Genomic DNA, 449,516 nt, shown 5'->3' with positions numbered 1-449,516 from the left:
GCGTGGCGGGCGGGCGCCCGCTGATGGGCGCCCCATCGGGATCGAGCGAAGGCCCTTGCGGCACGCTGCGCACCAGTGGAACGACCGGCGTCGCCTCGCCGCTGCCAACCGAGGCGGGCGGCGTGACGATCGGCACCGCGCCGTCGGCCGCCAGAGCGCCGCCCAGCTTGTCTGCCAGGCGGGCGATCTGCTGCCCCAGCATGCGATCGACCGCCGGGGCGATCTGGTCGGGGCGATAGCGCATGTAGCCACCCACGACATATTCGAAGAGAATGCGGGTCCCGCGCTCATTGCTCTTGAGCGTGATGGTCAGCGCGCCAAGCAGCGCTTCGCTCTGCAACGGACCCAGCGCGCCCGACAGCCGCAAGGCCCGGCCCGGCTCGGCATAGATCACGCGCATGTGCTGGACGCTGCCAGCCAAGGCCCCTGCCCCGCCCTGCTTGGAAGGCGGCAGCTTCTCGCAGAAGCAGCCACCGGCCACCGGATCGAGCGTGAGATTGGCCGCTTCACCCGAAAAGGTGTGCTCGCTCGACCACCATGTGGCCGGCTTGACCAGCGCGCGCCAGGCTTCCGGCGCGGATACGCCGACATCGGCAGTCTGGCGCACCACGAAGCCGCGTTCATCGCTCGCCAGGATTTCGGCATGCGCGGGCGTAGCGAGCGCCGCGGCGCCCGCAAAAGTGGGGAAAAGGAGCGCTGCGACCCTGCCTGCAAGCCGTGATCGCACCATTGCACTCCTTTTCCGCCGCCAAAATCCGTCTTCCTGCCGAAAATAGCAGAAAGCAGCGGCGAATTAAGCCAGAATCGCCTCGATCGATGCGGTTACCGCATCCATGTCCGCCATCCCGTCCACGCGCGAAACGATGCCGCGCGCTTCGTAGATCGGCAGGATCGGCGCGGTCTTGGCACGATATTCGGCCATGCGCGTGCGCACGGTTTCCTCGTTGTCGTCGGGCCGGCGCTTGAATTCGTGGCCACCGCACTTGTCGCAGGTGCCCTCGACCTTGGGCTTCTCGAACGTGTCGTGATAGCCCTTGCCGCACGTGGCGCAGGTGTAGCGACCGGTGATGCGGGCAACGAGCGCGTCCTCGTTCACCTCAAGCTCGATCACATGGTCGAGCTGGCGGCCGCGACTGGCCAGGATCGCATCGAGCGATTCGGCCTGCGCCGCGGTGCGCGGATACCCGTCGAAGATCGCCCCGGTGCCGGCGCCCATCGCGTCGAGTTCGTCACCGATCAGAGCCGAGACGATCTCGTCCGAGACCAGCTGGCCCGCTTCCATCACGGCCTTGGCCTGGAGGCCGACCGGGGTGCCGGCCTTGACGGCGGCGCGCAGCATGTCGCCGGTGGACAACTGCTTGAGGCCGTGGCGCTCGACCAGGCGCTGGGCCTGGGTGCCTTTGCCGGCGCCCGGCGGGCCGAGAAGAATGATATTCACTGTGGCAGTCCCCCTCTTTGTCACCTGCGCCTTCAGCGCAGTCGGCCTTTCAGCTTGGCCTTCTTGATCAGGTCGCCGTACTGGTGCGCCAGCAGGTGCGACTGGATCTGGGTGATCGTATCGACCGTCACGTTGACCACAATCAGCAGGCTGGTGCCGCCGAAGAACAACGAGCCCATGCCTGTCTCGGCCATGATCCATTCCGGCACGACGCAAACGAACGTGATGTAGGCCGCGCCCAGGACGGTGATGCGGGTCAGCACATAATCGAGATATTTCTCGGTGTTCTTGCCCGGGCGAATGCCGGGGATGAAGCCGCCGTTGCGCTTGAGGTTCTCGGCCGTTTCTTCCGGATTGAACACCACTGCGGTGTAGAAGAAGCTGAAGAACACGATGCCCAGGGCATAGAGGATCATGTAGAGCGGCTTGCCATGGCCCAGGTACTGGTTGAGCCCGATGATGATCTGGCCCCAGGTGGTATCGGGCGAGATCGACTTGCCGGCGAACTGGGTGATGGTGAGCGGCAGCAGCAGCAGCGAGCTGGCGAAGATCGGCGGGATCACGCCCGCGGTGTTGAGCTTGAGCGGCAGGTGGCTGCGATCGGCGGCCATCATCCCGCGCTGTGTCGCGCGCTTGGGATACTGGATCAGCAGGCGCCGCGTGGCGCGCTCGAAGAAGCAGATCAGGATGATGACACCGACCAGGAGCGCCATGACCCCGGCGATGACGAAGCCGTTGAGCTGGCCCGAACGGCCCTGCTCGAACAGGTTGCCCACGAACTTGGGCATCTGCGCCACGATGCCGGCCATGATGATCAGCGACGTGCCGTTGCCGATGCCGCGCGCGGTGATCTGTTCGCCCAGCCACAGCAGGAACATGGTGCCGCCGATCAGGCTGATCACGGCGGTGATGCGGAACAGCACGCCCGGCAGCACGACCGCCTGGATACCGCTCGATGCGCCATAGGCTTCAAGGCCGGTGGCAATCGCATAGCCCTGCACGGCGGTGAGGAACACCGCGCCATAGCGGGTGTACTGGTTGAGCTTCTTGCGCCCGCTTTCGCCTTCCTTCTTGAGGGCGGCGAGCGCGGGGTGGAGCGAAGCGGCCAGCTGCACCACGATCGAGGCGGTGATGTAGGGCATCACGCCGAGCGCGATCAGGCTCATGCGCTGGAGCGAACCGCCCGAAAAGGCGTTGAAGATGTCGAGGATCCCGCCGCGCGTCTGGTTATACAGCGTTTCCAGGATCAGCGGGTTCACGCCGGGCAGCGGCACGAAGCTCAAGAAGCGGAACACGATCAGCGCACCGATGGTGAACCAGATGCGGTTCTTGAGTTCGGTCGCCTTCGAGAAGTTCGACAGGTTGAGATTGCTGGCGATGTTGTCGGCGCGGGATGCCATGGTCGGGTATCAAGCCTTGCTGTGGCCCGGTCCGGCCGACGCCCGCTTCCAAAGCATCCGCTTCGGATGGTGTCAGGCCCCGCCCGGCGGGCTGCGCGTCAATATGGTGCGTTCAATACTGTACGGGCCATATAGGACGGGCGCAGGGATGCAATAACCCCCGCGCCCGTTTTACGCGATAATTAAAAGGTCTCAGGCTTCGGCAGCAGCCTTGGCGACGGTCACTTCGACCGCACCGCCCAGCTTTTCCACCGCAGCCACGGCACCCTTGGAGGCACCGGCCACCTTGAAGCTGACCTTGGTGGTCAGTTCACCCTTGGCCAGCAGGCGCACGCCATTCTTGCCGCCACGGGCCAGGCCGGCGGCCTTGAGCGCCGCGTGATCGACCACGCCCGACACGTCGAGCTTGCCGGCGTCGATGAACTTCTGGATCAGGCCCAGGTTCACTTCGGCATAGTCCTTGGCGAAGATGTTGTTAAAGCCGCGCTTCGGGATCCGCATGTGCAGCGGCATCTGACCGCCTTCGAACCCGTTGACGGACACGCCCGAACGCGCCTTGGCACCCTTCTGGCCGCGGCCAGCGGTCTTGCCCTTGCCCGAGCCGATGCCACGGCCCACACGCATCCGGCCCTTGCGCGAGCCGTCGTTGTCGGAAATCTGGTTGAGCTTCATGATGTGCACTCGCTTTCGCTTTGAGTCGCGCTGATAGGAAGTTGCGGCCCTTAGTGACTTGCGGCGGGCTTGTCACCCCCTGAGGGTGATTCGCGGGCCGACATCCCGGAATCCGTTGGATGGAACAGCCAGGCCAAGCGCCATACCCACGCCCTTCGACAAGCTCAGGGCGAACGGACGCTCGGTTATCAAGTCCGTCCGGGCTGAACCATAGCAATCCGGTGAACGCCGCTGTCAGGTCGCGTCGTTCCGACGTTTTACACGCTGCTCGATCCACCAATCATTTTGGCATTCTTCGTAGCCACCTGAGTGCGCTCTCAAGAGCGTTCGCTCAGGAGCAGCCAAAGGCGGGGAACGCCGGGTGGATACGCCGAGCCTGTCGGAGCCGACATATCTGAGAGCGCAACGCAGCCGCAAACGAAAAGCCCCGCGCATCAAACGATGCGCGGGGCTTTTCAAAAGGCTCTGCCCTGGAGGCTATGGTCAGTCGACCACGGCCACCATGTGCGGCAGCTTGGCGATGGCGCCACGGGTTTCGGCGGTGTCTTCCACCTCGACCACGCGGTGCATCTTGCCCAGGCCCAGACCGATCAGAATCTTCTTCTGATGTTCCGGGCGACGGATCGGCGAACCGATCTGCTTGATCTTGATCTTCGCCATGACCGATTACTCCGCGATGGCTTCGGCGGCGGCTTCGGCTTCGACTTGCGAAGCGCCACCACGACCGAGCAGATCAGCGACCTTCTTGCCGCGACGCTGGGCGACAGACTTCGGCGAAGTCTGGTCCTGCAGCGCGTCGAAGGTGGCGCGGATCATGTTGTAGGGGTTCGAGGTGCCGACCGACTTGGTCACCACGTCGTGCACGCCCAGGCTTTCGAAGACGGCGCGCATCGGGCCGCCCGCGATGATGCCCGTACCGGCCGGGGCCGAGCGGACATTGACCTTGCCCGCACCGAAACGGCCCTTGCCGTCGTGGTGAAGGGTGCGGCCTTCCTTGAGCGGAACGCGAACCATCTTCTTCTTGGCCGAGGCAGTGGCCTTGGTGATGGCTTCAGGCACTTCGCGGGCCTTGCCGTGGCCGAAGCCCACGCGACCCTTGCCATCGCCGACCACGACCAGCGCCGCGAAGCCGAAGCGCTTACCGCCCTTGACCGTCTTCGAGACGCGGTTGATGTGAACGAGCTTTTCGATCAGCTCTTCACCCTGGTCCTCGTCGTTGTTGTTGTTGCGGCCACGACGGTCGTCGCGACGGCCACGGCCGCCACGTTCACCGCGTTCGCCACGCTCGCCGCCACGGCCACGACCGCGACCGCGACCTTCGCGCTGCTCGCCACCGGTCTGTTCGACGGGGGCAGCGGCATCGCCCTGCAGGTTGGTTTCGTCAGCCATGATCAGAACTCCAGGCCGCCTTCGCGGGCAGCATCAGCCAGCGCCTTGACGCGGCCATGGAACAGGTAACCGCCACGGTCGAAGACGACGGTGGTGACACCGACTTCCTTGGCCCGTTCGGCGATCTGCTTGCCCACCAGGGCAGCGGCGTCGATGTTGGCGCCGATCGACTTCTCGCCCTTCACCAGCGACGAAGCGGCGGCCAGGGTACGGCCGGCAGCATCGTCGATGATCTGCGCGTAGATGTGACGGCCCGTGCGGTGCACGGAAAGACGCGGGCGACCGCCCGAGCGCGCCTTGAGCGCGGTACGGACGCGGCGGCGGCGGCGATCGAAGAGAGACAGCTTGGCCATTACTTCTTCTTCCCTTCCTTGCGGAAGATGAACTCGCCACGGTACTTGATACCCTTGCCCTTGTAGGGTTCGGGCTTGCGCCAGCGGCGAATTTCGGCCGCAACCTGGCCGACCTTCTGCTTGTCGATACCCGAGATTTCGACCGTGGTGTTATCCGGGGTCTTGATCTCGATGCCTTCCGGCACAGCGAAATCGACGTCGTGGCTGTAGCCGAGCTGCAGCTTCAGGTTCTTGCCCTGAGCGTTGGCGCGATAGCCGACGCCGGTGATGTCCAGGATCTTGGTATAGCCCTGGGTCACGCCGGTGACGAGGTTGGAGACGAGGGTGCGCTGCATGCCCCAGAACGCGCGAGCGCGCTTGGTGTCATTGGCAGGCTTCACCGAGATCGTACCGTCTTCGACGGCATAGGCGATGTCGTCGACGAGCGAGAGCGTGAGGGTGCCCTTGGGGCCCTTCACGGTCAGCACGCCGTTCGCGATGTCAGCGGTGACGCCACTCGGGATCGCCACCGGCTTCTTGCCGATGCGGCTCATCAGAACACCTCCGCCAGCACTTCGCCACCGACGTTGGCAGCGCGTGCTTCGGCATCCGAAAGCACGCCCTTGGGCGTCGAGACGATGGTGATGCCAAGGCCGTTGCGCACAACCGGGAGTTCCTTGGAACCCGAGTAGACGCGGCGACCAGGCTTGGAGACGCGGGCCACATGCTTGATCGCGGGCTGGCCTTCGAAGTACTTCAGCTCGATGCGCAGCTGCGGGTGGGCGCCGGTGGCGTCCTCGCTGAAGCCACGGATATAGCCTTCGCGCTGGAGAACTTCGAGAACGTGCGCACGCAGCTTGGAAGCGGGCGAGAGGACGGAGTCCTTCTTCGCCTGCTGGCCGTTGCGGATACGGGTGAGCATATCACCCAGGGGGTCGGTCAATGCCATCGTAGAGGCTCCTTACCAGCTCGACTTCGTCACGCCGGGGATGAGCCCCTTGTTGGCGAGATCGCGCAGTTCGATGCGGCAGAGACCGAACTTGCGGTAGTAGCCACGCGGGCGGCCGGTGGTGTTGCAACGGTTGCGGACACGCGTGGGATTCGCGTTACGCGGCAGCTCGGCCATCTTCAGACGGGCAATGAGGCGCTCGGTTTCGTCGAGCGATTCATCGTCGGCCTGGGCCTTGAGCGCGGCGTACTTGGCCGCAAACTTTTCAACGAGCTTCTTGCGACGCTCGTTCTTGTTGATCGAACTCAGTTTCGCCATGGACTTAAGCTCTTTCCTATGACTGGCTTCAGGCGGCCTGCGCCTGTTCGGCGGCTTCCTGCGGGAACGGGAAACCGAACAGGCGAAGCAGTTCACGTGCCTCGTCGTCGGTCTTGGCGGTGGTGGTCACGATGATGTCGAGCCCGCGCACCTTGTCGATCTGGTCGTAGCTGATCTCAGGGAAAATGATCTGTTCCTTGAGACCCATCGCATAGTTGCCGCGGCCGTCGAACGACTTGGGGTTGAGACCCCGGAAGTCGCGAATGCGGGGCATTGCGATGGTGATCAGGCGGTCCAGGAATTCGTACATGCGTTCACGGCGCAGGGTGACCTTGCAACCGATCGGCATGCCTTCACGCAGCTTGAACTGCGCGATCGACTTCTTGGCCTTGGTGATCACGGGCTTCTGGCCGGCGATCAGCTCCATTTCGGCAGCGGCGGTCTGGACCTTCTTCTTGTCCTGGCTCGCTTCGCCAACGCCCATGTTCAGCGTGATCTTGTCGATCCGCGGAATTTCCAGGTCGTTCTTGTAGCCGAACTTCGCCTTCATCGCGGCAGCGATTTCAGCGTCGTACTTGCCCTTGAGGCGCGGAGTGTACTTGTCAGCCATCGATGGCCTCCCCGGACTTGACGGCCACGCGAACCTTCTTGCCATCGCGGGTTTCGAAGCGGACGCGGGTGGGCTTGCCATCCTTGTCCGCCACGGCAACCTTCGAGATGTGCAGCGGCGCTTCGAAGCGATCGATGCCACCTTGCGGGTTCTGCTGGCTGGGCTTGCGGTGACGGGCAGCGACGTTCACGCCGGCCACGACGACCTTGTCTTCCTTGGGAAGAACCTGGAGGACGGTGCCGGTACGGCCCTTGTCCTTGCCCGAACGAACGACGACGTTATCGCCCTTCTTGATCTTGGCGGCAGCCATTACAGCACCTCCGGGGCAAGCGAGATGATCTTCATGAAGCCCTTGCCGCGCAGTTCGCGCACCACGGGGCCGAAGATACGGGTGCCGATGGGCTCTTCGTTCTTGCCGACGAGCACGGCAGCGTTGCCGTCGAAGCGGATCACGCTACCATCGGGACGACGAACGTCCTTCTTGGTGCGCACGATAACCGCGCGATGGACGTCGCCCTTCTTGACACGGGCGCGGGGCTGCGCCTCCTTCACCGACACCACGATGATGTCGCCGACGCTTGCGGTACGACGCTTCGACCCGCCCAGCACCTTGATGCACTGGACGCGCTTGGCGCCGCTGTTGTCCGCGACGTCGAGATTGGATTGCATCTGGATCATTGATCCGGTTCCTTCTCACTGGCTTGCCGGAACCAGTCCGGCAGTTCCAAAAACGTGACGCTCCCTAAGACCGAGAACGGACGTTTTGTCAAACGTCCGCTTCGATCGCGGCGGTCTTCCCAGCCAGAACCCGGTCGATAACCTTCCAGGTCTTGAGCTTGGAGTAAGGTGCGGTCTCTTCGATCCGCACCGTTTCGCCGGTCTTGAAGGCATTCGCCTCGTCGTGGGCGTGATACTTCTTCGAGCGGCGGATGATCTTCCCGTAGAGCGGGTGCTTCACCTTGCGCTCGACCTTCACGACCACGGTCTTGTCGGTCTTGTCGGAAACCACGGTCCCGATAAGGATACGCTTGGGCATCGTGTGTCTCCTTAAGCCTTTGCAGTGCGAGCGCGCTCGCCCTGCAGAGTCTTGATCCGCGCGATGTCGCGGCGCACTTCCTTGATGCGCGCCGGACGCTCCAGCTGGCTCGTCGCCGCCTGGAAGCGCAGGTTGAACTGTTCGCGCTTCAGCTCGGCGAGGTCAGCAGTCAGCTGGTCGTCGCTCTTGACGCGGAGGTCTTCGAACTTAGCCATCATTCCCACTCCTTACTCGCCACCAAGGTGCGAGGTGTCGCCGAGGCGAGCCACAACCTTGGTCTTGATCGGCAGCTTCATCGCTGCACGGCTGAAAGCTTCGGCGGCCAGGGGGCCGGCGACGCCGTCAAGCTCGAACAGGATCTTGCCGGGCTTCACGCGAGCGGCCCAGTATTCCACCGAACCCTTGCCCTTGCCCTGGCGGACTTCGGCCGGCTTCTTGGTCACCGGAAGGTCGGGGAAGATGCGGATCCAGAGACGGCCCTGGCGCTTGATGTGGCGGGTGATCGCGCGGCGAGCCGCTTCGATCTGGCGAGCGGTGACCCGCTCCGGTTCCAGGGCCTTGAGGCCGTAGGAGCCGAAGTTGAGGTCGGTACCGCCCTTGGCGTTGCCGTGGAGACGGCCCTTGAACGCCTTGCGGAACTTGGTCTTCTTGGGTTGCAGCATGGTGCTAGCCTATCCTCAAGCCTCAGCGCGCCGGACGGACACCGGAGGTCTGTGCCTCCAGCATCAGGCGGTCCTGCGCCAGCGGGTCATGACCCAGGATCTCGCCCTTGAAGATCCAGGTCTTGATGCCGATCACGCCGTAGGCGGTGTGGGCTTCGGCTTCGGCGTAGTCGATGTTCGCGCGCAGGGTGTGCAGCGGAACGCGACCTTCACGGTACCATTCGACACGGGCGATTTCCGCCCCGCCGAGACGGCCGCCGCAGGTGATCTTGATGCCTTCGGCACCAAGACGCAGGGCCGACTGCACGGCACGCTTCATCGCACGGCGGAAAGCCACGCGGCGCACGAGCTGGTCGGCAATGCCCTGGGCAACGAGCTTGGCATCGATTTCCGGCTTGCGGATTTCAACGATGTTCAGCTTCACGTCGCTGTTGGTGAGCTTGGCAAGCTTGGCGCGGAGCTTTTCGATGTCCGCACCCTTCTTGCCGATGATCACACCGGGACGGGCCGCGTAGATCGAGATGCGGCACAGCTTGGCCGGACGCTCGATCACCACCTTCGAGATGGCTGCCTGGGGCAGGCTCTCGACGATGAACTTGCGGATCTGAAGGTCTTCCTTCAGCAGCTGCTGATAGTTGCGCCCTTCGGCGTACCAGCGGCTATCCCAGGTGCGGTTGATCTGCAGGCGCAGACCGACGGGGTTCGACTTGTGACCCATGGATCAGGCCTCCTCGACTTCACGGACGACGATCCGAAGCCGAGAGATCGGCTTCAGGATGCGGGTCGACTTGCCACGACCACGGGTGTGGAAGCGCTTCATCGTGATGGACTTGCCAACCGAGGCTTCCGCCACGACCAGCGAGTCGACGTCCAGGTTGTGGTTGTTTTCCGCGTTGGCGATCGCCGAGGCGAGCACCTTGCGGGCATCAACCGCCATGGCCTTCTTCGAGAAGGTCAGGACATTGAGGGCGTCTTCGGCCTTCATGCCACGGATCAGGGCGGCGACAAGGTTGAGCTTCTGGGCCGAACCACGGATCGTGGTGTTGACCGCAAGAGCTTCCTTTTCACCGACGCGGCGGGGAGCAGCAGACTTGCTCATCAGCGCTTGCCCTTCTTGTCAGCGGCGTGGCCGGGGAAGTTGCGCGTGGGCGCAAATTCACCAAGCTTGTGGCCGACCATCTCTTCGCTCACGGAGACGGGGATGAACTTCTGCCCGTTGTAGACGTTGAACGTCAGACCAACGAACTGCGGAATGATGGTCGAACGACGCGACCAGGTCTTGATCGGGCCAGCGCGGCTGCCAGCATCCTGGGCCACTTCGGCCTTCTTCAGGAGGTGCAGGTCGACGAAGGGGCCCTTCCAGACGGAACGTGCCATGGGGTCTTACCTCTTCTTCTTCGCGTGGCGCGAACGAATGATGAACTTGTCCGTCTTCTTGTTGTGACGGGTGCGGGCGCCCTTGGTCGGCTTGCCCCACGGAGTAACCGGATGACGGCCACCCGAGGTGCGGCCTTCACCACCACCGTGCGGGTGGTCGACCGGGTTCTTTGCCACACCGCGCGTCAACGGACGACGGCCAAGCCAGCGGTTGCGACCGGCCTTGGCAAGGTTCTGGTTGGAGTTGTCGGGGTTCGACACGGCGCCAACGGTGCCCATGCAGTCGCCACGCAGGTAGCGCTGTTCGCCCGAGTTCAGGCGAACGATCACCATCCCGCGGTCACGACCGACGAGCTGGACGTAGGTACCGGCCGAACGGGCGATCTGACCGCCCTTGCCCGGCTTCATTTCCACGTTGTGGATGATGGTACCCACCGGCATCTGCGACAGGAGCATCGCATTGCCCGGCTTCACGTCGGTCTTTTCACCGGCAACCACCACGTCGCCCACGGCCAGGCGCTGCGGCGCCAGGATGTAGGCCTGCTCACCGTCTTCGTACTTGACGAGGGCGATGAACGCGGTGCGGTTGGGATCGTATTCCAGACGTTCCACAGTGGCCGGCACGTCCCACTTCCGACGCTTGAAGTCGATGAAGCGGTACTTCTGCTTGTGACCGCCCGCGATACCGCGGCTGGTCACGTGGCCCTTGTTGTTACGGCCGCCGGTCTTGCTCTTACCTTCGGTCAAAGCCTTGACAGGCTTGCCCTTCCAGAGCGCCGACTTGTCGACGAGGACCAGGCCGCGACGGGCGGGGCTGGTCGGGTTATAGCTCTTGAGTGCCATGGTCTATGCCTTCGCCTCAGATACCGCTGGTGACGTCGATCGACTGGCCGGCGGCCAGAGTCACGACGGCCTTCTTGACGTCGGTGCGCTTGTAGGGCTTGCCCTTCCAGCGCTTGGTCTTCCCCTTCTGGGTCAGCGTGTTCACCTTGGTGACCGTGACATTGAAGAGGGCTTCCACCGCCGCCTTGATCTCCGGCTTGGTTGCCTTTTCGGCAACCTTGAAGACCACGGCATTGTTTTCGCTCAGCAGCGTCGCCTTTTCGGTGATGTGGGGAGCCACGATCACGTCATAGTGACGCGTGTCGATTGCGTCCTTAGCCATTGAAACGCGCCTCCAGCTTCTCGACCGCGGCGCGCGTCAGCACCAGCGTATCATGCTTCAGGATGTCGTAGACGTTGGCGCCGATCGCGGGGAGGACGTTGACGCCGACGATGTTGCGGGCCGCGCGGGCGAAGCCCTCGTTGACCTGCTCACCATCCACGACGAGCACCTTCTTGCCGAAGCCCGCCTTGGCGAGCGTGCCGGCCAGGGCCTTGGTCTTGGCTTCATTCAGCTCCAGGGTGTCGATCACGACCAGGCCGCTCTTGGCCTTTGACGAGAGCGCCATCTTGAGACCGAGCGCGCGCACCTTCTTGTTCAGCGAAACGCTGAAATCACGAACGCGCGGACCATGGGCCTTGCCACCGCCGATGAAGATCGGGGCCTTGCGGTCGCCGTGACGAGCGGTACCACCACCCTTTTGACGGCCGAACTTCTTGCCGGTGCGGGCAACGTCCGAACGCTCGCGAGCGCCGCGGGCCGTGCCACGACGGTTTTCGAGCTGCCAGGTCACAACGCGGTGCAGGATGTCGGCGCGCGGTTCGAGACCGAACACGTCATCTGCAAGTTCCACGTCGCCGGCGGCCGAACCGTCCAGATTGAGGACTTGAACCTTCACGACTTAGCCCTCCTGGCCATCGGCGGCTTCGGGAGCGGCCTGTTCGTTGGTGTTGGCGGCCTTGAGGCCGGCGGGATAGGGTGCTTCCGCATGGCGAGCGACCTTGACCGCGTCACGAACGAGCAACCAGCCATTCTTCGCGCCAGGGACCGAGCCCTTGACGAAGATCAGGCCGCGCGCATCGTCGGTGCGAACGATTTCAAGGTTCTGCTGGGTGCGCTGACGGTCGCCCATGTGGCCGGCCATCTTCTTGTTCTTGAAGACGCGGCCCGGATCCTGGCGGTTACCCGTCGAACCGTGGGCACGGTGCGAGATCGACACGCCGTGCGTGGCGCGCATACCGCCGAAGCCCCAACGCTTCATGGCGCCGGCAAAGCCCTTGCCCTGGGTGTGGCCAGTGATGTCCACGTACTGCCCTGCAACGAAGTGCGAAGCGGCGATGCTGGCACCGACATCGAGCAGCGCGTCATCGGCGACGCGGAACTCGGCGACCTGCATCTTCAACGGAACTTCGGCCTTGGCGAAGTGTTCGCGCTGCGGCTTGGCAACGTTCTTCTGCTTGGCTTCGCCAGCACCCAGCTGAAGCGCGACGTAACCGTCGCGTTCGGCAGTGCGGACCGAAACCACCTGGCAATCTTCGAGCGAAAGGACGGTGACCGGCACGTGCCGACCATCTTCCTGGAACAGGCGGGTCATACCCACCTTCTTCGCGATCACGCCGGTGCGCATGATCTCATACTCCTCACAGAGGCCTTCGAGGGCCCATCCCCCAAAGGCGTGTTCAGCCCGTATAAGAAGCATGCCCCGTCCGGGCTGAGTGCCCCTGCCTGAACAGGAGCGAACGGGGGACGCTTTCCCGACCCTTTGCGCAGCACCCTGGAGAGGGCAGCGGCACGAGCGGGCCGGAGGTATCCCTTTTGTCGCGGCAGAACGGATTTTCCGCCAAACCAGCCTCAGGGCCGGAAGAGATGGTGGATCACAAGTGATCCGAAACTGGAAACCGATGAGGCTCGGTCAAGCCGCCCTGCCCGCCACACATGTGGGGGCGGGGCCAGGGCGCTGGCATCAGGCCAGCTTGATCTCGACGTTCACGCCGGCAGCGAGGTCCAGCTTCATCAGCGCGTCGACGGTGGCAGCGTTGGGCTGCACGATGTCAAGCAGGCGCTTGTAGGTGCGGACTTCAAACTGTTCGCGCGACTTCTTGTCGATGTGCGGACCGCGGTTGACGCAGAACTTCTCGATGCGGGTCGGCAGCGGAATGGGACCACGAATCAGGGCGCCGGTGCGGCGGGCGGTGTCCGCGATTTCACCAGTGGCCTGGTCCAGCACGCGATGATCGAAGGCCTTGAGGCGAATGCGGATGTTCTGGGCTTCCATGTCCGTTTACCGATGCGAAAGAGCGAATAACAAAAACCAGCCGCCCTGCCCTTACAATCCCCTCCCGATGGATGGGGAGAAAGCGGGACGACTGATCGAAAAAGACCGTCCGGCGGGAGAGCGAATCTCCCGCCGGTCCGGCGCCTATATTACTTCGTGATCTTGCTGACAACCCCCGAACCGACGGTACGGCCGCCTTCGCGAATTGCGAAGCGGAGACCTTCGTCCATGGCGATCGGCGCGATCAGCTTGACCGACAGGGTGAGGTTGTCGCCCGGCATCACCATTTCGGTGCCTTCGGGGAGAACCACTTCACCGGTCACGTCGGTGGTGCGGAAGTAGAACTGCGGGCGGTAGTTGGCGAAGAACGGCGTGTGACGGCCACCTTCGTCCTTCGACAGCACGTAGACTTCGGCCGAGAATTCGGTGTGCGGCGTCACCGAACCGGGCTTGGCAAGAACCTGGCCACGCTCGACTTCTTCACGCTTGATGCCACGGATCAGGGCGCCGATGTTGTCGCCAGCTTCGCCCTGGTCGAGCAGCTTGCGGAACATTTCCACGCCGGTGACGGTGGTCTTCTGGGTGTCCTTGAGGCCGATGATTTCGACTTCTTCACCCACCTTGACGATGCCGGTTTCGACGCGGCCGGTCACAACCGTACCACGGCCCGAGATCGAGAACACGTCTTCGACGGGCATCAGGAAGGGCTTGTCGGTCGGGCGCGGCGGCTGGGGGATGTAGCTGTCGACAGCTTCCATCAGCGCGTTGATCGAGTTCTTGCCGATGGCGTCGTCGCGGCCTTCGAGAGCGGCCAAAGCCGAACCCTTGACGATCGGAATATCGTCGCCCGGGAAGTCGTACGACGAAAGCAGTTCGCGCACTTCCAGCTCGACGAGCTCGAGGATTTCCTCGTCGTCAACCTGGTCGACCTTGTTCATGTACACGACCAGAGCCGGCACGCCGACCTGGCGGGCGAGCAGGATGTGTTCGCGGGTCTGCGGCATCGGGCCGTCAGCAGCGTTCACCACCAGGATCGCGCCGTCCATCTGGGCAGCACCGGTGATCATGTTCTTCACGTAGTCGGCGTGACCCGGGCAGTCGACGTGCGCGTAGTGACGGTTGGCGGTTTCATACTCGACGTGGGCGGTCGAGATGGTGATGCCGCGTTCGCGCTCTTCGGGAGCCTTGTCGATGTTGGCATAATCGGTGAACTGGGCGCCGCCGGTTTCCGACAGGACCTTGGTGATCGCTGCGGTCAGCGTGGTCTTGCCATGGTCAACGTGACCGATGGTGCCGATGTTGCAGTGCGGCTTGTTCCGCTCAAACTTAGCCTTGGCCATTGTTCAAACCTTCTATTCGCTTGTCTGTGAATTCTGCGGGGTACGGCACCCGACGGAATCAGGCGCCGCCCCTAGCCTGATCAGAGTGATCAGGCAAGCTTCTCCTTGACCTCAGCCGCGACATTCGCCGGGACTTCGTCATAATGGGAGAATTGCATGGTGTACTGCGCGCGCCCCTGCGTGAAAGAACGCAGCTGGTTCACGTAGCCGAACATGTTCGCGAGCGGCACCATGGCCTCGACGACCTGGGCATTGCCCCGGCTGTCGGTGCCCTGGATCTGCCCACGACGCGAGTTCAAGTCGCCGATGACGTCACCCATGAATTCCTCAGGGGTCACCACTTCGACGCTCATGATCGGCTCGAGCAGCTTGATGCCGGCCTTCTGGGCGGCTTCACGCATGGCACCACGACCGGCGATTTCGAAGGCCAGAGCCGACGAGTCGACGTCGTGGTACGCACCGTCGTAGAGCAGGATTTCAAAGTCGATGATCGGAAACCCGACGAGCGAGCCGGTAGCGGCCGTTTCGCGCATGCCCTTTTCAATCGCGGGAATATATTCCTTGGGAATATTACCGCCCTTGATTTCGTCCTTGAAGATGATGCCCGAACCACGTTCGCCCGGCGTGACCTTGACCTTCACGCGGCCGAACTGGCCGGTACCACCCGACTGCTTTTTGTGGGTGTAGTCGAGGTCGACCGGCTTGCCCAGGTATTCGCGGTAGGCCACCTGCGGTGCGCCCACGTTCGCTTCAACCTTGAACTCGCGACGCATGCGATCGACGATGATGTCGAGGTGCAGTTCGCCCATGCCCTTGATGATCGTCTGGCCCGATTCGTGATCGGTCGAGACGCGGAACGAGGGATCTTCGGCGGACAGGCGATTGAGCGCGATGCCCATCTTTTCCTGGTCGGCCTTGGTCTTGGGCTCCACCGACAGCTCGATAACCGGCTCGGGGAATTCCATGCGTTCGAGCACGATCGGCGCGCGTTCGGCGCAGAGCGTGTCGCCCGTGGTGGTTTCCTTCATGCCGGCCAGCGCGATGATGTCGCCAGCGAACGCTTCGTCCACGTCCTTGCGGTCGTTGGCATGCATTTCGAGCATGCGGCCGACCTTTTCCTTCTTCTGCTTCACCGAATTCAGGTACGTGCCCTTGGTCAGCGTGCCCGAATAGATGCGGATGAAGGTGAGCGAGCCGACGAACGGATCGTTCATGACCTTGAACGCCAGAGCCGAGAACGGCGCGTCGTCCTGGGGCGGACGGCTGTCCTTCTCGTCGCTGTCGACCTTGACGCCCTGGACGTCTTCGATGTCGAGCGGCGAAGGCAGGTAGTCGACCACGGCGTCGAGCAGGGGCTGCACGCCCTTGTTCTTGAACGCCGAGCCGCAGCACACCGGCACGAACGAGTGGTTCAGCGTGCCCTTGCGGATCAGCTTCTTGAGCGTTTCGGCGTCGGGTTCGTTGCCTTCGAGATAGGCTTCCATCGCCTCGTCGTCCTGCTCGACGGCGAGTTCGATCAGTTCCGAACGATAGATCGCGGCTTCGTCAGCCAGGTCGGCCGGGATTTCTTCATAGAAGAATTCGGCGCCGAGCGATTCGTCCTTCCAGATGATCGCGCGGTTGTTGACCAGGTCGACCAGGCCCTTCAGGTCGGCTTCGAGACCGATCGGAATGTAGAGCACGGCAGGCTTGGCACCGAGGCGGTCGATGATCGACTGCACGCAGTACTTGAAGTTCGCACCGGTGCGGTCGAGCTTGTTGATGAAGCACATGCGCGGCACGCCGTACTTGTCGGCCTGGCGCCACACGGTTTCCGACTGCGGCTCAACGCCGGCAACGCCGTCGAAGCAGGCAACCGCACCGTCGAGCACGCGCAGCGAACGTTCGACTTCGATGGTGAAGTCCACGTGGCCGGGGGTGTCGATGATGTTGATGCGGTGGTCGTTCCAGAAGCAGGTCGTCGCGGCCGACGTGATCGTGATGCCGCGTTCCTGTTCCTGTTCCATCCAGTCCATGGTCGCGGCGCCGTCGTGCACTTCGCCGATCTTGTAGGACTTGCCGGTGTAGTAAAGGATGCGCTCGGTCGTCGTCGTCTTGCCGGCGTCGATGTGCGCCATGATACCGATGTTGCGGTAACGCTCGAGCGGATGGCTGCGGGCCATGGTGGTGTTCCTTGGGTTCGGGAAGGGCCGGATTGCTCCGGCCCACCCCATATGGTTACTGCTGTGACCGTTTGAAGACGGCCACGTGACCAGTTTTTCGGAAGCTTACCAGCGGTAGTGGCTGAACGCGCGGTTGGCGTCGGCCATGCGGTGGGTGTCTTCGCGCTTCTTGACGGCGTTGCCGCGGTTGTTGGCAGCGTCCAGCAGTTCGGCCGACAGGCGGGCCGACATGGTGGTTTCCGAACGGTTGCGCGCAGCCGTGATCAGCCAGCGAATGGCCAGGGCCTGGGCGCGCTCGGGGCGCACTTCCACGGGAACCTGGTAGGTCGCACCACCGACGCGGCGCGAACGCACTTCGATGTGCGGCTTCACATTGTTGAGCGCATCGTGGAACAGCTGCACCGGATCCGCCTTGGCGCGGGTCTGCATGGTGTCGAGAGCGCCATAGACGATGCTTTCGGCAACCGACTTCTTACCGTCGAGCATGAGGTTGTTCATGAACTTCGACAGAACCTGATCACCGAACTTCGGATCGGGCAGGATGACCCGCTTTTCCGGACGACGACGACGTGACATATTGAATTCCTTCTGACCGGGCCAGCATCAAAGCCAGCCGCTCATTTCCGGCATGGTGGCCTGGCGGGGCACCGCGTGCCCCCACCCGCCAGGCTTGCGGCCACGATTACTTGGGACGCTTGGCGCCGTACTTCGAACGGCTCTGCTTGCGGTCCTTCACGCCCTGCGTGTCGAGCACGCCGCGCAGCACGTGGTAGCGCACGCCGGGAAGGTCGCGCACACGGCCGCCGCGGATCAGCACCACGGAGTGTTCCTGAAGGTTGTGGCCTTCGCCGGGAATGTACGAAATGACTTCGCGGCTGTTGGTCAGACGGATCTTCGCGACCTTGCGGAGAGCCGAGTTCGGCTTCTTCGGGGTGGTCGTGTAGACGCGGGTGCAAACGCCGCGCTTCTGCGGGTTCTGCTCCATCGCAGGGACCTTGCTCTTGGCCTTCTGCGGGACGCGACCCTTGCGGATCAGCTGGTTGATCGTAGGCATGAAGTACTCTTCACCTTGGTTGTGGCAACGCCGGAACAGGTGAAGGAAGACGCATCTCATGCAATGCACCAAGGCAGCGGCGCAAAAGGCCACGGCGTGGGACGCATCGTATGAGCCGAAAACACTCCACCCAGGCCAACGGCACCGGGTTACTTTGACGGCTGGCATCCCGGTGGACCGGCCGGGCGATTCGGCATGATCCGAATCAGCAAGGCCAAGCCCAATGGGAAAAGGGCCACCATGGCGGATTACTCGCCACTTGCAGCCCCATGCGCACCGGCAATGTTCAGCTCTTTGACTGGCCGGCGGCATGAAATGCCCCCGGAACGAAAGCGCCCCTACGCCAAGGCACCGCCAAGGTCAAGCCGGACGCCCGCGATCCTGGCCAGCCACAAATTCTACCGTTGCGGTTGAGAATCCGCTTGGGGCGGGAACGCGATGTGATACCATCACCGATGCAACCGCCGCCGCGATCCGCCCGGGTTCGCTGCGGCCGTTGCCCGGGACGCGGCCTTGCCTGTCGTCAAAAGGCCGGACCGGAACATGGCTGAGAGGAGAAACGCATGGCTTATGTCGATCAGACTGCCCGTCGTCCTTCGCTGCGCATCGGCCTTGCCGTCGGCCTGCTCCATGTGGGCGTCGGCGCCGCGCTGCTCACCACTTTTGCCGGCGGGGCCATCCGTGCGGTAATCCACGATACCTTGCAGGCCAACGACTGGACGTATGTCCCGCCCCCGCCACCCAAGACCCCGGATCGCAAACCGCCGCCACCCAAGACCGGCCAAGTGACCCCTGCACAAACGCCGGCGGACCCGCGCACGCCAGCCAATCCGCTCCCCCAGACCGGGCCGCTCATCTTGCCCCAGGGCGATACCGGCCCGATCGGCGTGCCCACGCCGGGACCGATTGCCATGCCTTCGCCAGAGCCGCTGCCCACGCCAACCGTCACGCCGCAGCGCGCGGTGCCGCGCGGCGATCCGGGCGGGTGGGTCACGCGCGATGATTATCCGACACAGGCGGTGCGTGAGAACTGGACCGGGGTCACTCGCTTTCGCCTGACGATCGGCCGCGATGGCCGCGTGCTGGACTGCGCCATCACCGGCAGCAGCGGACACGACCTGCTTGATGCCACCGCCTGCAACCGCATCACCAGCCGTGCGCGGTTCCGCGTGGCAACCGACGAAACCGGCGCTGCGACGACAGGTATCTATCTCGGCTCGATCCGCTGGGAATTGAGCGAGTAAGGACACCTTACGCCTTCACCCTGCCTGCCGGCCGCGCGGCGCGAGGAATCTATCCCCGCATCCCCGTGCGGCCGGGCTTTTCACCCCAGGGTGCGATGCCCGACCGGCCAGAACCTGGTGTCAGTCGGCCGCCAGGTCCTGAAAATCCAGCATGGCCAGCGCGGACGCTTCGGCGCTGCGGCCAGTCTGCACCGCCGAACCCATGCCCGTCTGCCAGTTGAGCATCAGATCGGTCATGGCGGCCATGCCACGCGCGGTAAGGCACACGAACGTGCGCCGCCCATCGCGGCCATCGTCCTCGCGTTCGACCAGCGCGCGCGCTTCCAGAATGCGCAGCCAGCGCAGCGCCGTGGTCGGCGGCACATTGGCGCCGATGCACGCGCTGGTGGTGGGCACGCGCCGCCCTTCGCCGGCCGCGATATAGAGATCAAGCAGGATGTCCCAGGTCGGCTCGCCGAACAGGTCGGCCGCCAGGAAGCGCTCGCGCCGGCGGCGGCCGGCATAGATTTCGCGCGCCATCGCCAGCGCCGCTGTCGGCAGCACAGGGCGCTGCGGCGCCACCACTGCCGATACGGCGATCGGTTCTGCCGGAAATGCCATTGCCCTGGCGCCATCGCCGCGACGGGCAGCAGCCCGCATCGAACGCACGGTCATGCCACGGCCCTCCCCTTGCCCGGAAGCACAGCGATCAGGTCAGCCGCCAGCCGTGATAGTCGCCCAGCCGCCGCGTGCGCATCACGTGCGCCGCGGTGCCAAAGATCAGCAACAGCAGTTGCAGCGTGAACGGCACCTGGGTCATGACCCAGTACGCCTTGCGCACCATGGCCAGTTCCCACAGCTTGGCCGCGTGGCCCAGCAGCACCACCGCCTGGGCCGCACTGACCGCCAGGGGCCATGCCCGGTTGGCCCGCAAGGCCACCCACAGCAAGACGATAAACGCCCATATATCGATTACCAGGTGTCCAGGGTTCACCGCGAACCATGCGGGATCTCCGAAAATAGCGTGGTTGGCGACGTCAAGCGCGAACGTTGCGAGCAGGATCGCCGCCACCGATTGTTCCGGTTCGCCGCCCCTGCGGGCGGCGAACAGCACGGCAAACGCCAGAAGAATGCGGGGTAGCCAGAGCGAAAGCATCGGGCGTCACATCCTCCTTGCGCGTGCGGACGGCCGGTCAGGCCGCGCGTGGAAGGGCTGCGGCAGCCGCATCGCCGGCGTCGGCCGGATCGGCCAGGGTGGCCGTCTTGGGGCACTGGTCGTTCCCGCCCATGGTTTCGGCGGCAATCGCGCTCAGGCGCCCATGAACCCGCGCCAGTTCGCCCCCGGCATCGACCATCGCCTGCTGGCTCTTGAGCAGGCGCATCAGCGCATCCTGCCCCTGGAACGGCGGCAGGCCGGCCTCGCGGCGCGCCGTCACCATCGACGAAAGCAGGTTGGCCTGGCGGATCAGCGCTTCATCGAGCGCTGCTTCGGCTTCGTGCAGATCGCGGGTGACGCGCATCTGGGCGACAGCCGGGGTCATCGCGGCAGAGCCGCGAACAGAAAGGGTCTGATTGTGCTTGTTGCTGGTCATCGTCATGTGCCTCCACTCGGCGCCAAGGGCGCCGTCCCCGTTTTGACGCGGAGGATGATCGACGGTTCAGCGATCCACGATCCGTGACAGTTGCGAAAACATCGTCAACCCGCCCAGCACCGTGAGGATCAGGACCATCGCGATCAGGGCCGTGGCCCCCAGTCGCATCAGTGTCCCATATGGTCCGTCAAACATCTCCGGAAGGACGCGATGATATCCCTCATCCCGTTGGTTGACCGGTGCGCCGTCAGCGTGATCCCCATCAACGCTGCCGTACCCGGTCGGGGCTTGGGCCCCATCGCTGCCTTCCTCATGCTTGTGCGTCGGATTATTGCGCATGGCGACGTCCGGCGAACCATATACGGGTTTTCCGGATAGGCCTTCGGCGGCCGTCCGCTCCAGCAAAAGTCTATATGCCTGCGCCACTTCGCTGCGCGACGTGACCTGCAGCTTGCCCCGCGCCAAAAGGATACGCTGATCAACCGTATAGGGAGAGATCCCCAGAATCCGCGAGATCTCCTTTGAGGTCTTGTGCTGGATCAACAGGTCCAGAACCTCCCGCTGCTTGGCGGTGAGTGCATCGAGTGGAGATTCGGATAGTGGCGAGATGGTCATGGTTTCCAACCGATCCTATCGGCAGTGCCGGCCATGTGCCACCCTGCAAGGGAGAGCATGCGAATCAAAAGTCGATAAAGAAAGGGCATCAGCAATATGTTCATGAACCGGCAAGCGTGATCGGTGGCATGGTACTCTCTGTAACAATGGTTAACGCAAAAGCACACCCATGGGCAGCGCATTGCATATCCCGCGCGGGTGCCACATATCTTTTCATATAGGGGAGGCCGCAGGCTTGGAGGTCCGTCACATGTTCTCGCGGCGCAGCGGCAAGGTTCTCGCCTTGTGCCGGATGACGATGGCGCTCCTGTTCATGGCCGGCATCGTGTTTGCCGCCGACGTATCCTTGCGCAATCCCGATCTCACCACGCTCCTGGCGGGCGGCTACGTGCTGTGGGCCATCGTGCTGGCGGGCGTTGCCTGGCAAGACTGGTGGTTCGATTGCCGCCTGGCCCCGGTTGCGCAGATCATCGATTTCATCGCCTTTGCCTCTGCCATCTATTTTACCGAGCAACCCCATGGCGTGTTGACCGGCCCGTTCCTGGTGTTCGGCACGTTCCTGCTGCTGGTGGCGCTGGTTCGCTGGGGCACGATCGGCGTGGCCGCCACTGGCATGGGGCTCATACTCTCGGCAATCGTCCCTGCAGCGGCGCTGGCCATGGAAAGCGCCGGCCCCGATCCGCTGCGCTTCGTGCGCGGGCTGATCTGCATGGTGGTGGTATCCATGCTGATGCTGTGGCTGGCCAGCCGCCAGCGCGGCTTGCGCGTGGTCACGCTGCCAGACCCGATCGGCGCGCCCGGTGCCCGGCGCAACCGCGTGTTGACCGGCGCACTGGGGCAGGCCTGCGCCACCATGGGCGCACGCGGCGCGGCACTGGCCGTCGCCTGGGGTGACGAACCGTGGATCGACCTGCTGGTCGAGCGTGACGGCGTCGTCACCACCGAACGCCAGGGTCCGGGGCTGCTGTCGGAAACACTGGGTGCGCCAGGGTACCCCACCTTGTTCGATTTGCGCCGCCGCCGCCGCATCGGCCTGGCCGCCGAACACCAGTTGGTGATCGAGCACGAAGCCTTCACTGCGCCGCTGGCCGTCCGCTGCGAGGTGAACGAAGGCATCATTGCCACGTTCAATTCGGTTTCGAGCCAGGGGCAACTGCTGGTCTGGGGCATTCCCGCCATGGCCGTGGACGATCTGCCCTGGATGGCAGCACTCGTGCGCGAAATCGGCCTGGCACTCGATCGCGAGGAAATGGCAACCCTGGCAAAGAGTTCGGCCGTGGCCGAAGTGCGCAATGCCCTGGCGCGCGACCTGCACGACAGCGTGGTGCAGTTCCTGGCGGGCACGATGTTTCGCCTCGAGGCGCTGCGCCGGCGGCTGCGCGATGGCAAGGACCCCGAAGGCGAAATCGTGGCCATGAAGGACGCGCTGCGCCGCGAACAGGCCCAGTTGCGCGTGATGATCGACCGCTTGCGCCGGGGTGAGGACGGAGACCGCGCCACCGACCTGACCGAGGAATTGCGCAGCCTGGTCGAAGAGATGTCCGCCCACTGGCGCATCCGCGTGACCTTTGCCGCCCATATCGGCCCGCTGTCGGTTCCGATCCACTTATCCTATGAATTGCGACAAATGGTGCGCGAGGCTGTTGCCAACGCAGCGCGACATGGCCAGTGCAGCGAAGTGTCCATCTCGCTCGATCACGACGGCTCGCTGCTGACCGTCACCATCGCAGACAACGGCATCGGCTTTCCCCGTGCCGGGCAATTGCGCCAGCCCCGCTCCATTACCGAGCGCGTAGCCGCGCTGGGCGGGCGGATGCATATTGCCGAACATTCCACCAACCACCTGCGTCCGGGCGCCCGTCTCGATATCGAAGTGCCCATCCGCCTCTATGCATGACAGGCCTCCAGGCATGACCAGCGTTCTTGTCGCAGACGATCACGGCTTCATCCGCGCTGGCGTGGCCGCCGTGCTGCGTGACAGCCAGTTCCATTTGGTGGCGGCCACGGCCAGCGGCGAAGAAACGCTGGCGGCGATCACCACCCACGATCCCGATATCGTACTGCTCGATATCAACATGCCCGGCATGAATGGCGTGCAGGTGCTCGAAACCCTGCGCGCGCGCGGCGACAAGCGCCGCATCGTCCTGCTGACCGCAGAGCTGACCGACCGCAATCTGCTGGCCGTGATGCGTGCCGGGGTGGAAGGTATCGTGTCCAAGGACGGCGCGGGAGACGAACTGATCGAAGTGCTCGACAAGGTCCAGGACGGCGAGCGTGCGATCTCCGCCGATCTGCTGCAACGCGCGCTCGATCTTTCGCTTCATCCCGAAGGCGCGGGCCCGCTCGACCGGCTCAACCCGCGCGAGCGGCGCATTGCCCGGCTGGTGGCACGTGGCATGCGCAATCGCGACATCGGCGCCGAACTCAATATCGGCGAAGGCACCGTGAAGGTCTATCTCCACGCGATGTACCAGAAGCTGGGCATCGAGAACCGCACCGAACTGGCGCTCATGGCGGTGAACGACCTGGCAGAGTGAACCGGCGCGCCCTCCCCCCCAGGAAGACGCGCCGGCCAATCGATCCACGCCTGCGGCACGTGGACCGAACGGCAAACGCTCACGCCGGCGTCAGCACCAGCGTCGCCGCGGCGGTATTGCTGATCGGGATATGATAGTTGCGCGTCACTTCGGCCTGGGCGCCATCGCCCAATGCCCCGCGCGCGGCGATCCAGTTGACGATCTCCACCCCCTGCGTCCCGGCGATGGCCGCCACTTCCTCGGTGGAATGGCGCAGCAGGGCCTGCGGATCGTTGGCCAGGTGATCCAGGCAGAACCGGTCGTAATCGGCATTGATGAAGCCAGCCCGCGCCCCGTCGAGCTGGTGCGACAACCCGCCCGAGCCGATGACCACCACGCGCGTATCGTCCTGCCAGGATTGCAGCGCCCGGTTTACCGCGCGGCCCAGGTCATAGCAGCGCTGGGGTGAGGGCAGCGGATATTGCACCGTGTTGATCGCGATCGGCACGATCTTGACCGGCCAGGCATCGGCATCGGGATAGGCCAGTTCGAAGGGGATCGACAGCGCATGGTCCACTTTCATCTTTTGGCACATGGTGATGTCGAACCCGCTGCCCACCAGTTCCTCGATGATGTGCCAGGAAAGCCCGGGATCGCCTTGAAACGTCTTGTAGACCGGCAGGCCCCAGCCCTCGTCCTCGTTGGGATAGGATGCTGCCGCGCCCACGGCAAAGGTCGGCATCGCGTCGAGGAAGAAGTTGAGCCCGTGATCGTTGTAGAACACGATGGCGACATCGGGCCTGGTCTGGGAAAGCCACGCGCGCACCGGGGGATAGCCATCGAAAAACGGCTTCCAATAGGGCTTGTCCTGGTCACCCCGAGCGATTGCCCCGCCGATGCCGGGCACGTGGCTGCTGAAATAGCCGCCGATGATCTGCGCGCTCATGCCGCCAATCCTTCATCCTGCCGCGCCGCGACGCAGCCTGCCGCCGTTCCCTGGTCGATCAGGTACTGCTTGAATTCGGGCACGCTCATGCCCGTTTGCAGCGCGCCCAGATCCTGCACGTTAAGACCGAATATCCCGGCCAGCTTGGCCAGGTAATAGACATTGCCGCCGGCCTCGATCATGCCCAGCACATCGCGCCGGGCCACGGCATCGCGCTGTTCGGGCGTGAGGCGATACCGCGCGCAATAGCCTTCTTCGTCAGCGAGGAACGCGGCGCGATTGGCGCTGTCGTTGAACGAAAAGCACATCGCGTTGAGTTCGAAACCCCGGCTGGCCAGTTCGCCGTCGAACAACAGCGTGCCGGCGATCCCTCGCCGCAACGCCATACTTTCAGGATTGGTCATCGCTGCATCCTCCTTGCCCATCCGCCCGATCGCCGTTGCGGATCAAGCCACCATGCTACGATAGCAAGGCTGCGCCCGCCCTCCTTGACGCATGTCAAATGGGCCAGCGCATGTGGGTCAACGGGCATAGGGATGGTTACGCAAGGGCGTGACCGGGCTTTCCAAGCGCAAGAAATCCCCGTCTAGGCATGCCATGGCCCTGACCAATGCCGAAAGGCAACGCCGCTATCGCCAAAAGCTAAAGGCCCGCGCATCGGGAGAAGCGGCGGGAGACCTGGTGCGCGCCATGGTCGAGCGCGCCATCGGCGTGCTGTGGCGTATCCAGGCGGCGGCATCGCCCGAAGATGCCTTGATCGTCACCGGCCAGTCCGACGCCAATGCGCACGTGCACTCGCTGGCCGAGTTCCGGGCCAACCTGGCGCGCCATCCGGCCAGCCTGCTTGCGCTGTGCCGCGCCACCCTTAACCATGGCGTTGCCCTTCTCCCCGAAGAACGGGCGCTCCTGGCCAGCCTGCTGGAAATAGAAGCCGCCTTGCGCCTTGCCCCGCCCCGCCCGCGTTGACGGATTTAACCCCTTTCGCTTGACCCAGGATAAAAAAGCGCTGCGGTTTGCAGGCTATGCCGTTAACACTGTTTTGCAAACGGTCTGACACTGCGGATTCGCGATCCTGCAAGGGCTTAAGGGGCGTAAATGAAAGTCTTGACCGGGGTTTCCGGTGTGATGCAGGCCGCGCTGATCAAGCAGCGCAGCCTGGCCGAGCAGGCCTTGCTGTCTGCCGGCCTGGCCATCGTGCCTGCGCTCCTGCGCCTGGTGATAGATCCCGATCCTGGCACGATGCCGTTCCTGGTGTTCTGGCCCACCGTGCTGCTGTCCGCGCTGCTGCTCGAACCATGGTTCGCCGCGCTGGCCGTGATCGGCTCGTTCGCCTTGGCCCTGATGCTGTTTGTCCGCCCGCTCGCGCAGATGGCGTGGACGGGGCAGTTGCTGGTATCGCTGGTTCTGGCCCTGTGCTGCGTCGTGCTGGCAATGACCATGGCGATCGTGGCGCGGACCACCGTGCGCGAGTTGCACTCGGTGACGCGCCAGCAGGACTCGTTCAACCGCGAATTGCGCCACCGCACGCGCAACCTGCTGGCCATCATCCAGGCGCTGTCCGCGCGCGGCCCGCGTGCCGAAAACCCGCTGGATTTCTTCCGCGAGTTTTCCGATCGGCTCGAAAGCCTGGCCAAGGCCAGCGACCTCTTGCGCATCGGCACAGAGGCGGAAGGCCACCTGCCCGAACTGATCGAGCGCACCATCGCGCCGTTCAGCCTGGGATCCCGCATCCGCCTGAGCGGCACCGCCTGCGTGGTGCCCGATCAAAGCTGCATTCCGCTGATCATGGCCGTGCACGAGTTGTGCACCAACGCCATCAAGCATGGCGCCCTGTCCGGCCCGGCCGGCTGGGTCGACTTGCGCTGGTTCCTGGCGCCAGACGGCAACCGGCTTTACCTGCTGTGGAAGGAAACCGGCGGCCCGCTGGTGGCGCCCCCCGCGCACGAAGGGACGGGCTCGCACCTGCTGCGCGCGCAGCCCGGCCTCGAAGCAGTCGACCTGATGTTCGATCCCAAGGGCGTATGGTGCGAGATGCTGATCGTGGGCGCGCGCGCCACCGCCGAACACGAAATGGCCTGAACCCACCCCCCGGCCGGCCTTTCCACACACCGCCGCGCACAGCGGTTCCAAACGCTATTGTTCCGCGGCGGAAGTATTTGGCAACGTGGTCTTGGCGCATGCTGCTATAGCAGTGGCGATTGAGTGCCTTGTTGGGGGTGTTTGAACGTGGATCGGCAAATGCTGCGCCTTTTCCTGCGCAGGTATCGCGGAAATCTCGCGCTGGTGGCGGTGGCCAGCCTGCTGCTCAATGTCCTGGTCTTTGCCGGATCGGGCTACATGATGCTGGTCTACGACTCGGTTTTGCCCAGCCGCAGCATCCCCACCCTGGTGGGGCTCTTCGTGATGCTCGTGCTGATCTACGTATTTCAAGCGGTTTTCGAGGCAATCCGGGCAGAGGCGCTGCTGGGCGTTGCCAATGGCGTGCACGATGACCTGTTTGGCGCGGTGCACTATGCCACCGTTTCGCGCCCGCTGCGCGCCGGGGCCGAAAAGGGCGATGGCCTCCAGTTCGCGCGCGATCTCGATTCGGTCCACACTTTCCTGGCCGGGGCCGGACCGGTCGCGCTGATCGACCTGCCCTGGGTGATCATGTTCCTGATCGTGCTGGCCGCGCTGCACTGGTGGCTGGGCCTTACCGCATTGGCCGGCGTGCTGGTCATGGCGGTGCTGGCCCTCATGTCCAACCGCCGCACCCAAACCGCCTCGCGCGAATTGGCGATGATCACCGGGCAACGCAGCGCAGCCACCCTCTCGGAAATCCGCTTTGCCGAATCCGCCTTTGCCATGGGCATGCAGGACCGCTTGGTGGCCCGCACCTCGGGCTGGGAAAGCCAGTTCATCGCGGCACAATCGGCCCTGGCGCGCACCGTCTCGCGCCTGGGCGGCGCCAGCCGCACGTTCCGCATGTTGCTGCAATCGATCATCCTCACGGTGGGCGCGCTGCTCGTCATCGATGACAAGGCCAGTGGCGGCGTGATCCTGGCGTCCTCGGTGCTGTCGGGCCGCGCCCTGGCGCCGGTCGATTCGGCCATCGCTAACTGGAAAGGCCTGGTTGCCGCGCGCAGCGGCTGGACCCGTATCGTCCAGGCCATCACCACGTTCCGCCGCCCGCCCGAACGGCAGGTGACGCTCGATCGCCCCCGCGGCGAACTGGCGTTGCGCGATCTGTGGGTGGCGCCGCCAGGAACCCAGCGGTTTACCGTGCAGGGCGTGTCGCTGTCGGTGCAACCCGGTCAGGCGCTTGCCGTGATCGGCCCCAGCGCGGCGGGCAAGACTTCCCTGGTGCGTGGCATCCTCGGGATATGGAAGCCCAACCGCGGGGAGGTTCGCCTGGACGGCGCCACGCTGGATCAGTGGGATGCCGAAGCGCTGGGCAGCGCCTTTGGCTATGTCCCGCAAACGGTGGACCTGATCGAAGGCACGGTGGGCCAGAACATCGCGCGGTTCGATCCGGCCGCCACGTCCGATGCGGTGATGGCCGCCGCCCGCGCGGCCAGCCTGCACGAGGCGATCCTGGCCCTGCCCGATGGCTATGACACACAGGTCTCGGCCGGCGCGAGCGAGCTTTCGGCCGGACAGCGCCAGCGCGTGGGCCTGGCCCGCGCGCTTTATGGCAATCCCCATCTGCTGATCCTGGACGAGGCCAATTCCAACCTCGATGCCACCGGCGACGCCGCGCTCAACCGCGCGGTGCTGGAAATGCGCCAGCGCGGCGGCATCGTGATCATGATCACCCATCGCCCCGCCACGCTCGGCCCGATCACCCATGTCGCCGTGATGCAAAACGGCCGCCTGGTCGATTTTGGAGAGCGCGACACGGTGATGCAGCGCACGCTCCAGGCAAACGATGGCGCCACCGCGCCCGGCGCACCCGCACCCGGCCGCCTGGCCCAGGAGGCCGCACGATGAACGCGCCCCTTTCTCCCGATGCCGTGCGGCAGCTTCTTCCCGCGCTGTGGGTTGACGAGCCTGGCGAGCCCAAGCCCCATGCCCCGCGTCTTTTGGTGCGGCTGGTCGTCGCACTGGCCGGCCTGATGGTCCTGCTGTTCGGCCTCGCCGCCATCGTGCCGATCGGTGGCGCGGTGATCGGCGGAGGCCAGGTGGGCGTGGAAAGCCGGGTCAAGCGCATAGCCCATCCCACCGGCGGCGTGATCACGGCAATTGCCGTGATCAACGGCCAGCATGTGCGCCAGGGCGAACTGCTGATGCGGCTGGATGACCGCGTGACCGGCGCCGATGCCACCTATTCCAACCTCACCGTGGAACAGTTGCTGGCGCAGAAGGCGCGGCTTGAGGCCGAACGGCTCGGCCTGGGCCAGGTGGTGTTCCCGCCCCAGCTGACCGGCTCTGCCAATCCCAGCGCGCGCAAGGCCATGGCCGATGAACAGCATCTGTTCGCCATGCGCCAGACCGAAGAGGGCCAGTTGCGCGCCCAGCTTGCGGCACGCGTCGTGCAATACAACCAGCAGATCACCGGCCTTCAGGCGCAGATCGATGCCTTGCGCCAACAGCGCCACTTGATCGAACCCGAACGCCAGGGCGTGCGCGACCTGTGGGACAAGCAGCTTGTCACGATCAATCGGCTCAACCAACTGGAACGCACCGCCGTGGATATCGATGGCCAGGTGGCGCAGTTGCAATCGCAGATCGCCCAGACCCGTGCCCGCATTACCGAAGCGCAGGAGCAATCGATCCAGACCGTGCAGACCCGCCGCGTGCAGGCCGGCACCGATCTTGCGCAAGTGAACACTTCCCTCAACCAGCAGCAGTTGCGCAACGTCAGCGCATCGGACCAGAAGGACCGCAGCGAAATCCGCGCGCCCTATTCCGGGACGATCGAAAAGATCGCCTTTGCCGCGATCGGCGATGTGGTGCGCCCGGCCGAACCGATCATGGAAATCGTGCCCGATCACGATGTGATGGTGGTCGAAGCCTCGATCAGCCCCACCGATGTCGATCAGGTGCGCGTGGGCCAGGCCGCGCGGGTACGCTTCTCGGCCTTCAACCGTGCCGCCACGCCGGAAATTCCCGGCCGCGTGGTCTATGTCGCCACCGACCGGACGGATAACCAGGAAACCCGCCAGGCCTATTACACCGTGCGGATCGAAGTGGACCAGGGCGCGATCCAGCGCGAGGGGCTGGCACTGCGCAGCGGCATGCCGGCCGAAACCTATATCGAAACCGGCAACCGCTCGCTGCTGTCCTACGTCACCAAGCCGCTGCGTGACCAGTTCATGCGCGCCTTCCGCGACAATTGAGGGGGAATTTCGCCATGCGCCGCAACGCCTTGCGCCACCTGCGCCTTCATTGCCGGCGCGCCCTGCCCAGATCGTCGGCATCAGCCGCGGTGATTCTTGCCTTGCTTGCCACGCCGGCCGCGCACGCGCAGGATGCCACGCAGGACGAAGATGCCGCACCCGCCTATGCACCTGAATTGCCGGCCGACACGCCGGCCGACATCGTGGAGGGCGCCGCGGCGGGACGGCCCGTCACCACGCTCGCCGATGCCTTGCGCTATGCCTATTGGACATCGCCCACGCTGCTCGCCCAGCGCAGCAGCGCGCAAAGCAGCGATTGGGGCGTGGCCCAGGCGCGCGCCGCCTATGGTCCCAAGCTCGATTACGCGCTGACGTATGGCTGGACCAAGGATCGCTTCGAAATCGCCAAGGGGGTTTACCTCGGGCGCCGCGGCTGGACCTCCACCGCCACGGCCGTGCTGACCCAACCCCTGTTCAGTTTCGGCCGCTCCTTTGCCAACGAGCGCGGCGCGCGGGCGCAGGCGTCTTACCAGCGCGCGGTGCTGCACTCGGCCGAGCAGCAGGCCTTGCTCGACGCGGTGGACGCATTTGTCGGCCTGCGCCGCACCCGCGCGGCCGTGGCCATCGCGGCCGACAACCTGTCCGCTCTCACCCGTGAATTGACCGACAACCAGGCCCGGCTCAAGGCGCATGAAGTGACAGCCACCGATATCCAGCAGGTGGAAACGCGGGTGGAACTGGGCCGCGTGCAACTGCTGGCCGCGCAGCGTGACGCCGGCAGTGCGGAGGCTGCTTTCATCCGCATGATCGGCACCCGCCCTGGCGATCTCGCCGCGCCACCCGCGCTGCAACTGCCCGTTTCCGGGCTGGAAGAAGCCTATGCCTATGCCGAGGCACACAATCCGTTGATCCTGGCGGCGCAGGAACGCGAGCGTGCCTCGCGCGCCAGCGTGGAAGGCGCCAAGGCCGACCAGCGCCCGCGCGTGGATTTCCAGGGCACTGCCGCCCTGCTGCCCTATTCCAGCGGCTTTTCCAATTATTCCGACAGCTTGCGCCAGACCGAGATCAAGGGCGTGGTCACCCTTTCGGGCCCCTTGTTCGACAGCGGAGAGCGCGCCGCGCGCATCCACGCGGCCGAAGCGGCCAACGATGCCGATTGGCGCCTGATGGACGCCACCTTGCGTGAAAACCGCGCGGCCCTCGCCAGCGCCTGGAACGACTGGCAAGCCCAGACCAGCGCGATCGACAACCTCGCCAAAGCGGTCGAATCTGCGCAAAAGGCCTATGACGGCGCCGTGCTGCAAGAACGCGCGGGCATGTTCACCACGCTCGACGTGCTGCAACTGGCGCGCGAACTGCTTCAGGCGCGCAGTTCCTATAACGAAGGCATTGCCGGCGCCTATATCGCCAAGGCGCAAGTGCTGGCCGCGCTTGGCGCGCTCGATGCCACTTGGCTGCTGCCCGATGCCCCGCGCCACGATGCGGAAAAAGACGCCTGGCGCGTGGCCGGCAAGGCCGACGTCCCCCTGATCACCGCAACGGTGCGCGCGCTGGACGGGCTGGTCGAAGGCCCCGCCCGCCCCCGCCCCACGCGCGACCCTGCTGCTGGCACTCATGCTCCGGCGGCCACGATCGGCGTTCCCGAAACCCCGGCAATGCCCTGATCGGGTTTGGGCCCCAGGTCGTGAACTCATAAATGGCGCCCCCGAGGTTTGAGGCCAAAGGCCCCGTCGCGAGGAGAAAGCGCGCAGGAATATCTTACATATTTCAAGTGCTTTCGACGCTGCGAAGGGGCCTTTGGGTCAAATCCCGAAGGGACGCCAAAATGGCTTCCATCTCAGCCCAAAGTGCCCTTGCAAAGGCTGCCAGCCTTCGCGGCGGTCACTTTGGCCCGATGTGTTCGCCATTTTGGCGCCTCGGGGGCGCCATTTATGAGTTCACGACCTAAAAGGAAGCGGTCAGGTTGAGCGCGCCATAGGCCGTGGTGCCATGGGCCGGTGCATTGGGCGCGTCTTCCAGAAACCGCCCCTTCATCAGCAACACCCCGTCCATTTCGAACCGCAACTTGGCCGGGCGCACCCACCAGCGGAAACGCCCGTCCAACTGGTGGCCGGCAAACCCGCCCGATCTGCCCGAAGCATCGCGCACGCCCGTTGTCGAGAAACTGTCGGTCCGCGATGCCAGCCACAAGGCTTCATACGTGGCAAAGGCATCCCACCGGGGCGACGGGGCGACCTCTACCCTGATGCCGGGCGTCGAGACATTGGCCCGACCGACGGCGTTATAAAGCCCGGCGGGCGCCAGGTCTGCCCGGCGCATGCCATAGAGCGTGTCGAAGTGGCGATAGGTCCCGGGCGCGCCATCGCCGCTGGCGCGATCGTACTGCACCGAAACGCGCGTTTTCCAAGCGTCATGTAGGCTGTAGCCCATCGCTGCGTGGATGAACCAGGCCGCAACCGGCAATGTCGCCGCACCCGGCGCGACCGAAGCGCTGACCCGGCCCGATTGCGCAAAGGCCTCCACCTCTCCATCGAGTTTTCCCGCCGCCGGCTCGCGCAGCAGGCGGCCGCCATACGTGTCGATCGCGCGATCGCGCGTGGGATGGCCCGGCGTGTCGCGCTCACCCAGGTGAAAATAGCTGGCTTCGGCCGTGAGCGGCCCGATCGCCTTCGCCTTGGCGAGCACACCGCCCCACAGCACCAGATCGAATCCTTCGCGATCGACGGCAAAGGCGTTGCGCCGTAGCGATGCCGGATCGTCGGGCCGGCGCTGCTGCGGCAGGACGTAGATCGCTGTTGCCGTAATCCCGTTGCGGGTGGCCAGATCGGCGCGCAAGCCGGTGTAGCCGTTGGTCGTGTTGCGATATTCGTCAGCGGCCACCAAGCGGCGCGACCCGATGTTGAGCAGGAACCGCCCCGCCTGGACGGAAACCTTGGCGTGCCCTACCACGCTCTTCACCGCCACGAAGGCCTGCACCAGTTCCAGCGTATTGACTTCGCCCGTGGTGATCGGCGTGCCCTTGTCACCGCCATAGACGCGGCTGTCCCACAGTTCCCCGCCGATGGTGAATGGACCGGACTGGTATTTGGCCATGAGCGTGGTGCGCAGATTGACCAGATCATCGTTCTGGTTGAACCCGGTGCGCGGTTGATTGGCAATCGCCTCGTACCGCAAGCGCGCGGTGCCGGATAGCACGAAGCCCCCGCCGTCATCGGCCCATGCAGGCGCGGCGAAAGCGATCAATCCGATGCAACACATTGCCCTGACCATCAGCATCCCCCCGGCGCCGCTGTTTGTCTAGCGGCGCCATAGGGATTTGCCGGCGCTGGGTCGCAGAAGTTTATCTTCCAAACGAGACACGACGCCTAGGCAGGCAGGGATGCGACGGATCGAGGCCGCTTAGAACTCCGACCAATCGTCTTCCGACAATGCGGTATTGCCGGCGCTGCGCGGGGCGGGCGCCGGGCGTGGACGCGGTGGCGCAGCGGGCGGCGCAACCGGCGCGGCGGCCGCCGGCGGCGGGGCCGACGGCACGGGGGTTGGCAACGGCGGCGGGGCTGCCGCCCTGACAGGCACCGCAACCGGCGCTGCCACGGGGGTCGGCGCGGGCACTGGGTCAGGCGTGGGCGCGCGGGGTGCCGTGGTGGGGGCGGGGGCCGCCTGCCCGGCGGCAAAGCGGAACTTGCCCAACTCGCGCGCCATCACGCCGGCCTGATCGGCCAGGTTGCGCGCCGTGGCGGTGGCTTCCTCGGCCATGGCAGCGTTCTGCTGGGTGATCGAATCCACATCGCGCACGGTAGCGTTGATCTGGCCCAGCGTTTCGGCCTGCTGGGTGGAGGTGCCGCTGATCCGGCGCATGACATCGTTGATTTCGCTGACGCTGGCGGCGATGCGCTCCAGCGCGTCGCCGGTGGCGGTGACCAGGCCCACCCCGCTGGAAACCTGTTCGGTGGAACTGCCGATGCGGGCGCGGATGTCGCGCGCGGCGTCGCCAGCGCGCTGCGCCAAGGCCCGCACTTCGCTCGCAACCACGGCAAAGCCCTTGCCGGCGTCCCCGGCGCGGGCCGCTTCCACCCCGGCGTTGAGCGCAAGCAGATTGGTCTGGAACGCGATGGCGTCGATCACGCCAACGATTTCGGCGATTTCCTGCGAGGATTTCTCGATCGCGGCCATGGCGTCGATGGCGCGTCCCACCACTTCGCCCGATTGTCGTGCCTCGTCCAGCGTGGTCTGCACCATCGCGCTGGCGTGGCCGGCTTCCTGCACCGACTTCTGCACGCTTTCGTTGATCTGGCGCAGCGCGGCAGCGGCTTCCTCAACGGCTGCGGCCTGCTGTTCGGTGCGGGTGGAAAGGTCTTCCGATCCGGCCAGGATCTCGGCCGATCCGTTGGACACCTGCTCGGCAATGCCGCCCACCGATCGCATCGCGCCGGCCATCGCATCGACGGCGGAATTGAACGCCGTGCGCAGGCATTCGTAGTCCTGGCGGAAGGCGCGCGTCAGGCGGCAATCGAGGTCGCCGCCGGCAAGCCGCTCCAGCCCGTCGCGCAGGGCATCGACCACCGCAGAGGTTTCCGCCTGGCTCTGCACCTGGATCATCAGCGCATCACTGCCATCCATCTCCACCGGGGTAAGCGTCACCAGCATGCGCAGCGGCTGGCCCTGGCGATCGAGATTGAGCCATTCGAATCGCGAGAAGCCCTGGCGCTGGGCTTCGGCCAGCCGCTCGGCCACATGGACATCCGAGGGGCGGCCATCGGCCTGGCGCGGCGCCGCCAGCGAGCCCGGCGTGGCCCCGATGATTTCCTGGCGGGTGCGCTGATAGACGCGTTCGGCCGCCGCGTTGCACAACGTGAAGTAACCGTTCTGCATCAAGAGGAAGCCGTCGGGCGACCGCTCGAGCACGGCCTGCGCAAATCGGGTCTCGAGCGGAACGACAACGCGCCTTTTGAACATGCAACCTTTCCCCGGTTCCGGTGGACTGAACAGACGGGTCCGGCGCTATCATCGCGACGCTCAAACGCAGCTTAAACGATGGCCACGTAAACATCCGGGTGGGGCGCTGTGGCTTGGGCGAAGCCCGGCGTCATCCTCGCGCAAGATCAAGACGATAGCCGATGCCTGGCTCGTTGCGCAGGGCGGATTGGCCGGGTGGCCGGTCGCTTTCCAGCTTGCGCCGGATGCCACGCGCGGCAACGCGCAGGTATTCCACGTCGGTTTCATGGCCCGGCCCCCAGATCGTGCGCAAGAGCTGCGCATGGGTCACCACGCGCCCGGCATGGCCGGCCAGTTCGGCCAGGAACGCATATTCCTTGGGCGCGAGGTGTACTTCCACGCCCGCTTTGCGCACCTGCCGCGCGGCAAGGTCGATCTCCACATCGGCAAAGCGCAGCAACGCGCCGCCTGCTGCCCCGGCGCCGCCGGCCAATCGCGCGCGGTGGCGCAGGGCGGTGCGCACGCGGGCCAGGATTTCGTCGGGATCGAACGGCTTGGTGACATAGTCGCTGGCGCCAAGATCGAGCGCGGCAACCTTTTCCGCCGTGGCATCGCGTGCCGAAAGCACCACCACGGCAAGGCCCGCGGCCACCAGTTGCGGCAGGATTTCCAGGCCGTCGCGATCGGGCAGGCCCAGATCGAGCAGCGCCAGATCGGGCGCCTGGGCGGCCCGCTGGTCCAGTGCCTGGGCGGCGCTGGCGGCCTCGCTCACCACATAGCCGGCCTGGCCCAGGGTGTGGTGCAACAAGGCGCGGATGGCAGGATCATCATCCACCACGAGCACCCGCGCGTTCTTCGCCTCGACCACGCCGCTCATGCCTTACGCCTCCACCGCGCGAACCAGCGCGGACGGCACATGCAGGGCAAAGCGGGCGCCGCCGTCTGGGCGATTGGCCGCCGTCACCGCCAGCCCCATGGCTTCGGCAAAGCCCTTAACGATCGCGAGGCCCAGGCCAGTGCCGCCCTGCCGATCAGACCCTTCCAGCCTGGTGAACATGCCGAAAATTCGCTCCTCCTCGCCAGGCGTAACGCCGGGCCCATTGTCACACACGGCCAGTTCCACCCCGCCCTGCCCGTCGGCCAAGGCCTCTACGCGGATCGCGCCGCCGCCGCCATGGCGGGCAGCGTTGTCGATCAGGTTGATCAGGCAATGGTGCAACAGGCGCGGATCGGCCAGCACCAGCGGCAAGTCCTCAGGCACGGCCAGGTCCACCTGGCGCGCCAAACCGGCCGGGGCCAGGTGATCGAGCGCAGCATCGCAGGCTTCGGCCAGGTCCACCGGCTCGGGCTCGCGGCGCAAGGCACCGGTTTCCATCCGCACCATCTCGATCAGGTTGGCAACAAACCGGTCGAGCCGCTCTGCCTCGCTCCGCGCGCTGGCCAGGGCCACGGCCTGTTCGTGATCCAGAGGGCGCAGCGCGCGCAGGGTGCCGAGCACGGTGGTCAGCGGCGTGCGCAGATCATGCCCGATCGAGGACAGCAAGGCACTGCGCAGGCGTTCGCGTTCTTGCACGCGGCCCAGCGCCAGCTTTTCCTCTTCCAGGCCGATCCGCGCCAGGGCCAGCCCGGTCTGCGCCAACAGGCTTTCCAGCAAGGGCGCCTGCGCGCCTTGCAAGGGCAGATCGGCATCAGGATCGCCCACGCCCACCACTGCCAAGGGGCCATGGCTGCCCGGCACGGGCAGGAACAGCCATTCCGATGCAGTGGGCACCAACCCGCCCGGCCCGGCGGAGCGCCCACTGTCCAGGCACCACTGCGCCGCCGCCGCTTCGAGAAGATCGAGCCGGTCATGCGCAGGGCGTGCCGCCACCAGTTCCACGATGCCCTGCGCATCGGGCGCTGCCACCAGCACGCGCAGGCCGAACAGATGCGCCACTTCGCTGGCCAGCAAGGTCCACAGCGCGTCGCGCCGGGTCACGCCCATCAATCGCCCGGCAAAGCCGGCCAGCAAGGCGTCGCGCCCGGCCTGCGCCTGGGCCAGCATTGCCTGCTGGCGCAGGCGCGCGGCCATGTGGCTGCCCACCAGCGCCACGCCCAGCAGGATGACCAGCGTGATCAGGTGCGATGGATCGGCCACCGCCATGGTGAAGCGGGGCGGAATAAAGAAGTAGTTGTAGCACAAGGACGACAGCACGCCCGCCGCCAGCCCGGGCCGCAATCCCAGGCGAATGGCGGCAAACATCACCGGCACCAGATAGAGCAGCCCGATATCGGCAATGTCGCCCCGCGCCAGCAGCGTCAGCCCCATCAACGTGGCAAGGCCGATCAGCGCGGCCGTGGCCAGGAGGCCGGCAAGCAGCCCATCGCCCTCGGCAGTGCCGGTCGGAGGCGCAATGCGGTGGGCGTGAGCAAGGGTCATGGCCATGGGATGCCGCACCAGTGCCCCTGCTGTCGAGAGGCCAGGCTGTCGCACCCGGTCGCGGCCTCACGACAAAGAAGGCGTGAAGCGGCGTAAAGAATGCATAAATTTCGTCGCGCCCGGTCACGCCGGGGCGTAGCGGCGCCGCCATGACTGCCATACCCCTTTCGGCGGCGCCCGATTCCGCGGCCGCCAGTGCGTCCGCTGCCACCGATCATGCGCCTGCCAGCGCTTCGCCCGGAACACATGATGGCCACCCGCCACAGGGCCTCGTGCCCCTGGCCGTGGGCGCCATCGGCGTGGTGTTCGGCGATATCGGCACCTCGCCGCTCTATTCGCTGAAGGAAAGCTTCATCGGGCACCATCGCCTGGCGGTGGATGCCGATCATATCTTCGGCGTACTCTCCCTGATGTTCTGGACCATGACGCTGATCGTCACGGTCAAGTATGTCTTCGTGATCCTGCGCGCCGACAACAAGGGCGAAGGGGGCAGCCTGGCGCTGCTCGCGCTGATCGGCCGGCAACTCAAGCCGGGCCGGTGGACGGCGTTCACCGCGATCCTGGGCATCGTCGCCACGGCCCTGTTCTATGGCGACGCCATCATCACACCGGCGGTTTCGGTGCTTTCGGCGGTGGAAGGGCTCACCGTGGTGCACCCCGCCTTTGCCGACGTGGTCCTGCCGATTTCGATCGCCATTCTCATCGGCCTGTTCGCCATCCAGTCGCGCGGCACGGCGGCGGTGGGCAAGTTGTTTGGCCCGGTCATGCTGGTCTATTTCCTGGTGATCGCGCTGCTTGGCCTCAACGGCATTGCCCGTGCGCCGGAAATCCTGCTGGCGGTGAACCCCTGGTATGCGGTGAAATTCTTCACGCTCGATCCCCTGCTGGCGTTCCTGGCGCTGGGTTCCGTCGTGCTGGCGGTGACCGGGGCCGAAGCGCTCTATGCCGACATGGGCCACTTCGGCCGTCGCGCGATCATGGTGGCGTGGCTGTGGGTGGCGTTTCCCTGCCTGCTGATCAACTATGCCGGCCAATCGGCCCTGCTGCTGCGCAACCCGGCCATGGTGGAAAATCCGTTCTTCCTGATGGCCCCGGATTGGGCGCGCCTGCCGCTGGTGATCCTGGCCACCCTGGCCACGGTCATCGCCAGCCAGGCGGTGATCTCGGGCGCGTTCTCGGTTTCGCAGCAGGCGGTGCAACTCGGCTTCCTGCCACGCATCCGCATCCTGCACACCAGTGCCAGCGCGGCCGGACAGGTCTATGTTCCGCTGGTGAACTGGGTCTTGCTGGCAATGGTCATCCTGCTGGTGCTGGCGTTTCGCACGTCGAGCAACCTGGCCTCAGCCTATGGCATTGCCGTGACCGGTACGATGTTCATCACCGCCTGCATGCTCGGCGTGCTGACCTTTGCCGTGTGGAAGTGGCACCCGCTGGTGGCGGGCCTGGTCACCGGCACGTTCCTGGTGATCGACGGCGCCTATTTCGCCTCGAACGCCACCAAGATTCCCGATGGAGGCTGGTTCCCGCTGCTGGTGGCGGCGATCACGTTCACCGCGCTCACCACCTGGGCCACCGGGCGGCGCATCCTGCGCGAGCGCCTGGCCGAAGACGCCATGCCGTTCGACCTGTTCCTGGGTTCGGTGTGCGAGCGCGTGCGCCGCGTCAAAGGCACGGCGGTGTTCATGGCGTCGACCGTTGAAGGCATCCCGCCCGCGCTGCTGCACAACTTGAAGCACAACCACATCCTGCACGAACGCGTGGTGATCCTGACGGTGATGACCGCCGGCGTGCCCCACGTGCCCGATCACAAGCGGCGCGACGTGGAAGACATGGGCCACGGCTTCTATCGCATGATCATCAACAGCGGCTTTATGGACGAGGCGGACATTCCCGCCGAACTGGCCGCGGAAACCCGCGCAGGCGGACCGTTCAAGCCGATGGAAACCAGCTATTTCCTGGCGCGGCAAACCCTGATCGCGTCAAAGCGGCCGGGCATGGCGATCTGGCGGGAAAAGCTGTTTGCCTGGATGGTGCGCAATTCGGAAAGCCCGATGCAGTTCTTCCGCCTGCCCACCAACCGCGTGATCGAACTGGGCAGCCAGTTGGAAATCTAGGAGTGGTCGCGCGAGGGCTTCGACAGGCTCAGCCCAACCGATAGCCGTTCCAACCCCCTCCTCTTCAGAGGAGGGGGTTGGGGGGTGGTGGAACCCTTGCGCGAGGCTTCGCACCACCCCCGGCCCCTCCTCTGAAGAGGAGGGCAGAATCGGCCTGCATCTCAACTCGTTCGCCAGGATTCAGGCCCGCTAAATTTCCACCACCGCATCAGCCAGCCGCGCCACATCCTGCTGCTGGTGCGATACCAGCAGGACCGGCAGGGCAAAGGCATCGCGGATGCGCGCGATCAGGGCAATCACCCCTTCGCGCCGCGCCGGATCGAGCGCGGTCAGCGGTTCGTCCATCAACAGGAAACGCGGGGCCGAAAGCAGCGCCCGGCCGATCGCCACGCGCTGCGCTTCCCCGCCCGACAACGTGTGCGGACGCCGGCCGAGCAAAGGCGTGATGTCGAGGAATCCGGTCACTTCCTCCAGCGTCAGGGTGCGGCGTTCGGCTGGGGCGTGGCGCCAGCCGAACAGCAGGTTGTCCCGCACGGACAGGTGCGGGAACAGGCGCAAGTCCTGAAAGACATAGCCAGCGGCGCGGACCTGGGGGGGCAGGTCGATCCCGCCGGCGGCATCGAACAGGACGGCGCCATCCACGGCGATGCGGCCCGAACGCGGGCGCAACAGGCCGGCGACGGCATCGAGCGTGCTGGTCTTGCCCTGCCCTGACGGGCCAACCAGCGCGGTAATGCCGGGCCCGCCGGCCACGCGCACGGCAAATTCGCGGCCACCGCGCGCCAGCACGATGTCGATATCAAAGGACATGCGCGCCCCCGCCCCCTTGCAAGCCAACGCCCCCCTGGCGCCGCGCCAGCCATTCCGAGCCGACCAGCGCCAGCAGCGACAGCACCACCGCCACCACGGCCAGGCGCCAGACCGTGGCTTCGCCGCCGGGCACCTGCAACGCAGCATAGATCGCCAGCGGCAGCGTCTGGGTTTCCCCCGGAATGTTGGACACGAACGTGATCGTGGCGCCGAATTCGCCCAGCGAGCGCGCAAAGCCCAGCACCGCACCGGCGAGCATGCCCGGCGCGCAGAGCGGCAAGGTCACCTGACGGAATGTGGCCCATGGCCCGGCGCCCAGGGTGCGCGCGGCCTGCTCCAGCCGGGGATCGACCGCTTCAAGCGACAGGCGGATGGCCCGCACCATCAACGGCAGGGCCATGATCGCGGCAGCCAGTGCCGCGCCGGTCCAGCGGAACAGCAGCGTCACGCCTAACGTGCGCCACAGCCAGCCACCCACCGGGCCGGCCGGCGCGAATGCCACCAGCAGCATCCAGCCGATCACCACCGGCGGCAAGACCAGCGGCAGGTGCACCACCGCATCGAGCACCAGGCGCCCGCGAAACCGCCCGCGCGCCAGCGCCCAGGCCAGGGCAAAGGCGATGGGCAGAACGCCCAGGATGGCAACGCCGCTGACTTTGGCCGACAGCGCCACCACGCCCCATTCCTGTGCCGAAAGCAGCATGCCCGTCAGTGCGCCACAAAGCCGAAGCGACGGAAAATCGCCTTGCCCTGCCCAGACAGCAGGAAGCGACGAAAACCTTCGGCATCGGGATGGGTGGAACTGGCCAGCCGGGCCAGCGGATAGGTGATCGGCGCATGGCTGCCGGCGGGAAACACCCCCACCACGCGCACGCCCGGTTCGGCCCGCGCATCGGTGGCATAGACGATGCCCAGCGGCGCGGCGCCATGGGCGACCAGGGCCAGCGCGGCACGCACGTTTTCGGCCCGCGCCACTTGTCCCTGAACCTGGCTCCACACCGCTAGCCGTTCCAGCGCCGCCTTGCCATAGCGGCCGGCCGGCACGGCGTCGGGATCGCCCATCGCCAGCTTGCCCCCGCCCAGCGCGCGCGCCAGCGGGAAACCAGGCGCGGGATAGAGCCGCAAGGCGCTGCCCGCCGGAGCCACGATCACCAGCGCGTTGGTCACCAGCCGCGCACGCGTGCGTGGTGCCAGTAGGCCGGCATGCGCAACATCGTCCATCCAGTCTTCATCGGCCGACACGAACAGGTCAGCCGGAGCGTGGGCCTCGATCTGTCGCGCCAGCGCCGAAGAGGCCGCGAACGATACCACCGGCCGTGCATGGCCCAACGCCGACCAGCGATCGGCCGCGGCGTTCATCGCTTCCTGCAGGCTGGCTGCGGCCAGCACCAGTGGCCCCTTGCCCAGGCCCTGTGCGGCGGCGGGCGCGGCGCTCGTGGCCAGAGCGGCGATCACGGCAAGAAAACGCAGAACAAGGCGGCCCATGGCAACTCCACAACGGATGCGCTGTATTTGGCGGGATATATTCAGCTGCCCTACAGCCAGCCAGGGCGAAATGCAAAAAGCACGGGCGCGGCAAAGCGGGCTTGCCGCCTGCCCCGGATTGGGCAAGAGCACGCACACGCAAGCGTAAGGACAAGGAACAGCAATGCGCGCATGGTTCCGGGCTATGGCCCTGGCGGCAACGATCACGGTCTCTGCGATGGGCCCTATGGCCGCCCAGGCACTGGCCGCGCCGGCCCAATTGCCCGATATCCCGGCCCCTTGGCGCACCGTTCCCGATGTGGGTGCGCTGCTGGCGCAAGATCGCGTCTCGGGCCCGGTCCAGGCGCCCGTGAGCGTGGTGGTCTGGTCCGATCCCGAATGCCCCTATTGCAAGCAGTTTTCCGGCGTGCCCGACGCGGCCATTTCGCGGGCCAAGGGCCAGGCCAACCTGGCCATTCGCATGCTGCCCCTGCCGTTCCACGGTGCGGCCGCCGTGCTGGGCGGCATGGCGGCGCTGTGCGTGGCCGATCAGGGCGGGTCGGCGGCCTATTACCGTTTCCTGGGCGATTACTTTGCCCGCACCGGCGGCAATGGCCGCGGCCTGCCTGGCAATGGCACCGATCGCGGCCGCGGCGCGGTGGTCGCGCTCGCCCGGCAGGATGGCGCCGCCGACGCGGCCAAGCTCGACGCCTGCCTGCGCAGCGACGATACCCTGGGGCGCCTGGCGGCCGAGGGCGACGCCGCCGAACGCGCCACGGTACAGGGCACGCCGGCCGTTGCCGTGCGCAACAACACCACGGGCGAAACCATCCTCGTCGATGGGGCGATCGATGGCGAAACCCTGGACGCGGCGATCGCCCTGATGGCCGCGCGCAGCACCCGCCACGGCCCGCCGCCGGCGGATTATTCGCGTTGATCCAGATCGAGCCCCAAATTGAGCCAAAGTTTCCCGCGAATCAGGCTTCAAACGCCAAGTTTTCGCGCTAAACGGCAGGGATGGACCGCATAGATCGCAAGTTGCTGGCTGCACTGCAGGCAGATTCGCAAAGTTCGCTGGCACAACTGGCCGATCGGGTGGGGCTTTCCAGCTCTGCCTGCCACCGGCGGATGCGCGCGCTGGAAGAAAACGGCACGATCACGGGCTATGGCGCACGGGTTGACGCGGGCAAGATCGGGCTCAACCTGCATGCCCTGATCGACATCACCCTGGAAAGCCAGAGCCGCGAAGCGATGGAACGGTTCGAACGCGCCGCGCTGGATTCGACTGAAATCCTTGAATGTTATCTCATCTCGGGCACGGGTGATTATCGCCTGCGCATCGGCGCGCGCGACATGGCCGATTACGACCGGCTGCACCGCGATTGCCTGGCCCGCCTGCCCGGGGTCAGCGCGATGCACACCAGCTTCGTGATCCGCCCGATCAAGGCATGGAACGGCTATGCCCTTGGATAGGGCATGATCATGGCACGGCGCGGCATGCTCGGCCTGTTGGCTGGATTGCCGTGGGCGGGCCTGGCGCGCGCGGCGTCGCTGTCCTTTCCGCGCGACACGGCGGCCGCTGCCCGGCTGCGCCGCCGCCTGGGGGTTCCCGCGCTGTCTGCCGGTTGGCGCGCAGGCGCCACGGCGGGTGAAACCTGCGCCGGCCTGCGCATGACCGGCGCTACCGCGCCTGTCGCACAAGGCGATGCCTGGCACTGGGGCTCCGTCACCAAGCCGGTCACTGCCACGCTGATTGCCCTGGCGGTGGAAGCGGGTGAGCTTGCCTGGGACGAGCCGCTGCTGGCACGCCTGGCCTGGCACGATGCACCGGCCTGGCAGGGCGTTACGCTCTTGCACCTGCTGTCCCATACCAGCGGCTTTCCCCGCTTGGACAGCGATGGCGAAATGGATGCCTTTCCGGCAGAGGAAGCCGATCCGCGCGCCAGCCGCCTGGCCCTGACCCGCATGACTCTCGCCCGCGCGCCCGAGGCCGCGCCGGGCACACGCTTCATCTATTCCAACCGCAACTACGTGGCTGCGGCCGCAATGCTTGAGGCGGCCTGCGGCCAGCCCTGGGAAACGCTGGTGGCCCAGCGCCTGTTCGCGCCGCTTGGCATGGCCGGGGCGGGCTTTGGCGCACCGGGCACGCCGGGCATGCTGGACCAGCCGGTGGGCCATGCCTGGTGGCCCGGTGAAGCCGGCGTGCCCCACCCGCCGGGCGTACCACCGACCGACAATCCCGCCGTTGCGGGGCCCGCCGCAAGGCTGCACGCGCCCATCGCCGCGATGATCGCGTTCCTTGAGGCCCACCGCACCCGCGCGCCACTGTTGCGGCCGCAAACCTGGCAGCGGCTGCACACCCCGCCGTTCGGCGGCAGCTATGCGCTGGGTTGGGTCGTGCGCCCCGATGGCACCTTGTGGCACGATGGCAGCAACAACCTGTGGACCGCGCAAGTGCTGGTGAGACCCGATGCCGCGCGCGCGATCGCCACCAACTGGGGCGATCACCAGCGGCTGGCAACGCCGCTGGAGGCGGCGCTGCGCAGTTGATCAATCGGTCTCTTCCACCCGCGCCATGGCCACCACCGCGCCAGCCATGACAAGCGCCGCCACCAGCATCGTCCACTTCGGCTCGTCAGGAAAAAAGCTGCGCATCACCCCGCCCATGGCCGTCGCCACGATGAGTTGCGGGATCACGATGAACAAGTTGAACAACCCGATATAGATGCCGAACTTGCGCGGGGGCAGCACCCGGGTGAGGATCACATAGGGCATGCCCAGGATGGAAGCCCAGGCCACGCCCACCAGGGCCATCGGCACCAGCAGCAGCGTGGCATCGCGGATGACCAGCAGCAGCACGAAGGCCAGCGCCCCGGCGCCCAGCCCCACCATATGCGTGCGCACATTGCCAATCCGCCGCGCCAGCACCGGCAGGGCAAACGCCGCCAGTGCCGCAACGCCATTGTAAAAGGCGAACATCACGCCCACCCAGTCGGCCCCGGCGTTATAGGCTGCGCCGCTGGTGTCGGTGGCATGGAACACTTCGCGCGTGACCACCGGCGTGGTGTAGATCCACAGGATGAACAGCGCGACCCAGGTGAAGAACTGCGCCAGGGCCAATTGCCGCATCGCGCGCGGCATCTGCGCCAGGTCGCTTACCACATGGGCCAGCGCGCCGGTGCTGCCCAATGCCCGCACCACCACTTGCAACAGGCCGAACGCCACCAGCCCGCCGCCCAGCACCAGCAACTGCTTGTCGAGGCCCAGCGCCAAGACCAGGCCGAGCAGCACCGCCCCGCCAATGATCCACAGCGGCCCACGCGCGGGATTGACCAGCGGCCCATGGCTGGCCTCGGTTTCCGGCTCTTCGGCAAAGGCGGCCATCTGCGCCGGGCTGTATTCGCGCACGCGCAGCGCGGTCCACGCCACTGCCGCCACCATGGCAAAGGCGCCGAGGTAGAAACTATAGCGCACCGAGGGTGGGATCACCCCTTCAGGTGCGGTATTGGCAATGCCCATCGCCTTGAACGCAGCCGGCGCCAGGCTGCCCAGCACCGCGCCCGCACCGATGAACCATGTTTGCAGGGCAAAGCCCTGGGCGCGCTGGTGCGGCGGCGTCATGTCGCCCACAAAGGCGCGGAACGGTTCCATCGCCACGTTGAGCGAAGCGTCGAGCAACCAGAGGAACAGCGCGGCCAGGATCAGCAGCGGCGTGTTGGGCAGGCCCAGCAGCGCCAGCGCCGCCAGAACCGCGCCGGCCACGAAATAGGGCCGCCGCCGGCCGAACTTGCCCCAGGTGCGATCCGACCAGTGCCCGATCAGCGGCTGCACCACCAGGCCGGTGACCGGCCCCGCGATCCACAGGAATGCCAGATCGTCCACCTTGCTGCCCAGCGCCTGGAAAATGCGGCTGACGTTGGCGTTCTGCAGCGCGAAGGCCAACTGGATGCCGAAAAAGCCGAAGCTGGTGTTCCACAGCCCCCAGAATGTCTGTGGGGGTTTTTGTGCCCCAAACGCAGCGGTGCTCATGGCGTCCTCTCTTCATTTCCCGCCTGCCGCGATGCGCCAGAGCGACCGCAGGAGCGAGATGCATACGAATGCTATGCGTTGGCCAGGTGGTGGAACCCTCGCGCTGGCAGCAATGCTACCCTCCGCTGCTCGCCCGCACCACCAGCCGGGTGGGCAGCACGGCGGGCGGCGGAATGCGCTCCTCGATTTGCGCAAGTACCGATTCCACCAAGGCTTCCCCTGCCAGGCGGATGTCCTGCACCACGGTGGTGAGCGGGGGATTGGCAAAGCCCGCGGCGGGAATATCGTCGAACCCCACGATCGCCACGTCGCCGGGCACGGCCAGCCCGGCATCGGCCAGCACGCGCTGCGCGCCGATGGCGATCAGGTCGCTGGCGGCAAAGATGGCATCGAACGCCACCCCGCGCGAGAGCAGCGTGCGCGCCGCGCCATGGCCGGATTCTTCCGAACTGATCGCATCGACCACCAGCGCCGGGTCTTGCGACAAGCCCGCTGCCGCCAGCGCACGCAGCAGGCCTGCATGGCGTTGTTCGAATTCGGGATAATGGCTGTCGGCTTGGCCGAGGAATGCGATGCGCCGGCGGCCCCGCGCGATCAGGTGCTCGCCCGCCAGCCGCCCGGCACCGAAATTGTCCGATCCCACGGTGGCGCCGATCGTGCCCTGGTCAACCGAACCCCAGCGCACGAAATGGGTGCCGGCCTTCACCAGTTGGCGCAGGCGGCTTTCATAGAGGGTATAGTCGCCATAACCCAGCAGGATCAGCCCGTCGGCGCGGTGGCTTTCCTGATAGCGGCGGTGCCAGTCGTCCTCCAGTTTCTGGAACGAGACCAGCAGGTCCAGCCCCTTGGCCGCGCAATGCCGGGTGATCGAGCCCAGCATCGAAAGGAAGAACGGGTTGATGTTGGATTCATCGGGCGTGGGATCTTCGAAAAACAGCAACGCCAGGGTGTTGGAGCGCTGCGTGCGCAACGAAGAGGCGTTCTTGTCCACCGTGTAGTTGAGCTGGCGGGCGATCGCCTCGATCTTTTCGCGCGTCGCCTTGCTCACCGATTTGCTGCCGCGCAGCGCCCGGCTGACGGTGGGCTGCGAAACCCCGGCCAGGTAGGCGATTTCGAAACTGGTCGGCTTGTTCGAAGGTTTGCGCCCCATGGCGTGCTCTCCCACCCGGATTGTTACCGCGCACACTATGCATAATTTTTAATTTATGCAACAAAGCGTGGGCATATGCCCTGCCAATGGCATGATCTTCAAATCTATACATATGGAAAAAAAGACATTTTTTCGCATAAGCGAAATATGCCGGAATGCATGGTATACGTATGCCTTATTCGCTCCGGCCTTGCTTGGGCGTAGTTTGTAAACAAGCGAGATCCGGTGGAACCAGGTGTCACACATGCCGCCCAGCGGGATGGATGAACCTGGCGGGTATCGCGCATATGCCGATCGCCCAAATGGCGATGGGCCCGCCAACAAGGTTCGTGGCCGGTAAGAGTGCCGGCTGGGGGAGTGGAAGGTATCATGGCACATCACGCAGTTTCTGCGGGCGGCTTGCGCTGCTCGCTGGTCGCGCTGGCGACCGTTCTGGCCGGCAGCAGCCCGGCTCTCGCTCAGGAAGCGGCACCCGCGACGGCGCCGCAGGCAACCGCAGATGCCACTCCCGAACAGGGCGCCATCGTGGTTTCGGGTATCCGCGCCTCGCTCAATGCCTCGGCCTCGATCAAGCGCAATTCGATCGCCATCGTCGAAGCGGTTTCGGCCGAAGACATCGGCAAGTTGCCCGACGTCTCGATTGCGGACTCGCTCGCCCGCCTGCCCGGCGTGACCGCGCAGCGCCTGGAAGGGCGCGACCAGCGCCTGTCGATCCGTGGCCTTGGTCCGGATTTTTCCACCACGCTGCTCAACGGCCGCGAACAGGTGACCGTAGGCGATAACCGCGGCGTCGAATACGATCAGTACCCGTCGGAATTCTTCAAGAACGTGGTCGTCCACAAGGCCGCCGATCCTTCGCTGATCGCGGCGGGCATTTCCGGCACGGTCGATCTGCGCATGCTGCGTCCGCTCGCCCAGGCCGGCCGCGTCATCGCCGTGCAGCTGCGCGGCCAGATGAACGGCATGAAGAAGCTCAATCCCGATGGCCAGCGCTATGGCTATCGCGCTTCGGCCACGTATGTGGACAAGTTCGCCGACGACACCTTCGGCATCGCCATCGGCGTTTCGGCCACCTCGGCCCCGTCGCAGGACGAACGCTACAACGCCTGGGGCTTCCCCACGCTGTCCGATGGCAAGACCCTGATGCTGGGCGGCGCCAAGCCCTATGTGCAGTCCAACCTGCTCAACCGCTATGGCGCGGTCGCCACGCTGGAATACCAGCCCAACGACAACTGGCACTCCACGCTCGACGTGCTCTATTCGCACTTCAAGGAAACGCAGCACCTGCGCGGGATCGAATTCCCGATCTTCCCCGATTGGTCGGGCCTGGGCGGCGGTGACACCACCACGATCCAGCCGGGCTACACGGTGAAGAACGGCTTCGTCACCGATGCCACGATCACCAACGTCAAGGCGGTGATGCGCAACGACTATAACCAGCGCAAGGCCGACAACCTGTCGATCGGCTGGAACAACGTGTTCGGCCTGTCCGACACGATGCACCTGACGGTCGATGCCAGCTACAGCCACGCCAAGCGCACCGACTTCCTGCTCGAAAACTATTCGGGCACCGGCTATATCACCGGTGGCGCGCGCGACACGCTGCACATCACCCAGAACAGCAACGGCACGTTCGATATCGTGCCCACGCTCGACTATGGCAACGCGGCGAATTTCGGCATCACCGATCCGCGCGGCTGGGGCTACAACGGCACCACCGCCGTGGTCCAGGCCGGCTTCCTCAACAAGCCCAGCTTCAAGGACGATCTGGCCTCGCTGCGCGCCAGCCTGGATGGCGAATTCGCCTCGGGCGGGTTGCTCAAGGGCTGGGAAGTGGGCGCCAACTACAGCTATCGCAAGAAGACCTCGGCGTTCACCTCGTACTTCCTGTGCCCCAAGGGCGGCGGCACCGGTTGCACGCCGGGCAGCGGCACCACCACGTTCGCGCCCATCCCGCAGGCCGCCGTCATCGGCACGGTTCCGCTCGCCTACCTCGGCGTGCCGCGCATGCTCGCGCTCGATCCGATGTACCTCTACAACAACGCGTACAACTCGGTGTACGACAACCGCCCGGTCTCGCTGGTGCGCGACAACTCGGTGACGGAAAAGGTCTGGACCGGCTATGCCATGATCAAGCTGGATGGCGACGTGGGCGGCAAGCGCCTGTCGGGCACCATCGGCGTTCAGGGCATCTACACCGACCAGAGCAGCAAGGGGTCGCTCTCGAACTTCGACAGCACCACCGGCGCGGTGATCGTGACGCCCGCCACCGGCGGCGCCAAGTACTGGAACGTGCTGCCCAGCGCCAACTTCGCGCTGGAACTGGCCCCGGCCACCTACCTCAAGCTCGCCGGCTCGCTCACCATGGTGCGCCCGCGGCTTGACCAGGAACGCGTGAACCAGGAATTCTCGATCAACCCGACCAACATCGGCTCCACCGATCCGACGCGTCCGTTCTTCAGCTCGAACGGCGGCAACGCGGCGCTGCGTCCCTACAAGTCGGCCAATCTCGACCTGTCGGCCGAGCACTACTTCGCCAAGGGCGGCTATGTGTCGGCAGCGCTCTATTACAAGCGCCTGACCGACTTCGTCGATCCCAACAACTCCTACGCCTATGATTTCAAGTCGGTCGTCGCCAGCCTGCCGGCCGCGATCCGCGACCAGATCGCCACCACGATCGGGCCGGTGACGGCGCCGGGCAACACCGGCAAGGGCACGGTCAAGGGCGCCGAAGCGACGGCTTCGCTGCCGTTCGGCATGTTCACCCCGGTGCTCGATGGCTTCGGCGTGTTCGGCTCGGTCAGCTATACCGACAGCCGCATCGTCTTTGCCAAGAACCCGGACGATCCGATCACGCTGCCGGGCCTCTCCAAGTGGGTGGCCAATGCCTCGGTCTATTATGAAAAGGCCGGGTTCCAGGCGCGGGCGAACTATCGCTTCCGCTCCAGCTTCCTGGCGGAAGTGGCGGGTCTTTCGGCCAATCCCACCTATCGCACGGCCAAGTCGGAAGGCATTCTCGATGCACAGATCGGGTATGAATTCCAGCCCGGTTCGTCGCTGGCAGGTCTGGCTGTCATGTTCCAGGCCAAGAACCTCACCGATCGTCCGTTCATCACCTACCAGAACAACGATCCGCGCCAGGTGATCGATTACCAGCGCTATGGCCGCGATTTCTATCTGACCGTAAGCTACAAGCTGTAAGTTCCCTCCGAAAGCGGGTGGCTCTGCCGGGCCACCCGCTTTCAACCCCCAGGGTGCGAAACGTCGTCACGCTCTAACCGGAAGGCGCCCGGCCATGGACAGCCAAGCAGCACGTTCGATCACCATCGTGGGCGGTGGCACCGCCGGCTGGATGTGCGCGGCGGCCCTGGCCCATTTCGTGGGCGAAAATACCCGCATCACCCTGGTCGAAAGCGATGCCATCGGCACCATCGGCGTGGGCGAGGCCACCATTCCCCAGATCCGCATGTTCAACCAGACGCTGGGGATCGACGAGACCGATTTCATCCGCGCGACGGGCGCCACGTTCAAGCTGGGCATCGAATTCGCCGGCTGGCTCCGCCCCGGCCACAGCTATCTCCACGCCTTTGGCGACGTGGGCCGCGACATTGGCCTGGGCGGCTTCCGCCATTTCTGGTCGCGCGCGCATCGCCTGGGCCTGGCCCGCCCGCTGGGCGATTACAGCGTGAATGACCTGGCCGCCCGCGCAGGCAAGATGCACGACGGCGCGCCGCTGACCAACCGCAACGTGCCCGCCGTTCCCCACGCCTTCCATTTCGATGCCGGGCTCTATGCCGCCTACCTGCGTCGCTACGCGCAAAAGCATGGCGTGGTCCGCCAGGAAGGCACGATCGTGTCCGTCGCACGCGATGGGCAGAACGGCGATGTCACCACCCTCACCCTGGCCGATGGCCGCGTGGTGGCCGGTGACCTGTTCATCGATTGCTCCGGCCTGCGCGCGCTGCTGATCCAGGACACACTGGGCGTCGGGTTCGACGATTGGTCGCACCTGCTGCCCGCCAACAGCGCCGTGGCCGTGCCCAGCGAACGGACCGCACCGCTCACGCCCTATACGCGCGCCACCGCCCACGCCGTCGGCTGGCAATGGCGCATCCCGCTGCAACATCGCACCGGCAATGGCCGCGTCTATTGCAGCGCCTTCCTGAGCGATGACGAAGCCGCGGCCGGCCTGCTCGCCAATCTCGACGGCGCCCCGCTCGCCGATCCGCGCGTGATCCGCTTTGCCACGGGTCGCACGCGCCAGGCCTGGTCGCACAACGTGATCGCCATGGGCCTGGCCAGTGGGTTCCTCGAACCATTGGAATCCACCTCGATCCACCTGATCCAGTCGATGATCGCGCGGATCATGGCGTTTGGCCCCACCTGCCGCCCGGCGCCTGCCGTGCGCGCGACGTTCAACCGCCAGTTTGCCGACGAGATGGAACGCATCCGCGACTTCATCGTGCTGCATTACTGGGCGAACGAACGCGAAGAACCGTTCTGGCAGGCCTGCCGCAGCATGGCCCTGCCCGACAGCCTGGCCGAAAAGATCGAACTTTTCCGCAGCGCCGGACACCTGTTCCGTGATCAGTCCGATCTGTTCAGCGAAGTCGGCTGGCTGCAAGTGCTGGTCGGCCAGGGCATCGTGCCCGCCACCAGCCACGCCCTGGCCGAAGCGGTCTCGGAAAGCGACCTGGCCGCCTGGCTCGATACCCTGCACACGCTCTATGCCCGTGAAGTGGCCGCCTGGCCCACCCACGCCGATTACATCGCGCGCCATTGCGCCGCGCCTTCCCCACAAGGACTTGTTGCATGATCCTGCGCCGCCGCGCTGCCGCCCTGGCGGCCGCTCTTGCTGCTTCCGCCTTGGCGCCGGCCCATGCCGCGCCCGCTCCCTCTGCCGTGGCCGCGCGCCCGGCGGCGGGCGAGTCGATCTATTTCGTTTTGCCCGATCGCTTTGCCAATGGTGACAGCGCCAACGACACCGGCGGCTTGAAGGGCGGGCGCCTGCAAACCGGCTTCGATCCGGCCGACAAGGGCTTTTACCATGGCGGCGACATAAAGGGCCTGATCGCGAGGCTGGATTACATCAAGGGCATGGGCTTCACCGCCGTCTGGGTCGGCCCAGTGTTCAAGAACAAGGCCGTGCAGGGCGCGCCGGGGCAGGAAAGCGCCGGCTACCACGGCTACTGGATCACCGATTTCACCCAGGTCGATCCGCATTTTGGCACCAATGCCGAATTTGCCGCACTGGTCACCGCAGCCCATGCGCGCGGCTTGAAAGTCTACATGGATATCGTGGTCAACCACACGGCCGACGTGATCCAGTATCGCGAAGCGCCGGCTGGCACCGCCGCCCCCTATCGCGACAAGGCCAGCTATCCCTATAGCCGCAAGGGCGGCCTGTCCGGCCCGGCGATCAACCAGGGCTTTGCCGGGGACGAAGATTCGAGCGAGGCCAATTTCGCCCGCCTCACCGATCCCGGCTATGCCTACACGCCCTTCATTCCCAAGGGCGAAGAGCACGCCAAAGTGCCCGATTGGCTGAACGACGTGCGCTATTACCACAACCGGGGCGACAGCACATTCAGCGGCGAAAACAGCCGCTTCGGCGATTTCGTCGGGCTGGACGACGTGTTCACCGAACACCCGCGCGTGCGTGCCGGGATGATCGCGATCTATGCCGACTGGATTCGCAAGTTCCACGTCGACGGGTTCCGCATCGACACCGCGCGCCATGTCGATCCCGGTTTCTGGCAGGCCTTCATCCCCGCGATGCAGCAAGTGGCCAAGGCGCAGGGCATTCCCCATTTCGCCATCTTCGGCGAAGTGGCGCGCGAGAACCCGGACAACGGCTATATTGCCCGCTTCACACGGCGCGACGGCTATCCCAATGTGCTCGACTTTGCCTTCCACGCCGCCGTGCGCGCCGTGCTGGCGCAGGGCAAGGGCACCGATGTGCTGGCCGACTTGTTCGATGGGGATGTGCTCTACCAGGGCGGAGACGCGGCCGCGCTGGCCCAGCCGACGTTCATCGACAACCACGACGTGGGCCGCTTTGCCTGGCTGGTGGAGCACGACATGCCCGGCATCGGCCAGGACGAACTGCTCGCCCGCACGGCGCTCGCCCATACCATGCTGCTCACCCTGCGCGGCAGCCCGGTGGTCTATTACGGCGACGAACAGGGCATGGTCGGCCACGGCAACGACCAGGCCGCCCGGCAGGACATGTTCGCCAGCAAAGTGGCGAGCTACAACGACCAGCCGCTGCTGGGCACCACCCGCACCACGACGCAGGACAATTTCAACCCCGATCACCCGCTCTACCAGCTGATCGCCCGGCTCAACGGCTTGCGCGCCGCGCATCCCGCCCTGGCGCGCGGGCGGCAGGTTACCCGCAGCTATGGCGAAAAGCCTGGCTTGTTCAGCGTTTCGCGGTTCGATCCTGTCACGGGCGCGGAATATCTGATTGCCTTCAACACCTCAGGCCAGCCCATCAAGGTGGCCAGCACGATCGGCACGAGCGCGAAAGACTTGCAAAGCCTGTTGGGCCAGTGCCCCGCCCATGTGGCTGCGCCTGGCTCGGTTGTGCTTGACTTGCCCGCTTACGGCAGCGCTGTCTGCCGCGTCCTTCCCACTTCCTCTCCTAAGCAAGGCCAATGACCCAGCAAACGCCCCCGTCTTCCGCCCAAGACCTGCCCTGGTGGCACGGCGCGGCGATCTACCAGATCTATCCGCGCAGCTTTGCCGATTCCAATGGCGACGGCGTGGGCGATCTGGCCGGCATCACCGCCCGGCTCGATCACGTGGCGCGGCTGGGCGCCGATGCCATCTGGATTTCCCCATTCTTCACCTCGCCGATGCGCGATTTCGGCTATGACGTTTCGGATTACTGCAATGTCGATCCGGTGTTCGGCACGCTCGAGGATTTCGATGCCCTGGTGGCGCGCGCGCACGAACTGGGCCTGAAAGTCACCATCGACCAGGTCTATGCCCACACGTCGGACCTGCACCCGTGGTTCGTGGAAAGCCGGCAGAGCCGCGACAATGCTTATGCCGACTGGTACGTCTGGGCCGATCCCAAGCCCGATGGCTCCCCCCCGTCGAACTGGCAATCGGTGTTCGGCGGCCCGGCCTGGCGCTGGGACGCGCGGCGCTGCCAGTATTACCTGCACAATTTCCTGGCCGAGCAGCCGCAAGTGAACGCCCACAACCCCGCCGTGCAGGAAGCGCTGCTGGGGGTGATGAAGTTCTGGCTGGATCGCGGCGTCGATGGCTTCCGCATCGATGCGCTCAATTTCCTGATGCACGATCCCACCCTGCGCGACAATCCGCCCGCGCCCGAGGATGGCCGCCGCCGCACGCGCCCGTTCGATTACCAGCTCAAGATCTACAACCAGTCGCACCCCGGCATCGTCACCTTCATCGAACGCCTGCGCGCGCTGTGCGACAGCTATGGCGCGGTGTTCACCGTGGCCGAAGTGGGCGGTGACTTGGCCGAAACCGAAATGAAGGAATACACCGCCGGCCCGGCGCGCCTCAACAGCGCCTATGGCTTCGATTTCCTCTATGCCCCGCAGATCACGCCGGTGATGGTGCGCGATGTCCTGGCCAAGTGGCCCGATGAACCCGGCATGGGCTGGCCGAGCTGGGCGTTCGAAAACCACGATGCGCCCCGCGCCCTCTCGCGCTGGGCCACGCCCGAGGCGCGCGATGCCTATGCCCGGATGAAAGCCGTGCTGTTTGCCGCCCTGCGCGGCAACATCATCGTCTACCAGGGCGAGGAACTGGGCCTCACCCAGGTGGATATCCCATTCGAGCAGTTGCAGGACCCCGAGGCGATTGCCAACTGGCCGCTGACGCTCTCGCGCGATGGCGCCCGCACCCCGCTGCCGTGGCAGGCGCAAAGCGCGATGGGGGGCTTCACCGCCGGCCCGGCCCCTTGGCTGCCGCTCGGCGAGGAAAACCTGGCGCGCGCGGTGGACCGCCAGGAAGCCGATCCCGCCTCGCTGCTCTCGCTCACCACGCGGCTGCTACACTTGCGCCGGGAAAGCCCGGCGCTGCGCCACGGCAGCTTCGATGTGCTGCAGGCCGATGCCAGCCTGCTGGTGGCGCGCCGCCGGTTCGGCGGCCAATCGCTGCTGGTGCTGATCAACATGGCAAACCAGCCGGTCGCCTGGCCGCAGGACGTGGCCGCAGAAGGCACCGTGCTGGTGGCCGAAAACGATGCCAGCCTGGGTTACCTGCCTGGCTTTGCCGCCCTCATCGTCGAAGAGAGGATCTAACCCCCCATGTCCGTTCTGACCCGTCTTGCAGCGCCGCTGGCGCTGACGCTGGCTTGCGCCCCGCTTCCGGCGCTGGCCCAGGCCGCTGCCCCGGCCGATGCGCCGGTCACTGCCGCCTCCCCCGATGGCAGCCTGGTGTTGACCGTGGCGATCGATGGCGATGGCCGCCCCACCTACAGCCTGTCGCGCAAGGGCAAGCTGCTGATCGGCGCCTCCTCGCTCGGCTTCATCCTCACCGATGGCCCCACCATGGTGCGCGGCAACCACATCGTGGGCAGCGAAAGCGCCAAGCCTGCCGCCACCACCTGGGAGCAACCCTGGGGCGAGCGCCGCTTCGTCACCGACAACCACACCGAATTGCTGGTCAAGTTCAAGCAGGTTCCCGAATGGGGCGGGCGCGAAATGAACGTGCGCTTCCGCCTGTTCAACGATGGTTTCGGGCTGCGCTATGAACTGCCCACGCAAGCCGCGATGACGACGATGAAGATCGCCGACGAACTCACCGAGTTCAACCTGGCGCAGAACGGCACGGCCTGGTGGATTCCCGGCGGCGAATGGAACCGCTACGAGCAGGTCTATCAAAAGACCCCGATCGACGGCGTTTCCACCGCGCACACGCCGATCACCATGAAGCTGGCCGATGGCACGCACCTCGCGTTCCACGAAGCCGCGCTGGTCGATTATTCGGCCATGTGGTTCAAGCGGATCGACGGCACGAGCTTCCGCTCCACCCTCTCGCCCAATCCGGGCGGGCCGAAAGTCACGCGCGATCTGCCGTTCAACACCCCCTGGCGCACGATCCGCATTGCCGACAACGCCGCCGGCCTGGTCGAAAACGACCTGGAGCTGAACCTCAACGAGCCCAACAAGCTGGGCGATGTCAGCTGGGTCAAGCCGATGAAATACATCGGCATCTGGTGGGGCATGATCCGGGGCGACTGGACCTGGGCCGAAGGCCCGAACCACGGCGCCACCACCGCCCGCACCAAGCAATACATCGACTTTGCCGCCAAGAACGGCTTCGGCGGCGTGCTGGTGGAAGGCTGGGACAAGGGCTGGAACGGCAACTGGTTCGGCAACGGCAAGGATTTCAGCTATACCCAGGCCACGCCCGATTTCGACATCAAGGCCGTCACCGACTATGCCCGCAAGAAGGGCGTGGAACTGATCGGCCACCACGAAACCGGCGGCAATATCGCCAATTACGAAGCCCAGCTCGATGACGCGATGAAGCTCTATGCCGCGCTCGGCGTCCATTCGGTCAAGACCGGCTATGTCGCGGACGCCGGTGGCATCCTCGCCCCCGGTGCCACGCCGGGCACTTATGCCATGGCCTATCATGATGGCCAGCGGCAGGTGGAACACCATCTGAAAGTGGTGGAAACGGCGGCCAAGTATCACATCGCCATCGACGCCCACGAACCGGTCAAGGACACCGGCCTGCGCCGCACCTATCCCAACTGGATCGACCGCGAAGGCGCGCGCGGCATGGAATACAACGCCTGGGGGCAGTTCGCCAACGGGCCGAGCCATGAACCCACGCTGGTCTATACCCGCATGCTTTCCGGCCCGATGGACTTCACGCCGGGCGTGCTCAGCCTCGAAGGCGCCAAGCACGCCCCGCTCGCCTCCACGCTGGCCAAGCAGCTGGGCCTTTACCTCGCGATCTATTCGCCGATCCAGATGGCCGCCGATTTCATCGAAACGCTGGCCGCCCATCCCAAGGAACTGGCCTTCATCCGCCAGGTGCCGGCCGACTGGTCGGAAAGCCACCTGATCGCGGGCGAAGTGGGCGAATACGCCATCTTCGCGCGCAAGGACCGCAAGAGCGACGACTGGTACGCCGGCGGCGTCAACGATGCCACCGCCCGCACCGTGACGCTCTCCTTCGACATGCTCGACCCCGGCAAGACCTACACCGCCACGATCTACAAGGACGGCGAAGGCGCGACGTACGAAACCGACGCCCGCCACAAAATCGCCTACGATACCAAAACGCTGAAAAAGGGCGACACCCTCACCCTCTGGCTGGCCCCCGGCGGCGGCACCGCCATCCGCCTCCACCCCACCAAGTAACCACCAAACAAGGCCCTCTCCCCTTCAGGGGAGAGGGTTGGGTGTGGGGGACGAGTGGCGCGAGGGGAGGACAGATTCGCGTGTTTGTGCTGGGAAACGGACGAGCTTCCAATTAGATTATCTCCATGCGCACTCACCTCGAATTCCGATCTAGGGAACTACTTGAAGAGCATGACACGCCCGATCTGCCGCAGGGCAGGAAGGTAGCAGAACTATTGCGCAACATGTTGCCGAGTGCCGGGTTCGAGATCGATGAACTCATTCCGGAGGATTGGGGATGGTGTGTCAGATTGCGCCACGATGAGTTCCCATTGTGGATAGGGTGTGGCTTTTACCCTGAATATGACGACTGCTTGCTGTGCTTTATCGAGCCATCAAAGCCATTTGTGCGGCGATGGCTCAAACGGATTCCCACCACTCAACTAGTTGATCGCCTAGCGACAGCTCTCGAAGCTATCCTGCTTGAAACCAAAGGCGTCCAAGCTTTACGCTGGTGGCCAGAATCCGAAGTAAATCGTGGATAAACATCTAAAACTAGGTAGTTATTTGCACCACCCGCAAGCTCTACAGGTCTCAGAATACCCCCTGTTAGAAATTCAACGTCCTTTCCGAAAAATTTCAAATGGGGATAAAAATTTACATAAACTCAATATTTTTCTCTCTTATGTCTACGTGTGAAGTTAACTTCACTACACCGAGTAATACGGGGCACTGTAATCCTCACTAATCGCCTCACCCTGAACTTTTTTCAGGGTCCAGGCTTCCGCCTCACACCATGATCATAAGGTATAGTTAGGATTCAAGCGGGACCCCGGATCAAGTCGAGGGTGACGACGCAGCGGTCGATCAGCGCCCCTGCGACCGCAAATAGGCAATCACATCCGCCCGGTTGAGCGGGTCGGAAATCCCCCCAAACATCATCGCCGTGCGCGGCACCACCGCCTGGGGATTTTTCAACCAGGCATCGAGCGTCGCATCGTCCCATTTGCCGCCGGCATCGCGCAGCGCGGCGGAATAGCCGAAAGCGGGGCGGTTGCGGCCCATGGGCTGGCCATAGGCGCCGTGCAGGTTCGGCCCGGCCATGTCCGGGCCGCCGGCATCGAAGGTGTGGCAGGCCTTGCACGAGGCGGCCTTGCGATCCCCGATCTGCGGATCGGCCACGCGCATCAGCGCGGCGAGCGAGGGGTTGGGACCGGCCTTGGCCAGCCGCGCATCGTGGGTCTTGTCTCCGCCGCAGGCAGACAGCGAAAGCCCGGCAAGGGCGGCGATCATCAGGCGTGAGGAGATCATGCGCCGGGCCTATGCCGCCGCATGCCCACGCGCGATATGGCATTTTGTCCCGCCGCGCCCAGTTGCACATTTTGCATTGCGCCCATCACACCGGCAAAAAAATTTGCTTCGGGCCGCGCAAATGGCGGCCGCGCCGGCGCGAATCAGTGCCGCAGCGACAGCCCCACCCGCTCCATCCGACGGTAGAACGTGGCGCGGCCGATGCCGAGCAGGCGCGCCGCGCTGCTGACGTTGCCGCCCGCGCGGGCCAGGGCCTGGCGCAGCACGGCGCGTTCGCCATCGCCGAAGCAGGCTGGCTGGCCATCGCCCAGGAACTCTCCCAAGGGGCGCGGGCTGATCGCCGTGCCCGAACCCAGGCGGAAATGCTGGCGCGCGGCGCGCGTGGCGCCGATTACCAGGTCGTCACGGTCCACCGCCAGCAGGGCATGGCCGCGCGCGGCCGGATCGGTGCCGGCCAGCACGATGCGCGCATCGGCATAGCGGCGGCAGAACAAGTCGCGCTCGATATGCCGGGCCGCGTCCTGCACCAGCGCGGCGATCAAGGCGGCCATGGCGCGATCATGGTCCCCCCGCGCGGACGAGATGTCGAGCGCGGCGACCAGGCGCCCCTCGGCGTCGAAAATCGGCGCATCCATGCAACTTACGCCCACGTTGCGGCTGGCAAAGTGCTCGTCACGGTGGATGGTCACCGCGCGTCCTTCGACCAGGCACGTGCCGATGCCATTGGTGCCTTGCGCCGCCTCTGCCCAGGACGCGCCCGGCGCCAGGCCCATATCCTCGAACGGGGCGGCATCGGCATCGCCGGCGCGCCAATCCAGCACCACGCCGCCGGTATCGGCGATCATCACGCAGGCCCCGGCCAGCCCCACGCTGCCGAACAGCCGATCGAGCACGGGCGCGGCCACGGCCAGCAATTCGCCGTTGGCGGCGCGCAAGGCGTTGAGTTCGGTCCCACTCAGCCGCTCTGCCGCAGCATCTGGCGCGGCCGGGTCCAGCCCGTGATGCAGGGCCGAGCGGCACCACGACGCCGCCACCGCCGAAACCGCCGCGCGCGAGGAATGCACCGCGCTGAGCACGCGGGCGGCATGATCGGGATCGGACACGGGATGCAAAACGGCCATCGGCACTGCCTCTCCATCGGCTGGGCTGCATGATTGCGATGCGGGCCTGCGCCGGCGCTTGTGCGGCACGGCCCCCTTTGCGGCGGGTTTATCTGGCTCCATCATTTCCATTTGCAAGGCATTTCAACCCTTGCCCATTGGCCTTTCGGCCGATGAGAAATCCTCATGTGCTTTTCCGCAATTCCCCGGCAAAGAAGGCGCGGCACCCAACGATGGAGCATTGTCTTGCAAACCCGCAAACTTGGCACGACCGGTCTTGATGTCAGCCTGATCTGCCTGGGCACGATGACCTACGGCTCGCAGAACACGGAAAGCGAAGCCCACGCCCAACTTGACTACGCCGTCGATCACGGCGTCAATTTCATCGACACCGCCGAAGCCTATCCCGTCACGCCGTTTCACAACGACACCATCGGCCGCACCGAGGAATATATCGGCACCTGGCTGGCCCAGCCGGGCAAGCGCGACAAGGTGATCCTGGCCACCAAGGTGGCCGGCCCCGCGCGCGACATGGTGCGCAAGTTCCGCGGCGGCGACAACAAGCTGGACCGGCGCAACATCCTTGCCGCGATCGACGGCAGCCTGGCCCGCCTGCGCACCGACTATGTCGACCTTTACCAGGTGCATTGGCCCGAACGCCACGTGCCGATGTTCGGCGCGCGCGGCCTTGCCCATGTGCAAGACCGCGAAGACCTGACCCCGCTTGAGGAAACGCTCGATACGCTGGGCGAACTGGTCAAGGCCGGCAAGGTGCGCCACGTGGGCGTATCCAACGAAACGCCCTGGGGCGTGGGCGAATACCTGCGCCTTTCCCGCGACAAGGGCCTGCCGCGCATCGCCTCGATCCAGAATGCCTACAACCTGGTCAATCGCCTGTTTGAAAACGGCCTGGCCGAAGTGGCCTTGCGCGAAAGCGTGCCGCTGCTGGCCTATTCGCCGCTGGGCGCCGGCAACCTGACCGGCAAGTATCTGGGTGGGGTCATCCCCAAGGGTTCGCGCCGCGACGTGGCCAACCAGTTCACCCGCTACAACACGCCCAACGCCAACGATGCGATCGCGCGCTATGTCGCTATCGCGCACGCCTTTGGCCTGGATCCGGCCACCCTGGCGCTAGCTTATGTCAACAGCCGCCCGTTCGTGGCGGCCAACATCATCGGCGCCACCACGCCGGAACAGTTATCGCTGGCCATTGCCAGCGCCGACGTGACACTGCCGCCCGAAGCGCTGGCCGCGATCGAGGCGGTCCACGCCGTGCTGCCCGATCCCTGCCCGTGATCGCTGCTGGAATTCCGGCGGAACCGGAATTCCAGGTTGGGGCACCAACCCGCACAAAAAGAAAGGGAGCCATTGCTGGCTCCCTTTCCCTCTACCGTGGATGGCCCACGCCCCGATCCGCACGGATCGTCGCAGGCCCTGGGACAGCCCAGGCCAGCGCATCGGCGCGGCCTGGGCCATCAAGCCAGGATCAGGCCTTAGAGGTGGCCGTCCTGCGCGTTGTTCATGTCGTTCGACACGAGGTTGAAGGTGCCCGAGAGCGAGTTGCCCAGCGCGCCCATGGCGGTGATGGCGGCAACGGCGATGAGAGCAGCGATCAGGCCGTATTCGATGGCGGTGGCGCCTTCGGTGTCCTTGATGAGCTTGCGGAAGAAGGTCATGTCCAAGTCTCCTGTTTGAGTAACCCCGCCGCTCTTTTGGCAAAATCCCCCTAACCAATGGTAAATGCCCTAAGGAATTTCACAGGGATGCTGCGTTGCAACACCCTATCCCCGGCGCAACTCGTGGTTAATCTTTTGCAACCAATCCGGCGGGCGCCAGCACCCAAGACAAAGGGGGCAAACTGCCCCCTTTGTCCAAATCGATACGAAATCAGGAAATTTGCTCAACCGCGGCCCCGATAGCCGGGCACGCCCTGGTCGGGCAGCCACAGGCCGGCGGGCGGCGTAGCCGATTGCCAGAACACGTCGATGGGAATGCCCCCGCGCGGATACCAATAGCCCCCGATTCGCAGCCATTGCGGCTTCATTTCATCGAACAGCCGCTGGCCAATGCCCACGGTCACGTCTTCGTGAAAGCCGTTGTGGTTGCGGAACGAGCCCAGGAACAGCTTGAGCGACTTGGATTCGACGATGGTCTCGCCCGGTGCATAGTCGATCACCAGGTGGGCAAAATCGGGCTGGCCGGTCACCGGGCACAGCGAGGTGAATTCCGGCGCGGCAAAGCGCACCAGATAGAGCGAGCCCACGCGCGGGTTGGGCACATAGTCCAGCACCGCTTCTTCGGGCGAAGCGGGCAAGGCGCTGTTCTGCCCCAGGTGCAGCGGAGCCGGGTGATGGGGGTCTGACATGACGGGGGAGTCCTTTCTCTTGGGCCGCGCCATGCACCGAAACCCGCGTGCCAGGCAAGCCGGCGGCTTGCGCCTGCCCATTCAGGCACTATTCAACGCCCTCCGGCCGTATCCGGCCAGAGAGGGCGCGGCAACGGCCCGATCATGCCATAGAGGCGACACATCTTGAGACGAGGCAGTTCAGGCCAGGCCATGCGCGGCATTTCCATCCTTCTTGCATCGACCCGCACCCTGCTGGTCACTGGTACTCTGCTGGCCATGCCGGCCATGGCATCGGCGCAGACCGCTTCGCAGGCCACCCCGCAGGCGGCACCCACGCAGCCCATCGTCTCGGCAGTGCCTACGCCGTCGCTGCCCACGCTCAATTCGCCGACGCCAGCCCCGGCGATCAAGCCGTCAGCACCTGCCGCGTCCACGCTCGTGCCGCTGCCCCAGGCGGGCACCCCGGCTGTGGTGCTGCCCCAAGGCACGCCAAACCGCACCGCGCCCACGCGCCGCCCGGCGGCGCAGCCCAAGCCGCCCGCGCCCGCGCCCGCAGCCGTGACCACACCCGCTGCATCGGCAACGCCCGCGCCGGAAACGACGCCAACGCCAAGCCTATCGCCTGTGCCCGAGCCATCACCCAGCGCCGCGCCGGAAGCGGCCACCGACACCCCGGCGCCCGAAACCAGCGCAACGCCCGCCCCGCTTGTCCCCGCCACCACCAGCGATGGCGCCACCACGGCATGGTGGCCCTGGGCCGCCGGCCTTGGCGCGCTTGCCGTGATCATCGCCGTGCTGGCGCTGCGCCGCCGCCGCGCCACCACGGTGCAAGCGCAGCCCACGCCCGCCCCGGTGCCGGCGCCCCGGCCGGCACCCAAGCCCCCCGTGCCCAAGCCCGCGCCCACCCCTTCACCGGCCCCGCAACCCCTGCCCGTATCGCCGCAGGCCGATCAGGCCGCACCAGGTCTTGAACTGGCCCTCTTGGCCGATCGGCTGAGTGCCACGCTGGTCAACGCCACGCTGTCCTGCCGGCTCGTGCTGACCAACCATGGCGCCGCGCCGCTGATCGACCTTGCGCTGTCGGGAGACATGACCTCGGCCCATGCCTCGCGCCCGATGGACGAACAGCTGGGCCTGGCCGGGCCCGAATTGCCGCCACTGCGCCTGGTGGAACAACTGGCACCGGGCGAAAGCGTTACCGTCGCTGCGGAAATGCGCCTGCCGCTGTCATCCATCCTGACGATTCGCGCTGGCGCGGCGCAATTGTTCGTGCCGATCGTGCGCGCCAGCGTTTGGGCGACCAAGGCCGACGATGGCGGCGCGCAGCACGCCCACGGTGCGTTCCTGGTGGGCCAACCCGCCGCCCCAGGCGATCAGGCGGCGCGGCTGCAACCTTTCCGCCTGGACCAGGGTCCACGCGTGTTCGACGCGCTCGACCAGCGCGCGATGCCGCTGCCGGCGTTGTAATGCCGAAACGGCACACGTCGATTGGCCATTTTTGCAATCGACGCCACCGCGCTTGGGCTTTAAGTTCGGTCACCAAAATGAACCCGCGCCAGACGGGTCGCACGCAGGCAGGAGAAATTCATGGAACCGCTGGTCTCCACCCAATGGCTCGCCAACGAGATGGGTGCGAGCGATCTGCGCATCGTTGATGCCAGTTGCTTTTTGCCCGAACACCGGCGCGATCCCGCGCTGGAATATGAAGCGTGCCATATTCCCGGCACGGTCTTCATGGATCTGGGCAACCTGGTAGACAGCGCCACCGGCCTGCCCAACACGCTGCCACCGGCGGAAAAATTCGCCAGCCGGATGCAAAGCCTGGGCCTGGGCGACGGCAGCCGGATCGTGCTTTACGATGACAGCCCGATCAAGTCGTCGACCCGCGCGTGGTTCCTGCTCACGCTGTTCGGCGCGCAGAACGTGGCCTTGCTCGATGGCGGGATCGCCAAGTGGAAAGCCGAAGGGCGGCCCTGTGCCCAAGGGCGCGAAACCCTGCGCCACCGCCATTTCACCGCCTGGAGCGACCTGCGTGCGCTGCGTTCCAAGGACCAGGTCATGGCCAACCTGGCCAGCCATGCCGAACAACTGGTCGATGCGCGCGGCGCCGGGCGCTTTACCGGCGAGGTCAAGGAAACCAACCCTGCGCTGGCCAGCGGCCACATCCCGGGCGCGCGCAACGTGCCTTATGCCAGCCTGTTTGCCCCCGATGGCACCTGGAAAAAGCCCGAAGGCCTGCGCGCCGCCTTTGCCGATGCCGGGGTTGATCTCGGCCGGCCGGTCATCGCCAGCTGCGGTTCGGGAATGACGGCCAATGTCGTGATCTTTGCCCTGCACCTGCTCGGCAAAAGCGACGTTGCACTTTACGATGGCAGCTGGAGCGAATGGGGCGCCGATCCCGCCACCCCCAAGGAAACCGGCCCGGCCACCTGCCTGGTAGATTGACGCAGCGGTATGCAGGCTTTCGGATCGAGCGCAACTGTGCTTTGCACACGGGCATGACTGCCCCTTCCGACACGCCGCCGCAAGACAGGCCGCTTCAAACCGCCACCCGAATCGTTGCCGCTGGCCGCCGTCCGGAATGGACCGGCACGGCCGGCCATCCCGGCGCCGTCGTCAACCCGCCGGTCTGGCGCGCGAGCACGCACCTTTACCCGGACATGGCCGCGCTGCGCAGCCATCCCGGCAATGCCGACGGGCATTTCTATTACGGCCGGCGCGGCGCGCCCACGCAATGGGCGCTTGCCGAAGCGCTGACCGAACTGGAACCGGGCGCGCAAGACGGCGGCACCGTGCTTTACCCCTCCGGCGTCAGCGCGATTGCCGGCGCGCTGCTCACCGTGCTGCGTCCCGGCGACACCCTGCTGCTCACCGACAATGCCTATGAACCCAGCCGCGCCATGGCGCGTGGGCTGCTGGCCGATTTCGGGGTGAAGACGATCTGGTTCGATCCGATGGACACCACAGCGTTCACCGCGCTGTGCCCCGGCGCTGCAGCCGTGCTGCTGGAAGCGCCGGGCAGCCTGACGATGGAAGTGCCCGACATGCCCGCCCTGATCGGCGCGGCCAAGGCGCAGGGCCTCACCGTCCTGGTGGACAACACCTGGGCTTCGCCTCTCGGCTTTGCCCCGCTGACCCATGGCGCCGATATCAGCATTGCATCGCTGACCAAGCACGTCAGCGGCCATTCCGACGTGGTTATGGGCAGCGCCACCGCCGCGGCCCCCTGGTATGGCAAGCTGCGGCTGCGCAGCCAGAACCTGGGCCTGGTGGTTTCGCCCGACGATGCGGCGATGATGCTGCGCGGCCTGCGCACCATGGGCCTGCGGCTGGAAGCGGCAACGGCGGGTGCGCTCAGCGTGGCGCAATGGCTGGCCACGCGGCCCGAAGTGGCGCGCGTGCTGTGCCCGATGCTGCCGGGATCGCCGGGCCATGAATATTGGCGGCGCGATTTCACCGGCGGGTGCGGCCTGTTCAGCTTCGTGCTCAAGGGCGGCACGGCCAAGGCGCGCGATGCCCTGATCGATGCGCTCACCTTGTTCGGCATCGGCTACAGCTTTGGCGGGTTCGAAAGCCTGGCCACCCCGGTCGATCCCGCGGCGATCCGCACGGCCAGCCCCTGGCCGCGTCCCGACATGGACAGCGCAGATCGCTTTGGCGTGCGCCTGGCCATCGGTCTGGAAGACGCGGGCGACCTGATCGCCGATCTGGAACAGGCCCTGGCCGCCTGGGCTGCCGCACAATGAGCTGGATGAGCCGCAAGGCGCACCACCAGGTAAACGATTTCCTCCAGTCGCTCGACGATCTGGGCTTCGATATCGGCCATTACCACATCTCGGTGTTCAACGCCGCCAAGATGGTGCTGGTGGTCGTGGCCATGTTCATGCTCGCCCGCCTGGGCAGCAAGCTGGCGCGCTATTTCTTTGCCCGCGCCACCAGTCTCGATTCCACCCAGCAGGTGCTGGGGGAAAAGATCGTCTCGCTCATGGTCTGGGCGTTGGCGTTCTTCATGGGCATCGACCTGCTCGGCATCAATTTTACAGCGCTCACGGTCTTTTCCGGCGCCTTTGGCCTCGCCATCGGCTTTGGCCTGCAAAAGACCTTCGGCAACCTGATTGCCGGGCTGATCCTGTTGATGGACCGTTCGATCAAGCCCGGTGACGTGATCGCCATCAACGATGGCAAGGGCAACACCGTGGGCCAGGTGCGCAAGATCGGCATCCGGGCGGTTTCGGTGGCCACGCGCGATCATCGTGAATACCTGATTCCCAACGAAATCCTGATGACGACCCAGGTCGAAAACTGGTCGTACTCCAACACCCAGATCGTGCTGACCATCCCGATCAGCGTGGCCTATGGCACCGATATCGACCTGGCCGAAAAACTGATGCTGGAGGCCGCCCGCGCCGCGCCGCGCGTGCTGGCCGAACCGGGGCCATCGGTCGTGGTCACGGCGCTCGGCGTCAACGGGATCGAGATGGCGATCTATGTGACGATCGAAGATCCCGAAGAAGGCACGGCCAACGTGCGCAGCCAGGTGTTGCGCGCGTTGTGGCGACTGTTCCAGCAGCACAACGTGGAAGTGCCCTTTCCGCAATCGGACGTGCGCCTGCGCGATACCGCCGCGCTGCGGGCATTGCTTGAACCGGCGCCGTCGTCACAGCCAGACGCGGCGCACGGCCCGCAGTGATGCGCCGCCGCTGCGACGTGGCCACTTGGGCCGGGCGATCCGCTGCGAAAGATAGATGCCGCCGTGGCCCGAGGCGAGATAGGCGCTGACGCAAGACACGATCAGCGCCGGCGCCGCATCGATGCCGAACAGTTCCAGCCCCATCACCGCGCAGGCGACCGGGGTATTCGCCGCCGCGCCGAACAGCGCGATCATGCCCATCGCGGCCATCAACGGCACCGGCAGCCCAACCACGGGCGCCAGGGCGGAACCAAGCCCTGCACCGATGAAGAACAGCGGCGTCACTTCGCCGCCCTTGAACCCGGCGCTCAAGGTCGCCACGGTAAAGACCAGCTTGATCAGCCAGCTCCAGCGATCGGGCGGCGCCAGGAAGAAACCCGGCAGGGTCGGTGCACCCGGATGGGCCGAGAGCACGCCAAGGCCAAGATAGTCCTGCGTGCCGAACGCAAAGGTCAGGCCAATCACCAGAGCCCCGCCGATTGCCGGGCGCCAGAGCGGATTGGCCACAAAGCGCTTGTACAGGTCAGCAAAACCATGGTTCGCCTCGGCAAACAGGCGCGCCACGGCGCCGCTGACCACGCCCACCAGTGCGGCCTTGGCCAAGAGCGTGGCAAAGCCGGCCAGATTGGCCAGCGGCTCGGTCAGCGGCAAATCGACGTGTGGATAGGGTGTGTGATGCGCGCCCCACAGGCGGCAGGCGAAATCGCCGGCCAGCGCCGCCGCCAGGCACGGCACCAGCGCGGCCAGGTCCAACCCGCCGAGCGCCAGCACCTCGATCGCGAACACCGCACCGGCCAGCGGGGTGCCGAACACCGCACCAAAGCCGGCGGCCACGCCGCCCATCAACAGCAGGCGCCGCGCCTTGCCCGTCAGCGCCAGCCGATCGACCAGCCCGTGCGCCAGGCTGCCGCCCAGTTGCACCGCCGTCCCTTCGCGCCCGGCCGATCCACCGAACAGGTGCGTCGCCACCGTGCCGATCACCACCAGTGGCGCCATGGCCAGGGGCACGCCGCCGCCCGGCTCGTGAATTTCGTCCAGGATCAGGTTATTGCCGCCTTCGGCCCGCGCCCCGAACCGGCGATAGAGCCAGGCCACGCCCACCCCGCACAGCGGCAGGCCATAGAGCAGCCAGGGCGCGGCAAAGCGTGTCCGCGTGGCCGCGTCCAGCGCCCACAAAAAACCCGCGCAGGCCGTCCCCACCGCCAGGGCCATGGCAAGCAGCGCCAGCACAAAGCGAAGGCGGGTCATCAAGACGGGAGAACGGGTGAAAAATGCGCGCACGATTCCTCCTGTTGCACGGGCCGGCATGAACCATCATGGGGCCACTGGTTTCAGGTAGGAATCATCAGCCCTGGCGCCTTGCGGCGTGGCGGGCGGTTCGGCCAAAGGCCCGGCGGAAATCCATCGCCTTGGCCGCGCTATGCCCAAGGCCCGCCGTTCGGTCAAGATGGTGCAGAATGCGAGGCTGCAAGGCGCGCTGTCAACGATCCGGCCAGGCTATGACGCAGCTAGGCCGTGACAGGGGCGGCCCCCGCCCCTGCCCGCCATGGCGATCACCGATAGCGCCAGCCGCGATGCCATTCGTGATAGCGCGGCCCATAGCCATGCCAGCCACGATAATAGCCATAGCCGTAGCCATAGACCGGCCGTTCGACCACGACCGTGCGCCCCATGGCATAGCAGCGGCCGTCCCAGGCGCGATACCAGCCCGCGCCACAACCATCGCGCGCCAGCGCCGGGGCCGTTGCCGCAAGGGAAGCGACCGCAACGGCCGCTGTCAGCAGGATCTTGTTCATATCAACCTCGTCTTGCCATTGATCCAGGCGTGTTTCCTGTGCCTGGTATGGGGTTGAACGCCGCAACGCCTGCTTTCCGTCGCTTCGTTTCGTCGCGGATGATACCGGATTGGGCGAACTCAGGGCCGTGGCAACGTGGCCAGTTGCTCGTCCCGCTGGGTGGCATGGCACACCACCTGGTCGCGCCCACGATCCTTGGCGCAATAGAGCGCTTCGTCGGCGCGCAGGACGGCGGCCGCCACGTCGCCATCGGTACAGGCGCTGATCCCGGCGGAAAAGGTGATGGCCCGGCCGCCAACCTGCCCGATCGGGGCCTGGCGCATGACCTGGGCAATGCGGCCCATGATCCGGCTGGCCTCTTCCTCCACGCAACCGGGCAGGAAGACCACGAATTCCTCGCCGCCCCAGCGCGCGACCAGGTCCACCCGGCGTGTCTGGCGCGACAGCAAGGCCGCCAGCGCGCCCAGGATGCGGTCGCCCTCGTCATGGCCCAGGGTGTCGTTGACCGATTTGAAGTAATCGACGTCGAGCAGCACCACGCAGCCGCGCACCCCGTCGTTGATCAGCGTGACGATCTCATCCAGGAAACCCCGCCGGTTGAGAATGCCGGTCAGCGCATCTTCCTGCGCCGCCACCACCAGCGCCTGGATCTGTGCCCCGGTGGACACGGCGGCGCGGTGCACGCCGGCATAGAGCGACTGGATCACATCCATTGCCGGCGGCAGCGCGGGATTCTCGGCGGTGTTGAGGCTTTGCGCCAGGGCATGGATCGGATCGAGCAGCGCACCGATCCCCAGCAAGGCCATGATCGCGCCGATCACGGTGGCCAGCGTCAACAGCACGAATTCGGCCAGTTCGATGCGCCCTGTGGCAAGGCCCCAAGCGCAATAGCTGGCCAATGGCACGTGCGTGGTGACAAAGCACACCGTGAACAGCCGCAGCCGCAAGGAGCGCGGAAATATGAAAGACGTTGCGAGGTAGAAACGCATGATTGGTCCTCGGTGATCGGCCCGCCCGAGATTTATTGAACCCTGGCGCCCATGATCGGTGTGCGTAGATCAACAAATCTTTGGGGAAATTGGTTAAGTTGCGCCGGGCCAGCGGCGCGCCCAGCACCGCTGCAACCGCGCATAGCCGCCACTGCAGCGGCGCGGCGGTGCGTTAACCCATTGCCGCGAAATTGATCCTGTTCGACAAGCCGTGCTGCGGGCGCGAGCGGCCGTGCCGGGGCCGCCCTAAAGTTCGCCTAGCCCCTGCCCAATCCATTCTCGCTGGCAGGATGGCTTGGGTGGGGCCACATGCGCCACCATGACTGATCCCACACCTTGCGGAACCGTGTTCCTGGTCGGCGCCGGCCCCGGCGATCCCGATCTGCTGACCTTGCGCGCCGCGCGCCTGCTGATGAAGGCAAGGCTGGTGGTTCATGATGGCCTGGTCGATCCGGCCATCCTGGCGATGGTGCCGCGCGGTGCCCGGTTCATCTCGGTAGCCAAGCAACGCGCCCGCCACACCATGCCGCAAGAGGCGATCAACGCGCTGCTGGTGGCAGAGGCGCAAGCCGGCCACGATGTGGTGCGCCTGAAAGGCGGCGATCCCTTTATTTTCGGGCGGGGCGGGGAAGAGGCGGAAGCCTGCCATGCCGCCGGGGTGCCCGTGCAGGTGGTGCCCGGCGTCAGCGCGGCACTGGGCGCGGCGGCATCGGCGCAGATCCCCCTCACCCACCGCGAAAATGCCTCGATCGTTTCATTCGTGGCCGGGCAATGCAAGGGGCTGTCGGATCAGAACTGGGCGGGCCTGGCAGGCGTTGGCCGCACCCTGGTGATTTACATGGGCGTGGCCACGGCCGCCGCCATTGCCGAAAAGCTGATGGCCGATGGCCTGGCGCCGACCATGCCGGTGGCCGTGATCGAAAATGCCTCGCGCCCGCAGATGCGCGTGGTAAGGGGCGCGCTGGCGGGCCTGGCCGATCTGGTGGCACGCGAACATATCAAGAGCCCGGCACTGATCGTCATTGGCGAAGTGACCGCGCGGGGAGATATCATGGAATTGCAGCAGGTGGTGGAGGCCGCGCGATGAGCGACAAGATCCCGGTGACGGACAAGATCAAAGTGATCACCGGCAGCGATCTGCGCACCGGCGACGTGATCTGGTGGACCGGTGAAGGCTGGTCGCGCCATGTCGACAACGCCGTGGCGGTAGATCACGATGCCGATGCCATCATCGCGCGCGAAAACGCCAAGCAGGTGGTGACCGACACCCATGTGATCGACGCCTTTGCCGGCCCGGACGGCACCGTGCGCCCGGCACACATCAAGGATCGCATCCGCGCCCTTGGCCCCACCGTTCGCCTCGATCTTTCGCTCAAGCCTGCCGATCCGCAGGCCGGCACCTGGGTAATCTGACGATGTATCAATACGATCAACACGACCAGGCGATGGTCGATGCCCGCGTGGCCGAATTCCGTGGCCAGGTCGCGCGCCGCCTTTCGGGCGAACTGACCGAAGACCAGTTCAAGCCGCTGCGCCTCAAGAACGGGCTCTACCTGCAGCTCCACGCCTATATGCTGCGCGTTGCGGTGCCCTATGGCACGCTCAATTCCGCGCAGATGCGCGTGCTGGGCGATATCGCCGACAAGTACGACCGCGGCTATGGCCACTTCACCACGCGCCAGAACATCCAGTACAACTGGATCAAGCTGGCCGATGCCCCCGATATCCTGGCCGACCTCGCCAAGGTCCAGCTCCACGCGATCCAGACCAGCGGCAATTGCATCCGCAACACCACGTCGGATCACTTTGCCGGCGCTGCCGCCGACGAAGTGGCCGATCCGCGCCCCTATGCCGAACTGCTGCGCCAGTGGTCCACGTTCCACCCGGAATTCGATTACCTGCCGCGCAAGTTCAAGGTGGCGATCATCGCCAGCGACACCGACCGCGCGGCCATGCGCCTGCACGACATCGGCATCCAGATCGTGAAGAACGAAGCGGGCGAAATCGGCTGCAAGTTCTTTGCCGGCGGCGGCATGGGCCGCACCCCGATGATCGCGCCGTGCATTGCCGAATTCGTGCCCGCGCTGCAGATGATCAGCTTCCTCGAAGCGGCCCTGCGCGTCTACAACCGCCACGGCCGGCGCGACAACAAGTACAAGGCGCGGATCAAGATCCTCGTCCATGAAATCGGCGTGGCCGAATACAGCCGCCAGGTGCAGGAAGAATTCGCCCACATCCTCACCCAGGGCCTCGAACCGCCGCCAGAGGAACTGGAGCGCATCAAGGCGATGTTTGCCGATCCCGGCCTGGAAAGCGGCCTGCCTGACGATCTGGACCTCAGCGATCCCGATTTCGCGCTGTGGGTGGATCAGAACGTCCACGCCCACAAGCAGCCGGGCTATGCCATCGTTACCATCAGCCTCAAGCCCACCGGTGGCATTCCCGGTGACGCCAGCGCCGACCAGATCCGCCTGATGGCCGATCTGGCGCGCGACCACAGCCTCGATGAACTGCGCGTCAGCCACGCGCAGAACATCGTGCTGCCCCACGTGAAGAAAGCCGATCTCTATCGCGTCTGGCAGGCGCTTGATGCAGCAGGCCTCGCCACGCCCAACCTCGACCTGATCACCGACATCATCGCCTGCCCGGGCCTGGATTACTGCGCGCTCGCCAATGCCCGCTCGATCCCCCTGGCGCAGAAGATCACCGATCGCTTTGCCGACGTTGGCCGCCAGCGCGAACTGGGTGAGCTGAAGCTCAAGATTTCGGGCTGCATCAACGCCTGTGGGCACCACCACGCCGGCCACATCGGCATCCTCGGCGTGGACCGCAAGGGCGTTGAAAACTACCAGCTTTTGCTCGGCGGGGCGGAAAGCGCCGATACCTCGCTCGGCACCATCACTGGGCCGGGCTTTTCCGAAGACGGCGTGGTCGATGCCATCGAAAAGGTGACCGACGTCTATCTCGCCCGCCGCGATGCCGGGGAACGCTTCCTCGATACCTATCGCCGCATCGGCATGGCCCCGTTCAAGGAGGCGATCTATGGTTGAGTCCGTCCTGCGCTATCGCGATGACGAGCCGGTGGGCGATCCGGCCGTGACCGTCGATTCCTTTGCCGCGCAAGGCAATGCCACGGCCGTGCGGATCGAACCGGGCGACGATGCCCTGGCCTTGCTGCCCTACCTCGATCGCATTGCGCTGATCGAAGTGAACTTCCCCAACTATGCCGACGGGCGTGGCTATTCGGCCGCCCGCAGCTTGCGCGAACGCGGCTATACCGGCGAATTGCGCGCCGTGGGCGATGTGCTGGTCGACCAGCTTTCGCACATGCGGCGCTGCGGCTTCGATTCCTTTGCGCCGGAAAAGCCGATCAGCGCAGAGCAGGCCGAAGCCGCCTTTGCCACCTGGAGCGAAGTCTACCAGAAGACCGTCGATGGCCGCGCGCCGATCTGGGCCGCCCGCCACGGCAAGCAGGGGGCCTGAAGCCATGGCCAGCCCCGCCCGCACGCCCGACATCCTCGACACCGCGCCGCGCTTTACCGCGGATGACGTGGCCGCGCTCAACGCGCGGTTTGCGCAGGCCAGCACGCAAGAAATGCTGGCGGCGGTGCTGGGTGAAGGGCTTGCCGGCCGGGTGGCCGTCGTCTCCAGCTTCGGCGCGGAAAGTGCGGTGCTGCTCCACCTGGTGGCCCAGGTCGATCCGGCCACGCCCGTGCTTTTCCTCGATACGCACAAGCATTTCCCCGAGACGCTGGCCTATCGCGATGCCCTGGTGGCGCAGCTTGGGCTGACCAATCTCGTCGTGCTCGAACCCGATGCCGCGGTGATCGCGAAAAAGGACGAAGCCGGCCTGCGCTGGTCTTGGGACCCGGATGGCTGCTGCGAAATCCGCAAGGTGGTGCCGCTGGCCAAGGCCCTGACCGGGCTGGATGCCACGATCACCGGGCGTAAGGGCTTCCAGTCGTCGACCCGCGCCGGCCTGCCCCGGTTCGAGCTGGACAGCAGCGATGCGGCCGGCCGCCTCAAGATCAATCCGCTCGCCAGCTGGACCAAGGACGCGCTGGAAGCCTATTTCACCGTCCATGGCCTGCCACATCACCCGCTGGTGGCCCAGGGCTATCCGTCGATCGGCTGCGCCCCCTGCACCAGCAAGGTGGCGCCGGGCGAAGACCCGCGCTCGGGCCGTTGGAAAGGCTGGGACAAGACCGAATGCGGCATCCACGTGCCCGGCGCCAAGGACGACGACGAGAGCAAAGGTGGGGGCGAACTCCCCCCCGGCTACGAACCGGTGTTTTGATCAAACCGCAATAACCGCAACGATAAATTTCATCGTTGCGCCGGGCTTGATCCCGCGCCTCGCTTTGGCCAAGGCCGGCGCAGCCCCCCGCCAGGAAAGCCCCGCCCTTGACCGAAGAGATCACCCCGCTGCGCCGCCGCCTGATCATGTGGCTGGTCACCGGCGCGCTGTTCATGGAAATTCTCGACGGCACCATCCTTACCACCGCCCTGCCGTCGATGGCACAGACCTTCCGCACCACGGCGGTGGCGCTCGATATCGGCATCTCGGCCTATCTGCTCGCGCTGGGCGTGCTGATCCCGGCGAGCAGCTGGCTGGCAGACCGTTTCGGCTCGCGCCGCGTCTTCGTCACCGCGATCGCCATCTTCACCCTGGCTTCGGCACTGTGCGGCCAGGCGCAATCGGTGCCTGAATTCGTTGCCCTGCGCGTGTTCCAGGGCGTTGGCGGCGCCATGATGACCCCGGTTGGGCGGCTGGTGGTGATGCGCCACACCCCGCGCGACCAGTTGATCGCAACGCTGTCTGCGCTCATCTGGCCCGCGCTGTTTGCCCCCGTGGTCGGCCCGCCGGTGGGCGGCTTCATCACCGAACACCTTGGCTGGCGCTGGATCTTCTATTTCAACGTGCCGCTGGGCATCGTGGCGCTGGCCGCGGCGCTGTGGCTGATCCCCGATGTGCGTGGTGAACGCCGCCGGTTCGACTGGACGGGCTTTGCCCTCACCGCCGTGGGCGTGTTTGCCCTGCAGATCGGCTTCGAACACAGCGCGCGCCGCATCGACGCGCTGGGCCTGGGCCTTGTCGCCGCCGGTCTTGCCGTGCTTGCTGTCACCATGGCCCACTTGCGGCGCTGCGCCAATCCGTTGCTCGATCTGGCCGCGCTCAGGACGCCATCGTTCCGCGCGGCCGTCAGCGGCGGCACGCTCACCCGCATGGCGATCGGCGCGGTTCCGTTCCTGCTGCCGCTGATGATGCAGGCCGGCTTCGGATTTGGCGCGGTGCACGCCGGCCTGTTCGTGGTGGCGCTGTTTGCCGGGGACATCACGATGAAAGCCATGGTGGAACGCATCCTGCGCCGCTTTGGCCACCGCCCCGTGCTGATCGTCAACGGTGTCCTGTGCGCCGCTTCGCTGGTTTCACTTGCGGCGATCGGCCCCCACTCCCCTGCGCCGCTGGTGGCCGTGCTGCTCTATGTCAACGGCCTGGGGCGCTCGCTCCAGTTCTCCACCCTCTCCACCCTCGCGTTCGCCGATGTGGATTCCGCCGCGATGGGTGACGCCAACGGCCTCTTCAACACCATCCTGCAACTGGGCGCCGCTGCTGGCGTGACTGCGGCAGCGATGAGCGTGCACGCGGGTGAAGCCCTGGCCGGCACGCTGGGCCTTGCGGGCGCCGGGGCGGATTACCGCTTCGCGTTCATCGCGATGGCGGTCCTGTCACTGGGCGGCCTGATCAGCGCGCTACGGCTGCCGCACGAGGCGGGACGGGCCCTGACCGCAGGCTAATAGCGGGCACTGCCGCGTTACCCCACAGCCGCCTGGGAACGGCCTGGGTCACGTCTCGTTTTCGATTGCATAGCAAGAGGAAACGACCATGGCCGAAACGCTCCGCAAAGGCACCAAGGTAAAATGGAACAGCAGTGGCGGCACCGCGCACGGCAAGGTCGTGAAAAAGGTCACCAGCGAGACCATGATCAAGGGCCACAAGGTTGCCGCATCGCCGGATAACCCGCAGGTAATCGTCGAAACCGACGAAGGCGCGCGCGCGGCGCACAAACCCCAGGCCTTGAGCAAGGAGTGAGGCATGGCGACCCAGAGCTTCACGCCCACGCACAAGATGGCGGCCAACGCCAAGCGCGGCCTCAGGCTGCGTGAAAAGTTCAACCGGGGCGGAACGGACGTGGGCGTCAAGCGCGCGCACCAGCTGGCCGAACGCCGGACCGTCACCGAAAAAGACGTCAAGGCGATGGCAAGCTATTTCGCGCGCCATGCCGTCGACAAGAGTGGCCAAAGCCACCAGTGGGACAGCAACGATGATCCCTCCGCCGGCTTCATCGCCTGGCTGTTGTGGGGTGGCGATGAAGGCAAGCGCTGGGCAGAGGCAAAGCGAAAATCGCTGGACGAAGCCTAAGGCCTGCGTACGGCTTGCAGGGCAACCGAAGCAGGACGTTAAACGCGCCGCCGCCCGCAAAACGCAATCGCGCGCCCGCGGGACAGCGCCAGTCCGCGATCACCCCCTGCCGCGCAGCTGCGTTGGCGCTGATTGGCGCGGCGTTCCTCCAGATCAGGATCGTTCCGGCCATGGCCTGCGCGCAGGCTCGCGCGGATGGGCCGACAATGCAAGGACGACGCAGGCGGGCGCGGCCTTGCCCCTTACAGCCACCCCTCTTCCTTGTACCACGCTGCGGTCGCGTGCAGGCCAAGCGTGGTTTCCACCTGCGGTTCCCACAGGCTGGCGGGCGGCCGCGCGCCGTCGCTCACGGTCCAATCGGGGTGGCACATATAGCCGACGCGATCGAGCGTGAGCTTGGCCTTGTCCTTGCGGGCCCAGCGATCGGCCTTGGCGGCCCATTCCAGCACGCCGCGCGGCAGGGGCAGCGGCTTGACCCGCTTGCCCACCGCCAAGCCGATGGCGCGGGCCAGGTCGGTATGGCTCCAGCCGCCGGGCACGCCATCGTCGGGCTCGAATGTCTGGCTCGTTACGTCTTCGCCACCGGGCACGAGGGCCAGCAGCAGCCGCGCCAGATCACTGACGTGAATGATCGAAGCGCGCCCTTCGGGCGGCAGGGGCACCAACCCCTTGCGCGCCAGCTTGAACAGCTCGAACATCTCGGTGTCGCGCGGGCCATAGATTGCCGGCGGGCGCACCACGGTCCAATCCAGGCTGGACGCGCGCACGATCATCTCGCCCTTGCGCTTGCTGGCACCATAGACCGAAAGCTGTGGCTCGCGCGCCGAAAGCGAGGAGACGTGGATGAACCGCTCCACCCCGCCCGCGAGCGCGGCGTTGACCACATTGAGCGTGCCCGACACGTTGCCGGCGTGAAAGCCTGCTTCGTCGGGCGCGTTCACCACCCCGGCAATATGCAGCACCACACCCGCGCCTCGCACCAGCCGCTTGAGCGCCGCGCTATCGTGCAGATCGCCCATCACCCATTCCACGCCATCACGCGCCGGCTGCGGGCGGCGGGTCAGCGCGCGCACGTCGATCCCGCAGCGCGCGGCCTGTTCCAGCACCGCCTGGCCAACAAAGCCGGTGGCCCCGGTGATCGCCAGCAATTCGCCGGGCCTTTGGCGCAGGGCCATCATGTGCGGCCCCTCACAACAGCACCATCTGGTCCCGATGGATCAGCGCCGAGCGCGGGGCATAGCCCAGGATTGCTTCATGGGCGGAAGACGGATGGCCCAGCAGCCGCGCCGCCTCGGCCGCATCGTATTCCGCCAACCCGCGCGCCAGGGTTTGCCCATCGGGGCCCAGCACGGCCACCACATCGCCACGGGCGAAATCGCCGGCAATGCCCGTGACCCCGGCAGCGAGCAGGCTCGATCCCCGCGCCAAAGCCGCCGCGGCACCCGCATCGACCGTCACCGTCCCGCGCATGCGCAGCCGCCCACCCAACCAGGCCTTGCGCGCAGTGTGGCGGCGGCGCGGCAGGAACAGCGTGCCACGCGTGGTGCCAAACGCAGCGGCAATCGGCGAAACCGGCTGCCCGTCAATGATTGCCAGCGCCATGCCAGCCATTTCGGCAATCTCGGCCGCCTGCAATTTCGACGTCATGCCGCCCGAACCCAAGCCGGACGAGGAACCGCCCGTGGCCATGGCGTGGATTTCGGGCGTCACGCCCTGCACCACGGGAATGCGCACCGCATCGGGCAGGCGCGGATCGCGATCATAGAGCCCGTCGATGTCGGACAGCAGCAGCACGCCCTGCGCGGCAGCGGCCTGGCCTACCCGCGCCGCCAGCCGATCGTTGTCGCCAAAGCGGATTTCCTGGGTCGCCACCGAATCGTTTTCGTTGATCACCGGCACTGCGCCAGCGGCCAGCAGCCGGCCCAGCGTGGCCGTGACATTGAGATAACGGCGGCGGTCTTCCAGGTCTTCCAGCGTCAGCAGGATCTGCGCGGCGGTGATGCCGTGGCCGGCCAGCAGTTCGGCCCACAGCCCCGCCAGCGCGATCTGCCCGACAGAGGCACTGGCCTGGGCATCGGCCAGGCTGCCCCGCCCGCCCTTGGACAGGCCCAGCTTGCGCGCGCCCAGCGCGATGGCGCCCGAAGATACCACGATCACCTGCTGCCCGGCGGCACGGGCGGCAGCAATCTCGGCCACCAGCGCGGTCAACCATTCGCGGCGCGGCTGCCCATCCTTGCCCACCAGCAAAGCCGAGCCGACCTTGATCACAAGGCGGGGGCAAAGGGCAGGATCGGCGAGATGGGAAAGCTGGCGAATGCGCATGATCGGCGCGGCTTAGGCCAAATGCCCCGGCAGGTGAAGGGCGCTTGAAGGAATTGTGACACGGTTGGGCGCGGGCATGTGGATCAGCTTGCGCCAGGCCCCGCACCACCCCCAACCCCGATAAAATCAGATCGGGGACCAGGGCTTGGCGTCGGCCGCGTCTTCCACTTCGCCCGAGGGGCGCTCGGTCGAGGTGGCGGCGGGCAGATGGTCGAGCACGGCGTCGAGCAGGTCGTCCATGCCCTTGCCCGTCGCGCCCGAAATTGGGAACACCCGCGTTGCGCCCGCTTCGATCAACTCGCGCGAGAACGCGCGCACCAGTTCGGCATCGACCAGGTCGATCTTGTTGAGCGCCACCAGGCGCGGCTTGTCTTCCAAGCCGGCGCCATAGGCTTCGAGTTCGTCCTCCACGATCTGCAACGCTTCGGCCGGATCGGTGCCGTGGATGTCGATCAGGTGGATCAGCACGCGGCAGCGCTCGATATGGCCCAGGAAGCGGTCCCCGATCCCTGCCCCTTCGGCCGCGCCCGCGATCAGGCCGGGAATGTCGGCCAGCACGAATTCACGCGCGCGATGACGCACCACGCCCAGTTGCGGGCGCGTGGTGGTGAACGCATAATCGCCCACCTTGGCCTTGGTGTTGGTGATCTGGTTGATGAACGTGGATTTGCCCGCGTTGGGCAGGCCAACCAGGCCGGCATCGGCCAGCAGCTTGAGCCGCAGCCACACGTACATTTCGTCGCCCGGCCAGCCCGGCCCGCACTGGCGCGGGGCGCGGTTGGTGGACGATTTGAACGAGAGATTGCCGCGCCCGCCATCGCCGCCGCGCAGCAGCACCACGCGCTGCCCCGGCTCGGTAAGATCGAGCAGCACGTTTTCGCGTTCGTCGTCCAGCACTTGCGTGCCCACCGGCACTTTGATCACCAGATCGTTGCCGCCCGCGCCGGTGCGGTTCTTGCCCGCGCCGCCATGGCCGCGCTGGGCTTTGAAATGCTGGGTATAGCGGAAGTCGATCAGGGTGTTGAGCCCGGTCACCGCCTCGAAAACGATGTCGCCACCCTTGCCGCCATCGCCACCATCAGGGCCGCCGTATTCGACGTATTTCTCGCGGCGGAAGCTGACCGCACCGGGGCCACCCTGCCCCGAGCGGATGAAGATCTTGGCCTGGTCGAGAAAATGCATGGCGTTTAAATCCGGCAGTCCTGAAATGGCGCCGCCGGCGTGCCTTTTCAGCAAACGCCGATTGCGCCAAGGCCCGCTTTGCCCACCCGGCCCGTCGGCTGATGGCGCGTCGGAATTCAGGCTGGCTGCAGGCTGGCGAGCATGGGGACCGGAAATGGAACCGATCCGTTCAATTTCATACTGGTGGAGCCGAGGGGGATCGAACCCCTGACCTCGTCATTGCGAACGACGCGCTCTCCCAGCTGAGCTACGGCCCCGTTCCAGTATCTTCCACAGCGGGGATGCCAAGGCGTCCCTCGCTTCGGGAGCGCCGCCATTAGCGCAGAGGCATGGCGGCGCCAAGAGCAAATTTCGATCTTTTTTTAGAGCGCGCCAGTGGCCGGAGCCGGGCTGGCGCCCAGATTGGTCCCCTCGCTTGCCACCACCGGAATCACCAACCGGGTGCCGGGCTCGGCATTGCCATATTGCGCCCGCCAGATCGCCAGATCGGTGCGGTACTGATCATAGCGGCGATAGAATGCGTCGAACACGATCTCGATATTGGGCAGGCTGCGCACGGCGAACGCTTCCAGTTCTGCCGGGGGCAGCGTGGCCGCGTCACGCGCCACGGCGAGCGTCGCATCGCAGAAATCGTTCATCGTGGGCGGCAGGGCGAAGTGGTTGTAGACTGCGGTCATGTACTGTTCGCGCGGGGCGATAAACTGCGCGCCGAACTTGGCCTTGAATTCCTGGTCCACCGTCTTGTTGGCCTTGTCCAGCATCTTGGCCTGGGATTTCAGGAATGTGCGATAGAGCGGCAGCAGATCGGCATGGCGCGGGCCAGCGCAATTGAGCGCGGCGACGTTATAGGCCGAACGCAGGTTCCACACCATCTGCGCCGGGGTGATGTTGCGGTTGACCGACTCGCGCAAGCCCGTGGCCGCCAGCGGCGGCACGGTAAGATTGGCGCTGGCACCGTTGGGCGGCGTTGGCCGCGCCGGCACGATCACGACCTTGGGCGGCGGGGGCGGCGGCGGAGGGGGCGGTGGCGGCGCCTTGGCAGCGCAGCCGGCCAGGGCCACGCCCAGCACGGCGGTCAGCGCGTAGGCGCAGATCCGTGTCCGGCTTTGGTGCAACATGGCCATTTCCCCCCTTTGATTTTCAACACTGTTTTTGGCGCTGGTGCGCAACATTCCCACCATGGCAGACCCCGGATCACGTGAACGGCGCTTGTGGTGAAGCGCCAAACCTTTCTGAAAGCTGACTGAATTTGGTAACCTGCTTTCCCGGAAAGGAAAATGCCCGACAACCGAAAAGGTTGCCGGGCACGTAATCTAACCTATGCCCACCGCGGCAGGCAATGGCACGATCAGCGACGATCGCCCATCAGTTGCAAAAGCGAGGTGAACATGTTGATGAAATCGAGGTACAGCGTCAGCGCGCCCATCACCACGACCTTGTCCATCATCGCCGTGCCAGCGACATAGGCATACTGTTCCTTAAGGCGCTGCGTGTCATAGGCGGTAAGACCCGCAAAGATCAGCACGCCCAGGAAGCTGATGCCCCAGGCCAGGCCAGGCGACGCCAGGAACAGGTTGATCACCGAGGCGATGATCAGGCCGAACAGGCCCATGATCAGGAACGTGCCCATGCCCGACAGGCTCTTGCGCGTGGTATAGCCAAACAGGCTAAGCCCCGCAAAGGCGCCGGCGGTGGCAAAGAACGTCGCCGCGATCGATGCGCCGGTATAGACGAAGAAGATCGACGAGAGCGACAGGCCCATCGTCACGCTGAACGCCCAGAACAGCGCCTTGAGCGTGCCGGTGGAAATGCGGTTGATGCCAAAGCTCATGACCATGACGAACGCGAGCGGCGCAAGCGCGACCACCCAGCGCAGCGGGGTGCCGAACACGGCGGCGGCCATGCCGCTGGTGGCGAACACCAGCGCGACCACGCCCGAGAGCAACACGCCCGAGGCCATGTAGTTGTAGATCGAAAGCATGTAGCGACGCAGGCCGGCGTCGAACACTTCGCCGCGGCCGAATGCACCCGATAGGCTCGGAGACGCGCCGAAGCCCGTCTGCGAGGGCTGAGGGTCGTTCCAGTTTGCCATGGCTTGCACTTTCTCCATTGCGGGCAAAATGCCCATGGCTGCAATATCGGCCTTCCCCGCGCCGCTTTCAAGCGAAACCGGTGCGGACAAAATGTGACAAAGTGTATTTACCGCGCGGGCGGAATCAGGCGGCGTCGCGCGCTTCCTGCGTCATTTCCGCGCTGCGGTCGCGCGCGGCGCGCAAGGTATCCTGCATCAGCAGCGCCAGGCGATCGTCGGCGTCGAGCACGTCGAGCCCCTTTTGCGTGGTACCGCCGGGGCTTGCGACACGGCGGGCCAGTTCCCCCGGCCCGTATTCCGAAGCGGCCGCCAGGGCGGCGGCGCCATCCACCATCGCCAGAGCCAGGCGGTCGGCCTGTTCGCGCGGCAGGCCCAGCGCCGCCGCGCCTGCAGCCAGGGCATCGATCACGCGATAGATGAATGCCGGGCCCGATCCTGCCAGCGCCGTCACCAGGTCCATCTGGTCTTCGCCCGAAAGCCATTCGGCCGTGCCGAGCGGCGCCATCAGGTGCGTGACCTCGGCATTGATCAGGTCGGTGCCATCGCCCACCAGCGCGATGGGCGACTTGCCCAGTGCCGCGGCCAGGTTGGGCATGACCCGCACGACGGCGGCAGCATGCGGGAAACGCGCACGCAGCGTGGCAAGGTCAACCCCGGCCAGGATCGAAAGCACCACGGTGTTTTCCCCCACCAGCGGCGCGATCGCCGGCGCCGCGGCAGCCAGGCCCTGCGGCTTGAACCCCAGCATCACGAACCGCGGCGGCGCTTCGCCCACCGGGGCGCTGCGCAGCAGGCGCACGCCTGCCGGTGCCTGTGGCAGATGGGGATCGACCACGGTGAACGCCGCGGGCGCAATGCCGCTGGCCAGCCAGCCAGTGAGCATGGCGCCGCCCATGTTGCCGCAACCGAACTGGAGGAAGGAATACGTCATCTGCAAAAGGCTCCGTCAGGCTTCGCCCGCAGCATCGACCAGCGCGCTGGCCAGCGCATCGGCCGGGCTCTTGTCACCCCAGAGGATGAACTGGAAAGCGGGGTAGAAGCGGTCGCACTCGTCCACCGCCGCCTCGATGGCGACTTGCGCCTGGTGCAGGCTGAGCAGGCCGTCGTCGCCCAGCATCAGCCCGTGGCGATAGAGCAGCACGCTGCCGTTGGACCAGATGTCGAAATGGCCGAGCCAGACCTGCTCGTTGATCAGCGCCATGACTTCGAACATCGCAGCCCTCTTGTCATCGGGCACGCGAATGTCAGGCAGCGAGAGGATCTGCAGCACATGATCCTCGGGCCGCCAGATGCAACGCAACTGGTACGTGGCCCAGGAGCCCTGCACTTCCCCATGGATTTCATCGTCCGACACGAATTCGCAGGGCCAGCCCCGCGCTTCGAACAGGGAAGCGAGCATGTCCACCGGCGCGGCGTCGTCGCGGTCGCTGTCGTCGTGGCCGGTTCGCATCATCACGCCCCCTCACACGGTGCCCATGCCGGCGACAATGCCGACGCCGTTGCCGGCAGCCGTGGTTTCCATTCGATCCATCGCGGAGCGAATTGCCGCCGACAATCGACCGTTAGCCCAGGCTTGGGCAAAACTCGACAAGGCTGTGCAAAACTTGTGGACAAGCAGGTCAATCGCTCCCCTTCCTCGTTAGAGGAGCGGGTCGGCGGGTGGTCGAACCCTGGCGCAAGGCGTCGCACCACCCCCAACCCCTCCTTGCGAAGAGGAGGGGCGATTTCTCAACACCGTCCTACTTTGCAGAAACACCGTCCATCGCTTGCCCCGCCGGGCTGTCGAACTGGAAGGCACCGACGCCCTTTGCCTTGAGCTTGGCCACAAATTCCTGCGCGGCGGCATCGCTGGGGAATGGCCCGGTGACCAGGCGATAGACCCGGTTCCACGATGTGACATAGGCCTTGCGGCCGTGCAGTTCGGGAGCCTTGGCCTGAAGCCCGGCCCATTCCTTGCCCATCTTGGCGCGGTTGCCACCGGTTAGCACCTGAACCCAGGTGCGCGCCGGATTGGCGGCAAGCCGCTTGGCCTCTTCCTTGGCCTTGCGCGCTTCCTCGGCCTTCTTGGCATCGGCCAGCTTCTTTTCGGCCGCAGCCTTCTTGTCGGCAGCGGCTTTCTTGGCGTCGGCCAGCTTCTTGGCTTGGGCCGCCTGGCGCGCCTCGATCGCCGCCTTTTCGGCGGCAGCACGCTCGTTGGCGGCCTGGATCGCGGCGAGATCGACGGCAACGGTCGGCCGCTGCTGCTCTTCGGCTGGGGCGGCGAAACCGGCAAAGAGCGCGGCAAAGCCATCGGGCGAAGGCGCCGGCGGCACCGCTTGCGGCGCCGGTTGAGGCGCGGCTTGCGGAGGCAGCGTGTAGGAAGGTGTGGACGACGGCGTGGGCGCCGGCACGGGCGCGGCCTGGGCCACCTGCACCGGCGTGGGATGCGGCGGCACGCCGGGCGCCGATGCGGGCACCGCTGCCGGGGCCTGCGGCACGGGCGGCAGCACGATGGCCGGCGCCGGCGTAGCAGTGGCCGGGGCGGTGGACGCGGTGGCCGGCTGGGCTGCCGGCGGCGACGCAGGACGCGGGATGACGTCCACGATCGGACCGGCATAAGCACCGGACGCGGCGGGCGGACTGGGTGGCGTGGCCTGCGCCAGTTGCGTGGGCCGCGCCACGCCCGCCGTGGCTGTGCCGGGCGTGGTGGAGGCGCTGGCCGTTGCCGTGGCGGGCGCCGGGATCACCCGCCCACGCCGATCGCGACGCACGGGCGCGGTAGCGGGCAGAGTCGCCGGCTGGGCCTGCGCCACGAGCACGGGCGCCTGGCGCGGATGGCTTTGCGCATATTGCACGATCTGCGGATCGTCGCGGCCGATATCGGCCGCGCGGGGAAAGCGGCCGAAATTGGCAGCGGCTGCCTGCTGTGCCGGGGTCAACCGGGTCAGATAGCGCAAGTATGGCGCGATGCCTGCGGCCAATTGCGGCGGCATCGAGGAATTGGCCACGGCCACGGCTTCGTCAGGCTGCCCGGCAATCGCCAGGATAAAGGTGCGCACGCGCCAGGCGGCGCGATCCGACTGCGCAATCTGCGGGGCCAGCACCTTTTCGGCACTGGCGCGATCACCCCCGATCGCCAGGCTCAGCGCCAGGCGCCGGGTGATCTCGGCATCGGGCGCACGGGCCAGGGCCTGCTGGTAATAGCGCTGCGCCATCGCGTTATCGCCCACCAAGTCGTGCGCCAGGCCTCGATCCCCGGCCATGCCGGCCAGGTCTGCCCCGCTGCGCTCCGCCTCGTCAAAGGCGCGAATGGCGGGCAAGGGTTCGTTGTGACGCAACAGGGCCTTGCCGAGCTGGGCGTTGATCCGCCCATTGCCCGGCGCCACGTCGGCGGCGCGGCGCAGGAAACCCAGTGCGGCATCCACGTCGCCGAGCGCCATGGCAGCATTGCCGGCATCGAGCAGAGCCTCGGGATTGCGCGGATCCTGGGCCAGGCGGGCCAGCGCGGCGTTGAGGCCTTGGCCATCCCCCCCCGACGGCACGGCCTGGACAACCGGGCGCGACACGGTGGGAAGCGGCTGCACCACCGGATTGGAGACCATCGGCAGCGGCGCCCCAGTGTAGGTCGGCGTGGGCGCAGGCGGCGTGGTGCTGCGGGTGACGGGCCGCGCGGTGCGGCTGCCCGGCGTATCCAGCACCGACTGCTGCGGCATCTGCGAAAGGTCTTGCGCCAGCAGCGGCAGCGGCGCCGCCATCAGCAGCACGGCCGCCAAAGCGGAAAACGGGCGAGCGGGAGAGGTTTCAAAAGTCATCTTGGCGCCGCCTTAGCGCATTGTCGCTTAAGCCAGAACAACAAGCCGCCACTCTCACGGGGGAAAGTGGCGGCATGGTGTGGCATCAAGCCAGAACGATTGCCCAGAGATTCATGAGCCGGGGATCATTGATTGTTCTGGCGGCCCAGGAAGCGCGGGATGCTGAGCGAGGACGCATCTTCGCCTTCTTCACTCTCTTCCGTGCGGGCGGCGCCGCGCGAAAGATTGGCCATCCGCTCGAACAGGGTGCTGCCCCCTGCCCCGCCACCCACGCGCGGGGTCGGGCGTTCAGCCTCACCCCCGGCACCGCCGCCAAGGCCCAGACGCGGGGTTGGCGCGGTGGGCGCGGGATCGATCGTGTAGTCCTGCGCCGGATCGGCACCCAGGTCCAACGTCAGGTCGAGCGGATCGTCCGCAGCCGGTGCCGCTTCGGGCTCGGGCGTCCAGGCCGGAGCGGCCGGCGGCGGCGTGGCGGCAACGGGGGCCGGAGCCGCAGGCTGGGCCGTGGGCGTGGCAATCGCCGGACGCGGCGGCGCGGCCGGCGTGAACGACGGACCACGCGCAGCGCCGGGCAGGTTCACCGGGCGGGCAGCCTGTTCGGCCTGTTCCACGCTCTGCTCTATGCCGGTGGCGACCACCGACACGCGGATCTTGCCGTTGAGATCGGGATTGAACGCCGAACCCCAGATGATGTTGGCGTTGGGATCGACCAGTTCGCGGATGTGGTTGGCCGCTTCATCCACTTCGAGCAGCTTCATGTCGTCGCCGCCGATGATCGAAATGATCACGCCCTTGGCGCCCTGCATCGAAACGCCATCGAGCAGCGGGTTGGCAATGGCGCGTTCGGCCGCTTCAAGCGCACGGTTGGGGCCTTCACCCTCGCCCGTGCCCATCATCGCCTTGCCCATTTCGCCCATGACCGAGCGCACGTCGGCAAAGTCGAGGTTGATCAGGCCGGGCATGATCATCAGGTCGGTGATCGAACGCACGCCCTGCTGCAACACTTCGTCGGCAAGCTGGAACGCTTCCTTGAACGTGGTTTCGGCCTTGGCCACCAGGAACAGGTTCTGGTTGGGAATGACGATCAGCGTATCGACGTGCTTTTGCAGTTCCTCGATGCCGGTTTCGGCCGAGCGCATGCGGCGCGTGCCTTCAAACAGGAACGGCTTGCTCACCACGCCCACGGTCAGCACGCCCTTGCGGCGCGCCGCCTCGGCAATCACCGGCGCAGCGCCGGTGCCGGTGCCGCCGCCCATGCCAGCCGCGATGAACACCATGTGCACACCATCGAGCACGCGTTCGAGCTCGGGCAGGGTTTCCTCTGCCGCGGCGCGGCCCACTTCGGGGCGGGCGCCGGCGCCCAGGCCCTGCGTGATCGCCGGGCCAAGCTGGATGCGGTTTTCCGCGATCGAATTGTTCAGCGCCTGCGCGTCGGTGTTGCAGACCACGAAATCGACGCCTTCGATATTGGCGCTGATCATGTTGGCAATGGCGTTGCCGCCAGCGCCACCCACCCCGATCACCGTGATACGGGGCCGAAGCTCGTCGATGGCCGGCGGTCCGATGTTGATGCTCATGTCGGTCTCCCTTTCGGGTTTGGCAGTGGGATGGGTCTGGGGCCGGAATGGCCGAAATGTGGATTTTCCAGCTTTGGCACGGAACGTTTCATCGAATCAAAGGCGATCGGCGCTTTTCCACAAGATCGATTGGCCATTTGGCCCCGAAATCGGCCAATCCGGTTGCTTCGTGCGACGAAAGCCCCGGATCGGTGGCATCAGCGTCTAAAAATACTCCTTGAGCGCGCGCACGATGCGCCGCCCCATGCCCCACAGCGTGGTGGCGCCGGCGCCCTGGCTGGCCGCGGTCAGCTTGCGAATGTCGATCGGGTCGGACGCGGCATAGAGCACCAGGCCCACCAGCGTGGACGAACTGGGCGTGGCATGGCCCTGCGGCAGGCCCAGCATGGCCGGCGGTGCGCCGATCCGCACCGGGCGCCCCAGTGCCGATTGGGCATAGTCGGCCAGGCCCGGCAGTTGCGCACCGCCACCGGTCAAGACCACTTGCTGCCCGCGCGTGCCGGTAAAGCCCATGGCCTTGAGGCAGCGGCCCAGCTCGTCGGTGAAATGGCCCAATTGCTGGGTAATGACCGAAATCAGCTCGGCGCGTGGAATGCGGTTCTTGTCGTCGGCATGACGCGCCATCGGCCCTGCCCCTTCGGGATCGCCCGGCGCGTTGACCGGGATCATCTCGCGATGGTCGGCAGGGCTGGCGATGGCCGAGCCCGACATGCACTTGAGCCGCTCGGCCTGATAGCGGCGGATGCCGAAGGCCGAGGCCACGGCGTCGGTGATGTCCCCCGATCCGAACGGCAGGACCTGCATGCCCAGCAGCATGCCCCCGGCGTGGACAGAAACCGTGGTCACTTCTGCCCCGAAATCGACCAGGGCAACGCCCAAGTCGCGCTCCTCCTGGGCCAGGCAGGCAAGGCCGGCGGCCACGGGCGCGGCCACCACGCCATCGACCTTGAGGTGGGCGTTCTCCACCGTCTCGCGAATGTTGCGGATCGGTGCGCCATCGGCGAGCATGACGTGGATATCCACCGCCAGCCGATCGGCATGCAGCCCCTTGGGATTGGGCACGCCGTGCGCGCCATCGAGCGTGTAGTGCGCCGGCTGGGCATGGAGCACGGTGCGCCCGTCGGGCTGGATCACGTCGCGCGCGGCCACCAGCAGGTGCGCGATATCGTCGTCCTCGATCCGCCGTCCGCCGATTTCCACTTCCACTTGCGCGGTGGAACTGGCCAGCCCCGCCCCGGCACAGCCGACCAGCACTTGCGTGATCGAGGTGTTCGCCATCTTCTCGGCCCGCTCGATCGCGTCGCGCACCGAATGGGTGGCGGCAAGCATATCCACCACATAGCCGCGCTTGATCCCCTGCGAGGCGCGGTGGCCCGAGCCAAGCACGACGAGTTCGCCCGCTTCGGACAGCCCGGCGATCATCGCGGAGGTACGGAACGAGCCAAGATTGACCGCGGCAAAGACCTTGGTGATGCGAGGGGCTGCCACGGGCGGCTTATTCCTTGGTCTTGGCGGCCGCAGCGGCGGCCTTGGCCTTGGCCTTGGCAGCGACCTTGTCGCGCTGTTCCTGCGCCATTTCGTCAGAGTGGCCTGGCACGAGCAGGTACGTGCGGTCCTTGGCGCGCATGTCGAAGCTGGAAACCTTGCCGCCCAGCAGGCGGTTGACCCCATCCATCCGCGCGAATTCCAGCAGCGCGGCGGCGGCTTCGTCTTCGCCTTCGGGCAGGGCTAGGACCTGGCCGGTCTTGAACGTCAGGTTCCAGCGGCGATTGCCGATCCATTCCGCTTCGGCCACCTGGGGCTTGAGCGCGGGCGCGGCATCGAGCAGGCGGTTGAGATCGGGCACGCGCGCCGCGGCACCATCGCCCGAGAGCACGAACATGCCCTTGGCGCGCGCCTGGCTCACCGGCTCCAACTCGTGCCCGGTCTCATCGATCAGCATGAGCTGGTCGCCCTTGCGCAGCACGCCGTGGGGCGTGCGCTCCACCACATCGACCACCAGCGTATCGGGCAACTGGCGCGAAACGCGCGCGTCCTTGACCCAGGGCAGCGTCAGCAGGGTTTCGCGCAAGGCGGCCACGTCCACCCGCGACATCGCCTGGTCGCGCTGGCCCAGCACCTTTTCATAGATGGTCTGCTCGCTCATCCGGCGCACGCCGCGCACTTCTACGCGCTTCACATCGAAGCCCGCGCCATGGGCCATGCGCGCCACTTGCGCTTCGGCCAGCGCCGGCACGCCGGCGATGTTGGCCACCGTCCACACCGTTACCGCGGCGGTGGCGAGAATTGCCGTCAACATGATCCGGTGCAGCGTTTCCTCGCTGAAAGGCTGCACGCGCATGACATGGCCGATGGCAGAGCCGGTCTGCTTGCGCGCCGTCTGCACTTTGGCCTTGGCCCCGCGCTGCGCGGCCACCCGCCGCACGCCCTTGCCGCCACGCCGGATCGTTTGCGCCATGGTCAGCCGGCTCCTTGCTTCGCCTTGGCGGCGGCGGCGTCTTTCAGCGCCTCGGCCACGATCGCCTCGACAAGGTCAGGATAGTCCATCCCCATGTGCCGGGCCTGTTCGGGCACCAGGCTGAGCGGCGTCATCCCCGGCTGGGTGTTCACTTCCAGCAGGAACAGCCCTTCCACCCCGCGCTCGTCGTCCCAGCGGAAGTCGGAACGGCTGGTGCCCTTGCAACCCAAGAGCTTGTGCGCGCGCAGGGCGATGTCCTTGCACGCCTGGGTGATTTCGTCAGGGATTTCCGCCGGGCAGACATGCTCGGTCAGCCCGTCGGTGTACTTGGCATCGAAATCATAAAAGCCGGTCTTGGGCTTCAATTCGGTGACCATCAGCGCATGGTCGCCCAGCACAGCCGTGGTCAGTTCCTTGCCGCGGATGAACGGTTCGGCCAGCAGTTCGGGAAATTCCTGCCACGGGCCGCGCGCCTCGGCACTGATCGGATTGCCGTAATTGCCTTCGTTGGTGACGATGGCCACGCCCACCGACGAGCCTTCGTTCACCGGCTTCAACACATAGGGGCGCGGCAGCGGATCGTGGCTGTACAGCTCTGCCGTCTTGACCACGCGCCCGCCGGGCATGGGAATGCCGTGGGGCACCAGGGCCTGCTTGGTCAATTCCTTGTCGATGGCGATGACCGAAGTGGCCAGGCCCGAATGGGTATAAGTCAGGCCCATCAGGTCCATCATGCCCTGCACCGTGCCGTCTTCGCCAGGCGTGCCGTGCAGTGCGTTGAACACCACGTCGGGCGCCGCCTCTGCCAGGCGTAGCGCCACATCGCGGCCCATGTCGATCCGCGTCACCTTGTGGCCGCGCGATTCGAGCGCGCTGGCCACGCCTTCGCCGCTGGTCAGCGAGACGGGCCGTTCGCTGGACCAGCCGCCCATCAGCACCGCCACATGAAGCCGGGGCAGATCTGTCATGCCGGATCCCCTTGCTTCAGGCGCCCTACCCGCTTGATTTCCCACTGCAACTCCACGCCTTGTGACTGTTTCACGCGGGCACGCACTTCCTCGCCCAGCGCCTCGATCTCGGTGCTGGTGGCATGCCCGGTGTTGATCAGGAAATTGGTGTGCTTCTCGCTCACTTGTGCGCCGCCAATGGTCAGGCCCCGGCAACCGGCGGCATCGACCAGCGCCCAGGCGCGGTGCCCTTCCGGGTTCTTGAACGTGGAACCGCCGGTCTTGCTGCGCAGCGGCTGGCTGGCCTCGCGCGCAGCGGAAATGCGGTCCATCTCCGCCTGGATCGCCGCCGGCTCGCCCGGTTCGCCGCGAAAGCGCGCCGAAACCACGATGGCGCCATCGGCCATGTCGGAATGGCGATAGGCATAGCCCAGCTCGGGCAAGTCCATCCGCACCCTTTCGCCCGAGCGCAGCACCACGTCGCAATCGACGAGAATGTCCTTCACCTCGCGGCCATAGGCGCCCCCGTTCATGCGCACGAAGCCCCCGACCGTGCCGGGGATCGAACGCAGGAACTCAAGCCCCGCAATCCCGGCGTCGCGCGCGGTGGAAGACACCAGAATGCCCGAGGCCCCGCCCCCGCAATCGAGCGTGACGGCATCGAGCGCGGTCACTTTGGCAAAGGGCTTGCCCAGCCGCACCACCACGCCCGGGACCCCGCCATCGCGCACGATGAGGTTGGAGCCAAGGCCCAGCGCCATGACCGGCACGTCTGGCGCGAGCGCGGCGAGGAAGCCTTGCAGGTCCGCCGCGTCCTTGGGTTCGTAGAGCCAATCGGCATTGCCGCCAGACTTGAACCAGACCAGCGGGGCGAGCGGGGCGTTCGGGGTGAGCTTGCCTTTGAGGTTGCTTGTGGTTTCCACCACCCCCCGGCCCCCTCCTCTGAAGAGGAGGGGGGGATTGGCGTTGTGCTCCCCCTCCTCTTCAGAGGAGGGGGCCGGGGGGTGGTGCTGGCCCAAGCCCGACATCAGCCCTCACCCCGCAACGCCGTGATCGCCCCGGCCAGCCCGGCGGCCCACTTGGTGATGTCCCCCGCCCCCAGGCACACGATCATGTCGCCCGCCTGCAATTGCGGCGCCAGTTCGGCGGCGAGCGCTTCGGCGCCGGCGATCAGATGCGCGCTGCGGTGGCCGCGCGCCTTGATGCCTTCGACCATCGCGGCGCTGTCCACGCCCTCGATCGGCTGCTCGCCAGCGGGATAGACCGGCGCTGCATAGACCACGTCGGCGTCGTTGAACGCGCCCTGGAAATCTTCCATGTGGTCGCGCAACCGGGTGAAGCGGTGCGGCTGGACCACGGCGATCACCCGGCCGCGCACGCCTTCGCGCGCAGCGGCCAGCACGGCGCGGATCTCTACCGGGTGATGGCCGTAATCGTCGATCACCGCCACGTCGCCGCCGTCCACGGCCACTTCGCCCACCTTGGTGAAGCGGCGCTTGACCCCGCCGAACTTGGCAAAGCCGGTGCGCACCAGATCATGCGGCACGCCCATTTCCACCGCCACGGCAATCGCGGCCAGCGCGTTCTGCACATTGTGGCGGCCGGGCATGGGCAGGTGAATATCCTCGATCCGCTGGAACGAGCCATCGCGCTGGCGCAGCACGGCGGTGAAGCGGTTGCCACCCGGCACCGGGGTCACGCCTTCGCCGCGCACGTCGGCCTGGGCGGAAAAGCCATAAGTCACCACGCGGCGATCGCGCACCTGGGGGATGATCGCCTGGACTTCGGGATGGTCGATGCACAGCATCGCCGCGCCATAGAACGGCACGTTCTCGATGAATTCCACGAAAGCGCGCTTGACCTTGTCGAACGAGCCATAGTGATCGAGATGCTCGGGATCGATATTGGTGACGACCGCGATCGTGCCGTCGAGGCGCAGGAACGAACCGTCGCTCTCGTCGGCTTCCACCACCATCCAGTCACTATCGCCCAGCCGCGCGTTGGAGCCATAGGAATTGATGATGCCGCCGTTGATCACCGTGGGATCGACCCCGCCGGCATCGAGCAGGCAGGCCACCAGCGAGGTGGTGGTCGTCTTGCCGTGCGTGCCGGCCACGGCGACAGTGTTTTTCAGCCGCATCAGTTCGGCCAGCATTTCCGCGCGGCGCACCACGGGAATGCGCGCTTCGAGTGCGGCGACCACTTCGGGATTGTCGCGCTTCACGGCGGTGGAGGTAACCACCACTTGCGCGTTCGCGACGTTTTCGGCGCGCTGCCCGATCATCACCGGAATGCCGCGCGCGCGCAGCCCTTCGACGACATAGCTTTCCGCCATGTCGGAACCCTGCACGGCATAGCCCATGTTGTGCATCACTTCGGCGATGCCCGACATGCCGATGCCGCCGATGCCGACGAAATGGATCGTGCCGATTTCAACGCCGACACCCTTCATGCTTCATTCTCCAGAGCGAGCGCACCGGCGCCGGCAGTTGCCGGGGCGGTCGAGGCCGCATCCACCCGGATCACATCCATCAGCGGGGCGCCGCCAAACCCTTCGACTAGGTCGGCCAGATCCTGCACCGCATTGGGCAGCCCGCAATTCCACGCGGCATGGGCGGCATGGCCCAGGCCTGCCGGATTCATCGCCATGGCCTGGATCTGCTTGGCCAGTTCCTTGGGGCTGAAACCCGTCTGGCGGATTGCGCGGGCGCCGCCGGCCTTGACCATTTCGCGGGTGTTGGCGGCCTGGTGATCGTCGGTCGCGATGGGCAGCGGCACCAGGATCGCCGGCCGGCCCACGGCAGTGAGTTCGGCAATGGTCGACGCCCCGGCCCGGCCGATGAACAAGTGCGCGCCGGCCAGGCGGCTGGCCATGTCTTCGAAATAAGTGCCCAGTTCCGCCGGAATTTCATGCGCAGCATAGCGCGCGCGCACCGCTTCCAGGTCTTCCGGGCGGCATTGCTGCGTCACTTGCAACCGATGGCGCAGCGCAGGCGGCAGCATGGCGAGGCCATCGGGCACCACTTGCGCCAGAACCGACGCGCCCTGGCTGCCGCCGGTGACCAGCACGCGGAAGAGGCTGTCTTCGGAAAATTCGGGGAACGGCTCCCCGCGAAGGCCCAGCACTTCGGGGCGCACCGGGTTGCCCACCAAATGCACTTTGCCCCAGAAACGCGGATCGAGCCGTTCCACTTCGGGATAAGCGGTGGCGATGGCATCGACGCTGTTGGCCAGATAGCGGTTCACCCGGCCCAGCACGGCGTTCTGTTCGTGAATCACCGTGGGAATGCCGGCAGCGCGCGCGGCGAGCAGTGCGGGCAGCGCGGGATAGCCGCCAAAGCCAATCACGCAGGCCGGCTGAAAGCTTTCGAACAGGCGCAACGCCATCGACCGGCCGCGCAGAATGGCCCGCATCCCCTTGAACAAGGCCACCGGATTCTTGCCCAGCCGCCCGGCAGGCAACACGTGCGCGGTAAGGAAATCGGGCTTGCCGGGTATCTTGGCGCCGCGCGCATCGGTGATCAGCGCCACGTGGTGGCCGCGTGCATGCAGTTCGGTGGCCAGGGCAAAGGCCGGGATCATGTGCCCGCCGGTGCCCCCGGCCGCCAGCACGAAGTGGCGCGATACGCCGGGTTGATGTTGTGCAGTCATTTGCGCGTCAGTTCGCCCAGGTGAAAGGTTTCGCGCGTCAGATAAGGGTTGCGGCGCGTGATGGCGAGCAGGAAACCCACGCCGATCAGCAAGGCAATGGTGGACGAGCCGCCATAGCTGATCAGCGGCAAGGTCATCCCCTTGGACGGGAACAGTTGCAGGTTGACGAGGATGTTGATGAAAGCCTGGCCGGCAAGCTGCGCCGTCAGGCCCGTGGCGGCCAGCACCGTGAACAGGTCTTCCTCGTCCACCAGGCGCAGCAGCACCCGCAGCACGATGGCGCAATAGAGGATCACGACGATAGCGCACGAGATCAGGCCGAATTCCTCGCCGATCACCGAGAAGATATAGTCGGTATGCGCTTCGGGCAGGGCATTCTTGCGCGCGCCCAGCCATAGCCCGGTGCCGCTCCACCCGCCGGCCACCAGCGTGCGCATGGCGAGGTCAACCTGGTCGAACTCTGCCCCGCCGGAAAGGAAATTGTCGATGCGGTGCGTGGCATTGGGATAGAGCAGATAGGCCAGCACCACAGCCGCGATCGCGCCGCCCATGGCCCAGCCCACGCGCGCCAGCGGCAGGCCCGAGAGCAGGACCAGCACGAACCACACGCCGGCGAACAGCACGGTGGAGCCGAAATCGGGCTGCGCCATCAACAGCACGGCCACCAACGCCATCGGCACCATCGACAGGCGGATCACCGGCATGTGCGGATCGCGCACTTTCCACGAGAGTATCCATGCCACGGCAATGGCAAAGCCGGGCTTGAGGAATTCCGACGGCTGGATGCCCAGCACCCAACGCTTGGCGCCTTTCACTTCGGTGCCCATGATCGGCACCAGCACCAGGGCAATGATCATCACCCCGGCCAGCATGATCGCGGCGCGGCGCGCGGCATCCTTGGGCAGCAGCGAGACGGCAAACATGCCGAGCAGGCCAAGTGCCTGCATTTCCAGCTGGCGCCAGAAGAAATAGAGATCGCCCAGCGCTTTCTGATGGGTGGAGAGGCGATGCGCGCTGGCCGGAGAGGCCGCCGCCACGGCAATCGCCCCCACGATCATCAGCACGAGGATCAGGCCCAGCAGCACGCGATCGATCTCGCGCCACCAGATCACCAGTTCGCTGCGCCGGGTGCGGCGAAAGCGCTGCATGGCGCCGGCCGAAGTGGCGGGCGCGGCGGTGGGCAAAGCAACGGCAGACGCCGGAACCGTGCCGGTCGGCGGAGGGGCAACGGGCCCGCCAGAAGGCATGCCGGTCAACTCCCCGCCGTCAGGGCTGCCACGATCTGGCGGAAGCATTCGCCACGCGCCTCGAAATCGCGGAACTGATCAAAACTGGCACAGGCCGGCGAGAGCATGATGACATCGCCCGGCACGGCCTGCTCCATCGCGGCGCGCACGGCATCGCCCAGCATCTCGGCCCGGGTCACCGGCATGACCGGCTCCAGGATTTCGGCAAAGCGAGGGCCAGCCTCGCCAATGGTATAGGCGCGCACGACGTGGCCGAAATGGGGCGCGCACTCATCAAGGTCGTCGCCCTTGGGCAGCCCGCCCACGATCCAGTGGATGCGCGGAAACGCCGCCAGCGCCGGCGCGGTAGAGGCCGGGTTGGTGGCCTTGCTGTCATTCACGAACAGCACGCCGTTCTTTTCCGCCACGCGTTCCATGCGATGCGGCAGCCCAACGAAGCTTTTGAGGCCCGCGGCAATCGTCGCCTCGTCAAGGCCGAGATAGCGCGCAGCCCCCACCGCCGCGGCAGCGTTGGCGCGGTTGTGCGGCCCTTGCAAGCTGGGCCATTGCGCCGGATCGCCGGGCAGGTCGATGCCGTTGATGAACTGGAAGTTGGTGCCTTCGGGGGCAAAGCGCAGCACATCGTCTTCAAGCTCTGCCCGCATGTCCACCAGCGCAAGGTGGCCATGCGCCTGCATGCCGAACAGCCGCGCCTTGGACGCGACATAGGCATCATAGCCATCGTAGCGATCGAGGTGATCCGGGCTGACATTGAGCAGCACGGCCACATCGGCATCGAGCCGCTGGGTCAGGTCGATCTGGTAGCTCGACAGTTCCAGGACATAGACCCCGCCGGCCGGCAAGGGCTGCTGCTCCAGGATCGGCTTGCCGATATTGCCACCCATCAGGCTGGGCACGCCGGCAGCCTGCAACAGATGATGGGTCAGCGCGGTGGTGGTGGACTTGCCATTGGTGCCGGTGATCGCCACCACGCGATGGGCGGGCAGGTCGGCGCGGGCCTGGGCGAACAGCTCGATGTCGCCGATCACCGGCACCCCGGCGCCGCGCGCATGGGCGGCAATGGGATGGCGATTGAGCGGCACGCCGGGCGACACCACGACGCCGGCAAATCCGGCGAGGTCGATCGCCAGGGGGTCGGCCAGGGTGGCACGCCCTTCCAGCGCGGCGCGCGGTTCCTCGCGCGCGTCCCACGCCGTGACGTGGGCACCGCTGGCGAGCAGGCATTCGACCGTGGCCATGCCCGAGCGCGCCAGGCCGAGCACGGCGTATTTCTTTCCGGCAAAGGCGGACGAGACGATCATCGCACCTTCAGCGTGGCAAGACCGAGCAGGGCCAGCACGATCGAGACGATCCAGAAGCGGATCACCACGGTCGATTCCTTCCAGCCGAGCTGTTCGAAATGGTGGTGGATCGGGGCCATGCGGAACACCCGCTTGCCCGTGCGCTTGTAGACGAAGACCTGCACGATCACCGAGACCGCTTCCATCACGAACAGGCCGCCCACGATGGCCAGCACGATTTCATGGTGCGCGGCCACCGCGATCACGCCCAGCGTGCCGCCCAGCGCCAGGCTGCCGGTATCGCCCATGAACACGGCGGCCGGCGGCGCGTTGAACCACAGGAAAGCAAGGCCCGCGCCCATCACCGCCGCGCAATAGATCGCTAGCTCGCCCGCGCCGGGCACATGGGGAATGCCCAGATAATGGGCATAGTCGGCGCGGCCAGCCAGATAGGCGATGATCGCAAAGGTGCCGCAGGCGATGATCACCGGCATGATCGCCAGGCCGTCGAGCCCGTCGGTCAGGTTCACGGCATTGCCCGCCCCCACGATGACGAAGGCGGCAAACACGAAGTAGAACGGCCCGAGCGGAATATAGAGATTGCTGAACACCGGCACATAGAGGTTGGTTTCGGTCACCACCAGCCAGGCAGCGATGCCGGCAATCACGAATTCGAGCAGCAGGCGCACCTTGGCCGGCACGCCCTGGTGCGCGTACTTCGTCACCTTGTCGTAATCGTCGAGAAATCCGATCAGCCCGAAACCGAGCGTGACGATCAGGCAGGCCCAGACATAGCGGCTCGACAGGTCCATCCACATGAGCAGGCCAAGGACCAGCGCGGTCACGATCATCAGCCCGCCCATGGTGGGCGTGCCGCGCTTGGCCAAGTGGGTTTGCGGCCCATCCTCGCGGATCGGCTGGCCCTTGCCCTGGCGGATGCGCAGCATGTTGATGAAACGCGGGCCGATCAGCAGCCCGATCATCAGCGCGGTCAGCAGCGAGGCCCCGGCCCGAAACGACTGGTAGCGGAAGAGATTGGTCAGGCCTTCATAATGCAGCCAGTGAGCCAGGAGATAGAGCATTCACCGTTCCTTGTCAGGCCAGCGCCTTTACCAGCGCGCCCAGACCAACCGAATTCGAACCCTTTACGAGGATGGCGTCCCCGCCCGCAATGCCGATCCGGGCCAGCACGTCTGCGGCCTCGGCACTCGTGTGCACATGATCGACTTGCAGCGACGCGGCAAGCGCGGTGCCGCTGCTTTTCCCCAATGCGGCGGCCAATGCCGCCATTTCGGGCCCAACCAGCACGGCGTGGGCAATGCCCGCCGCCAGAATTGGCCCGGCCAGGTCGGCGTGATAGCGATCCTCGTCGGCGCCCAGTTCGCGCATCGCGCCCAGCACGGCAATGCGCCGCGCTGCCGGGGTGGCGCCCAGGCCCGCCAGAGTGACGGCCATTGATGCCGGATTGGCGTTATAGCTTTCATCGATCAGCAGCGCGGTACCGCTGCCATCGCCGCCCGGGGCGGCAATGGCATGGCGCGCGCCGCGGCCGGCCAGCCCTTCCATTTCCGCCAGCGCCAGGCCGGCCGCACCCAGGTCTCCACCCGCAGCGCGCACCGCCGCCATCACGGCGAGCGAGTTGATCACCCAGTGATCGCCCGGCTGCGCCACGGTGTAGCACAGCTTGCCGCCCCCTTCACCAAAGCCGCCCAGGTCGGCGGTGACCAGCGAACCGCCGCCGGGCGCGGCCACCACGTCGAGCAGGCGCACATCGGCATGGGCGGCACGGCCAAAGGCAATGATCGTGCCGGCATGTTGCGCGGCCTTGGCGCGCAGGCGTTCGTAGTGCGGGCTGTCGGCCGGAATGATCGCCACCCCGCCCGGCTCCAGCCCTTCGAAAATCTCGCCCTTGGCGTCGGCAATCGCTTCCTCGCCACTGAAATGGCCGATGTGGGCCGGCGCGATGGTGGTGACGATGGCCACGTGCGGGCGCACCAGTCGCGTCAGCGCGGAAAGCTCACCGGCGTGGTTCATGCCCATCTCGAACACGCCGAACTGCGTGCGCGCCGGCATGCGCGAGAGGCTGAGCGGCACGCCGACGTGGTTGTTGTAGCTTTTCACCGAGCGGTGCGCGCGGCCCCGGCTGCCCCGGTCGAGCGCGGCGAACAGCGCTTCCTTCACCGAAGTCTTGCCCGCCGATCCGGTCACGCCGATCACCCGTGCCTCGGGCGCCAATCGCGCGCGGGCGGCGCGGCCCAGCGCATCGAGCGCGGCAGTGGTGTCCTCCACCAGCACATGCGGGTGCAGCACGGGATGCTCCACCAGCGCGGCGGCCGCACCCTTGCCGAACGCGCCAGTGACAAAGCGATGGCCGTCGGCGCTTTCGCCGCGCAGCGCGAGGAACAAGTCCCCTTCCATCACTTCGCGGCTGTCGAACGCCACCCCGTTCACGGCAAAGGCGGTAGAGGCCTTGCCCCCGGTTGCCGCCGCGATCTCGCTCGCGCTCCATAGCGCCAGCGGCGTATCGTCCTCGGCCTCCAATGGCCAATCGAGCAGGGCGGCGGTTGCGCTCATCCGGTTATTTCTCCCACGCATTCGCGGGCCACCTGCACGTCGTCGAACGGCAAGACCCGCATTGCTTCACCACGCCCCACGATCTGTCCCTGTTCGTGTCCCTTGCCGGCCACCAGCACGATGTCTCCCGCGCCGGCCTGGCTGACGGCCGCGGCAATCGCGGCGCGGCGGTCGGCCACTTCCACCGCCTTGCCATCGCAACCGGCCATCACGGCGGCGCGGATCACCGCAGGATCTTCGCCGCGCGGGTTGTCGTCGGTCACGATCACCACGTCCGATCCGGCGCAGGCCGCCGCGCCCATCGGCGCGCGCTTGCCGGTATCGCGATCGCCGCCCGCGCCGATCACGGTGATCAGTCGCGCGCCCACGTGCGGGCGCAGCGCGGCAATCGCGGCTTCGATGGCATCGGGGGTGTGCGCGTAATCGACATAGACCGGCGCGCCGACGCGGCTGATCGCCGCGCGTTCCAGCCGCCCGCGCACCGGTTGCAGCCGTGCCAGCGCATCGAGCGTGCGACCAGCGTCGCCGCCGCTCGCGATCACCAGGCCTGCGGCCACCAGCGCATTGGCCGCCTGGTACGCGCCGATCAGCGGCAACGTCACCTTGCGGGTGGCGCCTTGGTGCACGAGTTCAAGCACCTGGCCCAGTTGCGTGGGGGTGCGGCCGGCCAGGCGAATGGTCTCCCCCTTTTCGCCCACGGTGATCGCCTTGAGGCCGCGCGCCGCCACATGGGCCAAGGCCTTGTCGCTCCACGCGTCATCAGCCCAGACCACGGCGCTGCCGCCATCGGCCACCACTTCATCGAACAGGCGCATCTTGGCCGCGAAATAGGCGTCCATCGTCTCGTGATAATCGAGATGGTCGCGGCTGAGGTTGGTAAACCCGCCGGCCACCACGCGCAGCCCCTCGTTGCGGAACTGCGAAAGGCCGTGGCTGGAGGCTTCATAGGCCACATGGCTCACCCCTTCGCGCGCCAGGCCATGCAGGTTGGCCAGGAACGTGACGATATCGGGCGTGGTAAGGCCGGTGGAAACGCTTTCGTCGGCAGTGGTCACGCCCAAGGTGCCGATCGAGGCGGCAGCGTGCCCGGCCATGCGCCATAGCTGGCGCGTCATTTCGACGGTCGAGGTCTTGCCGTTGGTGCCGGTCACCGCCACCACGGTTTCGGGCACGGGGGCAAAGAACGGCGCGGCCAAGTGCGCAAACAGGCGGCGCGGGTTGGCATCGGCCAGGTGCACGGCCCCTTCGACGCGGGCTTCCGGCCGGGCGACCACGGCAATCGCACCGGCGGCAATCGCGGCGGGAATGAAATCCTCGCCATTGGCCTGCGCGCCGGGAAAGGCACCGAACACCGTGCCCGGCGCCACCTTGCGATTGTCGATGGCAAAGCCGGTCACATTGATCTCGGCGGCCGCCTGGGGCAGCGCAACACCGGCAGACCGTGCCAGCAAACCCAGCTTCATTCACCATCTCCACTGCCGATCAACGGCGAAAGGTCAGAAATATCCACGTCGCGGCTGGCGTCCGGCACAACGCCCAGCAGCGGCCCGATGCGCGGCACCACGCGGCCCACGATCGGCGCCGCGTTCCACGCCGCCGTGCGCTGGCCCGAGGTGGCCGCCGTGCCCTGCGGTTCATCGAGCATGGCGATGACCACATAGCGCGGCTTGTCCATCGGGAAGGCCGCCGCAAACGTCGCCACCAGCGACGTCTTGCGATAGCCGCCATTGCCCGGCTTTTCGGCCGAGCCGGTCTTGCCGCCCACGCGGAAGCCCGAGGCATCGGCCTTGCGCCCCGTGCCATCGGCCACGATCATGCGCAAGAGTTGGCGGATGCGCGCACTCGTGGACGCCTTGAACACGCGCGTGCCGGCCGGCACATGCGCCGGGTCCACCTTGTAGAGCGTAGCCGGGCGCCAGATGCCGCCATTGACCAGCGCGGCATAGGCACAGGCCAGGTGCAGCGGCGTGACGGCAATGCCGTGGCCATAGCTGACCGTCATCGTGGTGATCCGGCTCCAGTCGCCAGCCGCGTTTTCGCCGTGCGGCCACAGCGGGAAGCCGCGCGCCGGCAGTTCGATGGTGGGGCGCTGGTTCATGTGCAGCGCCATCATCGTGCGCTTGAGCAGCGGGCCGCCCAGCTTGTCGGCCACCTGTGCAGTGACGATGTTCGATGAATGGATCAGCGCCTCGGGCACGTTGAGCGAGGCGCCGAAATTGTGGCTGTCGTGGATCGTGCGCCCGGCGATATGCAGGGGGCCGGCCGGATAGCGTACCGACAGGTCGGTGACCACGCCCGCATCGATCGCAGCGGCAATGGTGATCGGCTTGAACGTGGAGCCAAGCTCGTACACCTGGTTCGACACGCGGTTGAACACGAGGTCGTTGAACGCGCGATCCGATCGGTTGGGATTGAACGAAGGCAGCGAAGCCAGCGCCACCACTTCGCCGCTGTCCACATCCAGGACGATGCCCGCCGCGCCCTTGGCGTTGCTTTCCTGCATGCCGCGCAGCAGTTCGTCTTCCAGCGCGCCCTGGGCCCGCGAATCGAGCGAAAGCGCCACCGGCGTGCCGCGCTGCGCGGGATCGAGCAGGCGCGGCTCGAGCACCTGCTCCATGCCGACGTGGCCCTGGCCTTCTTCATCGACATAGCCCAGCACGTTCGCGGCAAGCGAGCCTTGCGGGTAATAGCGCTGGTTTTCACGCGGGAATTCCAGCGCGGGTTCACCCAGGGCAAACACGCGGTTGGCTTCCTCGGGCAGGACGCGCTTGCGCAAGTAGCTGCCCCTGCCCGATTTCAGGCGCTCCACCAGGTCCTTGTAATCGGCATCGGGGAATATCTGGACCAGCGCGCGGGCCACTTCCTCGGGCGTCTTTACCAGGGGATTGCCCCCCTCGCCCAGCGCCTTGGGATTGAACCACAGCGAATAGGACGGGAACGCGCGGGCCAGCGGCACGCCGTTGCGATCGGTGATCTCGCCACGCGGCGGCAAGAGCGCCTCTGCCAGCGAGCGGCGATCGGGCGCCTGCTCGAACAGCCCCAGCTGGGTGAGCCGCACCAGCGCGGTCAGGGTGAGAAAGATGAAGCCGACAGCCACCACCAGGACGCGAACCTTGGCGGTGACCAGCGAACGCTGGCGCACGCTGGCCAGCTGGACGCGGCCCGTGGCGATGGCTGCCGAGGCGGTAAGCTGGTTCACCGGCTCGTCTTCACTCCTGTCTTGCGATCCGTATGGGCAGTCTTTTGTGCAGTCTTCACGGCCGGCTTGGCTTTCGCCTTGCCTTTGCCGTCATCCTTGTCCGCCTTGGCGGATTTGGCCACAGCCTTAGTCTGGGCGCCGGTATCGCGGGAAGCCTGGGGCTTGGCCTTCTCCACCGTTGCCACGCGCTTGGCCGGGGCCTTGTCGCGCTTTTCGCCCTTTTCGTCGCCGCCATCCCGCTTGTGCGCGGCCTTGCTCGCGCTCGGGGCGTGCAACGTGCCAAGCTTTTCGGCAAGCGTCGCGGTGGCTTCGGCATGGTCGAGCGCGCGGTTGCGCGGCTTGCCAGCGCCCCCATCGTCGCCCCCGGCGCCATCCCGCTCGGCCTCGTGCGTTTCGGCCAGCGGGCGCACGCCGGCATGCTCGCCCGACAATGCCGGGAAGGCGGCGGCGGCAATCACGCTGTCATCCACCGTCGCCACGCGGATCGGCGCGGGGGCATCGGGTTCGGCCGGCTTGCTCAGCACGGCAAGCTGGCGCTCGTTTTCCAGGTACTGCCCGGCCACGGGCGCGACATAGCCGAATTCCAGGTCGTTCCACGCCTTCAACTGCTGCTGGTTGGCGCGCGTCTCGAACTCTGTTTCGAGATACATCTTCTGCTGCTTGAGCGCGACGATCTGCCCTTCGGCGCGGTGCACCTGGCTGCGCAGCGCATTGACGCGGAAAGACAGGATCATGACCAGCGCGCCGCATACCGCAAGCAGCGCCAGCCAACCGATCGACCGCAGGCGTTGGGCAGACAGGATCATGCCGAAAGGCTCCCCGCATTTTGCGAAAACGCGCGCGCGGAGGCGGCGGTACGCACCGCCCAGCGCAAGGTGGCAGACCGGGCGCGCGGGTTGCGTGCCTCTTCCTCGGCCCCCGGACGGATCGCCGCCGAAGGCTTTTCGAACACCGCGGCAAAGGCTTGTGCCTGGGGCGGCAGATGGCGCGAGCCCGACGGCGTGGCGCCGGCCGCTTCGCGCAGGAACTGCTTGACGATGCGGTCTTCCAGGCTGTGGAAGCTGACCACGGCCAGACGCCCGCCCGGCGCGAGCAGCCGCTCTGCCGCATCGAGCGCGGCGCGCAACTCGTCCAGTTCACCGTTCACGTGGATGCGCACGGCCTGGAAGCTGCGCGTGGCCGGATCCTTGGCCGCGCCGGGACGATAGCCCAGCGCCTTGCGCACCACGGCGGCAAACTGGCCGGTGGTGGTGAGCGGCCGGGCCGCCACCACGGCACGTGCCACGCGGCGCGACTGGCGCTCTTCGCCATAGACATAGAGCACGTCGGCGATTTCGGCCTCGTCGCCTTCGTTGAGGAAGTCGGCCGCGCTCATCCCGTCTTGCGACATCCGCATGTCGAGCGGGCCGTCGCTGGAAAAGGCAAAGCCGCGCTCGCGCTGGTCGAGCTGCATCGAGCTTACGCCGATGTCGAGCACCACGCCCTGAACCTGGGCCATGCCCGCCTCCGCCATGGCCTCTGCCATTTCCGAAAAGCGGCGCGGATGCAGCACCAGCGTGGGCGCAGCGCCCTGGGTTTCGGGCCACAGGCGCCCGGCGGCAATCGCATCGGGATCGCGATCGAAGGCGTGGACCGTGGCGCCCTGCGCCAGGATCGCACGGGTATAGCCACCCGCGCCGAACGTGCCGTCGACGATCACGTCACCGGCCTGTGGGGCAAGCGCGGCGATCACTTCATCGAGCAGCACGGGAATGTGCGGGGCCTGCACGGGCACGAGCGCGGAAGGCGGCAGATCGCTCACTTGCGCTTCCCCTTCTGCGCCGCTTCGGCCAGCAGCGCACGGCACGTCGCCTTGGCGCTGTCCCAGCCGCTGTCCATTTCGAACAGCACTTCGGGCGCCCAGATGGTGAAGAATTCGCCGCCGCCGTGGAAATAGAGCGCGTCGCTCACGCGGGCCTGCTCCCCGAGGTGATCGGGCAGGATGAAACGACCGGATTCGTCAAAGCTGGCACGCAGGAAACCATAAAGCTGGGCGGCACGGGTATCGGGATCGAAATCCTCGCCCCGCTTGAAAGCCATTTCCTCTTCCCGGGCGATGCGGGCGGGAAAGGTTTCGACGCGAGACAGCCCGAAACCGGTGAGGCAGGGGAATTTGTGGTGGCGATCGAGGCAAAGCAGGCGCTGGCCCTGGGAGGCGTCCTTGACGGTGGCGCGGAAGTCTGCGGGCAGCACGAAGCGGTTCTTCTCGCCACGCGGCGAGAAGCCTTGCCCCCAGTAGTTTGACGGTGCTCCCGCCACGTCCCGTCACCACCTTGCCCGCCGGACAAAAGCTTCCCGTCGACGGCCGATGTGCGCACACCAGCCGAACCATCCCCCACGGATGCGACATGAAAGTTTGTCCCGATGGCGCCATGCTATCGCGGGAGCATCCGGGCGAAAAGGGGAAATTGCGGGAAAGAACGGTCAAAACCTGATTCAATTGAGGTTTTTTATGGTTTTTTACCTTTAACCAAAGATGTGTTCACGAAATGTTTCCTGCAAAAACCGTTGGAATCCCGTCGGTTTCCGAATCAGGGTCATTTTGGAGGTGCTTTTTCCCGTGCTTTCCCGTGGCGAACCGGGAATCGCGGACGCACTGTTCCGCATTTTCCCCGAAGCGGGAGAATCGCGCGAACGCATCACGCCTGGCCGCGCGCGGCGCAGCCAACGGGCGCGATCAGTGCTGTTGCGGGCTGGGGCTTTGCTGGGGCGGCGCGGCGCCAACCGGCAATTCCGGCGCGACGCCCATATCGACCAGGGGATCGTTGGCGGCCGTGGCGCTGGCTTCCACCGTGGGATCGAGCGCAGCGGCGCGATTGGCCAGCGTCACGCGCTCCATCACCACATTGGCAAGGCTGATCAGCAGGATGATGGCCCCCAGGCCAAACAGTCCCACTTGCAGGCGATAGACCGCCTGGGCACGCAGTTCACGTGGCGAAAGCGGCACGTGGTGGACCGGCACGATGGGCGCAGAAGGCGGCGCCCCAAACGGGGAGACCTTGCGTTCGCGTTGCAAGCCGAACAGCGCCATCGCGCAGCTATAGCTTATTGCTCAAGCCACGGGAAGATGGGCAGACCCTTGGCGCGCAGCCATTCGGGGTTGTAGAGCGAAGAGAGGTAGCGGAAGCCCGTGTCGCACAGGATCGTGGCCACCCGTGCGCCGGGGCCGATCTGCTTGGCCAGCGCCACGGCGCCGGCCACGTTGATCCCGCTCGACAGGCCCAAGCACAGCCCTTCCTCGGCCAGCAGGCGCTCGACCCAATAAAGCCCTTCCTCGTCGGAAATGCGGAACTGGGTATCGATCGGCGCGCCTTCCAGGTTGGCGGTGATGCGCCCCTGGCCGATGCCTTCGGCCACCGAAGACCCTTCGGCCTTCAACTCGCCATGGGCGTAATAGCTGTAGAGCGCGGCACCATGCGGATCGGCCAGGCCAATGGTGACTTTCTCGTCGAACGCCTTGAGGCCCATGCCCGTGCCGGCGATCGTGCCGCCGGTGCCCGCCGCACAAATGAAGCCATCGATGCGGCCATCCATCTGCGCCCAGATTTCGGGCGCGGTGCTTTCGATATGGGCGCGGCGGTTGGCGATGTTGTCGAACTGGTTGGCCCAGATCGCCCCTTCGGTTTCCTCGGCAATGCGGCGCGAGGTGTGGACGAAGTGATTGGGATTGGAAAAGGGCGCCGCCGGCACCAGCACCAGTTCGGCCCGCAGCGCGCGCAGCGTGTCCATCTTTTCGCGCGATTGCGTCTCGGGCATCACGATCACGCTTTTGTAGCCCAGCGCATTGGCCACAAGGGCCAGGCCGATGCCGGTGTTGCCGGCCGTGCCTTCGACGATGGTGCCGCCGGGCTGCAACACGCCGCGCTCTTCGGCATCGCGCACGATCCACAGCGCGGCGCGGTCCTTGACCGAGGCACCGGGATTGGCAAATTCGCACTTGCCATAGATTTCGGCGCCGGCCGCTGCGCTGGGCCCAGCCAGGCGCACGAGCGGGGTGTTGCCGATGAGGGAGAGGCTGTCGGGAACGATCGCGGGAGCAGTCATGGCAAGCGAGTTAAGGTGCCCCGACGCAATCGGCAACCCAATTGCGCTTGGGCACTCGAAAGCTATTCGCGCGCCGATCTATTCACGGCCGGCGCGGATCGCCGCGGCACCGGCAAAGGGCGCCACCGCCAGCGCCACCAGGCTGCACGCGGCCAGCAGGCCCAAGCCGCCTTCCCCACCCGGCTGCAACGAGCCGGCGCCGAAGATCAGCAAGGGCACGGTCAACGGGATGGCCAGCAACCCGCCCAGCGCCGCGCCCGCGCGCAGCCCGGCCGTCAGCGCCGCGATCGTCACGCCGATCGCGGCCAAACCCGGCGTGCCTAGCAGCAGGCCCCATTCCACCGTGGCCAGTTGCCCCGCATCGAGCGATAGCAACCCCGCCGCGATCGGCGTGGCCAGCAGCAACGGCACGCCAAAGCTGATCCAATGCGCCACGATGCGCACCAGCAGCAGCGCTTCTTCCGAAAGGCCACGCAGGGCCCATTGGTCGAACAACCCGGCTTCCACATCCGGTTCCACCAGCCGGTCGAGCGGCAGGATCGCCGCCAGCAATGCCGCCACCCAGATCACCCCGGCGCCGGTGCGGCCCAGCAGGCGGGCATCGGGCCCCACGGCAAAGGGATAGAGCATCGCCACCGCCAGGAAGAACAACAAGGGCAGCGCCGCCCCGCCCCGCCCCTGTGCACCGCGCAGGAGCAGCGCCAGGTCGCGCCGAAAGATCGGCCAGAGGCGCGCGATCATGCCCAATCCCCTTCCGCGTCATCCCCATGGGGCAGCGGCACGTGATCGGCCATGGCCAGGGTCTTCACGCCCGCAAGCGCCAGCGGCTGGTGCGAGGCAATCACCACCAGTCCGCCACCGGCGCGGTGCGCCTCGATCGCCGCCTGCGCCTGGGCAGCCCAGGCCGTGTCGAGGCCATTGAGCGGCTCGTCCAGCAGCCAGATCGGCGCCTTGGCCGCCGCCAGTCGCGCCAGCGCCGCGCGCTTCTTTTGCCCGGTAGAAAGGTAACGCACTGGCACGTCGGCAAGATCCGCCAAGCCAAACGGATCGTCCGCATCGGGTGCCGTGCCGTCGATCCTGTGCCAGAAAGCCAGCGCACGGCCCAACGGCAGATGCCCGTCGAGCGCCAGCCGCTCATCCACCAGGGCCACCGCGCCCTGGCGCTCCACGGTGCCGGCAAAGGGCCGCATCAGGCCCGCCAGGATGCGGATCAGGCTGGATTTGCCGATGCCATTGGCCCCGGCCAGATGCAGCGCGTCGCCTGGCCCCAGGGCAAAGCCCACCCCGCGAAACAGCACGCGGTCGCCGCGCCGGCAGGCAATGTCATGGGCGGCAAGATGGAGTGCGGTCATGTGATCAACCTTGGTCATCCAACTCTCAAGTTCACCACATGAATGCCGTCACCCCGGGCTTGACCCGGGGTCCCGCTTTTCTTTTCAGGGGCCGAAAGAAGCGGGACCCCGGATCAAGTCCGGGGTGACGAAGAGAAAACACATCCCCCGATCCACTAACGACCAAGCCTCATCGCTGCAACCGGCGGCGCAGCGCGCCGGGCAGCCAGCGGGCCGCAAAGGCCAGGCGCCGTGCCGTGGGGCCGACCAGCGTGTGCAGCCGTTGGCCATGTACCGCCTGCCACGCCGCCTGCGCCACGTCTTCGGCGCGGCCGATCTCCAGCCGCTGGCGCGTGACGACGTCGCGGATCGTGCCCGGCGTTGCCGCATTGGGTGCCTGCTCGATCAGCGGCGTGGCGATGAAGCCGGGCATCAGGCTGCGCACGGCAATCCCATCACGTGCCCATTCGGCATCGAGCGCTTCGGTCAAGGCCCGCACGCCCGCCTTGGTGGCCGCATAGACCGACGTGCCCGGCGTGCCATAAAGCGCCGCCGCGCTGGCCGTGTTGAGCAGGCAGGCCGGCGCCCCACCCTTCGCCGCCGCGGCCTGCAACCAGGGGTAGGCCGCGCGTGCGCCCAGGGTCGCGCCGGTCAGGTTGATGGCGATCACCTGCTCGATTTCGGCCACGCTGCACTGCGCGAGCGGCCCGCCCAGTGGCACCCCGGCATTGTTGGCGACCACGTGGATCGCGCCGCCTCCGGCCTGCGCAGCCTCGGCCAGCGCCGCGTCCCACCCGGCTGCGTCGCGCACATCGAGCCAATGGGCCGACCAGCGCCCGGCGGGAAGCAGCGCGCCGGTCTGGGCCATGCCGGCCGCGTCCACATCGGCCAGCGCCACGAACCAGCCCTCGGCAGCAAAACGTTGCGCGATGGCCCGGCCTATCCCGGAAGCGCCACCGGTGATGAAGATCGTGCCGGTCACAGCGCGGGATTGGAATAGCAGTGCCAGGTAAACAGCGCGAGCGCGCCGCGATGCGGGCGCCAGGGCTCGGCCAGGGCCCGCGTTTCCTTTTCGCTCGGCCGTTCGGGCAAGCCCAGCAGCTTGCCCAGGCCAACCTGCACGGCCAGGTCGCCGGCCGGCCAGATATCGGGCCGCCCCTCGGCAAACAGCAGATAGATTTCGGCAGACCAGCGTCCGATGCCCTTGATCCGCACCAGTTCGGCAATCGCGGCCTCATCGTCCTCCGGCAGCGCGGCCAGGTCCAGTTCGCCCGAAACCACCAGCTCGCACAGCGACCGGGCATAGCCCTGCTTCTGCCGCGACAGGCCACAGCCGCGCAGCGCGTCGAAATCCGCGGCCAGCAGATCGGCAGGCGGAATCGCTTCGCCCAGCAGCGCTTCCATCCGCGTCCAGACCGAAGCGGCGGCGGCCACGCTCACTTGCTGGCCCACGATGGTGCGCAGCAGCGTGCGGTAGCCGGTCTCGCGCAGGCGTGGCTCGGGATAGCCCACTTTGGCCAAAGCATCGGCGAAAGCCGGGTTCTGCACGGCCAGGTGATCGAGCCCGGCCCTTATCGCTTCTGCCGAAAGTCCCATCGGGCGCCTCATCCCTTCGCACTTGCCAATATATTTGGGGGGCATTAGCAGCCGGGACGAAGGGCGAACAGAGATCGATGCGAATCCCGCCCCCCATGAGGAGCTTTTGACAATGCCGAAGCTGGTTGTCGTAGATCGTGCGGGTGAGGAAAAGACCATCGAGGTCGGCACCGGCCTTACCGTGATGGAAGCCATTCGCGACAACGGCTTTGACGAGCTGCTGGCGCTGTGCGGCGGGTGCTGCTCATGCGCCACCTGCCATGTCTATGTCGACGACGGCGCTGCGGCCCTGCCGACGATGAGCGAAGACGAAAACGACCTGCTCGACAGCTCGGACCACCGCACCCCGGCTTCGCGCCTGTCGTGCCAGCTGCCGGTGGTCGATGGTCTCAAGGTCACGATCGCACCGGAAGACTGATCGCTTCCGCGCCTGTGGGCATGAAAAAACGCGCCGGGGCCTGACCCTGGCGCGTTTTTTGTTGGTCAGGTTTTTAGAGCGAAAGCCCCGCCGTTTCCGGAAGGCCAGCCATCAGGTTGAGCGTCTGCACCGCAGCGCCGCTGGCACCCTTGCCGAGATTGTCCAGCCGCGCGACGAGGCGCGCCTGGGTGCCATCCTTGCTGCCGATCACGCTCAGCGCCAGGCCATCCCAAGCCTGGGCGCTGCGACGCATCAGGAACTCGCCTTCCTCGGGCGCCCCTTGCGTGACGCTCACGATCGGGCTGCCGGCATAGAACGCAGCCAAGGCATCGAACATCGCCTGGGCCGAACCGGTGCCCGAAAATGTCCGGCGCATGGCTTCGAGTGAAAGCGGCACTTCCACCACCATGCCGCGCAGCGCCGGCACCACGGCGGGGCTGAACAGCGGCGCGACCGAAAGCCCGGCATAGGCCGTCATTTCCGGCACATGCTTGTGCCCGAAGGCCAGGCCATAGCCACGCCAGGCAATGTCGGTATCGTCCTCGAACCGGGCGATCAGCGCCTTGCCACCGCCCGAATAGCCCGAGACGGCATGCACCACATAGGGCCAGTCGGCGGGCAACAGGCCGGCGCGCACCAGCGGCGCCAGCAGCGCGATGAAACCGGTGGGATAGCAGCCCGGGTTGGCCACGCGGCGGGCGTTGGCCACCGCGTCGCGCCCCACCACTTCGGGCAGGCCATAGGTCCAGCCATCGGCCACGCGGTGTGCGGTGGAGGCATCGATCACGCGGGTGGTATCATTGCCGATCATCGCCACGGCAGCGCGCGCGGCATCGTCGGGCAGGCACAGGATCACCACGTCCGCCGCGTTGATCGCTTCGCCACGCGCCGCATCATCCTTGCGGCGCGCCTCATCCAGCGTGATCAGCGCAAATTCGGGCCGGCCGGCCAGCCGCTCGGCAATTTCCAGGCCAGTGGTGCCGGCCGCGCCATCGATGAAGACCTGCGTGGTCATGCGTCCTGCTCCCCGGTCGGCTCCAGCGCGGCCAGCGCGACATAGCCGACCCGCCCGCCTTCATCCGAAGCCTGGCCCCAGGCCCAGCCGCCGGCCATGTCGATCACGGCAAAGAATTCGCCCGCCGGCAGGTCTGCCAGCACGTCTGCATCGGCGCGGCCCGCGCTGCGCAGCGGGGCGGCCGCCTTCAGGCGATGGGGCATGGGCACCGCATAGTGCGGCACGAACACGCGCCCTGCCAGGCGAATATGCGCCAGGTCACCGCGCACGGGCAGTCGCAACGGATCGACCTTCGCCGAAGGGCCGGACAAGGCCAGTTCTCCCTCGGGCGCTACGGCCGGGGAAACGACAAGGGCAAGATCGGATTCGGCAGACAAGACGGGTTCCCGGACATTCGCAAAGGCGCGCGCTTAGCCGCCCTTGCCCCGCGATTCAAGTTTTCCCCAAATCCGCCCTTTGCAGCGCGTGGCGCGGGTCAGGCCCGATAGCGTGCCTGCAACAGCCCCCAAGCCGCGCGCAGCCCCAGCGCCTCACCACCCTTGGGCCGGCCAGGCTTGGCCACCGGGCGCCAGGCAAAAGTATCGAAATGCAGCCAGTCGATGCCCTTGCCCACAAAGCGATCGAGGAACAGCGCCGCCACGCTGGCGCCGGCAAAGCCGTTGCTGGGGGCATTCTGCAGATCGGCCACGTCGGATTTCAGCCATTCGCGATAGGCATCGTGCAGCGGCAGCGGCCAGCACGGATCGTCGCAGGCATTGCCCGCAGCCAGCACGGCACGGGCGGTTTCCTCCTGCCGCGCGAACATCGCGGGCAGATCGGGACCCAGCGCCACGCGCGCCGCGCCGGTCAGGGTGGCGAAATCGATCACCAGATCGGGCTTGGCCTCGCTCGCGCGGGTCAGCGCATCGCCCAGCACCAGGCGTCCTTCGGCATCGGTGTTGGTCACTTCCACGCTCAGCCCCAGGCGCGTGCGCAAAATGTCCCCAGGGCGGAAGGCATTGCCGGCAATGGCGTTTTCCACTGCCGGGATCAGCAGGTGCAGCCGCACGGGCAAGTTCTGGCCCATGATCAGCGCCGCCAGCGCCAGGGCGTGCGCCGCGCCGCCCATGTCCTTTTTCATCAAGGCCATGCCCGAGGCCGGCTTGATATCCAGCCCGCCGGAATCAAAGCATACGCCCTTGCCCACCACGGCCACGCGCGGGGCATGGGGATCGCCCCATTCCAGCTCGATCAGGCGCGGGGCATGGCTGCGCGCCGCCGCCCGGCCCACCGCGTGGACCATCGGATAGTCGCGTTCCAGCGCATCGCCGCTCACCACGTGGATCGTGGCATGGTGCGCCTTGGCCAGGGCGCGCGCCTCGGCCTCGATCTGCGCGGGGCCCATGTCTTCCGCCGGCGTGTTGACCAGGTCGCGCACCATGGCGACAGCGGCAGCCTCGGCCACGATCTGCGGCAGCGCGCGCACCGCGCCGGTCAGCAGCACGCGCGGGCCGGGCTCTCCCGCTTCGCTGCGATAGCGATCGAAACGGTACTGCGCCGTGATCCAGCCATGCAACGCGCGGGTGCCATCGACACCACCGGCCAGGCGATAGGTGCCTGCCGGCAGCCGCTCGGCCGCGCGGGCCAGGCACCAGGTGCCAAGGCTGGTGCGGTCGGCCACGCCGGCCACGGCCGTCCAGCCGTCGCCTGCGCCATCGGGTACCACCGCCACCTCGCCGGCGTTGCCTTCAAAGCCTTGCGCGGCCAGCAGCGCGCGCGCCTGGCCGCTGCGGGCGCGGAGCCATTCGGGCAGCGCGGCCTTGTCGACAATGTGCAGGGCAATCGCGGCTTGGTCGCGATCGGGCTGGATCAACGCGTTCTTGTCGGTCATCTTGGCGCAGACCTTGGCCCAGGTTGGCGCCAAGATCGAGAGGAATTTGCCCCGCAATGCCCGTTATGCCCCCTGCCCGCTCCCTCGCGCTGCTGGCCCTGGCCACGCTGGCCGCCTGCAACCGCCAGGCGCCGCCGCCGCCCGGCCCGACCAGCACCGCCGCCACCGCCGCTTCGGCAACCACAACGGCCACCGGCAGCCATGCCAGTACCCAAGCCACGCAATCGTCCACCACCGGGCATGGCGTGAAGGAAAGCACCGACGCTTACGAATTTTCCTATTCCTGGCCCGCTGCCGCCGATGCCCTGCCGGCGCTGCGCGCCCAACTCGCCGCAGACGAAGCCAAGACCCGCGCCACTTTGCTGCACGATGCCGCGCAGGGACAGAAGGAAGCCGCGCGCGACAAATACCCGTTCCATCCCTATGCCCACTGGCAGGAATGGCAGGTGGTGACCGACCTGCCCGGCTGGCTGAGCCTGTCGAGCCTGGTCGGCAACGACAGCGGCGGCGCCCATCCCAACTATGGCTACGCCGCGATCCTGTGGGACAAGGCCGCCGGCCAGCAGCGCCAGCCGCTCGACCTGTTCACCTCGCCCGCGGCGCTGGCCAAAGCGATCCGCGCGGATTTCTGCAAGGCGCTCGACGCGCAGCGCGCCAAGAAGCGCGGCGGCAATGCCAGCCTGGGCAGCGCCAGCGGCTTTGACGAATGCATCGATCCCCTGGCGCAAACGGTCATCCTGGGGTCGCTGCGGCACAAGGGCTTCGATCGGATCGGCTTCCTCATCGCGCCTTATGAAGCCGGGCCTTATGCCGAAGGCAGCTATGAATTGACGCTGCCGGTCACCCCGGCGGTGCTGGCGGCCGTAAAGCCCGAATGGCGCGGGGCTTTTGCGGCGCCGTAAACAGTTGCTTGCGCCAATTCGTCGCGCCTCTGCAGAGAAGGATAAAAAGAATATTCGCGCAGAGGCGCTGAGATTTCTAATATCTTTGCGCCTTCGCACCTCTGCGCCTCTGCGTGAACAAATTTTGCCGACGTTGCCGGTCTGGCATATTGCAGGCAGCATGGTTAGCATTGCCAGAAAGCGCCCACTTGCGGCCGTTCCGTCGAGAATACAAACTATCGCAAAGCGGACGTCGCGACAGCGCGTCTAGGGAGGCCCTGTGGACAATCCTTACCTGCATGTTGTGTTTGGTTCTTCTCCCGCCGGCATTCTTAGGCGAGCATTGTCCGAACTAGAAATCCAAGACAAAGTTCTCGACATAATCGACGACCTAAGCATCGGGCCAATAGACGACGATAATCCTGATGTCCGCGGAAAATGGTTGAACAATGAATTAGGGGAACATTCTTGGATAGAATTATTGCAAAATGACGCAATTCTCCCTCATAAATCGACGCAAGGCGCGCATCGTATCATCGCATGGTACGCGCCAAACCGCGCAGATAGTTATGCGGGTTTCAAATGGTGGCTGTCGAAGATCGACAGGAAACCGATTTCGGTCATGAGCGTGCCGGACCTTCACTTCCTAGGGACAGAGGCTATGGCGAACCTAGTCGGCAAGGAGGTTAAATTATCAGAAGAAGAACGGGATCATCATCAAACAGAATGGCGAAAACTCAAAGCTGAAAACGCATTACTTCGTATTGTTAAAAATGATCGCCTAACTTCTGCGTCGCTCGAATATTTTGACGAAATCATCCATAATTTGGTACCAAAAGAGTGGCAAACCGCGATGAGGGTTGTGGGCAACGCTCATTATACAATCAGCATTCAGACTGGTCACGTCATCGATGACCTCTTCATATTATCTCGTCTCCGCACTCTCTCCAGATCCGGAGTAATTGAGTGGGATGGAGACATCAAAGACAGGCGCAGAAGCAGAGTACGTCTTGTCCACGATAGCATTTCGTAGCCTGCTAACGGCAGCAACCGCCGTAAGTATGACAAGACCGAAATGCCTCGAACCCACCAACACCCGCCGCCACGCAGACTCACGCCGCCCATCGATCCAACCTCGCAATTTCGCCCCGCCCGCGCTATCTAGGCGCGATGACCGACTATGTGACCGTTGACGACACCGAAACCGTCCTGCGCGACGGAACGATCAAGCTGCATGGCCCCGCCGGGTTCGAGGGCATGCGCAAGGCCGGACGCCTCGCCGCCGAGATCCTCGACGCCCTGGCGCCGCTCGTGCAGCCAGGCGTGACGACCGCCGCGATCGACGATGTGGTTCGCCAGATGACGCTGGACGCCGGCGCCGTGCCGGCGACGCTCGGCTATCGCGGCTATGCCCATTCCTGCTGCATCTCGATCAACCATGTGGTGTGCCACGGCATTCCTTCGGACAAGACGTTCAAGGACGGCGACATCGTCAATATCGACGTGACGCCGCTGCTCGATGGCTGGCACGGCGATACCAGCCGGATGTACCTGGTGGGCGATGTGCCGCTCAAGGCGCGCCGCCTGGTCGACGTGACCTATGAATGCCTGATGATCGGCATCGAACAGGCCAAGCCCGGCGCGCGGCTGGGCGACATCGGCGCCGCGATCCAGGCCCATGCCGAAAAGCAGCGCTATGGCGTGGTGCGCGATTTCTGCGGCCATGGCCTGGGCCGTCTGTTCCACGATGCGCCCGAAGTGGTCCACGCCGCGCGCGCGGGGACCGGACCGGTGCTCAAGCCCGGCATGTTCTTCACCATCGAGCCGATGATCAACCTGGGCAAGCCGGCGGTGAAGATCCTGGATGATGGCTGGACGGCGGTGACACGCGACCGTTCGCTGTCCGCGCAGTTCGAACATTCCATCGGCATTACCGAGGACGGCTGCGAAATCTTTACCGCCAGCCCCAAGGGCCTGCACAAGCCGCCCTACGCGGGGTGAGCGTCTGTTCCAAAATTCGCCCTCGGCGAATTTTGGGTTCGGCACCGGCCCACGCCCCCACCCGACCTCCCATAGGGTACTATCGAGGTCGGGTGGGGGCGTGGGCCGGTGCCGCACAACAAGCGCGTTGCCCAAAAAATAGGCAGCGCCTGCCTTTTATTTAAGCATTTTTAAGTCGCATTTGCGCAACAACCCGCATGATTTCATGCAAGGTTGGGTTGCTTTCTTACTTTCCCTGTGCATTTCCCGCTTTCGCACAAGGCAGCAATGGCCTAGGGCAAGGTGCTTAACAGTGGCACGATTCTTGTTAGGATCGGCGCTGCGGACACAAGGAACGTGCGGCTGCCCACATACCCGTGGTGCAGCGCGGCATTCAGGTGCAGGGGTCAGGAACCGGTGAAGAAGATCGAAGCGATCATCAAACCCTTCAAGCTCGACGAAGTGAAGGAAGCGCTGCACGAAATCGGCGTTTCGGGCATCACCGTCACCGAGGCGAAGGGTTTCGGCCGACAGAAGGGCCATACCGAGCTTTATCGCGGCGCCGAATATGTTGTCGATTTCCTGCCCAAGGTGAAGCTTGAGGTGGTGGTGGGCGACGCGCTGGTGGAACGCGTGGTGGAAGCCGTAGCCGCCGCCGCGCAGACCGGCCGCATCGGCGATGGCAAGATCTTTGTGATCCCCATCGAAAGCGCGCTGCGCATCCGCACCGGCGAACGCGACAACGACGCGATCTGATTGAATTTCGCCGCGGGCTCGGCCTTTCCTTCCGTGGAAGGACGGCTGGACGTGCGGCGCGTTAGCGGGGGTGGCCTTGGGACGGGCGGCCTCCTTATCCAACCACCCCTGACGCCCGCCGCACATATCTGGCGGGCAAACAGAAGGACCAGCGATGGCAAGTGCAAAGGACATCCTCGCCCGTATCAAGGAAGAGGAAATCGAGTGGGTTGATCTCCGCTTCACCGACCCCAAGGGCAAGTGGCAGCACCTCACCATGGTGTCGTCGGTCCTGGGCGAAGACGAACTGGAAGACGGCTTGATGTTCGACGGCTCGTCGATCGAAGGCTGGAAGGCCATCAACGAGTCGGACATGATCCTCAAGCCCGACCTCGACTCGGTGTTCGTCGATCCGTTCTCGGCCACGCCGATGCTGATCATCAACTGCGACATCGTCGAACCGTCGACCGGCGAACTCTATGCCCGCGATCCGCGCTCGACCGCCAAGCGCGCCGAAGCGTTCCTCAAGTCGACCGGCATCGGCGACACCGTCTATGTCGGCCCGGAAGCCGAATTCTTCCTGTTCGACGACGTCAAGTTCTATGACGGCTACGATGGCAACGGCTTCAAGATCGACGACATCGAGCTGCCGACCAACTCGAACAAGGACTACGAAGCCGGCAACCTGGCGCACCGTCCGCGCGCCAAGGGTGGCTACTTCCCCGTCGCCCCGGTCGACAGCTGCGTCGACATCCGTGGCGAAATGGTTTCGACCATGCTCGAAATGGGCCTGCCCTGCGACAAGCACCACCACGAAGTGGCCTCGGCGCAGCACGAACTGGGCCTGACCTTCGGCACCCTGGTGCAGACCGCCGACCGCATGCAGATCTACAAGTACGTCGTGCACCAGGTCGCGCAGGCCTATGGCAAGACGGCCACGTTCATGCCCAAGCCGATCATGAAGGACAACGGCTCGGGCATGCACACCCACATCTCGATCTGGGATTCGGGCAAGCCCCTGTTCGCCGGCAACGGCTATGCCGGCCTGTCGGACATGTGCCTCTACTTCATCGGCGGCGTGATCAAGCACGCCAAGGCGCTCAACGCCTTCACCAACCCGACGACCAACAGCTACAAGCGCCTGGTGCCGGGCTATGAAGCTCCCGTGCTGCTGGCCTATTCGGCCCGCAACCGTTCGGCGTCGTGCCGCATCCCCTATGGTGCCGGCACCAAGGCCAAGCGCGTGGAATTCCGCTTCCCCGACGCGATGGCCAACCCCTACCTCGCCTATGCCGCGCTGCTGATGGCCGGTCTCGACGGGATCAAGAACAAGATCCACCCGGGCGAAGCCATGGACAAGAACCTCTACGATCTGCCGCCGGCCGAACTCGCCGCCGTGCCGACCGTCTGCGGTTCGCTGCGTGAAGCGCTGGACTCGCTGGCCGCTGACCACGAATTCCTGCTCGATGGCGGCGTGTTCACCAAGGACCAGATCGAAAGCTACATCGAACTGAAGTGGCCCGAAGTGTACCGTTGGGAAACCACGCCTTCGGCCGTCGAATTCGACATGTACTACAGCGCGTAAGTGTTTGACCCGGAACTGCGGCCTTGCCGCAGTTCCGGGTGTTCCGGCACCAGCCCGCTCCCCCACCCGGCCTCCCATAGGGTACTATCGTTGGGAGGCCGGGTGGGGGAGCGGGCCGGTGCCGGAACCCAAAATTCGCCCTTCCGCGAATTTTGAAAACAGACCTTACGCCCGGCTGCCTCGCGCAGCAGGTGCACAGAACGACGCCCGGACCCAAGCGGTCCGGGCGTTTTTCGTTGGCCGGCATGCTGCATCGCAAAAGTTGTCCACAGGCGAGATGAATGCAGGATAAACGGTTCAGCCGCAGCGGTGAACCGTGGGAACCGCGGGTTCTCGAATCCGGGCAAATCCTTAAGGTGAGCGCCATGCTTCGCACCGCACTCACCGCTCTGGCCGCTTTCGCTTCGCTTGCTGCACTGCCGAACGTGGCCCATGCCCGGCTCCAGTGCGTGACTTATGCCCGCCAGGTTTCCGAGGTGCAGCTTTCGGGCAATGCGCGCGATTGGTGGGGCAACGCCGCCGGCACTTATGCCCGTGGCCAGGCCCCCAAGGCCGGCGCGGTCCTGGCATTCCGCGCCTCGCGTTCGATGCCCTATGGCCACGTTGCGGTGGTGAGCAAGGTGGTCGACGCCCGCCACGTGATGATCAACCACGCCAACTGGTCGCGCCCCGGCATGGTCGAACGCGGCGTGATGGCGGTGGACGTTTCCGACGCCGGCGACTGGTCGGAAGTGCGCGTGTGGTATGGCCCGACCCAGTCGCTCGGCCTGCGCCCCTCGCCTGCCTTCGGCTTCATCTATCCCCACGGCGGCGTCGACACCCAGACCGCCCCAGCCACCCAGACCGCTTCGATCGACTTGACGCTGGTTAAGGCACAGGGCTGATCCCTTTCCCAACGTCGAAGCAACAAGCCGCCCGATTTCGGGCGGTTTTTTGTTGCTGCATGGTGTGCTCGATAGCCCCAGAGTCAGCGGCGCACTGCTTTGCAGGTTTCCACCACGCTGACGCGTGGCTTCATGGCAATCAGGCTTGCAAAAGGAATGGCCGAAAATCGTTGATAGATTGGCCAATCAAAAAAATAAGTTTCAAATTTCGAAGCCTTTACTTTTAACCGCGATGCGGCCGTCATCGTTAAAAGGTCTTGGGAGTTCGGCCTGAAGGTTACCGCCATTAGCGGTTCCTTATAATAGTGCCCCGTCCTGGTGACCTCTTGCAAACGAAGGCCAGGTCCGAACTTGTAATCGTCTTCAACATAGGCGTCTTCGCTTTGCGAGGTTATCACAAGTCTGGCGACGGCATTCTCACGATACTGCAACCACCCTGACTCGACCGCCCCAAAGCGTTCGCTGTTGGCAGCAGTCTCTGCGGTGCGCTTTGTCACGAACGAGCACCAACGCTCGGGCGTCCCGCCTTCATCTTCGAGGGTTTTGGTTGAGTAGAACCATGCCTGACGGGGCAACGCCGGCTCGGCATGAGACGCCCCACCAGCAAAGAGGCAAAGTGCCGCAAGACATACTTTTGGACCAGGCTGCATGGCGTCCCCGCAAATACGTCCCGCAAAATGCTAGTTCTGGTCTTTCACGAACTCAACATGCTTTTCCCGGCCATGGTCCGCGCTTCGGCCTTGTCTGCGGGTCGAGCCTGAGGCCTGGCGCCCGCCCTTGCGCCCAGCCTCAGATCACCTGCCGCATGCGATCGGCCGCATTGCGGGTCAGCAGGGCGCAGGCCTGGTCTGCAGGCAATGCCGGCCAGAACAAGTGCCCTTGGACAAGCTCGCACCCGGCCGCGTGGACCAGGCGGCGCTGGAGTTCGGTTTCCACGCCTTCGGCCACCACTTTCATGCGCAGCGTCTGCCCCAGCGCCACGATCGCGCCCAGGATCGATTGGGCGTCATGGTCCGCCTCGATGTTCTGCACGAACGAGCGGTCGATCTTGATGCGGTCGAACTGGAACGAGCGGAGGTAGCTGAGCGAGGAATAGCCGATCCCGAAATCGTCGAGCGCGATGCGGAAGCCCATGCCCTGCAGCGTGCGCAGCGATTGCGCCACGTTGTCGCTGCGATCGAGCATCACGCCTTCGGTCACTTCCAGGATGACCCGGCGCGGCGAAATGCCGGTTTCCTCCACCAGCGACTGGATCGTCTCGACAAAGCCGTGGGCCATGATCTGGATCGGCGAAAGGTTGATCGACAGGTCGCACGCCGGCCAGTTGCGGCACTGGGTGAACACGCGGCGCAACATCCATGTGCCCAGCGGCACCATCAGCCCGCATTGCTCGGCAATCGGCACGAACACGCCCGGGCCGATATCGCCACGCTGCGGGTGCGGCCAGCGCAGCAAGGCTTCGAACCCCTCGATCTGCCAGGTCGAAAGGTCCACGATCGGCTGGAAGTGGGCTTCCAGTTCGTCGGCGGCAATGGCGCGGCGCAGCTCCAGCTCCAGCTCGCGCGCCAGGCGCTCCGTCGCTTCCATGCCGTTGGTGTAGCAGCGATAGCGCGCCCGGCCGCCCTGCTTGGCGCGGTAGAGGGCAATGTCGGCGCGGCGCAGCAGTTCGTCGGCGTCTTCGGTCTGCCCCGGTCCCCAGCTGATCCCGCACGAGCACGTGACGCCCAGGCTATGGCCCGAAATGATGAACGGCTCGGCCATCAGTCCCACCACTTGCCGCCCCAGGGCGTTCGCCGCGCCCAGCCCGCCTGTGGTGCGGCGCATGACCACGAATTCGTCGCCGCCAAAGCGCGCGATCAGGTCGGTCCGCAACAACCCGTCGCGCAGGCGCTGCGCCACCTGGGTCACCAGTTCGTCCCCCACGTGGTGGCCCATCGTGTCGTTCACCGTCTTGAACGCGTCGAGATCGATATAGGCGACGAACACGTCACCCTGGCCGCCCTGCGCGCGCTGGGCGATGACGATGTCCAATTCCCCGCGCAGGCGTTCGGCAAAGTACAGGCGATTGGCCAGGCCCGACATCGGATCGTGCAGCGCGTTGTATTGCGCTTGGGCCTCGCTCGCCTGGAGATGGCGGGTGGTATCGCGCATGCGGCGCACGATCATGACGCCGCCCGCCAGCACGGCCAGGAACAGGAAGATCCAGGTGGCCAGCAAGGGCGCCGCGGCCTGCCAGATCGCCGGGCCGGGCAATTGCGCCGTCCACACGAAATAGCCCACCGGCCTGCCATCGGCGCTTTTGCGTGCCAGGATGTTGAGCGCCGGATCGCGCGGCGCGCGGCTGACGAAGCGGAAGTCGGGCAGCAGCAGATCCGCGCCCAGCGCCCGCAGCACCTGCGAATCCATCACCCGCAGCGATACCAGATAGCGCGGCTCGGCCTTGAGCAGGGCATAATCACGGTCGGGCACGATTGCCGCCACCGTCAGCAGCATGGGCCGGCCGCCCCGCCAGATCAGCGAAGACGCCCAGCGCGTGAGCGGCGCTCCGCGCCGGTCCACCGGCCACAGTGTACCGCCCCGCCGTTCGAACCGCGCCATGGTGCCCGAAATCCGGCGGTTGCTGCGCGCCAGGTCGAGCGCGGCCTCCACCTGCCAGCGCAGTGGGCCATATGGATAGGCCGGGTCATAATGGCCCTGCCGCCAGCCGCGCACCAGCGTGCCATCAGGCTCCACCAGCATGGTTTCCTGCGCGCCCTGGTTGGTCCAGGGGAACATGCCGAGTTCGCGATCCATCCAGTTGGTATCGGTCCGGGCCACCGCGTGGCGCATGGTTTCATCCCACACCAGTTGACCGGTCTGCCCGATGATCACCGTGCGCACGCGCCCTTCGAGATAGCGATCGACCATCTCGCGCTCGTCCTTGCGGGTAAAGGCATCGGCCACATGAACCGAGTGGTTGAACGCGGCCATCAGTGCGGCGGACAGCGCCAATAGTGCCGCGAAGGTGGCACCGACAATCCAGCCCGTGCGCTGTTCCTCGCTCACCCTTCGCTTCCCCCGGCCCTGGGATCGGCGCGGCGCGCGCCAAACTCTTCGAAAAATGTGGAGGAATATTCCCAATAAATGGTTAGCGGATAACCGTTAACCGCCCAAAATCTGCGGTTAAGCCGCTGGCGAGGCTTCGGGAACCATGGCCATCCTGCGCAGTTTCCATCGTCATAAGGATGCCAATCCGCGCCACTGCTCCCAAAAAAAGCGGGGCGCCCCCGTTCCAGGAGCCTGCCATGCTGTTGACCATTGCCCTTGTTCTGCTCGTGCTTTGGGCGCTGGGTGTTTTCGCCTTCAAGGTGACCGCCGGCGTCATCCACATCCTGCTGGTCCTGGCGATCATCGTGGGCCTGGTGCAGCTGTTCACCGGCCGCCGAACCGTCTGATCAAGCGCGCCGTGCACTTTCGAACCGATGGTGCACGGCGTGAAACCTTGGGCAGGTTGCATATGGCAACCGGCCTTGCCATCCGCCAAGCGCGTCCCTAAAAGTTAGCCAAACTAACTTTTGATCGGAGAAGCGCGATGCGCGAACGCCTTCAGCATTATATCGATGGCCAGTGGGTCAATAGCCAGGGCGGCCGCCGCCACGAGGTGACAAACCCCGCCACGGAAGAGCCATGCGCCGCGATCACTCTGGGCACCGCCGCAGACGTGGACGCCGCCGTGCAAGCCGCTCGCCGGGCGTTCAAGACTTTCAGCCGCACCACGCGCGACGAACGCCTCGCGCTGCTGACCCGCATCGTTGAGGAATACAAGAAGCGTATTCCCGATCTGGCCCGCGCCATGGCCGAAGAAATGGGGGCGCCCGTCAGCTTTGCCGGCACGGCCCAGGTGGGCGCCGGGATCGGCGGCTTCATGGGCACGATCGCCGCGCTCAAGAACTTCCAGTTTGTCGAAGACAATGGCGCGTTCCAGGTGGCTTATGAGCCGATTGGCGTGGTCGGGCTGATCACGCCGTGGAACTGGCCGCTCAACCAGATCGCGCTCAAGGTGGCGCCGGCGCTGGCGGCAGGCAACACCATGGTGCTCAAACCTTCGGAAGAATGCCCCACCTGTGCCGCGATCCTGGCCGAAGTGATGGACGCCGCCGGCGTTCCGGCCGGTGTGTTCAACTTGGTCCAGGGCGATGGCCCGGGCGTTGGCACGGCAATCAGCAGCCACCCCGATATCGACATGGTCAGCTTCACAGGCTCCACCCGCGCCGGCATCATGGTGGCCAAGGCCGCTGCCGACACGGTGAAGCGCGTGCACCAGGAACTGGGCGGCAAATCGCCCAACCTCGTCCTGCCCGATGCCGATTTTTCCACGCAACTGCCCGCCACGGCTTCGGGCCCGCTGGTCAATTCGGGGCAAAGCTGCATCTCTCCCACGCGCATCCTCGTGCCGCGCGAGCGCCAGGCCGAAGCCGCGGCCTTCGTCAAGGCGATGTACACCGCCGCCAAAGTGGGCAATCCGCTGGAAGAAGGCGGGCACCTGGGCCCGGTGGTCAACAAGGCGCAGCACGAGAAGATTCGCGGGTTGATCCAGTCCGCGATCGACGAAGGCGCCACGCTGGAATGCGGCGGGCCCGACCTGCCGGCCGAAGTTAACCGTGGCTATTACATTGCGCCGACGCTGTTTTCCAACGTCTCGCCCCAGATGCGCATTGCCCAGGAAGAAATCTTTGGCCCGGTGGCCACGATCATTCCCTATGACAGCCTGGATGAGGCGATCGAGATCGCCAACGACACCAGCTATGGCCTGTCCGCCTGCATCACCGGCGATCCGGCCAAGGCCGCCGAAGTGGTCCCCGCCCTGCGCGCCGGCATGGTGGCCATCAACAACTGGGGCCCCACCCCCGGCGCCCCGTTCGGCGGCTACAAGCAATCGGGCAATGGCCGCGAAGGCGGTCTCTATGGCCTGAAGGACTTCATGGAAATGAAAGCGATCAGCGGGTTGCCGGCCTGATTTGTCGCCAGCATGCGCACTGCAAGGCCGCTCTCCGCTCGAGGGCGGCCTTCGTGTTTTAAGCACAGCGGGTGGGGGCTTGGGGCAATGGCCATGGTGGATCGTGGTGGCAAACGGTCTTTCCCTAATTACCGCAGATAACGTTTGTCGGCTCCCCGAGAGCCACCACAACTTTCTTTATCTGGTCGTATTTCGCGGCAACGATCTGGTTCGAGGACGGGAGGTGTGCATCCCCCGTTACCTCAACGCCACCACAGCAAAAACAGACCGCTACCACGCCAATCTGATGGCCGTGATTGTAATATCGAAAGAAATGGTGCGGGTCAAAACAAGCCGCCACCTGATCCGGTGGATCGGTCAAATACAATGCCTTTTCGAAATCGGCGCGCTGCCTGAAGTCAAGAATTCTTCCACGCGGATTTCGAAATTTCTGAACACCATTTACGCCACTATTTTCCGCTTCCACAAATAAACGAACCTCGTTTGCATCGGGGAATATATTCGCAATCTGGTAATCAGGCTCTGGTGAATTTCGAGTGGTTTTTTCCTGCGGCGCCAGTGGCGATGCATGCTTGCTGTCGCAACTTCCCAGCACCAGCGCGAGAAAACTGGCAACGATATAAACGCCCCTCCGCATAATCGCCTTCCCCAATCTCCGAAAAACTATCGCCGCATTCACACCTTAAGATATTATGCTCCGCTGCGATAATCTCAGCAACTGGGCGCTTGCGCACAATATGCTCTGGTCACTTTGCACAATCTGGAAAGCGCAACGGAATTTTGATTCGCGCAGAGGCGCGGAGACGCAGAGATTCAGCTTTTTATCTGCACTTCCGCGCCTCTGCACCTCAGCGTGCCAACAGATTTCACACGAAGACACGAAGAAGGCGCTTCTCTTCGTGTCTTCGTGGCTTCGTGTGGGATTTTGGGAAAAGAGCGGCCCCGGCGATGAAGCGCATCAAGTTCAAACAGCGTAACGCATCACGAAGTTAGCTGAAATGTCCGAGTTTTGGTGAGAATCTGCCTTTGTCGCCTCCAACCTCGCCATTCCCGCGCAGGCGGGAATGGCGAGGGAAACGGCTGAAAGTGATGGTTGGCTGCCGGTTGATGGCCGCCTGAATTGCGTCAAGCTGGCAAGAGGCAGTAATTTCGCCAGACAAAGTGGTATTCACAATTTTCGGTTGGCCTGATGGCGCGTTGAGCTGTCCAGCCATCTTCGAAAGGCTGAACGAAGGTCATCGAACGTAGCTCTGGAAATTCACGCTTTAAAACGCGTCGAGCAATCGCTGCGGTTAGCCGCCGCCCAGTCTCAACTTCTACGAAACGGATCTCAACAAGACTCTCGACCTCGTTGCGTTTGTCAGTCACCCTAATCTTAACCGCTTGCATCTAATTTACCACCTCAGGGTAAAAGCAACGCCCGAACATAGCATCATTGCTAATTATGTCGAAAATTGGGCGCAAGCCAACATCCCCAAACCCTTCGGGCTCAGCCCCCAGTCTTCCGCAATTCCGCACCCAGGCGATCCATCGCGACCTTCATCTGCTGCAAATCGCCCATCGGCATGTCGAGCGCGGAGAGCACGTCGAGCGGTACGCATTCCACTTCCCCCACCACTTTGGCCCCGGCCGGTGCCAGGGCCACGCGCACCACGCGCTCGTCCTGGGTGTCGCGCCGGCGCACGACGAGGCCGGCGGCTTCCATCCGCTTGAGCAAGGGGGTCAGCGTGTTGGATTCGAGGAACAGGACCTCGCCCAGTTCGCCCACCGTGCGGTCTTGCGCCTGGGCCAGCGCCACCAGCACCAGGTATTGCAGATAAGTCAGCCCGTGCGGCGCCAGCAATTGCTTGTAGAGCCGGTTGAACGCCAGTTGCGCGGCATAGACCGAAAAGCACAGCATGTTGGCAAAGGGCTGGCCCGGCACGCCCGGTGCCACGGCTTGCCCGCGCGCAGCAAGCAGCGCGGCGGCTTGCGGGCCAGAGAGCGTGGGCTCGATCGGATCGGGCGTCTGGTTTTCCATGGCGCCAAGATAAATCGCACACGATCCAATCGCAAGGTCTTGACCTTTGAGGCCGACTCGCCTAATTAGATCGCACACGATCTAATCGCTTTCGACTTAAACACAGAAAAGGACATCCCTCATGTCGATCAAGCCGCTCTACACCGCCCATGCCAAGGCCACCGGTGGCCGCGATGGCCGCGCCACGATTGCCGAAGATGGCGTCAACAATGGCCTGGAAGTGACGCTGGCCACGCCCAAGGAACTGGGTGGCAACGGCGCGGGCAACAATCCCGAGCAGCTCTTTGCCGCCGGTTATGCCGCGTGCTTCATCGGCGCGATGAAGTTTGCCGCCGCACAGGACAAGGCCCTGCCCCGCGTGCCCAACGACATCGTGGTGGATTCGGCCGTGGGCATCGGCGCGCGTGCGGACGGTGGCTTTGGCCTGGCCGTGACGCTCACCGTGAACCTGCCGGGCGTGGATCGCGCCGCCGCCGAAGCGCTGGTGGCCAAGGCCGATGAAATCTGCCCCTACAGCCACGCCACGCGCGGCAACATCGACGTGACGATCAGCGTCGCGTGATGATCCCGGCAGCCGGCGGGCTTACCAGCCCGCCGGCACGCCTGGATAGCTGTCCAGCACCGGCCCCAGCGCCACGCGCAAGGGATCGAGCCAGGGCTCGAACCGCTTCCAGTGCGCGACCGCATCGGTATAGATCGGCTGGCGCACTTGCTCCGAGCTCGCCGTGCGCACCGCGCGGCGATTTTGCCAGAACGCCAGGCAGCCGTCCTCGAACGGCACGCCCACCGCCGCCAGCAAGGCACGCACCTGGCCGGGCGTATCGGCCACCATGTCTTCATAGATCACGCGGTGCACGCCTTGCGGCACCACGCGGTCGAACGCGGCCATCTGCCGCACATAGGCCGCGTAATAGCGGCCGATCTCGCTCAGGTCATAGCTGAACACCTGGCCCCGCGCGAAGTACTGCTTCCACCCCGAAAAGCAGCAGCCCAGCGGATGACGCCGCGCGTCGATCACCGTCGCATTGGGCAGGATCATGCGGATCAGGCCCACGTGCTGCCAGTTGTTGGGCATCTTGTCGACAAAGTGGGGCCGATCGGTCTTGCGATGGATGCGCGTGCGCTCCAGGTATTCCTCGCCCAGGCGGCGGCATTCGTCTGGTCCCAGGGAGGATAGCAGCGCCGCCATGTCGGCAAATTCGCCCCCGTCCTCGTCATTGGCGTCCACGCGCGATTGCAGGCGATCGGCAATCAGCATCATGTCGGGCAGTTCCATGGTGCCCTCGATCTGCGAATGGCTGGCCAGGATCTGCTCCACCAGCGTCGATCCGCTGCGCGGCAGGCCCACCACGAAGATCGGATCGGCGGCGGGACACCCCCAACCCTCGCGGCTTGCGAAAAACGCCTTGTCGAACAGCGCGATGTTCCGGTTGACCGCCGCGTCGGTGCGCGCCTGATCATAGTCGAGCACGCTGCGCCGCAGCGCGTTGCCGCGTGCATAATGGGCAAACGCGCTTTCTGCCGCCGCGGGGTCGTCGCGGCTGAGGTCTTCATAGGCCTTGCCGAGCGCAAAGTGCAGTTGCGCCACGTCTTCGGCCCGGTCGCCGCCCACGGCATCGTGCGGCAGGGCGGCGCGCATCGCCGCAATATCGGGACGCTCCAACCGCACGGTCTTGAGATTGGCCAGGCTCCACCATGCTTCCCCGGTGGAGGGATCAAGCGCGGCGGCGCGGCGATAGGCGTCGATCGCTGCCGCCTGGTTGCCGATCGTCTTTTCCACGTGACCCAGGTTGAGCCACACCCGCGGCCGGCCCGGATCGCGTGTCAGGATCGCGCGATAAAGGTCGCGCGCGCCTTCCTGATCGCCGATACGTACCAGCAGCGAGGCCTTGAGCATGGCGTGGCCGCCGTGTTCGGGATCGTCGGCCACCAGCCGCGTCGCATGGTCGAGCGCTTCGGCAACGTCGGGGCCCGTCGCCAGCAACCGCACCAGCAATTCGCGCGCAGCCACGAAAGCCGGGGCACGGGCCACCGCCGCGCGCAGCAACGGCAAGGCCGCGTCGATCTCGCCCTGGCGCCATAGCACTTCGCCCAGCAGGCGCAGCGCGGCAGGGTCGTCCGGCAAGGCGACAAGACGGGCGCGCACGTGCGTCTCGGCCTCGTCCAGCCGCCCCTCGCCCATCGCCAGCGCCGCGCGCAACAGCACGGGATCCTTGGATGCCGCCTCGATCCCAGCGATTTCGGCCTGGGCGGCGCCGGCCTCGTCGCCACTCGCGCGCAGCAGGCCGGCCAGCGCCTGCCAGGCATGGGCCAGTTCCGGCTTGAGCGCCACCGCCCGGCGCAAGTGGGCGGCGGCCTCGGCCCGCTCGTCGAGCGCAGCCAGCGTCAGGCCCAGTTCGGCCGCAGCGGCCGCCGCGCGTGGCTGGCTGGCGGCCAGGGCAGACAGCACGGCGCGCGCCTCGTCCAACCGGCCCAGCACGCGCAGGACTTGGCCTTCGATCAGCACGGCATGGGGATGGCCAGGCACCGCGCGCAGGATTTCGCGCGCCTGGGCAAGCGCCAGGGCAGGCTGGCGCGCCATCAACCGTGCCGCGTGGCCCAGCGCCGCCTCTACCGAACCCGTACCTGTGCCGGTCGTGGCCGCGTCGGCCGTCGCTGCATTGGCCGTCCCCGTCGTCGCCATGCGCTGCCCGGCCATTTCGTTTGCCATCACAGTTCCTGCCATCCGTGTTTGCCCTCAATGAAGCATGCCACGCCCGCACGATTACGCAACTGCGAAGAAAGCCGCCATGGCACACCAGCCACAGGCACCGCAATCTGCGATGCCAGATCGTGAATTTTTGTTGACAGCTTGGGATTTGGTGGCACTATCCAATTCCAGACAGTCGTACAAAATGCGCCGCAACGCGGTACTATGGGGCTAAATCAATACTTTGCATACAGTGCGCCGCAAAAGCGCACGCCTGCTGCCATTCGCGCAGCACGCGAGCCTGGGCAATGGCGCGCCCTGCAAAGATTGATCGCACGAGTGGGCAAGACGGCGCGGCGACTGCACAATAGAGCGACATAAATACAACATCGCACCACAGATCACCGTTCGCAGGAAAACGGCAAGACAAAGAACTTCAGGCCATCAGGGGGCATGAACAATGGTGTTTGAACAACCGTCGCAAATCAGGGGTCGCAAATGAGGCGTGCGCTCAGGGTTCTCGGAGCCTCGACCGTCCTTTCCAGCATGGCCGTACCGGTTGCGGTGCTGGCCCAGGCCGCCCCGGCGCCTGCCCCCGATGCCGCCGCCGAAAACGGCACCGGTGGCCTGGGTGAAATCGTGGTGACCGCCACGCGCAAGGCCGAAAGCGTGCAGAAGGTGCCGATCTCGATCCAGGCACTGGGCGCGGAAAAGCTGGAACAGCATCAGGTGGCAACTTTCGCCGATTACGCCGGCATGCTGCCCTCGGTCAGCTTCTCAGGGCTTGGGCCGGGGCAGAGCGAAGTCTATTTCCGCGGCATTGCCGTGGACGGCGGCGCGCTCTCGACCAGCGGCACCTATCTTGACGACGTGCCGATTTCGGCGCCGGCGCGCATGCCCGAAGTGCACATCTACGATATCGAGCGGGTCGAGGCGCTGTCGGGCCCGCAAGGCACGCTTTATGGCGCCGGCTCGCTGGCCGGCACGCTGCGCATCATCACCAACAAGGCCAAGATCGGCAAGTTCGAGGCCGGATACGATGTGCAGGTCGATGCCTATGGCAAGGGCAAGCCCGGCGCCATGGTCGAAGGGTTCGTCAACATCCCGGTGAACGAAAACGTCGCCGTGCGCATGATGGGCTTCTATGACCACGAAGGTGGCTACATCGACAACACCCACGGCACTTATACCTACCAGTTGGGCGACGATGATCCCAACACCACCTACACCGTGGACAACGCCACGCTGGTGCAAAAGGATTACAACCCGGTCGACAGCTATGGCGGGCGCATCAACGCCACCATCGAGGCGGGCGACTGGAAGCTCTATCCGTCGGTCACCTACCAGTATCTCGACGCCAAGGGCTATTTCAACTACGATCCCCGCGTCGGCGATCTGCAAGTCCACGACTACAGCCCCACCGAAAACATCGATCGCTGGGTTCAGGCCTCGCTGACCATCCAGGGCAAGATCGGCGATTTCGACCTGGTTTCCTCTTCAGGCTATTTCAAGCGCAAGATCGACAATACCAGCGATTACACCTATTACTCTGTGCATTACGACCAGCTTGGTCCGGGTTATGAAAACTACCTCAAGTTCCGTGACAAGAACGGCAACTTCATCAACCCCACCCAGTCCTACATCGGCCGCATCAAGCAGACCAAGGTGACGCAGGAAGTGCGGCTTTCGGTGCCCAAGACCTGGGGCTTCGACCTGACCGTGGGTGCGTTCTTCCAATACCAGAAGCAGTCGCAGGACGATGACTACCAGATCCCCGGCCTGAGCAAGATCGACCTGGCCACCTCTTGCGACGACGGCTGCGAATGGAATCCCGCCGTCAAGCGCGACGGGTTCTACAACGTCGATCTCGACCAGAAATTCCGCGACTATGCGGTGTTTGCCGAAGGCACGGTGCCGATCACCTCGCAAGTCAAGGTGACGGGCGGCATCCGCTTGTTCAAGGCCAAGAATTCGGTCTACGGCTTCAGCGGCGTGGCTTCCACCGCGCTGGCACTGGGCTGCACCGTGCCGTTCCCGGCCGACCAGCGCTTTACCTGCGTCAACAACAACAAGGCGCCCTACGAGGAAAATGGCGAGACGCACAAGGCGAGCGTGACCTGGCAGGTCACGTCCGACAAGATGGTCTACGCCACCTATTCCACCGGCTTCCGTCCCGGCGGCACCAATTCGCTGCCCGCGATGGGATCGTACAAGGCCGATCGCCTGACCAACTACGAAGTGGGCTTCAAGACCAGCTGGAACAACATGCTGCGCTGGAACCTGGCGGCCTATTACGAAAAGTGGACGGGCGTGCAGTACACCGTCATCCCGCTCGGCTTTTTCGGCAATGGTGGCACGGTCAATGCCGGCAAGGCGCGTGTGCTCGGCGTGGAAACCGATTTCGACCTCAAGCTGGGCAACATCACGCTGAGCGGTTCGGGGGCGTACAACGATGCCAAGTTGACGCAGGATTTCTGCGTGCTTGATCCCGCTACGCTCACCCCGCTCACCAATTGCTCGGGCAATCCCGATGCCATTGCCGCGGCCAAGGGCACGCGCCTGCCACGCCAGCCGCGCTTCAAGGGACAGCTTTCGGCCCGCTATGAAGGCAATTGGGGCTCGCTCGACGATTTCGCGCAGTTCACGATGCACGCGCAGACGATGTCGACGTCCAACCTCGATACCACCAAGAATGCGCTGCTCGGCAACACGCCAGGCTTCGTCAGCTTCGATTTCTCCACCGGCGTGTCCAAGGATAGCTGGACGCTCACGGCCTTCATCGAAAACATCTTCGACCGGCGCGGGCAGCTGTCCAAGAATACCTTCTGCGCCATCGAATATTGCTCCGGCTCCTCGCGCACGATGCCGATCAAGCCACAGTATTTTGGCCTGAAATACTCCGTGCGCTATTGACGCGGCGTCCTTGCGGCGCGTTTCCCCTGCCCCCGTCGTGCCCCGGCACGGCGGGGGTTGTTTCATGACGTGACGATGGCAACTGGCCGGACCGTTCGCCCCGTGATAGCGTCGTGGCGATGACCGAAGCAGCCTCTGCGTCTCTCTCTTCCCGCGCCGGCGGCTATGCCCGCGGCGCCGCCACGGCCGAAGCCATCGTCAAGGCCGCGCGCAAGGTGTTGATCGAGGATGGCGCCGCCCATTTCACCGTGCGCCGCATCGCCGCCGAATGCGGCATGAAAGTGGGCAACGTCAGCTATCACTTTCCGCGCAAGGAGATGCTGGTGCAACTCATGCTGGACGACATGCTCGACAGCTATGACAAAGTGCTTGAAAGCGAAGTGCGCCAGCCCGGCCTCAGCCCGCGCGAACGCCTGCGCCGCGTGATCGCACTGTGCCTTGAAGACATTGCGGGCAAGCGCACCACCCGGCTGTTCACCGAATTGTGGGCGATGGCCAACCAGAACGCCGTGGTGGCAGAGCGCGTCGCCCAGTTCTACGCCCGCGTCCATGGCGTGATCTGCGAATATGTCGGCGAACTCAATCCCGCGCTCTCGCCGCAGGAAGCGCAGACCGTGGCGCTCTATATCAGCGCCTCGATGGAAGGGGCGACACCGTTCCTGGGCTTTGAAAAGCCATGGGCGGCCCAGATGCCGGCATTCATCGCCATTGCCGGCAAGGCCCTGGTCGATCTGGCCTGCACCATCACCCCGCAAGACATTGCCGGCCTGCCGTGCCCACCGCCGCAAGCATGTGATGCCAGATAAGGCAAAAAGTTTTGCCGCGCCTGCGAATGTCGCTTGACTGAAATAGGACAATCGTCAAAACTTGCGATCGCAACGGCAGGTGGGGGCATGCCGGACTCGGGGAAAATCCCCATCCTGCCTCGTCCAAACCGATGCCGCGATCACCACGGGCTGTCACATTCAAACGGGGGCCGGCCACGATGACGTTTGCTGCCATCAAGGGGCGTTTCTTCGCATCTGCAACACTGACTTTGGCGCTCGGCGGCGCGATGGCGCCGGCCATGGCGGCCCCGGTCGCCTCGGTAGAGCCCGAACAGTCCGACGTGGCGCAATTGACGCCGCCCAAGGCGAGCTGGTTCTTCATCAACCGCGGCTTCACCGAGAATTCCTCGGCGATCTACGACACCACCACCGGCAAGCTGCTCGGCCATGTCGAAACGCCGCAGCTGACCGATCTGGCACTCGATCCGGCGGGCAAGTTCTACTACGTGTCGTCGACGTTGTGGACCAAGGCCTCGCGCGGGACGCGGCAGGACTATGTCTCGGTGTTCGACAGCGTCGATCTCAAGCTGCAGACCGATATTCCCATCCCCGGCCGCCTGCTCGTGGGCGGGCGCCTGAACAATTTCGTGGTCAGCCCCGACGGCAAGTTTGGCTATGTCTACAACATGAGCCCGGCATCGTCGGTCAACGTCGTCGACCTGGCGGCGCGCAAGTTCGTCAAGTCGGTAGAGCTGCCTGGCTGTGCCAGCCTGGTCTCCGTACCCGGCGTGGGGATTTCCGCCCTGTGCTCCGATGGTTCGCTCGCCACGCTCAGCCTTGCCGGGGCGAAAAGTGCGATCACCCGCAGCGAGCCGTTCTTTTCCGCGACCGACGATCCGATCTTCGACAATTTCCAGGTCGATCGCACCAAGAACCAGATCGTGATGCTCAGCTACACGGGCAAGATCTATACCGCGACGCTGGGTGCCAAGCCGGTGATTTCCGCGCCGTTCTCGCTTCAGGAAGCAGCCGGCGTGCCGGCCGGCTCCTCCGCGCCGAACCTGGTGAACTGGTATCCTGGCGGGGTGCAGCAGATGGCCCTGCATGTCCCCACGGGGCAGCTCTACGTGCTGATGCACATGGGCGAATTCTGGTCGCACAAGGCTGGCGCCAGCGAAGTGTGGCAGCTTGATCTTGCCACCCGCAAGGTGGTCAAGCGCATGGCCGTGCCGGGTGAACCGCGCATGATCGCCGTGACGCAGGAAGCCACGCCGCACTTGGTCTTCGCCGGAGAGGACGAGACCGTCTACGTCTATGACCTTGCCACCGGCAAGCAGGCGTGGAAGCTCGATCAAGCCGGCAACGGCGTGATCACGGTGGCGCAATCGCAGTGATCACGAGCGCCGCCCCCAATCTTGCGGGCGCGGTGGCCCTGGTGGGCCAGATCGCCACGGTCGGCGTGGGGCTGGTGTTCATGACGGCTGGGCTGGGCAAGCTGCGCCACAGGGCTTTGCTGCCCGGCGTATTGGCCAACTATCGCCTGCTGCCCGCGGGGCTGGTCGCACCGCTGGCCGCCGTGCTGCCGGTGGTGGAACTGGCGCTGGGCGGCCTGCTGGTGTCTGGCTTGCTGTCGGTGCCGGCCACCGCCCTGGCCATGGCGCTGCTGCTGGTCTTTGCCTGGGCCATGGCGGTGAACCTGCGGCGCGGGCGCGGGCATATCGATTGCGGCTGCGGGCATGCCGCCTTGCGCCAGCCGCTCGCCTGGCCGCTGGTGGCGCGCAACGTGGCCCTGGCTGCGCTGCTCGTGCCGGCGCTGGCGGGCCTGCCTTTGCCGGCCGGAACCTGGCCACTGGGCCTGGCCGGCGGCGTGGTGCTGTTCCTTCTGTTCCAACTGTTCAATGCGATCGTGGCGCTGGCGGGTTCGCCCCTGGCAAACGCGCGAAAGGTAAGCGTTCGATGATGACGGCTCTGATCGTTGCGCAAGGGATTTCCTGGGTAGTCATCGCCGCGTTGGTGGTGGCGCTGCTGGCGCTGGCCCGGCAGGTGGGCGTGCTGCACATGCGCGTGGCGCCGGCCGGCGCGCTGACCACGGCCGGTGGCCCGGCGGTGGGTGCGGCCAGCCAGGCGGTGGAAAGCCGCAACCTGGATGGCGCGCCGGTTCTGGTGGGCGGCGCGGCACATGGCACGCCGCTGCGCCTGCTGATGTTCGTCTCGGCTTCTTGCCCGCTGTGCAAGAACCTGATCCCCATGGCCAAGTCGTTTGCCCGTGACGAGCGCGTGGCGCTGACTTTCGTGGGCGACGACACGGTGGACGCCCAGCGCGAGATGATCGCCCGCCATGGCCTGGAAGCCTATCCCTTCGTCAACGGGCCGGAAGTGGGCCAGGCCTTTGCCGTGGGCAAGCTGCCGTTCGCCGTGTTGCTCGACGACAAGGGCGTCGTCCTGTCCAAGGGGCTGGTCAACAGCCGCGAGCATCTCGAAAGCCTGGTGATCGCCCACGAGATGGGGGTCCATTCGGTGCAGGATTATGTGGCGCGGATGCACGGCGCTGTCGCCTGAACCCTGACGCCAAGATTTTTGAGGGGCAACGATCATGATCCATTTCGATGCTGACAGCCTGGGCGAAAAGGTCCTGCGTCGCTTTGCCGGTGGCACCTCGCGCCGGGGCATCCTGGCTCGCCTGGGCACTGCGCTGGTGGCCGCGCCGCTGTTTCCCGTGCTGCCCGTCAGCCGCGCCAACGCCGCCCCGGCCAAGCCCGATCGCGGGCCCGAAGCCAAGACCGGCTTTGCCCGCGGCGCGCAGGTGACCGACAACACCAAGTGCGATTACTGGCGCTATTGCGCGATCGACGGCGCACTGTGCACCTGCTGCGGCGGCGGGGTGCACACCTGCCCGCCCGGCGCGGAACCCTCCCCGGTTTCGTGGGTGGGCACTTGCGTCAATCCCGAAGACGGCAAGTCCTACCTGATCGCCTATCGCGATTGCTGCGGCAAATCCTATTGCAACAAGTGCAATTGCGACAATGCCGACCGCGAAACGCAGATCTATGTGCCGCAGCTCAACAACGACATCATCTGGTGCTTTGGCACGCAGAGCATGGAATACCATTGCTCCACCGCCGTGCTGGTCGGCGCGGCCTGAGGCTGGCACCATGCGCTTTGCCCGGATTGCGTTGATGGCGGCGACGGCCATGTTGGGGGCGGGCCTGGTCACGCGGCTTGCCGCGGCGCACGATGCCACGCCCCCCGCGCCGCCACAGCAGGTGATGGAAGACCCCAACCAGGCGCGCGTGGACTATATCGAGAATTGCGGCGGCTGCCATGGCGTGAACGGCAGCACCGTGCCCGCGCAATTGCCCGAACTGATGGGCCGGGTCGGCTGGTTCATGTGCACGCCCGAAAGCCGCGCCTATCTGCTGCGCCTGCCCAACGTGGCGCACAGCCGCATTCACGACAATGCCGAACTGGCAGACCTGATGAACTATGTGGTCTTCGTGCTGGGCGGCAACAGCGTGCCCGCCGGCACCCGGCCGTTCACCCCCGACGAGGTGGCCCGCGAACGCCAGCATGCCCTGGCCAATGCCTCGCTCACCGCCGAGCGCCTGCGGCACGCCACCGCCGCGGTCAAGCAGTGCCACGCCCCGCAGGATATCAAACTGCTCTATCCCGGCTACAATCCCGCCACCGCGCATTGACGGGCAGGCCCACGCTTGGGCAGCGCGGCATCATGGCCGCGCTGCCCATGGGCGTTTACCCCCGGGTTCGGCTGTCATAGACCAGCTTGCCGCCCACGAACGTCATGTCCACCTTGCCTTTGAGCAGGGCTTCGGGCGCAACCGTCAGCGGATCGAACGGCAGCACGATCATGTCGGCCAGCTTGCCCGGTTCCAGCGTGCCTTTCTGGTTCTCTTCCCATGAAAGCCAGGCGCCGTTGGCGGTATACATGCGGATCGCCTCGGCCCGCGACACCGCTTCTTCCGCGCCATGCACCACGCCGCTCGGCCCCTTGCGCGTGATCGCCGCATAGAGGCCGACCAGCGGCCCCACCGGAAGGTTGTCGCTGCCAAAGGCCATGAACAGCCCGAACTTCTTCACCGGCGTGGCGATCGCATTGTTGTGGGCCAGCCGCCAATCGTCGAGCACCTGGGTATAACGGTCTTCCAGGTTGTAGAGGAAATTGGGCTGCTGCGCGATCATCACATGATCGCGCGCCATGGTCTGCATCGTCGCCACTGGCGGCAGAATCGTGAAATGGTCGGTGAACCAGCGGCGATCGGCGGGCTTGTGCGCGGGATCGGGGATCGTGCCCAGCGCCTTGTCATAGGCGGCCACGGTCTGGACGATCGCCGCATCGCCGATGCAGTGCAGCCCCAACTGCCAGCCCGCCCTTGCGGCGGTATCGACCATCGTCTGCAATTGCGCATCGGTGAACCGCCCCTTGCCGCGAAAGCCGGGCTGGCCCTTGTAATCGGCCAGGAGCCAGGCGGTCGGCCCGGTAAAGCCGCCGTCCACCGCGTTTTCACCGATCGCGCCCAGCCGCACGCGGTTGTCGCCATAGCCGGTGTGGTGCGGAAAAGCCTTGAGCCGCTCTGCCCCGGGATAGCTGATGTACATGGTCACGCGGGGCAGGCTTTCGCCCATTTCCGCATAGAGGGCGCGCGCGCGGCGAAACGTCATGCCCGCGCCCAGCAGGTCCAGCCCCTGTTCGCCCGGCTTGGGCCCGCCCGCGCCATAGGGTTCATCGTCGATCGATCCGCTGGCATCGTGGAAACTGGTGATGCCCAGCGCCAGGATCGATTTGAGCCAGGTGACCGTCGCCGGCTTCATCACGTCCCAGCCGGGCTGCGGGATCAGGCGCAACACCGCGCCATAGCTTTCGCGGATGATCCCGTTGGGTTCGCCGCCCGCATCGTGTTCGATCAGGCCGCCGGCCGGATCGGGCGTGTTGCGATCGATGCCCGCCAGTTTCAGCGCCAGCGAATTGGCCACCGCCGAATGGGACCCGGCCCGCACCAGCAGCACGGGATTGTCGGGCGCCGCGGCATCGAGATCGGCGCGGGTGATATTGCGCTTTTCCGCCAGGTTGGCTTCCTGCCAGCCATAACCGGTGATCCACTGGCCCGGTCCCAGCGCGCGCGCCTTGTCGCGCAGCATGGCCTGCACCTCGGCCATGCTGGTGGCCGACGCCACGGCAATGTCGCTCGGCTTGATCGGGGCGGGATGCAGGTGCGTGTCGATGAAACCGGGCATCAGGGTCCGCCCGCGCAGATCCACCACGTTTCGGGCACGATAGCGGGCCAACAGCCCTTCCCCGCCCACCGCGACAATGCGATCGCCTTTGACGGCCACTGCCGACGCCACGGAAAACCGCCTGTCCACCGTCAGGACATGGCCGTTGTGCAGGATCAGGTCAGCCTGCACGGCGCCGGCTTGGCCCCGGGCCAGCGCTACCGGCGCTGCCCCTGCCGCCGCCACCGTCATTGCCGCTGCGGCCACGCCGCAAAGCCACGTCCTGCCCATGATCTGCCTGCCCCCTTGATCGTTGCCAGCCACGCTAGCAAATTGTGATCGCAGTGCAACGGCCCTTGCCGCGCAGTGTCGCGCGCATAGAATAGCCGCCATGACCACGCCGTGCCTGAACCCGCTGTACGCCCAGATGCCGACCACGATTTTCGAGGCCATGTCGGGCCTGGCGCGGCAACACGGGGCGATCAACCTGGGCCAGGGCTTTCCCGATGGGCCGCCCCCGCCCGCCCTGGCGCAGGCCGCCGCGCGCGCCATGGCAGAACGATCGCAGCAATATCCGCCGATGGCCGGCGTACCCGAACTGCGCGATGGCGTGGCCGCGTTCTATGGCCGGCGCCAGGGCCTGGCCCTGTCGCGCGAGCACGTGATTGTCACCTCGGGCGCGACGGAGGCGGTGGCCGCCGCAATCCTGGCCACGGTGCAGCCCGGTGACGAGGTGCTGGTGCTGGCCCCGGCCTATGACGCCTATGCCCCGTTGGTGCGCCGCGCCGGGGGCATGCCGGTGTTCGTCGCTCTCAGCCCGCCGGCCTGGGCCATGCCGATCGACGCCTTGCACGCCGCGATCACGCCACGAACGCGCGCGCTCATTCTCAACGATCCGCTCAATCCCACCGGCACCGTGACCACCGCCGCCGAGCGTGCCGCATTGGCTGCACTGTGCGTGAAGGCCAATCTTGTCGCCATCTGCGACGAGGTGTGGGAAGTGGTGCGCTTTGATAGCCAGCCTCACGCGTCGCTGATGGCCGAGCCGGGCATGGCCACCCGCACCATCAAGATCGGTTCGGCCGGCAAGATCTTCGGCGCCACGGGCTGGAAAGTGGGTTGGCTGGTGGCCGATCCGGCGCTGGCGGCCGTGGTGGCCCGTGCGCACCAGTTCCTGACCTTCACCACGCCGCCGATGCTGCAATGGGCCGTGGCCGAGGGGCTGGCCGATGACGCGCTGATCGATAGCCAGGTGGCCGACTGGGCCGCTTCCCGCGCGGCGCTGCTGCGCGCCCTTGTGGCCCATGGCTTTGCCGTGCTGCCGGGCACGGCCACGTGGTTTTCCTGCATCGACCTGGCGCAAAGCGGCTTCACCCTGGATGACACCACCTTTGCCACCCGCGCAGTGGCCGAAGCCGGGGTTGCCACGATCCCGCTGTCGGCCCTCTGGGAAGGGCCGCCCGCGCCGCGCCACATCGTGCGGCTGTGCCACTGCAAGCCGGCCGCGATGGTGGAGGAAGCGGTGGCGCGCCTGGCAGCGTGGCGGGATGGGCTTTGATGCCTATCGCCTGCCGACGCCCATCGGCCCTTCATCGACAAGGCATTGCCCGCCGTCGCCGGCTTCCTATCTTCAACAGGCTCGCAACCGAAATCCCGGAGAATGCCGTGCTCTACCTTGTGGCGATCCTGTTTCCGCCGCTCGCGCTGTTGCTGGTGGGCAAGCCATTCCAGGCGGTGCTCAACCTGTTCCTGTGCCTTTTGTTCTGGATTCCCGGTGTGGTGCACGCGCTGTTCGTGGTGCATTCGGCCAAGGCAGACGCGCGCACGCAGCGCATCGTGACGGAACTGCGCCGGCGCTGAAGCGGGCCTAGGGCCTGTGGGGATTTAGGTCAGGGTGGAGCGAGAATGGCTGATTTTCGTGACCCGGAGCGCAGCGTACTTTCGGTACGTGAGCACCGGAAGCGCGAAAAGCGGCCGTTCGTAGCCCGCCATGGGCTAAATCCACACAGGCCCTAAGCCAATCCTGCCAGCCATTCCCCGATCATCGCCCGGCCGGCCTGAACCGCGCCACCGCCGTGGGCATCGTGCGCGTGGCGCAGCGAGGCCTCGGTGTGGCCGGCGGCCGAGACATCCTCGGGGGATTGCTCGATCCAGGCGTCAAACCGCGGATCTTCGCCCATTTCGGCGTGGAATTGCAGGGCCAGCAGGTTCTTGCCACGGCGAAACGCCTGGTGGGCATAGACATGGCTTGACGCCAGCAGTTCCGCATTGGGTGGCAGCGTGAAGGTATCACCATGCCAATGCAGCACCGGCACGCCGGCAACATGGCGCAGCGGGCTGTCGGCAACGTGCACCTGCACGGGGTGGAAACCCACTTCCTTGGCATGGCCGCGATAGACATCCGCGCCCAGCGCTGCGGCAATCATCTGCGCGCCAAAGCACACGCCCAGCGTGGGCCGGTCAGCTGCCAGGCGCAGTGCCAGGCGGCGCATCTGGCAGCGGATCCAGGGATGCTCGATCTGGTCATAGATGCCCATCGGCCCGCCCATCATGATCAGCAGGTCGGGCTCGCGCAGGTCCAGCGCCGGAAAGGCCGGATCGGACACATCGATCCGGTCAACCACATAACCGGCCTCTTCGATCGGCTGACGATAGCCGGCCACCCCTTCGTAGGGCACGTGGCGGATGATCAACGCAGACTTCATGGGCCTCTATCGTGAACAATCGGTTTCAGGCGGGCAAGCGCACCCTTGGGGTTTTCTACAGGGGTCTTGTCGTCACAGGCCCAGCCGGCGGAAAAATTCCTCCGCCGTGCTGGGCCGTTCGCCATCCGGCCGCGCGGCGCCCAGCGTGCCCCACGAAGGGTGCGGCAGGGGCGCGGCAACGCGAAGGGATGCCGGCTGCCGGGAAATTCGGCGGGCCAATTTGGGCTGGGCAAGCAAACGGGACATTCGCATTCTCCTTTTTACGGGGCCGAACACGAACCTGGCCACATGGCCTCGCTTTCGTGCGCTTTAGCTTTTGGTGACGCGGAGCAAGCTGGCAGGATCAAAAGCCGCGATCGGACATGCCGATGCATTTTCTCTACTGATTCGGTTGATAAAGGTCATTCGAGAAATGCTGAAGGCTGCCCAAGATTTCCTTGGCCTGTCGAGCACGCAAAGCCCCGGCCAAGAAGAAGGCCCGCCGCGCGCCCTTGGGCGTGCGACGGGCCAGCCTTTCCTCCCCAGGAAAAGCGAAGTCGTCCGATCCTGCGGCTTAGCGCCCGATGGCGCTGCCGAGGCGGTGATAGAGGTGCGAGAACTTCACCGATTCGGGCTTGTCCTCGATATCCTTGAGGTAGTGCAGCACGGCCTCGCGGATCAGCTTGAAGTCCTCGGTCGAGAGGACTGCACGGGCACGGGCAGGTTCAGCCATTGTCCTTCTCCTTCGTGTTGGGTTCGCTTCTCTTGATTCTTGGCCCGGCTCAGGCCGCGAACTGGTTCATCGTGTTGTGTGCGCCGCCGGCCTTGAGCGCGGCTTCGCGGGCGAAGTATTCCTTGTGATCGTCGCCGATGTCCGACCCGGCCATGGCCTGGTGCTTGACGCAGGCAATGCCCTGGCGGATTTCCTGGCGCTGCACGCCCTTGACGTAGCCCAGCATGCCGGCCTCGCCGAAGTATTCGCGGGCCAGGTTGTCGGTGCTGAGCGCGGCCGTATGATAGGTCGGCAGCGTGATCAGGTGGTGGAAGATGCCGGCTTCGCGCGCCGCATCGCGCTGGAACGTGCGGATGCGCTCGTCGGCCTCTGCCGCCAGCGGCGTTTCGTCATAGTCCACGCTCATCAGCCGCGCCCGGTCATAGCCGCTCAGGTCCTTGCCTTCCGCCGCCCAGGCATCGAAGACCTGCTGGCGGAAATTGAGCGTCCAGTTGAAGCTGGGCGAGTTGTTGTAGACCAGCTTGGCATTGGGGATAACTTCCCGGATGCGCGAAACCATCCCGCCGATCTGGCCGATGTGCGGCTTTTCGGTTTCGATCCACAGCAGGTCCGCGCCGTTCTGCAGGCTGTTGATGCAATCGAGCACGCAGCGGTCTTCCCCGGTGCCGGGGCGGAACTGATAGAGGTTCGAAGGCAGGCGCTTGGGCTTCACCAGCTGCCCGTCGCGGGTGATCAGCACGTCGCCATGGCCCAGCGTGGCGGCATCGACCGGCTCGCAATCGAGGAAACTGTTGTACTGGTCGCCGATGTCGCCGGCTTCGCGGGTGAAGGCGATCTGCTTGGTCAGGCCCGCACCCAGCGAGTCCGTCCGCGCCACGATCACGCCATCGTCCACGCCCAGTTCGAGGAACGCGTAACGGACCGCGCGGATCTTGGCGATGAAGTCCTCGTGCGGAACGGTGACCTTGCCATCCTGGTGGCCGCACTGCTTTTCATCGGAAACCTGGTTTTCGATCTGGATGCAGCAGGCGCCCGCCTCGATGAACTTCTTGGCCAAAAGATACGTCGCCTCGGCGTTGCCGAACCCGGCGTCGATATCGGCCACGATCGGCACGATGTGCGTTTCGTGGGTGTCTATATCGTGCTGGATCTTGGCCGCACGCACCTGATCACCTGCCGCGCGCGCCGCGTCCAGATCGCGGAACAGCTGGTTCAATTCACGCGCATCGGCCTGGCGCAGGAACGTGTAAAGCTCTTCGATCAACGCGGAAACGCTGGTCTTCTCGTGCATCGACTGGTCGGGCAGCGGCCCGAATTCGCTGCGCAGCGCGGCGACCATCCAGCCCGACAGGTAGAGGTAGCGCCCCTTGGTGGTGCCGAAGTGCTTCTTGATGGAAATCATCTTCTGCTGGCCGATGAAGCCGTGCCAGCAGCCCAGCGATTGGGTGTAGTTGGCCGGATCGGCATCATAGGCAGCCATGTCGCGGCGCATGATCGCGGCGGTGTAGCGCGCGATGTCCAGCCCGGTGCGAAAGCGGTTCTGCAGGCGCATGCGCGCCACGCTCTCGGCGGCGATGCCGTCCCAATGGGTATTGGGCGTGATCGTGCGATCGGCCTCGATGATCGATTGCTGGTACGTCATGGCATGTGCCCCTTCCGGTATGCGTGATCCTTCGCTGCAACCGGAATTACTGCTGCATGATGCACTGCGGAATGCGTTACGGGGTCATGTTGTCAAACTTTACAGCTTTTGCTTGTAAAGTTGTACAGGCCTGACAAGATGCCGCCATGGCCCGACCATCCGCCCCATCCCGCCCGCTCTACCTGGGCCCGCGCATCAAGCGCCTGCGCCGCGAACTCGGCCTTACGCAACAGGCCATGGCCGAGGACATGGGCGTTTCGCCCAGCTACATCGCCCTGATCGAGCGCAACCAGCGCCCGTTGACGGCCGACCTGCTGTTGCGCCTTGCCGCCACCTATCGGCTCGACATGGCCGACCTCGCCGCCCAGGACCGCGACGATCACGCCCGCCGCCTGGCCGAGGCGCTGCGCGATCCGCTCTTTGCCGAAATCGACCTGCCCGCGCTGGAAGTGGCAGACCTCGCCACCAGCTTCCCCGGCATGACCGAGGCGATGCTGCGCCTGCACGGCGCCTATGCCCGCGCGAATCAGGCCCTGGCAGAAGGGCGCGAGGCCCATGCCGCCACCCCGGCTGCGGACCCGATGGGCGAAGCGCGGCGCTTCATGGGCGCGCGGCAGCACTGGTTTGCCGCGCTCGAAACCCGCGCCGAAGCCTTGGCCACCGAAATCGACGGCGCAGGCGGTAGTGCCGAATGGCTGCGCCAGGCCGGTGTGCGCGTGCGCGCCATGCCGGCCAGCGTGATGATGGGCGCGCTGGCCCGCTATGACCGGCACAACGAACAGCTCCTGCTCGACGAGTGCCTGGGGCCCCAGCGCCGCGCCTGGCAGATCGGCCTGCACATTGCCTATACCAGCCTGCGCCCCGATATCGCCGCGATCGTGCGCGGCGAAAGCTTTGCCAGCGCCACCGCCGCGCAACTGGTGCGCCGCGCCCTGGCCGAGCTGGGCGCGGCGGCGCTGCTCATGCCCTATGACCGCATTGCCCGCGCCGCGCAGGCCCTCGGCCACGATCCGCAGGCGCTGGCAGACCTGTTCGGCCTGGAATGGCAGCACGCCGCGCTGCGCCTTGCCACGCTGAACAAGCCCGGCCACGAAGGCGTGCCGTTCTTCCTGGTGGAGCAGGACAGCGCCGGCAACGTTACGCGGCGCATGGACGGCGCCGGTTTTCCGTTTGCCGCGCCCTCGGCCGCAGGGGGCGGCGGCTGCCCGCTGTGGACCCTGCACCAGGCCTTTGCCCGGCCTGGTGAAGTGCTGACCCAATGGCTGGAAATGCCCCATGGCGAGCGCTTCTTTTCGGTCGCTCGCACCGTGGACGTGCCCACCGGTCCCGGCCTTCCCCCGGTGCGCCGGGCGATGGCATTGGTCTGCCCGGCGGCCCACGCACCCCGCGTGGCCGCCGCCCGCGGCGCGGATCCGCAAGCAACGCCGGCAACGCCGGTGGGTGTGACCTGCCGCCTGTGCCAGCGCACCGAGTGCCCGGCCCGCGCGCAGCCGCCACTGGGCCGCGAAATCCTGCCCGACGATTATCGCCGCGCCGCCGTCCCCTTCGTGTTCAGCGAGAGTTGAGCCCAGCAACGGGAAGCACCCTCGCAGTCAAGCGCCGCGCCGGCGCCCTTCGACAAGCTCAGGGCGAACGGAGGGGGGAGAGCTATTCTCTGAAATCCCGTTCGGGCTGAGCCTGTCGACGCCCCGGCCCCACCGTCGCCCGGCCCCCAATCGCTTGCACCCCCGCCCCCCGGCAGCTATCGGCCGCGCGACTTTTCGCGATTCCCGCAAAACCTAAGGCGCCCCCTTGTCCACGATCATTCCCCTGGCCGACGTCGATCCGCAACTGGTCGAAGAGCTGCTCGATGCCGCATTCGAACCGGAACGCCGCCAGCGCACGGCCTATCGCCTGCGCGAAGGGCTGGAATGGCTGCCTGGCCTGTCGTTTGCCGCGCTCGACGACGAGGACATGCTCGCCGGCACGATCCAGTGCTGGCCCGTGGCGCTCACCACGCCCGAAGGCCGCCGGGTGCCGATGATCATGGTCGGCCCGGTGGCGGTGATGCCTGGCCAGCAGAGCCGCGGCTATGGCAAGGCGCTGGTCACGGCCAGCCTGACGGCGATCGATCCGCGCGCACCGCTGCCGCAGGTGATGATCGGCGATCCGGAATACTACGAACGGTTTTTCGGGTTTAGCAATGCCCACACCGGCGGCTGGCAGCTTCCCGGGCCGTTCGAGCAGCACCGCCTGCTGTGCCGCACCGCCAATCCTGCCGTTCTCCCGGCCGAAGGCATGCTGGGGCCTTGGCGGGGCTGATCAAGTCTGGCACTTGCGAGGCGTGCCCTACGATCCTCCCCCCGAGCTGGCCGGTCTTTCGCTGAGCGAAATCGCCGCGCTGGCGCAAAGCCGCCGCCTGCCCCCGCTGGACCAGTGGAGCCCCGCCCACAGCGGGGAAAGCCACATGCGCATCCAGGCCGATGGCACCTGGCTGCACGAAGGCAGCCCGATCACCCGCCCGGCCATGGTCCGCGCCTTTGCCACGCTGCTGATGCGCGACGCGGACGCACAGCACTGGCTGGTTACCCCGCACGAGCGCCTGGCCATTGCCGTGGACGATGCCGCGCTGATCGCCATCGACATGGAAGTGCGGCACGATCCCGCCACTGGCGAAGCGGTGCTGGCCTTCCGCCTCAACACCGACGATATCGTGCTGTGCGGGCCCGAGCACCCCTTGCGCGTGGCCGGCACGCCCGATGTGCCCGCATTCTACCTGGCGGTGCGCCACGGCGTGGAAGCGCGCCTCAACCGCAGCACTTATGGCCAATTGGTGGCCCATGCCCTTGATGTGTCCCCGCCCGAAGCGCTTGGGGTTTCCAGCCGGGGGGCCCACTTTGCCCTGGTGCCGCCGGCGTGACGGCTTCGCTGTTCGACCGCCTGCGCGCCTTGCACCGCGCCGGGCATGAAGGGCCCACTCCCGATCTGATTGCCGATTGGCGCGTGCTGCCGCCGGGCGGCTTGCGCGCGGCGGCCGTGCTGATCGCCGTGACCGACCGCGCCGATCATCCCGATGGCCCCGGCGTGCTGCTGATCCACCGCCCCAGCCACATGCGTGCCCATCCCGGCCAAGCGGCGTTTCCGGGCGGCAAGATCGAACCGGGCGAAACACCGGTCGAAGCTGCGCTGCGCGAGGCGAACGAGGAACTCGGCATCGATCCGGCCGACGTGCGCGTCATCGGGCCGACCGATCGCTATCGCACCGGCACCGGGTATGACATTACGCCCGTTCTGGCCGTGGTGCCCGAAGGCCTGGCGCTCCAGCCCAATCCGGCCGAAGTGGCCGGCTGGTTCGAACCGCCACTGGCCTTGCTGATGGACCGGCGCCGCCACGGCTGGGTAGAGGCGGAATGGAACGGCCAGCGCGGCCGCACGATCGAGCTGATCTGGCAGGGCCACCGCATCTGGGGCGTGACCGCCGCAATCATCGCCAACCTCGCCAAACGCCTGGAATGGCCCGCCGCATGACCACAACCCTGCCCGCCGCCCCCTGGACCGCCCGCCAAGACCTGGCCGCGCTGGTGGCCGCGCTCGATCCCGACGGGGCAGGCACCTGCCGCTATGTCGGCGGCGCGGTGCGCGACACATTGCTGGGCATCGATGTGAAAGACATCGACATGGCCACGCCGCACCGGCCGGAAGAAACCCAGGCCCTGCTCAAGGCCGCCGGCATCCGCCAGGTGCCCACCGGCCTTGCCCATGGCACGATCACCGCCGTGCTGCCCGGCGGCCCGGTGGAAATCACCACCCTGCGGCGGGATGTGTCCACCGACGGGCGCCACGCCACCGTGGCGTTTTCGCAGGAATGGCACGAAGACGCCGCGCGGCGCGATTTCACCATCAACGCGCTCTATGCCGATCCGCGCACCCTGGAAATCAGCGACTATTTCGGCGGGGAGGCAGACCTTTCCACCCGCACCGTGCGCTTCATCGGCGATGCGCAGCAGCGCATCCGCGAGGATTACCTGCGCATCCTGCGCTATTTCCGCTTCCAGGCGCGCTTCGGCTCACTGCCCGCCGATGCTGAGGCAGAAGCTGCCTGCGCCGCGCTGGCGCCGGGGATGAAAGGCCTCTCGCGCGAGCGGATTGCCAGCGAACTGCTGGGCCTGCTCGCCCTGCCCGATCCCGCGCCCACCGTCACGCGCATGGCGCAGCTGGGCGTGCTGGGGCAAGTCTTGCCAGAGGCGAACCCGGACGCGCTGCCGGCGCTGATCGCGGCCGAAGCGCGCGAGGGGCTGGCCCCCGATGCGCTGCGTCGCATGGCCGCGCTGCTGCCGGCCGATCCGCCGCTGGCCGACCAAGTCGCCGCCCGGCTGCGCCTGTCGGCCGCCCAGCGCAAGCGCCTCGCCAGCGCCGCCGCGCGCACCATGCTCGATGGTGCGCGCCCGGCCCGCGCGCTGGCCTATGAACTGGGCATGGCAGAAGCCATCGACCGCCTCGCCCTCGCCGGCCGCGACACCGCAGACCTGGCGGACTGGACTGTCCCGCGCCTGCCGCTCAAGGGCGGGCAGATCGTGGCGCGCGGCGTTGGCGCCGGGCCAGACGTCGCCCGCACCTTGCGCGCCGTGGAAGCCCGCTGGGTCGCCGAAGGCTTCCCGGACGAAGCCCGCGTGATGCAACTGCTGGACGAAGAACTGGTAAATCGCTGACCTGAGACTCCCCCTCCTCTCAAGCGGAGGGAGCTTTAAGGGTTAGCGGCAGCCCCGCACAGACCAGCACAGCCTCGTCGCAGCAGGCCGCCATGCGCTGGTTGGCCCAGCCGGCCTCGTCGCGAAAGCGCCGCGCCAGGGCATTGTCGGGCACGATGCCCTGGCCCACTTCGTTGCTCACCAGGATCACCAGCCCCGCCGCCCCGGCCACCGCGCGCTCTAGCGCGTCGAGCGCCCCGGCCATGTCCCGCTCGGCCAGCATCAGGTTGCTGAGCCACAGCGTCAGGCAATCGACCAGCAGCACCCGGCCCGGCGCCGCTTCCCGCGCAATCGCTTCGGCCAAATCGAGCGGCGCTTCCACCGTCTGCCAGCGCCCATCCCGCTCCGCCTGGTGCTGCGTGATCCGCGCCGTCATTTCCGCGTCGAATGCCTGCGCCGTGGCGAGATAGACCGGTGCCAGCCCGCTCGCTTCGGCGCGCATCTGGGCATGGCGGCTCTTGCCCGATCGCGCCCCGCCGATCACGAACAAGCTAGGCATCGTGCGCCGCCAGGGCCAACAATCCGTCGATATCCATATGCCGCTCCAATTCCTGCGCGATCACGTCCAGCGCGGCATCCACCACGGCATCGTGATCCGCCCCGTCAGACGGCGCGCCCAGCCAGGCCAGCAGCGCGCCGCGCAGGCCCGGCCCACCCAGCGCGCCATGGACATAGCTGCCGATCACCTGCCCCGCCGCATCCATCGCCCCATCGGTGCGCATGCCGTCCAGCAGGGCAAAGGGCCGCGCGCAATCGGGGCCTTGCGTTTCGCCCATGTGCATCTCGAACCCGGTGAACGCCTGCCCCATTGCCTGCCCCTGCACCCGGCGCAGCGCCTTGTCGGGGGTCAACACCGTCGTCACATCAAGCAGGCCCAGCCCGGCCACTTCGCCCGGCGGCCCTTCAATGCCCAGCGGATCGGCAATCGTCAGGCCCAGCATCTGGTATCCGCCGCAAATGCCCAGGATGCGCCCTCCACGCCGGTGGTGGGCCAGAATATCGATATCCCAGCCTTGGGCGCGCAGGGCGGCCATGTCGGCCAGCGTGGCTTTCGATCCGGGCAGCACGATCAGCGCGCAATCGGCGGGGATCGGCCAGCCGGGCGGCACCATCACCAGCTCCACCCCGCTTTCGCCTTTCAGCGGATCGAGATCGTCGAAATTGGCAATGCGCGGCAGGATCGGGCAGGCAATGCGCAAGGCGCCGGGGCGCGGCGCGGCGTGGCGTTCCAGCACGACCGCGTCTTCGCTGGGCAGCCGCGCGCTGGCCGCCAGCCAGGGCACCACGCCAAACCCGCGCCAGCCCGAAAGCGCTTCGATCTGGCGATAGCCATCCTCGAACAGCGCCACATCGCCCCGGAACTTGTTGATGATAAAGCCCTTGATCATGGCGGCGTCTTCCGCATCGAGCACCGCGCGGGTGCCCACCAGCGCGGCGATCACCCCGCCCCGGTCGATATCGCCCACCAGGACCACCGGCACCCCGGCGGCGCGGGCAAAGCCCATGTTGGCAATGTCCCCGGCGCGCAGGTTGATTTCGGCGGGCGAACCCGCCCCCTCCACCAGCACGAGATCGGCCCGCGCGCGCAGGCGCTGCCAGCTGGCCAGAACTTCGGGCAGCAGCGCCGCCCGGCCCATGCGGAAATTGCCGCTGCCCAGCGTGCCACGCACTTTGCCGTGGACCACCAGTTGCGAGGTGTGATCGGCCTGGGGCTTGAGCAGCACGGGGTTCATGTCGGTGTGCAATTCCACGCGGCAGGCCAGCGCCTGCAACGCCTGCGCCCGGCCGATCTCGCCGCCATCGGCGGTGACGGCAGCGTTGTTGGACATGTTCTGCGGCTTGAACGGCAAGACCCGCAGGCCCCGGTTCGCCGCCGCGCGGCACAGCCCCGCCACCAGCACCGATTTGCCCACGTCAGACCCGGTGCCCTGCACCATCAACGCACCCATCATCATCCTTTCCATGCCCACAGCGCGGCCGCCCCGGCCATCAGCAACACACAGGCCCGGCGATAGAGCGTCAGCGCGCGCTGCACATCCCCCGCATCGGCCTCGGCGCCCCCCCCGCCAATCCACGCCTTGTCGTGCACCACGCCGTCATAGGCCACTGGCCCGGCCAGCCGCAGGCCCAGGGCGCCGGCCATCGCCGCCTCGGTCCATCCCGCATTGGGCGAGGCATGGCGGCCATGATCGCGCCACAGCACCGCCCAGCCACCTCCACCCGCCAGGCACAGCAGCACGGCCCCCAGCCGCGCCGGCACCAGGTTCATCCCATCGTCCAGCCGCGCCGCCGCCCAGCCAAACGGACCCCACGGCGCCTCGCGATGGCCGATCAGGCTGTCGGCAGTGTTGATCGCCTTGTACGCCCAGAGGCCCGGCAACCCACCCACGACCAGCCAGAACAGCGGCGCGGCCACGCCGTCGCAAAAGCTCTCGGCCAGGCTCTCGATCGCGGCGCGTGCCACGCCGGCGGAATCGAGCGTGGCGGTATCGCGCCCCACGATCATCCCCACCGCGCGCCGCGCGGCAGGCAGATCGCCACGCGCCAGCGCGCGCTGCACCGGGCGCAGATGATCGTGCAGGCTGCGCAAAGCCAGCCCCGGCCAGGCAAGCAAGGCCACCGCCGCCCAGGCCCATGGCCCCAACAGCCAGCCGGCCAGTGCCTGCAACAGCCAGCCGCCGCCAATCGCCAGCACAAGCAGCACCAGCACGGTGAGCGTGCCCATGGCTCGCCGCCGTGCCGCGCTCCAGTGTTGCCGGTTCCAACCCCGTGCGCACCAGCCGATCACGCGGGCAAAGCCGCCCACCGGATGGCCCAGGCGCGCATAGAGCGGCGCGGGCCAGCCGATGGCCGCGTCCACCAACAACGCCGCCAGCACCATGGGTTCAGCCATGATCGGGCTCGATACATTCGGGCAGGGCCTCCACCAGTCGCGCCACCGCCACTGCATCGCCGGGCAGGCCCAGCCGCAGCCAATCAGGTCGCGCAGCAAAGGGCCGCGTCAGGATATGTTGCCGGGCAAGGCGATCGAACAGGGCCGCCCCATCCACGCCGCGCACCAGGCGGAACAACGGGCACATGCCGCCGGGCGCATAGCCTTTGGCCGCCAGCGCCGCATCGAGCGCGGCGGCCTGCGCGGCCAAATCGACCCGCGCCTGCGCAATCCAGCCCGCGTCGCGATAGGCCGCCGTGCCGATGGCCAGCCCCGCCGCACTCACCGGCCAGGCCCCCAGCCGCGACCGCACCTGTTCGAGCAGCAGACGCGGCCCCAGCACAAAGCCCAGCCGCACGCCCGCTAGCCCAAAGAACTTGCCGAACGAGCGAAACACCACCAGCCGCCGCGTCTCGCCCACGTCACCGGCCAGGCTCTCACCAGGATGCGTGTCGGCAAAGGCCTCATCCAGCAAAAGCCAGCCCTTGCGCCCGCGCCGCTCCAGCAGATCGCGCAAGACCGCGCGGGGTAGCAAACGGCCATCCGGATTGGCGGGATTGGCCATGACCAGATGCCCGCCATCGGCTGCCGCCAGATCATCGACCGCCACGCAATCGCGCAGCATGGCGGCATGGGTGCGATAACCATGCGCGGCATGGAAGCCCGCCTCACCGATCAGATCACCCACCAGCCGCAGCCCGATCTCGGTGCCCGGCACGGCGCAGACATGATCGGCCGCGCAGCCGAAATGCCCTGCCGCCGCCCGCTCCAGCGCGTGCAGCGCCGCTTCATCGGGCAGCGCCTGCCAATCCACCGGCACTTGCGCGGCGTGGGGCCAGGGGCGCGGGTTGATCCCGGTGGAGAGGTCCAGCCAATCGCCATCGCCATAGCGCCCCCGCGCCGTGGCCAGCCCGCCGCCGTGCCAGGTGAACCGGTTCAGTTCCACAGCCGCGCCTCGACACAGAGCGCCAACAATAGAACGACTTCGTTCCATTCGATTCCGGCGCCATGGCCATCGCCCGAAATTCCGCCGATCCGCGTGGCCAGCCACCGGCCCCACAGCGCGATGGCTGGCACCGCCACCAGCAGCGCAGGGTGCCACCAGGCCGCCAGCACGAGCGCCCCGGCCCACAGCGCCAGATCGCGCCGCCGCACCGCCCCGGCAAAACGCGCGCCCAGCCCGGCGTGGAGCGGCACCAGCCAGCGCGCCCAGGCCAGCGGCCCGATGCGCGCCGCGAACGGCACCAGCACCACGGCGGCCAGCCCATGCTGCACCACCACGGCGTGCAGCAAAACCAGTTTGGCCATAAGCTGCGTGACCACCGCGACCACGCCAAAGCTGCCCACATGGGGATCGGCCAGCACGGCCATCAGCCGCGCGCGGTCCTTGTGCGCTGCGCCGCTGGCATCGGCCATGTCGGCCATACCATCGAGATGCAGCGCCCCGGTGATCCACACCCAGGCGACCACGCCGGCCAGCGCGCCGGTCCACGCATCGATCCACGCCCCCGCCCAGGCGGCGCCGGCCACAGCAGTGCCCACGATCAGGCCCACGGCGGGAAACCAGCGCATGCAGGCGGCAAAGTCCGCCTCATCCGCCATGACCGGCGGCAGCGGCAGGCGGGTGAGGAATTGCGTTGCCAGGATCAGCCGCTTCATGCCGCCAGCCCCACGATCTGCGCCACGCGCGGCTTGACGGGCCATACCTTCAGGCTGAGCAGCCCGGCATAGGGCAAGTCAAACGCCCAGGCCTGTTCCGGCGAGAAGCCGCACAACGCCGCCAGCGCCGCGCGCATCGCCCCGCCATGCGTTACCACCAGGGTATCGACCGGAGCCAGCGCGGCCAGCGCGTCGGCCACGCGCACGCGCAGGGCTGACCAAGGCTCGCCACCGGGCGGGGCGTGGGCATCGGGATCGCGGTAGAACGCCGCCAATGCCGCCGGTTCGATCTGCGCCGGGGCCATGCCGTCCCACGCGCCGAAATCCAGCTCGCGCCAGCGCGGATCGGCCTTTGCCACCAGGCCCAGCGGCGCGGCGATGGCCTGGGCCGCTGCCCGGCAGCGTTGGAGGTCTGACGTGATCACCTTTGCGACGCGCAGGCCCTGCGCACGGGAGACGCAAGCGGCCAGTCCTTCAGCCGTGGCGGCCATGTCACGATGCCCCAGCAACAGCCCCGCCTGTTCGGGCGCGCCATGGCGCAGCAGATGCAGCAGGAACGCGGTCACAGCCCGGCGGCCACCCCGGCTTCGTCGAACGTGGCCATCTGCGCATGGGCAGCCAGCGCGGCGCGGATCACGCCCACCGCCACGGCCGCGCCGCTGCCCTCGCCCAGCCGCATGTTCAGGCTGAGCAGCGGATCGAGGCCCAGCCGCGCCAGCAGACGCACATGGCCCGGTTCCGCCGAACAGTGCCCGGCCAGGCAGTGATCGACGATCCCCGGCGCCGAAACCGCCAGCGGCGCCACCGCCGCGCAAGTGATGAACCCATCGAGCACCACCGGAATGCGCAAGGCCCGCGCGCGCAGCACGGCGCCGGCCATGGCGGCAATTTCCCGCCCGCCCAGGCGGCGCAGGGTTTCAAATGCCTGGTTCGGCGCATCGGCATGCCGGGCCAGCGCGCTTTCGATCACCATGGCCTTGCGCGCCACGCCACGTGCATCCAGCCCAGTGCCCGGCCCGGCCCAATCCGCCGCACTGCCACCGAAACTGCGCGTGCAGAGCGCGGCGGCGGCGGTGGTGTTGCCAATGCCCATTTCGCCCAGCGTCAACAGATCGAGATCGGGCGTCACCACCTCCGCCCCGGCGTTGAGCGCGGCCAGGCATTCCGCTTCGCTCATCGCCGGGCCAGCCGTGAAATCGGCGGTGGGGCGATCGAGATCGAGCGCCACCACGCGCAAGTCCATCCCGGCCGCCCCGGCCAGCGCGTTGATCGCGGCGCCCCCGGCGGCAAAGTTGGCCACCATCGCGGCCGTCACGCTGACCGGAAAGGCGCTGACGCCGTGCACGGCAAAGCCGTGGTTGCCAGCAAAGATCGCGGTGCGCCCCTGGCCGATGGCGGGCCTCTCGCGCCCTTGCCACCCGGCCATGAACACGGCGATTTCTTCCAGCCGGCCCAATGATCCACGTGGCTTGGTCAAGACCGCCTGCCGCGCACGCGCAGCAGCAATGGCACCAGCATCAGGGGCCGAGAGATCGGCCAGCGCCGCAGCAAAGGCGGCGGGAGAGGCAAACACGCTCATACCGCAACAAACCCGGCGGGCGGGGTGCGGGTGATGAAATGGCCTTTCACGCCTTGCGGCCATTCCTTGAACGGCACGCGGCCATGCTCGCTTTGCGCATAGGCGGCCGCATAATCGAGAATGGCGGTGGCGGCCGCTTCATCGGGCGCGAACCGGCCCAGCACATAACCCACTTTGCCCGGCGCACGCAGGTGCACGGTGCAATGGTCCTTGCAGGCAAACAGGCAGGGCATTTCCTGCAAGGCGATGCCGGCATAGCGCGCATCGCCCTGCTGCACCGCGCGCAGCGCCTCCAGCAGGCGCGCGCCGCCGCGCTGGCCATTGTCATCTTCGCGCACGTCGGCGCTCAATCGGCAAGTGTTGCAGGCCACAATGGCCGGGCCATCGTCAACGGGTGTGAGCATGGGGGTATCCTTCAACGGGGGGATCAGAATTCGATGCCTGCTTGCGCTTTCACGCCAGAGCGGAAGGGGTGCTTCACCTGGGCCATTTCGGTGACGAGATCGGCCGCCTCCACCAGCGCATCGGGCGCGTTGCGGCCGGTGACGATCACGTGCTTCATCGCCGGGCGCGCGGCGAGCACGGCCAGCACTTCGTCGAGCGGCAGGTAATCGTAGCGCAGCACGATGTTCAGCTCGTCTGCCAGCACCATGGCATAGGCCGGATCGGCGATCATGCGCGCCACTTCCTCCCACGCGGCGCGAGCGGCCGCCACGTCGCGCGCGCGGTCTTGCGTATTCCAGGTGAAGCCTTCGCCCATGGCCTTGAAATCGACGTGATCGGGAAAGACATCGAACACGCGCCTTTCCCCGGTGGTCATCGCGCCTTTGACGAACTGCACCACGCCCACCCGCATGCCGTGGCCCACCGCGCGCAGCACCATGCCCATGGCGGCGCTGGTCTTGCCCTTGCCCTTGCCGGTGTGCACGATCAGCAGGCCCTGTTCGCGGGTCTTTGTGGCCATGATCTTGCCTTGCGCGGCCTGCTTCTTGCGCATCTTTTCGGTGTGGCGCGCCTCGTGATCAGCAGCTTGCATCGCCCTTGTCCTTTTTCAGCAGATAGATGTCCATGATCCAGCCGTGCTGCGCGCGCAGCGCGGCACGGCGGGCCAGAATGTGCGGGGCGGCCTGGGCCAGGGGGCCATGCTCCAGCGCCTGTTGCGCCATGCCCAGATAGGCGCCCCACCAGATGGCAATGCCCGCCGGATCGAGCGCCCGAAACGCGCCACCGGCATCGAGCATGACCACCACATGCAGCGCCCCCGGCGGCCAGCCATGCGCGCGCAGCAGGCGGCCGGTGGTGATGGTCACCGGCCCGGCCAGGGGGTTGAGCGGAATGGCATGGGCGGCGGTGAGCGCCTGCACGCTGGTGATGCCCGGCACCACGTGGATCGACAGCGGCAAGCCTTGGCCCGCCAAATGTGCGGCAATGCGCAAGCTGCTGTCATAAAGCGCGGGATCGCCCCAAACGAGCAAGGCCGCCCGCCCACCTTGTGGCAGGGCCTGCGCCAGGGCGGCCTGCCACACCCCGGCAATTGCGTGGTGCCAGGCGTTCACCGCGCCGGCATAATCGCCCGCGCCATCGCGCACCGGCATGGCAAATTCCACCTGTGGCACCGCGCGGGTGAGCACCGCCGCGCAGATCGTGCGCCGCACGTCGATCAACCCGGCCTTGTCCGCGCCTTTATCGGGCAGCAGGATCACATCGGCCGCATTCATCGCCTGCACGGCAGCCAGCGTCAGGTGATCGGGATTGCCCGTGCCGATGCCGATCAGATCGAGGTGGATCATGCCTGCCCCGCGATCATGTGGAAGAACGTGCCGGTCACGCGGCCCCGCCGCGATCCGCCTTCGGCCACGGCAGCGCCGGTGGCATCGGCCACATTGGCCAGCGCCTCGTCCGGCTGGGCCAGGATGCTGCAATAGTGGAATTCGTGCCCGCGCAAGGCCGTGCCCGCCGCCATCGCCCCCACCGGCGCCAGCAGCCGCGCCGCGCGATAGCCCAGGTGCAGGCGCCGCGCGGCATGGCTGGTTTCCAGGCCGAGCAACCCGGCCATGGCGTGGCGCGTGCCGGCCTTGTCCACCAGCCCCTGCCCCAGCACCATGTATCCGCCGCATTCGCCATGGACGGGCCGCGTCTGCGCATGATGGCGCAGGCCGGCTAGGAAGTTTCCTGCGGCCGCGATGCGCCCTGCGTGCAGTTCGGGGTATCCGCCCGGCAGCCACACCATGTCTGCATCGGGCGCGGGCGCTTCATCGGCCAAGGGAGAGAACGGGAGGATCTGCGCGCCCGCCGCCTGCCAGGCATGCAGCAGGTGCGGATAGAGGAACGAAAACGCGGCATCGCGCGCCACGGCCAGGCGCTGCGCCGGCGGCGGTGGCAGCTGGGCCGCCGATGGCTGGACCGCCTGCCCTGACGCCGCCGCGATCAGCGCGGCAAGGTCCACATGATCGCGCACGAACGCCGCCAGCTTGTCCAGCGCGCTGTCGAGATCGGCGTGTTCCTGCGCCTGCACCAGGCCCAGGTGCCGTTCCGGCAACGCAAGGTCTGCGCGGCGCGGCAGGGCGCCCAGCACCGGCAGGCCCACTTGCGCCATACCGGCGCGCAGCAGGCTTTCATGGCGCGGGCTGGCCACTTTGTTGAAAATCACCCCCGCCACGCGCAAGGCCGGATCGAAGCGGGCAAAGCCCAGCGCCGTCGCCGCCGCCGATTGCGCCTGGCCCGAGGCATCGAGCACCAGGATCACCGGCCAGCCCATACGCCGCGCCACATCGGCACTGGCACCGTTGCCGGTGGCGCCCGGCTGCGCAACGCCATCGAACAGGCCCATCGATGCTTCGGCCAGGGCCAAGTCTGCCCCCTGCGCCTGGCCCGCCAGCGCATCGATCAGGCCGGGCGCCATGGCCCAGCTATCGAGGTTGAACGACGCACGGCCGGCAGCGGCGCGGTGAAACGCCGGGTCGATATAGTCAGGCCCGTTCTTGAACGGCTGCACCACCAGCCCCTGCTGCACCAGCGCGCGCAGCAGGCCCAGCGTGAGCGTGGTCTTGCCCGCGCCCGAACTGGGCGCCGCGATCATCAGGCCCGGCACGCTCATGCCTCTGCCTGCTGCGGGCGGAAGCGCCGCTCGTAATCGGGGGCATAGAGGCTGCTGGGCGCAAAATCGCTGGCGTCCAGCACGCGGCCCACCAGGATCAGTGCGATGCGCTCCATGCTGCTGGCCACCGCCGCTTCCACGCTGGCCAGCGTGGCGCGCACCACGCGCTGATCGGGCCAGCTCGCGCGCCAGACCACCGCCACCGGGCAATCGGCGCCATATTCGGGCAGCAGATCGGCCACCACTTGCCCAAGATTGTGGATCGAGAGGTGAATGGCCAGCGTGGCCCCGGTCTGGGCGAAGGCCGCCAGGTTTTCACGCGGCGGCATGGCACTGGCGCGGCCGGGCGTGCGGGTAAGCACGAGCGACTGGCCCAACGCGGGCAGCGTCAGTTCCGCTTCCAGCGCGGCAGCGGCGGCGGCAAAGGCCGGCACGCCGGGGGTGATGGTGAAGGGAATGCGCAAGGCCCGCAGCGCACGCAACTGCTCCCCCATGGCCGACCACACCGAAAGATCGCCCGAATGCAGCCGCGCCACATCGTGCCCGGCGGCATGGGCGGCGGCGATTTCGGCCATGATCTGGTCAAGCGAAAGCGGCGCGGTGTTGATGATGTGCGCGCCGGGCGGGCAATGATCGAGCACGGCCGCCGGCACCAGCGAGCCGGCGTAGAGACAGACCGGGCAGGTCGCGATGCGATCCCGCCCGCGCAAGGTGAGCAGATCGGGCGCGCCGGGGCCGGCGCCGATGAAATGGACGGTCATCGTTCTGTGCTTTCGGCAAGGGCGCAAGTGGCCAGGCGATCGGGCGAAATATGGCGCGCGCTCAGCAGGCGGGCATGGGGGCCAGCACCGGCCAGCGCCGCCGCTTCGGCAAGGCTGCCGATGCCGCGCGCGTGCAGGCTGGCGGGCGATTGCGTGGGCGTGGCGCAATGGGCCAGCTCTTCGGGCGCGATCGGCAGCAGCGGCAGGCCGAGCGCCTGGGCGAGCGGGGCCAGCGCGGCGGCCTTGTCTGCCGCCGTGGCCAGATGGGTGACGGGCGGATGCCCCTGTTGCGCCAGGGCCAGGGCGGCGCGCAATGCGGCGGGCGTGGCAGCGCCGCGAAAGCCGAAGCCGGCAACAATCGCATGGCCGATCATCGCACCGCGCTCCACTGCACCAGCGGATAGCGCGCTTTCCACCCGCGCCGACTGCCCAGCGCGGTGGCATCGGCCAGTTCGATGCGCAGCAGGCTGCCACCGGCCTGCGCGTGCCACTGCGCCAGCAATGCTTCGGATTCCAGCGTGACGGCGTTGGCCACCACACGCGTGCCCTTGGGCAGGCACGCCCACAGCGCATCGAGCAGCGCCGGGTTCAGCCCGCCACCGATGAACACGGCATCGGGCGGCCGCCCATCGGGCAGGCAGGCCGGCGCGCGGCCGGTGATCACCTGCAGGCGGTCCACCCCCAGCGCCGTGGCATTGGCGCGCGCGCGGTCGGCACGCAAGGGATCGGCCTCCACCGCCACCGCCCGGTTGGCCGGGTGGGCCAGCAGCCATTCGATGCCGATGGAGCCGGAACCCGCGCCGATGTCCCACAACAGCTCCCCCGCGCGCGGGGCCAAGGCGGCCAGCGTCAATGCGCGCACCGGGGCCTTGGTGATCTGGCCATCGGCGGCAAACAGGGCATCGGGGCGGCCGGCGGTGACCGGCATGGCCAGCCCGTCTCCCGCCACGGCCAGGCCCACCGCCACGGGATGGGCCACGTCTGCCAGGGCAAAGCCATCGGCGCGCACCTGCCGCACCCGTTCGCGCGGGCCGCCCAGCGCCTCCAGCACACGAAGCTGGGTTTCGCCAAACCCGGTGGCGACGAGATAGGCAGCCAGATCGGCCACGGCGGCGCCATCGCGCAGCAGCACAAGCGCGCGGGCGCCGGGCGCCAGATACGGGCGCAGGCGCGAGAGGGGCGCGGCGTGCAGGCCCAGGCACGCGCAATCCTGCAAGGCCCAGCCCAGCCGCGCCGCCGCCAGGGCAAACGTACCGGGCGCGGGATGGGCCACCCATTCGTGGGGCAAGAGATGCGCGGCCACACTGCTGCCTGCGCCGAACCAGAACGGATCCCCTGATGCCAGCATGGCCACACGCCGCCCGCGCAAGGCCAGAAGCCGTTCGATTCCGTCGGCAAATGGCACTGGCCATTCGATGACCCGCGCCGTAAGCGGGCCAGCCAGGGCGAGATGGCGCGGCGGGCCGATCACCACGTCTGCCCCGGCCAAGGCCGCGCGGGCGGCGGCGGAAAGGCCATCGCGGCCATCCTCGCCCATGCCGATGATGCTCAACCAGGGAGCCGGTTCAGACATGCCAGAGATCCTGATTCTGGGCGGCACGACCGAGGCGAGCGCGCTGGCGCAGCTGCTGGCCGCGCGGGGTCTGGCCGCCACGCTCAGCTATGCCGGGCGCACCCAGGCCCCGCGTGCGCAGCCGGTGCCGGTGCGCATCGGCGGGTTTGGCGGGGTGGAGGGGCTGGCCACCTATCTGCGCGAACACGGCGTGACGCATCTGGTGGACGCGACCCATCCCTTTGCCGCGCAGATGAGCGCCCATGCCGTGGCGGCCGCGCAGGCCGCTGGCGTGCCGCTGATCGCCCTCACCCGCCCGGCCTGGCAGACGCAGCCGGGCGACGCCTGGACCCGCGTGGCCGATGTGGCCGGCGCGGTGGATGCCCTGGCCGGGCCGGCGCGGCGCGTGCTGCTGGCGCTGGGGCGGATGCATGTGGCAGCCTTTGCCGCGCAGGGGCAGCACCACTATGTGCTGCGCTTTGTCGACACGCCCGATGCGCCGCCGCCCCTGCCCGATCACGCGCTGGTGGTCGATCGCGGGCCCTTCACCGTGGAGGGCGATATGGCCCTGCTGCAATGCCATGCCATAGACCTGATAGTGTGCAAGAACGCGGGCGGCAGCGGCGCGCAGGCCAAGCTGATCGCCGCGCGCGCGCTGGGCCTGCCGGTGATCATGATCGACCGGCCAGACCTGCCCCCGCGCCACGAGGTGCACGATCCGCAAGCGGTGCTGGACTGGATCGCTCATGCCGCGGCCCCATCAAGGCTGCGCGGGGTGTAAAGCACCGGGCCAGTGGCGCGGGCGATCATGCGCGTCTGGCTCGATCCCACGATCACCACGGTGCGCATGTCGGCCATGTCCGGCTGCGCCTGCGCCAACGTGACGATGCGCAAGTGTTCCTCGGGCGTGGAGACGGCGCGGGCGAACAGGACCAGGCGCGCCGGGCCGCAGCATTCGCGCAGCACGGCCAGCGCGCGGGCGAACCCCTCTGGCCGCGCGCGCGAGCGGGGATTGTAGAACGCCATGGCGAAATCCGCCTCTGCCGCCAGACGCAGCCGCCGCTCGATCACCGCCCAGGGCTTGAGATTGTCGGACAGGTTGATCGCGCAGAAATCATGGCCCAGCGGCGCCCCGGCACGCGCGGCAGCGGCGAGCATGGCGGTGATGCCCGGCAGCACGCTGACCGGCACATCGGCCCAGCGCCGGGCATTTTCTTCCAGCACTTCATAGACGGCGGCGGCCATGGCGAACACGCCCGGATCGCCCGAGGAAACCACCACCACCTGCCGGCCCTGCGCCGCCAGATCGAGCGCATGGGCAGCGCGTTCGCGCTCCACCCGGTTGTCCGAAGGGTGCAGCGTGAGGCCGGGGCGCGGCGCCACGCGGGCGACATAGGGGATATAGCCGATCACGTCGGTTGCAGCATCGAGCGCGGCGCGCACTTGCGGGGTGACCATGGCCTCGTCGCCCGGACCGAGGCCGACGATGGCGAGCGTACCGGTCATGGCCGGCGCCCCTGGCCGTGGATCAGCAGAATGGAGAAATAGGGCGTGACTTCGCTCGCCTCCATCAGTGGCGTCACCCGCTGGGCGGGCATGGCGGCATATTCCACCAGCCAGGCCGCGCCCTCGCGCCCGGCAGCGGCCACGGCGCGGCGCAGCTTGGGCAGGTTGCGGCCGATCTTCATCACCACCAGCGCATCGGTATCGCGGATGCGGCGGGTGAGTTCGTCTTCGGGCAGCGTGGCCATGGCCACGGTCAACACATCGTCACCCCAGGTGATCGGCAGGCCGGTGGCGTTCCAGGCGCCGGCCATGCCGGTGATGCCGGGCACCACCTGCACCGGTACCTGGCCCATGAGGCGGCTGTGCAGGTGCATGAAAGAGCCGTAGAAAAAGGGATCGCCCTCGCAAAGCACGACCACGTCTTCCCCGGCCCGGGCCAGTGCGGCCAGGCGCGTGGTACACTGGGCATAGAAAGCGGCAAGGCAGGCGTTGTAGCGCGGATCGCTGACCGGGATTTCGGTGGTGACGGGATATTCCATCGGGATTTCCACCGCATCGGCGCGCAGCAGATCGGCGGCGATGCGCCGCGCATGCCCCGGCCGCCCGGCCTTGCGGAAATAGGCGATGTGGCGGGTGGTGCGCACCAGCCGGTCTGCCCGCACGCTGAGCAGATCGGGCGCGCCGGGGCCAAGGCCGACACCGTGGATCGTGCCGGCAATAGCGTTGGGAGCCGCGCTCATTCCGCGTCGCTCGCCAGGGCGTTGATCGCCGCCACGGTGATCGCGCTGCCACCCAAGCGCCCGTCCACCACGCAGCAGGGCACGCCCTGCCACTCCCACAACGCAGCCTTGGATTCAGCCGCGCCGACAAAGCCCACCGGGCAACCGATGATCGCCGCCGGGCCCGGGCAGGACGGATCTTCCAGCATGTTGAGCAAGTGGAACAGCGCGGTGGGCGCGTTGCCGATGGCCACCACGCTGCCCGCCAGATGCGGCCGCCACAATTCCAGCGCAGCGGCGGAGCGGGTGTTGCCCATGGCCCGCGCCAGCGCGGGCACGGCGGGATCGTGCAGCGTGCAGACCACGGCGTTGCCGGCCGGCAAGCGCGTGCGGGTGATCCCTTCGGACACCATGCGTGCATCGCACAGGATCGGCGCCCCGGCGCGCAGCGCGGCGCGCGCGGCATCGACAAAGCCAGCCGAAAAGCGGATGTGCGGGGCCAGGTCCACCATGCCGGCAGCGTGGATCATGCGCACCGCCACCGGTTCTTCGCGCGGGGCAAAGCGGGCCAGATCGGCCTCTGCCCGGATCGTGGCGAAGGACTGGCGATAGATGGCCGCGCCATCGGTTTCATAGCTGTGCGGCATCGGTCAGCCTTTCGAAATGGGCGAGCAGGTCTTGCGCGCAAAGCGGTTCGCCGGTGGCGGCACCCGCCGTGGCATCACGCGCCAGATCGAACCGGCCATCGGCGCGGCCGGTCAGGACATGGGCGGCAGGGCGGCTGGACGCGCAGCCCTTGGCGCAGCCGGAAACGTGGAGTGTGCCGCGCACCAGCGGCGCCAACGCCAGGGCAAGATCGCGCGTGGGCGCATGGGCCTGCGGGCAACTGGGCGCGCCGGGGCAGGCCTCCACCTGCAAGACCGGATCGGCAGGATCGGCGATCAGGCGGGGGACCGTCCCAGCGCCGGCACCCTCCACCACCATGACGCGCCACGGGGTCAGGCGTAGGGCCTGCGCACCGGGCACATCGAGCGCAGCGACAAGCGCGGCGGCATCCACCCGGCCGAACGGCGCGCCATGGGCCATGCCCAGCGCACCGGGACCGGGGCGCAGCGGCGCAGCGGACGCCGCCGGGGCTTCCTGCCCCGTGGCCCAGGCGGGCAGCGGCGCGATGTAACGAGCCATGCGCCCTGCCAAGCCGCTGTTTGCAAACCAGCGGGCCAGCGCGATCAGGCCCTCGGCTTCCCGGCCCGGCACCAGTGCCACGCCCGTGGCGCGACCGGCGGCGCGCAGGATCAGGCCACCGCCCGCGCCCCGCTCCACCCGGAAATCGCCCGGTTCGCCCAGCAGCATGGGCGCGGCGCCCGCGTCGATCACGAAACCCACCTTGCCCGGCAGCACTGGCAGTTCGGGCAGGCGCGCCAGCAATTCCGTCGCCACGCGCGCGGTATCGTCGCCCATGATCCAATCGGGGGCGACCAGCACGTTGGCGCGGCGCTCCGCCACCGGATCGGCGTCTACCAGTCCCAAGGCCAGCAACTCGTGCAGCGCGGCCTGCCAGCCGGCTTCGTCCAGCCCGCGCAGTTGCAGGTTGGCGCGGCGCGACAGGTCGATCAGGCCATTGCCATGGCGCGTGGCCAGCCTGGCCAGCGCCAAAGCATGTTCTCGCGAAAGCCGGGCCAGGCGCGGCTTTACGCGCAGCAACAGGCCATCGCCCGCCGCCATCGGGCGCCAGGCATCGGGACACCAGCCGGCGATGCGAAAGCCGCTCATGCCAAAAGCTCTGCCAGGATGGCGTTGCGCCGCGTGCGCCAAAGGCCCGCCGCATGGAGTGCGGCAAAGCGCTGCTGCATCGCCGCCAGCGCGCCGGGATTGTCGCGTTCCAGAAACGCGCGCACTTCGGGCGTGCCCAGCGTGGCCTGGTAATAGAGGTCGATCAGGTGCGCGGGCACACTGCCGGGCGCCAGATGGGCAAAGGCGCCCAGGTGATCGAGCGTGGCGGCCAGTTCTGCCCCGCCGCGAAAGCCGTGGCGCATCATGCCAGCAATCCACCCCGGCTGCGCCGCGCGGGCGCGCACCACGCGGGCAACCTCTTCGTTCAGGGTGCGCGCCACGGGCCGGGCGGGATCGCGATGATCGAGATGATAGAGCGCCGCCTGGCCGCCGGCCACGCCTTGCGCAGCGGCAAAGCCGGCCTCGTGCGCGGCATAGTCCATGCTCAGCAACAGGTCGGTTTCGGGCAAGTCCTGCGCATGGACAACGGCATCGGCCGCCGCCACGCGGGCGCGCAGGCCGGCGGCATCCTCTTTCGCTGCATCGAGCGCGTGGGAGGAGGCAGCCAGCCAGGCTTCGCCAGCGGCACGGCGGCTGGCCGCGTCATAGGTTTCGGCCGCTTCACCCAGCCCCAGGCCATAGCGGCCCGGCGCCGGGCCATAGACGCGCGGCGCGGGTGCCTGGCCGGCGAAAGGGTTCCACTCAGGCGGCTCATCGCGCCCGCACAGCGCCTGCACCGCCTGGCCAAACAGCACGGGCAGCATGGGAAAGGCATCGCGAAACAGGCCCGAAACCCGCAGTGTCACGTCCAGGCGCGGATGGTCGAGCGTGGCCAAGGCCAAGATTTCCACACCGGTCACCCGCTCGCTGGTGCCGTCCCAGATCGGCGCCGCGCCCAGCAGGTGCAGCGCCATGGCAAAGTCTTCGCCACCCGTGCGCATCGTGGCCGATCCCCACAGGTTCACCACCAGCGCGCGCGGATAATCGCCGTGGTCCTGCAAATGGCGGCGCACCAGTTCCTGCGCCATGGCCACCCCCTGCGCATGGGCGGCGCGGGTGGGCAGGCTGCGCGGATCGACGGCATAGAGATTGCGCCCGGTGGGCAAGACATCGGCCCGCCCGCGCCAGGGCGAACCCGCCGGCCCGGCCGCCACGCGCCGCCCGGCCAGGGTGGCCAGCAGGCCAGCGCGCTCTGCCCCGCCCTGGCTGCCGCGCCCGAAGACGTGGAGGCCGTCGCCATATTGGCTGTCTTTCACGTCGCACACGAAGCGGTCGATCCGGGCGATGGCTTCGGCCGGGCTGGCATCGGGGCCGAGGCCCAGTTCGGTTTCCAGGCCCAGGCCTTGCGCCTCTGCCCGGATCGCGCCGATCAGCCGATCCCGCCGCGAGGGATCGAGGCCCACGGCCCCGGAAAATTCATCGAGCAGCGCCTCCACCCGCGCCAGGCCCGCGCCGCTTGCCACCCGCACCGGTGGGGGCGGCATGTGGCCCAGCGTGACCGCGCCGATGCGCCGCCGCGCCTGCGCCGCTTCGCCCGGATCGTTGACGATGAACGGATAGATCACCGGCAGATCGCCGATCAGCGCCTGGGGCCAGCATTCGTCGCCCAGCGCCACCGCCTTGCCCGGCAGCCATTCCAGCGTGCCATGCGCGCCCATGTGCACCAGCGCGTCCACGCCCTGTGCACGCAACCAGAGATAGAACGCCACATAGCCATGGCGCGGGCAGCGGGTGAGATCGTGATAGCCCTCGTCTCGTCCGGCCATGTCGCCGCGTTCGGGTTGCAGCGCGATCAAGGCATGGCCGGCGCGCAAGGCGGCAAAGTGGAATGCGCCGTCGCGCACCGCTGGGTCCGCCTCTGGAGCGCCCCAGCTTTGCGCCAGGTCTTGCTGCAAGGCGGGCGCCAGCTCTGCCAGCGCGGCACGATAGGCGGCCAGCGGCCAGGCCAGGGTTTCACCCGCCAGCCGCGCCGCCAGATCGCCCACTGGCGCCATGGCATAGCCGGCACCGGCCAGATCATCGAGAACGGCGGCTGTAGAGGCCAGCGCATCGAGGCCCACCGCGTGGGCCATGGCATGGGCCTTGCCCGGATAGGTGGAGAGCACCAGGCCAACCTGGCGCTCTGCCGCCGGGCGCTGCGCCAGCGCGATCCACGCCGCCACGCGCCCGGCAATGGCGGCAATGCGCGCGGCATCGGGCACATGGACCTGGCGGGCAAAGCCCAGCGCGGCGTCCTGCGCCACGGCCTGCTTGAAACTGGCCACCCCGGCAAACACGCGCCCGTCGATTTCGGGCAAGACGACATGCATGGCCAGGTCTGCCGGCGCCAGGCCGCGCGCGGAGGCGGCCCAGCCCTCACGCGTGCCGGTGGCCAGCGCCACCTGGAACACCGGGGCGCCGGTCTGGTCGAGCGGGCTATGCCCAGCCTCGTCCCGCGCGGAAAAGGCCGTGGCGTTGACGATGGCGGCGGGCCTGAGCCGGTCCAGCGCGGCTTCGACCAAGGCGCGCGATTGCGGCTCTTTCAACGACGTGACGTAAAGCCCCAGGGCATCGATGCCCCGCGCCGCCAGGGCCGCGATCAGCGCGGCGATCGGCGCGCAATCCTGCGCCGCCAGGGTGGAGCGGTAGAACACCACCAGTGCCAGCGGCTGGGCCGGATCGGCCTGCCAGGCCAGCGGATGGCAAAGGCCGTCCTGCGGGTGCCAGCCGCCGGCCATGGGCAGCGGCGGTTCCGCGATCGCAGCAGAGGCGCCAAGGCCCAGCCCGGCTTCGCGCGCCAGCAGGGCGAGCGCGGCAGCCATGCCTTGCGCGCCGCCCGCGTCGCACTGCCGCGCCAGTTCGCGCAAAGGTGCCTCGCCCAGCGTGGACGCGGCATCGAGCTGAGCATCGGCGCGCCCGTCTGCCGGCAAGACCGCCAACGCGATGCCGCGTTCGCGCGCCAGCTGTGCCACCTGGGCCAAGCCATAGCGCCACCACGCCACCCCGCCGATCAGCCGGATGAGAATGCCGCGCGCGCCGGCCAGCGTGCGCTCCACATAAGTATCGACCGAAAGCGGATGTTCCAGCGCGGCCAGATTGGCCAGGCGCAGCGTGGGAAACGCCGGATCGCGCGCGCGCGCCAGGTGCCAGGCGGCGGCACAGGCAGCCAGGTCGCTGTCGGAGAAAGACAGCACGACCAGGTCTGCCGGGGCCTGCCCCAGGTCTTGCGGCACGGCGGTTTCTTCCAGGCCGTGGCTTTCGCGAAAGAGGACGTGCACCGCCCCTGCCCTCAGGCCAGCAGCGCCGCCCGGATCGCTTCCGGCTCCAGCCGCTCCCGCTCGGCAATCGCCACGAGTTGCCCGCTGCGCGGCTCGCCCGGGCGCCACGGCCGGTCATAGTGATGGCGCACGCGCGCGCCCACCGCCTGAACCAGCAGGCGCATTGGCTTGCCGGCCACCGCCACATGGCCTTTCACCCGCAGCACGCCATGCTCTGTCGCCAGGCGCGCGATGCGCGTGGCAAGGTCTGCCGGATCGGCGATTTCGTCCAGTCCCACCACGGTGCTGGCGAAATCGTCGTGCTCGTGATCGTCCGCGCCATCGTGGTGCGACGGGCGCGCGGCAATGTCGTCTTCGGCCGCCGCGTGCAGGCCCAAGATCACGCGCGGATCGGCGGCGCCTTCGGCCAAGTCGATCACTGGCACGGGGCGCGGCGCGGTTTGCGCGATCACCGCCCGCGCCTGCGCCAGCCCGTCCGGCCCGGCCAGATCGCCCTTGGTCAGCAGCACCATGTCGGCACAGGCAAGCTGGTCCTCGAACACTTCGGCCAGCGGGGTTTCGTGGGTCACGCCCGGATCGGCGGCGCGTTGCGCCTCAAGCGCCACCAGATCGGGGGCGAAGCGGCCGGCGGCCACGGCCTCGGCATCGGCCAAGGCCAGCACGCCATCGACGGTGATGCGGCTGCGGATCGCGGGCCAGTCGAACGCCTTGAGCAGCGGCTTGGGCAGCGCCAGGCCGGAAGTCTCGATCAGGATATGATCGGGCCGGGGATCGAGCGCGAGCAGGCGCTCTACCGTGGGAATGAAATCGTCGGCAACGGTGCAGCAGATGCAGCCATTGGCCAGTTCCACGATGTTTTCGGCTGGGCAATCGGGAATGGCGCAGGATTGGAGGATGTCTCCATCCACGCCCAGCGTACCGAATTCGTTGACCACCACCGCCAGCCGGCGCCCGCCGGCGTTGCGGATCAAGTGGCTGATCAGCGTGGTCTTTCCCGCGCCCAGAAAGCCGGTCACGATGGTGACGGGCACTTTTGCCAGATCCGGCATGCACAAAACCCTTCCGCGCGCCAGCGACGGACACGAGGCAGGGCTTCACCGGAACGATCCGGCCGGGCGCGCGGCGGCGGGCCGGCGCACGAAGGCGCCCGCCACAACGCATGCCCGTGCAGCCCCAGCCGCACAAGTCTTCGTCGCCCAGACGGAAGTGTTACCGTGCCCGGACCATCCCCTGGATCAAGGCAAGAGCGACCAGTGCGCCGGCAGGTCTCCTGGCTCGTGGGTCAGGGCTTGATGCACGCCTTCCCAGGCACTTGGTGCCCAGTGGCCGCCCCCGGCCAAAACCGGAGACAAAGTGCATCGCGCTCGCCACTTACAGTTGCAGGGACAGCTGCGGACTTGGGGCAAAGCCCCGCACCGCATTCCCGATTAAGCCCCTCTCGGGGCACCGACGCGATCTTTGCGAACGACGGGCCAGGCCCGTCCTTCGTGGCTGCATCTAGCCCAGTTCGAAAGCCAAGCCAACTGTCCTTGGCATCAGGATGGTTCTGCCACCTCGATCTCGTCCAGCCGTTGCCAGCGATAGATCGCCAGGCTGGCCAGCCAGCACAGCGCGAACAGGCCGATGATGGCAAAGCCCAGGCCGTTGAAATTGCCGGCCAGATCGGCGGCCAGGCGAAAGGGCGCACTGCCCAGCCCCAGCTTCTGCCCGATCAGCGCGGCTGCCTCGATCCCGCCGATCACGATCGCCACCAGCGCGGAAACCAGCGTGATGGTGATATTGTAATAGAGCTTGCGGATGGGTTTGACGAAGGCCCACTCATAGGCGCCCAGCATGACCACGCCATCGATGGTATCGACCAGCGCCATCCCCGCCGCAAACAGCGCGGGCAGCACCAGCACGGTGCCCAGCGCCAGCCCGCTCGCCGCCTGGCTGGCCGAAAGGCCGAGCAGCGCCACTTCGGTGGCGGTGTCGAACCCCAGGCCGAACAGGAAGCCGAGCGGCGCCATGTGCCACGAGCGCGTGACCAGGCGGAACATCGGCCGAAACAGGCGCGAAAGCAGCCCCCGGCCCGAAAGCAGCAGGTCGAGGTCTTCCTCCACATAGGTGCCCCCTGCCCGCACATGGGCAAAGGTGCGCCACACCGACCGCAGGATGACCAGGTTCATCGCCGCGATGGTGAACAGGAACAGCGCCGAAACCGTGGTGGCGATCACGCCGCCCACCTCGCGCCAGGCACCAAACCGGGCGAGCGCCGTGGCGGTGAGCGCCACCGCAACCGAAGCGAGCGCGATGATCGCGGCATGGCCCAGCGCAAACCACAGGCCCACGGCGACGGGCCGCTGCCCCTGTTGCATGAGCTTGCGCGTGACATTGTCGATCGCGGCGATGTGATCGGCATCGACCGCATGGCGCAAGCCAAGGCCCCAGGCGAGCAGCGCGGTGCCGAGCATCAGCGGTTGGGCGTGGAACAGGCCCAGCGCCCAGACCCAGGCAAGCCCATTGGCAAGGACCAGGCAGGCGATAAGCACGGTGATGCGCCGCCGCAGCGGCGACGCGGAAAAACGGGATGATGCAGGCACGAACAGACACTCCGGCCAGGGTTGCGACTGGACCGGACGCGCTTGTTGCGCGCGCACGCCACGCATGGCGCCCGCGCAGCCGCGCCCGGCCGCGATGGCGTCGCTCTGACGGAATGAACCGTGCCGCAGCCATCCCCTGGGCCAAGGCCATCCCCCGGACGGAGGAACGAGCGACCTGCGCCGGCCGGTTTCCTGGCTTGCGGGTCAGGGCTTGATGCATGCCTTCCCAGGCCTCGCCCGTCTTGGCGTCCGGCCCAGTGGCTGCTTTCCCGCCGATACCGGGAAAGCGGTATGCATCGCGCTCGCCGCTTACAGTTGCAGGGACAGCCACGGATTTGGAGCACCAGGCCCCGCACCGCGTTCCCGATTGAGCCCTCTCGGGCACCGGCGCGATCTTGCGCCCGGCGATTGCGCACCGGGCGGCAAGGGCATAGCCAGCACTCTGCCCCGGCGCAATGGCAAGCCGCCGGCCAGGTAACCGCGCCGCCTGGGCGCTGCGCTCGCTCAGTCTGACGATCCCCCGCCCGCTGCCCGCTGGCGCGCGGGCGCGAACGCCCATTGCAGCGTGCGCGCCATGGCAAAGGCGCCGCCGCGCACGATCGGCAAGGCGGGCAGCATCACGTGCCGCTGGTGCAAGGCCTTGGCCCAGGGCGGCATAAGATCGACTGCCGCCTGAAACAGCACATGCTGTGCCGGCGCGGCGGCCAGCGAGGGCGCGGGTTGCGACAACACCATGCGGGCGACCTCGCGCGTGCGTTGGTCGGCGCGCAGTTCGGGGCGGAATGTCGCCATCAGTGCCTCGGCCTCGGCGCGGGTTTCCGGGACCGGATCGGCGTCCAGCCGCCGCGCAACCAGGCCAGCCTGCCTGATATAGGTATCCTGGTCGGCGCGCGTCATGCCCGGTTCGCCATAGGCGATCCAGGCGTCGAGAAAGCATAGCGCCTCGCACACGTGAACCCAGGCCAGCAAGCGCGGATCGCTGGCGCGATAGGGCGTGCCATCGGGCAAAGTGCCTTGCACATGCGCATGGACGGCTTTCACTTTGTCGATCGCAGCATCCGCCAAGGCGCGGTCAGCATAAGTCGTCACGGCAATGAACCGCGCGGTGCGCCGCAACCGGCCGGGCATATCGTTGCGGAAAGTGCTGTGGTCCCACACCCCGGCCAGGGCGGCGGGGTGCAACATCTGCAACAGCAGCGCCGCGACGCCGCCGATCATCATCGTGGTCACATCGCCGTGCACCCGCCAGATCACCGAATCGCGCGCGAACAATGCATTGTCCGATCGCACGACCGGACTTTGCCCCCTCGCCCGATCGTGGAACACCGCCTGTACCTGCGAAACGAGCAAGCGCCGCAGCAGCGCGGTAGGGGCAAGGTCCGTCGGGCTGGTCACGCCGCAACGATTGCCCGAAAGGCGGCCGGCGCGCCAGCAGTTAGCGACAGGCCACGGCATGATGCTGCAGGCCATGAGCACCCCCGTGGTGACCATGGCCTGCAGAGAAGCAAAGAACCAACCGGCGCGGGTTCAGAAGTTGAAGCCGAGACGGGCGCCAAAAGTGCGGGGCGGACGCAGGCCAACCACCGGCAGACCGAGCACGGGATGAACGAACGACATCGACTTGATCACGCGGTCTTCGATGTTGTCGACAAAGCCCGAAACCGAGAAGCGGTCTCCCGCGGCGTGCCAGGTGAGCGTGGCGTTCGAAACGGTCGTGGCGTCCTGGTATTGCCCAGAAACATACTCCTCGCCCAGCCAGTACCCGCTTTCGATCCGCGTGCCGACCTGCGCATCGATGCGCGATCCACCCGCCAAATCAAACGTATGGCGATAGGACAAGTTCACCGTCCACGTGGGCGAAAGCGGCACGGTGCGTCCCGCGCAATTGACCTGAACCGCAGCTTGCCCGGCAATGGCCGTCGTGGGGCAGCTCGTCTGCGCCGGGCCATTGGCGGTGCTTTGGGTATAGGTGAATTCCTTGTAGCGCGAATGCAGGTACTGCACGTCTGCGCTCAACGTATCGCTCGGCGCGGGCTGCCAGGTTATTTCCACTTCCGAGCCATAGATTTCGGCCTTGCCGGCATTTTCGGTGATGAGGTCGAAGCCGGCCGGCTGGATCGGGCCAAGGTGCGTCACCTGCTTGTTGCGGTAATCCCAATAGAACAATTCGGCGTTGACCTGGAGCGTGTTGCCAAGGAAGCGGTTCTTGCTGCCGATCGTATAGGCCGTAAGCGTTTCGGGCTTGTAGGTGTTGGGCGGCTGGGACCCGAAGAACCCGCCAGCCTTGAAGCCCGTTCCGACGTTGGCATAAAGCAGCGACTGCGGGCCGGCGTCGTATTCGACACCACCTTTCCAGGTTACGCGGTTGGCAGTCAGGTCACCGCTGAGCGCGGCATAGCAGGCGCCCGTCGTGGCGTCATAGGGCGCGCAGGTGGAAGTGGATTGCCCAGCCCCCAGCGGCGAACCGTGGTTGCCCGCCTGCGTCTTGTGCTCGTGGGTGTAGCGCAGGCCACCCGTCAGGCGCAGGCCATCTGCCAGGGCAAACGTCAACTGGCCGAAGGCGGCATAGCTGCGGGTGTTGAGCAGCGGATTGGTATAGCTGAACGATACCCCCTGGTTGGCAAACAGGTTGAAATGCAGGTCTTCGTTATAGAAGAAGCCACCCAGCAGCCACTGGAGCCGCGCCGTCTTGTTGGACGAGGCCAGCCGCGCTTCGAGTGAGGTGGTCTTGGCATTTTCCGAAACCTGCAACGGAAAGCCGGGGTTGTACTGAAGATAATCGTTGCTGCTGTCCCGATAGGCCGGAATGACCGTCAGCGTGGCATTGTTGAACGCATATTCGGCCGTCGCCGAAACGCCCACGTTGTTGGCATTGACATAGCCCTTGTCGGTAAATGCCGGCAGCAGATTGGGATTTTGTCCGCCCGTGATGCCAAGCGAAACATTGCGCAGCAGTGCATTGCTGCCATCGGCCGTGGGCCCGGCATAGGCATTGGAAGACAAGAACGGCGAAAACACGGCGCCCGGCCCCTTGCCACCCTGGTGCGCATAGTCGCTGGCGATCAGGACGTGAAAGCGGTCGCTGGCGACGAGTTTCAACTGAGCGCGCACCGCTTCGCTGCGATCGTCGTTATAGCCGTCGGAGAAATAGCCATCACGGCGGGTGATCTGCCCGGCCACGCGGAACGCCGAACCGCCACCGAGCGGCGCATTGAGCGCCAGTTCGCCGCGCCACAGATTGTAGTTGCCCACTGTCACGTTGCCGCTGGCTTCATAGGCATCGTCGGGCTTATGCGCGATGATGTTGAGGGCCCCGGCGGTTGCATTGCGGCCATAGAGCGTGCCCTGCGGCCCCTTGAGCACTTCAACGCGGTCAAGGTCGTAAAACAAGCCGTCGGCGCCAGCCGAGCGAGCGATGTAGACCCCATCGAGGTTTACCGCCACGGCCGGTTCGGCATAGGCATTGCCGGCAAAGTTGCCCACGCCGCGCACCGTCACTTGCGTACCGGCCCCGCCCGACGCCGCCAGCTTGAGCGCTGGCACCAGTTTGGAAAGATCTTGCGGCTGGCTGACGCCAGCATTGACCAGCGACGCGGCATTGACTGCCGAAACCGCCACGGCCACGCGCTGCAGGTTTTCCGAGCGCCGCTGCGCCGTCACCACGATATCGCCGATCCCGGTCTGCGGTGCTTCTGGCGTGGTTGCCGCGCCGGCGTCTTGCGCCTGGGCCAGCGATGGGCTGCTTGCCAGGGCGCATGCCGCCGCCGACCACAACAGATATTTGGTCATCAAACCTCTCCCTTGAAATCCCGGCCTTTTCCGCCGGTTTTAAACTGCGCCGTTGTGGCGTCAGGCCTGTGCGAAGTTGGCGTCGTGGGTCACCGCAAACGCCAGGATTCCCACCCGGCAGCCACGCCCGAATGCAAACCCATGGCTTTCGACGAATGCGACGCCCATTGGCGTGCCCGTGGTGATCGGGCCGCCCGAATGGAGCGCTCTCATCGTTTGCTGAAACGCGCCAACTTCCTGCGCCAAGCCCTCCTCCGCGCTGGCGGCGCTAACGGCCACCTAACTGACCAGATCCCCATTAATGTACGATTTAGTCATTGTCACGCGAAATATGCGGCAAGCAGCCCTCGCCGCCCGCCGGGCACCCCGCGCCGCAGGCTGAACGCCTGCAACCGCGGTGAACCGGCGGACTTTTGCCGCAGCCACCATCAGGGAAGATTTGCAAAACGCTGCGCAGCATGGGCGCACGAGACCGCCGGGCAGGATGCAGGCGACACAGCCGCAGGGAGCGGCGCCGGCCGCCGGCTTGGTTGGCGCCGGATCAGATCCGCGCCCGCTCTGTCCTCAGCAAAAAAGCGACAAGGCGGGCGATGCCGCCAGCGCGCTGGGCCATAAACTCATAAGCCTGGACTATGGCCGGGCGCGGTGTTGGTCCCTCTTTTGCGGGATGCTCCACGGGCTGTCGAACGCCGTTCGCACGTAGACGGCAGAGACGCCCAGCATAGTCTCCCAGAGCAAAGACAATCTGGTGAAATGGTGCGATGGTTGGCGATCCATACAGGGCACAGGTGCATGGTTCATGGCTGGCTATCCTTGCGGCGGCGGTGAAAACTGCCATCCGGAATACCCAACCGACGTCCGTTCTGGCCAACCAATTGATCGACAGAGATCATTACCTGTGTTTATGATCTTGGCATGCGCAAGATTCCCCCCCTGGCGGCCGTTCGGGTGTTCGAAGCGGCGGCGCGACATGAGAACTTCACCGCCGCCGCCCACGAACTGGGGATGACCCAGGCCGCTGTCAGCCACCAGATTCGCCTGATCGAAACCCATCTGGGCCAGCAGCTGTTCCGGCGCGAGCGCCAACGCGTGGTCCTGACCGATGCAGCGCGGCGCGCGGCGGCTAACCTTGGCAAAGGCCTCGACATGATCGAGGCCGCCTTTGCCGAGATGCGCGCCGATGACGAAGGCACCCTGACGATTTCGACCACGCCCACATTTGCCAATGCCTGGCTGGCATGGCGGATCGGCCGCTTCCAGATGTGCTATCCCGATATTGCCGTGCGTCTGTTGATGCAGGAAGGGCTGGCCGACTTTGCCGGCGATGGCATCGATGTGGCGGTGCGTTCGGGATACGGACCCTGGCCCGATCTTGCGACGCATCGCTTGATGGAGCAGGATTTTACCCCGATGTGCAGCCCGGCATTCCTGGCGGCACAGGGTGGGCAGATCCTGGCCGAGGACCTGCTCCGCCTGCCCCTGATCAGCCCGCATGATCCCTCGTGGGCCTGCTGGCTGCAGCAGGCGGGGCTGACACGGGCAGACGAAGCATCCTTGCAGGGCGTGCGCATGGATTCGCAGGCAAACGAAGGCCATGCGGCAATCGCCGGCCAGGGCGTGGCGATGCTGACGCCGTTTTTCTGGCACCAGGACATGGCCGAAAAGCGTTTGGTTCAATTGTTTCCCCAGGTGTCCAGCCTGGGCATGGCCTATTGGATCGCCTATCCCGACCATCGCCGCCGGTCCCGCAAGATCCGTCGCTTTTGCGAATGGCTGCTGGCCGAAATCGGGACATTCAGGCAGCCATCCTGAAATCGCCGCCCTTCACCGGAAAGGGCAATGCAGGCGCCAATGTCCTGGCCGGGGGCCCAGGCCAAGGACATCCTCTACGACCTGGATGGGGCAGACACGCACTATGGCTGGGGCGGCAACGACGCGCTGGTGGGCGGCCTTGGGACGGTCGCAGCGACGGGCACAACGACCCATTTAACCCAAATGAAATTGGGCTTAAACGTGGTTCCAATTTTCCGGAGAAGTCATTTCTCGCTTTGAACGCAAAGGAACAAAATGACTTTGATGGTAGCGGAGGAGGGACTCGAACCCCCGACACGCGGATTATGATTCCGCTGCTCTAACCGACTGAGCTACTCCGCCCCAGGCCGCGCCGCGTCTGGCGACGCGCGGTAGGGCGGCCAACTAGGCGGCGCGGGCTGATACGTCAACCTGCTTTTTGCCGACTGGGCCGCGTTCTCCACAAGCTTGACGGCCTTGACCCCCACCCGCGCCGGGCGGCGGTGACGGGCTCACGCTGCCTTGGCCAGTGCCAGTTGCTCGGCCAAGGCATCGAGCAAGGCAAGGCGCTGCTTCTTCAAGCCCTCGAGATGCTCGTCCGAAGCGGGCGCGACATCGCTTTCGATCCGATGCACCGCGCGGTTGAGCGCGTGATATTGCTCCACCAGCTTGTGAACGTGGGCATTCCTGGCCCGCAAACTGTGCAGCAGCGCCGCATCGTCGGGAAAGGCGTCCTGAAGATCGCCGGGAACGTGTGTCATGCGCAACTCCTGCATGCCGTTTCTGTCATGAAGCGATCATGCCCGCGCTGCACCCACCGGCATTGCGCTTGGTCAATCGCCCGGAAATTCCGCGCGCGCCCGCGGCTTTCCCAAGATATCCACCAAAAACCCGCCGCCACCCCACGCAAAAACCATTGCATTCCCCTCCGCGCAAAGCTAATCGCCCGCCAGCCCACCGGGGCCAAGCCGCTTTAGCTCAGTTGGTAGAGCATCGCATTCGTAATGCGGGGGTCACAGGTTCGAGTCCTGTAAGCGGCACCAGGGGTTTCTTCCCAAAACGTCTCAACGCGTTGATTTGGCTAGATTTTCGGTCGATTTTATCTTCCGGATGTTCTAGCTTTACACCGGGATTCTCGCCACTTTTCATACCAAGTGGGGGCATTCCTGGGAGAAATGGGAGCCTAGCAAAAGGCTTTGCCCGAAATTTTCAGCTTCAAACTCCTCCCTATCGCAAGCCCGATGGGAAAGGCCTCTATCTTGAGGCCCGGCCCTCAGGCACGAAGATGTGGTACTTCAAACATCGCCTTCACGGCGTCGAGAAGCGCCTGTCGCTGGGCCAATGGCCGGACGTTGGGCTGAAAGCGGCCGCGCCCGGCCTGACAAGGCGGGCGATCTGATTCGTGATGGCAGGGATGTGGGATGCCCTCGACCATTCGAACGCCCCTCCCTTTGGAGTGCCGTTTCGCCGCCTCGCATGGCGAGTTCGGGCAAAGGCAATCTTGCCAGCCGGCAGGTCGCTACTGACCTGCCGCGTCTTGCTGCTCTGCCGGTGTCGCGGCACGGTGGCCGTAGCTGAGCACGCTGGTGATCCGCCAGGCGCCGTCCTGCTTTGCCCAGACCATCACGAACTTGGCGATACCCTCGCACCGTCCTGTCGCCAGTTCGCAGAAGCGGTGTTCGCCTTCCTCGATCGCGCCAAAGTCCTTGATCGGATAGACGCGGAACGTTGTCGGGATCAGTTCGCGCTTCACCTTCCCGCAGATGTACTTGCGGACGCCATCGACCATCGCGTCACGCTCGAACGTAGCGCCGCCGGTGTCATGATAGAAGGCTACCTTGGGATCGAAATAGCCGGAGAAGGTCGGCAGGTCGCAGCGGTTGTAAGCATCGAACACCTTGGCATCGAGCGCGCCGATCTCCGTCGTCAGCGGATCGTTCATCGGCGGGGCTGGCGTGGCGGGCAACGCGGCGGCGAGGACGATGGCGGTCATCATGCGCTTGGTCCTTTCAGTTCATCTGGCCGCGCAAGAAGGCGATCAGTTGGGGATCACTGTTGGTGCCTTCGAGGATGGGCAGGATGACCCGCCATCCGTTGTCGCTGTTGGTCAGGATGACGATCCCGTCGCCGCTGGCGCGATTGATGGCGGCGAAGGTGAAAGCCCCGGCGTCCTTGCCGGTGTGCAGCATCGTCGTCCCGCCGGGAAAGCCGAGGAGCTGCCAGCCCAGGCCAAACCCGGTCCAGGGCGGACAACTGGTCGCTTTGGCTCCGGCACATGTCCCGGGGGTCAGATCGGCCTGCGACCGGCGGCGTTCTGCGGCGACGAAGGCGGCCAACCCACGGTCGTTCCGCACTGCGATGAGGAAGCGAGCATAATCGCGCGCCGTCGCGTGCGCCAGGTCTGCGGCATTGTAGTGCGTGACCGGCCCGACGGGCAGCGGCTTGCCCGCCTCGTCATAGGGAACAGCGAGCGGCATCGTCGCGCCCTGCGCGGACACATAGCCCGAAGCCCGCATGCCGGCCGGGACAAAGAGCCAGCGTCCCGCAAGCGCCACGAACGATTTCCCGGTGCGATGCTCGGCATAACGCGCGGCGTATTGATACCCCTCGCCCGAATAGCCCGTTGTCGTGCCGGGATCATGCTCGAAGGCCAGCCCCTGCGCGTCGCGCCAGTTGGGCAATCCGGTGCGATGGCTCAACGCCATGCGAACGGTGAGCTTCAGACGCCGGGGGTCGTGCGACAGGTCCGGATCGCTCCAATAGCGATCCATCGGCGCATCGAGCGCCAGCTGGCCAGCCGATACCAGCCGCAGCACGACCTCGGCCGTCAGCGGCTTCGTCAGCGATGCGAGATTGTAAGGCGTGGACACCCTGGCCGCACGGTTGGGGCCAGCCACGCCCCAAGCGCGCGTCGAGACGATGCGGCCGCTGCGGATCAAGGCGACCGATGCGCTCTCCACGCGCTGTTCGCGCAAGACGGTGGTCATATCCGGCAGCGAGGCCTGGGTTCTGGCTTGCGCCACCGGCACCCAGCCCAGAACGGCCATCATGGCCCAAGGAACTATCTGCTTCAGCACGGCAACTGTATTACGCATGCAAAGCAGCTAGCGAGATCGACGGTCGGCAGCAACCTGGCTTGTTCCGGTCCCTCGTTTTGGCAGACGTGGCACCCAAAAGAACGCGCCATCGCCAGTTTGGCTGCGGCCAACGAGGCGGGAGGGACCATCGAAGCCAGAACAGGGACCAATTCCGATCCGGGTAAAACACCTGCAACGCAGCTGGGTGCGCTTCATGGGCCTGGTATCGCATCATGATCGAGGTGCCCGGTGGCGCGCAACAAGGCGGCTTGGGCAATGATCGTGTCGCTGCGGTTGCGCGCCAGGGCGAGCTGGGCGGAGCGCAGGCTTTCATCGGCAACGAGAATGTCGAGCGTCGAGCGCAGGTCGAAGCCATATTCGGCCCTGACGCCGCCCAGGGCAAGATTGGCTGCATCCACGCCCGCCTGGTTGGCGGTCATCTGCGCCTTGGCACCGGAAAGCGCGGCCCAGGCGGCATCGGTGGAGCGGGTCGCCTCGCGGCCGGCGGCGGCGGCATCGAACATGGTGGCGCGGTGCTGGGCCTGTGCCTGGCGCACTTGCGATGCCACCAGCCCACCGGTCAGAAGCGGTACGTGCAGGGTCAACCCCACATTCGCGGCACGCAGGAAACTGCCTGGCCCCGCCCCGCCGATGCCCACGTCATAGCCATAGCCGCCGCCGAGCGACACCGTTGGCGCGCCGCCTGCGCGCGCCTGCTGGATCCGGGCGCCGGCCGCATCGGCGGCGCGCAGGCTCTGCTGGTAGAGCGGGTTGGCGTCCAGGGCGTCCGCACGCGCCTGCTCCAGCGTGGCCGGTAGCGGGCCGAGCGCGGCTGGCGGTGCCAGCGCGCCGGGATCATGACCAACCACCGCGCGATAATCGGCCGCGGCCCCATCAAGCTTGGCCTGGGCCGCGGCAAGCGTTGCGCCGGCGCTGGCACGTTGGGCCTCCAACTGGGCGACATCGGTGCGGGTGGCCTTGCCCAGGCGATAGCGGGCCTGCGCCTCTGCCACCTGATGATCGAGCAGTGCGATATCGGCCTTGCCGATTTCGACGGCCTGCTGGTCATAAAGTAGTTCGGCATAGACGCCGACGACTTGCGTAAGCAGCCCCGCTTCGGCATCGCGCAGCCCCTCTTGGCCGGCGGCCACATCGCGATCAGCTGCGCGCACGCCCGACGCAATGCGGCCACCGGTCCAGATTGGCAGGCTGGCCGAAACGGTGCCTCCCGCGCCGCGATCATAATCGAACCGGTCATAGCCTGCCGCGCCATCGGCAGCGGCGGTGATCCGCCCGGCCGCCCGGGCCTGTTCGGGCGTTTCGGCCAGCGCATCCTGCCGCGCGCGCGCAGCGGCAAGGGTCGGATTGCCGAGATAGGCCGCCTCGACTGCATCGCGGAGCGTCTCGGCCGCAGCCGGGGGCGATGCCAGCACCGTGGCCAGCGCGGCGGCAACCAGCATCGACTTATTCATGATGCAGCGCCCAGGCCGGGGTTGCCCGCGATGCCCGCAGGGATTGGGCAAGCACCGTGACCACCGCTATGCCCAGCGCCAGCAGCGTCGCGGCCACGAAATAGAGTGGCGAGAGCGCAATGCGATCGCTGAAGCCGGCCAGCCAATGCCGCATGGCAACCCATGCCAGCGGCCAGGCAATCACATTGGCCATCAGCACGGGACGCAGGAACTGGCCCACCAGCAGCCTGACGATATCGCGGGACGAGGCGCCGAGTGCCTTGCGAATGCCGATTTCCTTCACCCGCCGCGAGGTGTTGAACGAGGCGAGCCCCCACAGCCCGACGCAGCCGATCAGGACGGCGAGGACCGATCCGATGGTGAAGAGATTGGCCGCGTGGTCATCGGCAGCAAACAGCTTGGCAAGGTCCTGATCGGCCGGTGCGGCGTCGAACGGCACTTCGGGTGCGATCTTGCGCCAGGTGGCGCGCACCGCGTCCATCGCGGCATCCATGGGGCCGGCATAGCGCACGGTGATGACCGGCGCGCCGAGGTAGCGGCTCCAATAGGTGTAATACGTGGCGTCCATCGGCACGTGCGGCGAGAAAAAGCGCATGTCGTCGACCACGCCGATGATCGTGCGCGGGCGCCCCTTGCCAACTGTCTTGCCGACCGCATCCTGTGCGGAGCGGAAGCCGAGCATGGGAACGGCGGTGCGGTTGATCACGATGGCGCGGTTTTCGGTTCCCTTGGTGCCATTGGAATCGTCGGTCCCGTGGCGATCATCAAACAGGCGGCCGGCCACCACCCGCGCGCCATATGTGGTGAAGAAGTTGCGGCCCACGACGATCTCGCGCAGCGATGGGCCTTCGCCGGGGCGGCCCGGTATCTCGATATTGTTGGCGTTGTTGTTGCCAAAGCCGCCAGCGGCGGTATCGGCCATTGCCACCGAACGGATCATGGGCAGCCCGCCAATGGCGTCGCGCATGGTGCTCTGCTGCCCCTCGCTCAGCCCGGCGCCGCTCTTGATCACGATCAGCCCGTCGCGGGCAAAGCCGAGATCGGCCTGCCGCAGATGGCGCGTCTGTGCCACCAGCACGAAGGTGCCGATGATGAATGCGGTGGCGAGGGTGAACTGGAAGACGACGAGCATTTCGCGCAGCCTGGCGCCGGTGCGGCCACCGCCGGGCGAACGCGCCGATGCCAGGACGGCTGCGGCCGGGAAACGGGAAAGCAGCACCGCCGGATAGAGGCCAGCGCCCATCCCGACGACAATCGCCAGCACCACTAGCGCGGGCACGACCAGGGCATAGGGGATAGACAGGGTGAGCCCGGCCGCGGCATTCACCAGCGGCAGGCCCAGTTCTGCCAGCGCCAGCGCCAATAACGCGGCAAGCGCGGTGGTGAGGATCGCCTCTCCGGCAAACTGGCGCACCAGCGTGCCACGGCTGGCGCCCAGCACTTTGCGCATCGCCACTTCGCGGGCGCGCAAGCCGGCGCGGGCCGTGGCCAGGTTCACGTAGTTGACGATCGCGATCAGCAGGGTGAGCACGCCGACAATGCCCAGCGTCACGATCGTCTGGCGCACGCTGGCCATTTCGCGGCCAGCCGGGGTGAGATGGTGATCGGCAAGCGGCAGCAGCGTGAGCTGCATCGTCTTGTCGGCGTTGGCGCCCAGATCGGCGGTGCCATGGCGGACGACGAACGCCGGCATCCTGGCGGCAAAGGCCTTGGCCGCAGCTGGGTCGGGAAAGCGCAGGTAGGTGTTTACGGATGTGCTGCCCCAACGATACCACCAGTCTTCATTGCCCTGCGGCGCCCCCTTGGGAATGCGGGTCAGCATCGTGAACTTGAGATCGGTATTGCGGGGCAGCGGAGCGAATACCCCCGCAACGCGATAGGGCGCGGTTCCTGCGCCGATGTTGAGCGTAAGGGTCTGCCCCACCGGATCGGTGGTGCCAAAGTATTTGTGCGCGATATTGGCATCGATCAGCACGTTGGACGGCGCGGCCAGCGCGCGTGCGCCATCGCCTTGCAGCATCGTCAGATCAAACAGGTCGAAAAACTGCGAGTCGACCCAGGCGAGATCCTCGGCCGTGCCGATGCCGCCGCGCAGCACCGTGGCCCCCACATTGTTGATGCGGGTGCCCGAAAGCCCGGGAAAATCGGCCTGCATTTCCTCCAGCAGGCCGCCCATCGTGTTGGGATAGGCGCCGTTGAACGGGCTGTCGGGCATGTTCCACACCGTCTGCACCAGATAGACCTGATTATGTCGGGGCAACCACGTCTCGTAGCTCGTCTCGAACCGCACATAGAGGCCAAGCACCAGGAACACGGCGATGCCGATGGCCAGGCCACCGATGTTGAGCGCGGCATAGAGCCGGTGGCGGGTGAGCGAGCGATAGAGGGTGAGGAAAGCAAAGCGGTTCATCGGCGTGCCTCCTCAGATCGCACGGGCCAGCGAGGCGACGATGCGCCCGTCGAGCATGTTGATCCGCCGCCGCGCGATGTCGGCATGGCTGGGCGAGTGCGTCACCATGATGATCGTTGCGCCTTCGGCATTGAGGCTGGTGAGGATGTCCATCACCTGCTGGCCGTTTTCGGTATCGAGGTTGCCGGTCGGCTCGTCGGCCAGGATCAGCTTCGGTTCGCCGACGATGGCGCGCGCGATGGCGGCGCGCTGTTGTTGCCCGCCGGAAAGCTGGTGCGGAAAGTGTCGTGCGCGGTGCGATACGCCGACGCGGTCCATCGCGGCGGCAACGCGGGCCTTGCGATCGCCGCCGCTGTCCTGGCGATAGATCAGGCCCAGTTCGACATTTTCGGCAATCGTCAACTCGTCGATCAGGTTGAAGCTCTGGAACACGAAGCCCAGCGTCATCGCGCGAAAGCGGGCAAGCTCGGCTTCATTCAGCGCCACCAGGTCGCGATCGCCAAACAGATAGCGGCCTGCCGTGGGCCGATCGACCGTGCCCAGCGTGTTGAGAAGGGTGGATTTGCCGCAACCGGAAGGCCCCATGATCGCGACGAATTCGCCCGCTGCAACCTCCAGGTTGATGTCGGCAAGCGCGGTCGTCTCCACATCGTCGGAAACGTAGCGGCGCTGGATATTCTCTAGGCGGATCATCAGGAGCCCTTCGGTCAGCGGAGGTTGAGGATATCGCCCGTGATGGACGATGTGTTGGAGGTTACGATGCGGTCTCCCGCAGCCAGGCCCGAAAGGATTTCCACCTGTTCGGGGTTGCGCCGGCCAACCTTGATTGCACGGCGCCGGGCATGGCGGCCATCGGCGTCGATCACGAAGGCAGAGGTGCCGCCGCCGCTGTCCAGCCAGCCGCCCACCGGGGCCACCAGCGCGCTGCTGGTGGCGCCCAGGGTGGCGCGAATATCCATGGTCTGCCCGCGATTGAGGCCTTGCGGCGCCTGGCCCTGAAAGCCCAGTTCGATGTGGAAGCGGCCGTTGGCCACTGCGGGCAGGACCTTGGTGATCACCAGGCCGATGCCCGCCTCGCCTTTGGCCTGCTGGCCCACCGCGACACGGCCGAGATAGTATTCGTCCACATCGGCAACGAGTTTCCACGCGCCTTCGCTATCGACCTGGGCCACGTGATCGCCAGCCTTGAGCGTCTGCCCGGGCTGGATGACCAAGTTGCCGAGACGGCCGGTGACCGGCGCGCGCACCACCAGCGCATCCAGCCCGGCGCGCACGGCAGCCAGGTTGCCGGTCAACCGCGCGCGGGTATCGGCCAGGCGCGAGGCCTGGACCCCGGCAGTGCGGTCTTCACGGTCCTGCCCGGTGCGCAGCTGGCCCAGGCGCTTGCGCTGATAATCGGCCTCTTCCTGATAGCTTTTGACGCCTTCGTCGGAAACGAAGCCCTGATCGTGCAATTGCTGGCGGATCGACAGATCGCGGCGCGCCTTGAGCAGGTCGTAGTTGGCCGATGCGGTTTGCGCCGCCCGATCCAGACGACTGCGTTCGAGGGACAATTCGTCACCGGTCAAGGTGCCGAGCTGGCTGGCGATCTCCGCCTCGCGGGTGAGAACGTCCAGCTTGAGCGTGGGATTGACCAGCGTGGCCAGCGGCTGGCCCGCATTCACCCAGGCGCCGTCCTGCACCAACAGCTTTTCCACCTGCCCGCCCGACAGGGTATCGACCAGCGTGGTGACCTTCGGAGCGACCGACGCACGGATCGGCAGATAGTCTTCGAACGGCGCCCGCGCGACAGGGCCCGTCTCGATCGTGGCTGCCGCAATGTCGGTCGATCCGGCCGCGGGCAGCAATCGCCAGGCGAGCCCTGCCGCCAGCACGATGGCCACGCCGCCGGCCACCCAGCGCCAGCGGCGGCCAAGGCGGGGCCGCGTGATGGGGCGGTCCATGCCCGCGCCATGGTTGCGCGGTGATTCGGGAGATGCTCCGTTGCTCATGCGGACAGTATCGCAAAGTCTGGAGATTTGGACTAATTCACTGCTAATAAACAATAAATCAGGTTTGTCTGGACAAGCAGGTTTGCGATATCGCACACACTGTCCGGAAATGGACACTTCCCCACGCCCGTCAACCGCTCCCCGCGTTCTGCTGATCGACGACGATCGCGATGTGCACCAGGCCGTATCCGTCCTCTTTGCCAGGGCCGGTATCGATCTGATCAGCGCCATGCAGCCGGAAGGCGCCTATTCGGCGCTGGAACTGGCGCCGGCCGATGCCATCCTGCTGGATCTCAATTTCACGCGCGGCCGCACCCATGGCGAGGAGGGCTTTGCCGCGCTGGCCCGGCTCCTGGGGGATGATCCGGATGCAGCGGTGGTGGTGATCACCGGGCACAGCGGCATTCGCATCGCCGTAGCCGCGATGCAGGCCGGGGCGATCGATTTCGTCATGAAACCCTGGCGCAACGAGGAACTGCTCGAACGCGTGCGCGCCGCGATCGCGCATCGCCATCGACGCCAGGAAATCGCGGCACTGCGGCAGCATGATGGCGCATTGGCCGATCCGCCGCGCCTGCTGGGCGCCAGCGAGGCGATGGAACTGGTGCGCGATCTGATCCGGCGTGTCGGGCCGACGACGGCCAATGTGCTGATCCTTGGCCCGGCCGGTTCGGGCCGCAGCCTGGCCAGCCGGGCGATCCATCATGCATCGGCGCGCGCGGCGGGCGAACTGGTGACTCTCGACGCGCGCGCCGCGGCCGACGTGCATGACGATGTCGCCGGCGCCGATATCGTGCGCGCGGCAGGTGGCACGCTGCTGCTGCGCCATGTCGATCGGCTGAAAGAGGTGTCGCAGGGGCGCCTGCTTGCCCGCCTGCCCGGCGATGTCCGCATCATCGCCACGGCGCAGACGGCCGAGCCGTTGTTGCCGGCGCTGCGGGCCAGGGTCGGTACGGTAGACATCGCACTGCCCCCGCTGGCGCGGCGTGGCGGCGATGCGCTGCTGCTCGCCCGCCACTTTGCCCGCGCGGCCGAACGCCGCCATGGCCGGCCGGTGCTGGGCTTTACACCCGAAGCAGAGGCGGCAATCGCCGTGGCCCACTGGAGCGATGACGTGCGCGGGCTGGCCCAGGCGGTGGAGCGCGCAGTGGTGCTGGGCGATGGCGGCCTGATCGGCGAGGCGGATCTGGGCCTTGGTCAACCCCTTGCCGAAAAGCCGGCCGGCGCGCCGGTTGCTTCCAGCCTCAGCCTGGAAGAGAGCGAGCGCACGCTGGTTGCTGCCGCGCTCAAGCGGCACGGGTTCAATGTCAGCCGTGCCGCCGATGAATTGGGCTTGAGCCGCGCCGCGCTCTATCGCCGGATGGCCAAGCATGGGCTTTAGCAGCGTCAAAACCGCGCTTCCGGCGCAAGTGCTGCTGTTCGGCTGTGGCGCTGCCACCGTGGCGGCCTGGAACGGCGGCTTTTACGCCTGCTTCGTGCTGGTGCTGCTGCTGGGCTTCTGGCTGGCAACGCTATCCCTGCTGCGGGCCATCCCGCCGCGCCCGCTGCCCGAACGGCAGGTGGCACGCGCCGATGGCGATGCAGATCGCGCAGTCTTGCGCGCGGTGCTGGACCAGGCGCCCACGCCCCTGTTGAGCGTGGAGCGCAGCGGCCGCGTCCGCGCGCTCAACCGGGCGGCGCGCACAGTGTTCGGCATCGCAGATGTGCTGGTCGATGTGCCCGATGCCTTGCGCCACAGCGCGCCGCGCCTGCGCTATGCCGGGCGGGCTTATCGCGTCGACCGGATCGAGGCGCATGACGCGGGCGCTGCGCGCACCATCCTGGCACTGATCGACATCGAAAGCGAAGAGCGCATTGCCGAGGCGCGGGCCACGCGCGAACTGCTCGAAGTGTTGAGCCACGAGGTGATGAACGCGCTGACCCCGATTGCCTCGCTCGCCGAAAGTGCGCTGGCGACATTGGATGATGCGCCGCCTCCGGTTGGGCTCCTGCGCGACATGATCGGTACCCTGTCCCGCCGTGCCGACGGGCTGCTGCATTTTACCCAGGCCTATCGCCAGTTGGCCCGGCTTCCCGAACCGTCGCTGGCGCCCACCGCGCTCGACCTGCTGTTCGACGATCTGCGCCGCATGTTTGCCGCGCGCTGGGCGGGCCGTGTCACCTTGCTGGCCGATGCCCCGCCAGACGGGATGGTGGTGATGGACCGCGACCAGATCGGCCAGGCACTGTGGGCCTTGCTCCAGAACGGCGCAGAGGCAGCGCTGGACGGGGCAAGCGCGCCGCAAGTCCACCTTTCCGCGCGGCTGGACGATCGCGTGTCGCTGCGCGTGGCAGACAATGGGGCGGGCGTGGCGGATGAGGCGCGCTCGCGGATATTCCATCCGTTTTACACGACCAAGACGGAGGGCAGCGGCGTCGGCCTCAGCCTCGCACGACAGATCGCCCGTGCCCATGGCGGCGATTTGTGCCTGATGCCCGGCAAGGGCGCGGTGTTCGAACTGTCGCTTCCCAGCCACCTCTAGCGCGCGTTCGCCAACGGCGATTGCCCAGGCCGTCAAGGGCGAGCATGGTGACTTCATCTGTCAGGCGGCAGCGGCGGTAGAACTGCGTGCAGCGCCTCCCTGCACGAAAGCGTGCTTTGCGCGACCTGCAATTGATTGTAGGATCAGCAGGCCCAGGGAGGGGACAAAGACAATGGATGATCGCAAGATCCGCAAGGTATTGATTGTCGGCGGTGGTTCTGCCGGTTGGATGACCGCCGCGATGCTTTCGCACGCGCTCACGCGCGATTGCGCGATCACGCTGGTGGAAAGCGAGGAAATCGGTACGATCGGGGTGGGCGAGGCGACCATTCCGCCGATCCGCATGTTCAACCAGACCCTGGGCATCGACGAACGCGAATTCCTGGCGCGCACCAAGGGCAGTTTCAAGCTGGGGATCGAATTCGTTGGCTGGGGCGCGGAAAACTCGCGCTATTTCCATCCTTTTGGCCCCTATGGCCGCAATTTCGATATGGTGCCGATGCACCAATACTGGCTGCGCGCGCAGGCCGAGGGCGAGACCGCGCCGCTCGACGAGCATGCCATGGCCTGGCACCTGGCGCGCGCGGGCCGCTTTGCCCACCCCTCCCCCGATCCGCGCAACGTGATGAGCACGTTCGATTATGCCTATCACTTCGACGCCGGGCTCTATGCCCGCTTCCTGCGCGAGCGGGCAGAGGCGGCCGGCGTCACGCGGGTGGAAGGCAAGATTGCCGATGTGACGCTCGATGGGCAGACCGGCTTTGTCGAGGCGGTGACGCTGGAAGACGGGCGACGGGTGGAGGCGGAACTGTTCATCGATTGCTCGGGCTTTCGCGGGCTGTTGATCGAAGGCGCGCTCAAGACCGGGTACGACGATTGGTCGCACTGGCTGCCCTGCGACCGTGCCGTGGCGATGCCCTGCGCGCATCCCGCTACAGACCCCAATCCTCCCCCCTACACGCGATCGACCGCACGCGCGGCAGGGTGGCAGTGGCGCATTCCGCTGCAACACCGCATCGGCAACGGCTATGTCTTTTGCAGCGCGTTCCTGGACGAGGACCGCGCGGCGCAGGACCTGGCGGCGAACCTGGACGGCAAAGCGCTGGGCGATCCGCGCGCGGTGCGGTTCCAGGCCGGGCGGCGCAAGCAGCACTGGAACCGCAACGTGATTGCCGTGGGGCTGTCCTCCGGCTTTCTCGAACCCTTGGAATCGACCTCGATCCACCTGATCCAGGCCAATATTTCCAAGATCCTGGCGCTGTTTCCCGACAAGGACTTCGATCCGGCCACACGCGATGAATTCAATCGCATCGCCCATGGCGAGATGGAGCGCATCCGCGATTTCATCATCCTGCATTACAAGCTGACGCAGCGGCAGGATGCGGAGCTGTGGCGCCATGTCGCGGCGATGGACATTCCCGATACCCTGGCCTTGAAAATCGAGCATTTCCGCCGCCATGGCCGGCTGATCGCGCGTGAGCTGGACCTGTTTGCCCCGCCATCGTGGCTGGCGGTGCACATCGGCCAGAACAACCTGCCCAAGGGCCACGACCCGCTGCTCGACTATCGCACGGCCGATGGCCGGGCCTGGCTCGCCAAGCTGCGCGGGGCGATGGCGAGCGAGGCGGCGCGCGTGCCGCTGCATGGCGCGGTCCTCGCGCAATTGACGCCGCAGGCAGCATGAGCGCGGGCGCGCAGGCCTGGCTAGACCGGGCCCGCGCCCTGCGCGCACGGCAGGACATGGTGGGCGCCGAAGCGGCCCTGGCCCAGGCGCACATGCTGGCGAAAGGCGACATGCAGATCGCCTTTCTGCATGCGCAGGCGCGCTACGAACTGGGGCACCGCGCCGCGCAACTCTTTGCCCACGTATGCCGGCAATGGCCCGATCATCTCGATGCGCAACGCAACCACGCCCTGGCCCTGGCGAGCGAAGGCCATGTGCCTGCCGCCCTGGCCGCGCTGGAAGCCGCGCTGGCCCGCCACCCCACCTGGGCCGAGGGGCACCGCGTGCTGGGCTCGCTGCGCTGGGTGAGCGGGGAAACCCAGGGCTTTGACGTCAGCTTTGCCCGCGCCGCCCGCGCGCATCCTGCCCATGCGCCGCTGTGGCTGGGTTGGTTTGCCGCCGTGGCCCAAGTGCGCGACTGGCCGCGCGCCACCGAGATCCTGAATGAAGCAGAGCGGCGTCTGGGCGCCCTGCCCGCCCTGGCCCAGGCGCGGGTGTTCCTGGCCGGCGAAAGCGGCGACGCGGCGCTGATGGCCCGCATTCTGGCCCAAGGCAACCTGGCGGCGAGCCCGCTGGTAACCATCGCGCGCATCCGCCAGTCCCTGCGCGAGGGCGCGCCCGATGCCGCGCTGGCGCTCGCACTCCCGCTGACGCAGCAGGCGCCCGGCTCCCCCGTTGCAGGACAAGCCTGGCCCTATGTTTCCACCTGCTGGCGCCTGCTGGGCGATCCACGCGCGGACTGGCTGGACGGCGACCCCGCGTTCGTGCACAGCGTGGACGTGGGGCTTTCCACCGTGGAGTTGGGCGAACTGGCCGATCTACTGCGCGCCTTGCACAGCATGCAATTGCCGTACCCCGAACAATCGGTGCGCGGCGGCACGCAGACCGATCGCAGCGTGCTGCTGCGCCACGAAGCCCCCCTCGCCCGCGCACGGGAAGCGCTGCTGGCGGCCACGCACGATTACCTGCGCGCCCTCCCCCCGCCCGATCCGGCTCATCCGCTGCTTTCCCGCCCGCGCGCGACCGTGCGGATCAGTGGCAGTTGGTCGGTGCGGCTGCACGGAAAGGGTTTCAACGTCACCCATGCGCATCCGCTGGGCTGGATCAGCAGCGCATTTTACTTGGCGCTGCCCGATCCTGCGGCCAACGCCGCACCCGATGCCGGCCACTTTCACTATGGCGCGCCGCCAGAAGAACTTGGGCTGGGCCTGGCGCCTTACGGCACGATTGCGCCGGCGGTGGGGCACCTCGTCCTGTTCCCCTCCACGCTGTGGCACGGCACCGTCCCGTTCGAAGCGGGCGAGCGGCTCAACATTGCCTTCGATGTGGTGCCGGGCATGTAATTGACGCGCCGCGCGGGAGCAGATTTCATCCCGGGCAGACCGCCTGGCCCTATTGCAACCACAATTGTGTTCGAGAAAATCGTTCCATGACAACCATCAGGCACGCCCAGTTCCCGGCCGACACTGCTGTGGTGCTGGATATCTGGCGAGAGTATGTCGCCAGTCCCACTGTCAGCCTCGACTATCAGGGAAACGAGGCGGAGTTTGCGAACCTGCCCGGCAAGTATGCGGCGCCGGAAGGATGTGTGCTGCTGGTGGATCGCAACGACGCGATAGACGGGTGTATCGCATATCGGGGGGTCGGTGCCGAAATTTGCGAGATGAAACGACTGTATGTCCGTCCCCGCGCACGCGGTCAGGATCTCGGCCGAAAGCTGGTGGGCCGATTGATCGACGAAGCCCGCACCGCCGGCTATCTTGAGATGAGGCTGGACGTGTTGGCGGAGTTCGCGTCCGCGCGCCAGTTATACGAAACCTTCGGCTTCGTTCCGGCGGAACCCGTATCGTACAACCCGATCCCCGGCACGGCCTTTCTTGGCCTGCGCTTATAACCTATCGATCCCAATCCCAGGCTCATCCCGTCCCGCTACCGCCCGCGAAAGGTCCATTGGGCTTGGGTTTGCCAGGTGCCGCCACCCTCGGGGAGACGTTGCAGGCTGTGCAGGTCAAGGCCGGCGAAGGCGAAGGGCTCGCCCTGGAACCGCCCCGCCAGCGCCGCCTGGAGTGCACGCACCTTACGGCGGGGGACCTTGTTCTGGATGGTCACGTGGAAACGCGGCGTGCCTTGGTCGGCCAGACCCAGCAGCCCATGCAGCGCCTGCGACAGATCGGCATGCACCGCTTCCAGCGCCGGGCTGTGGACGGCGACCGCCGTGCCGGTGCCCAGGTCTACCAGTCCGGCAAGCTGCGCCGCCGGCGGCCGTGTCATGGCGCAAAGCCGCGCGACCAGGCGGTGCACTTCCCCCAGGGACGAGGGCGGCAGGGCGTGGAACAGGGTGACATGGGCAGGCACGTGGTTGCGCTCGGGCGGGTAGTGCGCGCGGCGCAGGCCCTGCATCTGGCCAAAAAGCGCGGCGGGGAGCCGGGCGGTGAGGACCAGAGGCCCGCTCACCCGATGCACCCTGCCGCGCGGGAGAAATCGGAACAGCCGGAACGAGGCGCAAGCGCTTCACGCGGCAAATCCGTAAAACTCCCTATGGCGTGATACCGGGTTGCCGACGGCAAGACCAGCTTACAGATCGCCACGCGCGCGGCGGATGGCAAACCACTTGGCGACGTTGGCATTGTGCTGCTCCAGCGTATCGGCAAACACGTGGCCGCCGGTGCCATCGGCGACCATGAACAGCGCCTCGGTCTTGGCCGGGTGCAGCACCGCCTCGATCGAGGCGCGGCCCGGATTGGTGATCGGCCCCTTGGGCAGGCCGGTCATCGCATAGGTGTTGTAGTCGTTGACCGCCTGGATTTCCGACTGGCGGATGCGGCGGCCCAGCGGCTTGCCGCGCGTGATCGGATAGATGATCGTGGGATCGGCCTGCAGCAGCATGCCCTTGCGCAGGCGGTTGGAATAGAGGCCGGCCACCATCCGGCGCTCGGTGGGCTTGCCGGTTTCCTTTTCCACGATGGAGGCCAGGATCAGCGCCTCTTGCGGGGTCTTGGCCACGGTATCCGGGCTGCGCTGGGCCCACAATTCGGCCAGCGTCTTGGTCATCGCCGCCTGCATCCGCGCCAGTACCGCCTTGCGCGGCTCGCCCCGCCGGATTTCATAGCTGTCGGGCAGGACAGTGCCTTCCTCGGGCACGTCCACCGCACCGGTCAGCAGCGGCTGGGCCATCAGGCGTTCCTGCACCATGATCGCCGGCATGCCTTCGGGCACGGTCACCAGGCGGCGGAGCGTGCCCTGCTCGCCCTGCAGGATCTTCAGGATCGTCGATCCGCTGGCATGGGCGGGCAGGCTGAATTCGCCGGCCTTGATCGGTGCCTTGTCGCCCAGCAGGCGCGCCCTCGCGCGGAACGTGGTGGCCGAGGCCACCGCGCCTTCGGCTTCCAGCTTGTCGGCAATCGAGCCCACGCTGGCGCCATCGGGCACGACGAACGCGGCGTCCTTGGCCAGCGGGCCGGGGCCATACCAGCCCCACAGGAAATGCGTGCCCCAGGCCGCCGCCAGGAGCAGCACGCCCAGGATGACCAGCCGGACCTTACCGATACGGGCAATCATGGGCGCGCGCTTCCTTGGTTTGCGGCTTTGAGGTCTGCGACGGCGTTTGGCCTTGCGGCTCAAACTGCCTTCATGATCAGGCTGGCGTTGGTGCCGCCAAACCCGAACGAGTTGTTGAGCACGGCGCGCACGGTGCGCTTCTTGGCCACGTGCGGCACCAGGTCGACGCCGTCGGTTCCCTCGTCGGGATTGTCGAGGTTGAGCGTGGGGGGCACGATCTGGTCGCGGATGGCCAGGATGCAGAAGATCGCTTCCACCGCGCCCGCGCCGCCCAGCAGGTGGCCGATGGCCGACTTGGTGCTGCTCATCGACGCGCCCGACAGGTCATCGCCCAGCACGCGCTTGACCGCGGCGAGTTCGATCGTGTCGGCCATGGTCGACGTGCCGTGGGCGTTGACATAGTCGATGTCGCCCGCTTCCATCCCGGCCTTGCGCAGCGCCATGCGCATGGCGAGTTCGGCGCCCTTGCCTTCGGGGTGCGGGGCGGTGACGTGATAGGCGTCGCCCGACAGGCCGTAGCCGACCACTTCGGCATAGATCTTGGCGCCGCGCGCCTTGGCGTGCTCGTACTCTTCCAGCACGACAACGCCAGCGCCCTCGCCCATCACGAAGCCGTCGCGATCCTTGTCATAAGGGCGGCTGGCCTGTTCGGGGCGGTCGTTGTAGCTGCAATTGAGCGCGCGCGCCTGGGCAAAGCCGGCCACGCCCAGCGGGTTGATCGTGCTTTCCGCGCCGCCCGCCAGCATCACGTCGGCATCGCCATCCTTGATCATCCGCGCGGCATCGCCAATCGAGTGGGCGCCGGTGGAGCAGGCGGTGACGACCGCGTGGTTGGGGCCCATCAGGCCATACTTGATCGAGACCTGGCCCGAGATCAGGTTGATGAGGCGGCCATGGACGAAGTGGGGGGAAACGCGGCCCGGGCCCTTTTCGTGCAGGACGATCGATTCGCTTTCGATCCCCGGCAGCCCGCCGATGCCCGAACCGATCGAGCAGCCGGTGCGCGTCTTGAGATCGTCATCCATGTCCACCAGGCCGGCGTCTTCCAGCGCCTGGCCCGCGGCATCGATGCCATAGACGATGAACGGATCGACCTGGCGCTGAATCTTGTGGTCGACTCGCTTGCTCGCGTCGAATCCATAAGGATGGTCGGCCGGCTTCACTTCGCAGGCGATCTGGCACTTCTGGTTGCTGGCGTCGAACCGGGTAATCGGCCCGGCGCCAGACTTGCCGGCGAGCAGATTCGCCCAAACGGTTTCCACGTCCGCGCCCAGCGGGGTGACAAGGCCGAGGCCGGTTACGACGACACGACGCATTCTATTCTCCGCAAAATCACAAACGAACAGGCCCAGCCCCGCATACATGGGGGCTGAGCCTGCCGAATTCCTCCCCTTTTGCCAATACCTTGTGCCGTTTCAGGCAAAGGCGGTGGCGCTCATGGGGAAGCGGGGCGATCAGCCCTTGTTTTCGTCGATGTACTTGATCGCGTCCGAAACGGTCGAGATCTTCTCGGCCGCGTCGTCGGGGATTTCCACACCGAATTCTTCTTCAAAGGCCATGACCAGCTCGACGATGTCGAGCGAGTCAGCGCCGAGATCGTCGATGAAGCTGGCGTCTTCGGTGACCTTGTCGGCCTCGACGCCGAGGTGCTCGACAACGATCTTCTTAACGCGGTCGGCGGTATCGCTCATTATATGCCCCTTCGCAGGAAACAGGTTGGTGGTCGCGGGTCAGGCATCGCCCTAATAGGCTGTTGAACCGCTGGCAAGAGGCGCCCGCATCGTGCCCTCTCAAGCGTGGGACACGAGCGCCGGTCGGAAGGCGCTGCCGATCAGCCCTTGGGCTGTTCGACAACGCGAATATTGAGTTCCCGCAACTGCTTGGGTTCGGCCGGCGAAGGCGCACCCATCAGCAGGTCTTCGGCCCGCTGGTTCATCGGGAACAGCGTGATCTCGCGCAGGTTCTGCGCGCCGCACAGCAGCATGACGATGCGATCCACCCCGGCCGCCATCCCGCCGTGGGGTGGCGCGCCATACTGGAACGCGCGGTAAAGACCGCCAAAGCGCTCTTCCACGTCGCCCTTGGTCAGGCCGACGATCTCGAACGCCTTGACCATGGTTTCGGGCGACTGGTTGCGGATCGAACCCGAAGCGATTTCATAGCCGTTGCACACCAGGTCGTACTGGAAGGCCTTGATCGTCAACGGATCCTGGTTCGACAGCGCGTCCATCCCGCCCTGCGGCATGGAGAACGGGTTGTGGCTGAATTCCACCTTCTTGTTGTCTTCATCCCATTCATAGAACGGGAAATCGACAATCCAGCACAGCTTGTAGGTGCCTTCTTCCACCAGGCCGAGCTGGGCGGCCACGCGGTTGCGCGCCAGGCCCGCCAGCTTGGCGGCCTGGTCGGCCTTGCCCGCGGCAAAGAACAGCCCGTCGTTTTCGCCAAGGCCCAGCTCGGCATAGAGCGCGGCCATGCCTTCGGCCCCATGATTCTTGGCGATCGGCCCGCCGAACTCGCCGCCCTTGCGGGTGACATAGCCCAGGCCCGCATGGCCTTCGGCACGCGCCCAGTCGTTCATCTCGTCGAAGAACTTGCGGCTCTTGTCCGCCGTGCCCGGCGCGGGAATCGCACGGACCACGCCGCCGCCGCCCACGATCTTCTCGAACAGGCCAAAGCCCGAAGCGGTGAAGTGGTGCGAAACGTCGGTGATGATCAGCGGGTTGCGCAAGTCCGGCTTGTCCGAACCATACTTGAGGATCGCCTCATCATAAGGAATGCGCGGGAACTGGCCCACGGGCGTCACAGGCTTGCCGTCGGCAAAGGCTTCGAACACGCCGCCGATCACCGGCTCCATCGTTTCCCAGACTTCTTCCTGGGTCACGAAGCTCATTTCCAGGTCGAGCTGGTAGAATTCGCCCGGCAGGCGATCGGCGCGCGGGTCTTCATCGCGGAAGCACGGCGCGATCTGGAAATAGCGGTCGAAACCCGCCACCATCAGCAGCTGCTTGTACTGCTGCGGCGCCTGGGGCAGCGCATAGAACTTGCCGGCGTGGATGCGGCTCGGCACCAGGAAGTCGCGCGCGCCTTCCGGGCTCGACGCCGTCAGGATCGGGGTGGAATATTCGGTGAAACCGGCCCCTTCCATGCGGCGGCGCATGTCGGAAATGATCTTCGTGCGCGTGACGATGTTGGCGTGCAGCGTCTCGCGGCGCAGATCGAGGAAGCGATAGCGCAGGCGGATGTCTTCGGGATATTCCTGCTCCCCGGCCACCGGCATGGGCAGTTCTTCCGCCGCCGAAAGCACGGTGGCGGCCTTGGCAAAGACTTCGATGGCGCCGGTCGCCAGATTGGCGTTCACGGTCGCTTCGTTGCGCGCCTTCACCACGCCTTCGATGGTGACGACGCTTTCCACGCGCACGCCTTCGAGCAGCGGCAGCGCCGCGCTGTCGCTATCGGCCACGATCTGGGTGATCCCGTAGTGATCGCGCAAGTCCACGAACAGCACGCCACCATGGTCGCGCTTGCGATGCACCCAGCCCGAGAGGCGAACGTTTTCGCCGACATGCTCGCGCGAGAGGGCGCCGCAGGTGTGGGAACGGTAAGGATGCATCGAAACTCTTTCCAATCGGTCTGCAATAAGGCAGGTGAGACAGGCTTAATGTCTGGCGCGGCCAAGAGGCGATGGCCGCGCTTTTGTCAAGCCGCCGCTCCCGGACGGGGGCACCACCGGCCCCAGGCCGCCCCAAGGTGTTGCGGCACCTGAACGGCGGAATCGGGCCATACAGAAAAGAACGATGAAGATACATCCGCTGATTACCACGACCGCCGCGCTTGCCGAACTGTGCGAGCGGCTGGCCAAGTCAGACTTCGTCACGGTCGACACCGAATTCATGCGCGAGAACACCTATTGGCCGGAATTGTGCCTGGTGCAGATCGCCAACGAGGAGGAAGCGGCCGCGATCGACCCGCTGGCGCCGGGGATCGACCTTTCCCCGCTGCTCGACCTGTTGGTGGACAACGAAGACGTGCTCAAGGTCTTCCATGCCGGCGGCCAGGACGTTGAAATCATTTACAATCTTTCGGGCCGCACGCCGCACCCGATCTTCGATACGCAGATTGCGATGATGGCCCTCTCGCAAAGCGAGCAGATCGGCTACTCCAATCTCGTCGAAGCCTGGCTGGGCCTGTCGATCGACAAGGGCGCGCGCTTCACCGACTGGTCGCGCCGCCCGCTCACCGAGCGGCAGATCGAATATGCCATCGGCGACGTCACGCACCTGTCGAAAATCTTCCCCAGGATGCTCAAGCGCCTGATCAAGACCGGGCGCGGCGAGTGGCTGGACATCGAGATGGAAAAGCTGGCCGACCCCGAAAACTATCGCAACGACCCGGGCAAGGTGTGGGAAAAGATCCGTCCGCCCAGCCGCAACCCCGCCGTGCTCGGCCGCCTGCGCGCGATCGCCGCCTGGCGCGAGGCCGAGGCGATGGACAAGAACATCCCGCGCGGCCGCATCATGCGCGACGAAACCCTGGCCGACATCGCCAGCCACCCGCCGCGCGAACAGCATGACCTGGCCAAAGTGCGCGGCCTCTCCACCGGATGGAAGGATAACGACATCGGACGCCGCCTCATGCAGACCCTGGCCGATGCCAAGCCCCTGACCGAAGCGGAAATGCCGCCGCGCGCGGCGCGCGGTGCGCCGCTGGGCAAGGAAGGCGCGCTGGTGGCCGATCTGCTCAAGCTGCTGCTCAAGATCCGCAGCCGCGAGATCGACGTGGCCTCGCGCCTGCTCGCCCGCAGCGACGATCTGGAAGCGCTCGCTGCCGGGCAGCGCAAGGGCTTGGCCCTGCTGGAAAGCTGGCGCTACGAACAGTTCGGCCGCGATGCGCTGGAACTGGTCGAAGGGCGACTGGCCTTTGCCGTGGTCAACGGCAAGCTCAAGATGGCGCATATCGACCAGATCGGCAACAATGGCGGGGCCGCTCCGGCGGCGGGCACGGCACCCGAGGAGCCGACCGGGGAATGAGCACTTACCTGCCCACCCTCAAGCAATTGCAATACCTGGTGGCGCTGCACGAACACGGCCACTTCGGCAAGGCGGCCGATTCGTGCTTCGTCTCGCAGTCCACGCTCTCGGCGGGCCTGCGCGAACTCGAATCGCTCTTGGGCGTCACTCTGGTGGAGCGCACGCGCCGCGTCGTGCGCTTCACCCCGCTGGGCAACCAGGTGGTGGCCAAGGCGCATCGCCTGCTGCGCGAAGCCGAAGAACTGTCCGAACTCGTCCAGTCGCACGGCGTGCCGCTGGCCGGCGAACTGCGGATGAGCGTGATCCCCACGATCGCGCCGTTCCTGCTGCCGCGCCTGTTGCCCCGCCTGCGCCGCGATCGCCCGCAATTGAAGCTGTTCCTGCGCGAGGAGCCCAGCGCCGCCGCGATCGAATCGCTGCACCATGGCCGCGCCGATTGCGTGCTGCTGGCCCTGCCCTTTGCCACCGGCGAAGTGGACGTGGCCCCGCTGTTCAAGGACCGGCTCTATGTCGCCTTCCCGCAGGATGATCCGCGCGATCCGCCCGAATCGATTCCCCCGTCGCTGATCGACGAGAATCGCCTGCTGCTGCTGGAAGACGGGCACTGCCTGAAAGAGCATGCCCTGGCCGCGTGCAACCGGCCCGAACTGCGCGCCAGCGCCACGATGATCGGCACCAGCCTGCACACCCTGGTGCAGATGGTGGACAATGGCCTGGGCCTCACCATGCTGCCGGAAATGGCGGTGGAAGCCGGCATCCTGCACGACACCCACATCGTCGCGCGCCCGCTGCAGTCCGATCACGCCTATCGCGAGATTGCGCTGGTCTGGCGCAAGAACTCTCCCCGTGCCGAGGAATTCAAGCTCCTGGCCGAGGAACTGCGCGCGCCATGAAAGTCCAGCGCCACAACGCGCTGGAAGATCTCTACGGCGTTGCTACGGGCTGCCTGTTGCTGGCCCTGGGACTGCACCTGCTGCACCAGGCGCGGCTGATCACCGGGGGCATGGCCGGCCTGGCGCTGCTGCTGTCGTACCTCGCGCCGCTTTCGCCCGGCACGCTGTTTGCCGTGCTCAACCTGCCGATCTTCCTGCTCTTCTGGCGCAGCCAGGGCACGCCCTACACGCTGCGCAGCCTGGTCGCGACGCTGGCCATCACCGGCATGGTGACGCTGGTGGCCAAGGGCCTGGTGCTCACTTCGGCCAGCCCCGCCGCCGCCGCGGTGATCGGCGGCACGGTGATGGGCATGGGCCTCCTCGCCGTGACGCGGCACGGCACCGCCGTGGGCGGATCGAGCGTGATCGCCCGCTGGCTCAGCCGCAAGAAGGGCTGGAACTTCGGCCGCCTGCTGATGATCACAGACGCCACGATCATCGCCGCCTCGGCCCTCGTCCTCGGCCCCGAACGCGCGATCTGGTCACTGGTCAGCGCCACTTGCGCCAACCTGATGGTGATGACCTGGCACCGCCCGGACCGCTATCTGGCGGAGAGTTTGTGAGAGACCATCGGGCGCGATGAAGTAGCGGGACCCCGGATCAAGTCCGGGGTGACGGTATCATCTCTTCGTCACCCCGGACTTGATCCGGGGTCCCGCTGTTCCGCTGCGATAAACCTAACGCCGGCTGCCGAAGCCCCACTCAATCCATGTGCTTCAAACCAACCCGCAGGTAATCCCAGCCGGTGATCACGGTCAGCCCCGCTGCGCCCCACAGCGTCGCCAGGCCCACCGTGTGCGGCACGTTGATGACGATGCCCGACAGGGTCAGCGTCCACCACGGCGTGGCGCAGCCCAGGATCAGCGAGCCGAGCGAGACCATCTGGAACGTGGTCTTCCACTTGGCGAGCTTGGACACCGGCACCGAAACCTGGATGCCACCCAGGAACTCGCGCAGGCCCGATACGGCGATCTCGCGCAGCAGGATGACGAGGCCGGCGATCACGTGCATGTCGCCCACATAGGGGCCGGTCAGCACGCCCTGCGCGGTCAGCACCAGGATCACGGCGGCGACCATGATCTTGTCGGCGATGGGATCGAGAAACACGCCCAGCTTCGACACCGCCCCCTGCGCGCGGGCGAGGTAGCCGTCGAAATAGTCGGTCACGCCCATCAGGCAGTACATGGCAAAGCCCAGCGCATAGCCGGTGGGCCAGTGTGGCCACCACAGCAGGGCCACCAGCAGCGGCACGGCGACAATGCGCGAAAGCGTGAGAATGTTGGGCAACGTCAGCATGGTCGTTACGCAATACGGCGCTGGCCGCAAACATGGAAACGGTTTGTGCACCATACGGCTGGCATGGCCGATCTTGCGCTCGGCCATCTTGCCGATCGTTCGGGCGCCACCCATTTACGACAGGCTGCGGGCAAATCCCGCGTGGTGCCTCGCTTGCCCCTTGCCCCCCCCGCGTGGGGCGCTAAGGCAGGCGGAACAGAGACCAGGGATGCCCGGCAACATTTAGAATGACCACCACAACGCATCTCCTTCGCGCCCGTCGCTTCTTGCCCCTGTTCGTCACCCAGTTGCTGGGCGCGTTCAACGACAACCTGTTCAAGAACGCCATGGTGCTGTTCGTGGTGTTCAGCGTGTACAATTCGGAAAAAGCCGAAGCGCACTTTTCCGGCATGGCGACGGCGCTGTTCATCATTCCCTTCGTGGCGCTGTCCGCGCTGTCGGGCCAATTGGCCGACATGCGCGACAAGGCCCGCATCATCCGCATCGTCAAGACCTGCGAGATCGGGATCATGGGCGTGGGCGCGGCCGGCCTGCTGCTGGCATGGAAGGGTTTCCACGTCGAAGGCATCGCCATTCCGCTGATGCTGCTGGCGCTGTTTGCGATGGGCGTGCATTCCACGTTCTTTGGCCCGATCAAGTACGCCATCCTGCCCCAGCACCTGCACGCCGATGAGGTGCTGGCCGGCACCGGTCTGGTCGAAGCGGGCACCTACATGGCGATTCTGGCCGGCACCATCGTGGCTGGCTACATCTCTGCCCCGGCAGCGGCGATCACGGTGATCGTGACGGCGCTGATCGGCTTTTTCGCCGGGCGCAGCGTGCCCGATGCCCCGCCCGAAAAGCTGGACGAACCGCTGGCCCTGCCCTTGCTGCGCCCGTTCCTGGCGCGCCCGCGCAGCCTGGTGCGCGCCGTGGGCCTGGTGCCAGTGGTTGTGGCAGACCAGGTCGTCTCGCTCTATCGCCTGGTCCATTCCACCACGCGCCACCCGCGCGTGTTCCTGGCGATTGCCGCGATCAGCTTTTTCTGGGCGGTGGGCGCGATCCTGTTCGTGCAGTTCCCGCCACTGGCCAAGAACGTGCTGGGCTGCAGCAAGGAAGTGGCCAGCCTGTTCCTGGTGATCTTTTCCGTGGGCATCGCGATCGGCTCGATCTCGATCAACCGGCTGCTCAAGGGCACGGTTTCGGCGCGCTATGCCCCGGCCTGCGTGGTGGGCACCGGGCTGTTCGTGGCCGGCTTCCACTTCGTCTGCGCGGCCTGGCCGGTGCCCGAACAGCGCGGCTTGCTCAACCTGACCGGGTTCATCACCGCGCCGCTGGCCGTGCCACTGGTGGGCACGCTGCTGGGCATCGCCATCACCGGTGGCATGTTCATCGTGCCGCTCTATGCCTTCCTCACCACGGTGGTGGAAAAGTGCGAGGCAGCGCGCACCATTGCAGCGAACAACATCGTCAATTCGGCGGCCATGCTGGTGGGCTCGCTGCTGGCGATGGGGTTGACGGCCGCCGGCGTGCGCATCGTCGACCAGTTGCTGCTGACCGGGGTGCTCTGCCTTATTTCGGCCTGGCTCGGGTGGTTGCTCTATCGCGCCGAGCGCGTGCACCTGGGCGAGCGCGAGGCGCACACATTCGACGAAATGGTCGGCTAAAGCTGGTTCAGCTGATGAAGGCCATGATCGCCATGAAACAGGCGCAATAGGCCATCAGGAATTCCTTCACGTCCTGCAACGTGATGCGCTTCCAGTCCACAGGCTGGGAACGCAATGCGGCGCGCTCCATGGCTGCCAGCACTTCGGGCTCGTGCACCGGCATCGGCAAGAGCACGCGGCGCGGCAGCGTGGCACGGAACGGATGGCCCGGCGCCTTGCCAAAGACGCTGCCCGATCGGGGCGCGGGATGAGGGGCGGAATCGAACATGCCCGCCCTGTTTAGACAATATTAACCATGATGCCACTGCCCGCGCTGCCCGTGCGCTGCTGCAGGCGTATCGCCATGGGACAGGGCCCACAAACGAAACGGGCCGCCCCGGGAAAAGGGCGGCCCGCCGTGTCATGTCAGGGACTGTAGCGCAGCGATCAGATGTCGTCGCCCAGAGCGCCCTTCACTTTGCCCGCGGCCTGCTGGGTCTTGCCCTTGGCCTGCTGGGCCAGGCCTTCGGCCTGAAGCTTGGCGTTGTCTGTCGCCTTGCCGGCGGCTTCCTTGACGTTGCCAACCGCTTCGTTGGCCAGGCCCTTGGCGCGATCCTTGAGTTCACCCATGGTGCATCTCCTTGATTTTAAAGGTTCGGATGCGGCCGGGAGAGGGGGGAGCCGGCCGCATCCTTCGAAGCCAACTACGCCTCAGGCGCCCGGTTGGTTCCATGCGATGCGACAGGCCGTTGTCGTGCGCGTTAAACCGTTCCGCCGGCCATCGCCAGGATATGGGCCCATTCATCACGCCGTACTGCGCAAACCGACAGGCGCGACAGGCGCACCAGTTCCATCTCGGCCAGTTCGGGCGTGGCCTTGATCGTCTTGAGGGTGACCGGATGGGCCAGTTTGGCCACCGGCTTGACCTTGACCGCCGCCCATTTGCCGTCGGGATCGGTCGGGTCGGTCAGGCCGGGCACGCTGATGGTTGCAATGCCAACTATTTCCTTGCCGATGTTGGAATGATAGAAGAACGCCAGATCGCCCTCCTTCATCGTCCGCAGGTTCCGCGCTGCCAGATGGTTGCGCACGCCATCCCAGGTGCCCTCCTTTTCGTTGACCAGATCGTCCCAGCCGTACACGTCGGGTTCGGACTTCATCAGCCAAAGCTGGGTATCGGCACTGATCTCGATCATGGAAACCTTGCGGAAAATGGGTTGGAAGGCGCGCCCATACCGCATTTTCCCCTGGGGAGCCAAATGAACCTCGATACCCTGCCCGTCTTGTCCCTTGCGGCCGATCCGGCCACGCTTTCGCGCGATCTTGGCGCCAGTTTCCAGCAGTTCGGCTTTGCCATGGTCAAGGATCACGGGCTCGATCCTGATCTGGTGGCGCGCGCCTGGGCGCAGACGCAGGCATTCTTTGCCCTGCCCGATTCGCAAAAGCGCGAATATGCCATTCACGGCATCGGCGGCGCGCGCGGCTATACGCCGTTTCGCACCGAAATCGCCAAGGGTGCGAAAGTCAGCGATCTCAAGGAATTCTGGCATGTCGGCCGCGATCTGCCGGCCGGCCATCCGCTGGCGGCGGCCATGCCGCCCAATGTCTGGCCAAGCGAGCCCGAGGGTTTCCGCGACACCTTCACCACCCTGTTCGCCGCCTTCGACGACGTGGGCGCCCGCATCCTGGCGCGCATCGCGGTGTGGCTGGGGCTGGACGAGCATTGGTTCGATCCCGCGATTGCCGATGGCAATTCGGTGCTGCGCCTGCTGCACTATCCGCCGGTGCCCGGCGCGCCCGATGGCGCCATCCGCGCCGGCGCCCATGAAGACATCAATCTCATCACCCTGCTGCTGGGGGCCGAGGAAGCGGGGCTGGAGCTGCTCGCCCGCGATGGCCGCTGGATCGAGGTTTCGCCCCCGCCGGGCGCCCTGGTGGTCAACATCGGCGATATGCTCCAGCGCCTGACCAACCACGTGCTGCCCTCCACCACGCACCGGGTGCGCAATCCCGATGGCGCGCGGGCCGGGTTCAGCCGCTATTCGATGCCGTTCTTCCTGCACTTGCGCAGCGATTTCGCGTTCCACACCCTGCCCCAGTGCATCACCGCGGAGAACCCCGATCGCTATCCCGTGTCGATCACGGCGGACGAGTACCTGCAGCAGCGCCTGCGCGAAATCGGCCTGAGAATGTAAAGATCTGGTTCAAAATTCGCCGCAAGGCGAATTTTGGGTTCGGCACCGGCCCGCTCCCCCACCCGACCTCCCAACGATAGTACCCTATAGGAGGTCGGGTGGGGGAGCGGGCCGGTGCCGAACCATCCGAACACAGATCAACGGAACCGGCAGGCGCATGGTGCATTGCAGGCGCGGGACCTGTTGCACCGCACAAAAAAGGAGCGCCCATGCGCCTGCCCCTCATTCCCCCGGCCCAACTGACCGACGAGCAAAAGCCGCTCTACGAAGCGATGCGCCAAGGCATCGCCAGCAATTTCAACGCTTTCAAGGTGATCGATGATTCCGGCGCGCTGATGGGTCCGTGGAATCCCTGGCTGCATTCCCCGCGCATCGGCAAGGCGATCTGGGACCTGACGCTGGCCCTGACGGCAGAGGCGACCGTGCCCGATCGCGTGCGCCAAGTGGTGATCCTGGCGGTTGGCGCCCGATTCGATGCCGCCTATGAGATCTATGCCCATGTCGCCGTGGCCGAGAAGGACGGCATGAGCGCACAGCGCCTCGCCACGCTGACCGCCGATCTCAAGCCGGCGGACCTGGCACCCGATGAAAGCGTGGCGTTCGACCTGGCCTATGCCCTTGCGCGCGGCGGCGTGCTGCCCGAGCCGGTCTATGCCCTGGCGCGCGAAACCTTTGGCCAGGACGGGCTCAACGAGCTGATCTTCCTGGTCGGGCTCTATGCCATGGTCTCGGTCACGCTCAACGGCTTCAACGTGCCAGTGCCCGAGCGCGAATAAGGCCAAAACGCAAAAAGCCCCACACATGGCGGGGCTTTTTTGATCCGGAACTGGTGGAGCCGAGGGGGATCGAACCCCTGACCTCTACAATGCCATTGTAGCGCTCTCCCAGCTGAGCTACGGCCCCACGTGTTCCAGCATTGACGTCCACAAGAGACGAAGTTCCTGTTAATCCAAGAACTTTCGCAGACTGGTGGAGCCGAGGGGGATCGAACCCCTGACCTCTACAATGCCATTGTAGCGCTCTCCCAGCTGAGCTACGGCCCCAAATCGTCTGCCAGGACACCCTGGGAGGCACCCTGTCCGGCCAAGCCACCAAGTGGTGATCATCGCCGGGAGCCGCGCCTCTAAGGGAGAGGCTGACGGCTGGCAAGAGGCTTTTTTTGCCGCCTGCCGATTTTCGCGGGCCTCCCGGAAATGTCTTGTGGACATCCCCGGGCAACCCCGAAAGGCTTAGTTTTCCTCGTCCTCGCCGTCGTGCGCGCCCACGCCCAGGTCGTCGTCGCCACCCAGGTCCACGTCGTTGTCGGGCGAATCGCCATCGTCGTCGATGTCCAGATCCTCGTCGGCCAGATCGACGTCGGCATCCGCCTCGACCTTTTCCTTCTGGATCTCTTCATAGGGGATCGGCTGCTTCGACTTGAGCACCGGCTCGGGATGCCAGGAATACTTGCATTCCACACACGTCACCGGATCGGCATTGCCGAGGTCGTAAAAGCGGGTGCCGCACTTCGGACAGCTATGCTTGGCGCCCCATTCAGGCTTGACCATGGATAATCCTCGAAAAGCTCGCCCGCCGCCATTGGGGCACGGACCGAAAGCAAAAAAGCGTCTTGCCAAAGACCATCTGTATGCGCGTTGCCCGGAAATCAAGCGTGCGCATGACAGACTGCGGCGGGCGCCTTGCCATAGTGGCCGCGCGCTGTCAAAAGCCGCGCGTTTTTGCAGCCTCTTTTGCATTCCTGGCCCCTTTGGCATTCTTGGAAAGATCGATCCGTGAGCACCCATTCCGATCCCGCCCTCATGCGCCCCCGCCGCTTTGCCGCCCAGGGGCCGCTCAAGGGCCGGATTCGCGTGCCGGGTGACAAGTCGATCAGCCACCGCTCGATCATGCTGGGCGCGCTGGCCGTTGGCGAAACCCGCGTGACCGGGCTGCTGGAGGGCGAAGACGTCCTCTCCACCGCTGCCGCCATGCGCGCGATGGGCGCCACCATCGAACGCCAGGCCAATGGCGATTGGCTGGTCGCGGGCGTGGGCGTGGGCGGCCTGCTGCAACCCAACGGCGCGCTCGACATGGGCAATTCGGGCACGTCCACCCGCCTCTTGATGGGCCTGGTCGCCAGCCATCCGATCGCCGCCTGCTTCGTGGGCGATGCCAGCCTGTCCAAGCGGCCGATGGGCCGGGTGATCGATCCGCTCAGCCAAGTGGGTGCGCGCTTCACCGCCTATCCCGGTGGGCGCCTGCCGCTGATCGTGGAAGGCGCAGCCACGCCCGTGCCCCTCACCTATCGCCTGCCCGTGGCCTCGGCCCAGGTGAAAAGCGCGGTGCTGCTTGCCGGGCTCAACACGCCCGGCATCACCACCGTGATCGAACCGGTGCCCACGCGCGACCATTCCGAACGCATGCTGCGCGGCTTTGGCGCCGACCTGTCGGTCGAACTCGATAGCGACGGCGCCCGCGTGATCCGCCTGGTCGGCGAAGCTGAACTCAAACCGCAGACCATCACCGTGCCCGGCGATCCATCGTCTGCCGCATTCTTTGCCGTGGCGGCGCTGATCGTGCCGGGGTCTGACCTGGTGATCGAGAACGTCGGCCTCAATCCCACCCGCGCCGCGCTGTTCGACGTGCTGCGCCAGATGGGCGGCAGCATCGAGGAATTAAACCGCCGCGACGTGGGGGGGGAACCGGTGGCAGACTTGCGCGTGCGCGCCTCCACGCTCACGGGAATCGATGTCGATCCCGCCGTGGTGCCCAGCATGGTGGACGAATTCCCCGTGCTGTTCGTGGCCGCAGCCCATGCCCAGGGCCGCACGATCACGCGCGGGCTGGAAGAGCTGCGCGTCAAGGAATCGGATCGCATCACGGTGATGCGCGTCGCGCTGGAACAGGCCGGCGCCCGCGTGCAGGAAACCGAGGACGGCCTGATCATCGACGGCACCGGCGGCGAAGGGCTGCGCGGTGCCAACAACCATCCCGTGGCCACCCATCTCGATCACCGCATTGCCATGTCGATGGCGGTCGCTGGCCTGGCCAGCGCGGCCGGGGTGGAAGTGGACGATACGCGTCCCATCGCGACCAGCTTCCCGGTGTTCGAGCAGTTGATCGCCACGGCCACGGGGCAATGACGCTTTCGCCGGTGTTTGCCAATATCTGCGGCTTTATCGGCATGGCCTGCATCATCGTGGCCTATGCCTATACCACGCGCGAAAGCGCCAATGGCCGCCAGCCCAACCCGTTCGTGCAGCATGGCACCAACCTGGCCGGCGCCGCGTTGCTGACGGTTTCGCTGATGGTCAATCTCAACCCTGCATCGCTGGTGCTGGAGGGGTTCTGGTCGGCCATCGCGATCTGGGGCCTGGCCAAGGCCCTGCGCGAAAAAAGAATGCGTGAAGGAAGGACGAACCCGCGATGATCATTGCCATCGATGGCCCCACGGCATCGGGCAAGGGCACGATCGCCCGCGCGCTGGCCGATCATTTCGGCCTGCCCCATCTCGATACCGGCCTGCTTTATCGCGCAGTCGGCCGCCAGGTGGCGCTCAATGGCGGTAGTCCGGATGATCCGGCCGATGCGCTGGCCGCCACGGACTTTCCCGAAAGCCTGCTCGCCGATCCCGAACTGCGTTCGGAAGCAAGCGGGGGCCTGGCCAGCCGCGTCTCGATCCATCCGGACGTGCGCGCCGCGTTGCTGGCGCGCCAGCAGGCTTTTGCCAACCAGCCGGGCGGCGCCGTGCTCGACGGGCGCGACATCGCCACCGTCATCGCCCCGCATGCAGAGGCCAAGCTGTTCGTGACCGCCAGCGTCGCGGCGCGGGCACTGCGGCGCTGGGCCGAAATGCAGGCACAGGGCCGCACGGTGGCGCGCGAAGAAATCGAGGCAGACCTCGCCGCCCGCGACGCGCGCGACGCGGGCCGCGCCACCGCGCCCCTGCGCCAGGCACCCGGCGCGGCCCTGCTCGATACGTCTGCCATGGGGCGCGAGGCTGCCGTGGCGGCCGCCATTGCCCTGGTGGAAAAGCAGCTGGCGGCAATTTAAGGCGATAAGGGCGATTGCGTATTGCGCCGCGCCGCCTGAAAGCCATCGCACAACCACCGTTCTTCCGTGGCAAAAGGCATTGGCCAGCGGAGAACATCATGTTTCGCAAGCAGGAATTGGACGAATCCGGCCCGCGCGAGGGCGGCCCCGGCATGACCGCCGCCGCCACTGGCGCCGAAGCGCGCCGTTTTCCCCGCATCGGGGTGGAACTGCCGGTGCGGGTAAAGCACGGGCTGGTGCGCGCCACGGTCATGCTCAAGGATCTCACGCCCTATGGCGCGCGGATCGAAGGGCTGGAAAAGCAGCGCATCGGCGAGCCGATCATGCTCATGCTGCCCGGCCTCAAGCCCAAGCTGGCGTTCGTTGCCTGGTCCGAGCCGATGACCTCGGGCCTGGAATTCGACCACCCCTTGCACGAAACCGTGTTTGCCGCGCTGGTCAGCGATTTTGCGGTGGGGCATCACCGCCGCATGGCCATGGGCCGCCCGCGCGCTGCCGCGACGGCCACCGATACCGGCGCCGCCGAGGCGGCCTGAGCGCAGGCGGCCGGTCCACCGCGAGGCACAGGCAATTGGGCGCAGGCAAACGCTTGACCATGGACGCGCGCGGCCCATGCGGTTACGGGCGGGCCATGGCCCCTGCCCCGCTTCCCTGCCCTGCCGGTTGATCCCGCGTGATGCCGCAACGCCTCCACCATCTCGATGCCGCGCGGGCCGTGCTGCTCCTGCTGGGGATTCCGTTTCACGTCGGCACCACGGCCACGATGATCCTGTCGCCCGGCCTGCCCATGTGGATGGCCAATCCGGTGCTCGGCGTCGGGCTTTCGTTCATCCATTCGTTCCGCATGTCGGCGTTCTTCATCCTGGCCGGCTATTTTTCCGGCATGGCCAGCACCCGGCGCGGGCGCCTGTCGTGGCTGGCCGACCGGATGGTGCGCGTGGCCCTGCCGCTGGTGGCCAGCCTCGCCAGCCTGGCGGTGATCCAGTACCATCTCAAAGTCATGCTTTCACCGGCCTGGGCACCGGGTCTCTATGGCTGGCCCCTGGCGGTGGAACACTTGTGGTTCCTCGTCGTGCTGCTGGGCTTTGTCCTCACGTATGCCTTGCGCCCGGCGCGCGCATTCGTGCCCGATCGCCTGTGGCGCCCGCTGCTCGGCCTTGATCGCGGGACATGGCCGGTGCCCCTGGTGGCGCTGGCCGCCTGGGGCGCGGGGCTGGCCTGGATGGGGCAAGTGCTGGGCCTGCAGGACAACGAAGCGGTGATCGGCCAGGAACTGCTGCTGCGCTATTTCCAATACCTGCCGGCTTTCGTCATCGGCGCGCTGGGTTGGCGGCTCAAGCTGGCAGACCGCCTGTTCGCGTTCGAGGGGCGCTGGCCCTGGCTGGCCGTGCCGCCGCTGATGATCGGGCATTTCCTGCTCGATCCGCTGGTGCGCCCGCATCTGGGCTGGGAAGCCGATCCCACGCCGCTTTTGCGCGTGATCGATGGCGCGCTGGCCTGCGCGCTGACTTATGCCATGGCCTTGGTGGTGTTCCGCGTGCTGGCCCACCTGTTCGACCGGCCCAGCCGCGCGGTCTCGTTCCTGGTCGATGGCGCCATGGCGATCTACCTGTTCCACATGACCGTGACCATGCTGGTGATCCTGGCCGTTGCGCGCCTGGGCGCTGCCGACTGGCCGTTCCCGACGATGCAATGGGCCGCGCTGTCTGCCCTGGTGCTGGGCCTCTCGATCCTGGTCTTCCTGGTGGTGCGTCGCATTCCGGTGCTGGCGCTGGTGTTCGGCGGGCAGCGCGTGGCGCCGCGCCAGCGCGCCGATGCCCCGCCCTTGCGCGGCTGACAGGCTTGCATTCGCCCGCCAAACGGCTAAGGGCCACGTTCCCTTGACGCGAATCGCGCATGGGAACCCGAAGAAAGCCGGAGGGGCCCCGCAATCCCGCGGACAAGCCAGCGATCGGTTAGACTAGATAAAGGACGCGAAGCATGCCGCTTTACGAGCATGTCTTTCTGGCGCGCCAGGATCTGAGCCAGTCTCAGGTCGATGCGCTTGCTGCCACCGCCACCGAAATCGTGGAATCGAACCAGGGCAAGGTCACCAAGACCGAAACCTGGGGCCTGCGCTCGCTGGCCTACAAGATCCAGAAGAATCGCAAGGCGCACTTCGTGATGCTCAACATCGAAGCCCCCGCGGGCGTCGTGGCCGAGCTGGAACGCCAGACCGCGATCAACGAAGACGTCATCCGTTACATGACCGTGCGCGTGGACGAACACGAAGCCGGCCCGTCGGTCATGATGCGCAAGAACGACCGCGAACGCAGCCGTCGTCGCGAACGCGAAGGGGAATAAGCCATGGCTCGTCCGTTTTTCCGTCGCCGCAAGAGCTGCCCGTTCTCGGGCAAGAACGCCCCGAAGATCGACTACAAGGACGTGCGCCTGCTTCAGGGCTTCATGTCCGAACGTGGCAAGATCGTCCCGTCGCGCATCACCGCCGTTTCGGCCAAGAAGCAGCGTGAGCTGAGCCAGGCGATCAAGCGCGCCCGGCACATCGGCCTCCTGCCCTACATCGTGAAGTAAGGAGCGCCAGCCATGCAGATCATCCTGCTCGAGCGCATCGAGAAGCTCGGCTTCATCGGTGACGAAGTCTCCGTCAAGGACGGTTACGCCCGTAACTTCCTGCTGCCCAACAAGAAGGCCCTGCGCGCCAACGACGCGAACCGCAAGGTTTTCGAAGCCAACCGCGCCCGCATCGAAGCTGAAAACGCGGCCCGCCGCGAAGAAGCCAAGGGCGAAGCCGGCTCGGTGGAAGGCAAGGAAGTGGTGCTCATCCGCGCCTCGTCCAACTCCGGCCAGCTCTATGGTTCGGTTTCGGTGCGCGACATCGTCGACGCCCTGGTCACCACCGGCGCCAAGGTTTCCAAGTCGATGATCGTGCTCGAACGCCCGATCAAGACCATCGGCGTCTTCGACGTGCGCGTTTCGCTGCACCCCGAAGTGTCGGTCAACGTCAAGGTGAACGTGGCCCGTTCGACCGATGAGGCCGAACTGCAGTCGAAGGGTGTCGACGTGATCGACGCCATGTTCGAAGGCGACACCGGCGGTTTCACCGAAGACTACGATCCCAATGCCGAACCGGGCGAAATCCCGACCGACCTGCTTGAAGAAGGCGAGGCGCAAGCCTGATTTCTTCGCGGCCGATCCGGCATCGCAAAAAGGGCGTCCCTCGCGGGGCGCCCTTTTTTGTTGCCGTTCCCGTTGGAAAGCCGCTGCCCTTGCGCTGTCATCGTGCGGCGTTTTTTTGGCCGCATCGTTTTTGCGAAAAACCGGTTCCCACTTTTTCGCACGATGCTTTAAACCAAGATCATGAACGCAAGCGACACTTTCACCGCCACCTCCCCCGCTGCCATCATTGCCGAACTCGCCGCCCGCCACGACGCGGCCTGCGCGCGGCTGCGGGCCGATATTGCCCGCTACATCGCCGATGGCACGCTGCCCGATCCGGCCGCGCGCCAGGCCGGGGCCTATTGCTATCCCGAACTGCGCCTGCATTTTGCCGGGGTCAGCCACGGCACCGCCGCCGGCCGCGCGTTTGGCCGCCTGACCCGGCCGGGCAGCTATGCCACCACCATCACCCGCCCCGCGCTCTTTGCCGCCTACCTGGAAGAGCAGCTCGGCCTGTTGATGGTCGATTACGAAGTCACGCTGGAAGTGGCCGCCTCGACCCAGGAAATCCCGTTTCCCTACGTGGTCGATGGCACGCTGGGCTTTGGCACGGTTTCGCCCAACGAACTGGCCAAGCACTTCCCCACCACCGACCTGGCGCACATCGGTGACGAGATTGCCGACGCGCTCGACGCCAGCCTGGATGGCGGGGCCGGGCCCGCGCCGCTTGCGCTGTTCGACGGGCTGCGCACCGATTTCAGCCTGGCGCGCCTGGCGCATTACACCGGCACCAACCCGGCCGATTTCCAGCGCTACATCCTGTTCACCAACTACCACCGCTATGTCGACGAATTCGTTGACTGGGCGGGCCGCCAGCTGGGCCAGGACGATTTCGTGGCGCTGACCGGCGCGGGTGGCCTGGCGCTGGATGCCCACACCGCCCACGCGCGCGAGCGGCTGTCCGACACCGCCTGGCGCCGCCACCAGATGCCGGCCTATCACCTGATCCGGCCTGATCGCTCGGGCATCACGCTGGTCAACATCGGCGTCGGCCCGTCCAACGCCAAGACGATCTGCGACCACCTGGCCGTGCTGCGCCCCGAAGCGTGGCTGATGATCGGCCACTGCGGCGGCCTGCGCCCCACCCAGAAGATCGGCGACTATGTGCTGGCCCACGCCTACCTGCGCGACGATCACGTGCTGGACGATGTGCTGCCGCCCGAAATTCCCGTGCCGGCCATTGCCGAAGTGCAGGTGGCGCTGGCCCAGGCGGCCGAAGTGGTGAGCGGCAGCGGCGGGGCGGACCTCAAGACCCGCATGCGCACCGGCACGATCGTCACCACCGACGATCGCAACTGGGAACTGCGCTATGCCCATTCCGCCCGCCGCCTCAGCCTGAGCCGCGCGGTGGGGATCGACATGGAAAGCGCCACGATCGCCGCGCAAGGCTATCGCTTCCGCGTGCCCTACGGCACGCTGCTGTGCGTGTCCGACAAGCCGCTGCATGGCGAGATCAAGCTGCCCGGCCAGGCCAACCGGTTCTACGAAGAGGCGATCGCCGCCCACCTGGAAATCGGCACGACCGCCTGCGCCCTGTTGCGCGCCGAGGGCGACCGCCTGCACAGCCGCAAGCTGCGCGCCTTCAACGAGCCGCCGTTCCGGTAAGATGTCGGCGAGGGGCCCGGATGGAATTTGGGCCCCTCCAGCCTCAGCGCGCGGCGCTGGCCAGTTGCGGATGGCCGCTGGTGGGGAACACTTCGCTGCCGATCGAATCGAGCGCCATGCGATAGGATTTGACCACCATGGCAAAGACCGAGGTATCGATGCCACTGCCGGTGATCACGTCCCATGACACGGTGACCGACTTGTCTGCCGCCACCGAAACCGCGCCGAATCGGTTGGCGTTGACGAAAGCCACGGCCTTTTCCGCGTCGAACGGGCGTTCGGGATGGAAGCTGCTGGAAAATTGCAGCGACTGGCAACCGCCATGGGTCACCTCGTTGCAATCATAGAACACCACTTGCGATCGCCAGCCGCCGATATCGGCCGTGACCAGCGGATCGCCCGAGGAATCCTCGCCCAGGCTGGCCTGATAGCCTTGCGCCTTGAGCGCGGTGACGACGCTGGCCGGCGTCATCGCCGAAACCGTTTCCGCCTGGGCGCAGGGCGCCGTGGCCAGCAAGATGCCGCCAACAACAGCGCAGGCAATGGCGGGAAGTTTGAATTCCATCCCCAGCATCCTCAACAATCGTGTTCTTGTTTGTTGAAGAAAGCGTCTCACACTCGCCCCAGCCTGGCAAGCGCTGAAATTCACCCAGTGAAATCGGTAGCTTAGAGTGCGTTGCACAAGAAAAGAGGCCGGATTCCTCAAGAATCCGGCCTCGTCTCAGGCCTTGGTGGCCATGTTGCGGCGCAAGAATTACCAGCCGCAATCGGCGCCCGCGTTCTGCTTTTTCAGCCAGGCCGAAAGCGGCGCGAAATAGCGCAGCATTGCCCCGCCGCTCATCTCGCGCGTGCCGGTGAACACTTGCAGCGCATCGGGCCAGGGCTTGGACGCACCCATCTTGAGCATGGCGTCAAGCTTGGCGCCCACCTTGGGATTGCCATAGAAGCTGCAGCGGTGCAGCGGGCCTTTCCAGCCGGCTTCCTTGCAGGCCGCTTCATAGAACTGGAACTGCAGGATCCGCGCCAGGAAATAGCGGGTATAGGGCACACCCGCGGGCACATGGTACTTGGCCCCTGGGTCAAAGGCATCGGCGCCGCGCGGCCCCGGCGGCACCACACCCTGGTATTGCAGGCGCATGTCGTTCCAGGCCTTTTCGTAGTTGTCGGGCGTGATCTGGCCCGAGAACACACCCCAGCGCCAGCGGTCGATCAGCAGGCCGAACGGCAGGAACGCCACCTTGTCCATCGCCTGGCGCAGCAGGAGGCCGATGTCCTTGTCCGGCCCCGGCACCTTGGCCGGATCGAGCAGGCCAAGCTTTACCAGGTAATCGGGCGTGATCGACAGCGCCATGGTATCGCCGATCGCCTCGTGGAAGCCGTCGTTGGCGCCTTCCATGTACCAGCGCGAAGGCTGGGCATTATAGGCGCGCTGGTAGAAGTTGTGGCCCAGTTCGTGGTGGATCGTCACGAAGTCCGACGCGTCCACCTTGATGCACATCTTGATGCGCAGGTCGTCGACATTGTCGAGATCCCAGGCCGAGGCATGGCACACCACGTCGCGGTCGCGCGGCTTGGTGAATTGCGAACGCTGCCAGAACGTGGCGGGCAGCGGCTGGAAGCCCAGCGAGGTGTAGAACCCCTCCCCGGTCTTGACCATCTTGAGCGGGTCATAGCCCTTGTCCTTGAGCAGGCCGGTCAAGTCATAGCCGATGTCGCCCGCGCCCTGCGGCGCTACCACGTCATAGATGCCACCCCATTCCTGGGCCCACATATTGCCCAGCAGATCCGCACGGATCGGGCCCTTCTTCGGCTGCACGCCGTCGCCATACTTGGCGTTGAGCTTGCCACGCACATAGCAGTGCAGTTGCTGGTAAAGCGGGCGCACTTCGCCCCAGACCTTTTCGGTCAGCGCGGCAAACTGGTCCGGGCTCATGTCATAGTTCGCGCGCCACAGCGCGCCGGTGTCGGCATAGCCCAGCTCGCGCGCGCCGGCATTGGCAATGTCGACCATCTTGGCATAGTCCGCCTTCATCGGCGTGCCGACGCTGTCGTGCCAGGACAGCCACATTTCCTTCAGCTCTTCGGGATTGCGGTCGGTGGCCATCGCTTCCTCGATGTCGCTGCCGTTGATCGGCTGGCCGCGCAGCGTGCCATGACCCTTGCCATAGATGCCCTGGATGCGCGCCTGCAGCGCCGAGAACTGCTCCGCCGCGCCCGGGGTGGACGGCGCCGGGCTGGTGATCTGGGTGCGGATCATCGTCAGCTTGCGCAGCGTTTCGGGCGAAAGGCCGGGCACTTTGGCAAATTCGGCCGCCTGCTTGGCCTGGGCCACCTGCAGCTTGCTCATCGTCGCGCCGCCATCGGCGGTGATCTGGGCGGTATCGTCGGTGATATAGGTTTCATAGACCCACTCGGCGCGGCCCGAAGTGACGGTCTGATCGGCATAGGCCTTGTCCGCCTGGGCCAGCCAGGCATCGACGTCTGCGGGCGTTGCGGCTGGTGCAGCCAGGGCCGCCGGCGCGGCGAGCGCGGCCGCAACCAGCGCCACGGTGGAAACGAGGGTTTTCATGAATGGGGCACTCCCTGCAGGGGTGGGCGGGCTTGCCGCCCGGCCATGCGCCATGGGGTGCCGCCCAAATGCCCTCAGGTCAAGCCGAAGTGGTGAGGAATGAAACCAGTTCCGCGCCCAGTTCAGGCCGGGTGACGCAGCCCATGTGCGTGCCGGGGATCGTCGCGCGGCGGGCATTGGGCAGCGCCTGCGCCAGCTTGTCGGCACTGCCGTTGTCGTTGTCCTGATCGCCGCACAGCACCAGCGTGGGCATGGCGATCGCCACCAGTGCGGCCGGGTCGGTGTCTTCCATCGCGCCGATCAACTGGCGCACCGCCACGCGATCCACCCCGCTGGTTTTCAGGAACTGCTGCGACAGATATTCCGGATCGCCGTGGCGGAACGTGCCGAAGCCATCGATCACCTTGCGGAAAAAGGCCAGGCGCTGGTTCCATCCGGCCAGCCCTTCCAGCCCCATGCCCGCCAGGACAAGCTTGCGCGGGGCAAGACCGGCGATCACGCTGCGCGCCGCGGTGCGCGCGCCCAGCGAAAAGCCGACGAGATCGAAGTCTTCCAGGCCCAAGCCATCGACCAGCGCCGCCACATCGCGCGCCAGCACATCGGGCGGATAGGCTTCTGCTTCATGCGGCGCGGCACTTTGCCCATGCGCGCGCAGATCGGGCATCAGGCAGCGAAACCCCGCTGCGGCCAGTTGCGCCGCCGTGCCGAACTTGATCCAGTTGACCTGGGCCGAGGAAAACAGGCCGTGCAGCAGGATGACCGGGCGGCCTTCGCCCAGTTCGTGCAGCGCCAGGCTCGTGCCGCCAAACCCTTGGTAAAACGTCGTCTTCGTATCCATCAGCTCAGCAACTTGATTCCCGATACCAGCAGAACGGCGGCCAGCGCCGGGCGCAGGATACGATCGGGCGCGCGGGTGGACAACAGGCTGCCGATGATAACGCCGGGGATGGAACCAAGCAGCAGTGCACCCAGCAGCAGCAGGTTCACGTCACCGATGATCCAGTGGCCAAAGCCGGCCACCAGCGTCAGCGGCACGGCATGGGCAATGTCACTGCCCACGATGCGCGCGATACGCAGGCCGGGATAGAGCAGCAGCAGCGCGGTCACCCCGATCGCCCCTGCCCCTACCGAAGACAATGTGACTGCCACGCCCAGCAGCACGCCCAGCAGCACAGTGGCCCACGGCGCCCGTGCCGCGGCGGCACCTTCGCTTTCGTTGCGTTGCGCAAAGGCGGCAATCTGCTTTTGAAACAGCGTGGCGAGCGAGGTGAGGATCAGCATCACGCCCAGCACGAGGAGCATGATCTTGCTGGCCGAAGCGGGCGGCCTGCCCCAGCTGGAAATGACCAACAGCGTGACGACCGCTGCGGGCACGCTGCCCATGGCCAGGCGCCCGACGATGCGCCAGTCCACGCTGTCACGCTTGCCGTGCACGGCCGAACCGACGACTTTGGTCAGCGAGGCGAACAGCAAGTCGGTGCCCACGGCCGTACCTGGATTGATCCCGAAGATCAGCACCAGGATCGGCGTCATCAGCGATCCACCGCCAACACCTGTCAGGCCCACGAGAATGCCCACCAACAGGCCGGCAACCGCGTGCAGGGCATCGAAGTGTTCCAGCATTGTCCCTCCGACAAGGTACTAGGACCAACGTGGCCCTTGATCGGCGGCCATACTGGCGTGGGGGGCATCTCGGCAATGCCTGGCGCCCCAATCTCTACTTTGAGACTTGGCATTCTTTCTTTCGCGCGGGCGATACGCAACCCCGCCCCGCTCGCTTCGCCGCAGTCTGGGCACACCATCGCGCCAAGGTGCACGGCTTTGGCGACAAAGCGAAAGCTCTGCGGAACGCAAGCCGCGCACCTGCGGTTCCCCCGCCAACACGGCCGCATGCGGCCATCCGCTATCCACCCTCCGATTGTGGAGTTCGTTCGATGAGCAAGACCAAGATCACCCTGCCGCTGCTGGCGGCCACTGCCATGATTGCCGGCTTTTCGGCCCCCGCCCACGCCGCCGGCAAGGCCGAGCGCGCCCGCCAGGCGATCGCCGCGGCCCAGGCCAAGATCGACACGGCCGAGCAGCTCGGCACGGCCGAGTTCCGCCCGGGCGAAACCGCCCAGGCCAAGGCCGCGCTGGCCCATGCCCAGGAAAACCTTTCGGCCGGGCACAAGCCCGAAGCCATCGATGATGCGATCCACGCCTCCGCGCTCGCCGACACCGCGATCGGCATGATGCAGAAGCACAAGGCCGAAATGGCCGATCGCCAGTCGGCCGCCGCCGTCGCCGATGCCCAGGCCCAAGCCCAGGCCGCGCAGAACCAGGCCGATGCCGCCAACGCGCGCGCCGACGTTGCCACCGCTGCCGCGCAGTCTTCGGCGGCTGACGCGGCTGCCGCCCGCCAGGCCGCAGCCGTGGCGATGACCACGCCGCAGCCCGCCCCGGCCACCGTGGAAACCACCGTCACCACGCAGGGCGCTGCCCGCGCGCCGGTGAAGAAGGTCACGGTCAAGAAGGTCGCGCGGCGCACCACCCACACCCCGGTGCGCACGGCTTCGGCCGCCGGCACGGTGACCACGACCACGCGCATCACGCAATAACACGCGCGGCACGCCCACAAAAAGGCCCCGGTATTCCCGAGCGGAATACCGGGGCCTTTTTCATGCGGCCGCTATAGCCGGCTCGCTCAGCCCTTCTTCAGGTGCCGGCGGCCCAGCAGTTCGGCAATCTGCACGGCATTGAGCGCGGCGCCCTTGCGCAGGTTGTCCGACACGCACCACAGCGAGAGGCCGCTGTCCACGGTCGGATCTTCACGCACGCGCGAGACATAGGTGGCGTAGTCGCCCACGCATTCCACCGGAGTGACGTAACCGCCGTTTTCGCGCTTATCCACCAGCATCACGCCCGGCGCCTCGCGCAGGATGTCCTGGGCTTCGATGGCCGTGATTTCTTCCTCGAATTCCAGGTTGATGGCTTCGGAATGGCCAATGAATACGGGCACGCGCACGCAGGTCGCGGTCACCTTCACCTTGGGATCGAGGATCTTCTTGGTTTCGGCCACCATCTTCCACTCTTCCTTGGTCGAACCGTCGTCCAGGAAGCTGTCGATGTGCGGGATCACGTTGAACGCGATCTGCTTGGTGAACTTCTTGGGTTCCACCTGGTCACCCACGAAGATCGCGCGGCTCTGTTCGAACAGCTCGTCCATGCCTTCCTTGCCAGCGCCCGAAACGGACTGGTAGGTAGCCACGACCACGCGCTTGATCTTGGCCTTGTCGTGCAGCGGCTTGAGCGCCACGACCATCTGCGCGGTGGAGCAGTTGGGATTGGCGATGATGTTGCGCGCCTTGTAGCCGTCGATCGCATCGGGGTTCACTTCGGGCACCACCAGCGGCACGTCCGGGTCCATGCGATAGAGCGACGAGTTGTCGATCACCACGCAGCCCTGCGAAGCGGCCTTGGGCGCATAGATCTTGGTCGGCGCGGAACCGGCGGCGAACAGCGCGATGTCCCAGCCGGTGAAGTCGAAATGCTCGACGTTCTGAACCTTGAGCTTCTTGCCGGTTTCACCAAAATCAATCTCGATGCCGTGCGAGCGCGAGGAAGCCAGCGCCGCGATCTCGTCGATCGGGAATTCGCGCTCGGCCAGGATGTTGAGCATCTCGCGGCCGACATTGCCCGTCGCACCCACCACTACAACCCGATAACCCATGGTAACTTACACTCCCTTGCGGGCGCCTTGCGCGCGCCCGTTCCTTAGCGGCTGGTTCCAACCAGCCAAGCGAAAGGGGCTTGTGCCCCCCAAACGTCTTATTTGCCGGCGCCCGCCCCGTTGCGATCGAGGAAGCGGAACATCGTTTCATAGAGATGCTGGCTCACCTTGGGGCCGCTGATGCGGTGGGTGTAGCCGGGATAGAGCATCATCTCGAACGGCACCGCCTCGCCCTGCATCTTGGCGATGAGGGCAGAGCTGTTCTCGAACACGACGTTGTCGTCGGCCATCCCGTGCACCAGCAGCAGCGGATCACGGATCTGCCCGGTCCGCTCCAGCGCGCCGGCGGCCTTGTAGACCTCCGGCACCTGCTTGGGATTGCCCAGGTAGCGCTCGGTGTAGGCGGTGTCGTACAGTTCCCACTTGGTCACCGGCGCCACCGCGATGCCCGCCGCCCAGACGCCGGGATGCGCTTCGAGCATCTTGACCGTCATGTAGCCGCCATAGGACCAGCCAAACGTGCTGACCCGCTTGGGATCGACATAGGGCTGCGTTTTCAACCACTGCGCCCCGGCCAGCTGGTCTTCCACTTCCACCGTGCCCATGGCGTGCCAGATCGCGCTGGCGAAATCGACGCCGCGGTTTTCCGATCCGCGATTGTCCAGCGCGAAGTAGATATAGCCCTTGGCCACGATCGCCTGGGCCAAGGCGCCCTGCCAACCCTTGTGCACCACATTGGCCGTGGGGCCGCCATAGTGATAGGTGAACACCGGATAGCGCTTGCCCGGCACCAGCGGCGGGGTGATCATCATGTAGTGCAACGGCGTGCCATCGGCCGCGGCAATCGTGCCGAACGTGGCCGGGCGATGCGCGGCCAGATACGGCGCATAGGGGTGGCCCGCGTCCACCTTGTTTTCCTCGATCCAGGCCAGGCGCTTGCCCGTGGCATCGGCCAGATAGGATTGCGGCGGCTGCGCATCGGCGCTGCGCGTCACGATCAGGGTCTGGCCCTTGCTGTCCATGCTCGCCTTGTTGTCGAACGCCGCATCGGTCAGCCGCTCGATCTTGTCGGGCGCCTTGAGCGAGAGGGCATAGACCTGGCCGGCCAGCACATCGTCGCGGGTAGCGGCAAACACCACGCGGCCAGCCTTCTGGTCAACGCCGACCAGGTCGGTCACGGCCCAGTCGCCCTTGGTCAGTTGCTGCCACTGGGCATCGCCGCCGTTTGGCTTGAAGCGGTAGAGATGGCCAAAGCCATCGCGTTCCGACCACCAGATCAGGCTGCCGTCATCGAGGAAACGATAGTTGCTCGACAGGTTGATCCAGCTCTTCTCGCGCGCCTGCTCGGTAAAGAGAACACGCGCCTTGCCCGTCGCCGGGTCCACCGCCAGCATGTCGAGCCGGGTCTGCGCGCGGTCCAGCCGCTGGACATAGAGCGTCTTGCCATCGCGTGCCCAGTCCACCCGGCCAAGATAGATGTCCTTGTCGCTGCCCAGGTCCACAGCCACGCGGTGGTTGCCATCGGCATCCATCAGCCACAGCGAAACATCGGCATTGGCGCCGCCGGCCGCCGGATAGCGCTGGTCGAACGTGCGCGTGCCATCCGCGCCGATCGCCGCGCGCGTCACCACGCCCACCGCTGCCTCGTCGAAGCGTTCCACCGCCAGGCGCTTTTCATCGGGCGCCCACCAGAAGCCGTTCATCCGCGCCAGTTCTTCCTGGGCCACGAACTCCGCCTCGCCCCAGTGCACGGTGTCTGCCGTTTCCTCGGGGCTGATCGCGCGCGGGGCGCTCTTGCCGTCGACCGGGGCCACCCACAAGCGACGATCGCGTACGAAAGCAATGCTCTGCCCTTCAGGGCCCAGGCGAGGGTTCAATTCCCCGCCGGTCGTGCCGGCGATCTTGCGCACCGTGCCATCGAGGCCGGCCAACAGCAGATCGCCATCCAAGGGCACCAGCACGGCCTTGCTGTCGCTCGCCCAGTCATAGCTGACGATGCCCTTCAGGTCGCCGATGCGCTGGCGCTCGCGCTGCATCTTCTCCGCTTCGCTCAGCACACGGCCCGAAGACAGCTTGAGCGAATCGACCAGCATCGACCACTTGGCCGTCTTGCGATCGAACCCCCACAAGTCGAACCGCTCGCGATCGTCGGCGCGGTTCTTGAGCAGCGTGAGATAGCGCCCATCGGGCGAAAGCTGCACGCCGCGCGGGGTCGGCCCGTTGAGCGACGGGCTGGCAAAGACGCGCTCCAGCGTGAGCGGGGCGGCCTGGCGGGCCACGCTACCGGTCACGGGCGCATCCCCGGCCAGCGCGGACGGAGCGAAAGCGGGCGCGCAGGCAAGCGCGCCGGAAAGCAGCAGAAGACGAAAACGCATGGCAAGAGGCTGTTCCCGATAAGCAAAAAGGCGCCCTGGCGGGTATGCCAGGACGCCTTTCTACGGTCATTTCCGTGTCGCGGCGGTGGCTTCTCAGCCTTCCTGGCCGGCGCGCACATCGCGCCGTTCAGCAATACGGGCGCTTTTGCCGGTGCGGCCGCGAAGGTAGTACAGCTTCGCACGACGCACCACGCCCCGACGGACGACGGTAATCGAATCGATGTTGGGCGAGTAGAGCGGGAACACGCGTTCCACGCCTTCGCCGAACGAGATCTTGCGGACGGTGAAGTTCGAGCCCAGGCCACGGTTCGAACGCGCGATCACCACGCCTTCATAAGCCTGAACACGGGTGCGGTCGCCTTCGACAACGCGCACGCCCACGCGGACGGTGTCGCCGGCGCGGAATTCGGGAATGGACTTCTTCGCCTTGAATTCGGCGATGGCTTCAGCTTCAAGCTGCTGAATCAGGTTCATTTTTCAAACGTCCTGCACTTTTTTGCCGCGCGCCAGAGGCAGACTGGGCCCGAGCGTCGACATGACGCTCCCAAAGGTCCGGCCTGCGTAACCGTGTGTCATCCTCGGATTGGCGTTGCCGCCATTCCGCGATCTTAGCATGATCCCCCGATCGCAGCACTTGCGGGATCGTGCGCCCTTCCCATTCCTGGGGGCGGGTATAGTGGGGATATTCGAGCAGCCCGTTTTCGAACGACTCTTCATGCCCACTGGAAGCCGCGCCCATTACGCCGGGAAGCAGGCGAATGCAAGCATCCAGCAGCATCAGCGCCGCGCATTCGCCTCCGGACAGGATGATGTCTCCCACCGAGACTTCCTCCACCTGGCGGCCTTCGAAAATCCGCTCGTCAAACCCCTCGAACCGCCCGCACACGACAATGACGCCCGGCCCCGCCGCCAGCTCGCGCACCCGCGCCTGCGTCAACGGACGCCCACGCGGCGTCATGGCGATGACGGGGATGGCCTCCCCGGCACGGGGAGGGGGACCAGCCGCAGGCTGGTGGAGGGGGTTCGCGTCCTCAAGCGCCGCGTCAGGCGCAGAGACCCCTCCACCACCGACTTCGTCGGCGGTCCCCCTCCCCGCCTCGGGGAGGATCTTTTGCGCCATCAGCCCCCGCGCATGATCGATGGCCTTAGCCAGCACATCCACGCGCAATACCATGCCCGCCCCGCCCCCGGCCGGCGTATCGTCCACCGTGCGATGTTTGTCGGCGGCAAAATCGCGGATCTGCACGGGATCGAGCGTCCACTTGCCCTCCCCCAGCGCGCGCCCGGCCAGGCTCACCCCCAGCGGCCCGGGAAACATCTCGGGATAAAGCGTGAGAACGGCAGCGTGGAAGGTCATGCAAAAAGTCCTGCTCGATCCTCCCCGGCACGGGGAGGGGGACCAGCCGCAGGCTGGTGGAGGGGCCTTGGCGTGGCCAAGCGGCCTTGGCAACCGTGCCTTATCGCACCCAGTTCTCGACCTTTAGCCCCGGCACGTCGGCATAGTCGGCCACGTTGTCAGTGACCAGCACCAGATCGAGCGCCAGTGCATGGGCCGCAATCAGGCGATCGAAACTCCCGCGCCGGAACGGAACGCGGGTATAGGCTTCAGCAGCGGCCGCATCGAAGGCCAAGACTGGCACTTCTTCCGAGAAGATGGCCAATACCTCGCGCAACGGCGGCTTGCCCGCTTCAATGCCCAGCAGGATTTCCGCGTGGACAATGGCCGATGTGGCAAGATCGCCCTCCTCGCATTCGGCAAGGCGAGCACGCAACATCTCGCTGCGCGCCTCAAGCGCGACGATGATGGCATTGGTATCGAGCAGATACTTCATGCCTGTTCGTCGGGCATGTCATCCCACACACGCCGGCTCGGTTCGAACACCCGATCCTCCGGCTTGCGCAATTCCAGGCCCAGGCCGGCGCCAATGCCCCAGACCTTGTCGATATTGAACTTGCGCTTAGGCCGATCCTTGGCGTGAAAAACCAAGGCGTCGCCCCGCCATTCCACGGTCCAGTCGATGCCAGGATCGACGCCAAGCCCCTTGGGCAGGCGCAGCGCAACCGAATTGCCGGACATGAAGCTCTTGGCTTTGAATTGCTCGGTCACTAGCACGCTCCTGTATATACAGAGCGTATATACTATTCCGCGTAAAGCGCGTCAATCAACAGGCGCTCCTGGCTCCATTCCGGAACCGCTTCCGCCCGCATGGGCACCATGAAGCGCTTGCCATCGGGTCGCTCGATATCGAGCACGTCGCCCGCGCCGTAATTGTCCACGCCCACGCAAGTGCCGAGCACGGTGCCGTCGGTGGAATGGGCGGGCAGGCCGATCAGGTCGGCGTGGTAATACTCGCCATCGGCGAGTGGCGGCAGGGCCGAGCGCGGCACGGTCAGCGCCGTGCTGCGCAAGGCTTCCGCCGCGTTGCGCGTGGTCACTTCGGCAAAGCGGGCAATCGCCCCGCCCTTGCCGTCGTCACGCAGCTTTTCCAGGGTCAGGGTGCCGCCGTTGAACGCCTTGTAGGCCTTCAACGCCGCCACGCCTTCTCCAAACAGCTTGAGGCGCACTTCGCCGGCCACGCCATGGGCGCCGGCGATGGCCGCCAGCGTGACCGGTCGATCGTGCGTCATGCCGCTCTAATCGCCTCAGGCTTCGGCGGATTCGGCAGGCGCGTTGGCAGCAGCCGCGGCTTCAGCAGCAGCAGCGGCCTTTTCAGCCTTGTCTTCGGCGCGTTCCTTGGCCTTCTTGCCGGGTTCGCCAGCCTTGGGGTTGTTGGTGGGGGTGCGTTCCTTGATGCCGGCCTTGTCGAGCAGGCGGGCAACGCGGTCGGTCGGCTGGGCGCCAACGCCAAGCCAGTAACGCACGCGGTCTTCGACCAGGCGCACGCGATCAGCAGCGTCCTTGGCGAGCAGCGGGTTGTAGGTGCCCACCTGCTCCAGATACTTGCCATCGCGCGGGGCGCGGCTGTTCGACGCAACGATCTTGTAATAGGGGCGCTTCTTGGAACCGCCACGCGACAGACGCAGAGAAACAGACATTCGACTACCTTTCGACTAAACTGAAAATAACGGAAAAATCATTTCTTCTTGAGCAGGTCACCCAGGTTGGCGGGCAATCCGCCGCTGCCAAGGCCGGGCAGGCCACCAAGGCCGCCGCCCATGCCACCCATGCCGCCACCCAGACCGCCGATGCCGCCGCCCTGCTGGTCCAGCCCCGGCATGGCGGCGCCCAGGCCACCCTTGCCGAACAGCGCGCCCAGCCCCTTGAGGCCGCCCATCTTCTTGATCTGCTTCATGGCCTTGGCCATTTCCATGTGCATCTTCAGAAGCTTGTTGACGTCCTGCACCGTGGTGCCCGAACCCTTGGCCACGCGGATCTTGCGCTTGGCATTGAGCAATTCGGGCTTGGCGCGTTCCTTGACCGTCATCGAGCCGATGATCGCGTCCATGTGCAGCAGAACCTTGTCGTCCATGCCGGACTGGGCCATCGCCGCCTTGGCCTTCTTCATGCCCGGCATCAGCCCCGCGAGCGCACCCAGGCCGCCCATGCGCTGCATCTGCTGCAACTGGCTGCGCAGGTCGTTCATGTCGAACTGGCCCTTGGCCATGCGCGCGGCGAGCCGTTCGGCTTCGTCCTGCTTGATCGTCGCGGCCGCCTTTTCGACGATCGAGACGATATCGCCCATGCCCAGGATGCGGCCGGCCACGCGTTCGGGCTGGAACTGCTCGATCGCGTCGAGCTTTTCACCCGTCGCGGCAAACTTGATCGGCTTGCCGGTGACGGCGCGCATCGACAGCGCCGCGCCACCGCGTGCATCGCCGTCCATGCGGGTGAGCACCACGCCAGTCAGGTCCACTTCGCCGGCAAAGGCCTGGGCGACGTTGACCGCGTCCTGGCCGGTCAGCGAATCGACCACCAGCAGCGTTTCGCGCGGGGTGGAGACGGCGGCCACGGCCTTCATCTCGTCCATCAGCGCGGCATCGACGTGGAGGCGCCCGGCGGTGTCGAGCAGCAGCACGTCCACGGCCTGGAGCTTGGCCGCGTTCATCGCGCGGGTGGCGATTTCCACCGGCGACTGGCCCGGCACGATCGGCAGCGTGGCCACCCCGGCCTGCTCGCCCAACACCTTCAACTGTTCCTGCGCGGCCGGGCGATTGACGTCGAGCGACGCCATCAGCACCTTCTTGCCGCGCTTTTCCTTGATCAGCTTGCCGATCTTGGCGGTGCTGGTGGTCTTGCCCGAACCCTGCAGACCGACCATCATGATCACCACCGGCGGTGTGGCCGCCAGATCGAGATCGGCCGCCTCGCTGCCCAGCATCTCGACCAGGGCATCGTTGACGATCTTGACGACCTGCTGGCCAGGCGTGACCGACTTGAGCACCGACTGGCCCACGGCCTCTTCGGTGACGCGGTCGACGAAGCGGCGCACCACCGGCAGGGCCACGTCGGCCTCCAGCAGGGCAATGCGCACTTCGCGCATCGCGCCACGCACATCGTCTTCGGAAAGCGCGCCGCGTCCGCGCAGGCGGTCGAATACGCCGCCAAGCCGGTCGGAAAGACTGTCGAACACGCGCTGCTCCATTGCCAAGCCGCACGCCACCAGCCGATAACGCGAAAAACGCCGGTGGGCGAAACCTCGCCGACCAGCGTGCGCCATCCATCAGGGGGCGTACAAAACGAATCCGCATCAGTGCCGGCGATTCCCGGCCCTTGCAGAGCGCCGCCCTTACCCGCGCGCCCGTCCGATTGCAACCCCGGCCCGGCCCAAACGCCCGCAAATGCGCCACTGCCGAGACCTTAACCAATATTTCAACCTGCCGCACGTAGATTCCCGGGATCGGTCAATGGGGGGCTTCATCGGCAGCCCCGGGGGAATACGGCAGGTAACGGCATGGCAAGCGCGGCACTCGACAGCGGCACGACCGCAACCCCGCAGCCCGGAATTGCCCGCGCCGAGCGCGACATCGTTGCCCTGGGCATCATCACCGCCGCCATCATCCTGTTCGTCGGATCGGGTTCGGCCGTGCTGACCAGCACCGTGCGCCACGTGCTGTTCGGCGGCGCCAGTGTCGATTCGATCCTGGCCAATGCCTTGCTGCTCAACATCGCGCTGATCATCTTCGGCTGGCGCCGCTATGTCGAACTGACCGGCGAAGTGCGCGAACGCCGCCGCGCCGAAGAAACCGCCCGCACCCTGGCCTTCACCGATCCGCTCACGGGCTGCCTCAACCGCCGCAGCCTGGACAGCGCGATCGAGACCCTGGTGCACGAGGCCCGCGTCCAGGGCGATGCCGTCGCGCTGTTCATGCTCGATCTCGACAAGTTCAAGCGCGCCAACGATCTGCATGGCCACCAGACGGGCGACGCGGTGCTGGTGGCAACGGCCAGCCGGCTGCGCGCGATCCTGCCCTCGGGCGCTATCATCGCCCGTATCGGCGGCGACGAATTCACCTGCGCCATGCGATTCGATCCGGCGCGCGCAGGCGTGGTGGAGCAGATTGCCGAGCAACTCAACGCCGCCCTGGCCGAGCCGGTGGTGCTGGCCGAGTGCGAGGTGGAGATTTCCGGTTCGATCGGCCTTGCCCGCAGCGACGGGGCCACCATTCCTGCCGGCACCGACGATGCAATCGCGGCCGCGCGCCTGCAACACCACGCCGACCTGGCGATGTACCAGGCCAAAAGCAGCGGGCGGAACCGGTTCTGCTGGTTCGACCCGGCGATGGAAAAGGAACTGCGCTTTCGCGCCGAACTGGAAAGCGGCATTCGCGAGGGCATCGCGCGGGGCGAATTCGTGCCCTATTACGAAAAGCAGATCGATATCGACACCGGCCGCCTGACCGGCTTCGAAATGCTCGCCCGCTGGCAATCGCCGCGCCACGGGCTGATCGCGCCCGATGTGTTCATCCCCGTGGCCGAGGAAATCGGCGTGATTGCCGAACTGTCCGAATCGCTCATTCGCCAGGCCTTGGCCCACGCGCGCGATTGGGACGCCTCGCTCACCCTTTCGGTCAATGTCTCGCCCCTGCAACTGCGCGATCCATGGTTCGCGCAGCGCCTGCTCAAGCTGCTGGTAGAAGCGAATTTCCCGCCGCATCGGCTGGACGTGGAAATCACCGAGACCTGCCTGCACGAAAACCTGCCGCTGGTCCGCTCGCTGGTGGCCAGCCTCAAGAACCAGGGCATTCGCCTTAGCCTCGACGATTTCGGCACCGGCTACAGTTCGATCGCGCAATTGCGCTCGCTGCCGTTCGACCGCATCAAGATCGACCGCAGCTTCGTCTCCACGCTCGATCGTTGCAAGGACAGCGCAACCATCGTGGCCGCGATCACGTCGCTGGGCCAGGGGCTCGACCTTCCGCTCACGGCCGAAGGGATCGAAAGCGAAGGCGTGCTCGAAGAACTGCGCAAGCTTGGCTCGTTCAAGGGCCAGGGCTTCCTCTATGGCCAGCCGCAGGACGCGCAGACCGTGCGCACGGCCCTGGCGGCCGAGGATCTGCTGGTTACCGGCCATGATACGGCAGACATCGCCCCCGCGCAGGATCGCGCCGCCAACGGCTGAACCATTGCGCCAAGGCCCGTTGGCGCCTAGATCGCGCCCCATGCGCATTCCCTTCCTCAAGATGCACGGCCTGGGCAACGATTTCGTGGTGATCGACGCGCGCGAAACGCCTCTGCCGCTTTCGCCCGCCCGCGCGCGCGGCCTGGCCGACCGCCACACCGGCATCGGCTGCGACCAGTTGATCGTGCTGGAGCCTTCTGCCCAGGCCGACGTGAAGATGCGCATTTTCAATCCCGATGGCAGCGAAGTGGGTGCCTGCGGCAATGCCAGCCGCGCCGTGGGCCTGCTGCTGGGAGCCGAGCGCGCTGGCCGCACGCGCATCGAAACCGGCGGCGGCCTGATCGAAGCACAGGCCACCGATGCGGGCATCGCCGTGGACATGGGCGCCCCCCGCTTTGACTGGGACGCGATTCCCCTGGCCTATGCGATGGACACGCTGGCCATGCCGCTGGGTTGGGAAGCGCTCGAAAACCCGGTTGCGGTCAATGTCGGCAACCCCCATGCGGTGTTCTTCGTGCCCGATGCAAGCGCGGTGGACCTGGCGCGCCTGGGCCCGATCATCGAGCATGACCCGGTCTTTCCCGAACGCGTCAATGTCAACGTGGCGAGCCTGATCGGCCCCGATCACCTCGCGCTGCGCGTGTGGGAACGCGGCGCCGGGCTGACCCGCGCCTGCGGCACCGGCGCCTGCGCCACGGCGGTGGCCGCCATGCGGCGCAAGCTGGTGGGCCGCAGCGTGGCGGTCACGCTGCCGGGTGGCGCCTTGCGCATCGATTGGCCCGAAGGCGGCTCCATCACCATGACCGGCCCGGCCACCACCAGCTTCGAAGGCGCTTTCGACGACGCGCTCTACCCGCTCTGAGACCTGACGTGTCCGCGCCTGCCGCCCCCGAAGTCGTCACGCTCGGCTGCCGGATGAACCTTTCGGAAAGCGAGGCGATTCGCGGCCTGCTGGCCAGCGCCGCAACGCCCACCGTCGTGGTCAATTCCTGCGCCGTCACGGCCGAAGCCGTGCGCCAGTCGCGCCGCGCGGTGCGCCGCCTGCGCCGCGACCATCCCGAGGCGCGGCTGCTGGTGACAGGCTGCGCCGCGACGATCGACCCGGCCGGTTTTGCCGCGATGGACGAAGTGGACGGCGTGGTGGAAAACACTGCCAAGCTCGATCCCGCCCGCTGGCAGGTCCCTGCCCCCGCGCTGCCCGTGGCGCCATCGGAACGCCACACCCGCGCTTTCGTGGCGGTGCAGAACGGCTGCGACCATGCCTGTACGTTCTGCATCATTCCCGCCGGGCGCGGCGCCAGCCGTTCTGCGCCTGTCGCGCAAGTGCTGGAGACCGTGGCCGGGCACCTGGCCCATGGCGTGGCCGAAGTGGTGCTGACCGGCGTGGACCTGACGAGCTGGGGCGCCGACCTGCCGATCCCCGCGCGCCTGGGCGATCTGGTCGCGGCGATCCTGCGCGCCTTCCCCGCCCTGCCCCGGCTGCGCCTGTCCTCGGTCGATGGGGTGGAGATCGATCCGCTGCTGCTCGATCTGCTGTGCCATGAGCCGCGCGTGATGCCGCATGTGCACCTCTCGCTGCAATCGGGGGCAGACATGGTGCTCAAGCGGATGAAGCGCCGCCATACCCGCGCCCAGGCGCTGGACCTGGTGGAAACGCTGCGGCGCCACCGCCCGGACATGGCCATCGGCGCAGACCTGATCGCCGGCTTTCCCACCGAAGACGAAGCGATGCATGCCGACAACCTCTCCATCGTGACACAGGCGCAGATCGTTCACGGCCACGTCTTTCCCTATTCGCCCCGCCCCGGCACGCCCGCCGCGCGCATGCCCCAGGTCTCGCCACCGCTGGTGCGCGAGCGGGCCGCGCAACTGCGCGCCGCGGTCGCCCATGCGCGCCAGGCCTGGCTGCAAGGCCTGGTCGGGCGCCCCGCACAAGTGCTTGCCGAACGCGACGGCACCGGCCATGGCCCGGATTTCGCGCCCTATCGCCTGCCTGCCGGCACGCCGCCTGGCAGCCTGGTGACGCTGACACCCGAAAGAATCGAAGAAGGAATGCTGGCATGAGTAGCGACAGCTGGTCGGAACGCCTGGTAGGCGGGCTGCGCAAGACGTCGGAACGGCTGGCCGGCAACCTCGCGGGCCTGGGTGGCGCCACCCGCCTCACCGATGCGCAGCTCGACGAGATCGAGGATGCGCTGATCATGTCGGACCTGGGCCCGCGCGCGGCGGCCCGCATCCGCAAGACTCTGGCCGCCGCCCGGTTCGATGGCGGGCTGGACGATGCCGCCCTGCGCGCCGCCGTGGCCGAGGAAATCGCCGCGATCCTGCGCCCGGTGGCCAAGCCCCTCGATATCGTTGCCTTCCCCCGCCCCCAGGTAATCCTGGTGATCGGCGTCAACGGTTCGGGCAAGACCACCACGATCGCCAAGCTGGCGCACTTGTTCCAGGAACTCGACTATTCGGTGATGCTGGCGGCCGGCGACACATTCCGCGCCGCCGCCATCGGCCAGCTGAAAGTCTGGGCAGACCGGCTGGGCGTGCCGATCGTCACCGGGCCGGAAGGGGGCGATCCGGCCTCGATCGTGTTCGATGCGGTCAAGGCTGCCACCGACCGGGGCACCGACGTGCTGATCGTCGACACCGCCGGGCGCCTGCACAACAAGCGCGAACTGATGGACGAGCTGGCCAAGGTCCGCCGCGTGCTCGGCCGCCTCAACCCGGAAGCCCCGCACGACGTGGTGCTGGTGCTCGATGCCACCAACGGGCAGAACGCGCTTCAGCAGATTGAAATCTTCAAGGATGTGGCGGGCGTTTCGGGCCTGATCATGACCAAGCTCGATGGCACCGCGCGCGGCGGCGTGCTGGTGGCGGCGGCCGAACAATATGGCCTGCCGATCCATGCCATCGGCGTGGGTGAAACCATTGATGACCTTCGCCCGTTCGATCCCGATCTGGTGGCCAAGGTGATTGCGGGGGTGTTTCAATGAACGCGGGACAGCACAAGCACCAGACGGGCAAACCCAAATCATCCTGGGTGAACCTGGCGGTCGATTACGGCCCCTTGCTGGTGTTCTTCCTCGCCTATCGCCATTTCAGCCCGGACAAGAGCGCGGATTCGGGCGTGGGCGCGGTGGTGGCAATCACCAAGAGCACGGTCGTGTTCATGGCCGCCACGGTGGCCGCGCTGATCGTGTCGAAATGGCGCCTGGGCAAGGTTTCGCCCATGCTGTGGCTGTCGACCACGCTGATCCTGGGCTTTGGCACGCTTACCGTGTTCCTGGGCGATCCGTTCTGGATCCAGATCAAGCCCACGGTGATCTACCTGCTGTTTGCCGCCGGCCTGTTCATTGGCCTGGCGCGCGGCAAGGCAGTGCTGCGCCTGCTGCTGCAAAGCGCGTTCGACGGGCTGGACGAGGCCGGCTGGCGCAAGCTGTCGCGCAACTGGGCGTGGTTCTTCCTGTTCCTGGCCGCGCTCAACGAAGTGCTGCGCCACACGCTGTCGTTCGACGGCTGGCTTTCGGCCAAGCTGTGGGGCGTGAGCGCGCTGTCGTTCCTGTTCACCTTTGCCCAGATCCCGATGCTGCTGCGCCATGGCCTGGGCAGCGAGCAGGCCGTGGACGAGGCGGAAAGCACCACCCCGCACGATTGATCGCGGCGCATGATGGGGAACGCCACGGCGGGTCCCGCGTTGGCCATGGCAAAACCACCACGAACGGGAGTGACCGTCTCATGCGCCGTATTATCCTCGCCCTTCCTGCGCTGATGCTTGCCGCAGGCGGCCTTGCCGCTTGTTCGGAAAAGACCCAGGACCAGACTGCGGCTGCTGCCAATTCGGCCGCTGACGATGCGCGCGACGCCGCCAAGGACGCTGGCCGCGCTGCCGACAAGGCCGCGGACAACGTTGCTGCCGCCGCCGACAAGGCGCTCGACAACGCCAGCAAGGCTGCAGACAAGGCCGCCGACGACGCCGGGCACAAGCTCGACAAGGCGGCTGACAAGGCCGGCACTGCCGCCGACAAGTTTGGCAATCGGGTGAAGCAGGGCGCCGACGAAGCGTCTGACTCGCTCAAGCACTGATCGCTAATATGCCAGCCCCGGTTCAGCCCGCCAGCAGGCCTTCGAGGCAGGCGGTCAGGCGAGCCGGGGCATAGGGCTTGTTGAGCACCGGCACGTCGGCAAATTCGGCTTCTACCGCGCCATAGCCGGTTGAAATGGCAAAGGGGATGCCACGCGCGCGCAGGATGCGCGCGACGGGCGCGCCCGGTTCCCCGTTCAGGTTCCAATCGAGCACGGCCACGTCCAGTGCCTCGCTCGCCGCCACGGCCAAGGCGTCAACCTGCGTGCCGATCGGCCCGACGACCTCCGCGCCCTCGTCTTCCAGCATGTCGGCCAACATGGCCGCCACGATGAATTCGTCTTCGACCACCAGCACGCGGCGGCCGGCAAGAGGCTGGGCGGGCGTGGTCATGTGTCATCCTCGCGCAAGTCTGGGAAGGCTGGGTGGGCGGCGGGGGGATCGAAATGCTGGGCGGGCAGCACAAGGCGGACGACAAGCCCGGTCACTGCATGGTCAAGGTGCGCTTCGCCGCTGAGTTGGCGGGTGATGGCGTCGCGGATCAGCCGCGAGCCAAAGCCGCTGCGCGCCGGCGGCGCCACCGGCGGGCCGCCATGCTCGCGCCATTCCAGGGCAACGCTGCCATCGTCCTGCAAGTCCCAGGCGATCGCCACGGTGCCCGCCGTGTTGGACAAGGCGCCATACTTGATCGCGTTGGTCGCCAATTCGTGCAGCACCATGACCAGCGAAACCGTTGGCGCGGCATAGACTCGCAAGTCTGGCCCCGCCACGGCCAGCCGCCGCGCGCCGCCCACGCCCAGTTCGCCGCCGTTGCAGATCGTCAGCCCCTGGCGCACCACTTCGGCCAATGGCGCGCCGGCCCATTGCTCCCGGCTCAGGATCGTGTGGGCAGAGGCCAGCGCATGCAGCCGTGCGTTGAAATTCTCCACCGCATCGACCGGGGCATGCGCCCCCCGAAACGATTGCCACGCCATGGCCTGAACCACCATCAGCGTATTCTTCACGCGATGATTGAGTTCCTCCACCATCAGGCGCAGGCGATCTTCCAGGGTCTTGCGCTCGGTAATGTCGATCCCGGTGGATTGCGCCACCTGCCAGCGTCCCTGGTCATCGAATGCCAGGGCGTGGTTGCGCCACAGCGTCCAGCGCACGGTGCCATCGGCCACTTCCAGGCGATTCTCGATCGTGCGCGCCGGATTGTCCGGGGTCAGTTGCGCGAGTTCGGCACGGATCGCCGCATGCTCGCTTTCGGGTATGAAGACCCACAAGTTGCGGCCCGTCAGCCGCTCGGGCGGGCTTTGCATCATGCGCGCATACGCCGCGTTGGCGAACAGGATCGTGCCATCCGCGGTGAAACGGCAGACCATCTCCAGCTGCGCATCGAGGATATCGCGCAAGATTTCGATGTCACTCACGCGCGTACAGGCCCCGGCATGATGTGTGGAGGTTTCCACCGGTTATAGCTTTGCCAGAACCGGCGCAGACCGCAAAGCCCAGCATAGCCCGTTTTCGATCAAATACGTAGCTGGCTGCCCAGCTCGACCACGCGGTTGGTTGGCAGGCGGAAGAATTCCATCGCGCTGGCCGCATTGCGGAGCATCCAGGCAAACAGTTTTTCCCGCCACAGCGCCATGCCCGGCTTGTCCGAGGGGATCAGCGTCTGGCGCGAGAGGAAGAAGCTGGTCTTCATCATGTCGAACGGTTCACCGCAGGTGGTGATGGTCTTGAGCGCGGCCGGCACGTCGGTCTCTTCCAGGAACCCGAAGCGCAGGGTGAGGCGATAGAACCCGTTGCCGAAGTCCTTGACGTCCGATCGCTGCGCCAGATCGACATAGGGCTCGTCCTGGATCTGCACCGTCAGGATCACCACGCGGTTGTGCAGCACCTTGTTATGCTTGATGTTGTGCAACAGCGCCGAGGGCACCCCGTTGGACGCAGAGGCCATGAAGATCGCCGTGCCGGCCACCCGCGCGGCGCTGGAATGGGCAGACTTGGTGAAGACCTCCAGGGGAATCGATCCTTCGGCCATCCCTGCCCGCATCAGTGCCCGCCCGCGGGACCAGGTGGTAAGCAGCGTGAAGATGGTGATGCCCATCACCAGCGGCACCCAGCCCCCATCGGGGATCTTGGTAAGGTTCGCGCCCAGGTAGCCCAGGTCGATCGCCATGAACAAGGCCAGCAGGCCGGTGGCCAGCACCGGCCGCCAGTGCCACAGCTTGATCAGCACCACGCCCAGCAGCACGTTGTCGATCATCATCGCCCCGGTCACGGCAATGCCATAGGCGGCCGTGAGGTTGGACGAATGGCGGAACATCAGCACCAGGAGGATCACCGCCACCATCAGGGCGGAATTGATCACCGGAATGTAGATCTGCCCGGCCGACGTGCTGGTGTGGCGGATCGTCATGCGCGGGATGAAGCCCAACTGGATCGCCTGCTGCGTGACGGAAAACGCGCCCGAGATCACCGCTTGCGAGGCGATCACCGCCGCCAGGCTGGCAATGATCAGCAAGGGCCACTGGAACCAGTCGGGCGCCAGGAAATAGAACGGGCTGACCAGCGCGGCCTGGCCCTCGCGCATTAGCAGCGAGGCCTGGCCCAGGTAGTTGAGCACGAGCGCGGGCAGCACCAGCGCCAGCCACGAAACACGGATCGGGTTGCGCCCGAAGTGGCCCATGTCGGCATAGAGTGCCTCGGCCCCGGTCACCGCCAGCACGGCGGCGCCCATCGCCAGGAAGCCGCGGAACGGATCGGCGGCGAACATCGCCACGGCGTGGTGGGGCGAAAGCGCGCCGATCACTCCGGGCAACAGGGCAATGCTCACGGCCCCCAGCACCGCGATCGTGGCGAAATAGATCAGCATGATCGGGCCAAAGAACGTGGCGACACGCTCGGTGCCCCGGCTCTGGATCAGGAACAGCGCGATCAGGATCGCCACCACCATCGGCACGACCCAGCTTTGCATGCTGGGCTGGTAGACCGAGAGCCCCTCGATCGCACCCATCACCGACACCGCCGGGGTGATCATCGAATCGCCATAGAATAGCGCGGTGGCGAACACGCCCAGCAGCACGATGCCCCGGCCCCAGCGCTTGCCCGCGGTGTGCTGGTTGATCAGCGCCAGCAGCGCCAGGCTGCCGCCCTCGCCCTTGTTGTCGGCGCGCATGATCACCGAGACGTATTTCAGCGTCACGATGATCATCATCGACCAGAACATCAGGCTGACGATGCCGTAGATGTGCGTCTGGTCGAGCGGCAGGCGATGGTGACCGGCAAAAGTATCGCGCAAGGCGTAGAGCGGGCTGGTGCCGATGTCACCGAACACCACGCCCACGGCGCCCACGGCCATCTTGATCACGCTGGCCTGCCGGTGCCCGGGGCCATGGCCATGCCCCGCGTGGCCTGGCGCCGGCGGCGCGGCATTGGCGGGAACGGATCGGTCCGCAGCCCCTGATTCACCCACGGCATTGTTCATGGCAAGACTGCCCCCGGCCGCACTGGCCCCATGTCACCATCCGGCCCGCGATAGGGCCGAATCGGGCCGGCGCTTAGCACCGGCGCCCAACCTGAAGCAATGGTGACCAAAGCGCCGCAAGCGGCAAGCAGTTCCCGAGAATTCACTTCTTGCCGGACGCCGGAGCCGGCGCCGCAGGCGCGGGCGCAGGTTCTCCCGAAGCCGCCGGCGCGCCGCCGCTTGCGGCAATCATCTGGTCCAGCCGTTCCAGCCGCGCGGCCAGATCGGGGCGATAGGGCGCATCGGCGGGCGAGCGCGCCAAGAGATCGGCCCACATCGCGCGCGCATCGACCAGGCGGCCCGATTGCGCCAGCGCCAGGCCCATGAAGAACGGCGGGCCGGGGTGATTGGGATCGATCGCGGCGGCACGGCGGAACGCATATTGCGCGGCCGGGGTAATCAGCCCCTCGCTATGCCCCACCAGCGCATTGCCCAGTGCCACTTCGACATCGGCATCATCGGGGTTTTCACGCGCGGCCTTGCCCAGCACATCGGCCGCGGCGCGGTATTGGCCCTGCCGCGTGAGCCCGTCGGCCAGGATCAACCAGCTGCGTCCCTTGGCAAAGGAATTGCCCATCTGCTGCCGTTCCTTGAGCAGCGTGGCATCAGCCACCGCAGCGTTTTCCACAGCGGGTGTGGGGGCGCCAGGCAGGCCGGGATGGCCTTGCAGCGCATAACCGGCAAGGCCGAACAGCAGCGCTGCGCCCGTCACTTCCCAGCCGGTGCGCGGCAGGCGCCCGATCAGGACCATTGCGGCAAACGCCACCCCTGCCACGGCGAGAACCAGAACCCAGGTCATGGCTTGTCCTTGCGAAGATTGGCACGGCGAAAGCGCCCGCGCAGCAGCAGCGCGGCCAGCGCCAGGAACACCGCCGGCGCGGCAAACAGCGGCCAGGTCAGCGGCTTGACCTGCGGCGTATAGCTCACATAGTCGCCATAGCGGTCGATCAGCCACTGGCGGATCGCCTCGGGCTGTTCCCCGGCGGCAATGCGCGTGCGCACTTCGTTGCGCATGTCACCGGCCATCGAGGCATCGGAATCGGCGATCGACTGGCTCTGGCACTTGAGGCAGCGCAGCGTTTCCATCAAGGCTTGCGCCTTGGCCTCCTGCGCCGGATCGGGCAGCTGGCGATAGGCATAGGGCGCAGGCGGCATGCTGTCTTGCGCCACGAGCGGGGCCAGCGGCAGGACCAAGGCAGCGCCTGCAGCAAGAATGAAACGGCTTCGTTTCATTGTCCTGCCTCCTTGAGCTTGCCCAGGATCATCGGCACGTCATCGGGCATGATCGCGCCGATATGCTGGTAGCGGATCACGCCGCGCGCATCGACCACGAAGGTTTCGGGCACGCCCGAAGACCCGATGCCGATCTGCACCTTGCTGAGGTCATCCTGGCCGATGCGGGCAAAGGGGTTGCCGTTGGCTGCCAGGAACCGGGCCAGATCGTCCTTGCGGTCGCGGATGGCCACGCCATCGATCTCGGCCCCGGCTGCGGCCAGCTGGGCCAGCTGCGGCGCTTCCACCGCGCAAGGGCCGCACCACGAGGCGAAGATGTTGAGCAGGCGCGGCTTGCCACCCACGAACTGCGCCCTGGTGAGGCCCGGCCGGTCGGCACTTGCGGGCGGCAGATCGAACGCCGGGATCGGCTTGCCGATGAACGTGCTGGCCACTTCACGGTTGTCGGGCCGCAGCAGGCCCCAGACCACCAGGGCAAGGAAGGCGGCAAACAGCGCGAGCGGCAACCACAGCGCCAGGCCCGGCTTGCGTGGAGCGGAGGACGGCGGGCCGCTCATCGGCCCTGCCTTTCGCGGCGAAACGTGATCTTGTCGATAGCCACCAGCCGCTTCACGTCGCGGGCCACCCGCCCGACCAGGGCGAGCAAACCGCCCAGGCCCACGAGCAATCCGCCCAGCCAGATCAGCGGCACGAAGGGCTTCCACCAGAAGCGCATCTGCCAGCGGCCGTCGTCGCCCTCTTCACCCAGCACCACATAGAGCTGGCCGTTCCAGCGGGTTTTCAAGGCGGATTCGGTGCGTGTGCCGGGCGGATTGGCAAAGACCCGCGCCTGCGGCGTGAGCACGACCGCATCGCCGCCGGCGTAGCGGGCCGAAACCGTGGCCTGCAGCGCCGTCCAGTTCGGACCTGCCACCGGATCGATGCGATCGAGCGTCAGGGCATAAGGGCCGACCTGGCGGGTTTCACCAGGGGTGAGCGCGGCCAGCTTCTCGATCGAAAACGCGCTTTCGCTGGCCATGCCCATCGCCGCGACGGCCAGGCCCAGGTGGCTGACCACCATGCCCCAGACCGGCAGGGGGGTGCGGCGCAGGTTGCGGCCGCGCAAGGGCAGCAAGCTGGCGAGCGCCAGCCCGGCGCCCAGCCCAAGGCCCAGCGCGGGCAACGTGTTGACGCCCGACGCAAAGGCCGCGCCTGCAACCGCCACGGCGAGCAGCGCCGGAACCGCCAGCACCGGAGCCACGCGGCCGCCACGATCGTCCTTCCAGCGCAGAAGCGGCCCCACCGCCATCACCACCAGCATGGGGAAGGCAAAGATCGCCGAAACCGGGTTGAAATAGGGCGGTCCCACCGAAACCTTGACGCCGAACGCCTCGGTCAACAGCGGATAGAGCGTGCCGACCAGCACGATGCCCAGGATGCCGCAGAGCATCACGTTGTTGAACACCAGCGCCGCCTCGCGGCTGACGAAGGCAAAGCGCGCGCCTTCGGTCACCGTGCCGGCGCGCAGGGCAAAGAGCAGCAGCGCCCCGCCGATGTAGATCGCCAGCAGGGCCAGGATGAAGCTGCCCCGCGCCGGATCGACCGCAAAGGCATGGACGGAGGTGAGAATGCCCGAACGCACCAGGAACGTGCCGACCATCGACATGGAAAAGGCAATCACGCCCAGCATCACCGTCCAGGCGCGCAGCGCATTGCGGGCGGCCAGCACCGACACCGAGTGGAGCAGCGCGGTCGCCGCCAGCCAGGGCATGAGCGAAGCGTTTTCAACCGGGTCCCAGAACCACCAGCCGCCCCAACCCAGCGTGTAGTATGCCCAATAGGAACCGGCGGTGATCCCCACCGTCAGGAAGATCCACGCGCCCAGCACCCAAGGGCGCATCGCGCGGGCAAAGGCCGGCCCGACATCGCGCGTGATCAGCGCGCCCACGGCAAAGCTGAACGCGATCGAAAGCCCGACATAGCCGACGTAGAGCGTGGGCGGATGGAACGCGAGGCCGATATCCTGCAGCAACGGGTTGAGCCCGGCGCCTTCGGGCGCGGGCTGCGGCAGCCGGGCAAAGGGGTTGGACGCAAGCAGCAGGAACGCATAGAAACCCAGGCTGACGAAAGCCTGCGCTGCCAGCGTGGCGATCAGGGTCTTTTCCGGCAGGCGCCGTTCGACCAGCGCCACGAACCCGCCCGCCAGGCTCATGATCGTGACCCACAGCAGCATCGAGCCTTCGTGGTTGCCCCAGGTTCCGGCGATCTTGAAGATCAGCGGCTTGGCCGAATGGCTGTTTTCGGCCACCAGCTTGACCGAAAGATCGGTGGTCACGAACAGGGTGATCAGCGCGGCAAACGACAGAGCCACCAGCACGCCTTGCGCCACGGCCACCGGGCGCACCACGCCCACCATGCCCGCGCCCTGCGGCCGCAGCGCCAGCGCGCCGGCGACGAGTTGCAGCACTGCCAGCGCCGCTGCCATCCACAGAATGGCCAGTCCGAGTTCGGCGATCATTTCGTTTCCGCCACCACGGCCTTGGCCTGGGCCTGGGTCATGTCCTTCATTTCGCGCGGCACATATTTCTCGTCATGCTTGGCCAGGAGATTGTCAGCCACGAAAGTGGCGCCTTCCATGCGGCCTTCGGCCACCACGCCCGATCCTTCCACGAACAGGTCGGGCGTGATCCCGGCATAGCGCACGGGCACCGTGGCCTTGCCATCGCCCACCACGAACGTGATCGTCACGCCATCGGGCATGGTCTTGATCGATCCTCGCTGCACCATGCCGCCCAGGCGCACCGCCCGGCCCTGTTCGGGCGGGTGCGCCACCAGATCGCTGGGCACGTAGAAATAGCTCGCCTGCTTGGACAGCGCCCAGGCCGCCAGCAGCCCGGCGCCGATCAGCGCCGCCAGGGCAATGACCAGCAGGACCAGCCGTTGATGCTTGGCCTTGATCGCACTCATGTTTCGCTCTTTCGCCCGGTGTTCTTTCTCTCGGGACCGCCCGATCGGCCACGCACGGCATCGCGCCGCGCCTCGGCCCGGCGCATGGACCACAGGGTAAGGCCCACCAGCAGCAACGTGCCCACCACCCCGACAGTGAGGGCAGCGGCGACATAATGCCATTGATCGAGGCGTTCGTGCATGAAAATCCCTCCCGCGTGGCCGTCAGGCCATGGCCTTGCGGCGCAGGCGCGCCTCGGCCTGGATATCGGCCAGCAGCGTGCGCATGCGGGCCAGCACGACACCGCCGAAAATACAGGAAAAACCCAGCGCGCCGATGAGCAGCGGCCACAGGAACGTGCCATCGATCGACGACTTGCCCAGCGTGATCGAGGCGGGCTGGTGCAGGCTGTTCCACCAGATCACCGAACGGTTGATGATCGGGATGTTGATCGCGCCCACCATGCCGAAGATCGCGGTAACGCGGCTGGCGCCGCTGCCCGCGGCGGCATCGCGCTGCGCCGCGCCGGCCAGCGCGATATAGCCGAAATAGAGGAACAGCAGGATCAGATAGCTGGTCAGCCGCCCGTCCCACACCCACCAGGTACCCCAGGTCGGCCGCGCCCAGATCGATCCGGTGATCAGGCAAAGCGCGGTGAACACGGCCCCGGGCACCGCCGCCGCCCGCGCGGCAATGGCCGCCAGCGGATGGCGCCAGACCAGCTCGACCAGGCTGGACACCGCGATGGTGGACCAGCCGGCCATGCCCAGCCAGGCGCAAGGCACGTGGATGAACAGGATACGCACCGTCTGCCCCATCAACCGATCGGGCGGAACCACCAGCAGGCCCCAGGCCAGCGCGCCGAAAGCGAGGACCAGCCCCACCCCCAGCAAAAGCGGCATAAGCCAGCGGGCAAGCCGCAAAAAACGGGCGGGATTGGCAAAACCGTGCATATCGGCGAACTTGGGATCCTTCTCCACCAGGCCATGGCCCGGCCGCTCTGCTGTGCCATTGCGCCAGATCAAGGGCAAGCAAAACAGCGGCGGAAAGCCTTGGACCTTTGGGAGGAGAAGGCGTGGGGCGGCCACATGAGCCACCCACTGCAATGTCAGGAGAAATGGGGCGATCGAAGGGGTTCGAACCCTCGACCTCCGGTACCACAAACCGGCGCTCTAACCAACTGAGCTACGATCGCCACGGCGGCGCCCTGGGGCGTGTCCGCAAGTCCGAAAGGGGCGGCATCAAGCGTGCTCCGTTCGGGTGGCCGCCCTTGCAACAATCCCGCCGCCTTGAAAAGGGAAAACTTGCATCGGGGGATAACTTTTTCAGTGGTCGGCGGCGTCGCCCCACGTGCGTGCAGCGATTTGCGGGGTGGCCTGGCTGGCGTCCACCAGCACCTCTTCGGACCACGCCTGCGAATCGATCGTGGCGACCAGCCGTGCCCGCAGCCAGCGATCATCCAGCAGCACTTCGCCCGGCGCCAGACCCTGTGCCGGCCCAAGCGCGCTGGCAAGATCGCGATAGCCACCGGGCGGCGCCAGGGCGATCACCTGCTCGGCCCGCGCCACGGGCAACAGGTCCGGCGCGAACATGGCCAGCAGGCGTCCCTGCCCCGGCGCCAGGCTGCGCAGGGCCACGGGCGAACTGCCCGCTTCGGGCAAGGCGCAAAGCCACGGCGCAAGGCGGGCATGGCGCGCCGCCGTCATCCCCGCCACGGCGCGCAGTTCGCCAACGGCGAGCAGCGGGCGGCCAGCAGCCTCGATCCAACCCGCCATGCCCTCGGCCAGGGACCGGGCTTCATCGGGCGCGGTCCCCAGCGAGACCGCAAGCGCGCGCAGTTCGAGCACGCCCGCCGCGCGCGGACCCAGCGTGCCATCGGCCTGTGGCGTGACGAGGGCGTTGACGTTGAAGCAATTGCCACCCGGCCCCACGCGCCAGGCGATCTGTCCACGCGGGACCGGCCAGTGGCCCTGTCCCGAGCGCAGCCCGGCGCCGAGCTGCACCAGAAGCCGTGCTTCCCCCTCTGCCAGAGCGCGTTGCGCGGCCCCTTGCGCCTCTACATTGGCGGCCAGGCGGGTCGCCAGGCCGAGCCTGTCGAGCATCAGCGCGGCCAGCACGGCCATGATCGCCACCAGCACCAGCACCGCAAGCAGCGCAGCGCCCCGTTCGGGCCCCCTGCCCTCGCGCCGCCCGCTCATGGCCGACCGACCGGCACGACAAGCTGGAGCGGCCCGGCAAGCCCGGCTGGCTGCACCTGCAGTTCGGCGGCAACCGGCCAGGCATCGCCCGCCCCCTGCCCCCCGGCGGGCCAGGGCGGATCATGCCATCGGCCCGCATCGTCGCGCAGCCGCAGGCGGGGCCGCGTTGCCAGGGGCAGGATCACCACCTCCGCAGCGGGGGCCGCCCCGGCAAGCTGGGCATAGCTGCGCCGCACCAGAGCCTGCCCGGTCCACCGGTATTCCAGGCGCTCAAGCGGCGGGCGCGGCAAGTCTTCCGGATTGGCCCGCCCGCCGCGCACCAAGGCGAGCAACAGGCCGCCATCGGGAGCGCCGGCAACAAGCCCCAGGCGTGGCTCGGCCTGGACCAGGTCTGCCCGCCACAGCGCCACCATGCGACGCAGGCGGCCGGCATCGGCATCGTGCCGGCGCAGCACGAGTTCGCTTGCCACCGTGCCGCGCAGCAGGCCCAGAGCAGCGGCGGCAATCAGCGCGAAGACGGCAAGCGCCACCAGCATTTCGACCAGGGTAAAGCCCCGCTCTGCGCCACGGTGCGCAATCATCGCGCGAACTGCACCGCGCGCGCAACGCTCGCCTCGCCCGGCGCATCGAGCGCCCGGACGGTGATGTGCGCCACCAGCAGCGCGCCATCGCGCCGCACGCTGCGTTGCCAGGCAAAGCGGCGGCCTGCGTTGATCGTGATCCCGCCTACCACGCCCGCGGTCGGGACGCCGGGATCGGTACGCCATTGCGTGGCCAGATTGCCGGCGGTCACATCGCGCAGCAGGCGCCGATCGAGCGCGGCGCTGCCCGCCAGGCTGGCCGCCTCAAGCCGCAGCAGCGCCAGCGCCGCCACGGCAAACACCGCAAGCGCCACCATCACTTCAAGCAGCGAAAAACCATTGGACGTGGGCGGGCGAGCCATCATCGCGCAACCACGGTGACCGCGCCATCAGGCGCCATGGCAACGCCTGCGCGCTGCCCATCGGCCGCCAGTTCGACCGCCAGCGGCGCGCTGGGCATGCCAACCGCATCGAACAGCACCCGCCGCGTGACACCGCCAGCGCCGGGCACATCGACCGCAAGACCGGGCGGCCAGGCATGGGCGGCCAGGCGCCGATCGGCCAGCGCGGTCCAGGCATCGTCATGGCGGACGGCAAAGGCATAGCCCGTGCGATCGATCGTCAGCGCCACGGGGCGTCCACCGATGACGGCAGCATCGCGCGCCGCCGCCAGGCGAAGCGCCAGGCGCTGCGCCTCTGTTTCGGGAAGGGACGAAAAACCCGGCATGGCCAGGATCACCGCGGTGGCGGCAAGGCCGGCAATGGCTAGGGCCACGATCAGTTCGACCAGCGAAAAGCCGGCCTGCCCGCCGCGATTCTCTGGTTCGGGCGCAAAAGAGGCCGGGGAATGCGCGCTCGCCGGGTTCATCCCTGGGCGATTGCGCCCCGCCCCCGGTCAGCGCAAGCGCGGCCGGGGCCGTTTTGGAGCTAATACGAAAGGCGTGGTCAGCCTTCGGCGTCTTCACGCTGCGCGCGAATCACCGGCAGCGCGGCATGCAATGCGGCCAGGGTATCGGCGTCGAACAGATGGGAAAAACGCTGCTCGTGACGTTCGATCCGCGCCTTGGCATCGGCAACGACGGCCGCGCCCGTGTCTGTCACGCGCAAGGCATGGCTGCGGCCATCGGCGCGTTCGCGATCGATCAGGCCGCGATCCATCAGGCGCGAAACGATCGGCACCATGTTGGCGCGCTTGATGCCCAGCACCTGCCCCACTTCGGTTTGCGAACAGCCGGGGTTTTCCGCCACCACCAGCAGCGCGGTGACTTCCGCCGGGCGCAATTCGATATCGGCGAGTTCGCGGGCCAGATCGGCCATCATCACGGCCGAGGCGCGGCGCAACTGGTAACCGAGCAGGCGATCGAGCGAATTGGCCAGCAGACCGGACGGGGAAAGGGGTGGAAGCATGCCGTTACCTTATGACGAGACCGGGCCATAGCAAGCGGGTACGCCCCCGACAGCCACGCAAACCGCGCGATTTCATTTCCGCGCTGGGCGACGGATACGAAAAAGGGCGGCCAAGGCCGCCCTTCGTGCGCAAGGGGCGCGGCCCGCAAAGGCCCGCCCCCGATGCGGCCGAATCACTTCTTGAGCGTAAGGCCACCGAAGCGCTTGTTGAACTGGGCCACGCGGCCACCCTGGTCCAGCAGACGCTGGTTGCCACCGGTCCAGGCCGGGTGCGAGGTGGGATCGATGTCGAGTGCCAGCGTGTCGCCTTCCTTGCCCCAGGTGGAGCGGGTTTCGAACACGGTGCCGTCGGTCATCTGCACCTTGATGAAGTGGTAGTCGGGGTGGATGTTGGCCTTCATGGTACTGCTCCGATATGCCGCCGGTTCCGACCGGCAGCTGGGAAACGGGTAAGGGAAACTCGAAAGCGGCGCCCCTAATCCAAAGGGCGCCGCTTGTCGAGTCTCGTGCCGAAAACGGCAGGCAATCAGCTGTCGGCGATCATCGCGGTAAAGCTGCATTCCGTGGCGATCTTGTCACCCAGCATGGCCTTGCCAGCAAACTTGCACACGCGCGACCGCTTTTGCGTGAATTCCACGTGCAGGTCGAGCAGGCAACCCGGCTCCACCGGCGTGCGGAACTTGGCATCCTCGATCGCCATGAAATAGACCAGCTTGCCAGACCCGGCGAGGCCGAGCGTTTCGACCGCGAGCACGCCGGCCGCCTGGGCCAGCGCCTCGATCTGGAGGACGCCGGGCATGATCGGGCGGCCGGGGAAGTGACCCTGGAAGAACTGCTCGTTCATGGTCACTGCCTTGATCGCGTGGATGCGCTCACCCACCACGAGCGAGGCGACGCGATCGACCAGCAGCAAGGGATAGCGATGCGGCAGCGCCGCCATCACCTTGGTCACGTCGAACGACAGCGGCGCGGCCGTTGCGGCCTGGACTTCCTCGGTCATCTTCCCCTGCCTGCCTTGCCTTAGCGGCCTTCGGGCGCCTTGGCGCCGGCCTGAGCCGGTGCGGCCTGCTGCTGGGCCTGCTGCTGCGCGGCGGCTTCACGCTGCGCGCGCGGCATCCAGCCGGCGGGCGGCACGAGCTGTGCGGTGGGGATCAGGGCGTTGAGTTCGGTCAGGATATCCTGGCTGATGTTGGACGCCGGATCGCCCTTCACCACGGCCTGCACGTCGAGCACGATCGTGGCGCGGCGCTTGGCCATGGCGCGCTGGGTAGCGTCGTCCAGCTTGTCCGAAATCTGTTCGATCACATACTGTTCGGCCAGGTTCAGCGGCGCCAGGATCTGCTGGATCTCGCGCTTGCCATCTTCCTGGATCTGCTGGATCTGTTCCACTTCGGCCTGCAGCGCGTTGCGATCGGCCTTGGGGTTCTTCTGGTCGGCCTGGAACTTGTCGGCCAGCGGCTTGAGCTGGGCGTTGATCTGGTCGCTGCGCGTCTTGGCCTGGTCGATCTGCGCCTTGTAGGTGACCGGGCGCTGCTGCATCGCGGTCTGGTAGGCCGACGACGAGCCGACGATCGCCTGCGGATTTGCATAGGCGATGCCGTTGGCGACAGGAGCGGTGGACGCAGCCGGAGCGGCAGCGCGCGATTGAGCCATGGCTGCGGGGGCAGCCGAGATCATCAGGCCCGCGATCAGGGCCGAGGCAATGCGGAGTTTCATCAGAACTGGGTTCCCACGTTGAAAGTGATGGGCTGGGTGTCGTCGCCGTCGACCTTCTTCAAGACCTTGGCGAAGTCGATGCGGAACGGGCCGAATGGCGAGTTCCAGTTGACGCCGACGCCGATAGAGACGCGCGGCTGAGGTGAATTGCCGACGTAGACTTCGTCGTACTTCTGGTAAGTGCTGTTGGCCGTGCCGTCCGAAGCATTGGCCGCAGTGGTGACCTTGCCGGTCAGCGCATCGGTGTACAGCACGACGCCCGTGCTGGTGGCGGGGCGACGCACGCCCCACACCGCGCCGGCATCCATGAAGATCGACGGACGCAGGCCCATTTCGCGCGCGCCAGCGCCCAGCGGAATCTCCATTTCGGCGTGGCCGATATAATAGAAGCGGCCACCCAGTGCGTCGTCGGACCACGAGTTGCGATCGGTGGTGATCGCGCCAAACGTGCCATCGGAATTGCGCGAATAATACTTGCGCAGCACGCGCGGGCCGACGCCGCGAATATCGAAGCCGCGCATCTGGGGCTGGCCCAGGAAGAAGCGATCGGTCAGGCGCACGTCGTCCACGGTCGGGTCGCTCGAACGGCTGGCGAGCGGTGCGATCGCGCCGCCTTCGCCGCGCAGGCTGAACACAAAGCCCTTGCCCAGCGGCCAATAATGCGCGGCATTGGCGGTGATACGGGCGTATTTCACCGAACCGCCCAGGCCCGCGATATCGCCGCTGAGCAGCCACGAGGTGCCCTTGGTGGGGCGCATGCGGTTGTCCAGCGTATCATAGACCAGCGAGGTGCCGATGATCGAACTGACGCGGCTGCCGATCGCATCGCACAGATAACGGCCGGCCAGCAGCGGGCTGCACGTGCCGTCGAGGTAATAGGTCGCCTCGTCCAGCGTCACGTCGTCGAAGTTGAGCGTGTAGCGCCCGATCAGCGACATGTACTCGGTCAGCGGCACGCCGGCGCGGATCTGGAAGCCGGTGGTGGTCTGCTTGTACGTCGTGTTGCGGTTGGAATTGAGGTAGTTGAAGCTGTTGTAGTCGCGGCGATAGACGTCCACGCCCATCGAGATGTTGCGATCGAACAGGTACGGCTCGGTAAAGCTGACCTGGACGCTGCGCGAATAGTACGAATAGTCGACCGAGAGGCCGATCGTCTGGCCGCGACCGCGGAAGTTGTCCTGGCGGATCGAGGCCTGGAAGATGAAGCTTTCCAGGCTCGAGAAGCCCGCCGAAAGCTGCAGCTGGCCGGTGGGCTTTTCTTCCACGTTGGCTTCGAGCGCGATGCGATCGGGCGTGGTGCCCGGCTTCTGTTCGACTTCGAACTTTTCCTGGAAATAGCCCAGCGACTTGATGCGGTTGGACGAGCGCTTGATCTGGTAGGAATTGAACGCGTCGCCTTCGGCCAGGCGGAATTCGCGACGAATGACCTTGTCCTGCGTCAGCGTGTTGCCATTGACATCGACCCGCTCGACATAGACGCGCGGCGCTTCCGCAATGCGGAAGTTGATGCCCATGGTGAGGTCATCCTTGTTCCGCGCGAAATCGGGCTGCACGTTGGCAAAGGCATAACCCAGGCTGCCGGCCGTCTCGCTCAGGCTGTCGACCGTGTCTTCGACCAGCTTGGCGTTGTACCAATCGCCCGCCTTCATCGGCAGCTTCTTGACGAGGCTGTCGCCGTCGATCTCGCGCAGCTGGCTATCGACCTTCACGTCGCCGAACTTGTAGCGCTTCCCTTCCTCCACCACGTAAGTGATGATGAAGTCCTTCTTGTCCGGCGTCAGTTCGGCCACGGCCGAAACCACGCGGAAATCGGCATAGCCCTTGGTCAGGTAGAACTGGCGCAGCTTCTGCTGGTCGAACGCGAGGCGATCGGGATCGTAGCTGGTGCCCGAGGAGAACAGGCGGAAAGCGCGCGACTGCTTGGTCACCATCTCGGTGCGCAGCTCGGTATCCGAGAACTGCGAGTTGCCGATGATGTTGATCTGGCGAACCTTGGACTTGGGCCCTTCGCTGATCTCGAACACGATATCGACGCGGTTCTGGTCGAGCATGACCATCTTGGGCTCGACCGAGGCGGCGAATCGGCCCTGGCGCTTGTACAGCTCGATGATGCGCGACACGTCGGCGCGCACCTTGGACCGCGTGAAGATCTGGCGCGCCGAAAGCTTGATCTCGGGAAGGATCTTGTCTTCCTTGAGACGCTTGTTGCCTTCCAGGATGATGCGGTTGACGACCGGGTTTTCCTTGACCTGGATGGTCACGGCGCCGGCGTTGTTGCGCACCTGCACGTCGGCAAAGAGTTCGGTGGCGAACAGGTCCTTGAGCACCTGGTCGGCCGCGGCCTGGGTATAGCGATCGCCCTCGCGCAGGCGGATGTACGAGCGAATCGTATCAGGCTCGAGGCGCTGGGCGCCATCGATGGTGATCGAGGTGACCAGCTGCACCGGTTCGGCAGGGGCTGCCGGAACCGGGGCGGGTGCAGCGGCCGGCGCGGCAGCGGGTGCCGCGGCGGCAGCAGACTTGGCCTTGGGCGCGGACTGGGCCAGAGCCGGATTGACCAGCGTGGTCGAGGCGAGCAGCGCCACCGCGAGAGTCGAGGCCCTCGCCGAGGCTGGGTTCGGTGCCCGCGCTGCGGCGGGGGCGGTCAGGCTCGCGTACCGTTCATTCATCACCAAGCGCCATCCCGTCTGAATTCGTAATGTTCCGCCACACTGGCGGTTGCCGGATTTTCGGCACCGCAGCCCTGTGCCCCATGCCGCTTTGCCAATCAAGCAAGCATGGCGCAACGCACCGCATTCACCCCGCATATTGTGGAAAATAATGCGCCGAGGGCCCTTGCCGGGCCCCCTGCCCGGCTTGTGGCCGATCACGTGGCGCCAACGTGGCGCAGATCCAACGGATCAGCCGCCGAAAACCTTTGCTCCAAACAGGCCATGCGCACCGAACAGGTCGAGCGAGGCGACATCGTTGACCGTAACGATCAGCATCAGGGCCACCACCAGCGCCAGCCCGGTGCGAAACGCCCATTCCTGGCCGCGCGCACTGACCGGCCGGCGGCGCACCGCCTCTGCCAGGTAGAAGGCCAGATGCCCCCCGTCCAGCACCGGGATTGGCAACAGGTTGATGAATCCCAGATTAATCGAGATCAGCGCCACGAAGAACACGAAGGGCTGCCAGCCGGAAACAAGTTGCTCGCCCGAGTACTTGGCGATCTTGATCGGCCCGCCCAGTTCCTTCACTTCGCGCCGCCCGGTAACGATCTGGGCAATGCCGGTCACCATCGTATCGACAATGCCGCGCATCTGCCGCGCGCCATCGGCCACGGCCTCGAGCGGGCCCACGCGAACCACTTGCACGCTGGCCGGGCCGATCCCGATGAAGCCGATCTTCTGCACGTTGCCAAAGCGATCCGCATCGGTGCGGGTGGCAGCCACGATGGGAAGCGCCTGGCGCTTGCCGCCGCGGTCAACCACCATATCGAGCGCTTCGCCCGGGTGCTGCGCGACGGTCATCTTCACATCGACGAAGGTATCGACCGCGCCACCGCGCATCGCCACGATCCGGTCACCCACCCGAATGCCGGCCTTTTCCGCCACGGAGCCGGGCTGCACCACGCCCACCACCGGCGCGGCGACCAGCTTGCCATAGGCCATGGTAAAGCCGGAAAGGATGGCCAGCGCGACGAGCAGGTTGGTGACCGGGCCTGCCAGCACGATCAAGGCGCGCTGCCACAGCGGCTTGGCCTGGAACGTGCGGTTGCGCTCGCTGGCCGGCAGCGCCAGCCATTCGGCGGTCGGCTTGCTCGTCGGGCTCATGTCGCCGGCGAACTGGACGTAGCCACCCAGCGGCAGCAGCGAGAGCTTCCAGCGCGTGCCGCGCTTGTCGGTCCAGCCGACGAGTTCGCGACCAAAGCCGATGGAAAAGACGTCAGCCTTTACCCCGCACCAGCGCCCGACCAGATAGTGTCCCAACTCGTGCAGGAAAACGAGCGGCCCCAGCACGAGCACGAAGGCCAGGAAACTGGTCAATAGGCCGGGAGTGTGCATCAACGAACGGGCTCCATGCACTCATGTGCGCGCAAGCGGGCTTCCTGGTCAACCGCGATCACATCCGCCAACGATGCCGGTGGCGGGGGCAGTCCACGGTCCAGGACCGCTTCGACACATGCCACGATCCTGGTGAACCCGATCTTACCAGCCAGGAATGCAGCCACCGCAATTTCGTTGGCGGCATTGAGCACTGCCGGCGCGCCGCCCCCGGCGATCACCGCTTCGCGCGCCAGGCGCGTGGCGGGAAAGCGCTGCTCGTCGGGCTTGCGAAACGTCAGTTCCCCGATCTCGGCCAGATCCAGCGGCGTGCAGGGCGTATCCATGCGTTCGGGCCAAGCGAGGCACGAAGCGATCGGCACGCGCATGTCCGACGGGCCGAGTTGTGCCAGGGTGGAACCATCGCGGTATTCGACCATCGAATGAACGATCGATTGCGGATGCACCAGGATACGCAACCGCTCCACGCCCACGGGGAAGAGATGGAACGCCTCGATGAATTCGAGGCCCTTGTTCATCATCGTGGCCGAATCGACGCTGATCTTGGCGCCCATCGACCAGTTGGGATGCTTGACCGCCTGCGCGGGCGTGGCATCGACCAGGCGATCGGCCGCCCAATCGCGGAACGGGCCACCGCTGGCGGTGAGCGTGATCATCCGCACATGCTGCGCAGCATTGCCCGCCAGGCACTGGAAGATCGCGTTGTGTTCCGAATCGACCGGCAGCAGCGTGGCGCCGCTGCGCGCGACGGCGGCGGTCATCACCTCGCCTGCCGAAACCAGCGCTTCCTTGTTGGCGAGGGCCACGATCCGGCCGCATTCGATCGCAGCCATGGTGGGGGCAAGGCCGGCACAGCCCACGATCGCCGCCACGGTGATATCAGCCCCGCGCGCCGCAGCCTCTACCAGCGCGGCGGGCCCGGCGGCGGCTTCCACGCCCGAGCCGGCAAGCGCGGCGCGCAAGTCTTCGAGACAGGCGGGATCGGCCACGACCGCGAGCCTGGCCGAGAATTCACGGGCCAGGGCCGCCAGTTCGGCCACTTGGGCGTGGGCTGTCAGTGCCTCCACCCGAAAGGCCGACGGATTGCGCCGCACCAGATCGAGCGTGGAAGCGCCGATCGAACCGGTGGCCCCCAGGACGGTGATCGTGCGTTGCGCGGTCATGCCGGTGCACCCAGCGCCCAGGCCGTGCCGACGATGATCGCCACCGGCAGCAGGCCATCGACGCGATCGAAAAAGCCGCCGTGGCCCGGAATGAGGCGCGAGGAATCCTTGACCCCTGCCCGCCGCTTGAGCCACGATTCGTAGAAATCGCCCGCTTGCGCGGCCACCGCAAGCGCCGCGCCGGCAAGCGCCGCCACGCCCAGGTTGGCGATATGCAATGCTTCTGCCAGGCTTGGCCCGGTGGGACCGATGCCGCTGATCAGCCAGGCACCGCCCAGCGTGAACAGGCCGGTCCACAGCCCCGCCGCCGCCATGCCGCCAGCCAGCCCCGCCCAGGTCTTGGACGGACTGATGCGCGGGGCGATCTTGGGGCCGCCCAGCGCCCGGCCGGTGAAATAGGCGCCAGTGTCGGTGCAGATGACGAGGCCCATGACGGCGACGAGCAGCGGCGTGGGCATCACGATCAGCGCCAGCGCCCCCCACCCGACGTAGACAGCGCCGGTGATAACGGCAGCGCCCATGCGCGCGGGATCGGGCGCGATGCGCGAAACCAGACGCACGTATTCGCCAAACACGACAAGGCCGACCAGCGCGATGAACGCATCGAGCGCCACGCCCCCCCGCCACACGGCAAGCCCGGCCACTGCCAGCATGACCACCGCCGATGCCACGCGCACCGGCAGGTCCGACCGTTTGGCAGGCACGGCCGCGGCAGAGGGCGCCGCGTCGGACGCGCCGTGCGGATCAGCGCCCGCCAAAGCGCCGCTCCCGCTCGGCAAACTGGTCCAGCGCCTCGCGCAGGTGCTCAGGGGTAAAATCGGGCCACAGCACCGGGGTGAAGACCATTTCGGCATAGGCCGCCTGCCACAGCAGGAAATTCGACAGGCGCACTTCGCCCGACGTGCGGATCAGCAGATCGAGCGGCGGCAGGTCTGCCGTATCAAGCTCGGCCGCGATGGTTTCAGGCGTGATCTCGCCCTTGGCGGCGGCGCGGGCGGCAGCACGGGCGATTTCCTGCTGCGAGCCATAGTTCAGCGCGATCGCCAGCGTCAGGCGGGTGTTGCCGGCGGTGCGCGCCAGCGCCGCATCGATCAGTTCGACCAGGTCGGGCGCGAGCGCACGATAATCACCGATGATCTTGAGGCGCACGCCGTTGCGATCGATCTCGTCGATGTCGCTGCGGATGAACGTGCGCAGCAAGCCCATGAGATCCGAGATTTCCTCGGCCGGGCGCTTCCAGTTTTCCGAACTGAACGCATAGAGCGTCAACGCTTCCAGGCCCAGGTCTCCCGCCGCGCGCACGGCTGCACGCACCGCTTCCACGCCGCGCTTGTGGCCAAACACACGGGGCATGAATCGCTTCTTGGCCCAGCGCCCGTTGCCATCCATGATGATGGCAACGTGACGGGCCACGGGGGCAGCATCGCCCCCGGCGTCGCGAACCTGCGGCACGGGAACCGGCGCGGCGCTCACTTGCCCAGGATTTCCTTTTCCTTTTGCGCGGCCGCTTCGTCCAGCGCCTTGATCGTCTCGTCGGTCAGCTTCTGGACTTCGGTTTCCAGGCGCTTGCGCTCGTCTTCCGAAATTTCCTTCTTGGCTTCGTCGGCCTTCAGGGCTTCCATGCCATCGCGGCGCACGTTGCGCACGGCAATGCGCGCGCCTTCGGCATACTTGCTGGCCAGCTTGGCCAGTTCCTTGCGGCGTTCCTCGGTCAGATCGGGAATCGGCAGGCGCAGGTTGTTGCCGTCGTTGATCGGGTTGAGGCCCAGGCCCGCCGAACGGATCGCCTTTTCCACCGGGCCCACGTTGGAGCGATCCCACACCTGCACCGAAAGCAGGCGCGGTTCGGGCGCGGAAACGGTCGCCAGCTGGTTGAGCGGCATGTGGCTGCCATAGACTTCGACCGTGACGGGATCGAGCAACGCGACATTGGCACGGCCGGTGCGCAGGCCGGCCAGATCGCCCTTGAGCGCTTCGACCGCACCTTTCATGCGGCGCTCCAGATCGCCCTTGTCATACTTTGCCATGGATCAGGCTTCCTTCCGAACGGTGGTCTGCGTGCCCTCGCCAGCCAGCACGCGGGCGAGATTGCCCTGCTCGCGGATCGAGAACACGACGATGGGAATGTTGTTGTCGCGGCACAGTGCCACGGCCGAGGCGTCCATCACCTGAAGATTGTGCGCCAACACCGTGTCATAGTCGATGGTGTCAAAGCGCTTGGCCGCCGGGTCTTTCTTGGGATCGGCGTTATAGACGCCGTCCACGCTGGTGCCCTTGAACAGGGCATCGCACTGCATTTCGGCGGCGCGCAGGGCAGCGCCGGAATCGGTGGTGAAATAGGGGGCGCCCACGCCGGCGGCAAAGATCACCACGCGGCCCTTGGCCAGGTGCCGCTCGGCGCGGCGACGGATCACCGGCTCGCACACCTGGTCCATCTGCACCGCCGATTGCACGCGGGTATCAACCCCCAGCTTTTCCAGGGCAGACTGCATGGCCAGCGCGTTCATCACCGTGGCGAGCATGCCCATGTAATCGGCCTGGGCGCGGTCCATGCCCTTGGCAGCGCCGGCCATGCCGCGAAAGATATTGCCGCCGCCGATGACGAGGCAAATTTCCAGGCCGGTTTCCTTGGCAGCCTTCACTTCGGCCGCCAGCGCCGCAACGAAATCGGTGTCGATGCCGAACTGCTGGTTGCCCATCAGCACTTCGCCCGAAAGCTTGAGCAGGATGCGCTTGAACTTTGCAGGGCTGGTCATGGGGCGTTCGGGTCTCGCAACTACGGGGCAGGAATGGATGGCGGGCGTGCTGACGTGAGCCGGCGGCCCCCACCACCCTTGGTTCGCGCCCTTATACGCAGCGCATCGGCCGTGCCAAGGGCGCGGGTGCGGTTTAGCGGCTGATGAACGCAAACGTCCCCGCTGCAACAGGGGCCGGCAGCTTGTTCATGAACAAGGCCAGGCCCCGGTTGCGCGGGGACGCATGCCAAGCAATGCTTACTTGAGGCCGGCTGCGGCCGCCACTTCGGCGGCGAAGTCGGTTTCTTCCTTCTCGATGCCTTCGCCCAGCTGGAAGCGGACGTAGTCGACCAGGGCGATCTTGGCGCCGGCAGCCTTGCCAGCAGCGTCGACGACCTGCGAGATCGGGGTCTTGCCGTCCATCACGAACAGCTGCGAAAGCAGAGCGTTTTCCTTGGCATACTTGGCCACGGCGCCGTCAGCGCGCTTGGCCAGGATTTCTGCCGGGATTTCCTTGCCGCTCTTGGCAGCTTCTTCGGTCGCCTTTTCCAGGGCGATCTTGCGCTCGCGCTCAAGCACGGTCGGATCGAGGTCTTCGGCCGAAAGCGCCTGCGGGAAGGCAGCAGCGATGTGCATCGCGATCTGCTTGCCGAGCGGCTCCAGCACATCGGCGCCAGCTTCGGATTCGAGCGCGACGAGCACGCCGATCTTGCCCAGGTTGGTGGCCGCGGCGTTGTGCATGTAGGGCACGACGATGCCGTTGGTCACGGCCACGTGCTTGATGCGGCGCAGCTGCTGGTTTTCACCGATGGTGGCAACGTTGTTGGTCAGCTTGTCGGCCACGGTGCCGCCGTCGGGATAGGCAGCAGCCTTGAGCGCTTCCACGTCGGCCGCGCCGGTTTCCAGCGCCACTTCGGTCGACTTGCGGACGAAGTCCTGGAACTGGTCGTTCTTGGCGACGAAGTCGGTTTCCGAGTTGACTTCGACGGCCACGCCCTTGGTGCCCGAAACGGCCACGCCAACCAGGCCCTCGGCCGCGGTGCGGCTGGACTTCTTGGCAGCAGCAGCCAGGCCCTTGGCGCGCAGCGCGTCGACAGCGGCTTCGAAATCGCCGCCGGCTTCGTCCAGGGCCTTCTTGCAGTCCATCATGCCGGCGCCGGTGCGCTCGCGCAGGTTCTTCACGTCAGCGGCGGTGTAAGCCATCGCGTTGGTCCTTTGTCTGAAACGGTGCGGCCGCGGCTGCACGCGCCGCGGCCCTACTTCATGAAACGGGACAATTCGGTGACGGCGCCGTTTGCGGCGCCGCCGCCGTCATGCCGGATGCCGATCAGCCTTCGATGGCTTCTTCGGCAACCGGTTCGTCCAGCGCGCCCAGGTCCACGCCCGCGGCATAGGCGGCGTCACGGCCACCCTTGGTCGCTGCAGCGGCCACGGCTTCGCAGTAGAGGCGGATGGCGCGGCTGGCGTCGTCGTTGGCGGGAATCGGGAACGCGATGCCTTCGGGCGACACGTTCGAGTCGAGGATGGCAACGACCGGGATACCCAGGACGTTGGCTTCCTTGATCGCCAGTTCTTCCTTGTTGGCGTCGATCACGAACATCACGTCGGGGATGCCGCCCATGTCGCGGATGCCGCCGAGCGACAGTTCGAACTTGTCGCGTTCGCGGGTGAGCTGGAGGACTTCCTTCTTGGTGAGACCGGTGGTGTCACCCGAAAGCTGTTCTTCCAGCGCCTTGAAGCGCTTGATCGAGCCCGAGATGGTCTTCCAGTTGGTGAGCATGCCGCCCAGCCAGCGATGGTTGACATAGTGCTGGCCAGAAGCGCGCGCGGCCTGGGCGATCGGTTCCTGCGCCTGGCGCTTGGTGCCCACGAACAGCACCTTGCCGCCGGCCTGGACCGTGGCAGAGATGAATTCGAGCGCGCGCGACATCAGCGGAACGGTCTGCGACAGGTCGAGGATGTGGATGCCGTTGCGGGCGCCGAAGATGTACGGCTTCATCCGCGGGTTCCAGCGGTGGGTCTGGTGGCCGAAGTGGGCGCCAGCCTCGATCAGTTGCTGCATGGTGACGACGGGAGCCGCCATAGTCATTTCCTTCCGGTTTCACCTCTGGAGCGCTGGAACCGCGCGGAGAACCCGCAGCTGGCACCGGTATGTGCGCGCCCCATGTGGACTGGCCCGGCTGTCATGAAGGCGGCGGAATGCCGCGAATCATCGCTGGGCTGCGCGGCCCATAGCGCGCACCACCAGACTTTGCCACCGGAAATACCCTTAGCAGTGATTCGCGTGGATAACGGCCGCCCGGCGCACCGCAACCACGGCTGATCGCGGCCCGATCGACGGGAATTCACGGCGGTTCCGACGCAGATTCCTCGATTTTCGATCTAAGCACAAATACTTAGGACGCGCACAAAGGTGCTTGAAATTCCAGTTGACGCGCTGGAACAAAAGTGGAACATTCAGGACGTCAACGGGGCCAAGAGGAACCGTTCAGGAACGATCGAGTTATCCACAACACAAGCGCTTGCTGTCAAGTCTCGGTCACAGGTTGCCCGGATTGGCCGCCCGCCCTCTTGTCTTCGGAAAGGCTTTTGCCATGCTCGCCACTCTCGCTTCGCTCGTCATTGCCGGCGCCGGCGTTGCAGCCCTGGTTGCCGTTGCGGCCACCTGGCGCGGGCAGCTTGGTGCCATCCGCCAGCTTCTTGCCGATGCGCGCGCACTCGAACAGGCCGACGCGCTCGACCTCGATCGCGCCTTTCTGGCGCGCCTCGTCGAATGCCCGATGGCCGATCCGGCCGCCCTTGATCCGGCTGCGGCCGATCCGGCCCCTGCCCTGCGTCCCGTGATTCGCAATGTCCGCCGCGTGGCGCCGCGTGCGGCGCCCCAACCGGTGGTTACTGGACCGCGCCGCGCTGCCGCTTGAGGCGGGCATAGCGCACCACGCCCAAGGGGATGAGCGCCAGGTAAAGCGCGCAAATCCCCACCAGGGTCAACCAGGGTTCGGTCAACAGCGCGGCAAAAACCAGACCGGTCAGCGCGATCAATTCCAGGCGAATGGTCTTGCGCGGACGGAATGAAGACCAGCCCGGCGTTGCCATGTTGGAAATCATCATGAACGCGATCAGCGCCGCCCATGCCGCCACGAACACGGGATGGCGCAACTCGTCCCGGCCGCTGGCAATCCACAGATAGAGTGGCAGGAACGAAAGCCCCGCCCCGGCTGGTGCCGGAACGCCGGTGAGAAACCCGGCGGACTTGTGTGGCTGCTCTTCCATGTCGATGCGCGCGTTGAAGCGTGCCAGGCGCAGCGCGCAGCACACCGCGAGCGCAAGGGCCGCAAACCAGCCAAAGCGCGGCATCTGCTGCAACGACCACAGATAGAGGATGAGCGCCGGCGCGACACCGAACGAGATCGCGTCGGACAGGCTGTCCAACTCGGCGCCAAAGCGCGATTGCGCCTTCATCAGCCGCGCCACGCGGCCATCGATGCCATCGAGCATCCCGGCCAGGATCACCGCCAGGACAGCGCCGCGAAAATCGCCGCCGATCGCAAAGCGGATGCCGGTCAACCCGCAACACAGCGCGGCCGACGTAATCGCGTTGGGCACCAACCCACGCAGGGTCAGCCCGCGTGGCAGGCGATGGCGCCCGAAATCCTCACCGGAAAACGCTTCCTCATCCCCCAGGGGTGTCACTGGCTGATGCCCTCGATCAGCGGAGCATCGCCGATTTCGGCCAGGACGGTTTCACCGGCGACCACGCGCTGGCCGATCAGCACCTTGGGCTCGGTGCCGACGGGCAGATAGACATCGACACGGCTGCCAAAGCGAATCAGGCCCACGCGCTGGCCCACGGCCACGATGTCTCCGCCCTTGACGAAAGGCACGATGCGGCGCGCCACCAGGCCAGCGATCTGGGTAAAGCCGATCTTCACGCCGTCGCTGCGTTCGACCAGAAAATGCTGGCGCTCGTTCTCTTCGCTCGCCTTGTCGAGATCGGCGTTGAGGAACTTGCCGGGAATATAGACCACGCGGCGAATCGTGCCGCCGATCGGCGAACGGTTCACGTGCACGTCGAACACCGACATGAAGATCGACACGCGGGTGACCGGCGTGGGGTCCATCGCAGGCTGCCCGCTGCCATCGTCGGCGGAAAGCTCGCGCGGGGGCGCAACCTTCTGGATCAGCGTGATCAGGCCATCGGCCGGCGCCACGACAAAGCGATCGTCACGCGGCGTGACTCGCACCGGATCGCGGAAGAACGCCAGCACGCCAAGCGTGAGGAACACCAGCGGCCAGGCCACGATGCTGCCACCGAACACGGCAGCGATCAGCGCGATGGCCCCGGCAATGGCGCCAAACTTGCGCCCTTCGGGATGGATGGAGGGCCAGGACCAACCGGCATTGCCGCGTCCGCGATTGTCAAAAATGTCACCAGGCATGGCGCCGGTCTAGGCGCTGGCGCGCCGCGCGGCAAGCGTGTGGCACGCAGCCACCCACCAAGCGCGCTCACGGATCGACCGGCGCCATGGCCTTGGCTGCCGCCATCTGGTTGTAAACCATTGTTCTACAACGCCCATCCGTCGCTTAATTGCCAAAAATGGAGTGCTATGGCCGGGCCCCGTGATGGGCAAGCCCATGAACCGAAAGAGCCCACGCCATGCTGCCCTTCCCCTATCCATTCTGGCCCATCTGGCTGTTCAGCCTGGCCGCCGCCGCATCGATCGTGCTCGCCCGCCTGGCCAACCGGATTGTCCCCGGCCCGGGCCATCGCCCGATCTGGCGCCATGTCTGGCGCGAATGCCTCGCCCTGCCTGCCTTTGCCACGCTGGCTACGATCGCAGCCATGCAGCAGGGCGCCGCGCCGCTGGCCTCACCACTGATCGCCATGTTGCTGGCGCTCGCCGGATTTCGCCGGGTGGCCCGCGCTGCCGTTTGCTACATCTTGCGGAAATAAGCGACAACGCGGCCCAGCACGTGCACTTCGCCATCATAAGCAGTGATCGGCGTGATCGCAGGATTGTCTGCCATCAGTAGCCAGCCGCCGTCCTGGCTGGGCCGCAACCGCTTGACGCAGCCCAACCCACAGTAGCTCACGGCCCAAACCTGATCTGCCAGGCGGGGCGTGTTCTGGGTCGTGTCGATGAGCAGCAGATCGTTGTCCAGGATCGTGGGGATCATGCTGTCCCCCGATCCGCGCGCGATGATCAGGCTTTCGGCCGGCGCGCGCGTGTAGAGATCGAGCCATTCGCGCGGAAACATGCGCTGCACATCGGCAATCGGCTGGTCGAGATAGGCCGCGCCCAAGCCGATCGCCAGATCCACTTCCCGCACCGGCACCAGGCCCATTTCATGTGCCACCACCGCCACCGAAGGCAGGCGTGGCCCGTCGGCGGCAACCTCGTCGGTTTCACCCGTGAGATATTCCACGCTGGTTTCCAGCGCGCGGGCGATGGCGTGGAGATGGCGGGACCCCTGCGCACCTTTGCGGATCAGATGATTCACGCTGGGCTGCGAAATCCCGACACGACGCGCCAATTCTGCCTGCGACAGGCCCAGTGCGCTGATTCGCGCGGCAATGCGATCACCCAATGTCATGGCGATGGATCTATAGCTTTAACTATAAAATATCAATACGTTTGTCTATTGATCCATATATAGACGATGCTATTATAGCTTGATCGATATCAATGGAGATTCCACCATGCCCCCCACCTGCTCCAGCGAGGCCCGCACGGGACGCCTGCGCTGCCCGCATTGCCACACGCCCGGCCAACGGCGGTCCAGCCGTCCGGTCACCGACACCCATCGGGAAATCTATTACCAGTGCAGCAACGTGGCGTGTGGCCACACCTGGAAAGCCAGCGAGACATACGATTATGGCCTGGTGCCCAGCGCCACGCCCGATCCGCGCGTGACTTTGCCGCAAAGGCCGGCACGCTCAGGCGCATAAGCCACCGCCTGGCTGGCCGGCCTGCAAATTTCGAAGAACGAGCCCAAGGCCAGGATCAGCCCCTGATCGGCAGGGCTTCCACGTTGCCGGCCGGCGCCGGGATGCGGAAAGGAAAGCCAGGCTCTCGCGCGAAGGATTCCACTTCGTTTCCGGCAATGATCGCCCCGCTCTCGGTCACGACCCGGAAGATGCTCCGATCTTCCGTTTCCCAGCGCAGGAGCATCAGCATGATCTTGGCCAGAGCCTCGGGGCGGACGCTGCCGATGCGTTGGAAGCCCTTGGCACGTGGGGCAATGGCATCCTCGGGCGGTGTCCACTCGAGCCAGGCCAGTTCGGTCCAGTTTCTGTCCATCATCACCCTCAAGACTGGCGGTGAGGCCCGCCCGGCTTCGATCGGCCGGGCATCACCGGATGTTTGTCATGATTTTCCGACACTTCCTTAGGACAATTTACTAAAGTTAACAATCATCCAATTGAGGTAAAGTGCTGGCTTCATAGGCTGTGGGTGGAGCGGGCGACGAGGCGTTGGCGACGCTGGTGAAGCTTGCCATGGCATGGACGCGACACGCCAAGCCCCCGAGCGCTCGACGTGCGTCGGGGAGCCGTAAACATCGTCATGATGATCAGAGAGCACTGGTGGTGGACAGGGCTAGATTCGAACTAGCGTACGCTTGCGCGGGCAGATTTACAGTCTGCTGCCTTTAACCACTCGGCCACCTGTCCACACCAGATTTGCCGGTGCGAGGAGCGCCTTTTTCAAGGGTTTCCCGCGTTTGAATGGGCCGTTTCGCTGCAAGCGATCCGGTCCGTCCGGCCGAGTGAGAGGCCCTTTGGCGAACCATCGCTTGCCTGTCAATGGGGGGGCTGGCTAAGGGCGATGCAGTTTTCGATTTTTATGCACAGGTGTTCGCAATGCCCCGCCACGATGATGACCAAGACAACCGCCGCGATGCTGGCAAGAAAGGCCGCTCCCTGCGCGGCCGGGCCGGGCGCAACCAGGGCGGCCGGGGATCGGGCCGGGGCAGCACCGGAACGGTGCGGCTGTGGGGCCGCCATGCGGTGGAAGCGGCGCTGACCAATCCCAACCGCACCGCCAAGAAGCTGTGGGGCACGCGCGAGGCGATCCAGGAGATGCTGGACGACCATGACGCGGAACTGCCGCGCGACCTGCCGGTGGAATACGCCCAGGCCGTCGACCTGGCGCGCCTGGTGGCACGTGACGCGCCGCACCAGGGCCTGGTGCTGGAATGCCTGCCGCTGGACGACGTGGCGCTGGACGACGTGCTGGAAGAGGCCGAGGGACGCACGCTGGTGCTGCTCGACCAGGTGACCGACCCGCACAACGTCGGCGCTATCCTGCGCTCGTGCGCTGCGTTCGATGTGGCGGCGCTGATCACCCAGGATCGCCACGCTCCGCCCGAGTCGGGCACGCTGGCCAAGTCCGCATCGGGCGCGCTGGAAGTGGTGCCCTGGGTGCGGGTGGTGAACCTGGCCCGTGCGCTCGAACTGATTGCCGACGCCGGCTATTGGCGAATCGGGCTTGATGGCGAAGGCGACGCGGCGTTTCCCCATGCCCTGCCGAGCGGCCCGGTCGCCCTGGTGCTGGGCGCGGAAGGCGAAGGCATGCGCCACAATGTGATGCAGCATTGCGATGCCCTGGCCCGCCTGCCGATCAGCGGCGCGATCGAAAGCCTCAACGTGTCGAACGCGGCTGCCATCGCGCTCTATGCCGCCGCCACGCGCGAGGTGGAGGAAGACTGACCCCGCATCCAATTATATTTTCCCACAAAAAAGGGCCGCGTCGGCATGCGACGCGGCCCTTTTTTCTGCGGCATGCCGCGCGATGCGATCAGTTGACCGCGTCCTTGAGGCCCTTGCCCGCCTTGAACTTGGGCTGCGCCGACGCCTTGATCGACATCGGTTCGCCCGTGCGGGGGTTGCGGCCGGTGGACGCCTTGCGCTTGGCCACCGAGAACGTGCCAAAACCGACCAGTCGCACTTCTTCACCCTTGGACAGGGCGCCGGTGATCGATTCGAACACTGCCTCCACGGCCTTGATCGTATCGCTCTTCGACAGGCCGCTCACATCGGCGACGGCGCTGATCAGATCGTTCTTGTTCATGTGCGGAACCCCCTACCTCTTTATGGGACAGTAAGCGTTGGAAAATCGTGATTTCGGGTGCGCGGAAAAGAGCCGAGAAAAAAACCGCTGTCAAAGGCAAATACGCGGCAAACGCTAGATTTATCCCCGAAAACGGTGGACTTGGCGGGCAGACAAAAGCCACGCGCAACGATGTTGCGCGTGGCTCCCGTCAAACTACGGTAAGCAACGGCTGCGATCAGTGCGCGGTGGGCGCCGCCGGAGCGCTGCCGGGCAGTGGTGCAGCCGCTGGCTGGGTCGCCAGATCGTCGGCTTCGGTCCACTCGATCGCTTCCACCGGGCCGACAAGGGCGCGCGAGAGCACTTCATCGACATGGCTGACCGGCACGATCTCGAGGCCCTCGCGGATGTTGGCCGGGATTTCGGCCAGATCCTTGCGGTTCTCTTCGGGGATCAGCACCGTCTTGATGCCGCCACGCAGGGCCGCCAGCAGCTTTTCCTTGAGCCCGCCGATGGCCAGCACGCGGCCGCGCAGCGTCACTTCCCCGGTCATCGCCACGTCGGCCCGCACCGGGATGCCGGTGAGCGTCGAGACCATGGCCGTGACCATGCCGATGCCCGCGCTTGGCCCATCCTTGGGCACGGCACCTTCGGGCAAGTGGATGTGCAGGTCCTTGCGCTGGAAGATCGAAGGCTTGATGCCATAGGCCGGGCTGCGCGCCTTGACGAAGCTGAACGCCATCTGGACGCTTTCGCTCATCACTTCGCCCAGCTTGCCGGTCGTGCGCACCGCACCCTTGCCGGGCACCGTCACGCTTTCGATCGTCAGCAGTTCGCCACCCACTTCGGTCCAGGCGAGGCCGGTGACGGCGCCGACCTGGTTTTCCTCGTCCGAAACGCCATGGCGGAACTTGCGCACGCCGGCGAACTCGTCGAGGTTTTCGGGCGTGATGGTGACGCTCTTTTCCTGGCCTTCCAGGATCTTGCGCAGCGACTTGCGGGCCAGACGGGCAATTTCCCGTTCCAGCGTACGCACCCCGGCTTCCCGCGTGTAATAGCGGATCAGATCGCGCAGTGCGTCCTGCTCGAGCGTGAATTCCCCCTTGCGCAACCCGTGCGCTTCGACCTGCTTGTTCACCAGGTGGCGTTCGGCAATCTGGACCTTCTCATCCTCGGTATAGCCTTCGAGGCGGATGATCTCCATGCGGTCGAGCAGCGGCTGCGGCAGGTTGAGACTGTTGGCCGTGCACACGAACATCACGTCGGACAAATCGATGTCCAGTTCCAGGTAGTGGTCCTGGAACTTGGCGTTCTGTTCGGGATCGAGCACTTCGAGCAGCGCCGAGGCCGGATCGCCGCGGAAATCCTGGCCAAGCTTGTCGATTTCATCGAGCAGGAACAGCGGATTGGACGCACCAGCCTTGCGCAGGTTGGTGACGATCTTGCCCGGCAGCGAGCCGATGTAGGTGCGCCGGTGACCACGGATCTCGGCCTCGTCGCGCACGCCGCCGAGCGACTGGCGGATGAACTGGCGGCCGGTGGCCTTGGCAATCGACTTGCCCAGCGAGGTCTTGCCCACGCCCGGCGGGCCGACGAGGCACAGGATCGGCCCCTTGAGCTTGTTGGTGCGCGCCTGCACGGCCAGGTATTCGACGATGCGATCCTTGACCTTGTCGAGCGCGTAGTGATCGGCATCCAGGATCGCCTGGGCGCCCGGGATGTCCTTCTTGAGCTTGGAGCGCTTGCCCCAGGGCAGGCCCAGCAGCACGTCGAGGTAGTTGCGGATGACCGTGGCTTCCGCGCTCATCGGCTGCATGGTCTTGAGCTTCTTGAGCTCGGCATTTGCCTTGGCGCGGGCTTCCTTCGACAGCTTGAGATTGTCGATCTTGTCCTGCAGTTCCTGGACTTCGTTGGCTTCCTCGCCATCGCCGCCGCCCAGTTCGGACTGAATCGCCTTCAACTGTTCGTTGAGGTAATATTCGCGCTGGGTCTTTTCCATCTGGCGCTTCACGCGGCCACGGATCTTGCGCTCCACCTGGAGCACGCCCAGTTCGCCTTCCATGAAGGAAAGCACCATTTCCAGCCGCTTGAGCGCGTCGGTTTCCGAAAGCACGGCCTGCTTGTCGGCCACCTTGGCCGCCAGGTTGGCCGCCACGGCATCGGCGAGCTTGCCGGCATCCTCGATATCGCCCAGCTGCTGCCCGGCATCCTGCGGCAGCTTTTTGGAAAGCTTGGCATATTCGGCGAACTGATCGACGACCGAGCGCATCATGGCCGACACTTCGGTGCCGGAAACGACTTCGGGATCGATCTGCACCACCTCGGCCATCAGCATATCGCCGTGGCTGGTGCTCTGCGGGTTGAGCGATTCGAGCTGGGCACGATGGTGCCCTTCGACAAGCACGCGCACCGTGCCATCGGGCAGCTTGAGCAGCTGAAGCACGCTGGCGATCACACCGGTTTCATAGAGATCGTCGCGATCGGGATCGTCGCAGCCGGGATCGAGTTGGGCCAGCAGGAAAATGTCTTTCGAGCCCGCCATGGCGGCTTCGAGCGCGGCGACCGACTTTTCGCGGCCGACAAACAGAGGCACGACCATACCGGGAAACACCACGATGTCGCGCAACGGAAGCAGGGGATACAAAGTCATAAGTGCAAATGTCCGTCCCACCTGCCGCACAAGAACCCAAACCGGCAGGGCTTGTCACAGATATGGGGTGCAAGGCGCCGCCCCGCAATGCCCAAGCGGCAAGACGGTTGGGGATTGCCCGATTTCAGCCCTTTTGGCCGTTTTATGCGATTTGCTGCGCCGGCGCGATCACGGCGTGGCGGGCGCCGGAGTAGGTTGCGCAATGGGGGGCAGGACGACCGGTGGCAGCACCTGGCCATCAGGGGCCCGGGCCGGGCCGGGGGCAGCCGCCGGCGCCGGCGGCGTGACGACATTGGGCGCGCCGGTGCCGGGCGCGGGTACCGGCGCCTTGGGCTTGCGGCCCTTCAACTCGTCGATCTGCGCCTGGCGGGCGGCAAGATAGGCCTGCTTGGTCGCCAGATAGGGATCGCCGGCCGCACGGATCGCCTTGATGCGGCGGTCATCGTCGAGACGATCGTTGAGCGAGCGCACGACGAAGCTGCCAGTGACGTAGTAGGGGCTGCGCAGCGGCCCACCGACGATCGCCGGCAGGAACGCGCGATCGATGCCCAGCCCGATCACGTCGCGCAGAGTGGTGGGGCCAACCAGCGGCACGAACAGGAACGGCCCGGGACCGACGCCATAATAAGCCAGGGTATTGGCAAAGCCGTTGCGCCGGTAGGGCAGCTTGAACGGCTTGGCCACGGCAACATCGAGCAGCCCGGCCACGCCGACCGTGGAATTGATCGCAAAGCGGCCGAGCGTTTCGGCCGCCTTCCCCGGCTTGAGCTGCAAAAGGAAATTGAGCGCCACGACCGGCTCGGTCAGATTGGTGAAAAAGTGACGCAGGCCGGCGCGAATGGGATAGGGCACGGCCGAACCATAGGCCTTGGCCGCAGGTTCGATCAGCGCGCGGTCGACCGCCTGGGTGGCGGCAAACGTCACTTTGTTGAGCGCGATGACCGGATCGCCCGGCGGCGGACCGCGCCGCGCGTTGACGACGATCGCGCTGTCGTCAGCCGGTTGATCGTTGGCAGCCACGGGCGGCGTTGCCCCGGTCGAACCCGAAGGGGCGAGCGGGGGCAAGACGATCGGCGGCAGGATCTGCCCATCGGGGGCACGCGAAGGCACCGCCCCATCGGCTGGGGCAGCGGCGGGCGCCGCAACAACGGCCGCAGGTGCGCCGTTCGTGGCCGGCGGTGACACGGCGCCTTCATCAATCGGCGTGGTCCCGGCCAACGCAGCGGCAAGCAATACGATCATCATGTCCCCGTAGGCGATCTCGCCATGACTGGGCGCTGAACAGAAGCGTTACATACGCGGCTGTTGCTCAGCGCACCTGGTCATGACGGAACAACGGCCTTCCAAAAAGGTTGCGCGACCCGAAAGGTTGCGCGGCCGATCAGAAAGGCAGCTTGAAGCCCGGCGGAATGCCGGCAGCCATCTGCACCTTCTGCATTTCCTCGCCCGCGGCGGCGTCGGCCTTAGCCCGCGCATCATTGAACGCGGCCGCCACGAGATCTTCGAGGATGCCCTTGTCGGCCGGCACGAGCAGGCTGTCATCGATCGCGACGCCGATCACGCGGCCCTTGGCCGAAGCCTTGATTTTTACCAGGCCGCCGCCGGCGGCACCTTCCACCTCGATGCCATCGAGGCGGCCCTGGGCGTCCTCCATCTGGCGCTGGATGGTTTCGGCGGCCTTTTGCGCCGCCTGGATCATTTCTTCCATGGACTTCATGCTTGTCTGCTCCGCGCAGGCGACCACGGCCGGCGTTCGGACGTGGCAGGGTTGGATTCGTCGAGAATTTCAGCGCCGGGAAAGGCTTCGAGCGCCGCACGCACGAGGGGGTCGGCACGCATCGCGGCGTCGGCCTGTGCTTCGAGCGCAGCCTTGGCTTCCACCAGGCTGGGTTGCGCGCCTTGTGCGGCCGGACCATCGAGGCGTTCCACCAGCCAGGCCTGGCCGGTGATGTTCTGCAAGGCTTTCTTGATATCGGCCGTGGGATCGCCCGGCAGGCCAGGGGCGAGTTGATAGCGTAGCGTGCCCATGCGCAGTTCGATCAGGCGCACCGACAGGCGCATGGTTGCGCCCGTGAGCGGGGACACCTCTTCCACCTGCTCCACCAGGGCCTGCCAATCCATGCCCATATGGCCGGGGGCGCTGGCACCGGCATGGGCCGATGGCGCGCCGTCGGCCGGGGCGGCAGCGGCTGCAGCGGCAAGCGCCGGGGCTTGCGCCAGCATCTCTTCCAGCTTGCGCACCAGCCCGCCCGGATCGGGCATGTCGGACGCGTGCAAAACGCGCAGCAGCGCCATCTGCGCCGCGACCAGCGGATCGGGCGCGGTCTTGACCTCGTCATGGCCCTTGAGCAGCAACTGCCACAGGCGGTGCAGCTGCCCGGCGGAAAGATCGCCGGCCCAGCCCTGGAGCGCGGCAGCTTCCTCGGCCGAGCGGGCTTCACCTTCCGGCCCGCTGATCTGGGTGACGGTGACCTTGTGCACCAGATCGAGCTGCGCGCGCAGCATGGCCACCGGCTCGATTCCCAGGGCATACTGGTGCGCCACTTCGCCCAGCAGCGCCGCGCCGTCGCCCTTGAGCATGGCGGCAAACAGCCGCCGTTGCAGGGTCTTGTCGGCCAGGCCCAGCATGTCCTGGACTTGCGCGGCGGTCACGTGGATGGCGCCGCCCTCGCCCGTGCCGGCCAGATCGGCATGGCTGATGGCCTGGTCGAGGATCGACAGCCCGTCGCGCGCAGACCCTTCGGCAGCGGCGGCAACCATCGCCAGCGCATCGGCTTCGGCATCGACGCCTTCGGCCTTGCAGACATGGGCGAAATGATCGGCCAGCAGCGCCGTGGGAATCCGGCGCAAGTCGAACCGCTGGCAGCGCGAAAGCACCGTGACCGGCAGCTTGTCCACTTCGGTGGTCGCAAACAGGAACTTCACATGCGCCGGCGGTTCTTCCAGCGTTTTCAGCAGCGCGTTGAACGCGTTGCGCGAAAGCATGTGCACTTCGTCGATGATGTAGATCTTGTAGCGCGCGGACACAGCGGCATAGCGCACCGCCTCGATGATCTCGCGCACGTCGTCCACGCCGGTGTGGCTGGCCGCGTCCATCTCGATCACGTCGATATGGCGGCCTTCGGCAATCGCCCGGCACGGTTCGCACTGGCCGCAAGGATCGATCGTGGGGCCGCCCTGGCCATCAGCACCGATGCAGTTGAGCGCCTTGGCGATCAGGCGCGCGGTGCTGGTCTTGCCGACCCCGCGCACGCCGGTCATCAAAAAGGCATGGGCCAGCCGATCGCGGCGGATCGCGTTGGCCAGGGTCTGCACCATGGCTTCCTGGCCGATCAGCGCGGAAAAGGTCTGCGGGCGATATTTGCGCGCAAGCACGCGATAGGGCTGCGCGGGCGCAGCGGGCGCTGGCTGCGGCGCGGCCGCAGGCGCCGGCCGAGGCGCGGGATCGCCGAACATCGCACCCTGCCCGGCCGCTTCGAGTTCGGCGGCGCTGGGCGCAGCCTCTTGCGCGGGGGCTTCGGGGGTTTCGGGCTCATGCCCAAACATGTCGGTTGAATCGGCCATTGTTTCCCTAGGTAGGCGCAAAGGCTGCAAATGTCGAAGGGGGGTGCCACGGTTTCCCGCAAGGTTGCGCACGCAGCGCGGTTTGATACCCTGGGCCGCGATGACCACGATCGTGCCCGGCCGCTTTACCGCCCAGACCAGCGCCCCCCTGGTGGTGTTCCTGATCGGCATGCGCATCAACCGCTTTCGCGCAGTCAGCGCCTGGTTGCCGGTGGCCCGGGCGATGGGGCCGATGCTGGCCGAACTTTCGGCCGCGCCCGACAGTGGCTTCCTGGGTTTCGAGCCGATGCTGCGCGGCTTGCGCACGGTGATGCTGGTGCAATACTGGCGCGATTTCGACAGCCTGGAAGCCTATGCCCGCGCACCCGACAAGACGCATTGGCCCGCCTGGCGCGCGTTCAACAAGGCAGCACGCAAGCAGGGCGGCGGTGTGGGTATCTTTCACGAAACCTATGCCGTTCCGGCCGGTGGCTGCGAAAGCGTCTATGTGGATATGCCCGCGTTTGGCCTTGGCAAGGCACTTGGGGGCAAGGCGATGGGGCTGGTTCCGGCCACGGAAGGGCGCCAATCGGCGCGGGGGCGGATGAAAGCATCCGGGCAAGACGATTGAAATTCTTGCCGAAGAAGGAGCCGGGCGACCCGCCGCAATCCGTTGTGGCTGCTTCCTTCCGGACCTGACCAGGTTGGCGAACGCAAACGTCCGCCCGACTCCCGGCCAGCCCTATGGCGCCGGCGCGCGCCGATTGCAAGCGCCGGCATGATCCATCAACGGAAATTGTCGGCGTAGCTCTGCAGCTTCAGCCGGCGGGGCGGCGTGGGCGTGACATGCACGGCAATGCCATACTTGTCGGCATAAGCGCGGGCGTCGGCCTCGGTTTCGAATGTGAGAATGACTTGCTGCTTGGTGTCGCCCGAGCCGGCCCAACCCATGAGGGGATCGGGGCGCTTGGCCTCTTCGGGGGCGAATTCCAGGAGCCAGTCAGCAGTACGGGCCTTGCCGGACTGCATGGCATTTTTCGGGCGCTGATAGATGCGTGCGGGCATGGCCGGTGCTTTCGTGCGTTTCGCTGTGCAAATCAAGAGGGAATGGCCCCGGTGGCGCGGTTCAGCGCTGCATGCGAGCCACCAGGCGGCGCGCCGCCTCGCTGACGTCTTCCCATGCTTCGGCGAAATCCTGCTCGTCACCATAATAGGGATCGATCACCGCCTGCCCTTCCCGGCCGGGCACCAGGTCCATCAGCAGGCTCACGCGGGCCAGCGTGCGGCGCGGGGCCATGCGCTTCAAGTCCTGCAGGTTCTGCGAATCGAGCGCGAAAATCTGGCCGAACTTGGTGAAATCGTCTTCGGTCACCTGGCGGGCGCGATAGCGCGAAATGTCGATGCCGTGCTTGAGCGCCATGGCCTGCGCGCGCGGATCGGGCGGATTGCCGGCATGCCAGCTGCCCGTGCCGGCCGAATCGATCGTCACGGCCAGGCCCGCCTTGACCGCCTCGGCCCGGAATGCCGCCTCGGCCATGGGCGACCGGCAGATATTGCCCAGGCAAACAAACAGCACGGCTGGCTGGCTCACCGCATTCCCTTCCAAAAGATCCCTGTTCGCGCGCATCCCCACGCGCCACCGCATGGGTGGCGCGCCGCGATGCCCGTCGCACCGCAATAAAATACGCTGCAATGCAAAAAGTCCAGCGCCAAGCCGCAGGTTTCTTGCCGGCCGAGCGATCAGGTCCCATCCACGGCGCGGCGGCCGAGCGCCGGATCATCGGTGAAGAAGCCGTCGATGCCGGCGGCAAGATACTTGCGGATTTCCGCGACGCTGCCGCTTTCGCAGCGCAGCGCAGTGCCGCACTGGCGCAGATCGGTGGGAAGGAAAACCGGCTCTGGCCGGAAGGTGTAGCAACCCACCTTGAGACCGGCACGATGGGCATCGGCAATGATCGGGCCCGGCGCCTGCAACGCGCCATCGCTGCCCACGTCGATCAGCGTGCGATTCCACGGCGCGATCCAGTCTGCATAGCCCGCCACTTGCGCCAGGCCAGGCGCAGACAGGATCTCGCCATAGGTGAGAGTGCCACCGGCAGCGAGCACGTCTGCCGGGCGCTTGCCAGGCTCTTCGGTCAGCTGCATCAGCGCGATGTTGCGATGCCGCGCCAGCAGCGGACGCAAGCGCTTGAGGTTGGCCACCTCGAACGACTGCACGATGACCGGGGCGTGCTGCAGCCAGGCATGCGCACGGATCGCGGCCAGCAGCTTGGCTTCCATGTCATGGCCCAGGCTGTGGAAATACGTGGAGTGCTTGATTTCGGGAATGATCCCGAGCGGACGCGCACGGCTCTTGGCAGCCGTGGCGGCAAAGGCGACGATCTCGTCAAACGTCAGGATCTGGAACTGGCCGTCGAACGCCATGCTTTTCGGGCGCAGCTTGCCCAGGCGTTCCTTGGCGCGCAGCGTCTTGAGTTCGGCCAGGGTGAAGTCGGGGGTGAACCAGCCTTCCTGGCGCTCCCCGTCGATCACCGCCACGGTCTTGCGCGCGGCAAATTCAGGGCGGCTGGCAACGTCGGTGGTTTCGGCAATGTTGGGTTCGTGGCGCGAAACCAGCACGCCATCCTTGGTTGGCACCAGATCGGGCTCGATGAAATCGGCGCCGTCGGCCACGGCGCGCTGATAGGATGCAATGGTGTGTTCGGGCCGGTGCGCACAGGCGCCGCGATGGCCCAGCACAAGGGGATGGGCCGGCCGCCCCGCGCCCTTCCTGCCCTGGCGTGCCAGGGCAGGAAGCGCCGCCGTGCCAGCAAGGCCGGCCCCGGCGGCAAGAACAACGCGACGCGAAACCGGACCGGTCATGATCAAAGCCCCAAAGAGAGTGTGGCGAACCACTGGCGCGGCGCCAGCGGATAGATGGCATAGGTGTTGGTATTCGAGCTGACCGACACCGTCGAGGTGCCCTTTTCATCGAACAGGTTGGTGACGTTCACCGAAACCTCGGCCTTGCGCAGGCCCAGGCGTTCGGCCGGCAGCTTGTAGGCAAGGCGCAGCGCGGCGGTGAACGTGGGATCGACCCAGGCATCGTTGGTATAAGTGGCATAGCGACGGCCAACATAGTCGCCCACCAGCTGCCCTTCGAACGCGCCCAAGGTCAGCGTGGCAACGGTCTTGTCGAGCACCGAGGGGCTGCCCGGAATGCGCTTGCCGCCCGTGGGCACCACGCCATTGACCGTGGCCGTGCCGCCGATGCGGGTGCCGGTGGCGGCGCTGCCGTTGACCACGGTGAGCGTGGAATAGTCGCTATCGTAGATCGAGCGGTTGTAGCTGAAGGCGTTGTAGAGCGAGAAGACCTGGCCAAAGCGCAGCGTCAGGGCCACGTCGACGCCATCGGTCTTGACCCCGCCGACGTTGAAGATCGCCGGGGTGCCGCCCGCGATGGAGCTGCCACCCAGGCCGCCCACCGCCGGGGTGATCCCCAGCAGGCGATCGTGGAAATCGACGTGATAGACGTTGAGCTGGGCATTGATGCCGATGCCGCGGCCCAGTTCGTGATTGCTGCGCAGGCCCAGTTCATAAGTCCACGAGGTTTCCGGCTTGCCATCGCGCTTGAACGCATCGAACGCGGCCTGGCTGCCGGTGCTCCACGGCGAAACCCCGCCGCCGCCATAGGTCATGAACTGGCGCAGGTTCTTCTGCACGTTGACATAGACCTGCTCGCTGCCGGTGAAATCCCACTTGGCGCCGAAAGTGGGCAGGAACCAGCGCTTGGTGTCGATTTCCCCGCTGGGCAGCGCCGACGAGGAGCCGGGCAGCGAGCCGATGATCGGCTGCACCACCATGTCGCCGCGCGCGAACTGGAGGCTGGATTTCACCCCGGCCTGGACCAGCAGATTGGGCAGCACGTGCCAATCGTCCTGCGCGTGAAGCTGCACCACGGTGTTGCGAATCTCGCTGCCATATTGCGTGAACAGCGGGTTGCTGGGACGGATATAGGGGCTGTAGCGCTCCGGGTGGTTCACATCGAGCGCGTACCAGCGGCGATAGGCCGAGGAGCTGTTGTATTCCATCCAGCCGCCCACTTCGATGTGGTGGTTGCCGGCATCCGCCGTGACATTGCTGATCACCCCGCCGCGATCGATGCGGTATTCGGTGGTGCGGATGGCATAGCCCGAATTGCCGGTGGCGAGCTTGAGGTTTTGCCCCGGAAAATAGAGCGCGAACAGCGTGGGCAGCGACGCCACGGTGATCGGCCCGGCGACCACGCCCACGCCATCGTTGTGGTGGTAATAGACCTGGGTAGACCAGTCGATCTTGCTCGACAGGTGCGCCTGGTACTTCAGGTAGCCGAGGTAATCGGTGCGCTGCGCGTCGGAATAATAGTTGCGGTAGTTGTTGGCTTCCTTGGCCGGCACGTTGCCATTGGCATCAAGGTAGGCCACCGCCGCGGCGAAATCGGGATAGGTGAACGGGCGGGTATAGGGCTGGTAGGCCTGCGCCGGCGTGGTCGCCACCTTGTAGACGGTGGTGGCGTCCTCGTTGGGTTCGATCTTGTCGGAATAGGCGAAATAGGCGGTCAGCTTGCCCATGCTGTCATCGTGCACGAACTTGGCATTGGCCTGCCAGCCGCCCTGGCGGCCGTTGAAATCCCAGGCGCGAGCGCGCTGGCGCAGGCCCGAGACGTAGAGGCTGTTGCCATTGCCGAACGTGCCCGAATCGAGGCGCAGGAACGTACGCGAGGTGCCGTAGCTGCCGATCGTCTGGTTGAGCGTGGCGCCGCGCTGGGCGGTGGGGTCTTGCGTGAACGTCTCGATCCCGCCGCCCAGGTTGCTGGTGGAAGCCAGGCCCAGGTCGGCCGCGCCGGTGGAGACGATCGCCCGGCCAACGTTTTCCGAAATCACCGCGCGCTGGGGCGAAAGGCCGTTGTAGTTGCCATAGGACTGATCGCCCAGCGGCACGCCATCGAGCGTGTAGCCCAGCTGGTTGCCGGCAAAGCCGTGGATGAACAGCGAGGCGTTCTGCTCGTTGTTGCCCCAGGGATCGGCGGTGACATACATCACGCCGGGCAGGGTCTGGATCGCTTTCAGCGGATTGATGCCCGGCAGCAGCTTCTGCATTTCGACCGAGGTTACCGCCGTGGCCGAGCGCGTGGCCTTGACCGCCGTGACGACGATATCATCGCCGGACGGCGCCGGCTCTGCCGCGGGGGCCTGCTGCGCGGCAGCGGGCGTGGCAGCCAGGGCAAGAGCCAGGACACCGGCCGAAACGACCATGCATGCGCGATGCGAAAACGGAACTGGCACGGTATGCAACCCCCTCATTATGTGCAGCGCACAAGATACTGGGGCGGCAGTTAGAAGCGCTTGGAGACAATTGTATGACAAATAGCAGAGGTCTGCAGCGCACCGTCACAAACCTCAGTTGCTCGGCATAAAATCAACGTTTCCGTTGCGTTACACGCTTCCGCCAAGCGGCACGATCGCCACCGCGGGCAATGGCGCTGCACCGGGCTGCTCGGTCCAATGCGCCACGGTGAGGACGCCACCTTCGCAGCGCAGCGCATCCACGTGGGCGGTGTCGATCGTGGCATAGACCCATTGGCCCACGCCCTCTTCGCCCAGCGCCAGCACGCCATCGGCCGGCATGCCGCCGCCGGCGGGCGCTGCATCGGGCGGGCCATAGATGCCCGCCGCACCCCGGTTGACGTCCACGGCGGGAGACCATGCCGCGTCGCCCACGGTGGGCGATTGCACCACGAAGCATTGCCCTTCCAGCGCGCGGGCCTGGCTGCCCAGTCGTACGCGCCAATAGCCATGCAGCGTATCGGTGCAGCTGGGCACCAGCAGCACTTGCGCGCCCGCTTCCACCGCGGCGCGGGCCAGCAGCGGAAATTCGCTGTCATAGCAGATCGTGATCGCCAGCCGGCCCAGGGCGGTATCGAACACGCGCAGGGCGTCGCCACCCGTGATGAACCACTCCTCGCGCTCGAACCGGGTCATGATCAGCTTGTCTTGCGTGGCCATGGCGCCATCGGGGGCGAACAGGCGCGCGGCATTGCGTGACCGGCCATCGCCATCGCGGCGCGGTGCGCTGGCAGCCAGGATATGCACGCCATGGGCCTGCGCCAGCCGCGCGTGCAGCGCATCGACGCGGGGCAAGAGCGCCGAAACCGTGTCGATCGAACCGGCCAGGTCACCCATGGTCGCCGGATCAAGGCTGGCGAGTTCCATCGCGCCATATTCGGGAAAGACCAGCAGCGCCGCGCCGGCGGCCACGGCCTCTTCCACCCAGGCGGTCAGCTTGGCTTCATAAGCCGCCCAATCGGCCAGGCGATCGATCGGATATTGTGCGGCGGCAACGGTGAAACGCGGCATGGGGCGCCTTTTATGACAGATGCTTGAGCCAGTATTGCATGGGCTTTGGGGTTTCCTGCGCCGCGCCATGCTCTTTCCACGCCAGCTGCGTGACGAGGCCGGGGATCAGCGCATAGCCGCGACCCTGCCAGAAGGCATCGAGCGGACGATAGCCCGCCGGGCGCGCGGGATGATCGGCGCTGCGAATCACGGCGGCAAAGCAGGCCGTCTGCGCCCCGGCGGCGCGGGCAGCCTCTTCGCGGTGATCGAAAAAGGCATGGCCGATGCCGGCGCCGCGATATTCGGGCAGCAGCACGCTTTCCCCGAAATAGAACAGACTTGCCGTGTCAATGCCGCGCGCTTCGAACGGAGCGCGAAATTCCGCCTTCTGGTGCAACATCGGCGCGGCCGTTGCCGCCCCGACGATGCGAGCGCCATCGAACGCGGCCACCAGCACGGCACCGGGCGCGGCGGCATATTCGGCCAGATAGCGCGCCTCATATTCCCGATCCCCATCATAGAGATAGGGCCAGGCCGCAAAGACCGCGATGCGCAAGCGCGCCAGATCATCGAGCGCGGCCGTCACTTCCGCGCCGCTCAGCGGGCGGATGGCAACGCTCATTCGCCCACCACTTGTGCCGTCCAGTCGGCCAGGTTGTAATACATCGTCAGGCGGGTGATCTTGCCGCCGTCCACCGCCAGGAAGGCACCGGCCGGCAGGACATAGGTTTGCCCCTGGGCTTCGGGCAGGCCTTCGTCGGTGGCAAGATAGCTGCCATGGACGACGAATTCGGCCGCCGCGCGGGTGCCGTCCTCGTTGGCCATCAGCACGATGTCTTCGAGGCGCTCCTTGTAGCAGCGCTCCATGTGGCCAAGGAACGTGGCAAAGGTGTCCTTGCCCACCTGGCGGCTGCCCTGGTTGATATCGTGGGCAACATCTTCGGCCAGGCACGCCAGCATGCCGTCCCAATCCCCGGCGTTGAAAGCGGCGTAATAGGTTTCCAGCAGGGCAAGCGTGGCGGCGCGCGACATCAGGCGGGTCTCCGTAAGTCCGTGGGGCGAAGCGTTGTCGCGCCCTGCGCTAGCCGATCGGACCGGGCGCCGCCACATACCGTTTTGGCATGCTGTATTGCCCATATGCAATGAAGCGGCGCAGGACGGGCCTGCACCGCTTGCATCATTGCGCGTGCCTGTCGGTTTCAGGCGATGCGCATCAACCGAACAGCTTGTTGGCCGTGTTGGCCACCCGGCGGCCCAGATAGCGCGCGCCATCCAGTTCGATCTCGCTGGGCTGGCGGCTGCCATCGCCACCAGCAATGGTGGTGGCACCATAAGGCGCGCCACCATGCACGGCATCAAGCGTGAGCTGGCCCTGGAAGCCATAGTCGAGGCCCACGATGGTCATGCCGAAGTGCAGCAGGTTGGTCAGGATCGAGAAAAGCGTGGTTTCCTGGCCGCCATGCTGGCTGGCGGTGGAGGTGAACGCCGCGCCGACCTTGCCGTTGAGCGCGCCCCTGGCCCACAGGCCACCGGCCTGGTCGAGGAATGCCGCCATCTGCGAGCTGATCCGGCCAAAGCGCGTGCCGGTGCCCACGATGATGGCGTCGTATTCGGCCAGTTCGGCAACCGTTGCCACCGGGGCAGCCTGGTCCAGCTTGAAATGAGCAGCCTGCGCCACTTCGAGCGGGGCGGTTTCGGGAACGCGCTTCACGTCCACCGTGGCGCCGGTTTCGCGGGCGCCTTCGGCAATGGCATTGGCCATCGTTTCGATGTGGCCATAGCTGGAATAATAGAGAACCAGAACCTTGCTCATCACACGTCATCCTTGGGCAGAGAGGGATACCTTGGTGGCGAAGCCGGGGCGGCCCCGCCGTGATGCCCGCCTTGTGCAGCCAGGGCGGCTTTCAAGATAGGGCGATAAGATTGCATCAAATGTTCCAGAACGCCGAACGCTTTGCCAGCGTTTGCGTTTCCCCGCGTTTTCGCATATGGGCGGGTGGGAATGCCCCGGCCCACACGATGCAGTCGCCTCGCGACTCCCTCGTCTGCCGGGGTTTATTGTTTTTCCATGGGGGCGGGCCGATCGCCCCCGCCGTGCAGGAAGAAGCCGCATGTCGCGTCGCCGCCAGATCTACGAAGGCAAGGCCAAGATCCTTTACGAAGGCCCCGAGCCAGGCACTCTCATCCAGTACTTCAAGGATGATGCCACCGCGTTCAACGCGCAGAAGCGCGGAACGATCAACGGCAAGGGCGTGATCAACAACCGCATCAGCGAGTATGTGTTCACGCGCCTGGCGCACATCGGCATTCCCACGCACTTCATCCGCCGGCTCAACATGCGCGAGCAGCTGGTGCGCCAGGTGGAAATCGTGCCGATCGAGGTGGTGGTGCGCAACGTGGCCGCCGGTTCGATTTCCAAGCGGCTGGGCATTGCCGAGGGCGAGCCCCTGCCCCACACCCTGATCGAATACTACTACAAGGACGATGCGCTGGGCGACCCGATGGTGGCCGAAGAGCACATCGCCTGCTTCGGCTGGGCCAGCAACGAGGAAATGCAGGACATTTCCGCGATGGCGATCCGCGTGAACGATTTCCTGTGCGGGATGTTCGCCTCGATCAACATCCGCCTGGTGGACTTCAAGCTGGAATTCGGCCGCATCTGGGATGGCGACTATAGCCGCGTGATCCTGGCCGACGAAATCAGCCCCGACGGTTGCCGCCTGTGGGACATGGTCACCGGCGAAAAGCTGGACAAGGACCGTTTCCGCCGCGACCTGGGTGGCGAGGAAGAAGCCTACCAGGAAGTGGCGCGCCGCCTGGGCTTGCTCGACAACGACGGGCCGAGCGAAGTGCTGGACCTGGGCGCGCACCGCAAGCTGCGCACCAAGAAGTAAGCAGGGCGCCCGCCAGGGCCGCCAAGACGCGATGAAAAAGGTGGGGCCGGCGAAGCAATTCGCCGGCCCTTTCGCATGCCCGCGCCCCGGCGCGGGATGGCGGATTTTTCCCTAATGCCTTGTGCGTTGCACTGCGCATGATCGCCTGATCCATATCTTAGCCGTGTGCCGCGCAGATTGCCGGCCATGGTGAAACCGTGCCTTCATGCCACCACTGCCAGCCCAAGGCCGGCATCTGCCGCGCCGCGCACGGTACGGCCGGGCCACATGGCTGGCTGAGCGCCATGTTGCGCCTGCCCGGCCGAAATGACCCGCCGCGTGCGGCCGCCGTGCCCACCGGCAGCCTGCGCACCCGCATCGCGTTGACCGGGGTGCTGGTGCCGGTGGCGCTGGTGCTGGCAATGGTGGCGATCAACGGCATTTCGCTGGCCGGAATCCTGCTGATCCTGGCCGGGCTGTCGCTGGCATTGTGGCTGACGCGCGATCTGGTCGCGGCGATTGCCGGCCCGCTGCAGGCGCTTTCCGAAGCGAGCGAGCGCTATGCCAAGGGCGAGGCAGCCCGCCTTTCCGAGGAAGGCGACGCGGAACTGGCCGATATTGCCCGCCGGTTCAACGCCATGGTCGATGCCGTGGACGAGCGCGAGCGGCGCATCGTCCACACCGCGTTGCACGACGGGCTGACCGGCCTGCCCAATCGCAGCTTCTTTGCCGAAAAGCTCGATCGCGCGATTGCCCGCCAGCATGCCGAACATCGCACGCTGGTGGCGTTCATCGACCTTGATGATTTCAAGCTGATCAACGACACGCTGGGCCATCCCACCGGCGACATGCTGCTGCGCGAGGCCGGCCTGCGGCTGCAACGGCAATTCCCCGATGCAATGATCGCGCGGTTCGGTGGCGACGAGTTCGGCCTGCTGATTTCGGGCCTGCCACCCGATCAGGATTGCACCGCCATTGCCCGCATGCTGCATGCCCAGGTCAACAGCCCGATCTTGCTGGGCGAGCGACTCGTGCCGCTGAGCGCCAGTTTCGGCATGGCGATCGGGCCGGAAGACGGAGCGGATGGCAACGCGCTGCTGCGCGCCGCAGACCTGGCGCTCTATCGCGCCAAGGACGAGGGCAAGGGCACCTATCACTTCTTCGAAGCCAGCCTGGACGAGCGCGTACGCCAGCGCCGCCGGATGGAGGAAGACCTGGCCCAGGCCCTGCGCAGCGGCGAATTCACCCTGGCGTTCCAACCGACCTTCAGCCTGCAACATCGCCGGATCGTGGCATGCGAAGCGCTGCTGCGCTGGAACCATCACACGAACGGGCCGATTTCCCCCGCCCAGTTCGTGCCGCTGGCCGAGGAATGCGGGCTGATCATGCCGATCGGCGAATGGGTGATCCGCGAGGCCTGTGCCCAGGCGGCCACCTGGCCCGGCGAGATCGCCGTGTCGGTCAACCTTTCCGGGCGCCAGTTCGCCCATCCCGCGCTGCTGCCCACGCTGGTCCAGGCGCTCGCCGCTGCCAAGCTGCCGCCACACCGGCTTGAACTGGAACTGACCGAGCGCGTGCTGGCCGCCAATGCCGAGCGTAGCCAGGCGACGCTGGCCACGCTGCGCCAGTTGGGCGTGCGTATCGCGCTCGATGATTTCGGCATGGGCTATTCCTCGCTCCACCACTTGCGCAGCTTTCCGGTGGACACCTTCAAGATCGACGGCAATTTTGTGCGCAACTTGCGCGGGGATCGCGGCGCCCAGGCCATCGTGCGGTCGATCACCACGCTGGCCGGCGCGCTGGGCATCGAAACGCTGGCCGAAGGGGTGGAACTGGCCGACGACCTTGACCTGCTGGCGCAGCAAGGGTGCAACCTCGCGCAAGGCTATGCCATCAGCCCGCCCTTGCCGGCGGCAGAACTGGCCGCCCTGCTCGCCGCACAACACGCCGGAACAGAGCGCCGCGCCGCACGATAAGCGCTTGCCGCCGCACAAGGAGCGGGGCAAACGCAAGGCAATGACCCGCCATCGCCCGGCCGCGCCCCGCCTCCTGCCCCTTGTTGCCGCACTGTTGTTGAGCGCCTGCGCCGGCCTGGGCCATGGTCCGGCCGCGGCGCCGCCAACCCATGTGGCCGCAGCGCCCACTTGGGTGTTCGAGAAATCCGACCTCGCGCCTGATCCCCGCTTCCGCTTTGGCCGGCTGCCCAACGGCATGCGCACGATCATCGTGCCAAACGCCACGCCCAAGGGCACCGTGCAGGTGCGGCTGGACGTGGCCACCGGATCGCTGGACGAAACGGCGAGCGAGCGCGGGTTTGCCCATTTCGTGGAACACATGGCGTTCAACGGGAGCACCCATGTGCCCGAAGGCGAAATGGTGCGCCTGCTCGAACGCAAGGGGCTGGCCTTTGGCGCGGATACCAACGCGCAGACCAGCTTCGAGCAGACCACCTATATGCTCGACCTGCCGCGCGCCGACGACGACCTGGTCGATACCGCGCTGATGCTGATGCGCGAAACGGCCAGCGAGCTGACGTTTTCGCCCGAGGCGGTGGCGCGCGAGCGCGGGGTGGTGCTGTCGGAACTGCGCGACGGGCAAGGCTATGCGCTGGACAATTTCCAGGACCAGTTGGCGTTCTTCTATCCCAAGGCGACGTATCCCAAGCGGCTGCCGATCGGCACCGTGCAGACGATCGACGCGGCCACCGCGCAAAGCCTCAAGCAATTCTGGCAAGCCCATTATGTGCCGGAGAAGACCACGCTGGTGGTGATCGGGGACGTGGATCCCGACAAAGTGACCGCCGCGATCGCCCGGCGCTTTGGCGATTGGCAGGCGGCGCCTGCCCCGGCCCGGCCCGGCCAGGGCAAAGTCTTGCCCCATCAGCGCGGGCAGACCGAAATCTGGATCAATCCGGCGCTGGCCGAGCGGTTGACCGTGGCGCGCCATGGCCCCTGGACCGACGAGCCCGACACCATCGCCATGCGGCGCGAGAACCTGCTGCGCCAGATCGGCTATGGCATCGTCAACCGCCGCTTCCAGAGCCTGTCGCGCCGGGTCGATGCACCGTTTCGCGGCGCCGGGTTCGGCACCAGCGACGTGTTCAAGATCGGCCGCACCACCAACCTGATCGTCGATACCGTCGATGGCGGCTGGGCCCGCGGCCTGGCTGCCGCCGGCACCGTGTGGCGCGAGGCGCTGGCCAAGGGCTTTACCCAGGCCGAAGTGGACGAGCAGGTGGCAAACCTGCGCACCGGCATCGAGAATGCCGCCGCCGGCGAAGCCACGCGCAACAATGCCACGCTGGTCAGCCTGGCGCTGTCGCTGCTGCACGACGACATGGTGCCGACCACGCCGAGCAGCGGCCTGGCACGCTTCAACGCCTTTGCCCCCACGATCACGCCGGCCAGCGTGCTCGCCGCCTTGAAGCGAGAGGCGGTGCCGCTGGACCAACCGCTGATCCGGTTCCAGGGACGCAAGACCCCGGCGGGCGGCGCCAAGGCGCTGCGCCACACCTGGCAGGCCGCGATGGCAGCGCCGCTGGACGAGGGGAAAGCCGCGCCGGCCGACACCTTTGGCTATACCGATTTCGGCACGCCGGGCACCGTGGTGGCCGACAGCACCGATGCCACGCTCGGCATCCGCCGCATCCGCTTTGCCAACGGCGTGATGCTCAATATCAAGCGCACCGCGCTGGAGGCAGACCGCATCCATGTGCGCGCGGCGCTGGACGGCGGGGAGATGCTGGAAACGCGCGACAATCCCATGGCGGTAGACCTGGCCTCCAGCCTGCCCGCCGGCGGTCTTGGTCGCTATAGCCAGGACCAGTTGCAGACGATGCTGGCCGGCCATGCGGTGGGCACCAGCTTCGGCGCCAATGGCGATACCTTTGGCGCGGGCGGCACCACCACGGCGCGCGACCTGCTGCTGCAATTGCAGCTGATGGCCGCCTATCTCACCGATCCCGGCTATCGGCCCGAGGCGGAAGAACTGTTTCACCAGGGCATGGCCAATTACTTTGCGCGGCGCGATGCCACGCCGGGATCGGCGCTTTCGGCGGCGCTCGGCGGGATTCTCTCGGGCGGTGATCCGCGCTTTACCCTGCAATCGCCGCAGGCCTATCAGCAGCTTGGCTTTGCCCAGTTGAAGCCGGTGCTGAAAGAGCCGCTGGCCCGTGGCGCGCTGGAAATCGCGCTGGTGGGCGATGTGAACGAGGCCACCGCGATTGCCGACGTGGCGCGCACGTTTGGCGCCCTGCCCCCGCGCGAAGCGACGTTCCGGGCTTGGCAGGAAGCGCGCCAGCGCCGATTTGCCGCGCAGCCCGGCGTGCAGGTCGTGCGCCACAAGGGGCCGGCCAACCAGGCGATCGTGCGCATGGTATGGCCCACCACCGACGATCGCGACCCGGTGCAAACCCTCACCATGGATCTGGTGGAGCAAGTGGCCGGCATCGAAGTGATCGATACCGTGCGCGAAAAGCTGGGCAAGGCCTATTCCCCCAGCGCATCGAGCGACATGTCGCAAGTGTGGACGGGCTGGGGCACCTTCACGCTCCAGGCCTCGGTCAACGTGGCAGACATTGCCGCCACCCATGCCGCCCTGGCGCAGACCATGGCCGATCTGGCCGCCCATCCGATCGACGCCGACGTGCTGGAACGCGCGCGCGCGCCGATGCTGGAGCGGCTGGACAACGCCTTGAAAGGCAATGGCGGCTGGCTGGCCCTGGCGGCGCGCGCGCAATCGCGGCCCGATCGCATTGCCCGGTTCCAGGCCGCCCGCGCACGCCTGGCCGCCCTGACCGTGGCCGACGTGCAGGCAGCGGCCAAGGCCTGGCTCACGCCAGACAAAGCCGTGACGGTGCTGGTGTTGCCCGATGGCGTGGCCGTGCCCAAGCTCTAGGCAAGGCTTGCCCTTGGCGCCGGACGGGGGCATAGGCGGCCCCGAGTCCCAAACAGCCTATTTTGCGAAAGGCCCACCGCCGATGAAGGTCCGCGTCCATGTCAGCCTCAAGAACGGGGTGCTCGATCCGCAGGGTCGCGCCATCCACCATGCGCTGGAAGGGCTGGGCTTTGCCGGCGTGAAGGACGTGCGCGCCGGACGCCTGTTCGAACTGGACGTGGCCGATGACACCAGCGACGAAGCGCTGGACGATATGTGCCGCAAGCTGCTCGCCAACATGGTCATCGAAAACTATCGCATCGAGAAGGTTGCCGCCTGATGCCGTTCACCTCTGCCGTCATCACCTTTCCGGGCTCGAATTGCGACCGCGACATGGCCGTGGCGGTGGAAGAGGTCTGCGGCGGCACTGTCCACCGCGTGTGGCATGGCGATGCCAGCCTGCCCGAAGGCCTTGATTTCATCGCCGTGCCGGGCGGCTTTTCCTATGGCGACTATCTGCGCTCGGGCGCGATGGCCGCGCGTTCGCCGATCATGCAGGCCGTGGTCGAGGCCGCCGGGCGCGGCGTGCCGGTGCTGGGTGTGTGCAACGGCTTCCAGATCCTGACCGAAGCAGGGCTGCTGCCCGGTGCGCTGATGCGCAATGCCGGCATCCGTTTCGTCTGCCGCGAAGTGCCGCTCAAGGTGGAAAACAGCCAGTCGCTGTTCACCCAGCGCTATTTCAAGGACCAGGTGATCACCATTCCGGTGGCGCACCATGACGGCAACTATTTCGCCGATGCCGAAACGCTCGACCGCCTGGAAGGCGAAGGCCGCGTGGCGTTCCGCTATGCCGAGCCGGTCAACGGTTCGCAGCGCGACATTGCCGGCGTGCTCAACGAAGCGGGCAACGTGCTGGGCATGATGCCGCACCCCGAACGCATGATTGAAGCAGCGCAGGGCGGCAGCGATGGGCGCAAGCTGTTCGAAGGCGTGCTGGCGGGGTTGAACGTTTCGGCTTGAGCCGACATCCCCTCCCCTAACCCCTCCTGCAGGCGGGAGGGGATTTGCAGAAGGCCCCTGCTTTGCGGGGGTCTTTTTTGCTCCCCTCCCGCGTGCGGGAGGGGCTGGGGGAGGGCGTGTTAGATGATCACTCCACCGTCACGCTCTTGGCCAGGTTGCGCGGCTGGTCCACGTCCGTCCCCTTGGCCACGGCGACGTGATAGGCCAGCAATTGCACCGGCACGGCATAGACCAGCGGGGCGATCAGCGGGTGGACCTTGGGCATCTCGATCGTGGCAAGGCAGCCCTCGCCCGCTTCGGCCAGGCCTTCGGCGTCGGAGATCAGCACGATCTTGCCGCCGCGCGCGCGCACTTCCTGCATGTTGGACACGGTCTTTTCGAACAGCGGGCCGGACGGGGCGAGCACGATCACCGGCACCGCTTCGTCGATCAGCGCGATGGGGCCATGCTTCATTTCGCCCGACGCGTATCCTTCCGCGTGGATATAGCTGATTTCCTTGAGCTTGAGCGCGCCTTCCAGCGCCAGCGGATAGTCCGGCCCACGGCCCAGATAAAGCACGTCACGCGCGGGCGCGATCAGCGGCGCCATCGCGGCGATTTCCTCGTCATGCGAGAGCGCGGCATTGAGCGCGGCGGGCGTTTCGGCCAGCTGGTTGACGATCACCGCCTCTTCCTCGCGCGTGAGGCGGCCACGCTTGACCGCCAGGTGCGCGGCGAGCGCGGCGAGCACGGCCAGCTGGCAGGTGAACGCCTTGGTGGACGCCACGCCGATTTCCGGCCCGGCATGGGTGGGCAGCAGCAGGTCCGCCTCGCGCGCCATCGAACTGGTCGGCACGTTGACGACCACGGCAATGGTCTGCCCCGCCGCCTTGCAATGGCGCAGCGCCGCCAGGGTATCTGCCGTTTCGCCCGATTGCGAAATGAACAGCGCCAGGCCGCCCGGCTCCAGCACGGGGTCGCGATAGCGGAATTCGCTGGCCACATCGATGTCCACCGGCAGGCGGGCGAACTGCTCGAACCAGTATTTCGCCACCATCCCAGCGTAATAGCTGGTGCCGCAGGCCACGATGGTCACGCGGTTGATGCTGGCCAGGTCAAAATCGATCTGCGGCAGCGAGACGGTCTGTTCCACCCGGCGCAGGTAAGAGCGCAGGGTTTGTGCGACCACGATCGGCTGCTCGAAGATCTCCTTCTGCATGAAGTGGCGATAGTTGCCCTTCTCGATCGCGGCGGCCGTGGCGCCCGAGGCGACGACGGCGCGTTGCACGGGATTGTTGTCCACGTCGAACACCTCGATGCCGTCGCGGCGCACGATCACCCAGTCGCCTTCTTCCAGGTACGACACCTTCTGCGTCAACGGCGCGAGCGCCAGCGCGTCGGACCCGAGATAGGTTTCGCCCTCGCCAAAGCCGACGACCAGCGGCGAACCCAGCCGCGCGCCGATCAGCAGGTCGGGATGCTGGCGGAACGCGATGGCGAGCGCAAAGGCGCCGCGCAGTTGCGGCAGCACGGCCTTGACCGCCTCGGCCGGAGACTTGCCCGCTTCCACCTGTTCGGAAACCAGGTGGGCGACCACTTCGGTATCGGTCTCGCTTTCGAACCTGCGGCCGCGCGCGATCAGCGCCTCACGCAAGGGGCGGAAGTTCTCGATGATGCCGTTGTGCACCAGCGCCACTTCGCTTGTCGCATGGGGGTGGGCGTTGCTGGTGGTGGGCGCGCCGTGGGTGGCCCAGCGGGTGTGGGCAATGCCGATCAGGCCCGGCGCGGGGTTGCCGGCCAGTTCCTTGACCAGGTTGCCCAGCTTGCCCTCGGCCCGGCGGCGCACGAGTTGCCCGTCGAACACGGTGCAGACCCCGGCGCTGTCATAGCCGCGATATTCCATGCGGCGCAGGCCGTCGACCAGCCGGTCTGCCACTTCATCCTTGCCGACGATTCCGATAATTCCGCACATCGATCTTGGCCCAGACTTTCTTCAGGATTGGTAGGGTATCCGGATGCCCGGCATCATGGCCGGGAAATCCTTGGTATTTCGTGTCACCAGAATCGCCCCGCTGACTTGCGCCGTGGCCAGCACGGCCGCCGCCGCCAGCGAAAGGCCCATGCGCCCGATCAGATCGGCTGCTGCGGTGGCTATACGCCCATCGAGTTCAACGATTTCGAACGGGGCGATTAATTCGCGGACATGATCGCGCGTTTCCATCGGCTCTGCCGCGCAAAGCTCGATCCAGGTGAGCCGGGCGATGCGGTGGCGCGGATAGCGCAGCAGTTCGACGCGCGCCTGCGGCTTGCCCGCAAGCCAATCGGCGACAATGCCGGTGTCGAAGATGGGATCGGACATTCCGGCGGGCCCTATTCGCCACTGCCGGGCAGGTCGGCGCGGCCCTGCCAATAGCCGGCGCCACGCGCAATCCAGTCCTGGCTGGACTTGCGCAGCAGATGGGCTTTCACCGCCTCGCGAATCTCGGCCGCGCGCGAGCGGCCGGCGCGAACCGCCAGGGCATCGAGCTTGTCGATATCGTCGTCGGGAATATCAACCAGAGTACGCAAACGGCCAACCTCGCCTCGAATGATATCGCGATATCATATCGCGATATCATCGCGCAAGGATTTCAGAACGTGAAGCCGAGCGAAGTGGAAACGGTGCGCCCGGTGATCGCGCGGGCAAAGCCCAGCCCGCTGGCCGGCACGGTGCTTTGCGCCACCTCGAAGATGCCCATCGTATCGAACAGGTTGTTGACGTTGAATGAAAGCCGCACGCTCTTGGCCGGCAGCACCTGGGCAAACAGGTTGACCGTGGTAAAGCCGGGCATCTTGAGCAGATTGCTGTCCTGCGCATAGCTGGACGTGATGGTCACCAGGCTGGCCCCGGCGGCTACCTTGCCCAGATCGACTTGCGGCGTGGCGCTGAATGTCCAGGTGGGCTGGTGGCGTGGCTCCTTGCCGGTCAGCGTCGGGTCCAGCCGGTCGGTGGTGATCCGCGCCTTGGTATAGGTCGCGCCATAGGCCAGGCGGAACACCCCGCGTTCCACCCCGCCTTCCACTTCCACGCCCGAGGCATGATAGGTGCGATCGGTGCGGTTGGCCGAACCATTGAGCACGTTGTGATCGTCGGCATCGGCGGTGAACCCGGTGACGTTCAAAGTGATGCCGTGCTTGCGGAACTTGAACCCGCCTTCCAGCTGGCGCACGGCGTCATACTTGCCGCTGGCATCGGTCACCGCGCCGCTGGCGCTATCGACCAGCGGGGTGAACAGGATCTTGTCGGCATTGGCCCGCCCGCCCCGGCTATAGCGCGCAAAGACCGAGAACGGCTCTGCCACGCGATAGTTCACGCCGGCCGAATAGCTGATATAGCTGTAGTTGTAATTGACCGGCGCCGGCTGGGTGAGCGGCAGCATCGCCACGGCCGCTTCGGGCCCGGTGATCTGGCCATCGCGGTTCATGTCATAGCTGGTCACGCCCACGCGCCCGCCGCCCAGGTCTGCGCCATAGAGCGTGCCGCGCACCCGCCCGGTATCGAGCCGCACGCTGCCGCCGATGGCCAGCTTGCCGATGTGATAATTGACCGAGCCATAGGGGGCGAGCACGCCATAGGTCACATCGAAAATGCGGCGGAACTGGCCGGTGCGGCCGCGCCCGAACGCGTAATAACCATTGAGCGTCTGGGCCACGCCCGCGCTGTTGAAGATATTGACCATGGCGGTCTGCCCATGGCCCACCACGTCGATATCCATCGCGGTGTGCAGCCAGGTGGTGTCGAGCGCCTGCGAGGCGGCATAGACGCCCAGCGTGGTGGTCAGGTTGCCGTGCCCCACTTTCCACACTCGCGTGGCGCGCAAGTCGTTGGTAAAGTTGTCGAGCGAGCGGACCTGCAGGTAGGACACATAATACAGCGCGAGCAGGCCATTGCCGTTGACATCGGCGCCGATCGCCTGCCCCGCGCGCGGGCCACTGGCATAGACGGCGCTCGCGCCGGCTCCGCCCTGCCCCGCGGCAAAGGCCGAAACGGTGTTGACGCTGGAATTGAATGCGCGGTCAAAGTCGCCAGAATTGGCGGCGTAGCGCATCTTGTCGCTGACGGTCCAACCCGCGACCTGGAATTCTGCTTCCAGCCCCAGGGCCTGTGACACGGCATGCTGCCCGGTGTTGAGCGCATAAGCAGCCGGCTGGTTGGCGCTGTCGAGCGTCACGACCGGGCCAAGATACGGCGAAAGCACCGAATCGCGGCGAATGTCGAAATTCTTGAGGTTGGTGTAGACCGGATTGTCGTTAGTGCCGGTGATGCCCACGGGATAGGGCGCATACGTGGGCGAGCGATCATCGAGCAGCTTGGCGTAGAACCGGATATAGCCATTGGCAAAAGTGCGGGTGATGTTGAATTTCACCTGCCCGCCGCGCCAGCCGGTCATGCCGATACGGCGCGGCCCCTCGCCCGAGCGATAGAAGCCGCCGAGGTGAAAGCGCAGGTTTTCCGAAAGACGCGCGCCATAATCGAAATCGACGCGCTTCTCGTCATAGTTCAGCCCGCTCGATACCTGCACCGCGCCGCCGGGATTGTCCCCCGTCTTGGACATGAAGTTGATCAGGCCACCAGGCGAATCCGACGCAAAGGTAGAGGCAGAGCCACCGCGGATGACCTCGACCGCGGCAATGTTGAAATCGTTGCGCAAATAGACATCGGCCCCGGCGTTGAACAGATCGCCGAATTCCAGCAGCGGCAGGCCGTCTTCCTGGATCTGCATGTATTTCGATCCACCGGCGGCCAGCGGCAGGCCGCGCACGGTGAAGTTGTTGTTGCCCTCGCCGATGCCCGATTCCACCCGCAAGCCAGGCAAGGTGCGCAGCACGTCGCCCGGTGAGCGCGGCCCGAAGCGGATGATGTCATCGCCGCGCAAGGCGCTGGTCGAAATGGCGCTGTCCAGGCGGTCGCGCCCCTTGGCCACGCCGGTGCTGAACACTTCCACCTTGCGGGCGGGAACAGCGCCGGGCGCGGCAGGCGTGGCTGCCTCGGGTGCCGGGCCTTCGGGTGCGGCATGGGCAGGCGCGGCGTGCGTAAGCGCCAAGGCCAACGTGGCGCAACCGGCAGCAAGGTTTGAGGCTTTCACGGCCATCTCCACAAGACAGGATGTCTTGGAAGATGGCGTTACGCCCGATGAAGTGACTGTACGGGGCGGGCCTGGCTAGGTTCGATTACGGAGGCCCTACTTCTTCCCTTCGGCCTTCTTCTTTTTCATCGCGTCGTGGAAGCGGTCCGCCCAGCCGGGCTTGACCAGTTGTTCGGCGCGCACCAGGCGCAGTTCGCCATCCGAGACATCGCGCGAGACGGTGCTGCCCGCCGCGACGATGGCGTCGGCACCGATCCGCACCGGGGCGATCAGGGCAGAGTTGGAGCCGATGAAGGCGCGGTCGCCGATCACCGTGCGATACTTGAAATAGCCGTCATAGTTGCAGGTGATCGTGCCCGCGCCGATATTGGCGCCCGCCCCCACATCGGCATCGCCCAGGTAAGTGAGGTGGTTGGCCTTGGCCCCGGCGCCCAGGCGCGCATTCTTCACTTCCACGAAATTGCCCACCCGGCTGCCCTGCTCCAGCGCGGCACCGGGGCGCAGGCGGGCGAACGGCCCCACCGAAACCCCGCTGTCCACGCGGCAGCCTTCCAGGTGGCAGAAGGCATGGATCACCACGTTGTCCGCCACCGTCACGCCCGGGCCGAACACCACGTTCTGCTCCACCGTCACGTCGCGGCCCAGCACGGTATCGTGCGAAAACCATACCGTTTCGGGCGCGACCAGCGTGGCGCCATCGGCCATGGCCACCTGGCGGCGGCGATCCTGCCAGCGGCCTTCGGCCTGGGCCAGTTCGCCGCGGCTGTTGATGCCGGCCACTTCATCGGCGTCGGCGGTGATCACCACGGCGCAGGTCTTGCCAGCGGCATTGGCGACATTGACGATGTCGGTCAGGTAATATTCGCCCTGAGCATTGTCGTTGCCCACTTGCGCGAGCAGGGCAAACAGATCGGCACTGTTCACCGCCATGAGGCCGGAATTGCACAGGGTGCAGGCGCGCTCCTGCTCGCTCGCGTCCTTGTGCTCCACCATTTTCACCACGCGATCGCCATCGGCAATCACCCGGCCATATTGCAGCGCATCGGCCGGCTGGAAGCCCAGCACGACCACGGCCGGCGCATCGGGCGCATGCAGCCGATCGAGCATGGCCTGCATTGTCGCGGCCGTCACGAACGGCACGTCGCCATAGAGAATCAGCACATCGCCCACGAAACCGGCCAGCGCCTCTTGCGCTTGCTGCACGGCATGGCCGGTGCCCAGCTGCGGTTCCTGCACGGCGATGGTGGCGCTGCCGGCCAGCGCCTTTTCCAACTGGTCACGGCCGTGACCGGCCACCACCACCTGGCGCGCGGGCGCCAGGGCCGCCGCGCTGGCCATCAGGTGCAGCAGCATCGGCCGTCCGGCAATCGGGTGCAGCACCTTGTGAAGATCGCTTTTCATGCGGGTGCCCTTGCCGGCCGCGAGGATGACAAGAGCGAGGGGGGCGGTGGCCGAGGGCGACAGAGTGTGCGTGGTCATATCCGCATCCTTGCCAGCTAATGCTTGCAGTTTCCAGAACGGGTGGGCACTGGCGATGCACATGACCGATTTTCCATTTTCAGTCGTCGGGTTCGATCTCGACGGGACGCTGTGCGACACCGCCGCAGACCTGGGCAACGCGCTCAACCGCACGCTGGAACACGCCGGGCGGCCCACCTTCTCACTCGACGTGGTGCGCCGTTTCATCGGCGGTGGATCGGGGCAAATGCTGCGCGCCGCGCTGGCCGAAACCGGCGGCTATGACGAGGCGGAGTTCCCCCCGCTGCAAGACGTGCTGTTCGGCTATTACGGCGATGCGATCGCGGTGCATTCGCGCCTCTATCCCGGCGGCGAAGCCATGCTCGATGCCCTGGCCGCACGCGGGGTGACATTGGCCGTGGCCACCAACAAGCGCGAGGCATTCGCGCGCCAGTTGCTGGACGAACTGGGCCTTTCGGCGCGTTTTGCTACGATCATCGGTGGCGATACGCTGGGCCCGGGCAAGGCCAAGCCCGCACCCGACATGCTGCAGGAAATGGTGGCGCGCTGCGGCGGCGGCCGTGCCGCTTTCGTGGGTGACACCACGTTCGACGTGGGCGCCGCGCGCGCCGCCGGGTTGCCGGTGGTGGCGGTGAGCTTTGGGTTCCACGACCTGCCCCCGCCACTGTTGGGCGCCGACGCAGTGATCGATCACTTCGACGCGCTGGTGCCCACGCTGGCACGGCTGGGCTGAGCGCTTACTCGGCCAGCAGGTCCAGCAGCCCGCGCTCCTCGCGGCTGAGCCAGCGCGTGGCGCGCGGCAGGCGCAGGCCGGCGCGCCATTCGGCCTGGCCGGGCACCAGGGCCAGCACGGCGGGGTGGATATAGCTTTTGCGCGCGATCGTGGGCGTGTTGCCCAGCCGATCCGACACCAGCGCAAGCAAGGCCTTGAGCGGCACGTTTTCCTGCGCGTGGGCCAGCGCGGCGAAGGCCAGCACGCTGGCGTGCCAGGTGCGAAAATGCTTGGCGGTGATCGGTGCGCCGGTCGCCGCGCGCAGCCAGGCGTTGACATCGGCCGAACCCACCGGGCAGGCAGTACCATCCTCGTTCAGGTATTGAAACAGGTGCTGCCCTGGCAGATCCTGCATGCGCCGCACGAAGCGGGCGAGCGCGCGATCGGTCAGGCGCATGTCGCGCTCGATGCCCGATTTGGCGCGAAAGCGCAGGCGCAGGCTTTGGCCCTTGAGTTCCACATGCCGCATGCGCAACGTGGTGGCACCAAAGCTGGCATTGGCACGGGCATAGGCTTCGTTGCCGATGCGGATCGCGCCGGTATCGAGCAGGCGCACCACGCAGGCGATGCAGCGCTCCTCGCTCAACGCCCGCCCCGACAGCGCCGCTTCCACGCGCGCCCGCACTTTGGGCAGCAGGGCGCCGAATGCAGCGCACCCGTCGAACTTTTCCGCCTCGCGCGCGGCGCGGAAATCGGGGTGATAACGATATTGCTTGCGCCCGCGCGCATCCACGCCGGTGGCCAGGATGTGCCCATGGGGCAGCGGGCAGAACCAGGCATCGCGATAGGCCGGCGGCAGAGCCACGGCATTGAGCCGGTCGATCTCGTCCCGATCGATGATGCGCTGCCCGGCGTGATCGCGGTAGCACCAGCCCCGGCCGGCGCGGCGCCGGGTGATGCCGGGAATGCTTTCATCCACATAGACCAGTTGGCACTTGCCCGGTTCTGGCAAAACGGCTTTCCTCATGCGGGGCTAGGCCTCTCCATCGGGCCAACGCCACAACATGTCTTGCGGTTCCCCCCATGCCCCGCCAGAATGATAGGCAGGCTAACAATCGACCGCACATAATCAACCGTTGCAGAGGAACGACCATGTCCGAAGAATATACCCCGCCCAAGGTCTGGACCTGGGACAAGGCCAACGGCGGCGCCTTTGCCAGCGTCAACCGACCGATCGCCGGCCCCACGCACGACAAGGACCTGCCGGTGGGCGCGCATCCGTTCCAGCTCTATTCGCTCGGCACGCCCAATGGCCAGAAGGCCACGATCCTGCTGGAAGAACTGCTGGAAGCCGGCGTTGCCGAGGCGGAATACGATGCCTGGCTGATCAAGATCATGGATGGCGATCAGTTCTCGTCCGGCTTTGTCGACATCAATCCCAATTCCAAGATCCCCGCCCTGGTCGATCGCAGCGGCCCCGAACCGTTCCGCGTGTTCGAATCCGGCGCGATCCTGATGCACCTGGCTGAAAAGTTCGGGATGTTCCTGCCCACTGCCAACCCGGCGCGGGCCGAATGCCTTTCCTGGCTGTTCTGGCAGATCGGCTCGGCCCCGTTCATGGGCGGCGGGTTTGGCCATTTCTACAACTATGCACCGGTCAAGATCGCCTATGCGATCGATCGCTATGCCATGGAAACCAAGCGCCTGTTCGACGTGGCCAATCGCCGCCTGGCCGAAAGCCGTTTCCTGGGCGGAGACGAATACACCATCGCCGACATTGCCGCCTATACCTGGATGGGCAACCTCTATCGCGGCGAAGCCTATGGCGAGGCCGCCACGTTCCTGTCGATGCACGAATACGAGCATGTCGGCCGCTGGGTGGGTGAGATCGACCAGCGCCCCGGCGTGCTGCGCGGCCGCCTGGTCAACAGCGGCAAGGGCCTGGCCGAGCGCCACAGCGCGGCCGATTTCGCGACGCTGCCCCCCGAAAAGCTCAAGGGCATCGTCAAGGGATTCTGAGCAGCGCCAGCCGCCCCGCAATCCCGTTTGCGGGCATTCTCTCTTCCCATGCGGGAGGGGGAATGCCCGCGGCAAGTTATCCCCAGCTACCCTCTTTTCATTCGCGTTTCGCCCGCTATAAGCGCGCGCTCTGCTGGGGCGTCGCCAAGTGGTAAGGCACCGGTTTTTGGTACCGGCATTCGCAGGTTCGAATCCTGCCGCCCCAGCCAGATTTGCGGTCCAAGCCGCAACGCGGCGCAGGTTCGATCGCCACCGGCCGCATCCAGCCCTCCTTCTTGCATGGTGATGGCTATCCAGCCCGCCAGCCGTGGCTGTACCACGCCGGACCGATGCCGATTGGGCTTGCCACCCTCATCGTTACGTGTTGTTACTTAGGCTCTTACAAATAGTTCGGTGTTGCCCAGCCTGATCGCCCTGTGCCCGGTTTTCCGCGCGGCACCGGGGCTGTTGGGCTGTGGGCGGCCTTTCGGGCAGGAGTGCGCGATGACGGTATACGGCAAGCAGGGCACGGCATTTCTGATTCCCACCGCCACCGCCAATATCCAGAACCAACCCGCCATCGCCACGCTGGCCGATGGCCGCGTGGTCGTGGTCTGGACCGATCTGAGCAAGGGCGTGGGTGGTGCCACCGGCGATACCAGCGACAACGCGATCAAGGGCCAGATCCTGGCCGCCAACGGCAGCAAGCTGGGCAGCGAATTCCTGATTAACACCGCCACCAGCGGCGGCCAGACCCTGCCAACGATCGCTTCCCTTGCCAATGGCGGCTTTATCGTCACCTGGACCGATGCCAGCGCAGGCGTGGGCGGCGCCGGTGGCGATACCAGCGGCAAGGCGATCAAGGCGCAGATTTTCGATGCTACCGGCGCCGAAGTGGGCAGCGAAATTCGCATCAACGCCCGAACAGTCAGCGACCAGTTCCAACCGTCCGTCGCCTCGCTGGCGGGCGGTGGTTATGTCATCACCTGGACCGACACCGCCGGTGCGATTTCCGGTACCGGCGCCGATACCAGCGAGGCGGCGGTCAAAGCCCGCATCTATGACGCCAATGGTGCCAAGGTCGGCGGAGAATTCCTGGTCAATACCCAGATCATCGGTAGCCAGGCCGATGCCCATGTCACTGGGCTGGCCAATGGCACGTTCGTGATCACCTGGACGGACAGTCCGATCGAGGCAACGCTCGAAAACCCCTACCCCGACACCACGACCGCCGATGGCGATATGGCCGGCATCAAGGCCCAGCTCTATGCCGCGAATGGCACCCCGATCGGCGGCGAGATGATCGTCAACACCTCGACCTATTATTACCAGACCAAATCCACTGTCACCGCGTTGGCCAATGGCGGCTATGTCGTGGCTTGGGAAAGCTGGGACGGCTACGGTCCGGCCGACAACACCCCCCGCATCCTGGCCCAGGTGTTCGATGCTGGCGGTGCCAAGGTCGGGGCCGAACTGGCGGTGAGCACGCCCGCGGGCATCTATATGCCAGAATGGCCTACGATTGCGGCACTGGCCAACGGCGGCTTTGTCGTCGTGTATGACAAGCAGCTAAGCGGGGGCAACGCGATCACCGCCCGAGCCTTTGATGCGCTGGGTCATGCCGATGGCGCCGAAATCGCAGTGACCGGTTTGACCACCTGGCCGCTTTACGATCCCGTGGTTACCGGGCTTGCCGATGGCGGTTTCATGGTGAGTTGGACGGACTATAACCAGGGTGGGACAACCCCAGGAGACACCTCGATCGCGGTCAAGGGCCAGGTCTTCACGGTGGTGGGCCACGATCCGATGATAACCTCGAACGGCGCCGACGCTACGGCCAGCGTGGTGATTGCAGAGAACAACGCCGTGGTCACCACCGTCACCGCCACCGATGCCGATCCGGGCACCACGATCCGCTATGCCCTGGCCGGCGGCGCCGACGCCGCGCTGTTTCAGATCAACGCCACCACCGGTGTGCTTTCATTCAAGTCTTCGCCCGACTTTGAAAACCCGACCGATGCCAACCGCAACGGGGTTTACGACGTGATTGTGTCGGCGCGCGACGGCACTTACACCGACACGCAAGCCATCGCCGTGACAGTGAGCGATGTGTTTGATTCAATGGTCCACACTACGCGAACCGCGCTAGTACGGGTCAACGCCGAAACCCCGGGCGAGCAGATCGGACCCACGCTGGCCGCCACCACCGACGGCATGATTGCCGCTTGGGTGGATAGCAATACGCTGGACCTGCGCGCGCAATTCTTGGCAGCCGATGGCAGTCGGGTCGGCAGCGAAATCACGGTAGCTACATTGGGTGTAGGACCGTCAACCGACAACGGCGTGACGATGGCCCAACTGGCGGGCGGCAACATTGTTCTGGCGTGGACAGATGCCAACCGTACCATCAAGGCGCAGTTGATCACCGCAAACGGCACGCTAGTGGGCGATGCCTTTTCCCTCGCCGCAACCCCATCGCTTGCCGGATCGCCACGCAAGGCAGCGATCGCCACACTTGCCGACGGCGGCTTTGTCGCCACCTGGGAGGCCTATGCCGGCGCCGACAGCAGCGGAACCGCTGTCCGCGCCCAGTTGTTCGATGCCAGCGGCAATAAGGTGGGTGCAGAAATCGCGGTCAACACCGCCACCAACGGTAACCAAGCCGACCCGGCCATCGCGACACTGGCCAAGGGCGGCTTCGTGATCACCTGGAATGACAGCAGCGCCACCCAGGCGGACACTGACGGCACAGCCGTGAAAGCTCAGGTTTTTTCCAGCAGCGGCGTAAAGCTGGGGAATGAGTTCCAGGTCAACACCCATGCCCCGGGAAACCAGGATCACGCCGTCGTTGCCCGCCTTGCCAACGGCACGTTTGTGGTTTCCTGGCAGGACAGAACTGGCGTGGACGACTCGCTGACCGCGATCAAGGCCCAGTTGTTCAATGCGAGCGGAGCGAGGCTGGGCACAGAAATCCTGGTGAGCACCACTGATAGCGCATCCGACGCTGTGATGCCGGCCATCACTCCCATGGCGAACGGCGGATTTGCGATCGCATGGAATGACAGCGGCCCGGCATGGGTTATGGTCCAATTGTTCTATTCTACCGGGGCCAAAGCTGGCAGTGCGTTCAAGCTGAGCGCAGACGCGATCAATTCAGATCTGCCATCCGCGCTGGCTGGCCTTGCCGATGGGTCGTTGGCCTCGGTATGGCAAACCCACGCGGCTGAACTGGGCGATACCGATGGTGGCATCGCCCTGCATGTCGATACCGTGCAGACCCCAAGCGGCAGCGTCACGATCACCGGCAGCGCCGCGCCCGATGTGCTCAATGGCACGTTCTACAATGACAAGCTGCTGGGCGGCGACGGGGCGGACAAGCTCAACGGCGGATCGGGCACCGATACGCTGGTGGGTGGCGCGGGAGACGACCGCCTCTATGGCGGCGATGGCAGCGATACGGCCAGCTATGCCGGGGCCGCTGCCGGCGTTACCGTCAGCCTGGCGATCACCACCGCGCAGGATACCATCGGTGCGGGCACCGATACGCTCAATTCGATCGAGAACCTGGGCGGCTCGTCCTTTGCCGATCACCTCACCGGCGGCAGCGGCAACAATTACCTGGTCGGCGGCAACGGCAACGACGTGCTCGATGGCGGGGCGGGCAACGATCTGCTGGTGGGCAGCGCCGGGGCCGATACGATGACCGGCGGCACCGGCAACGACCGCTTCCGCTTCGACGTGATGGAAACCACCGCCCGTCGCGACACCATCACCGACTTCACCGCCGGGCAGGATTCGATCGAGATTCGCCGCAGCATATTCACCGCCTTTGCCGGGCACGCGGCCGGCGCCTTGACCGCCGGGGAACTGGCACTGGGGCCGGTTGCCACCACGCCCGACCAGCACCTGATCTATGACCAGTCCACCGGGGTGCTATCCTACGATGCCGATGGTTCGGGCGCCGGCGCGGCGATTGAACTCGCGGTGCTCACCGGCCATCCCGCCTTGGTCGCGGGCGACATCCTGCTGATCTGACCAACCCACGCAAGCGCGTGCCTATCCCGTTCTGACACCGCCATATCCGGCCTGGCTGCAAACGACGTTGTTATGACAACGCCAAAAAGCTAATGCACCGCGCCGGGGACGATTGGAGGTTGGGGTTGGTACGCGTAAATCGACGGCTTGGCCGGACCGGCGGGACAGCCGATGGCTGATCGCGCCCCGGCACGACACGCCGTGGCGTCCTGTTCCTTCGCCCCGCCTGATGCCCCCACGCCGGCTGCGCGGCCCACGGTTGCGCTGGTCTATAATCCCCATGCCGGGCATTTCTGCGCGCGCACGCTGGCGCGCTGGCAAGCCGCGCTGGAAAGTGCCGGCTATCCAACCCTGCTGGTCGATAGCCTGGACTATGCCCGCGCGCCGCAGCACCAGCCCGCCGACGTGGTGTGCATCGTGGGCGGAGACGGCACCGCCCGCATGGTGGTGGAAGCCGGGCTGGCCGGCACTGACGCCGCGCCACTGCGCCACGCGCTGCTGCCGGCCGGCACGGTCAACCTGATCGCCCGCGAAGCCGGCTGCACGGCGCAGCCCGATGCCCTCCTTGCAGCACTCGCCGCCGGTGCGCCGGGCACGCCGCATTACCTGGGCCTTCTCGATGGTGCGCCGTTCCTGTGCTGCGCTTCGGCCGGGCCGGACAGCGCAGTGGTGGCCCGCGTGACGCCAGCCGCCAAAAAGCGCTGGGGGCGCGCTGCCTATGCCCTGGCGGCGATCGCGCAAGCCTGGCGCTGGCCACGCCCGGCCCTGCGCGTGACGATCGACGGCGTCGCGCACGCGGCCGAGGCGGTGTTCGTGTTGAAAGGGCGGTTTTACGCCGGCCCCTGGACTCTCGATCCCCAGGCAGACCTGCGCCGACGCGAATTGCGCGTGGTGCTGCTGCCCCGCGCGCGCCGCCGCGACATCATTCGCCTGGCCTTGAGCGCGATGATCAGCCCACGCTTTGCCGATCCGGCCTGGCAACGCTTTGCGGCACAAGCCGTGACTATCGACGGGGCGCAGCGCGTGCCGATCCAGGCCGATGGCGATGTGGTGGGACAAACTCCGGCGCGGTTCAGCCTAGCGACAGCGCCCATCCGCTTCCTGTCTCCGGCGGCGCGACAGACCACAAGGGACCAGGCCTGATGCGCCAGCAATTCGAACGAGAGCCTTGCAATGATACTGTCCTGCCCCGGTCCCCGGCCCAGCCGCCTGCGCCCACCCCATTGCACGTGGTGCCAATCGCCCCTCTCGCCGCCGACCTGCCCCACCCGCGCCGTTCGATGATCGGGGAAACGCTGCCTGCACCGGCGCGCCGCGCGCCTGTGGCGGATCGCTGGCTGTGGGCGCTGGTCGCCGCTTCGGCCCTCGCCGTCATGGCGATGATGGTGGCCAATCGCCTGCCGGTGATGGTGGCAAGCCCGGCCTTTGCCGTGCTGGTGCTGGCCGTGGGCGCCTTGCTGGAGACCTGGCGCCGCTGTGCGCGCGCGGCAACGCCCTTGCAGGCCCGGATGCGGGACTTGTGCGAATATGGCCTGGTGCTGATTGCCATCGGCGTGCTGGGCGGTGTGGCCAGCTATCAAGTGGCGGCCCTGTCCCGCGGGTTTTGCGACGACATGCTGCAACGCTGGGACACCGCGCTGCATTTCGACTGGCTTTCGCTCTACCGCCTCGTGGTCAGCCATCCGGTGCTGCAATATACCGGATCGGCGGCCTATGATGCGGTATTCCTTTATCCCTGGGCCATCCTGATCTGGCACGCCTGGAATGGCGAGCGTGCCCAGGCGCGCGAATTCCTGCTGACCTTCTGGCTGGCCGCAGTGATCACGCTGGCGCTGTTCCCGCTGTTTCCAGCGCGCGGCGCCCTGGCCCACTTGTGGCACGGAGCAGTGCCCTATGCCCCCAGCAACGGATTGGACCAGGGCACGGTGATCGCCACGCTGCGCGCCCATGCCCTGGGCGGGATCGATCTGGGCACGGTCACCGGCGTCGTCTCCGCGCCGAGCTTCCACACCGTGTGCGGCGTGCTGTTCATCGCGTTTTCCTGGCGCATCGTGCCGCTGCGGCTGCTGATCGTGCCGCTCAATCTGATGCTGCTGGCGGCCACCCCGATCGAAGGATCGCATTACCTCATCGATATGGTGATCGGCGCCCTTGTCGCCTCGACCGCGCTCGTCTTGGTGCGCAAGCGCGCCACCTTGCTGACCCTGGCCCAGGGCCTGGCGGCAAGGCGCCTGCGCCCCGCCGCCGTTTCACGCTGATCCTTCCCGATCAATAGTCCTTGCTGGCCTTTACGCTGACCTGTTCATCGCCGATCGTGGAGATCGTGCCGAGCAGGGCCAGCCAGCGGGTGATGCGGAATTCGATCGACGTGGCGTTGTACCCGCGTCCGTCGGTCACCAGTTCCAGATAGAACCGCCGCCCCAGATACTTGCCCACGGCGATCGACGTGCCGCGCCCGGTGGTGGCATCGGCCCCCACGATACGCAGGCGATCGAGCCCGATCGCACTGCGCACCTTGTTGATCGGATCGCCCCCGCCGCCGCCACGCAGGCTGGCGAGCGCCGAGGCCAGTTGCACGGCTTCCGGCGCCGAAATCTGCGTGATCGAGGTGCCGAACAGCAGGCGGCTGAGCAGCTCTTCCTCGGGCAGGGCCGGGGTGGAACTGAACGCGATGGAGGTGTGCGCCGCCGTGCCGGAAATCGTGATCGTGGCGGTCACGCCATTGGCATCGCCGGTGGCGACGATATCGAGTTGCGGATCGATCGGAGTGGTACCAGTGAAGCGGATCTTGCCGCGCGTGAGATCGAACCGCTTGCCGGCGAATTCATAACTGCCACGGATCACTTCGGCCGTGCCGGTAATCTCGGGCGCGGCAGTGGTGCCGCGCAGGCGGATATCGGCCCCCCATTCGCTGTCCAGCCCCATGCCGCGCACCGCCACACGATTGGCGGCCACCGCATCGATCATGAACTGCCACGGCGCCGAGGGAACCTTGGCTGGCGCAGCATCGGCGGGGGCATTGATTTCGCGCGTCTTGATCGTGGGCAGGTCTGCCGCCGCGCTTGCCTTGCCCAGGGCCCAGCTGGCCTGGTCGATGCGCACGCGCCCGGCGATCGTGCCGCCGTTGCCGCTGCTGATCACGCGCAGCGGCCCGGTGACCGTGGCCGACATGTCGTCGCGCCGGATCAACTGCGCATTGCTTGCCGCCAGGCGCAGGTCGATGCCCACGCCCTTGGTGGCAATCGCCGAAAGGTCGATCGTGCCGCTGCCTTCCACTTTACCCCCATTGCTGGTGGTGCCGGTGAAATGCTGGAGCGAGAGGTGCGAGGCATCGAAGCTGCCGGTCGCCTCGACATTCTGGACGTCCGCACCGATCAGGGACGAACGCAAGCGCAGCCCCTTGCCCGCCAGCGCGCCGTTGAGGACGGGCGCATCGATCGTGCCGCTGACATTGGCCACCGCGCCCAATGGCCCGGTGAAATCGAACGCCTCCACCGCCGACAGACGCCACAGCGCTTCGGCCGGGCCGCTATAGCGCACCTGCGCGTTGAGCTTGCCGCCGCGCAGGCGTTCGGTCAGCGTGCCGCCGCGCGGCAGATCGGCAATCGCGGCCTGCAGGCGACCGCGCACCGCGCCGCCATCCTTGACCACGGCGCGCGTCTGCAACGATGCCGCATCGAGTTGGCCGATCAGGTAGAGATCGACCGGGTGCGACGTGAGCACCAGGCCAGAGCGCGAGAAGTTGCGCACCTGGATGGCCACATGGCCCTGCGGCGCGCCGGTGCCATCGTCGCTGTAATCGATCAGGCCCGAGGCGATGCCGCCCAGCCCGAGATCGGCCACCGCGATATCCAGCACCGAAAGCGGCATGCGCGCCACTTTCAGATCGATCTTGGTCGGCCCACCCAGGATATGGCCCTCGGCAATCACGATGCCGCGGCCGAATGTCACTTGCGTGGGTTGCAGCTTCCAGCCTTCGCCCTCTCGCTCCATCACCATGCGGCGCGGCATGTCAACCGTGCGGCCGGCATAATTGCCCGCCACATAGGCGACGACCTTGTCAGGCTCGAACGCAGCGGTGCCCTGCAGCGCGAACTGCGTGCCACGCCGCCCCGCGATCGACGCGGTGACGCTGCCCGAACCGTTGACCAGCGCGGCGCTGGCCGCCAGGCGCCCGATGAACACTTTGCCCGCCGAAAGCCCCTGCGCGGTAACATTGGCCGTCACGGTGCTGTTGCCTTTGGCAAACAGGCCATCCACGTCGATCTTGGCGCTGCCGATGGCCAGCGGCGTATCCCCGCCAAAGCGGGCATTGCGCGCTAGGATCAAGGCCTTGACCATCTGCCCGCCATCCTGTGGCGCCAGGTGGATCGTGCCATCAAGCCCGCCGCCTTTCAGCGCCAGATCGCCGCTCACGCCGCCATTGGCCAGCACCAGGCCACCGGTCACATCGGTCTGCCACACGCGCAGGAACTGGATCTGCAGCCGGGTGGGCCCGTCCTTGGGCGAAAACAGGCCCATCGACCCGTTGAACGGCCCCAGGCGCGATTGGCCCTGGGCGGTGATGCCCAGGCCATCGGGAATCGGGCTGATCCCCACGCGCACATCCTTGAGGCCGGCCGCCGGCAGCGGGCTGGCAAACACCAGTTCCGCGTGCGGGCCATCCTTGGCGAGGCGCGCGTTGACGGTGAACGGACCATAATCGGTGGAACGGCCCTGGCCAACGACGCTGGCGGTGCCGTCCTGGCCCACCTGGCCGTCCATGGTCAGCGTCAGCTTGGGGGCGTTGACCGACACCTTGCGCAAGGTGAGCGGAATGGCGCCACCCATCCGCGCACTGCCCGAAAAGCGCACGTCGCCACCCGCCAGATTGGCCAGCGTGGCGTTGCTCAGGCGCGACAGGCGCCCGGCGGCATTGGCCTGGATCGACCACGGCAGGCGATCGCCCACCTTGATCAGCACTTTGGCCGTGCCGTCCAGTGTGCCGACATTGGGCACGGCAAAGCCGCGGGCCACGATCGGCCCGGCCAGGGCATAGCCGCCGCGCGCCATGTCGCCGCGCAAGGTCAGCCGCGCGTCCAGGCCCTTGAGATGCAGGGCCAGCGGATCGGCCGACAGGGCATTGCCGCGCATCACCAGATCGCCTTGAAGCCGGGCCCCGCCCAGATGCTGGTCGACCATGGCCTGGCCGCTGCGCAAGACCTGCGCCGTCACGTCGAGCGGCAGGACCAGCGCCTTGCCATCCCAGTGCGCGGTGCCGGCAGTCCGCAGCCCCTGCGCGGTGATCTGGCCCGAACGCAGGCTTTTCACGGTGACGAGGTGTTCGAAGGACAGATCGTTGAACGCGCCATCCAATGTGCCCGACAGCGCCACGCCTTCCACCTGCGGATCGGGCAGCAGCTTTTCCGGGTGAAGCACCTGGGCCTTGACCTTGATCGCCTGGGCCTGGTTGTTGGCGAGATCAAGGCCGCCCTGCGCCATGGCGCGCAGAGTTGGCGTAACGGCAAAGGCGGTGCCCTGGGCACGGCTTTGCGCGAAAGTGCCCTGATAGACGAGCGAGACCTTGCCACCGGCAGCAGCCGCCGCCGTGCCCTTGACCAGATCGGCCGGGAACACCTGGCCAGCCAGGCGATAAGTGCCGCTGCGGTTGTCGAGCAGGAAGGCCGCCAGGGTCTTGCCACCCTGTTGCGCCCAGCCAAAGCCATGCCAATCGGCAAAACTGCCGCGCCCCGCCACGCGCATGTGCACATCGCGGCGCAGGCCCGAAAGCCCGGCGAGCAGGCCATCCTTGGGGGCATCATAGAGCCCGGCCAGTTCGAAGCGATCGCGATCGGGTTCGCTGTCGAGGTGCACGACCAGGCGGTCGCGGCCCCCCAGCTTGCCCGTCACGTCGACCAGGGCGCGCCCGTTGCGAATGTCGGCGCGGGCCTTCACGTCGATACGCCGCCGATCGCCGACGATGCCCTTGGCAATCGTCAGGTCTTCCAGGGCAAAACGATCGATGCGGATGTTGAAATCGGGCAGCACCGGCGCGTTGGGATCGCCCGGATTCATCTTGGGCGTGCGCCACAAGGTGCCGCGATGAAAGACGAGGGTGCGGATATCGAGGCCGCTGTGCAGCCACGAGAGCGGCCGCCAGTCCAGCTCTACCTCGGGCACGGTCATGAAGCGGCCCTTGGGATCGCTGATCACCACGTCGCGCAGGGTGGACGCGCCGAACAGCGAACCGTCGATCCGCCCGATCTTCACGCGCAGGCCCGATCCCGGCGTGACCTGGGCAATGCGATCGATCACGAAGCGATGGCCGATGGCCGAATCCAGAATGAGGAACAGCGCCCCCAGCCCGGCCGCGAGCAAGAGCAGCGCGGTGACAAGGCGACGGGCCCAGCGCGCGGTCCAATGGCCTTGCGGGGCGCTGCGGGCCGCGGCGGGCTGATCCGCCGGCGTTGGTGCCGGCGGGGTATCCTGTGGTTCCTGCACCATCAGAAGGCTTGCCCCAGCGCGATATAGACACCCAGGCGGCTATCGCCCGGACGCGGATTGATGGGCGTGCCCACGTCGATACGGATCGGGCCGAAGTTGGTCTGGTAACGCAGGCCCAGGCCCGCGCCCAGGCGCAAGCCGGACAGCGTGGGCGTGGCGGTTGGTCCCACGGTGCCGGCATCGACGAAGGGCACCAGGCCCACCGCGCCGCCAAACAGACCCGTCTTCACGCGCGCTTCCAGCGAGAATTCGCTCAACGAGCGGCCACCGGTCGGCTCCCCGGCGGAATCGAGCGGTCCCACCCGCTGATAGGCATAGCCACGCACCGATGCGCCGCCACCGGCATAGAACCGCCGCGACGGCGCGATATTGTCGAGCGTGGTGCCGGCAATCGCCCCCAGTCGCGTGCGCGCGGCCAGGACCACGCTGCTGCTGATGCGCTGATAGATGCTGGCATCCACTTGCGTCTTCACATAGCTCGACTTGGTGCCGTCGGTGGTGGACAGCTCGGGCGAGACGCGCAGCGAAAGGCGCCAACCCCGGGTGGGATCGAGCAGGCTGTCGCTGGCATCATAGGCCCCGCGCAGCGGCAGGGCGGCGATGAAATACGTGGTGCGCGGGGTGGTGCTGGTGGTTTCCTGCGTCCCGATCAACTGGATGCCGAACGAATAGGTCCACGGCTTCTGGAAGATCAGCGTGGATTGCTTTTCCAGGCTTGCCGTCGCCGAAATGGTGTTGGCGTCATAGGCGCGAACCTGGATGGTCTGGGCATAGAGATCGGCGGTAAGAACCTGGTCCCGCTCGTGGAAATTGTTGCGGCGGAAGGTGAAACCGGCCAGCTGCTCTTGCGTGCCGAGCACGCCGCGGAACTTGATCATCCCTTCGGGCGGGAAGAAGTTGCGGTGTTCCCAGCTGCCTTCCAACCGCGCGCCTTCGCCGCTGGAATACCCGATCAGGCCCGCCAGCGTGCGCTGCGGCGCCTTGGTCAGATCCACGTCCACGTCCACCACGCCGGGCTGCCCATTGGCGGGCGGCGTGACTTCGCGGGCCTTGACCGTTGCGGTGGACACCAGGCTGGTGGCCAGAATGCCCTCGCGCAGGTCGTCCATGTCGCTGCGCTGGTACATGTCGCCGGGGCGGAAGCGGGCAATCCGCTCCAGGTGGCGGGAACTCAGGTAGGCCGGCAGGTTGCTGTTGACGTGGCCGAAGCGGTACTTGCCGCCGGTGGTCACCGGCACCGTGAGGTCTCCGGTCCGCGGTTCGTGGTCGATCACCAGATCGGGTTCGCCCACGCTGGCAAAGGCATAGCCGCGCTCACCCAGTTCCTTGTTGAGGCTGTCCTTTTCGGTGAGGATCTTGTCGCTGTTGATCGGATCGCCGATGTTGAGGTGGAACGCGGCGCGCAGATTGGCGCTGTCGCTTGCGGCCATAACATCGCCCAGCGCGATATGGGCAAAGCGATATTGCGGCCCAGGCTGAATGTCGAAGCGGACCACCGACTTGGCGAGATTTGCCTGACGCCGGGCGCGGGCCTCCTCGGCGGTTTCGGCCTTGGCCGGCGCTGCTGCGCCGGTCGCGGCACTGCTGCTCGCCGTTTCCGGGGCGGTGGCCGCCGGAGTCGTGGTTCCGGGCGTAGCGGGCCGCTCGATCGTCTGCGTCACACCCGGATCGTAATAGCCATAGACGCGCAGCACCTGCTGCAGCAGTTCGGCATCGCTCTTGGCGCGACGGGTCAACTGCGCCAGGTTGTCTTCATCGTCCTTGAGCGTGGCCAGCGCCGAAAGGCCCTTGAACCGCGCGACGATGGCATCGCGATCGGGAATTTGCGTGTCGGTGGGAAACGCGAGCACGACCTGGTCTGCCACGCGCACCAGGGCGGCATTGGCAATCCGCACGCCTTGGGCCGAATCATCGGTTTCCAGCGCGGCCCCTGCGGCCTTGGCCTGCTGCTGGGCATCGGCGATATCGGGATCGGGCGTGAGCGGCTCGATTGCGGGCAGATCGGCCTGGTCAGGCCAATCGAGCGTGATGCCCGGCATGGCGGGCAGCGCCGGCAGCGGATCGGGGCTGATCAGGGTGGAAACATCGGGCACCGTCGCGCGGGCGGCATCGGTGTCGCGTGCCCAGGCCTGCGGGTTGTCGATCGCGGAATCGGGGATCAGCGCTTCAAGCGCGGGATCGGCATCGCGCGACTGGCCCAGTGCGGGCAGCGGCCCGAGAACGGCCCCCAGACCCACCCCCAGCGCGGCAAGCGCGCGCGCCAGGTTGGATGGCCCGAAGACGTCAGAGTGGAGGAAACCCTTGCGCCACGCTGGCGCTGACAGGCTGGGCAGAAAGCTCGGGCTTGGTCGGCAGGCCATCGGCACCATCGGTTTGCCCCAGGCGATCGATGGCCTGGGCTTGCGCCTCAGGCTCGAATGCACACCAGCCATCGCGGCCAAGACGCTCCATCGGGCGATAGCGGATCTTGTACTGCATCCGTGCCGATCCCTCGACCCAATAGCCGAGGTAGACATAGGGCAGGCCGATCCTCTGTGCGTGGAGGATGTGATCGAGAATGATGAAGTTTCCAAGCCCGCCGCGCGTTTCGTGATGTGGATCGTAAAAACTGTAGACCATCGAGAGCCCATCACCCTGCTGATCGGTCAGGCAGGCCCCCACCAGTTTGCCCGGGCTGCCATCGGCAGTGGGCTCCCTGTATTCGATCACATAACTTTTCACCGACGTATGTTCCACCATGTCCGCGAAATCCATCTCGTCCATGGTGGCCATGCCGCCGCCCGGATGCCGGGCAGCGAGATAACGCCGAAGCAGATCGAATTGTTCCGCAGTGGACCACGGTTTACACGCTGTCACCACAAGATCGCCATTGCGGCGCAGATCGCGCCGTTGTGTGGCCGATGGGCGAAAGGCCCCCGCCACCACCCGCACCGACACACAGGCCGTGCAATCGACGCACGATGGCCGATAGGCCACCGTCTGGCTGCGCCGGAAACCGATGCGGCTCAGCGCATCGTTCAGCTCCTCGGCGCCAGGCCCCTTCAACTCGGTGAAGACCTTGCGTTCCTGCCGGCCGGGCAGATAGGGGCACGGGGCCGGGCTGGTGACGAAGAAGCGAGGGAAGCGGACAGGCGCTGTCACGGCGAAGAGCAGTTCCTTGTCGCGAAGCCGGACCATCCGGCGCGCGTCTTGCCCATAGCCGTGCCCCGGCATGGCCCTGGGTTAAAGCGTGTTAACCACGAAAGCCGATTGACCGACAAGCCTGCGCCGTCATTTCGGTGCTGATTTTCACGGGGCCGTCCGATCCCGTGCCAAGGCAGGACAGCCTGCCCGGCACGGGTTAACGGATTCAAGCCGGCCGCGGGTGAGGCCGGCGGTGCGTTAGGCCAGTTCCACCTGGGTCACGTCATAGCCGCGGTCGCGCAGCGAACGCACCAGCAGGTCGATCTGCTCACGGTTGCGCGCCTCGCATTCGATCTCGGCCGTCAGCCCCTTGGCCGGCAGCGAGGTAAAGATGCGCTGGTGCCACACTTCCAGGATGTTGACCTGGTGGCGGTTGAACTCTTCCACCACGCTGTAGAGCGCACCAGGGCGATCCTGCAGCACGATGCGCAGCCGGCCCAGCCGGCCCGAACGGGCCAGATCGCGCAGCAGCACGTTGGCAAGCAGGCGCGTGTCGATGTTGCCGCCGGTCAGCACGATGCCCACCTTGCGCCCTTCGAACATGCGCCGGTTGGCGATCACGGCGGCAAGCCCGGCCGCGCCGGCGCCTTCGACCACGGTCTTTTCGATCTGCAGCAGCAGGGCCACCGCCGATTCGAGCGCGGCTTCATCGACCAGCACGATATCGTCGAGCAGGGTTTCGAGCACCGCCGAGGTGAACTTGCCCGGTTCCTTGACGGCGATGCCTTCGGCCAGGGTATCCCCGCCGCAGGGCAGCGTCTGGTGCTTGAGCTTGTCGTACATCGACGGGAACAGCGCCGCCTGCACGCCCACCAAGCCAATGCCCGGCTTCATCGCGCGCGCGGCCGTGCCCATGCCGGTCAACAGCCCGCCCCCGCCGATCGGCACGGCCAGCATGTCGATCTCGGGCACGTCGGTCAGCATTTCCAGCGCCACCGTGCCCTGCCCGGCCGCAACGGCGGGATCGTCGAATGGGTGCACGAAGGTCAGCCCGCGCTCCACCTCGAGCAGGCGGGCATGGGCATAGGCATCGTCGAAGGTTTCCCCTTCGAGCACGACATTGCCGCCGACGCTTTCGGTCTGCATGATCTTCACCGCCGGCGTCGTGCGGGGCATGACGATCGTGACCGGCACGCCCAGCCGCGTGCCGTGATACGACAGGCCCTGGGCATGGTTGCCGGCCGACGCCGCGATCACGCCGCGCGCGCGCTGTTCTTCGGACAGGAGGAGAAGGGCATTGAGCGCGCCGCGTTCCTTGTAGGCGGCGGTGAATTGCAGGTTTTCGAACTTGAGGTAGATCTCGGCGCCGGTGATCCGGCTGAGCGTCTGGCTATGCAGCGTGGGGGTGCGCACCACCTTGCCCATAATTCGCCCGGCCGCCGCGTGCACGTCGGCAAGGGACAGCTGGGCATGCGCCGGCTGCTGGGCGAGCTTGTGGACAAGGTTTTCCATGGATGCTGCCCCTAATACAAAGGGCTGCGCAAAGAAACCGTTTCCGCGTGCCGGGACGAGCCCCAAGGGAGGGCTGGCGCGCCTGCGCAAACCGGCTAAACACATGGGCCATGACGCAATCACTTTCCATCGCCTGCATCGGCCTTGGCACCATGGGTGGGCCGATTGCCCGGCACCTGGGCCAGGCCGGCCACCGCCTGACCGTATTCAACCGCAGCGACGCCCGGCGCGAAGCCTGGCTGGCCGCCAATCCCGGCCTGGCCGCGCGCGTGGCCAACAGCCCGGCCGAGGCCGCCGAAGGCGTGGACGCGGTGATCACCTGCGTGGGCAACGACGATGACCTGGCCGACGTGGTCCTGAGCCCGCAGGGCGCGTTCGCCACGCTCAAGCCCGGCGCCGTGCTGATCGACCACACCACGGTTTCGGCCCGCATTGCCCGGCAGATTGCCGTTGAGGGACGTGACAAGGAACTCCTGTGCGTCGACGCGCCCGTCACCGGCGGGCAATCGGGCGCGGAAAACGGCACGCTGTCGATCATGTGCGGCGGCAGCGACAAGGCGATCGCCGCGGCCCGCCCGATCCTTTCCGCCTATGCCAAGCGCGTGGTCCACGTGGGCAAATCGGGCGCGGGGCAGACCACCAAGATGGTCAACCAGATGTGCCTGGCGGCGACGATCGCCGGCCTTTCCGAAGCTATGCGCTTTGCCCAGGCCGCGCATCTCGACCTTGACAAGGTGTTCGAGGCGATTTCGGGCGGCGCGGCGCAATCCTGGCAGATGGACAACCGCTGGGACACCATGGCCGACGATTCGTTCGACTTCGGCTTTGCCGTGGACTGGATGCGCAAGGACCTGGGCCTGGCCATCGAGGAAGCGCGCGGCCTGGGCGCCAGCGTGCCTACCACGGCGTTGATCGACCAGTTCTATGCCGATGTGCAGGCCTTGGGCGGCGGGCGCCAGGATACCAGCGCACTGATCCGCCGCCTGCCGCTGCGTGGGCAGAAACCGGCATGAGCCGCGCCTCGCTGGCGGCACTCGCCGCGCTTCTGGCCAGTTGTGCCCTGCCCGGCCTGGCACAGGCTGCCCAGGCCCCATCCACGGATACGCTGGTGGACAATGTCCACGGCGAAACCATCGGCGCCGATGGCCAGGTGGAGCAGGTCATCGGCCTGCTGTTCGACCGTTCAGGCACGATCCGCCAGGTTTTCCACCCCGGTGACAAACTGCCCAAGAAGGGCTTTGGCTATCACGTCGATGGCCAGGGCCAGGTGATCCTGCCCGGCCTGATCGACGCCCACGTCCATATCATGGACATCGGGCTGGCCGCGCTCACCCTGGACCTGTCGGAGACGCATTCGCTGGCAGAGGCGCTCGACGCGATCCGGGCCTATGCCGCCGCGCACCCCGATCGCACCTGGATCACCGGCCGCGGCTGGAACCAGGAGCAATGGGGCCTCAAGGATGGCGCGGGCCAGAGCCGCTATCCCACCGCAGCTGAACTCGATTCGGTGGTGGGGGATCGGCCGGTGTGGCTCGAACGCGTGGATGGCCATGCAGGTTGGGCCAACAGCGCCGCGCTCAAGGCCGCCGGGATCACCGCCGCCAGCAAGGCGCCCGATGGCGGCGCGATCGACCGGCGCCCGGATGGCACGCCCGCCGGCGTGTTGGTCGACGCGGCCATGGGCCTGCTCACCCCGCGCCTGCCCGCTCCCCGCGCGGCCGATCGCGATGCCGCGCTGGCCAAGGCGCAATCGCTGCTGTTCCAGCGCGGCGTGACCGCGGTGGCCGACATGGGCACGAGCATCGAGGATTGGCAGGCCTTCCGCCGGGCGGGTGACAAGAACCAGCTCTATGTGCGGATCATGGCCTATGCCATGGGCACCGATCAGATGGCGCTGATCGCCGGGGGCGAACCCACGCCCTGGCTTTACGCCGATCGCTTGCGCCTGGGCGGGGTCAAGCTGTTCATGGACGGCGCGCTGGGTTCGCGCGGGGCCTGGCTCAAGGCACCTTATGCCGATGCGCCGGGCACGCGCGGCCTGCCCCGGATGAATGACACCCAGTTGGGCAACCTGATGAGCCGGGCGGCGATGGACGGGTTCCAGGTTGCGGTCCACGCCATTGGTGACGCGGCCAATGCCGCCGTGCTCGCTTCGATCGAGGACCTTTCCGCCACCTACAAGGGCGATCGGCGCTGGCGGGTGGAACATGCCCAGATCGTCGATCCGGTCGATATCGCGCGCTTTGGCCGCAACGGGGTGATCGCCTCGATGCAACCGGTGCACGAAACATCCGATCGCCTGATGGCCGAGGCGCGGCTGGGCCCGCAGCGGCTGGCCGGCGCCTATGCCTGGCAATCCATTGCCAAGGCCGGCGGCAAGCTGGCGTTCGGGTCTGACGCGCCGGTGGAGTTGCCCGATCCCTTTGCCGGCCTTGCCGCCGCGATCAGCCGCCAGGGCCCTGATGGCCAGCCAGCGGGCGGATGGCAGCCACAGGAAGTGGTCACCCCGGCCCAGGCCCTGGCGGCCTATACCACGGGCGGCGCCTATGCCGGCTTTGCCGAAGGCCGTTTCGGCCGGTTGGCCCCTGGCCTGCGCGCCGATTTCATCTTGGTCGATACCGATCCGCTGACCGCCACGCCCGATGCGATCCGCCGCACCAAAGTGCGCGAAACCTGGGTGGGCGGGGGCAAGGTCTGGCCGGCAAACTCGGAAAACGCCCCGGCCGACAAGGATGGAAACAAAAAGGGCTGAGGGTCGTTACATCGCCCGACGCGGAAGGCGCTGGGTTCCCCCCTCATCCCGGCGCTGCGTTGCCAGGCCCAGACGGTGTTGTCCCCTCGCACCGCTTTCTCATCTGGGCACGGCCATGCGGGCAGCGGAAAAAATCCCTCCGCGCATGAAACTCCCTCGAAGTGCAAGATACGGTGGGGGCCAGCAATGGCCCCCACCCCAATTGGATCAAGGCAGCAGTTGCGTGGGTTCGCCCACCGGCTGCGCGGCAGCAGCCGCAGCGGCGGCGGCTTCTTCTGCTTCGGCCCGCGCCTTTTCCTCGGCATCGGCCTTTTCGACGAAGCGCATCACGATCAGCGTGCCTTCGAACAGGATCAGCAGCGGAATCGCCAGCATCAGCTGCGACACCACGTCGGGCGGGGTAATCAGCGCGGCAAGCGCCACAATGCCCACGATCACATAGCGCCGCGCTTTGACCAGCGCATCGCGGCTGACGATCCCTGCGCGGTTGAGCAGCATGAGCAGCACCGGCAGCAGGAACGAGACGCCGAACGCCAGGATGAACTGCATCACCAGCGCCAGGTATTCCTCGATCCCCGGCAAGGCTTCCAATTGCAGGCCACCCTTGTTGCCCTGGAAACCCACGAACCATTTGAACGCGGTGGGCATCACCACGAAGTAAGCCAGGCTGGCGCCCATGCCGAACAGGATCGGCGTGGCGATCAGGAAAGGCAGGAAGGCCCGCTTTTCCCGCGCATAGAGCCCCGGCGCGACAAAGGCCCAAAGTTGGTTGGCGATCACCGGAAAGCTGAGCAGGAAGCCGGAAAACAGCGCCACTTTCAGGTTCACGAAGAACGCCGAATAGAGCTTGGTATAGATCAGCCGGCCATGCCCGGCGGGAAACGCGAGGCTGAGCGGGTGGACCAGGATCGCCAGGATCGCGTCGACGAAATAGTAGCTGATCGCCGACGTCAGCGCGAGCGCATAGACGCAGCGCAACAGGCGCGTGCGCAGTTCGATCAGGTGATCGAGCAGCGGCGCCTGGGTTTCATCGATATCGCGAATCTGAATCACTCGTGCCCCGTGTTCACTGGTCCCGTCGATGCCGGGGTTTCCGCGTCGGACTTGACGCTATCGGGCTGCGGGCCGCGCGGGCGCGCGCCGCGCTGTTCCACCGGCAGAAGCTGTTCGGGCGGCGGCGGCAAAGGCGCGGGCGCAGGTGCGATCGCCGGTTCGGTCGGCGCATGGGGCGCCAGCACCGGATCGACCGGGTGCGCGGGCTGGTCGGCCACGGCATGGGGCGCTTCGGCAGCGCTAGCGGCCGCGCTCTGCGCCATGATCTGGGCGTTCTGCTCCTGCCACTTCTTTTCCATCTCGGCCAGTTCCGCCTCGCGGATCATGGTTTCGATACCGGAACGGAAGTGGTTGGAAACGCGGCGCATCTTGCCGATCCACCGCCCGGCGGTGCGCAGCGCAAGCGGCAAATCCTTGGGCCCGATCACCACGATCGCCACGATGACGACCAGCAGCAATTCGGACGGGGCAATATCGAACATCAGCAGTGAGCCCTATCTCGTCGGCCTGTCTTGGCGGGTAGATCAGGCCTGCGGGCCTTGCTGATGATCGCCGGGCTGCTGGACGGGCGCCTGGGGCGCAACCGGGGTTACAGGCGGGGTCACCGGCGGCGGGGTCTGCTGGATCTGCGCGGGCGGCGGGGTTACCGGACGATCGGCTTCCTCGTTCATGCCCTGCTTGAAGCTTTTGATACCCTTGCCGAAATCACCCATCATTTCGGAAATGCGGCCACGGCCGAACAGAATCAGCACGACCAGCGCGAGGATGATCAGGTGCGGTAGAGAAAGGCCACCCATTTCAAATTCTCCTTTGGCCTGCCCAGATAGGGGATGTTCCGGCTCTTCGCCAGCGGGCAGTGCGATTCTTGTCGTTTAGTCGGCCCCGGCCTCGTCTTCATCGCCATCATCGGCAGCATCCTCGCCGCTGCCGGTGAGCACGGCATAGGCTTCATCGACCGGATCGAGCAAGCCAGCCGCGCGCAATTCGCCGATGCCCGGCAGGTCCCCCCGGCTCGCCAGCCCGAAATGGGTGAGGAACGCGGGAGTGGTGGCATAGATCGTGGGGCGCCCCGGCACTTCGCGCCGCCCGGCAATGCGCACCCAGCCTGCTTCCATCAGCACGTCGAGCGTGCCCTTGGCAGTCTGCACGCCACGGATCGCCTCGATTTCCGCCCGGCTGACGGGTTCGTGATAGGCGATGATCGCCAGCGCCTCGGTCGCTGCGCGCGACAGGCGGCGCACATCTTCCTTCTCGCGCCGCAACAGGTGCGCCAGGTCTGGCGCGGTCTGGAAATGCCAGCGCCCGCCCCGCTCCACCAAGTGAATGCCGCGCCCGGCGTAATGCTCAGTCAGCGCGGCCAGCGCAGGCCGCACGTCTGCCCCGCCCAGGTGCCGGGAAATCTCGTCGGCGCGCAAAGGTTCGGTGGCGGCAAACAGCGTCGCTTCCACGCCACGCAGCAGATCGTCGGGCGCCGTCATGAAAGCGGCCGGCATCGAATCGGCCGCACCAGCAGCGGGCCAAAGCATTCCTCCTGCACCAGTTCCACCCGGCCTTGCTTGGCCAGTTCGAGCGCGGCGAGGAAACTTGAAGCGAGCGCAGAGCGCGCCAGTTGCCGATCGGCATCGCTGTTGATGGCCATCGGCGGCAGGAACGCGCGCAGGTCGCGCCATTCCAGGCTGGTGCCGAGCAGGGCGGAAATGCGCGCCAGCGCGGTATCGAGCGTCATCACCGGCCGCTCGCGCACCATGTGCACCACCGGGCGGTTGCGATGCTGGACCTGGCCATAGGCCTGGATCAGGCCGAACAGATCCATCTGCCAGCGCGCGCGGCGGGCCAGCGTGATCCCTTCGGGCGCGCCGCGCGCAAAGACATCGCGCCCCAGCCGGTCCCGCGCCATCAGCCGGGCGCCGGCCTCGCGCATCGCGCCCAGGCGTTGCAGCCGCAATTGCAGGCGCAGCGCCATTTCCTCGGGGCTGGGCTGCATGTCCGGATCGCGCGGCAAGAGCAGCAGCGACTTGAGATAGGCCAGCCACGCGGCCATCACCAGGTAATCGGCGGCCAGTTCCAGCTTCAACGCCTCGGCCCGGTCGATATAGCCCAGGTACTGGTCCACCAGTTCGAGAATGGAAATGCGGCGCAAGTCCACCTTCTGCCGCCGGGCCAGATCGAGCAGCAGGTCGAGCGGCCCTTCCCAGCCATCGAGATCGAGATAGAGCGCATCGTTGGCGGCAACGGCGGTGGGAAGGCCGTCCCAGCCGCCGTCATCCTCCCCTGGCGCGCCCTCGGCCATGGCGGATCAGGCCAGCGCCAGCAGCGTGTCGCGCCGGGCCACCAGCTCTGCCTGCAAGGCCCCGTCACGCGGCACGGCGGCCGGCGCGGTCGGTGCCAAGGCGCGTTCCAGCCGCTTGGCGGTTGCGTCGCTCATCGGTGCGAGCGACGCAGCAATCCCGATCATGTCCGGCATCTTGGCCCAGCAATTGAGCGCGATATCGCACCCGGCCGCCTGTGCCCGCGCCGCGCGTTCGGGCACGGTCCCGGCCAGAGCCTCCATGTCGAGATCGTCGGTCAACAGCAGGCCGTCAAAGCCGATGCGGCGGCGGATCACTTCACCCACCACGAAGGGCGACAGCGTGGCTGGCAGTTCGGCGTCCCACGCGGTGAAGCGCACATGCGCGGTCATGCCGATGGCCGCGCTGGCCAGGGCCTGGAACGGCGCCAGATCGGCATCCAGCTCCGCCTCGCTCGCGGTGACGGTGGGCAATTCCTTGTGGCTGTCAGCCAAGGCGCGGCCATGGCCGGGCATGTGCTTGACGACGCCGGCCACCCCGGCCCGCGCCAGCCCATCGAGCACGGCGCGGCCCAGCGCCGCCACGCGCAGCGGCTCCTTGCCCAAAGCGCGATCGCCGATCACGTCATGCGCGCCCACCTGCCGCACATCGAGCAGCGGCAGGCAATCCACGCTGATCCCGGCTTCGGCCAGGTCCATGCCCAAGCCTTGCGCATTGGCGCGCGCCGCCTCGATCGCGCTGGCCGGGGCCACGTCATAGAGACGGTCGAATGCCTCACCAGGGGGATAGGCCGCCCAGACCGGCGGCTTCATCCGCGCCACCCGGCCACCTTCCTGATCAATCGAGATCAGCAGCCGCTCGCGCCCGTGCAGGTCGCGCAACGAATCGGTCAGCGCGCGCAGCTGGTCGCGGCTTTCCACGTTGCGGCCGAACAGGATGTAGCCGGCCGGGTCTGCATCCAGGAAAAAGGCGCGCTCGTCAGCGGTGAGAACAGGGCCGGAAAGCCCGAAAATGGCAGGAAGCATGCCCCTGCCATCCCGAAATTTGCGCGGCATGGCAAGCCCAAAGGCCTGCCGTCAGTCCGCTGTCAGCGCTTCACCTGGCACTTCACGCCTTCGCCCTGCAGCTTGTTGCACAGCGCGTTGGCGGCGCCCACGTCACCGGGCACGGCTTGCAGGCGATAGACGGTGCCGATGTCGGCCTTGCCGGCAATCACGCGATGGCTCACGCCCTTGAGGCTTTCGTGCGCCACGACCAGCTTGTTCCAGCCGGTTTCGGCCAGAGCCTGGCTGGAAAACGCGCCAACCTGCACGCCCACACCGCTGACCGGGGCCGCTGCCGGGGCGGCCTTTTCGGCGGGCTTGTCTGCCGGCTTGGCGGCCGGGCTGGCACTGGGCGCGGGCGCGGCGGGCGCATCCTTGGCGGCCAGGGCGGCAGTGGGGCGTTCGCCCTCGCTCACCTTGAAACTCGAATCGCCGGTGCCCTGGAAGGTCTTGCCACCCGGATCCTTGGGGGCAACCTTGTAGGGTTCCTTGCTCGCTTCGATCAGGCTGCCATCGGCCGCGGCGGGCGCGGCGTTGCGGTGGGTGGCCCAGTAAATGCCGCCCACGATCGCGGCGAGCAGGATCAGCGCCAACACGCCAAAGCCGATCAGGCGGCCGTCGTCGGGGCCTTCTTCCTCAAGGTCCACATCATCGGCGCTTTCCAGCCAGGGCAGGCGTTCTTCCGTGCCCAGGTCCAGCGCCGGGGCTTGCGTGCCCTGCCCCGCCCCATCGTGCCCCGGATTGTCGTGCTGATCGCCGTTCACCATTACCTTAAAGCTCCTGCGCGGCCTCAACCCCCAAGATGGCCAGCCCGTTCTTCACAACCTGCCCGATTTGTGCGGCCAGGAAAAGCCGGGCCTCGGTAAGGTCCTTATCCTGTGCCACAATGAACCGCTTTTCGGGCTTGTCGTTACCCACGTTCCAATAGGCATGGAACGCGGCGGCCAGGTCATAGAGGAAGAACGCGATACGGTGCGGCTCGCGCGCAACGGCCGCGCCATCGACGATGCGCGGGAACTGCGCCGCCAGCTTGACGACGGCCAGTTCTTCCTGGCCCAGCCGGTCGAGGTTGGCCGCGCTCGGCGCCCAGCCCAGGTCCGCGCCCTTGCGCAGGGTGGAACTGATCCGGGCATGGGCATATTGCACATAGAACACCGGATTGTCCTTCGAGGCTTCCACCACTTTGGCAAAGTCGAAGTCCATCTGCGCGTCGGGCTTGCGGGTCAGCATGGTGAAACGCACCACGTCCTTGCCCACTTCCTCCACCACGTCGGCCAGGGTGACGAAATTGCCCGCCCGCTTCGACATCTTGACCGGCTGCCCATCGCGCAGCAGCTGGACCATCTGTACCAGCTTGACTTCGAAGGGCTTTGGCTTGGCGCCTTCCGCCCCGGTCAGCGCGGCCACCGCGGCCTTGATCCGCTTGACCGTGCCGGCATGGTCCGCGCCCCAGATGTCCACCAACGCATCGGCGGTTTCGGCCTTCTGGAAGTGATAGGCCAGATCCGCGCCGAAATAGGTCCAGCTGCCGTCGGACTTCTTGATCGGGCGGTCCTGGTCATCGCCAAAGCGGGTGGAGCGGAACAGCGGCAGTTCCACCGGCTCCCAATCCTCGGGCGTCTTGCCCTTGGGCGCTTCCAGATGACCGTCATAGACCAGGTCGTGCGCGCGCAGCCAGGCTTCGGCCGCCTCGGGCTTGCCGGCGGCCTGAAGCTCGGCTTCCGAAGAGAACAGGTCGTGGACGATGCCCAGCTTGCCAAGGTCTTCCTTGATCATCACCAGCATGGCGGCCACGGCCTTTTGCCGGAACAGCACCAGCCATTCGCTTTCGGGGGCGCCAACAAAGCGGTCACCGAATTCGGCGGCCAGCGCCTGGCCCACCGGCACGAGATAGTCGCCCGGATAGAGCCCCTCGGGCACCGCGCCCACGTCCTCACCCAGCGCCTCGCGATAGCGCAAGTGTGCCGAACGGGCGAGCACGTCGACCTGCGCGCCCGCATCGTTGACGTAGTATTCCTTGATCACCTTGTGCCCGGCGAACTGGAGCAGCGCGGCCAGGGCATCGCCCACCACGGCGCCACGGCAATGGCCCATGTGCATCGGGCCGGTGGGATTGGCCGAGACATATTCCACGTTGACCGTGCTGCCACCACCGAGCGCAGAGCGGCCATAGTCGCCCCCCGCCGCGCCGATCAGGGCGAGTTCGTCGGTCCAAGCCGCATCGACCAGGCGCAAGTTGATGAAGCCCGGCCCGGCGATTTCGGCACTGGCCACGCGCGGATGGGCCGCCAGTTCCTCCACCAGCAACCCAGCCAGCGCGCGCGGATTGGTGCCGGCGGGCTTGGCCAGGACCATCGCGGCATTGGTCGCCAGATCGCCATGGCTCGCATCGCGCGGCGGTTCGCAGGTCACCGCCCCGCGCGCCAGCCCTGCGGGCAGCGCACCCTTGGCAACAAGCGCATCGAGCGCGGCATCGATCACGCCGGCATAAGTGGCAAACAGCGTCTGGGCGGCAACGGGGCTATCGGTGGTCATGCCGGGCCGATAGCGAATTTGTCGGGGCTTGGGAACCTTGGGGTTTTGGGCGGTGGGAGGCGGCGTTTGTGCAAGGCTTCGCACCACCCCCAACCCCCTCCTCTGAAGAGGATGGGGCTATTTGTGCGTCCTTCTCCCCCTCCTCGCCGAGGAGGGGGTCGGGGGGTGGTGGAAGCCTAAGCCAACCTCACGCAACCACAAACCCCAGCGCCCCATCGCCTTCGTCGATGGTCACGGTGCTGCCATCCGGAATCTGCCCGGCCAGCAGGCGCTCGGCCAGCGGGTCCTGCAGATGGCGCTGCACCGCGCGTTTCAGCGGCCGCGCGCCATAGACCGGATCATAGCCCACCCGGCCCAGCCAGCGCTTGGCCGCCTCGGTCAGGTTCAGGGTGATCTTGCGATCTTTCAGCAGCTTGGCCACGCGCGCCACCTGGATGTCCACGATCGGGGCCATGTGTTCCTGGCCCAGGCGGTGGAACAGGATGATCTCGTCCAGCCGGTTGAGGAATTCCGGGCGGAAGTGCGCGCGCACCACGTCCATCACCTGCGGCTCCACGCTGGCCGCGTCCTCGCCCTCGCCCAGGTTGGCCAGGTACTGGCTGCCGAGGTTGGACGTGAGGATGATCAGCGTGTTGGTGAAATCCACCACGCGGCCCTGGCCATCGGTGAGGCGCCCATCGTCGAGCACTTGCAGCAGCACGTTGAACACGTCCTGGTGCGCCTTTTCCACTTCGTCGAACAGCACGACCTGATAGGGCCGGCGCCGCACCGCCTCGGTCAAGACGCCGCCTTCGTCATAGCCGACATAGCCCGGCGGCGCGCCGATCAACCGGCTGACCGCGTGCTTTTCCATGAATTCCGACATGTCGATGCGCACCATCGCGTTGTCGTCGTCGAACAGGAAGCCGGCCAGCGCCTTGGTCAGCTCGGTCTTGCCCACGCCCGTGGGGCCCAGGAACAGGAAGCTGCCCAGCGGGCGGTTGGGGTCTTGCAGACCGGCGCGCGCGCGGCGCACGGCCTTGGACACGGCCAGCACCGCGTCCTTCTGGCCGATCACGCGCTTGCCGATGGCTTCTTCCATGTGAAGCAGCTTCTCGCGCTCGCCTTCCATCATCCGGTCGACGGGCACGCCGGTCCAGCGGCTCACCACGCCGGCAATATCCTCGGCGGTCACTTCCTCGCGCAGCAGGGCGTTTTCGCTCGCGCCCTGGGCTTCGGCCAGTTGCCGCTCCAGCTCGGGAATGCGGCCATAGGCCAGCTCCCCGGCCTTGGCCAGGTCACCCACCCGCTGCGCCTGCTCCAGTTCCACGCGCGCGGCGTCGAGCTGTTCCTTGATCTTGCCTTCGGCCTGGATCTTGTCGCGCTCGTTCTGCCAGCGGGTGGTGAGTTCGGCCGATTGCTGCTCCAGATTGGCAAGGTCCTCGCGCAGGGTTTCCAGCCGGTCGCGGCTGGCCTGGTCGCTCTCCTTGGCCAGGGCCATTTCCTCGATCTTGAGCTGGATGATGCGGCGATCGAGGTTCTCGATCTCTTCGGGCTTGCTTTCCACTTCCATGCGGATGCGGCTGGCGGCCTCGTCCATCAGGTCGATGGCCTTGTCGGGCAGGAAGCGGTCGGCGATATAGCGGTTGGACAGCGTTGCCGCCGCCACGATGGCGGCATCGGCAATGCGCACGCCATGGTGCACCTCGTACTTTTCCTTGATCCCGCGCAGGATGGAGATGGTGTCTTCCACGGTCGGCTCGCCCACGAACACGGGCTGGAACCGGCGTTGCAGGGCCGGGTCCTTTTCCACGTACTTCTGGTACTCATCCAGCGTGGTCGCGCCGATGCAGTGCAGTTCGCCACGCGCCAGCGCCGGCTTGAGCAGGTTGGACGCATCCATCGCGCCCTCGGTCTTGCCCGCGCCGATCAGCGTGTGCATCTCGTCGATGAACAGGATGATCTCGCCTTCCGCGCCTTTCACTTCGTCGAGCACGGCCTTGAGGCGTTCCTCGAACTCGCCGCGATACTTCGCGCCCGCGATCAGGCTGCCCATGTCGAGCGCCATCAGGCGGCGATGCTTCAGGCTGTCGGGCACGTCGCCATTGGCGATGCGCAGCGCCAGGCCTTCGGCAATCGCGGTCTTGCCCACGCCGGGTTCGCCGATCAGCGCCGGGTTGTTCTTGGTGCGGCGCGCCAGGATCTGCACGGTGCGGCGGATTTCCTCGTCGCGGCCGATCACGGGATCGAGCTTGCCCTCGCGCGCCGCGGCGGTCAGGTCGCGCGCATACTTCTTCATCGCGTCATAGGCATTTTCGGCGCTGGCGCTGTCGGCATTGCGGCCGCCGCGCAGGGCGGTGATCGCCGCTTCCAGCCCCTGGGGCGTCACGTTCGCGGCCTTGAGCGCCTGGCCAGCCGCCGTCGTTCCCGCCAGCGTCAGGGCCAGCAGGATGCGCTCCACGGTGACGAAGCTGTCGCCGCTCTTGGTGGCGAGCTGTTCGGCCTGGTCGAGCAGGCGCACGGTATCGTTGTCGAGCCCGGGCGAAGTCTGCGCGCCCGAACCGGAAACGGCGGGAATCTTGCCCAGCGCAGCATCGAGCGCGCCGACCGCCGCCACGGGGTTGCCCCCGGCACGCTGGATGAGCCCGCTGGCCATGCCTTCGCTGTCTTCGAGCAGCGCCTTGAGCACGTGTTCGGGGGTGATGCGCTGATGGTTCAGGCGGATCGCCAGCGTCTGCGCCGCCTGGAGGAAACCCTTGGCACGATCGGTGAATTTTTCGAGGTTCATGGGTGTCTCACTCTCCTGACCCGCCCAAGGTAGTGTTGCGTTTGAGCAACACAAGGACATGGATCAAATTTTGCCACACCGGTTGCAATCCAAACCAATCGCCGTGGACAGGCGATGGCGATGGTTCAGCTTTGACTCAGCCGCGTAGGCCCCTACACATCGGCGCAGAGACATTCTGAGACAGGACAAGCCCCCCTCCATGCAGCGCTTCCTCAACGCCTCTCTCCTGGCCCTGGCCATCGCCTCGGCCGCGCCTTCGCCCGTGCTTGCCGCAACGGCCACCGCGCCGGCCGCGCCCGCCCCTGCGCCGCTGGCCGACCTGGTCAAGGCGGTGAACATTCCCTACGAACAGTTCACCCTGCCCAACGGCTTGCGCGTGCTGGTCCACACCGATCGCAAGGCGCCGGTGGTGGCGCTTTCGGTGTGGTACGGCGTGGGTTCCAAGAACGAGCCCAAGGGCAAGACCGGCTTTGCCCACTTGTTCGAACACCTGATGTTCAACGGCAGCGAGCACAACAAGGGCGATTACTTCACCCCCCTGCAGAACGCCGGGGCGACCGATTACAACGGCACCACCTGGTTCGATCGCACCAACTATTTCGAAACCGTGCCTTCGGCCGCGCTCGATCGCTTCCTCATGCTGGAATCCGATCGCATGGGCTATCTGCTCGGCGCGGTGACGCAGGAAACGCTCGATAACCAGCGCAGCGTGGTGCAGAACGAAAAGCGCCAGGGCGACAACCAGCCCTATGGCCTGGTGGAATACGAGCAGCTCGAAAACCTCTACCCCGTCGGCCACCCCTATCACCACAGCACCATCGGCTCGATGGCCGATCTCGACGGCGCCAGCCTGGCCGACGTGAAGGCCTGGTTCACCGATCACTATGCCCCCAACAATGCCGTGCTGGTGCTGGCCGGCGATGTCGATCTCGCCACGGCCAAGGAAAAGGTGGCCAAGTGGTTCGGCGCGATTCCCGCCGGGCCAAAGGTTCAGCCGGTGGCCGCCCCGGTGCCCACGCTGCCTGCGCCCAAGGCCAAGACGATCAAGGATGAAGTGGCGACCACCCGCATCTATCGCATGTGGGCGATCCCCGGTTATGACAATCCGGATTATCTGCCGCTGCAGATCGGCGCGGTGATCCTGGGCGGTCTTGCCTCCTCGCGGCTCGACGACAACCTGGTGCGCGGGCAGCAGATCGCGGTTTCAGCCGGCGCCAATGCCGAAGTCTATGCCCAGGCCGGGCAGTTCGTGGTCCTGGCCGATGTGAAGCCGGGCCAGGATGCCGCCGCCGTGGGCGCCGCGCTCGATGCACAGATCAAGCGCCTGGTCACCGAAGGCCCCACGGCCGACGAATTGGCCCGCGCCAGCACCGTCACCGCCAGCGACCAGATCCGCAAGCTGGAATCGGTCGGTGGCTTTGGCGGCAAGGCACCGACGCTGGCCGAAGGGCTGCTCTATCACGGCGACGCGGGCTATTACCGCAAGGAACTGGCCGACATGGCCGCGCTCACCCCCGCCAAAGTGCGCGCCGCGCTGCAGAAATGGCTGACCCGCCCGGTCTTTGCCCTCACCGTCGAGCCCGGCACCCGCACCGAAGGGGGCGAGGCGCATGGCGGCTGGGCCAGCAACGACACCAATGCGGGCGGCGGCCATGGCAGCGGGGCGCACCCGGCCTATTGGCACCAGCCCGGGCAAGAGCCGGCGCCCCTGCCCGCCGCTGCTGCCGGCCCGGACCGTAGCGAACTGCCCCCGATCGGCAACCTGGCGGCGCTGCAGTTCCCGCAGATCGAGCGCGCGACCCTGTCCAACGGCATCAAGGTGGTCTTCGCCCGCCGCGCCGCCGTGCCGGTGGTTTCGGTGCAGGTGGCCTTCGACGCCGGCTTCGCCGCCGATCCGCGCGCCGCGCTGGGCACCCAGGCCATGCTGCTCAAGACCATGGACCAGGGCACGACCAGCCTCGACGCCGCCGCCTTTGCCCGCGCGCGTGAAAACCTCGGCGCCAACATCAGCAACGAGGCCCTGCCCGACAGCACGAACTTCCAGCTCGATGCCGTCGCGCCCAACCTTGCCGGTTCGCTGGCCCTGCTGGCCGACTATGTGCGCCACCCCGCGCTCAAGCCCGCCGATCTGGAGCGCGTGCGCGCGCAACAACTCGCCGCCATCGACGCCGAACTGCGCGATCCCTCGGCCATGGCCTCGCGCGTGCTCTATCCCGTGCTCTATGGCCCGGAACACCCCTATGGCACGCCGCCCACCGGCACGGGCGATCCCGCCGTGGTCAAGCGCCTGACCCCGGCCGATCTCGCCGCGTTCCACCAGGCCTGGTTGCGCCCGTCCAAGGCCACGATCTTCGTGGTCGGCGATACCACGCTGGCGGCGGTCAAGCCGCTGCTGGAGCAGAGCTTCGGCACCTGGGCCGAACCGGCTGGCCCGGCGCCGGCCAAGAATCTCTCGGCCGCGATCCCTGCCCCTTCCCCGCGCATCCTGCTGGTCGATCGCCCCGCCTCGCCCCAGTCGATGATCGTGGCCGGCGAAGTGCTGAACGCCACCGGGCGCGACGATCTGGTGCCGCTGCGCACCGCCAACGAAGTGCTGGGCGGCAGCTTCCTCTCGCGCCTCAACATGGACGTGCGCGAAAGCAAGGGCTGGAGCTATGGCGTGGGCAGCGCCGTCAGCGAGCGCCAGGGCCGGGTGATCTATCGCCTCGTCGCCCCGGTGCAGACCGACCAGACCGGCCCCGCGGTTGCTGCGATGCAGGCCGACATGGCTGCATTCCTGAAAGACAAGGGCGTGGCGCCCGATGAACTGGGCTGGGCCACGCAAGGCGCCGCGCGCGAACTGCCCGGCGCGTTCGAAACCTCGTCCTCGGTGCTCGATGGCCTGGTCAAGATCGTCCAGTTCAATCGCCCGGACGATTACTACACCCGCCTCGCCCTGCGCTATCCCACCCTCACCGCCGCCGACCTCGACAAGGCCGCCCGCGCCGCACTCGATCCCGGCAAGCTGACCTGGGTGGTGGTCGGCGACGCCGCCAAGATCAAGCCGCAGCTCGACAAGCTGGGCCTGCCCGTGGAAGTGGCGAGCGTGCCGGGGAAGTAAGGCGCCCGCCCGACACGCCTGATGGAACAGCCCCCTGCCAGCCCATGGCAGGGGGCTTTTTCGTGGCCGCTTACAGCTTGGGCTTCTGCATGCTCACCAGCTTGGGATTGGGCAGCGCCTGGCCGGTGCGCTCGTCGATCACCGTGTCACGGCGATAGGAGATCACGCCGGGAATAGGTGCCAAGCGACTGACAACCACCGCGCCGTAGTTGTTGAACTTGCCGTGGGCATGCAGTTCAGCCGCAACCACCGTCCAGTTTTTCAAGCTGTCCGGCACGACTATATCGAGATCTGGTGCTGCAAACGGATCGGCGCGGGGCGGCTTTCCGGCTTTTGCCCGTTCTTCGGCATTCTTGATGACCGCAAGTTGGGCGACGGTCATATCCAGCTTCTGTTGCGGCAACGCCCACAGCATGTTGCCCAGGTTGGTCACCACACCGGCCTTCACCTCGAACTGCACGGTGCCCATGCACATGCAAGGCGAACCGGGGACGCCCACCCAGAAATAGGTACCGGGCTTTGCCGCTATGAGGAAAGACGTTCGCGCTCCCTTTGTGTAACGGAATTGCGGGCCAAAGCTCACCATGTCTCGCGTATCGAGCGGCGCCACCTCGACGCTGTCTATCGTCGGCTCCACCGGCTTCTCGGGATAGGGACCCTTGTTGCCGGACTTTTTGAGCATGTCGACCGTGGCCTGCCAGTCGGAGACGGCACCGGGATATTTCTTGAGCGCCTTTGCCAGAGCGTCCTTGCGGTCCTGTTCCCAGGCAGCGCGCGTGGCATCGTCCGGCACGCGCATGAACGTCCCCATGGCGCCGCCAACGCCACCGACCAGGATATAACCCAAGTCAGGATCACGCGTGACTTTGCCCGAAAGCACGTCCGCCTCCCCAATCGGCTGGTTCGGGCGGAGCGGGGCGGCGGTGGCCGCTGGCGATACCAGCGCCAATACGAGCGCCATACCCAAAGGCGTTGCAAACGAACGGTTCATCACAGCCCCAACTCCTTCGTCATCGGCTTCGGCCCCGATGCCACCAGCGCCTGCAGCGCCAACGCATTGAGGCGGGTGTTTTCCTTCTTCCGGCCGAGACCTTCCTCGAAGTTGAATTCCTTCCACAAATCAGCGTTGAGCGGATAGCGGTGGTACTGCTTGAAGCCCATGCAGTTGCGCAGGCTGACCCGCCGCTGTTCGCGGCGCATCGCCGAACCGAAAATGACATCAGCCATGGCCGATCCCAATGCGCCGCCCACCCCGCCGGCCAGTGGGCCATAGGTGCTCATCGCACTGCTCATTGCTGCGGAATTGGCGCCAAGATAGATGTTGGACCCGCTGGCCAGCGCATCACATTCGCGAACGTCGTCATAGGCCTGGGCAAAGCTGGTGCCTTCGCGATGGAAGTAGAAATACTTGTCGTAGTTCTGCTCGTCCACCGGCGTGGGCGCGAAATCCAGCTTGGGCATGGTCAACTTTGCCGGATCGGGCGCTTCATAAAGCGTGGCGCCCGCATCCTGTGCAACGGCCGGTGCCGCAGCAAAAAGGGCCAGCGATGCAGCGCCAGCCCAAAACATTCGTGTCACGATGGTTCCCCCGTTTGATGACGGAGGAATAATTGCAAAACTTTGCAACAGTTCAACGGCAAACCGGCATTGGCGCCAATTTGGCGGCAATGCCGGCTGATCCGGTTTACCCCAGCTTGGCTTTCAGCACCTGGTTCACCAGTTGCGGGTTGCCCTTGCCGGCCATGGCTTTCATCGTCTGGCCCACGAAGAAGCCGAACAGGGCTTCCTTGCCGCCGCGGTACTGTTCGACCTTGTCGGCATTGGCGGCCAGCACGGCGTCAACCGCCGCTTCGATCGCGCCGGTGTCGGTCGTCTGCTTGAGGCCTTCGCGTTCCACGATGGCGGCGGCGCCGTCGCCGGTTTCCAGCATCTTTTCCAGCACCTGCTTGGCGATGGAGCCGGAAATCGTGCCGTCGCCCACAAGGGCGAGCAGCTCGGCGGCACCTTCGGGCGAGACCGGGCTGTCTTCCAGGCCCTTGCCCAGCTTGTTTAGCGCGCCGAACAGTTCGCTGGTCAGCCAGTTGGCCGCCTGCTTGGCGACGGCGGCTTCGTCCTTGCCCTGCTTGGCGGCGCTCGCCGTGATCAGGGTTTCGAACCAGGCGGCCGTGTCCACGTCCGCCGTCAGCACCGCTGCGTTGTAGGGCGAAAGGCCCAGCACATCGGTATAGCGGGCGCGCTTGGCGTCGGGCAGTTCGGGCAGGCTCGCGCGGCATTCATCGAGGAACGCCTGGTCGAGCACCAGCGGCAGCAGGTCGGGATCGGGGAAATAGCGATAGTCGTGCGCGTCTTCCTTGCTGCGCATCGACCGCGTGGTGCCCGTGCCCGGATCGAACAGGCGGGTTTCCTGCACGATCTTGCCACCGGCTTCCAGCACGTCCACCTGGCGGCTCGCCTCATGCTCGATCGCGGCCATGACGAAGCGCACCGAGTTGACGTTCTTGGTTTCGGTGCGGGTGCCCAGCGGCTCGCCGGGGCGGCGCACCGAGACGTTGACGTCTGCCCGCATCGAGCCCTGGTCCATGTTGCCATCGCACGAGCCGACATAGCGCAGGATCTGGCGCAGCTTGGTGAGATACGCGCCCGCTTCGGCCGGCGAAGTCATGTCCGGCCGGCTGACGATTTCCATCAGCGCCACGCCCGAGCGGTTGAGATCGACGTAGGACATCGTCGGGTGCTGATCGTGCATCAGCTTGCCCGCGTCCTGCTCCACGTGAATGCGCTCGATGCCGATCACTTTCGTGCCGGCTTCGGGGTTCTTGTCATCCAGCGCGATCTCGATCGAACCTTCGCCCACCAGCGGGTGGTAGAGCTGGCTGATCTGATAACCCTGCGGCAGATCGGCATAGAAGTAGTTCTTGCGATCGAACCGCGACCAGGCGTTGATCTGCGCCTCGATCGCCATGCCGGTGCGCACCGCCTGGCGGATGCACTCGCGGTTGGGCACGGGCAGCATGCCGGGCATGGCCGCGTCCACCAGGCTGACCTGGGTGTTGGGCTCGGCGCCGAATGCGGTGGCGGAGCCGGAAAAGAGCTTGGCCTGGGTGGTGATCTGGGCGTGCACTTCCAGCCCGATGACCACTTCCCACTCGCCCGTGGCGCCCTGGATACGATAGCTGCTCATCTTACCACCACTTACCCGGCTTGGCCGAAAACTGTGCGCGCTGTTCAAGCGCAAGGCTGGCGTTCAGCACGCCCTGTTCATCGAGCGGACGACCGATGACATGGAGGCCCAGCGGCAGCCCGTCGCGCGAGAGGCCGGCGGGGACCGACATGGCCGGCAGGCCCGCGAGGCTCGCCGGCACCGAGAACACGTCGTTCAGGTACATTTCCACCGGATCGGTGCTCTTCTGACCCAGCGCGAACGCGGCCGACGGCGCGGTGGGGGTGAGGATCACATCCACCGTCTCGAACGCCTTCATGAAGTCCTGCGAAATCAACGCACGGACCTTTTGCGCCTGGGTGTAGTAGGCATCATAGAAGCCGGCCGAGAGCACATATGTGCCGATCAGGATGCGGCGCTTGACCTCGTCGCCGAAACCGGCGGCGCGGGTGGCGGCATACATGTCCTGAAGGTTGGCGCCCTCGGGCAAGTCGCGCAGGCCATAGCGCACGCCATCATAGCGCGCGAGGTTCGACGAAGCCTCCGCCGGGGCGATGATGTAGTACGTCGGCAGCGCATACTTGGTATGCGGCAGCGAGATGTCGACGATCTCCGCGCCAGCATCCTTGAGCCAGGCAATGCCGTCGTCCCAGCTCTTGGCAACATCGGCATCCAGGCCATCGACGCGGTATTCGCGCGGGATGCCCACTTTCTTGCCGCGCAGATCGGCGTTCAGCCCGGCTTCCCAGGCTGGCACCGGCAGATCGAGGCTGGTCGAATCCTTGGGATCGAACCCGGCCATGGCCTCCAGCATGATCGCGCAATCGCGCACGTCGCGCGCCATCGCCCCGGCCTGGTCGAGCGAGGAGGCAAATGCCACCACGCCCCAGCGCGAGCAGCGGCCATAGGTCGGCTTGATGCCCGAAATGCCGGTGAAGGCAGCCGGCTGGCGGATCGAGCCGCCGGTGTCGGTGCCCGTGGCGGCGGGCGCAATGCGCGCGGCAACCGCGGCCGAAGACCCGCCCGAGGAGCCGCCCGGTGCCAGCGGGGTCACGTCATCCCCCTTGCGCCAGGGCGAGATCACGTTGCCGAAACCACTGGTTTCGTTGGACGAACCCATGGCGAACTGGTCGAGGTTGAGCTTGCCCAGCATGCCCGCGCCCGCGTCCCACAGCTTCTGCGAGACGGTGCTTTCATAAGGCGGAATAAAGCCTTCGAGGATCTTGCTGGCCGCGGTGGTCTGCACCCCCTTGGTGGCGAACAGGTCCTTCATGCCGATCGGCACGCCGGCCATCTTGCCCAGCGGCTGGCCGCTCGCGCGGTCCGCATCCACCTTGGCCGCAGCGGCAAGTGCGGCATCGGGCGTGGTGACGATGAAGGCATTGAGCGCGCCCTGCGCCGCTTCCACCGCAGCGTTGAAAGCGTGCGCCACTTCGGTGGCGGTAAAGGCGCCACCGGCCACCCCATCGCGGAGGGCGGCAACGCCAAGTTCGGTAAGGTCAGTCATCAGTTCGAACCGATGGTTGCGCATGGACGGTCATGTGGGTCCGTGCGTGGGAAACTGGAAGCTTGGTGCTGCGCCGGCCCTTCGACAAGCTCAGGGCGAACGGGGGATTGATCTAAAACCCACATCCGTTCGTGCTGAGCTTGTCGAAGCACGCCTGGCGCAACGCCAAGGTTACTCGATCACCTTGGGCACGCCGAAGAAGCCATGCTCGGCCACCGGTGCATTGGCCAGCACCGCGTCGCGGATATTGCCCCCGGTCAGCGGGTCGGCATTCACCACGTCGTCGCGCAGGCGCAAGGTGTTGGGGATCACGGCAGTCATCGGGGTCACCCCGGTCACGTCCACTTGGCCCAATTGCTCTACCCAGGCGAGGATACCGTTCAATTCGGGAACCATGGCCTCAAGCTGGGCCTCGCTCACCTTGATGCGCGCAAGACTGGCGATCTTCGCCACGTCGGCGGTATTCACGGACATGCCGTCCCTTTCATGCAGGGTTTGCCTAAAACAAGAACACCGCGCGCTACCATCGCGCGCGGTGTCCTTCAAGCCGTGGGACCGCCGCGCCACCAGGACATGGGCCCTGGGCGCAGCGAATCCGGATCAGTTGGCCGGTGCCACCGGGGCAGCCGCGGCGCCATCGACGGCGCCGGGCGCGCCCGCTGCACCGCCATGGGCCTGCATCTGCTGCTGCAAGGCCTGCATCGCGGCCTGCTGGCGCTGAAGCTCGGCCATGGAGCGGAATTCGAGCAGTTCCACGTCGAACACGAGGTCGCTGTTGGCGGGCACGGCAATGCTGCCATCGCGGCCGGGCATGGCCTGGCTGCCATAGGCCAGCGCAGCGGGGATCTCGAGCCGGTACTTGCCGCCCACCTTCATCTGCGCAAGGCCTTGGGCAAAGCCGGGAATCACGCCTTGCAGCGGCATCGCGGCGTTTTCGCCACGGTCGAATTCCTTGCCCGTGCTGGCAATGCGGCCGACATAATTGATCAGCGCCACGTCAGAGGTGGTGGGCGATTTGCCCGTCCCTTCCTTGAGCGCGATCACGCGCACTTCGCTGAAATGCACCGGGCGCGCTGCCCAGGCCAGGCCGATGCCCACCAGCACAGCGACGATCACGCCCAGCCAAACCTTGGCGAGCGAGCCCTTGGCGACGGGCTGCAACGGAACGCGGGTGATTTCCGACATTGGTTTCCCTCTGGGGTGTCCCTCTGGATTTTCCCTGGTCAGGCGGCCTCCAGACCATGGAGGGCCACCCGGGCGGTGCCTGCCCATCGATTCGAACCAGCATGCTCGAACCAACGAAAAGGGCGCCGTGATTCACGGCGCCCTCTTGGCCCAGCACAGGGCCTATCGCAAGTGCTCAATGCAGCGGATCGACCCGCCGCAATCGAGGCTTACTTGGCGCCGTCGCGCTCCTGGCGCTTGCGCTCCAGCTTGCGGGCGCGGCGCACGGCAGCGGCCTTTTCGCGGGCGCGCTTTTCCGACGGCTTTTCAAAGTGACGGCGCAGCTTCATTTCGCGATAGACACCTTCGCGCTGAAGCTTCTTCTTCAGGGCGCGAAGAGCTTGGTCAACATTGTTGTCGCGAACGAGAATCTGCATAAACCGACATACCTCAACAGCTTCGGGCGAGAGCCCGCGGCCGCGCGGGGGTCACCAGATACCAGGAACACAAAACGTGCCGAATCCGATCAGGACCGGCTCGAACCGGGCGCCCAATAGTGATTCTGGCGGCGAAAGGCAAGCAATGTCGTGCATTTTGCGGGCAAAGGCCCTATGGGCGCGGCCATGACCTCTTTTAAAGCCCCACATGGCAAAGGCGCCGGTAATTCAGATGCCGTGCGCCAGTTCACGATTCGGCCCGATGACAATGATGTGCGGCTCGACCGCTGGTTCAAGCGCAACCTGCCAGAGGTGAGTTTCGCCATGGTGTCGCGCTGGGCGCGCACCGGGCAGATTCGCGTCGACGGCAAGCGCGCCGATGTCGATACCCGGCTGGCCGCCGGGCAGACCCTGCGCGTGCCGCCAGCCGGGGGGCCGCTGCCCCTGGCCGGTGGCGGCAAAGGCGCGCGGGCGCGCAAGCCCTTGACCGAGGAACAGATCCGCCTGGCCGAGGAAATCGTGCTGGAACAGGATCGCGCCGCGATCGTGATCAACAAGCCGCCGGGCCTTGCCACCCAGGGCGGCAGCGGCACGTTCGAGCATGTCGATGGCCTGCTCGATGCCTATGCGGCCGACAACGCGCCGCGCCCGCGCCTTGTCCACCGGCTGGACAAGGATACCTCCGGCGTCCTGCTCGTGGCGCGCACGCCGGGCAGCGCGGCGTTCTTTTCCAAGCGCTTTTCCGGCCGCACCGCGCGCAAGATCTATTGGGCGCTGGTGATGGGCGTGCCCGACATTCATGACGGCATGATCGAACTGCCCCTTGCCAAGCAGCCCGGCACCGGCGGCGAGAAGATGATGGTCGATGAAAGCGAGCACGGCCTGCCTTCGCGCACGCGCTATCGCGTGATCGATCGCGCCGGCAACCGCGCCGCCTGGGTGGAACTGCAGCCCTTCACCGGCCGCACCCACCAGCTGCGCGTGCACATGGCCGCGATCGGCCACCCCATCGTGGGCGATGGCAAGTATGGCGGCCAGGCTGCGTTCCTTTCGGGCAGCATCAGCCGCAAGCTGCACCTCCACGCCCGCCGCCTGCGGATCGAGCATCCCGAGGGCGACTTGCTCGACGTGACCGCGCCGCTGCCGGAACACTTTGCCAAGAGCCTGGAACAACTCGGCTTTACCGAAAGCGAAGGCGACCTGCCGCTCGAAGCGCCGGTGCTGGTCGATCCCAAGACGCAGGAAAAGCGCGTGGCCAAGGCCCATGCCAAGCAATATCGCAAGGAGCGCCGCGGCGAACGCCGCAAGCGCGCCGATGGCCCTGACGCCGGCGGCGGGCGCCGTCCCACCGGCCAGCGCGCCAAGGTGCCTGGCAAGCCCGGCGCAAAGCCTGCGGGCAAGCCGGGCGCAAAGGCCGTTGCCAAGCCTGGGGCCAGGCCCGCGAGCAAGCCTGCTGGCAAGGCGCCGGCCAAGGCCCCCGCCAAGGCCCCTTCACGTCGCCCCGCCCCGAAAGGCCCCGCCGCACGATGACCCTGCGCCTGGCCATCTTCGATTGCGATGGCACCCTGGTCGATAGCCAGGCCGATATCGGCGCGGCGATGGACGGGGCCTTTCACGCCATGGGCCTGGTACCACCGCCACGCAGCGAAACCCGCCGCATCGTCGGGCTGTCGCTGGTGGAGGCCATGCGCCGCCTCCATCCCGAGGGCGAGGCGGAGACGCACGACATGCTGGCCCAGGCCTACAAGGATGCGTTCCGCGCCCGGCGCGAGGCGGGCATGGTCGGCGAGCCGCTCTACGATGGCATCGCCGCTTTGGTCGAAGACCTGGTGCATCGCGGCTGGCTTTTGGGCGTGGCCACCGGCAAGAGCGACCGGGGCCTGGCACATTGCCTGGCCACGCACGGTCTTTCCCGCCACTTCGTCACGCTGCAGACCGCCGATCGCCATCCGTCCAAGCCGCACCCCAGCATGATCGAGGCCTGCCTCGATGCCACCGGGGCCGAAACGGCGCTGACCGTGATGATCGGCGATACTGCCTTCGACATGGCCATGGCGCGCAACGCCGGGGTCCGCGCGATCGGCGTGGACTGGGGCTATCACGAACGGGCAGAGCTGTTTGCCGCCGGGGCCCATGCCGTGGCCGGCACGGTGGCCGAACTGGCCGAACTGCTACAGGCGGTGGGCTGAAACATGGCCGATCCCGCCCTCGGCCGCTTCGCCTTGCTTCAGGCCGTGCGCCTTTCGGGCACGCTGATCGTGATGATCGGCGCCATGGCCGCTTCGGGCAACGTGCCGTGGCTGGCGGCCGTGCCGCCGTGGGGCGCCATGGCTCTCGCCCTTGTTGGCCTGACCCTGTTCTTTGGCGCGCCGCGCTGGCTGGTGCGGCGCTGGAAACGGCATTCTTGAAGAGATTTCTCCGGCATGAAGCGCTTCTATAAAGACGTCACCGTCTCATCCGAAGACGGCGGCTTTCGTGTGTGCCTGGATGGGCGCGGCATCCGAACGCAAGGTGGCAATCCCCAGATCGTGCCCAGCGCCGCCCTTGCCCAGGCCATGGCTGCCGAATGGGCCGATCAGGGCGAAACGCTCGACACCGCGCGCTTCGCCTTTCGCGACATGGCGGACTATGCGATCGACGTGGTGGCCCCTGCCCCCGATACCGCCCGCGCCGATCTCATGCCTTATGCCGAGACGGACACGCTGTGCTATCGCGCCGAGCCGGACGAGCCGCTCGCCGCGCGGCAGCGCCTGCTGTGGGAACCGCTGGTGACCATGGCCGAAGCACGGCATGGCGTTTCTTTCACCCGCGTTTCGGGCGTAATGCACAAGCCCCAACCCGAAGCGACGCTCTCGGCCCTGCGCGCCGCGCTCGATCCGCTCTCGCCCTTTGTCTTGGCCGCACTGCGCAACACCACCAGCCTTGCAGCCTCGCTGATCATCGGCCTGGCTGCACTCGATCCCGAAGCCGATCTCGTCGCGCTATGGGACGCAGCCTGCGTGGAGGAAGACTGGCAGGCAGAGCTGTGGGGCAAGGACGAACAGGCCCAGGCCCACCGCACGCGACGCGGCCAAGCCTTCGCCACCGCCGCAAAATTCGCGCACCTGTTGTAAAACAAAAAGCCCCCTCTTCTTCAGAGGAGGGGGTTTGGGGGTGGTGCAAGCCAAGCACAACACTTGCGCACAACCCCGACCAAACCCATCACCCTGACCGAGGCCCGGCCTTGCGCCCAGGCGCCGCACCACCTATCCTATGTTCAAAGTTTTCTTCTAATTTCTTGAACTTCCCGATCCGCGCCTCATGGAGGATTCCGTCCCGGCCATGGAAATTTCAGTCAAACCGGATGGCCGGATCGAATGCATCGGTACCGCCGTTTCGATTGAAGTGTCGGGCATCAGAGGCGCCGTTCGCCTTACCTTTTTCGGAATTCAAGATAAGCGCCTGTTCATCTATCTTGTTCGCGAAGATGCTCGCCCCATGACGGCGTTGGAACGGGAACAACATCCAGAGATCATATGCCCACACGTCGTGATCTGGAAGTTAATCGACGGCCCGCTTGGCGGAGGGTTGCTCCCAGGCGTTGACGATACGAACCAGTTCATCGCCGACTTTCTGAAAGCCTATCAGCTCGTCAACGGATACGGATGCTGCATCAACGGGCAATGGCACCCCGCCCTGGTCGAGATCATCCCGAGGCAATCGCCCCTTGCGTGGCAATATTCGGGTTCTGGGACGATCGAAGAGCAGCGTTGAAGCAACCCGTCCGATCACCGTGATCGAATCCCTCGCCTTGCGACTCCGCGCCGCAACGCCTATCTTGCCGGCATGGCTATCCGCGAAATCCTTGAAGTTCCCGATCCGCGCCTCAAGCAGGTCTCGGCTCCGGTGGAAAAGTTCGACGACGAACTGCGCACGCTCGTGTCCGACATGTTCGACACGATGTACGATGCCCCCGGCATCGGCCTTGCCGCCATCCAGGTGGGCGTGCCCCTGCGCGTGCTGGTGATCGATCTCCAGCCCGAGGACGAAGACGCCGAGCCGGAGCATTGCCACGACCACGGCTGTGGCCATGCCCACCTGCCCGTGCGCCGCGAACCGCGGGTGTTCATCAACCCCGAAATTCTCGATCCTTCCGAAGAACATGCGATCTATCGCGAAGGCTGCCTCTCGGTGCCGGAAATCTACGCCGAGGTGGAACGGCCCGCCAGCATCCGCGCCCGCTGGCAGGATCTGGATGGCCAGACGCACGAGGAAGCAATCGACGGCCTCCTGGCCACCTGCCTCCAGCACGAGATGGACCATCTCGAAGGCATCCTGTTCATCGACCACCTCTCGCGCCTCAAGCGCCAGATGGCGCTCAAGAAGCTGGACAAGCTGCGCAAGGTGGCCTGAGCGGCCGTTGCAATTGAGGATAAAGCGGCCCGGCACATTGCGTTGCCGGGCCGCTTCGTTTACGTTCCCGCTCTGTTCTTGACTGGAGAGTGAACGTGGCGGTGGCTTTCGTGATCGTGGCGCTGGTGATCGGCCTGGCCTTGGGCTGGTTCTTCGGCTCGCGCCCCCTGGCGGAGGCACAGGGCCGCGCCGCCGCGCGCGAGGGCGAAGCGCGCGAGGCGCAGGCACAAGTCAAGGCCATGGCAGTGGATCTGGCCACGATGGCCGAGCGCGCCCGCCAAGTGGAGCAGGTTGCGGCCGAGCGCGATGCCTTGCGGGCCGAGCGCGATGGCCTCTCGTCCCGCCTGGCTGCCGCCAGCGAGCGCGCCGCCGAGGCCGATGCCCTGCGCGATGCCCTGCACGAAGCCCGCCAGGCACGCGAGGACCTGCGTGCCGAACTGGCGCGGATGAAGGCGGATGCCGCCAACTTTGCCGAGCAGAAGCGCCTGCTGATCGAAGCACAGGAAGCCTTGCGCCGCGAGTTCGAGAATGCCGGCAATAAGGTGCTGGAACGCGCGCAGGAAGCCTTCATGGTCCGCGCCCAGGAACGCTTTGCCCAGAGCGAGGAAAAGGCCGCGCAATCGCTGCGCGCGCTGCTTGCCCCGGTGGACCAGCGCCTGAAAAGCTATGAAGAACAGGTCGGCAAGCTGGAGCGCGAGCGGGTGGATGCCTTCGGCAATCTCACCGGGCTGATCCAGGCCATGCGCGAAGGGCAGGAGCAAGTTCGGGCCGAGGCCGCGCGGCTGGGCAATTCGCTGCGCAACGCGCCCAAGGCGCGCGGCCGCTGGGGCGAACAGCAATTGCGCAACGTGCTGGAACAGTGCGGCCTGGCCGAACACACCGATTTCGTGACCGAGCATTCGATCGACACCGACGAGGGCCGCCTGCGCCCAGACGCCATCGTGCGCATTCCCGGCAACAAGCTGCTGGTGATCGATGCCAAGGTCTCGCTCAACGCCTATCAGGATGCGTTCGAAGCGGCGGACGACACCGCGCGCGGCGTGGCCCTGGCCGCGCATGTGCAATCCATGCGCAACCACATCCAGACGCTGGGCGCCAAATCCTATCAAAGCCAGTTCGAGGAAGCGCCCGACTATGTGCTGATGTTCGTGCCGGGCGAACACTTCATCGCCGCCGCGCTCGAACGCGATCCGCAGCTGTGGGACTTCGCGTTCGACCGCCGCGTCCTGCTCGCCTCGCCCACCAACCTCGTCGCCATCTGCCGCACCGTGGCCCAGGTCTGGCGCCAGGATGGCCTGGCGCGCGAGGCACGCGAGATCGGGCGCATGGGCGGCGAGCTTTACGATCGCCTGGCCGTGGCCGCCGATCACTTGAAGCGCGTGGGGTCCGGCCTGGAAAGCGCCGTGGTGAACTACAACAAGTTCGTCGGCAGCTTTGAACGCAATGTCCTGTCGGCCGGACGGCGCTTGCGCGAAAAGCACATCGAGATCGGCAAGCGCGAGGTTGAGGAAGTGGCCCTGGTGGAAACCGCCCCGCGCTATGTCGCGGCAGACACGGTGGCGGAACTGGCCGCGCCTGCTGGCGTTGCGGTAGACGGGGAACCGGCTGCGGGGTAAACGTACAAGCGATGGCGAACGAGCGGAAACCATGGGCGCGCAAGGCAGGCGTGGCGCTGCTCTCTCTCGGCCTGGCGCTTGCCGCGTGTCAACGGCAGCCAACGCCGCAAGAGAGCGATAGCCCCTCTGCCACCCCGAGCGCGCAACCCACACCCGAACCGGCGCCCAGCGTGCCGGAGCCAAGCCCCAGCCCGACGCTGGCGCTCCCGGTCAAGCCTACGCCCGAAACGCCGATGACGCCGGCCGATACGGCAGCAGCCCTGCCCGCGATGGCTCTCCCCCCGCGCGACGATTGCGCCGCACTGCCCGGCTGGAGCGCCTTTGCCGCGCGGCTCGCCGCTACGGTCAAAGCCCGCGACGCCGCTGCCTTGGCCACACTGTCCTCGCCCGATGTCACACTCGATTATGGCGGCGGCCATGGCCCGGCCGAATTGCAAAAGCGCCTGTCCGCGCCCAGCGGCCAGGCCGTCTGGACCGATCTGGCGCGCATCCTGCCCTTGGGCTGCGCCGTGCAAGGCGATCTGGTGGTCCTGCCGTGGTTCTTCTGGAACGTGCCCGATGAAGTCGATCCGGGCATGACCATGCTGGTGACAGGCCAGGGCGTGCCCTTGCGCGCCAAGCCCAGCGACACGGCTCAGGAAGTGGACAAGCTGGACTGGTCGCTGGTCACCCTTGGGCCGGGCTTCAATCCGGCAGCGCACTACACCGCCGTGATCACCGGCAAGCCGCAGCGCAAGGGCTATATCGAAACCGCCCGCCTGCGCAGCCTCCTCGCCCGCCGCGTGATCGCCGAGCGCAAGGGCGAAGACTGGCACATCAGCGCCTTGGTGGCAGGGGACTGAGGCCTCGCGCCGGGGGCTTCGACAAGCTCAGCCCGAACGGGGGGTATGTCGTGTTTTGGATGGGAATCTGCCCTTTCCACCTCCAACGTCGTCATTCCCGCGCAGGCGGGAATCCAGTAGCCGCCGTGCGAGAACGACTGGGGACCGGTTTTCGACGCTACCCCAAAACTGGATTCCCGCATTCGCGGGAATGACGAGGGAATGGGTTCAAAGTGGTGGTTAACTATCGTTACTCGCTTGGCCAAACTTCTGAGCCGATTGGCACCTCAGTTTTGTCTATTCCCAGCAGAAGACAGGTCCAGCGGCGTTCCTTCGGCGGGGGGGTTTGGAACACCTCGGCCATTTTCAGCACAGCGGCAATAGTCGAGCCGTCGGGTCGACGGAGGGAAACCGGACCTTCCAGCCTCGCCATGCCGTCAGCTACCGCCGGACCTGGAACGACGATCAGACCACCCCAGCCTGGGATATCGAACACGTCTTCCACGATGATAATAGGGCGCATGCGCGCAAACTTAATCGGTCGGCGAATGTCTGCAAATAGGCGCTTGCAGACTTCTCCCCACGCGCAACCAGCGCGCCGGATGCCGACACGTCCGGCCTGACGCAGCGTTCAACGCGGCTGCATGTCTCGCGCTTCGGCGGGCACGCGCACTTCCAGGCCGTCGAGCGCGGGATCGAGCACGATCTGGCAGGCGAGGCGGCTGGTGCGGGTGACGCCGGCGGCCAGGTCGAGCATGTCTTCCTCGTCCTCCGATGCGTCGGCCAGGCGCTCGTACCAGTCGGGCGCGACGATCACGTGGCAGGTAGAGCAAGCCATCTGGCCTTCGCAGGTGCCTTCCAGCGGCATGCCGGCATTCTGGCCCAGTTCCAGCAGGCGTTGTCCTGCCTCGCCCTGGGCGACCACGGTCTGGCCATCGGCGGTGAGGAAGGTGACGCGAACCATAAGCACTAGACTCCCTGCGCATGGGCGGCCGCATTCAGTACGGCCGCCGCCTCCTCCAGTTCCTCTGCCCTTGTATAACGTCCGAAACCGATGCGGATCGCGGTTTTGGTATCCCTGTCCGAAAGTCCCAGGGCGCGCAAGACATGGCTGGGCCTGCCAGAGCCGCTGGCACAGGCCGATCCTGCAGAAAATGCCACAGTGCGGCATTCCGACAACAGCCGGCCAACGTCCAAACCGAGCCGGCGCAGGTTCAGGTTGCCGTGCCAGCGCTGCGTCGCACTGCCGTTCAACGTCCAGCCCTCGAACAGGCCAAGGGCTTGTTTCCACAGGTCGTCGACATGTTCCCCATCGCTTTTCCACAGGCTGGTGCACAGGGCAGCAGCCACGCCGAAGCCGGCACAAAGCGCCGGGCTGAGCGTGCCCGAGCGCAGGCCGCTTTCCTGCCCGCCACCATGAACCAGGGGCGCCAGATCAAGGCCATCGCGCACCCACAGCGCGCCGATGCCCTTGGGGCCATGCAGCTTGTGGGCCGAAATCGCCACCAGATCGGCGCCTTCGGGCGCCGCGAGCTTGCCCGCCCCCTGCACGGCATCGCACAGGAACAGAGCGCCCATGGCACGCGCGCGCGCCGCCAGCTGCGCCACCGGCTGCACCGTGCCGATCTCGTTGTTGACCTGCATCACCGCGACAAGGCCCGTCCCCGGCGGGATCGGCACATCGGGATCGACCAGCCCGTCTGCCCCCACAGGCAGCACGGTGAGCGCAGGATCGTGAAACCGGGCGGTATCGAGCACGGCGGCATGTTCGATCGCCGAAACCGCCAGGCGTCGTTGCCCCAGGCCGGCAACGGCCAGGTTGAGCGCCTCGGTGGCGCCAGAGGTGAAGATCACGCGCCCACCGGGCGGAAGCAGCGCGGCGACGCGGGCGCGGGCCGCTTCCACCGCCGCTGCCGCCCCACGGCCCGGACGATGCGGGCTATGCGGATTGGCATAGCCGGCGCGCGGGTCTTCCGGCCCGGCGAGCCAGGGCAGCATGGCGGCACGCGCCTCGGGCGCCAGGGGCGTGGTCGCCTGGTAATCGAGATAGATCATGCCAGCCCCGCAATCGTGCGCCAGGCGGCCACGAAGCGGTCCACCCCCTCGGCCGTGGTTTCGCGCCCGAGCGAGACGCGAATCACTTCGTTCGGCTGCGCCACGCCCATGGCATCGAGCACGTGGCTGGTGCGCAGCGAACCGGAGGAGCAGGCGCTCCCCGCCGAAACCGCCATGCCCATGCCGTCAAACCGGATCAGCTGCGCCGTCGCCGATTTGCCCGGCATGCGATAGGCCCCGATCGCAGCCAGGCGCGGTGCATCGGCAGCAATGACGTCTGCGCCGCTTGCCACCAGCGCCGCTTCCAGCCGGGCGCGCAGGGCCTGCACGCCGTCGAGCCAGGCATTGCCTGCTTCCAGGGCCGCCGCCATGGCCAGGGCGCCCGGCAGGTTTTCCGTGCCGGGGCGATAGCCGCGCTCTTGCCCGCCGGTGGGATGCAGCAAGGCCCAATCGCGCACCAGCAGGGCACCAATGCCGATCGGCCCACCGAACTTGTGCGCGGAAATGGCAATCAGGTCAGCCTCGGGCAGCGCCAGCTTGCCCGCGCCCTGCGCCGCATCGGCCAGCAGAACGCCACCCGCGCCGCGCACGGCCTCGGCTACCTCGGCCAGCGGCTGGATCACCCCGGTTTCGTTGTTCACCTGCTGCACCGCCACCAGGCCGCGCAGCGCGCAGTCTGCCGGATCGACTTGCCCCAGCCCATCTGTCGCCAGGCGGGTGGCGCTGCCGGCAAGGCGCAGCACCGCCTCGTGCTCCACGGCCGAAACCGCCAGCAACGGGGCCTTGGCCCGGCCAATCGCCAGCGCCAGCGCTTCGCTCGCCCCGCTGGTCAGCACCACTTCGCCGCTCCAGCCCAGCGCCGCCTTGATCCGGGCCCGCGCATCCTCCAGCGCAGCGCGCGCAGCACGGCCCGCCCCGTGCGGGCTGGACGGATTGGCCCAGCGCTCCAGCCCCTCCAGCAGCGCCGCGCGGGCCTGGGGCAGCAGCGGCGTGGTGGCCGCATGATCGAAATAAAGCGAGACCGACAACGAGAAATCCCGGAAAAGTTGCGTTTGTAGGGTTCGTTTCTATATAGCGACCAGTTCCATGCCCAGCCCCGACCGCGCACTGCCCTGAAAACAGGGCCTTGCACAGTGGGTCTCGGGCCAGCCAACAGGTTCATCAGGTCAACGATGCCCGCAGTCATCTTCCCCGGTCCCGAAGGCCGCCTCGAAGGCCGCTTTCAACCCGCCACGCGCAGCCGCGCGCCCGTCGCCATGATCCTGCACCCCCACCCGCAGGCGGGGGGCACGATGAACGACCGCGTCACCCAGGCGCTGTACAAGACATTCGTGGCGCGCGGCTTTGCCACGCTGCGCTTCAACTTCCGCGGCGTGGGGCGCAGCCAGGGCAGCTTCGACAACGGCGTGGGCGAACTGTCCGATGCCGCCGCCGCGCTCGATTGGGTGCAGTCGATCCATCCCGAAGCCTCGGCCACGTGGATTGCCGGCTATTCGTTCGGCGCGCTGATCGGCATGCAATTGCTGATGCGCCGGCCCGAGATCCGCGGCTTCATCTCGGTCTCGCCGCCGGCCAACATGTATGACTTCAGCTTCCTGGCGCCGTGCCCGGCCTCGGGCATCATCGTGCAGGGCTCGGCCGATACGGTGGTGACGCCCAACGCCGTGCAGAAGCTGGTCGACAAGCTGCGCACGCAAAAGCACATCACCATCCACCACGATGAAATCCCGCGCGCCAACCACTTCTATGAAAACGAGTTGGACGAGATGATGAAGTCGGTCGACAACTACCTAGACTTCCGCCTTTCGCCGGACTGTCCGATCCGCTGATCGGCACCCGTCAGGGCTGATGTGCAAGAGGCCCCGGCAGCGCGATCTGCCGGGGCCTTTTCGTTGGCCTATTGCGGGTTGTCCGCACGCGGATCGTGGATCGGTGCCGGGCCGGGGTGCAGATCGCGCCTTGCCCATATGAAAAAGGTGCGGTCGAAGGTGGGCACGCGATCCACCAAGACATAGTCGCGGGCCAGCGCGGCGCGAACCAAAGCCTGCGTTCCGGGTGCAACATGGGGAACTACAGGGCGGCTTGCCGTGACAATGGCGCCGGGCCGCGCGGCAAGGACGCGTTGCTCTTCCACCACGGGATCCACGCCCAGTGCCATCGCCTCGACGGGATTGTTGAGATGATCGGGATAGATATAGCGTGTCGGCGCCTGCGCCTTGGTCAGCAAATAGAGCACAGCCGGTCCGTCGTAGACATACAAGGGATGTCCGACAACATAAGGCTGGATCCTCGCGACCATCCGGGCTGTGGCATGCTGATAATGGCCACGCAGAAAGTAATAGGCTGGCGTTCCAAGCGCTGGCCACAACAGCAGCAGGCAAGCCGCCGCAAACCCGTGCGGTCCGCGTCGAACCGCGCCGGCCGAAGCAAGTGCCAGCGGCAAGGCAACAGTGATGAAATAGAAATCGAAGAAATCGCCGAGCAGTGCGAACCCGGCAAAGGCGCTGGCGACCCAGCCGGCCAGCAGCCAGAAATCAGAGCGCGCCGTATCGGGCAGCCGTTGCCGGCTTTGCCATAGGCCCCACAGGCCGGTGGCAATCAGGCCCCCGGCCATGGCGATGATCGTCATCGCCTGATCATGGCGAACTTGCGCCGAGAACGGCAAACGACGAAAAATCGAAACGAAGTTTGCGTAGATGTAGTCGTCGAGATGGCCGTTGGCCGCGTAGCAGCCGATCGCGAGTGCAGTAGGCGCCAAAGCGGCCAACACCATGGCCGTTGCCAGCGCGACGACCCGCGTCGGTGCTACGCCCAAGCGCCAAAAGCGCCAAAGGAACCAGCAGCCCAGGAAAATCCCTTCGATCACGGGCGTGTATTTGAACTGGATTGCGATGCCCATCGCCAGCATCGCAGCAAGGGCCTGGCGCGCCACCGCCCCCGCACGCTCCTCGTCATTCGCGTTGAATGCGCACCACACCGCAAACGCGGTGAGCGCATTATAGATCACCGCGGCTTGGCCACCGGCGCCGTGAAGCACGTTGAGCGTCAGCACATAGGCAATCGCAACGACAACAGCCGCAGTTTCCGAGGCGTGGCGCCGCGCCATGGCGCGGATCAAGCAGGCCGTGATTGCAACGCAAGCTGCGGCGACCAACTGATATTGAACAATACCATCGCCACCCAGCAGGCGGATGGCAGCATAGAATGCAAACAGGCCAAGCGGCTTGCGGTCCCACATGTCGACGTAAGGCAATTGGTCATGCCACATGCCATCGCCCACCAGCAGATAGAGTTGCTCGTCGAAATCGAGAATCGGGTTACCGATGGTCGGGAGCCGGATCAGCAGCGTGACAAAAGCGATAAGCGCATAGGGCCACCAACGCGGCAGGCGTGATGCCGCCCATCGCCAAGGCGCCCATCGCCAAGGCGCCCCCCGTTCACTGGCCACACCCGCTTCCATTGCTGCCGTTGCCACGCATTGCCCCGTACGATTGCCCGGGCAGACCATGGCGCACACTCGGTAAGAGCATGGTTAACACGCCGACAAAGAGGGGCCGTCGAAACACAAAACCCCCGGTGTGCCAGGGCACACCGGGGGCAATGCAGGCGCCACGTGGGCAGCGCGAAGGATCAGGCCGAGACGGGCGCTGCCTTGCGGACGCTTTCGTCCACGTGCTCAACGAACTGTTCGAAGTTGTCGATGAACTTCTTGACCAGTTCCTGCGCGGTCTTGTCGTATTCGCCGGCATCGGCCCAGGCGCCGCGCGGATCGAGCAGGCGCGTGTCGACGCCCGGCACTTCCACCGGCACTTCGAAGCCGAAGTTGGGATCTTCCCGGAATTCAGCGCTGTTCAGGCTGCCATCGAGCGCGGCGTTGAGCAGGGCACGGGTGGCCTTGATCGGCATGCGCTTGATGCCTTCCTGCGTGGCCTTGCCGCCCGACCAGCCGGTGTTGACCAGCCAGCACTTCACCCCGCCCTTGGCAATCCGTTCCTTGAGCAGGTTGCCGTAGACCGACGGGTGGCGCGGCATGAACGGCGCGCCAAAGCAGGTGGAGAACGTGGCTTCCGGTTCGGTCACGCCGATTTCGGTGCCTGCCACGCGCGCGGTGTAGCCCGAAAGGAAGTGGTACATCGCCTGGTCGGGCGTGAGACGCGCGATCGGGGGCAACACGCCATAGGCGTCAGCGGTCAGGAAGATGAGGTTCTGCGGCACCGGGCCGAGGTTTTCTTCCGAAGCGTTGGGAATGAAATCGATGGGATAGGAGCCACGGCTGTTTTCAGCCAGGCTGGCATCGTCGAGGTCGATCTCACGCGTGACCGGATCAATCACCACGTTTTCCAGCACCGTGCCGAAACGCTTGGTGGTGGCAAAGATTTCCGGCTCGGCTTCGGCCGAAAGGCGGATCATCTTGGCATAGCAACCGCCTTCGAAGTTGAAGACCGCCGTATCGGACCAGCCGTGTTCGTCATCCCCGATCAGGGTGCGGCTGGCATCGGCCGAAAGCGTGGTCTTGCCGGTGCCCGACAGACCGAAGAACACCGCCGTGTCGCCATTGGGGCCGATGTTGGCCGAGCAATGCATCGGCATCACGCCCTTGGCCGGCAGCAGATAGTTGAGAATGCCAAAGACCGACTTCTTCATTTCGCCGGCATAAGCGGTGCCGCCGATGAGGATCAGCTTTTCGGTGAAGTTCACCGCGATCACGGTTTCGGTGCGGCAGCCATGGCGGGCCGGATCGGCGCGGAAGCTGGGCAGATCGATGATGGTGTATTCGGGCACGAAGCCGGCGAGTTCATCGTTGGTCGGGCGCACCAGCAGCGTGCGGATGAACAGGTTGTGCCAGGCAAATTCGTTGATCACGCGCACGTTGACGCGGTTTTCCGCCTGCGAGCCACCGAACAGGTCCGCCACATAGAGCTTGTCCTTGGTGCCCAGCGCGGCAATGAAATCTTCCTTGAGCGCGGCGAAATGGGCCGGGGTCATCCCCACGTTGGTCTTGCCCCACCATACGGTGTTTTCGGTTTCGGCATCACGGACGATGAACTTGTCCTTGGCCGAGCGGCCGGTGTGCTTGCCGGTGGCGACCACGAAGGGGCCATCCTTGGCCAGGACGCCTTCGCCGTTCTTCACCGCATGTTCCACCAAGGGGGCGGTGCCGAGGTTGGCAAACAGCTCGGCAGGTTCAGGAAAACCCTGCGCGGACAAGGAAATGTTCAGGCTGTTGGCGGACATCACAAGCCTCCCATAGGTGGGCCATGCCGCGCCGTCAGGCCCCGTGGGGCGATCGGATGGCGCGCGGGCCGTTGATTGCAAAAGCGCGGTATCAAGCGTTGTCGCGCGTCCGTCTTGCGGCTTTGCATACGAATGCCGAATACGAATGCGCGACTCTATGTTCGGATAGTTGACCGCTTCCCCTACGTCAAACCGGAAGCGCCCAAGATTTTTGCGCAGCAAGTTGCACAATTTTCAACTGCGGGAGGCGGCGGGAGGGCAAGGCCCCATGCGCGGAACCGCGCTTTCTTGCCAGTTGGCGCGCCCGGGCCTAGTCTGCGCAGCCACGCCAGCAGGATCGCCGCCACGCCCATGCAAAACGCTTCTGCCCCGCATTCCGCTGCCCAGCCGGCCGGGCAGCCTGTTGCGCAGGACCAGCCGCGGCGCACGATCGCGCTGGTCGATGACGACCGCAACATCCTTACCACGGTATCGATCGCGCTGCAGACCGAAGGCTTTGCCACGCGCCTCTACACCGACGGCGACAACGCGCTCAAAGCGCTGCTCGACAATCCGCCCGACCTGGCGGTGTGCGACATCAAGATGCCGCGCATGGATGGGCTGGAATTGCTGCGCCGCCTGCGCGAACAAAGCGACCTGCCGGTGATCTTCCTCACCAGCAAGGACGACGAGGCGGACGAAGCCCTGGGCCTGGCCATGGGGGCCGACGATTACATCGCCAAGCCCTTCAGCCAGCGCCTGCTGCTGGCCCGCATCCGCGCCATCCTGCGACGCAGCGAGATCGTGCGCCGCGATATCGTGGCCGCCGATGCCGAAGCGCCCGAAGCCCTGCCCGATCCGATCCGCCGCGGGCGGCTGGTGATGGACCCTGCCCGCCATGTGGTGACCTGGAACGACAAGCTGGTCTCGCTGACCGTCACCGAATTCCTGATCCTGGAAGCGCTGGCGGTGCGCCCCGGCGTGGTGCGGACGCGCGACCAGTTGATGAACGCGGCCTATCACGATGACGTGTTCGTCGATGATCGGACCATCGACAGCCATATCAAGCGCCTGCGCCGCAAGTTCCGTACCGTCGATTCGCAGTTTTCCGCGATCGAGACGCTCTACGGCGCTGGCTACAGCTATAGCGAAGAATGATAGCTCCGCCGGGCCAGCCTGCCGATCGCCCGACGCGTGCGCTTGTGCCACGCGCGTTGCGGCCGCGCGGCGTTTCGCTCACCACGCGCATTCTCGCCGTCAACGTCATTGCCCTGGCGCTCCTTGCAGGCAGCTTCTTCTATCTCGACAGCTATCGTACGCAGTTGCTGGGGGAGCGCTTCAAGCTGGCGCGGGCCGAAGCGGAAATCGCCGCCGATGCGCTCGACGGCGGCAATGCAGCGCAGCAAAAGGCGCTGCTGGTGCGGATCGGGCGCGAACAGCGGTTGCGGCTGCGCCTGTTTGACCGGCATGGCCGCCTGGAGGCAGACAGCTTTGCCCTGGCGCCGCCCAGCTTTGCGCTCGTCGATCCAGCCGGAGAGGCATGGTACCAGCACGCCGCGCGCCTGCTCGACCGCGGCGTGGATTTCATCGTCGGCGCACCGCCGGTAGAGCGCTATGCCGAACCGGCCACGTCCGACGCGGCCAACTGGCCCGAAGTGGTGCGTGCCCAGGCGGCCGGCTCCACCCAGGTCTACTTGCGCTATGCCCCCGATCGTACCCCGGTGTTGACCGCCGCCACGCCAGTGGGGCCACCGGGCGGCCAGATGCTGCTGGCGATGCGCAACGCGGTGGATATCACCCAGGCGGTGCGCGATGCGCGCCAGACGCTGGTGATCATCATCGGCCTGGCCCTGATGCTCTCGGTTCAGCTCTCGCTGTTCCTGGCGCGCACCATCGTGCAGCCGCTGCGCGCGCTGGTGCGGGCAGCGGTGCGCGTGCGGCTGGGGCGCGATCGCGAAGTTGTGGTGCCGCGCCTGCCCGAACGCGGCGACGAGATCGGCATGCTCGCCCGCGCCTTTTCCGACATGACCATGGCGCTGCGCCATCGCATCGACGCAGTGGAAAGCTTTGCCGCCGACGTCGCCCACGAATTGAAGAACCCGCTCGCCAGCCTGGCCAGCGCCATCGAATCACTCGACCGGGTGGAGGATCCCGCCCTGCGCCGGCAGTTGACCGCCATCGCCACCCACGACGTGCAGCGCATCGACCGGCTGATTACCGAGATTGCCGATGCCAGCCGGATCGACGCGGAATTGAGCCGCGCTACGTTCGTGCGGCTCGATCTGGGCGGTCTGGCCGCGCAAGTGGTGGGCGCGCGCGGCGCGCGCGACACGCGCGGAGGCGCGGTCATCCGGCTGGACCAGCCGCTCGATTCGCCACTGGCGCCGATGGTGGTGGGCGATGCCATGCGGCTGGAACGGGTGCTGGAAAACCTACTGGACAATGCCGTGTCGTTTTCTCCGCCCGGCGGCAGAGTGGACGTGACGGTGTGGACCGAATGGGGCAGCGAGGGTGAGGATTCGCGCGTGCTGCTGAGCGTGACGGACCAAGGCCCGGGGATTCCCGCCAGCGAGCGCGACAAGGTGTTCGAGCGCTTCCATTCGGTGCGCCCGGCCGAAGAGGCTTTTGGCGCGCATAGTGGCCTGGGCCTGGCCATCGCCCGCACCATTGCCGAAGCGCACGATGGCCGCCTGACCATCATCGACCGCCCCGATGGCGCGCCCGGTGCCTGCCTGGTGCTGGCGCTTCCCCATGCCGGGCACGCCCTGGCATGAGCGGCGAAGGCATTGTTCACCAGGCCACCGCGGTGGCGATCGGCGGGCGCGCGGTGATGATCGAAGGCCCGCCGGGCAGCGGCAAATCCAGCCTGGCGCTTGCCCTGATCGACCGCGGCGCCGTGCTGGTGGGCGATGACGGACTGGTCTTGCTGCCCGGCGGGCCAGGCCAAGGGCTGATCGCGCAGCCCCATCCCAACACCGCCGGCTTGCTGGAAGTGCGCAACCTGGGCTTGCTGCCGTTTCACCACGTGAAACAGGCGCCGGTGGCGCTGGTGCTGCAGCTCGACACGCAGGCGCCGCGTTTCGTGGAGGCGGCGGAGACCGTGGTGCGCGCCGGCATTGCCCTGCCCATGCTGCGGCTTTGGCCCGAGACACCGATGATGGCACTGCGCGCCGCGCTGGCACTGGAACGCTATGGCCTGACGCCGGAAAACGGCGCCGGTGCGTCTGGTTGCTGAAACCTTTGGGCCGGACCGTCGCGTAACCGCACTTTTCTTTGCCGCCCATTGCGCGCAAAAGGTCCGCCATGGTCGCCCAGGAAATGTCTTCCCCGCCCCTTGTGGATTCGCCGCAGCACATTCCGCCCCAGCGCGTCCTGCTCGTCACCGGCCTGCTGGGCGCGGGCAAAACCACCGCGCTGCGCACGCTGGAAGACCTGGGCTGGGAAGCGATCGACAATTTTCCGATCCGCCTGCTCGATCGCCTCTTGGAAACCGAGCCGGGCCAGGCGCGCGCCGAGAGCGGCGTCGATAACGGCACGCAACTGGCGATCGGGTTCGACACGCGCACGCGCGGGTTCGATCCGCAGGCGATCATCGAACGGGTCAAGGCCTTGAGCGCACGGCCCACTCTTTCCGTGACGACGCTGTTCCTCGATTGCGGCGGGGCAGAACTGGAGCGGCGCTACAACGAAACACGCCGTCGCCACCCGATGAGCGAGGACAAGCCTGCCGCCAGCGGCATTGCGGCCGAGCGCGACCTGCTCGCCCCGCTGCGCCGCTGGGCCGACGTGGTCATATCCACCACCGATTTCACCACCAACGATCTGCAGCAGGCTATCCGCCAGCAGTTCGGTGCGATCTCACCGAGTCGCACCACGCTCACGATCAGCAGCTTCGGCTTCTCGCGCGGCACGCCCCCGCTTGCCGACCTGGTGTTCGACATGCGCTTCCTCAACAATCCGCATTGGGACGAAACACTGCGCCCGATGACCGGCAAGGATGCCCCAGTGGGCGACTACATCCGCCAGGATCCCGCCTTTGCCGAGGCTTTCGAGCGGATTCTGGGCCTCCTCCTCCTTCTCCTGCCGCGCTTTGCCGCGCAGGGAAAAGCCTATGTCAACATCGCCTTCGGTTGCACCGGCGGGCGCCACCGCTCGGTGTTCATGGCCGAAGAAATCGCACAAGGCTTGCGCAATGCGGGTTTTTCACCCACATTGTTGCACCGCAACCTTGCCGCGCGGGGGGCCAACCTGTTGGAAGGCGCACAAGCGGTGCAGGTGTGACAGTGATGCCAGTGACTAAGACACCAAAGACAACGACAATGCAGGCGAGCAACGCCCTGCGCCTGAGGGATGGGACCGGTCTGAAAGTCATGCCTAGTGAATGCCAGCATTCTGGCAGCCCGCAGGTGCTCGCCAAGGCTCTGTTAAGCCTGGCCGTGGCATCGTGTAAGGCTGCATTTCGGAGCCCGTTCCCTTCATGATCGGTCTGATTCTCGTCACCCATGGTGCCCTTGCCGACGAATTCATCCACGCGATGGAACATGTCGTGGGCCGACAACAGGACGTCATCGGCGTCTGTATCGGCCCCAACGACGACATGGAGCGACGCCGCAAGGAGATCGCCGATGCCATCCGCCGCGTCGATAGCGGCGAAGGCGTCATCATCCTGACCGACCTGTTCGGGGGCACCCCTTCGAACCTGGCCATCTCGCTGATGCAGGCGGGGCGGGTCGAAGTGATCGCGGGCATCAACCTGCCCATGCTGATCCGGCTTGCCAAGGCGCGCGGATGCATGAATGTTCGCGATGCCACCGCCGCCGCGCGCGACGCTGGCCGCAACTATATAACGATCGCGTCGGAATTCCTGGGCCAGGACGCCTGATTTTTCCAGCCGCGACACACGCCATCAGGGACGGGCAGGGAAGAGGAAACGCCGATGTCGAGCCAAAGCTACGTTGCCCGAGAGACGATCACCATCGTCAACCAGCGCGGCCTGCATGCCCGCGCGAGTGCCAAGTTCGTCAACGCCGTGGCCAAGCTGCCGTCGGGCGTGGACGTGAAGGTGTTCAAGGACGGCACCGAGGCGGCCGGTGGCTCGATCCTGGGCCTGATGATGCTCGGCGCGGCCAAGGGCGACTCGATCGACGTGGAGGTCTCCGGCCCCGAGGAAGAGGCCGAGCAGGTGCTGCTCAAGTTGGCCGGCCTGGTCAAGGATGGGTTCGGGGAAGACTGAACCCTTGCCCATCGCTGCGTGGTGACGCATGGGCAATGCCATGTCCCGCCGCGTCATCACCGGGTTTTCCAACCCCACCGTCAAGTTCGTGCGCAGCTTGCGCGACAAGAAGCACCGCAAGCGCGAGCAGCGCTTTCTGGCCGAAGGCCTGCGCCTGCTGACCGACGCCCGCGCGGGCGGGCGCCTTCCGGAAATCCTGCTGATGGCGCAAGGGCGCGAGGCGCACCCCCTGCTGGCCGATCTGGAACAGGCCGTGGCAGCAGCCGGCGGCGACGTGATCGAACTGCCGGTCGATATCCTCGCCAAGGTCACCGGCAAGGACAATCCCCAGGCCGTGGCTGGCGTCTTTGCCGAATGGAACACCGGGCTTGACCAGATCGATCGCAGCGCCGCGCCGCTGTGGCTCGTGGCACAGGCCATGCGCGATCCGGGTAACCTCGGCACCATGCTGCGCACCGCCGACGCAGTTGGCGCAGGCGGGCTGATCCTGCTCGACGATTGCGTCGATCCCTTTTCGGTCGAAGCCGTGCGCGCCAGCATGGGCGCGATTTTCACGCAATCCCTGGCCCAGGCCCGCTGGGACGAATTCCTGCCCTGGCTGCGCGCCGGGTCAGGCCAACTCGTTGCCGCCTCGTTGCGCGATGCCGTGCCCTATCGCGGGGCGCCTTATGCCGGCCCCTGCTTCATCATGGTGGGCAACGAATCGCGGGGATTGCCCGAAGACTATGAACTGGCCTGCGACTTGCGCGTGACCATGCCAATGAAAGGCCGCGCCGACAGCCTCAACGCCGCCGTGGCAGGGGCCGTGCTGGCCTATGAGGTCTTGGCCGGGCTGGAGGGATAAGTCTGGCGCAGGGGCTTCGACAAGCTCAGCCCGAACGGCATTCACGGAAATATCCCCCGCCCCCGTGCGCCCTGAGCCTGTCGAAGGGCGCTGGCGCAACGCCCTACAGCCGACCTAAACCGGCCGCCGCGCCCGCAAGGCCTGGGCCAGCGTGCCTTCGTCCATATAATCCAGTTCCCCGCCGACCGGCAGGCCATGGGCCAGCTGCGTCACCCGCACCGGCAGGTCTTCCAGTCGCTCGGCGATGTAATGGGCCGTGGTCTGCCCTTCCAGCGTGGCGTTCATGGCCAGCACCACCTCGTCGATCCCCCCGGCCTGAACGCGTTCGAGCAATCGGCCGATCGTCAGGTCTTCCGGCCGCACCCCTTCCAGCGCGGAAAGCCGCCCGCCGAGCACATGATAGCGCCCGGTGAACAGCCGCGCGCGGTCCAGCGCCCAGAGGTCTGCGACATCCTCCACCACGCAGAGCGCACGGGCATCGCGGCGCGGATCGGCGCAGATGCCGCAAGGATTGCTGGTATCGACATTGCCGCAGACACTGCATTCCACCAGCCCTGCCCGCACGTGTTCGAGCGCGACCAGCAGCTGTGGCAGCGCGCTTTCCCGCCGCTTGATCAGCCACAGCACGGCCCGCCGCGCAGAGCGGGGGCCAAGGCCGGGTAGACGGGCCAGTGCGCTCGCCAGCGCCTCGATCTCTTGCGATGCCATGGCGCGACAGATAGGGCCGCGCGCAGGATAGGAAAAGGACCCATTGCGCGATGCGTGTTGTCTTCATGGGCACACCCGAATTTGCCGTGCCCACGCTCGATGCGCTGGTGGCCGCCGGGCACCACGTCGTGGCGGTCTATAGCCAGCCGCCGCGGCCGGCCGGCCGGGGCAAGAAACTGCAGCCCAGCCCCGTTCACCTGGCCGCGGAACGGCACGGTTTGCCGGTGTTCACGCCGGTAAGCCTGAAGGGCGCGGATGAGCAGGCCGCCTTTGCCGCGCACGGGGCCGAAGTGGCGGTGGTCGCGGCCTATGGCCTGATCCTGCCCCAAGCGATCCTGGCCGCGCCGGCGCAAGGCTGCCTCAACGTCCACGGCTCGCTGCTGCCGCGCTGGCGCGGCGCCGCGCCGGTGCAGCGCGCGATCCTGGCTGGTGACGTACACACCGGCATCACGATCATGCAGATGGAGCGCGGCCTCGATACCGGGCCGATGCTGGCCACCGTGGCCACGCCTGTGGCCGGCAAGACCGCCGGAGACCTCACCGCCGAACTCGCCGCGCTGGGCGCAGACCTGATGGTGCGCGTGCTGGCAGACCTGCCCACGTTCACGCCCGAAGTGCAGCCCGAAGCCGGCGTGACTTATGCCGCCAAGATCGACAAGGCAGAAAGCCGCCTCGATTTCACCGCCCCAGCCGATCAGGTGGAACGCCAGGTGCGTGCCTTCGCCCCGGCGCCGGGTGCGTTTTTCGAACTGGAGGGCGAACGCTATCGCGTGCTGGCCGCCCAGGTAGTAGCTGGTAAAGGCACGCCCGGCACGGTGCTGGACGATGCCCTGACCATCGCCTGCGGCCAGGCCGCCCTGCGCCCGCTGACCGTGCAGCGCGCCGGCCGCCCGGCAATGGACACCGCCGCCCTGCTGCGCGGCCGTGCCATTCCCGCCGGCACGGTGCTAGCCTGATGCCGCGTTACGCTCTCACGCTGGAATTCGATGGCGGCCCGTTCATGGGGCTGCAGCGCCAATCCCACGGGCCTTCGGTGCAGCAATCGGTGGAAGAAGCGGCGGAATCGGTCGTGGGCCATCCGGTCACGCTCCACGCCGCCGGGCGCACCGACACCGGCGTCCACGCGCTCGCCATGCGCGCGCATATCGACGTGGCACGCGCGTTCGATCCGTTCCGCCTGTCCGAAGCGCTCAACGCGCGGTTGAAGCCCGATCCCATCGCGGTGCTCGATTGCGTCGTGGTGCCCGATGAATGGCACGCGCGGTTTTCGTGCCTTGGCCGCGCCTATGAATACCGGATTGCCAACCGCCGCGCGCCGTTGACGCTCGATGCCGGGCGCGCCTGGCGCATTGCCCGCCCGCTCGATGCGGCAGCCATGCACGATGCGGCGCAGGAACTGGTGGGCAACCACGATTTCACCACGTTCCGCTCTGTCCATTGCCAGGCGGCAAGTCCCGTCAAGACGCTCGACCGGCTCGATGTGCGGCGCGAGGGCGACATGGTGATCATCGAAGCGGCCGCGCGCAGCTTTCTCCATCACCAGGTGCGCTCGATGGTGGGATGCCTGGGCCTGATCGGCCAGGGCCACTGGACGCGCGCCGATCTGGTGGCAGCGCTCCACGCGCGCGACCGGCAGAAGCTGGGCCACAATGCCCCGCCAGAGGGGCTCTATTTCGTGAAGGCGGTCTATCCCGGCGAGGATTGAGCGCAGTCGAAGCGGGCTTCGACGAGCTCAGGGCGAACGGCATAGGCGGTTCCCTCCCCCTCCTCTGAAGAGGAGGGGAGAGGTGACACCTCAATGCTCAAGCCTTGTGCGCGACGCTCTCGGGCAGGTCCTTGGCGAACACGCGCTGATAGTATTCGGCCACCAGCACGCGCTCGGCCTCGTCGCACTTGTTGAGGAACGAGAGGCGGAAGGCAAAGCCCACGTCGTTGAAGATCTGGCTGTTCTGCGCCCAGCTGATCACCGTGCGCGGGCTCATCACCGTGGAAATGTCGCCGGCCATGAAGCCCTTGCGGGTGAGGTCCGCCACGCGGACCATCTGCGCGATGACCTGCGCGTCAAGGCCCGGGACCTTCTTGGTGACCACGTCGATCTCGGTCTCGGCGGGCAGGTAGTTCAGCGCCACCACCAGGTTCCAGCGGTCCATCTGGCCCTGGTTGATCGCCTGGGTGCCGTGATAGAGGCCCGAGGTATCGCCCAGGCCCACGGTGTTGGCCGTGGCAAACAGGCGGAAGAACGGATTGGGGCGAATCACCCGGTTCTGGTCGAGCAGGGTGAGCTTGCCTTCGGTTTCCAGCACGCGCTGGATCACGAACATCACGTCGGGGCGGCCGGCGTCGTATTCGTCGAACACCAGCGCCGTCGGCGTCTGCAGCGCCCAGGGCAGCAGGCCTTCGCGGAATTCGGTCACCTGCAACCCATCGCGCAGCACGATCGCGTCGCGCCCGATCAGGTCGATACGGCTGATGTGCGCGTCCAGGTTGATGCGCACGCAGGGCCACTTCAGGCGCGCGGCCACCTGCTCGATGTGGGTGGATTTGCCGGTGCCGTGATAGCCCTGCACCATAACGCGGCGGTTGAAGGCAAAGCCGGCCAGGATCGCAAGCGTCGTGTCGGGATCGAAGACATAGTTGTCATCGGTATCGGGCACGCGCTCGTCGGCCACGGAAAAGGCAGGCACCATCATGTCGATATCGATGCCAAACACCTCGCGCACCGAAACCTGGGTATCGGGCGCGGGCAGGACGGTGGTGGCGCCAGGCTGGGCCACGAGATTGGAAGTGTCGCTCATCAATTCCCTGCCTATCCGCGCGCGCGCCGCGCCGCAACATGCTTTGCAGGACTCTTTGGGGCAGGACTCTTTTGAGCATGCCTGGCTGGCCCGGCTTGCTTTTCGCGCACCCTGCCCCGGCCACGGTATGCCGCAACGCCAGCCGTGATAGGATGGCGCACCGAATGCGAACGAATCGCCATTCCCGTTGCGGTGGAGAGAGGTTGCCATGCCCCAGGGCCTGTTCGTGTGGTACGAAGTGATGACCGATGCGCCGGAAGCGGTGCAGGCGTTCTATCAGGGCGTGATCGGCTGGACGATCGACGATCCCGCCCCCGATCACGAAACCGCGCCTATCGATTATCGCCATATCCGGCGCGCCGACGGCGCCAACCAGGGCGGCGTGCTGGTGTTGCGCCCGGCGATGATCGAAGCAGGGGCCCGTCCCCGCTGGCTGCCTTATCTGATGGTCGATAGCGTTCCGGCCACCGTGGCGGCGATTACAGCCGATGGCGGCCATGCGCTGATGCCGCCGCAGACGATTGCCGAAGGCACGTTTGCCATGGTGGCCGATCCGTGGGGCGCGGCGTTTTACCTTATCGATCCCACGCCCCCGGCAGGACAGACGACACCCCCGCCCCCCGTCTATGCGATGGACGTGGTCCAGGCCGTCACCTGGAACGAGCTGTTCACGGCAGACCTGGCCGCGGCGCGCGATTTCTATGCCCGCCATTTCGGCTTCACCTATCCCGATGCCATGCCGATGGGGCCGCTGGGCGATTACCAGTTCATCGCCCATCCACTGCAGGGTGCAGTGGGCGCGATGATGAAACGGCCGTCCGACGATGCGCCGATCGGCTGGCGCACCTATTTTCGCGTCGCCGATGTGCACGCTGCCGCCCAGGCGGTGACCGCGCTGGGCGGCACGCTGGAGGGCGACGTGCACGAGGTGCCCGGAAACGACCTGATGCTTCAGGCACGCGATCCGGCCGGGGCGTTCCTCGGCCTCGTTTCGCGCAAGCCGGCTGACGGGGAGGCTTGAGCCATGAGCAAGGCGACGCTGTGCCTGTGGTACGACGGGACGGCACTGGACGCAGCGACGTTTTACGCCGCCACGTTTCCCGACAGCGAAGTGGGCACCATCTATCGCGCGCCGGGCAATTTCCCAGGTGGACGCGCAGGCCAGGTCCTCACTGTCGAATTCACCGTGCTGGGCCTGTCCTGCTTCGGCCTCAACGGGGGGCCGCAGTTCAAGCATAGCGAGGCATTCTCCATCCAAGTCCACACGGAGACCCAGGAGGAAACCGATCGCTATTGGCAGGCCATCATCGACAACGGTGGACAGGCAAGCGCCTGTGGATGGTGCAAGGACCGCTGGGGCCTGTCCTGGCAGATCACGCCGCGCGCGCTGACCGACGGCATGGCCGATCCCGATCCCGCGGTGCGGGAACGCGTGTTTGCCGCGATGATGACCATGGGCAAGATCGACATCGCCGCGATCGCGGCTGCCCGCCGTGGTTGAAGGAGAACCGCCCGTGCATGCGCTTTCGATCAGCCGGCATATTGCCGCGCCGCCTGCCGTGGTCTGGAACGTGATGGCCAACCGCCAGGAGGAATGGTGGTGCCCGCGCCCCTGGCGGGCCGAAGTGGTGGTGCAGGAACGGCGCCCCGGCGGCCGCGCGGCCATCACCATGTACGGCCCCGATGGCGAAGTCATGCCCCATGAAGGTCTGTTCCTGGCCTGGGATGAAGGGACGCGCTTCGTCGTCACCGACGCCGTAACCGAAGGCTTCATCCCGGCAGGCCCCTTCATGATCGGCATCTGGGAAATCGCGCCGGATGGCGCGGGCACGCGCTATACCGCCACGGCGCGCCACTGGACGGCCGAAGCGATGGAGCAGCACGCCGCCATGGGCTTTGAAAGCGGCTGGAATGCCTGCGCCGATCAGCTTCAGGCGCTATGTGAAGCGCCGGCATGAAGGCTGGCGGAATCGGCCAGTGACAGCAACGGACCAAGTACGCGGCTTGCCCCGTCCTGCCCCGCGTGCACCCGCGTTGGCCGCTGCCGCCGCATGGCCGGCTTTCGATCGCTTTACCGCCAGGCCCGATGCAGCCCTTATCCATGCGAAGCGAGGGCCTGCCCGCTTGGCTGCAAGTGCACCAAGGCGAGTATTACAAAGCATTGGGCGAAAAAGACATTTCGTTCCGCACCGCACAATACGGTTTACCCTAAGTATTATTCCGTATGAGTCCTTGCCGTGCATTTGGTTAATCATGCGTTAGTCACGATCGCGCATGCCCTGCCCAGACGGTGCACTGCGATATCGCGGCGCAACGAAACGGGCAGTCACGCTGCCGGCTTGTGCCGGCGGCAAAGGGGCACTTGGCGCATGAACACCGCAAGGAGGCAGGCCGGACACGGCGGGCGCTACGCCCTGCTCGACGAAATGCGCGGGATTGCCGCACTGGCAGTCTGCCTGTTTCACATCGGCACGCGCGCCGGGGGTGTCCAGCTGTTTCCCAACGGCTATCTGGCGGTCGATTTCTTCTTCATGCTCAGCGGCTTTGTCTTGGCAGAGGCTTATGAGGCGCGGCTGGGCGGCGCCGGCCATGCGGCCACCGGCGCCATGGACTGGGGTGGCTTTGCCCGGCGGCGGATGGTGCGCATGGCCCCGGTTGCCGTGCTGGGCGCAGGCGTGGGCGGGCTGTATCTGGTGGCCCGCTGCCTGGCGGCGCCCGATCGATCCGATCCGCTGGACCAGGTTCTGCTGGGCAATGCACTGAACCTGCTCGTGCTGCCCAAGCTTTGGCATGGCGTGGCCACAGGGTGGGAGCTGTTCCCCGCCAACGGTCCCTTGTGGTCCCTGTTCTTCGAAATCCTGGCGAACCTGGCATGGGCCGCGTTCCTGGTGCGGCGCAGCACGGCGATCCTGGCCTTGGGCGTCGCCATTTCGGGCGCGCTTCTGGTGCTCTGCGCCATGCGCCACGGCACGCTCGATCTGGGCTGGCAGGCATCCTCACTCGATGGCGGATTGGCGCGCGTGTGCTTTGGCTTTGGCTGCGGGCTGCTGTTGCATCGGCTGCGCGCGTCGCTGCCGTCGATGGTGGCACTCGCCGCGCCGGTTGCCGCACTCGCGCTGGTCTATGCCATGGCGCTGCCGGTGCAGCGCCTGCCCTGGACGCTGTTCCTTGCCATGGTGTTCCTGCCTTGCGTGCTGGTCGTGGCGGTGGCTGCCGGGCGACACCGCGCGGTGCCCGGCGGCGCCTGGCTGGGCCGGGTTTCCTATCCGCTCTACGGCATCCACGTGCCGCTGCTGGCGATCGCGTCCGGCGCGGCCAAGCGGGCGATGCATGGGGCGCCGCTGGGCGCCTGGGGGCTGCTGCTGGTGCCACCGCTGCTGCTGGCGGCCTGGCTGGTGCTGACGCGCCTGGACGAACCCTGCCGTGCCGCGCTTGGCCGCTGGTTCGATCGCATGGCCCTGGCCCGTGCCGCGCGGCAACCGGCGGCCATGCGCCATGGCTGAAGCAGAGGTGCAGATCATCCAAACTTGCTCCAGTTTGAACCTGTCTTGGCATGGTTACGGCATGAAAGCGCCAATATGAACGGGAAACACAGGCACGCCGCATGGCAATAATGCGTTATGGTTTTGGCAAGGATGGCGTCGAGTCACACCTTGCACATCAAGGTGATTTCCGAATTACCCAATAAGACAAGTCTGGTCGCAACAGTGACTTGCGTGGCCGAGGAACAGGTCTGTTCTTCCCGACCACAAGGTATCCTCGAAAAATACTTGTGGTTCAACTTTCCGTCTGACGACGGGATGAAGGAGAATGAACATGGCAGTTATCACTGGCACCAGCGGCGCCGACACCATCGCCGCGCCAAAGGGCAACAACATCATCAACGCCGGCGGCGGCGATGACGTGGTCACCGGCGGTTCGGGCAAGAACATCATCGACGGCGGCGATGGCAACGACACGCTCTATGGCGGCGGCGGCAACGACGCCATCTATGGCGGCGATGGCAACGACATCCTCAAGGGCGGCGGCGGCAAGGATTCGCTGACCGGCGGGACCGGCGCGGACCAGTTCGTGTTCCGCTCGGGCGAAGGCTTCTCCGCCCTCGCCTTCACCGGCGGTCACGGCGTTTCGACCGTGTACCAGTGGGTGACGGTGGAAGACCTCAACTTTGCCGATCACGACGTCGTGCGCATCACCGGCTTCGATACGATCTTCAATGCCCTGGGCCTGACGGTGAAGGGCACGGGATCGGCCTTTCTCGATTCGCAGGACGACGTGAATCGCCTGGCCGCCTATCTCAAGGCGAACCCCACGCTGGGCAGCTACTTCGTCAACACCAGCGGCTTTGACGGCACCACCTTCATTCTCAACGATGGCCTGGGCCACCAGCAGGCGCTCACGCTCAGCCACATCATCGCCGACGATACCGTCACGATCTGATCGCCCCGCACCTGGGCGCAATGCCCCGGCTGCGACAACCTTGCCCGCCCCGCCGTTAACCACGGCGGGGCGTTTTTTGTGGCACCAGGCAGCCCTCGCGCGCTATCACCGGGCAAGGCGCGCCACACCGGCGCGCCCGGACAAGGGGATCAATGCCATGAGCGTGTTCGACAGCATCCTGGGCCAGGTGAGCAGCGCGGTTGACGTGAAGAACCTGGCGGCCAAGCTGGGCATCGATCCCACCCAGGCCGAAACCGCGATTGCCGCGCTGGCGGCCGGCCACCAGGCCAAGGGCGACACGATCGAGACGGCCGCCGCCAACACTGGCCTCGACGCAGGCCTGCTGCAACAGATCGTGGGCCACATCGGCGGCGAAGGCGCACTGTCGCAATTCGCCTCAATCCTCGGCCAGCATCCCGATGCCCTGGGCCAGGTCAGCCAGTTCCTCGACAAGGATGGCGATGGCAACCCGATCAACGATTTGGCCGGTCTGGCCAAGGGCCTGTTCAGCTAAATCCCATGATGGACACGGTTCTTTCGCTACTGGTGCTGACCACCGTGGCCTTGATCGGCGGCGCGGTGTTTTTCTGGCGCCGGGGCGAGCGCAAGCGCGCCGGACTGATGCTGGTCATGGCCGCCCTGATCGCGGCCGACCTGGCGGTGTGGCTTACGCCCGTCTCGGGCGGCCCATCGATGATCGAAGTGGCGCACCAGGCGCCGGATTGACGCCGAGATCCTCCCCCGGCGGGGGAGGTGGCAGGCTGCCGGCCTGACGGAGGGGGACGGGCCTTGCCCGCCCTATCGAAACGCAGCCGATTGCCGCAGGTGGTCATAGGCGGCGACCACGCGCTGCAGCTTGTCTTCCAGGCTGCGGTCGCCGCCGTTGTGATCGGGGTGATAGCGGCGCACCAGATCGGCATAACGGCGGCGCAGGGCATGGCGATCGGCGTCGAGCGACAGGTTGAGCGTTTCGAACGCAGCGCGATCTTGCGCATTGAAACCGCGCCGGGCGGCGTCCTGGGCGGCCTGGTGATCGGCCTTGCGGGCACGGGCGCGTTGCGCGATCGCCTCCAGGGGATCGGCGAAATCGGCCCAGCGCGGCGCCTGGTCGATCCCCGCGTCGGGCCGGAACGCACGGCTGTGGGTGTCCCACCCGGCCAGCGGCGATTGCGCCGCCAGGATTTCATCCATGCTCATCCCGGCAAAGAAATCGTAGCCGGCGTTGAACGCGCGAATATGGTCCAAACAGAACCAGCGATAGTCGCCGGGCCCATCGAAACCGGGCGGGCGCACGCCGGGCGCGCGGAATTCCCCCGATGCGTTGCATCCCGGGGCACTGCACAAGCGCCCGGTATCCGTGACGCGGCCATGGAACTTGTCATGCTTCACGCCATTGCACATGGTGCCTCATCGCCCGAAAGGAAAGACATGACCGGCCCGCTCGCCCAGGAAATCGAACGCAAACTTGTGGACGCCCTTGCCCCCACGCATCTGGTGGTCACCAACGATTCGGCCCATCACGCCGGCCATATGGGCGACGACGGCACGGGTGAATCGCATTTCACCGTGGAGATCGAAAGCGCGGCCTTTGCCGGCGTTTCCCGGCTTGGCCGCCAGCGCCTGGTCAACCGCGCCCTGGGCGACCTGCCGGGGCAACGCGTTCATGCGCTTGCCATTCACGCGCGCGCGCCGGGCGAATGAGCGAGAAAGCCAGGCAAGAGGCCGAGGCGATCGCCGAGGCCGGCAAGCCCGCGCCCAAAGCCGAAACCGACGGCGTGCCCGCGCCATCGTCGCTCTTGCGCGATCACAAGGGCGGCCATGCCCCGGTCAGCTATCTCGAGCTGTTTTTCGACCTGGTCTATGTCTTTGCGATAACCCAGCTCTCCCACAACGTGCTGCATCACATGACCCCGGCCGGCCTGGCCGAGGCGCTGGTCCTGTTCCTGGCCGTGTGGTGGGCCTGGATGTTCACCACCTGGGCGGCGAACTGGACCAACCCGGAACGCGGACCGGTACGGATCATGCTGCTGTTTGCCATGTTGGCCAGCCTGGGCATGGCCGTGGCTATGCCGCGCGCCTTTGCCGGGGGCAGCACCGGCGACGCGGTGCTGTTTGCCGCATGCTACATCGCGGTGCAGATCGGGCGCAGCGGCTTTGTCGCCTGGGCCATGGCGAAAAGCGGCGGCACCCAAGGGCACAGCGGGGGCTGGCGCAGCAGTGGCGCGCGCAACATGGCGCGGATCACGCTGTGGTTCGTGGCGTCGGCACCGTTGTGGCTGGCCGGGGCGCTGGTCGATGCGCCGATGGCCCGCCTGGGTTGGTGGGCAGCCGCGCTCGCAGTTGATTACGGCGGCCCGTTCATGGGCTTTTTCGTGCCGGGCCTGGGCCGTTCCACACCGGAAGACTGGGATATTTCCGGCAGCCACCTGGCCGAGCGCTGCGCCCTGTTCATCATCATCGCCCTGGGCGAAGGCATCGTGGTGACCGGCACCAGCTTTGCCCAGGAAACCGCCGATCCCGCGCGCTCGCTGGCATTCGTGCTGGCCTTTATCGGATCGGCGCTGATGTGGTGGATCTATTTCGACCTCGGCGCCGAACGCGGTGCCCGCCACATTGCCGAACATGCCCAGCCCGGCCGCCTGGCGCGCAGCGTCTATACTTATCTGCACATGCCGATCGTGGGCGGCATCGTCATCACCGCAGTGGCCGATGCCCTTCTCCTCGAACAGCCGCTGGCACCCGCTTCACTGCCACTGGTGGCCACCCAGGCCGGCGGCCTGCTGGTCTTCCTGGCCGGCACCGGCCTGTTCAAGCGGCCGTCCAGCCCGCACGGCAATTTCCCGCTGTCGCACTGGGTGGGCGGCGGCGTGCTGATCGCGCTGGCGGGCCTGGCGCTGCTGATCCGCCTGCCCTCACCCGCGTTCGTGGGCAGCACCGTGCTGGCACTCCTGCTCGTGGCGGTGTGGGAATGGATATCCTATCACCGCCGCGGCCCGGCCGCGCTGGAAGCTCAGGGCTGAAGCCACTCGACCCAGGCGCCGTGGGCGTGCGCTGCAGCCAGGCACACCGGCGCGCCCTGGTCAGGCCAGAGGCGTAGTGTCAATTCGTGGCGGAAGGTGGCGCGGTTGGTTTCCAGCGCCAGCCACGCCAGCCGCCGCGACGGGGTGGCGCGCGCGCCAGCGGCCGCGATGGCGGCTGCAATCCGCTCTTGGGTGGAGGGCGGCAGGTACTGCCAGACGATCGAATGATAGATCACCCGCGTGCTGTCTTCAGGCTGTGGCGCGGCCAGCACCTGGTCCACATATTCGGCCGCGTCCATCGCCACCACATCGGGTCGCTGCACCCGCGCCAGGGCGATGGCCGCGTCCAGCCGCGCCAGCCGCTCGGTCACTTCGGCCCAGACATAGCTTTTGAGCCGCAGCGCCTGGTCGGGATCGGTCAGGTCGATCGGGGCGCGGTCGCACCCGGAAATCGCCAGCACGTCTACCGCCGCTTCGGGCGGCCGGCCCGCGCCGCGCCATTCCGGGGCCAGGCGCAGCGGCGAATCGGCCGGGCCGGTGCGGGTGCCGCCCAGATCGAACGCAAAGCGATCCATCATCGTGTTGACCCCCGCGCTTGCGCCCAGCTCGTGCAGCACGAAACGCGGCCCCACCCGCGCTGAAAGCCACAACAGCCCAGCCATGATCGAGGCAGACCGCCCCGCCTCGTTGGTCTGCGGCGGGCCGTCAAGCCAGGGCAGCAGCCGGGTTTCGAACCGGCGGGCCAGATCGCCCACAAGGGCATCGATCGCGTCCTGGTCGGTCTCTTCGCCGCGATAGACGGCGGCCAGGCGCGTGTCCGCGCCGGTCAGCACCAGGTTGTGCAACCCGCCCGTCAGCCGCAGGGGCAGCGCATCTTCCAATGGCTTGCCCGGCCAGGCCGCCATGCGCGCGCCCACCGCGCTGCCATCGGTGAGCAGCGGCAGTTGCGCCCGCACCACCCGGCCGGTCGCCGGCGCGCCGTTCTTGGTGGCGTGGTCTGCCTGCCAGGCAATGGCCTGTTCGACCGAAGCGATATCCATGATCGAAGCCATGAGGTTGCCCTTTTCTCGCGCTTGCCATAGGGGCGATGGCGTCATGACCACCGCCACCCCGCTCGTTTTCGCCCTGCCCAAGGGCCGCATCCTCGATGAAGCGCTGCCCTTGCTGGAACAGGCAGGCGTGGTGCCCGAGGCTGCGTTCTTCGACAAGTCCTCGCGCGCATTGTCTTTTGCCACCAGCCGGCCCGATGTCACGCTGATCCGCGTGCGCGCGTTCGACGTGGCCACCTTCGTGGCCCATGGCGCGGCCCAGGCCGGCATCGTGGGTTCGGACGTGATCGACGAGTTCGACTATGCCGATCTCTATGCCCCGGTGGACCTGGATATCGGCCATTGCCGCCTTTCCGTGGCTGAACCGGTAGGCGGCCTGGCCCAGGGCAGTATTGCCCGCGAAAGCCATGCCCGCGTCGCGACCAAGTATCCCAACCTCACCCGCCGCCATTTCGAGCGGATGGGCGTGCAGGCCGAAGTGGTGAAGCTCAACGGCGCGATGGAACTGGCGCCGTCGCTGGGCCTGGCCAGCCGCATCGTCGATCTCGTGTCGTCGGGCCGCACGCTGAAAGAGAACGGCCTGGTGGAAACCAGCCAGATCATGCAGATTTCGGCACGGCTGATCGTCAACCGCGCCGCGCTCAAGACCGACAGCGCCCGCCTGGGCGCGCTGGTCGATGCGTTCCGCACGCAAGTTGCCGCACGAAAGGCCGCCGCCTGATGCTCCGCCTCAAGACGACCGATGCCGATTTCGCCACGCGCTTTGCCCGCCTGGTGAAGGATCGCCGCGAAAGCGACGAAAACGTGGCCCGCGATGTGCAGACCATCATCGAGGACGTGCGCCTGCGCGGGGACGAGGCGCTGGCCGAATATACCCAGCGTTTCGACGGGCACCTGCCGCAGGGCGACGGTTGGACAATCGACGCCGCCACTTGCCGCGAGGCGTTCGATGCGCTGGCCCCCGATCTGCGTGCCGCGCTGGAACTGGCGGCGCAGCGCATCCGCACCTATCACGAAGCGCAATTGCCGCAGGACCGCGACTATACCGACGCGGCCGGTGTGCGCCTGGGCGCGAAGTGGCGCGCGGTGGATGGCGCCGGGCTCTATGTGCCGGGCGGCCGCGCCGCCTATCCCTCTTCACTGTTGATGAATGCCATTCCCGCCAAGGTGGCCGGGGTGGAGCGCCTGGTGGTGACGACGCCAACGCCCAAGGGGGAGATCAACCCGCTGGTGCTGGCCGCCGCGCACCTCGCCGGCGTTGACGAAGTGTGGCGCGTGGGCGGCGCGCAGGCCGTGGCCGCGCTCGCCTATGGCACCAAGACGATCCGCCCGGTGGACGTGATCACCGGCCCGGGCAACGCCTGGGTGGCCGAAGCCAAGCGCCAGCTTTACGGCGTGGTGGGGATCGACATGGTGGCCGGCCCCTCGGAAATCCTGGTGATTGCCGATGCCAAGAACGACCCGCAGTGGATCGCCGCCGACCTGCTGAGCCAGGCCGAGCACGATCCGGCCGCGCAGGCGATCCTGATCACCGACGATGCCGCCTTTGCCGATCAGGTGGTGGACATGGTGGGCGTGGAAATCGCCATGCTGCCCACCGCGCGCGTGGCCAAGGCCAGCTGGGAAACCCATGGCACGGTGATCGTGGTGCAATCGCTGGACGAAGCCCCGGCCCTCGCCAATGCCCTGGCGGCAGAGCACGTGGAAATCGCCACCGACGATCCCGATGCGCTGTTTGCGCAGATCCGCCATGCCGGCTCGGTCTTCCTGGGCCGCATGACGCCCGAGGCGATCGGCGATTACGTTGCCGGCCCCAACCACGTGCTGCCCACCGGGCGCCGTGCGCGGTTTTCCTCGGGGCTTTCCGTGCTCGACTTCATGAAGCGCACCAGCTTCATTGCAGTGAGCGATGCTTCCATCGGCGCGGTCGGCCCTGCGGCCATCGCGCTGGCCGATGCGGAGGGGCTTTCCGCCCACGCCCGCTCGATCGAACTGAGATTGGGAATATGACGAACATCAAGGGCCAGGCCCGCTCTGCCGCGCGGCTTGCCGCCGTCCAGGCGCTCTACCAGGTTGACATGGAAGGCACCGAGCTGCGCTTCCTGCTCGATGAATTCCACCAGCACCGGCTGGGCGCGGAAATCGAGGACGTGGAATATGCCGCCGCCGACGTCGAATTCTTCGACGACGTGGTCAAGGGCGTGATCGCCCGGCGCGAGGAAATCGACGGGCTGATCCAGGCCCGGCTGGCGCAAGGCTGGTCGCTGTCGCGGCTGGACAAGACCATGCTGCAAATCCTGCGCTGTGGCGCCTATGAACTGGCCGCCCGGACCGACATTGCCGTGGGCACGGTGATCAGCGAATACCTCGATGTGGCCCACGCCTTTTTCGACGCGCGCGAAGCGAAATTCGCCAATGGCGTGCTCGATGCCGTGGCCAAGGACGTGCGCAAAGGCTGAAATTCACATAGCCGAACTTTTCGGATAGATGAAAAACAAAGACCCGGCGGTTGCCTGAACCGCCGGGTCTTTGTTTTCATGCGTGCGCGTGTGGCCGATCAGAACGGAATATCGTCGTCCAGGTCGTCGGTGAAACCGCCGCCGCCACCCTGGTTCCAGGTGCTGCCGCCGCCCGAGGCCGCGCCGCCGCTGCTGCCGCGCGAACCGCCGCCAAAGCCGCCGCCGCCCGACGAGCCGCCTTCGTTCCAGCCGCCGCCCGAACGCTGGCCGCCGCCACCGCCACCAGCGCCGCCGCCCTGCGGGCCATCGAGCATGGTCAGCGCGCCGCCGATGCCGGCCACGACCACTTCGGTGCTGTAGCGGTCATTGCCGCTCTGGTCCTGCCACTTGCGGGTGCGCAGCTGGCCTTCGATATAGACCTTGCTGCCCTTGCGCAGGAAGCGTTCGACCACGCCGATCAGGCCATCGCCGTTGATGACGACGCTGTGCCACTCGGTCCGCTCCTTGCGTTCGCCGGTGTTGCGGTCCTTCCAGTTTTCCGACGTGGCAATGCGCAGGTTCGCAATCTTGCCGCCGTTCTGGAACGACTTGATCTCCGGGTCGGCCCCCAGGTTGCCGATCAGAATGACTTTGTTGACGCTGCCTGCCATCGAATCTCGTCCCTATGGAATTCAGACAAAGGTGTTAGCGCATCGCTTGCCGCCTGCGCGAGTCTGCCTGGCAATAATTGTGGGGAGATCATCCCAAGCCAAATGCCAAGGCCGTCCAATAGGTGATCCCGGCAAAGACATAGGCCAGGGCGAACAGGTAGGCGAGCATGAAGCCTGGCCATTTCCAGCCATTGGTTTCGCGCCGCGTCACCGCGATGGTCGACATGCACTGCGGCGCGAACACGAACCAGGCCAGGAACGCCAGCGCGGTGGCGAGCGTCCAGTGGTGCTTGAGCTGGTCGCCCAGCGCGATGTCCTGGGCCTCTTCATCCTTGGAATCGACCGCATAGCTGGTGGCAAGCGAACTGACCGCCACTTCGCGCGCGGCCATCGACGGGATCAGCGCCAGGGCAATGTCACGGTTGAAGCCGATCGGCTCGACCACCACGGCCAGGCCATTGGCAATGTGCCCGGCGATCGAGGCATCGACCTGGCTCTGGCCCGGTTCGGCGCGGGGGAAATTGAGCAGCAGCCACAGCACCACGGTGACCGTGAAGATCATCGTGCCGGCACGGCGCAGAAACACCCAGGCGCGCTGCCACAAGCCCAGCGCCAGGTCCTTGATCGTGGGCAGCTGGTATTTGGGCAATTCCATGATGAAGCCCGATGCCGCGCCCTTGGTGACCGAGCGACGCAGGATCAGGGCCACCGCCATGGCCCCGACAATGCCGGCAACATAGAGCGCGAACAGCACCAGCCCCTGCAGGCCCACGCCGGGCAGCACGCGGCTGTTGGGAATGAACGCGGCGATGATCACGGCATAGACCGGCAGCCGCGCCGAACAGGTCATCAGCGGCGCGATCAGGATCGTGGTCAGGCGGTCCTTGGGATCGGTGATGCTGCGCGTGGCCATGATGCCGGGAATGGCACAGGCAAAGCTGGACAGCAGCGGGATGAAACTGCGGCCGGAAAGCCCCACGCCGGCCATCATGCGGTCCATCAGGAACGCGGCGCGTGCCATGTAGCCGGTCGCTTCCATCACCAGGATGAAGAAGAACAGGATCAGGATCTGCGGCAGGAACACGATGACTGCGCCCACGCCGCCGATGATCCCTTCGGTCAGCAGGTCGCGCAGCAGCGAGGCGGGCAGTTCCGTCCGCGCCAGGTTTTGAAACGCCGTGGCCAGGCCTTCCAGCGCATCCTGGAACGGCGCCGCCCAGGAAAACACCGCCTGGAACACCACGAACAGCAGGGCAAACAGGATCGGCGGCCCGGCCCAGGGATGCAGCAGCAGCCTGTCCATCTGCGCGTGCACGCGATGGCGCGCGGTTTCCGAAAGCGTGGCCCCTTGCGCCATCTGGCGGGCCAGCAGGCGGCGTTCGGGCAAGGTGACGTGCACGCGCGGCGCGGGTGCGTTGTCACGCGCAGCCGTGTCGCGCGCAGTGGCAATGGCGGTGGCAAGCTCGGCCAGCCCCTTGCGCCGCACGGCCACGGTTTCGATCACCGGCACGCCCAGTTCGGCAGCGAGCGCGGCAGCGTCGATCGTCAACCCGTCGCGCGCGGCCAGGTCGACCATGTTGAGCGCCACCACCGTGGGGCGGCCCAGTTCCAGCACTTCCTGGGCAAAGACCAGGTGCTGTTCCAGGTTCGACGCATCGAGCACCACGACCAGCACATCGGGGCGAACCTGCCCCGCCTGCTCGCCCATGATGACCTTGCGGGTCACTTCCTCGTCGGGACTCGTCGCGGCAAAGCCATAGGAACCGGGCAGGTCGACCAGCTCCACCGGCTCTCCGCTGGGCAGCAGCAGGCGGCCGGCCTTGCGCTCCACGGTGACGCCGGGATAGTTGGCGATCTTCTGGCGGGCGCCGGTCAGGGCATTGAAGAGCGCGCTCTTGCCGGCGTTGGGATTGCCGACGAGCGCAGCGACGAACGGGCCCCGGCTCATGCCGCCAGATCTTCCACATGCATGGCGCGGGCATGGATGCGGCGCAGGGCCACGGTCATCCGCCCGATCTCGATCGCCAGGGGATCGCGCCCCAGGAACACCCCGCGATAGGCCAGGCGCACTTGCGCGCCTTCGTCAAAGCCCAGGGCGCGCAGGCGCTGCGCCTCTTCGGGCACAAGCGCGGCCCAATCGACCGAAGCGATTCGGGCATCGTGGCCCAGCGGTAGTTCATCGAGCGTCACACCAGCCCCGCTGCCATAGGCCAGCCGCTTATGCAAGTCGTTCGCAAATAGATTGATCGGGGGGAGCGGGCCGGTGCCGCAAAACCCGCGCCAGCGGGTTCAAACTGTCAGCGCGCCGGATAGCGCAGGCGACCGAGCAGGCGCACCGGGCTGAAGCGTTCGCCCTTGCGCTTGAACAGCCCGGCCTTGAGCTTTTCAAAGCGCATCACGCCTTCGATCCGGCGATCCAGGAACGCGCGGGTTTCGGCATGGTCTTCGCTGCGATCCTCGGCAAAGACGGCAAGCGTGGCGGCATAGAGCGCGGCAAGCGTAGCGCGCTTGCTGTAATGGTTGAGATCGGTGGCGGTGTCCCCGGCCAGGCGCCACATGGCATCCGCACTGTGCCAGCCCAGCTTGAGGCTTTGGCCAGAGTTGCGCGGGCGGGCCATCTCGATCAAGGCGCGGCGCAACGCCTCTTCCATCCCGGCCAAGGCATCGAGGCGGAACTGCACCAGGCGGCGAATACGCTCGCGAATCGGCAGCTTGGCCAGGTCCTGCGCCGGCAGGGCGCGCGACATGTCGGCATCGATCCGCGCGATCCAGGCCGCAATCATGGTCATCGCCGACCCGCTTTCCCCCACGCCATAGGCCAGGCGCGCAACCGCAGGGTCAAGGCCCACGGCTTGGGCCGCGCTGTCCACCGCCGCGCCGGTCCACCCGTCGAACATCGCCGCTTCGGCCACCAGCGGCGCCAGTTCCACGCGCAACTGATCGAGATCGAGGGCTTCAAGCGTGGCAAGATCGGGGGTAGCGATCATAGCGGGTCTCCTGGCGGGATCAGCGTTCAGAACGTGGGGCCATATGTCTGCGCGGCCTTGCCGCTCTGCCGCTTCTTGGCCGCGGACTCAAGCTCGTCGGAAATCGATTGGGAATGATCGAGCGCGGCATAATCGCGCGCCGAACGGCCGGAATTGTCGGGCCGGTCGGGATTGGCGCCGGCCTTCAGGAGCGCGCGCACCAGGGCCATGTTGTGGCCATGCACGGCGGTGATCAGCGGCGTTTCCCCGGTGTTGTTGGGATCGTCCACCCGCGCGCCCACGGAAATCAGGAAATCCACCCCTTCCAGGAAGGCCAGGTTGGTGGCGATCACCAGCGGCGTGGTGCCCTTGTTGTCGCGCGCGTTCACATTGGCGCCCTTGCCCACCAGGAACTGCATCCACAGCAGGTCGCGCCGCTGCGTCACGATGTGCAGCGCGGTTTCGCCGGTGGAGACGTCCTTGGTGTTGACGATCTGGCTGGCGGGGTTTTGCAGCGCCTCGTTGACCTTGTCGCCGTCCTTCTTGCGCACGGCATCGAGGAACTTGTAGCTTTCCGAAAACTGGGCCAGCGCCGGGGCGGCGGGCAAGAACGCCACGGCCGGGGCCGCGATGCACGCCGCGATATACGGGGCAAGAGCGATGCGGCGCGAATTGGCCCACTTGAACGTCACGGCTGCTTTCCTCCTCATGGCCTGGCCTCCTTGTGGCCTGGCCACCATGCAGGTGGCCCTTGCAAGCGCGCTGTTAGCAGAGCATGAACCGCCACGCCATGGATCACCCTTCGTTCTTGCCGATTGTTGCCCGCAAGTGCCTGTCACGGCTCGCGCTGGCGCTCGCTCTCACGCTGCCGCTCGGCGCTTGCGGCGGGGGAACGCCCACCAGCGAGGCGCCCCTGGCCGGGGCCCAGCTCGGCGGCGATTTCACGTTGGTCGACCAGGCTGGCAAGACCGTGCGCGCCGCCGATTTCGCGGGCAAGTACACCGTATTCTATTTCGGGTATACGTATTGCCCCGATGTCTGCCCGCTCGACACGGCCAACCTGATGCAGGGCTATCACGCCTTTGCCAAGGCGCACCCGGACCAGGCCGCCCGGCTGGTGCCGGTGTTCGTCTCGATCGATCCGGCGCGCGATACGCCCCAGGTCCTGGCCCAGTTCACCGGCAATTTCGGCAAGGAACTGGTGGGCCTGACCGGCACGCCCGAACAGATTGCCGCCGTCGCCAAGGAATTTGCGGTCTATTACGGGAAGCGCGCCGCCCCCAAGGGTTCGCCGCCACAAGCCTATCTGATGGACCACAGCCGCGCCGCCTACCTGATGGGGCCCGATGGCAAGCCGATCGCCCTGCTGCCGGTGGAGCAGAACGGCGCCGCCGTTGCGGCCGAACTCGCGCGCTGGGTGCACTGACCATGGCCGAGACCGAACGCTTCTGGGACAAGCCGATCGAGGCGCTGAGCCGCGACGAATGGGAAGCGCTGTGCGATGGCTGCGGCAAGTGCTGCCTGCACAAGCTGGAAGACGAGGACACCGGCGAAGTCTATCATACCAACGTGGCCTGCCGCCTGCTCGATACCAAGACCGCACGCTGTTCCGATTACCGCCATCGCCGCGCCATGGTGCCCGATTGCCTGCGCCTGACGCCCCGGCTGGTGGCGCAGGTTGCCTGGCTGCCGGCGACGTGCGCCTATCGCCTGCGCGCGGCCGGAGAGCCATTGCCCGCCTGGCACTATCTGGAAAGCGGGGATCGCGATGCGGTGCACCGCGCCGGGGTTTCCGTGGTGGGCAAGGCAATCAGCGAAGTGGTGGCCGGCCCGCTGGAAAACCACATCGTCAGCGATGTGGAATGGGACGATGCAGACCGGGACAGGGACACCCCGGAAAGCCCACGCGCGCCGATGGGCTTCCGTCTGCCGTGATCGACTGGCTGCGCCGCCTGCCCGAACCGCCCCCCAAACCGGCCTTGGCCCAGCCGCACACGGTGAAGGTTGCCGGGCGCAACCTGCCGGTGGAAATCCGCCGTCTGCCCCAGGCCCGGCGGATGACCTTGCGCCTTGCCCACGATGGCAGCGCCGCGCGCATTTCCATCCCCACCTGGGCGCGCACCGCCGATGCCGTGGCCTTTGTGCGCGACCGGGCCGATTGGCTCGCCGCGCAACTCGAACGCCTGCCGCCGCCGGCACAACTGGCGCCGGGCACCGCCCTGCCCTTTCGCGGCGACGTGCTGACCGTGGCGTGGGACGCGCGCCACCCGCGACGGCCGGTGGTGGATGACGGGCAATTGCTGGTGGGCGGCCCGGCCGAGCAACTCGCCGGGCGCGTGGAGCGCTGGCTCGCCGCCGAAGCGCTGCGGCTCTGCGCGGCAGACCTGGCGCACTATTGCGCCCGTGCCGGCCTGCCGGTGCCGCGCCTGGCCTTGTCCAACGCCAAGCGCCGCTGGGGCAGTTGCGCATCGGATGGCTCGATCCGCATCAACTGGCGCCTGATCATGGCACCAGACGCCGTGCGCCGGTCAGTGGTCGCGCACGAAGTGGCGCACCTTGTGCATTTCGATCACAGCCCCGCGTTCCATGCCCTGCTGGGCCAATTGTTCGAAGGCAGCGTGGCGGCGGCCAATCGCTGGCTCAAGGCCGAAGGGCGCGGGCTCTACCGGCTGTTCGGGTGAAAGACGCGGCGGTCCCCTCCCCGCCTTCGGCAGGGAGGATCGAACAGGTCCTCCCCATGCAATGGGGAGGGGGACCAGCCACAGGCTGGTGGAGGGGCATTTCCCGCCACGCCAAGAGACTCATTTGCGTTCCGCCCGCACCATCCCTATCTGAGGGGCGATGAAAGCCTTCTTCCGCAACGTCTCGCCGCGCCGCGCGGTGCTCGATTTCTGGAACGTGCTTGGCGCGCCCAGCGAATATCGCACGCGCGCGCTGATCATGGCCGGGCTGGTCACGGGCGGGATCTTTTACCTGATGACGCAGCAGGAAGGGCGCGGCCTGCCCAAGCCGCCCACGATCATCTATTTCGAATCCTGGCGCGCCGACCGCAGCGATGCGGAAATTCTTAAGGGCAACATCGAAGCCCAGAAGAAGGCCGATGCCGAGGCTGCCGCCGAAGATCAGCGCGCCGAAGACATCCGCAAGATGTACAAGGCCGTGGGTGCGGCCACCGGCATCGACACCCAAAAGATGTACGACGACGGCACCAAGGAGCGTGCTGCCGAAAAGAAGGCAGAGGCGGAAAAGAACGCCGCGCTCTACCGCCAGATCACCGGCAAGGCCGTACCCGCCGCGCCCACGCCCACCGCCGATGACGGCAAGCCCTGACGCAGACCGGCGCTGGCTGGCTGCGGCCGCCGCGCTGTCTGCGCGTGGCCGGCCGCTTAGCGCGCCCAATCCGGCTGTCGGTTGCGTGATCGTGCGCCAGGGCCGCGTGATCGCGCGCGGCTGGACCCAGCCCGGCGGGCGGCCCCATGCCGAAGCCATGGCCCTGGCGGGCGTGTCGGGTGATCTTGCCGGTGCCACCGTCTACGTCAGCCTCGAACCTTGCGCCCATGCCTCGGTCCGGGGGCCATCTTGCACCGATCTGCTGGTCGCTGCCCGCCCGGCGCGCGTGGTCGTGGGGCATGGCGATCCCGATCCGCGCACAGCCGGCGCGGGCCTGGCGCGGCTGCGCGCGGCGGGCATTGCCACCGATCTGCTCCCCTCCCCCGCGTGCGCCGCGGCCCTGGCCGGTTTCCTGCTGCGCACCACGGCCGCACGGCCTCATGTCACGCTCAAGCTGGCACTGACGCTTGATGGCGCGATTGCGCTGGCCAATGGGCAAAGCCGCTGGATCACCGGGCCAGAGGCGCGCGCCCATTGCCATGCAGAGCGGGCGCGGGCCGATGCCATCCTGGTGGGTGGCGGCACGCTGCGCGCCGATGCCCCCCGGCTCGATGTACGCCTGCCCGGCCTGGAGCCGCGCAGCCCGCAGCGCTGGGTTTTGACGCGGGGGGCCGCGCCCGATGGCTGGCACGCCGTGGCCGATGTGACCGCACCCCGCGCGTTTGGCGATGTCCAATGGCTGTTCGTGGAAGGCGGCGCGGGCGCTGCGGCCACGTTCCTGCGGGCCGACTTGGTCGATCGCCTGCTGCTTTATCGCGCCCCGATTCTCGTCGGACCGGGGCTTGGCGCGGTTGGTAACCTTGGGCTGGAAACGCTCGCCAGCGCCCATGGCCGATGGGGCATCGCCAGCCAGTGCCAGCTTGGCAGCGACACCCTCACCGTCTACGACCGCTGCCGCTGAACGCATAAGGAAAGCAAGCACCATGTTTACCGGGATCGTCACCGAAGTGGGCAACGTGATTGCCATTGCCGACAAGGGCGACAAGCGCGTGACCATCTCCTGCGCCATGGACCCGGCGCGCATCGCCATCGGCGCCTCGATCGCGTGCTCGGGCGTGTGCCTGACGGTGGTGGAAAAGGGCGGCGTGGCTGGCGAAGCCTGGTTTGCCGTGGATGTCTCGGGCGAGACCATCAGCCGCACCGCCCCGGCGCAGTGGCAGGCCGGCGCTCCGGTGAACCTGGAGCCCGCCCTGCGCCTGGGCGATGAATTGGGCGGCCATATCGTGACCGGCCATGTCGATGCACTGGGCAAAGTGGTGGGCATCTGCCCCGAAGGGGGCAGCCTGCGCGTCGGCATTGCGGCACCGCCCGAACTGGCACCCTATATCGCGGCCAAAGGTTCGATCACCGTGGATGGCGTTTCGCTGACCGTGAACGAAGTGGCCGACCAGGCCGATGGTTCGTGCCATTTCGCGCTCAACATCATTCCCCACACCGCGCAGATCACCACGCTCGGCCAGTTGGCTCCGGGCCGCCGGGTAAACCTGGAGATCGACGTGCTCGCCCGCTACCTGCAACGCATGCAGAGCCTGTCGCGTCAGGCTTGAGCGAGTTCGCGCGCCAGTTGCTCCACCAGCGCAGCAGCGGGCAGCGCGCGGGTCTGCGCCGCGCCGGCGCCGGCCCATTGCGCGCCAAAGCCATCCTCGCCCTGCGCCAGGGCTGCGGCATCGAGTGCCTTGCCGGCCGCATAGGCGCGCGGATAATCCGGTACGGCTGGCAGATTTTCCAACCTGGTGAAGCGGTTGACCAGGCAGCGGGCGGGTCGACCGGAAATGGCGCTGGTCATCGCGGTCTCACGGCCCTGTAGCAAGGCGGCGCGATAGCCAGCGCGTGCCGCGCTTTCCGGGCAGGCGACAAAGGCAGTGCCCAATTGCGCGGCCACGGCCCCGGCGCCCAGCGCGGCGCGTATGTCATGCCCGGTCATGATACCGCCCGCCGCAACCACCGGCAGCGCGGTTTCCCTACATAGCGCCCGCACCAGATCCAGCATGGGCAGGCGCTCGTCGTGCGCGGCGGGATCGAACATGCCGCGATGGCCGCCCGCTTCCCACCCTTGCGCCACGATGAGGTCCAGCCCTGCCGCCGCAATCGCGCGCGCTTCGGCCAGGTTCGTGGCGGTGGCCGCCAGCACGCAGCCGGCCGTGCGCAGGGCGGCCAGCACGCCGGCATCGGGCAGGCCGAAATGAAAGCTGACCATGGGCGGCGCCAGTTCGACCAGCAGCGCCTGCATCGCCGCGTCATCGGCAAAGCTGCGATAGATGGTGGCAAGCGCTGCGGGCGGCTGCACGCCAAAGGCGGCGAATTGCGGCGCCAGCGCAGCAAGCCACGCCGCTTCACGCGGCGGATCGACACGCGGGGTGGCATGCACGAAGACGTTGACGTTAAATGCGTGAGGCGTGGCGGCGCGCACGGCGGCAATCATCGCGCGTGCGCCTGCCGCATCGGTCGCGCCCACCGCAATCGAACCCAGGCCGCCGGCATTCGACACCGCCGCTGCCATGGCCGAGGTGGAAACCCCCGCCATCGGCGCCTGGACCAACGGCAGGCGCAGGCCGAGACGCTGCATCAGGGAAGCGGCAGCGTCTCGGCCCGGGATCATGGCATCAGGCCGTGGCGATATCGCGCAGGGCTTCGATGAACTGGTCGATATTGCCGTTGGTAAGGCCGGCAATGTTGATGCGGCCAGTGCCCGCCATATAGACCCCGTGGCGCTCGCGGATGGCCAGGATCTGCTCGCTCGACAGCGGCAGCATCGAGAACAGCCCGTTTTGCGTACCCAGCGGCGCCATGGCGATGGGGCCGACCTGCTGCGCCTGCGCCAGGCGGTCACGCACCCAGCGCATGCGATCGCGCATTTCGTCCAGTTCGGCCAGCCACAGCGCGGTCAGTTCCGCATCGGCCAGCACCAGGCGCACGGCCGCCGCGCCGTGATCGGGCGGCATCGACCACGAAGCACGGGCGATGGTGGCGCCGTTGGACATCGCCTTCGCCAGCGCTTCCTTGTCCGCCGTTACGGCGTAGAACGCACCGACGCGATCGCGGTAGAGGCCGAAGTTCTTGTCGCACGAATAGGCAACCAGCGCCTCGGGCACCGCAGCAAGCACCTTGCGCAGGCCATAGGCATCGGCTTCCATGCCTTCACCCAGGCCCTGGTAGGCCAGGTCGATCAGCGGCAGCACGCCCTTGGCGGCGAGCAGCGGGGCGATCTCGTCCCACTGTGCCGGGGTATAATCGACACCGGTGGGGTTGTGGCAGCAGCCGTGCAGCAGCACCAGATCGGTGGGTTCGGCGTCTTCAAGCGCGGCCTTGAGCGCGGGCAGATCTGCCGTGCCATCAGCGGCGGTGTGCTTGAACGTCTTGAGTTCCAGGCCCGAAGCGGCCACGATCTGGGCATGGTTGGGCCACGAAGGGGTGCCCATCCACACGCGCTTGATGCCAGCGCGCTTGGCCACTTCGATCGCCAGGCGCACGGCGCCGGTGCCGCCCGGCGCCTGCATGCCATCCACCTTGGCAGTGTCGAAATCGACCCCGAACACATAGGGAATCAGCGCGTTGACAAAGCCCATGTCGCCTTCGGGGCCAAGGTAGGCCTTGGAATCCTGATCGGCGAGCAGCTTGGCTTCGGCGGCCTTGATCGCCTTGAACACCGGGGTTGCGCCATCGGCGGTGCGATAGACGCCCACGCCAAGGTCGATCTTGGTATCGCGCGGATCAGCATTGTGCAGCTTGATCAGCGCCAGCAAGGCATCGGCCGGTTGCGGAGCCAGGTTTTCGAGCATGGGGACTTTCTTTCACGGCTGACTGAAAAGAACGCCGCCCCCATGCCGGTGCCGGCGCGCGCGCGCAAGAGGGTTTGCACCCCGTGGCGCGCGCGGCGCCTCGTTAGAACGGCAACCAGGTCTGCTTGTGGCTGAACTTCATGTAGCCCGCGTTGATGCCCAGCCGCAGGCCCGCGCCCATGCGCACGGGAATCAGCACCACGTCGCCACGGCGCAGATAGCTGACGTTGAAGCCGCCGATCAGATAGGCCTGCCCCTCGCCCGCGCCAAAGCGATGATACATGTCGTTGGTGTCATAGAGATTGTAGACCAGCACGAACGTGTTGCCGGCATTGGCCCCCGCATCGAAACCCACCGAAGGCCCGGTCCAATAGACCGGCATGTCGCCCTCCACCTTGTGGTGCAGCGTGCCCGAGCCATAGCGCACGCCCACCACCAGCGCGCCGCCCGCCTCGCGCCCGGTGATATAGCCGATCGGCTCACCCTGCTTCTTGAGGATGTCGCGGATCATCATGGCCAGGCCCTTGGCGCCCTTGCCAAACACGCCCTCGGCCGCACCGATCAGATCGTCTTCATGCCACGACTGGCCGTTGGCACCGGCTGGCTGCGCCCCTGCCGGCGGCGGGGTGGCAGCCGACGGGGCGGCAGGCGGCAGGGGAGCGGTTGCCGGGGCGGGACTGGCATAAGGCGCACCGCTGGGCGGTGGCGTGGTGGGCGCCGGCTGCACCGGCGTGGCGCGCGGCGCGGCCGGGGTGGTGCCGGGCTGCGGCGCCAGGTCGCTGTCGATCGCGGAATTGGGATCGATCGTCTGCACCTGGGCCTGGGCCTGCGTTGGGACCAAGGGCGCTGCAACCAGGCCAAGGCCGGCAAGGCCCATGGCCATGCGATAATGGATGGCACGCTTCATTGTGTTTCCCGTCCCCTTCATGCGACCTGCCGGACATGGCGCCAGCCACGCCGCGCGGCAATCCGATTGTTTCCTTCCGCCACAGGTTTCGCCCTTCACAATGAACGGGCGATGAGCCGAGTCGAAATTGCGCCCAAACGGATTCGAACCGGGCCGGGCAGGCGCCGGGAGCGGCCAAGGCCACTGTCCACAGGGCGATCCGCAGGCCTGGGGAAAAATCACAACAGACCGCTTGCCCCGCCCCACAACCCCCGTTATAGGCCGCCCTCGCCGCTGCGATCCGGAGACGTGGGTGAGTGGCTGAAACCAACGGTTTGCTAAACCGTCGTACTGGTAAATCCGGTACCGAGGGTTCGAATCCCTCCGTCTCCGCCAAGCGGCTCGGCCATTGAAATAGCCAAGCGCTTACGGCAGCAGATGCCGAAGAGATGGCGCCCACCTGCGATTACGGACATTGATGAGCTGCGCTGCATGCTGGGCGGCGTGGCTCGGGACACCCCGATCACATTGCCAGATGAGCACAGTGGCGGCGAGCGCGAGGGTGGGGAAAGACAGTGGGGCCGCGCCTGCCTCACAACATCAAAATGTTCCGGACAGCAAGTAGAACGATGCCAAGGTTGCTCGTTGCCAGGTTCGCGCCGCCAGTACGAAGCGGTTGCGCTCAAGGCGGAGCGAGCGCGGAAGCATCATTGCGGATCATCTGCGTGATCCGCAAGCGCGCGCGCATCGCTCCCAAATCGGAGGACATGGAGATTTCCCGGGGCAACGGCGTGCCCGAGGCGAAAGCCTCCTCGATTGCTTCCAGGGCGGCCTTGTCCTGCGCGACGACAGCCTTGTTTTGCGCAGCAAGGGCGCTGCTCAGAATTTCATCATCGAGGCGGAAATCTCGCGTGAGCATGATCCAGTAATGCGTGGTCGTTTCGGTTTCGGGAGTGAGGCAATGGATGAAGTTCACCTGGCCCAGTAGAGCCGAATCGGCAGAGGGACCAGAACGCGTGAAACTGCCGGCGTTGATCAGCGATATGCCAATCAAATCGGTGCCAATTCCAACGGTCACGCGCTCGGCAATGTCGGGGAAAAGGAACCGTTGGAAATCGTCGGGCGTCGTGTCGCATTCGGTTCGCGAAACGATGAGGCGCCCCTCGCGCTCCTCCACATCGGGTTTGATCAAGGCGATGCCGCCCTCGCCCACGATGCTGGCATGGATAAATCCGAGATGGCTCAGATCAAACAGATTGTCGATCAACAGCATGTAGCGAGATTTGAGCAGCGTGTAGTCGACACACTGGGTCAAACAGCCCTCGCTGCCGATCAGGCACGCCTGTTGTGGTGGCAAGGGCGTGCGTTGGCCAAGCGCCGCATCCCCCATCCAGATCCACACCAGAGGGGCGGCCTCGCGGACAAGGAATGCGTCCAGTGCGCAATTGGGAACCGAAACCGCAGTCGGCGCCGCAACGCACTTCCCCTGCAGATCGAAGGCAAGCCCATGGTAGCCACACACGATCTTGCCGTCCTTGAGCGTACCCAGTTCCATCGGCATCATGCGGTGCGGGCAAAGACCTGCCAGGGCATGGACCTCGCCCTGATCGTCGCGAAACACCACGACACGACGCCCGAGGTAAAAGCGCGCCATTGGCGTTTCGCTTATCTCGGAAGAAAATCCGGCGACATACCATTGGTTTACCGGCCAAGGGGCGCCCGCGTTGAGTGGATACACAAACCTCTCCTGTTTTTTGCGCGCTCCAGAATGCCGGTGCAGTCCTGGCATGAATAGTGACAATTCGGCGTTATTTCGATACAGATCGTCCACATGGATGCACTTGCCTTCGCGCTTGCCAGGATCAGGCTGACCTCGCCCCTCATTGCACGCATGCAACTTGGTCGAGATGTAGTGGTTGAAATGGGAGCCGGCAGCCGCATGGATGGCGCCTGCCCGTTCCACTATCTCGTCAGCGGCACCGCGCGATTGGTCTGCGAGGACAGGGTCGAGGTATTGACCTCCGGCGACCTGATATTCCTGCCGCGATGGCCCAATTATCGGATCGAAACGGGGCAGGCCGTGCAACGGTACGGCATTCTCGATCTGGCCATGCGCGACCATGCCGAGCAATGGTCGCCAGATGACGGGCTGGACCAGTCGTTGATAATCGAAGCTGGCGAAGAACCTCTCGCGGCAACACTACTCGGCGGAATCTGTCTTTTCGAGCAGCCTCATCTGGGATCTTTGCTGCAGGATCTGCCCGCCGTGATCGTGACCAACGAATTGGGCAAAGGGACAGAAGGGCTGCTTCAGGCAGTCCTCGCGTTTGTCGACGAGGAACGCAACAGCCGCCCGGGTTATGCGGCGACCGCGGCGCGCCTGCTGGAGGCGTTGCTGATCGAGACACTGAGATCATGGACGTTGGATCATGAACATGGTCCCGGCCGGCTGCGCGGCATGACCGATCCCAAATTGGCGCGCTTGCTCCACCACATCCATGCCAAGCCAGGCATGAACTGGAATTTGGCCAATATGGCGTCTCTTGCAGGGCAGTCTCGATCCAAGTTCGCCGCTCACTTCAAGCATGCCATCGGCTCAAGTCCAGCGGACTACGTCAGACACGTGCGCTTCGAAACAGCGCAGCAACAGCTGCTCCAGGGCGAGTCCGTGGCGAAAATCGCGCATGACTTGAACTACAGCAGCAGCTTTGCCTTCAGCCGGGCTTTTCAGCAGCACACCGGCATGAGTCCAGCGCAGCTCCGCCGCTCCCGGCGCATGACGTTTCCAGACCCCGCCTGAGCGTCATTGCCGGGCCGACGCTGAACTGGCGGTTTTTGCCTCCAGCCGTGGCGCTGTGGAATCTGTCCAAGCCGTCCAAGATCTGTCCTATTCGCGGCGACGATAGGTGCATTCGGCCAGAAGGCTTTGACACGTTGAAGATCTTTCCCGCAAACTCTGGAGAACACAAGATTGGGGGTAGGGAGTAGACGTCCATGGATAAGGACGAGAAACGCCGAATTGTCGTGACAGGCGCCGGCGGTTTCATAGGCAGTCGATTAGTCCATGCGTTGCTCGCCTCTCCCGATTATTCGGATTGCAATTTCGCATTGATCGACGTTACAGCACCGTCTACTTTCGAAACCGACCGCATCGAAATGATTACCGGCGACCTGACTGACGCCGGTGTTCTGGATCGGGCATTCAGCACGCCCGCCAACATCGTGTTCCATCTGGGCAGCATCCTCGGCGGCGCTGCGGAAGCGGACCCAGTGCGCGCGCGAAAAACCAATGTCGACGCGACACTGGACATGCTCGAACGCCTGCGGATTGCACAAAACCGCCCCCGCGTGGTGTTTGCATGCTCGGTTGCTGTGTTCGGACCGGATCAGACTGATCCTGTCGACGACGAGACGACGCCTCGTCCGGCCATGGTCTACGGCTGCCACAAGCGCATGATCGAAATCGCGATTGAACACATGAGCGGGCGGGGTTGGATTGATGGCTTGGCCCTTCGCTTGCCGGGCATCGTCGCCCGCCGAGACACTGACCAGCGCCTGCGGTCTGCATTTATGAATACCTTGTTTTTTGATTATGCGGCCGGCCGCGCCCAGTGTCTTCCCGTGTCGGCAGATGGCGCCGCGTGGTGGCTCTCCGTTTCCGCCTGCGTGGCCTGCCTGGTCCACGCCGGCAGCATAGCGCCGGAAAGGCTTGGCACCCGCCGCGCCTTGACCCTCCCGGCCCAGAAAATCAGCTTTCGCGCGTTGATAGACGGCCTGGCGCAACGTTTTCCCGATAGCGGAGCCACTGTGGCGTTTCACCCGGACCCGGATGTGGAACGGCAGTTCGGGCGACAACCAGATCTGAAAACGCCTTTGGCCGACAGTCTCGGCTTCCGGCACGATGGGAGCGTTGACGACCTTATCCGGCGCATTTTCGAATGATAATTCAATAAGTTTGTTTGGGAGGACAGTATGAAAATTGCGACGATCCGCAACGGCGATCCTGACGGTCAACTGGTCGTGGTGTCTCGTGATGGCACCCGTTTTGTTGCCGCCACAGGGATTGCCGGCACGCTGCAGGAGGCGATGGAAAATTGGTCAATCGCGGAACCGGCTCTGCGCCAGCTCGCCGGAACGCTCGAGGCCGATGTTGCCGCCGGCGAACCGATCCGGTCCGCCGATCTGGCGGCGCCATTGCCGCGCGCCTGGCAATGGCTCGACGGGTCAACCTATCTCAGTCACGCCGTGCTCATGTCGCGCGTGTTCAGGATGGATTTGCCGCCCACCGATCGGCCGCTGATGTACCAGGGGGCATCCGATCATTTCTATGGTCCCTATGACGATCTCATCGTGCCGACCGAAGCTGACGGGATCGACTTCGAAGGCGAATTCGGCGTTGTAACCGATGAAGTGCCCATGGGCACCGATGCACGGCGGGCGGCTGAACACATAAGACTGATCGTCCAGATCAACGACTGGTCTTTGCGCGCACTGGCGCCGATCGAGATGAAAACCGGATTTGGCTGGATCCAGGCCAAGCCACACTGTTCCATGGCGCCGTTTGCGGTCACCCCGGACGAGCTCGGCGAAGCCTGGCGCGACGGTCGCGTTGCGCTGCCACTGGAAGTGAAATGGAACGCAGAGCCCTTCGGCGTGGTGGATGGCTATCCGATGGCCTTCTCGTTTGCCGAACTGGTTGCCCATGCCGCAAGGACGCGCAAACTGGTCGCCGGCACCGTGATAGGCTCGGGAACGATATCGAACGAAAACTATCGGGAGGTTGGCTCGGCCTGCATCGCCGAACGGCGCGGCATCGAACTGGCCGATTCTGGAGAAGCCCGCACGCCGTTCATGTCGTTTGGCGACACCGTAGAAATGGAAGCGCGCGGGCTTGCGGGTGAAACGCTGTTTGGACGCATCGTCCAAAAGGTCGCGCAAGGATGACAACCCGGGCTCGATGAACCCTGTTCAATCGAGCCCGGACTTCATGCGCACTTTCTCAAGGCTGCACGGGCTCGGCGATACAGGTCAGTCGCTGGGTTCCCAGACCGGTGATCGTTCCCTCCACGACGTCGCCCGGCCGGAGGAAGCGCTGGTAATGCGTGCCGTTTCCAGCAGGCGAGCCGGTGCAGATGATATCTCCAGGCAAGAGCCGGACGAGGGAGGAGATGTATTCGATCTGCCGCGCAACATCGAAAATCATGTCAGCGGTGGATTCATCCTGCATTGTCTGACCGTTGAGCTTGAGTTCGATGCGCAAATCCTGCGGATCGGCGACAAACCGGGCAGGGGCGATAAACGGCCCGAGCGGCAAGAACGATTCCTGGCATTTGGACGCCAACCAATCCGTGCCGATCACTTTCATGTCAGCACGGTAAATGCGGTCACGGCTCGAAATGTCGTTGGCGACGACATAGCCGGCCACCGCCGAGAGCGCGTTCTCCCGGGAAATGCGTCGCACGGGGCGGCCGATCACCACGCCCAGTTCCAGCTCCCAGTCCGGCTCTTCGACACCGGCTGGAAGAACGATATGGTCGTATGGCCCCGTCACGGCTGAAGGCAGCTTCACGAAGGCATAGGGCACGCCATTGCGAGCGCGTTCGTCCATCATCGCGTAGGCCGCTGCCACGCGTTCGTCGCTCGACATGCCTGCCGTGACAGGATCAGTCTGCTTGGCGGTGAGTTCGGCCACATGCCTGCGGTAATTCGCGCCGGTGCAGAAAATCTGCCGCGGCCGCAGCGGTGCCTCGAGCCGCACATCTGCCAATGGAATGGCGCAATCTGGGGGCGGATCCTGCATCACGGCCGCAATTTGCCCATCGGCGTAATCCCACGCTTCGAACACAGCCAGGGTGTCACGAAATGCCGCCAGTCCTGGCAAGCGGGCGATTTCCCAGACATGCTCGCCACGGATAACACAGGCAAACACGCGCCGTCCGTGTGTCGCCGTTCCTATCGCGTATCGTTGCGACACAGCGTTTCTCCCATTTCTGTTGTGCTTCAGTCGCCTTGGCGAACTGCGTGGAAACTGACCGTGCGCCAAGCGCCATCGCGCAGCGCCCACACCTGCGTGACGAAAGCCTGCACCTCGATCGTCTCGTCCACGTCGCGCCGGCCGACGACGTTGGTCATCGGTCCGGTGACGACCACGACATCGTCGGCCAGAACGCGCACGTTCAGTTCGCCGCGCCGGACCTCGAAAAAGCGCAGGATGCGCCCGGCATGATCAAGCAGTTGGGCCTTGGTGTGCACGCTGCCGGTGGTGTGCACGTGCACGAGATCATCGGCCATCAGATCAGCAAGCGCATCGATATCGTCTGCAGCCAATGCCGCACAACGACGCGCCTCCGCCGCTCTGACCTGGGCTTTGATCGCAAGGAGAGCGTTGGGTGTCATCGCGGTCATTTTTCAACTTCCGTCCGTAATCAGAGTGCCCCCGTCCACAACAAGGTTGTGACCCGTGACGAAGCCCCCGGCAGGGCTGGCGAGAAATACAGCAGCGCCCGCCACTTCGGCCGGGGTCCCCGGCCGGCGCAGCGGGGTCAATGCCATGCGCCGATCGCGCACTGCGTGGTTGTCCAGCAAGGAACGCGACAGTTCGGTTGCGATGACGCCTGGCGACAGGGCATTGGCGCGCACGCCTTTCGGTCCGAGCTGGACCGCCAGATTGCGCGCCAACTGGGCCAACGCCGCCTTCGCTAGGGCATAGGCATTGATTCCGCCATTGCCGCGCAGGCCAGACAGGCTGGCGGTGAAGATCACGTTGCCTTGCCGCTCGATCAAATGGGGCAAGGCCAACTTGGTCAGCAGCACCTGCGATGTCAGGTTGATTCCGATAACGCGTTCATACTCCTCGATATCCATGTCAGCAAAGGACCCGAATTGCTCGGGAACGCCGGCATTGCACACAAGGATGTCGAGGCTGCCGTGCTCGGCCACCGTGCGGTCGACCAGCGTCGCAAGCTGCGCCGGGTCGGAAACGTCGCAGACCACGCCAAGCTGGCCCAATTCCGCCGCGACGTTTTTCGTGTCAGCCGCATTTTCGCTGGAAATCACCACGCGCGCACCGGCCGCGATCATCGCTTGTGCAATCGCCCGACCGATCCCGCGGGTAGAGCCGGTGACCAAGGCCACTTTGCCGGTCAGATCAAACATCGTCATGGCTATTCCGCCTTGTTTTCAGGCAGCGGTTGGCCATTGTGGACATAGGCCGGCGCTTCGATCAGCACGAACGCAATGCGGCAAACCGCGTCGGTCGTATTCCGCCACAAGTGGTTGGTGCCGCGCTGAATGATGATCCCGCCAGCCTCGATTGTCTTCGTGACGCCATCGTCCAGTTCGAGCTCGATGGCACCGCTGAGCACAATACCGTAATCGATGCTGTTGGTGCGGTGCATCGGGCTTTCAGAGCCGGGGTGCATGTCGACAATCCGGATCACCGAGCCAGCGTTGAGGGTCAATCCGGCATCGCGCTCGCGGCCATCGGTCTCGTCGTTGTTGTCCGCCGGCACAGTAGCCGTCGTCCACATCAGCAAAAAGTCTGCCGGTGCAGACGCGATCGGCTGTGGTTGGGCAAAATCCTCTGATACGAATATTGCTCGCCCCGCCGCATCATGGCCGGTGACGACCCGTTGTACGGGGGGCATCTTCTGCAGTTCCACCATGTTATTTACCCCGAAATGCCGGTAATCGGTGAGATCAGTGGCCTGCGCGCTCTTTTCTTTTCGGCGTCGTGCCTTCGACATAGCGCACTTCCCATGGGCTCTCGTCGAAAATCCAGGGTTGCAGATTATGCATGAAACTCATCGTGCCGAAGCCGGCATTCCAGTGGCGCGGCACCCAGCTGTCGTCGTGCATGTCACTATCGCAGCCATATTCCGCGTCGCCGCCCGCTGGACAGGGCAGATACAGGAACACCGCGCTGGCAATGCGATGGCGGCCCAGCCCCCAGATCGACTTCTTCCAGCCACGCCGCTCCATATAGTTGCCACCGACCATGACTTCATCGATGTCTTCGACGCCGAAATTGGCATGGTTGAAGCGAACCTGGCCGTCGCAACCCGGGAAGGGCAGATCCGCCCTGAGCCAGTAGATCGAATGATGGTCGAGCGTGCCCGGCGCGCGGGCAAAGACACCGAAACCTTCCTGCACGTCCGACAGGCGGAAATCGAGGTTGTCCCGGTACCATTCCCAACTCGCCTGCGGGTCTGGCGTCTGATAAACGACATGCTGGATGGTCTTGGGATTGGCCTTTAGCCGCCATTTTCTGTGCTGGTTCAGCCGATTGATCGTCCCCAGGCTATTGACCGGGTCCGGCGCGCCAAACACCCTTTGCTTGGCGAACACGCGAATACCCGAAGCGATGCCGTCGCAATCGAAGAAATGAGCGGTCCCCTCGGCGTCGATCGAGACCTCGGTCACGGCGCTCAGCCGCTTGACCGCCCGATCGAGATGTTTTTGATTGGGCACACCCCAGATGACCTTCTGGACGCCGTACCCGACCAGGCCCTGCCCCTCGGTCCGCGCGACATCGAGCGGGCGAATGATGACGGAAGATCCCTCCTCCATCTCGAACAACGCTTCGCTCTCGCTCGACTCTATCAGCGGCAAGCCGAAGTCGGTGAAATAGCGCGTGCAGATGCCGACGTCTTCGACGCCGTACACAATCGTCTCGATGCCATTGATTCCAGACACGGCGTGCCTCCACGATTTGATGAATTGGGTTCAGTATTCTGCCGCCAGCGCCTTGAGCGGCGCAGCCATCAGCGGGCCGAGCTTCTCCATCGGCCCCCGTTCGAGCTGGTGCCGGCCGATCGCCAGGCTGCTTTCCACCACAACGCGGCAGCGTTCGTACCGGCGGGCGGTGAATGCATCGAGCGCTGCCATGACATCGTCGCCATGGCGCTCCAGCTCCTCGGCCAGCACCAAGGCGTCCTCCACGGCAGCGCCGGCACCGGATGCGAGATGCGGAGTCGTGGCGTGCACCGCGTCCCCAATCAGCACGACGCGCCCGGCGTTCCACGGCGCTGGCTGGAGCGCGGCTTCCAACGGACGATAGACGATGGAACTGGCTTGCGAGACAGCATCGCGGATATCGGCGACCGCACCGCCGAAATCGGCCAGCAAGGCGCGAACCAGCGCCGGCTGTTCGGCGGGGGCGACGCGCCGGCCGTGCGGATCGGGATTGAGAATAAAGAGGTAGACGGAGTCATCGGAAACCGGGGTAATGCCGACGAGGTTTTCGTGGCCGACGTAGAAATGCCCGTGCATCATGTCGGCAGGGCGCTTGGCCACGATGCGCCAGCTGCCTTGCCCATTGGGCACGGGTAGTACCGCGCCGGGGAACAACATGCTGCGCGTGTTGGAGTAGATGCCGTCGGCCCCAACGACGAGATCGAACGATTGCTGCTCCCCGCTGGAGAACGTCACCGCGACGCGGTCGGCACGATTCTCGATCTCCTGCGCGGTGACGCCAAGAACCACCTCGACCCCCAACGCCCGCACCTCGCGCGACATGATCTGGTGCAGCAGGGGCCGCATGATCCCGCCGGAAGACGGCAGGCCGGGCTCAACCGGCGCAGTTTCGATCTGGTTCAGCAATGTACCGTCGTAAAGGTAGGTCCTGAGGCCAGAAACGAAACCGCCCTGCTCCAGGATTGGCGCCAGAATGCCCAGCCGCTTGAAAGCGCGCAATGTCGGCGCTGTGATCGAAATGCCTGCACCATAGACGCGCCAGTTCGGATCGCGGTCGATCAACTTTACCTTGTGTCCCAGTTGGCTCAGCCGGATGGCGGTCGCCATGCCACCAATCCCGCCACCGATGACAAGCACAGAATGCACAGCCATTTTTTGATCCACCACCTTTATGCAACGACGAGGCCGAGCAATTCAGCCGCATTCAGTCCCAGGACTTTCTCTCGCACCGCTGGATCGAGCTGGCTGTGGAACCCGACCGGATCGGGTTCAGACATATCGAACGGATAGTCCGTTCCCAGGCAGAGGCGATCGGCGCCATGCACCCGGACCAGCGCATCCAACTGGTCTCGTTCGAACACCAGCGTATCGACCCATATCTGCCGCAGGTAATGGGACGGCGGGTGCGCGCTGTTGCAGTTGCAATCCGGCCTCACTCTCCAGGCGTGATCCATGCGCCCCCAATAGGCTGGCAGATAGCCTCCACCGTGGGCCACGCAGAGCTTGAGTCCCGGATAGGCATCGAGCACGCCGCCAAAGATCAGATGCGAAAGCGCCAAGGTGGATTCGAGCGGGTTTCCGATGATGTTGTTGAGATAATATTCCGTCAGACGCTGGCCGTGGGTGAACCCGAGCGGGTGGATGAAGACCAGGATGCCAAGCTCCTCGGCGGCGGCAAAGAATGGTGCAAGCGTCGGATCGGCCAGTTCGCGCCCGTTGACGTTGGTATTGATTTCCACCCCGCGGAAATTCAATTCCGTCACGCAACGACGCATCTCTGCAATTGCCATTTCGGTGTTTTGCAGGGGCACGTGGCCCAGCCCGACAAAGCGATCCGGCTGGCCGGCAACCACATCGGCCAGACCATCGTTGACCATGACGCTCAATTCACGTCCCAATTCCGCGTCGGCGAAATAGAAGTATTGCCCTGGCGATGGGCTCAAGGCCTGAACATCGATGCCGAGCCGGTCCATGTCCTCCAACCGTTCCTGCACGCCGTGCAGGCGCGAACCGATGGCGGCAAACTGGGCGCCATTCACTTTCTGGGAAGCCTCGGACGTGAATGGCATCGCTGCGGGCGCAGTCGGCATGGCTTCGCGCAAGAGAACGTCTGCTTCGCGCACGGCATAGTGGCAATGGATATCCACGACCAAGGACTGCCCTGCCCGCCGCACCATTCGGGGGGTGCGGCCATGCTGGCAATGATGGAAGCCTCCGTTCACCACATTCTCCCACAATCTGGCTCGCCTCCTGTGAGAAAGCCATGCCGTTGTCCGGGAGACTAGAGCCTGCGCCGCGCGGCCCAAAAGCGTTCCTTCGGATAGGTTATATCGGCCAAAACGATGGCCAATTGGATTCGATTTGGCCCGGTAGATGGTCTATCTCGACGGGGGAGAATTTATGCGCTTTGACAAGCTTGATCTGAACCTGCTGGTGGCCTTCGACGTCCTGATTGAGGAATGCTCCGTGTCCGCCGCCGCACGGCGCCTGAATATGAGCCAGTCGGCGACAAGCGGCGCGTTGGCACGCCTGCGCGAATTCTTTCAGGACAGCCTGCTGGTGCAAGTCGGGCGTGTGATGGTGCCAACCGAAGTTGGCCTGGAACTTGCCGGACGTGGGCGCGAAGTTCTCACCCTGATCCGGGCAACGATCACCACTCCGATTGCATTCGATCCTTCGACCATCAAACGCAATTTCCGGATCGCCGTATCGGATTATGTGTACGATGTGGCGCTAGCCGAGGCGATCAAAGAAATTCAGAATATTGCGCCAGACCTTACTTTTGACCTGTGCACTCCCAATCAATACAACTCTGACCGCTTTCAACGCGGTGAGATCGATATTTTCATTACCATCGAGGAACATACGCACGTCGATCATCCGGGCCGGCCACTTTTCCAGGATCAGCTCAAAGTCATCGCCTGGGATCAAGAACCCGCGGAAAACGGGGAATTGACGTTCGACGAATTTCTCAGACGCCCGCACGTGGACGTGACATTTGGCCAAGGGCGGGCGCCGTCCTTCAGCGAGCGATTCATCAGTGAGGCGCAGTTGGCGTTGAAGACAGAATTGCGGGTGGAAAGCTTCAACGCTGTGGCCATGAGCGTGATTGGCACGCGGCGCATGGCGCTGCTCAATGGCCTGCACGCCAAACGCTTCAGCCGCCTCTTGCCGCTGCTGGTCTATCCTCTACCGATGTCCGCGCCGCCCATTCGCGAAGTCATCCAGTGGCATTCGATGCGGCGTGGCGACACTGGCCTGCAATGGCTCAAGGAGCAGATATTCGCGCGCAGCCAGGCCATCGTCCAGCGCGAAGACTGAGTTTGACTTGCACGGGGTCCAACCCATCGGGGGGATGCTCGAGACTTTCGGCCAGGCGAGAGTGACATTGCCGCGCGGGCCGGACACCGCCCGATGGGTTGATACCGCGCATATCGGCGAGACGCGGGGCCTCACCGCCGCGATCGGTTAGGTCGTGACCAAACACCTAGATTGGCTGGGCGAGTTGCTGGCTGACGTCGCGCATGATCCCGGGAACGTCGATGTCCTTCTGGTGCTCGACTTCGGCGCGGGCGAGTTGCCAGCTTGCTTCCACCACCATGCGCGCCCGCTCGTAACGCCGATCGGCAAAGCGGGTGCGCGCGGCCGGAATCTCCTTGGGCGTAGCCGATATTTCCTGTGCCAGGACAATGGCATCCTCGATCCCCATTGCAGCTCCCTGCGCCAGCACCGGAGGATTGGCGTGGGCCGCATCGCCGATGAGCACCACCCGTGCACTGCCCCAGGGCTTGGGGACGATCATGGCGGGAAGCGGACTGAAGCTGACCATCGCGGGATCACGCACATGCTCGACGAGCTGGGCAATGAGCCCCCCGTAGCCCTGCACTTCCTCGGCAAAGATCGTGTGGAGCCGATCCTCCGCCTGCCTGCCGCCATCATACGCCTGGACGATATACATGTACGCAAGATCGGACGAAACCGGGCAGACGCCCACCACGCCATGCTTGCCTCCGAAGAAGATATGGCTCCGATCCAGGCCGGCCGGCCGCGGAACGGCCGCGCGCCAGCACGCCTGCCCCGAGGGCGACGGTTTGACATCGGGCATCAGCACGGCACGGGTGGATGAATTGACCCCATCGGCTGCAACGACCAAATCGTAATCTGCAGTCGATCCATCGCTGAACGAGATGGTGACGCGGTCATCGGTCTCGTGCCAGCTGCCGATCGTCAACGCGCAACGGATCGATGCCGATACTGCACTCGCCGCCTTGAGCAAGATGGCATGCAGGGCGGCGCGCTTGATCCCCGTACCGCCGGGCCACCGCGGGCCGCCGATGCGCGGCAGCGGGTTTTCGAGCAGTAGCGAGCCCTCGGCTTTCATGATGTTGATGAAATCTGCCGGCACGCCGGCAGCGACGCACTGTTCTGCCACCCCTATTTCATCCAGGGCCCGCATTGCATTTCCAACGAGCGTGAGGCCGACCCCGCCACCGTCGTCGATCACCGGCTTGCGCTCGATCACATCGACATGCCAGCCCCGCCGGCCAAGAGCCGCGGCAGCGGTAAGCCCGGAAATCCCGGCACCGACCACGAGAACGCGGCCTTTAGTGTCAACAGCGGCGCTCATGCGAGCACCTTGGCTTTCTCGCGCTCCTGCGCCACCTGTGCTGCAATCAGCCGGCGCGTCCGAATGGCGCCTTCGTCCGAACGCACGGCGACCTCGGGCGCCCGGCCCTGGCCAAGCTGATCGAACAGGATCTGGATGTCGTCCAACGCCACCACATCCTCCATCAACAGGTGGCGCAGGTCCTCGAAAATGCCGGGGTGTGTGTTCTCATAGTCGTTGGCGAGCGCCACGAACTGGATGCAACTGCGCGGCCCGGTCGGCGTGATGCCGAACACCAGGCGGCTGTCGCGGCGCGCCTTGTCTTCGCTGTCGGTTTCCACAAAGCATTGCCGGACAACGCAGACGTTGGGTGCGTAGCTAATCAGCTCCAGTGTGCGGTCCGCGCGCGTTCCCTTGAGGCCCATGCTGCGGGCAACCATGGGGGCGATAACCTCGTTGCTAAACTCGCGGACCATCGTCACGCGCACGCCGTCCTGATGGCAGGCATATGGGTGGGCAGCGACGTTGCCATCGTCGATCAACCCGTGGTGCAGAAACGAGATGTGCGTTGCATCCACCAGGTTTTCCAGGGAAAACAGATAATTGGAATTGGCCGTCAGGGCCAGGCCATGATAGGCGTGGAAACCCGGCGCCGTCAGCCCGAGGGCATCATGGTCGGGGATCAGGCTTTCGTCGACCTGCTCGGCGTCGCCCGGCCAAATCCAGATCCACCCGCCGATTTCCTTGAGCGGGTAGCGACGCACCGCCAGAGCGGACGTGGGCACGCCGCCAGAAGGAATGAGGCAGGCCCGGCCCTCGGCATTGAAGCGGATGCCATGATAATGGCACTGGATCGTATCACCGAACAGCACGCCACCGTTCGAGAGGCGCATGCCCCGGTGGGGGCAGCGATCGAACAGCGCCACCGGGTCACCCGCCTCGGTTCGATAGAAAACGATCGGCTCGCCAAACAGCGTCCGGTGCATCGGCTCACGCGTGACCTCCGTGCTGAAGGCTGCGACATACCATTGGTTGCGTGGGTATTCGGCAGCCCCTGGCTGCATGTTGACGCCGTTGATCTGCATTGCCTTGTCCTCTCGTGTTCTGGTCTCGGACGAACTGCCCCTAGGGCCGCTTCCCCGTTGAGCCCGGCCTGGCAATCTAGCGGTGCGCCTGCCCGATCATTTTGAGCCGAGGCAAAGCCGCCCGCCACGATCTCGTGAGCAACGCGAGGCGCAACAATCCCATGGGATTGGGCAAAACCCACCAGCCCTCGGTCGCCGGACATCCGAGCCAGTTTGCAAGCAATATCGGATTAACGAAGCCATTCGAGTGGACTGGGGTCCGTTTTTTGGCTCTATTCGTCCGAACGCATTTCGGACACCGATATGGACAGCCTCAGCAGAGCGCTTTCAGACAAACGGCTACGCGGTTCGTTGCTGGCAATGCTCGATTTCGCCAACCCCTGGAAAGTGGATTTCGAATCCGCTCCATCGGGTGCGCCCATGCATTACATTCTGGAAGGGTCTGCCTGGCTGGACCGACCCGGAATGGAACCCATTGAGTTGCGTGAAGGGGACTTGGTGATGTTCCCGCGCTGGGACCGCCATTGGCTGCGCAGCGCAGATGGCCATCTGCGCGAACTGACGGTACGCGAGGTGGTCAGCCAGAACAGCGGCGACGTGTGGCGACCTGGGGACTGGCTGAACCGGCCGCTTAGGCTTACGCTCGAAGGCGGTGCACAGCACACCCGCATTCTATCCCTGGTTTTTGAACTCGACGAGACCACCCCGCACCCTTTGCTGTTGGGCTTGCCCCGTTTCATCAAGATAGACGCAGCAAGAACGGGCATGGAGCCCTGGCTTCGCATGACGTTGGACTTTTTATCGGCGGAATCCGAACAGCAGCAAAGTGGCTATGCCGTCGTTTCGAGCAGATTGGCGGACCTGGTATTTACGCAGATCGTCCGATCGCACATTCTGCGGCATCCCGACGAAGTCGCAGGATGGCTGCGCGCGCTTGTCGATCCTGGAATTGGCGCGGCGCTTGCCGTGATGCATGATCGGCCGGACGAGGATTGGCCACTGCACAGGCTGGCGAGGAACAGTGGCATGTCGCGCAGCACATTCTGCTTAAGGTTCAAGCAATTGCTTGACCAGACGCCTTATCAGTATTTGCGCATGGTCAGGCTCGATCGGGCGCGCGAACGGTTGCTGGCAGGCGAGCGGATCAAGCTGCTGGTAGAGGAAGCAGGCTATGCGACGCATTACGCGTTCAGGAAAGCCTTCCGCCAGCGTTTCGGCATGTCGCCGCAAGAGATGCGTCGGCAGGGAAGCCGGGCACAACAAGAATGACCGACAGCAAAGCGGCCTGTGAATATGCTCCACAGGCCGCGAATTTATGATCGTTCCATCATGACACGTCTGGAAAACGCGATCATTCTCTGAGCATCTGCCATCGCCCCGTTTATTAACAAAAGCGGCTTCCAATTTTTGCTATCGGGCTTCAGAACTTGCCCGAGAAACGAACGCCATACGTCCGTGGGGGTGCGTAGCTGGTTGTCAGGACGCCCGCGACTGAGCTGTTATACGTGGTGAGAACCGGAATCAGCGTGTTGGTCAGATTGCGCCCCCACAACGTCACGTTCCAGGCGCCCTGGGCGGAACCGAACCGAATAGCTGCATCCACACTGAAATTGGCGCCGGTGTTTTGCTGGACCAGGTAATCGAACCCGTCCACGGCATTGGAACGATAGCGACCCTGCGCCGAAAGCGCCAAGTCGTAGTCGCCCAGGTGGAAGGTTTGCTCGAAACCACCGTTGATCGACCACTTGGGCGAGTTCAGGCCCGGCTTGCCGGCGCAGTTGACCAGATAGACCGCGCCCTGGGCATTGGTTCCGGGCGTGTAGGGACAGCCCACCACAGGCGGAAGATTGGTACCGCCGGCGGGTGTCGAGTAGGTGAATTCCGTCAGCTTGTTGTCGAGATATTGTACTGTCCCGGTCAGGAGCAGGGTATCGGTCGCCTTCACCTGCACGTCCAGATCAACCCCGCGGATGTGCGAAGCGCCGGCGTTGTCGGCAAAGAAACTTGTCTGGCCGTTGCTGTCCAGGCCGAAGTGCGAAATCTGCTGGTTGGAATAGCGCCAATCGAACAGTTCGATGTTGACCTGCAGCCGACGATTGAAAAACCGGTTCTTCAAACCGACCGTCCACGCGCGAATGGTTTCCGGCAAATAGGATTCGTGGCCGAGCGAAAGCGAGAAGCCGCCCGAGCGGTAGCCGGTTTCGTAGCTGACATAAGCCAGCGAATCCGCCGCGATGTCCGCCTCTGCCCCCAGGCGATAGGTGAACTTGCTGTTCTTCTGCGTCTGGTCGACGTCGGTGGGCGAATAGAACAGGATATTGCCAGCCGAGCCGAACGGCCGGGCATTGGCGGCGCCGGCAGCAGGCGGGAAGCCGAATGGGAGTTGCGAGGCGGGAATGGCCGCAGCGATGCTTGCCAGCGTGTCGCCAACCGGCAACGACGGCCCGCCAAAGCAGCCGGGGCCGTTCGGCGGCGGCGCATTGGTGCAAATGTTCAGCAGAGAAATCGCGGTGCCGTCAAAACGCTTTCGATCCCAAGTATAGCGGCCTGCGGCTGTCAGGCGCAAGCGCGGGGTGAGATTGGCGACAATGCGACCGAACGTGGCCGTCGACCTGGAATCCTGCCGATAGTCCTGAATGCTGCTGAGCACATATTGCGCGTAGACAGCGTTCCCGGACAGCTTTTCATCCATGTAGAACCCGCCGACGAGCCAGTCGAAAATGCCGATACGCTTGCCGTTCAGCCTGATCTCCGAACTGAACTGGGTGTCGTGCTGCTGGTCGTAGGAGCCGCTGAACGATGGTCCGTTGTAAAGGTCGTCCAGCACCGCCTTGCGATAGGCGGTTATCGACGTGATCTGGCCAATGCCGGTGTCGATGTTGAGTTCGCCGTGAACACCCCAGATGTTGTCATTGAGCTTAGGCGTGGCCAAGGGGGCGGGATTGTTGAAAGAGCCGCCGATTACCAGCTTGGAAAAGTAGTCGCGCGCCTGCGTGGTCAGCAGACCGCTCCGCGCCGCCAGATTGACCGGCACATAGGAATAGTCGGCCGGCGAACTGGCTGTCTGCGGCGTGCCGGGGGTATACTGGAATGACCCATTATAGGCTTGGCCGGCCCCCATCCCGCCAATATTGGTGTAGTCGGCAGACAGTCTCAGGCTCACGCCCGGTGCGGGCTTGGTCAGGAACTGCACGCGAACCGCCTTGGCATTGCTGTCATCCGTACCATCGGCGTTATAGCCGTCGGAGCGCTGGATGCGACCGGAGACGCGCAAGGCAGAGTTGTCGCCCACAGCCAGGTTTGCGGCGGCCTCGGCTTCGATCCGGTTGTAGTTGCCATAGCCCAGAGTCAGATCGAGCGAATTCTGGCCGATGACCGGATGCTGGGGAATGACGTTGATCGCGCCGCCCGTGGCGTTGCGCCCATACAGAGTGCCCTGAGGCCCCTTTAGGACCTCTACCCGTTGCAAATCGTAGAACGATCCCGCCGCGCTCGGCTTGGCGATGTAGATGCCGTCAAGATTGAAGGCGACCGCGGAATCGCTGTAACCGTTGTTGTTGTAATTACCCACGCCACGCAGGAAGAAGCTGGTCGTAGAACCGCCACCCTGGGCGACAGTCAGAGCGGGTGCTACCGTATTGAGGTTGTTAACGCTGGTAACGCCGGCATTGGCGAGGGCAGCTTGTGAGATGACGTCGATCGGAACCGCTGCCTTCTGAGCGGATTCAGACTTGCGCTGCGCAGTAACGACGATCTCCTGGAGCCCAACAGATCCGCTCTCGCCGTCAGCCCATGCAACAGTGGGCATGCTGCAGAACGACGTGACAAGCATTGTCGATATCATGAAGTTTTTCTTCAAGGCCATCCTCCCTAATGGTATTTTTATTTTCCGCTAATATTATAATTATATATATGCGAATTCGACTTATATTCAGAGGGCATTTTGATTGCCCAAACGCGGCGAGGCGCCATTTAATTTTTGATAAATCTTTGCCACGCTGAGTCTGCGCAGATATCCTGCAGGCAATCCGCCCGGTAAAGTCGCTTGACCGGATAACACCTATCGCTGCCGCCGATATTTACTGGAGAACGCCTGGCCGCGGCCGGCGATGATCATCGCCAAGGGTTGGCTCATGTCCTGAACACGACTGTACGGTCCACGTTAGGAAAGACGCGGTCTTCGGGGTGATTGCCTACCGCAGTCGCGATGACGCGGCGCGCGATATCGCGCCCTTTGTCGACGAGTGAAAAGCCCCCAGGTCTCTAGGCGGCTCAGATCACCGCGCGGGGGATCCGGCAGCGGAAGCGCGCCGTCGATCGCCGTGCGTCAGGGCAGGATTGTTGTTTGGCAGGCGCAATGCCTGCGCGGGCACATCGCCGATCGGATCAATAGCTGCGCAATTGGCGCAAGGATGCGAACCTTGCTGCGATCACCAGCACCGCAGCCGTGGTGACCGCGCCGCCCAGCACGATCGCCGGAACCAGCCCCAGCAGATCTGCCGTCACCCCCGATTCAAACGCGCCGATCTGGTTCGAACTGCTGATGAAGATGCCGTTCACCGCGCCCACGCGGCCGCGCAGTTCTGGTGGGGTGCGAAGCTGGACCAGTGCGCTGCGGATGTGAATGCTGACCATGTCAGCCGCGCCGATCCCGGCCAGCAACAGGCTGCTCAGCACGAAGCTGCGCGACAGGCCAAAGGCGCAGGTCAGGAGGCCGAACACCAGCGTGGCCCCGATCAACACGCTGCCGGAATTCCGTGATACCGGATGGCGCGCAAGCCAGATGCCCAGGGCAACAGCGCCCAGGCCCGGTGCGGCCCGCAATATGCCCAGGCCAACGGCGTCGACATGCAACAGGTCGAGCGCGACAGCCGGCAGCAACGCCGTGGCGCCGCCGAACAGGACAGCGACCAGATCGAGCACCATCGCGCCGCCCAGAACGCGATCGCGCCAGATCACGGCAAATCCGGCGAAGGCGGACTTGAGCCCGAGCGGCTGATGGGCCGGCCTTCTGGCCGGGGCCGGCAAGGAAAGTGCCGCCACGGCGGCGGCCAGCCATAGCACCACGGCCACGCCAAAGCTGAGCTGCGGATTGATCGCGTACAACACGCCTGCCAGCAGCGGACCGCCCAATCCGGCGACTTTGGCCACCGACATGGTCCAGGCTACCGCCGCGCCGACATGCTCGGGCGCGACAACCTGCGGGATGAGCGCCGTATTGACCGGATGCTCGAACGCGCGGGTAAAACCGGTGATCAACGCCGCGGCAAACAGCGCGGCAGCCGTCACGGGCAAACCCATCACCGTCGGCACCAGCAGAATGAGCCCCGCCAGAGCATTCACCACCTGGGCGATCGCGGCCACCCGGCCGGGCGGGAAGCGATCGATCAAGTGGCCGGCAGGCAATGCAAAGCAGATGCCCGGCACGAACTGGATCAACCCCAGCAGGCCAAGATAGAGCACCGAGCCAGTGGTCTGGTACAGTTCGAGCGACAGGGCAAAGGCGATCAGCTGGGTGCCCAGCACCGACAAGCCACGCAACGCCCATATCGACAGGAACGGGCGTTGCAGCAATCCCAAAGCGACTGGTCGCGCCTCCGCCGGAGACGCGACCAGTGCCTTTTCACCCTGCTGCCCGGCTTCGAGGTTCACTGCACACCGGCAGGTGCCAGGCGCTCTTTCATGGAACGACCCGCCAGTTGAACGGCAGCCCGTTCCACGGCCAGCCCCGGATTGGTGCGCGCCATCGACATGTCGCGGAAATAGCGCTGGAGACGTGTGCCATCCTTGGCCGCCGCGCTGGTGCCGACCGAGGTGTAGAGCAGGTCGATCGCTTCGCCAGCAAGCCGCGCGGCATGCTGCATGCCGGCCTGGATCCGCATGTCGTCGAGTGCGGTATAGGCGGCCGGGTCCTTGATCCCAGCAGCGCAGTAATCAAGATAGGACTGCGCGCCCGCCAGCACCGCATTGCGGGCCGCTTCCAGCAGGCCCAGCGCGATACCATAGGGCCGCGTCAGATCCTGCAACCCGGCGCTGACGATCGGCGTGCTCGGCCCGGCCATCTTGTCACGCGCAATGCGCTCGAATTCATCGAGCGCGGCAAAGCCGGCGCCCACCAGAATGGACGAGATCTCGGTCTGGAAAAAGCCGAACATGCGGCCCGAATACATCGGGTTGCCGTGAAGGTGATACCCCACCGTCCCGCCGGAGATATCCAGATCGAACAGATTCTGCCGGACCAGGAAATTCTTGGGGATCAGGACCTTGTTGATCCGGATGCTGTTCGATCCGCTTGCATGCAGGCCAATGAAGCCGCGCCAGTTGTCGAGCAGTTCCCAGTTCGCGCGCGGGACGATCGCGATACCGATCTGCGGCGGGCCGGCTGGATCTCCGCCGGCAATGCGCACGCCGAAAATGGCATAGTTGCTGTGTGGCGAGCCCGAGCAATAGTCCCACAAGCCATCGATGATCCAGCCATCGTCGGTTTCGGTGGCCGTACCGCTGGGCACGGCACGCGCCGGCGCGCAGAATTCGCCGGTTTCGCCAAAGATCGCGTCCTGCGCGTCCTTGGGAAACACCGCCGCGACGTTGAGCGCATGCCCTGACGCCAGGCTCAGCCCCCATGCCGTGCCCGGGCAGCCGCGCCCGACTTCCATGATCACGCGGGCAAAGACGGTGAGGTCGAATTCATAGCCGCCGTACATTTTCGGCTGCAGGATGCGGTAGAAACCGGCCTTGCGGAAACGCTCGTGCATTTCCACCGAGCAGCAGCCCCGCTTTTCGCTGTTGGCCTGGTCTTCGAGCAGCAGCGGACGCAGCGCCGCCGCGCGCCGGATGACTTCGTCAGGTGTCAGCCCCGGTTCGGGTTGAGGCAGACTGGTCTGCCTTTCGATCACGGCATGAATGGGTTTCGGCACAGCTTCGTTACTCCTGCGAACTGATGCCATCGACCTTGCTGCGCATGGGTTCAGCGGACAAGTTGCCGCCCGTCTTCGTCCGCCACGAGTACATCAGCCGGGCAAAGCAAAACGCCGCCTTGTTACCCGGCAAGACTTGCCGGATGACAGAATTGCCAAGAAATGGGAGTGTAAACATGGACTTCGAAAATGCCCCGCGGATCGCTGCCGTTACGCCCGAGGCGATGACGGCCGACCAGAAAGCGGCGGCAGACGCGCTGGCCGCCGGCCCGCGCCAGGCCGTGCGCGGCCCGTTTGCCGTATTGCTGCACAGCACCGGGGTATTTGGACCAGCCCAGGCGCTGGGGGCTTACTTGCGGTTCGAGAGCACGATCCCGGCCCGGCTGCGCGAACTGGCGATCATTGCCACCGCCCGGCATTGGCGACAGGACTATGAATGGCAGGTGCATGCTCCGCTTGCACGCGAGGCGGGGCTTGCCGAGGCAGCGATCGCGGCGATCGCCGCCGGCGACGTGCCGCAAGACCTGGCGCCCGACGAACGCACCGTGCTCGATTTCACGCGCCAGTTGCACGCGACCGGCCAGGTGGACGACGAGACGTTCACCCGCGCCCAAGCGCTTCTGGCCCCTGCAGGCGTGGTCGAGCTCTGCGCGATCTGTGGCTATTATGCGATGTTGGCGATGGTGATGAACGTGGCGCGCAACCCGCCGCCGCCCAACCCATCCGCCTTTTCCTGACACGACGGCAAGCCGCCCGCAGGACAGGACGTCCTGCGGGCGGCACTGCACCCTTGTGCGTTCAGAACTTGCGTTCGACCGTCAGCACGAACTGGCGCGGGCGCGCGGGCGTTGCCCGCACCGTGCCCTTGCCCTGAAGCGTATCGTCGATGTTGAGATAGTAGTACTTGTCGGTCAGGTTGCTGACATCCAGCGCCGCGCGCCACAGCTTGTCGGCAGATTTCCACGTCAGGTGCGCATTGAAAATGGTGCGCCCCTTCAGCCGGTTGACTTCCGCGTTCACCGTATTGGTGAACAGATCGGACTGATAGTTCGCATCGATTCGCGGCGTGAGCGATCCAATGGTGCCCAGATCGAATTCATATTGCGTGCCGAAGTTGGCGCGCCACCGGGGCATATAGATCGGGTCCATCGTCTCGGTCACGCCCGATGCCTGCGCATCGGCGCTGAGCCGCGTGGTCTTGAAGCGCGTGTAGCTTGCCGATCCATCGAACGACCAAGCGTTGGTGGCACGCGCGCTCAGTTCCAGTTCGAAGCCATAGAGGCGTCCGTCACCCGAATTGAGCGGAATCGCCGAAGCGGGAAAACCGCCATAGCCATTGGTGATCGTGCGCTGGAAATCGTTGTAGATGTCATAGAATGCCGCAGCATTGAGCTGCACCCGGCGATCGAACAGCGAGGATTTGGTGCCGAGTTCGAAATTGTAGAGCTTTTCCGGCCCGAACGAGGCGATCTGCGAGGGCACGAACGGACGCGGGTTCACGCCGCCTCCGCGGAAACCGGTCGAGAACGTCGCGTAAGTCATCACATCGGGCGTCCAGCGCTGGTCCAGGCTGACGCGGAAATCGACAATGCCCTTGGAGTAAGTGCCCGTCAGCCCGTTGACCGAGGCGTTGAGGTCGCTTTCGGGCACGGTCACAGCGGCGCGGATGAAGTGATAGTCCTTGGATTCGTGGGTGTAGCGGGCGCCCACGGTGAGGGTCGTCCTGTCGGCCAGGTGCCAGTCGGTGTGCGCGAACACGGCGCGGCTCTTGGACTTCACGATATCGCCCTGGGTGAAGTCGGTATATTGCGTGTCGGCGTTGACCAGAAACGCAGGGCCCGTGAAGCCCAGGTTGAAACGGCCCGCCTGCACGCCATCGCCGTTGAAGAAATAGCCGCCAACGATCCAGTCGAACGCACCGATCTTGCCGCTCAGGCGCAGTTCCTGGCTATAGGCATCGAACGTCAGGTCGTTCTGTTCAAGCGAAGCGTTGAGCGGCCCGCCATCGGCGTCGTTGGTGAACTGGGCGGTGTAGCCGGTATAGGCCGAGATCGAGGTCAGCGAGACGGTGTCCGAAATCTTGTATTCCACCTTCAGCGAGGCGGCATGGCTGTTGGAGCGCGAATAGGCGCCCGGGCTCCAGTTTTCCTCGGGCACGGCATAGGTGGAATAGTTGACGAAGCCGCCGCCGGTGACGAATTGCGGGAAATTGGTCTTGTTGGAAAACGGGGCATAGGTATCGCGCGCCGCGATCAGGATCGTGCCAGCCGGTTCGTCGCGCGCAAAATTGAGATCGCCCGACAGGTTGACTTCCAGCCGATCGGTCGGCGTCCAGCGCAAGGCCACGCGGGTGCCGAAATGCTTGGTGCCGCCTTCGGTACCGAGTTTGCAACCCGCCGCAGTGGTCTGTGCCGCCACGCCGGAATTGGGATGGAGGCAGCCATAGTCGAGACGATCGACATAGCCGTCCTGCCGCGAGAAATAGCCCGAGACGCGGACCGCGAGGGTATCGGTCAGCGGCAGGTTGAGGATGCCACGGATGGTCGCCTTGTTGGCGCTGCCATAGGCCGCCGTCAGCGAACCGCCCAACTCGTTCGTCACCGGGCTCGACACGAGCTTGACCGTGCCACCGATCGAGTTGCGGCCCGCCAGCGTGCCTTGCGGCCCGCGCAGGATTTCGACCCGCTGCAGATCCATGAGATCGAGCGCCGAACCGAACAGCGTGGGCTGATAGACGTCATCGACATAGATGCCGACGGCCGGCTCAAGCGCGAAATTGTAGTCGTTGGCGCCGATGCCGCGGATCGCCACCGATGGGGTGGCGCCATAGCCCGAATTGCCCTGCTGAATGGTCACGCTGGGCGCTGAAGCGGCAAGGTCCACCAGATTCAACTGGTTGCGCTGCTTCATCTGTTCGGACGAAACGGCCGTCACGGCAAGCGGGATGGTCTGCAGCGCTTGCGAACGATACTGCGCCGTCACGATGATTTCGGGAGCCTGCGGAGCGGATTTGGCCGGCGTATCCTGCGCCTGCGCCAGAACTGGCGATGCATAGGACACAAGAGCGACCAGACTGACGCAAGATGCTGCCAAGTGCGGACGCCCAAGTAGAGACTTTTTCATTTTCCTCCCCTTTTGCCATATTGTGTGGCCTGCTCCCCATCCAGACTTTTACCGGGGGTTTGCGCAACGCCCAGCCTTGGCGCGTCCGCTTGGTGTCGTGGATTGGGACGGGACCGCGGGGTCAGAAATGCCGGAAAACGGGCGCATACCCCGCCGCAGCGGGATGGATTGCGGGGAAGCGTGGCGCAGGCGCGGATTGCGAAAGCGTTTCGCGCCGCCGGTCTGCGTGACTTTGCCGGATAAAGGAACGGCGCGTTTCGAGAGGAGACTCTCCCCCACGAAACGCGCCGCGCATTGGCTTAGCGTGCAGCAGCAATGGCCGCTTCGGCGCCCGTCTTGGTAAACAGCTTGAACTTGTTGGCGAGCGGCCCGCCCATGGCGATGAGCCTGCCACCTTCGTCGATCGCGCCAAGGTCGACCGGCTCTGCCCCAAGGTCCTTGATCAGCTTGGCGACCAGGGCATTGGCCTCGCTGTCGCTACCGGCCAGGAACAACACATTCTCTTCGCCCGCCGGCGGCAGCGTCTGGTCATAGACCGGAATGGGCTCGTGGTTGAACGCCTTGACCAGCCGGGCACCGGGCAGAAGCCCCGCAACCACATCGCTCGACAGCACGTCGCCGATTTCGATGACATCCTCGGGCTTGGGCCCAAGGCGGTTGTTGGTGGCGTCGATCACCACTTTGCCGGTCCAGTCGATATCCTTGACCGCACTTTCGATCTGCGGCCAGCGAATGGCCAGGATCACGACGTCGGCCGCCTTGACCATGTCTGCCGGCGTGGCTGCCGACACGTTGCCTTCGATCTTGGCCACCAATTCGGCAAGGCTCTCGGGCCCGCGCGAGTTTGACAGGATGACATCCCAGCCGGCCTTGGCCGCTTTGGGGGCGAGCATCTGGGCAAGGCGCCCGGCTCCGAGAAAACCAATCGTACTCAAGGCAACACTCCAACTGCAGAAAGGAAAGGTGGATCGGGTGGTTATTCCGCAAATTCGACGGCAAGCCCGTCTTGCGCCAAAGGCAGCGTGGCATAGGCCGCATCATGAACCGGGATCGTCTGCTCCCCCCCAAGCGCCGACAGGGCATCGGCGACGAGATCCGCAAGGTGCCGCTCGATCCGGTCGCGCCCGGCAAGCAAGGGCGGGCCCAGCTGTTCGCGGGCCTGATCGAACGGCATTTCCTTGAGGTCCCAGACCAGGTTCATCGCCGCCACGACCTCGCCCCCGGCCCGGATGGGCACGGCAATGCTGGCGCAGCGCGTATGCGGCAGTTCGGGACACATGCTGAAACCGTCACGACGCCCTTGCTCGACGATGCGATCGATCGCCTCGCGATCGGCCATCAACCCATCGTCGGGCAGCCTCTGTGCGGCCAACGCTTCCAGGATCAGCGCGCGCTGCGGGGCATCGCAATGGCTCAGAAACGCGCGGCCAAGCGGGCTGAGCAGCATCAAGCGCTGCCGCCCGACCATGCCGATGTCCGACGAGAACGGGCTAAGCCGATGGGTGGATTCGATAATCAGCATCGCGTTGTCCTGGAACACCGCCAGGTCGCACGGCCAGAGATAGCGCGCGGTCAATTCATGCATGACCGGCCAAGCCGCCTGCCGCAGTTCTTCGTGCACGCCCTTGGCCCGTGCCAGCCGCTGCACCCCGCCGGTCAGGCGAAATTCGCGGGCGTTGTAGCCACGATGAACCAATTTCATCTCCTCGAGCGTTTCAAGGATGCGATGGACAGTGGGGCGAGGCAGTTTCAATTCTTTGCAAATGTCGGTCGGCTGGGCGCCTTTGACGGAATTGAGGAAGCGCAGAACATCGATGCCGCGCTGAAGCGAGCGGATGCGCCTGTAGGTCACCGGCAATCTCCCAAATATTTTTGTTTCTATGCCAGCGACGATACTACGTCGGGCGGGGGCCGCAAAGCAGGCTGTTGGCCCCCGCGCCCAGCCCCGGACGGCTGATCTCACCGGAAAACATCAATTATACTATTGATAAATATGTATATTTTTGCCGCTGCAGCAAATCCCGAAAATGTACACCAGGCGGACCAACGCAGCAGACCGGCCTGGCGACAGGCCGGAAACGCAAAATCGCGCCGCCTTTGGGGCGACGCGATTTTCAAGCCGGACGATGCGGGCTCAGCCGAACTTGGCCTTGAGTCCATCAAGCGCGCCGGAGATATCGGCGCCGATACCCTTTTCGGCCATTTCACGCATCGGTTCGGGGATTTCCACTTCGATGCTGTAGGCGACCTGCGCCTTGTCGCCCTCGGCAGTCACGTGGAACTTGGCGAGGAACCCTTCCAGACGCGGCACGCCGGGGGGGAGGTCCTGGTTGGGGACCATTTCGTAGGCCAGCACCTTTTCTGCATCGTCGAGGGTGTGGATGCGGTCGAGCACGGTATTGCCGCGCTTCATCAGCACCTTGCGCTCACCGGGGTTAACCCCGCGCTCGATCGACGTGATGTGCGGCTGCCATTCGGCAAAGTTGTAGAAATCGCGCACGTAGTTCCAGACCTCGTCGGCCGAAGCGTTGAGCGTGACTGTTTGGGAAACTTTCATAGCGAATATCCTCCTGCTTATTATAATGGCGCGCTTAACTCACGGGAATGGATGCAATTTCTTCGGAAAATGCGAGTGCCATCGGCGTCAATGCGGCGATCTCTTCCTTGGAGAAGCCCTCGACGATAGCGGTCACGGTGAAAGTGCCTTCGCGCATTTCCATGATGGCCAGATCGGTCACCACGACGTTCACGCAGCCCGGCGCCGTCAGCGGATAAGTGCACTCGGACACCAGCTTGGGCCGCCCCTTGCTGTCGCTGTGCTCCATCAACACGATGACGCGGCTGCCCGAGGCGGCAAGGTCCATCGCGCCGCCAATGCCGCCCCCGACCTGGCCGGGCAGCCCATAGTTCGCCAGGTCTCCGCGCTCGCTGACCTGGTAGGCGCCCAGCACGATGGCCGACAGCTTGCCCGAGCGCGCGACTTCGAACGAAACCACGCTGTCGAACACCGCGCCGCCGGGGCGCAGCTTGATGAAATTGCCCGCGGCATCGAAGAAATCGACATCGATCAGGTCGGGGTCTTCGACCAGGTCATAACCCAGCGCGCCATTCTCAGCGTGCAGGATGAAGGACTTGCCCTGTGCATGGCCCGCCACCAGCGTCGGCAGGCCAGAGCCGAGATTGACATAGGCGTCTTCGGGCAGCATCGCCGCCACCTGCCGTGCCATCGCCGAGCGGCTGAGCGCGGGCTTGCCGAAGTATTCTCGGTTGGTGTCCGCGCCGCGGCGCCCCATCCCTCGCTTGGGTGCGGGATAGCGCTCGGTGGTGCGCACCACCCGCGACACGAAAATGCCGGGCAGGCCAATCCGCTCTGGCGGGATCACGCCGGGCTCGACGATTTCCTCCACCTCGACCACCGCCATTTGCGCCGCCTTGGCAAAGCTGGCGTGGAAATGCGCGCTGCTGCCGCGAAATTCGACATTGCCGAACCGATCGGCGCGATAGCCACGGATCAGCGCGACATCGACCGGCAGCGCATGTTCGAGCACGAAATCGCGGCCGTTGAAATTGCGCACTTCCTTGCCTTGCTGCAACGGCGTGCCCACGGTGACGGGGCTGTAGAAGGCAGCCAGCCCGGCACCGGCCGCACGCAGCCGATCGACCAGGATGCCCTGTGGCACCAGTTCCAGATCGATCTCGCCCGCCTCGATCTTCGCCTGTTCAGGCGATGGCAGACCCGGCCGCGCCGAGAACGAGAGCACCACGCTTTTCACCTGATCGTTCTTCACCAGGATGTGTGGGCGGAAATCCTCCCCCGCGCCCAGCGAGTTGGCCACGATCTTGAGGCCCTTTGCCCCCTGTTCGCGCAGCGCCAGAACAAGGCTGTTGGGATAGGAATGCCCCACCCCGAACCCGGCGATGGCCACCGAAGCGCCATCGGCAACATCGGCCAGCGCCGCGGCGCAATCGTCAAATATCTTCTGCATCACGTGTCGCTCGATGTTGGAATGGGGGTAAATCGCACCAGCGCGGCGGCCTCGCCGGCATCGTGAAACACGGCGCGCAGGCGTTGGCCGACGGCAAGGCCGGCGGGATCAGCATCAACGATATTGGTCAGCACCCGGGCGCCCTCGTCCAGATCGACCAGCGCCAGGACAAAGCTGGCGCACTCGCGATAGGGGCCTTCGCCGCGGAACACTTGGGTGAAGCTGTAGAGCGTGCCCAGGCCCGACGCCTCGCGCCATTCGACATCGAACGCGCCGCATTCGCCGCAAAAGGCCTTGGGATACCAGATGGTGTGGTCACACGCGCGGCAATGCGGCAGCACCAGCTTGCCGGCCTTGGCGCCCGACCAGTAAGGTTCGGTTTCGGGCGAGACGAACGGGGCGGGCGTAGGAAGTGGGCTGTTGCTCATCATGCGTCCTCCCGGCCCAGCACAAGCGTGACGCTGGCCTGACGCGACATGCCGCCGCCCGTGCCGTGGGCCACCGCGATGCGGCAATCGCGCACCTGCGTGTTGGCATTGGCTTCTCCGCGCAACTGGCGCACGGCTTCGATCACTTTGACCAAGCCGCCCTGATAGCCTGGGTGGTTGTTGCACAGGCCGCCGCCATCGGTGTTGACGGGGATCGCGCCATCCAGCGCCAGCGCGCCATCGGCGACGAACGCCCCGCCCTGCCCCTTTTTGCAGAAGCCGAAATCCTCCAGCGTCATGATCACGGTGATCGTGAAGGAATCGTAGATCGAGGCATAGTCGATGTCGGCCAGGCTGATCCCGGCGTCGGCCAGCGCGCGCGGCGCCGATTGGGTGGCGCCCGTGCTGGTGAAATCGTTGGGCCGGCCGCCGCTGTGCTTGATCGCTTCGGCATGGCCCAGGACCTTGACCGACCGCCGCTTGAGATCGCGCGCGATTTCAGGGGCGACGACCACGATGGCGCCGCCGCCATCGGTCACCACGCAGCAATCGAGCCGGTGCAATGGATCGGCGATCATCGGCGAACTGACCACGTCTTCGATGGTCACCAGCTTGCGCAAAAGCGCGTGGGGATTGTGCTGCGCATAGGCAGCGGCCGCCACCTTGACCGCGGCCAGTTGCGCGGGCGTGGTGCCGTATTCGTGCATGTGCCGCCGCGCGGCCAGCGCATAGATGCCCGCGTTGGTTTCGCCATAGACGGTTTCGAACGGGAATTCGGGCGTATCGGCGGTGTGCTTGGCGCCGCGGATCACGCCGCGCACTTTCGCGCCCTGGGTGAGCAGGGCAATCTTGCACTTGCCCGCGGCAATGGCCGCCGCCGCATGGCCTACATGCGAAATGTAGGACGAACCGCCAACGAAAGTCGCATCGACATAGCTGGGCCTCAGGCCAAGATATTCGGTCAGCGAAACGCCGCCGAAGCCCAGTTGCCCGGTCGAGAAATAGCCATCGACATCGCGGATCGACAGCCCGGCATCGGCCAGTGCGCCCATCGCGCATTCGGCATGGATTTGCTGCACGGAATGCTGCGGCAGATCGCGCAGCGGATGCTCAAAGGCACCGACGATATGCGCCTGTCCCCTGATGCTCATTGGTCGGCTTCCATCCTTGATCGTCCCCAGTATTTTTTGATTTTGGTCTGGTCAGGCCAGCAGCCTGCCAAGCGCGGGAATGCGGTCGCGCAGGCCCGCCTGCCGCAAACACCACCACAGCATCGCCTGGTTGCTGCTGATCACCGGCAGGCCCAGATCGCGTTCCAGATCGGCAATCACATCGAAGGCGCGGATCGCGGTGCAGCTCAGGAACACGAGGTCCGCCCCACTGCCGGCGGTCGCCATGGCATGGCGATACCACTCGCCCGGCTCGATCGCGGACATGGCCTTGCCCTCGCCCAGCCCCAGCCCGAAATCGACCACCACTTCATAGCCATAGTGTTCGAGAAACGCGATTTCGCGCTTGACCACGGGATCGATATACGGGGTGACCAGCGCAATGCGGCGCGGCGCCAGTTCGGCCAGGGCCGCGGTGATCGCGTCCGATGTACTGGTGGCAGGCTTGCCGCTGGTCACTTCCATCCGCTGGCGCAAAGTCTCGCCCATCGCGGGATCGAACGTGGACACCGCCGTGCAATTGAACACGATGCGATCGACACCGGCATCGACCAGCAGCGCGACCGCCTGCTCCACGCCATCGGTCATGCCCAGGAGATCGTCGCGGGTGCTCCCGGCCAGCTTGAGCCGGGTGGTATGCAACGAGACGCCTTCGGGCAGAAAGCGGATCAGTTCGGGCTCTGCCACCGGATTGCTGGAGGGCAGCAGCATACCAAGGCGCAGCCGCCATCCATAGCCCTTGCCGCGCGCAGGATCTTCCAGTGACATCGACCGCATTCCAGCTTGAAAATTGCCCGAGGCGATTTTGCTCTCCAGGGCATCAATGCGCTGTCTGGGTTTGGCTGACCAACCATAGTGGCCAAGGGTCCGCCTGGTGTACCTGCATTTCTGGCGTCGGGACGCGGAGTTCGATAAACGCCTTGCACGAGGGGCAATTCAACAGTCAGGCACGCCATGAACGACACCATTCGCGCACTGTCCCGTGGGCTCAATGCACTTAGAATCATCAGCGAGACCGGCGGCACCACCTGCCAGGCCATTGCCGACGAACTCCAGCTATCGCGCCCCACCGTCTATCGCATCCTGGGAACCCTGGTCGACGATGGCCTGATCAGCGTGGACGATGCCAAGATCTATCGCCCCACGGTGGCCACCCGCACGCTGGAGAACGGCCTGACCGCCAAGGCGTGGGCGCATTGGGCGGCGCTGCCCACACTGATCAAGCTGCAGAAGGAAGTGATCTGGACCTGCGAGATCGCGACCTTCGAGGACTATGCCATGGTCCAGCGCGATTCGACCCACCTGCAGAACCCGTTCCGCATCGATGTGCAGGAATTCAACGACCAGCAACGCTCGATGCTGACCAGCGCGGTGGGCCGGACTTATCTGGCGTTCTGCCCGCCGCAGGAAGCCGAGCAGATCCTGTCGCATCTCGAACAGTTCGGCGACAGCGTCGATCCCGAAGCGAAAGTGGGTGAGCACACCCGGCCGATGCTGCAGGCCATTCGCGAGAAGGGCTATGCGGTGGAACAACGTTTTTCCTATCCGCATGCCACCTCGATCGCGGTGCCGATCCAGTTTCACGGCCGCGTCCTGGCCTGCATCGACATCGCCTGGATTTCGCGCGCCGTGCGGCTGTCCGATGGGATCGACAAGTTTCTCGCCGCGCTGCTCAACGCCAAGGCCGAGATCGAGGAAAGGCTGACCAGCTACAACTTCGACACTTTGGGCTAGCGGCGCGCCTGGGCCCCGTTCGCAGGGCGGACGCCCAAGGCAAGTCGGTTCCGCGCCGCGCACCATCCCCCTACCGTCCGCGGCAACAAGGGCGCGTCGGTAGGGCGACGCCCAGGTCAAGCGGGATGGTGCAGCGATGGAAATTGGACATATCGGTCTGTATGTGAAGGACTTTGATCGGATGCTGGCCTTCTACCAGGGCGCATTCGGCTTTGCCGTCACCGACATCGCCCGCAGCGACGCGCGTTCGATCGTCTTCCTCACGGCCGACCGCACCTCGCATCACCAACTCGTGCTGGTAACCGGGCGCCCGGATGGGGAGCAGCATCTGATCAACCAGCTTTCGTTCCGGCTCAAGACGCTGGGCGAGCTGCGGCGCGTGTACCGCTATCTGGCCGACCACAACGTGGCCAAGCTCGAACCGCTGACCCACGGCATCGCCTGGTCGGTCTATTTCGCCGATCCCGAAGGCAACCGGGTGGAAGCCTATACCGACACGCCCTGGTACATCACCCAGCCCTATCGCACGCCGATCGACCTGCTCGACAGCGAAGAAGACATCTATGCGCAGACCGAAGCGCTTTGCCGCGCTGCGCCCGGCTTCAAGCCGATGGCCGATTGGAGCGACATGACCGCGCGCACCATCCGCGCGCTCTGACACGGCGCCGCGGACCAGATCATGACCCAGACATTCGACGTAGCGATCATCGGCTATGGGCCGTCAGGCGCCGGTCTTGCCAACCTGCTGGAGCGGCAGGGGCGCCGGGTGCTGGTGATCGAACAGTTCCCCAGTTCCTATCCGCTGCCGCGCGCCACCCACATCGATGGCGAGGCGATGCGCATCCTGCAGGCAACCGGCATCGGCGACGCGCTGGCCCCCAAGCTGGGCATCTACGCGCGGATGCGTTTCGAAAACGCGCAAGGGGAAATGCTGATCGACTGGCCCCGCTCGATCGCACCTGGCACGCATGGCTGGCGCGACAGCAACCGGTTCCACCAGCCCGATCTGGAAAACGCGCTGCAAGCACGCCTTGCCCAGTCGTCGCTGGTGACGGTGCATCGTGGCTTGCGCGTCACCGCCCTGGCCCAGGATGCCGAACGCGTCGCGATCACCGCGCAGAACGACCGGGGCGAAACGACGGAATTCGCCGCACGCTTCGTGGTCGGCTGCGATGGCGCGAATTCCACGGTGCGCGGCCTGATCGGCGCCGAACTGAAGGTGCTGGCCCCTTCGCAGCAATGGCTGGTGGCCGATTTCATCATGCAGCCCGGCGCGCCCGAATTGCCGGAAGGCACGGTGCAATATTGCGATCCGGCCCGCCCCTTTACCTATATCGAGGGCGCCGGCCTGCGGCGACGCTGGGAAGTGATGCTCATGCCCGGCGACGATCCCGCCACCTTTGCCGAGCCCGAGCGCGTCTACGCCTTGTTGAAACGGTGGATCACCCCCGAACACACCGTGCTGGAACGCGCGGTGGTCTATACGTTCGGTTCGGCGATCGCGGCGCGCTGGCGCAACGGGCGCATCCTGGTTGCCGGCGATGCCGCGCACCAGACGCCGCCGTTTTTGGGACAGGGCCTGTGTTCGGGCCTGCGCGACATCATCAATATCGCCTGGAAGATCGACTGGGCGCTCGACGGCCGCGCCAGCCCTGACCTGCTCGACAGCTATCAGCAGGAACTGGCCCCGCACGTCAGCCAATACATCGCCGAGGCCAACCGCATCGGCGACATCATCCAGGAAACCGACCCCGACAAGGCGCGCCAGCGCGACGCCTTGCTGCTAGACCAGCCCCAGGTGCTCACCCCGATCCGGCCAAGGCTGGGCGGCAGCCTGTGGGGGCAGCAGCACGATCCCGTCGCCGGCACGCTTGCGGCACAGCCGCGCCTGCCGGACGGTCGCTTGCTGGACGATCGCGTCGGCCTCCACATCGCAGTAATCGCCAGGGCCGGGACGGTGGCGCAGCTTGCCCCAGCCAGCCAGGTCCGGCTGCAAAGGGCCCGCGCCGTAACGGTAGAGGGCGAATGCGATGCCTATCTCGATCAACTGGGCACGGACGCCGTGATCATCCGGCCAGACCACTATATCTTCGGCACCGCTGCAACGCCCGCCGAACTCGATGATCTGGTCGCCGCCCTGCCGCTTGCCACCAACTGAACCATGGCCGTCACGCTCACCCCGCTGGGCCACATGGGACGCGATTTGCAGCGGCCGGAATGCGTGGTGGTTGCCCAAGACGGCAGCGTCGTCGTTTCGGACAGCCGCGGCGGCGTCAGCGTCTGCGCTGCAGATGGCGCCTGGCGCCATCGCCCCTGCCCGGGCGGAGCCACCAATGGCGTGGCGCTCGATCGCGACGGCACGCTCTATCTGGCTGGCATCGACAGCGGCACAGTGCACGCGCTTGCGCCCGATGGCACGACGCGATGCGTGATCGACCGGTTCAAAGGCCAGCCCCTGGGCGCGGTGAACTTCGTCCATTTCGACCCGCACGGCCGGCTGTGGGTGACCATTTCAACCCGCGTCGAACCGCGCTCGCGCGCGATCGAACAGCCCATTCCCGATGGCTATGTGCTGAAAGTGGAAGACGGGGTGGCCCATCTGGCTGCAGGCGGCCTGTGCTTTGCCAACGAGATCCGGTTCGATCCGGCCATGCGCTTTGCCTATCTGGCGGAAAGCCGGATGGGCAGAGTGCTGCGCATGGCGGTGGGGCCAGAGGGCACACTGGGCACGGCCGAAACCTTTGGGCCGGAACGGCTGTTCGATGGCGCGATCGTCGACGGGCTCGCCTTCGACGCGCAAGGCGGCCTATGGGTTAGCGAAGTTACCCGCAACGGCATCCATCGCATCACCCCCGATGGGCGGGCCCAATGCCTGTTTGAAGATCCGGCAGGCGCGGTGGTGGATTTCCCTGCCAGCATCGCCTTTGGCGGTGCGGATCGACGAACCGTGTTCGTGGGCTCGATCCGCGCCGATCATCTCGTCACGTTCCGCAGCTCGGTGGCCGGGGCCCCCATGTGGCACCACCTTTAGCGCGCAAGGCCTGCCATGAAGGCCAGCGTGCGTTGAAACGCTAGATCGCGTGCGGCCGGGTCGAAATTGTCCCCACCTTCGCGGCAAAAGGCATGGCCGGCCGGATAGACATGGATCGCGGCGGCAGGATAGCGCGCGGCGACCTGGGCGACATCGGACAGCGGAATGCTGCCGTCGCGATCGCCGTAATGCATCTGCACCGGGCATTGCAGCGGCGCCTGCAACTCTTCGATGATCCGTCGCCCATAAAAGCTCACGGCACCGGCAAGGCCATCGAGATGCTGCGCGGCGATCCACGCCATTACCCCGCCAAAGCAGAAGCCCACGGCAAAGTGCGGCCCTTCTCCCAGCCTGGCAAACGCCGCGTGCATATCGCCCAGCGCCTGCGCATTGGGCGTGGCACGCGCGGCCGCGATGCCTTCGTGGAGGCCTTCTTGCGCGTTGCTGCGCAAAAAGCCGGGCTCGATGCGGTCGAACAGCGAGGGCGCAACCACGTCATAGCCTTGTGCCGCCAATCTTTGCATCACATCGGCCATATGCGGTGTCAGGCCGAAAACCTCGTGGAGGACGACAACACCCCCACGACGCGTTGAGCGCGCGGCAAGGTGCCACGCGCTCAAGCGAAAGCCATCATAGGCCGAGGTCAAGGTGATCCGGTCGATGACCGGCTCGGCCTCTGCCACCATGATCAGGCCTGTTCGGCCTTGATCGGGTTCTGCAGCACGCCAACCTCGGTGATTTCCACCTCGACCAGGTCACCATCCTTCATGAACAGCTTGGGTTCGCGACGGACGCCCACGCCACCGGGCGTGCCGGTCACGATCACGTCGCCGGGCTCAAGCGGGATATAGGTGGAGCAATAGGCGATGAGGTAGGGGATCGAGAAGATCATCTCGTCGCTGGTGGCATTCTGCACTTCCAGCCCGTTAAGCCGGGTCTTGAGGTGCAGCGTCTGGCCATCGGCGATCTCGCCGCGGGTGGCCATCCAGGGGCCGAAGCCGCCGGTCTTGTACCAGTTCTTGCCTGGCCCCCACTGCGCGGTGTGGCGCTGCCAGTCGCGGATAGTGGCATCGTTGTAGGGCGCATAGCCGGCGATGTGCTCCCAGCAGTCCTCCTCGGAAATGCGCCGGCCACCCTTGCCGATGATCACGGCGATTTCGCCCTCGTAATCGAAAGTCGGGCTTTCGGGGGGCAGCAGCAGCGGCTCCAGGTGGCCGGCCTGGCTGGCGGGGAAACGCGCAAAGACCATCGGGCGGGCGCTGGGATCGCGGCCGATTTCGGTGCGGTGCGAGTCATAGTTCACGCCGATGCAGATGATCTTGGGCGGATTGGGGATCACCGGCAGGATTTCCACGTCAGCCAGCGCATAGTCGCCCGCCTCGCCCGCCAAGGCGCCTTCCACCTCGCCCAGCGCATCAGCCTTGAGCACGCTGACGATATCGGCATAGCGGCCGGCAAACTTGCGGCCCAGATCGACGACTTTGTCCCCGACAACCGCGCCGAAGCTTTCGCGCCCATCCTTGGTAAAGCTGAGAAGTTTCATCTTTTCATTCCTTTTTTCGATTTCTTGTCAGTTTCGCCGGCAAGGCTCGGCAATGGCCGAAGGGCTTGCGCTCACGCTGCGTCGGGCAAGGGAAAGCGGGCCAGAAACGCCTCGTACTCGGGCTCAAGATCGATCTCGATCGCGGCCATCACGCGCACCAGCCCGTTGTATTCGCCGATCGCCACAAGCAGATCGACAAGCTGGTCGGCGCGGAGCGCGGCCGCCAGCGCATCGAACACGCCTTGCGCCAGCGCAATGTCTTCGGTCAGGCTGCGCGCCGCCTCCAGCACCGCCAGCGCAATCGGATCGAGATGCGTTGCCTCGCCCCGCGCCACCTGGCCGATGGCGTGGATGTCCGCCTCGCTCACCCCGAACGAGAGCGCCACATCGACATGATGCGCCCATTCATAGGCCGAGCGGGTGGACCAGCCCACTTGCAGGATCGCCAACTCGCGCAGGCGCGGTTCGAGCTTGCTCTTATGCCGGAAATACATGCCCCGCCCGGCCACCAGGCGGGCCAGATCGGGGCTATGTGCCACGGCGCGGGTGATGTTCGACTTCATCCGCGGGATATCCTGATGGTCAGGCCCCAGATCGGCGTTGTCGAGATAGCGCAAACGTCCCATGTCGCCCCCCGTTCAGGCCGCTTCGGCCTGCGCCTGGCGCACGATCGCGAAGGGATCGAGATTGCCGGCGGCGAAATCGACGAGGTCCGGCAGGTAGCCCTCCTGCGAGCAGACGAGGAAATCACCGCGGATCAGGCCATCGACGAAAACGCCCGACGCATAATCGGCGCTGACCCGCACCGTGCGCCGCTCGGGCACCCCGATGCGGAAATCCTCTGGCTTGGGCGCACCGGGGATGGCCGGCGGCGGGCCGCCGGGCTTGGCCGACGTGGCGGTAATACCCGGGCAGAACACCGACAGCGAAACGCCCGTGCCAGCGAGCGCATGGGCAAAGGCATAGCTCATCGCCAGCTGCGCGCCCTTGGAGGCGATATAGGGCCCCATGAAGCGGATCGGCGGATCGGGCAGCAGCGCCAGCCCCGAAGAGGTGTTGACGATATGGCCGCTGCGGCGCGCCAGCATGCCGGGCAGGAAGGCACGGATCATGCGGACATAGCCCAGGACGTTGACATCGAGCGCCTGCCGCCATTCCTCCAACTCGGTAGAGAGGACCGAGCCCGTCACCGGCGGCTTGGCAGCGTTGTTGATCAGCAGGTCCAGCCCGCCGAATTCACCGACCACCGCCTCGCGCAGCGCCGCAACGTCAGCATCGTTGCTGACATCGCAGCCATAGCCCTTGGCGCCGTTGGCCAGGCTCGCCGCCGCTGCTTCTGCACCGGCCCGGTCGAGATCGGCAATGACGATGCGCGCGCCCAAACCGGCCAGCCGGCGCGCCGTGCTCAGGCCGATTCCGTTGGCAGCACCGGTGATCAGGACAGCCTTGTCGACAAAATCTTTCATGTGCTCGTTCCTTTGCGCCGACACGTCAGTCGGCCGAGTGCTCTGCCAGCAGGTTCAAGAAGGTTTGCCACGCGCGCTGGTCGGCCTTGGGCGAATAGCCAAACCCCGGCATTGCCGGCACGTCGCGGTCGGTAAAACCGTGGGCCACCCCACAGTAGAGGCTCACTTGGCAATCGATGCCGGCCGCCCGCATCTCGTCGGTGAAATGGGCAATCTGCGCCGCCGGAACAAAGGGATCGGCGTCACCGCTGCAGACCAGCACCGATCCGCGAATGGCCGTGGCATCGCGCGCGCTTGCCAGCGACCCGTGAAACACGCTGGTGCTGCGCACGGGCGCGCCGCTGCGCGCCAGTTCCAGCGCACACCAGCCGCCAAAGCAATAACCCGCCAAGGCCAGATTGCCGTTGCCGACATGGCCGTGGCGCACCAGCGCGTCGAGCGCACCGTTCATGCGGGCGATCAATTCGTCGGGATCGGATTTCAGCGCGTCCACCCAGGCGCGCGCCTCTGGCGGGCTGGCGGCAAGCCGCCCTTCGCCGTGCAGGTCCGCAGCGAGCGCGGCGTAGCCCAGCCCGGCCAGGGCTTCGGCGCGGGCGCGAACATGCGGGCCAACGCCGGGCGCCTCGTGCACGACAAGCACGCCGCCCTTGGCCTTGCCATCGGCCGGCAGTGCCAGATAGCCACGCGCGGTGACGGAACCGGCGGGATAGTCGATTGCGCGGCCCAGATTCATAGCTGCTCTCCACCAAGTTCGTTGATCAGGGGCAGCGCAAAGACCATCGCGTGGATGCCCATGCTCGATACCAGGCGCGCCACGTCCAGCACTTCGTCGTGGCTTGCGCCGTGGGCCAGCGCGGCATGCGCGTGCTGGCCCACGCCAGCGGCGTTGAGCTGCGTGCACTGCGCGTGGACCGCCAGCGCGATGAGGTGCATCTCCTTGGCCGACAGGCCCGCCGCGCCGCGCAAGGGTGCCGTGGCGAATGCCAGCCAGCGGCCATGAAAGTCGGGATCGAGCCGGATGCCGGCGGCAAATTCGTCCCGAACATCGCCGAACAAGGCGGCGTGATCGGCCCATACCTGCGCATCGGCCGGCGCTGACAGAGTGCTGGGCAGTGCCTCGGCCACGACCTGCGCGGTCATCACATAGGACGAAAACCCCATCGCGCTGACCGTGGCGACGACCGCCATCAATTCATCCCGCGTCGCACCCAGCGCCAGCGCCTGGCGCGCATGGTTGCGAAAGCCCTTGGCGAACATGTGCGTGGGCGTGCAGTTGGTCGCCACATAGATCAGCTCGCGAAATTTCGCGCTGAGCGTGCCCCTGTCCGCCACATAGGCCGAGAAATCCAGATAGGCGGCAACATAGGCTGGCGAGTAGGCCAGCATGGCCTCCCAGTCATCGTTCCAGTGCCCTCTCCTGCGCTTGAACTCTTCGCGCACAACCGCAGGGTCGAGCGCCTGGTCCAGCTTGCTTTGGTCAACCATGGATCAGAACGGCGTCAGCGCGGGCAGGCCAAAGTGCAGCCGGGCAGCGTTGACCGCCGTGCGCGAACGCTGCTGGACGAAATGGGTCTTTTGCACGCTGGCATCGCGATAGATCCGCGCCAGCATGGAATCCTTCGCGCCGATGCTGGTCCCGGCCGTGGTGAAGATGATTTCCAGCGCGTCCCACGCCAGGCGGCAGGCTTCCTGCGCCATCACGAACAGCCGGCGGTCGGTTTCCTCGCTGAAATCGCCGCCCGTGACGGGGTCGGCCGCGCAAGCCTCGACGTAGCGTTCCACCACTTTGAGCAACAAGGCTTCGGCCGCATCGACCTTGCCCTGGGCGTCGCCGAAATACTGCTGGAACTCGTGGCTTTCGAACAGCGGGATCTTGGGCGGGAACCGCATGGATTTGGTGCGGCAGATCTCTTCATAGAGATCGAGCGCGCCCTTCACCGTGCCAACCACCACCGCGCCGAGTTCGATCAGGAAGTAGGAGCCCTTGCGACCGTTGTACATCGGGTTGGGATGAACCGCCGTGCCGCCCCTGGCCTGCCACATCGACATCGGCGCCGTGCGGTAGGCGGGAATGTAGAGATCCTTGACCACGACCTTGCGCGATCCGGTACCCTGCATGCCGATCATCGACCAGTTGTCGGTGATCGTGAAGTCCTTGCGGTCGATCAGCAGCAACATCGCGCTCATGGCGCCAGATTCGTCGCGCACCATGCCGCTGACCATGGCATGGGTCGAAACGTCGCAGCCCGAGGCATAGTCCCAGCTACCCGACACGCGGTAGCCATTGCCCTCGCGCTGCATCAGCACCGGCGAGCCGACCGAGGGGCAACGATAATCGCCCTTGTCGCCATAGGCCTCTTCCTGCGCGCGAATATCGAAATCGGCCAGCATGATGGGATGGCCCGAAACCAGCGCCAGGACCCAGGCGCTTGACGGACAGCCCCGGGCGATTTCCATCATCACCTGGACATACGTGGTGAGCTCGAACTCGTAGCCGCCGAACACGCGCGGTTGGACGATGCGATAGAAGCCAGCGTCGAGAAATTCCTGGTTGGTCACCTCAAGGAGGCGCCCCGCCGCTTCGGCCTGGGCCTGGCGCGAACGCAAGGTGGGGATCATCGCCCGTGCCCGTGCAATCATGTCCTGCGGGCTCAGGCCCGGTTCGGGAACATCGGCGAATGTCTTTGAACGCGCCTCTAGCACAACCATGACCTTCCTCGCTTTATCGTCTGCTCGCGGTGACGAGCTTTGAAGGATGTGTTGGTCCATGCCGCCGACGCATCGCAACCAGCGAGCCATGCACGTCCGTGCAGCGTACAATCGCACCTGGTACGCTGCACGGACGCCGTACCTTGTGCGGCTGACGGCGCGCGCCCTTTCCCATAGCTGAGCTAGGCACCCCTGCGCTCAAGACCTAAGAGGGGTTCGGGAGATCATCATGGACCTTGCGGCGGAAACCGGATTCGACACGGGCACGCGGAGTCAAAAGCTGCGCATTCTTGCAGCCTGCGCCTGCATTCTGTGCATCAATGCGGCGTTTCCGATCTATGGCGCCAGCGTCGTGAACACCGCGATGGTGTCGGAAATGAAGCTCGACCGCAGCCTGCTCGGCTTGCTGGTATCGGCCAACATGATGGTCACCGGCCTGACCGCCCCCTTGATGGGTGGTGCCGTCGGGCGCTTCGGCGCGCAGCGGACGCTGATCTTTGGCAGTTCGGCGCTGATTGGCGGCTCGCTGATCATGGCGTTTCTGGTGCATGGTTCGCTCGCCGCGATCGGGGTATTCGGCCTGATCGTCGGCCTGGCGATGAGCGCGGGCGGCTTCGTGGCAAACCAGGCCTGCGTCGCCGGCTGGTTCGTGGAGGACCGGGCACGACCCTTTGCCGTTCTCTATGCCACGATGGGTGCGGGCGGCTTTGTCGCCGCGCCGGTGATCAGCGCGGTGATCGAGCACAGCCATCGCTGGAGCGCGGGCTGGCTGGTGTTCACCGCCGTGGGTTGCGTGGCGCTGGCCTTGTCCGTCTTCGTGGTGCGCGATGCGCCGCGCTCGGCCCACGTGGTGGATTTCGGCCCTCCGGGCGAAGGCACCGGCAACGGCAACCTGGCCTCGATCAGCATCTGGCTGATCATCCTGTGCATCATGGCGGCCGGCGCAAGCAGTTCGCTCTATATCGCCCATGGCTTGGCCATGCTGCAGGACTTTGGCCATAATCCCAATGCGGCGGCCAGTTCGATGTCGATCATGGCCGCCTCAACCCTCATCGGCAATTTCCTGATCGGCGCCTTTGGCAAGAAGCTGGGGGTGCGGCGCATTCTCGCGGCGGGCAGCGTGACGTTCGCACTCGGCCTCGTCATGCTGGCCAATGCCCATGGCACCTTGTTGTTCTATGCCTATCCGCCGGTGCTGGGCGCAGGCTTTGGCGCGGTCCAGGTCGGCGCGATGGCCTTGCTCAGCCGCTGCACCTCGCCCGATCGCTTTGCCGCGATCTCGGGCGTGGCGATCTCGCTGCAGACCATTGCCAGCGCCATCACGCCATTTCTGGGCGGCTGGATGTTCGACACGCAGCACACCTACATGCCGCTGTTCGCCGCGCTGGTGGCGCTCAACCTTGTGACGGCGGTTTTCCTGGTCGCCGGCAAGGCCCTGTTCCCGAAGGACGCCTGACAAAAAGCGTACACCCAGCGGATGGGTGTTGCGCGCCGTCTTGTCGCGGCGCGCCGGGCGTGGCTCGTTCCGGCCATAATCGCGCGCGTCAGCAGCGTGAAGCAGCGGGGGAATGTCATGGAAATTCAAGGTTTACGCGAAGATGCCGGGGTCGCGGACTGGACGCCCGCCTACGAGCGGCGGGCTGTGGCGCTGTTGACCATCGGCTTTGGCCTAGTCGGGCTCGATCGCTGGATCGTGGCGCCGCTTGGCCCCAGCATGATCGCGGACCTGGGCCTGACGCCGCAAAATCTCAACAATCTCATCGCCGCACTGGGGGTGAGCTGGGGCATTGCCGCGGTGCTGCTGGGCGGTCTGTCCGACCGCGTCGGACGCAAGGAAGTGTTGATCCCCTCGCTGCTCGCCTTCTCGCTGATGTCGAGCCTGTCCGGCATGGTCAGCGGGCTGGCTGCGCTGTTCGTCGCGCGGGGGCTGATGGGCGTGGCCGAAGGGGCCTTTTGCCCCACCAGCTTTGCCTCTACCGCCGAAGCTTCGCACCCCAAGCGGCGCGGTTTCAACCAGGGCCTGCAGCAAAGCGCGTTTGCCCTGTTCGGGCTCGGCTTTGGCCCCATCCTGGCAACACAGATGCTCGCGGTCTTTTCGTGGCGCGTGATCTTTCTGCTGGTGGCCATACCGGGCCTGATCCTCACGGCGCTGCTGGCCTCGGTCATCCGCGAGCCGCGCCCGATCGCGCGCCCGTCCAAGGCAGAAGACGCCAACCCGGACAAGCCGAGACTGGCGGATCTCTTTGCCCATCGCAACGTCGCCCTGGCCATGGCGGGGCTGTTTTGCGCGATGTGCGGGATCTTCGTGCTGAGCGCCAACATCCCACTCTACCTGACCGGCTATCTCAAGCTCACGCCCGCGCAGATGGGTATCGTCACCTCGGCCATCGGCTTTGGCGGGTTTGCCGGGCAGTGGGGCCTACCTGCCGTGTCTGACCATATCGGCCGGCGCATCACCGCGATCATCGGCTTTGTGGCGGGCACCGCGTTTCTGTTCTGGTTCACGCGGATCGGCGCAGACACGCCGGTGCTGTTCACCCTGCTGTTCGTGGCGAGCGCCTTCAGCTTTGGCCTGCTGTCGCTGCTGACCGGCCCCGTCGCCACCGAAGCTGCACCCGCAGGCCGGATTTCGAGCACCGCCGGGCTGATCATCGGCGCGGGAGAAATCTTCGGCGGTGGCCTTGCTTTGGTGGTGTCGGGCATCGTGATCGGCCACTTCGGCATCCAGGCCATGCTCTACGTCGCGCTTGGCGGCCTGTCGGTCGGCGGCGTGCTGATGGCCTTCCTCAAGGAAACCGCACCGCGGCTGACCGATGGCAGACCGCACCCCTTTCACCGCGACGACAGCGGCTTGAGCGAAGCGGAAAAGGCCATGCGCGCCACCAACATCGCCAGGGCGCTGGAGAACAGCATCAGCAGGCATTATCTATGAACCACGCTAGCGAAGCCGCGCTGACCGACCGTGTGCTTGCCCAGTATCGGAACACACCGGACCCGCGCCTGCGGCAGATTCTGAGCTCTCTCATTACCCATCTCCATGACTTTGCGCGGGAAACCGGGCTGACTTTTGCCGAGTGGCAGCAGGGCATCGCGTTTCTCACCCGCGTGGGCCAGATGTGCACTGGCGATCGGCAGGAGTTCATTCTCCTGTCGGACGTGCTGGGCCTGTCGATGCTGGTCGACACGATCGACCACCGCAATGCCGACGGCGCATCGGAATCGACCATCCTGGGCCCCTTCTTTGTCGAGGACGCGCCGGACCTGCCGATCGATGCCGCCATGGACGCTGGGCAAAGCGGCGTGCCGCTGCGGGTCACCATCGATGTCAAAGGCGGCGAAGGACAGCCTTTGCCCGATGCCGAAGTGATCGTCTGGCAAAGCGACAACGACGGGCTTTACGATATCCAGCACGAGGCGGGCAGCGGCTATTTCCTGCGCGGGCGCTTCCGCACCGATGCGCAAGGCTGCCTGCGATTCTGGACGATCACCCCGCCGCCCTACCCCATTCCCGACGACGGGCCGGTGGGTGACCTGCTCGGCCTTGCCGGTCGGCATCCGTGGCGCCCTGCCCATGTCCATTTCCTGATCGCGGCCGAACAGCACCGCACGCTGGTGACGCATCTCTTCATCGGTGGCGGGGACTATCTCGATTCCGATGTGGTGTTTGGTGTGAAGCAGGGGCTGGTGGTCGATCTGGAACGCCATGCCGCGGGCCGTGCGCCCGATGGGCGGGACTGCCCCCATGGGTGGAACAGCCTTTCCTACAGCTTCTGCCTTGCCCCCAGCGCCTAGATCCAGGGCCGGGATTTTCGGGGATCGATCGATGTCATCAAAACTCTATGCCACCCCTGCCCAGGCGATTGCCGGCCTGCTGTTCGATGGCATGACCATCATGTCGGGCGGCTTTGGCCTGGTCGGCAATCCCGAAAGCCTGATCCCGGAAATTCACGCCTCGGGCGTGCGCGATCTGACGGTGATTTCGAACAACGCCGGCGCTGATGGGTTCGGTCTGTGGATGCTGCTGCACAGCCGCCAGGTGCGCAAGATGATCGCGTCCTATATCGGCGACAACAAACTGTTCGAGCAGCAATATCTGTCGGGCGAACTGGACCTGGAACTGACGCCGCAAGGCACCCTGGCCGAACGGATCAGGGCCGGCGGCGCGGGCATTCCGGCGTTCTACACCCGCACGGGTGTTGGCACCGTGGTGGCCGAAGGCAAGCCGACCGAGATGTTCGACGGCCATCTCTATGTGCGCGAAACCTGGCTGCGCGCCGATCTGTCGATCATCAAGGCGTGGAAGGCCGACAGCGAAGGCAATCTGGTCTTCCGCAAGACGGCGCGCAATTTCAACGCCCCCATGGCCACCGCTGGCAAGATCACCGTGGCGGAGGTGGATGAGATCGTGCCCGACGGCACGCTCGATCCCGATGGGGTGCACATCCCCGGCATCTACGTGGACCGTATTGTCAAAAGCACGATTGCCGAACGCCGCGTCGAAAAATTGACCACCCGTCCCCGCCTGGAGAACGCCTGATGCCTTGGTCCCGCGACGCCATGGCCGCCCGTGCGGCCCTCGAACTGCACGATGGCTATTACGTCAACCTGGGCATCGGCATTCCCACGCTGGTGGCCAATCATCTGCCCCAAGGCGTGAAGATCACGCTGCAATCGGAAAACGGGATGCTGGGCATGGGGCCGTTTCCCTATCCCGACGAAGTCGATCCCGATCTGGTCAATGCCGGCAAGCAGACGATCACCCAGTTGCCGACCTCCACCTATTTCGACAGTGCGCAGAGCTTCGCCATGATCCGCGGCGGCCATATCGATGCCGCCATCCTGGGTGCGATGCAGGTTTCGGCCAAGGGTGACATCGCCAACTGGATGATCCCGGGCAAGATGGTCAAGGGCATGGGCGGGGCGATGGACCTGGTGTCCGGCGTCAAACGCGTGATCGTGATCATGGACCACGTTTCCAAGGATGGCAGCGCCAAGATCCTCGAGCAATGCACCCTTCCCCTTACCGGAATGGCCTGCGTGGAAATGATCATCACCGACCTGGCCGTGTTCACCGTATCGCCCGATGACGGCCTCACGCTGATCGAACTCGCCCCAAACGTCAGCGTGGACGAAGTCCGTGCCAAGACCGGCTGCGGCTTTGCCGTGCCACACGCAGCGCTCGCGCCCCAGCATTGAGAGGAACCCCGGTGGTGTCCCCCTTCGTCTATCAATCGCATCCCGCCCGGGTCGTGTTCGGGCCGGGCAGCCTTGGCACGCTGGCCGAGGAAATCGGCCGGCTTGGCGCACAACGCGCCTTTGTGCTTTCCACGCCCGACCAGGCCGGCGTCGCCAGCGATCTGGTCGCGCGCCTGGGTGATCTGGCCTGCGGCTCGTTTACGGGCGCGCGGATGCACACCCCGGTCGATGTCACGCTGGCCGCGATGGCCGACGTGACAGCGGCCGGGGCGGATTGCCTGGTCGCCGTGGGCGGGGGATCCACGATCGGCCTGGCCAAGGCGATCGCCCTGCGCACCGATCTTCCGCAGATCGCCATCCCCACCACGTATGCCGGATCGGAAGCCACCGCGATCATCGGCCAGACCGAAGATGGCATCAAGACCACGCAGACCAGCCTGCGGGTCCTGCCCGAGGTGATCCTCTACGATGTCGATCTCACCACCAGCCTGCCGGTGGCGATCTCGGTCGTCTCGGCGCTCAACGCCATCGCCCATTCGGTCGAAGGGCTCTATTCCCAGCAGGCCAACCCCGTGATCTCGCTGATGGCGCAAGAGGGCATCCGTGCGCTGGCGGCAGCCCTGCCCCGGCTGGTGCGCGATCCGCATGACTTGGCCGCGCGCTCGGACGCGCTCTATGGCGCCTGGCTCTGCGGAACGACGCTGGGCGCGGTGGGCATGGCCCTGCACCACAAGCTTTGCCACACGCTGGGCGGCACGTTCGACTTGCCCCACGCCCAGACCCATGCCGTGATCCTGCCCCATGCCCTGGCCTACAACGCATCCCACGCGCCAGACGCCATCGCGCGGATCGAGGCGGCCCTGGGCCGAAGGGACGCGCCCTTGGCGCTGCACAACCTCGCCCAGGCGCTGGGCGCGCCGGTCTCGCTCAAGGAACTGGGCATGCCGCGTGACGGGCTGGACCGGGTGGTCGAACTGACCCTTGCCAAGCCTTACTGGAACCCCGCCCCGCTCGAGGCACGGCGCCTCAAGGCCTTGCTCGAACGCGCCTGGGAGGGCCTGCCACCCGCCGCCGATTGAGCCCGCGCCGAACGCCCAGCGGACGGCCGGCCATTGCCGATTTACAATCCACGGCCTTGTCTGGGAACTATCCCCATTCGCTCTGACGCCGAACAGACACAAGACGAACAAGGACTTACCAATGGATTACAGCACCAGTCTCGGTTCACTGACCGACTACGAGAAGGGTAAGGTCATTCCCATTGACGATGACCCCAAGAACTACGTCTTCTCCAACGTCTTCGAAGTGGCGGCAACATCGCGCCCCTACGAACGCGTGGCTGTTGCAAAGAACTTCGAATACGTGATCGAAGTGGCTCGCGCCGAAGGCCGGTCGGATTGGTACACCGCCGCGCACGATGAATTTGCCCTGGCGATGGACGGCGAAGTCGAAATCGAACTGTTCAAGCTCGACGCCCCCGCCGCTTTCGCCCCCGAAGGCAGCCACGGTGCACGCAAGCTGGGCGGCGAACCCGAAGGGCGCAGGATGGGACGGATCGTCCTGTCTCGCGGGCACCAGGGCCTTTTGCCGCGTGGCGCCGCCTATCGTTTCAACGCCGCCAGCCCAGGCTGCCTCATGATCCAGACCGTCGAAGGTCCGGAAACGGTGCAGAAATGGGCAGAGATCTGCCAGAACTCTTGAGATTGGGATCCCTATCATGGCCATGTCAGCAGACGCACCGACCGCAGCGCCCTCCGGCGAAGCGCTTGTCACCCACACCGAAATCGGACCGATCGACAACGCCACCGGCTACCGCTCGTTCACAGCCGGCAGCTTCACGTTCTCGCGCGACGAGTATTTCGCGCGGATCAGCTGGCCCAAGGGCACCCACACCATGCCGGTCGATGCCTTCCTTCGCGCCATGATGCGCGACGTGGCCTGGGGCTTCTTCTACGGCACTGTCAATTTCGACGACGTGGTGGGCACGGTGAACCATTATGGCGAGGTGACGCTGTTCGCCGGCCGCTATAACGACGCCTACCACGATGCCGGCCGCGACCATGAGGAGCGCTTCCCCAGCGAAGTGCTCATGCCGCTGTTCAAGGCGATCATGAGCGACTGGACCAACCAGGGGTTCGACCCGTTTGCCGCACCGATGGAAACCGGATCGGCCTGGGGATCGAAGAACGGCAGCAACGAAGACGCCATCACACGCACCCGTGTTTCGGCCAAGCGCATGGTCGGCCTGCCCGGTGACACCCCGCTGCGCACCGATGCCAACGGCTTTCCCGCCAACCGCATGTTCCCCGACATCGATCGCTCGGCGCCGGTGATCGAAGCGGAGCCGGGATTTGAAGGCGAAGTGCACGCCTACAACCTGTTCGACTACCTCTCGCGTTCGGACGTGACGTGGAACCCCTCGGTCTGTTCGGTGGTGGGCGAAAGCCTGTTCTGCCCGACGACCGAGGAGTTTACGCTGCCGGTGGACCATGGCAACGACCGCTGCGAATGGTTCATCACCCTGTCGGACGAAATCGACTGGGAAATCAAGGACAAGGAAAGCGCCAAGCCGCGCGCCACGGTCGTCACCCGCGCGGGCGACGTCTCGTGCATGCCCGCCGATATCCGCCACAAGGGCTTTGCCAAAAAGCGTGCCATGCTGCTGGTCTGGGAAAACGGTTCGCCGATGATCCCCGAACTGATCGCCAAGGGCGAGGCACCGATCGTCGCGGTCACCTGGTAGCACCCAAGCCGGATTTCGCGCTCAGGGGGCAGGCACTTGGCAAAGTTCCTGCCCCTTTCTGTCCCGTTTTCAAGGATATGCCCCCGTGCCCAGATTACAGCCGATTGCCCCATCCGAACTCAAGACCCGCCTTTACATCAACGGTCAGTGGGTCGACGCGCTGGCGGGCGGCGAGATCGATGTCATCAACCCCTTCGACGGCTCTGTCCTGACGCGGGTGGCCGAGGCGCGCGCCGAGGATGTCGACCTGGCCGTCGAGGCCGCGCGCGCGGCAGCACCGGGCTGGGCACGCCTGCCCGCGCACGAACGCGGCCGGCTCCTGCTCAAGCTGGCCGATGCCATCGAAGCCGATGCCGACTACCTCGCAAGGCTGGAGGCCACCAACACCGGTCACCCGGTGCGCGATTGCATCGGGCTCGACGTGCCGCGCACGGTGCTGTGCTTTCGCTATTTCGGCGGCATGGCCGACAAGCTGGAAGGTTCGGTCATCCCGGTGGACGCGGGCTTTCTCAATTATGTGAAGCGCGAGCCGATCGGCGTGGTCGGCCAGATCGTGCCCTGGAATTTCCCGCTGATGTTCGTCAGTTGGAAGCTCGGCCCCGCGCTGGCAGCGGGCAATACGGTGGTGATGAAGCCCAGCGAAATCACCCCGCTGTCCACCCTGCGCGTGGCCGAACTGATCGAGCAGGTCGGCTTTCCCAAGGGCGTGGTCAACATCGTCACCGGTTATGGCAACACGGCCGGCCAGCGCATTGCCGATCACCCCGGCATCGGCAAGGTTTCCTTCACCGGATCGACCAATATCGGGCGCGAGATCGTGCGGTCCTCGGCCGGCAATCTCAAAAAGGTGCAGCTCGAACTGGGTGGCAAGGGACCGAACATCGTGTTCGAGGACGCGATCATCCCGGCGGCGGTTGGCGGATCGGCGTTCGGCATCTTTCACAACCAGGGGCAGGCCTGCATCGCCGGCTCGCGCCTGATCCTGCATGAAAAGATCGCCGATGAATTTCTCGATCGGTTCATCGGGCTGGCCCGTTCGATCCGGCTGGGCGATCCGCTCGACACCGACACCGAAATGGGGCCGCTGACCTCGCGCGTGCATCACGAGCGCGTGCTGTCGTATGTTCGGGTGGCGCAAGACCAGGGCGGCGAAATCCTCTCGGGCGGGCAAGTCCCGGCCGCACCTGAACTGAGCAAGGGCTTTTTCATCGAGCCGACGATCGTGCGCGCCGCACCGGGCGACCGGGTGCAGCGCGAAGAAGTCTTCGGCCCCTTCGTAACGGTCACCACGTTCAAGACCGACGAGGAAGCGATCGCCATTGCCAATTCGACCGATTACGGTCTCGGCTCGGGGCTGTGGACGCAGAACGTAACGCGGGCGCATCGCTTTGCCGACCAGATCCATGCCGGCATGGTCTGGATCAACTGCTACAAGCGGGTTCATCCCGCCTCGCCCTTTGGCGGCGTGGGCGTATCGGGCTATGGCCGCGAGATGGGCTTTGAAGCGATGCGCGAATATACCCAGCCCAAATCGGTATGGGTCAATGTCGACGCGCAGATTCCACCTTTCTACGCGCGATAGGATGCTTGGCTGGGCGCGCTATGGCGGCGTGCCCAGCCCCCATTCCCAGCGGTCCACCTCGAACCGCGCGAACAAACCTGCGTGCCAATAGGGATCGCCTTCGAGATAGCGCAGCACGGCGCCACGGTCGGGCGCCTCGAGAACCAGCATGGTTCCGTGTGCCGCCTCGCCACGGTCGTCCACGACCATGCCGCCTGCCACCGCGCGCACGCCGTGATGCTCCTGCCGGATATAATCGCGATGGGCGGGCCGCACGCGGGCACGGATTTCGGCCGACGTGGCGGGCTCGTCATAGGCGCGGAAGATGAAATAGGGCATGGCCCGCTTATCCGATCACTACCAGGCCCGCCGCATCGACGCGCAGCGGCACGGGATCGAGCTTGCTGCCGACGCAGGCGCCATCAATGCAGAGCCCGTCCTCGACCTGGAACACCGCCAGGTGGCGGCGGCACATGATGCGGCGGCCATCGCGCGCAAGAAACTCGTTTTCGCGCACGTTGAGCGGCAGCGAGTAATGCGGGCACAAGTTGAGATAGCCAAAGAGCTGCGCGCCCTGGCGGATGACGAACATCCTGAAGGCATTGAGGCCGGTGCCAAAGACATATTCCCTTCCGCCCGCCCCGATATCGGCAATCGGGCCCAGTGCCGTTCCGGGCGCGGGGGCCTGCGCCCGCAAGCGCCAGGTTGGCTCGGCCTGCTCGGCTGGTTCCATGGCTCCCACTGCCGCTTAAAGGGCGTGCGGGGCGTGAAAGCCGCCCTTGACGAACACCAGTGGTGACGCCGTGCCCTGCCCCAAGGCCTCAACCGCGCCAACGACCAGATAGTGATCGCCGATCTCGATCACCGATTCGGTTCGACATTCCACCCAGGCGGCCGCGCCGTCGATCAGCGGCAGGCCGGCCGGGGTGACCCCGCAGGCAACCTCGGCAAACTTGTCTTCGACTTTCGAGGAGAACGTCTTGCAGAGCGCGACCTGCTCGGCCGACAGGACGTTGGCGCAGAACCGCCCGGTCTTCTCGATCTTGGGCCAGGTGCCCGAACCCTTGCCCGGAAAGAAGCCGACAAGCGGCGGATCGAGCGAGATGGACGTGAACGTGCCCACCACCAGCGCGAACCGTTCGTCCCCTTCGCACGCCGTGATCACCGCAACGCTTGTGGGGCAGCATCCCAGAACGTCACGGAAGGTTCTCGGATCGGTGGCGTCCAAAATCGTGCTCATGGGCTGTCGCTTCCTAACCTGCTGTTGTCCCGCCGATCGGAACAGGCCTGCCCAGGCGGCATGCCTGCCGGCGTTCCATGCGTCCAGATCGGCCGCGACCGCTGGGCGGACGGATCGACTTTTGCGGCTTACCGGCGGCCGGCCAAACCTGAAAAAGCAGTCCCAGCCGCCGCATAAAGCCGGCGCGACCGCACGCTTGCTCAAGGAAAACCCAGTGCCAGAAGCCTTTATCTGTGATGCGATCCGTACCCCGATCGGGCGCTATGCCGGCGCGCTGTCATCGCTGCGTGCTGATGACCTGGCGGCCATGGCCTTGCGGGCCCTGGCCGATCGCAATCCGGGCATGGACTGGGCCCAAGTCGACGATGTGATCCTGGGCTGCGCCAACCAGGCGGGCGAAGACAACCGCAACGTGGCGCGGATGGCCAGCCTGCTGGCCGGGTTACCGCTGGGTGTTTCCGGCACGACGGTCAATCGCCTGTGTGGCTCCGGGCTTGACGCCGTGGCGATCGCGGCCCGCGCGATCAAGTCGGGTGAAGCGGAACTGGTGATTGCCGGCGGCGTCGAAAGCATGAGCCGCGCGCCCTTCGTCATGCCCAAGGCCGAAACGGCATTTTCGCGCGCCAATGCCATCTTCGACACCACGATTGGCTGGCGCTTCGTCAACCCGGCGATGAAAGCCGCGCATGGCGTGGATTCGATGCCGGAAACGGCGGAAAACGTTGCCAGCGAATATGGCATCTCGCGCGAGGACCAGGATCTCTTCGCGCAAGGCAGCCAGACCAAGGCCGCTGCCGCCCAGCAATCGGGCCGCCTGGCGCGCGAGATCGTGGCGGTCTCCATCCCCCAGCGCAAGGGCGAGCCCCAGCGGGTCGAGCGCGATGAACATCCCCGTGCAGTCACGCTTGAGGCGCTGGCCGCACTGCGCCCGGTCGTGCGCGCCGATGGCACCGTGACGGCGGGCAATGCCAGCGGCGTCAACGATGGCGCCGGCGCGCTGATCATCGCCTCGGAAGCGGCCGCCAAGCGCCATGGCCTTGTCCCGCGTGCGCGCATTCTGGGTGCGGCCACGGCCGGGGTCGCGCCGCGGGTGATGGGCATCGGGCCGGTGCCGGCAACGCAGCGCCTGCTAAGCCGCCTGGGCATCGGCATCGACCAGCTCTCCACGATCGAATTGAACGAGGCCTTCGCCAGCCAGGCCCTGGCCGTGTTGCACAAGCTTGGCCTGTCGAGCGAGGACCCGCGCGTCAATCCCAATGGCGGCGCCATCGCGCTTGGCCATCCGCTCGGCATGTCGGGCGCGCGCCTGGCGCAAACCGCAACGGAGGAGCTGGCGTTGACCGGCGGGAACCTTGCCTTGGCAACCATGTGCATCGGCGTGGGCCAGGGCATCGCCATGGTCATCGAGCGGGTGTGACCGGGCTCAGATCGCGTTGATATCCACCACCGTGGGAATCGTATCGTTGAGCAGGATGATCTTCTTGGATGCGATGGCCCACCCGCCCTCTGCGGGAACCAGCCGGTATTCATAGCGCCCGAAGAATACGTCGGTCCGATCCATCCGCACATCAAAGCGATGGCACGTGAAAGCCGCCGACACCGCCCCGCTTGCTGCATCGGTAACCAGGATGTTGGCAATCATGTGCACCACGCGCGGCGGCGGGGTCGACGCCACGGAAAGGCCCGATTGCAGCCGCATGATGCGATCTTCCAGATTGCGGCGGCCGCGATAGTAGATCAGCGAAAGCTCGCGCTCGGGATCGGTCGAAAGCGTGCCCTCGTCGCGCCAGGTGGGCATCCAGAATTCGATATCGGGAGTGAACAGCGCCAGCCATTCGGCATAGCGACCGGTGTCGATCAGCAGCGCTTCGCGATAGAGCAGGTCGCGCGCCGCCTCGTGCGTCAGGGCCGCGGTCATGCCTCCAGCTCCTTTGCCATGCGCGCCACCCACGCGCGATAATAGGTCTGCAACAGCGTTTCATCGCACAGCCGCGAATCCGCCAGCACGCTGCGATCGGGCTTGAGGTCGATGCGATCGCCAAACCGATTGCCGCCGGCAACGCTGGCGGTCATGCCGCGCCCATGGCCTTGCAGCCAGGGGGCGACCATGCCGGCAAAGCCCGCCTGGCAGTTTTCGTAAGACACGGTGTCATCGGGCGTCGCCATGCCGGTGGGGTTAAAGAAATCCTCGTACTGCCGGATGCGCTGGCGCCGGGCCGCGGCGCTTTCGCCCTTGGGCGCGATGCACCATGTGCGCATTTCGGTCATCCCCGGTCCGATCGGGCGGATCACGCGCAACTGGCTAGACGCGTTTTCGGCAATCTGCAGGTTGGGAAAGATGGTGAGGTTGCGCATGTTGAACATCCAGTCGCGCTTGCCCTCGCCCAGCCGCTCACCCAGCGCGCCGGCCTGCTCGTAGAGCGGGATGGCCGGCGTGATCCCGAAGATGCCCCAGTTGAGCACATGGCCATGGGCAAAGCTGAAGCTGCCCCCGGCCACGCCCTGGGCCTCTTCCTTCCAGTAGTCGCTGTTTTCCCAGACAGAGGCGACGACATCCGCGCTCATCTCCTGCTGCCGTCGTTCCAGCACGCTGATGTAAGAGGGATGCGCCGAGGTGAAGTGATAGGCGTCTGAACAGTTTTCGAGCTGCAGCTTCCAGTTGGCGGCAAAGGTGAAGGTCACCTGGCCCGGCACCAGTTCCAGCCCTTCCTCGCTTTGATCGGCCACCAGATCGAGCAGCTTGGCCGCGTCTCCCAGATAGTCGGCCAGCGTCATTTCGCCCGCGGCAAGACTGCCGAACAGGAAACCGCGATAGTTGGCAAAACGCGGCAGCGCCGCCAGCCCGTGGTCATCGCGGTCGAACGCCTCGGCATAGCAGCCCGCGCTTTTCCACTTGATCGCCCGGTTGCGCCCCGCGCTGTCGAAGCTCCAGCTATGATAGGGGCAGACATGCAACCGCGCGTTGCCTTGGCGCAATTGGGCCAGGCGTGCGCCCTTGTGCGGGCAGGAATTGACGAAAGCGCGCAACTGCCCCTCGCCATCGCGCTGCACCAGGACCGGCACCCGGCCCACTGTGGTGGTGAAGAAGTCGTGCGGCCCGGCGGCCTGCGATTCCATGCCCAGGAACACCCAGCCCTGTTCAAAGATCGCACGCTGTTCTGCCGCAAACACCGCGGCATCGGTGAATATTGCGCGGTTGACGCGGAAAACGCCGTCCTCTGGTCGATCGTCCACCAGGTCGCGCAGTGTGAAATTGCCCATCGTCCGTCTCCCGCTCGGCTCAGTCGATGATGGCTTCGATCAAGGTCGGCCCATCGGCCGACAACGACCAGGCCAGCGCCGCATCCAGCGCAGCCGGATCGTGCGCGGAGCGGCCGGGCACGCCATGCCCGGCGGCCAGCGCCACGAAATCCAGCTCCGGAAAATGCGTGCCGACCAGTTGCTGCATGCCGAAATGGCGGCCGAAGTGGTGCAAGGCTTCATACCGCCCGTTCTTGAGGATCAGGAACGTGATCGGCAGATGCCATTGCGCCGCCGCATGCAACCCTTGGATCGCGTACATCGAAGAGCCATCGCCCAGCACCGCGATCACCTTTTCGTGCGGCCGTGCCAGCGCCATGCCCACTGCCGCGGGCAGGCCATGGCCCAGCCCGCCGCTCGCCGTGGTGTAGAACGTGTTGGGGCGCACGATCGGCAGGTGATCGTGCATCGGCCCCCGGCTGGAAGGCGCTTCTTCCACGATGATCGAGTGCGGCGGGCGCAGATCGGCAAGCCGTTGCAGCACATAGCCATCGGTCATCGCCGATCCATCGAGCCGGACGGGGCGCGCCAGCGGCGCCGGCGCCGCGCGCGGGGGCGGGCTGGACAGGGCAAGCAGGGCATCAAGCGCGTGATGGCACTGCGCCACGATTGCCCGGCCGGCCGGGGCCCAGGCGGCATGCACGTGGTTGTCGCCGATCAGCCACACCTCGGCATCGGGCGGGGCGTGGGGCCCCTGCCCTTCCACGTGATAGAGATGGACCGGCCCGCCCAGCCCCAGGATCACGTCATGCCCCGCCAGCGCAGCGACAATCGCCTCGCGACTGGCGGTAAGGAAGCCGCCAAACAGGGCGTGGTCTTCGGGAAAACCGCAGCGCGCCGCCATGGGCGCCACATAGACGCGGGCCTGGTGGCGTTCGGCCAGGGCAACCACCTGGTCCCAGGCGCCGTCCCGTGCCACGCCGGCCGCCACCACCAGCGCAGGCCGCCGCGCGGCATCGAGGCTGGCCGCGCATTCGGCGATCGCCGCCGGGTCTGCCAGTCGATCGGCATGGACCTGCCGGGCGCGATGCGGCGGGCATGGCTGGTCCCAATCATCGATCGGGATGGAAACGAAAGTCGGCCCGCGCGGCGGCTCCATCGCCACCAGCCAGGCGCGCTCGATCGCCGCCGGCACATCCTGGGCGCGGGCCGGCTCGCACGCCCATTTGACGAAGGGACGCGGGAACTCGGTGGCCCGTTCGGCAAACAGGAACGGCTCGAAGGGCAGGATCGAGCGTGCCTGTTGCCCGGCCGTAACCACCAGCGGCGTCTGGTTCTTCCACGCGGTGAACAGGTTGCCCAAGGCGTGGCCGACACCGGCGGAACTGTGCAGGTTGACGATCGCCGCGCGGCCGGCGCCCTGGGCAAAGCCATCGGCCATGCCCAGCACCACACTTTCCTGAAGCCCCATGACATAGCGAAAATCCTCGGGAAAATCGCGGAACATGGGCAGTTCGGTCGATCCCGGATTGCCGAAAACCGTGGTCATGCCCAGTTCGCGCAACAGCGCAATCGTCACGTCACGCACGGTCTGCATTGACAACTCTCCCGGTGTTTTGCGGCAGTCTGACGCGCTCAACGATAAGCACAATTGCAAATTGGGCTAAAAGCCATAACCTGGCCGCATGGATTTTGACGAACGTGAGTTGAAAGCCTTTCTCGCCGTGGCCGAATGCGGCAGCCTCGGCCGCGCCTCGCGCCAGGCCAATCTCACCCAGCCCGCGCTCAGCCGCCTGGTCCAGCGCATGGAGGAACGCTTGCAGCAGCCGCTGTTCGATCGCACCACGCGCGGCATGGTGCTGACCGATCCGGGCGCGCTACTGCTTCGCCATGCCCGCCATCTGCTGGCCGAAATGGACACGCTGCGCGATGAACTGGCCGCCTATCGCGGATTGCGGCGCGGCGTGGTGCGCGTGGGAGCCGCGGCGGCAGTGATGCGCACGCTGGTGGCCACGCATGTCGGCCGGATGCTGGCCGACAATCCCGACCTGACCTTCGAAGCGATGGAGGATGTCGATAGCGGGCTGGTGCGCTCGCTGGAACAGCGCCTGATCGACCTGGCGATCACATCGGGCCGGGTCGAGGACGATGCCGAGGACGTGCTGTGCCTGGGCCAGTGCGACCACACCGATCTGTTCGCGGTGTTCTGCGCCGCCGATCACCCGATTGCCGACAGCCCCGATCTGGCCAGCGTGTTTGCGCAAGGCTGGGTCATGCCCGATGCCGGAATGACCCCGCGCACCCGGTTCGACGCGCTGGCACGGCAACTGGGACACCAGGCGCGCGTGGTCGCCCGCACCAGTTCGGTCGAAACCATGATCGCCATTGCCGGGGCCAGCCGGTTGCTCTGCTGGCTGCCCGTTCCGCTGCTGGCGCCCTACGTTGCCGGCGGCCAGTTGCGCCGGCTCGACGTGCCCGCGCTGGAAACGCAGCGACAGTTCTGGGTCTATCGCCGCCGCGCGGGTCTGCTGCCCGATGCGGCGCGCTTTTTCCTGCGCTACATGCCGGTTCTACCGCCGGGTTGACAGCGCCAGAACCGGGTCCGGATACTCGCACCCACAGGGGCATGTACGCGTGCCCATGCACGAGGGAGAATTTTCGGATGCAGCAGATTGTGGTGATCGGCGCCGGGGCGATGGGCTGCCTGTTTGCGGCAAAGCTGGCCCTGGCCGGGCATGCCGTGACCGTGACCGACGTGGACCAGGCGCGCATGGCCACCATCGCGAGCCAGGGCATCGACCTGGCGCTGGACGATGGGCGGTGCAACGCCCGCGTCGATGCACAGCCGGCAGCCGAGATAACCGGACCGGTCAATCTCGTGATCCTGTTCACCAAGGGCATGCACAGCGCCGGCGCGATCGCTTCGGCCGCGCATCTGGTGGACAGCGGCTGCACCGTGCTGACGCTGCAAAACGGGCTGGGTAACACCGATGCAATCGCCACGGTGTTTCCGCTCGATCGCATCGTCTGGGGCGTTACCGATTTTCCCGCCGACCTTCATGGCGCCAACGCCGTCGCCTCGCACGGACAAGGCCACGTCTGGCTGGCGGGCTTGACCCAGGCGGCCGACGATAGGGCGCGGGCGGTGGCCAGCGCGCTCGACCAGGCCGGTCTCCACGCCCGGTTCGATCCCGCGGTCGAAGCGATGGTGTGGGACAAGGTGGCTTTCAACAGCGCGCTCAATGCCCTGTGCACGCTGGGCCAGGTGCCGGTCGGCCGGCTCGACTGCGCGCCGGCACGCCGGATCGTGGGCCTCATCGTCGACGAAATCGACGCCGTCGCGCAGGCCGAAGGCATCGCGTTCGATCGCGCCCGCACCATGGCCAAAGTGGATTTCGCCCTGGCCAACCATGGGGGGCACAAACCCTCGATGCTGCAAGACAGGCTGGCCGGCCGGCGCACCGAGATCGAATCGATCAACGGCGCGATCCTGGCCATCGCCGCGCGGCATGCAGTGGCCACCCCTACCCTGCAAACAATCACCGATCTGGTTCGCCTGGGAGAACCCACCTGACAAGCCGGGCAGGCAGCGGAACGATGTGTTTTCAGGAGCGAGAAATCATGCCGCCGCGCGGCGACGTTCGTCCGCGATCCAACGCACATAGCCGACCACGGCAAGGCCGGTCATGGCGGCATAGAGCCCTGCGGTTGGCAAAAGCCCCTTGAACACGAACATGCCGACATAGACCACATCGACCGCGATCCACAGCAGCCAGCTGGCTGCCTGCCGGCGCGCGGTCCACAGTTGCGCAACAAGGCTGAAACTGCTCAGCGCGGAATCGAGCCAGGGCAAGGCGGCATTGGTATAGCGGCTGGTCAGCCAGCCGATCGCCAGCGCGCCCAGTGCCCCTACGGCCAGTCCTGCGCCAGCCTCATGCAGGGGCAGCGGGCGCACGGCCACTTCGCCTTGCGCGTCCCTTCCCCGCGCCCAGCCAACCCAGCCATAGACGATCGACAGGCCGAACAGCGCCTGCAGCACCATGTCGGCATAGAGCCGCACATCGAGGAACAGCTTGAAGTAGAGCGCGCAGGCCACCATCCCCAGCGGCCAGCACAACATGTGCCGGCGCGCGGTCAACCAGATGGTCAGGAAGCTGACGATGACGGCAACGATCTCGAGCATGGACATGGTGCGCTTTTGCGGCACGTTCGGTGCCACGACAAGGCCGGCCTCACTGGCCCGCCACCACTCCCAGCAGCGCCTGCCCAGGCGGAGTCTTGAACCAGTCGGCATGACCGATGAGATAGCCATGCCAGGCAAGATCGGCATCTGCCCTGCGCGCCAGCACGCCGTGGAAATAGTCGACCTCGGAGAGGGCGAATTCGATATGCACGAGCGGCAGGAGCCGCGCGAGCAACTGGCGATCGCCCGCTGTCAGCGGCCGTTCCTGCGCGTAGCCTGCCAAGAGCGCGCGGGCCGTCTCGGGCTCGGCAATGGAGACAGCTTCGCCCAATGGTGCGTCGGGTTGCAGTTCGAGCCAGCGAACCGCGCAGCGCTCGAGCGCTGTCGCCAGGTCGTGCAGTGCGCAAGTCCGATCGGCCAACCCGAAATCGAGGACGCTCGCCACGGTGCCATGCTCGGTCCACAGCAGATTGGAAGGATGCCAGTCATTGTGCGTCCAGAGCGAAGGCTGCTGCGCAAGCAACGGCGCCAGTGTGGCTGCGTCGTGGTCGGCCAGGACCCGGCCCAGCTGGCCGGTCCAGTCCAAGGCGGCACAATAGTCTGCCAGCGCCGGCCGCGCCGCGACATAGGCCTGGGCCGCGGCCAGCGGATCGGCGGCCGGCAGGATCGACAGGCTCGTCACCAAGGGGCGGGCGGGACGGGACGGCGCGGCAAAGTCCTCGGCCGCGCGATGTAGCCGTGCCAGCATGGCGCCGCTCGCGCGGGCATGGCCAGGATCGAGGAACGGGGTCCACGATGGCCGATCGCGATAGAGATCCAGCCCAGGTGCCTTGCCATGCACTTCCCAGGTCCAGTCTCCGATTGTCACGGCCCCCGCACCATCATGCGCGGTCAGCACCTGGGCCACGGGCACGCCGCGCGCGCCGAGATGCTCGATGAACGCATGTTCGCCAGCCAGCGCTTGCGCATCGCGCAGACGGCGATGGTGCCGCTTGAGGAACAGTTCGCCTGTGCTCGTGCGCGCAAGCGTTGCCGAAGAGAACGGGCGCGGCGAATGCCATTCAAGCCGTGCCTGCCCTCCTGCCGCCGGGAAGTGCGCCAGTGCCTCGGCCGCTTCAACAGCGGTGATGGCGGGCCAACTCGGCGCTTCAAGGCCGGTGCCCATGCCATGGACACGATGTTCCCCTGCCACCATCGTCAACTCGGCCGATCAGCGCTGCGCGACAAAACGATACTCCGCCAAAGTCTTGACGATCTGGCCGTTGGCATCGACCAGGCCGATGCCGATCCCGACCACCTGTCCCTGCGCCTGGGGCGGATGCTGCGCGCGCGTGGCAAGATAAGTGCCAAGTGCCGGATTGGTTTCGTTGGCCAGCAGGGTGAGGTGCGGATCGAACTGCATGAACACGTTGGGCGAACCATAGCGTTCGAACGCGGGCAGCTTGGCCGGATAGTCCTTCATCCAGGCCGGCGGCGCCAGGTCGTGATCACGCAGCGGCTCTGCCGCCAGGGTCACTTCATCGGCCAGCCGCTGCAGCGCCGGGGTGCGGTTCACGCGCAGGAACAGCCAGTTGGTGGCTGTGCGCTCGGCGCCGTCCACCGCCAGAGGAATGGCCTGCCGGCCCCGCGCCAGCCGGGCGATCGCGGCTTTCAGCCGGGGCAACGCGCTGGCGGGATATTGCGTGAGATAGAGCGTGGCATGCACCGCCTGGCCGCGCGCGCGAAACGTCGTCATGCCCAGCTTGCCCAGATCCGCGCTGGCCTGGTCCACGGCCGCCACGATCGGCCGCGAAGGGATTGCGTAGATGTCCACGCTCACTTTGGCGGGCAGGTCGGCTTGCGCGTGGGCGGGCCCGACGCTGCCCAGCGCCAAAGCGAAAGCCAGGATTGCGTGGCGCATCTTCATGGTGTTGGTCCTGCAAGGCGTGGCATCACGCGCGGCCTTGGCGCCTGCGCGCCGGGCTTGCAACCGCAATCCGGCGCGCAGTGACCATGGCACGCGTCAGGCCGTGGCCCGCGCGATCAACCGGCCCAGCCGCTCGGCAAAGGCGCGCGGATCACGCGGAGGTTCGCCATCGACGATGCGCGCTTCGTCCAGCAGCAGATGCGCCGCATCCACGCGGAGCTCGTCTTCGGCCGGCAGCGCGGCCAGGCGCGCGATCTGCGCATGGGCCGGGTTGACCTCCAGCACCGGGGCCGAACCCGCCGGCAATTGCCCGGCATTGGCCAGCAGCTTTTCCAGCTGGCGATCGAGCCCGCTTTCGCTCGCCACCAGGCACACCGCGCTGTCGGTCAACCGGTCCGACGCGCGCACGTCGGACACTGCATCGCCCAGCGTTTCCTTGACGAAGCCGAGGAACGCACCCACCGCGTCGCTTGCCTCCGCCTTGGGCGCCTCGGCGCCTTCGGGCAGCGGGATCAGGCTGAGATCGGCCGCCCCTTGGGTGACCGACTTGAACGGCTTGCCATCCAGGTCAATCGCGCCGCGCACCCAGAAGCTGTCCACCTGGTCGGGCAGCAGCAGCACTTCCACCCCGCGCGCGCGGAACCCTTCGAGTTGTGGCGAACTGGCGATGCGATCGAGGTCGCTGCCCGTGGCGTAATAGATCGCGGTCTGGTTTTCCTTCATCGCCGCGACATAGTCTTGCAGCGAACGCCATTCCCCGCCCGAGGTGGTCGTCTTGAAGCGGGCCAGGCGCAGCAGTGTCTCGCGCCGCTCGAAATCCTCGTAGAGCCCTTCCTTGAGCACCGCGCCGAACGTGTCCCACAGCCGGGCATAGGCCTCGGGATCATCCTTGGCGGTCTTTTCCAGTTCGCCCAGCACCTTGCCGGTCAGGCCTTTCTGGATCGCGGCCAGGATCGGGCTGTCCTGGATCATCTCGCGCGACATGTTGAGCGGCAGGTCGGCCGAATCCACAAGCCCGCGCACGAAGCGCAAGTAGCGGGGTAGCAGCTCGGCCTCGTCGGTGATGAACACGCGGCGGACGTAGAGCTTCATCCGCCCCTTGCGATCGGGATCGAACAAGTCGAACGGCCGGGTTTCGGGCACGAAGGCCAGCACCGAATATTCGTGCCGCCCCTCGGCACGGTAATGCAGGGTCAGCGCCGGATCATCCCACTGGCCGGCCACGCTGCGGTAGAAGTCCTTGTATTCCTCGGCCGTGATCGCGCTTTTCGGCTTGGTCCACAGCGCGGTGCCATCGGCCACTTGCGTGCCTTCGGCCTCTGGCTTGTCCTTCACTATGATCGGCACGGGCACATGGCCCGATTGCGCGCGCACCATCTGTTCGATGCGGTGCGCTTGGGCATAGTCGGCCGCGTCTTCCAGCAAGTGCAGCACGATGCGGGTGCCGCGCGGCGGCGCCTGCTCGGCCGCGACCGGCGCGATGGTGTAAGTGCCCAGGCCATCGGACGACCACTGCGCCGCGCCGTCCTGCCCGGCGCGGCGCGAGATCACGTCAACCTTCTGCGCCACCATGAACGCGGAATAGAACCCCACGCCGAACTGGCCGATCAACTGGGTGTCTTCCCCACCCTGAGCGGCAGCGATGCGGTCCATGAACGCCTTGGTGCCCGAGCGCGCGATGGTGCCCAACGTTTCGGCCATGTCGGCGCCGGTCATGCCGATGCCGTTGTCCTCGATCGTCAGCTGCCGCTGATCGGCATCGAGCGTGATGGTGATGCGCGGGGCGGGATCGTCACCCAGCAAGTCGGGCTGGGCGATGGCTTCATAGCGCAGCTTCTCGCAGGCATCGGCCGCGTTCGAGATCAGCTCGCGCAGGAAGACATCCTTGTCCGAATAGACGGAATGCACCATCATGTGCAGCAGCTTGGCCACATCTGCCTCGAAGGCATGGGTTTGCGGCGCAGCGGCGGTTTCGTCCAGAACGTCGGCGGTCATGGGCGGGCAAGACTCCATTGGTGAAAAAGTAAACCGGTGGCTTGCAAGATGTGCCCCGCCGCAAGCGAGTTCAAGGGCCAGGCGATGCCCGCGCAGGGTTGCAGGCGATCATGCGGCGGCCGCGATTGGTGAAGGCTGTTTCAAGCCGCTATGAACATCTTTCATCACGCCTTCACGCCTGTTTTGCGCCACTATGGCGCCTTGGGCAGGCGCGAGCGCAGGCCCGCCCCGCCCAAATTCCACGTGCCAGATCCGTTCCATTGCGATATGCAACGGATATGCACAATGCCAACCGGGAATACTCCGCCACATGATCGAATTGACCATCAACGGCCAGAAGCGTCGGGTTGACGCCGAAGGCGACACGCCCTTGCTGTGGGTGCTGCGCGACGACCTGGGCATGACCGGCACCAAGTATGGCTGCGGCATTGCGCAATGCGGCGCCTGCTCCGTGATGATCGACGGTACGGTGACGCGCAGCTGCGTCACCCCGGTGGAATCGGTCGCCGGCGCACAGATCACCACGATCGAGGCGGTGGAAGCCGATCCCGTGGGCGCCCGCGTGGTGGAAGCCTGGGTCAAGCACCAGGTGCCGCAATGCGGCTATTGCCAGTCGGGCCAGGTCATGGCGGCCACTTCGCTGCTCAAGCAGAACGCCAAGCCCAGCGATGCCGACGTGGAAGCGGCGATGACCAACTTGTGCCGCTGTGGCACCTACAACGCGATCAAGGCGGCGGTGCGCGACGTGGCCGGCCTGGCCACGCAGGAGCAAGGGGCATGACCGAATGGACACCGCTTGATCCCGCGCTCGCCAAGGTTCTGCCCACCGGCGATCCGGTCAACGTCTCGCGCCGGGGCTTCCTTGGCAGTGCCGGTGCTGGCGCGCTGGTGCTGGGCTTTGGCCTGCCGGTGGCCGCACGCGCCCAGGCCGCCGGCAGCGCGCCGGCGGTAACGCCGGGCACCCGCGTGCCCGCGTTCCTGGCGATCAATCCCGACAACACCATTCGCCTGCAAAGCCCGTTTGCCGAAGGTGGCCAAGGCGTGTGGACGGCCATGGCCCAGATCGTGGGCGAGGAACTCGATGCCGATCCCGCCACGTTCGTGGTGGAAAACGCGCCCACCGGGCCTGACTATCAGGTGGTCTATGGCCGCATGCGCATCACCGGCGGCTCCATGTCGGTGCGCACCAGCTATGACACCATGCGCCGCCTGGGCGCCAGCGCCCGTGCGCTGCTGATCCAGGCCGGGGCCCAGCGCCTTGGCGTGCCGACAAGCCAGCTTTCCACCCAGCCGGGCCGCGTGGTGCACCAGGCTTCGGGCCGCAGCGTGACCTATGGGGAACTGGCGCCCACAGCGCTTGACCTGCCGGTGCCGGCCACCCCGCCCACGCTGAAAGACCCCAAGGATTTCCGCTGGATCGGCAAGCCGCAGGCGCGGCTCGACGTGCGCGCCAAGTCCACCGGCAAGGCGCAGTTCGCCATCGACACCAAAGTGGATGGCATGCTGCACGCCGCCGTGCAGCATGCGCCGCGCCTGGGCCTGACCGTGGGCAAGATCCGCAACGAAGCCGAAATCAAGGCGATGAAGGGCGTGCACTCGGTCCACGTGCTCGATGGCGCGGTGGCCGTGGTGGCGCAGCGGTTCTGGCACGCGCGCCGCGCGGCGGAAGCCGCGCAAGTCGATTGGGCCGAACCGACCGGCGCCACCTATCGCGCGATGCCGGCCAGCTTTTCCACGCAGGCCCATGCCACCCACCTCGCCACGGTACAGGGCACCGAGGAAGTGGCCGAAACCGCCGGCGACGTGGCCAAGGCCTTTGCCGCGGCCAAGTCCACGGTGAGCGCCACCTATCATAGCCAGTACCTCAACCATGCGCAGTTGGAGCCGCCTTCGGCGCTGGCGCGGTTCAACGCCGATGGCACGCTGGACATGTGGTTTCCCAACCAGGCGCCCGACATGTTCCTGGCCGAAGTGGCCAAGGTTGCTGCGCTGCCGCCGGAAAAGATCCGCATCCACTCCCCTTTGCTGGGCGGCTTCTTCGGCCGGCATTTCCTCTATCCGCACGGCAATCCCTATCCCCAGGCGATCGAACTGGCCAAGCGGGTCAACGCCCCGGTCAAGCTGATCTGGACGCGCGAAGAGGAATTCCTGCGCGATCCGCTGCGCCCGATGGCCGCCGTGCGGTTTCGCGGCGCGGTCGATGCCAGTGGCATGCCCCTGGCCATCGAGGCGATCAGCGCGACGGAAGGCCCGACCGAAGGCATTGCCGACAAGCGCAGCGGGCAGATCGATCCCACCGCGCTCGAAGGGCTGGCGGGCAAGAGCTATACCCTGCCCAACAAGCGCATTGCCCAGATCTTCGTGAAAAGCCCCACGACCGTGGCCTATTGGCGCTCGGTCGGCAATTCGATGAACGACTTCTTCTATGAAGCCTTCCTCGACGAGCTGGCCGACAAGGGCGGGCAGGATCCCTATGCGGTGCGCCTGCACCTGCTTTCCGGCAATGCCCGGCTCACCACCCTGCTCAAGGCCGTGGTCGATCTTTCCGGCGGGTGGAAGCGCGGGCCGTTCAAGGCCGCCGATGGCACCATGCGGGCGCGCGGCATGGCCATGGCCTCGCCCTTCGGCACGCAGACGGCGGCCATTGCCGAAGTCTCCATCGCCGATGGCCAGGTGACGGTGCACGAAGTGTGGCAGGCCATCGATCCGGGCAGCGTGGTCAATCCGGCAATCATCGCGGCGCAAGTCAATTCCGCCGTCGCGCTGGGCCTGTCGCAAACCCTGGTGGAGGAAGCCGCCTACAAGAACGGCGAGCGCGTCGCCCGCAATTTCGACGGCTATCCGATCCTCACCCCCGATCGCATGCCGCGCGTGCATGTGAAGATCGTGGAAAGCGGCGAGAAGATGGGCGGCATCGGCGAACCCGGCCTGCCCGCCGTGCCCCCGGCCGTGGCCAATGCGGTGTCGCGCCTGCGCGGCCAGCGCGTGCGTTCGCTGCCGCTGGGCACCCTGGCCTGAGCTGAGCTGGCGCTGGCCTGATTCCCCTGGGGGATCAGGCCAGTACCAGCGGCCCGGCCCCGCCCGCTGCCGGGTCTGACCACGATGGCGCGCCGTCTTCCAGGTGGCCAGCCATGCGCCAGGTCTGCCCGCCGCCGGTAAATGCGCGATCATACCAGCCATGGCTGGCGGCCAGGTTCACGGCCAGGCTGCGCACCTGGCCCGGAGCGAGGCGGATGGTTTCGGGCGCGGCGCCATAGGCCATGTCGCGCATGGCCAGCGCCAGCGGCGCAGGCCCAAGGTTTTCACAGCGCAGCATCGCCTGGCCAGCGCCGGTGCCACGCACACTCACCGAAAAAACGCCGGGCCGGCCGGTCAAGCGACGATGGAAGCCATCGGGGCCCAACACGAAGAGATCAACCGGTGCATCCGTGCCGGGCAGCGGATGGGCAAGGTCTGCCCCCGCCCCCACGGTATAGCGCGCGGGGCCAGCCGCTAGGTCTGCCAGGTCATAGACATGGAACACCGCCGCCCGCGCGGCCGATCGGTTGGCCATGACCAGCGCATCGGCTTGCAGGCGCGCATCCAGGCGATAGGGCGTGGGCCGGCGCCGGCGCAGCCCGGTTTCCTGCACCGGCGCGGCCAGTTCAGCCGGCAGCGGCGGGGGGATTTCCTTGAGCTTGCCCGCCGCGGCGCTCAACTGCGCCGTGGCCGGCAGGCCGGCCATGAACAGGCGCGTATCGGCACTGGCGAAATCGAAGCACGAGGTGAGATCGCCGCAGACCGCGCGGCGCCACGCGCTGATATTGGGCTCTGCCACGCCAAAGCGGGTTTCCAGGAAGCGCAGGATACTGGTGTGGTCGAACACTTCGGACGCGACATGGCCGCCCGCGCTCCATGGCGAGACGACATAGAGCGGCACGCGCGGCCCCAGGCCATAGGGCCGGCCGAGATAGGGCGCATCCTGCGCGCCCTGGCTGTGGCGGTGGTATTCGTCCTCGGCCGGGATGGTGGTGGCACCGTGCAGCCGCCCTTGCCCCTGGGCAGGCGGGGCGGGCGGCGGGACATGGTCGAACAATCCGTCGTTCTCGTCGAAATTGATCAACAGCACGGTGCGCGCCCAGACATCGGGGTTGGCGGTCAGCGCATCGAGCACGCGGGCGGTGTAATCGGCGCCCTGCAAGGGGGTTGATGCGCCCGGATGCTCCGAAAGCGTGGCTGGCGCCACCACCCAGGAAACCTGCGGCAGCTTGCCGGCCATCACATCGCCGCGCAGATCGTCCAGCGTGCGCGTGGCCAGGGTGCGCCGCGCCAGCAGCGCTTCGGCCGCGCTCGCCGTTGGCCCGCTCGCCCGGCGATAGCGTTGGAAACCGACCAGCGGATTGTCGGAAAAGTTGTCGGCCATGTCCTGGTAGATCTGGAAGCCGATGCCCGCCGCCATGAGCCGTTCGGGATAGGTCGTCCACAGATAGCCGCCATGGCCGCGCGGATCGGCGCCGGCTTCGTCATAGCCATTGTCGATCGCCGGGCCATTGGCCCGACCCAGGGGATCGTGCGTGCCGGTCCAGATATAGAGCCGGTTGGGATTGGTGCTCAGGTGCATGGCGCAGTGGTAGGCGTCACACAGGGTGAACGCTTCGGCCAGGGCATATTGGAACGGCAGGTCGGCCCGGGTGAAATGGGCCATGGCGTGGTTGTGCTTGGCCCGCGTCCACGCGCCCATGCGGCCATTGTCCCATGCGGCCTGGCTATCGGCAAAATTGTGCGGGGTGCCGAGCGGGCGATAGAGCCGGAAATCGTGCGCGGTATCGAGGCGGAACGGCGCGATGAGCGCGGGACTGGCCCCCTCGTGCTCGTTGGGCTGCACCAGCACGGTGCGGCGCGGGGCATCGGGCAACGCCGGGGCCGGCGCGGCAAAGCGATCGCCAAAGCCGCGCACCCCGCGCATGGTGCCGAAGTAGTGATCGAACGCGCGGTTTTCCTGGGTCAGGATCACCACGTGCGCCACATCCTGCACCGTGCCGGTGCGGCGATGGCCGGGAATATCCAGCGCGCGGGCAATGGCCTGGGTAAACGGCGCGGCGGCGCCCGCCCCGGCGGTGAGCGCGCGAATGAAACTGCGGCGATCCTGCATCGCAATGCCGGCCGGCGTTTCGTTCCTGGCGTGCTTGGGCGTCATGATCGTCTTTCGTGATGGCAAGGGCACGCGGTCTAACGCCACGATATGGCGGCGCGATGACGGGGAAAAGCGTGCAGGCCCGCTTCCCGTGGGAAATATTTTGGCGCAATCGGAAGGAAACGAGACGGACAGGTCTCTAGGGACGGGAAAGAGGGAAAACCCAAAGCCGATGGAGGATGGGACGGGACCGGATCTGCGAGCGCAACTCGAGCGTCGCCGCGCCCTGGCGCTGTGGGTGGCGCGCGAGATCATGCCGCACGAACCGCGCATGCGTGCGTGGTTCGTAAAGCGGCGGATTGCGCCTGACGTGGTGGATGAACTGATGCAGGATGCCTATTGCCGCGTGGCCATGCTCGATACCGTCGATCACATCGACTGCCCGCATGCCTATTTCTTTTCGATCTGCCGCAACTTGCTGGCCCGCCGGCTCAAGCGGCAGCAGATCGCGCCGTTCGAAGCGATCAGCGAGATCGAAAGCTACCGGGACAGCGGCACTCCGTCTCCCGAGGAACAGGTCGCCGCGCGAATGGCATTCGACCGGGTGCGCGCCCTGCTGGCGCAATTGCCCGAACGCTGCCGGCGCATCGTGGAACTGCGCAAGATCGAAGGCTGGTCGCAAAAGGAAATCGCCGCCCACATGGGCATGACCGAAAAGGCCGTGGAAAAGCAGGTGTGGTCGGGCGTGCGCGCCATCCGCGCTGGGTGGGACCAGTTGGAACGTGAGCCCGATGGTCACCAGGCCGGGCGCAGGGCGGTATGACGATGGACCACAACACCGCTTCTGCCGATCGCGACCAGGCCGCCCGGTGGGTGGCCATGATGGATGGCGCCGGCTGGACCGCGCAAGACGAAGCCGGCCTGCAAGCCTGGCTGGCCGCCGATCCGCGCCGCCACGGCCTGCTGCTTCAGGCGCAGGCCGCCTGGCTGCTGCCCGATGCCGTCACGCCGCAAGCCGCTGCCGATGTGCCGCAGCCGGTGGGCGGCCGCCGTGGCTGGGCGCGGCGCGGCGTGCTGGGCGGCCTGGTCGCGGCCAGCGCCGTGGCCGCCGTGGCCACCCGCTTTGCCATGACCCAGGGCGCCGACTATGTGACCCGCCTAGGCGAGATCCGCCGCGTGCCGCTCGACGATGGCACGGTCATGACGATCAATTCCGACACCGCGCTCAAGGTCAACCTCACGCCCCATGCGCGCGAGATCGAACTGGCGCAGGGCGAGGCCTGGTTCGAAGTGGCCAAGGACGCGCAGCGGCCGTTCGTCGTGGCATCCGGCCCGGTGCGGGCGCAGGCGATCGGCACGGCCTTTTCGGTGCGCAAGCGCGAGGAAGGCGTGGAAGTGCTGGTGACCGAAGGCGTGGTGGAAACCTGGACCGCCCAGGATGCCAGCCAGAAGCTGCGTGTGGCCGCCGGGGAGCGCGCGATGATCAATGCCCGCGCGCTGGTGCACTATCAGGCCAGCGAAACCGCACCGGTCGATCGCGCGCTGGCCTGGCGCAACGGCATGATCGACCTCAATGGCACCACGCTGCGCGATGCGGCCGATGAATTCAACCGCTACAACCAGCGCCAGATCGTCATCGCCGATCCCGACGTGGCGGGCGAACAGTTCGACGGCTTGTTCCGCATCGGCGATCCGGAAGGCTTTGCCGAAACGATCAAGGCCACGCTCAACGTTTCCATCAACACCAGCGACCCACGCACCATCCGTATCGAGCGCGCGGCCGAGGTGAATTCCATGAAATAAATTTTCACATTCGCGGAAGGAAAACAGCCGGAGCATGTCTCTAGGCGGATACAGACCGAAAAGGTCTGAAGCGATACGAAATCCTGATGGGAGGGATCTATGATGACGACCACCTTGCGTGGCGTTTTATTTGCATCGGCCAGCGTCGTCTGCATGACGACAATGCCCGCCGCTGCACAGGCCGCAACCGAACTGCGCCAATTCGCCATTCCCGCACAGCCGGCTGAAACCGCCATCGGCGTGCTGGGCCACCAGGCCAACGTCCAGATCATCGCCTCGCGCAAGCTGACCCGTTCGGTGCGCACCAACGAAGTGCGCGGCCGCCTGACCGTATCCGACGCGCTGGAGCGGCTGCTGGCCGGCACCGGCCTGTCCGCGCGGCAAACCGGCCCGGCCACATTCGCCGTGGTCGCCCGCCCCGCCGCGGCGCGTGCCCCGCTGGGTGGCACGGCCGTGGCCCTGGCCAGCCAGCCCGCCGAACCGCAGGCCCGTGCCGCCGCCGCTCCCCCGCCGCCACCCGCCGCCCTGCCCGAGGCAGAACCCCAGGCCATCGTCGTGACCGGCCTGCGCGCCAGCCTCGACAACGCACGCGGGATCAAGCGCGCCTCGTCCGGCATTGTCGACGCGATTTCCACCAAGGACATCGGCAAGCTGCCCGATGCCAACCTGGCCGAATCCCTCCAGCGCATCACCGGCGTCTCGATCGACCGCTCCGGCGGCGAGGGCGCTTTCATCACGGTTCGCGGCTTTGGCCCGGAATTCAACACGGTTCTGGTCAATGGCCGCCAGGTGGCCACCCCTACCGACCCGAGCCAGGCCTCGGGTCGGGCCTTTTCGTTCGACACGCTGGCGTCCGAACTGGTTTCGGGCGTGGAAGTCTACAAGTCTTCCACCGCGCGCTATCAATCGGGCGGGGTAGGCTCCACCGTCAACATCAAGACCGCACGCCCGTTCGACTATCGCGGGCGCAAGTTTTCCGCGACGGTTGATGCCAACTACGATGGCAACGCCAAGAAAGCCGCACCCGACGCTTCGTTCCTGTTTTCCGACACGCTGGACGACGGCAAGCTGGGCATCCTGGTTTCGGGCAGCTACCAGCATCGCTTCACCCGCTTGCAACAGGCGCAGACCGATGGCTGGCTGGTCAACCCGGCGGTGCCGGCCGACCAGGTCAACGGCGGCAAGGGCACGGTGAGCGCCAGCAACCCGCAGGGCAACATCTTCATCCCGCAGAACTTCGACAGCAAGATCACGCGCGAGGACCGCGAGCGGATCGGCGGCACCGTGGTGCTGCAATACCGCCCCAGCGATGCCGTGACGATCACCGCCGATGCGCTCTACACCAAGTTCACCAACAAGACGCAGACCCGCTCGTACGGCCACTGGTTCACTGCCTCGAACCTGACCGACGTGGTCACCGATGCCAACGGCACGGCGACAGATCTCACCCAGGCCAGCGGCATCGCCACCGATTTCCACTACAAGAAGTTCGACAAGCGCACCAACACGCGCGAATTCGGGCTAAACCTGGAATGGAAAGTCACGCCCAACCTCACCGCCTCGTTCGACGGCACCTATTCGCTGGCCAAGGAAGATCCCAACGGCGGGCAGGAAGCCTATCTCGCGCTGCTCGGCTATCTGACAGGCTCTTCGCGCTATCAGTCCGACAGCTCGATCCTGCCGTGGCAGACCGAAACCCTGCCCACATTCGCCAACCCTGCCAGCCCCTGCGGCAGCGCGGTGACCAATTCGAGCCAGGCCGGCAGCACCACCCCGGTGGGCGCGGGGCAGCCGATGTGCCAGCACGTGATGCTGCTGCGCGGCTATGGCATCCGTGACCAGGTGACGCAGGGCCGCGCCGATTTCGCCTACAAGGGCGATGGCAGCGAAGGCCTGGTGAACGCCAACTTCGGGTTCTATTACTCGCGCGACCGCAAGGACACCTCGCTCTATTCCAACGACGGCGGCACCGGCTGCACCACCTGCGGCTACAACGCCCCGGCCCCGGCAGGCGTGGCGATCACCACGTTCAACGCCGGCAGCAATTTCCTCTCGGGGTTGAGCGGGTCCAACCGCCTGCCCACGCAGTGGCTGACGTTCGATGGCCCCACGCTGTTCAACGCGATCACTGCGCAGCAACGCGCCACCAATCCGGGCTTCACCTTTGCCCCGCCGCTGGTGAACGACACCATCGTGACCGAACGCGTGCTGGGCGCCTATCTCGAAACCGAGTTCAAGGGCGATGTCGGCGGCCGGCCGCTGTCGATCGTGGCCGGGGTGCGCTTCGAAGACACCCGCACCGATGTGAATGGCCTCGCTACCGCCTACACCGGCCTGGTCAAGCTGGCCAACGACCAGACGCAATACGGTTCGGAATCCTCGGGCACCACGCGCACCGTAGGCCGCGCGCACTATCTCGACGTGCTGCCCAACATCGCGCTCAAGTGGCAATTGACCGAAGCGGTGACGCTGCGCTTCGCTGCTTCGCAAACCATCACCCGGCCCACTTTGGAGCAGCTCTCGCCGGTCACCACGCTGGTCACGCTGCGCCCGGGCAACTTCGCCGCCAGCAGGGGCAATCCCGATCTCAAGCCGTTCAAATCGAGCAATCTCGATTTCTCGGCCGAATGGTACTACGCGGCGGGCAGCTATGTTTCGGTGGGGGCCTACCTCAAGAGCGTCAACAACTTCATCGTGCTGAACCAGACCACCGGCACGGTCGCCAATGCCACGGGCGGCCCGCTGCTCGATCCCGCCACCGGCCTGCCCGCGCAGTTCACCGTCACCGCGCCGGTCAACGGCCAGGACGCCACAGTCACCGGTATCGAGGCCGCCTGGCAGCATACCCTGGGCGACAGCGGCTTCGGCTTCCAGCTCAATGGCACGCTGGTGGGTTCCAACCGCCATCTCGATCCGCAGAACCTGGGCAACAAGTTCGCGCTGACCGGGCTGTCCAACTCGGCCAACGCGGTGCTGTTCTATGACAAGAACGGGATCGAGGCGCGCGTTGCCTGGAACTGGCGCGACCGCTTCCTGCAATACCTCGCCCCGCCGCCGCTCAACGGCGCCGGCCAGGCCGTTACGCAGGTTCGCCCCTATTCGCAGATCGATGCGAGCGCGACCTACCACATCACGCCGCAATTCTCGGTCTTTGTCGAAGGCGCGAACCTGACCAATTCCCGCACGCTGAAATATGCCTATTATACCAACCAGTTCCTCTATGCCGAGGATTCGGGACGGCGTTTCAAGGTCGGGGCACGGGTCAACTTCTGACACAAACCCGTGTAGCATGACGTGATGATCGAGGGGCACGCGCCGGCAACGACTGGCGCGTGCCTTTGGCGCCCGGGGCCGGGCGGCGGGATGGGAGAAGGAAGGCAATGTCCGCCACAGAAAACCGCGCGATCCGCTCGGTCTGCATCGTCGGCGGCGGATCGGCCGGCTGGCTGACGGCCGGCCTGATCGCCGCGCGCCATGGCCCCGATCTGGCCGTCACGCTGGTCGAAAGCGTCAGCCGGGGCACCATCGGCGTGGGCGAAGGCACCTGGCCCACCATGCGCAACACGCTGCGCAAGATCGGCATTGGCGAAACCGATTTCATGCGGTTCTGCCATGCCTCGTTCAAGCAGGGCGCCAAGTTCGCCCGCTGGCGCACGGGCGCGGCCGACGATTTCTATTACCACCCTTTGGTTCTCCCCGAAGGCTTTCCCGATCTCGACCTGGCGCCCTACTGGAATGCCCAGGCCGCCGCGCCCGGCAACGGCGTACCATCGTTCTCCGACGCGGTATGCTTTCAAGAGGCGCTGTGCGAGCAGTCCCTTGCGCCCAAGCTGATGACTTCGCCGGAATATGCCGGGGTCGCCAACTATGCCTATCATCTCGATGCGGTGAAGCTGGGCGAACTGCTTGCCCGCCATTGCGTCGACACACTCGGCGTGACGCACATCGATGACGAGATCGTGGACGTGACCCTGGCCGAAAACGGCGATGTCGCGGCCGTCGTCGGCAAGCGCAATGGGCCGATCGCCGCCGATCTCTATGTCGATTGCACCGGCTTTGCCGCGCGCCTGCTGGGTGAAGCGCTTGGCGTGCCATTCATCGACCGATCCGACGTGCTGTTCATCGATCGCGCCATGGCCGTGCAGTTGCCGGTGGAGGAAGACAGCCCGATCGCCTCGCACACCATCTCCACCGCGCAGAAGCATGGCTGGATCTGGGACATCGGCCTGCCCACGCGGCGCGGCATCGGCTATGTCTGGTCCACCCGCCACGCCGGTGCGGATCGCGTGGAAGAGGAACTCGCCGCCTATGTCGGCCCCGGCTTTGCCAAGCTGACCCCGCGCGAAATTCCCATCCGCTCGGGCCATCGCGAACTGTTCTGGAAAAACAATGTCGTTGCCGTGGGGCTGGCGGCTGGCTTCCTCGAACCGCTGGAGGCCTCCGCCCTGGTGCTGATCGAGCTGTCGGCCGATTACATCGCCACCAGCATGCCCGCCACGTGCGGTGCCATGGATTTCGTCGCGCGGCGCTTCAACACGATGACGCGCTATCGGTGGGATCGCATCATCGAGTTCCTCAAGCTGCACTATATCCTGTCTGAACGGGAGGATACCGCGTTCTGGCGCGACAACCGCGATCCCGCCACGATCCCGCAAGACCTGCAGGACCAGCTCGCCTTGTGGCGCGACAATCCGCCCGGCGAGCACGACTTCGCCAGCGCGCACGAGATGTTTCCCGCCGCCAGCTATCAATATGTGCTCTATGGCATGGGCTTCCGCACCCGCCCCCGTGCCGGCCAGCTGGCGCAGCGCGATGCGGCCGAAGATGCCTTTACCCGCACCGCCGCCATGAAGCGCAAGCTGACCGGCATGATGCCCACCAACCGCGCCTTGCTCGGCAAGCTGGCGCAGCACCGTTTCCCCACGCTGTGAGAGCCGCCATGAACCTTGTGCAACTGACCCGCAGCGATCACGCCGGCCTGCGCATCGATCCCGCCAAGGCCGCCGCCAGCGCTGCGGCCATCCATCTCGTGCCGCTGGTGGCAGACGAGATCCGCAAGGTCGCCGGCCAGTTTCCCGTGTTCCTGGCCAAGGACGGCGAAACCGGGCAGTTCTACCCCGCCGCGCTGATGGGGCTGGAGCCGCAGGAAAACCTGTTCTGGAACGGTACCGCGCTGGAGGCTGACGTCCTGCCGCTCAATCTCCTGCGCTTGCCGTTCTTCATCGGCGGCGAAGGGGATGAAGCGGTGATCTGCGTGGACATGGCCAGCCCGGCAATCGATCCGGCCGGCCCCTGCCCGATCGTGACCGAGGATGGCGGGGAAAGCGACTATTTCCGCGCGGTGCAGGCCATGCTGGGCCGGCTGGCGCAAGGGCGCAACGCCACCCGGCGGTTCGTCGACCTCGCGCTCGAGCACCAGGTGGTGCGGGAAATGAAGCTCGACCTGGCATTTCACGACGGCAGCACCAGCCTGCTGACCGGCCTCTATGGCGTGGACGAAGTAGCGCTGGGCCGGGCGCGCAGTGCCATTGCCGATTTCGGCGACCTGATGATCCTGGCAGCCATGTGCCTGTCGCTCGATCACGTGGCAGGCCTGGTGCGGCGCAAAAACGCGCGGCTGGCGGCGCAAGCGGCCTGGTTCACCCCCAGCGCCTAGGATGAACGTGCATCCCCCGCAGGCCATGGGGCAAGAAGGCGTGCCCCTATGGCTGGTCGACCAGGCCCACCCTGCCCCGCAAAGCCTGGAAGCCACTGCCGCGGGTGCCCATTTCACCGAAAGCGAGGGTGACTTCTATCCAGGTCGGCGCGCGCCTGCTCCCCAGGCCTGGTGCGAATGGCTGGGGCAGGCCTTGGCTGCCCTGCCCGGCTTGTCGGCTGCGCGCGTGCTGCGCGGGGATTTCGCCGTGGCCGACCGCGATCCCCGCCGTCTCGCCCCGGTGCAGCGCATCCCGCATTTCGATGACAGCAACCCGCAGGTCTATGCCGCGATCCATTACCTATGCAACGCGCCGCATGGCGGCACCAGCTTCCACCGCCACCGCGCGACCGGCTTTGAACGCATCACGCCGGCACGGGCCCCCCTTTGGCGCCAGGCCCTCGCCACGGACGCGGCGCGCCACGGCATGCCACAGGCCACGTATCACGCTACGGATACAGCCACCTTCACCCGCATCGGCACCGCAGAACTGCGCTACAATCGCCTGGTGGTCTATCCCGCCAACTGCCTGCATTGCGGCGATATCGGCCCGTCCTGGCAGTCCGGCACCCGGCTGACGATCACCGCCCTTCTCCACATCCCCTGACGCCCAAAGCCCACGCGCGAGTGTGAGGGGCTGTTGTGAAGCTGCGCGCGTGCTGGACGCGACGAAGCCCCGAGGCGTTAGCGACGGGGCTTTGAGAGATTCTGGTTGCGGGGGCAGGATTTGAACCTGCGACCTTCAGGTTATGAGCCTGACGAGCTACCGGGCTGCTCCACCCCGCGATGTTAGCAACAAAGCCC

The 449,516-nt window shown here is 66.1% G+C and carries 443 protein-coding genes, 10 tRNA genes, 1 other RNA gene, 1 pseudogene and 3 riboswitches (1 of these 458 running past the window's edge); of the genes and pseudogenes, 171 read left to right on the top strand and 284 right to left on the bottom strand.

Features of this window, described 5'->3' with window-relative positions; all coding sequences use genetic code 11:
• From FHT19_RS17630 to rpsL, 28 genes are all read right to left on the bottom strand, one after another.
• Positions 1–730, bottom strand: partial view of a hypothetical protein gene (locus tag FHT19_RS17630; RefSeq protein ID WP_169476107.1) — the 5' portion only. The gene continues 383 nt to the left of window position 1, outside the view; the window shows 730 of its 1,113 coding nt (coding positions 1–730); the start codon lies at positions 728–730; its stop codon lies off the left edge, out of view.
• 63 nt (positions 731–793) lie between these two features.
• The gene (locus FHT19_RS17625; RefSeq protein ID WP_168556937.1) at positions 794–1,438 is read right to left on the bottom strand and encodes an adenylate kinase; all 645 of its coding nucleotides are present in this window, start codon (positions 1,436–1,438) and stop codon (positions 794–796) included.
• Between the two features lie 32 nt (positions 1,439–1,470).
• Entirely contained in the window at positions 1,471–2,838 is a 1,368-nt protein-coding gene (gene secY, locus FHT19_RS17620; RefSeq protein ID WP_168556936.1) for a preprotein translocase subunit SecY, read from the bottom strand.
• 192 nt (positions 2,839–3,030) lie between these two features.
• Positions 3,031–3,510 (bottom strand): 50S ribosomal protein L15, encoded by a 480-nt coding sequence (gene rplO, locus FHT19_RS17615; protein WP_210425704.1) that lies wholly within the window; start codon positions 3,508–3,510, stop codon positions 3,031–3,033.
• Positions 3,511–3,993: 483 nt separating this feature from the next.
• Positions 3,994–4,170, bottom strand: a complete 177-nt coding sequence (gene rpmD / locus FHT19_RS17610; protein ID WP_168556934.1) for a 50S ribosomal protein L30 — start codon at positions 4,168–4,170, stop codon at positions 3,994–3,996.
• A gap of 6 nt (positions 4,171–4,176) precedes the next feature.
• Positions 4,177–4,899 carry a 30S ribosomal protein S5 gene (gene rpsE / locus FHT19_RS17605; protein ID WP_168556933.1) on the bottom strand — a complete coding sequence of 241 codons (723 nt, stop codon included), beginning with the start codon at positions 4,897–4,899 and terminating at the stop codon, positions 4,177–4,179.
• Positions 4,900–4,901: 2 nt separating this feature from the next.
• Positions 4,902–5,252, bottom strand: a complete 351-nt coding sequence (gene rplR, locus FHT19_RS17600) for a 50S ribosomal protein L18 (RefSeq protein ID WP_168556932.1) — start codon at positions 5,250–5,252, stop codon at positions 4,902–4,904.
• Positions 5,252–5,785 (bottom strand): 50S ribosomal protein L6, encoded by a 534-nt coding sequence (gene rplF / locus FHT19_RS17595; protein WP_168556931.1) that lies wholly within the window; start codon positions 5,783–5,785, stop codon positions 5,252–5,254. The genes rplR and rplF overlap by 1 nt, the downstream gene beginning before the upstream one ends.
• The gene (rpsH, locus tag FHT19_RS17590) at positions 5,785–6,180 is read right to left on the bottom strand and encodes a 30S ribosomal protein S8 (RefSeq protein ID WP_168556930.1); all 396 of its coding nucleotides are present in this window, start codon (positions 6,178–6,180) and stop codon (positions 5,785–5,787) included. The genes rplF and rpsH overlap by 1 nt, the downstream gene beginning before the upstream one ends.
• Positions 6,181–6,192: 12 nt before the next feature.
• Complete coding sequence (gene rpsN / locus FHT19_RS17585; protein ID WP_168556929.1) at positions 6,193–6,498, bottom strand: 30S ribosomal protein S14; 306 nt, start codon at positions 6,496–6,498, stop codon at positions 6,193–6,195.
• A 28-nt stretch (positions 6,499–6,526) separates the two neighbouring features.
• Positions 6,527–7,108, bottom strand: a complete 582-nt coding sequence (rplE, locus tag FHT19_RS17580) for a 50S ribosomal protein L5 (protein WP_168556928.1) — start codon at positions 7,106–7,108, stop codon at positions 6,527–6,529.
• Positions 7,101–7,418, bottom strand: coding sequence for a 50S ribosomal protein L24 (gene rplX / locus FHT19_RS17575; protein WP_168556927.1), 318 nt, complete (start codon positions 7,416–7,418; stop codon positions 7,101–7,103). The genes rplE and rplX overlap by 8 nt, the downstream gene beginning before the upstream one ends.
• A complete protein-coding gene (rplN, locus tag FHT19_RS17570; RefSeq protein ID WP_022675053.1) occupies positions 7,418–7,786 on the bottom strand; it encodes a 50S ribosomal protein L14 in 369 nt (122 codons plus the stop codon). Before rplN ends, rplX begins: the two co-directional genes overlap by 1 nt.
• An 88-nt stretch (positions 7,787–7,874) precedes the next feature.
• Positions 7,875–8,144, bottom strand: a complete 270-nt coding sequence (rpsQ, locus tag FHT19_RS17565; protein ID WP_110762456.1) for a 30S ribosomal protein S17 — start codon at positions 8,142–8,144, stop codon at positions 7,875–7,877.
• 11 nt (positions 8,145–8,155) lie between these two features.
• Positions 8,156–8,362 (bottom strand): 50S ribosomal protein L29, encoded by a 207-nt coding sequence (gene rpmC, locus FHT19_RS17560; RefSeq protein ID WP_022675055.1) that lies wholly within the window; start codon positions 8,360–8,362, stop codon positions 8,156–8,158.
• A 9-nt stretch (positions 8,363–8,371) separates the two neighbouring features.
• Complete coding sequence (rplP, locus tag FHT19_RS17555) at positions 8,372–8,806, bottom strand: 50S ribosomal protein L16 (protein WP_110762455.1); 435 nt, start codon at positions 8,804–8,806, stop codon at positions 8,372–8,374.
• Between the two features lie 22 nt (positions 8,807–8,828).
• Complete coding sequence (gene rpsC, locus FHT19_RS17550; protein WP_168556926.1) at positions 8,829–9,524, bottom strand: 30S ribosomal protein S3; 696 nt, start codon at positions 9,522–9,524, stop codon at positions 8,829–8,831.
• A gap of 3 nt (positions 9,525–9,527) precedes the next feature.
• Positions 9,528–9,905 carry a 50S ribosomal protein L22 gene (gene rplV, locus FHT19_RS17545; RefSeq protein ID WP_168556925.1) on the bottom strand — a complete coding sequence of 126 codons (378 nt, stop codon included), beginning with the start codon at positions 9,903–9,905 and terminating at the stop codon, positions 9,528–9,530.
• Positions 9,905–10,183, bottom strand: coding sequence for a 30S ribosomal protein S19 (gene rpsS / locus FHT19_RS17540; protein WP_022675059.1), 279 nt, complete (start codon positions 10,181–10,183; stop codon positions 9,905–9,907). Before rpsS ends, rplV begins: the two co-directional genes overlap by 1 nt.
• Positions 10,184–10,189: 6 nt before the next feature.
• Positions 10,190–11,026 carry a 50S ribosomal protein L2 gene (rplB, locus tag FHT19_RS17535; protein WP_168556924.1) on the bottom strand — a complete coding sequence of 279 codons (837 nt, stop codon included), beginning with the start codon at positions 11,024–11,026 and terminating at the stop codon, positions 10,190–10,192.
• A 16-nt stretch (positions 11,027–11,042) separates the two neighbouring features.
• The gene (locus FHT19_RS17530) at positions 11,043–11,348 is read right to left on the bottom strand and encodes a 50S ribosomal protein L23 (RefSeq protein ID WP_022675061.1); all 306 of its coding nucleotides are present in this window, start codon (positions 11,346–11,348) and stop codon (positions 11,043–11,045) included.
• Positions 11,341–11,964: a 50S ribosomal protein L4 gene (gene rplD, locus FHT19_RS17525; protein WP_168556923.1), complete on the bottom strand. Its 624-nt coding sequence runs from the start codon at positions 11,962–11,964 to the stop codon at positions 11,341–11,343. Before rplD ends, FHT19_RS17530 begins: the two co-directional genes overlap by 8 nt.
• 3 nt (positions 11,965–11,967) lie before the next feature.
• A complete protein-coding gene (gene rplC, locus FHT19_RS17520; protein ID WP_168556922.1) occupies positions 11,968–12,693 on the bottom strand; it encodes a 50S ribosomal protein L3 in 726 nt (241 codons plus the stop codon).
• Positions 12,694–13,029: 336 nt separating this feature from the next.
• Positions 13,030–13,341 (bottom strand): 30S ribosomal protein S10, encoded by a 312-nt coding sequence (gene rpsJ, locus FHT19_RS17515; RefSeq protein WP_011444906.1) that lies wholly within the window; start codon positions 13,339–13,341, stop codon positions 13,030–13,032.
• Positions 13,342–13,490: 149 nt separating this feature from the next.
• Positions 13,491–14,681 carry an elongation factor Tu gene (gene tuf, locus FHT19_RS17510; protein ID WP_168556921.1) on the bottom strand — a complete coding sequence of 397 codons (1,191 nt, stop codon included), beginning with the start codon at positions 14,679–14,681 and terminating at the stop codon, positions 13,491–13,493.
• 89 nt (positions 14,682–14,770) lie between these two features.
• Positions 14,771–16,843 carry an elongation factor G gene (gene fusA / locus FHT19_RS17505; RefSeq protein WP_168556920.1) on the bottom strand — a complete coding sequence of 691 codons (2,073 nt, stop codon included), beginning with the start codon at positions 16,841–16,843 and terminating at the stop codon, positions 14,771–14,773.
• A 105-nt stretch (positions 16,844–16,948) separates the two neighbouring features.
• The gene (rpsG, locus tag FHT19_RS17500) at positions 16,949–17,419 is read right to left on the bottom strand and encodes a 30S ribosomal protein S7 (protein WP_022675066.1); all 471 of its coding nucleotides are present in this window, start codon (positions 17,417–17,419) and stop codon (positions 16,949–16,951) included.
• A 106-nt stretch (positions 17,420–17,525) separates the two neighbouring features.
• Positions 17,526–17,897, bottom strand: coding sequence for a 30S ribosomal protein S12 (gene rpsL, locus FHT19_RS17495; protein ID WP_022675067.1), 372 nt, complete (start codon positions 17,895–17,897; stop codon positions 17,526–17,528).
• A gap of 563 nt (positions 17,898–18,460) precedes the next feature.
• On the opposite strand from rpsL, the gene FHT19_RS17490 reads away from it, so the two are divergent.
• A complete protein-coding gene (locus FHT19_RS17490; protein WP_169476105.1) occupies positions 18,461–19,141 on the top strand; it encodes an energy transducer TonB in 681 nt (226 codons plus the stop codon).
• Positions 19,142–19,261: 120 nt separating this feature from the next.
• Here FHT19_RS17490 and FHT19_RS24465 read toward each other — a convergent pair whose 3' ends face one another.
• The 4 genes from FHT19_RS24465 to FHT19_RS17470 all read right to left on the bottom strand — a co-directional run bounded on the left by FHT19_RS24465 (position 19,262) and on the right by FHT19_RS17470 (position 21,327).
• Positions 19,262–19,795: a MarR family transcriptional regulator gene (locus FHT19_RS24465; protein ID WP_221240683.1), complete on the bottom strand. Its 534-nt coding sequence runs from the start codon at positions 19,793–19,795 to the stop codon at positions 19,262–19,264.
• 34 nt (positions 19,796–19,829) lie between these two features.
• Complete coding sequence (locus tag FHT19_RS17480) at positions 19,830–20,234, bottom strand: hypothetical protein (protein WP_248290531.1); 405 nt, start codon at positions 20,232–20,234, stop codon at positions 19,830–19,832.
• Positions 20,235–20,313: 79 nt separating this feature from the next.
• A complete protein-coding gene (locus FHT19_RS24460) occupies positions 20,314–20,712 on the bottom strand; it encodes a hypothetical protein (protein ID WP_248290530.1) in 399 nt (132 codons plus the stop codon).
• Positions 20,713–20,778: 66 nt separating this feature from the next.
• Positions 20,779–21,327, bottom strand: a complete 549-nt coding sequence (locus FHT19_RS17470) for a helix-turn-helix transcriptional regulator (protein ID WP_168556917.1) — start codon at positions 21,325–21,327, stop codon at positions 20,779–20,781.
• A gap of 250 nt (positions 21,328–21,577) precedes the next feature.
• On the opposite strand from FHT19_RS17470, the gene FHT19_RS17465 reads away from it, so the two are divergent.
• On the top strand, positions 21,578–23,224 hold the full coding sequence (locus FHT19_RS17465; protein WP_169476100.1) for an ATP-binding protein: 1,647 nt from the start codon (positions 21,578–21,580) through the stop codon (positions 23,222–23,224).
• Between the two features lie 13 nt (positions 23,225–23,237).
• The gene (locus FHT19_RS17460) at positions 23,238–23,864 is read left to right on the top strand and encodes a response regulator transcription factor (RefSeq protein ID WP_168556915.1); all 627 of its coding nucleotides are present in this window, start codon (positions 23,238–23,240) and stop codon (positions 23,862–23,864) included.
• Positions 23,865–23,943: 79 nt separating this feature from the next.
• Here FHT19_RS17460 and FHT19_RS17455 read toward each other — a convergent pair whose 3' ends face one another.
• A complete protein-coding gene (locus FHT19_RS17455; protein WP_168556914.1) occupies positions 23,944–24,789 on the bottom strand; it encodes a class III extradiol dioxygenase family protein in 846 nt (281 codons plus the stop codon).
• A complete protein-coding gene (locus FHT19_RS17450) occupies positions 24,786–25,193 on the bottom strand; it encodes a protocatechuate 4,5-dioxygenase subunit alpha (protein ID WP_211184988.1) in 408 nt (135 codons plus the stop codon). Before FHT19_RS17450 ends, FHT19_RS17455 begins: the two co-directional genes overlap by 4 nt.
• Positions 25,194–25,386: 193 nt before the next feature.
• Between FHT19_RS17450 and FHT19_RS17445 the strand changes: the two genes are divergently transcribed.
• From FHT19_RS17445 to FHT19_RS17425, 5 genes are all read left to right on the top strand, one after another.
• A complete protein-coding gene (locus FHT19_RS17445; protein ID WP_168556913.1) occupies positions 25,387–25,755 on the top strand; it encodes a hypothetical protein in 369 nt (122 codons plus the stop codon).
• A 129-nt stretch (positions 25,756–25,884) separates the two neighbouring features.
• Complete coding sequence (locus FHT19_RS17440; RefSeq protein ID WP_168556912.1) at positions 25,885–26,868, top strand: sensor histidine kinase; 984 nt, start codon at positions 25,885–25,887, stop codon at positions 26,866–26,868.
• A gap of 159 nt (positions 26,869–27,027) precedes the next feature.
• Positions 27,028–28,758 (top strand): type I secretion system permease/ATPase, encoded by a 1,731-nt coding sequence (locus tag FHT19_RS17435; protein ID WP_211184989.1) that lies wholly within the window; start codon positions 27,028–27,030, stop codon positions 28,756–28,758.
• Positions 28,755–30,107, top strand: coding sequence for an HlyD family type I secretion periplasmic adaptor subunit (locus FHT19_RS17430; RefSeq protein WP_168556910.1), 1,353 nt, complete (start codon positions 28,755–28,757; stop codon positions 30,105–30,107). The genes FHT19_RS17435 and FHT19_RS17430 overlap by 4 nt, the downstream gene beginning before the upstream one ends.
• A gap of 14 nt (positions 30,108–30,121) precedes the next feature.
• Positions 30,122–31,771: a TolC family protein gene (locus FHT19_RS17425; RefSeq protein WP_168556909.1), complete on the top strand. Its 1,650-nt coding sequence runs from the start codon at positions 30,122–30,124 to the stop codon at positions 31,769–31,771.
• Positions 31,772–32,051: 280 nt separating this feature from the next.
• Here FHT19_RS17425 and FHT19_RS17420 read toward each other — a convergent pair whose 3' ends face one another.
• The 4 genes from FHT19_RS17420 to FHT19_RS17405 form a co-directional block, all read right to left on the bottom strand.
• On the bottom strand, positions 32,052–33,350 hold the full coding sequence (locus FHT19_RS17420; protein WP_248290529.1) for an alginate export family protein: 1,299 nt from the start codon (positions 33,348–33,350) through the stop codon (positions 32,052–32,054).
• A 156-nt stretch (positions 33,351–33,506) separates the two neighbouring features.
• Positions 33,507–35,012 carry a methyl-accepting chemotaxis protein gene (locus FHT19_RS17415; RefSeq protein WP_169476097.1) on the bottom strand — a complete coding sequence of 502 codons (1,506 nt, stop codon included), beginning with the start codon at positions 35,010–35,012 and terminating at the stop codon, positions 33,507–33,509.
• A gap of 181 nt (positions 35,013–35,193) precedes the next feature.
• Positions 35,194–35,919, bottom strand: coding sequence for a response regulator transcription factor (locus FHT19_RS17410; RefSeq protein ID WP_168556906.1), 726 nt, complete (start codon positions 35,917–35,919; stop codon positions 35,194–35,196).
• Between the two features lie 3 nt (positions 35,920–35,922).
• Entirely contained in the window at positions 35,923–37,461 is a 1,539-nt protein-coding gene (locus FHT19_RS17405; protein WP_168556905.1) for a DUF4118 domain-containing protein, read from the bottom strand.
• A 149-nt stretch (positions 37,462–37,610) separates the two neighbouring features.
• Here FHT19_RS17405 and FHT19_RS17400 point away from each other — a divergent pair, with 149 nt between their 5' ends.
• Complete coding sequence (locus FHT19_RS17400; protein WP_169476095.1) at positions 37,611–39,575, top strand: potassium transporter Kup; 1,965 nt, start codon at positions 37,611–37,613, stop codon at positions 39,573–39,575.
• A 189-nt stretch (positions 39,576–39,764) separates the two neighbouring features.
• On the opposite strand, the gene FHT19_RS17395 is transcribed toward FHT19_RS17400, so the two are convergent.
• Genes FHT19_RS17395 through modA form a run of 3 tightly spaced genes read right to left on the bottom strand, consistent with a single transcriptional unit; the run spans position 39,765 to position 41,870 of the window.
• Positions 39,765–40,385 (bottom strand): ATP-binding cassette domain-containing protein, encoded by a 621-nt coding sequence (locus FHT19_RS17395; protein WP_169476093.1) that lies wholly within the window; start codon positions 40,383–40,385, stop codon positions 39,765–39,767.
• A complete protein-coding gene (modB, locus tag FHT19_RS17390; protein WP_211184990.1) occupies positions 40,375–41,088 on the bottom strand; it encodes a molybdate ABC transporter permease subunit in 714 nt (237 codons plus the stop codon). The genes FHT19_RS17395 and modB overlap by 11 nt, the downstream gene beginning before the upstream one ends.
• A 5-nt stretch (positions 41,089–41,093) precedes the next feature.
• Positions 41,094–41,870 carry a molybdate ABC transporter substrate-binding protein gene (gene modA / locus FHT19_RS17385; protein ID WP_169476091.1) on the bottom strand — a complete coding sequence of 259 codons (777 nt, stop codon included), beginning with the start codon at positions 41,868–41,870 and terminating at the stop codon, positions 41,094–41,096.
• Positions 41,871–42,033: 163 nt separating this feature from the next.
• Between modA and FHT19_RS17380 the strand changes: the two genes are divergently transcribed.
• From FHT19_RS17380 to FHT19_RS17370, 3 genes are all read left to right on the top strand, one after another.
• Positions 42,034–42,786, top strand: coding sequence for a thioredoxin domain-containing protein (locus FHT19_RS17380; RefSeq protein ID WP_169476090.1), 753 nt, complete (start codon positions 42,034–42,036; stop codon positions 42,784–42,786).
• Positions 42,787–42,866: 80 nt separating this feature from the next.
• Positions 42,867–43,322: an Lrp/AsnC family transcriptional regulator gene (locus FHT19_RS17375; protein WP_168556900.1), complete on the top strand. Its 456-nt coding sequence runs from the start codon at positions 42,867–42,869 to the stop codon at positions 43,320–43,322.
• Positions 43,323–43,325: 3 nt separating this feature from the next.
• Positions 43,326–44,399: a serine hydrolase domain-containing protein gene (locus FHT19_RS17370; protein WP_169476089.1), complete on the top strand. Its 1,074-nt coding sequence runs from the start codon at positions 43,326–43,328 to the stop codon at positions 44,397–44,399.
• Here FHT19_RS17370 and FHT19_RS17365 read toward each other — a convergent pair whose 3' ends face one another.
• The gene (locus tag FHT19_RS17365; protein WP_169476087.1) at positions 44,400–45,878 is read right to left on the bottom strand and encodes an MFS transporter; all 1,479 of its coding nucleotides are present in this window, start codon (positions 45,876–45,878) and stop codon (positions 44,400–44,402) included.
• 115 nt (positions 45,879–45,993) lie between these two features.
• The gene (locus FHT19_RS17360) at positions 45,994–47,028 is read right to left on the bottom strand and encodes a substrate-binding domain-containing protein (protein ID WP_168556897.1); all 1,035 of its coding nucleotides are present in this window, start codon (positions 47,026–47,028) and stop codon (positions 45,994–45,996) included.
• A gap of 369 nt (positions 47,029–47,397) precedes the next feature.
• Between FHT19_RS17360 and FHT19_RS17355 the strand changes: the two genes are divergently transcribed.
• The 6 genes from FHT19_RS17355 (at position 47,398) to FHT19_RS17330 (ending at position 57,913) form a co-directional block, all read left to right on the top strand.
• Entirely contained in the window at positions 47,398–50,229 is a 2,832-nt protein-coding gene (locus FHT19_RS17355) for a TonB-dependent receptor (protein WP_168556896.1), read from the top strand.
• A 94-nt stretch (positions 50,230–50,323) separates the two neighbouring features.
• Positions 50,324–51,844 carry a tryptophan halogenase family protein gene (locus tag FHT19_RS17350; protein WP_169476085.1) on the top strand — a complete coding sequence of 507 codons (1,521 nt, stop codon included), beginning with the start codon at positions 50,324–50,326 and terminating at the stop codon, positions 51,842–51,844.
• The gene (locus FHT19_RS17345) at positions 51,841–53,691 is read left to right on the top strand and encodes an alpha-amylase family glycosyl hydrolase (RefSeq protein WP_169476083.1); all 1,851 of its coding nucleotides are present in this window, start codon (positions 51,841–51,843) and stop codon (positions 53,689–53,691) included. The genes FHT19_RS17350 and FHT19_RS17345 overlap by 4 nt, the downstream gene beginning before the upstream one ends.
• Complete coding sequence (locus FHT19_RS17340; RefSeq protein ID WP_169476081.1) at positions 53,688–55,313, top strand: alpha-amylase family glycosyl hydrolase; 1,626 nt, start codon at positions 53,688–53,690, stop codon at positions 55,311–55,313. Before FHT19_RS17345 ends, FHT19_RS17340 begins: the two co-directional genes overlap by 4 nt.
• A 6-nt stretch (positions 55,314–55,319) precedes the next feature.
• Positions 55,320–57,389, top strand: coding sequence for a glycoside hydrolase family 97 protein (locus tag FHT19_RS17335; RefSeq protein WP_169476079.1), 2,070 nt, complete (start codon positions 55,320–55,322; stop codon positions 57,387–57,389).
• A gap of 125 nt (positions 57,390–57,514) precedes the next feature.
• On the top strand, positions 57,515–57,913 hold the full coding sequence (locus FHT19_RS17330; protein ID WP_169476077.1) for a hypothetical protein: 399 nt from the start codon (positions 57,515–57,517) through the stop codon (positions 57,911–57,913).
• Positions 57,914–58,235: 322 nt separating this feature from the next.
• Here FHT19_RS17330 and FHT19_RS17325 read toward each other — a convergent pair whose 3' ends face one another.
• Together FHT19_RS17325 and FHT19_RS17320 are read right to left on the bottom strand one after the other, a co-directional pair.
• The gene (locus tag FHT19_RS17325) at positions 58,236–58,679 is read right to left on the bottom strand and encodes a c-type cytochrome (protein ID WP_248290528.1); all 444 of its coding nucleotides are present in this window, start codon (positions 58,677–58,679) and stop codon (positions 58,236–58,238) included.
• Positions 58,680–58,822: 143 nt separating this feature from the next.
• Positions 58,823–59,800: a GAF domain-containing protein gene (locus FHT19_RS17320; RefSeq protein WP_168556889.1), complete on the bottom strand. Its 978-nt coding sequence runs from the start codon at positions 59,798–59,800 to the stop codon at positions 58,823–58,825.
• A 225-nt stretch (positions 59,801–60,025) separates the two neighbouring features.
• Between FHT19_RS17320 and FHT19_RS17315 the strand changes: the two genes are divergently transcribed.
• Complete coding sequence (locus tag FHT19_RS17315) at positions 60,026–61,075, top strand: aldo/keto reductase (protein ID WP_168556888.1); 1,050 nt, start codon at positions 60,026–60,028, stop codon at positions 61,073–61,075.
• A 197-nt stretch (positions 61,076–61,272) separates the two neighbouring features.
• Here the strand turns inward: FHT19_RS17315 and FHT19_RS17310 are convergent, their stop codons facing one another.
• A complete protein-coding gene (locus FHT19_RS17310; protein ID WP_168556887.1) occupies positions 61,273–61,455 on the bottom strand; it encodes a Flp family type IVb pilin in 183 nt (60 codons plus the stop codon).
• Between the two features lie 224 nt (positions 61,456–61,679).
• Positions 61,680–62,144 (bottom strand): preQ(1) synthase, encoded by a 465-nt coding sequence (queF, locus tag FHT19_RS17305; RefSeq protein WP_168556886.1) that lies wholly within the window; start codon positions 62,142–62,144, stop codon positions 61,680–61,682.
• Positions 62,145–62,336: 192 nt separating this feature from the next.
• On the opposite strand from queF, the gene FHT19_RS17300 reads away from it, so the two are divergent.
• From FHT19_RS17300 to FHT19_RS17285, 4 genes are all read left to right on the top strand, one after another.
• The gene (locus FHT19_RS17300) at positions 62,337–63,593 is read left to right on the top strand and encodes a hypothetical protein (protein WP_169476075.1); all 1,257 of its coding nucleotides are present in this window, start codon (positions 62,337–62,339) and stop codon (positions 63,591–63,593) included.
• Positions 63,594–63,713: 120 nt separating this feature from the next.
• Entirely contained in the window at positions 63,714–64,571 is an 858-nt protein-coding gene (gene sseA, locus FHT19_RS17295) for a 3-mercaptopyruvate sulfurtransferase (protein ID WP_168556884.1), read from the top strand.
• 53 nt (positions 64,572–64,624) lie between these two features.
• Positions 64,625–65,872, top strand: a complete 1,248-nt coding sequence (gene metC / locus FHT19_RS17290; RefSeq protein ID WP_169476073.1) for a cystathionine beta-lyase — start codon at positions 64,625–64,627, stop codon at positions 65,870–65,872.
• Positions 65,869–66,816, top strand: coding sequence for a mechanosensitive ion channel domain-containing protein (locus tag FHT19_RS17285; RefSeq protein ID WP_169476071.1), 948 nt, complete (start codon positions 65,869–65,871; stop codon positions 66,814–66,816). Before metC ends, FHT19_RS17285 begins: the two co-directional genes overlap by 4 nt.
• On the opposite strand, the gene FHT19_RS17280 is transcribed toward FHT19_RS17285, so the two are convergent.
• The 3 genes from FHT19_RS17280 to FHT19_RS17270 all read right to left on the bottom strand — a co-directional run bounded on the left by FHT19_RS17280 (position 66,784) and on the right by FHT19_RS17270 (position 69,601).
• A complete protein-coding gene (locus FHT19_RS17280) occupies positions 66,784–68,064 on the bottom strand; it encodes a chloride channel protein (RefSeq protein ID WP_248290527.1) in 1,281 nt (426 codons plus the stop codon). The two genes, FHT19_RS17285 and FHT19_RS17280, sit on opposite strands and share 33 nt — an antisense overlap.
• An 81-nt stretch (positions 68,065–68,145) precedes the next feature.
• Positions 68,146–68,234: riboswitch (Fluoride riboswitch) on the bottom strand.
• Positions 68,235–68,369: 135 nt separating this feature from the next.
• Complete coding sequence (locus tag FHT19_RS17275) at positions 68,370–68,612, bottom strand: hypothetical protein (RefSeq protein ID WP_168556880.1); 243 nt, start codon at positions 68,610–68,612, stop codon at positions 68,370–68,372.
• Positions 68,613–68,731: 119 nt separating this feature from the next.
• Positions 68,732–69,601, bottom strand: a complete 870-nt coding sequence (locus tag FHT19_RS17270) for a GGDEF domain-containing protein (RefSeq protein WP_169476067.1) — start codon at positions 69,599–69,601, stop codon at positions 68,732–68,734.
• A gap of 319 nt (positions 69,602–69,920) precedes the next feature.
• On the opposite strand from FHT19_RS17270, the gene cobA reads away from it, so the two are divergent.
• The 8 genes from cobA (at position 69,921) to FHT19_RS17230 (ending at position 76,025) form a co-directional block, all read left to right on the top strand.
• Positions 69,921–70,688 (top strand): uroporphyrinogen-III C-methyltransferase, encoded by a 768-nt coding sequence (gene cobA, locus FHT19_RS17265; RefSeq protein ID WP_168556878.1) that lies wholly within the window; start codon positions 69,921–69,923, stop codon positions 70,686–70,688.
• A gap of 26 nt (positions 70,689–70,714) precedes the next feature.
• Positions 70,715–71,014 carry a DUF2849 domain-containing protein gene (locus FHT19_RS17260; RefSeq protein WP_168557013.1) on the top strand — a complete coding sequence of 100 codons (300 nt, stop codon included), beginning with the start codon at positions 70,715–70,717 and terminating at the stop codon, positions 71,012–71,014.
• Positions 71,015–71,016: 2 nt separating this feature from the next.
• Entirely contained in the window at positions 71,017–72,651 is a 1,635-nt protein-coding gene (locus FHT19_RS17255; RefSeq protein ID WP_169476065.1) for a nitrite/sulfite reductase, read from the top strand.
• Positions 72,644–73,084 (top strand): DUF934 domain-containing protein, encoded by a 441-nt coding sequence (locus tag FHT19_RS17250; protein ID WP_168556876.1) that lies wholly within the window; start codon positions 72,644–72,646, stop codon positions 73,082–73,084. The genes FHT19_RS17255 and FHT19_RS17250 overlap by 8 nt, the downstream gene beginning before the upstream one ends.
• 4 nt (positions 73,085–73,088) lie before the next feature.
• Entirely contained in the window at positions 73,089–73,898 is an 810-nt protein-coding gene (locus tag FHT19_RS17245) for a phosphoadenylyl-sulfate reductase (RefSeq protein WP_168556875.1), read from the top strand.
• Positions 73,899–74,005: 107 nt separating this feature from the next.
• Positions 74,006–75,400, top strand: coding sequence for an MFS transporter (locus FHT19_RS17240; RefSeq protein ID WP_211184991.1), 1,395 nt, complete (start codon positions 74,006–74,008; stop codon positions 75,398–75,400).
• A gap of 88 nt (positions 75,401–75,488) precedes the next feature.
• A complete protein-coding gene (locus FHT19_RS17235; protein WP_169476063.1) occupies positions 75,489–75,695 on the top strand; it encodes a DUF2945 domain-containing protein in 207 nt (68 codons plus the stop codon).
• Positions 75,696–75,698: 3 nt separating this feature from the next.
• Positions 75,699–76,025, top strand: coding sequence for a hypothetical protein (locus FHT19_RS17230; RefSeq protein WP_169476061.1), 327 nt, complete (start codon positions 75,699–75,701; stop codon positions 76,023–76,025).
• Positions 76,026–76,267: 242 nt separating this feature from the next.
• Here the strand turns inward: FHT19_RS17230 and FHT19_RS17225 are convergent, their stop codons facing one another.
• The 32 genes from FHT19_RS17225 to FHT19_RS17075 form a co-directional block, all read right to left on the bottom strand.
• Positions 76,268–77,203: an NAD(P)-dependent oxidoreductase gene (locus tag FHT19_RS17225; protein ID WP_169476059.1), complete on the bottom strand. Its 936-nt coding sequence runs from the start codon at positions 77,201–77,203 to the stop codon at positions 76,268–76,270.
• A gap of 10 nt (positions 77,204–77,213) precedes the next feature.
• Positions 77,214–78,347 carry a glutamate 5-kinase gene (gene proB / locus FHT19_RS17220; RefSeq protein ID WP_169476058.1) on the bottom strand — a complete coding sequence of 378 codons (1,134 nt, stop codon included), beginning with the start codon at positions 78,345–78,347 and terminating at the stop codon, positions 77,214–77,216.
• A gap of 126 nt (positions 78,348–78,473) precedes the next feature.
• Positions 78,474–79,529, bottom strand: coding sequence for a GTPase ObgE (gene obgE, locus FHT19_RS17215; protein ID WP_169476056.1), 1,056 nt, complete (start codon positions 79,527–79,529; stop codon positions 78,474–78,476).
• 181 nt (positions 79,530–79,710) lie between these two features.
• Positions 79,711–79,786, bottom strand: a tRNA-Ala gene (locus FHT19_RS17210).
• A 105-nt stretch (positions 79,787–79,891) separates the two neighbouring features.
• Positions 79,892–80,653, bottom strand: coding sequence for a hypothetical protein (locus FHT19_RS17205; RefSeq protein ID WP_169476054.1), 762 nt, complete (start codon positions 80,651–80,653; stop codon positions 79,892–79,894).
• Positions 80,654–80,877: 224 nt separating this feature from the next.
• The gene (locus FHT19_RS17200) at positions 80,878–81,621 is read right to left on the bottom strand and encodes a Bax inhibitor-1/YccA family protein (RefSeq protein WP_169476192.1); all 744 of its coding nucleotides are present in this window, start codon (positions 81,619–81,621) and stop codon (positions 80,878–80,880) included.
• A 124-nt stretch (positions 81,622–81,745) separates the two neighbouring features.
• Positions 81,746–82,552: a pyrroline-5-carboxylate reductase dimerization domain-containing protein gene (locus tag FHT19_RS17195; RefSeq protein WP_169476053.1), complete on the bottom strand. Its 807-nt coding sequence runs from the start codon at positions 82,550–82,552 to the stop codon at positions 81,746–81,748.
• A gap of 15 nt (positions 82,553–82,567) precedes the next feature.
• Complete coding sequence (locus FHT19_RS17190; protein WP_168557011.1) at positions 82,568–83,071, bottom strand: YbjN domain-containing protein; 504 nt, start codon at positions 83,069–83,071, stop codon at positions 82,568–82,570.
• A 12-nt stretch (positions 83,072–83,083) separates the two neighbouring features.
• Positions 83,084–83,212, bottom strand: a complete 129-nt coding sequence (locus tag FHT19_RS24645; RefSeq protein WP_282436217.1) for a hypothetical protein — start codon at positions 83,210–83,212, stop codon at positions 83,084–83,086.
• Positions 83,213–83,360: 148 nt separating this feature from the next.
• Complete coding sequence (locus tag FHT19_RS17185) at positions 83,361–85,412, bottom strand: SPOR domain-containing protein (protein WP_169476052.1); 2,052 nt, start codon at positions 85,410–85,412, stop codon at positions 83,361–83,363.
• A 125-nt stretch (positions 85,413–85,537) separates the two neighbouring features.
• A complete protein-coding gene (ftsZ, locus tag FHT19_RS17180; RefSeq protein ID WP_169476050.1) occupies positions 85,538–86,989 on the bottom strand; it encodes a cell division protein FtsZ in 1,452 nt (483 codons plus the stop codon).
• A 204-nt stretch (positions 86,990–87,193) separates the two neighbouring features.
• Positions 87,194–88,477: a cell division protein FtsA gene (ftsA, locus tag FHT19_RS17175; RefSeq protein ID WP_169476048.1), complete on the bottom strand. Its 1,284-nt coding sequence runs from the start codon at positions 88,475–88,477 to the stop codon at positions 87,194–87,196.
• A 7-nt stretch (positions 88,478–88,484) separates the two neighbouring features.
• Positions 88,485–89,447, bottom strand: coding sequence for an FtsQ-type POTRA domain-containing protein (locus FHT19_RS17170; protein WP_168556863.1), 963 nt, complete (start codon positions 89,445–89,447; stop codon positions 88,485–88,487).
• Positions 89,448–89,449: 2 nt separating this feature from the next.
• Complete coding sequence (locus FHT19_RS17165; protein ID WP_169476046.1) at positions 89,450–90,415, bottom strand: D-alanine--D-alanine ligase; 966 nt, start codon at positions 90,413–90,415, stop codon at positions 89,450–89,452.
• Positions 90,412–91,317 (bottom strand): UDP-N-acetylmuramate dehydrogenase, encoded by a 906-nt coding sequence (gene murB / locus FHT19_RS17160; RefSeq protein WP_248290526.1) that lies wholly within the window; start codon positions 91,315–91,317, stop codon positions 90,412–90,414. The genes FHT19_RS17165 and murB overlap by 4 nt, the downstream gene beginning before the upstream one ends.
• A gap of 104 nt (positions 91,318–91,421) precedes the next feature.
• The gene (gene murC / locus FHT19_RS17155; RefSeq protein ID WP_169476043.1) at positions 91,422–92,846 is read right to left on the bottom strand and encodes a UDP-N-acetylmuramate--L-alanine ligase; all 1,425 of its coding nucleotides are present in this window, start codon (positions 92,844–92,846) and stop codon (positions 91,422–91,424) included.
• Positions 92,843–94,045 (bottom strand): undecaprenyldiphospho-muramoylpentapeptide beta-N-acetylglucosaminyltransferase, encoded by a 1,203-nt coding sequence (murG, locus tag FHT19_RS17150; RefSeq protein ID WP_169476041.1) that lies wholly within the window; start codon positions 94,043–94,045, stop codon positions 92,843–92,845. Before murG ends, murC begins: the two co-directional genes overlap by 4 nt.
• A complete protein-coding gene (locus tag FHT19_RS17145) occupies positions 94,042–95,193 on the bottom strand; it encodes an FtsW/RodA/SpoVE family cell cycle protein (RefSeq protein ID WP_210425725.1) in 1,152 nt (383 codons plus the stop codon). The genes murG and FHT19_RS17145 overlap by 4 nt, the downstream gene beginning before the upstream one ends.
• A 104-nt stretch (positions 95,194–95,297) precedes the next feature.
• The gene (gene murD, locus FHT19_RS17140; RefSeq protein WP_169476039.1) at positions 95,298–96,593 is read right to left on the bottom strand and encodes a UDP-N-acetylmuramoyl-L-alanine--D-glutamate ligase; all 1,296 of its coding nucleotides are present in this window, start codon (positions 96,591–96,593) and stop codon (positions 95,298–95,300) included.
• Positions 96,590–97,654, bottom strand: coding sequence for a phospho-N-acetylmuramoyl-pentapeptide-transferase (gene mraY, locus FHT19_RS17135; RefSeq protein WP_168556857.1), 1,065 nt, complete (start codon positions 97,652–97,654; stop codon positions 96,590–96,592). Before mraY ends, murD begins: the two co-directional genes overlap by 4 nt.
• Before the next feature lie 13 nt (positions 97,655–97,667).
• Positions 97,668–99,146 (bottom strand): UDP-N-acetylmuramoyl-tripeptide--D-alanyl-D-alanine ligase, encoded by a 1,479-nt coding sequence (gene murF, locus FHT19_RS17130; RefSeq protein ID WP_169476037.1) that lies wholly within the window; start codon positions 99,144–99,146, stop codon positions 97,668–97,670.
• Complete coding sequence (locus FHT19_RS17125) at positions 99,143–100,609, bottom strand: UDP-N-acetylmuramoyl-L-alanyl-D-glutamate--2,6-diaminopimelate ligase (protein WP_169476035.1); 1,467 nt, start codon at positions 100,607–100,609, stop codon at positions 99,143–99,145. Before FHT19_RS17125 ends, murF begins: the two co-directional genes overlap by 4 nt.
• Complete coding sequence (locus FHT19_RS17120) at positions 100,606–102,345, bottom strand: penicillin-binding protein 2 (protein ID WP_168556854.1); 1,740 nt, start codon at positions 102,343–102,345, stop codon at positions 100,606–100,608. The genes FHT19_RS17125 and FHT19_RS17120 overlap by 4 nt, the downstream gene beginning before the upstream one ends.
• Positions 102,342–103,151, bottom strand: a complete 810-nt coding sequence (locus FHT19_RS17115; RefSeq protein ID WP_169476033.1) for a hypothetical protein — start codon at positions 103,149–103,151, stop codon at positions 102,342–102,344. Before FHT19_RS17115 ends, FHT19_RS17120 begins: the two co-directional genes overlap by 4 nt.
• The gene (rsmH, locus tag FHT19_RS17110) at positions 103,148–104,146 is read right to left on the bottom strand and encodes a 16S rRNA (cytosine(1402)-N(4))-methyltransferase RsmH (protein ID WP_248290525.1); all 999 of its coding nucleotides are present in this window, start codon (positions 104,144–104,146) and stop codon (positions 103,148–103,150) included. The genes FHT19_RS17115 and rsmH overlap by 4 nt, the downstream gene beginning before the upstream one ends.
• Complete coding sequence (locus FHT19_RS17105; protein WP_168556852.1) at positions 104,143–104,643, bottom strand: division/cell wall cluster transcriptional repressor MraZ; 501 nt, start codon at positions 104,641–104,643, stop codon at positions 104,143–104,145. Before FHT19_RS17105 ends, rsmH begins: the two co-directional genes overlap by 4 nt.
• Before the next feature lie 418 nt (positions 104,644–105,061).
• Positions 105,062–105,415, bottom strand: coding sequence for a hypothetical protein (locus FHT19_RS17100; protein ID WP_168556851.1), 354 nt, complete (start codon positions 105,413–105,415; stop codon positions 105,062–105,064).
• 14 nt (positions 105,416–105,429) lie between these two features.
• Positions 105,430–106,428, bottom strand: coding sequence for a cysteine synthase A (locus FHT19_RS17095; RefSeq protein WP_168556850.1), 999 nt, complete (start codon positions 106,426–106,428; stop codon positions 105,430–105,432).
• Between the two features lie 78 nt (positions 106,429–106,506).
• Positions 106,507–107,169, bottom strand: coding sequence for a heme exporter protein CcmB (gene ccmB / locus FHT19_RS17090; protein WP_168556849.1), 663 nt, complete (start codon positions 107,167–107,169; stop codon positions 106,507–106,509).
• The gene (ccmA, locus tag FHT19_RS17085) at positions 107,166–107,798 is read right to left on the bottom strand and encodes a heme ABC exporter ATP-binding protein CcmA (protein ID WP_248290524.1); all 633 of its coding nucleotides are present in this window, start codon (positions 107,796–107,798) and stop codon (positions 107,166–107,168) included. The genes ccmB and ccmA overlap by 4 nt, the downstream gene beginning before the upstream one ends.
• Positions 107,799–107,949: 151 nt before the next feature.
• Positions 107,950–108,741 (bottom strand): SDR family oxidoreductase, encoded by a 792-nt coding sequence (locus FHT19_RS17080; RefSeq protein WP_169476031.1) that lies wholly within the window; start codon positions 108,739–108,741, stop codon positions 107,950–107,952.
• On the bottom strand, positions 108,738–109,355 hold the full coding sequence (locus FHT19_RS17075; RefSeq protein WP_168556846.1) for a DNA-3-methyladenine glycosylase 2 family protein: 618 nt from the start codon (positions 109,353–109,355) through the stop codon (positions 108,738–108,740). Before FHT19_RS17075 ends, FHT19_RS17080 begins: the two co-directional genes overlap by 4 nt.
• A gap of 112 nt (positions 109,356–109,467) precedes the next feature.
• On the opposite strand from FHT19_RS17075, the gene FHT19_RS17070 reads away from it, so the two are divergent.
• Positions 109,468–109,773: a 2Fe-2S iron-sulfur cluster-binding protein gene (locus tag FHT19_RS17070; RefSeq protein ID WP_168556845.1), complete on the top strand. Its 306-nt coding sequence runs from the start codon at positions 109,468–109,470 to the stop codon at positions 109,771–109,773.
• 73 nt (positions 109,774–109,846) lie between these two features.
• Here FHT19_RS17070 and argC read toward each other — a convergent pair whose 3' ends face one another.
• From argC to FHT19_RS17055, 3 genes are all read right to left on the bottom strand, one after another.
• Positions 109,847–110,788, bottom strand: coding sequence for an N-acetyl-gamma-glutamyl-phosphate reductase (argC, locus tag FHT19_RS17065; RefSeq protein WP_169476030.1), 942 nt, complete (start codon positions 110,786–110,788; stop codon positions 109,847–109,849).
• Positions 110,785–111,165 carry an SH3 domain-containing protein gene (locus tag FHT19_RS17060; protein ID WP_169476028.1) on the bottom strand — a complete coding sequence of 127 codons (381 nt, stop codon included), beginning with the start codon at positions 111,163–111,165 and terminating at the stop codon, positions 110,785–110,787. Before FHT19_RS17060 ends, argC begins: the two co-directional genes overlap by 4 nt.
• A gap of 98 nt (positions 111,166–111,263) precedes the next feature.
• Positions 111,264–112,658, bottom strand: coding sequence for a leucyl aminopeptidase family protein (locus tag FHT19_RS17055; protein ID WP_169476027.1), 1,395 nt, complete (start codon positions 112,656–112,658; stop codon positions 111,264–111,266).
• 56 nt (positions 112,659–112,714) lie between these two features.
• On the opposite strand from FHT19_RS17055, the gene FHT19_RS17050 reads away from it, so the two are divergent.
• From FHT19_RS17050 to FHT19_RS17025, 6 genes are all read left to right on the top strand, one after another.
• A complete protein-coding gene (locus FHT19_RS17050; RefSeq protein WP_248290523.1) occupies positions 112,715–113,560 on the top strand; it encodes a DUF4163 domain-containing protein in 846 nt (281 codons plus the stop codon).
• Positions 113,561–113,819: 259 nt separating this feature from the next.
• Entirely contained in the window at positions 113,820–114,572 is a 753-nt protein-coding gene (locus FHT19_RS17045; RefSeq protein ID WP_169476026.1) for a DUF3658 domain-containing protein, read from the top strand.
• A gap of 137 nt (positions 114,573–114,709) precedes the next feature.
• Positions 114,710–115,540 (top strand): type I methionyl aminopeptidase, encoded by an 831-nt coding sequence (gene map / locus FHT19_RS17040; protein WP_168556840.1) that lies wholly within the window; start codon positions 114,710–114,712, stop codon positions 115,538–115,540.
• Positions 115,541–115,936: 396 nt separating this feature from the next.
• Positions 115,937–116,275 (top strand): P-II family nitrogen regulator, encoded by a 339-nt coding sequence (locus FHT19_RS17035; RefSeq protein WP_110761627.1) that lies wholly within the window; start codon positions 115,937–115,939, stop codon positions 116,273–116,275.
• A 154-nt stretch (positions 116,276–116,429) separates the two neighbouring features.
• Positions 116,430–117,839: a type I glutamate--ammonia ligase gene (gene glnA / locus FHT19_RS17030; protein WP_168556839.1), complete on the top strand. Its 1,410-nt coding sequence runs from the start codon at positions 116,430–116,432 to the stop codon at positions 117,837–117,839.
• Between the two features lie 365 nt (positions 117,840–118,204).
• A complete protein-coding gene (locus tag FHT19_RS17025) occupies positions 118,205–118,723 on the top strand; it encodes a CHAP domain-containing protein (RefSeq protein WP_168556838.1) in 519 nt (172 codons plus the stop codon).
• A gap of 83 nt (positions 118,724–118,806) precedes the next feature.
• Here FHT19_RS17025 and FHT19_RS17020 read toward each other — a convergent pair whose 3' ends face one another.
• A complete protein-coding gene (locus FHT19_RS17020; RefSeq protein WP_169476025.1) occupies positions 118,807–119,373 on the bottom strand; it encodes a hypothetical protein in 567 nt (188 codons plus the stop codon).
• A gap of 139 nt (positions 119,374–119,512) precedes the next feature.
• Positions 119,513–121,768, bottom strand: a complete 2,256-nt coding sequence (locus tag FHT19_RS17015) for a bifunctional diguanylate cyclase/phosphodiesterase (protein ID WP_248290522.1) — start codon at positions 121,766–121,768, stop codon at positions 119,513–119,515.
• A gap of 239 nt (positions 121,769–122,007) precedes the next feature.
• Between FHT19_RS17015 and FHT19_RS17010 the strand changes: the two genes are divergently transcribed.
• The gene (locus FHT19_RS17010; protein ID WP_168556836.1) at positions 122,008–122,157 is read left to right on the top strand and encodes a lmo0937 family membrane protein; all 150 of its coding nucleotides are present in this window, start codon (positions 122,008–122,010) and stop codon (positions 122,155–122,157) included.
• Positions 122,158–122,294: 137 nt separating this feature from the next.
• Positions 122,295–123,719: an aldehyde dehydrogenase family protein gene (locus tag FHT19_RS17005; protein WP_169476024.1), complete on the top strand. Its 1,425-nt coding sequence runs from the start codon at positions 122,295–122,297 to the stop codon at positions 123,717–123,719.
• 124 nt (positions 123,720–123,843) lie between these two features.
• On the opposite strand, the gene FHT19_RS17000 is transcribed toward FHT19_RS17005, so the two are convergent.
• Positions 123,844–124,356 (bottom strand): hypothetical protein, encoded by a 513-nt coding sequence (locus tag FHT19_RS17000; protein ID WP_169476023.1) that lies wholly within the window; start codon positions 124,354–124,356, stop codon positions 123,844–123,846.
• An 852-nt stretch (positions 124,357–125,208) separates the two neighbouring features.
• A complete protein-coding gene (locus tag FHT19_RS16995) occupies positions 125,209–125,619 on the bottom strand; it encodes a MarR family transcriptional regulator (protein WP_248290542.1) in 411 nt (136 codons plus the stop codon).
• Between the two features lie 241 nt (positions 125,620–125,860).
• On the opposite strand from FHT19_RS16995, the gene FHT19_RS16990 reads away from it, so the two are divergent.
• On the top strand, positions 125,861–126,301 hold the full coding sequence (locus tag FHT19_RS16990) for an organic hydroperoxide resistance protein (protein ID WP_168556832.1): 441 nt from the start codon (positions 125,861–125,863) through the stop codon (positions 126,299–126,301).
• Positions 126,302–126,322: 21 nt separating this feature from the next.
• On the opposite strand, the gene FHT19_RS16985 is transcribed toward FHT19_RS16990, so the two are convergent.
• Positions 126,323–128,449 carry a tetratricopeptide repeat-containing sulfotransferase family protein gene (locus tag FHT19_RS16985; protein ID WP_248290521.1) on the bottom strand — a complete coding sequence of 709 codons (2,127 nt, stop codon included), beginning with the start codon at positions 128,447–128,449 and terminating at the stop codon, positions 126,323–126,325.
• A gap of 525 nt (positions 128,450–128,974) precedes the next feature.
• Between FHT19_RS16985 and FHT19_RS16980 the strand changes: the two genes are divergently transcribed.
• The 7 genes from FHT19_RS16980 to FHT19_RS16950 all read left to right on the top strand — a co-directional run bounded on the left by FHT19_RS16980 (position 128,975) and on the right by FHT19_RS16950 (position 135,803).
• Complete coding sequence (locus FHT19_RS16980) at positions 128,975–131,341, top strand: TonB-dependent receptor (RefSeq protein ID WP_248290520.1); 2,367 nt, start codon at positions 128,975–128,977, stop codon at positions 131,339–131,341.
• A gap of 119 nt (positions 131,342–131,460) precedes the next feature.
• Positions 131,461–132,147: a TetR family transcriptional regulator C-terminal domain-containing protein gene (locus tag FHT19_RS16975; RefSeq protein ID WP_169476021.1), complete on the top strand. Its 687-nt coding sequence runs from the start codon at positions 131,461–131,463 to the stop codon at positions 132,145–132,147.
• Between the two features lie 179 nt (positions 132,148–132,326).
• The gene (locus FHT19_RS16970) at positions 132,327–133,502 is read left to right on the top strand and encodes an amine dehydrogenase large subunit (RefSeq protein ID WP_169476020.1); all 1,176 of its coding nucleotides are present in this window, start codon (positions 132,327–132,329) and stop codon (positions 133,500–133,502) included.
• Positions 133,499–134,068, top strand: a complete 570-nt coding sequence (locus FHT19_RS16965) for a MauE/DoxX family redox-associated membrane protein (RefSeq protein WP_248290519.1) — start codon at positions 133,499–133,501, stop codon at positions 134,066–134,068. The genes FHT19_RS16970 and FHT19_RS16965 overlap by 4 nt, the downstream gene beginning before the upstream one ends.
• Complete coding sequence (locus tag FHT19_RS16960; RefSeq protein ID WP_169476019.1) at positions 134,065–134,667, top strand: methylamine utilization protein MauD; 603 nt, start codon at positions 134,065–134,067, stop codon at positions 134,665–134,667. Before FHT19_RS16965 ends, FHT19_RS16960 begins: the two co-directional genes overlap by 4 nt.
• Before the next feature lie 34 nt (positions 134,668–134,701).
• Positions 134,702–135,250: a methylamine dehydrogenase light chain gene (locus FHT19_RS16955; protein ID WP_168556827.1), complete on the top strand. Its 549-nt coding sequence runs from the start codon at positions 134,702–134,704 to the stop codon at positions 135,248–135,250.
• 10 nt (positions 135,251–135,260) lie between these two features.
• A complete protein-coding gene (locus FHT19_RS16950; protein WP_169476018.1) occupies positions 135,261–135,803 on the top strand; it encodes a cytochrome C in 543 nt (180 codons plus the stop codon).
• A 55-nt stretch (positions 135,804–135,858) separates the two neighbouring features.
• Here the strand turns inward: FHT19_RS16950 and FHT19_RS16945 are convergent, their stop codons facing one another.
• Positions 135,859–137,628, bottom strand: a complete 1,770-nt coding sequence (locus tag FHT19_RS16945) for an amidohydrolase (protein ID WP_248290518.1) — start codon at positions 137,626–137,628, stop codon at positions 135,859–135,861.
• A gap of 100 nt (positions 137,629–137,728) precedes the next feature.
• Here FHT19_RS16945 and FHT19_RS16940 point away from each other — a divergent pair, with 100 nt between their 5' ends.
• Complete coding sequence (locus tag FHT19_RS16940) at positions 137,729–138,895, top strand: aminotransferase (RefSeq protein WP_169476017.1); 1,167 nt, start codon at positions 137,729–137,731, stop codon at positions 138,893–138,895.
• A 107-nt stretch (positions 138,896–139,002) separates the two neighbouring features.
• Positions 139,003–139,197, top strand: coding sequence for a YqaE/Pmp3 family membrane protein (locus FHT19_RS24780; RefSeq protein WP_168556825.1), 195 nt, complete (start codon positions 139,003–139,005; stop codon positions 139,195–139,197).
• 152 nt (positions 139,198–139,349) lie between these two features.
• Here FHT19_RS24780 and FHT19_RS16930 read toward each other — a convergent pair whose 3' ends face one another.
• The 4 genes from FHT19_RS16930 to FHT19_RS16915 all read right to left on the bottom strand — a co-directional run bounded on the left by FHT19_RS16930 (position 139,350) and on the right by FHT19_RS16915 (position 142,396).
• Positions 139,350–140,042 (bottom strand): glutamine amidotransferase, encoded by a 693-nt coding sequence (locus tag FHT19_RS16930; protein ID WP_168556824.1) that lies wholly within the window; start codon positions 140,040–140,042, stop codon positions 139,350–139,352.
• Between the two features lie 72 nt (positions 140,043–140,114).
• Positions 140,115–140,288 (bottom strand): hypothetical protein, encoded by a 174-nt coding sequence (locus FHT19_RS16925; protein ID WP_168556823.1) that lies wholly within the window; start codon positions 140,286–140,288, stop codon positions 140,115–140,117.
• A gap of 307 nt (positions 140,289–140,595) precedes the next feature.
• Positions 140,596–140,754 (bottom strand): hypothetical protein, encoded by a 159-nt coding sequence (locus FHT19_RS16920; RefSeq protein ID WP_168556822.1) that lies wholly within the window; start codon positions 140,752–140,754, stop codon positions 140,596–140,598.
• Between the two features lie 49 nt (positions 140,755–140,803).
• Positions 140,804–142,396: an isocitrate lyase gene (locus FHT19_RS16915; RefSeq protein ID WP_169476016.1), complete on the bottom strand. Its 1,593-nt coding sequence runs from the start codon at positions 142,394–142,396 to the stop codon at positions 140,804–140,806.
• A gap of 146 nt (positions 142,397–142,542) precedes the next feature.
• On the opposite strand from FHT19_RS16915, the gene FHT19_RS16910 reads away from it, so the two are divergent.
• The 5 genes from FHT19_RS16910 to FHT19_RS16890 all read left to right on the top strand — a co-directional run bounded on the left by FHT19_RS16910 (position 142,543) and on the right by FHT19_RS16890 (position 147,084).
• The gene (locus FHT19_RS16910; protein ID WP_169476015.1) at positions 142,543–143,961 is read left to right on the top strand and encodes a helix-turn-helix transcriptional regulator; all 1,419 of its coding nucleotides are present in this window, start codon (positions 142,543–142,545) and stop codon (positions 143,959–143,961) included.
• A 226-nt stretch (positions 143,962–144,187) separates the two neighbouring features.
• Positions 144,188–144,697 (top strand): N-acetyltransferase, encoded by a 510-nt coding sequence (locus FHT19_RS16905; protein WP_169476014.1) that lies wholly within the window; start codon positions 144,188–144,190, stop codon positions 144,695–144,697.
• Positions 144,698–144,719: 22 nt separating this feature from the next.
• The gene (locus tag FHT19_RS16900; protein WP_169476013.1) at positions 144,720–145,295 is read left to right on the top strand and encodes a DUF1285 domain-containing protein; all 576 of its coding nucleotides are present in this window, start codon (positions 144,720–144,722) and stop codon (positions 145,293–145,295) included.
• A complete protein-coding gene (locus tag FHT19_RS16895; RefSeq protein ID WP_169476012.1) occupies positions 145,292–145,903 on the top strand; it encodes a CoA pyrophosphatase in 612 nt (203 codons plus the stop codon). Before FHT19_RS16900 ends, FHT19_RS16895 begins: the two co-directional genes overlap by 4 nt.
• On the top strand, positions 145,900–147,084 hold the full coding sequence (locus FHT19_RS16890) for a CCA tRNA nucleotidyltransferase (protein ID WP_169476011.1): 1,185 nt from the start codon (positions 145,900–145,902) through the stop codon (positions 147,082–147,084). The genes FHT19_RS16895 and FHT19_RS16890 overlap by 4 nt, the downstream gene beginning before the upstream one ends.
• Before the next feature lie 19 nt (positions 147,085–147,103).
• On the opposite strand, the gene cobU is transcribed toward FHT19_RS16890, so the two are convergent.
• From cobU to cbiE, 14 genes are read right to left on the bottom strand one after another with little or no spacing between them, the layout of a single operon-like run.
• Positions 147,104–147,622 carry a bifunctional adenosylcobinamide kinase/adenosylcobinamide-phosphate guanylyltransferase gene (gene cobU, locus FHT19_RS16885; protein WP_169476010.1) on the bottom strand — a complete coding sequence of 173 codons (519 nt, stop codon included), beginning with the start codon at positions 147,620–147,622 and terminating at the stop codon, positions 147,104–147,106.
• Positions 147,615–149,072, bottom strand: coding sequence for a cobyric acid synthase (locus tag FHT19_RS16880; protein ID WP_169476184.1), 1,458 nt, complete (start codon positions 149,070–149,072; stop codon positions 147,615–147,617). The genes cobU and FHT19_RS16880 overlap by 8 nt, the downstream gene beginning before the upstream one ends.
• A gap of 2 nt (positions 149,073–149,074) precedes the next feature.
• Complete coding sequence (gene cbiB, locus FHT19_RS16875; RefSeq protein ID WP_169476009.1) at positions 149,075–150,016, bottom strand: adenosylcobinamide-phosphate synthase CbiB; 942 nt, start codon at positions 150,014–150,016, stop codon at positions 149,075–149,077.
• Positions 150,009–150,995, bottom strand: a complete 987-nt coding sequence (locus FHT19_RS16870; protein WP_248290541.1) for an aminotransferase class I/II-fold pyridoxal phosphate-dependent enzyme — start codon at positions 150,993–150,995, stop codon at positions 150,009–150,011. Before FHT19_RS16870 ends, cbiB begins: the two co-directional genes overlap by 8 nt.
• Positions 150,992–151,714: an adenosylcobinamide-GDP ribazoletransferase gene (gene cobS, locus FHT19_RS16865; RefSeq protein WP_169476007.1), complete on the bottom strand. Its 723-nt coding sequence runs from the start codon at positions 151,712–151,714 to the stop codon at positions 150,992–150,994. The genes FHT19_RS16870 and cobS (FHT19_RS16865) overlap by 4 nt, the downstream gene beginning before the upstream one ends.
• Entirely contained in the window at positions 151,711–152,280 is a 570-nt protein-coding gene (locus FHT19_RS16860; protein WP_169476006.1) for a histidine phosphatase family protein, read from the bottom strand. The genes cobS (FHT19_RS16865) and FHT19_RS16860 overlap by 4 nt, the downstream gene beginning before the upstream one ends.
• The gene (gene cobT, locus FHT19_RS16855; protein ID WP_169476005.1) at positions 152,277–153,293 is read right to left on the bottom strand and encodes a nicotinate-nucleotide--dimethylbenzimidazole phosphoribosyltransferase; all 1,017 of its coding nucleotides are present in this window, start codon (positions 153,291–153,293) and stop codon (positions 152,277–152,279) included. Before cobT ends, FHT19_RS16860 begins: the two co-directional genes overlap by 4 nt.
• Positions 153,290–153,697: a DUF1636 domain-containing protein gene (locus FHT19_RS16850; RefSeq protein ID WP_169476004.1), complete on the bottom strand. Its 408-nt coding sequence runs from the start codon at positions 153,695–153,697 to the stop codon at positions 153,290–153,292. Before FHT19_RS16850 ends, cobT begins: the two co-directional genes overlap by 4 nt.
• Positions 153,698–153,720: 23 nt before the next feature.
• Positions 153,721–154,329, bottom strand: a complete 609-nt coding sequence (gene cobO, locus FHT19_RS16845; protein ID WP_169476003.1) for a cob(I)yrinic acid a,c-diamide adenosyltransferase — start codon at positions 154,327–154,329, stop codon at positions 153,721–153,723.
• Entirely contained in the window at positions 154,316–155,083 is a 768-nt protein-coding gene (cobF, locus tag FHT19_RS16840) for a precorrin-6A synthase (deacetylating) (protein WP_169476002.1), read from the bottom strand. The genes cobO and cobF overlap by 14 nt, the downstream gene beginning before the upstream one ends.
• Positions 155,080–156,390, bottom strand: coding sequence for a cobyrinate a,c-diamide synthase (locus FHT19_RS16835; RefSeq protein ID WP_169476001.1), 1,311 nt, complete (start codon positions 156,388–156,390; stop codon positions 155,080–155,082). Before FHT19_RS16835 ends, cobF begins: the two co-directional genes overlap by 4 nt.
• On the bottom strand, positions 156,387–157,151 hold the full coding sequence (gene cobM, locus FHT19_RS16830) for a precorrin-4 C(11)-methyltransferase (protein ID WP_169476000.1): 765 nt from the start codon (positions 157,149–157,151) through the stop codon (positions 156,387–156,389). The genes FHT19_RS16835 and cobM overlap by 4 nt, the downstream gene beginning before the upstream one ends.
• Complete coding sequence (locus FHT19_RS16825; RefSeq protein ID WP_169475999.1) at positions 157,148–157,525, bottom strand: cobalamin biosynthesis protein; 378 nt, start codon at positions 157,523–157,525, stop codon at positions 157,148–157,150. The genes cobM and FHT19_RS16825 overlap by 4 nt, the downstream gene beginning before the upstream one ends.
• Positions 157,522–158,724: a precorrin-6y C5,15-methyltransferase (decarboxylating) subunit CbiE gene (gene cbiE, locus FHT19_RS16820; RefSeq protein WP_169475998.1), complete on the bottom strand. Its 1,203-nt coding sequence runs from the start codon at positions 158,722–158,724 to the stop codon at positions 157,522–157,524. Before cbiE ends, FHT19_RS16825 begins: the two co-directional genes overlap by 4 nt.
• Between cbiE and FHT19_RS16815 the strand changes: the two genes are divergently transcribed.
• Complete coding sequence (locus FHT19_RS16815) at positions 158,723–159,484, top strand: cobalt-precorrin-6A reductase (RefSeq protein WP_169475997.1); 762 nt, start codon at positions 158,723–158,725, stop codon at positions 159,482–159,484. The two genes, cbiE and FHT19_RS16815, sit on opposite strands and share 2 nt — an antisense overlap.
• Here FHT19_RS16815 and cobJ read toward each other — a convergent pair.
• The 10 genes from cobJ to FHT19_RS16765 all read right to left on the bottom strand — a co-directional run bounded on the left by cobJ (position 159,448) and on the right by FHT19_RS16765 (position 172,542).
• Positions 159,448–160,209: a precorrin-3B C(17)-methyltransferase gene (gene cobJ / locus FHT19_RS16810; protein ID WP_169475996.1), complete on the bottom strand. Its 762-nt coding sequence runs from the start codon at positions 160,207–160,209 to the stop codon at positions 159,448–159,450. The two genes, FHT19_RS16815 and cobJ, sit on opposite strands and share 37 nt — an antisense overlap.
• Positions 160,206–160,949, bottom strand: coding sequence for a precorrin-2 C(20)-methyltransferase (cobI, locus tag FHT19_RS16805; RefSeq protein WP_211184993.1), 744 nt, complete (start codon positions 160,947–160,949; stop codon positions 160,206–160,208). Before cobI ends, cobJ begins: the two co-directional genes overlap by 4 nt.
• Positions 160,946–161,575, bottom strand: a complete 630-nt coding sequence (locus FHT19_RS16800) for a precorrin-8X methylmutase (RefSeq protein ID WP_169475995.1) — start codon at positions 161,573–161,575, stop codon at positions 160,946–160,948. The genes cobI and FHT19_RS16800 overlap by 4 nt, the downstream gene beginning before the upstream one ends.
• On the bottom strand, positions 161,559–162,701 hold the full coding sequence (locus FHT19_RS16795; protein WP_169475994.1) for a cobalamin biosynthesis protein CobG: 1,143 nt from the start codon (positions 162,699–162,701) through the stop codon (positions 161,559–161,561). Before FHT19_RS16795 ends, FHT19_RS16800 begins: the two co-directional genes overlap by 17 nt.
• On the bottom strand, positions 162,698–165,958 hold the full coding sequence (gene cobN / locus FHT19_RS16790; RefSeq protein ID WP_169475993.1) for a cobaltochelatase subunit CobN: 3,261 nt from the start codon (positions 165,956–165,958) through the stop codon (positions 162,698–162,700). The genes FHT19_RS16795 and cobN overlap by 4 nt, the downstream gene beginning before the upstream one ends.
• Before the next feature lie 11 nt (positions 165,959–165,969).
• Positions 165,970–167,007, bottom strand: a complete 1,038-nt coding sequence (gene cobW, locus FHT19_RS16785) for a cobalamin biosynthesis protein CobW (protein WP_169475992.1) — start codon at positions 167,005–167,007, stop codon at positions 165,970–165,972.
• Positions 167,008–167,200: 193 nt separating this feature from the next.
• Positions 167,201–167,424, bottom strand: a riboswitch (cobalamin riboswitch).
• 69 nt (positions 167,425–167,493) lie between these two features.
• Entirely contained in the window at positions 167,494–168,540 is a 1,047-nt protein-coding gene (locus tag FHT19_RS16780; protein WP_248290517.1) for a HoxN/HupN/NixA family nickel/cobalt transporter, read from the bottom strand.
• 164 nt (positions 168,541–168,704) lie between these two features.
• A riboswitch (cobalamin riboswitch) is annotated at positions 168,705–168,944 on the bottom strand.
• A 100-nt stretch (positions 168,945–169,044) separates the two neighbouring features.
• Positions 169,045–169,935 carry an oxygenase MpaB family protein gene (locus FHT19_RS16775; RefSeq protein WP_248290516.1) on the bottom strand — a complete coding sequence of 297 codons (891 nt, stop codon included), beginning with the start codon at positions 169,933–169,935 and terminating at the stop codon, positions 169,045–169,047.
• A 132-nt stretch (positions 169,936–170,067) separates the two neighbouring features.
• Positions 170,068–172,329, bottom strand: coding sequence for a TonB-dependent receptor (locus FHT19_RS16770; protein ID WP_169475989.1), 2,262 nt, complete (start codon positions 172,327–172,329; stop codon positions 170,068–170,070).
• A gap of 60 nt (positions 172,330–172,389) precedes the next feature.
• Positions 172,390–172,542, bottom strand: a complete 153-nt coding sequence (locus FHT19_RS16765) for a hypothetical protein (RefSeq protein ID WP_169475988.1) — start codon at positions 172,540–172,542, stop codon at positions 172,390–172,392.
• 702 nt (positions 172,543–173,244) lie between these two features.
• Between FHT19_RS16765 and FHT19_RS16760 the strand changes: the two genes are divergently transcribed.
• Positions 173,245–174,141 carry a LysR substrate-binding domain-containing protein gene (locus FHT19_RS16760; RefSeq protein WP_169475987.1) on the top strand — a complete coding sequence of 299 codons (897 nt, stop codon included), beginning with the start codon at positions 173,245–173,247 and terminating at the stop codon, positions 174,139–174,141.
• A gap of 265 nt (positions 174,142–174,406) precedes the next feature.
• Here FHT19_RS16760 and FHT19_RS16755 read toward each other — a convergent pair.
• Positions 174,407–174,483: transfer RNA gene (locus tag FHT19_RS16755), tRNA-Met, on the bottom strand.
• Between the two features lie 149 nt (positions 174,484–174,632).
• Entirely contained in the window at positions 174,633–174,881 is a 249-nt protein-coding gene (locus FHT19_RS16750; protein WP_169475986.1) for a DUF465 domain-containing protein, read from the bottom strand.
• Positions 174,882–175,087: 206 nt separating this feature from the next.
• Between FHT19_RS16750 and FHT19_RS16745 the strand changes: the two genes are divergently transcribed.
• Positions 175,088–175,163 (top strand) — tRNA-Thr (locus FHT19_RS16745).
• A gap of 476 nt (positions 175,164–175,639) precedes the next feature.
• On the opposite strand, the gene FHT19_RS16740 is transcribed toward FHT19_RS16745, so the two are convergent.
• From FHT19_RS16740 to FHT19_RS16715, 6 genes are all read right to left on the bottom strand, one after another.
• On the bottom strand, positions 175,640–176,116 hold the full coding sequence (locus FHT19_RS16740) for a nuclear transport factor 2 family protein (protein ID WP_168556764.1): 477 nt from the start codon (positions 176,114–176,116) through the stop codon (positions 175,640–175,642).
• Between the two features lie 13 nt (positions 176,117–176,129).
• Positions 176,130–177,170 (bottom strand): serine hydrolase domain-containing protein, encoded by a 1,041-nt coding sequence (locus tag FHT19_RS16735; RefSeq protein WP_248290515.1) that lies wholly within the window; start codon positions 177,168–177,170, stop codon positions 176,130–176,132.
• Between the two features lie 239 nt (positions 177,171–177,409).
• Complete coding sequence (locus tag FHT19_RS16730; protein WP_169475985.1) at positions 177,410–178,669, bottom strand: TolC family outer membrane protein; 1,260 nt, start codon at positions 178,667–178,669, stop codon at positions 177,410–177,412.
• Complete coding sequence (locus tag FHT19_RS16725; protein WP_169475984.1) at positions 178,662–181,079, bottom strand: FtsX-like permease family protein; 2,418 nt, start codon at positions 181,077–181,079, stop codon at positions 178,662–178,664. The genes FHT19_RS16730 and FHT19_RS16725 overlap by 8 nt, the downstream gene beginning before the upstream one ends.
• 12 nt (positions 181,080–181,091) lie before the next feature.
• Positions 181,092–181,772, bottom strand: a complete 681-nt coding sequence (locus FHT19_RS16720; protein ID WP_211184994.1) for an ABC transporter ATP-binding protein — start codon at positions 181,770–181,772, stop codon at positions 181,092–181,094.
• Positions 181,773–181,786: 14 nt separating this feature from the next.
• A complete protein-coding gene (locus FHT19_RS16715) occupies positions 181,787–183,022 on the bottom strand; it encodes an HlyD family efflux transporter periplasmic adaptor subunit (RefSeq protein ID WP_169475983.1) in 1,236 nt (411 codons plus the stop codon).
• A 157-nt stretch (positions 183,023–183,179) separates the two neighbouring features.
• Here FHT19_RS16715 and FHT19_RS16710 point away from each other — a divergent pair, with 157 nt between their 5' ends.
• From FHT19_RS16710 to FHT19_RS16690, 5 genes are all read left to right on the top strand, one after another.
• The gene (locus tag FHT19_RS16710; protein WP_169475982.1) at positions 183,180–184,451 is read left to right on the top strand and encodes a response regulator; all 1,272 of its coding nucleotides are present in this window, start codon (positions 183,180–183,182) and stop codon (positions 184,449–184,451) included.
• The gene (locus FHT19_RS16705) at positions 184,441–185,592 is read left to right on the top strand and encodes a HAMP domain-containing sensor histidine kinase (RefSeq protein WP_169475981.1); all 1,152 of its coding nucleotides are present in this window, start codon (positions 184,441–184,443) and stop codon (positions 185,590–185,592) included. Before FHT19_RS16710 ends, FHT19_RS16705 begins: the two co-directional genes overlap by 11 nt.
• 172 nt (positions 185,593–185,764) lie before the next feature.
• Positions 185,765–187,276 (top strand): tryptophan halogenase family protein, encoded by a 1,512-nt coding sequence (locus tag FHT19_RS16700; RefSeq protein ID WP_169475980.1) that lies wholly within the window; start codon positions 185,765–185,767, stop codon positions 187,274–187,276.
• Positions 187,273–188,658 carry a putative 2OG-Fe(II) oxygenase gene (locus FHT19_RS16695; RefSeq protein WP_169475979.1) on the top strand — a complete coding sequence of 462 codons (1,386 nt, stop codon included), beginning with the start codon at positions 187,273–187,275 and terminating at the stop codon, positions 188,656–188,658. The genes FHT19_RS16700 and FHT19_RS16695 overlap by 4 nt, the downstream gene beginning before the upstream one ends.
• Before the next feature lie 86 nt (positions 188,659–188,744).
• On the top strand, positions 188,745–189,209 hold the full coding sequence (locus FHT19_RS16690) for a GNAT family N-acetyltransferase (protein WP_169475978.1): 465 nt from the start codon (positions 188,745–188,747) through the stop codon (positions 189,207–189,209).
• A gap of 35 nt (positions 189,210–189,244) precedes the next feature.
• Here the strand turns inward: FHT19_RS16690 and FHT19_RS16685 are convergent, their stop codons facing one another.
• The 5 genes from FHT19_RS16685 to aspS all read right to left on the bottom strand — a co-directional run bounded on the left by FHT19_RS16685 (position 189,245) and on the right by aspS (position 194,486).
• Positions 189,245–189,769 (bottom strand): 2'-5' RNA ligase family protein, encoded by a 525-nt coding sequence (locus tag FHT19_RS16685; protein ID WP_248290514.1) that lies wholly within the window; start codon positions 189,767–189,769, stop codon positions 189,245–189,247.
• A gap of 120 nt (positions 189,770–189,889) precedes the next feature.
• Positions 189,890–190,873 (bottom strand): endolytic transglycosylase MltG, encoded by a 984-nt coding sequence (mltG, locus tag FHT19_RS16680; RefSeq protein WP_168556757.1) that lies wholly within the window; start codon positions 190,871–190,873, stop codon positions 189,890–189,892.
• Between the two features lie 59 nt (positions 190,874–190,932).
• A complete protein-coding gene (gene fabF / locus FHT19_RS16675; protein WP_168556756.1) occupies positions 190,933–192,189 on the bottom strand; it encodes a beta-ketoacyl-ACP synthase II in 1,257 nt (418 codons plus the stop codon).
• Between the two features lie 138 nt (positions 192,190–192,327).
• A complete protein-coding gene (locus FHT19_RS16670) occupies positions 192,328–192,564 on the bottom strand; it encodes an acyl carrier protein (protein WP_028657713.1) in 237 nt (78 codons plus the stop codon).
• A 140-nt stretch (positions 192,565–192,704) separates the two neighbouring features.
• The gene (gene aspS, locus FHT19_RS16665; protein WP_169475977.1) at positions 192,705–194,486 is read right to left on the bottom strand and encodes an aspartate--tRNA ligase; all 1,782 of its coding nucleotides are present in this window, start codon (positions 194,484–194,486) and stop codon (positions 192,705–192,707) included.
• Between the two features lie 184 nt (positions 194,487–194,670).
• Between aspS and rnd the strand changes: the two genes are divergently transcribed.
• From rnd to FHT19_RS16650, 3 genes are read left to right on the top strand one after another with little or no spacing between them, the layout of a single operon-like run.
• Positions 194,671–195,903: a ribonuclease D gene (gene rnd, locus FHT19_RS16660; RefSeq protein WP_169475976.1), complete on the top strand. Its 1,233-nt coding sequence runs from the start codon at positions 194,671–194,673 to the stop codon at positions 195,901–195,903.
• On the top strand, positions 195,900–196,796 hold the full coding sequence (locus FHT19_RS16655; protein WP_168556753.1) for a hydrogen peroxide-inducible genes activator: 897 nt from the start codon (positions 195,900–195,902) through the stop codon (positions 196,794–196,796). The genes rnd and FHT19_RS16655 overlap by 4 nt, the downstream gene beginning before the upstream one ends.
• Positions 196,793–197,398, top strand: coding sequence for a YitT family protein (locus FHT19_RS16650; RefSeq protein ID WP_169475975.1), 606 nt, complete (start codon positions 196,793–196,795; stop codon positions 197,396–197,398). Before FHT19_RS16655 ends, FHT19_RS16650 begins: the two co-directional genes overlap by 4 nt.
• 139 nt (positions 197,399–197,537) lie before the next feature.
• Here the strand turns inward: FHT19_RS16650 and pgsA are convergent, their stop codons facing one another.
• Positions 197,538–198,131: a CDP-diacylglycerol--glycerol-3-phosphate 3-phosphatidyltransferase gene (gene pgsA, locus FHT19_RS16645; protein ID WP_168556751.1), complete on the bottom strand. Its 594-nt coding sequence runs from the start codon at positions 198,129–198,131 to the stop codon at positions 197,538–197,540.
• A 227-nt stretch (positions 198,132–198,358) separates the two neighbouring features.
• On the opposite strand from pgsA, the gene FHT19_RS16640 reads away from it, so the two are divergent.
• On the top strand, positions 198,359–199,777 hold the full coding sequence (locus FHT19_RS16640) for an MFS transporter (protein WP_169475974.1): 1,419 nt from the start codon (positions 198,359–198,361) through the stop codon (positions 199,775–199,777).
• Between the two features lie 7 nt (positions 199,778–199,784).
• Here the strand turns inward: FHT19_RS16640 and FHT19_RS16635 are convergent, their stop codons facing one another.
• The 3 genes from FHT19_RS16635 to FHT19_RS16625 form a co-directional block, all read right to left on the bottom strand.
• Complete coding sequence (locus FHT19_RS16635) at positions 199,785–200,045, bottom strand: hypothetical protein (protein WP_168556749.1); 261 nt, start codon at positions 200,043–200,045, stop codon at positions 199,785–199,787.
• A 158-nt stretch (positions 200,046–200,203) separates the two neighbouring features.
• Positions 200,204–200,386, bottom strand: coding sequence for a CsbD family protein (locus FHT19_RS16630; RefSeq protein WP_168556748.1), 183 nt, complete (start codon positions 200,384–200,386; stop codon positions 200,204–200,206).
• A 131-nt stretch (positions 200,387–200,517) separates the two neighbouring features.
• Positions 200,518–200,952 carry an EVE domain-containing protein gene (locus FHT19_RS16625; protein WP_169475973.1) on the bottom strand — a complete coding sequence of 145 codons (435 nt, stop codon included), beginning with the start codon at positions 200,950–200,952 and terminating at the stop codon, positions 200,518–200,520.
• Between the two features lie 63 nt (positions 200,953–201,015).
• Here FHT19_RS16625 and FHT19_RS16620 point away from each other — a divergent pair, with 63 nt between their 5' ends.
• The gene (locus tag FHT19_RS16620) at positions 201,016–201,951 is read left to right on the top strand and encodes an isopenicillin N synthase family oxygenase (RefSeq protein WP_169475972.1); all 936 of its coding nucleotides are present in this window, start codon (positions 201,016–201,018) and stop codon (positions 201,949–201,951) included.
• Between the two features lie 209 nt (positions 201,952–202,160).
• Positions 202,161–202,727, top strand: coding sequence for a carboxymuconolactone decarboxylase family protein (locus FHT19_RS16615; RefSeq protein ID WP_168556745.1), 567 nt, complete (start codon positions 202,161–202,163; stop codon positions 202,725–202,727).
• A gap of 51 nt (positions 202,728–202,778) precedes the next feature.
• On the opposite strand, the gene FHT19_RS16610 is transcribed toward FHT19_RS16615, so the two are convergent.
• From FHT19_RS16610 to FHT19_RS16600, 3 genes are all read right to left on the bottom strand, one after another.
• Positions 202,779–202,854, bottom strand: a tRNA-Ala gene (locus tag FHT19_RS16610).
• Positions 202,855–202,918: 64 nt separating this feature from the next.
• Positions 202,919–202,994: transfer RNA gene (locus FHT19_RS16605), tRNA-Ala, on the bottom strand.
• A gap of 186 nt (positions 202,995–203,180) precedes the next feature.
• Entirely contained in the window at positions 203,181–203,498 is a 318-nt protein-coding gene (locus tag FHT19_RS16600; protein ID WP_168556744.1) for an FYDLN acid domain-containing protein, read from the bottom strand.
• A 252-nt stretch (positions 203,499–203,750) separates the two neighbouring features.
• Between FHT19_RS16600 and aroA the strand changes: the two genes are divergently transcribed.
• The 9 genes from aroA to FHT19_RS16555 all read left to right on the top strand — a co-directional run bounded on the left by aroA (position 203,751) and on the right by FHT19_RS16555 (position 210,804).
• Positions 203,751–205,073 carry a 3-phosphoshikimate 1-carboxyvinyltransferase gene (gene aroA / locus FHT19_RS16595; protein WP_211185009.1) on the top strand — a complete coding sequence of 441 codons (1,323 nt, stop codon included), beginning with the start codon at positions 203,751–203,753 and terminating at the stop codon, positions 205,071–205,073.
• Positions 205,070–205,360 (top strand): permease, encoded by a 291-nt coding sequence (locus FHT19_RS16590; RefSeq protein ID WP_169475970.1) that lies wholly within the window; start codon positions 205,070–205,072, stop codon positions 205,358–205,360. The genes aroA and FHT19_RS16590 overlap by 4 nt, the downstream gene beginning before the upstream one ends.
• Positions 205,357–205,983 (top strand): d(CMP) kinase, encoded by a 627-nt coding sequence (locus tag FHT19_RS16585; RefSeq protein ID WP_169475969.1) that lies wholly within the window; start codon positions 205,357–205,359, stop codon positions 205,981–205,983. The genes FHT19_RS16590 and FHT19_RS16585 overlap by 4 nt, the downstream gene beginning before the upstream one ends.
• Before the next feature lie 98 nt (positions 205,984–206,081).
• Entirely contained in the window at positions 206,082–206,519 is a 438-nt protein-coding gene (locus FHT19_RS24285) for a PilZ domain-containing protein (RefSeq protein WP_211184995.1), read from the top strand.
• A 140-nt stretch (positions 206,520–206,659) separates the two neighbouring features.
• Positions 206,660–207,820 carry an acyltransferase family protein gene (locus FHT19_RS16575; RefSeq protein ID WP_169475968.1) on the top strand — a complete coding sequence of 387 codons (1,161 nt, stop codon included), beginning with the start codon at positions 206,660–206,662 and terminating at the stop codon, positions 207,818–207,820.
• Positions 207,821–207,963: 143 nt separating this feature from the next.
• Complete coding sequence (rpsF, locus tag FHT19_RS16570) at positions 207,964–208,326, top strand: 30S ribosomal protein S6 (RefSeq protein WP_168556740.1); 363 nt, start codon at positions 207,964–207,966, stop codon at positions 208,324–208,326.
• Between the two features lie 3 nt (positions 208,327–208,329).
• Positions 208,330–208,554 (top strand): 30S ribosomal protein S18, encoded by a 225-nt coding sequence (gene rpsR / locus FHT19_RS16565; RefSeq protein WP_011445073.1) that lies wholly within the window; start codon positions 208,330–208,332, stop codon positions 208,552–208,554.
• A gap of 12 nt (positions 208,555–208,566) precedes the next feature.
• On the top strand, positions 208,567–209,160 hold the full coding sequence (gene rplI / locus FHT19_RS16560; protein WP_169475967.1) for a 50S ribosomal protein L9: 594 nt from the start codon (positions 208,567–208,569) through the stop codon (positions 209,158–209,160).
• A 180-nt stretch (positions 209,161–209,340) separates the two neighbouring features.
• The gene (locus tag FHT19_RS16555) at positions 209,341–210,804 is read left to right on the top strand and encodes an AMP nucleosidase (protein WP_168556738.1); all 1,464 of its coding nucleotides are present in this window, start codon (positions 209,341–209,343) and stop codon (positions 210,802–210,804) included.
• 43 nt (positions 210,805–210,847) lie between these two features.
• On the opposite strand, the gene FHT19_RS16550 is transcribed toward FHT19_RS16555, so the two are convergent.
• The 4 genes from FHT19_RS16550 to FHT19_RS16535 all read right to left on the bottom strand — a co-directional run bounded on the left by FHT19_RS16550 (position 210,848) and on the right by FHT19_RS16535 (position 214,996).
• Positions 210,848–211,369, bottom strand: coding sequence for a YbjN domain-containing protein (locus tag FHT19_RS16550; RefSeq protein WP_169475966.1), 522 nt, complete (start codon positions 211,367–211,369; stop codon positions 210,848–210,850).
• A gap of 189 nt (positions 211,370–211,558) precedes the next feature.
• Positions 211,559–213,373 (bottom strand): M2 family metallopeptidase, encoded by a 1,815-nt coding sequence (locus FHT19_RS16545; RefSeq protein ID WP_169475965.1) that lies wholly within the window; start codon positions 213,371–213,373, stop codon positions 211,559–211,561.
• A gap of 79 nt (positions 213,374–213,452) precedes the next feature.
• A complete protein-coding gene (locus FHT19_RS16540; RefSeq protein ID WP_169475964.1) occupies positions 213,453–214,211 on the bottom strand; it encodes an alpha/beta hydrolase in 759 nt (252 codons plus the stop codon).
• Positions 214,211–214,996 carry a sulfite exporter TauE/SafE family protein gene (locus FHT19_RS16535; protein ID WP_169475963.1) on the bottom strand — a complete coding sequence of 262 codons (786 nt, stop codon included), beginning with the start codon at positions 214,994–214,996 and terminating at the stop codon, positions 214,211–214,213. The genes FHT19_RS16540 and FHT19_RS16535 overlap by 1 nt, the downstream gene beginning before the upstream one ends.
• Before the next feature lie 311 nt (positions 214,997–215,307).
• Here FHT19_RS16535 and FHT19_RS16530 point away from each other — a divergent pair, with 311 nt between their 5' ends.
• Complete coding sequence (locus FHT19_RS16530; protein WP_168556733.1) at positions 215,308–215,970, top strand: hypothetical protein; 663 nt, start codon at positions 215,308–215,310, stop codon at positions 215,968–215,970.
• An 86-nt stretch (positions 215,971–216,056) separates the two neighbouring features.
• Here FHT19_RS16530 and FHT19_RS16525 read toward each other — a convergent pair whose 3' ends face one another.
• The 9 genes from FHT19_RS16525 to ffh form a co-directional block, all read right to left on the bottom strand.
• Complete coding sequence (locus tag FHT19_RS16525; protein ID WP_169475962.1) at positions 216,057–217,082, bottom strand: aspartate-semialdehyde dehydrogenase; 1,026 nt, start codon at positions 217,080–217,082, stop codon at positions 216,057–216,059.
• A 98-nt stretch (positions 217,083–217,180) separates the two neighbouring features.
• A complete protein-coding gene (locus tag FHT19_RS16520) occupies positions 217,181–219,457 on the bottom strand; it encodes a S9 family peptidase (protein ID WP_169475961.1) in 2,277 nt (758 codons plus the stop codon).
• Positions 219,458–219,550: 93 nt separating this feature from the next.
• The gene (rplS, locus tag FHT19_RS16515; protein WP_168556730.1) at positions 219,551–219,931 is read right to left on the bottom strand and encodes a 50S ribosomal protein L19; all 381 of its coding nucleotides are present in this window, start codon (positions 219,929–219,931) and stop codon (positions 219,551–219,553) included.
• Positions 219,909–220,814 (bottom strand): tRNA (guanosine(37)-N1)-methyltransferase TrmD, encoded by a 906-nt coding sequence (gene trmD, locus FHT19_RS16510; protein WP_169475960.1) that lies wholly within the window; start codon positions 220,812–220,814, stop codon positions 219,909–219,911. Before trmD ends, rplS begins: the two co-directional genes overlap by 23 nt.
• Before the next feature lie 100 nt (positions 220,815–220,914).
• Positions 220,915–221,289, bottom strand: a complete 375-nt coding sequence (locus FHT19_RS16505; RefSeq protein WP_169475959.1) for a type II toxin-antitoxin system VapC family toxin — start codon at positions 221,287–221,289, stop codon at positions 220,915–220,917.
• Entirely contained in the window at positions 221,286–221,564 is a 279-nt protein-coding gene (locus FHT19_RS16500) for a hypothetical protein (protein WP_169475958.1), read from the bottom strand. Before FHT19_RS16500 ends, FHT19_RS16505 begins: the two co-directional genes overlap by 4 nt.
• 32 nt (positions 221,565–221,596) lie before the next feature.
• Positions 221,597–222,085, bottom strand: a complete 489-nt coding sequence (gene rimM, locus FHT19_RS16495; RefSeq protein ID WP_169475957.1) for a ribosome maturation factor RimM — start codon at positions 222,083–222,085, stop codon at positions 221,597–221,599.
• Positions 222,086–222,100: 15 nt separating this feature from the next.
• Positions 222,101–222,493 (bottom strand): 30S ribosomal protein S16, encoded by a 393-nt coding sequence (rpsP, locus tag FHT19_RS16490; protein WP_169475956.1) that lies wholly within the window; start codon positions 222,491–222,493, stop codon positions 222,101–222,103.
• 38 nt (positions 222,494–222,531) lie between these two features.
• On the bottom strand, positions 222,532–224,028 hold the full coding sequence (ffh, locus tag FHT19_RS16485; protein ID WP_169476179.1) for a signal recognition particle protein: 1,497 nt from the start codon (positions 224,026–224,028) through the stop codon (positions 222,532–222,534).
• 321 nt (positions 224,029–224,349) lie between these two features.
• Between ffh and FHT19_RS16480 the strand changes: the two genes are divergently transcribed.
• The 6 genes from FHT19_RS16480 to FHT19_RS16455 all read left to right on the top strand — a co-directional run bounded on the left by FHT19_RS16480 (position 224,350) and on the right by FHT19_RS16455 (position 230,094).
• Positions 224,350–226,017 carry an EAL domain-containing protein gene (locus tag FHT19_RS16480; protein ID WP_169475955.1) on the top strand — a complete coding sequence of 556 codons (1,668 nt, stop codon included), beginning with the start codon at positions 224,350–224,352 and terminating at the stop codon, positions 226,015–226,017.
• A gap of 40 nt (positions 226,018–226,057) precedes the next feature.
• The gene (dapF, locus tag FHT19_RS16475) at positions 226,058–226,879 is read left to right on the top strand and encodes a diaminopimelate epimerase (RefSeq protein ID WP_169475954.1); all 822 of its coding nucleotides are present in this window, start codon (positions 226,058–226,060) and stop codon (positions 226,877–226,879) included.
• Positions 226,880–226,887: 8 nt separating this feature from the next.
• Positions 226,888–228,081 carry a MiaB/RimO family radical SAM methylthiotransferase gene (locus tag FHT19_RS16470; protein ID WP_348981798.1) on the top strand — a complete coding sequence of 398 codons (1,194 nt, stop codon included), beginning with the start codon at positions 226,888–226,890 and terminating at the stop codon, positions 228,079–228,081.
• Positions 228,078–229,004 carry a signal recognition particle-docking protein FtsY gene (ftsY, locus tag FHT19_RS16465; RefSeq protein ID WP_168556720.1) on the top strand — a complete coding sequence of 309 codons (927 nt, stop codon included), beginning with the start codon at positions 228,078–228,080 and terminating at the stop codon, positions 229,002–229,004. Before FHT19_RS16470 ends, ftsY begins: the two co-directional genes overlap by 4 nt.
• Positions 229,001–229,666, top strand: a complete 666-nt coding sequence (locus tag FHT19_RS16460; protein WP_168556719.1) for an inner membrane-spanning protein YciB — start codon at positions 229,001–229,003, stop codon at positions 229,664–229,666. Before ftsY ends, FHT19_RS16460 begins: the two co-directional genes overlap by 4 nt.
• A gap of 80 nt (positions 229,667–229,746) precedes the next feature.
• Positions 229,747–230,094 (top strand): hypothetical protein, encoded by a 348-nt coding sequence (locus tag FHT19_RS16455; protein WP_168556718.1) that lies wholly within the window; start codon positions 229,747–229,749, stop codon positions 230,092–230,094.
• A gap of 22 nt (positions 230,095–230,116) precedes the next feature.
• On the opposite strand, the gene FHT19_RS16450 is transcribed toward FHT19_RS16455, so the two are convergent.
• From FHT19_RS16450 to rpsB, 28 genes are all read right to left on the bottom strand, one after another.
• On the bottom strand, positions 230,117–230,485 hold the full coding sequence (locus FHT19_RS16450; RefSeq protein WP_168556717.1) for a response regulator: 369 nt from the start codon (positions 230,483–230,485) through the stop codon (positions 230,117–230,119).
• A complete protein-coding gene (locus tag FHT19_RS16445; protein ID WP_169475953.1) occupies positions 230,482–231,507 on the bottom strand; it encodes an HWE histidine kinase domain-containing protein in 1,026 nt (341 codons plus the stop codon). The genes FHT19_RS16450 and FHT19_RS16445 overlap by 4 nt, the downstream gene beginning before the upstream one ends.
• 98 nt (positions 231,508–231,605) lie before the next feature.
• On the bottom strand, positions 231,606–233,441 hold the full coding sequence (locus tag FHT19_RS16440) for a potassium transporter Kup (protein WP_248290540.1): 1,836 nt from the start codon (positions 233,439–233,441) through the stop codon (positions 231,606–231,608).
• Positions 233,442–233,709: 268 nt separating this feature from the next.
• Positions 233,710–234,405 (bottom strand): tetratricopeptide repeat protein, encoded by a 696-nt coding sequence (locus FHT19_RS16435; protein ID WP_169475951.1) that lies wholly within the window; start codon positions 234,403–234,405, stop codon positions 233,710–233,712.
• Entirely contained in the window at positions 234,402–234,839 is a 438-nt protein-coding gene (locus tag FHT19_RS16430) for a cytochrome c-type biogenesis protein (RefSeq protein WP_168556713.1), read from the bottom strand. Before FHT19_RS16430 ends, FHT19_RS16435 begins: the two co-directional genes overlap by 4 nt.
• Positions 234,836–235,396 carry a redoxin family protein gene (locus tag FHT19_RS16425; protein WP_169475950.1) on the bottom strand — a complete coding sequence of 187 codons (561 nt, stop codon included), beginning with the start codon at positions 235,394–235,396 and terminating at the stop codon, positions 234,836–234,838. Before FHT19_RS16425 ends, FHT19_RS16430 begins: the two co-directional genes overlap by 4 nt.
• Positions 235,393–237,336, bottom strand: a complete 1,944-nt coding sequence (locus FHT19_RS16420) for a heme lyase CcmF/NrfE family subunit (RefSeq protein ID WP_169475949.1) — start codon at positions 237,334–237,336, stop codon at positions 235,393–235,395. The genes FHT19_RS16425 and FHT19_RS16420 overlap by 4 nt, the downstream gene beginning before the upstream one ends.
• Entirely contained in the window at positions 237,333–237,785 is a 453-nt protein-coding gene (gene ccmE, locus FHT19_RS16415) for a cytochrome c maturation protein CcmE (RefSeq protein WP_168556710.1), read from the bottom strand. The genes FHT19_RS16420 and ccmE overlap by 4 nt, the downstream gene beginning before the upstream one ends.
• Complete coding sequence (locus FHT19_RS16410; protein WP_169475948.1) at positions 237,782–237,967, bottom strand: hypothetical protein; 186 nt, start codon at positions 237,965–237,967, stop codon at positions 237,782–237,784. Before FHT19_RS16410 ends, ccmE begins: the two co-directional genes overlap by 4 nt.
• A gap of 22 nt (positions 237,968–237,989) precedes the next feature.
• Positions 237,990–238,718, bottom strand: coding sequence for a heme ABC transporter permease CcmC (gene ccmC, locus FHT19_RS16405; protein WP_168556997.1), 729 nt, complete (start codon positions 238,716–238,718; stop codon positions 237,990–237,992).
• A 165-nt stretch (positions 238,719–238,883) separates the two neighbouring features.
• A tRNA-His gene (locus FHT19_RS16400) sits at positions 238,884–238,960 on the bottom strand.
• 130 nt (positions 238,961–239,090) lie between these two features.
• Positions 239,091–239,963 (bottom strand): type II secretion system protein GspK, encoded by an 873-nt coding sequence (locus FHT19_RS16395; protein WP_169475947.1) that lies wholly within the window; start codon positions 239,961–239,963, stop codon positions 239,091–239,093.
• The gene (locus FHT19_RS16390; RefSeq protein ID WP_169475946.1) at positions 239,960–240,544 is read right to left on the bottom strand and encodes a type II secretion system protein GspJ; all 585 of its coding nucleotides are present in this window, start codon (positions 240,542–240,544) and stop codon (positions 239,960–239,962) included. The genes FHT19_RS16395 and FHT19_RS16390 overlap by 4 nt, the downstream gene beginning before the upstream one ends.
• Positions 240,541–240,909, bottom strand: a complete 369-nt coding sequence (gene gspI / locus FHT19_RS16385) for a type II secretion system minor pseudopilin GspI (RefSeq protein WP_169475945.1) — start codon at positions 240,907–240,909, stop codon at positions 240,541–240,543. Before gspI ends, FHT19_RS16390 begins: the two co-directional genes overlap by 4 nt.
• Positions 240,906–241,412: a GspH/FimT family pseudopilin gene (locus FHT19_RS16380; RefSeq protein WP_169475944.1), complete on the bottom strand. Its 507-nt coding sequence runs from the start codon at positions 241,410–241,412 to the stop codon at positions 240,906–240,908. The genes gspI and FHT19_RS16380 overlap by 4 nt, the downstream gene beginning before the upstream one ends.
• A 77-nt stretch (positions 241,413–241,489) precedes the next feature.
• Entirely contained in the window at positions 241,490–241,951 is a 462-nt protein-coding gene (locus FHT19_RS16375; RefSeq protein ID WP_169475943.1) for a MarR family transcriptional regulator, read from the bottom strand.
• 173 nt (positions 241,952–242,124) lie between these two features.
• On the bottom strand, positions 242,125–242,352 hold the full coding sequence (rpmE, locus tag FHT19_RS16370; protein ID WP_022677314.1) for a 50S ribosomal protein L31: 228 nt from the start codon (positions 242,350–242,352) through the stop codon (positions 242,125–242,127).
• Between the two features lie 125 nt (positions 242,353–242,477).
• Positions 242,478–242,951 (bottom strand): 3-hydroxyacyl-ACP dehydratase FabZ, encoded by a 474-nt coding sequence (gene fabZ / locus FHT19_RS16365; RefSeq protein ID WP_168556704.1) that lies wholly within the window; start codon positions 242,949–242,951, stop codon positions 242,478–242,480.
• A 20-nt stretch (positions 242,952–242,971) separates the two neighbouring features.
• Positions 242,972–243,667, bottom strand: coding sequence for an OmpH family outer membrane protein (locus FHT19_RS16360; protein ID WP_168556703.1), 696 nt, complete (start codon positions 243,665–243,667; stop codon positions 242,972–242,974).
• A complete protein-coding gene (bamA, locus tag FHT19_RS16355) occupies positions 243,667–246,336 on the bottom strand; it encodes an outer membrane protein assembly factor BamA (RefSeq protein ID WP_169475942.1) in 2,670 nt (889 codons plus the stop codon). The genes FHT19_RS16360 and bamA overlap by 1 nt, the downstream gene beginning before the upstream one ends.
• A 231-nt stretch (positions 246,337–246,567) precedes the next feature.
• Positions 246,568–247,716 (bottom strand): RIP metalloprotease RseP, encoded by a 1,149-nt coding sequence (rseP, locus tag FHT19_RS16350; RefSeq protein ID WP_210425695.1) that lies wholly within the window; start codon positions 247,714–247,716, stop codon positions 246,568–246,570.
• Positions 247,713–248,876, bottom strand: coding sequence for a 1-deoxy-D-xylulose-5-phosphate reductoisomerase (locus tag FHT19_RS16345; RefSeq protein ID WP_169475941.1), 1,164 nt, complete (start codon positions 248,874–248,876; stop codon positions 247,713–247,715). Before FHT19_RS16345 ends, rseP begins: the two co-directional genes overlap by 4 nt.
• The gene (locus FHT19_RS16340; RefSeq protein WP_248290513.1) at positions 248,873–249,580 is read right to left on the bottom strand and encodes a phosphatidate cytidylyltransferase; all 708 of its coding nucleotides are present in this window, start codon (positions 249,578–249,580) and stop codon (positions 248,873–248,875) included. The genes FHT19_RS16345 and FHT19_RS16340 overlap by 4 nt, the downstream gene beginning before the upstream one ends.
• 40 nt (positions 249,581–249,620) lie before the next feature.
• Positions 249,621–250,328, bottom strand: a complete 708-nt coding sequence (gene uppS, locus FHT19_RS16335) for a polyprenyl diphosphate synthase (RefSeq protein ID WP_348982488.1) — start codon at positions 250,326–250,328, stop codon at positions 249,621–249,623.
• Between the two features lie 17 nt (positions 250,329–250,345).
• Entirely contained in the window at positions 250,346–250,903 is a 558-nt protein-coding gene (gene frr, locus FHT19_RS16330) for a ribosome recycling factor (RefSeq protein WP_168556699.1), read from the bottom strand.
• Between the two features lie 3 nt (positions 250,904–250,906).
• A complete protein-coding gene (pyrH, locus tag FHT19_RS16325; RefSeq protein WP_168556698.1) occupies positions 250,907–251,632 on the bottom strand; it encodes a UMP kinase in 726 nt (241 codons plus the stop codon).
• Positions 251,633–251,869: 237 nt separating this feature from the next.
• A complete protein-coding gene (gene tsf, locus FHT19_RS16320; protein WP_168556697.1) occupies positions 251,870–252,814 on the bottom strand; it encodes a translation elongation factor Ts in 945 nt (314 codons plus the stop codon).
• 124 nt (positions 252,815–252,938) lie between these two features.
• Positions 252,939–253,694 (bottom strand): 30S ribosomal protein S2, encoded by a 756-nt coding sequence (rpsB, locus tag FHT19_RS16315; RefSeq protein WP_168556696.1) that lies wholly within the window; start codon positions 253,692–253,694, stop codon positions 252,939–252,941.
• A gap of 511 nt (positions 253,695–254,205) precedes the next feature.
• Between rpsB and FHT19_RS16310 the strand changes: the two genes are divergently transcribed.
• The gene (locus FHT19_RS16310; protein WP_168556695.1) at positions 254,206–254,532 is read left to right on the top strand and encodes a hypothetical protein; all 327 of its coding nucleotides are present in this window, start codon (positions 254,206–254,208) and stop codon (positions 254,530–254,532) included.
• On the opposite strand, the gene FHT19_RS16305 is transcribed toward FHT19_RS16310, so the two are convergent.
• Both FHT19_RS16305 and FHT19_RS16300 read right to left on the bottom strand, forming a co-directional pair.
• Positions 254,504–255,295 carry a phosphatidylcholine/phosphatidylserine synthase gene (locus FHT19_RS16305; RefSeq protein ID WP_168556993.1) on the bottom strand — a complete coding sequence of 264 codons (792 nt, stop codon included), beginning with the start codon at positions 255,293–255,295 and terminating at the stop codon, positions 254,504–254,506. The two genes, FHT19_RS16310 and FHT19_RS16305, sit on opposite strands and share 29 nt — an antisense overlap.
• 5 nt (positions 255,296–255,300) lie before the next feature.
• Complete coding sequence (locus FHT19_RS16300) at positions 255,301–256,050, bottom strand: phosphatidylserine decarboxylase (RefSeq protein WP_168556694.1); 750 nt, start codon at positions 256,048–256,050, stop codon at positions 255,301–255,303.
• Positions 256,051–256,268: 218 nt separating this feature from the next.
• Between FHT19_RS16300 and FHT19_RS16295 the strand changes: the two genes are divergently transcribed.
• Positions 256,269–256,565, top strand: coding sequence for a hypothetical protein (locus FHT19_RS16295; RefSeq protein ID WP_169475940.1), 297 nt, complete (start codon positions 256,269–256,271; stop codon positions 256,563–256,565).
• Here the strand turns inward: FHT19_RS16295 and FHT19_RS16290 are convergent.
• Positions 256,547–257,206, bottom strand: a complete 660-nt coding sequence (locus tag FHT19_RS16290; RefSeq protein ID WP_168556692.1) for a S24 family peptidase — start codon at positions 257,204–257,206, stop codon at positions 256,547–256,549. The two genes, FHT19_RS16295 and FHT19_RS16290, sit on opposite strands and share 19 nt — an antisense overlap.
• A gap of 106 nt (positions 257,207–257,312) precedes the next feature.
• Here FHT19_RS16290 and FHT19_RS16285 point away from each other — a divergent pair, with 106 nt between their 5' ends.
• On the top strand, positions 257,313–257,561 hold the full coding sequence (locus FHT19_RS16285) for an ogr/Delta-like zinc finger family protein (protein WP_210425693.1): 249 nt from the start codon (positions 257,313–257,315) through the stop codon (positions 257,559–257,561).
• 55 nt (positions 257,562–257,616) lie between these two features.
• Here FHT19_RS16285 and FHT19_RS16280 read toward each other — a convergent pair whose 3' ends face one another.
• Both FHT19_RS16280 and FHT19_RS16275 read right to left on the bottom strand, forming a co-directional pair.
• Positions 257,617–257,919 (bottom strand): hypothetical protein, encoded by a 303-nt coding sequence (locus tag FHT19_RS16280; protein ID WP_169475939.1) that lies wholly within the window; start codon positions 257,917–257,919, stop codon positions 257,617–257,619.
• 279 nt (positions 257,920–258,198) lie between these two features.
• A tRNA-Tyr gene (locus FHT19_RS16275) sits at positions 258,199–258,284 on the bottom strand.
• A gap of 189 nt (positions 258,285–258,473) precedes the next feature.
• Here FHT19_RS16275 and rlmB point away from each other — a divergent pair.
• Positions 258,474–259,322, top strand: coding sequence for a 23S rRNA (guanosine(2251)-2'-O)-methyltransferase RlmB (gene rlmB / locus FHT19_RS16270; RefSeq protein ID WP_169475938.1), 849 nt, complete (start codon positions 258,474–258,476; stop codon positions 259,320–259,322).
• Positions 259,323–259,410: 88 nt separating this feature from the next.
• Here the strand turns inward: rlmB and FHT19_RS16265 are convergent, their stop codons facing one another.
• The 5 genes from FHT19_RS16265 to FHT19_RS16245 form a co-directional block, all read right to left on the bottom strand.
• Positions 259,411–259,683, bottom strand: coding sequence for an HU family DNA-binding protein (locus FHT19_RS16265; RefSeq protein WP_168556689.1), 273 nt, complete (start codon positions 259,681–259,683; stop codon positions 259,411–259,413).
• Between the two features lie 217 nt (positions 259,684–259,900).
• Positions 259,901–262,312 (bottom strand): endopeptidase La, encoded by a 2,412-nt coding sequence (gene lon, locus FHT19_RS16260; RefSeq protein ID WP_169475937.1) that lies wholly within the window; start codon positions 262,310–262,312, stop codon positions 259,901–259,903.
• Between the two features lie 168 nt (positions 262,313–262,480).
• Complete coding sequence (locus tag FHT19_RS16255) at positions 262,481–263,557, bottom strand: VacJ family lipoprotein (protein ID WP_169475936.1); 1,077 nt, start codon at positions 263,555–263,557, stop codon at positions 262,481–262,483.
• A gap of 136 nt (positions 263,558–263,693) precedes the next feature.
• Positions 263,694–264,029 carry a YbaB/EbfC family nucleoid-associated protein gene (locus FHT19_RS16250; protein ID WP_168556686.1) on the bottom strand — a complete coding sequence of 112 codons (336 nt, stop codon included), beginning with the start codon at positions 264,027–264,029 and terminating at the stop codon, positions 263,694–263,696.
• Positions 264,026–265,858 carry a DNA polymerase III subunit gamma/tau gene (locus FHT19_RS16245; protein ID WP_169476178.1) on the bottom strand — a complete coding sequence of 611 codons (1,833 nt, stop codon included), beginning with the start codon at positions 265,856–265,858 and terminating at the stop codon, positions 264,026–264,028. Before FHT19_RS16245 ends, FHT19_RS16250 begins: the two co-directional genes overlap by 4 nt.
• 118 nt (positions 265,859–265,976) lie before the next feature.
• On the opposite strand from FHT19_RS16245, the gene FHT19_RS16240 reads away from it, so the two are divergent.
• Complete coding sequence (locus tag FHT19_RS16240; protein ID WP_168556685.1) at positions 265,977–266,486, top strand: DUF4188 domain-containing protein; 510 nt, start codon at positions 265,977–265,979, stop codon at positions 266,484–266,486.
• Between the two features lie 10 nt (positions 266,487–266,496).
• Here the strand turns inward: FHT19_RS16240 and ffs are convergent.
• The 9 genes from ffs to wrbA form a co-directional block, all read right to left on the bottom strand.
• An RNA gene (ffs, locus tag FHT19_RS16235) (signal recognition particle sRNA small type) lies at positions 266,497–266,591 on the bottom strand.
• A 50-nt stretch (positions 266,592–266,641) separates the two neighbouring features.
• Positions 266,642–266,920, bottom strand: a complete 279-nt coding sequence (locus FHT19_RS16230) for an ETC complex I subunit (RefSeq protein ID WP_168556684.1) — start codon at positions 266,918–266,920, stop codon at positions 266,642–266,644.
• 61 nt (positions 266,921–266,981) lie between these two features.
• A complete protein-coding gene (locus FHT19_RS16225; protein ID WP_168556683.1) occupies positions 266,982–267,446 on the bottom strand; it encodes a low molecular weight protein-tyrosine-phosphatase in 465 nt (154 codons plus the stop codon).
• A 149-nt stretch (positions 267,447–267,595) separates the two neighbouring features.
• The gene (locus FHT19_RS16220; protein WP_169475935.1) at positions 267,596–268,717 is read right to left on the bottom strand and encodes a glycerophosphodiester phosphodiesterase family protein; all 1,122 of its coding nucleotides are present in this window, start codon (positions 268,715–268,717) and stop codon (positions 267,596–267,598) included.
• Between the two features lie 2 nt (positions 268,718–268,719).
• Positions 268,720–271,128: a TonB-dependent receptor plug domain-containing protein gene (locus tag FHT19_RS16215; RefSeq protein ID WP_248290512.1), complete on the bottom strand. Its 2,409-nt coding sequence runs from the start codon at positions 271,126–271,128 to the stop codon at positions 268,720–268,722.
• A 180-nt stretch (positions 271,129–271,308) separates the two neighbouring features.
• On the bottom strand, positions 271,309–272,229 hold the full coding sequence (locus FHT19_RS16210; RefSeq protein ID WP_168556680.1) for a carbon-nitrogen hydrolase family protein: 921 nt from the start codon (positions 272,227–272,229) through the stop codon (positions 271,309–271,311).
• A gap of 10 nt (positions 272,230–272,239) precedes the next feature.
• Positions 272,240–272,830: a GNAT family N-acetyltransferase gene (locus FHT19_RS16205; protein ID WP_169475933.1), complete on the bottom strand. Its 591-nt coding sequence runs from the start codon at positions 272,828–272,830 to the stop codon at positions 272,240–272,242.
• Positions 272,827–273,240, bottom strand: a complete 414-nt coding sequence (locus FHT19_RS16200) for a ketosteroid isomerase-related protein (RefSeq protein WP_168556678.1) — start codon at positions 273,238–273,240, stop codon at positions 272,827–272,829. The genes FHT19_RS16205 and FHT19_RS16200 overlap by 4 nt, the downstream gene beginning before the upstream one ends.
• A 181-nt stretch (positions 273,241–273,421) precedes the next feature.
• Positions 273,422–274,021 (bottom strand): NAD(P)H:quinone oxidoreductase, encoded by a 600-nt coding sequence (gene wrbA / locus FHT19_RS16195; protein ID WP_169475932.1) that lies wholly within the window; start codon positions 274,019–274,021, stop codon positions 273,422–273,424.
• 298 nt (positions 274,022–274,319) lie between these two features.
• Here wrbA and purC point away from each other — a divergent pair, with 298 nt between their 5' ends.
• The 5 genes from purC (at position 274,320) to purQ (ending at position 280,976) form a co-directional block, all read left to right on the top strand.
• On the top strand, positions 274,320–275,102 hold the full coding sequence (gene purC, locus FHT19_RS16190) for a phosphoribosylaminoimidazolesuccinocarboxamide synthase (RefSeq protein WP_168556676.1): 783 nt from the start codon (positions 274,320–274,322) through the stop codon (positions 275,100–275,102).
• 197 nt (positions 275,103–275,299) lie between these two features.
• On the top strand, positions 275,300–277,057 hold the full coding sequence (locus tag FHT19_RS16185) for a GGDEF domain-containing phosphodiesterase (RefSeq protein WP_169475931.1): 1,758 nt from the start codon (positions 275,300–275,302) through the stop codon (positions 277,055–277,057).
• 40 nt (positions 277,058–277,097) lie between these two features.
• Entirely contained in the window at positions 277,098–279,977 is a 2,880-nt protein-coding gene (locus tag FHT19_RS16180) for an insulinase family protein (protein WP_169475930.1), read from the top strand.
• 82 nt (positions 279,978–280,059) lie between these two features.
• Positions 280,060–280,296, top strand: a complete 237-nt coding sequence (purS, locus tag FHT19_RS16175) for a phosphoribosylformylglycinamidine synthase subunit PurS (protein ID WP_168556673.1) — start codon at positions 280,060–280,062, stop codon at positions 280,294–280,296.
• Entirely contained in the window at positions 280,296–280,976 is a 681-nt protein-coding gene (gene purQ, locus FHT19_RS16170; protein WP_169475929.1) for a phosphoribosylformylglycinamidine synthase subunit PurQ, read from the top strand. The genes purS and purQ overlap by 1 nt, the downstream gene beginning before the upstream one ends.
• A gap of 127 nt (positions 280,977–281,103) precedes the next feature.
• On the opposite strand, the gene glmS is transcribed toward purQ, so the two are convergent.
• From glmS to glmU, 5 genes are all read right to left on the bottom strand, one after another.
• Positions 281,104–282,927 (bottom strand): glutamine--fructose-6-phosphate transaminase (isomerizing), encoded by a 1,824-nt coding sequence (glmS, locus tag FHT19_RS16165; protein ID WP_169475928.1) that lies wholly within the window; start codon positions 282,925–282,927, stop codon positions 281,104–281,106.
• Positions 282,928–282,948: 21 nt separating this feature from the next.
• The gene (locus FHT19_RS16160; protein WP_168556670.1) at positions 282,949–283,314 is read right to left on the bottom strand and encodes a PIN domain-containing protein; all 366 of its coding nucleotides are present in this window, start codon (positions 283,312–283,314) and stop codon (positions 282,949–282,951) included.
• An 11-nt stretch (positions 283,315–283,325) separates the two neighbouring features.
• Positions 283,326–283,523: a ribbon-helix-helix protein, CopG family gene (locus tag FHT19_RS16155; protein WP_168556669.1), complete on the bottom strand. Its 198-nt coding sequence runs from the start codon at positions 283,521–283,523 to the stop codon at positions 283,326–283,328.
• Between the two features lie 62 nt (positions 283,524–283,585).
• Positions 283,586–286,081 (bottom strand): TonB-dependent receptor, encoded by a 2,496-nt coding sequence (locus tag FHT19_RS16150; protein WP_248290511.1) that lies wholly within the window; start codon positions 286,079–286,081, stop codon positions 283,586–283,588.
• Between the two features lie 96 nt (positions 286,082–286,177).
• Complete coding sequence (gene glmU, locus FHT19_RS16145) at positions 286,178–287,560, bottom strand: bifunctional UDP-N-acetylglucosamine diphosphorylase/glucosamine-1-phosphate N-acetyltransferase GlmU (protein ID WP_169475926.1); 1,383 nt, start codon at positions 287,558–287,560, stop codon at positions 286,178–286,180.
• Positions 287,561–287,621: 61 nt separating this feature from the next.
• Here glmU and FHT19_RS16140 point away from each other — a divergent pair, with 61 nt between their 5' ends.
• Entirely contained in the window at positions 287,622–288,293 is a 672-nt protein-coding gene (locus FHT19_RS16140) for an HAD-IA family hydrolase (RefSeq protein WP_169475925.1), read from the top strand.
• 4 nt (positions 288,294–288,297) lie between these two features.
• Here FHT19_RS16140 and FHT19_RS16135 read toward each other — a convergent pair whose 3' ends face one another.
• A complete protein-coding gene (locus FHT19_RS16135) occupies positions 288,298–289,299 on the bottom strand; it encodes a DNA topoisomerase IB (protein ID WP_169475924.1) in 1,002 nt (333 codons plus the stop codon).
• Positions 289,300–289,424: 125 nt separating this feature from the next.
• Between FHT19_RS16135 and yghU the strand changes: the two genes are divergently transcribed.
• The 5 genes from yghU (at position 289,425) to FHT19_RS24775 (ending at position 296,563) form a co-directional block, all read left to right on the top strand.
• Positions 289,425–290,291, top strand: coding sequence for a glutathione-dependent disulfide-bond oxidoreductase (gene yghU / locus FHT19_RS16130; protein WP_168556664.1), 867 nt, complete (start codon positions 289,425–289,427; stop codon positions 290,289–290,291).
• Between the two features lie 134 nt (positions 290,292–290,425).
• A tRNA-Gln gene (locus FHT19_RS16125) sits at positions 290,426–290,500 on the top strand.
• 274 nt (positions 290,501–290,774) lie between these two features.
• Entirely contained in the window at positions 290,775–294,305 is a 3,531-nt protein-coding gene (locus FHT19_RS16120) for a cadherin domain-containing protein (protein ID WP_169475923.1), read from the top strand.
• Positions 294,306–294,476: 171 nt separating this feature from the next.
• The gene (locus FHT19_RS16115) at positions 294,477–295,448 is read left to right on the top strand and encodes a diacylglycerol kinase family protein (protein ID WP_169475922.1); all 972 of its coding nucleotides are present in this window, start codon (positions 294,477–294,479) and stop codon (positions 295,446–295,448) included.
• 89 nt (positions 295,449–295,537) lie between these two features.
• Complete coding sequence (locus FHT19_RS24775; protein ID WP_169475921.1) at positions 295,538–296,563, top strand: phosphatase PAP2 family protein; 1,026 nt, start codon at positions 295,538–295,540, stop codon at positions 296,561–296,563.
• 10 nt (positions 296,564–296,573) lie between these two features.
• Here FHT19_RS24775 and FHT19_RS16105 read toward each other — a convergent pair whose 3' ends face one another.
• From FHT19_RS16105 to FHT19_RS16090, 4 genes are all read right to left on the bottom strand, one after another.
• A complete protein-coding gene (locus FHT19_RS16105) occupies positions 296,574–300,788 on the bottom strand; it encodes a translocation/assembly module TamB domain-containing protein (RefSeq protein WP_169475920.1) in 4,215 nt (1,404 codons plus the stop codon).
• Complete coding sequence (locus FHT19_RS16100) at positions 300,788–303,148, bottom strand: BamA/TamA family outer membrane protein (RefSeq protein ID WP_248290510.1); 2,361 nt, start codon at positions 303,146–303,148, stop codon at positions 300,788–300,790. The genes FHT19_RS16105 and FHT19_RS16100 overlap by 1 nt, the downstream gene beginning before the upstream one ends.
• The gene (locus FHT19_RS16095; RefSeq protein WP_169476176.1) at positions 303,072–303,929 is read right to left on the bottom strand and encodes an arginyltransferase; all 858 of its coding nucleotides are present in this window, start codon (positions 303,927–303,929) and stop codon (positions 303,072–303,074) included. The genes FHT19_RS16100 and FHT19_RS16095 overlap by 77 nt, the downstream gene beginning before the upstream one ends.
• 240 nt (positions 303,930–304,169) lie before the next feature.
• The gene (locus FHT19_RS16090) at positions 304,170–305,423 is read right to left on the bottom strand and encodes a threonine ammonia-lyase (protein WP_168556658.1); all 1,254 of its coding nucleotides are present in this window, start codon (positions 305,421–305,423) and stop codon (positions 304,170–304,172) included.
• A gap of 110 nt (positions 305,424–305,533) precedes the next feature.
• On the opposite strand from FHT19_RS16090, the gene FHT19_RS16085 reads away from it, so the two are divergent.
• Positions 305,534–306,436, top strand: a complete 903-nt coding sequence (locus FHT19_RS16085; RefSeq protein WP_169475919.1) for an NAD(P)-dependent oxidoreductase — start codon at positions 305,534–305,536, stop codon at positions 306,434–306,436.
• Positions 306,433–308,175 carry an amidohydrolase gene (locus tag FHT19_RS16080; RefSeq protein ID WP_169475918.1) on the top strand — a complete coding sequence of 581 codons (1,743 nt, stop codon included), beginning with the start codon at positions 306,433–306,435 and terminating at the stop codon, positions 308,173–308,175. Before FHT19_RS16085 ends, FHT19_RS16080 begins: the two co-directional genes overlap by 4 nt.
• A 207-nt stretch (positions 308,176–308,382) precedes the next feature.
• Here the strand turns inward: FHT19_RS16080 and tatC are convergent, their stop codons facing one another.
• From tatC to clpB, 9 genes are all read right to left on the bottom strand, one after another.
• Positions 308,383–309,219: a twin-arginine translocase subunit TatC gene (tatC, locus tag FHT19_RS16075; protein ID WP_168556989.1), complete on the bottom strand. Its 837-nt coding sequence runs from the start codon at positions 309,217–309,219 to the stop codon at positions 308,383–308,385.
• A 5-nt stretch (positions 309,220–309,224) separates the two neighbouring features.
• On the bottom strand, positions 309,225–309,710 hold the full coding sequence (gene tatB, locus FHT19_RS16070; protein ID WP_169475917.1) for a Sec-independent protein translocase protein TatB: 486 nt from the start codon (positions 309,708–309,710) through the stop codon (positions 309,225–309,227).
• Positions 309,711–309,752: 42 nt separating this feature from the next.
• Positions 309,753–310,025 carry a Sec-independent protein translocase subunit TatA gene (locus FHT19_RS16065; RefSeq protein WP_246866167.1) on the bottom strand — a complete coding sequence of 91 codons (273 nt, stop codon included), beginning with the start codon at positions 310,023–310,025 and terminating at the stop codon, positions 309,753–309,755.
• Positions 310,026–310,100: 75 nt separating this feature from the next.
• Positions 310,101–310,706, bottom strand: coding sequence for an SMC-Scp complex subunit ScpB (gene scpB, locus FHT19_RS16060; RefSeq protein WP_169475916.1), 606 nt, complete (start codon positions 310,704–310,706; stop codon positions 310,101–310,103).
• A complete protein-coding gene (locus FHT19_RS16055; RefSeq protein ID WP_169475915.1) occupies positions 310,703–311,518 on the bottom strand; it encodes a ScpA family protein in 816 nt (271 codons plus the stop codon). Before FHT19_RS16055 ends, scpB begins: the two co-directional genes overlap by 4 nt.
• 6 nt (positions 311,519–311,524) lie before the next feature.
• The gene (gene nagZ, locus FHT19_RS16050) at positions 311,525–312,541 is read right to left on the bottom strand and encodes a beta-N-acetylhexosaminidase (RefSeq protein WP_168556652.1); all 1,017 of its coding nucleotides are present in this window, start codon (positions 312,539–312,541) and stop codon (positions 311,525–311,527) included.
• A 62-nt stretch (positions 312,542–312,603) separates the two neighbouring features.
• Positions 312,604–313,326, bottom strand: a complete 723-nt coding sequence (locus FHT19_RS16045; RefSeq protein ID WP_169475914.1) for an SPOR domain-containing protein — start codon at positions 313,324–313,326, stop codon at positions 312,604–312,606.
• 4 nt (positions 313,327–313,330) lie between these two features.
• The gene (gene argS / locus FHT19_RS16040) at positions 313,331–315,094 is read right to left on the bottom strand and encodes an arginine--tRNA ligase (protein WP_169475913.1); all 1,764 of its coding nucleotides are present in this window, start codon (positions 315,092–315,094) and stop codon (positions 313,331–313,333) included.
• A 187-nt stretch (positions 315,095–315,281) separates the two neighbouring features.
• The gene (gene clpB / locus FHT19_RS16035) at positions 315,282–317,861 is read right to left on the bottom strand and encodes an ATP-dependent chaperone ClpB (protein WP_169475912.1); all 2,580 of its coding nucleotides are present in this window, start codon (positions 317,859–317,861) and stop codon (positions 315,282–315,284) included.
• Between the two features lie 199 nt (positions 317,862–318,060).
• Here clpB and FHT19_RS16030 point away from each other — a divergent pair, with 199 nt between their 5' ends.
• On the top strand, positions 318,061–320,961 hold the full coding sequence (locus FHT19_RS16030; protein WP_169475911.1) for a pitrilysin family protein: 2,901 nt from the start codon (positions 318,061–318,063) through the stop codon (positions 320,959–320,961).
• A gap of 70 nt (positions 320,962–321,031) precedes the next feature.
• On the opposite strand, the gene FHT19_RS16025 is transcribed toward FHT19_RS16030, so the two are convergent.
• From FHT19_RS16025 to rpsU, 7 genes are all read right to left on the bottom strand, one after another.
• The gene (locus FHT19_RS16025) at positions 321,032–321,952 is read right to left on the bottom strand and encodes a hypothetical protein (protein WP_169475910.1); all 921 of its coding nucleotides are present in this window, start codon (positions 321,950–321,952) and stop codon (positions 321,032–321,034) included.
• Positions 321,952–322,539: a hypothetical protein gene (locus FHT19_RS16020; RefSeq protein ID WP_169475909.1), complete on the bottom strand. Its 588-nt coding sequence runs from the start codon at positions 322,537–322,539 to the stop codon at positions 321,952–321,954. Before FHT19_RS16020 ends, FHT19_RS16025 begins: the two co-directional genes overlap by 1 nt.
• A gap of 106 nt (positions 322,540–322,645) precedes the next feature.
• Positions 322,646–324,142, bottom strand: coding sequence for an Asp-tRNA(Asn)/Glu-tRNA(Gln) amidotransferase subunit GatB (gene gatB, locus FHT19_RS16015; RefSeq protein WP_169475908.1), 1,497 nt, complete (start codon positions 324,140–324,142; stop codon positions 322,646–322,648).
• Position 324,143: 1 nt separating this feature from the next.
• Positions 324,144–325,628 (bottom strand): Asp-tRNA(Asn)/Glu-tRNA(Gln) amidotransferase subunit GatA, encoded by a 1,485-nt coding sequence (gene gatA / locus FHT19_RS16010; RefSeq protein WP_169476175.1) that lies wholly within the window; start codon positions 325,626–325,628, stop codon positions 324,144–324,146.
• A gap of 171 nt (positions 325,629–325,799) precedes the next feature.
• Positions 325,800–326,102, bottom strand: coding sequence for an Asp-tRNA(Asn)/Glu-tRNA(Gln) amidotransferase subunit GatC (gene gatC / locus FHT19_RS16005; protein WP_168556643.1), 303 nt, complete (start codon positions 326,100–326,102; stop codon positions 325,800–325,802).
• 126 nt (positions 326,103–326,228) lie between these two features.
• A complete protein-coding gene (locus tag FHT19_RS16000) occupies positions 326,229–326,813 on the bottom strand; it encodes an FKBP-type peptidyl-prolyl cis-trans isomerase (RefSeq protein ID WP_168556642.1) in 585 nt (194 codons plus the stop codon).
• A 209-nt stretch (positions 326,814–327,022) separates the two neighbouring features.
• On the bottom strand, positions 327,023–327,229 hold the full coding sequence (gene rpsU, locus FHT19_RS15995) for a 30S ribosomal protein S21 (protein WP_011446475.1): 207 nt from the start codon (positions 327,227–327,229) through the stop codon (positions 327,023–327,025).
• Positions 327,230–327,415: 186 nt separating this feature from the next.
• On the opposite strand from rpsU, the gene FHT19_RS15990 reads away from it, so the two are divergent.
• The 8 genes from FHT19_RS15990 to FHT19_RS15955 all read left to right on the top strand — a co-directional run bounded on the left by FHT19_RS15990 (position 327,416) and on the right by FHT19_RS15955 (position 334,079).
• Positions 327,416–328,759, top strand: a complete 1,344-nt coding sequence (locus FHT19_RS15990) for an RluA family pseudouridine synthase (protein ID WP_169475907.1) — start codon at positions 327,416–327,418, stop codon at positions 328,757–328,759.
• Entirely contained in the window at positions 328,756–329,418 is a 663-nt protein-coding gene (locus tag FHT19_RS15985; RefSeq protein WP_169475906.1) for an HAD-IA family hydrolase, read from the top strand. The genes FHT19_RS15990 and FHT19_RS15985 overlap by 4 nt, the downstream gene beginning before the upstream one ends.
• 3 nt (positions 329,419–329,421) lie before the next feature.
• Positions 329,422–329,637, top strand: coding sequence for a hypothetical protein (locus FHT19_RS15980; RefSeq protein WP_168556639.1), 216 nt, complete (start codon positions 329,422–329,424; stop codon positions 329,635–329,637).
• 15 nt (positions 329,638–329,652) lie between these two features.
• Entirely contained in the window at positions 329,653–330,342 is a 690-nt protein-coding gene (locus FHT19_RS15975) for an ATP12 family protein (protein ID WP_169475905.1), read from the top strand.
• A gap of 208 nt (positions 330,343–330,550) precedes the next feature.
• Positions 330,551–330,982: a hypothetical protein gene (locus tag FHT19_RS15970; RefSeq protein ID WP_169475904.1), complete on the top strand. Its 432-nt coding sequence runs from the start codon at positions 330,551–330,553 to the stop codon at positions 330,980–330,982.
• Positions 330,983–331,054: 72 nt separating this feature from the next.
• Complete coding sequence (gene def, locus FHT19_RS15965) at positions 331,055–331,621, top strand: peptide deformylase (protein ID WP_169475903.1); 567 nt, start codon at positions 331,055–331,057, stop codon at positions 331,619–331,621.
• 89 nt (positions 331,622–331,710) lie between these two features.
• Positions 331,711–333,237 (top strand): DNA recombination protein RmuC, encoded by a 1,527-nt coding sequence (rmuC, locus tag FHT19_RS15960; RefSeq protein WP_169475902.1) that lies wholly within the window; start codon positions 331,711–331,713, stop codon positions 333,235–333,237.
• A 50-nt stretch (positions 333,238–333,287) separates the two neighbouring features.
• Positions 333,288–334,079 carry a hypothetical protein gene (locus FHT19_RS15955; protein WP_169475901.1) on the top strand — a complete coding sequence of 264 codons (792 nt, stop codon included), beginning with the start codon at positions 333,288–333,290 and terminating at the stop codon, positions 334,077–334,079.
• Between the two features lie 229 nt (positions 334,080–334,308).
• Here the strand turns inward: FHT19_RS15955 and FHT19_RS15950 are convergent, their stop codons facing one another.
• The 4 genes from FHT19_RS15950 to FHT19_RS15935 all read right to left on the bottom strand — a co-directional run bounded on the left by FHT19_RS15950 (position 334,309) and on the right by FHT19_RS15935 (position 337,141).
• Positions 334,309–334,581, bottom strand: coding sequence for a hypothetical protein (locus FHT19_RS15950; protein ID WP_169475900.1), 273 nt, complete (start codon positions 334,579–334,581; stop codon positions 334,309–334,311).
• Positions 334,582–334,689: 108 nt separating this feature from the next.
• Positions 334,690–335,022, bottom strand: a complete 333-nt coding sequence (locus FHT19_RS15945; RefSeq protein ID WP_169475899.1) for a 2Fe-2S iron-sulfur cluster-binding protein — start codon at positions 335,020–335,022, stop codon at positions 334,690–334,692.
• Positions 335,023–335,027: 5 nt separating this feature from the next.
• Entirely contained in the window at positions 335,028–336,113 is a 1,086-nt protein-coding gene (locus FHT19_RS15940; protein WP_169475898.1) for a cysteine desulfurase family protein, read from the bottom strand.
• Complete coding sequence (locus FHT19_RS15935; protein ID WP_169475897.1) at positions 336,110–337,141, bottom strand: aminotransferase class V-fold PLP-dependent enzyme; 1,032 nt, start codon at positions 337,139–337,141, stop codon at positions 336,110–336,112. Before FHT19_RS15935 ends, FHT19_RS15940 begins: the two co-directional genes overlap by 4 nt.
• Before the next feature lie 144 nt (positions 337,142–337,285).
• Between FHT19_RS15935 and FHT19_RS15930 the strand changes: the two genes are divergently transcribed.
• Entirely contained in the window at positions 337,286–337,942 is a 657-nt protein-coding gene (locus FHT19_RS15930; RefSeq protein WP_022677177.1) for an alpha/beta hydrolase, read from the top strand.
• A 68-nt stretch (positions 337,943–338,010) separates the two neighbouring features.
• Here FHT19_RS15930 and FHT19_RS15925 read toward each other — a convergent pair whose 3' ends face one another.
• Together FHT19_RS15925 and FHT19_RS15920 are read right to left on the bottom strand one after the other, a co-directional pair.
• Complete coding sequence (locus FHT19_RS15925) at positions 338,011–339,561, bottom strand: glycosyltransferase family 39 protein (RefSeq protein WP_248290509.1); 1,551 nt, start codon at positions 339,559–339,561, stop codon at positions 338,011–338,013.
• 182 nt (positions 339,562–339,743) lie between these two features.
• Positions 339,744–341,348: a phosphoenolpyruvate carboxykinase gene (locus FHT19_RS15920; RefSeq protein WP_168556631.1), complete on the bottom strand. Its 1,605-nt coding sequence runs from the start codon at positions 341,346–341,348 to the stop codon at positions 339,744–339,746.
• Positions 341,349–341,699: 351 nt separating this feature from the next.
• Between FHT19_RS15920 and FHT19_RS15915 the strand changes: the two genes are divergently transcribed.
• From FHT19_RS15915 to FHT19_RS15885, 7 genes are all read left to right on the top strand, one after another.
• Positions 341,700–342,485 carry a response regulator transcription factor gene (locus FHT19_RS15915; RefSeq protein WP_169475896.1) on the top strand — a complete coding sequence of 262 codons (786 nt, stop codon included), beginning with the start codon at positions 341,700–341,702 and terminating at the stop codon, positions 342,483–342,485.
• Complete coding sequence (locus FHT19_RS15910) at positions 342,482–344,101, top strand: ATP-binding protein (RefSeq protein ID WP_168556629.1); 1,620 nt, start codon at positions 342,482–342,484, stop codon at positions 344,099–344,101. Before FHT19_RS15915 ends, FHT19_RS15910 begins: the two co-directional genes overlap by 4 nt.
• Positions 344,098–344,562, top strand: a complete 465-nt coding sequence (locus FHT19_RS15905) for an HPr kinase/phosphatase C-terminal domain-containing protein (protein WP_169475895.1) — start codon at positions 344,098–344,100, stop codon at positions 344,560–344,562. The genes FHT19_RS15910 and FHT19_RS15905 overlap by 4 nt, the downstream gene beginning before the upstream one ends.
• An 83-nt stretch (positions 344,563–344,645) precedes the next feature.
• A complete protein-coding gene (gene rapZ / locus FHT19_RS15900) occupies positions 344,646–345,608 on the top strand; it encodes an RNase adapter RapZ (RefSeq protein WP_169475894.1) in 963 nt (320 codons plus the stop codon).
• Positions 345,609–345,804: 196 nt separating this feature from the next.
• The gene (locus FHT19_RS15895) at positions 345,805–346,209 is read left to right on the top strand and encodes a PTS sugar transporter subunit IIA (RefSeq protein ID WP_022677184.1); all 405 of its coding nucleotides are present in this window, start codon (positions 345,805–345,807) and stop codon (positions 346,207–346,209) included.
• 54 nt (positions 346,210–346,263) lie between these two features.
• The gene (locus FHT19_RS15890; RefSeq protein WP_168556627.1) at positions 346,264–346,560 is read left to right on the top strand and encodes an HPr family phosphocarrier protein; all 297 of its coding nucleotides are present in this window, start codon (positions 346,264–346,266) and stop codon (positions 346,558–346,560) included.
• Between the two features lie 40 nt (positions 346,561–346,600).
• Positions 346,601–347,404, top strand: a complete 804-nt coding sequence (locus tag FHT19_RS15885; RefSeq protein WP_169475893.1) for an RNA methyltransferase — start codon at positions 346,601–346,603, stop codon at positions 347,402–347,404.
• Positions 347,405–347,518: 114 nt separating this feature from the next.
• Here FHT19_RS15885 and recR read toward each other — a convergent pair whose 3' ends face one another.
• Positions 347,519–348,112, bottom strand: coding sequence for a recombination mediator RecR (gene recR / locus FHT19_RS15880; protein ID WP_169475892.1), 594 nt, complete (start codon positions 348,110–348,112; stop codon positions 347,519–347,521).
• 50 nt (positions 348,113–348,162) lie between these two features.
• Here recR and fmt point away from each other — a divergent pair, with 50 nt between their 5' ends.
• A complete protein-coding gene (fmt, locus tag FHT19_RS15875; RefSeq protein WP_169475891.1) occupies positions 348,163–349,068 on the top strand; it encodes a methionyl-tRNA formyltransferase in 906 nt (301 codons plus the stop codon).
• The gene (gene truA, locus FHT19_RS15870; protein ID WP_169475890.1) at positions 349,068–349,817 is read left to right on the top strand and encodes a tRNA pseudouridine(38-40) synthase TruA; all 750 of its coding nucleotides are present in this window, start codon (positions 349,068–349,070) and stop codon (positions 349,815–349,817) included. The genes fmt and truA overlap by 1 nt, the downstream gene beginning before the upstream one ends.
• Before the next feature lie 97 nt (positions 349,818–349,914).
• On the opposite strand, the gene cobS (FHT19_RS15865) is transcribed toward truA, so the two are convergent.
• Positions 349,915–350,907, bottom strand: coding sequence for a cobaltochelatase subunit CobS (gene cobS, locus FHT19_RS15865; RefSeq protein WP_169475889.1), 993 nt, complete (start codon positions 350,905–350,907; stop codon positions 349,915–349,917).
• A 208-nt stretch (positions 350,908–351,115) separates the two neighbouring features.
• On the opposite strand from cobS (FHT19_RS15865), the gene FHT19_RS15860 reads away from it, so the two are divergent.
• The 7 genes from FHT19_RS15860 to FHT19_RS15830 all read left to right on the top strand — a co-directional run bounded on the left by FHT19_RS15860 (position 351,116) and on the right by FHT19_RS15830 (position 356,073).
• Complete coding sequence (locus FHT19_RS15860; protein WP_169475888.1) at positions 351,116–351,928, top strand: VOC family protein; 813 nt, start codon at positions 351,116–351,118, stop codon at positions 351,926–351,928.
• 3 nt (positions 351,929–351,931) lie between these two features.
• Positions 351,932–352,408, top strand: coding sequence for a VOC family protein (locus FHT19_RS15855; RefSeq protein WP_169475887.1), 477 nt, complete (start codon positions 351,932–351,934; stop codon positions 352,406–352,408).
• Positions 352,409–352,421: 13 nt separating this feature from the next.
• Positions 352,422–352,865, top strand: a complete 444-nt coding sequence (locus FHT19_RS15850) for an SRPBCC family protein (RefSeq protein WP_168556619.1) — start codon at positions 352,422–352,424, stop codon at positions 352,863–352,865.
• A gap of 411 nt (positions 352,866–353,276) precedes the next feature.
• Positions 353,277–354,410, top strand: coding sequence for an acyltransferase (locus FHT19_RS15845; RefSeq protein WP_169475886.1), 1,134 nt, complete (start codon positions 353,277–353,279; stop codon positions 354,408–354,410).
• Between the two features lie 313 nt (positions 354,411–354,723).
• Entirely contained in the window at positions 354,724–355,347 is a 624-nt protein-coding gene (locus FHT19_RS24630; RefSeq protein ID WP_282436105.1) for a calcium-binding protein, read from the top strand.
• Between the two features lie 157 nt (positions 355,348–355,504).
• Positions 355,505–355,861, top strand: coding sequence for a hypothetical protein (locus FHT19_RS15835; protein WP_168556616.1), 357 nt, complete (start codon positions 355,505–355,507; stop codon positions 355,859–355,861).
• 5 nt (positions 355,862–355,866) lie between these two features.
• The gene (locus FHT19_RS15830; protein WP_246866165.1) at positions 355,867–356,073 is read left to right on the top strand and encodes a hypothetical protein; all 207 of its coding nucleotides are present in this window, start codon (positions 355,867–355,869) and stop codon (positions 356,071–356,073) included.
• A gap of 72 nt (positions 356,074–356,145) precedes the next feature.
• Here FHT19_RS15830 and FHT19_RS15825 read toward each other — a convergent pair whose 3' ends face one another.
• The gene (locus FHT19_RS15825; RefSeq protein WP_248290508.1) at positions 356,146–356,736 is read right to left on the bottom strand and encodes a J domain-containing protein; all 591 of its coding nucleotides are present in this window, start codon (positions 356,734–356,736) and stop codon (positions 356,146–356,148) included.
• A gap of 39 nt (positions 356,737–356,775) precedes the next feature.
• Between FHT19_RS15825 and FHT19_RS15820 the strand changes: the two genes are divergently transcribed.
• Positions 356,776–357,048, top strand: coding sequence for a BolA family protein (locus tag FHT19_RS15820; RefSeq protein WP_168556614.1), 273 nt, complete (start codon positions 356,776–356,778; stop codon positions 357,046–357,048).
• On the top strand, positions 357,045–358,367 hold the full coding sequence (locus tag FHT19_RS15815) for a low temperature requirement protein A (protein ID WP_169475883.1): 1,323 nt from the start codon (positions 357,045–357,047) through the stop codon (positions 358,365–358,367). Before FHT19_RS15820 ends, FHT19_RS15815 begins: the two co-directional genes overlap by 4 nt.
• Here the strand turns inward: FHT19_RS15815 and FHT19_RS15810 are convergent.
• Positions 358,358–359,419 carry a DUF2332 domain-containing protein gene (locus FHT19_RS15810; RefSeq protein ID WP_169475882.1) on the bottom strand — a complete coding sequence of 354 codons (1,062 nt, stop codon included), beginning with the start codon at positions 359,417–359,419 and terminating at the stop codon, positions 358,358–358,360. The two genes, FHT19_RS15815 and FHT19_RS15810, sit on opposite strands and share 10 nt — an antisense overlap.
• Before the next feature lie 43 nt (positions 359,420–359,462).
• Between FHT19_RS15810 and hisG the strand changes: the two genes are divergently transcribed.
• Genes hisG through nusB form a run of 3 tightly spaced genes read left to right on the top strand, consistent with a single transcriptional unit; the run spans position 359,463 to position 361,875 of the window.
• A complete protein-coding gene (hisG, locus tag FHT19_RS15805) occupies positions 359,463–360,137 on the top strand; it encodes an ATP phosphoribosyltransferase (protein WP_168556611.1) in 675 nt (224 codons plus the stop codon).
• Entirely contained in the window at positions 360,137–361,426 is a 1,290-nt protein-coding gene (gene hisD / locus FHT19_RS15800; RefSeq protein ID WP_168556610.1) for a histidinol dehydrogenase, read from the top strand. The genes hisG and hisD overlap by 1 nt, the downstream gene beginning before the upstream one ends.
• The gene (gene nusB / locus FHT19_RS15795) at positions 361,423–361,875 is read left to right on the top strand and encodes a transcription antitermination factor NusB (RefSeq protein WP_168556609.1); all 453 of its coding nucleotides are present in this window, start codon (positions 361,423–361,425) and stop codon (positions 361,873–361,875) included. The genes hisD and nusB overlap by 4 nt, the downstream gene beginning before the upstream one ends.
• A gap of 98 nt (positions 361,876–361,973) precedes the next feature.
• Here nusB and ssb read toward each other — a convergent pair whose 3' ends face one another.
• The 5 genes from ssb to FHT19_RS15770 all read right to left on the bottom strand — a co-directional run bounded on the left by ssb (position 361,974) and on the right by FHT19_RS15770 (position 366,201).
• Positions 361,974–362,525 carry a single-stranded DNA-binding protein gene (gene ssb, locus FHT19_RS15790; RefSeq protein ID WP_168556608.1) on the bottom strand — a complete coding sequence of 184 codons (552 nt, stop codon included), beginning with the start codon at positions 362,523–362,525 and terminating at the stop codon, positions 361,974–361,976.
• 88 nt (positions 362,526–362,613) lie between these two features.
• A complete protein-coding gene (locus FHT19_RS15785) occupies positions 362,614–364,473 on the bottom strand; it encodes a ferrous iron transporter B (RefSeq protein WP_169475881.1) in 1,860 nt (619 codons plus the stop codon).
• The gene (locus tag FHT19_RS15780; protein WP_110762799.1) at positions 364,470–364,715 is read right to left on the bottom strand and encodes a FeoA family protein; all 246 of its coding nucleotides are present in this window, start codon (positions 364,713–364,715) and stop codon (positions 364,470–364,472) included. The genes FHT19_RS15785 and FHT19_RS15780 overlap by 4 nt, the downstream gene beginning before the upstream one ends.
• A 107-nt stretch (positions 364,716–364,822) precedes the next feature.
• On the bottom strand, positions 364,823–365,512 hold the full coding sequence (locus tag FHT19_RS15775; protein ID WP_168556606.1) for a COQ9 family protein: 690 nt from the start codon (positions 365,510–365,512) through the stop codon (positions 364,823–364,825).
• A 26-nt stretch (positions 365,513–365,538) separates the two neighbouring features.
• Positions 365,539–366,201, bottom strand: a complete 663-nt coding sequence (locus FHT19_RS15770) for an ankyrin repeat domain-containing protein (RefSeq protein WP_169475880.1) — start codon at positions 366,199–366,201, stop codon at positions 365,539–365,541.
• Positions 366,202–366,266: 65 nt separating this feature from the next.
• Here FHT19_RS15770 and FHT19_RS15765 point away from each other — a divergent pair, with 65 nt between their 5' ends.
• From FHT19_RS15765 to FHT19_RS15740, 6 genes are all read left to right on the top strand, one after another.
• On the top strand, positions 366,267–366,917 hold the full coding sequence (locus FHT19_RS15765; RefSeq protein ID WP_169475879.1) for an SCO family protein: 651 nt from the start codon (positions 366,267–366,269) through the stop codon (positions 366,915–366,917).
• Positions 366,918–366,919: 2 nt separating this feature from the next.
• Positions 366,920–367,426, top strand: coding sequence for a YcgN family cysteine cluster protein (locus tag FHT19_RS15760; protein WP_169475878.1), 507 nt, complete (start codon positions 366,920–366,922; stop codon positions 367,424–367,426).
• Positions 367,423–368,172, top strand: coding sequence for a SprT family zinc-dependent metalloprotease (locus tag FHT19_RS15755; protein WP_348981797.1), 750 nt, complete (start codon positions 367,423–367,425; stop codon positions 368,170–368,172). The genes FHT19_RS15760 and FHT19_RS15755 overlap by 4 nt, the downstream gene beginning before the upstream one ends.
• Positions 368,173–368,332: 160 nt before the next feature.
• Positions 368,333–368,821, top strand: a complete 489-nt coding sequence (locus FHT19_RS15750) for a hypothetical protein (RefSeq protein ID WP_210425690.1) — start codon at positions 368,333–368,335, stop codon at positions 368,819–368,821.
• A complete protein-coding gene (gene ribD, locus FHT19_RS15745) occupies positions 368,805–369,782 on the top strand; it encodes a bifunctional diaminohydroxyphosphoribosylaminopyrimidine deaminase/5-amino-6-(5-phosphoribosylamino)uracil reductase RibD (protein ID WP_169475877.1) in 978 nt (325 codons plus the stop codon). The genes FHT19_RS15750 and ribD overlap by 17 nt, the downstream gene beginning before the upstream one ends.
• A 22-nt stretch (positions 369,783–369,804) precedes the next feature.
• Positions 369,805–370,428: a riboflavin synthase gene (locus FHT19_RS15740; protein WP_169475876.1), complete on the top strand. Its 624-nt coding sequence runs from the start codon at positions 369,805–369,807 to the stop codon at positions 370,426–370,428.
• Here the strand turns inward: FHT19_RS15740 and FHT19_RS15735 are convergent.
• The 3 genes from FHT19_RS15735 to FHT19_RS15725 form a co-directional block, all read right to left on the bottom strand.
• The gene (locus tag FHT19_RS15735; protein WP_248290507.1) at positions 370,419–371,447 is read right to left on the bottom strand and encodes a nitronate monooxygenase; all 1,029 of its coding nucleotides are present in this window, start codon (positions 371,445–371,447) and stop codon (positions 370,419–370,421) included. The two genes, FHT19_RS15740 and FHT19_RS15735, sit on opposite strands and share 10 nt — an antisense overlap.
• A gap of 37 nt (positions 371,448–371,484) precedes the next feature.
• The gene (locus FHT19_RS15730; protein ID WP_169475874.1) at positions 371,485–372,660 is read right to left on the bottom strand and encodes an amino acid aminotransferase; all 1,176 of its coding nucleotides are present in this window, start codon (positions 372,658–372,660) and stop codon (positions 371,485–371,487) included.
• Between the two features lie 103 nt (positions 372,661–372,763).
• Positions 372,764–373,543 carry a DUF1134 domain-containing protein gene (locus tag FHT19_RS15725; protein ID WP_246866190.1) on the bottom strand — a complete coding sequence of 260 codons (780 nt, stop codon included), beginning with the start codon at positions 373,541–373,543 and terminating at the stop codon, positions 372,764–372,766.
• 306 nt (positions 373,544–373,849) lie between these two features.
• Between FHT19_RS15725 and FHT19_RS15720 the strand changes: the two genes are divergently transcribed.
• Positions 373,850–373,942 (top strand) — tRNA-Ser (locus FHT19_RS15720).
• A 286-nt stretch (positions 373,943–374,228) separates the two neighbouring features.
• Here the strand turns inward: FHT19_RS15720 and FHT19_RS15715 are convergent.
• Positions 374,229–375,377, bottom strand: a complete 1,149-nt coding sequence (locus tag FHT19_RS15715; protein WP_169475873.1) for an aromatic ring-hydroxylating dioxygenase subunit alpha — start codon at positions 375,375–375,377, stop codon at positions 374,229–374,231.
• Here FHT19_RS15715 and FHT19_RS15710 point away from each other — a divergent pair, their 5' ends adjacent.
• From FHT19_RS15710 to FHT19_RS15700, 3 genes are all read left to right on the top strand, one after another.
• Positions 375,378–376,346: an AraC family transcriptional regulator gene (locus FHT19_RS15710; protein WP_169475872.1), complete on the top strand. Its 969-nt coding sequence runs from the start codon at positions 375,378–375,380 to the stop codon at positions 376,344–376,346.
• A 194-nt stretch (positions 376,347–376,540) separates the two neighbouring features.
• A complete protein-coding gene (locus FHT19_RS15705) occupies positions 376,541–377,488 on the top strand; it encodes an NAD-dependent epimerase/dehydratase family protein (RefSeq protein ID WP_169475871.1) in 948 nt (315 codons plus the stop codon).
• A 30-nt stretch (positions 377,489–377,518) separates the two neighbouring features.
• A complete protein-coding gene (locus tag FHT19_RS15700) occupies positions 377,519–378,490 on the top strand; it encodes a fumarylacetoacetate hydrolase family protein (protein WP_169475870.1) in 972 nt (323 codons plus the stop codon).
• A 55-nt stretch (positions 378,491–378,545) separates the two neighbouring features.
• Here FHT19_RS15700 and FHT19_RS15695 read toward each other — a convergent pair whose 3' ends face one another.
• The 7 genes from FHT19_RS15695 to FHT19_RS15665 all read right to left on the bottom strand — a co-directional run bounded on the left by FHT19_RS15695 (position 378,546) and on the right by FHT19_RS15665 (position 384,417).
• Complete coding sequence (locus FHT19_RS15695; RefSeq protein WP_248290506.1) at positions 378,546–379,475, bottom strand: fumarylacetoacetate hydrolase family protein; 930 nt, start codon at positions 379,473–379,475, stop codon at positions 378,546–378,548.
• Positions 379,476–379,546: 71 nt separating this feature from the next.
• Entirely contained in the window at positions 379,547–379,951 is a 405-nt protein-coding gene (locus FHT19_RS15690) for a nuclear transport factor 2 family protein (protein WP_168557855.1), read from the bottom strand.
• A 3-nt stretch (positions 379,952–379,954) separates the two neighbouring features.
• Positions 379,955–380,707, bottom strand: coding sequence for an SDR family oxidoreductase (locus FHT19_RS15685; RefSeq protein WP_169475868.1), 753 nt, complete (start codon positions 380,705–380,707; stop codon positions 379,955–379,957).
• 2 nt (positions 380,708–380,709) lie between these two features.
• Positions 380,710–381,210, bottom strand: coding sequence for a cupin domain-containing protein (locus FHT19_RS15680; protein WP_168557911.1), 501 nt, complete (start codon positions 381,208–381,210; stop codon positions 380,710–380,712).
• A gap of 34 nt (positions 381,211–381,244) precedes the next feature.
• Positions 381,245–382,240 carry a VOC family protein gene (locus tag FHT19_RS15675; RefSeq protein ID WP_210425803.1) on the bottom strand — a complete coding sequence of 332 codons (996 nt, stop codon included), beginning with the start codon at positions 382,238–382,240 and terminating at the stop codon, positions 381,245–381,247.
• 30 nt (positions 382,241–382,270) lie between these two features.
• Complete coding sequence (locus tag FHT19_RS15670) at positions 382,271–383,392, bottom strand: FAD-dependent monooxygenase (RefSeq protein ID WP_169475867.1); 1,122 nt, start codon at positions 383,390–383,392, stop codon at positions 382,271–382,273.
• A gap of 17 nt (positions 383,393–383,409) precedes the next feature.
• Entirely contained in the window at positions 383,410–384,417 is a 1,008-nt protein-coding gene (locus FHT19_RS15665; protein ID WP_169476173.1) for an amidohydrolase family protein, read from the bottom strand.
• A 196-nt stretch (positions 384,418–384,613) separates the two neighbouring features.
• Here FHT19_RS15665 and FHT19_RS15660 point away from each other — a divergent pair, with 196 nt between their 5' ends.
• Complete coding sequence (locus FHT19_RS15660; protein WP_169475866.1) at positions 384,614–385,561, top strand: LysR family transcriptional regulator; 948 nt, start codon at positions 384,614–384,616, stop codon at positions 385,559–385,561.
• 166 nt (positions 385,562–385,727) lie between these two features.
• Here FHT19_RS15660 and FHT19_RS15655 read toward each other — a convergent pair whose 3' ends face one another.
• Both FHT19_RS15655 and FHT19_RS15650 read right to left on the bottom strand, forming a co-directional pair.
• The gene (locus tag FHT19_RS15655; RefSeq protein ID WP_169475865.1) at positions 385,728–386,867 is read right to left on the bottom strand and encodes an FAD-dependent monooxygenase; all 1,140 of its coding nucleotides are present in this window, start codon (positions 386,865–386,867) and stop codon (positions 385,728–385,730) included.
• Positions 386,864–387,931, bottom strand: a complete 1,068-nt coding sequence (locus FHT19_RS15650; protein WP_169475864.1) for an aromatic ring-hydroxylating dioxygenase subunit alpha — start codon at positions 387,929–387,931, stop codon at positions 386,864–386,866. The genes FHT19_RS15655 and FHT19_RS15650 overlap by 4 nt, the downstream gene beginning before the upstream one ends.
• A gap of 303 nt (positions 387,932–388,234) precedes the next feature.
• Between FHT19_RS15650 and FHT19_RS15645 the strand changes: the two genes are divergently transcribed.
• Positions 388,235–389,200, top strand: coding sequence for an AraC family transcriptional regulator (locus tag FHT19_RS15645; RefSeq protein ID WP_169475863.1), 966 nt, complete (start codon positions 388,235–388,237; stop codon positions 389,198–389,200).
• Positions 389,201–389,351: 151 nt separating this feature from the next.
• Here FHT19_RS15645 and FHT19_RS15640 read toward each other — a convergent pair whose 3' ends face one another.
• From FHT19_RS15640 to FHT19_RS15630, 4 genes and pseudogenes are all read right to left on the bottom strand, one after another.
• Positions 389,352–391,790, bottom strand: a complete 2,439-nt coding sequence (locus FHT19_RS15640; RefSeq protein ID WP_169475862.1) for a TonB-dependent receptor — start codon at positions 391,788–391,790, stop codon at positions 389,352–389,354.
• A gap of 272 nt (positions 391,791–392,062) precedes the next feature.
• A pseudogene (gene purU / locus FHT19_RS24445) lies at positions 392,063–392,176 on the bottom strand (formyltetrahydrofolate deformylase); the annotation flags it as partial.
• A gap of 141 nt (positions 392,177–392,317) precedes the next feature.
• Positions 392,318–393,583 carry an MFS transporter gene (locus FHT19_RS15635; protein WP_169475861.1) on the bottom strand — a complete coding sequence of 422 codons (1,266 nt, stop codon included), beginning with the start codon at positions 393,581–393,583 and terminating at the stop codon, positions 392,318–392,320.
• Entirely contained in the window at positions 393,580–394,848 is a 1,269-nt protein-coding gene (locus FHT19_RS15630) for an acyl-CoA dehydrogenase family protein (protein WP_248290504.1), read from the bottom strand. Before FHT19_RS15630 ends, FHT19_RS15635 begins: the two co-directional genes overlap by 4 nt.
• Positions 394,849–395,024: 176 nt before the next feature.
• Between FHT19_RS15630 and FHT19_RS15625 the strand changes: the two genes are divergently transcribed.
• Positions 395,025–395,585, top strand: coding sequence for a carboxymuconolactone decarboxylase family protein (locus FHT19_RS15625; protein ID WP_169475859.1), 561 nt, complete (start codon positions 395,025–395,027; stop codon positions 395,583–395,585).
• Positions 395,586–395,646: 61 nt separating this feature from the next.
• On the opposite strand, the gene FHT19_RS15620 is transcribed toward FHT19_RS15625, so the two are convergent.
• The 8 genes from FHT19_RS15620 to FHT19_RS15585 all read right to left on the bottom strand — a co-directional run bounded on the left by FHT19_RS15620 (position 395,647) and on the right by FHT19_RS15585 (position 404,322).
• On the bottom strand, positions 395,647–397,908 hold the full coding sequence (locus FHT19_RS15620) for a TonB-dependent receptor (RefSeq protein ID WP_169475858.1): 2,262 nt from the start codon (positions 397,906–397,908) through the stop codon (positions 395,647–395,649).
• A gap of 362 nt (positions 397,909–398,270) precedes the next feature.
• Positions 398,271–398,906 carry an NAD(P)-binding domain-containing protein gene (locus FHT19_RS15615; RefSeq protein WP_169475857.1) on the bottom strand — a complete coding sequence of 212 codons (636 nt, stop codon included), beginning with the start codon at positions 398,904–398,906 and terminating at the stop codon, positions 398,271–398,273.
• 41 nt (positions 398,907–398,947) lie between these two features.
• Positions 398,948–399,823 carry a helix-turn-helix domain-containing protein gene (locus tag FHT19_RS15610; RefSeq protein WP_169475856.1) on the bottom strand — a complete coding sequence of 292 codons (876 nt, stop codon included), beginning with the start codon at positions 399,821–399,823 and terminating at the stop codon, positions 398,948–398,950.
• A gap of 282 nt (positions 399,824–400,105) precedes the next feature.
• Positions 400,106–400,528: an SRPBCC family protein gene (locus FHT19_RS15605; RefSeq protein WP_168557842.1), complete on the bottom strand. Its 423-nt coding sequence runs from the start codon at positions 400,526–400,528 to the stop codon at positions 400,106–400,108.
• A 34-nt stretch (positions 400,529–400,562) separates the two neighbouring features.
• The gene (locus tag FHT19_RS15600; protein ID WP_169475855.1) at positions 400,563–401,957 is read right to left on the bottom strand and encodes a 3-oxoacid CoA-transferase subunit A; all 1,395 of its coding nucleotides are present in this window, start codon (positions 401,955–401,957) and stop codon (positions 400,563–400,565) included.
• Positions 401,957–402,388 carry a Zn-ribbon domain-containing OB-fold protein gene (locus FHT19_RS15595; RefSeq protein ID WP_246866325.1) on the bottom strand — a complete coding sequence of 144 codons (432 nt, stop codon included), beginning with the start codon at positions 402,386–402,388 and terminating at the stop codon, positions 401,957–401,959. The genes FHT19_RS15600 and FHT19_RS15595 overlap by 1 nt, the downstream gene beginning before the upstream one ends.
• Positions 402,385–403,536: a thiolase domain-containing protein gene (locus FHT19_RS15590; protein ID WP_169475854.1), complete on the bottom strand. Its 1,152-nt coding sequence runs from the start codon at positions 403,534–403,536 to the stop codon at positions 402,385–402,387. Before FHT19_RS15590 ends, FHT19_RS15595 begins: the two co-directional genes overlap by 4 nt.
• A 51-nt stretch (positions 403,537–403,587) precedes the next feature.
• Positions 403,588–404,322, bottom strand: coding sequence for an arylmalonate decarboxylase (locus tag FHT19_RS15585; protein ID WP_168557839.1), 735 nt, complete (start codon positions 404,320–404,322; stop codon positions 403,588–403,590).
• 186 nt (positions 404,323–404,508) lie between these two features.
• Here FHT19_RS15585 and FHT19_RS15580 point away from each other — a divergent pair, with 186 nt between their 5' ends.
• The 4 genes from FHT19_RS15580 to FHT19_RS15565 all read left to right on the top strand — a co-directional run bounded on the left by FHT19_RS15580 (position 404,509) and on the right by FHT19_RS15565 (position 408,319).
• Positions 404,509–405,288 carry a helix-turn-helix domain-containing protein gene (locus tag FHT19_RS15580; RefSeq protein WP_168557838.1) on the top strand — a complete coding sequence of 260 codons (780 nt, stop codon included), beginning with the start codon at positions 404,509–404,511 and terminating at the stop codon, positions 405,286–405,288.
• A 136-nt stretch (positions 405,289–405,424) separates the two neighbouring features.
• Positions 405,425–405,946: a VOC family protein gene (locus FHT19_RS15575; protein WP_169475853.1), complete on the top strand. Its 522-nt coding sequence runs from the start codon at positions 405,425–405,427 to the stop codon at positions 405,944–405,946.
• Positions 405,947–405,967: 21 nt separating this feature from the next.
• On the top strand, positions 405,968–407,446 hold the full coding sequence (locus tag FHT19_RS15570; RefSeq protein ID WP_169475852.1) for a bifunctional 3-(3-hydroxy-phenyl)propionate/3-hydroxycinnamic acid hydroxylase: 1,479 nt from the start codon (positions 405,968–405,970) through the stop codon (positions 407,444–407,446).
• A 3-nt stretch (positions 407,447–407,449) separates the two neighbouring features.
• Positions 407,450–408,319, top strand: coding sequence for an SMP-30/gluconolactonase/LRE family protein (locus FHT19_RS15565; protein ID WP_169475851.1), 870 nt, complete (start codon positions 407,450–407,452; stop codon positions 408,317–408,319).
• Here the strand turns inward: FHT19_RS15565 and FHT19_RS15560 are convergent.
• The 7 genes from FHT19_RS15560 to FHT19_RS15530 form a co-directional block, all read right to left on the bottom strand.
• Positions 408,316–409,005 (bottom strand): dienelactone hydrolase family protein, encoded by a 690-nt coding sequence (locus FHT19_RS15560; RefSeq protein WP_169475850.1) that lies wholly within the window; start codon positions 409,003–409,005, stop codon positions 408,316–408,318. The genes FHT19_RS15565 and FHT19_RS15560 overlap by 4 nt on opposite strands.
• A gap of 2 nt (positions 409,006–409,007) precedes the next feature.
• Positions 409,008–409,862, bottom strand: a complete 855-nt coding sequence (locus FHT19_RS15555; protein ID WP_168557833.1) for a fumarylacetoacetate hydrolase family protein — start codon at positions 409,860–409,862, stop codon at positions 409,008–409,010.
• Positions 409,863–409,933: 71 nt separating this feature from the next.
• Positions 409,934–410,488 (bottom strand): carboxymuconolactone decarboxylase family protein, encoded by a 555-nt coding sequence (locus FHT19_RS15550; RefSeq protein WP_169475849.1) that lies wholly within the window; start codon positions 410,486–410,488, stop codon positions 409,934–409,936.
• A 12-nt stretch (positions 410,489–410,500) separates the two neighbouring features.
• Positions 410,501–411,328, bottom strand: a complete 828-nt coding sequence (locus FHT19_RS15545) for an SDR family oxidoreductase (RefSeq protein ID WP_169475848.1) — start codon at positions 411,326–411,328, stop codon at positions 410,501–410,503.
• A 25-nt stretch (positions 411,329–411,353) separates the two neighbouring features.
• Complete coding sequence (locus tag FHT19_RS15540) at positions 411,354–412,061, bottom strand: dienelactone hydrolase family protein (RefSeq protein WP_248290502.1); 708 nt, start codon at positions 412,059–412,061, stop codon at positions 411,354–411,356.
• The gene (locus tag FHT19_RS15535; RefSeq protein ID WP_211184998.1) at positions 412,058–412,813 is read right to left on the bottom strand and encodes a carboxymuconolactone decarboxylase family protein; all 756 of its coding nucleotides are present in this window, start codon (positions 412,811–412,813) and stop codon (positions 412,058–412,060) included. The genes FHT19_RS15540 and FHT19_RS15535 overlap by 4 nt, the downstream gene beginning before the upstream one ends.
• Before the next feature lie 3 nt (positions 412,814–412,816).
• On the bottom strand, positions 412,817–414,037 hold the full coding sequence (locus tag FHT19_RS15530) for an acyl-CoA dehydrogenase family protein (protein ID WP_211184999.1): 1,221 nt from the start codon (positions 414,035–414,037) through the stop codon (positions 412,817–412,819).
• Between the two features lie 229 nt (positions 414,038–414,266).
• On the opposite strand from FHT19_RS15530, the gene FHT19_RS15525 reads away from it, so the two are divergent.
• From FHT19_RS15525 to FHT19_RS15485, 9 genes are all read left to right on the top strand, one after another.
• The gene (locus tag FHT19_RS15525; RefSeq protein ID WP_169475847.1) at positions 414,267–415,493 is read left to right on the top strand and encodes an MFS transporter; all 1,227 of its coding nucleotides are present in this window, start codon (positions 414,267–414,269) and stop codon (positions 415,491–415,493) included.
• A gap of 117 nt (positions 415,494–415,610) precedes the next feature.
• Positions 415,611–416,969, top strand: coding sequence for an MFS transporter (locus tag FHT19_RS15520; RefSeq protein WP_169475846.1), 1,359 nt, complete (start codon positions 415,611–415,613; stop codon positions 416,967–416,969).
• Positions 416,966–417,829, top strand: a complete 864-nt coding sequence (locus FHT19_RS15515) for a dioxygenase (RefSeq protein WP_169475845.1) — start codon at positions 416,966–416,968, stop codon at positions 417,827–417,829. Before FHT19_RS15520 ends, FHT19_RS15515 begins: the two co-directional genes overlap by 4 nt.
• 31 nt (positions 417,830–417,860) lie before the next feature.
• A complete protein-coding gene (locus FHT19_RS15510) occupies positions 417,861–418,574 on the top strand; it encodes a CoA transferase subunit A (protein ID WP_169475844.1) in 714 nt (237 codons plus the stop codon).
• Entirely contained in the window at positions 418,574–419,233 is a 660-nt protein-coding gene (locus FHT19_RS15505) for a CoA transferase subunit B (RefSeq protein ID WP_169475843.1), read from the top strand. Before FHT19_RS15510 ends, FHT19_RS15505 begins: the two co-directional genes overlap by 1 nt.
• Before the next feature lie 14 nt (positions 419,234–419,247).
• Positions 419,248–420,312, top strand: coding sequence for a maleylacetate reductase (locus FHT19_RS15500; RefSeq protein ID WP_248290538.1), 1,065 nt, complete (start codon positions 419,248–419,250; stop codon positions 420,310–420,312).
• Between the two features lie 121 nt (positions 420,313–420,433).
• Positions 420,434–420,934, top strand: a complete 501-nt coding sequence (locus tag FHT19_RS15495) for a hydroxyquinol 1,2-dioxygenase (protein WP_168557824.1) — start codon at positions 420,434–420,436, stop codon at positions 420,932–420,934.
• A 16-nt stretch (positions 420,935–420,950) separates the two neighbouring features.
• Entirely contained in the window at positions 420,951–421,976 is a 1,026-nt protein-coding gene (locus FHT19_RS15490) for a hydroxyquinol 1,2-dioxygenase (RefSeq protein ID WP_246866323.1), read from the top strand.
• A gap of 85 nt (positions 421,977–422,061) precedes the next feature.
• Positions 422,062–423,558 carry an aldehyde dehydrogenase family protein gene (locus FHT19_RS15485; RefSeq protein ID WP_248290501.1) on the top strand — a complete coding sequence of 499 codons (1,497 nt, stop codon included), beginning with the start codon at positions 422,062–422,064 and terminating at the stop codon, positions 423,556–423,558.
• Positions 423,559–423,576: 18 nt separating this feature from the next.
• Here FHT19_RS15485 and FHT19_RS15480 read toward each other — a convergent pair whose 3' ends face one another.
• The 3 genes from FHT19_RS15480 to FHT19_RS15470 are packed head-to-tail and all read right to left on the bottom strand — an operon-like array spanning position 423,577 to position 424,777.
• Positions 423,577–423,876 (bottom strand): YciI family protein, encoded by a 300-nt coding sequence (locus FHT19_RS15480; protein WP_169475841.1) that lies wholly within the window; start codon positions 423,874–423,876, stop codon positions 423,577–423,579.
• Between the two features lie 7 nt (positions 423,877–423,883).
• Positions 423,884–424,270, bottom strand: a complete 387-nt coding sequence (locus FHT19_RS15475; RefSeq protein ID WP_169475840.1) for a Rieske 2Fe-2S domain-containing protein — start codon at positions 424,268–424,270, stop codon at positions 423,884–423,886.
• A gap of 15 nt (positions 424,271–424,285) precedes the next feature.
• Entirely contained in the window at positions 424,286–424,777 is a 492-nt protein-coding gene (locus FHT19_RS15470) for a flavin reductase family protein (RefSeq protein ID WP_168557821.1), read from the bottom strand.
• A 214-nt stretch (positions 424,778–424,991) separates the two neighbouring features.
• On the opposite strand from FHT19_RS15470, the gene pcaF reads away from it, so the two are divergent.
• The gene (gene pcaF, locus FHT19_RS15465; RefSeq protein WP_169475839.1) at positions 424,992–426,194 is read left to right on the top strand and encodes a 3-oxoadipyl-CoA thiolase; all 1,203 of its coding nucleotides are present in this window, start codon (positions 424,992–424,994) and stop codon (positions 426,192–426,194) included.
• 6 nt (positions 426,195–426,200) lie between these two features.
• Here pcaF and FHT19_RS15460 read toward each other — a convergent pair whose 3' ends face one another.
• Genes FHT19_RS15460 through mdlC form a run of 3 tightly spaced genes read right to left on the bottom strand, consistent with a single transcriptional unit; the run spans position 426,201 to position 429,614 of the window.
• On the bottom strand, positions 426,201–426,695 hold the full coding sequence (locus FHT19_RS15460; protein WP_169475838.1) for an aromatic-ring-hydroxylating dioxygenase subunit beta: 495 nt from the start codon (positions 426,693–426,695) through the stop codon (positions 426,201–426,203).
• Positions 426,692–428,038: an SRPBCC family protein gene (locus tag FHT19_RS15455; RefSeq protein ID WP_169475837.1), complete on the bottom strand. Its 1,347-nt coding sequence runs from the start codon at positions 428,036–428,038 to the stop codon at positions 426,692–426,694. Before FHT19_RS15455 ends, FHT19_RS15460 begins: the two co-directional genes overlap by 4 nt.
• A 19-nt stretch (positions 428,039–428,057) precedes the next feature.
• Positions 428,058–429,614 carry a benzoylformate decarboxylase gene (gene mdlC / locus FHT19_RS15450; protein ID WP_169475836.1) on the bottom strand — a complete coding sequence of 519 codons (1,557 nt, stop codon included), beginning with the start codon at positions 429,612–429,614 and terminating at the stop codon, positions 428,058–428,060.
• 88 nt (positions 429,615–429,702) lie between these two features.
• Between mdlC and FHT19_RS15445 the strand changes: the two genes are divergently transcribed.
• Complete coding sequence (locus tag FHT19_RS15445) at positions 429,703–430,602, top strand: LysR family transcriptional regulator (protein ID WP_169475835.1); 900 nt, start codon at positions 429,703–429,705, stop codon at positions 430,600–430,602.
• A gap of 77 nt (positions 430,603–430,679) precedes the next feature.
• Entirely contained in the window at positions 430,680–431,591 is a 912-nt protein-coding gene (locus tag FHT19_RS15440) for a 2-dehydropantoate 2-reductase (protein ID WP_248290500.1), read from the top strand.
• Between the two features lie 45 nt (positions 431,592–431,636).
• Here FHT19_RS15440 and pnuC read toward each other — a convergent pair whose 3' ends face one another.
• The 4 genes from pnuC to htpG all read right to left on the bottom strand — a co-directional run bounded on the left by pnuC (position 431,637) and on the right by htpG (position 436,101).
• Entirely contained in the window at positions 431,637–432,206 is a 570-nt protein-coding gene (gene pnuC, locus FHT19_RS15435; protein WP_169475833.1) for a nicotinamide riboside transporter PnuC, read from the bottom strand.
• A 43-nt stretch (positions 432,207–432,249) separates the two neighbouring features.
• Entirely contained in the window at positions 432,250–433,365 is a 1,116-nt protein-coding gene (locus tag FHT19_RS15430; protein ID WP_169475832.1) for a phosphotransferase, read from the bottom strand.
• Positions 433,366–433,410: 45 nt separating this feature from the next.
• On the bottom strand, positions 433,411–434,106 hold the full coding sequence (locus FHT19_RS15425) for a 2'-5' RNA ligase family protein (protein ID WP_169475831.1): 696 nt from the start codon (positions 434,104–434,106) through the stop codon (positions 433,411–433,413).
• Positions 434,107–434,202: 96 nt separating this feature from the next.
• Positions 434,203–436,101, bottom strand: coding sequence for a molecular chaperone HtpG (htpG, locus tag FHT19_RS15420; RefSeq protein WP_169475830.1), 1,899 nt, complete (start codon positions 436,099–436,101; stop codon positions 434,203–434,205).
• A 310-nt stretch (positions 436,102–436,411) separates the two neighbouring features.
• Between htpG and FHT19_RS15415 the strand changes: the two genes are divergently transcribed.
• Positions 436,412–436,882 (top strand): (2Fe-2S)-binding protein, encoded by a 471-nt coding sequence (locus FHT19_RS15415; protein ID WP_169475829.1) that lies wholly within the window; start codon positions 436,412–436,414, stop codon positions 436,880–436,882.
• A complete protein-coding gene (locus FHT19_RS15410; RefSeq protein ID WP_169475828.1) occupies positions 436,879–439,119 on the top strand; it encodes a xanthine dehydrogenase family protein molybdopterin-binding subunit in 2,241 nt (746 codons plus the stop codon). Before FHT19_RS15415 ends, FHT19_RS15410 begins: the two co-directional genes overlap by 4 nt.
• A 34-nt stretch (positions 439,120–439,153) precedes the next feature.
• On the opposite strand, the gene FHT19_RS15405 is transcribed toward FHT19_RS15410, so the two are convergent.
• A complete protein-coding gene (locus tag FHT19_RS15405) occupies positions 439,154–441,277 on the bottom strand; it encodes a phospholipase C, phosphocholine-specific (protein WP_248290499.1) in 2,124 nt (707 codons plus the stop codon).
• Between the two features lie 169 nt (positions 441,278–441,446).
• Between FHT19_RS15405 and FHT19_RS15400 the strand changes: the two genes are divergently transcribed.
• The 6 genes from FHT19_RS15400 (at position 441,447) to FHT19_RS15375 (ending at position 449,319) form a co-directional block, all read left to right on the top strand.
• The gene (locus FHT19_RS15400; RefSeq protein WP_248290498.1) at positions 441,447–442,037 is read left to right on the top strand and encodes a sigma-70 family RNA polymerase sigma factor; all 591 of its coding nucleotides are present in this window, start codon (positions 441,447–441,449) and stop codon (positions 442,035–442,037) included.
• A gap of 2 nt (positions 442,038–442,039) precedes the next feature.
• Positions 442,040–443,017, top strand: a complete 978-nt coding sequence (locus FHT19_RS15395; RefSeq protein WP_168557808.1) for a FecR domain-containing protein — start codon at positions 442,040–442,042, stop codon at positions 443,015–443,017.
• Between the two features lie 153 nt (positions 443,018–443,170).
• Positions 443,171–446,290, top strand: a complete 3,120-nt coding sequence (locus FHT19_RS15390) for a TonB-dependent receptor (protein WP_248290497.1) — start codon at positions 443,171–443,173, stop codon at positions 446,288–446,290.
• 107 nt (positions 446,291–446,397) lie between these two features.
• A complete protein-coding gene (locus FHT19_RS15385; protein WP_169475827.1) occupies positions 446,398–447,948 on the top strand; it encodes a tryptophan halogenase family protein in 1,551 nt (516 codons plus the stop codon).
• 8 nt (positions 447,949–447,956) lie between these two features.
• On the top strand, positions 447,957–448,673 hold the full coding sequence (locus FHT19_RS15380; protein ID WP_169475826.1) for a SapC family protein: 717 nt from the start codon (positions 447,957–447,959) through the stop codon (positions 448,671–448,673).
• Position 448,674: 1 nt separating this feature from the next.
• Positions 448,675–449,319, top strand: coding sequence for a DUF6445 family protein (locus FHT19_RS15375; RefSeq protein WP_169475825.1), 645 nt, complete (start codon positions 448,675–448,677; stop codon positions 449,317–449,319).
• Positions 449,320–449,421: 102 nt separating this feature from the next.
• On the opposite strand, the gene FHT19_RS15370 is transcribed toward FHT19_RS15375, so the two are convergent.
• Positions 449,422–449,498: transfer RNA gene (locus FHT19_RS15370), tRNA-Met, on the bottom strand.
• Between the last annotated feature and the right edge of the window lie 18 nt (positions 449,499–449,516).

The organism is Novosphingobium sp. SG919, assembly GCF_012932495.1.
In the GTDB taxonomy this organism is placed as follows: Bacteria; Pseudomonadota; Alphaproteobacteria; order Sphingomonadales; family Sphingomonadaceae; genus Novosphingobium; species Novosphingobium rhizosphaerae.
This window is presented reverse-complemented; position numbering and strand designations above follow the sequence as displayed.

Coding starts and splice junctions, on each gene's coding strand:
- secY (WP_168556936.1), bottom strand. CDS start 2,838: ATGGCATCCCGCGCCGACAACATCGCCAGCAATCTCAACCTGTCGAAC.
- rplO (WP_210425704.1), bottom strand. CDS start 3,510: ATGAAGCTCAACCAGATTTCCGACAACGACGGCTCGCGCAAGGGCCGG.
- rpmD (WP_168556934.1), bottom strand. CDS start 4,170: ATGGCGAAGATCAAGATCAAGCAGATCGGTTCGCCGATCCGTCGCCCG.
- rpsE (WP_168556933.1), bottom strand. CDS start 4,899: ATGGCTGACGAAACCAACCTGCAGGGCGATGCCGCTGCCCCCGTCGAA.
- rplR (WP_168556932.1), bottom strand. CDS start 5,252: ATGGCCAAGCTGTCTCTCTTCGATCGCCGCCGCCGCCGCGTCCGTACC.
- rplF (WP_168556931.1), bottom strand. CDS start 5,785: ATGAGCCGCATCGGCAAGAAGCCGGTGGCGATCCCGAGTGGCGTCACC.
- rpsH (WP_168556930.1), bottom strand. CDS start 6,180: ATGGCATTGACCGACCCCCTGGGTGATATGCTCACCCGTATCCGCAAC.
- rpsN (WP_168556929.1), bottom strand. CDS start 6,498: ATGGCGAAACTGAGTTCGATCAACAAGAACGAGCGTCGCAAGAAGCTC.
- rplE (WP_168556928.1), bottom strand. CDS start 7,108: ATGGCTGACAAGTACACTCCGCGCCTCAAGGGCAAGTACGACGCTGAA.
- rplX (WP_168556927.1), bottom strand. CDS start 7,418: ATGGCTGCCGCCAAGATCAAGAAGGGCGATAACGTCGTCGTTCGTTCG.
- rplN (WP_022675053.1), bottom strand. CDS start 7,786: ATGATCCAGATGCAATCCAATCTCGACGTCGCGGACAACAGCGGCGCC.
- rpsQ (WP_110762456.1), bottom strand. CDS start 8,144: ATGCCCAAGCGTATCCTTATCGGGACCGTGGTTTCCGACAAGACCGAC.
- rpmC (WP_022675055.1), bottom strand. CDS start 8,362: ATGATGGCTAAGTTCGAAGACCTCCGCGTCAAGAGCGACGACCAGCTG.
- rplP (WP_110762455.1), bottom strand. CDS start 8,806: ATGCTGCAACCCAAGAAGACCAAGTTCCGCAAGGCGTTCAAGGGCCGT.
- rpsC (WP_168556926.1), bottom strand. CDS start 9,524: ATGGGTCACAAGTCGAACCCCGTCGGTCTGCGCCTGCAGATCAACCGC.
- rplV (WP_168556925.1), bottom strand. CDS start 9,905: ATGAGCAAGTCTGCTGCTCCCCGCCGCGTCGGTGAAAAGGAAGCTCTT.
- rpsS (WP_022675059.1), bottom strand. CDS start 10,183: ATGGCACGTTCCGTCTGGAAGGGCCCCTTCGTCGACCTGCACCTCCTG.
- rplB (WP_168556924.1), bottom strand. CDS start 11,026: ATGGCACTCAAGAGCTATAACCCGACCAGCCCCGCCCGTCGCGGCCTG.
- FHT19_RS17530 (WP_022675061.1), bottom strand. CDS start 11,348: ATGGCTAAGGACGCAATCGACACGCGTCACTATGACGTGATCGTGGCT.
- rplC (WP_168556922.1), bottom strand. CDS start 12,693: ATGCGCACCGGCGTGATCGCGAAGAAGGTGGGTATGACCCGCCTGTTC.
- rpsJ (WP_011444906.1), bottom strand. CDS start 13,341: ATGGAAGCCCAGAACATCCGCATTCGCCTCAAGGCCTTCGATCATCGC.
- tuf (WP_168556921.1), bottom strand. CDS start 14,681: ATGGCCAAGGCTAAGTTTGAGCGGAACAAGCCGCACTGCAACATCGGC.
- fusA (WP_168556920.1), bottom strand. CDS start 16,843: ATGGCCCGCAGCCATCCGCTCGAGCGTTACCGCAACATCGGTATCATG.
- rpsG (WP_022675066.1), bottom strand. CDS start 17,419: ATGTCACGTCGTCGTCGTCCGGAAAAGCGGGTCATCCTGCCCGATCCG.
- rpsL (WP_022675067.1), bottom strand. CDS start 17,897: ATGCCTACGATCAACCAGCTGATCCGCAAGGGTCGCGTCCCGCAGAAG.
- FHT19_RS17490 (WP_169476105.1), top strand. CDS start 18,461: ATGGCTTATGTCGATCAGACTGCCCGTCGTCCTTCGCTGCGCATCGGC.
- FHT19_RS24465 (WP_221240683.1), bottom strand. CDS start 19,795: ATGACCGTGCGTTCGATGCGGGCTGCTGCCCGTCGCGGCGATGGCGCC.
- FHT19_RS24460 (WP_248290530.1), bottom strand. CDS start 20,712: ATGACCAGCAACAAGCACAATCAGACCCTTTCTGTTCGCGGCTCTGCC.
- FHT19_RS17470 (WP_168556917.1), bottom strand. CDS start 21,327: ATGACCATCTCGCCACTATCCGAATCTCCACTCGATGCACTCACCGCC.
- FHT19_RS17465 (WP_169476100.1), top strand. CDS start 21,578: ATGTTCTCGCGGCGCAGCGGCAAGGTTCTCGCCTTGTGCCGGATGACG.
- FHT19_RS17460 (WP_168556915.1), top strand. CDS start 23,238: ATGACCAGCGTTCTTGTCGCAGACGATCACGGCTTCATCCGCGCTGGC.
- FHT19_RS17455 (WP_168556914.1), bottom strand. CDS start 24,789: ATGAGCGCGCAGATCATCGGCGGCTATTTCAGCAGCCACGTGCCCGGC.
- FHT19_RS17450 (WP_211184988.1), bottom strand. CDS start 25,193: ATGACCAATCCTGAAAGTATGGCGTTGCGGCGAGGGATCGCCGGCACG.
- FHT19_RS17445 (WP_168556913.1), top strand. CDS start 25,387: ATGGCCCTGACCAATGCCGAAAGGCAACGCCGCTATCGCCAAAAGCTA.
- FHT19_RS17440 (WP_168556912.1), top strand. CDS start 25,885: ATGAAAGTCTTGACCGGGGTTTCCGGTGTGATGCAGGCCGCGCTGATC.
- FHT19_RS17435 (WP_211184989.1), top strand. CDS start 27,028: ATGCTGCGCCTTTTCCTGCGCAGGTATCGCGGAAATCTCGCGCTGGTG.
- FHT19_RS17430 (WP_168556910.1), top strand. CDS start 28,755: ATGAACGCGCCCCTTTCTCCCGATGCCGTGCGGCAGCTTCTTCCCGCG.
- FHT19_RS17425 (WP_168556909.1), top strand. CDS start 30,122: ATGCGCCGCAACGCCTTGCGCCACCTGCGCCTTCATTGCCGGCGCGCC.
- FHT19_RS17410 (WP_168556906.1), bottom strand. CDS start 35,919: ATGAGCGGCGTGGTCGAGGCGAAGAACGCGCGGGTGCTCGTGGTGGAT.
- FHT19_RS17405 (WP_168556905.1), bottom strand. CDS start 37,461: ATGACCCTTGCTCACGCCCACCGCATTGCGCCTCCGACCGGCACTGCC.
- FHT19_RS17400 (WP_169476095.1), top strand. CDS start 37,611: ATGACTGCCATACCCCTTTCGGCGGCGCCCGATTCCGCGGCCGCCAGT.
- FHT19_RS17395 (WP_169476093.1), bottom strand. CDS start 40,385: ATGTCCTTTGATATCGACATCGTGCTGGCGCGCGGTGGCCGCGAATTT.
- modB (WP_211184990.1), bottom strand. CDS start 41,088: ATGCTGCTTTCGGCACAGGAATGGGGCGTGGTGGCGCTGTCGGCCAAA.
- modA (WP_169476091.1), bottom strand. CDS start 41,870: ATGGGCCGCCTTGTTCTGCGTTTTCTTGCCGTGATCGCCGCTCTGGCC.
- FHT19_RS17380 (WP_169476090.1), top strand. CDS start 42,034: ATGCGCGCATGGTTCCGGGCTATGGCCCTGGCGGCAACGATCACGGTC.
- FHT19_RS17375 (WP_168556900.1), top strand. CDS start 42,867: ATGGACCGCATAGATCGCAAGTTGCTGGCTGCACTGCAGGCAGATTCG.
- FHT19_RS17370 (WP_169476089.1), top strand. CDS start 43,326: ATGATCATGGCACGGCGCGGCATGCTCGGCCTGTTGGCTGGATTGCCG.
- FHT19_RS17365 (WP_169476087.1), bottom strand. CDS start 45,878: ATGAGCACCGCTGCGTTTGGGGCACAAAAACCCCCACAGACATTCTGG.
- FHT19_RS17360 (WP_168556897.1), bottom strand. CDS start 47,028: ATGGGGCGCAAACCTTCGAACAAGCCGACCAGTTTCGAAATCGCCTAC.
- FHT19_RS17355 (WP_168556896.1), top strand. CDS start 47,398: ATGGCACATCACGCAGTTTCTGCGGGCGGCTTGCGCTGCTCGCTGGTC.
- FHT19_RS17350 (WP_169476085.1), top strand. CDS start 50,324: ATGGACAGCCAAGCAGCACGTTCGATCACCATCGTGGGCGGTGGCACC.
- FHT19_RS17345 (WP_169476083.1), top strand. CDS start 51,841: ATGATCCTGCGCCGCCGCGCTGCCGCCCTGGCGGCCGCTCTTGCTGCT.
- FHT19_RS17340 (WP_169476081.1), top strand. CDS start 53,688: ATGACCCAGCAAACGCCCCCGTCTTCCGCCCAAGACCTGCCCTGGTGG.
- FHT19_RS17335 (WP_169476079.1), top strand. CDS start 55,320: ATGTCCGTTCTGACCCGTCTTGCAGCGCCGCTGGCGCTGACGCTGGCT.
- FHT19_RS17330 (WP_169476077.1), top strand. CDS start 57,515: ATGCGCACTCACCTCGAATTCCGATCTAGGGAACTACTTGAAGAGCAT.
- FHT19_RS17325 (WP_248290528.1), bottom strand. CDS start 58,679: ATGATCTCCTCACGCCTGATGATCGCCGCCCTTGCCGGGCTTTCGCTG.
- FHT19_RS17320 (WP_168556889.1), bottom strand. CDS start 59,800: ATGGCCGTTTTGCATCCCGTGTCCGATCCCGATCATGCCGCCCGCGTG.
- FHT19_RS17310 (WP_168556887.1), bottom strand. CDS start 61,455: ATGACCTTCTTCCGCAAGCTCATCAAGGACACCGAAGGCGCCACCGCC.
- queF (WP_168556886.1), bottom strand. CDS start 62,144: ATGTCAGACCCCCATCACCCGGCTCCGCTGCACCTGGGGCAGAACAGC.
- FHT19_RS17300 (WP_169476075.1), top strand. CDS start 62,337: ATGCGCGGCATTTCCATCCTTCTTGCATCGACCCGCACCCTGCTGGTC.
- sseA (WP_168556884.1), top strand. CDS start 63,714: ATGGAACCGCTGGTCTCCACCCAATGGCTCGCCAACGAGATGGGTGCG.
- metC (WP_169476073.1), top strand. CDS start 64,625: ATGACTGCCCCTTCCGACACGCCGCCGCAAGACAGGCCGCTTCAAACC.
- FHT19_RS17285 (WP_169476071.1), top strand. CDS start 65,869: ATGAGCTGGATGAGCCGCAAGGCGCACCACCAGGTAAACGATTTCCTC.
- FHT19_RS17280 (WP_248290527.1), bottom strand. CDS start 68,064: ATGACCCGCCTTCGCTTTGTGCTGGCGCTGCTTGCCATGGCCCTGGCG.
- FHT19_RS17275 (WP_168556880.1), bottom strand. CDS start 68,612: ATGAACAAGATCCTGCTGACAGCGGCCGTTGCGGTCGCTTCCCTTGCG.
- FHT19_RS17270 (WP_169476067.1), bottom strand. CDS start 69,601: ATGCGTTTCTACCTCGCAACGTCTTTCATATTTCCGCGCTCCTTGCGG.
- cobA (WP_168556878.1), top strand. CDS start 69,921: ATGACTGATCCCACACCTTGCGGAACCGTGTTCCTGGTCGGCGCCGGC.
- FHT19_RS17255 (WP_169476065.1), top strand. CDS start 71,017: ATGTATCAATACGATCAACACGACCAGGCGATGGTCGATGCCCGCGTG.
- FHT19_RS17250 (WP_168556876.1), top strand. CDS start 72,644: ATGGTTGAGTCCGTCCTGCGCTATCGCGATGACGAGCCGGTGGGCGAT.
- FHT19_RS17245 (WP_168556875.1), top strand. CDS start 73,089: ATGGCCAGCCCCGCCCGCACGCCCGACATCCTCGACACCGCGCCGCGC.
- FHT19_RS17235 (WP_169476063.1), top strand. CDS start 75,489: ATGGCCGAAACGCTCCGCAAAGGCACCAAGGTAAAATGGAACAGCAGT.
- FHT19_RS17230 (WP_169476061.1), top strand. CDS start 75,699: ATGGCGACCCAGAGCTTCACGCCCACGCACAAGATGGCGGCCAACGCC.
- FHT19_RS17225 (WP_169476059.1), bottom strand. CDS start 77,203: ATGATGGCCCTGCGCCAAAGGCCCGGCGAATTGCTGGCGATCACCGGG.
- proB (WP_169476058.1), bottom strand. CDS start 78,347: ATGCGCATTCGCCAGCTTTCCCATCTCGCCGATCCTGCCCTTTGCCCC.
- obgE (WP_169476056.1), bottom strand. CDS start 79,529: ATGCATTTTCTCGACCAGGCCAAGATCTTCATCCGCTCGGGGCAGGGT.
- FHT19_RS17205 (WP_169476054.1), bottom strand. CDS start 80,653: ATGGCCATGTTGCACCAAAGCCGGACACGGATCTGCGCCTACGCGCTG.
- FHT19_RS17200 (WP_169476192.1), bottom strand. CDS start 81,621: ATGGCAAACTGGAACGACCCTCAGCCCTCGCAGACGGGCTTCGGCGCG.
- FHT19_RS17195 (WP_169476053.1), bottom strand. CDS start 82,552: ATGACGTATTCCTTCCTCCAGTTCGGTTGCGGCAACATGGGCGGCGCC.
- FHT19_RS17190 (WP_168557011.1), bottom strand. CDS start 83,071: ATGCGAACCGGCCACGACGACAGCGACCGCGACGACGCCGCGCCGGTG.
- FHT19_RS17185 (WP_169476052.1), bottom strand. CDS start 85,412: ATGACTTTTGAAACCTCTCCCGCTCGCCCGTTTTCCGCTTTGGCGGCC.
- ftsZ (WP_169476050.1), bottom strand. CDS start 86,989: ATGAGCATCAACATCGGACCGCCGGCCATCGACGAGCTTCGGCCCCGT.
- FHT19_RS17170 (WP_168556863.1), bottom strand. CDS start 89,447: ATGGCGCAAACGATCCGGCGTGGCGGCAAGGGCGTGCGGCGGGTGGCC.
- FHT19_RS17165 (WP_169476046.1), bottom strand. CDS start 90,415: ATGACAGATCTGCCCCGGCTTCATGTGGCGGTGCTGATGGGCGGCTGG.
- murC (WP_169476043.1), bottom strand. CDS start 92,846: ATGAAGGGTGTCGGCGTTGAAATCGGCACGATCCATTTCGTCGGCATC.
- murG (WP_169476041.1), bottom strand. CDS start 94,045: ATGACTGCACAACATCAACCCGGCGTATCGCGCCACTTCGTGCTGGCG.
- FHT19_RS17145 (WP_210425725.1), bottom strand. CDS start 95,193: ATGCAGCGCTTTCGCCGCACCCGGCGCAGCGAACTGGTGATCTGGTGG.
- murD (WP_169476039.1), bottom strand. CDS start 96,593: ATGATCGTCTCGTCCGCCTTTGCCGGAAAGAAATACGCCGTGCTCGGC.
- mraY (WP_168556857.1), bottom strand. CDS start 97,654: ATGCTCTATCTCCTGGCTCACTGGCTGCATTATGAAGGCCTGACCAAT.
- murF (WP_169476037.1), bottom strand. CDS start 99,146: ATGAGCGCAACCGCCGCCCTGCTCGATTGGCCATTGGAGGCCGAGGAC.
- FHT19_RS17125 (WP_169476035.1), bottom strand. CDS start 100,609: ATGAAGCTGGGTTTGCTGGCACGGTCTGCCGGTGTTGCGCTGCCCCAG.
- FHT19_RS17115 (WP_169476033.1), bottom strand. CDS start 103,151: ATGATCCTGTCTGCCCAACGCCTGCGGTCGATCGGTTGGCTGGCGCTG.
- FHT19_RS17100 (WP_168556851.1), bottom strand. CDS start 105,415: ATGGCGCTGTTCGGCTTGCAACGCGAACGCAAGGTCTCCCCGTTTGGG.
- FHT19_RS17095 (WP_168556850.1), bottom strand. CDS start 106,428: ATGACTGCTCCCGCGATCGTTCCCGACAGCCTCTCCCTCATCGGCAAC.
- ccmB (WP_168556849.1), bottom strand. CDS start 107,169: ATGATCGCGCGCCTCTGGCCGATCTTTCGGCGCGACCTGGCGCTGCTC.
- ccmA (WP_248290524.1), bottom strand. CDS start 107,798: ATGACCAAGGTTGATCACATGACCGCACTCCATCTTGCCGCCCATGAC.
- FHT19_RS17075 (WP_168556846.1), bottom strand. CDS start 109,355: ATGGGACTTTCGGCAGAAGCGATAAGGGCCGGGCTCGATCACCTGGCC.
- FHT19_RS17070 (WP_168556845.1), top strand. CDS start 109,468: ATGCCGAAGCTGGTTGTCGTAGATCGTGCGGGTGAGGAAAAGACCATC.
- argC (WP_169476030.1), bottom strand. CDS start 110,788: ATGACCACGCAGGTCTTCATCGATGGCGCGGCCGGCACCACTGGCCTG.
- FHT19_RS17055 (WP_169476027.1), bottom strand. CDS start 112,658: ATGACCGACAAGAACGCGTTGATCCAGCCCGATCGCGACCAAGCCGCG.
- FHT19_RS17050 (WP_248290523.1), top strand. CDS start 112,715: ATGCCCGTTATGCCCCCTGCCCGCTCCCTCGCGCTGCTGGCCCTGGCC.
- map (WP_168556840.1), top strand. CDS start 114,710: ATGACCGACTATGTGACCGTTGACGACACCGAAACCGTCCTGCGCGAC.
- glnA (WP_168556839.1), top strand. CDS start 116,430: ATGGCAAGTGCAAAGGACATCCTCGCCCGTATCAAGGAAGAGGAAATC.
- FHT19_RS17025 (WP_168556838.1), top strand. CDS start 118,205: ATGCTTCGCACCGCACTCACCGCTCTGGCCGCTTTCGCTTCGCTTGCT.
- FHT19_RS17020 (WP_169476025.1), bottom strand. CDS start 119,373: ATGCAGCCTGGTCCAAAAGTATGTCTTGCGGCACTTTGCCTCTTTGCT.
- FHT19_RS17010 (WP_168556836.1), top strand. CDS start 122,008: ATGCTGTTGACCATTGCCCTTGTTCTGCTCGTGCTTTGGGCGCTGGGT.
- FHT19_RS17005 (WP_169476024.1), top strand. CDS start 122,295: ATGCGCGAACGCCTTCAGCATTATATCGATGGCCAGTGGGTCAATAGC.
- FHT19_RS17000 (WP_169476023.1), bottom strand. CDS start 124,356: ATGCGGAGGGGCGTTTATATCGTTGCCAGTTTTCTCGCGCTGGTGCTG.
- FHT19_RS16995 (WP_248290542.1), bottom strand. CDS start 125,619: ATGCTGTGCTTTTCGGTCTATGCCGCGCAACTGGCGTTCAACCGGCTC.
- FHT19_RS16990 (WP_168556832.1), top strand. CDS start 125,861: ATGTCGATCAAGCCGCTCTACACCGCCCATGCCAAGGCCACCGGTGGC.
- FHT19_RS16985 (WP_248290521.1), bottom strand. CDS start 128,449: ATGGCAAACGAAATGGCCGGGCAGCGCATGGCGACGACGGGGACGGCC.
- FHT19_RS16980 (WP_248290520.1), top strand. CDS start 128,975: ATGGCCGTACCGGTTGCGGTGCTGGCCCAGGCCGCCCCGGCGCCTGCC.
- FHT19_RS16975 (WP_169476021.1), top strand. CDS start 131,461: ATGACCGAAGCAGCCTCTGCGTCTCTCTCTTCCCGCGCCGGCGGCTAT.
- FHT19_RS16970 (WP_169476020.1), top strand. CDS start 132,327: ATGACGTTTGCTGCCATCAAGGGGCGTTTCTTCGCATCTGCAACACTG.
- FHT19_RS16960 (WP_169476019.1), top strand. CDS start 134,065: ATGATGACGGCTCTGATCGTTGCGCAAGGGATTTCCTGGGTAGTCATC.
- FHT19_RS16955 (WP_168556827.1), top strand. CDS start 134,702: ATGATCCATTTCGATGCTGACAGCCTGGGCGAAAAGGTCCTGCGTCGC.
- FHT19_RS16950 (WP_169476018.1), top strand. CDS start 135,261: ATGCGCTTTGCCCGGATTGCGTTGATGGCGGCGACGGCCATGTTGGGG.
- FHT19_RS16945 (WP_248290518.1), bottom strand. CDS start 137,628: ATGGGCAGGACGTGGCTTTGCGGCGTGGCCGCAGCGGCAATGACGGTG.
- FHT19_RS16940 (WP_169476017.1), top strand. CDS start 137,729: ATGACCACGCCGTGCCTGAACCCGCTGTACGCCCAGATGCCGACCACG.
- FHT19_RS16930 (WP_168556824.1), bottom strand. CDS start 140,042: ATGAAGTCTGCGTTGATCATCCGCCACGTGCCCTACGAAGGGGTGGCC.
- FHT19_RS16925 (WP_168556823.1), bottom strand. CDS start 140,288: ATGTCCCGTTTGCTTGCCCAGCCCAAATTGGCCCGCCGAATTTCCCGG.
- FHT19_RS16920 (WP_168556822.1), bottom strand. CDS start 140,754: ATGGCTGAACCTGCCCGTGCCCGTGCAGTCCTCTCGACCGAGGACTTC.
- FHT19_RS16915 (WP_169476016.1), bottom strand. CDS start 142,396: ATGACGTACCAGCAATCGATCATCGAGGCCGATCGCACGATCACGCCC.
- FHT19_RS16910 (WP_169476015.1), top strand. CDS start 142,543: ATGGCCCGACCATCCGCCCCATCCCGCCCGCTCTACCTGGGCCCGCGC.
- FHT19_RS16890 (WP_169476011.1), top strand. CDS start 145,900: ATGACCACAACCCTGCCCGCCGCCCCCTGGACCGCCCGCCAAGACCTG.
- cobU (WP_169476010.1), bottom strand. CDS start 147,622: ATGCCTAGCTTGTTCGTGATCGGCGGGGCGCGATCGGGCAAGAGCCGC.
- FHT19_RS16880 (WP_169476184.1), bottom strand. CDS start 149,072: ATGGGTGCGTTGATGGTGCAGGGCACCGGGTCTGACGTGGGCAAATCG.
- cbiB (WP_169476009.1), bottom strand. CDS start 150,016: ATGGCTGAACCCATGGTGCTGGCGGCGTTGTTGGTGGACGCGGCCATC.
- cobS (WP_169476007.1), bottom strand. CDS start 151,714: ATGAAGCGGCTGATCCTGGCAACGCAATTCCTCACCCGCCTGCCGCTG.
- cobT (WP_169476005.1), bottom strand. CDS start 153,293: ATGAGCGTGTTTGCCTCTCCCGCCGCCTTTGCTGCGGCGCTGGCCGAT.
- FHT19_RS16850 (WP_169476004.1), bottom strand. CDS start 153,697: ATGCTCACACCCGTTGACGATGGCCCGGCCATTGTGGCCTGCAACACT.
- cobO (WP_169476003.1), bottom strand. CDS start 154,329: ATGCAAGCTGCTGATCACGAGGCGCGCCACACCGAAAAGATGCGCAAG.
- cobF (WP_169476002.1), bottom strand. CDS start 155,083: ATGATCCACCTCGATCTGATCGGCATCGGCACGGGCAATCCCGATCAC.
- FHT19_RS16835 (WP_169476001.1), bottom strand. CDS start 156,390: ATGAGCGTGCCGGGCCTGATGATCGCGGCGCCCAGTTCGGGCGCGGGC.
- cobM (WP_169476000.1), bottom strand. CDS start 157,151: ATGACCGTCCATTTCATCGGCGCCGGCCCCGGCGCGCCCGATCTGCTC.
- FHT19_RS16825 (WP_169475999.1), bottom strand. CDS start 157,525: ATGATCGGCCATGCGATTGTTGCCGGCTTCGGCTTTCGCGGCGCTGCC.
- FHT19_RS16815 (WP_169475997.1), top strand. CDS start 158,723: ATGCCAGAGATCCTGATTCTGGGCGGCACGACCGAGGCGAGCGCGCTG.
- cbiE (WP_169475998.1), bottom strand. CDS start 158,724: ATGTCTGAACCGGCTCCCTGGTTGAGCATCATCGGCATGGGCGAGGAT.
- cobJ (WP_169475996.1), bottom strand. CDS start 160,209: ATGACCGGTACGCTCGCCATCGTCGGCCTCGGTCCGGGCGACGAGGCC.
- cobI (WP_211184993.1), bottom strand. CDS start 160,949: ATGAGCGCGGCTCCCAACGCTATTGCCGGCACGATCCACGGTGTCGGC.
- FHT19_RS16800 (WP_169475995.1), bottom strand. CDS start 161,575: ATGCCGCACAGCTATGAAACCGATGGCGCGGCCATCTATCGCCAGTCC.
- FHT19_RS16795 (WP_169475994.1), bottom strand. CDS start 162,701: ATGAGCGGCTTTCGCATCGCCGGCTGGTGTCCCGATGCCTGGCGCCCG.
- cobW (WP_169475992.1), bottom strand. CDS start 167,007: ATGCCGGATCTGGCAAAAGTGCCCGTCACCATCGTGACCGGCTTTCTG.
- FHT19_RS16770 (WP_169475989.1), bottom strand. CDS start 172,329: ATGACCAAATATCTGTTGTGGTCGGCGGCGGCATGCGCCCTGGCAAGC.
- FHT19_RS16765 (WP_169475988.1), bottom strand. CDS start 172,542: ATGAGAGCGCTCCATTCGGGCGGCCCGATCACCACGGGCACGCCAATG.
- FHT19_RS16760 (WP_169475987.1), top strand. CDS start 173,245: ATGCGCAAGATTCCCCCCCTGGCGGCCGTTCGGGTGTTCGAAGCGGCG.
- FHT19_RS16750 (WP_169475986.1), bottom strand. CDS start 174,881: ATGACACACGTTCCCGGCGATCTTCAGGACGCCTTTCCCGACGATGCG.
- FHT19_RS16740 (WP_168556764.1), bottom strand. CDS start 176,116: ATGATGACCGCCATCGTCCTCGCCGCCGCGTTGCCCGCCACGCCAGCC.
- FHT19_RS16735 (WP_248290515.1), bottom strand. CDS start 177,170: ATGATGGCCGTTCTGGGCTGGGTGCCGGTGGCGCAAGCCAGAACCCAG.
- FHT19_RS16730 (WP_169475985.1), bottom strand. CDS start 178,669: ATGAATAAGTCGATGCTGGTTGCCGCCGCGCTGGCCACGGTGCTGGCA.
- FHT19_RS16725 (WP_169475984.1), bottom strand. CDS start 181,079: ATGAACCGCTTTGCTTTCCTCACCCTCTATCGCTCGCTCACCCGCCAC.
- FHT19_RS16720 (WP_211184994.1), bottom strand. CDS start 181,772: ATGATCCGCCTAGAGAATATCCAGCGCCGCTACGTTTCCGACGATGTG.
- FHT19_RS16715 (WP_169475983.1), bottom strand. CDS start 183,022: ATGGACCGCCCCATCACGCGGCCCCGCCTTGGCCGCCGCTGGCGCTGG.
- FHT19_RS16710 (WP_169475982.1), top strand. CDS start 183,180: ATGGACACTTCCCCACGCCCGTCAACCGCTCCCCGCGTTCTGCTGATC.
- FHT19_RS16705 (WP_169475981.1), top strand. CDS start 184,441: ATGGGCTTTAGCAGCGTCAAAACCGCGCTTCCGGCGCAAGTGCTGCTG.
- FHT19_RS16700 (WP_169475980.1), top strand. CDS start 185,765: ATGGATGATCGCAAGATCCGCAAGGTATTGATTGTCGGCGGTGGTTCT.
- FHT19_RS16695 (WP_169475979.1), top strand. CDS start 187,273: ATGAGCGCGGGCGCGCAGGCCTGGCTAGACCGGGCCCGCGCCCTGCGC.
- FHT19_RS16690 (WP_169475978.1), top strand. CDS start 188,745: ATGACAACCATCAGGCACGCCCAGTTCCCGGCCGACACTGCTGTGGTG.
- mltG (WP_168556757.1), bottom strand. CDS start 190,873: ATGATTGCCCGTATCGGTAAGGTCCGGCTGGTCATCCTGGGCGTGCTG.
- fabF (WP_168556756.1), bottom strand. CDS start 192,189: ATGCGTCGTGTCGTCGTAACCGGCCTCGGCCTTGTCACCCCGCTGGGC.
- FHT19_RS16670 (WP_028657713.1), bottom strand. CDS start 192,564: ATGAGCGATACCGCCGACCGCGTTAAGAAGATCGTTGTCGAGCACCTC.
- aspS (WP_169475977.1), bottom strand. CDS start 194,486: ATGCATCCTTACCGTTCCCACACCTGCGGCGCCCTCTCGCGCGAGCAT.
- rnd (WP_169475976.1), top strand. CDS start 194,671: ATGAAGATACATCCGCTGATTACCACGACCGCCGCGCTTGCCGAACTG.
- FHT19_RS16655 (WP_168556753.1), top strand. CDS start 195,900: ATGAGCACTTACCTGCCCACCCTCAAGCAATTGCAATACCTGGTGGCG.
- FHT19_RS16650 (WP_169475975.1), top strand. CDS start 196,793: ATGAAAGTCCAGCGCCACAACGCGCTGGAAGATCTCTACGGCGTTGCT.
- pgsA (WP_168556751.1), bottom strand. CDS start 198,131: ATGCTGACGTTGCCCAACATTCTCACGCTTTCGCGCATTGTCGCCGTG.
- FHT19_RS16640 (WP_169475974.1), top strand. CDS start 198,359: ATGACCACCACAACGCATCTCCTTCGCGCCCGTCGCTTCTTGCCCCTG.
- FHT19_RS16635 (WP_168556749.1), bottom strand. CDS start 200,045: ATGTTCGATTCCGCCCCTCATCCCGCGCCCCGATCGGGCAGCGTCTTT.
- FHT19_RS16630 (WP_168556748.1), bottom strand. CDS start 200,386: ATGGGTGAACTCAAGGATCGCGCCAAGGGCCTGGCCAACGAAGCGGTT.
- FHT19_RS16625 (WP_169475973.1), bottom strand. CDS start 200,952: ATGATCGAGATCAGTGCCGATACCCAGCTTTGGCTGATGAAGTCCGAA.
- FHT19_RS16620 (WP_169475972.1), top strand. CDS start 201,016: ATGAACCTCGATACCCTGCCCGTCTTGTCCCTTGCGGCCGATCCGGCC.
- FHT19_RS16615 (WP_168556745.1), top strand. CDS start 202,161: ATGCGCCTGCCCCTCATTCCCCCGGCCCAACTGACCGACGAGCAAAAG.
- FHT19_RS16600 (WP_168556744.1), bottom strand. CDS start 203,498: ATGGTCAAGCCTGAATGGGGCGCCAAGCATAGCTGTCCGAAGTGCGGC.
- aroA (WP_211185009.1), top strand. CDS start 203,751: ATGCGCCCCCGCCGCTTTGCCGCCCAGGGGCCGCTCAAGGGCCGGATT.
- FHT19_RS16590 (WP_169475970.1), top strand. CDS start 205,070: ATGACGCTTTCGCCGGTGTTTGCCAATATCTGCGGCTTTATCGGCATG.
- FHT19_RS16585 (WP_169475969.1), top strand. CDS start 205,357: ATGATCATTGCCATCGATGGCCCCACGGCATCGGGCAAGGGCACGATC.
- FHT19_RS24285 (WP_211184995.1), top strand. CDS start 206,082: ATGTTTCGCAAGCAGGAATTGGACGAATCCGGCCCGCGCGAGGGCGGC.
- FHT19_RS16575 (WP_169475968.1), top strand. CDS start 206,660: ATGCCGCAACGCCTCCACCATCTCGATGCCGCGCGGGCCGTGCTGCTC.
- rpsF (WP_168556740.1), top strand. CDS start 207,964: ATGCCGCTTTACGAGCATGTCTTTCTGGCGCGCCAGGATCTGAGCCAG.
- rpsR (WP_011445073.1), top strand. CDS start 208,330: ATGGCTCGTCCGTTTTTCCGTCGCCGCAAGAGCTGCCCGTTCTCGGGC.
- rplI (WP_169475967.1), top strand. CDS start 208,567: ATGCAGATCATCCTGCTCGAGCGCATCGAGAAGCTCGGCTTCATCGGT.
- FHT19_RS16555 (WP_168556738.1), top strand. CDS start 209,341: ATGAACGCAAGCGACACTTTCACCGCCACCTCCCCCGCTGCCATCATT.
- FHT19_RS16550 (WP_169475966.1), bottom strand. CDS start 211,369: ATGGAATTCAAACTTCCCGCCATTGCCTGCGCTGTTGTTGGCGGCATC.
- FHT19_RS16545 (WP_169475965.1), bottom strand. CDS start 213,373: ATGAAAACCCTCGTTTCCACCGTGGCGCTGGTTGCGGCCGCGCTCGCC.
- FHT19_RS16540 (WP_169475964.1), bottom strand. CDS start 214,211: ATGGATACGAAGACGACGTTTTACCAAGGGTTTGGCGGCACGAGCCTG.
- FHT19_RS16535 (WP_169475963.1), bottom strand. CDS start 214,996: ATGCTGGAACACTTCGATGCCCTGCACGCGGTTGCCGGCCTGTTGGTG.
- FHT19_RS16530 (WP_168556733.1), top strand. CDS start 215,308: ATGAGCAAGACCAAGATCACCCTGCCGCTGCTGGCGGCCACTGCCATG.
- FHT19_RS16525 (WP_169475962.1), bottom strand. CDS start 217,082: ATGGGTTATCGGGTTGTAGTGGTGGGTGCGACGGGCAATGTCGGCCGC.
- FHT19_RS16520 (WP_169475961.1), bottom strand. CDS start 219,457: ATGCGTTTTCGTCTTCTGCTGCTTTCCGGCGCGCTTGCCTGCGCGCCC.
- rplS (WP_168556730.1), bottom strand. CDS start 219,931: ATGAACCTGATTCAGCAGCTTGAAGCTGAAGCCATCGCCGAATTCAAG.
- trmD (WP_169475960.1), bottom strand. CDS start 220,814: ATGACCTTCCACGCTGCCGTTCTCACGCTTTATCCCGAGATGTTTCCC.
- FHT19_RS16505 (WP_169475959.1), bottom strand. CDS start 221,289: ATGAAGTATCTGCTCGATACCAATGCCATCATCGTCGCGCTTGAGGCG.
- rimM (WP_169475957.1), bottom strand. CDS start 222,085: ATGACGCACGATCGACCGGTCACGCTGGCGGCCATCGCCGGCGCCCAT.
- rpsP (WP_169475956.1), bottom strand. CDS start 222,493: ATGTCTGTTTCTCTGCGTCTGTCGCGTGGCGGTTCCAAGAAGCGCCCC.
- FHT19_RS16480 (WP_169475955.1), top strand. CDS start 224,350: ATGGCAAGCGCGGCACTCGACAGCGGCACGACCGCAACCCCGCAGCCC.
- dapF (WP_169475954.1), top strand. CDS start 226,058: ATGCGCATTCCCTTCCTCAAGATGCACGGCCTGGGCAACGATTTCGTG.
- ftsY (WP_168556720.1), top strand. CDS start 228,078: ATGAGTAGCGACAGCTGGTCGGAACGCCTGGTAGGCGGGCTGCGCAAG.
- FHT19_RS16460 (WP_168556719.1), top strand. CDS start 229,001: ATGAACGCGGGACAGCACAAGCACCAGACGGGCAAACCCAAATCATCC.
- FHT19_RS16455 (WP_168556718.1), top strand. CDS start 229,747: ATGCGCCGTATTATCCTCGCCCTTCCTGCGCTGATGCTTGCCGCAGGC.
- FHT19_RS16450 (WP_168556717.1), bottom strand. CDS start 230,485: ATGACCACGCCCGCCCAGCCTCTTGCCGGCCGCCGCGTGCTGGTGGTC.
- FHT19_RS16440 (WP_248290540.1), bottom strand. CDS start 233,441: ATGGCCGTGGGCGCCGTGGGCGTGGTGTTCGGTGACATCGGCACCAGC.
- FHT19_RS16435 (WP_169475951.1), bottom strand. CDS start 234,405: ATGACCTGGGTTCTGGTTCTCGCCGTGGCAGGGGTGGCGTTTGCCGCA.
- FHT19_RS16430 (WP_168556713.1), bottom strand. CDS start 234,839: ATGAAACGAAGCCGTTTCATTCTTGCTGCAGGCGCTGCCTTGGTCCTG.
- FHT19_RS16425 (WP_169475950.1), bottom strand. CDS start 235,396: ATGAGCGGCCCGCCGTCCTCCGCTCCACGCAAGCCGGGCCTGGCGCTG.
- FHT19_RS16420 (WP_169475949.1), bottom strand. CDS start 237,336: ATGATCGCCGAACTCGGACTGGCCATTCTGTGGATGGCAGCGGCGCTG.
- ccmE (WP_168556710.1), bottom strand. CDS start 237,785: ATGAGTGCGATCAAGGCCAAGCATCAACGGCTGGTCCTGCTGGTCATT.
- FHT19_RS16410 (WP_169475948.1), bottom strand. CDS start 237,967: ATGCACGAACGCCTCGATCAATGGCATTATGTCGCCGCTGCCCTCACT.
- ccmC (WP_168556997.1), bottom strand. CDS start 238,718: ATGCACGGTTTTGCCAATCCCGCCCGTTTTTTGCGGCTTGCCCGCTGG.
- FHT19_RS16395 (WP_169475947.1), bottom strand. CDS start 239,963: ATGAGCGGGCGGCGCGAGGGCAGGGGGCCCGAACGGGGCGCTGCGCTG.
- FHT19_RS16390 (WP_169475946.1), bottom strand. CDS start 240,544: ATGATTGCGCACCGTGGCGCAGAGCGGGGCTTTACCCTGGTCGAAATG.
- gspI (WP_169475945.1), bottom strand. CDS start 240,909: ATGATGGCTCGCCCGCCCACGTCCAATGGTTTTTCGCTGCTTGAAGTG.
- FHT19_RS16380 (WP_169475944.1), bottom strand. CDS start 241,412: ATGAACCCGGCGAGCGCGCATTCCCCGGCCTCTTTTGCGCCCGAACCA.
- FHT19_RS16375 (WP_169475943.1), bottom strand. CDS start 241,951: ATGCTTCCACCCCTTTCCCCGTCCGGTCTGCTGGCCAATTCGCTCGAT.
- rpmE (WP_022677314.1), bottom strand. CDS start 242,352: ATGAAGGCCAACATCCACCCCGACTACCACTTCATCAAGGTGCAGATG.
- fabZ (WP_168556704.1), bottom strand. CDS start 242,951: ATGACCGAGGAAGTCCAGGCCGCAACGGCCGCGCCGCTGTCGTTCGAC.
- FHT19_RS16360 (WP_168556703.1), bottom strand. CDS start 243,667: ATGAAACTCCGCATTGCCTCGGCCCTGATCGCGGGCCTGATGATCTCG.
- bamA (WP_169475942.1), bottom strand. CDS start 246,336: ATGAATGAACGGTACGCGAGCCTGACCGCCCCCGCCGCAGCGCGGGCA.
- FHT19_RS16345 (WP_169475941.1), bottom strand. CDS start 248,876: ATGACCGCGCAACGCACGATCACCGTCCTGGGGGCCACCGGTTCGATC.
- frr (WP_168556699.1), bottom strand. CDS start 250,903: ATGGCAAAGTATGACAAGGGCGATCTGGAGCGCCGCATGAAAGGTGCG.
- pyrH (WP_168556698.1), bottom strand. CDS start 251,632: ATGACCAGCCCTGCAAAGTTCAAGCGCATCCTGCTCAAGCTTTCGGGC.
- tsf (WP_168556697.1), bottom strand. CDS start 252,814: ATGGCTTACACCGCCGCTGACGTGAAGAACCTGCGCGAGCGCACCGGC.
- rpsB (WP_168556696.1), bottom strand. CDS start 253,694: ATGGCGGCTCCCGTCGTCACCATGCAGCAACTGATCGAGGCTGGCGCC.
- FHT19_RS16310 (WP_168556695.1), top strand. CDS start 254,206: ATGCTCGCCACTCTCGCTTCGCTCGTCATTGCCGGCGCCGGCGTTGCA.
- FHT19_RS16300 (WP_168556694.1), bottom strand. CDS start 256,050: ATGCCTGGTGACATTTTTGACAATCGCGGACGCGGCAATGCCGGTTGG.
- FHT19_RS16295 (WP_169475940.1), top strand. CDS start 256,269: ATGCTGCCCTTCCCCTATCCATTCTGGCCCATCTGGCTGTTCAGCCTG.
- FHT19_RS16290 (WP_168556692.1), bottom strand. CDS start 257,206: ATGACATTGGGTGATCGCATTGCCGCGCGAATCAGCGCACTGGGCCTG.
- FHT19_RS16285 (WP_210425693.1), top strand. CDS start 257,313: ATGCCCCCCACCTGCTCCAGCGAGGCCCGCACGGGACGCCTGCGCTGC.
- rlmB (WP_169475938.1), top strand. CDS start 258,474: ATGCCCCGCCACGATGATGACCAAGACAACCGCCGCGATGCTGGCAAG.
- FHT19_RS16265 (WP_168556689.1), bottom strand. CDS start 259,683: ATGAACAAGAACGATCTGATCAGCGCCGTCGCCGATGTGAGCGGCCTG.
- lon (WP_169475937.1), bottom strand. CDS start 262,312: ATGACTTTGTATCCCCTGCTTCCGTTGCGCGACATCGTGGTGTTTCCC.
- FHT19_RS16255 (WP_169475936.1), bottom strand. CDS start 263,557: ATGATGATCGTATTGCTTGCCGCTGCGTTGGCCGGGACCACGCCGATT.
- FHT19_RS16250 (WP_168556686.1), bottom strand. CDS start 264,029: ATGAAGTCCATGGAAGAAATGATCCAGGCGGCGCAAAAGGCCGCCGAA.
- FHT19_RS16245 (WP_169476178.1), bottom strand. CDS start 265,858: ATGTTTGGGCATGAGCCCGAAACCCCCGAAGCCCCCGCGCAAGAGGCT.
- FHT19_RS16240 (WP_168556685.1), top strand. CDS start 265,977: ATGACCACGATCGTGCCCGGCCGCTTTACCGCCCAGACCAGCGCCCCC.
- FHT19_RS16230 (WP_168556684.1), bottom strand. CDS start 266,920: ATGCCCGCACGCATCTATCAGCGCCCGAAAAATGCCATGCAGTCCGGC.
- FHT19_RS16220 (WP_169475935.1), bottom strand. CDS start 268,717: ATGACCGGTCCGGTTTCGCGTCGCGTTGTTCTTGCCGCCGGGGCCGGC.
- FHT19_RS16215 (WP_248290512.1), bottom strand. CDS start 271,128: ATGGTCGTTTCGGCCGGTGTCCTGGCTCTTGCCCTGGCTGCCACGCCC.
- FHT19_RS16210 (WP_168556680.1), bottom strand. CDS start 272,229: ATGCCGCGTTTCACCGTTGCCGCCGCACAATATCCGATCGATCGCCTG.
- FHT19_RS16205 (WP_169475933.1), bottom strand. CDS start 272,830: ATGAGCGTTGCCATCCGCCCGCTGAGCGGCGCGGAAGTGACGGCCGCG.
- FHT19_RS16200 (WP_168556678.1), bottom strand. CDS start 273,240: ATGTCGCGCGCCGCCACGCTTGCCCTGCTGGAAACCTATTACGCCGCT.
- wrbA (WP_169475932.1), bottom strand. CDS start 274,021: ATGAGCAAGGTTCTGGTTCTCTATTATTCCAGCTATGGCCACATCGAA.
- purC (WP_168556676.1), top strand. CDS start 274,320: ATGTCGCGTCGCCGCCAGATCTACGAAGGCAAGGCCAAGATCCTTTAC.
- FHT19_RS16180 (WP_169475930.1), top strand. CDS start 277,098: ATGACCCGCCATCGCCCGGCCGCGCCCCGCCTCCTGCCCCTTGTTGCC.
- purS (WP_168556673.1), top strand. CDS start 280,060: ATGAAGGTCCGCGTCCATGTCAGCCTCAAGAACGGGGTGCTCGATCCG.
- purQ (WP_169475929.1), top strand. CDS start 280,296: ATGCCGTTCACCTCTGCCGTCATCACCTTTCCGGGCTCGAATTGCGAC.
- glmS (WP_169475928.1), bottom strand. CDS start 282,927: ATGTGCGGAATTATCGGAATCGTCGGCAAGGATGAAGTGGCAGACCGG.
- FHT19_RS16160 (WP_168556670.1), bottom strand. CDS start 283,314: ATGTCCGATCCCATCTTCGACACCGGCATTGTCGCCGATTGGCTTGCG.
- glmU (WP_169475926.1), bottom strand. CDS start 287,560: ATGACCACGCACACTCTGTCGCCCTCGGCCACCGCCCCCCTCGCTCTT.
- FHT19_RS16140 (WP_169475925.1), top strand. CDS start 287,622: ATGACCGATTTTCCATTTTCAGTCGTCGGGTTCGATCTCGACGGGACG.
- FHT19_RS16135 (WP_169475924.1), bottom strand. CDS start 289,299: ATGAGGAAAGCCGTTTTGCCAGAACCGGGCAAGTGCCAACTGGTCTAT.
- yghU (WP_168556664.1), top strand. CDS start 289,425: ATGTCCGAAGAATATACCCCGCCCAAGGTCTGGACCTGGGACAAGGCC.
- FHT19_RS16120 (WP_169475923.1), top strand. CDS start 290,775: ATGACGGTATACGGCAAGCAGGGCACGGCATTTCTGATTCCCACCGCC.
- FHT19_RS16115 (WP_169475922.1), top strand. CDS start 294,477: ATGGCTGATCGCGCCCCGGCACGACACGCCGTGGCGTCCTGTTCCTTC.
- FHT19_RS16105 (WP_169475920.1), bottom strand. CDS start 300,788: ATGGTGCAGGAACCACAGGATACCCCGCCGGCACCAACGCCGGCGGAT.
- FHT19_RS16100 (WP_248290510.1), bottom strand. CDS start 303,148: ATGGCCTGCCGACCAAGCCCGAGCTTTCTGCCCAGCCTGTCAGCGCCA.
- FHT19_RS16090 (WP_168556658.1), bottom strand. CDS start 305,423: ATGGAAAACCTTGTCCACAAGCTCGCCCAGCAGCCGGCGCATGCCCAG.
- FHT19_RS16085 (WP_169475919.1), top strand. CDS start 305,534: ATGACGCAATCACTTTCCATCGCCTGCATCGGCCTTGGCACCATGGGT.
- FHT19_RS16080 (WP_169475918.1), top strand. CDS start 306,433: ATGAGCCGCGCCTCGCTGGCGGCACTCGCCGCGCTTCTGGCCAGTTGT.
- tatB (WP_169475917.1), bottom strand. CDS start 309,710: ATGTTCGATATTGCCCCGTCCGAATTGCTGCTGGTCGTCATCGTGGCG.
- FHT19_RS16065 (WP_246866167.1), bottom strand. CDS start 310,025: ATGGGTGGCCTTTCTCTACCGCACCTGATCATCCTCGCGCTGGTCGTG.
- scpB (WP_169475916.1), bottom strand. CDS start 310,706: ATGACGGCGCCCGACGATCTGCTGCGTGGCGTGGAAGCGACGCTGTTT.
- FHT19_RS16055 (WP_169475915.1), bottom strand. CDS start 311,518: ATGGCCGAGGGCGCGCCAGGGGAGGATGACGGCGGCTGGGACGGCCTT.
- nagZ (WP_168556652.1), bottom strand. CDS start 312,541: ATGCTTCCTGCCATTTTCGGGCTTTCCGGCCCTGTTCTCACCGCTGAC.
- FHT19_RS16045 (WP_169475914.1), bottom strand. CDS start 313,326: ATGGTGAACGGCGATCAGCACGACAATCCGGGGCACGATGGGGCGGGG.
- argS (WP_169475913.1), bottom strand. CDS start 315,094: ATGACCACCGATAGCCCCGTTGCCGCCCAGACGCTGTTTGCCACTTAT.
- clpB (WP_169475912.1), bottom strand. CDS start 317,861: ATGAACCTCGAAAAATTCACCGATCGTGCCAAGGGTTTCCTCCAGGCG.
- FHT19_RS16030 (WP_169475911.1), top strand. CDS start 318,061: ATGCAGCGCTTCCTCAACGCCTCTCTCCTGGCCCTGGCCATCGCCTCG.
- FHT19_RS16025 (WP_169475910.1), bottom strand. CDS start 321,952: ATGAACCGTTCGTTTGCAACGCCTTTGGGTATGGCGCTCGTATTGGCG.
- gatB (WP_169475908.1), bottom strand. CDS start 324,142: ATGAGCAGCTATCGTATCCAGGGCGCCACGGGCGAGTGGGAAGTGGTC.
- gatA (WP_169476175.1), bottom strand. CDS start 325,628: ATGACTGACCTTACCGAACTTGGCGTTGCCGCCCTCCGCGATGGGGTG.
- gatC (WP_168556643.1), bottom strand. CDS start 326,102: ATGTCCGTGAATACCGCCGACGTGGCGAAGATCGCCAGTCTTGCGCGC.
- FHT19_RS16000 (WP_168556642.1), bottom strand. CDS start 326,813: ATGTCGGAAATCACCCGCGTTCCGTTGCAGCCCGTCGCCAAGGGCTCG.
- rpsU (WP_011446475.1), bottom strand. CDS start 327,229: ATGCAGATTCTCGTTCGCGACAACAATGTTGACCAAGCTCTTCGCGCC.
- FHT19_RS15990 (WP_169475907.1), top strand. CDS start 327,416: ATGACCTCTTTTAAAGCCCCACATGGCAAAGGCGCCGGTAATTCAGAT.
- FHT19_RS15985 (WP_169475906.1), top strand. CDS start 328,756: ATGACCCTGCGCCTGGCCATCTTCGATTGCGATGGCACCCTGGTCGAT.
- FHT19_RS15980 (WP_168556639.1), top strand. CDS start 329,422: ATGGCCGATCCCGCCCTCGGCCGCTTCGCCTTGCTTCAGGCCGTGCGC.
- FHT19_RS15975 (WP_169475905.1), top strand. CDS start 329,653: ATGAAGCGCTTCTATAAAGACGTCACCGTCTCATCCGAAGACGGCGGC.
- FHT19_RS15970 (WP_169475904.1), top strand. CDS start 330,551: ATGGAAATTTCAGTCAAACCGGATGGCCGGATCGAATGCATCGGTACC.
- def (WP_169475903.1), top strand. CDS start 331,055: ATGGCTATCCGCGAAATCCTTGAAGTTCCCGATCCGCGCCTCAAGCAG.
- FHT19_RS15950 (WP_169475900.1), bottom strand. CDS start 334,581: ATGCGCCCTATTATCATCGTGGAAGACGTGTTCGATATCCCAGGCTGG.
- FHT19_RS15945 (WP_169475899.1), bottom strand. CDS start 335,022: ATGGTTCGCGTCACCTTCCTCACCGCCGATGGCCAGACCGTGGTCGCC.
- FHT19_RS15940 (WP_169475898.1), bottom strand. CDS start 336,113: ATGATCTATCTCGATTACCAGGCGACCACGCCCCTGGCGCCCGAGGCG.
- FHT19_RS15930 (WP_022677177.1), top strand. CDS start 337,286: ATGCCCGCAGTCATCTTCCCCGGTCCCGAAGGCCGCCTCGAAGGCCGC.
- FHT19_RS15920 (WP_168556631.1), bottom strand. CDS start 341,348: ATGTCCGCCAACAGCCTGAACATTTCCTTGTCCGCGCAGGGTTTTCCT.
- FHT19_RS15915 (WP_169475896.1), top strand. CDS start 341,700: ATGCAAAACGCTTCTGCCCCGCATTCCGCTGCCCAGCCGGCCGGGCAG.
- FHT19_RS15910 (WP_168556629.1), top strand. CDS start 342,482: ATGATAGCTCCGCCGGGCCAGCCTGCCGATCGCCCGACGCGTGCGCTT.
- FHT19_RS15905 (WP_169475895.1), top strand. CDS start 344,098: ATGAGCGGCGAAGGCATTGTTCACCAGGCCACCGCGGTGGCGATCGGC.
- rapZ (WP_169475894.1), top strand. CDS start 344,646: ATGTCTTCCCCGCCCCTTGTGGATTCGCCGCAGCACATTCCGCCCCAG.
- FHT19_RS15895 (WP_022677184.1), top strand. CDS start 345,805: ATGATCGGTCTGATTCTCGTCACCCATGGTGCCCTTGCCGACGAATTC.
- FHT19_RS15890 (WP_168556627.1), top strand. CDS start 346,264: ATGTCGAGCCAAAGCTACGTTGCCCGAGAGACGATCACCATCGTCAAC.
- FHT19_RS15885 (WP_169475893.1), top strand. CDS start 346,601: ATGTCCCGCCGCGTCATCACCGGGTTTTCCAACCCCACCGTCAAGTTC.
- recR (WP_169475892.1), bottom strand. CDS start 348,112: ATGGCATCGCAAGAGATCGAGGCGCTGGCGAGCGCACTGGCCCGTCTA.
- fmt (WP_169475891.1), top strand. CDS start 348,163: ATGCGTGTTGTCTTCATGGGCACACCCGAATTTGCCGTGCCCACGCTC.
- truA (WP_169475890.1), top strand. CDS start 349,068: ATGCCGCGTTACGCTCTCACGCTGGAATTCGATGGCGGCCCGTTCATG.
- cobS (WP_169475889.1), bottom strand. CDS start 350,907: ATGAGCGACACTTCCAATCTCGTGGCCCAGCCTGGCGCCACCACCGTC.
- FHT19_RS15860 (WP_169475888.1), top strand. CDS start 351,116: ATGCCCCAGGGCCTGTTCGTGTGGTACGAAGTGATGACCGATGCGCCG.
- FHT19_RS15855 (WP_169475887.1), top strand. CDS start 351,932: ATGAGCAAGGCGACGCTGTGCCTGTGGTACGACGGGACGGCACTGGAC.
- FHT19_RS15845 (WP_169475886.1), top strand. CDS start 353,277: ATGAACACCGCAAGGAGGCAGGCCGGACACGGCGGGCGCTACGCCCTG.
- FHT19_RS24630 (WP_282436105.1), top strand. CDS start 354,724: ATGGCAGTTATCACTGGCACCAGCGGCGCCGACACCATCGCCGCGCCA.
- FHT19_RS15835 (WP_168556616.1), top strand. CDS start 355,505: ATGAGCGTGTTCGACAGCATCCTGGGCCAGGTGAGCAGCGCGGTTGAC.
- FHT19_RS15830 (WP_246866165.1), top strand. CDS start 355,867: ATGATGGACACGGTTCTTTCGCTACTGGTGCTGACCACCGTGGCCTTG.
- FHT19_RS15820 (WP_168556614.1), top strand. CDS start 356,776: ATGACCGGCCCGCTCGCCCAGGAAATCGAACGCAAACTTGTGGACGCC.
- FHT19_RS15815 (WP_169475883.1), top strand. CDS start 357,045: ATGAGCGAGAAAGCCAGGCAAGAGGCCGAGGCGATCGCCGAGGCCGGC.
- FHT19_RS15810 (WP_169475882.1), bottom strand. CDS start 359,419: ATGGCTTCGATCATGGATATCGCTTCGGTCGAACAGGCCATTGCCTGG.
- hisG (WP_168556611.1), top strand. CDS start 359,463: ATGACCACCGCCACCCCGCTCGTTTTCGCCCTGCCCAAGGGCCGCATC.
- hisD (WP_168556610.1), top strand. CDS start 360,137: ATGCTCCGCCTCAAGACGACCGATGCCGATTTCGCCACGCGCTTTGCC.
- nusB (WP_168556609.1), top strand. CDS start 361,423: ATGACGAACATCAAGGGCCAGGCCCGCTCTGCCGCGCGGCTTGCCGCC.
- ssb (WP_168556608.1), bottom strand. CDS start 362,525: ATGGCAGGCAGCGTCAACAAAGTCATTCTGATCGGCAACCTGGGGGCC.
- FHT19_RS15785 (WP_169475881.1), bottom strand. CDS start 364,473: ATGAGCCGGGGCCCGTTCGTCGCTGCGCTCGTCGGCAATCCCAACGCC.
- FHT19_RS15775 (WP_168556606.1), bottom strand. CDS start 365,512: ATGATCGCTACCCCCGATCTTGCCACGCTTGAAGCCCTCGATCTCGAT.
- FHT19_RS15770 (WP_169475880.1), bottom strand. CDS start 366,201: ATGAGGAGGAAAGCAGCCGTGACGTTCAAGTGGGCCAATTCGCGCCGC.
- FHT19_RS15765 (WP_169475879.1), top strand. CDS start 366,267: ATGAACCGCCACGCCATGGATCACCCTTCGTTCTTGCCGATTGTTGCC.
- FHT19_RS15760 (WP_169475878.1), top strand. CDS start 366,920: ATGGCCGAGACCGAACGCTTCTGGGACAAGCCGATCGAGGCGCTGAGC.
- FHT19_RS15750 (WP_210425690.1), top strand. CDS start 368,333: ATGAAAGCCTTCTTCCGCAACGTCTCGCCGCGCCGCGCGGTGCTCGAT.
- ribD (WP_169475877.1), top strand. CDS start 368,805: ATGACGGCAAGCCCTGACGCAGACCGGCGCTGGCTGGCTGCGGCCGCC.
- FHT19_RS15740 (WP_169475876.1), top strand. CDS start 369,805: ATGTTTACCGGGATCGTCACCGAAGTGGGCAACGTGATTGCCATTGCC.
- FHT19_RS15735 (WP_248290507.1), bottom strand. CDS start 371,447: ATGCAGCGTCTCGGCCTGCGCCTGCCGTTGGTCCAGGCGCCGATGGCG.
- FHT19_RS15730 (WP_169475874.1), bottom strand. CDS start 372,660: ATGCTCGAAAACCTGGCTCCGCAACCGGCCGATGCCTTGCTGGCGCTG.
- FHT19_RS15725 (WP_246866190.1), bottom strand. CDS start 373,543: ATGGCCATGGGCCTTGCCGGCCTTGGCCTGGTTGCAGCGCCCTTGGTC.
- FHT19_RS15710 (WP_169475872.1), top strand. CDS start 375,378: ATGGATGCACTTGCCTTCGCGCTTGCCAGGATCAGGCTGACCTCGCCC.
- FHT19_RS15705 (WP_169475871.1), top strand. CDS start 376,541: ATGGATAAGGACGAGAAACGCCGAATTGTCGTGACAGGCGCCGGCGGT.
- FHT19_RS15700 (WP_169475870.1), top strand. CDS start 377,519: ATGAAAATTGCGACGATCCGCAACGGCGATCCTGACGGTCAACTGGTC.
- FHT19_RS15690 (WP_168557855.1), bottom strand. CDS start 379,951: ATGACCGCGATGACACCCAACGCTCTCCTTGCGATCAAAGCCCAGGTC.
- FHT19_RS15685 (WP_169475868.1), bottom strand. CDS start 380,707: ATGACGATGTTTGATCTGACCGGCAAAGTGGCCTTGGTCACCGGCTCT.
- FHT19_RS15680 (WP_168557911.1), bottom strand. CDS start 381,210: ATGGTGGAACTGCAGAAGATGCCCCCCGTACAACGGGTCGTCACCGGC.
- FHT19_RS15670 (WP_169475867.1), bottom strand. CDS start 383,392: ATGGCTGTGCATTCTGTGCTTGTCATCGGTGGCGGGATTGGTGGCATG.
- FHT19_RS15665 (WP_169476173.1), bottom strand. CDS start 384,417: ATGGTGCGGCGGGCAGGGCAGTCCTTGGTCGTGGATATCCATTGCCAC.
- FHT19_RS15660 (WP_169475866.1), top strand. CDS start 384,614: ATGGTCTATCTCGACGGGGGAGAATTTATGCGCTTTGACAAGCTTGAT.
- FHT19_RS15655 (WP_169475865.1), bottom strand. CDS start 386,867: ATGAGCGCCGCTGTTGACACTAAAGGCCGCGTTCTCGTGGTCGGTGCC.
- FHT19_RS15650 (WP_169475864.1), bottom strand. CDS start 387,931: ATGCAGATCAACGGCGTCAACATGCAGCCAGGGGCTGCCGAATACCCA.
- FHT19_RS15645 (WP_169475863.1), top strand. CDS start 388,235: ATGGACAGCCTCAGCAGAGCGCTTTCAGACAAACGGCTACGCGGTTCG.
- FHT19_RS15625 (WP_169475859.1), top strand. CDS start 395,025: ATGGACTTCGAAAATGCCCCGCGGATCGCTGCCGTTACGCCCGAGGCG.
- FHT19_RS15605 (WP_168557842.1), bottom strand. CDS start 400,528: ATGAAAGTTTCCCAAACAGTCACGCTCAACGCTTCGGCCGACGAGGTC.
- FHT19_RS15600 (WP_169475855.1), bottom strand. CDS start 401,957: ATGCAGAAGATATTTGACGATTGCGCCGCGGCGCTGGCCGATGTTGCC.
- FHT19_RS15595 (WP_246866325.1), bottom strand. CDS start 402,388: ATGATGAGCAACAGCCCACTTCCTACGCCCGCCCCGTTCGTCTCGCCC.
- FHT19_RS15590 (WP_169475854.1), bottom strand. CDS start 403,536: ATGAGCATCAGGGGACAGGCGCATATCGTCGGTGCCTTTGAGCATCCG.
- FHT19_RS15585 (WP_168557839.1), bottom strand. CDS start 404,322: ATGTCACTGGAAGATCCTGCGCGCGGCAAGGGCTATGGATGGCGGCTG.
- FHT19_RS15580 (WP_168557838.1), top strand. CDS start 404,509: ATGAACGACACCATTCGCGCACTGTCCCGTGGGCTCAATGCACTTAGA.
- FHT19_RS15575 (WP_169475853.1), top strand. CDS start 405,425: ATGGAAATTGGACATATCGGTCTGTATGTGAAGGACTTTGATCGGATG.
- FHT19_RS15570 (WP_169475852.1), top strand. CDS start 405,968: ATGACCCAGACATTCGACGTAGCGATCATCGGCTATGGGCCGTCAGGC.
- FHT19_RS15565 (WP_169475851.1), top strand. CDS start 407,450: ATGGCCGTCACGCTCACCCCGCTGGGCCACATGGGACGCGATTTGCAG.
- FHT19_RS15560 (WP_169475850.1), bottom strand. CDS start 409,005: ATGGTGGCAGAGGCCGAGCCGGTCATCGACCGGATCACCTTGACCTCG.
- FHT19_RS15555 (WP_168557833.1), bottom strand. CDS start 409,862: ATGAAACTTCTCAGCTTTACCAAGGATGGGCGCGAAAGCTTCGGCGCG.
- FHT19_RS15550 (WP_169475849.1), bottom strand. CDS start 410,488: ATGGGACGTTTGCGCTATCTCGACAACGCCGATCTGGGGCCTGACCAT.
- FHT19_RS15545 (WP_169475848.1), bottom strand. CDS start 411,328: ATGAAAGATTTTGTCGACAAGGCTGTCCTGATCACCGGTGCTGCCAAC.
- FHT19_RS15540 (WP_248290502.1), bottom strand. CDS start 412,061: ATGAATCTGGGCCGCGCAATCGACTATCCCGCCGGTTCCGTCACCGCG.
- FHT19_RS15535 (WP_211184998.1), bottom strand. CDS start 412,813: ATGGTTGACCAAAGCAAGCTGGACCAGGCGCTCGACCCTGCGGTTGTG.
- FHT19_RS15530 (WP_211184999.1), bottom strand. CDS start 414,037: ATGGTTGTGCTAGAGGCGCGTTCAAAGACATTCGCCGATGTTCCCGAA.
- FHT19_RS15525 (WP_169475847.1), top strand. CDS start 414,267: ATGGACCTTGCGGCGGAAACCGGATTCGACACGGGCACGCGGAGTCAA.
- FHT19_RS15520 (WP_169475846.1), top strand. CDS start 415,611: ATGGAAATTCAAGGTTTACGCGAAGATGCCGGGGTCGCGGACTGGACG.
- FHT19_RS15515 (WP_169475845.1), top strand. CDS start 416,966: ATGAACCACGCTAGCGAAGCCGCGCTGACCGACCGTGTGCTTGCCCAG.
- FHT19_RS15510 (WP_169475844.1), top strand. CDS start 417,861: ATGTCATCAAAACTCTATGCCACCCCTGCCCAGGCGATTGCCGGCCTG.
- FHT19_RS15505 (WP_169475843.1), top strand. CDS start 418,574: ATGCCTTGGTCCCGCGACGCCATGGCCGCCCGTGCGGCCCTCGAACTG.
- FHT19_RS15495 (WP_168557824.1), top strand. CDS start 420,434: ATGGATTACAGCACCAGTCTCGGTTCACTGACCGACTACGAGAAGGGT.
- FHT19_RS15490 (WP_246866323.1), top strand. CDS start 420,951: ATGGCCATGTCAGCAGACGCACCGACCGCAGCGCCCTCCGGCGAAGCG.
- FHT19_RS15480 (WP_169475841.1), bottom strand. CDS start 423,876: ATGCCCTATTTCATCTTCCGCGCCTATGACGAGCCCGCCACGTCGGCC.
- FHT19_RS15475 (WP_169475840.1), bottom strand. CDS start 424,270: ATGGAACCAGCCGAGCAGGCCGAGCCAACCTGGCGCTTGCGGGCGCAG.
- FHT19_RS15470 (WP_168557821.1), bottom strand. CDS start 424,777: ATGAGCACGATTTTGGACGCCACCGATCCGAGAACCTTCCGTGACGTT.
- FHT19_RS15460 (WP_169475838.1), bottom strand. CDS start 426,695: ATGACCGCGGCCCTGACGCACGAGGCGGCGCGCGACCTGCTCTATCGC.
- FHT19_RS15455 (WP_169475837.1), bottom strand. CDS start 428,038: ATGGGCAATTTCACACTGCGCGACCTGGTGGACGATCGACCAGAGGAC.
- mdlC (WP_169475836.1), bottom strand. CDS start 429,614: ATGCAGACCGTGCGTGACGTGACGATTGCGCTGTTGCGCGAACTGGGC.
- FHT19_RS15445 (WP_169475835.1), top strand. CDS start 429,703: ATGGATTTTGACGAACGTGAGTTGAAAGCCTTTCTCGCCGTGGCCGAA.
- FHT19_RS15440 (WP_248290500.1), top strand. CDS start 430,680: ATGCAGCAGATTGTGGTGATCGGCGCCGGGGCGATGGGCTGCCTGTTT.
- pnuC (WP_169475833.1), bottom strand. CDS start 432,206: ATGTCCATGCTCGAGATCGTTGCCGTCATCGTCAGCTTCCTGACCATC.
- FHT19_RS15430 (WP_169475832.1), bottom strand. CDS start 433,365: ATGGGCACCGGCCTTGAAGCGCCGAGTTGGCCCGCCATCACCGCTGTT.
- FHT19_RS15425 (WP_169475831.1), bottom strand. CDS start 434,106: ATGAAGATGCGCCACGCAATCCTGGCTTTCGCTTTGGCGCTGGGCAGC.
- htpG (WP_169475830.1), bottom strand. CDS start 436,101: ATGACCGCCGACGTTCTGGACGAAACCGCCGCTGCGCCGCAAACCCAT.
- FHT19_RS15415 (WP_169475829.1), top strand. CDS start 436,412: ATGATCGAATTGACCATCAACGGCCAGAAGCGTCGGGTTGACGCCGAA.
- FHT19_RS15410 (WP_169475828.1), top strand. CDS start 436,879: ATGACCGAATGGACACCGCTTGATCCCGCGCTCGCCAAGGTTCTGCCC.
- FHT19_RS15405 (WP_248290499.1), bottom strand. CDS start 441,277: ATGACGCCCAAGCACGCCAGGAACGAAACGCCGGCCGGCATTGCGATG.
- FHT19_RS15400 (WP_248290498.1), top strand. CDS start 441,447: ATGGAGGATGGGACGGGACCGGATCTGCGAGCGCAACTCGAGCGTCGC.
- FHT19_RS15395 (WP_168557808.1), top strand. CDS start 442,040: ATGGACCACAACACCGCTTCTGCCGATCGCGACCAGGCCGCCCGGTGG.
- FHT19_RS15390 (WP_248290497.1), top strand. CDS start 443,171: ATGACGACAATGCCCGCCGCTGCACAGGCCGCAACCGAACTGCGCCAA.
- FHT19_RS15385 (WP_169475827.1), top strand. CDS start 446,398: ATGTCCGCCACAGAAAACCGCGCGATCCGCTCGGTCTGCATCGTCGGC.
- FHT19_RS15380 (WP_169475826.1), top strand. CDS start 447,957: ATGAACCTTGTGCAACTGACCCGCAGCGATCACGCCGGCCTGCGCATC.
- FHT19_RS15375 (WP_169475825.1), top strand. CDS start 448,675: ATGAACGTGCATCCCCCGCAGGCCATGGGGCAAGAAGGCGTGCCCCTA.